This is a genomic window from Halobaculum litoreum (assembly GCF_030127125.1).
GTDB lineage: Archaea > Halobacteriota > Halobacteria > Halobacteriales > Haloferacaceae > Halobaculum > Halobaculum litoreum.
The window spans coordinates 1051031-1496021 of sequence record NZ_CP126156.1 but is presented as its reverse complement, the minus strand read 5'-3'; the positions used below and the strand labels follow the sequence as shown (position 1 = coordinate 1496021).

Here is a 444991-nt window from a genome sequence, read left to right as displayed (position 1 = left end):
CCTGTTCGCGGAGGCCGCGCTCGCGGCGCTGTCCGACGCTGGCGTCGACGGCGACGACGTCGAGCACCTCAACTACGGGAACTTCATGGGCGCGTTGGCGGAACGGCAGGGCCACCAGGCGCCGGTGATGGCCGAGGCGGCTGGCCTGCGCTGTGCCGGAACGCGCTACGAGGAGGCGTGCGCCTCCGCGGGCGTTGCCGTCCGCGAGGCCGTCCGCGCGATCCGGTCGGGCGAGAACGACGTGGTGCTCGCCGGCGGGATGGAGCGCATGACGAACCTCTCGACGGCCGAGGTGACGGAGTCGCTGGCGGTCGCCGCCGACGAGCTGTTCGAGGTGCGCGCGGGCGTCACCTTCCCGGGAGCGTACGCGCTGATGGCGCGCGCCTACTTCGACGAGTACGGCGGCGACCGGGAGGACCTCGCACACGTCGCGGTGAAGAACCACGCCAACGCCGTCCCCAACGACTACGCGCAGTACCAACGCGAGATCACCGTCGAGCAGGCGCTCGACTCCCCCGAGGTCGCCTCCCCGCTCCACCTGTTCGACGCGTGCCCCATCACCGACGGCGCGAGCGCGCTCGTCCTCGTCTCCGAGGCGTTCGCCGCCGAGCACGGTCTCGACGCGTCGGTGGCGATCACCGGCACCGGGCAGGGGGCGACCGCGCCGCCCTGCAGGACCGCGCGGACATGGCCCGCACGCCCGCCGCCACGGACGCCGCCGAGGAGGCGTACGCCGACGCCGGGATCACCAGCGACGACGTCGAGGTCGCGGAGGTGCACGACTGCTTCACCATCGCGGAGGTGCTGGCGCTGGAGTCGCTCGGCTTCTTCGAGCCGGGCGAGGGGATCGGCGCGGCCCGCCGCGGCGACACCACCCGCGACGGCGACCTCCCGATCAACCTCTCGGGCGGGCTGAAGGCGAAAGGCCACCCCGTCGGCGCGACCGGCGGCTCACAGATCGCCGAGCTGACCCGCCTGCTGCGCGGCGACCACCCCAACAGCGACGCGGTGGCGGACGCGACGGTCGGGCTCACCCACAACGCGGGCGGGACGGTCGCCAGCGCCGTCGTCCACGTCCTGGAGGTGGCCGAATGAGCGACTCCGACCCCGAGGTGCCCGCGAACACGGGGTACGACGAGTGGGCCGACGCGCTCGGCGAGGAGGGGTACTACGTCGAGTGTGCGAACGGCCACGGGAGCCTCCCGCCGCGGCGCGTCTGCCCGGAGTGCGGGAGCACGGACCTCTCGGAGGCGCCGCTCCCCACGACGGGCGAGATCGCGACGTTCTCCGAGGTCCACGTCGCGCCGTCCGGCTTCGGTGTCGAGCCGCCGTACGTCACCGCGGTCGTCGACTTCGGGCCCGTCCGGATCACGGGGATCGTCGCCGACGCGGCGGGCGACGCGGTCGCCATCGGCGACGAGGTGCGGCCGGACGTGGAGCCGAACGGCGCGACCGGAAATCGGCTGATCGTGTTCCGGTCGGACTGATCGGCCTCCCGGCGGGCAGTTCCGACAGGGGCACAGTCATATCGCTCCGGGCGGTGTGTCGGGCATGAGTTCCGGCAGAGCCGACCATCTCGTCCAGTTCCTCCGCCGGGAGGCCGGGGACTACCTGCGCGCGGCGCTCCACTACTCGGCGGACGACCACGAGGTGTTGTACGTGCGCGACGACGTGCGAGACGAGTACAGCGACGAGGAACTGGCGGCGTTCGTCGCGTACTACCGCGAGAGGAGCCGGGAGCTCGCACCCGAGCGCCCGTTCGACCTCGGCACCGACCACTGCACGGTGTCGGTGTACGACACGGCGATCCTGTTCCACTTCACGCAGGGGACGGACATCGGTACCGTGGTGACGCTCGCGCCGGAGGCCGGGCGGGACATCGTCCAGTTCATCACCGAGTGTCTCGAGCAACTGTACCACAACTCCCCGCAGGAGATCGACGACGTCCCGGCGTGGCTACGCCCCTGAGGGCCGCCACGAGGTACCGAGCCCCGCTCTACTCCCCGTTCTCCTGCTCCACCGTCACGGTCTCGCCCGGGCGCTCGCCCGCGACGACCGCGACGAACTGCTCGCCGAACTCCACGTGCGGCAGCAGCATCGCGTCGTCGAACACGACCAACTCACAGCCGGCGTCGTCGGCCAACTCCCGCCCGGTCGACAGCGGCGGGAGGTCGGCCTCGCGTCCCCACACGAGCGTCGTCGGGACGTCGAGGTCGGCGAGCGCGCTCGCGAGGTCGACGTCGCTGTTGAGAAAGCCCGAGACGAACGACGCGGGGGCGAAGCGCGCGCCCTGCTGGTGGGTCGTGCGCCACTCGTAGTCGGGCCAGTCCTCGCCGGCCTTCGCCGGGTCCCAGTAGCCGTGGTCGGCGTTGAAGTAGTCGATGGACGGCTTCGACGTGAGCAGCCCGAACACCGCGTCGCCGAGGACGGGCGCGCGGATCAGTTCCCGGATCGCCGGCTTCGGCGGCTCCGGGCCGGCGACGGCGGTCGGGCACACGAGCGTCACCTCGGCCACGTCGAGGTCGTCGGCGACGCCGAGGACGTACGCGCCCGTCAGCGAGGAGGCGACGACGCGCGCGCCGGGGAACTCCGCGAGGAAGTCGCGGACGAAGTCCTCGTACAGCGCCGCCGAGTAGCGCAGCGGCGGGCGCTCGGAGCGGCCGAAGCCGGGGAGGTCGGGCGCGACGACGTGGTACTCCTTCGAGAGGGGGGCGAACGTCTCGCGCCACTCGCCCGCCGAGCCGGCGGCGTTGATGCCGTGGAGGAGGACGACCGTCTCGTCGTCCTCGTCGCCGGCTTCGGTGTAGGCGACGTCCATCCCGCGCCAGCGGAAGGTGCCCTGGACGCCGTCGAGCGGCGGTTCGAGTTCGCCCGCCTTCGCGCGCAACGCCTTCGTCGCGGCGACGGTCACGCCCGCGCCGAGGAGGGCGTACTTCGCGGTCGCGGCGAGTTTGGATCGGAGAGTCATACCCACGTGTAGGGTCGCGGAGGACTTAGTTCGGGTGGCGACGGCTGCCACCACGGCACACGAGTGCGGTGCGACGCCGACCTACAGCGGCTCCTCGCCGTCGACGATCCGCAGGCAGCGCTCGGCCATCGCGGGCACCCGCGTCTCCATCGTCGGGTACAGCGGGTCGTCGCTGTTCCCCTCCAAGTAACGCCGGAAGAACATCTCCCCCAGCGCGGCCAGCTTGTACACCGCGAGCGTCCGGTAGAAGCGGTCGTGGTCGTACTCGATCCCGGTGGCGTCCTCGTAGCGGTCGACGAGGTCGCGTCGGCTCGGGTACCCCCTCGCGCTCCATGAACGTCGCCGTCAGTTCCGGGGTCGCGGGCGCGGGGTCGCCCGGATCGCGCCAGAAGGAGAGCATCCACCCCAGATCGGTGAGCGGGTCGCCCAGCGCCGACAGCTCCCAGTCGAACACGGCGACGAGTTCCGGCGGCGTGCCGGGCGCGTACATCACGTTGTCCAGTTTGTAGTCGCCGTGGACGAGCGTCTGCTCGTGGTCGTCGGGCACGTTCGCCTGCAGCCACTCGGTCACCTCGCGGATCTCGGGGACGGCGCGCTCCTCGGCGGTCACGTCGAACGCCCACTCGAACTGCTTGGCCCAGCGACCCACCTGCCGCTCGGTGAACCCCGCGGGCCGGCCGAACTCCGCGAGGCCGACCGCCTCGGGGTCGACCGCGTGGATCGCCGCGAGCCCGTCGACCAACTCCTCGCCGACGCGGCGGCGGTGCTCGGGGGCGGCGAAGCGCTCGGGTTCGGCCTCGCGGAGCACGTCGCCCGCGGTCCGTGCCATCACGTAGAAGTCCGAGCCGAGCACGTCGTGGTCGTCGCACGCGAGCACCGTCTCGGGGAGCGGCACCGGGGTGTCCTGGAGCGCGTCCATCACGCGGTACTCCCGGAGCACGTCGTGGGCGGTCTCGGCGGTCTCGCCGGGCGGCGGCCGGCGGATCACCAGTTCGCGGTCGCCGTAGGTGACGAACAGCGTCTCGTTGGAGTGGCCCTCCGGGTGGCGGCGCACGTCGAACTCGTCGGCCGGGCCGAGCGCGTCGGCGAGGTACGTGCGGAGTCGTTCCGGGTCGACGAGGCGTCGGAAGTACGCCGCCGAGTCGACGGCTGCGTCGGCGTCCGCGGTGTCGTCCGTGTCGGTCATGTGGGGCGATTCCACACCGCCGGGCAAAAGCGCCGGGGTCGACCGGGCGGGGGTACTGTTTTCCCGCGGCGACCGAAGGCGGTGGTATGGAGTACGACGACAGCGAGGCGGCGCGCGCCCTCGCCGAGCGGACCCGGGAGTTCGTCGACGAGGAAGTGATCCCCGTCGAGCGCGAGGTGCTCGGCGACGGTCCCGTGACTGCCGAGCAGCTGGCGGCCCTCCGCGAGACGGCCCGCGAGTACGACGTGTTCTGCCCGCAGATCGACGAGGAGTGGGGCGGCATGGGGATGGCGTTCCGCGACGTGTTGCCGATGTTCGAACAGGCCGGGCGCTCGCTGTTGGGCGCCGCGGCGTGTCGCGTCGACGCCCCCGACGAGGGGAACATGCACACGCTGGAGCTGCTCGGCACCGACGAGCAACAGGAGCGGTGGCTCCGCCCGCTCGTCGCGGGCGAGATCTCGTCGGGCTTCTCGATGACCGAGCCGATGCAGGGCGGCGGCTCCGACCCGAAGATGATCCGCACGACCGCCGAGAAGGACGGCGACGAGTGGGTGATCGACGGCCACAAGTGGTGGACGACGGGGGGCACCGAGGCGGACGTGCTCATCGTGATGGCCCGGACCGACCAAGAGGCCCACCCGTACGAGGGCACGTCGCTGTTCCTCGTCCCCGCGGACACGCCGGGCGTGAACGTCGTCCGCGACGTCCCCCACGTCGGCGGCGAGGTGACCGGCGTCGGCCACGCCGAGATCGAGTACGACGGCGTCCGCGTGCCCGAGGAGAACCTGCTGGGCACCGAGAACCGGGGCTTCGCCCACGCCCAACAGCGCCTCGGGCCCGCGCGGCTCACCCACTGTATGCGCTTCGCGGGGATGGCCGAGCGCGCGCTCGACGTCGCGAAGGCGTACGCCAGCGAGCGCGAGGCGTTCGACGGCCCGCTGGCCGACAAGCAGGCGCTGCGACACGACGTGGCCGACGCCGAGACCGAGTTGCACGCCGTGCGGACGATGGTGCGCGACGCCGCCGCGCGGATCGACCGCGACGAGGAGGCGCGCGTGCAGGTGGCGATGAGCAAGACGTTCGCCGCCAACACCGTGCAGGACATCGTCGACACGGCCCTGCAGATCTGCGGCGGCAACGGCATCGGGAAGGACCTCCCGATCGCCGACTTCTACGAGTCCGTCCGGCAGTTCCGCGTCATCGACGGCGCCGACGAGGTCCACCGTCGCGTCATCGCCCGCGACGCGTTCGGCGACGTGGACGAGTCCGAACTCGCCAACGTGACACGCTACGGCGAGCCGAGCGAGTAAGCCGGGAACGGCCGGTCCGATTTACGTCGCCGGGTCGAGAACCCCCTCGTATGGTGGGACTCGACGCGGACCACGAGGCGTGGACGGCGGCGCAGTCGGCGACGACGGCCGTCGTCGACGGGCGCGACCTCGACGTGGCGTACTACGGGGCGGGACGGGACAACGGCGGGCCGCCCGTCGTGTTCCTCCACGGGATCCCGACGTGGTCGTTCCTGTGGCGGGGCGTCGCGCCCGCCGTCGCCGAGGAGCGACACGTGATCGCCCCCGACTTCCCGGGCTACGGCAACTCCCAGCGCACGGACGACTTCGACCGGTCGGTACGCGCACAGACGAGCGTGCTCGCCGACATCGTCGCCGAGGCCGACTACGACCACGTCGACCTCGTCGCCCACGACATCGGCGGCGGCGTCGCGCTCCGCTACGCCGCCGCGCGCCCCGAGCACGTCCGGAAGCTGGTCCTCTCGAACGCGGCGTGCTTCGACTCGTGGCCGGTGGAGTACGTCAACTCGCTGGGCGTCCCGGGCGTCGTCGACGGGTGGGACGACGAGGAGTTCGACGAGCAGCTCGAGTTCCTGTTCGCCGAGGGCGCCCACGGCGAGGCGGACCCGGCGTTCGTCGCCGGCATGAAGGCGCCGTGGAAGCGCGAGGGCGGCCGGACCGCGCTGGCCCGCGCGGCCGTGGCGACGAACACGAACGACACCACGTGCATCGACTACGGCGCCGTCACCGCGGACACGCTGTGTCTGTGGGGCGGCGACGACGTCCTCCAGCCGGTGGCGAACGCCCACCGCCTCGCCGACGCGATCGCGGGCGACTGTGCGGTCGAGCCGCTGTCGGGGGCGTACCACTGGGTCACTCACGACCGGACCGAGGCGTATCGCGAGGCGCTGTCGGGGTTCCTCGCGAACTAGTTCGGGCGGGGTCCCGGTCGACGGGAGTCGCCGGTGACTATTTAGCGATGGAAAGGTCACTCGGCCCATGGCGTTCCAACTTTCGAGCGAGCAGGAGGCGATCCGCGACGTGGTGCGGGAGTTCGGCGAAAACGAGATCCGACCCGTCGCGCGCGAGCACGACGAGGAGAAGCGCTACCCGCACGACCTCGTCGAGCAGGCGGCGCGCTACGACCTGGTCGCGCCGACGATCCCCGAGGAGTACGGCGGGGCGGGGATGGACCTGCTCACCTCGGCGGTCGTCACCGAGGAGCTGTGGCGCGCCGACCCCGGGATCGGCTCCGCGATCGGCTCTCGCGGCTTCGGCACCTCGATGATCCGCAAGTTCGGCGACGAGTGGATGAAAGAGGAGTGGCTCCCGAAGGTCGCCGCCGGCGAGTCGGCCACCTGTTCGTGCATCTCCGAGCCGGCGCACGGCTCGGACGTGGCGGGCATCGAGACGCGCGCCGAGCAGGACGGCGACGAGTGGGTGCTGAACGGCGACAAGATGTGGATCACGAACGGCACGATCGCCGACGTGGCCGTCGTGATGGCGAAGACGACGCCGGGCGAGCGCCACCGCGGCATCACCGCCTTCCTCGTCGAGACCGACCGCGAGGGGTTCGAGCCGACGAAGATCGACAACAAACTCGGCATCCGCGCCTCGGACCTCGCGGAGATCCGCCTCGACGACGTCCGCGTGCCCGAGGAGAACGTCATCGGCGCGGTCGACCAGGGGTTCTACCAGCTGATGAACTTCTTCGCCGACGGGCGCACCTCCGTCGCGGCACAGGCGGTCGGCGCCGCGCAGGGGGCGCTCGACGCCGCCGCCGAGTACGCCGGCGAGCGCGAGCAGGGCGGCAAGCGGATCTCGGAGTATCAAGCCGTCTCCCACAAGATCGCCGAGATGGCGACGAACGTGGAGGCGGCCCGGTCGCTGACGTACCGCGCCGCGTCGGTCGTCGACGAGGGCAACGACGACCAGCTGGCCGCGAAGTTCGCGTCGATGGCGAAGCTGTTCGCCTCCGAGCACGCCGTCGAGGTCGCCGACGAGGGGATCCAGGTCCACGGCGGCGCCGGCTTCGTCACCGACCACCCGGCCGAGCGGTTCTACCGCGACGCCCGGATCACGAAGATCTACGAGGGCACCTCCGAGATCCAGAAGAACATCATCTCGGACCAGATACTGTGAGCCCGCGCGCAGCCGCGGTCGCCGCGGGCGGCCGATGAACGGGGACGCCGCCGACGAGGCGCCCGACTGGGACTTCAGCGAACGCGACGTGGCGATCCTCGAGGAGGTCGCCGCGAACCCGGGCGTCTCCTCGCGCGAGCTCGCGGACGTCCTCGCGGCCGAGTACGGCATCGACGTCTCCCACGTCACCGTCAGCGAGACGCTCCGGAAGATGCGCGAGCGCGGCGTGTTCCGCGACGCCATCGTCCCCAACGAGGACTACTACGTGTTCGGCCTGTTCGAGTTCAAGTTCGACCCCTCGAACTTCGCCGACGAGTGGCGGTCGGCGATGGCGTACATCCGCGACGACCCGCACACCCTGCTGTACTTCCTCTCCGACGGCGAGTACCAGTGGAAGTCGGTGATGATGTTCCCGTCGCGGGAGGCAGAGTCGAAGTGGATCCACGAGTTCTACAAGGCCCACGGCGCGGTCGTCTCGAACCTCCGCAACCACGTCGTCCACAACGTCCTGAAGTTCCGCACGGACCCGGAGATGTTCCGGAGCCTGCGCGAGGAGTAGCCGCCGGACCCCGGGCTGTCGCCGCGGCCGGCGCGGCTACGTCTCGACCCGGTCTCCGTCGTCGTCGTACGCGAAGAAGCCGCGGCCGGCGTCGACGCCGGTGTGCCCAGCCTCGACCAGCTCGACGAGGTAGTCGGCCGGCGCGAAGCGGTCCTCCCCGGTCGCCTCGTGGCGGTCGCGGAGGACCGCCAGCACCTCGTCGAGGCCGCGCCGGTCGGCCCGCAGACACGGCCCCTCGGGGAAGCCGGCGCCGAGGCGCATCCCCGTGTCGACGGCGTCGGCGGTCGCCACGTCGTCGCCGACCAGCTTCGCCGCCTCGTTCGCCATCCGCGCCTCCACGCGGAGCCAGTCGAAGTCGCCGGCGTCGGCCGCGGTGTAGTCGGCGCCCGCCGCGTCGTCGCCGTACTCGTAGTAGCCGCGGCCGGTCTTCCGGCCGAGGTCGCCGGCGTCCACCTTCTCCGCGACGAGGGGGGCGACCGGGAGCCCCGCCTCCCGCCGGACGTGGTAGCCGATGTCGATGCCGGTGAGGTCGCCCAACTCGAACGGCCCCATCGGGTAGCCCCGCTCGTGGACCATCGTCGCGTCGGCGCCGCGAACCGTCGCCTCGCCGGTCGACACCATCCACGCGGGCTCCTGCATGAACGGGCCGAGGACGCTGTTGACGACGAAGCCGTGGACGTCCTTGCGGACGTGGATCGGCGTCTTCCCGAACGACTCCATCAGCGCCGCCGCCGTCTCCGCGGTCGCCGCGCTCGTCTCGGCGCCGTGGACGACCTCGACCAGGTCCATCCGGACGGGCGGGTTGAAGAAGTGGGTGCCGACGACGCGCCCGGGGTCGGCGACCGCCTCGGCGATGGCGGTGATCGAGAGGCTGGAGGTGTTCGTCGCGAGGATCGCGTCGGCGGGCGCGTGCTCGTCGAGGTCGCCGAACACGTCGCGTTTGATCGCCAACTGCTCGGGCGCCGCCTCGATCACGACGTCGGTGTCGGCGACGGCGGCGGCCAGATCGACCGTCGTGTCGATCCGGGCGAGCACGTCGGCCGGGGGCTCGTCGATCCGGCCCGACTCCGCGAGTTTGCCGAGGCTCCACTCGATCCCCTCGTAGCCGTCGGCGACGGCGTCCTCGTCGATGTCGCGCATCGTCACGTCGTACCCCGCGAGGGCGGCCACCTCGGCGATGCCGTGGCCCATGTTGCCCGCGCCCAGCACCGTCACGTGCGAGATCCCGTCGGTCGACATGTCCGGGAGGTGTGTGAGCGGCGGGATAGGTGTACCGGCGCCGAGTTAACGATGGTAAGCCGAGCCGGGGATCGGCCCCGGGGATTCATGTGACGCCGTCGCCCACCATCGGTCGATGACACGACACACGGATCCGTCCGGTTCGCCCCGTCCGACGACCGCCGCCCCCCGAACGGGGTGGACGGCGTGAGCGACGTCCACGACCGCTTCTCGCTGGCGGGCGAGGTGGCGGTGATCACCGGCGCCTCCAGCGGGATCGGCCGCGCCGTCGCCGAGGAGTTCGCCGCCGACGGCGCCGACGTCGTCGTCTGTTCGCGCGAACAGGAGAACGTCGACCCCGTCGCCGAGGCGATCGACGCGGCCGCCGACGCCGCCGACGGCGACCACGGGCGCTGTCTCGCGGTGGAGTGCGACGTCACCGACCGCGACGCGGTGGACGCGCTCGTCGAGGCGACCGTCGAGGAGTTCGGTTCGCTGGACGTGCTCGTGAACAACGCGGGCGCGTCGTTCATGGCCGGCTTCGACGACATCTCCGAGAACGGCTGGAAGACCGTCGTCGACATCAACCTCCACGGGACGTTCCACTGCACGCAGGCGGCCGCCGACCACCTCGCGGACGGCGACGGCGGCGCGGTCGTCAACCTCGCGAGCGTCGCGGGCCAGCGCGCCGCCCAGTACATGAGCCACTACGGCGCGGCGAAGGCGGGCGTGATCAACCTCACCGAGACGCTGGCGATCGAGTGGGCCGGCCGCGACGTGCGGGTGAACTGCATCGCGCCCGGGTTCGTGGCGACGCCCGGCGTCGAGACGCAGATGGGCGTCTCCGCCGACGAGGTCGACCGCGCCGACGTCGACCGCCGGATCGGCACGAGCGAGGAGATCGCCGACGTCGCGCGGTTCCTCGCCAGCGACGCCGCCAGCTACATGACGGGCGAGACGGTCGCCGCACAGGGCGTCCCGCAGGGCGAACAGATGCCCCAGCAGTAGGGGACGACTCGATGCCCGACGAACGCGACCACGCCGACCCCGCCCACGCCGGGCGCCTCCACCACGTCGAACTGAACGCCGCCGACCTCGACGCCGCCGCGGCGTTCTGGGACTGGCTCCTCGGCGAGTTGGGCTACGAACGGAAGGACGAGTGGGACGGCGGCCGCTCGTGGGTGAACGGCCCGACGTACGTCGTGCTCGGCGCAGCGGACGGCACGGCCGACGAGTTCGACCGGCGCGCGCCGGGGTTGGACCACCTGGCGTTCCACGCCGGCTCGCGCGACCAGGTGGACCGGCTGACCGACGCGGTCCGCGAGCGCGCGGACGCGTCGCTCCTGTACGAGGATCGACACCCGTTCGCCGGCGGGTACTACGCGCTCTACTGCGAGGCTCCCGGCGGGGCGACGGTCGAGGTCGTCGCGCCCGACGCGTAGCTCACAGCGCGATGCTGGCGAGGCCGAGCGCGGCGAGCGCCGTCACCGCGAACACGGCCGCGGTGGCGAGACCCACCCGGACCCGGACGGCGGTCTCGGTGGACATTGTCGGCGATTCAGACAGGCACAACTTCAACGTTCGCCCCCGAGTATCGAATCCGAGAACCGCTTAGCGTGCCGCGGAGTCGACCACGTCGACGTCGACCCCGGTGCCGCGGAGGGCGTCGGTGTGGGCCGAGAGGTCGCCGCCGCCGACCACGAGCAGCACGTCGAGGCCGCGCATGGCCGCCTCGTGGACGGCGTCGACCGTCCCGAAGCGGAGGTCGGGCTCGCGGTCGGCGCGGCGCAGCGCCGCCAGCGCCTCCGTGCCGGCGGCGGCGACGAGGTCGGCGTCGGCCGCCGCGGCGGCGAGGCGCTCGGCGTCGACGACCCGGCTCCCCCGTCGCGGACCGCGGGGACGACGACCGCCGTGACCGCCCCGAGGTCGTAGTCGACGACGCCGTCGAACTCGGCGACGCCGACGTCGGTGCCGTCCTCGGCGGCCGTCACCGCGAGCGCGGTCGCGCCGCCCCGCGTCCCGCCGGCCGCCGCCGCGTCGTCCCCGTCGAGGCGCCGCGCGTGGAGGACGCCGTCGCGCATGGAGAGGGTGACGCGGTCGCCCTCGTCGACGGGGCCGTCCGCCAGCGCGGTCTCCACTTCCACGCCGCCGAGCACGTCGCCCGTCACGTGGTCGAGGTACTCGCGCAGCTCGTCGGTCCGGGAGATGAGCCAGTCGACGCCCTCCTTCGTGACGCGGTAGCGCCCGCGCCCCTCGCGGTCGACGAACCCGCCCTCGGCGAGGTCGCCGAGGTGTTCGGACACCGCCTGCGCGGTGACGCCGATGGCGTCGGCGATCTCGCGTTGGCTCACCGCCGGCTGGCGCTCGGCGATCTCGACGAGGATCCGGTAGCGCGTCGCCTCGCGCTTGTGCCGGAGCACGCCCAAGTCGCCGTCGCTCGCGTCGTCGCTCACACCCCGACGTGGGTCGGGTGAACACAAGTATGTTTGTCCTCGGCGGCGCGAACCGCCCGTTCGGCCGCCCCGATCACAACCGGAGTTGTGTTCGGGCGCTCAGGCGTCCTCGACGAGCCGGCGGAGGTGTGCGGGCGGCACCGCACCGCGGGCGGCGTGGCCGTCGGCGACGAACGTCGGCACGCCGGTGACGCCGCGGCGTCGCGCCTCCTCGAACTGCGTCTCCAACTCCGCGGCGAGCGCGTCGTCGGCGACGGCGTCGCGCACCTCGCCGCCGTCGACGCCGACGGTCTCCGCGATGTCGACGAGGGTGTCGAGGTCGTCGATCTCGCGGCCCTCCTCCCAGTGGGCTTCGAGGACCGCGTCGTAGAAGGCTCGGAACGTCTCGGCGTCGTAGGCGCCCTTCACGTACAGCGCGACCTGCTGGGCGTCCCACGAGTCGGCGTCGTGGACCGCGTCGAAGTCGAGCATCGCGTCGGCGTCGTACTCCGCCTTGAGGCGCGTGACGTTCTCGCGCACCTGGTCGTAGTAGTCCTCGTCTTTCCCGTCGTCGACGTCGTCGCGGATCTCGCCGTCGGGGCCGCGCTTGTGGCCCCGGAGGTCGAAGAAGCGCCACTCGACGTCGAGGTCGGCGCGGTCGCGGTCGGCGCGGTCGGCGCGGTACCGGTCGAGCGACGCCCGCCCGAGGTAGCAGAACGGACACACGAAGTCGGAGTAGATGGCGATCGGTTCCCCGTCGCTCGCGCCGCCGGCGTCGGTCGCGTCGTCCACGCTCATGGTTCGTCGTGGGTCGGCCGGCTTTAGGCTCCGTCGCTCCCGGCCGTCCGTGTCGCACGACCGCGCCCGCCCGCGGCCCACCCGGGCCCGGCGCGCGGCCCATCGGGGGTTTTTACGCTCGGTTGCCCCGCGTTGGGGGTATGAGGCTCCCCGGGATCGGCGGGCCGCCGGGTCGCAGGCGGCCGTGGCTCGCCGGGCTGTTGGCGCTGGCGGTGACCGGCCTCGGCCACGTCTACCTGCGGCGGTGGGCGCGGGCGCTCGGCTGGTTCGCGGCCACGTTCGCGGCGGTGTTGGTGCTCGTCCCGCCGGAGGTCGTGGAGGCGATCAACACCGGCGGGCCGGTGGGCGACCCGCTCAGCGCCCTCCCGCCGGTGTTCGTCGTCCTCGCCAGCGCCGTCGACGCGTACCTGCTCGCGCGGCGCCACAACGACGCGCTGGAGCGTGAACGCCACGCCGTCGGGGCGGCCGCGGGCGGCGACGACGCCGCGCGGAGCGGCGACGCCGCGGACGGCGAGGCGCCGTCGTGCCCGAACTGCGGGAAGGAACTCGACGCCGACCTCGACTTCTGTCCGTGGTGTACGACCGAACTGCCGCGGGCCGGCCCGAACGGTCCCGACCCCGACGGCGCCGACCGGTAGCCCCCGCCCGTCGCCGCCGCCACGTTTTCGTCCCCTCGCGACGGACGCGAGGTATGGTCGCTGCCGTCGACTCGCTGATCGTCTTCGTCGTGAGCGCGCTCGTCGGGGGGATCGGCATCTACGCCGGCGCGCGCCTGCTCTCGAACGCCAAGGGGTACGACCACGCGGTGTGGACGGCGCTCATCGGCGCGCTCGCGTGGGTGGTCGCCTCCGCGCTGTTCGGCTGGCTCCCGCTGCTGGGGACGCTGGTGACGTACCTCGCGTACCTCGGGGTGATCAAGTGGCGCTACAAGGGCGGGTGGTTCACCGCCGCCGGCATCGCGCTGACCGGGTGGCTCGCGGCGTCGCTCGTGCTCGAACTGCTGTCGGTGCTCGGCGTGACGGGCTTCTCCGCGCTCGGGATCCCCGGGGTCTGAGCCGGGCGCCGGGAGGCGAAACGTAAAAGCGGACACGGCGACCCACTACCACCGTCGCCGTCGGCTCCGCGGGCATCGGGTAGGGGCCTTTGTCCCGGGGCGACGGCGGCTACGTACTCTCGCGCCGCACGCGCCGCGGAGCCGTCCGGCCGTCACCCGCCGCCGAAACCCCGGCGGATCCACGCCGATCGCCGCCCCGGACCCGTAGCGTTTTACCCGGCGACGCCGCCACCTTCGACCGACCAATGACGGCGAACGCCGGCGGCATCGTGGGCGAGTTCCTCTCCCTGAAGGAGTCCACGGACGCGGACGTGCTCGCGATGCAGTGTGGCGACTTCTACGAGTTCTTCGCCGACGACGCCGAACTCGTCGCCGACGAGCTCGACCTGAAGGTGTCACAGAAGTCGAGCCACGGCTCGTCGTACCCGATGGCCGGCGTCCCGCTGTCGGAACTCACGCCGTACCTGAAGGCGCTCGTCGAGCGCGGCTACCGGGTGGCGGTCGCCGAGCAGTACGAGACCGCCGACGGCCACGCCCGCGAGATCGAGCGCGTCGTCTCCCCGGGCACCGTCGTCGACCCCGACGGCGCCGCCGCCCGGTGGCTCGCCGCCGTCGACTACGACGACGGGAGCGACGAGCCGTGGGGCCTCGCCGTCGCCGAGGTGACGACCGGCCGGTTCCACGCCGCCGCCTTCGCCGCCCTCGACGACGTCCGCGCGGAGCTCCACCGGTTCACCCCGGTCGAACTGCTGCCCGGCCCCGGCGTCCGGGACGACGACGCCCGCCTCGCCGACCTCCGCGAGGCGACCGACGCGCGCCTCACGCTCCACGAGGCCGAGGCGTTCGCCCCCGGCCGCGCCCGCCACCGCCTCGGCGACCAGTTCGGCGAGCAGGCGCTCGCGGCCGTGGGCCTCGACGCCGCCCCGGCGGTGGGCGCCGCCGGCGCGGTCCTCCACTACGTCGACGACACCGGCGCGGGCGTGCTCGCGTCGATGACCCGGCTCGGCGGGCTCGACCCCGGCGGCCGCGTCGCGCTCGACGCCACCACCCAGCGCAACCTCGAACTCGTCGAGACGATGCAGGGGGACCGCGACGGCACGCTGCTGGACACGCTCGACCACACCGAGACCGCGGCCGGGACGCGCCTGCTGCGCGAGTGGCTCACACGCCCGCGACGCGACCGGGCCGAGTTGGAGCGGCGGGGCGCCGCCGTCGAGGCGTTCGCGAGCGCCGCCCTCGCGCGCGACCGGCTGCTCGACACGCTCGACGGCACCGCCGACCTCGAACGCCTCGCCGCGCGCGCGACCAGCGGCTCGGCGGGCCCGCGCGACCTCGCGGCCGTCCGCTCGGCGCTGGAACGGCTCCCGGAGCTGGCGGCCGCCGTCGAGGGCACGGAACTGGCCGACTCGCCGGTGCCGGACGTGCTCGCCCGGCCCGACCAGGGGCGGCGCGGGCGCTCCACGACGAACTCGCCGCCGCCATCGCCGCCGAGCCGCCGGGCTCGATCGGCGGCGACGGCGGCGTCGTCGCCCGGGGCTACGACGACGAACTCGACGAGCTGGTGTCGGAGTACGAGGCGGCCGTCGAGTGGCTCGACACGCTCGCCGAGCGCGAGAAGCGCGAACACGGGCTCTCCCACGTCTCGGTCGACCGCAACAAGACGGACGGCTACTACATCCAGGTGGGCAAGTCCGTCGCCGGCGCGGTGCCCGACCACTACCGCGAGATCAAGACGCTGAAGAACTCCAAGCGGTTCGTCACGGAGGAACTGGAGGAGCGCGAGCGCACGGTGCTCCGGATGGAGGAGCGTCGCGAGGAACTGGAACGGCGCATCTTCGAGGAGGTCCGCGAGCGGGTCGCCGCGGACGCCGAACTCCTGCAGGACGTGGGGCGGGCGCTCGCGGAGTTGGACACCCTCGCGTCGCTGGGCCACCACGCGGCGACGAACGACTGGACGCGCCCCGAGTTCACCGACGGCGACGAACTCCGCATCGACGCGGGCCGCCACCCCGTGGTCGAGCAGACGACCGACTTCGTGCCGAACGACCTCCGCATGGACCGCGAGCGCGGCTTCCTCATCGTCACCGGCCCGAACATGAGCGGGAAGTCGACGTACATGCGCCAGTGCGCGCTCGTCTCGCTGCTCGCGCAGGCCGGGAGCTTCGTCCCGGCGGACGCGGCGACGCTCCCGCTCGTCGACGGCGTGTACACCCGCGTCGGCGCGCTCGACGAGCTCGCGCAGGGGCGCTCCACGTTCATGGTCGAGATGCAGGAGCTGTCGAACATCCTCCACTCGGCGACCGAGGACTCGCTCGTCGTCCTCGACGAGGTGGGTCGGGGGACGGCGACGTACGACGGCATCTCCATCGCGTGGGCCGCGACGGAGTACCTCCACAACGAGGTGCGCGCGAAGACGCTGTTCGCGACCCACTACCACGAGCTCACGGCGCTGGCCGAACACCTCCCGCGCGTCGCGAACGTCCACGTCGCGGCCGAGGAGCGCGACGGCGACGTCACCTTCCTCCGCCGGGTGCGCGAGGGGCCGACCGACCGCAGCTACGGCGTCCACGTCGCCGACCTCGCCGGCGTCCCCGGACCGGTCGTCGGCCGCGCGGGCGACGTGCTCGACCGACTGCGCGAGGAGAAAGCGATCGAGGCGAAGGGCGCCGCCGCGGGCGACGACGGCGACACGAGACAGGCCGTGTTCGACCTCTCCGCGGGGAGTTCGTCGCCGACGCCGACGCCGACGCGACCGACGGGGAGCGGCGGCCGACCGACGCCGGGGGCTCGGCGTCGACGCCGCCGGACCGCGCCGGTAACGGGGCCGCCGCGTCGGCGCGCGGGGCGTCCGCGGCGTCGCCGGCGCTCGACCCCGAGGCCGAGGCGGTGCTGGAGGCGCTCCGGGAGACCGATGTGAACGAGACGCCGCCCGTGGAGCTGATGGCGAAAGTGCAGGCGTGGCAAGAACAGCTGGCCGACGAGGAGTGATCGCCGCCGGCGTGGCGCCTCAGTCGACGATCCGGACGTCGCCGAAGACGGCGGTCGCTTCGATCAGGAGGTCGGGGTCGCCGGTCGGGCGCGTGCGGCGGAGATCGTTCACGCTGCCGAACACGGTCGTCGTGTCGACGACGACGACGCGCCCCTCGGGGACGACGACCTCGACGTCGTCGAACACGGCGGTCGCCTCGACGGCGGCCGGGGTGGGGACGCCGAGCCCGCGGAGGTCGAGGCGGGCGTCCTCGAACAGGGCGGTCGCGCGGGTCGCGCCGCCGCCGTCACCGGTCGCGATCACGATCGCCGGCGAGCCGAACAGGCTCCCGTCGCGGCGCCCGCGCAGCAGCGACGCGCCGAACAGGACGACGAGCACCGGCCAGAGGCCGCGGGCCTGCGCACCGGTCAGGAGGCCGACCTCGACGAGGAGCCAGCCCGCACCGACGAGCACGAACGTCCCGGGCCAGAACAGGTGGCGCGCCCGCTCGCTGACCAGTCGGTAGCCGCCGTAGACGACGAGCGCGCCCGCGAGGAACACGGCGAAGCCGTCGACGGCGACGAGGCCGGTGGTGTCGGCGAGCAGGATCAGCCCGAGGGCGACGACGAGGCCGCCGAGGAGCAGTCGCGTTCGGGGGGTGCGTGCGTCGGTGTCGGCGCGGACGTGTGAATCGGTCATGGTGGTCTCCGAGCGGTCCCCGCCGCTGGCGGGGTGTCTCGACACGGAAGACGCTCGCTCGGGGGATAAACCCGTACTGACGAGTGATCGCACGCGACCCTTCGGGCGGCGGTTCTCCGGGCCCGCCCGGGACGACGCCCCTCGACCGCGACCGGGCACCGGTCGGCGAATCCGAACGAAATTGGGAGAGAGTTCGTACCCAGCTCGGGCGGAGTTCCGTCGGAGTCCGGAAATGGTACTTATGCTGATAGGTGGTCGGTGGAGGTGTAGCAATGACGGACCCACGACGCAGTTCGAGCCCGACCGACTCGTCCACCGACCGCCTCTCCCGCCGACGGTTCGCCGGCGCGCTCGCCGCCGCGGGCGTCGCGGGGATCGCGGGGTGTTCCGGTAGCAGCGGCGGCGACGGCACCCCGACCGGCGGCATGGACACGCCGATGGACACGCCGATGGACACGCCGACGGAGACCGAGGAGGCGACGGAGACGGAGGCGGAGCCGCCGAACCCCGACGTCGACGTCCTCAACTACGCGCTCACGCTGGAGCACTTGGAGAACGTCTTCTACCGCGAGGGGCTCGACGAGTTCGGCGCCGACGAGCTGATGGCGGCGGACTCGCTGTCGTCGTTCGGCGAGACCCTCCGGATGCAGGTGCCGGAGTACCTCGCCACCGTCGGCGCACACGAGCAGGCACACGTCGACGCCATCTCCGCGACCATCGAGGACCTCGGCGGCACGCCCGTCGGGGAGGCCGAGTACGACTTCGGCTACTCGACGCCCTCGGAGTTCCTCGCGACCGCCGGCGCGCTGGAGAACACCGGCGTCGCCGCCTACACGGGCGCGGCCGCCGCGATCAAGCAGAACGCCGTCCTCGGTGCGGCCGCCGGTATCCAGAGCGTCGAGGCGCGCCACGCCTCCTTCCTCAACCTGATCAACGGGGAGTCGCCGTTCCCGAGCGGCGTCGAGGAGGCGTCGACCGTGGAGGAGGTGCTCGAGATCGCGGGGCAGTTCATCACCAGCGAGGTGGCCTCCCCCGCACCCCTCGACGGCGAGGCGGAGCCGACGGCCGACCGGAAGGCCGAGAACGACGTGAGCGACGTTGACGTGCTGAACTACGCGCTCACGCTGGAGCACCTGGAGAACGCCTTCTACCGCGAGGGGCTGGAGACGTACTCCGACGACGAACTGATGGACGCGAGCGTGCTCTCGGAGTACGGCGAGGGGATCCGGATGAACGTCCCGGACCACATCCGGACCGTGGGTGCCCACGAGGCCGCCCACGTCAGCGCCATCGCGGACACGGTCGAACAGCTCGGCGGCACGCCCGTCGAGGAGGCCGAGTACGACTTCGGCTACACGAACCCCTCGGAGTTCCTCGGCGTCGCGCGGGCGCTGGAGAACACCGGCGTCTCCGCGTACGCCGGGCAGGCCGGCACCGTCGCCGACGACGCGGTGTTCGGCGCCGCGGTCGGCATCCACGCCGTCGAGGCCCGCCACGCCGCGTTCCTCAACGAACTGAACGTCGAGTCGCCGTTCCCGATGGCGGTCGACGAGCCGCGCACGATGGACGAGGTCGTCGAGATCGCCTCGCAGTTCATCGTCGAGCAGTGAGCCGCGCGGACCGTGGCCTCCGGTCGCGGTCCGACCGGTCCACACCCCGCGTCGCACTCGCGGCGTCGGCCGACACGGCCGCGCCGTCCCCGCCGACGCGTCCACCCGAAGCCGTCCGACCGGGCGGGCGGTGACCGTGGCCTCGCCGTGGGCGACCGTCGCGACGGGCGCGGCCGGCGCGAACGTCGCGGTCCTGACCGGGCTGCTGGCGGTGTGGGGGCGCAACGCCGTGCGCCTCCGCTCGCCGCACGCGATCGGGCTGTCGACGGTCGCGGTGCTGCTGTTCGCCGAGAACGCGGTCGCGCTGTACTACTACCTCGCCGACCCGACGCTGTCGGTGTGGTTCTCGTCGGCCGTCCCGTCGGTCGCGTGGCGGGCGATGGTGACGCTGCACCTCCTCGAGACGGTCGCGCTGGTCGTGCTGCTCCGCGTCACGCTCGACTGAGCCCCCGGGGCCCGTCCCGTCGACGCCGCCCCGACGGGTCGCCTACGCGCGACTCAGACGTCCACCGGACAGCCCCGGATCTCGGCGCCGCGCATCCCGTCGGCGAGCCAGAACAGCGACAGCCCCAGCGGCACCAGCGCCAGCAGGGTGAACTCCAGCCCGTCGAACGGGAGGAACAGCACGACACCGGACGCCCCCACGAGCGAGAGGACGCCGACGAGCACCGCCGACCCGCACGCTGCACAGCCCGCGCCGAGCGCGCCGAGGGCCACCCCGACGGCGCTGCCGAGGCTCCCGCCGGAGGCGCCGGCGCCGCCCACGGCGTCCGAGCGGCCGTCGACCGCCTCGCGGCGGAGGATCCCGTGCTCCCGGAGGTGGTACGCGACCACCGCGACGTTCGCGCCCGTGAGGAGCGCGATCACGACCAGCATCGCCCCGGGCAGCGGCTCGTACACGGTGCCGACGAACGGGTACTGCTCGACGAGGATCGTCAGGCGGGCGTCCAGCGGGAGCGCGCCGCCGACGACGGTGTCGCGCACGAGCGCGACGTTCTGCGAGAGGACGAACGCCGAGAGCGCGAGCACGCTCACGACGATCGCGAGCGCGCCGTAGGCGGGGACGCCGAGCACGAGCCTGACCGTCCGGGCGACGAGCCGGAGGTCGCGACGCGAGGAGGGGAGCCGCGGGAGACCCAGCCGGCGCCGGGCGCGGGTGAGCCGGTTCGCGCCGCTCATAGCTGGAGCGCCGAGGCGACGGTCTCGTAGCTCACGTTCCCCGAGGCGACCGTCACGTACCGCCCGTCGCGGAACAGGTAGACGGTCGGCGTCCGGTCGGCGCCCGCCGCCTCGCCCGCGTCGAGGTCCGCCTGCACGGCGTCGTCGTACGCCGCCGCCTCCGCGTCGGCGACGACGCCCGCGGCGTCGAGGTCGGTCGTCTCCGCGAGGAACGCCTCCGTCCGGTCGAGCACGTTGTCCGTGGTGAACGCGTCCTGCTCGGCGAAGTAGTGGTCGAACAGCGCCCAGTACGCGTCGGCGCCGTCCTCGCGGGCGTACGTCGCCTCCAGCGCCTGCACCGCCGGCTTCCCCCACGGGTAGATGATCGGGTACACCCGCGAGACGAACCGGAGGTCGCCGTCGGCGACGGGGCCGGACCTGAGCCGGGCACCCGTCCCACGCTCGAAGTTCCGGCAGGTGGGACAGGAGGGGTCCTCGAAGGCGACGACCGTCGCGCCGGCGTCGGCGTCCCCGAGCGACGGCTGGGCGTCGAGGCCGGCGGCGGCGGGGTGGTCGCCGATCGGCGTCCCGTCGCCGCCGCCACCGCCGTCCCCGCCGCCGCCGGCCCCGCCGCCGAGACAGCCGGCGAGCGCGCCGAGGCCGGCGGCGCCGACGGCCGCGACCGCCGAGCGCCGAGTGAAGTCCATACGCTGTCACAGGTCACGCCGGACAAGGAACCCCACCCGGGTGGGCGCCGCCTGCGCACGACCGGACCGCCGGACGCGGGCGTGCTCGGACGGCCGGAACGCCCCCGCACGGTGAGTTTAACAGGGGTCGGGCGGTAGTTCCGGACGGAACACATGGACATCGACGCACACGCCGAGGAGCTCGCCTCCGCTCTCGGCGAAGACAAAGAGGAGGTCAAGCGCGATCTGGAGAACCTGCTGGAGTACAGCGTCCCCATCGACGAGGCGAAGCAGTCCGTCCGCCGCAAGTACGGCGGCGGCGGGGGCGGCGGCAGCGGCCCCACCTCGGTCGACATCGGCGACATCGGCCCCGACTCGGGCAACGTCACCGTCACCGCCCGCGTGCTCACGGTCGGGCGACGCTCGATCCGCTACCAGGGCGACGAGACGGTCATCCGCGAGGGCGAACTCGCCGACGCGACGGGCGTGGTCTCGTACACCGCGTGGCAGGACTTCGGCTTCGAGCCCGGCGACTCCGTCACCATCGGCAACGCCGGCGTCCGCGAGTGGGAGGGCGAGCCCGAGTTGAACATCGGGGAGTCCTCCTCGGTGGCGATGGAGAGCGAGCCGGTCGCGGTGCCGGACGGCGTGTCGGTCGGCGGCGAGCGCGACCTCGTCGACCTGCGCGCCGGCGACCGCGGTCGCACGGTCGAGGTGAAGGTGCTCGAGGTGGAGCAGCGCACCATCGACGGCCGCGACGGGGAGACGACCATCCACTCGGGCGTCGTCGGCGACGAGACCGGCCGCCTCCCGTTCACCGACTGGCAGGCCCGCGACGAGGTCGTCGAGGGCGCGGAGCTGCGCATGGAGGACGTGTACGTCCGCGAGTTCCGCGGCGTCCCCTCGGTGAACCTCACCGAGTTCACCGAGACGGCGCCCGCGACGGTCGCGGTGAGCGACGAGGCGCCGCGGGTGTCCATCGGCGAGGCCGTCGGCTCCGGCGGGATGTACGACGTCGAGGTGCGCGGCAACGTGCTCGAGGTCCGGGACGGTTCGGGCCTCATCGAGCGGTGTCCCGACTGCGGCCGCCTCGTCCAGAACGGGCAGTGCCGCAGCCACGGGCAGGTCGACCCGGAGGACGACCTCCGGATCAAGGCGATCCTCGACGACGGCACCGCGACGGTCACGGCGATCCTCGACCGCGACCTCACCGAGGAGATCTACGGCGGCACGCTCGAGGACGCGCTGGAGGCCGCCCGCGACGCGATGAGCCGCGAGGTCGTCGCCGACGACATCGCCGAGAAGCTGGTGGGGCGCGAGTACCGCGTCCGCGGCCACCTCTCGGTCGACGAGTACGGCGCGAACCTCGACGCCAGCGAGTTCGCGGCCAGCGGCGACGACCCGGCCGCGCGTGCGACCGCGCTGCTCGAGGAGGTGGGCGCGTGAGTTCGAGCGACGGCGGCGACGACTCCGGGCCGGGCACCCGCGAGGTCGCCCACCGGATCTTCGCCGCGGAGTTCGACGACGCCGACTTCGAGTACTCCGAGAGCGACGAGGAGCGCGCGCCCAACTACGTCGTCACGCCCACCGGCCTGCGCGCGAACCGGCTGTTCACCGTCGGCGTGCTCACCGAGGTGGAGTCGGTGAACGAACAGACGCTGCGCGGCCGCGTCGTCGACCCGACGGGCGCGTTCGTCACCTACGCCGGGCAGTACCAGCCCGACGAGATGGCGTTCCTCGACCGCACGACGCCGCCGGCGTTCGTCTCGCTGGCGGGCAAGGCGCGCACGTTCCAGCCCGAGGACTCCGATCTGGTGTACACCTCCGTGCGCCCGGAGAGCTTCGCGGTCGTCGACGCGGAGACACGCGACCGCTGGACGGTCTCGGCCGCGGAGGCGACCCTGCGCCGCGTCGCGCTGTTCGCCGCGGCGCTCGAGGTCGACGCGCGCGGCGACGACCTGCGGGCCGTGCTCGAGGACGCCGGCGTCCCCGCCGCGATGGCGTCGGGCATCCCGCTCGCCGTCGACCACTACGGTACCGGGACGCGCTACCTCGAGGCCGTCCGCCGGCTCGCGGTCGACGCCCTCGAAGTGGTCGCCGACGAGCGCGACGAGGTGCGCGACCTCGACGCCGCCCCCGGCGACCGCGGCGGGGCGGAGTTGGGGCCCCTCCCCGACGTGCCGTACGACCTCGACGCGGCGGCGCCCGAGGCGGGCGCGGCCGCCGACGCGGCCGACGACCCGACCGAGGGGAGCGAGGCCACGGAGGAGCCGGCGGCCGCCGCCGACGCCGCCCCGTCCGACGGATCGACGCCGGACGAGTCCGCGGGCGGGGACGCGGGAACGGCCGCCGAGCCCGCCTCGAGCGCCGACACCGAGGCCGCGGGCGACGGGACCGACGACGCGGACGACCTCCCGGAGTTCGACGACGCGGACGCGAGCGACGAGCCCGCCGCCGCGGCCGGCGACGCGGCCGCCTCGACGGCGTCGGTGACCGACGCGGCGGCCGACGACACCGCGACCGAGCCGGCGGAGACCGCCGGCGCCGAGCCGGACGGCGCGGACGTGGCCGAGGCCGACCCGGGCGCCGGCGTGGAGCCGGAGCCCGTCGAGTCCGCCGACGCGACCGCCGACGCGACCGACGCCGACGACCTCGGCGACTTCGACGACGGCGGGCTGGGCGACTTCGACGACGCCGACGAGGAGCCGGCCGTCGACCTCGACGCCGACCCGGAGGACCTCGACGACGCGCTCACCGAGGAGGAGCGCCGCGAGGTGGAGGAGGAGCACGGCGTCGAGTTCGCGACCGGCAGCGAGGTGCCCGACCCCGGCGAGGCGGGCATCGAGACGCCCGACCCCGACGACCTGGCGCCCGAGGAGGACCGCGACGCCGAACCGTCCGCGGCCGCCGCCGCCGACACCGAGTCGGCGACCGAGCCCGCGGGCGCGACCGACGCGACCGCCGCCGAGGGCACCGACCCGGCCGGCGAGGACGCCGAGGACGCGGCCGAGCCGCCCGAGGACTTGGAGTCGGCCGTCGTCGACCTGATGAGCGAACTCGACGACGGCGACGGCGCCGACGAGGACGCCGTGATCGAGGCCGCGGTCGACCGCTACGGCGTCGACGCCGCGACCGTCGAGGACGCCATCGAGGGGGCGCTCATGGGCGGACAGTGTTTCGAGCCGACCGACGGCACGCTCAAGGCGATCTGAATGGCGCCGGGCGCGGCCGGGGGCGACGACGCGCGACGGGGTGACCGCCCGCTCGTCGAGCCGGTGCCGGACGCGCCCGCCGCGGTCGCCGACCTCGGCGACGAGACCGGGCTCTTCCTGGCCGACTACCACGCGGGCATCGAGGCCGGCCTGCGCTACGAGCGCGGCGTCGAGCTGGACAGCGCCGCCGACGAGCGGCGCGCGCGGGTGCTCGACCTGCTCGCGCGCACCGGGGCCGACCGGCTCGTCGTCCTCGGCGACCTCGGCCACCGCGTCGGCGGCGCCGGCGACGCCGAACTCGAGGAGCTGGAGGCGTTGCTCGCGGCGGTCGGGGTGCCGGTGACGCTCGCGCTCGGCAACCACGACTCCGGTCTCGCCGACGCGCTCGGCGACCGGGTCGACGTGACGCCCGCGGGCGGCGCGCGCCTCGGCGACGCCGGCGTGCTCCACGGCCACACGTGGCCGTCGCCGGCGGTGTTGGGCGCCGAGGTGGTCTGTATGGGCCACGAACACGTCGCGGTCAAGCTGGAGGACGCCGTCGGCGGCGGGCGCGCCGAGAAGGCGTGGCTCCGCGGCCCGCTCGCCCGCGACGCGTTCGCGGACGGGGTGGACCTCGACGACGTGGAGTGGCGCGACCCCGAGGTGGTCGCGTTCCCCGCGTTCAACGACCGGTCGGGCGGCACGTGGGTGAACGTCAGCGGACAGGGCTTCCTCGCGCCGTTCCTCCCCGACGGGCTCGCGTCGGGCGAGGCGTACCTGCTCGACGGGACCAGACTGGGCGACTACAGACGGGTCTGACACGCCGCTCGGTGCCGCGGCCGCCCGCGACCGGGGACGCCGCCCGGCCCCGACACACCACCCCGTGCGACCGGATCACACGTTCCCGGCGGTGTGAGACTCCCTACCACGTGATTTCGCCCTCGTGAGGCGAAGAAGTTATATACGGAAACCGTATATGTGGAAGTACCAGAACGCCTTCGGGCGTGGTGGCATCGATCGCTGAATGACACGGTGTTCTCACCCACAGACGGACGCGCCGAACCGAGGAGCGTCCGCTCCCGAAGCAGTATGGTGTCGAGGTAACGAACAATGGTAACGAAAGAGGAAGTTCTCGAAGAATACGGTCTCGATCAGCTAGATGAATCCCGAAACGTCTCCCTCTCCGAGGAGGAGTTGGAGAACGATTCCAAGGGGCAGCTGATCAAGAAGGCAGGCCAACTCCGTGACCGACGTAACGAGCTCAATCAGATGGCGTCCGAGCGCGCGTCCAAGCGCGACGACCTGAACGCGAAGACACGCGAGAAGGTCGACGAGGCGCAGGAACACCGCGAGTCGCGGGACGAGCTCAACGAGCAGGTCCAGGAGCACAAAGAGTCGCGCAACGAGCTGAACGCCGAGGCGAACGAGCTGTTCGACGAGGTCGAGGAGATGAAGCAGGACCTCGAACTCGGCTCGGGCAAGTCCATCGAGGAGCTCAAAGAGGAGATCGAAGACCTCGAGTTCAAGCAGCAGACCGAGGTCCTCGGCACCGACGAGGAGCGCGAGCTCATCGAGAAGATCGAGAGCAAGCGCGAGAAGCTCGCCGAGAAGAAGGGCAAGGTCGACCAGAGCGGCGAGCTCGAGGAGCTCATCGAGGAGGCCGAGGAGGTCCGCTCGGAGGCGTCCACGCACCACCAGAAGGTGACGGAGCTGGCCGACGAGGCCCAGGAGCACCACAACCAGATGATCGAGGCCTATCGCGAGGCCGACGAGATCCGTGACGAGGCCGACGCGATGCACGAGCTGTTCGTCGAGGCCCAGGAGGCCGCCGACCAGCACCACGAGGACTTCGTCCGCGTCCAGAAGCGCCTGCGCGAACTGGACAAGGAGGAGGAGGCCGAGAAGAAGGAGGAGCGCGAGGCCAAGATGGAAGAGGAGCGCGAGGAGGCCGAGGAGATCTACCAGAAGTTCAAGGAAGGCGAGACCCTCGACACCGAGGACCTGATGAAGCTCCAGAAGACGGGGCTGCTCTAAGGTCGGTCTTCGACTCGTTTCCGACGCGTACCGCAGTCACACGTTTTCCGCACCGCCGCCGCCCGACAGCGACGGCGTCGCCGGCACCGAGGCTTATCCCCCGCCCGGCCCAAGCCGGGACATGACCGATTCCACGACCCGAACTGCGGTCGCCGCGGTCGCGCTCGTCGCGGCGGCCGCCGTCGCGGCGGCCGTCGGCTACCTCCTGTTCGTGTGGCTCCCCGACGACAGCCTCGCGCGCCTGCTCGGCGTCCTCCTGACGCTCGCCGCCGTCGCCGCGGCGCTGAAGTTCGCCGGCTCGACGCTGTCGTCGCGGTTCGCCGACTACACCGTCGCCGAGGTCGCCGTCGAGGGGCCGATCACCCGCGACGGGAGCGGCGGGGGCGTCCCCCCGTCGCCGGGGTCGCCCGGAGCCGACGACGTGATCGACCAGATCGAACGCGCGGACGACGACCCGAACGCCGAGGCGCTGCTCGTGAAACTGAACACCCCCGGCGGCCAGATCGTCCCGAGCGAGGACATCCGCCTCGCGGCCGAGCGGTTCGACGGCCCGACGATCGGCTACGCGACCGACACCTGCGCCAGCGGCGGCTACGCCATCGCCGTCGGCTGCGACGAACTGTGGGCCCGCGAGGGGAGCGTCGTCGGCTCCATCGGCGTCATCGGCTCGCGCCCGAACGTCCACGAGCTGGCCGAGCGCCTCGGCGTCAGCTACGAGCAGTTCACCGCCGGCGAGTACAAGGACGCCGGCCTCCCGCTCAAGGAGGTGTCGCCGGACGAGCGCGCGTACCTCCAGGGGATCGTCGACGACTACTACGACCAGTTCGTCGCGCAGGTCGCCGAGGGGCGCGACATGGACGAGGCGGCCGTCCGCGACACGGAGGCGCGGGTGTTCCTCGGGACGGAGGCGTACGACCGCGGGCTCGTCGACGGGCTCGGCGACCGCGAGGCGGTGCTCGACCGCGTCGAGGAGCGCATCGGGACCGACGCGGTCGTCGAGGAGTTCACCCCTCAGCGGGGGCTGATGACGCGACTCCGCGGCGGCGCGAGCGCGGTCGCGTACGCGCTCGGCGCGGGCGCGGCGAGCCGCCTCGCGGGCGGCGAGTCCGGGAGCGGCGTCGACGTCCGGTTCCGGCGGTAGTCGTCGCCAGCGCGTCGTCCGTCCGTCCGAGGCGCGAGCGGTCCGGGCGGGGGTCCACGCCATGGTGGCCTTTTTCACCGGGGGGGCCGTCCGGTCGCACGTGACGACGCTGGTCCTCTGTGTGGACCGCTCGAACGACGTCGGCCGGAAGGCCGGCGTCGACACCCCCGTCGTGGGGTGGGAGGCGGTCCGCTCGCTCGTGACGGATCTGGGGCTGTCCGACCCCGAGGACGTCGGCGTCAACTCCCTGCTGGAGTCGCTCCGCGTCGCCCGCGACCTCTCCGACGAGGGCGAGGAGGCCGTCGTGGCCGTCGTCTCGGGCAACGGCGACTCGGCGGTCCGGGCCGACCGGGCGCTCGCCCGCCAACTGGACGAGGTGCTCGCGACCCGCTCGTTCGACTCGGCGATCGTCGTCATCGACTCGTCGAGCGACGAGCGCGCGGTGCCGATGGTCGAGTCGCGGCTCCCGGTCGACGCGGTCGACCGCGTGGTGGTGCGGCAGGCGCGGGACCTCGAGTCGACGTACTACCTCCTCAAGCAGTTCATGGCCGACGAGGAGCTGCGCGAGACGGTGCTGGTCCCCATCGGCATCGGCCTGCTCATCCTCCCGGCGCTGTTGGTGTACTTCTCGCCGGTCATCGCCGTCGCGGCCGTGACGACGCTGCTCGGCGCCGCGCTGTTGTACTATGGCCTCGGCGTCGACGAGGTCGTCGAGACGGCCCCCGAGCGGGCCCGCGAGGCGCTGTACTCCGGGCAGGTGTCGGTGGTGACGTACGTCGCCGCGTTGGGCCTGTCCGTCGTCGGCGTGTTCCTCGGCGTGTTGGAGGCGTCGGGGGAGGGCGGCGCGGCCGCCGGCGAGTTCGTCGCCGCGATGAGCTTCCTGTACGCCGCGGTACCGTGGCTCGCGTTGGCGGCGTTGACGGCGTCGTTCGGGCGCCTCCTCGACGAACTCATCCGCGACGAGGGGGTCCGCTCGCCGTACCTGAACCTCCCGTTCGGCGTCCTCTCGGTGGGGCTCCTCTTCCGCGGCTTCGCCGGCTTCTTCCTCGAACGCGAGGCGGGCTGGGCGGCGCTCCGGCTGTTCGGCCACACGTTCACCGCCAGCGAGCGCCTCGCCGTGTTCGTCGTCGGCAGCATCGCGCTCGCGCTGGTCGGCGTGCGCGTCGCCGCCAGCGTCTCCGACGAGACGTTCGACGACGTGATCGACGAGGCGGCCTCGGGCCGCACGGGCGACACCGGCGGCGAGAGCGGCCGCTGAGGGGACGCACCTCCCGGAGAACGACGGTGTCGACGCCGACCGGTCAGCGACCGGTCCCGCGGTACTCGCCGTGTTTCATCCCGAACAGGAACGCGACGACGGCGAAGACGATCATGGAGGGCAGCACCATCATGAACACCACCGAGGGCGTCATCACGTTGGTGAGAACGATCGCCGCGACGGCGACGATGAGGACGAGCGGGGCCACCGAGCGCGTGAAGTCGAACTCCATACCTCCCGTTGTCGCCGAACGATGAAAACAGTTGAGAAACGGGGCGATCGACCCGGGACGCCGCGGGGCTCCCGACGGCCGCGCCGGGAGCCGGGCCCGCCGTTCGTCGCCTCGCTCCCGGGCGGCCGTCTCAGATCCGCGCGCCCGACCCGGCGTCGCGCTTGGGCCGCACCACGTCCGCGAGCGCGACCAACACGCCGAACAGCCAGCCCACGGGGACCGAGATGCCCATCCACACGAGAACGTACGCGGTCCCCCGGAGGTCGAAGCGCGCGCGGATGAGGTCGTTCAGCCCGCCGACCGCCAGCGGGCCGTCGAGGATCCACACCGCCAGCGAGGTGGTGTTCGGGAACACCACGTCCGCCAGCGCCGGCGAGTACAGCGCCGCGACGACCGGCGGCAACAGGAACGCGGTGACGGCCGCGGGGTACGCGAGCAGGACGCTCGTGCCCCGCCCCCGACGCGGGAGGCGCCGACCGCGACGGCCGCCGCGACCGTCGCCACCGCGCCGGCCGCGCCGACCGCGACGAGGCCGCCGGTGGAGAACTGTCTGACCCACGCGGCGACGGTGAGCAGTCCCCACACGACGACCGACAGGAGGACCACGCCGACCAGCCCCAACCGCGTCGCCGCCGAGTCGACGCGGGCCGCGTAGAAGCGCGCCGCGAACCCGCACAACAACAGCGGGTAGCCGACCGCGACGAGCGGCAGCCCGAGGACGGCCCAGGTGTAGTACGTCAGCTTCTGGAACCCCGTCTCGGGCGTCCACTTGCCGACGACGCGGCCGGGGTCGAGCTGTCGCGGGAACGCCAGTTCCATCCACGTGGCGTGGAGCCGTGCGATGTCGATCCGGACGGCGTCGACCAGCCCCGTGGACTGTCGTTGCATCGAGGAAGGGATACAGGGGGTACCGATTGAAGGTTTCGCTCCGGCGCGGGACCGGTCACGCTCCCGACGGGTCGCGACGGGGACGGTGGGGCGACTCGACGGCGGCGCCTCAGTTCCAGGGGGCGAACCCGGGGTCGACGCGACGGTCCTCGCGGTCGATGGCGTCGATGGCGGCGACGTCCTCGTCGTCGAGGGGGACCGCCAGCGACTCCCAGTTGTCGCGGATGTGCGCCTCGCTGGTCGCCTTGGGGATGGCGGTGACGCCCTTCTCGCGGAGCCACGCGAGGCTCACCTGCGCCTCGCTCGCGTCGTGCTTCTCGGCGATCTCCGTCAGCTCCGGCACCTCGAACACCCGCCCGCGCGCCAGCGGGGAGTACGCGACGACCTCGACGTCGTGCTCGGCGCACGCCTCGATCAGCGCCGTCTGCTGGAGCAGCGGGTGGACCTCCACCTGGTTGGCGAAGATCGGCGCGTCGCTGACCTCGACGGCCTCGGCGACCTGCTCGGGCTCGAAGTTGGAGACGCCGATCCGGTCGATCAGGCCGTCCTCGTACAGTTCGTTGAACGCCGCCAGCGTCTCCGCGGCGTCGTACTCGCGGGCCGGCCAGTGGACGTACATGAGGTCGACCGAGTCGACCCCGAGGCGGTCGAGGCTCTCCTCGGTCGTCGCGCGCACGTCCTCGGGGGCGAGGTTGTCGATCCACACCTTCGTCGCGAGGAACACCTCCCCGCGGTCGACGTCGGCGCGGGCGATGCCGTCGCCGACCTCGGCCTCGTTGCCGTAGATCTGGGCGGTGTCGACGTGGCGGTACCCCATCTCCAGCGCCGTCGCGACGGCGGCGCGACACTCCTCGGGGTCGGTGTTCTCCCAGGTGCCGAGGCCGAGCATCGGCATGCCGTTCGCGGACGGGACGTCGTCTCGTGTCAGCGGCTGCTGGTCGGTCATCGTCCACTCCGAGGGTCGTCGCGCGAAAAGGCGTTGTGGCAGGCGTGCGCCCTGCCGGTACGCGGGGTTTCCGCGCCGCGCCCCCGCGACGGGCCGGCGACGGCGTCGGCGCCGCCGCGAGCGGCCCGGATCAGCCGATGTAGCGGAGTTCGTCCTCGCTGGGCATCCCGCCGCCGCCGCCCTGCATCTCCTGGATCTTGCCGACGACCTCCTCCATCTCCTCGGCGCGTTCCTCCAGATCGGAGAAGTCGACCTCGACGTCGAGCAGCGTCTGGAGCACCTCCAGCACGGCCTGCGCGCTCTTGGGGTCGACGAGGTAGCCGGAGGTCTCGCCCATCAGACACGCGGCCGCGAGCCCGCGGCGGGCGCCCAGCCCGAGCACGAGCCCGGAGACGCCGACGATGCCGCCGGCGGGCTCGTTCTCGCGGAACTCGACGCCGGCCGCCTCCAACTCCTCGCGGTCGACGTCGCCGGTGCGCGCGCCGAGCACGTCGTACTCGTCGTCCTCGATGAGTTCGCCCGTCGGGACGCCGCCGAGCGCGAACGCGCGCTCGCAGCCGAACTCCTCGGCGACGTCGAGGAACGCGTTCGTGAGCGTGTAGTGGCCGTCGTTGCTGGCGGCCTGGTGGTCGCCCGTGAGCACGAGCAGGTCCTGCCCGTCGGCCTCGACGTGGTGGAACGCCGCGTGGGTGAGTTCGGCGACGCCGTCGTCGTCGACGGTCACCTGCGGCGGGAAGTCGCGCGCGTACACCCGGCGGACCAACTCGCCGTCGAACTCCTCGACGAGGTGCTCGGCGACCAGTTTGCCGACGTGGCCCACGCCGGGGAGCCCCTCGATGAACACGGGGTCGGTGAGGTCGGGGTCGCTCACGACCTCGATGTCGATGTCGTCCATGGTCGTGGGTGGCGGGCGGGGTACCTAAAGGCGCGTCGGCTCGGCTCGTCCGGTTCGGCGGCGGCGACCCCGGCGGCTACCCGTCGTCGCGAGCCCGGAGCCGAGCACGCCGTCGGTAGGCGCCGTGCGGGTCCTCGGGGTTGAACGGCGCGGGGGCGGAGTTGACCGCGTCGGCGCCGCACTCGGGGCAGGCGTCGCCGAGGGTGTACACCGGGCGCTCGTGGGCCGCCTCCCAGTCGCCACACACCCGGATGTCGGACTTCACGCGGGGTTACTCGTCGTCGCTCTCGCGCTCGCGGTGGAAGCTGCCGGTGCCGCCCGCCGCCTCGATGGACTCGCGGGCGCGCTCGGCGGACGCCTCCAGCTCCGACTCGGCGGTCTTGTAGTCGGGGGCGCGGACGCGGATGCGGTACTCGGGGGAGCCGACGTACGACACGTCGAGTTCGATCTCGTCGGGCACCTCCCCGTTGCCCTCGGCGGCCTCCAGCGCCGCGCGCACGTCGTCGACGCCGTCGTGGCCCGGCGACTGGAGGTCGACGTAGCCCGTGACGTTGACGTACGGCACCGAGACGTTCTCGCGGGCCGTCTCGACGATGGCCTCGACCTGGTCGGCCGAGAGGTCGGTGTCCTCCAGCGCCTCGGCGCCGTGGATCGCGGCGGCCTCGAAGCCGTCGTACATCGAGCCGAACTCGGCGTACAGCGCCTCCGCGACGGCGGTGTACGTGTCGTCGTCGACGTCCTCGCCGAAGGCGATGCCCATCCAGTTGTCCGCCTTGCGCTCGTTCTTCCACTCCTGGATCTTGTCCGAGCGCTGGTGGTCGTTGACGTCCTTGATCGACAGGTCGATCTGCTGGCTGCCGGTGTCGACCTCCAGCACCTTCGCGACGACGCGGTCGCCGACGTTCACGTGGTCGCGAATGTTCTTGATCCACCCGGAGGCGACCTCCGAGACGTGACACAGTCCGCGCTTGTCCTCGTACTCGTCGAGGTCCACGAACACGCCGAAGTCGGCGATCTCGTCGACCTCGCCCACGACGAGTTCGCCCTGCTCGGGCCAGCCGGTGAATTTCATGGACGTGGGTAACCGACCGAGCCTAATACCGTTTGTCAATCCACCGGCGTCGGTGCCGAGCCGACCCTCCGGTGGCGCGTGCCGCCGCGGCTCCGTCCGCGGCGGACGCGCGCGAGGGGCGAGGGACCGAACGGTGCGCGGTCGAGCACCGCGAGACCGCGAGCGGGAACGGGGAGCACAGCGACCCGTGAGTGAGGGAGTGAGTCGGTTGGGGAGGGCGAGGCTGTCGGGCGACGGGGCCTGCACCGGACGTGCCACCACGGTTTCCCACCTCGTCGAGTGTCCGACGAACGGAATCGAGCGACGCAGTCGCTCTGTGTGGTGTGAAAACGCGAAGCGCGGAGAACCGGAGTTACCGCGCTTCGACGGTCTCGACGACCTCGCCGGCGAACTCGGCGTCGCCTCCGGTGGGGCGCGCGAGCGTCGTGCCGCAGACGGCGCAGACGACCTCGGTGGAGGCGCGGCCGAAGACGACCTGTTCGTTCTCGCAGTCCGGGCACTCGACGCGGAAGAAGCTCCCTGCCATGCTTACTCCTGGAAGGTGAGCCGACCGGCGCGCCATCCCTCGCGCATGTGGGCCTTGCCGCAGTCGCCACAGCGGTACTTGAGGTGCGTCTTCTTCGTCGGCTTGTCGCCACCGGGCACCTTCGAGAACTTGCCGGTGTTCCCGATGGTGGACTTCCCGCGGGCGCGCTGGCGGTCGATCCACTTCATGCCGGTCTCGCGGCCGCGGCGGACCTTCTCGACCTCGTGCTCGTGGTGGGCGTTGCAGTGCGGACAGTACGTGTTCATCCGGCGTGGCATCTCCATAGCGGAATCTCCTCTTGCCACCTGCTTCTGTGTCGGCGCTTAAAACCCATACGGTACGGAGTTGTCGGGCGTGTGACGGCGTCGCAGGCGCCGGCGGAACCGGAGCGAACGGGGAGGGAGAGTCGAGGGGCGCGGGGCGGCGTCAGTAGTCAGTACTTCGGGTCCGCGCCGGAGACGGCGTACAGCTCGTCCATCAGCGCGTCGCGCTGCTCCTGCCAGCCGGGGAACCCGCCGCGGCGGTCGGGGTAGCGGTCGTAGTGGTCCTTCAGGCGGCCCGCGATGTCGCGCACCTTGTACAGCTCCCACAGCGTGTCCCAGTGGCCGTACGTCTCCACGAGCGTCCGGAGCTTCAGGCGCAGCCCCATCGACGTCTCCCCTTTCGTCATCGCGTTGAGGAGCTGTTGGCCAGGCAGCGCGGCGACGATGTCGGTGAGCTCGTCGACGGAGTGGGCGGTCCCCCAGATGTTGTACACGTCCATCGCGGCGAAGCGCTTGCCGAAGTCCGTCATCACGTCGTGGTTGTAGCGCCACAGGCGCTCCTCGGTGACGTCCTCCTCGTCGATGGCGTCGATGGCGCGCTTCACCGCCCAGTGGGCCGAGCGCGCGGCGCCGGGGATGCCGCCGCCGGTGGTGGGGTTGACGTGGCCCGCGGCGTCGCCGACGGCGACGAAGCCGTCCGCGACCGCCGAGTCGTACGGGCGGCGGGTGGGCAGCGCCGCGCCCAGCTTGTCCTTGACGGTCGCGCCCTGGAACTCCGGACGCCGCTGCATGTCGCGCTTGAGCACCTCGACGAGTTTCATCGGCGGCTCGGTCATCTGGAAGCCGAGGCCGGCGTTGATCTCCGTCGAGGTCCGCGGGAAGTACCAGAGGTAGCCCAGTTCCTCGGTCGGCTTGAACACGATGGCGTCGTCGTAGTCGACCGGCTCGGGCACCTCGACGACCTCGCGGTAGGCCGAACAGAACTGCGTGTAGGAGACGTTCGTGTCGAACGTCGCGTCGCCGAAGTCGCCCCTGTCCTGGAGGATGGACAGCGCCCCCGCCGCGTCGACGGTGAGGTCGGCCTCGTAGGTGACGACGTCGCCGCCCTGCACGGCGCGGACGCCGGTGACGGTGCCGTCGTCGGCCTGGAGCACGTCCTGCACGACGGTGTCGTAGTGGATCTCGGCGCCGACGCGCTCGGTCTCCTCGAGGATGATCTCGCCGTAGCGCTTGCGGTCGAGGACGGCGCCGGCGTTCGCGAACGGCACGTCGAGTTCCTCGCCGGTCTTGGGGTTCTCGAACACCGCGCGGCGGATGTTCTGGTTGGTGAACGACTCCTCGCGCAGGTAGTCGAGGTCGATGACGTCCGGGAAGGTGGACTTCCCCTTGATCGCGTCGCCGCAGGCGATGTGGCCCGCCTCCGCCTCGGGTTTCCGCTCGAGGATCACGGCGTCGAGCCCCTCCTGTGCGGCCGTCGCCGCCGCGAAGGCGCCCGCCGTCCCCGCCCCGACGACGACGATATCGTACGAGTTCGCTGCCGCAGTCATACCACCTGCTTCCGAATCGCCCCCCAAAAAAGGCGCGTATCCGGCGTCGCGCCGCGACGGGGTCACACCGCGCCGGTCTCGCCGTCGCCGTCGCCGCCCCGGGAGAGCCGCGACTCGGCGACGGCGAACGTCAGCGTCGACAACACGCCCAGCAGCGTGCCGGCGGTCAGCGCCACCGCGAGGTCGGTGAGCGTGAGCGGCACGACCGTCCCCCCCGTCGCCGGCGGGAGGAAGTAGCCGGAGAGCCCGTAGAGGACGACCGCGATGGCGACGACGTAGAACGGCGCGTTCAGGTAGCGCCACCGGAAGCGCTCGGCGAGGTACTCGTCGGTCACCTGCCCCAGCGAGGAAGTGACGCCCGCCGCGGCGGCCCACTGGACGGCGGCGTGGACGAACACCGCCACCTGCTGGGTGACCGTGAGCCCCTCGCGGCCCACGTCGAGGAGCGTCTCGTACCCCTGGACGCCGCCGATCACCAGCAGCGTGGCGGCCACGAGGTACGTGACGATGGTCGCGCGGCCGGCGTACAGCCCGGTGCGGGCGCGCTCGGCGAGGCCGTCGACCGTCTCCTCGAGGCCGAGCCCGCGCCACAGCGAGTACAGCCCAAGTAGCGTCGACAGCGCCCCGAACACGACGGCGCCGGGGAGGTTCAACGCCCCGGCGATGACGACGAACGGGTACACGAGCAGCAGCACCCCGAGCGGGATGAGGATGGTGCCGCGCGTCTCCGGGTCCGAGAGCACCTGCTTCATCGTGTAGTAGATGGACTCTAAGTCCTGCGCCTGCCGGACGACGACCCGGCGGACGCCGTCGAGTGGCACCCGCGAGCGGATCACCGGGAGGACGGACTCGTCTTGCGCGCCGTCGGTGATGACGATGGCGCGCACCTCCTCGCCGGTCGCCAGCGCCGCGAGCACGGTGTCGACCTCCTCGCCGACCGCCCGGTTCGCCCGTACGTCCCCCTCGTTGACGCCGGTGACCGCGGCGACCTCGACCTCCTCGTCGACGGTCGGGTCCGCGAGGAGGTCCTCGTAGGCGTTGATCGCTTGGAACAGGACGTTGACGTCCGAGTCCTCGGGGTCCGCCGTGGCGAGCCGGACGGCCGCGTCCTCGACGGCGTCCCGGCCGATGACCGGCGTGCGGACGCCGGTCTTGCGACCGAGGTCGTCGTCGAGGTCCACGGGGAGCACGAGGATCATTCCCGTGCGGGCGCTTGTCTCTCCGGGTATATCTGCCTTCGGGGGCGCCCTCGCGGCGGCGGCGGGTCACGCGAACCGACGCAGTCAACACGTCGCCGAGCGAACCCGACGACGACCAATGAGAGCGGCGCTCGTCATCCTCGACGGCTGGGGCCTCGGCGACCACGACCGACGCGACGCGGTGAAGGCCGCCGACACCCCGAACTTCGACCGGCTCCGCGGGGCCGGCGCCTTCGGCACCCTCACCGCGTGGGGCCGCGACGTCGGCCTGCCGGACGACCAGATGGGCAACTCCGAGGTCGGCCACATGAACATCGGCGCCGGCCGCACCGTCTACCAGGAGTACACCCGGATCAACGACGCCATCGAGGCCGGCGAGTTCGTCGAGGGCACGGCCATCGAGCGCGCGTTCGACCACGCGGAGGCGAACGACAGCCGCGTCCACTTCCTCGGCCTCGTCTCCGACGGCGGCGTCCACGCCGACCAGGCGCACCTCCACGCGCTGATCGACGCGGCGGCGGACCGCGGGCTCGAGGCGGTCACCCACGCGTTCACCGACGGCCGCGACACGGCACCGAAGTCCGGTCGGGAGTTCCTCGCGAAGCTGGAGGCCCACGCCGCCGACCGCGGCACCGGCGACGCCGCCACCGTCTGCGGACGCTACTACGCGATGGACCGCGACCGGAACTGGGAGCGGACGAAGCGGGCCTACGACGCGGTCGTGCACCGCGAGGCCGAGCACACCGCCGCCTCGGCGGTGGGGGCGGTCGAGGCAAGCTACGAGCGCGGCGACACCGACGAGTTCGTCGAGCCGACCACGGTCGACGGGGAGCCGGCGATCGAGGACGGCGACGGCGTCGTGTTCTTCAACTTCCGCTCGGACCGCGCGCGCCAACTCACCCGGATGCTCGCCGACATCGAGCCGGCGGCGTGGGAGGCCGAGGGCATCGAGACGAGCCCCCCGGACGTGGAGCTGGTGACGATGACCGAGTACGACGAGGAGTTCGACCTGCCCGTGGCGTTCCCGCCGACCCAGCCCACGGACACGCTTGGGGAGGTGCTCTCCGAGGCGGGACTCACACAGCTGCGGATGGCCGAGTCCGAGAAGTACGCCCACGTCACCTACTTCCTCAACGGCGGGCGCGAGGTGGAGTTCCCGGGCGAGCTGCGGCGGATCGTCGAGAGTCCCGACGTGCCCACCTACGACGAGACGCCGGCGATGAGCGCCGTCGAGGTGACCGACACCGCGATCGACCTCCTCGCGAGCGAGGACCCCGACGTGCTCGTCCTCAACTACGCGAACCCGGACATGGTCGGCCACACGGGCGACTTCGACGCCGCGGTCGCGGCCGTCGAGGCGGTCGACCGCGAACTCGGCCGGCTCGCGACGGCCGTCCGCGAGGCCGGGGGCCACCTGCTCGTCACGGCCGACCACGGCAACGCCGACGACATGGGGACGCCCGAGGACCCGCACACGGCCCACACGTTCGCGCCGGTGCCGTTCGTCTCGGTGACGCCCGCGGGCGACGACGGCGGGATGCGCGTCCGCGAGGGCGGCTCGCTCGTCGACATCGCGCCGACGCTGCTGTCGCTGGTCGGTGTGGAACGGCCCGCGGCGATGACGGGCGAGTCGCTGTTGGTCGAGGAGTAGGGCGGCGTTACGCCGACAGCATCCGGTCGGCGGTGACGACGCGCACGCTCGCGGGCCGTTTCACGTACTCCCCCTCCGACTCGGCGACGACCTGCCCGATACCGCGTTGGGCGGCGACGTCCAGCACGCGCTGGCTCACTTCCCCGTCGAGCACCAGCGCGACGGGCGACCCGTCGCTGTCCGACACCGCGTCGAAGACGTCGGCGGCGGGCACCTCCGCGACCACCCGGTAGTCGGCGTCGAGGAGGCGTGCGTGGTTCGACCCGCCGGCGATGACCGCCTCGACGTGGTCGCGCAAGGTCGGGACCCCCTCGTCGTCGGACGCCGCCCCGTCGGCGTCCGTGTCCTCGGCCGACGCCTCCCCGGCGGACTCCTCCTCGACGGACCGCTCCTCGGCGGATCCATCCTCGACGGCCCCCTCCTCGGCGGGTTCGTGCGCGGCGGACGCGTCCGCCGGCTCCGGGTCGGTCGAGGCGCTCGGGGAGTCTGTCGTCGCCGTCGTGGCGGCGGCCGCATCCGGCGCCGCGGCGCCGTCGTCGGGGGCCGGCTGTGCGCTCCCGTCGGTGGCGGCGACGCCCGACCCGTCGCCGTTCCGCGCCGTCGGGGTTCCGTCGGCCGTCCCGGTCGAGTCGGCGTCGGCGTCGGCGCCCTCCTCGACGTCGACCGACTCGTAGGGCACCTTCTCCCGGAGCGCGGCCATCAGTTCGTGGCGACTGAGGTCCTCGACCGACCGGCCCTCGGGCGCGAACGCGACGTAGTCGATGTCGCCGACCTGCGCGAGTTCCTTCAGGATCGGCTCCCCGCCGCGGTCGCCGTCGAGGAACGCCGTGACGGTGCGCTCGCGGGTCAGGTCGGCGACCGACTCGGGGACGTTCGTCCCCTCGACGGCGACGCCGTTCTTGATGCCGTACTTCAGGAGCGTGAGCACGTCCGCGCGCCCCTCGACGACGACGACGGCGTCGGAGTCGTGGACGCGGGGGCCGGCGGGGTAGCCCTCGTACTCGTCGATGCGCTCGACGCGGTTCGCCTCGCGGACCTCGGTGAGGATCTCCGTGGAGTCCATCACCGACTCGTCGAACGAGGAGGCGAGCAGTTCCTTGGCCCGCTCGACCACCTCGCGGCGCTGGGCCGAGCGCATGTCCTCGATGTCGGTCACCTCGACGCGCGACTCGCAGGGGCCGACGCGGTTGATCGCCTCGAGGCTGGCCGCGAGGATCGACGTCTCCACCTTGTCGAGCCCGGAGGCGATGGTGATCTCCCCGAAGCTCTGGCCGTTCTCGCTGTCGATCTGGACGTCGATGCGACCGATCTTCGACGACTGCTGCAGGTCGCGGAGGTCCAACTCGTCGCCGAGCAGGCCCTCCGTCTGGCCGAACACCGCGCCGACGACGTCGCTCCGCTCGACGACGCCGTCGGCCGTGATCCGGGCGTGTATCAGGTATTTGGCTGAATCGTTCATGTGATGTGCCCTCCGTGGGCGTGATGGTGATGTGTGACGGCGCGAACCGTCGACGAGTATATAAGGCGCGCCCGATGGAAATACCTGTCGTCAGACGGCCGAATCCGCCGGATCACGGGCGCTCGTTCCCCGACCCGGCCGTCGCCGAACGCGGGGTCGCCGGCGCCGCGACGGCGATCCGACCACGAAAGAGCCATATCGGCCCGTCCCCGACTACGGGACGAACACGTCGACCGTCCCGCCGCCGACCCGCGGTCGACCACTCACCCATGAACGAGGACCACCTGCAGGCGCTGTGTGACCAGGAGACGATGGCCGAGCGCGCCCGCGCCGCCGACGCCCCCGCGTGGCTGCGACGCCACTTCGAGACGTTCACCGGCGGACTGACCGGGGAGCGGAACGGGACGCCGTTCCCGTGCCACTTCGGGACGAACGCCGTCGAGCGCGGCGACCTGTTGTACACCGCGGTGCCGTCGTTCACCGACCCCGAGGCGCTGTTCCGGTTCCGCGACACGCTGCTGGAGTACCTCGACACCTACCGGGACCACGCCGAGTTGGCGCCGCTCGTCACGTTCTTCGCGCCCCCCGCGGGCGGCGCCGACGCGTTCGCCGAGGCCGACTGGCACGAGACGCTGTGGCACGTGCTCCAGTTCCTCCACGTCAACGACCCGGAGCCGTGGCCCGCCGACATCCCGACCGACCCCGACGACCCCTACTGGGAGTATTCCTTCGGCGGCACGCCGATGTTCCCCACCTGCCGGGCGCCGTTCTACGAGGACCGCAAGAGCCGCTACTGCCCGGTCAGTCTGGAGATCACGTTCCAGCCGCGGGACGTGTTCGACGGCCTCACCCACGACACCGAGGCCGGCGCCCACGCGCGAGAGGTCATCCAAGACCGCCTCGGCGACTACGACGGCGTCTGCCCGCACGCCGACCTCGGCGACTGGGGCGTCGACGACGACCGCGAGTGGCGCCAGTACCTGTTCTCCGCCGACGAGGCGCAGTTCCCCGACGAGTGCCCGCTGACGGTGACCCCGGAGGTGACGGCGCTCGAGGGCGGCGCCCCGGGACCGGGCGTCGGGGCCGACTGATGGCCGGGGACCGCGCCGCCGACGCCGACCCCGCGGTCGACCTCCCGGCGCTCGTCCTGATCGACCTGCAGGTCGGCTTCGACGACCCGAGGTACGGCGAGATCAGCGACCCCGACGCGGAGGCGAACGCGGCCCGCCTGCTCGCGGCGTGGCGCGACCGCGGCGGCGCCGTCTTCCACGTCCGCCACGACTCCACGGAGCCGGACTCGCCGCTACGGGGCGACGCCCCGGGCTTCGCGTTCAAGCCGGCGTTCGAGCCCCGGCCGGGGGAGCCCGAACTCGTCAAGCGCGTCAACTCGGGGTTCATCGGGACGGACTTGGAGGACAGGCTACACGCGGGCGGCCACGAGCGACTCGTCCTCGCCGGCCTCACGACCGACCACTGCGTGTCGACGACGACGCGGATGGCCGACAACCTCGGGTTCGAGCCGACGGTCGTCACGGACGCGACGGCGACCCACGCACGGACCGGCCCGGACGGCGAGCGGATCGACCCCGAGACGGTCCACCGAACGGCGCTGGCGCACCTGCACGGGGAGTTCGCGGCGCTGGCGACGACGGACGACCTGCTCGCGTCGCTGGAGGCGTGAGGCGGGCACCCGGCGGCGGCTCAGCCGTCGTAGGAGATGAAGCTCGCGGCGTCGTCGGCGAAGGCGGCGGCGTCGGGCCCGAACGAGTCGGCGTACCGGACCACCAGCGCGATGAGCACCTCCGGGCGGGTGACGCGGTAGCCGCCCTCGGTGTCGAGCAGGCCCGCGTCGGCCAGCTTCCCGGCGTACGTCGAGACGGTCGCGCGGGAGACGTCGAGCGAGCGCGCTAAGTCGGCGCCGGACGCCGCCGGCCGTCGGAGGAGCCCGAGGAGCATCCCCCGCGGCGTGTCGCGCCGGAGGTAGCCGAGCGCGCGCCGCTCGAACGCCGAGAAGCGCCCGGCCGGGAAGTAGCGCCGGTAGTCGCCGTCCTTCTGGGAGACGACCTCGCCCGCGGACTCCAGCCGCTCGAGGTGGTGTTGCGTCTCGCCGGTCGCCAGCGAGAGGTCGTCCCGGAGCTTCGAGAAGTGGGCGCCGGGCGTCGTCGCGAGGTAGCCGCGGATGGCGTCGCGGGCGGCGGAGTCGTCGCCGTCGGCGACCGCGCGCCCGCTCGCCGCCAGCGGCGTCGCCGCCCCCAGCGCGGCGAAGCGCCGGAGCGTGGCGCGCTTGTCCGCGTCGACCTCGCGTGTCACGGCTTCTCGTAGCGAGGACGCACGCAAAAGGGTTCCGTTGGATCGGTGACCCGTACGGTGAAACCAAGCGAGCGGCAGTCCGTAGCCACCCTGTCGCCGTCGCGCCGCGGCCGGGACGCCGCCGGCGACTGACGGGCGACCGGAGAAGGGTGGAGGGTCGCGGCGGCGGCTCGGCTACTCGGTTTCGGTCTCGGGCTCCGCCTCGGCGTCGGCGCCGTCGTCGGCGCCGGAGCCGTTGTCGGCCTCGGAGACGACCTCGTCGGCGGACTTGATGGTGTCCTCCTGATCCGCCTCGGCGACGACTTCGTCGGCGGACTTGATCGAGCCGCCGATGTCGCCCTCCTTCACCGCGGCGGCCTCCTGTTCGAGCGCCTCGGTGTCCATCTCGGCGGCCTCGTCGATCTGTCCGAGGATGTCCTCGATGTCGTCGAGGCCGAGCATCTCCCGCGTCTCGGCGTCGAACTCCAGCGAGTCCAGCCCCTCGTTCTGCTGCACGTCGGAGCCGGTCAGCTGTTTGCCGTAGCGGCCCACGAGGCTGGTGAGCTCCTGCGGGAGGATGAACGTCGAGGAGTCGCCCTGCCCGATGCGCTCCAACGTCTCCATCCCCTTGTCGATGATGGCGCGCTCGCCCATCGACTCGGCGGACTTCGCGCGGAGGACCGTCGAGATGGCGTCGCCCTGCGCCTCGAGGATCTGGCTCTGCTTTTCACCCTGCGCGCGGATGATGTTCGACTGCTTCTCACCCTCGGCCTCCTCGATGGCGGAGCGACGCTCACCCTGCGCCTCGAGGATCATGGCGCGGCGACGGCGCTCGGCGGACGTCTGCTGCTCCATCGCCTGCTGGACGTCCTTCGAGGGGTTCACCTCGCGCACCTCGACGGACTCGACGCGGATCCCCCACTCGTCGGTGGGCTCGTCGAGCTCCTTGCGGATGCGGGCGTTGATCTCCTGTCGCTTGTTCAGCGTGTCGTCGAGTTCCATGTCGCCCAGCACCGCCCGCAGCGTCGTCTGCGCGAGGTTGGAGACGGCGACCTTGTAGTCCTCGACCTCGAGGAACGCCTTCTTCGCGTCCATCACCTTGATGTAGACGACGGCGTCGGCGGTCACCGGCGAGTTGTCGCGGGTGATCGCCTCCTGTCGGGGGACGTCGAGCGTCTGGGTCCGCATGTCGAAGGTGTACGTCCGCGAGACGAACGGCGGGACGATGTTGATACCCGGTTCGAGCAGTTTCCGGTACTCGCCGAACACCGTGAGCGCCTTCTTCTCGTAGGCGTCCACGATGACGATCGCCTGGTAGACGGCGACGATCGCGACGAGCAGGAACAGGATCCCGATCACCGCGGCGCCGATGCCGGCGAACTGGAGTGGTACGAGGACCATGGCTAGGCGTTCGCCGGACGGGGCTTAAGGGTTCGCACGTTGTCACTCCGAACCGGGCGACGGCGACGCCGCCCGGCGGCACATGCGCCGTCGTCGACGGGGGGTCACTCCCGTTCGAACTCCCGTTCGCGCTCGGACGCCGGCTCGCCGTCCCCGTCGTCCTCGAGGTCGGCCGCCTCGCGCTCGCGGCGGCGCCGTTCGCGGGCCAGTTCGCGGTCGATGTCGTCGGCGCCGCCCGCCAGCGACTCGACGGTGACGACGTTCCCCCCGCCGGGGTCGACGACCATCACCTCGGTCCCCTCGGCGATCTCGCCGTCGACCGACCGCGCCGAGTAGAAGGGGTTGAACCCGCCGGAGTCGAGCTTCACCTCGCCCCCCGTCGGGGTGACGCGCTCCGTGACGCGCCCCGTCTCGCCGCGCAGCGACCGGGAGTCGGACGTCTGGTCCTGTCCCTTCCCGCCGTACAGGTCGAACTCGCGGTAGCCGTAGAACGCGAGCGCGCCGAACACGAGCACGAGGAGGCCGAGCACGAACGGCCCGGCCAGCGGGCCCAACAGGAGCCCGACGAGCCCCGCGGCCAGCAGGGCCACGCCGATCACGACGAAGTGGGCCCCCGGCGCCAGCGCCTCGGCGATCGACAGGCCGAGGCCCGCGGCCACGAGCAGCAGCGGGAGGGTCTGTGGGCCGAACAGGTCCAACTGGATCAGCATCGGTGTGGGGGTGTCGCGGGTATCACAGCGTCGCCGAGAACACGAACAGGATCGTGCCGAGCACGCCGGCCACCACGAACAGGGCGTTCTCGACGTCGATCGACTCCGGTTCGATGGGCGCCTCCTCGCGGGCGGCCGCCCGCGCCGCCTCGGCTTCGGGGCCGACCTCGTCGAGCCCGAAGCGCCACTCGTTGCCGTCGGAGTCGACGTCGGGGTCGCGTTCGCCACTCATTGTCGGCGGTAGCCGCGCGGACGGTAAAGAGGTGTCGGGGTGGCGGGCGAACTGGCGGGCGCGGACCGGCGGATCCGAACGCCGTGACCGGTCGCTCAGCGTCGCCGCGCGTGCCCGATCACGTCGCCCTCGTACACGACGCCCCGCTCGGCGTCGACGGTGACGACGGTGTCGTCGGTCACGTCGTCCGCGAGCGGCGCGCCCGACACCATCGGGATGCCCACCTCGCGGGCGACGAGCGCGGGGTAGCCCGTCATGCCGGCGCGGGCGTCGACGATCCCGCCGAGCTTGGTGGTGTCGCCGTCGAACTCGCCGTCGAAGTCGGCCGGCAGGTAGACGACGGCGCCCTCGGGGACGCCGGAGAGGTCGCCGTCGGGGACGCGCCGGAGCGGCCCCGAGACGCGCCCGCCGACGACGTGGCGGCCGGTGGCGATGGTCTCGGCGGCGACGTGGAGCTTCAGGGTGTTCGTCGTGTTCGTCCCCTCCAGCTCGGTCATCATGCCCGAGAGCACGACCAGCGTGTCGCCGGACTCGGCGACCCCCGCCTCCAGCGCGGCCGAGACGGCCGAGTCCATGACCTGCTCGACGCTCGTGTGGTAGTCGGCGGACATCGGCCGGACCCCCCACGACAGCGCGAGTTGGCGACGGACACGGTCGTTCGGGGTCGTCGCGACGACGGGGACGCCGGGGCGGAACTTCGCGGTCTTGCGCGCGGTGTACCCCGACTCCGAGGCGGCGACGACGGCGGCGGCGTCGGTGTCGCGCGCGAGGAACCGCGCCGAGCGCGCCAGCGGCTCCGTCCGCGACTCCGTCTCGGCCAGCGGCACGCGGTCCTCGCGCGTCTCGTCGTACTCGGCGCTGGTCTCGACCTGCCTGACGATCCGGTGCATCGTCTCGACGACGCGCACGGGGTGGTCGCCGATGGCCGTCTCGCCGGACAACATCACCGCGTCGGTGCCGTCGAGGACGGCGTTGGCGACGTCGGACGCCTCCGCGCGGGTAGGGCGCCGGGAGTGGACCATCGAGTCGAGCATCTCCGTCGCGGTGATGACGGGCGTGCCCGTCTCGACGCACTTCCGGATGATTCGCTTCTGGATCATCGGCACGTCCTCCAGCGGGCACTCCACGCCGAGGTCGCCGCGCGCGACCATCACGCCGTAGGAGGCGTCGATGATCCCGTCGAGGTTCTCGACGGCGTCGGCGCGTTCGATCTTGGCGACGATCGGCACGTCGCCGGCGCCCCGTTCCTCCAGCGCGTCGGCGACGGCGTACACGTCGTTCGCGTCGCCGATGAACGACGCCGCCACGAAGTCCACGTCGTGGTCCCTCACCAGGTCCAGTTCCCGCTCGTCGGCGGCGGTGATCGTCGGCAGCCCCAGGTCGACGCCGGGGATGTTGACGCCCTTGCGGGAGCCGAGTTCGCCCCCGGAGTCGACGCGCGCGTGGACGCCGTCGTCGTCGACGGCCGTGACGGTCGCCTCGATGCGGCCGTCGTCGAGCAGGACGCGGTCGCCCGGCGTCGTCTCGGCGATGGAGTGGCTCACGCCGATCGACTCGGCGTCGGCGGTGTCGCCCGCGAAGAACACCACCTCCGAGCCGGTCGCCAGCTCGATCGGCTCGTCGATCTCCGCGGTGCGGACCTCCGGGCCCTGGAGGTCGAGCATGGCCGCGAGCGGTTCCTCGGTGGCGTCGTCGACGGCGCGGATCCGGTCGATCACCTCGCCGCGGTGGGCGGTGTCCCCGTGGCTCGCGTTGAGGCGAGCGACGGACATGCCCGCGTCCGCGAGCGACCGGATCGTCGCCCGGTCGTCGGAGGCGGGACCGAGCGTACAGACGATCTTGGCTCGTCGCATGGTCTTACCGGCACCTCTCGCGCGCCGCTATAAAGGCCTACGGAGCGCAACTCGCGTCCGAGTGAACAGTCCGGCCGGTCGACAGGCCGGCCGCCTCACCGCGTGACCATCCAGGTCGTGCCCGAGGAGTAGCCCCACTTCTCGATGTCGATGTCGGCGGCGGCGTCGATGACCGCGGCCATGTTGGCGCCCACCTCCTTGGCCGAGAGGCCGAGTTCCTCGGCGATGAGCCGGGACTTGAAGTAGGTCTGCTCGGCGGCGTGGTCGCGGAGGTACGCGAGGATCCGATGTTGCTTCTCGTTCAGGTCGGCGGCGACCGCGGCGGCGTCCGCGGGCTGGGTCGCGTCGGCCGTACTCGTCGCGCTCATACAACCGACTACGGTAGGATCCCTCATAGGGGGTTTGGTACACGGGGTTAACACGCCGCTGTCGGGTGGTTACGGTGACGCAACCGTCGTCGTCCCGTCCGCCGATCCGGCCGATCGGTACGCGCGGCTAACAGCGAGTAAGCCGCGACTGACCCGGCGGGTCGCGCGCCGGATCGCGCGAGGGTCACGCCCCCCCGGCGCGGCGGCGCGTGTCCCCCGCGCTGGAAGTACAGAAGGTACTTACGCCGCGGCCGGCCATCGTGTCGACAATGAGCGGCCCGGACGACCCCCCGACGGCCGCGGACGCGCCGAGCGTCCGCGTCAGCGTCGTCCTCCCGGCGTACAACGAGGCGGCGACGATCGAGGGGACCGTCCGGACGACCGTCGAGACCCTCGAGGGGTTCCTCCGGGACGACGAGTTCGAGGTGATCGTCGCCGAGGACGGCTGCGACGACCGTACCCCGGAGATCGCCGCGCGCCTCGCCCGCGAGGACGACCGGGTGTTCCACGTCCACAGCGACCGCCGGCTCGGGCGGGGCGGCGCGCTGGAGTTCGCGTTCGACCGCGCGAGGGGGGAGACGCTCGTCTACTTCGACACCGACCTCGCGACGGACATGCGCCACCTCGAGGAGTTGGTCGCGCGGATCGAGCGCGACGGCTACGACGTGGCGACCGGCTCCCGCTGGATCCCGGGCGAGCGAGCCGACCGGCCGGCCAAGCGCGGCGTCCCCTCGCGGGGATTCAACCTCCTCGTGCGGACGGTGCTCCGGTCGGACCTGCGCGACCACCAGTGCGGGTTCAAGGCGCTGTCGCGGACGGCGTTCGAGGAACTGCACGACGAGGTGGAGGACGCCCACTGGTTCTGGGACACGGAACTGCTCGTGCGCGCACAGCGGCGCGGCCTCCGGGTCGCCGAGTTCCCCGTCGAGTGGGAGCCGAAGGGCGACTCGAAGGTCGACCTCGTGCGCGACGTGTTCGGGATGGGCAGTCAGGTCGTCCGGCTGTGGTGGCAACTGTCGGTGTCGCCGCGGATCACCCGGACGCGGACGGTCGCTGCGGGCGCCCTGCTGACGGTGGCGGCGCTCGCGCTCATGACCGTCTACCTCGACCCCTCGGCGGTGCTCGCGGCGTTCTCCGACGCCGACCCGGTGCCGGTGGTCGCGGCCACGGTCGTCTACGTGCTCTCGTGGCCCCTCCGGGGCCTGCGGTACCGGGACGTCCTCTCCGAACTGGGCTACGACGAGAAGGTCGGCTTCCTCACCGGCGCGGTGTTCATCAGTCAGACCGGGAACCTCGTGTTCCCCGCCCGCGCCGGCGACGCCGTCCGGGCGTACGTCGTGAAGGCGCGCCGCGGCATCCCGTACCCGACGGGCTTCGCCTCCCTCGCGGCCGAACGGGTGTTCGACCTGCTGACGATCACGGCGATGGCCGGCGCCGTGCTCGCGGGCCTGCTCGTCACCGACGGCACCGGCGCGGTCGCCGCGGCGGTGTCGGGGAACGTCCCCGGCGTCTCCGCGGGCGCCGTCTCGACGGCTGTGCGGGTGGCGGCGTTCGTCGGCGTCGTCGCGGTCGCGAGCCTGTTGTTCATCGTCGCCACCGCCCGCAGCGACACCAACTACGTCCGCTCGATCGTCTCCCGGTTCTCCGAGGACAGCTACGTCGAGTACGTCGCGGGCGTCATCGAGGAGTTCGCGGCCGGCGTCCAGACCGTCGCCGGCACGCGGGCGTCGTTCGCCCGCGTCGGCGGCGTCTCCGTCGTCGTCTGGACCCTCGACGTGGTGACCGCGCTGCTCGTGCTGTCGGCGTTCCCGGCCGCGACCGCGTCGATGACGCTCACGCAGCTGGTCGTCGTCGGCTTCTTCGCCGTCTCCGTCGGCAACCTCGCGAAGGTGCTCCCCCTCTCGCCGGGCGGGATCGGGCTGTACGAGGCCGCCTTCACCGCGCTCGTCGTCGGCCTCGGCGGCGTCCCCGCGGCGGTCGCGTTCGCCGCGGCGGTGCTCGACCACGCGGTGAAGAACGTCGTCACCGTCGTCGGCGGCGTCGCCGCCATGCTCGGCCTCAACGTCTCCTTGACCGCCGCGGTCGACGAGACGGAGGAGTTGGAGGAGGGGGAGGCAGAGGGCGCGGCGGAGTTCGCCACCGACGACTGAGGCTCAGTACAGGTCGGTGACGAACGGGCCGAGCGCCCCCGCCACGGCGGTCCGGAGCGCGTCCGTCCGGTCGACGCGGCCGCCGGTGAGCGCGCCCGCGGCCCCTGCTTCCTCGCCACCTCGTCCTCGCCGAGCACGTCGTCCATCACCGGGCCGAGTTCCTCGCCGTCGCGGACGCGCCCGGCGATGCGCTCGGGGAGGACGAGCGACGGCCCCGTGCCGACGCCGAGGCGGTCCCCGTCGGCGACGGCGGCCCACATCACGAGGAACAGCGCGTCGTCGCCGTCGAACCCCGCGACGCCGCCCTCGACGCCGACGCCCAGATCGTAGCCCGGCACGTCGTCGTCGCCCGCGTCGAGCACCGCCCGCGCCCGGTTCACGGCGCCGCGGCGCGTCTCCGCGGTCCCGCGGGGCTGTTCGGGCACGCCCGACGGGACGGGACACGCCGCGACGGTCGCCCCGTCGCCGAAGCCGTCGCTCCCCGCCACGGCCCGCTCGGTCGCCTCGCGCTTCACCGGGTTCCCGGAACCGACGCCGATCCGCATACCCCGACGTTCGCGCGGTCGGTGGTGTGTCTTCCCCTCCGCGCCGCGGCGGTGCGAGGGTTCATCCCGGATGCCGGGACCACCGCCCCCGTGACACCGACAGGGGACACCGACGGGGACGTCGCCGCGGTCCGCGCGACGCTTCGGGCGCTCGCGACCGGCGACCGGCGCGGGCGCGATGACGAGCGATCGCGACGGCTCGTCGCGGACGCCGAGCGCGCGCTGGAGTCGGTGGCGGCGGCGGCCGCGTTCGCCGAGGCCGGCGGCTTCGACCGCCTCCGCGGGATCGTCGCGGACGGCGGGGGCGCGGACCGATCGGTCGCCCGACGCGCCCGTGCGGTGCTCGACGCCGTCGCCGCGTTCCGGACGGCGTACCGGGACAGTGGGGACGCCGCCGGGGACGCGCGCGGCGTCGCGGGGCGGAACGGCGACGGTGACGCGGACGGCGCCGACGCCGCGGACCACTTCCGCCCCACGCACGACAGTCATATCCCGGGAGCGGCACTACCCGACGACCAATGACGCGGATCATCCACACCGGCGACACCCACATCGGGTATCGCCAGTACCACTCCCCCCAGCGACGGGCCGACTTCCTCGACGCGTTCGAGCGCGTCGTGGCCGACGCCGTCGCCGACGACGTGGACGCGGTGGTCCACGCCGGCGACCTCTTCCAGGACCGTCGCCCGGACCTGCCGGACCTCCTCGGCGTGCTCTCGGCCCTCCGCGAGTTGGACGACGCCGGCATCCCGTTTCTCGCCGTCGTCGGCAACCACGAGTCGACGCGCGGCGGCCAGTGGCTCGACCTGTTCGAGTCGCTCGGGCTCGCGACGCGCCTCGGCGCCGAGCCGGTCGTCGTCGGCGACACGGCGTTCTACGGCCTCGACCACGTCCCCGTCAGCCAGCGCGACAAGCTCGACTACGCGTTCGCCCCGCACGACGCCGGCACGGCGGCGCTGGTGAGCCACGGCCTGTTCGAGCCGTTCGCCCACGCCGACTGGGACACCGAGGAGGTGCTGGCGCGGTCGACCGTCGACTTCGACGCCGTGCTCCTCGGCGACAACCACGCACCCGGCGTCGAGACGGTGGCCGACACCTGGGTGACGTACTGCGGGTCGACCGAGCGCGCGTCGGCGACCGAGCGCGACGAGCGCGGCTACAACCTCGTCTCGTTCGGGCCCGACGCCGACGCCGGCGACGGCGTCGTCGACATCCGGCGGCGGACCATCGAGACCCGCCCGTTCGTGTTCGTCGAACCCGAACTCGGGCCGGCCGAGGGCATCGACCGCGTCCGCGACGCGGTCCGCGAGCACGACGCCGCGGACGCGGTCGTCATCGTCAGCGTGACCGGCGACGGCGACCCCATCGCGCCGGCGGCCGTCGAGGAGTTCGCCAGCGAGCGCGGCGCGCTGGTCGCCCGCGTCACCGACCGACGCGAGGTGGAGACCGACACGGAACTGTCGGTCAGCTTCGCCGACCCCGACGAGGCCGTCCGCGAGCGCGTCGCCGAGTTGGGACTGTCCGAACCGGCCCTCGACGTCGACGACGTCGTTCGGGGCGACCTCCCGGACTCGAACGTCCGCGAGGAGGTGAAGCGGCGGGTCGAGGAACGGCTGGCCGACGACGACGCGGGGGGGACTGACGAGACGACCGCGCCCGCCGGGGCGGACGAGGACGCGGCGGACACGGACGCCGAGCTCGACGGATCGACTGGCGGCGAGGCCGCTGAAGGGACCGAGCCGACCGGCGAGCCGACCGAGGCGCCGACCGACGGCGACGACGGCCAACTCACGCTGGGTGATTCGCGGTGAGGTTCGACCGCCTCCGCCTGCGGAACTTCAAGCCGTACGCCGACACCGACCTCCGGCTCTCCGACGGCGTGACGGTGATCCACGGTCTCAACGGGAGCGGGAAGTCCTCGCTGCTCGAGGCGTGTTTCTTCGCGCTGTACGGCTCGAAGGCGCTCGACGGGACGCTCGCGGACGTGGTGACGAACGGCGCCGAGGAGAGCGAGGTGGAGCTGTGGTTCTCCCACGACGGCCGGTCGTACCACGTCCGCCGGGAGCTGAAGCGCTACGGCGACCAGATCCAGACGACGACGTGTGTCCTCGAGTCGGACGACGAGGCGGTCGTCCGCGACGGCGCGCGCGAGGTGCGGTCGTTCGTCGCCGACCTCCTCCGGATGGACGCCGAGGCGTTCGTCAACTGCGCGTACGTCCGCCAGGGCGAGGTGAACAAGCTGATCAACGCGACGCCGAGCGAGCGCCAGGACATGATCGACGACCTCCTCCAACTCGGGAAGCTGGAGGAGTATCGCGAGCGGGCCGGCGACGCCCGGCTCGGCGTCGAGGACGTCCTCTCGGAGCGGCGCGGCGCGCTCGACGGCGTCGCCGAACAGGTCGAGCGAAAAGAGGAGAAGGACCTCCACGGCACTCGCCAGTCGCTCCGGTCGACGCTGGCGTCGGTCGACGAGAAGGTCGAGAACTACGAGGCCCAGCGGGAGAAGGCCGAGCGGAGCCGCGAGCAGGCCCAGTCGGTGCTCGACGAACAGGCCGAGCGGCGCGAGGAGCTCGCCTCGCTCGAGTCGGAGATCGAGGAGTTGGAGGCGACCATCCGCGAGGACGAGGCCGAACGCGAGCGCCTCGGCGACCGCGTGGCCGACCTCCGCGACCAGATCGACGACCTGACCGACACGCTCGACGACCGGCTCGCCGCGACAGAGGCGACCGACGCGGACCCGGAGACGCTCGCGACGCGCCGGGCGGCGCTCGACGACCGCGAGGACGCGATCCGCGAGGAACTGCGCGAGACGCGCTCGCGGGTGAACGCGTTCACGAACCAGTCGGAGAACCTCGTCGAGAAGGCCGACGACGCCGAGTCGCGCGCGGCCGAGAAGCGCGAGCGGGCCGAGGAGGTGGCCGCCGACGCCGAGGAGGCCGCCGAGACGCTGGCCGAGCGCGAGGAGCGCTTCGCCGACCTCGAGGCCGAGCGCGAGGAGCGCCGGGCGACGTTCGAGGACGCCCCGGTCGCCGTCGGCGAGGCGGAGGCACACCGGGAGTCGGTCCGCGAGGACCTGACGGAGGTGCAGGCGGCGATCAACGAGACAACCGCGGACCTGCGCACCGCCGAGTCCCGCGTCGAGGAGGCCGAGCGCCTCCTCGAGGAGGGGAAGTGTCCCGAGTGCGGCCAGCCGGTCGACGACTCCCCCCACGTCGACACGCTCGCCGAGGACCGCGAGCGCGTCGCGGAGCTGGAGGCGGAGCTCGCCGAGCGGCGCGAGCGCGAGGCGGACCTCCGGTCGGAACTGGACCGCGCGGAGACGCTCGTCGAGACGGAGCGCCGGATCGCCCAGATCGACGAGACGCGCGAGTTGGTCGAGGACGGGATCGCGACCGCGGAGACGGAGGCCGCCGAGAAGCGCGAGCGTGCGGCCGCGCTCCGGGAGGAAGCGGACGACCTCGAGGCGACCGCCGCGGAGCGACGCGAGGCCGCCGAGACGCAGGCCGAGCGTGCGGCTGCGGCGCGCGAGGACGCCGAGGCGTTGGAGACCGACATCGAGGCGGTGGACGACGCCCGCGAGCGGCTGGACGCCGTCGCCGAGGCGCGCGACGAGATCGCGGACGCGGAGGCGGACGTGGAGCGACTCGGCGAGAAGCGGAGCGACATCGCCGACCGCAACGACGAGCGCCGGGAGTTCCTCGCGTCGAAGCGGAGCCGGCGCGACGACCTCCGAGAGCGGGTCGACGAGGACCAGATCGCGTCCGCCCGCGACAGCCTCGAGAACGCCGAGCAGTACCTCGAGAAGGTCGAGGACGCGCTGGCCGACCTCCGCGAGCGTCGCGACGACCTGACGAGCCGGATCGGCGCCGTGGAGAACGAACTGGACGAGTTGGAGTCGCTCCGGGAGCGCCGGGACGAGTTGGCCGCGCGCGTCGAGGAGTTGGAGACCCTCCACGACGAGACGGCGGAGTTGGAGGCGATGTACGGCGACCTCCGCGCCGAGCTGCGCCGCGCCAACGTCGAGAACCTCGAACGCATGCTCAACGAGACGTTCGAGTTGGTGTACGCCAACGACGCGTACTCACACATCGAGTTGGACGCCGAGTACGACCTCACGGTCTACCAGAAGGACGGCGAGCCGCTCGACCCCGAACAGCTCTCCGGGGGCGAGCGCGCGCTGTTCAACCTCTCGCTCAGGTGTGCCGTCTACCGCCTGCTCGCGGAGGGCATCGACGGCGCCGCGCCGACCCCGCCGCTCATCCTCGACGAGCCGACGGTGTTCCTCGACTCCGGCCACGTCGGGCGGCTCGCCGACCTCGTCGACGAGATGCGCGGCTTCGGCGTCCGACAGATCCTGATCGTCAGCCACGACGACGACCTCGTCGCGGCCGCCGACGAACTGGTCCGCGTCGAGAAGGACCCGACGTCGAACCGCTCGACCGTGGAGCGCGCGAGCGACCCGTCGGTCGCGACGATCGGCTCCGAGTTGAACGCGGGCGACTGACCAGCCGCCGGCGCCCGGACGGCGGTGCCACGGGGCGCCCCCGCGCGGCTCCGTCACCTGCGTCCCCGTGGCGGTTCAGCGCCGGAAGCGCTCGACGACCGTCAGCGCCGCCTCGGTCGGTTCGTACCCCCGCTCGCCGGCGACGGTCGTCTCCGCGAGCAGCCCGGCCGCGCGGAACTCCGAGAGCAGGCCGAGGAGGTCCGACTCGCACAGGCCGTACGAGTCGAGCAGCGTCCGCACCGACAGCGGTCCCCGATCCGCGAACTCGACGAGCAGGCCCAGCGCCCGCTCGTCGCGACACGCCAGCACCGCGCGCCGGACCCCGTCGGGGAGCCCGCCCGCCGCGGCCGCGAGGACGGACTCGCCCTCCGGTTCGAGGTCGCCGTTCGGCAGGTGGCGCTCCTCGCCGGTGGCGGGGTCGCGAACGAGGCTCGACTCCGCGGAGCGCTTCACGAGGAGGTAGCGCGTGCCGTCGCCGTCGCGGACCGTCTGCATGGTCGTCGGGAGACGCTCCGCGCGAAAAGCCGTATCGGTGACGGCGACGGTCGACCGCGCCCGCCCGGCGGCCGCGGGCGTCAGTCCTCGGTCGTCGACGCGCCCGCCTCCGCCGTGTCGGTCGCGTCGGTCGTGTCGGCCGCGCCGTCGTCACCGTCGGGTGTCGCGTCGTCGGGTGTCGCGTCGTCGCGGTCGCGGTTCCGGAACGCCCGGTACGTCTGGTACACCCGGATCCCGGCGAGGACGCCGACGCCGACCGCGGCGCCTCCCCACCGGAGGTCGCCCCTGAAGCCGATCAGCATCAGCCCCAGCGAGACGCCGAGGAGGGCGACGTTGGCGTAGATGACGGCCGTGAGGAACGAGCGCCTGACGGCCGGGTCGACGGTCGAGGGGTCGGGCAGCGAGTCGGCGGGGTCGGCGACGCGCGGGACCTCGACGCGCGGCCCGCGGCGCTCCGCCTCGGACGCCTGTCGCTCGAGACCGAACAGGTCGCCGTCGTCGTCGTCCTCGCCGAGCACGGGGCGTCGTACGCGGACGGCAGGAAAAGGGTTGTCGGACGGGGTGTTCGGGTGTCAGGCGTGGTCGGCGAGCGTCACGGCCGTACTCGCCTCGACCCACGCGAGCGGGTTCTCCGCGTCGTAGAGCACCGTTCGCCCCTCGTCCTCGTACGCCTCGACCGTCTCGACGGCCTCGTCCGGGCTCGCGCCCGAGCGCTCCAACGGGGGATCGGATGCGGGGGTCATGTCCAGACTATGGTACTGGTTGACACGGTATATGCCTTTCCGTGGCGGCCGGGCTCGCCGCCCGGCTCCCGTCGTGCGATCTCGCCGTTCCCGTAATCCGGTGTTACCGCGTCGAACGCCGACCTTACCGGAGTGCAGATCCCGGGTTCGGGGCGCCGTGTCCGGATCGAAGGGGAGGTTTTTACCGACCAACGGCAAAGGCCCGCCAATGAGCGATTCGCAGGCGGGCCTCGGCGACTTCGGGGGGGACTCCGGCGCCGGGGGCGACGCCGACGGCGGCCGACCGGACGAGGAGGCGGCGTACGTCGCGGGCGCGGGCCAGGGTCGCGTCAGCGCGGTCGTCGACCGCGAGGACATCGTCGTGCCGGACGCCACCGGCACGGTGGAGTTGATGGTGACCGCAGTCGACTACACCGTCGAGGGGACCGGCGCCGAGGAGTACCCCGTCGTCCACGTGTTCGGCCGCACCGCGGACAACGAGCCCGAACACGTCCGCGTCCTCGGGATCGAGCCGTACTTCTACGTGCCGACGGCCGACGTCGAGGAGCGGAGCCTGGTCGACGAGTACGACGTGATCCTCGACACCCGCGAGGAGAACCCCGACGGCGAGCGCTTCGAGTCGATCCGCGGGACGCCCGTCACGAAAGTCGTCGCGCGGACCCCGCGCGACGTGGGGCAGATCCGCGACGACTTCGAGCGCACCTACGAGGCGGACATCCTGTTCCCGAACCGCTTCCTCATCGACTACGGCGTCACCGCCGGCATCCGCGTCGAGGAGCGCCGGCTCGACGCGCGCGCCGACGAGGACGGGGGGCGGCTCCAAGTGACGCCCGACCACCTCGAACCGTGCGACGTGGACGCCGACATCCGGGTGAACACGTTCGACATCGAGGTCGACGACCGCAACGGCTTCCCCGAGGACGGCGAGGAACAGGTCGTCTGTCTCACCTCCCACGACTCCTACCGCGACGAGTACATCGCGTGGCTGTACGACGCCCCCGTCGGCGGCGTCGACGCGCCCGAGGCGCTGGCAGGGTACGAGCAGATCGGCGACGGCGACGCCAGCATCGAGGTGCGGACGTTCGCCGAGGAGGACGCGATGCTCGACGCGTTCATCGCGTACGTCGAGGCGACGGACCCGGACGTGCTCACGGGGTGGAACTTCGAGGACTTCGACGCCCCGTACTTCATGGACCGCTGTGAGGAACTCCAGTCCCGGAGCGACTACGACCTCTCGCCGGACCGCCTCTCGCGCGTGAACGAGACGTGGCGCTCCGGGTGGGGCGGCCCCGACGTCAAAGGCCGGGTGGTGTTCGACCTGTTGTACGCCTACCAGCGCACGCAGTTCTCCGAGCTGGAGTCGTACCGGCTCGACGCCGTCGGCGAACTCGAGCTCGACGTGGGGAAGGAGCGCTACTCCGGCGACATCGGCGACCTGTGGGAGCAGGACCCCGAGCGCCTGCTGGAGTACAACGTCCGCGACGTAGAGCTGTGCGTCGAGATCGACCGGAAGCAGGACGTCGTCGACTTCTGGGACGAGTCGCGCAAGATCGTCGGCTGCCAACTGGAGGACGCCCCCACCCCCGGCGACGCGGTCGACATGTACGTCCTGCACAACGCCTACGGGCGGTTCGTCCTCCCGACGAAGGGCCAGCAGGACGGCGAGGACTTCGAGGGCGGCGCCGTCTTCGAGCCGATCACCGGCGTCGAGGAGATGGTGTCGGTGCTGGACCTGAAGTCGCTGTACCCGATGTGCATGGTGACGATCAACGCCAGCCCGGAGACGATCGTCGACGACCCCGAGTCGTTCGAGGGGGAGACGTACCGCGCCCCCAACGGCACGCGGTTCCGCAAGGAGCCGGACGGGATGATGCGCCGGATGATCGACGAGCTGCTCACCGAGCGCGAGCGGCTGAAGGGCGAGCGCGACGCCCACGAGGTCGGCTCCGACGCCTACGAGCAGTACGACCAGCAGCAGGCGGCCGTGAAGGTGATCATGAACTCGCTGTACGGCGTCTCCGGCTGGGAGCGCTTCCGCCTGTACGACAAGGACAACGCCGCGGCGATCACCGCGATGGGCCGGCGCGTCATCGAGTTCACCGAGGAGGCCGCCCGCGAGATCGACCACGAGGTCACGTACGGCGACACCGACTCGATCATGCTCGCGCTGGGCGACGACCTCAGCGTCGAGGAGGCGATCGAGCAGTCGTTCGCCATCGAGGAGCACATCAACGGCCGGTACGACGACTTCGCCCGCGAGGAGTTGGACGCCGAGGAACACCGCTTCGAGATCGAGTTCGAGAAGCTGTACCGTCGGTTCTTCCAGGCGGGCAAGAAGAAGCGCTACGCGGGCCACATCGTCTGGAAGGAGGGCCACGAGGTCGACGACATCGACATCACGGGGTTCGAGTACAAGCGCTCGGACATCGCGCCGGTGACGAAGCGCGTCCAGAAGCGCGTCATCGAGATGATCGTCCACGGGGAGGACACCGACGACATCACCGAGTACGTCCACGACGAGATCCAGCGGTTCCTCGGCGGCGACGCCGACCTCGAGGAGGTCGGCATCCCGGGCGGCATCGGCAAGCGACTGGAGGCGTACGAGACGGACACCGCGCAGGTCCGCGGCGCCAAGTACGCGAACCTGTTGCTCGGCACCAACTTCCAGCGCGGCTCCAAGCCCAAGCGGCTGTACCTCCGGAAGGTCCACCCCGACTTCTGGGCGCGCATGGAGGACGAGCGGGGGCTCGACCCGTCGCAGGACCCGCTGTACGGGGAGTTCAAGCGCGACCCCGACGTGATCTGCTACGAGTACGCCGACGAGGTGCCCGCGGAGTTCGAGGTCGACTGGGACAAGATGCTCGAGAAGACGCTCGAGGGGCCGATCGCCCGCATCATCGAGGCGCTGGGGATGTCGTGGGACGAGGTGAAGAGCGGGCAAGAGCAGACCGGGCTCGGCAGCTTCATGTGACCCCGTCCGGGCGACAGGACACCCGGATCTTTTCCGAATCGAAAAACGATTTTTCGTGCGAAGGAATCGCATGGTCGCTCATGCGAAACCTTCATGCGTCGAACGACCCCATCGACGCGTAGAGGCGTACACACGAATATGGCGACACTCAAACTCGAAAACCTCCAGGCGCAGGTCGCGGAGACGGGCGAAGAGATCCTTCGGGGCGTCGACCTCGAAGTGAAGCAAGGCGAGATCCACGCCCTCATGGGTCCGAACGGCTCGGGCAAGTCGACGACCGCGAAGGTCATCGCGGGCCACCCGGCGTACGAGGTCACCGGCGGCTCGGTGACGCTCACCCTCTCCGAGGAGGACGTGGCGGACATCGACGCCGACGTCGACGAGGAGGACCTCACGTGGGAACTGCTCGAGCTCGAGCCGAACGAGCGCGCGGCGCTCGGCATCTTCCTCGGCTTCCAGTACCCCGCCGAGATCGAGGGCGTGACGATGGTGAACTTCCTCCGGCAGGCGCTCAACGCCAAGCTCGACGAGCGCGAGGAGCTGTTCGAGGACGAGGAGGCCGAGGAGGCCGACGCCGACGAGGACGACTCGGGCTACGACACCTCCCCGATGGAGGGGCCCGCCGACGACGGCGACGCCGGCGTCGCCGAGTTCCAGCAGCTCCTCAAGGAGAAGATGGAGCTGCTCGACATGGACGAGAAGTTCGCCGAGCGCTACCTCAACGCCGGCTTCTCCGGCGGCGAGAAGAAGCAAAACGAGGTGCTGCAGGCCGCGATCCTCGAGCCGTCGATCGCCGTGCTCGACGAGATCGACTCCGGGCTGGACATCGACCGCCTGCAGGACGTCTCGAAGGGTATCAACGCCCTTCGCGACGAACAGAACACGGGCATCCTCCAGATCACCCACTACCAGCGCATCCTCGACTACGTCGAGCCCGACCACGTGCACATCATGCTCGACGGCAAGGTCGTCAAGTCGGGCGACGCGAGCCTGGCCGAGCAGCTCGAGGACAAGGGGTACGACTGGGTCCGCGAGGAAGTCTACAACGCGGCGTAACCGACCATGGTTACTGAACAGCCTAATGCGTACACACCCGTAAACACCATCAACACATGAGTTCGGATCAGGACCACCTGAAACAGACGGACACCGAGGAGCGCTTCGACTTCAAGAAGGACTCGAAGGAGGCGTTCCGGAGCGAGAAGGGCCTCACCGAGGAGACGATCCGCGCGATCTCCGAGGACAAAGACGAGCCCGAGTGGATGCTCGAGCGGCGCCTGCGCGCGCTCGAGCAGTACCACGCGATGCCGATGCCGACCGACTGGCCCGGGCAGCCGGACCTGAGCGAGGTCGACGTCGACGAGATCGTCCCGTACATCCGCCCCGACGTCGACGTCCGCGGCGGCGTCGACGACTGGACGGAGCTCCCCGAGGACATCAAGGACACGTTCGACAAGCTGGGCATCCCGGAGGCCGAGAAGAACGCCCTCTCGGGCGTCGGCGCCCAGTACGAGTCGGAGGTCGTCTACCAGAACATGCAGGAGCGCTGGGAGGAGAAGGGCGTCGTCTTCTGCAACATGGACGAGGCCGTGCAGGAGCACGAGGAGCTCGTCCGCGAGCACTTCATGACGACGTGTGTCCCCCCGAGCGACAACAAGTTCGCGGCGCTCCACGGCGCCGTCTGGTCGGGCGGGTCGTTCGTGTACGTCCCCGAGGACACGACCGTCGACATGCCGGTGCAGGCGTACTTCCGGATGAACTCCGAGGGGATGGGCCAGTTCGAGCACACGCTCATCATCGCCGAGGAGGGCTCGGAGGTCCACTACATCGAGGGCTGCTCGGCGCCGAAGTACTCGGCGTTCAACCTCCACTCCGGCGGCGTCGAGGTGTTCGTCAACGAGGACGCCCACGTCCAGTACTCGACCGTCCAGAACTGGTCGAAGAACACGTACAACCTCAACACGAAGCGCGCCATCGTCGAGAAGAACGGCCGGATGGAGTGGATCTCCGGCTCGATGGGGTCGAAGGCGACGATGCTGTACCCTAGCTCCATCCTCAAGGGCCGCGGCGCCTCCGACAACCACATCACCATCGCGTTCGCCGGCGAGGGACAGAACATCGACACCGGCGCGAAGGTGTACCACAACGCGCCGAACACGAAGTCGACCATCGAGTCGAAGTCCATCTCGAAGGACGGCGGCCGCACGAACTACCGCGGCCTCGTCCACATCGCCGACGGCGCGCACGGCTCCTCCACCGCGGTGGAGTGTGACGCGCTGATGTTCGACAACGAGTCCACCTCCGACACCATGCCGTACATGGAGATCAACGAGTCGACGGTGGACGTCGCCCACGAGGCGACCGTCGGGAAGATCGGCGACGAGGACGTGTTCTACCTGCAGTCGCGCGGCCTCGACGACGACGACGCCAAGCAGATGATCGTCTCGGGCTTCATCGAGCCGATCACGGAGGAACTGCCCATCGAGTACGCCGTCGAGCTCAACCGGCTCGTCGAACTGGAGATGGAGGGCTCGCTCGGGTAATCCCGAGTCCTCGTCTCACCCACTCACCAACACAATGAGCACACAGCTACCCGCAAGCATCTCCGAGGAGACCGTCAGAGAGATCTCCGCGGAGCGCGACGAACCGGACTGGCTCCTCCAGACGCGCCTCGACGCGCTGGCGGCGCTGGACGACCTCGACATGCCGAACGTCATCGAGACGCCCGGCCGCCGCTGGACGAACCTGGAGGACCTCGACTACGAGTCGATCGTCGACCCGCTCGACCAGCGCGACGTGACCGAGCGCGTCACCGCCGAGGGCGTCGAGGTCCTCGACTTCGAGACGGCGGTCGCCGAGCACCCCGAGCTGGTGAAGGAGCGCTTCGGCTCCGTCACCGACCCGGAGACCAACTACCTCACCGCGCTGTCGACGGCGCTGTTCACCACGGGGACGGTCATCTACGTCCCCGAGGGCGTCGACGCCGAGGACGTGAAGGTGCGCGCCGAGATGAACAGCACCTCGCTGTTCTCGCACACCCTCGTCGTCACCGAGGCCAACTCCTCGGTCACGATCCTCGAGCGGATCTCCAACGGCGACGACGTCGACGGCGACCGCTACTTCAGCAACCTCGTGGAGATCGCCACGGGCGAGAACTCGTACGTCCAGTACGGCTCGCTCCAGAACCTCGACGAGGACGTGTACAACTTCACGCTGAAGCGCGGCGACGCCGACACGTACTCCACGATCAGCTGGATCGAGGGGAACATCGGCTCCCGGCTCACCCGCTCGGACATCGAGACCGAGCTGACGGGCGACTCCTCGGAGACGAAGATCGTCGGCGCGTTCTTCGGTCACAACGACCAGCACCTCGACATCAACGCCCGCGTGTGGCACCACGGCGAGCACACGACCGCCGACCTGGTCACCCGCGGCGTCCTCGACGACGAGGCGCGCTCGGTGTACGAGGGCGTGCAGGACGTCGGCCGCGACGCGTGGGACACCAGCTCCTACCAGCGCGAGAACACGCTGATGTTGAGCGACGACTCCGAGGCCGACGCCTCGCCGAAGCTCATCATCCACAACCACGACACCGAGGCCAGCCACTCGGCGACCGTGGGCCAGGTGGACGCGGAGGACCTGTTCTACATGACCTCCCGGTCCATCCCGGAGCGCACCGCGCGCAACATGCTCGTGGAGGGGTTCTTCGTCCCCGTCCTCGAGGAGGTCGAGGTCGACGAACTGCGCGAGGACATCGACGACCTCGTCGTCGCGCGCCTCGACTGAGGCCCGCGACCCCGCGGTCCCGTTCCGAACTCGCCCGCGGTTTTCCACGCCCCGCCGTCGAGCACCGACGAGCGACGGCGCCCCCGCCTCAGTCGCCGCCCTCGACCGTCTCGACGTCGAAGGAGACGCCGGTCCCCTCCAGCCGGTCGATCAGCGGGAGTCCGATCCCCGACGCCGGCGTCAACACCCCGCCGTCGTGGGGGGAGTCCACCTCGCCGCGGGCGAGACACACCGCCGACTCGCCGAGCATCCGGCACGTCGAGCCGTACCCCGGGTCGCGGTCGCCGCGGACGGTCGCCTCGACGGTGTACCCGCCCGGGTGCTCCTCGGAGGCGCCCGTGCCACGCAGTCGCACCTCGAAGGAACTCCCCTCGATGGTCTCCTCGTCGGGGCCGTCGCCCGGGTCGGGGAGGACGTACCGGTCGAGCGCCTCGCGGAGCGGCCCGACCGACAGCGCCCCCGCGAGCAGTCCCTGCCCGGCGGCCAGCGCGCCGGCCGTCGCCGCTCCCTTCACGCCGTCGCCGGTGCGGAGCGCCTCGCCGTAGCGGAAGGTGTGCCCCCACGGGTAGCCCAGCAGGGCGTTGGAGCGCCGGACGACCGGCTCGTTGATCTGCGCCATGACGAACGGCGCGGTCCAGGTGTCGCGGTCGCGGTCGCGGCCGACCCCGCGCTGGGGCCGCTCGGCGGGCGCGCCGCGGCTCTCGGGCGGGTCGAGCGCCCGCGGGTCCGCGAGGATCCGCCGCACGTCGCGGTCGGCGGCGCCCTCGCGGTACATCTCGACCATGCTGGCGATCGTGCCGCCGCTGAACGCGCCGCCGCGGATCGAGACGAGCCCCCGCACCTCGTCGCAGTGCGCGCCCAGTTCCTCGGCGGCGTGCGTCTGGAGGAGCAGGGTGCCCACGTCGCTCGGGACGGAGTCGAAGCCGCAGCCGTGGACGATCCGTGCGCCCGTCTCCGTGGCGCGGTCGTGGTGTTCGTCGATCGTCCGCCGCATCCAGTGGACCTCGCCCGAGAGGTCGCAGTAGTTCGTCCCGTGCTCGACGCAGGCGGCGACCAGTTCCGAGCCGTACGTCGCGTACGGCCCGACGGTGGTGCAGACGACCGCCGTGCGCTCGGCGATGGCGTCGAGGCTGTCGCGGTCGAACGCGTCGCCGGTGAGCAGGTCGAGGTCGGCGAGGCTCTCCGCCTGCTCGCTCCCGTCGTCGGCGTCGCCGCCGTCGCCGTGGTCGGCGGCCACGCTCTCGCGGACGTCCGCGAGTCGGTCCTCGCTGCGGCCCGCGAGTGCCCAGTCGAGGTCGGTCGCGCCGTAGCGCCCGGCGAGGTAGTCGGCGACGAGACGGCCGGTGAACCCGGTCGCGCCCCACAGGACGACGTCGTACTCGCGGTCGTGCGTGGACATGTCGTGGATCGACGGTCGCCGCCCCCACCAATCAGCGTTGTCACCGCCGGCGGCGGTTCAGTCGCCGCCGAACACCGCCGTCCGCCCCGAGCGCCGTCCGAGCCGGAGCAGCGCGGGCAGCGCCGCGAGCGCGAGGAGGAACTCGCTGCCGCCGGCGACGACGAACGCCGCGAGGAACCCCGCCTCGGCGGCGACGGCGCCGCCGACGAGCGAGCCGGCGAGGAAGCCGAGGCTGCCGGCGGCGTTGAAGCCGGCGACGGCCGCCCCGCGGTCGGTGTCGGCCGCGAGGTCGACGACGAGCGCGAGCGTCGCGGGGGCCATCAGCGCGCCGAGGACGCCGACGGCGACCATCCCGACCGCGACGAGGGGCACCGTCGGCGCGAGCCCGACCCCGATCACCGCGAGCCCGTACACCGCCGACCCGGCGGCGACGGGGGCGACCCGCCCGACGCGGTCCGACAGGAGGCCGAAGGGGTACTGCAGGAGCGCGAAGGGGGCGAAGAACGCCGCGAGCAACAGCCCCGTCGCGCCCGGTCCGAGCCCGAACGCCTCGCGGAAGTACAGCGTGCCGACGAGCGCGAAGAAGCCGGCCGTGAGCCGGTCGACGAAGGCGAACGCGTACGGCACCGTCAGGTCGCGCCGGTCGCGCAGGCCCGCGAGCAGCGCGGCGAGGCCGCCGTGACTGCGCCCGTCGCCCGCACCGCCGGCCGTCGAAGGCGGGCTGTCGGGGACCGCGAGCGCGCCCACGGCCGCGACGGCGAGGAGGACCGCCGCCCCGTACAGCGGGACGACGGTGCCGACCTCGAACAGTTGGCCGCCCAGCGGCGCGCCGACGGCGGTGCCGACGCCGATGGCGATGCCGGCGACGCCCATGTTGCGGCCGTTGCCGCCCGAGCGGTCCGCCAGCGCCGAGATCGCCAGCGACAGCGCGCCGACGGTCGCGCCGCCTTGGAGCGCGCGCAGGAGGAGGACGCCTGCGAACGGGAGGCTCGTGTCCACGGCGACGGCCAGCGCGAGGTAGCCGACCGCGCCGCCCGCGGCCGCGAGCGCGACGAGGCGGCGGCGCTCGCCGATCCGGTCGGAGAGCGTCCCCCAGGGCCCGGCGAACACGACGAACGCGGCGAACTCGACCGCGAGGAACAGCGTGGGGGCGCCGACGCCCGTCCCGCCGAACGCCGCCGCGAGGATGTCGACGCCCGGGTACACGAGCGTCTGGGCGAGCAGCACCGCCGCGACGACGGCCGCGAGCGCGACGCGGTCGCGCCGGTCGGCCGCGGGGTCAGCCGGGTCGCTCCCGTCCGTCATGGGCGCCCGTTGTCCCCCGGCGGGCTTGAGCGTTCGGCGTCGGCGGCCGGCCGACGGCGGCACGACGGCCCCCGAGGGGAAGGCTTACGGTCGGCGTCGTCCGAGTTGCCAGCCATGAACGAGGAACCGGTCGACGACCGCCCCGTCCGACCCGCGCGGGGTGGACGGCCGTGAGCGTCGGGCAGCGGGTCACGTCGGACCACCAGCTCGCGCGGCTCCTCCAGATCGGCGTGGTGCTGGAGGAGGTGGTCGAGGCGCGCTCGACCCACCACCACCGCGAGATGGAGGACGAGTTCGACGCGGAACTCGACACGCTGTTGCGGGAGGCGGCCGCGGAGTCGGCCGAGCACCGCGAGCGGCTGGAGGAGTTGATCGCGGAACTCGACGCCGAGTCCGTCTCCTACGAGGAGATCGAGGCCCTCGTCGAGGCGCAGTACGGGAAGACGAAGCCGGAGGACTTCGACGGCGTCCTCTACGACCAGCTGTGCAACGAGGAGACGGCGTACAAGTTCTACGACGACCTGATCGGGGCCATCGAGGGGAGCGACTCGTCGTTCTCCGTCGACCGCGAGCGGGTGCTCGACACGCTCCGGAGCATCCGCGCCGAGGAGGCCGAGGGCGTCGAGGAAGTGACGGCGGTCATGGAGCGCCGATAACGATGAACACCGCAGACCAGTACCTCAAGGCCATCTACCTCGTGCAGGCGGTGGAGGACGGCCCGGCGTCGACCGGGTCGGTCGCGGACGCGCTCGACGTGAGCCCCGCCTCCGCCAACGAGATGATCGGGAAGCTCGAGGAGCGCGGCCTCGCCGAACACGAGAAGTACAAGGGCGTCTCGCTCACCGACGAGGGTATCGTCCGCGCCCGCGACGCCCTCTCGAACTACTGCATCATCGAGCGGTTCCTCGCGAACGTGCTGGAGGTCGAGGAGTTCCGCTCGGAGGCGCGCTCGCTGGAGGCGGTCATCGACGACACCGTCGCCGAACGCCTCGACACGATCATCGACCGGTCGACGGAGTGCCCGGACTGCTTCGACGCCGAGACCGACGCCTGCGAGTACCTCGCCGAGGTCGAAGCCGAACACACCGCCGACTGAATCGCGTCGGCGGCGAAGCATCGGAAATCGCGGGGTTGGAGCCCGCTTGCGGTAGTTCTCGGCCACTAGGCCACCGTCATTAAGTGGGTTCGTCTGCAACGTACGTTCACGATGGGTACCGGTGTCGCGGGTCGACTGCTGTCGATCGTGGGGCGGGGAGAGAACCGGAACGACTTCGAGTGCGTCGGCTGTGGCCGGGGGTTCGACGCGAACCGACAGCAGTGTCCCGACTGCGAGGGGTTCGACATCCGTCGGGCGTGAACGACAGAAGGTAATCCTATTGTAGGTCCGCCCGGTAGCACGGGGTGTGGAGTCCCGTGGTGTAGTGGCCAATCATGAGGGCCTTTGGAGCCTTCGACGGCGGTTCGAATCCGCCCGGGACTATCGACCCGTTCCCGTCCGTCCCCGCGGCGTGGCGGCGACGTTTTCACCGTGCACAGCCCACGAGCGACCGTGACGCTCACCGTTCACGACATCCGTAACGGCATCCGCGGCGGCGTCGGCCGGTTCAAACGGGAGACGACCGCGGCGTTCACCAAAGAGGAGTTGGCGGCGATCGCGGACGCGCTCGACGTCCACCCGCGACACCGGTCGTCGAACGAGGCGACGCGCGCGGCGATCCGTGCCGCGGTCGGCGTAGCCGACACTCCGGAGGCGGCGGCCACCGGAAGCCTCTCGAAACCGGAGTTGCGCGCGGTCGCCGACGCGCTCGGCGTCGACCCCGTGGAGGGTGACGAGCCCGAGCCGCTGTACTGAGTCGGCTGGAGGCGGCCGGGCCGGCGGAGTCAGATGAACGAGACGGCGTACGCGAGCGACGAGAACAGCATCAGCCCCACGAGGATCAGCGCGAGCACCTGCTGACGGTCCATGGATCGCGGTTCCCCGCGCGAGGCAAAACGCTGACGCTCACAGACTGAACAGCAGGAACGGGACGCCGAACAGCAGCAGCGTCATGACGGCGAGGATCGCGCCGTAGGCGGCGAGCGTGCCGGCGGCCGCGCGGAACGACTCGTGGTCGAGGGGGCCGAGGTCCATGACCGACCGTTCGCGGGCGGCGGCAAAACGGTTCCCCTCGGAGCCAGTCGGTCGACCGCCCCTCGCCGCCGCGGACGGCCTCCGAACCGTTCAAGCACCGTGCGGCGCAGGGACGGCTATGGGAACGCCGCTCGACTCGCGCGAGGCGCAGGCCGTCGAGGTGCTCGACAGGCTCTACGACCAGTACCCGGACACGGACATCTCGCTGAACTTCACCACCCGGCTCGAACTGCTCGTCGCGGTCGTCCTCTCGGCGCAGTGCACCGACGAGCGCGTCAACGAGGTGTGCGAGGACCTCTTCGAGAAGTACACCACGGCCGAGGACTACGCGAACGCCAGCGAGGAACAGCTCGCGGAGGACATCTACGGCATCACGTTCCACAACAACAAGGGCGGTTACCTGAAGGGGATCGGCGAGATCCTCGTCGCCGAGCACGACGGCGCGGTGCCCGACACGATGACCGAGTTGACCGACCTGCCCGGCGTCGGGCGGAAGACGGCGAACGTCGTCCTCCAGCACGCCCACGACGTGACCGAGGGCATCGTCGTCGACACCCACGTCCAGCGCATCTCGCGACGGCTCGGCCTCACCGAGGAGGAGCGGCCCGAAGCCATCGAGACCGACCTGATGGGCGTCGTTCCGGAGGACGACTGGCGGATGTTCACCCACCTGTTCATCAGCCACGGGCGCGCGACCTGCACCGCCCGGAGCCCCGAGTGCGACGACTGCGTGCTCGCCGACCTGTGTCCCTCCGAGCGGGGCGACGCCGCGGTCGACCTCGCCAGCGGCGAGGCGTGGTAGGGCGTCGGGGTCCCCGGAGCCGTCCCGCCCTCAGTTCGGCCGCCGCGTTTACCCGCCACTCTCGTCAACGCGAGCACATGTCCGATTCCAGCGGACACGGCACCGACGTCGAAGAGGACACGGAGCTGGAAACGGCCGAGGACGCGACGTCCTCGAAGGACGACGCCGAGGCGCCCGAGGAGGCCGTGCCGGACCGGGAGCCGGGGCGCGACGACACCGACGGCGAGGCGCGCGAGGAGGAGGCCGCCGAGCAGGAGAACCCCGACGCCCACCGCGACGAACCGCCGTATCGGTCCTGACGGACGGCGAGCCGTCTCGTCGCCCGATCTCAGGCGATGTAGAGCCCGTAGTACCGGTACAGGCCGACGCCGTACGCGAGGAACCAGAACAGCACGTAGCCGAACACGCCGATCCGGAGGCGCCCCCGCCACGCGGCCATGTTCTCGTGGAGGTCGTTGAGGTTCGTGTCGGGGTCGTCGAGGTCGTAGAGGTCGTTCTCGCGTTTCACCTGAAAGATCCGCACGATCCCGGTCAGGCCGAACGCCAGCAGCGCGTACGCCTGCAGCCCGAGAAAGGCGTGCAGCGCCGCGACGCCGCCGAACTGCTGGAGCAGCCGCGGGGCCATCCAGACGGCCACGGGGATCGTGTTGAGCACGAGCCCCGGGAGGATCACGCGCAGGTGCCGCACGAGGCGGTCCCACGTGACGTGGTCCTGATCGCGGCCCACCATGATCCACGCGCCGTACAGGTAGAACGGCAGGCTCGCCGTCACCATCGCACCCGCGACCGTCGCCGTCGTCCCCTCCGACACCATCCACCCGGCACTCGGGGTGGCTGACCCCTAAGCCCTCCGGCGTCGCCCCGGGGGTCGCCCCCTCGTCGACCCCGGGACGCTCCGCGGGCGGGTCGGCCGCGTCGCCGAGGGGGCGCGAGCGGGGCGCGGTGGTCGCGGCGCTTATGCGGCTACGGCCCCGACTTCGGGGCGAATGACCGACGTCTCGGACGAGCCGGCGGGCGCTGACGACACCGACACGCCGGCCCCCGACCACGACGGCCCGGACGCCGCCGACCCGGCGGCGGCCGACGACGCGTCCATCGAGGCGCTGCGCGCCGAGGTCGAGGAGAAGTACGACTTCGACAACTTCCGGCCCGCGGACATGGCCGAGATGACGGTGGACGAGTGGGAGGCGGCGTTCGACCCGGACACGTGGATCACCGGTCGCGACCTGCTCGATCGCGTCGAGAAGGACCTCCGCAACCGGATCGCCTCCCGCGAGGTGTTCGCCGTGCTCGACCGCCGCACGGACCCGCCCTCGGTGGTCGCGTACTCCGACGAGGGGTTCGCGATCGTGTACGAGGACGGGAGCGTCGAGGGGGAGGGGACCGTCCTGCGCGACGTGAAACCGACGGTGGCGCTGTGCTCGATGGACTCCTACGAGGTCCGCGAGCCGCCCGAGCAGTACGAACTGCCGACGCCCGAGGAGGTGCAGGGCGGCACCGGCGAGTTCGGGAACCTGATGATCCAGGCGGTCGCCGGGATGCAGATCCTCGGCGGGCTCGTCCTCGGCGCCGTCTGGCTGTTGAGCGTCCTCTCGCGTGGGCCGGTGACGTGGGTGCCGTTCCTCCCGGACTTCTCGGTGACGACCATCGCCGCCCCCGTCGCGTCGGCGTTCTTCCTGCTCGTCGGGGTGTTCCTGTTCGCCATCGTCGCGAACGCCCGGCTGTCCGACCGCTTCCGCGCGGAGGAGTACCGCGACCGACTCCGCGCCGCCGGCATCGCCGACCGCGGGGAGGGCGCGGAGTTCGTCCCGTTCGAGGAGGTCGCCGAGCGGGCGTTGGCGGAGGCCCGCGGCGAGGCGCCCGACTCGCCCGACACGTCGGTGCCGTCGGCCGACGGATCCGGGGGGCGGGACACCCCCGAACGGGTACGGGGCGGCGCCGACGAAACCGACGGATAGCGGGGCGTTGTGCGGCGTACGACGCGGGGGCGAGGTCGGTGGGTTTATGCGCGCCCAACCCCGACCGTACACTACCGATGAAGAGGCGGGACTTTATGCGACAGGCCGGCGGTGCGACGGCCGCCCTCGGGGCGGGCGCGACCGCGACGGCCGGCACCGCGACGGCCCAAGAAGAGGGCGGTGGCGGCGGGCAGAAACCCGACTTCGGCGGGTACACCGACGGCGCCGAGGGCGGCGACTACCTCGACGCCCGCGGCGAGTCGGAGGTGACCGTGGACGTCGGCGGCGGCGGGGGCCTCGCGTTCCTGCCGACGGAACTGTGGATCGACACCGGCACGACCGTCGTGTTCGACTGGTCCTCCGACGGTCACAACGTCATCTTCGACGACAACCCCGGCAGCGTCTCCGGCCACGAGCCGCTGGAGGGCGAGGGGTTCTCGTTCGAGGTGACGTTCGAGTCCGGCGGGATCTACACGTACTACTGTGACCCCCACCGCTCGCTCGGAATGGTCGGCGCCATCGCGGTCGGCGAAGACGTGCCCACCGTGTCCACCGGCGGCGGCGGCCCCAAGGAACTGCACGAGCTCGGCGTCGCGATCCAGGCCCACTGGGTCGGCGCCGCGACCATCCTCGGGATCGTCATGAGCGTGATCTTCACCTTCTACCTGGTGAAGTACGGGGAGTCCGCCCACACGGGCACGGGGAGGTAAACCATGTCCAGTACCGGATCCACCTACGGCGACATCCACCGCTACGAACCGGCGCGCGAGAGCACCGCCGCGGCCATCGCGATCGTCCTCCTGACGATCGTCGAGGTCGTGTTCGTGTTCATGTTCACCTACGGCCTCGTCAACGGCTGGGGCCTCTCGGACACGGGGAACATGTTCCTCGGCGGCGTCCTCGCGGTGATATTCATCGATCTCGCGTTCATCCTCGCGCTGTACCGCAAGGAGTTCCTCCCGGACGTCATGATCGTGAAGAAGCGGCGTCGCAAGTGGGAGGACCTGTACATCCGCGAGGAGGACGTCGACGGAACCACCCTCGGGACCGACGCGTGGGAGCAGGTCAAACGCGCCGTCTACCCCTACTACAAACGGTGAAAGGATGAGTCTGGAAAAGAAAGACGAGTACGACCACAAGAACTGGCTGGATAGCAAGGACCTCACGCCGGTGGAGGCGACGTTCCTCACCGCGCTCATCTGGGTCGACAAGCGTCTCCGCATCGTCGACTACCTCGAACTGCTGGAGTCGCTGTACTACCGGTCGAACCTCCAGATGCCGAAGTCCCACACCGAACAGTACGACCTGGACAACAAGTTCTGGTACTGGTACGCGCTGTACACGCTGGGGTTCTTCAGTACCCTCGCGTACGTGGTGGCGGCCATCTCCGGCGCCCTCCTCGGGTTCTACTACGTGCCCGCGGTCGGGTCGGCGGGGCCGGGCGAGGCGTCGATCGCCTACAGCCAGATCGCGTTCATCATGCGCGACCTCCAGTTCGGCTTCATGCTGCGCTCGATCCACCGGTGGTCGGCGCAGGTGATGACCGCCGCGGTGTTCCTGCACATGCTGCGCGTCTACTTCACGGGCGCGTACAAGGAGCCGCGCGAGCTGAACTGGCTGCTCGGCATCGTCCTCATCTCGCTCACGATGGTGTTCGGGTACACCGGGTACCTCCTGCCGTGGGACCAGCTGGCGTTCTGGGCCGGCCAGATCGGCGTCGAGATGAGCCTCTCGATCCCCCTCATCGGCGAGTGGGTCGCCCAACTCCTGTTCGGCGGCTTCTCGCTGAGCCAGGCGACGCTCCAGCGAATGTACATCCTCCACGTGTTCCTGCTCCCGTTCGTGGTGACCACCCTCATCGCGATCCACATCGGCATCGTGTGGGTGCAGGGCATCGCGGAGCCGCACTAATCGAACAATGACCGACAACGACACCCAAGACGTGGAAACCGACGGCGGCACCGGCATCGTCGCGCCGGACGACGAGACCCCGACGTGGCGCGAGCGCAAGGAGCGCACGGAGGGGCTCTCCCGGCTGACGTACGAGTACTTCGAGCGGGCGCGCAGCGAGGACGAGTCGCTGCGCCGCGAGTCCGACTACGTCGAGCGCGACGTGCTCGCGTTCCCGACGTGGCCCCACGAGACGGTTCGCAACCTCGCGTTGACGAGCTTCTTCGTCGGGATGATCATCTTCCTGTCGGCGACGCTGCCGCCGCACATCGGCGACCCGGCGAACCCGAACTCGACGCCGGCGATCATCCTGCCCGACTGGTACCTGTACTGGTCGTTCGGCCTGCTCAAGCTCGGTCCGCTCAACCCCGAGCTGGCCATCCTCGGCGGCCAGAAGCTGATGGCCGACCGCACGTACGGCGTGCTCGCCAACGGCATCGTCGTCGGCGCCATCGCGATCGTCCCCTTCATCAACAAGGGGTCGGCGCGCCGCCCCGTCGAGCAGCCGTTCTGGGCGGCCGTCGGCGTGTTCGGCATCGGCCTCGCGTTCACGCTGTCGATGCTGTCCGTCAAGAACCTCATGCCGATGAACGTCGACCTGCTGTTCGACCTGACGTTCCTCGTGCCGCCCATCATGGGCATCGTCACGTACGCGGTGCTGAAGACGATGCGCGAGGGGTACATGTACGACCTCAACCGCCGGTACTACCGGCTGCGGCCGCCGAAGTAGCGCGGCCCCGCCCGGTCGCCGGTCCCGACTCTTCGGTTCGCCGCTCCCGTCTCCCCGCCGTCAGACTCGCACCCCGGAGCGACGGCCCCGTCGCGCGGGCGATGCCGCAGGACATAGTACCGTCCGGCCCCTCCGGAGAGGTATGAGCGAGACGCCGAGCGACGGCGGGTCCGCGACCGCGACCGACGACGGGCCACCGGGGTCGACCGCCGCGGCCGACGGCGCCGCCGAGCCGGACGAGCGGCCGCCGGAGCCGGACGGCCCCGTCGCGAGCGGCGAGGGCGCGCCCGCGACGTGGTCGTCCCCATCGCGCTGTACAAACGGATCACCGCCTACTCGACGCTGACGGCCGTCGTCGCGGTCGTGCTCGGGTTCGTGATGCTCGACGCGGCGACGCTGCAGGTGTCGCTGACGCGGCGGTTCGTCGTCGGCGCGTTCGGCGCCGTCGGGGTCGTGCCGCCGGAGACGTTCCTGACGGCGCTGTTCTCCGTGGTCGGGCTCGGACTGATCGCGTTCGGGGCGGGCGTGTACGTGCTCGGATCGCGGTTCCGCGCCGCGGGCATGACCGCCGAGAACGGAAACTCTCAAGACGACGACGCCGAAGTGTAGGACAATGGCAGACGAGTTCATCAAAGGCATGGCCCTCTTCTGTGGCGCGGGCCTCGCGTGGATGGTGCTCGCGGGGTGGTACCGGACGCCGTCGTTCGAGAGCCCCCGGCAGCTCATCGCGGCGCCGCCGGAGCCGAACACGGTGTTCGACGCGATCGGCATCTTCCTCAACGACGTGTTCTTCTGGACGGCGATCATCGGCGCCCTCACGTTCTGGGTGCTGATCCCGGGGCTGCGACAGCTGCGCGACTCCACCTCGCCCGCGTAACCGACGTGCCACGGGCCCGGTCGCCCCGCGGGGCGGCGCTTTTGTCCCCCGGCCTCCCATCCTCGCCATGAGCCGCCGGACCGCCGTCCGCCGCGTCGGGATCGTCATCCTCGTCGCCAACGTCGTCCTCGCGGTCGCCAAGGCGCTCGTGTGGTACGCCACCGGGAGCCTCGCCGTCGGCTCCGAGGCGGTGAACTCCGTCGCCGACGTCGCCTACTCGGCGGTCGTCGTCGCGGGGCTGTACCTGACGACCCAGCCGCCGGACTTCGAGCACCCGCACGGCCACGAACGCATCGAGCCGTTCGTCTCGCTGTTCGTCGCCGCCGGGGTGCTCGTCGCCGGCATCGGGGTCGCCTACTCCGGGGCGACGGCGCTGTTGGCCCCCGGCCCCGAGCGGGCGTTCACGGGCGGGCCGCTCGCGGTCGGCGTGCTCGTCGGGACCGGCGTCGTGAAACTCCTCCTGTACCGCTACTGTCTGCGGATCGGCGAGGGACGCGACTCCCCGGCGCTGGTGGCGACGGCGCTGGACAACCGCAACGACACGCTCACCGCGACGGCCGCGCTCGTGGGCGTCGCGGGGGCGGCCGCGGGCTACCCCGCGCTGGACGCCGTCGCGGCGATCGCCGTCTCCGTGGGGATCCTGTACACCGGCTACGAGATCGTCCGCGACAACGTCGGCTACCTCGTCGGCGCCGCCCCGCCCGAGGACCTCCGGCGGGAGATCCTCGACGCCGCCCTCTCGCACCCGGAGGTGCGGGGCGCCCACGACGTGGTCGCCCACTACGTCGGCCCGGAGGTGGACGTGAGCCTCCACATCGAGGTGGAGGGGGAGCGCTCGCTGTTCGAGGCGCACGACATCGAGACCGCGGTCGTCGAGTCGATCCGGGCGATCCCCGCCGTCGACGACGTGTTCGTCCACGTCGACCCGAAGGAGCTCGGCGAGTGGAAGGAGGCCGACGACGCCCGGATCGCCGCCGAGGAGGCGGACGCCCCCGAGGGACCGCCGGTCGGGGACCGCGGCGACGCCGAGGGCCGCTGCCGGCCGCGGCGCGTGCGCACGGGGCCGCGGCGAACGCTTTTCACCCGACCGCGACAGGGACGAACGTGACAGACCTACTCGCGGGACGGACGGCGGTCGTGACGGGCGCGGCGAGCGGGAACGGGCGGTCCATCGCTCGACGGTACGCCGAGGAGGGCGCGGACGTGGTCGTGGCGGACCTCCGCGAGGAGCCGCGCGAGGGCGGCGAGCCCACCCACGACCTGATCGCCGCCGAGACCGACCGCGAGGCGGCGTTCGTCGAGTGTGACGTGAGCGACCCGGCGGAGTTGGAGGCGGCCGTCGAGGCCGCCGAGCGGTTCGGCGGCGTCGACGTGATGGTGAACAACGCGGGCATCTATCGCCCGGAGAACTTCCTCGAGTCCACCGAGGACGAGTTCGACCGCCTGATGGGCGTGAACGCGAAGGGCGTCTACTTCGGCGCGCAGGCGGCGGCGAAGCGGATGGTCGCCGCGGCCGACGAGCGCGACGAGGACGACCCGCAGCCGTCGATCATCAACATGTCCAGCGCCGCGGGCATCCGCGGCGAGGGGCGACTCGTCACCTACTCGATGTCGAAGGGGGCGGTGCGGCTGTTCACGTACGCGCTGGCGGACACGCTCGGCGACGCGGGGATCCGGGTGAACGCCATCCACCCGGGGTTCGTCGAGACGGCGATGACGACGCAGGACGTGGAGTTGGTGGGGACGGAGACGGAGGCCCGGATGTCGGCGACCATCCCGAGCGGGCGGTTCGGCCAACCCGAGGAGGTGGCCGACGCGGCGGTGTACCTCGCCAGCGACATGGCAAGCTACGTCACCGGCGAGTCGCTCGTCGTCGACGGCGGGATGACGAGCACCTGAGCGGCCGCGCGCGCCGCGTCGGCCCCGACCGGCCGAGTGGACCCGGTCAGTAGAAGTGGAGCCGGTTCTCGTCGTCGTCGACGCCCCCGACAGCGTCGTCGACGGGTCGTCCCGGACGGCGGCGTCACCCGTCGGGTCCGCGCCCGCGATCCGGGCGGCGGCCCGGGCGGCCGCACGGAGCCCGTCCCGGAGGGTCGCGGCGTCGCCGCCGGCGTCGGGTACGCCGGCGACCACCGTCCGGTCGCCCGCGGTCCGATCGCGCTCGTGGACGGCCAGCGCCTCGTCGCCGGTCGCGCCGGCGGCGGTGATCACGAGGTCGCGGGGGTGGTCGTCGTGGCGGAGCGTGACGCCGTCGGCCGGGAGGCCGTCGCCGAACTGGACGACCTCCGTGCCGACGCGCCAGCCGTCGGGGACGAGCGCGTCGACCGGGAGTTCGTGGAGGGTGTCCCGCAGCGTGCGCTCGGTCCGGGTCGACCCGAGGTCCGTCCGTCCGCCCTCGGCGGGGAACCGGGACATGGGTACGTGTTGGTCGTGAATCGACATGAATGCCGCGGCCGTCGCCCCGCTACGCCCCGGAGATCGTCAGTCGGATGTGCCCGAGCAGCGGGATCCGGAGCCGTGCCTCCGCGCGGATCCGGTCGGGTCGCACCAGGGGTGAGTTCCCGTTCACCTGGTCGTACCGCTCGTTGGCGTCCCCCTTCGTGACGAACCCCGCGTACGGTGCCGGGCAGTCCGCGAGGTCGCGACAGGAGTCGACGTCCGGCGGGAGAAACGCCGGATCGGCCTCGCCGTACCAGTTCTCGCCGGCCTCCACGTACAGGTGGGCGCGGTGGATGATCGGCGAGCCGGGTTTCGTCGGCGAGTCGAACACGATGACGTCGCCGCGCGCGCCGAGCGTCCGGCCGTCGGCGGGCGCGTCGGCGGTCGGGACCACGCCCGCCGCGGTGCCGGGGCCGTCGCGGGTCGGCTCCGCGACGACGATCAGGTCGCCCCGTTCCATGTGTGGCTCCATGCTCCCCGACTCGACGGCGACCATCGGCGGCCACACGCCCGTGAGGCCGAACAGCAGCGAGGAGACGACGAGGACGCCGACGCCGACCTGGACGGTGTCGACCAACGTCTGCCGGACGGCGTCGTGCACGCCCGGACCTGACGAGCAGGCGATGAAAGCTCTTGTGGAGCAGCCGGTACGTATCCGGCCGCACGACGCCGGTCCGCGGGCGGCTCGCTCAGACCGGCTCGCCGAACGCGTACATCGTGTTCTCGCCCGTGACCTCCACGTCGAGGAACTCGCCCGGCTCGACCCCGTAGTCGTCGGCGTGCTGGACGATGATCTGCCGGTAGGCGCCGTCGCGACACTTCACGGAGTCGCCGGTCCCCTCCTCGACGACGAGGACGCGACGCTCGGAGCCGACCATCGACGCGTACGCCTCGCCGACGATCTCCCGCTTGGCGGCGCTCATCTCCTTCGAGCGGTCCTTCTTCGTCTGGCCGCCCAGCCCCTTCATGTCGGCCGCCTCGGTGCCGGGGCGCTTCGAGAAGCGGGTGACGTTCACCTTCTCCGGGCGGACCTCTCGGAGGAGGGCCATCGACTGCTCGTGGTCGTGGTCCGTCTCCGTAGGGAAGCCGACGATGAAGTCCGTCGAGAGGGTCCACTCGTCGAGGCGCTCGTCGAACGTCTCCACGACCTCGAGGAAGCCGTCGACGCGGTGCTGGCGGCGCATGTCCTCGAGCACGTCGTCGCTGCCGGACTGCACCGGGAGGTGGATGAAGTCGTACAGCTTCTCGTTCGTCGCGAACACCTCCGCGAGCTCCTCGCGGATGCCGTGGATGCCGCCGGGGTTCGCCATCCCGACGCGCACGCGGAACTCGCCGTCGATGTCGCAGATGCGGTCGAGCAGCTCGGGGAGCTTCCGCTCCCCCTCGTCCCAGCCGTACACGCCGGTGTCCTGCCCGGTCACGCGGATCTCTTTCGCCCCGGCGTGGACGAGCGCGCGGGCCTTCTCGACGTTCTCGGCGACCGGCGGGGAGTCGATGCGGCCGGTCGCGAACTTCGTGATGCAGTACGAGCAGTTGCTCATGCAGCCGCGGGCGACGGGGAGGATGCCGACCTGCCCGTCGAGCACCGGCGCCGTCCCCTCGACGGGCGTGGGGCACTCGCCGTTCATCACCGCGGTCGGTACGTCCTCCCAGTGGAGCACCCGCGCGTCGACGTCGGCCTCGGCGAACTGCTCGCCCTGCGCGAGCGCCATGCAGCCCGTGACGATGAGGTCGGCCGTCTCCTCGCTCAGTTCCTCGGCGCGGCGCAGCATGTTGCGCTCGGTCTTCTCGACGACCGTGCAGGTGTTGAGGATGGCCACGTCCGCCTCGGCCGGTCCGTCGACGGGGCGGTGGCCGCCGTCCCGGAGCCGGCGCTCGATCTCGCGGCTCTCACCCCGGTTGGACGTACAGCCGTAGGTCTCGATGTGGTACGTCGCCATTCGCTTGGCCACGCTTGCCCGTGCGGGCGGTTAAGCGGCGCGGTCCGGGGGCAGACCGGGAGGGGAAGGACTTTCCTCCGCGCTCGGGACCCGGTACGTGATGCCCTCCAGACGTGACCTGCTCCGAGGCGCCGCCGGCGCCGGTGCCGCCGGACTCGCCGCGACCGCCGGCTGTCTCGGCGTCGTCGACGGCTCGCTCGCGGGCGCGACACCCGGCACGGACGCGGACGCCGACTGGCCGACGCCACGGTACGACGCCCGACGGACCGCTTACAGTCCCGACGCGGTCGCACCACGCGACGGGGCGACCGTCTCCTGGCGGGTGGACGTCGACCACCCCGGACCGCCGGTGATCGCCGACGGCACCGTCGTCGTGTCGAGCTACCCGACGGGCGTCGTCGCGTTCGACGCGGCCTCCGGCGAGCGACGCTGGCGCTACGGCCCGGGAGAGTACCCGGCGTTCGGGGCCCCCACCGTCGCCGACGGAGTCGTGTACGCGCCGTCGACCGACGGGATGGCGGCGCTGGAGCTCGCGTCGGGAACCGAACTGTGGCGCGGCCCGCCGGGGACCCCCGAGGCGACGCCCATCGTCACCGACGAGGGGCGGACCCTGTTCGGCGGCGGTGCCGACGGCCACCTGTACCAACTCGACCCGGCTACGGGAGACGTGACGTGGGAGACCGACCTGTTCGGCCGGATCACGACGCTCGCGGCGAAGATCGACGTGTTCGCGGGCACCCGCGGCGGCGAAGTGTACGCCTTCGACGGCCGATTCGACCCGACGGAGGGGTGGCGCCGCCGCTTCCCCGGCCCGATCGAGGGCGTGACCGCGCACGACAACGGACCGACGGTCACGGCGTTCGGCGCCCCCACGACGATCCTCACCGACTCGGGGGGGACGGGCGAGGTGTTCCGGACCGTCGACGGCGACCGAGCGGCGAGTCGTCCCGTCCTCGTCGGCTCGTGGGTCGTGGCGGCCGGCTACGATGCGATCTCGACGACCCGCAGCTTCGACGGTCACCGGGGGTGGACCGTGAACGGGCGGTTCGACCGGTGTGCACCCGTCGCCGCCGGTGACACCCTGTACGTCGGCGACCCCGACGGTGTCCACGCGTTCGCGCTCTCCGGCGGCGTCGGGGTCGGGGGGTACCGGGTCGGCGCCAAGCGGTGGGCGAAGCAGATCGGGGCGGTCCGCGGGCTCGCCGTCGGCGCCGGCTCGCTCGTGGCGACTGTCGCGCGGGACGACGGCTACGAGGTGGTCGCCCTCGACCCGGTCGACGGCGGGGCGCCGAACGGAGACTGACTGACACGAGAGGGAAAAGGGCTTAGGCCGACCCGGCCAAGCCTCACCCGAACGGATGCCCTCTCGCCGCCGCCTCCTCTCCGGACTCGCCGCCGTCGGAGCGGCCGGACTGGCCGGCTGCGTCGGCGAGGGAGCGACGAGTTTCTCGCCGGGGCGCCAGTCGAACACCGAGTGGCCGCTCCCCGGCCACGGACCCCGGGCGACCAACTACGTCGCCGAGGCGGTCGCGCCGCGGACGCCGCCGACCGAGCGGTGGCGCGTCGAGACCGGGCTGGCGGTCGGGCGACCGGTCGTCGCCGACGGGACGGTGTTCCTCCCGACCGAGGACGGGACGGTGGCGCTCGCGATGCGCGACGGCGGGGAGCGGTGGCGCGGCGGCGACGCGCCGTACGGCGTCGCCGTCGCCGACGGCGTCGCGTTCGTCACCGCGCGCGACGAGCCGCTGGTGACGGCGTACGAGGCCGACACCGGCGAGGTCCGGTGGCGCGCGGAGACGGCCGCCGACTTCGCGACCGCGCCGCTTCCGATCGCCGACGGGAGCGTGGTCGTCGGCGACACGGGCGGCCGCGTCGCCGCGCTGGACCCGCGGTCGGGCGAGCCGGTCTGGACGTTCGAGACGTTCACGGGCGTGTACTCGCTGGCGGCGCGCGACGACCGGGTGTACGTCGGGACGACCGGCGGGGAGGCGTACGAACTCCACGTGGTCGAGTCCGAAGAGGGGGAGGTCAGCGGGGTGCCGCTGTGGCGACGGAAGCTCCCGGGGACGGTGCGGGCCCTGACGGCGACTCGGGACGCGGTGTACGCCTCGACGTTCGGCGGCGGCTTCCTCCGGCTGGCCACCGGGCCGTCGGCCGGTCGCACGGAGTGGCACGCCGCGGGGGCGCCGACTGTCACCGACGCGCTGGTCCGGGCGGGCGGCGTCGTCGCGGGCGCGGGCCCGGACGGCGTCGCGGCGTACGCCGCCGCCGACGGCGCCGAGCGGTGGCGCGCGACGAGCGACCGGAGCGCCCCCGCCTCCCCGTCGGTGGCCGCGGGCGACACGCTGTACGCCGGCGTCGGCGACTCCCTGCGGGCGTACGCGCTCGGCGGCGGCGTCGGCGTCGGGCCGTACCGCGTCGACACCCAGCGCTGGCGGCTCGACCTCCCGGTCCGCGGCGCCGCCGTCGCCGACGGCGCGCTCGTCGTCACCTCCGACGACGTCGCCGACGCGCCCGGCGTCGTGGTGCTGGAGTAGGACGGGACCGCGAGCGGCCGACAGGCCGCCGTCGCGACCGGCCGGCCGCGACGACCGACGGTCGTCGGCTCAGGCGTCGGGGTGGCCCGAGACGATATCGACGCCCGAGGACGCCCCGATCCGGACGGCGCCGGCCTCGAGCATCGCGATCGCCTCCTCGTAGCTGCCGACGCCGCCGCTCGCCTTGACGGGCAGGTACTCGCTCATCAGTTCGACGTCCGCGACGGTCGCGCCGCCGTCGGCGAACCCGGTGGAGGTCTTCACCATCGTGGCGTCGGCGTCGCGGGCGGCCGCACACGCGCGATGGAGTTCGTCGGCGGACAGCAGCGCCGTCTCGACGATCACCTTCACAGGTACCGGGACGGCGGCGACGACCTCGGCGATCTCGGCGGTCACGAGGTCGTCCTCGCCGGCCCGCAGGCGGCCGACGTTGATGACGAGGTCGAGTTCGTCGGCGCCCGAGCGCCAGGCGTCCTCGCCCTCGTCGCGCTTCGCCTCCGGCGTGTTCTGCCCGTGGGGGAAGCCGACGACGGTCGCCAGCGGGACGTCCGGGGCGCGGTCGGCCGCCTCGGCGACGTAACAGGGCGGGATGCAGGCGTTCATCCCGTGGTCGGCGGCCGCGTCGAGCACCGTCTCCACGTCGGCCATGGTGGTCTCCGGGCCGAGGACGGTGTGGTCGACGGTCGCGGCGAACTCCGCGAGGGACAGGGAACGGGGGTCGTCGATGGCGTCGGGTGTGGCCGTGGTCATACCCGTGCGTGGGTCGGGGGCGCGGAAAAGCTACCGAGTGACGACGGTCACGCCTCGCCACGCCCGAGCGTGAGGTACGCCGCCGGGACCGCGACCGCCGAGCCGACCAGCCCGGCGAGGAGCGGCAGCCCACCGGTGGGGTCGGGGGCGAGAACGAACGCCAGCGCCAGCACGACCGGCGCCGCGGCGAGCGCGAGGAGCGCGCGTAGGAGGGGATGCACGGATCGGCTCGGCCGGGCGCGCCACATGAGGGTTGTGGTCGCCCGGGCGTCCGGCCGCCCGTCCGCGCCGATTCCCCCAACGCTTTCACCCGCCGGCCCGGCCGCACGAGCATGCACCCGTCCTCGCCCGCGGCCGCCGTTCCCACGCCGGGGCAGTTGCTCCCGGCGGGATTCGGGCTGCCGCCGCTGCCGTACCTGCTGGCGCTCGCGCTCGCGCTCGCGGGGGTCGCGCTCGCGCTCCGCCGCCGCGACCCCGCCTTCGGTCGCCGCCACGTGTTCGCGCTCGTGCCGTGGATGTGCGTCGGCGCCGCCGGCCACGTGCTGTACGCCCTCGACGCGCTCCCGACCGTCCTCGAGCCGCTGTTCGGGACGCCGTCCGCCTACCTCACGACCGCCGCCCTCGCGGGCGCGACGTGGCTCGCGGCGCTCGCGGCCGGCGGCGACGACGCCCGCGCGCTCGGGGCCGTCGGCCTCGTCGCGGTGGTCCCGGCGGTCGGCGCGGCGGTCGGGGTCGGCCTCGCCGGGGAGCCTGTCGCCGCTGCTCCCCGCGGCCGGCCTCGTCGGCGGGGCGCTCCTCGGCGTCGCCGCCGGCACGGCGCTGGTGCGCGTCGACGAGGGCGCCGCGGCCGCCGGCGCGGTCGCCCCCTCGCGGTGGCCGCCCACGGCGTCGACGCGGTGACGACCGCCGTCGGCGTCGACCTGCTCGGCTTCGGCGAGCGCACGCCCGCCTCCCGGCTGATCCTCGAGTTCGCCGCCGACCTGCCGACGGCGGAGCTGCTCGGGGCCGGCTGGCTGTTCGTGCTCGTGAAGCTCGCGGTCGCGTGCGTCGTCGTCGTCGCGGTCGGCCCGACCGTCCGCGAGGAGCCCCGCTACGGCTACGTCCTGCTCGCGCTCGTCACGGCCGTGGGACTCGGGCCGGGCGTCCACAACGCGATCCTGTTCGCGGTCGCGGCGGTCTGAGGCGCCGACCGGCGACCGACCCCGGACTACTCCGACGTGGCGACGCTCGTCTGCATCCCCTCGGAGTTGTACGCCGCCCCGGCGCCGGCCTCGTCGAGGACGATCACGCCCGCCGACGAGCCGGCGATCTCGCCGAACTCCGCGATGGCGCGGTCGGCGGCCGCCTGCGCGTCCAGCCCCTCCTCGAGGTACCGCACCGCCCGCCGGGTGAGCGTCGCCTTCGCGATGTCCTCGCCGGCGCCGGTCGCGCTGGCGCCGCCCGCGGGCGCACAGAAGAAGCCCGACCCGATCTGGGGACGTCGCCGACGCGCCCCGCCAGCGCGAACCGTCGCCCGCCCGTCGAGGTGCAGGCGGCGAACGCGTCCGTCGCGGGGTCGTGGGCGACGGCGCCGACGGTGTCGTGGCCGCCCCACTTCTCGGCGAGCCACGCGAGGTGGTCCGCCGGACCGCCCGACGGCGGGTCGGCGTCCTCGAACAGCTCGCGCTCGTCGTCGGTGAGCAGGTCGCGCTCCACCTCGACCCCGACGTCGGCGGCGAGGTCGACGGCGTGGACGCCCGAGACGAACACGTGCGGCGTCTCCTCCATGACGACGCGCGCGACGCCGGCGGCGTTGGCGACGCCCGGCATCGACGCGACGGCGCCCGCCTCGCGCTCGTCGGTCATGATCCCCGCGTCCGTGCGGACGATACCGTCCGACTGGACCGCGCCGCCGTAGCCGGCGTTGAATCGGGGCGACTCCTCCAGCACCTCGACCGCGGAGACGACGGCGTCGACCGCCGACGCCTCGCCGGCACCGGTCTCGGCCGCCTCGTCCAGCACCGCCCGTCTGGGCTCCGGTTCGTCGGGGACGCCGCCGGCACCGCCGTGGCAGATGACGCGCATGGACGAACGCGCGGCGTCGCCCCGCATCAATCCACGGAAAGCGGCCGGGGCGCCGGGCTCAGTCGTCGCCGTCGACGCCCGGCGGCGTCGCGTCGTCGCCGCCCCCGCCGAGGTGGCCCGCGACGACGAGGTAGTCGCGCGCGAACACCGCCAGCGACGGGGTGACGACGACGGCGGCGAGGTACTCGACGGTCGCGATCGGCAGCACGGGCGCGAGCGCGACGGCGATGAACGCCATCTGGAGGCCGGCGAGCGGCCGCCGCACCCGGCTGTCGGGCAGGTCGTACACCGCCAGCCCGCGTCGCTCGCGGCGCCACCGGCCGAGTTTGTACAGGTACCGCGCCGCCGACAGCGCGAGGTACCAGACGGGGACGCGCCCCCACGCGACGCCGACCAGCGGCGCGACGAGGAAGCCGAGCGTGTCGATCCCCATGTCCAGTTTCTCCCCGAGCACGGTTCGTCGCCCGGGGCCGCGGGCGAGCGCGCCGTCGACGGCGTCGAGCGCGGCGCCCGCCCCGTACAACAGCGCGGGCGCCCACGCCCACGCGCCGGCCAGCGACCCGGTGAGGAGGAACCCGGCGACGCCGGCGTACAACAGCCCGCGGAACAGCGTCACGCCGTTGGCGACGCCGAGGCTCGCGGCGACGGTTCCGCCGGCGCCGTCGCCCGGTCGGTCGGGTGCCCGGTTGAGGCCGGTTCGCCGCGCGAGGAAGGCGCACTCCCACGCGACGACGACCCCCGCCGACAGGAGCCACGGGCCGGCGACGCCGGGCCCGACTCCGGCCGTGAGCGCGCCCGCGCCCACCGCGACGGCGCCGACGGCGACGGCGGTCCACAGCGCCGCCGGCCGGCGCGAGGGCGGCTCCCCGCGGACGCGCGCGTCGCTCATCGCTCGAACCCCGGGTCCGCGAGGTCGGCCAGCCGCGCGCGTTGGGCGGGAGTCAGGGTCACGCGTGCGGCCGCGAGGTTGTCGACCACGTGGTCGGGGTCGACGCTCGACGGGATGGGGACGACCCCGTCGGCGACGTTCCACGCCAGCACGGTCGCCGCGGGCGAGGCGCCGACCTCGGCGGCGACCTCGCGAACGGCCGGCTCGTCGAGCAGCCCCGGCGCCGACAGCGGGGAGTGGGCCACGACCCGGATCCCCCGCTCGTGACACCACGCGACGAGGTCGCGGCGGGGGGTGTACGGGTGGCGCTCGACCTGCACGAGCGCCGGTTCGATCCCCGTCTCGGCGACCAGCGACCGGAGCCGCTCGAGGCCGACGTTACAGATCCCGATCGTCCGCGTCAGCCCCGCCTCGCGCAGGGCGGCGAGGTCGCGCCAGGTGGCCGCGAGGTCGCGGTCGGCGGTCGCGCGCTCGCCGTCGTCGGTCTCGGGGAACGTCAGCGCCTCCCGCTCGGCGACCGGGCGCTCGGCCAGCTCCCGCAGGGGCTCGGTGTACGCCCACGCGTCGGGCCAGTGGAGCGCGTAGCAGTCGAACGCGTCGAGGCCCAACTCCCCGAGCGAGCCCTCGCACGCCTCCCGCAGGCGGCCGTGGTTCGTGTTCCACGCCTTCCCGAGCACGAACAGCCCCTCGCGGTCGGGCGACCCCGGCGAGGCGAGGAGGTCGCCGATCCGGCGCTCGTTGCCGTACAGTTCCGCGGAGTCGAGGAGCCGGTAGCCAGCGTCCAGCGCCGTGGCGACCGAGTCGACCCGGTCGACGTACGTCCCGTCGCGGTAGCGCGAGCAGCCGAAGCCGACGGGCGGGAGGCGGAGCGCGGCGTCGTCGCGTCGGCCCTCGGGCGGCGGGCGCGTCGCGGGCGCGGCCCGATCGCCGACGGCCCCCGACGGGCCCGCGGCGTCGACGCCCGCGACCGTGCGGCCGGTCCCGTCGGGGTCGGTCGCCTCGGCCTCGACCGCCGCGCAGACGGCGACGACGTGGGCCGCGCGGATCGCGGTGTCGCGCGGGCGGTCGCCGCGCGCGATCTCCCGGGCCAGCGAGGCGGGGCCGTCGAGGTGCGTGCGTTCGCGTCGGGGCCGGGGGTGGGGCGCGGCGACCGACTCGCGCGCGCCGCCGCGGGCGAGCACCGACTCGCGGTCGGCGGCCATCGCGCCCGCGTCCTCGAGGTAGAGGGTGCCGTCGTCGCCGTGGCACTCCAGCGAGTAGAACTCGCGGCTCCGGTGGTCGGCGTACAGGCTCGCCCGCAGGGAGACGACCGGCCCCTCGGCGAACTCGAGCGTCGCCTCGACGTGCGGGGGCGCCTCCGGCCGGCGGGACTCGCGGGCGGGCCACGCGTCGACCGCGTCGGCCGAGCGGACGCGCGCGACCGGGCCGAACCAGTCGACCAACACCGACAGCGGGTAGACGGCGCCGTCGTACAGCGGCCCGACGGCGAGGAACGAGTCCGGGCGCTCGTGCCACTCCGTCACGCGGCCGACGTGGGCGGTCGCGTACACGAGCCCCACGCCGCCGAGGCGGCCGTCCGCGAGGAGGGTCCGCGCGTGCCGCTGGGCGTCACAGTCGGGCGCGAGCGGGGCACAGCCGAGCGCGAGGCCGCGCTCGGCGGCGCGGGCGACGAGGGCCGCGGCCTCGTCGGGGTCGAGCGCGAGCGGCTTCTCCGAGAACACGTGGCGGCCGGCGTCGAGACACGCGCGCGTCACGTCGGCGTGGGCGGCGTGGCTGGTGAGGTTGACGACGAGCGGGGCGTCCTCGGCCGCGAGCATCGCGTCGAGGTCGGCGTAGACGGCGGGGACGACCGCGTCGGCGCCCGCGGCGTCCGCGACGGCGTCGGCGAGGTCGGCCGCGCGCTCGCGCTCGCGGTCGCAGACGGCCGCCAGCGAGAGCGACGAGTCGGGGAGGCCGGCGGCGTACTCCCGTACCACCGCGCCCGCGCCGACGAACAGGCAGTTCACACGGGCGACACACGCCGGGGCGGGATATAACCGGAGGGAGCCGCGTCGGGGGCGGCCGCGGCTCCCGACGGCCGCCGCGGCGCCCCATTCCGTGTGAACCTGTGACGCCCTTGACGGACGATATCGGCGTCGTCGTCGGAGAACGGCAGGCTTTTTCGCTCCCCGTCGGTAGCCGCGGGTAGCCTATGAGCTACGACATCGCCGACCGCCCCGAGGAGGGCGAGGCCATCACCCTCGCCGACGAGGAGACGGGCGAACTCGACGTCCCCGAGAACCCGATCGTCCCGATCATCCACGGCGACGGTATCGGCACCGACGTCGGCCCCGCGGCCCAGAAGGTACTCGACGCCGCCGCCGAGGCGACCGGCCGCTCCATCGCGTGGATGCGCGTGTTCGCCGGCGAGTCCGCCCGCGAGAAGTACGACGAGAACCTCCCCGACGAGACGGTAGAGGCGTTCCGCGAGTTCCGCGTCGGCATCAAGGGCCCGCTGACGACGCCCGTCGGATCCGGGTTCCGCTCGCTCAACGTCGCGCTCCGGAAGACGCTCGACCTGTACGCGAACGTCCGCCCCACCTACCACCTCGACGGCGTCCCCTCCCCGGTGAAGAACCCCGAGGAGATGGACATGATCACGTTCCGCGAGAACACCGAGGACGTGTACGCCGGCATCGAGTGGGAGGCCGGCACCGACGAGGTCGAACAGGTCCGCGAGTTCGTCGAAGACGAGATGGGCTTCGACTCGACCATCCACGACGGCCCGGTCGGCATCGGCGTCAAGCCGATCTCGGAGTTCGGCTCCAAGCGCCTCATCCGGCAGGCGATCGACTACGCGATCAACAACGACCGCGACTCGGTCACCCTCGTCCACAAGGGGAACATCATGAAGTTCACCGAGGCCGCCTTCCGCGACTGGGGCTACGAGCTGGCCGAGGAGGAGTACGGTGACGAGGTCATCACCGAGGACGAGCTGTGGGACGAGTTCGACGGCGAGCAGCCCGACGGCACCGTCGTCGTCAAGGACCGCATCGCCGACAACATGCTCCAGCAGCTCCTCACCCGGACGAGCGACTACTCGGTCATCGCGACGATGAACCTCAACGGCGACTACATGTCCGACGCCGCCGGCGCCCAGATCGGCGGCCTCGGCATCGCGCCCGGCATCAACTTCGGCGAGGGCAAGGCGCTCGCGGAGCCCGTCCACGGCTCGGCGCCCAAGTACGCCGGCGAGGACAAGGTCAACCCGACCGCGATGATCCTCTCGGGCCGCGAGATGCTCGAGTACATGGGCTGGAACGACGCCGCGGACCTCGTCCGCGACGCCGTCGAGGCGCAGATCTCCGAGGGTCGCGTCACGTACGACCTCGAGCGCCAGCGCGAGGGCGCCACGAAGCTCGCGACCTCCGAGTTCGCCGACGAGATCGTCGAGCGCATCCACGACCTCGCGTAAGCGACGACCCGCTCCGGCTCCGATCCCCGTTCTTTCGCCGCGACCGCGCGCCGCCAGCGGCGCGACCCGGCGGCCCGGCGTCCGCGGCCCGCTCGCCCCGCCGACGGGGCGCTTCCGGCGCGCCGGCCGCGTGCCAGCTACCTTATCACGGTCGCGACACAACTACCGGTCGAAGTGACCGACAACGACGATCCCTTCGCGGGGATCCCGGACGACCTGACCGCCGACCTCGACCGCGCAGAACAGATCCTCGCCATCCGCGTCGAGCGGCGCACGTACAACAAGCCGGTCACCGTGATCGAGGGGTTCGACCCCGACGCGGTCGACGTGAAGGCGCTCGGTACCGACATCAAGCGGGCGATGGGCGCCGGCGGCACCGTGGACGACGGCACCATCGAGGTGCAGGGCGACCACGAGACGCGCGTCCGCGAGTTCCTCGTCGAGCGCGGCTTCGAGATCGCGTAACCCCGCACCGGGGCCGTTTCGCGGAACGACCTACCCCCGCAGCGACGCCGCCAGCGTCGCGAGCGCCTCGCGGCCGCCCGGCGAGACCGGGTCGCCGTGGCCCACGCAGGCGGTCGCGAACTCGGGGGCGCGGTCGTCGAGGTCGCGGACGCTGGCGCGGACCGTGTCGGGGTCGTAGCTGATGTACCACGGGGACGCCGCCAACGCGCCGTCGGCCTCGCGCACGAGGTCGCCGAGGAACCCGACCCCCCGGTCCTCGCTCACCCACGCGAGGTGGCCGGGGCCGTGGCCGGGCGTGTGGTAGGCGGTGAAGCTCCCGACGGTGTCGCCGTCGGCGACGCGCTCGACGGGCAGGCCGGGCGGGTCGGTGAACACGCCCGCGACACGCTGGATCAGCGCCTTGTGCGGCCACAGTCCCGGCTTCCGGCTCCCGTCGAGGAACGAGGCGTCCGGGTCGGCGGCGTACACCGGGCAGTCGAGCTCCGCCAGCTTCGCGAGGGCGCCGACGTGGTCGTAGTCGTAGTGGGTGAGCAGGACGCCGTCCACGGCGCGGAGGTCGTAGCCGGCGTTCGAGACGGCCGCACGGATCGCGCCGGCGTCGCCGGGGACGCCCGCGTCGACGAGGTACAGCGGGGCGTCGTGCCCGTCGCCGTCGCGCACGAGGAACGCGTTCGAGGCGCTCCCGTCGACGCGCCACAGCCCGTCGGGCAGGCCCGTCCGGTCGGCTCGGTCGGCGGTCGCGGAGTCGGTAGCCATGGGGAGGTCTACGCGCGCCGGCGGTAAATCCGTGCGGGCGGGGCCGGACGCGCGACGGGACCCGCGTCAGTTCCCGACGATCCGGTCGGCGCACTCGCGGCCGGCGACGACACCGCCGTTCAGGCTGCGCTCGGGGTACTGCGCCGCGCTGGCCATCCCGGCGTAGTAGACGCCGTCGGCGACCTCGTCGGCCAGGTCGTACGGCACGACGAGGTCGAGGTAGCCGCGCTCGTAGATGGGCGCCGCACGGGGCGCGCGCGCGACCCGGAACTGGGAGACGTCGTCGCGGTCGAAGTCGGGGAACATGTCGGCGACGTGGCCGAGCCAGCGGTCCTCGACTGCGTCGTCGTCGGCGGTCGCGAGCCACTCGTCGTCCGACTGGACGTAGCTGGCGACGTACAGCAGGTGGTCGCCGCCGTAGCGCTCGGGCGGCACGAAGTTCGTGTGTTCGATGAGCGCGCCGAACGGGGCGTCGTGGGCGACGTTGAGCCAGTAGGTGTCCGTCAGCGGCTCGTCCATCGTGACGACCGCGCAGACGGCGCCCTGGAAGTCGACGTCGCAGGCGTACCCCGTCAGCTCCTCGAGGACGTTCGGCATCGTCGCGACGACGACGCCGTCGACGGCCTCGGTCCGTTCGGCGCCGTCCTGTGCGACCGTGACCGACGAGACGGCGCCGTCGTCGACGTCGAGGCCGGTGACGCGGGCGTTCGTCTCGATGTGCTCGCGGCCGACGTCGTCGACGAGCGCGTCGATCAGGGGCGCGAAGCCGCCGTCGAAGTAGCCGAGCACCTCCCCGCGCAGGAGGTCGCGCTCGCCGCGGAACTTGATGCGCCCGAGCAGCCACGCGGCGCTGACGTCGTCCTTGCGGGAGCCGAACTTCGCGTCGAGGAGGGGTTCGAAGAAGTTCTCGTACACGCCGCGGGTGGTGTGGTCCAGCAGGAACTCGCGGATCGGGACGTCCTCGAAGTCCGCGAGGTCGTCGTACGTGTCGAACGAGGGGACGCCGCCGCGCACGTCGACCTCCAGCGTGAGCATCCCCAGCCGGAACTTGTCGTACACGCTCATGTGGGGGTACGCGAGGATCTGCCACGGCGTGTCCAGCGGGTGGACGACGCCGTCGACGTAGTAGGCGTTCTTGCCGACGAGCCACTCCAGGCGGTCGCCGACGCCCAACTCCTCGGCCAACGCGACGATCTCCTCCTCGGACTTCGAGAGGTGGTGGTAGAACTGCTCGACGTCGTCGCCCGCGGTCGGGTAGGTGCGCGCGAGGCCCCCCAGCGCCTCGTCGCCGCCGGCCTCGTACACCGTCACCTCGCGCCCGTTCGCGCGCAGGCGGCGGGCGGCGGCGAGCCCCGCGATGCCGCCGCCGACGATAGCGATCATACCCCGGAGTCGGCGACCGCGCGGCAAGTCGCTTGTGGATGGGCGCGGGAACGGCGGGAACGCTGAAACGATTGGAACGCCAACAGGTGTCCGTGTCCGACGACGACATCGCCGTCGAGGTGGAGGTCGAGGTCGAGGTGGACAGCGACGAACTGGAGGCCGAACTGGGCGACGCCGAGGCGTTCGAGGCCGAGTTGACGGCGCCCGGACTGGCGATCGAAGTGGAAGCCGAGGTCGAACGCGCCGGCGACGGGGACGGTGACCGCGGGGACGCCGCCGACGGTGCGCACGGGGACGACGGGACCGCGGAGGGAGACGACGAGCACGGCGGGGACGACGTCGCGACGGACGACGGGACGGACGACGAGACGGACGACGAGGCGTAGTCGTCGCCGCGCCGCGCCCCGCGAACGCGCCTTTTACACCCCGTCGGCACCGAGGCGACGGTATGAGCGAGCCGCGCGTCCCCGGCGGGGACGACGCCGTCGAGTTGCCCTGCGGCGAGACGCGATCGATGTCGGTGTTCGACCTCGGCATGCGCGAGTACGACTGCGCGTGCGGCGCGAGCCACGCGGTCGTCACGGACGTGAACCCCCCCGAGCGCTTCCTCCCCGAGTTCCTCGTCGGGACGCTCCGCGAGGCCGTCGAGACGACCAGCGAGGAGATGCCGGAGTTCGGCACGCCCCACCTCATGGGCATCGTGCTGGAGGAGTTCCCCGAGCAGGTCGTCGCCGAGGACGCCAGCGAGAACCCCGACATGGGGTACTCGATGCTGTGGATCACCGAGTTCGACTCCCGACGCCTCCACGAGATCATCGTCGAGTTGGTGATCGAGCTGATGGAGCACGCGATCAGCCACGCGGACGACTCGACGGCGATGACGCAGTTCGAAGACCAGATGCTCCAGTTCGACGTGAGCGAGTTCGTCGAGCAGTACCGCGCAGAGCGGGACCTCGACGCCGACGACGTGTACGTCTGACCCCTCCCGCGGGCGTCGCACTCGGCGGGGGCCGGACCGGGCGCGCCGCCGGGCGGAGCGTGTTCGGTGCCGTCGTCGACCGCCGACACGGACGACACCCACGATCGCGCCGTGTGTGACAGCGTAGCATTACGAATTTCGTAACTCGGCTACGAATATCGGTGCGTTTCGCCGACCTTATTACGATGACCGAACTCGATAGCGACAATGAGTCAGGACACCGGGGAGGAGGACCGCACCATCCTCCTCATCGGCAGCGGCCCGATCCAGATCGGACAGGCGGCCGAGTTCGACTACTCCGGCGCGCAGGCGTGTCGCGCGCTCCAGGAGGAGGGGGCCCGAGTCGTCCTCGTCAACTCCAACCCCGCGACGATCATGACCGACCCGGAGATGGCCGACAAGGTGTACATCGAGCCCATCACGGTCGACGCCATCAGCGAGGTCATCGAGACGGAGCGCCCCGACGGCGTCATCGCCGGGCTCGGCGGCCAGACGGGACTGAACGTCACCGCCGAGTTGGCCGAGGAGGGCGTCCTCGACGAGTTCGACGTCGACATCATGGGGACGCCGCTGGACACCATCTACGCCACCGAGGACCGCGACCTGTTCCGCAAGCGCATGGAGAACCTCGGCCAGCCGGTGCCCGCGTCGACGACCATCTCGCTGGACGAGGGCGAGACGGTCGCCGAGTTGACCGAGGCGGCGCTCGTCGACCGCGTCGAGGACGCCGTCGACGCCGTCGGCGGCCTCCCCGTCATCGCGCGCACCACCTACACCCTCGGCGGGAGCGGCTCCGGCGTCGTCGACGAGATGGACGAGCTGATCGACCGCGTGCGCACGGGGCTGCGCCTGTCGCGCAACTCGGAGGTGCTCATCACCGAGTCCATCTCCGGGTGGGTCGAGCTGGAGTACGAGGTGATGCGCGACGCCGACAACTCCTGTGTCATCATCTGCAACATGGAGAACCTCGACCCGATGGGCATCCACACGGGCGAGTCCACCGTCGTCACCCCCTCGCAGGTGATCCCCGACGACGGCCACCAGGAGATGCGCGACGCGGCGCTGGAGGTCATCCGCGACCTGGGGATCCAGGGCGGCTGTAACATCCAGTTCGCGTGGCGCGACGACGGCACCCCCGGCGGCGAGTACCGCGTCGTCGAGGTGAACCCCCGCGTCTCCCGTTCCTCGGCGCTGGCGTCGAAGGCGACGGGCTACCCCATCGCCCGCGTCACCGCGAAGGTCGCGCTCGGCAAGCGCCTCCACGAGATCACCAACGAGATCACCGGCGAGACGACCGCCGCGTTCGAGCCGGCCATCGACTACGTCGTGACGAAGGTGCCGCGCTGGCCCATCGACAAGTTCGAGGAGACCGACTTCACGCTCTCGACGGCGATGAAGTCGACCGGCGAGGCGATGGCCATCGGGCGTACCTTCGAGGAGAGCCTGCTGAAGGCGCTGCGCTCCTCCGAGTACGACCCCGCGGTCGACTTCGGCGACCTCGAGGACGACGAACTCACCGAGCGGTACCTCGAACGCCCGAGCCCCGACCGCCCGTACGCGATGTTCGAGGCGTTCGAGCGCGGCTTCGGCGTCGACGAGGTCGTCGAGGCGACCGGCATCTACGAGTGGTACGTCGAGCGCTTCGCGCGCATCGTCGCGGCCAGCAAGGACGTCGTCGACGGCGAGTTCGTCGAGGCCGCGACGGCGGGCTTCACCAACGCCGAGATCAGCGCGCTCGCGGGCAACGTGTTCGAGGACTCCAGCCTCACGTGGCTCCCCGAGACGCGCGGCGCGTGGCGGGAGGCCGCCGAGGTGCCCGCGCCCCACGCCGACGGCGAGGAACTGCCCGTCTCGGCGGCCCGCGCGGGCGTCGGCGAGGTCGAGGCGCAGGTGCCCGGCCGCACGTACAAGCAGGTCGACACCTGCGCCGGCGAGTTCGAGGCGTCGACGCCGTACTACTACTCCTCGCGGAAGCCGGAGTGGTTCTCCGGGCCGTTCGAGGGCGACGCCGCGGGCGGGGAACTCCGCGTCGACCGCGACGCCGAGTCGGTCGTCGTCGTCGGCGGCGGCCCCATCCGCATCGGGCAGGGCGTGGAGTTCGACTACTGCTCGGTCCACGCGGTGCGCGCCCTGCGCGAGCAGGGGATCGAGGCCCACGTCGTCAACAACAACCCCGAGACGGTCTCCACCGACTACGACACCTCGGACGGGCTGTTCTTCGAGCCCATCACCGCCGAGGAGGTCGCCGACGTGATCGAGGCGACCGCGGCCGACGGCGTGATGATCCAGTTCGGCGGGCAGACCTCCGTCGACATCGGCGAACCCCTGCGCGACGAGTTGGAACGCCGCGGCGTCGAGTGCGAGATCATGGGCACCTCCGTCGAGGCGATGGACCTGGCGGAGGACCGCGACCGCTTCAACCGCCTGATGGACGAGCGGGGCATCGCCCAGCCGGAGGGCGGGAGCGCGACCAGCGAGGAAGAGGCGCTCGACCTCGCCCGGGAACTGGGCTACCCGGTGCTGGTCCGTCCGAGCTACGTGCTCGGCGGGCGCGCGATGCGCGTCGTCGACGACGACGAGGAGCTGAAGCGCTACATCGAGGAAGCCGTCCGCGTCTCCCCCGACAAGCCGATCCTCGTCGACGAGTTCCTCGCCGACGCGGTCGAACTCGACGTCGACGCCGTGAGCGACGGCGAGGACGTCGTCGTGGGCGGCATCATGGAGCACATCGAGGCGGCGGGCGTCCACTCGGGCGACTCCGCCTGTGTCATCCCGCCGCGCTCGCTCGACGCCGACACGATGGCGCGGGTCCGCGAGGTGACCGAGGAGATCGCCGACGCGCTCGACACGGTCGGGCTGATGAACGTCCAACTCGCCGTCCGCGACGGCGAGGTGTACGTGCTGGAGGCGAACCCGCGCTCCTCGCGCACCGTCCCGTTCGTCTCGAAGGCGACGGGCGTCCCCATCGCCAAGCTCGCCGCGCGCGTCATGGCCGGCGAGTCGCTCGCCGACATCGACGTCGACGAGTCCGTCCCCGAGCACTTCTCGGTGAAGGAGGTCGTCCTGCCGTTCGACCGCCTGCCGAACTCCGACCCCCGCCTCGGCCCCGAGATGAAGTCGACGGGCGAGGTGATGGGCACCGCGAGCGACTTCGGCGTCGCCTACGGCAAGGCGCTCGACGCCGCCGGCCACGGCCTGCCCGACGGCGGCACCGTCGTGTTCGAGACGGTCGGCGACGCGCTCCCCGCCCCCGACACCGAGGCGTACGAGGAGCTCGTGGCCGGCTTCGGCGACCACTACGACGTCGTCGCCGTCGACGACGTCGAGGAGGCGCTCCGTCGCGGGGAGATCGACCTCCTGATCAGCGACGAGGTGGACGCGCTCCGCTCGGCCGTCGCCGAGGAGGTCGCGTACCTCTCGACGGCCGAGTCCGCCGCGGCGTCGCTGGAGGCGCTGGCCTCCCGCGCGGCCGGCGAGCCGCTCGACGTGTTGGCCGTCTCCGAGCGCCCGCGCCGCACCGAAGCGTGGGGGCGCAGCGAGTAACGCGAGGCCGAGCGAAGCGAGGCCTCGACGAACGCGGCGGCGAGGGCTTCGTGCCGGGCCGCCGAGAGCGCCGCGACACCGACCCGCGGGACCGACCCACGACCCGCCTTTTTCACCGCCGTCCGCGAACCGCGGGGCATGAGCGACGCTCGCGCGCCCGACGCGCTCCCGGACGACCTCGCCGACGTGTTCCCCGCGCTGGACGCGATCGCCGATCCCGACCTCCGTGACGGCGTCGTCGAGGCGTACGCCGTCGCGCTCGGCGACACCGACTGGGGCGACCTCCGCGAGGTGCCGTGGCTCCCCGACGAGCAGGCGCGGCTCGGCCTCCCCGACGAGTCGAACGTCGACCACGTGAACGAGGTGACCGCGCTCGCGGTCGGGATGGCCGACGAACTCCGCACCCGCCGTCCGGCCCTCGGTCTCGACCGCGACCTCGTCGTCGCGGGCGCGCTGCTCCACGACGTGAGCAAGCTGTACGAGTTCGCGCCCGGCGCGTCGGGCGACGACGCCGGGACCGTCTACTACGACCTGCTGGGCCACCCGTACGTCGGCGTGGCCGTCTGCGAGCGCGCGGGCCTCCCGGTCGAGGTGTCACACGTCGTGCTGTCGCACACGTCGCGGACGGCCGTCGAGCCGGCGACGCCGGAGGCCGCGATCGTGAGACGGGCCGACGAGGTCGCCGCCGCCGCGATCCGGTGGGGCGGGGTCGACGACCTCCGGACCGGCTGAGGCTCAGGACAGCTTCCCGAGCGCCTCGAAGAAGTCGGCGGAGGGGCCGGCGACGCGCATCGGCGGTTCGGTCGTGGTGACGGCCACCTCGGTCGGCACGTCGACGGCGTGTTGGCCGCGGCCGTCGGTGATGACGACCGCCTCCTCGGCGTCGGTGAGCGTGACCGTCACGGTCGACTCCGGGGAGACGACCAGGGGCGGCATTCCGCCCTCGGCACACATCTCGTTGACGACGAGGCCGTCGATACGGGGGTGAACGAGCGGGCCCCCCTCGGAGAGGTTGTACGCCGTCGACCCCGTCGGCGTCGCGACGAGGACGCCGTCGGCGTGCCCCCCGGAGTACAGCGAGCCGTCGACGCGCACCTCGTAGCCGACGCCGCCGCCGCGGCCGCGCCGGCCGCCCTGCACGACGACCTCGTTGGCGGCCGGCTCCGACGTCCAGTCGCCGCACGCGGCCGCCAGCCGCGGGGCCTCCCGGATCCGCATCCCCTCGCCGCGGTGGGCGTCGACCTCCGCGAGCACGGCGTCGACGGCCTCGGCGGGCGAGACGGCGTTGAGGAAGCCGACCTCCCCGAGGTTGACGCCGAGGACGGGGACGCCGCCGGCGCCGCGGGCGGCGAACAGGAACGTGCCGTCGCCACCGATGGAGACGACGAGGTCGGTCTCGTCCATGGCCGAGACGGGCGTCCCGGCGACGCCGAGTTCGCCGGCCGTCGCCTCGTCGACGGAGACGTCCACGCCGGCCTCGCGGAGGCGGTCGCGGAGGTCGCCGGCGAGGTAGGCCGCGCGCGCGTTGCCCTTCTGGGCGACGATGCCGACATCCATACCCGCCCGTCGCCGCCGTCCGGCAAAAAGCCACCCGACCCCGGCCGCACCCCCCGTCGGCGGCCTGGGGAACATTCATGCTGACGTGTCCTCTTTCGTCGGACGATGATCGACCGCCCGACGTCCGGCCCGGCGCTCGCGCCCCCGCCCGGCCGCGCTCCGGCGCGCCGCCGCCCCGGCCCCACGGACGGCCGGAGCGGGAGGTGGCGGCCGTGAGCGACGACGGCGACTGGTTCGAGCGCGCCCTCCGCGAGGAGCCGGGCGAACGCGCCGGCGGCGACGACGCAGACGACGCAGACGACGCCGGCGACGCGAGCGGCGCGGACGACGTGGAGAACGCAGCCGAGGGCGGCGACACGACCGACCGCGCGGGCGGGACGGAGCCGACCGATCCGGGCGAGTCGACCGACTCGGACGCGGACGCGGGTCGTCGGTCGAGCGAGCGCGCGGGCGCCCGCGGCGACGACCGCGACGACCTCGACGCGGACGCCGAGCCCGCGGACGACGAGCCGTTCGACGCCGGGGGAGGTCGACGCCGACGCCGACGCCGACGCGGGCGCGGACCCGTTCGGCGGCGTCCGCGACGACGCCTTCGACGGCGACGACGGGTTGGACGAACTGCTCGGCGGCGACGACACGGGCGACGGCGGCGGGGGCCGGGGTTCGGCGGCCTCGACGGGAACGGCGACGTCCCGGCGGCGGACGACGGGTCGACCGCCGACGCCGACGCGGGCGCGGACCCGTTCGGAGGGATGGGCGGGGACGCGCCGGGCGCGACGGACGACCCCTTCGGCGAGGACTTCGGCGCCGCCATGGAGGACGCCCCGGGCGGCCCCGGCGGCCCCGGCGGCTTCGGCGGCGACGGCGCCGACGCGTTCGGCGGCGGCCAGGGGTTCGGCGGCGGGGGCGGCGGCCCCGCGTTCGACGAGTCGGAGTTCGAGTCGGACATCGACCGGATCGACGTCGGGATCGAGGGGCTCGACGAGATGATCCTCGGCGGCGTCCCCGAGCGCTCGCTGATGGCCGTCATCGGGAGCGCCGGCACCGGGAAGACCACCTTCGGCCTCCAGTTCCTCAACGAGGCGCTCGTGAACGGCGGCGACGCCGTGTACATCACGCTCGAGGAGTCCGAGGAGGCGATCCTCTCGACGGCCGAGGAGAAGGGGTGGGAGTACCGCCGCTACGCCGACGAGGACCGCCTCGCGGTGATCGCGATGGACCCCATCGAGATGGCGAACTCGCTGGACTCCATCCGCGACGACATCTCCCGGCTGGTGACGGAGTTCGGCGCCGACCGCCTCGTGCTCGACTCCGTGTCCCTGCTGGAGATGATGTACGACCACCCGAGCAAGCGCCGCTCGGAGGTGTTCGACTTCGCCCGCTCGCTGAAGGCGGCGGGCGTCACGACGATGCTCACCAGCGAGGCCAGCGAGGACAACGCCTACGCCTCACGCCACGGCATCGTCGAGTACCTCACCGACGCGGTGTTCGTCCTCCAGTACGTCCGCCCGTCGGACTTCCGCGAGACGCGCCTCGCGGTCGAGATCCAGAAGATCCGCGACGCGAACCACTCCCGCGAGACGAAGCCGTACGAGATCACCGACGACGGGATCTCGGTGTACCGGCAGGCGAACATCTTCTGAGCGGCGCGGCGCCCCGCGGGGTCCGCCTCGGCCGCGACGCTCGGGCCGGTCTCCGTCGTCCCGCCGTGGCCGTTCCGTCGGGCCCCGCTACTCCCGCACGGCAGCCGCCAGCAGGCGCACGTTCGTCCCCAGCGTGCTCGCGAGCGCCCGGGGGAACCGCCGGCGTGCGCCCGCGAGCGCGTCGGTCAACGCCTCGCCCGCGTCCTCGAACACGCCCTCGCCGTGGCCGAACAGGATCCTGTCGGGGTCGAGGTCCGCGAGGCTCCGGGGCGGCGCCAGTCGGTGGGACAGCACGACGCCGACGCGCTCGTCGCCCACGCGGTACCCCGGTCCCGTGCCGAGCAGGTCGGGGACGACGAGCGTGCCGTCGGCCTCGCGGAACGCGACCGCCTCGCGCCACATCGACAGCGGTTCGAACCGACGGACGCGAACGGCGGGGTCGCCGAACGACTCCGCGAAGCGTTCCACCGGCGCGTCCACCCGCCGGGCGACGCGGTCCATCCACTCGGGGAGGTGGACGGGGACGTCGTGGCGCTCGGCGAGCACGCCGGCGTCCCGAGCGTGGTAGCTGCTGAGCACGACGACGCCCGCCACCTCCCCGAGGGCTGCGACCCGGTCGTCGAGCCCCGGCGCGTCGAGCGGGTCGACGAGCCAGACGCCGTCGTCGCCTCGGAGAGCGTGCCCCGTCCGGACACCCTCCTCGTCCGGATGCGCCACCCACCCGAACCCGTCGTCCCATCGATCGACGAACCGGGGGTCACCCTCGCCGGCGCGTCGGTACACGGTCATACGCCTGTGGTGTTCACGGGGCGATAGTGGTTCCGTCGATCCGGAACCGGAGCCCCGTGCCGGGAGTCCCCCGTCGCCGCGCCTACCGGCGCCGGTAGACGATGGCGCCGAGGACGCCGACGGACGCGACGAGCGCGGCGAGCGCGTAGTCGGGAGCGTCGATGGGGCCGCCCAGCCCCTTCGCCTCGACGGCGACCGTCATCGGCTCGGAGGCGTCGTACCGGTGGGCGTACCCGTCGCTGTACACGAGCACCTGCATCGCGTGGCTCCCGACCGTCGTCGCGTCGACGGCCTGGGTGACGGTGAGCGTCTCCCCCGGCGCGAGCGACCGCTTGCGAAGTTCGTACGAGTCCGTCTCGTTGTCGGGGCTCGCGACGTTGAGCACCACGACGGCCGTCGCGCGCTCGTCGCCGACGTTCTCGACGGTCGCCGTCAGCTCCGTCGACTGGCCGGTCACGATCGAGTCGGTGTCGACGCCGGCGTCGACGACGCACAGTTTCCGCGCGCCGTCGGCCTGACACGACTCCGACTGGGCGACGGCCGCCCCCACGGCCGGCCCGGTCACCAGCGCCGCGACGAACAGTACGACTACGCCCCAGAGGACCTGCTTCCGCGCTCCCATGCTCCGGACACTCCGGGGACCGAACCTAAACCCTCCCCCCCGGGTATCGCTGCTGAAAACTGCGGTCGCCCGCGGGCGCGTTCGTGCCGCGACGGGGCGGGGCGCTCCGGGGGCGCGCCTCAGTCGTCGGCGGGCGCGCTCGCGTCGCCGGACTCCCCGTCGGCGATCGTCGTCTGCTCGACGGGGTCGAACGTGTCGTAGTGGACGACCTCGTCGACGGGGCGACGGTACTTGCGCTCGGCCTGCAGTTCGTCGGCGTCCTCGGCGGGGTAGCCGACCGCGACGAGCATCACCGGCTCGTACGCGGCGTCGATGTCGAACTCGTCGACGAGCGCGTCGGCGTCGAACCCCTCCATCGGGAGCGTGGCGACGCCCTGGTTCCACGCCGCGGTCATGAACTGCTGGGCCGCCAGCGCCGTCGAGCGGTTCGTCCACACCCGCCGCTCGTCCTCCGGCAGGTCGGCCATCCCCTCGACGGTGTCGACGAGGTACCCCTTCGTCTCCTCGTCCGGGATGTACCCCTTGTCGAGCCAGTCCTGGAACACCGGCTCCGCGTGGCGCGCGGGGTTCGTGTCCCCGAGGACGACGACCGTCGCGGACGCCTCCTCGATGTGCTCTTGCCCGTTGGCGACCTCCGCGAGCGTCGCGAGGTCGTCGTCGTCGCGGACGACGAGGAACTCCCATGGCTGGAGGTTGAAGCTCGACGGGGCGTACGTCGCCTGTTCGAAGATCTCCTCCAGCGTCTCCTCGGACACGTCCTCGTCGCTGTACTCGTGGAGCGAACGTCGCGTGGTGACGACTTCCTCGTAATCCATCGAATCTCGTTACGGGCGTCCCGGATAAGTCCCCCTCCGCCCCGGTCGCTCCTTCCCCCACCCGACCCGTTTATCAGCCGCCCCCGCGCCCGTAGAAAGCCGTTGTGGGCGGTGACGCGTGTGTTACCGACACACGGCCGGCGTGTGTGTCACTGTCTCCCCGTCGGGGTTCCGGGCCGGACGCGGGGCGGCGCGGCCGGCCCGGGTCGACCTATCGGACGACCGTCACGGGCGCCGGCGAGGTGCGGACGACCGCCTCCGCGACGCTCCCGAGGACGACCCGGGAGATGCCCCGGCGCCCGTGGCTCCCCACCACGACGTGGTCGACGTCGTGTTCGGCGGCGTACTCGACGAGCGCGGTCGCGGGCTTCCCGACGACGGTGGCCGTCTCGACGGTCCCCTCGACCGCGAGGGAGTCGGCCGCCTCCTCGAGAGTCGCCTCGGCGTCCCTCCGGGCGCGCTCGTACCACTCCTCGCCGCCGCTGGGGACGCCCGCGCCCGGCGACGCCTTCGACTCCGCGGGGTCGATCACGTACACGAGCGTCACGTCCGCGTCGCCCCACTCCTCGGCCACGAACGACAGCGCGGCCGCCGCCTGCTCGGTGCCGTCCACCCCGACGAGGATCCGCTTCGTCATGTCGCGACGGTTGGCGACCGGGCGACAAAAAGCGACGTGGCGTCGCGGGGCCGCCGCCCGGGGCTCACTCCCCGTGGCGGGTCACGCACACCGGCAGGCCCGTCACCTCGACCGGCTCGGAGTTGTCCGGCGAGTAGACGACCATCTGCCCCTTCTCCATGTACGGCACCTTCTGGGCCAGCGACGGCGGGATGTTCACCGAGGAGATGGCGTCCTCGTCGCCGAGGTTGAGCACGAGCCGCGTGTTCACCTGCTTGAACACGGGGTCGGCGACGTCCTGCGGGTCCTGCGTCACGAGGAACAGGCCGAGCCGCTCCTTGCGGCCCTGTTTGGCGGCCTCGGTGAACTTCCCGACCACCTGCCGCGCCTGTACGTTGTCGGCGCCCGCGAGGAAGTTGTGCGCCTCGTCCATCCCGAGCACGAGCGGCGTGCGGTCGATCCGCTCGCTCGTCGGGGAGTTCGACAGCTTGTCGTCGACGAGCATCGCCGACACCGCGAGCACGAACATCTCCTTGGCCCGCGCCGACGACAGGTGGTACGTCGGCACCACCGTCAGCCCGCCGGGGCGCACGAGCGTCGTGTCCAGCTCGGTGATCGGCTTGGCCGACTGGTCGAACACGCCGGAGGGGACGCCGCGGACCCGCCGCTTCACGGCGTCGAACGTCGCCTCGTGGACGCGGCCGGACTCATCGAGCTCCTCTTTGAGCGCGGGGTCGTCGAGGAACGAGAGGAACTGCTGGTAGGTGCCGTCCCGACGGTTGCGGAAGAAGCGGTCGAGCAGGATCCGCAGCGCCGGGTACTGGTTCTCGTTGAGCGACGCGCCGGCGACGAGCCACGGCATGTCGTACTCGTTCACGATGGAGAACGGGACGGTGAACTCCACCTGTTCGGCGCGGTGGCCCCGGCCGGGGTAGGTGACGCCCGCCTCCTTCGGCACGAGCGCGACCGTGTCGTCGTGGCCGCCGTGTTCGATCCCCTCCCCCTCCAGCCGCCGCGCCCACTCGTCGTCGAGGGCGGGGTTGTCGTCGTGCATCTGGGCGTACTCGTCCTGCGGGTCGAACATCACCACGGCCGCCCGGGCGTCGCGGCCGTCGTCGGTCTCGTACGTCCGCCCGAGGTACTGCCGGAGGACGTTCTTGGCGCCGTGGGTCTTCCCGGAGCCGGTGCCGCCGGCGACGAGCGTGTGCCGGAACACGAGCGGGTCGCCGTCGGTGTAGTCGTCCTTCAGGCGGTAGTCGACGGTCGGCGGCTCCGCGGCGGTCCGCACCTTCTCGCCGCCGACCGAGAGGTGGCCGAGGAACACGCCCTCCTCGGGGATGGCGAGTCCGGTCTTGATCTGTTCGGCGTCGGTCGCCTGCTGGACGAGCGCCCCCGGCTTGGGGACGCGGTCGACCATCCGGCGCTTCAACTCGTCGCCGTCGGAGAACAACACCGCCACGGGCGCCAACTCCGCGATGTACTTGTAGTCGGCCTCGGCGAAGTCGCCCCGGTTCGTCCGCATCCGGCGGCGCGCCGTCAGTTCGGTGGCGTCGTCGGTGCGGAACTCCTGGGCGTACTCCAGCGCGGTGATGCGGCAGAACAGCTGTTCGCCGTCGGGGTACGGCACCATGAGGTACGTCCCGATCCGCACGTCCTCGCGGTTGCCGACGGTGACGAACGCCTTCAGGCTCGTCTCGTCGCTGTCCTCGGCGACGCGCAGCCCCTGCGCCACCGAGACGGTGCCGATGCCCTCGGCGACGCCGGCGTCGGCCGCCTCCATCGCGTAGCGTTCGAACCCCGAGTCCGGCTCGTCGCTGCCGGCGTCCTCGCCCCCGCCGCCCGCGTCGCCCGTGTCGTCCCCGGCGGTCGCGCCGGACGCGCCGTCGGTCACGGTCGCGTCCCCGGCGCGGCCGGCGTCGGCCCGCTCGACGGTCCCCTCGCCGCCGTCGCCCGTCCCGTCGAACTGGCCGGGGTCCTCGAAGTCGCCGAGTTCGGAGTCTCCGGCGTCGGTCATGTCACGCCCTGTGGGGCGCGGGGTGAAAACGGTATCCGTCGGCGCGGGGCGTCGCTCCGAGTCGCGGGATGCGACCGCTTATCCGCGCCCGTCGGCTACGCTCGTGCATGTTACTGGTCCGCGGGAGCGGCGGCGGCACGTCGCTCACCGGTACGATCTACGAACGCGGGGAGGAGCCCCCCTCGTTCAAGGGCGCGCCCGACGAGGACGCCCCTTACGTCTGGGTCTGTGACGCGTTCTACGAGGTCGAGTCGGGCGGGTCGGAACTGGTCGTCGACGGCGAGGCGATCCGCGTCGCGTTCGAGTCGCCCGCGCCGCGGGGGTTCGACACCCGCGACCAGGCGGTCGCCGCCGCCGAGGAGCACGTCCGCACCCAGTTCGCCCGCGTCGGCGTCCCCGAGGCCGACGTGGAAGTCGAGGTCGTGAAGGAGGAGCCGACGTAGCCGCACGCGTCGGCCGGCGTCGCCGCGAGCCGTCGGTCGTCGAGTCGGCCCGCGGACACGATCGGTGCGTTTTCCTGAACGCTTGGTCAATGGAGTCGCGTGTCCCCGACCCTCAGTATCGGAACGGCGCTCTCCGACGGTATCGACCGACTCAACACGCGCGGCGGGCTGACGCTCCTCGCCGTCCTCGCGCTCCTGCAGGTGGTCACGCAGGTCGCGCTCAACTCGCTGTTCGAGGACCTGACCGCCGGGAGCCTCCCCCTCGAGGCCACGGCGGGCGCGTACCCGCTCGCGCTCCCGCTACCCGCGAGCGTCTCCGGCGTCGTCGCGCTCCTCGCGCTCGCGGTGACGTTCGTCGTCACCGTCGTCGCCATGCGGGCGATCTACGCGGACATCGACGAGGTACCGAACGCCGAGCACACGCGCCGCCTCGGACGGACGGTGCTGGTGTTGCTCGTCGTCTCGGTGATCACCTCGTTCGCCATCGGCGTCGGCTTCGTGCTCCTGTTCTTCCCCGGCGTGTTCCTCATGGTCAGCCTGATCTTCGCCCAACTCGCGGTCGTCATCGAGGACCGCGGCGTCGTCGAGTCGTTGACGCGCAGTTGGTCGCTCACCTCGGGCAACCGGATCCGACTGTTCCTCCTCGGCGTCGTCGTCGTGGCGATCGGGTCGGTCGTCGGCGGCGTGTTCGGCCTGTTCGGCATCGTGTCGCCCGTCGCGGGCAACCTCCTCTCGGCGGCGTCGTTCGGCTTCGTGAGCCTGTTCTCGATCGCCGTGCTGGTGAGCGCGTACCGCCAACTCGCGGACGCGGAGCCGGCCGAGCCCATGACGGGCGCCGGCCTCGCGGACTGAGGCGTCGCCGCGCCCCCGCGTTCCGTCGCCCCCTACTCCTCGGCCCACCGGACGTCGTCGTACGTCCGGAGGAACTCCGCCCCGAACCGCTCCTCGAACTTCCGGCGCAGCGCCTGCTTCTCGCCGACGCCGATCCGGGCGAGTTCGTCGGCCTTCGCCACGGGCGTGGGCGGCCCCGCCTCGGCGGCGACCTCCGAGATCACCTGCCGGGTGAGCCGGGCGCGCGTGTCGGCGTCGGCCGTGAACGCCGCGGGGGCCTCCACCTTGAACAGCACGTCCTCGCGCGGCTCGTACACGTGCATGTACGTCACCTCGTAGTCGGTCGGGTCGCGGCTGCGGTCGACGCCGAGCGCGTCGCCGTCGCTCGCGAGCGGGCGGTCCGAGCCGCCCCGCGACCGGAGCCACGAGGTGAACGTGATCGCGTCGTCGTCGCGCTCGCCGTCCTCGCGGCGCTCCAACAGCCGGGTGAACAGCGCGGCGTCGTCGGGCCACGGCGCCTCGATCCCCTTGCGGTCGAGCGTTCGCGTGATGTACCCCGAGGTGGGGTTCTTCACGAAGCCGAGCACCGGCACGTCGCGCTCGATGCACGACTCGACGAGGCGGACGTACGTCGCGACGGCCTCCTGCACGGTGTCGCCGTGGGCGACCTCGCGGAGTTCGCGGTCGCGGGTCGCCCAGTTGAGTAGCCGCTTGGGGTACAGCGGCCCGTCGAGCACGAGCAGGTCGCCGACCTCCCCCCGTTCGAGGTGCTTGCGCGCGTGGTGGGACTCCGCCAGCGACAGGGCCAACTCGTGGACCATCTCGTCGGCGAACCGCCGGGAGCGGGGCACCTTCAGCACGCGCCGCTCGGAGTTGCCGTCGTCGTACGGCATCCAGCCGTCGGGCACGTCGGGGAAGAACACGGTCGCGTCGTTGGCGTGGACCGTGACCACGATGGAGCGGCCGCGGTGGAGGTCCAGGTCCGTCGGCTCGGCGCCCATCGCCGCCTGCGCCACGTCGAGCACGAGGCCGTTCTTGAACGACGTCGGGTTGAGCGTGCCCGAGTCGACGCCGTGGCTCGTCTCGAACGGGCGGTCGGCGAGCGCGGCGTCGGCGACCGGCGTCTCGCGGAGTTCGTGGTCGCCGAGCGCCGCCAGCACCTCCCGGCCCTCGTCGTGGAGCGGGTCGAGCCACTCGCGCCAGGCCGTCCCCGCGAGGTCGTCGTGGTCGGCGTCGTCGACCCCGTCGGCGATGGCCGAGGCGAGGTACGCGATGGTGTCGACGTGTACGGGGTCCAGCGTCACGCCCGAACGCGGGTGCCGCCGCCGCAAAAACGGTGCGGTCGCTGCGTTCATATCGGCCGGTCTCGTGGGGACGGTCGTGATACGGGCGGTCGGCTTCGACCTCGACATGACCCTCGCCGTGCCGGTGCGCTCGCGCGCGGCGCTGCTCGACGACGCGCTCCGCGCCGCCGGCGTCCCCGAACTCGTCGGCACGGTGGACCGGCAGTCGTACCTCGACGCGCACGCCCGGCACCGCACCGCCGAGAGCCGCGAGCCGGTGTTCGCGGAGCTGCTGGCCCCCACGACGTAGCGACCGACCCCGGGACGGTCGCGACCGCCTACCACGAGGCGGTCACGGGCGCGCTCGTCCCCGTCGACGGCGCGCGCGAGCTGGTCGCGGCGCTCCGCGAGCGCTACCGGGTGGGCGTGCTCACGAACGGGCCCGTGAGGGCACAGACCGCCAAGCTCGACCACCTCGGCTGGTGGGACGACTTCGACACGGTCCACGTCTCGGGGGACCTCCCGGCCGGCAAGCCCGACCGGCGCGCGTTCGAGGCGTTGCTGGCGGGACTCGACGCCGCGCCCGAGGAGACGGTGTTCGTCGGCGACCACCCCGTCGAGGACGTCGCCGGGGCGGCTGCGCTGGGCATCCACACGGTGCAGGTGCTCGGCGACGGCGACGAGCCCGCCCCCGAGGCCGACGCGTCGGTCGCCCGGGACCGGCTCGCCGCCGACCTCCCCGGGATCGTCGACTCGTTCTGAGTGCCGGCGCGTCGGCCCCTCGACGCCTCAGCCGTCGTCGTCGACGGCCGCGACGAACGCCGGCAACACCCGTTTGACCTGCGCGCCGTCCTCGACGAACACGACCGTCCGGGGCGGCGTCGTCGCCTTCGGCCGGACCCTGAGCCCCTCGGCCGCGGCTGCCTCGGCCGCCTCGTCGGGGGCGAGGGCGAACTCCACCCGGACCCGCTCGGGGTGGACGAACACCTCTGCGACCGCGGTGTCGGCGTCACCGTGGGCGTCGTCCCCGGCGTCCGCATCGCCCGCGCCGGCCCCGTCGAGCAGGCGCACCCGGTACGCGAGCGTCCCGTCGGGCGTCGGCGCGACGTCCGGGTCGGCGTCGGTCACGGCGACCGCGCGGAGGCGGTCGCGGTCGCCCGTCGCCCGAGGCGAGCAGTTGCGCGAGCCTGACGCCGGCGGTCGTCCGCTCGGCGACCATCTACTCGCCCTCCGGGGCGTCGTCCGCGTCGGCCGCCGGGGCCGCCGCGTCCTCGTCGCTCCCCGCCGCGTCGTCGACGAGCGCCGCCCGCGCCTCCGCGGCGATCTCCGCCACGTCGACGCCGTGCTCGCGGGCGACGAGCACCGCCGCCGTCTCCAGCGTCACGCCGGCGTCGCGCTGGCGGCGGTTGGCGGCGGCGACCGCCTCGCGCTTCTCCACGCCCGCGGCGACGACGGCGTCGACGGCCTTCTCGAAGGTGGACTGCTCGCGCAACACCGACTCGTCGGGCTCGAAGTCCGCGGGGACGTGCACCTCGGCGGGGTCGAACTGCGTGACCAACTCCCCGCCCTCCTCGGCCAACAGCCCCCGTCCCGTGGCGATGTCGACGAGCCGTTTCGCCTGGTCGGGCGAGAACCAGTCGCGGTCGAGCGACAGGGCGACGACGAACTCGCCCTCGCCCATCCGGTCGGTGCCCGCGCCGCGGAACGGCGCGGCGACGGCGGCCTCCAGCGTCATACGCGTACGTCCGCGGGCTGCCACAAAAGCCGCTCGGGGCGGGCGCGCCGCGCCACGCCGCCGAGGAGCCGTGGCTCGCGCTCGGTGCGTGCGAAACAGGGGAGGATCGAGGTCGGAGCCGCCCGACTACGCGAACGCCAGCGAGTCGTCCGCGTCGACGTCCTCGGCTTGGGAGGTCTTCTCCCAGGCGGCCTCGAAGTCGGCCATCGTGATCTCGGTGCGGTCCTCGCGGATAGCGAACATGCCGGCCTCGGTGCAGACGGCCTTCACGTCCGCCCCCGAGGCGCCCTCGGTGAGCTCCGCGAGTGCGGCGAAGTCGACGTCGGCGGCGACGTTCATGTCGCGGGTGTGGATCCCGAAGATGAGCTCGCGGCCGGCGGCCTCGGGCTTGGGCACCTCGATGAGGCGGTCGAAGCGGCCGGGGCGGAGGATCGCCGGGTCGAGCATGTCGAAGCGGTTCGTGGCCGCGATGATGCGGATCTCGCCGCGCTCGTCGAACCCGTCCATCTCGGCGAGCAGCTGCATCATCGTGCGCTGGACCTCGGCGTCGCCGGAGGTCTTCGAGTCGGTCCGCTTGGAGGCGATGGCGTCGATCTCGTCGATGAAGATGACGGCGGGCTCGTTCTCGCGGGCGACCTCGAACAGGTCGCGCACGAGCTTCGCGCCCTCGCCGATGAACTTGTGGACCAGCTCCGAGCCGGCCATCTTGATGAAGGTGGCGTCGGTCTGGTTCGCGACGGCCTTCGCGAGCATCGTCTTGCCCGTGCCCGGCGGGCCGTGGAGGAGGACGCCGCTGGGCGGCTGGATGCCCACCTCGGTGAACATCTCGGGGTTCTTGAGGGGCATCTCGACGGTCTCGCGCACCTCGTTCATCTGCTCGTCGAGGCCCCCGATGTCGGCGTACGTGACGTCGGGCGAGTGCTCGACCTGCATGACGCGGGCGCGGACGTCCGTCTCCTTCTCCAGCTTCTTCACGACCGACAGGGAGTTGTTGACGGCGACGCGGTCGTCCGGCTCCAGGCCGTCGCGCATCTCGTCGGTGACCTCGGTGAGCGCCTCCTGGTTGTTGCCGTGCTGTTTGATCACGACGCCGTCGTCCGTGATCTCTTGGACCGTGGCGACGAACAGCGGCGACTGCTTGAGCTTCTTGTTCTCGTGCGTGAGCCGCTCCAGCTTCTGCTGGTACTTGTTGTTCTCCGCGTTCGCGTCCAGGAGCTTGTCGCGCATCTCCTCGTTTTGCCCTTCGAGGACCTCGAGGCGCTCCTGCAGGGCCTCGATCTTCTCCTGCTGCGACGCGGCCTCGTCCTCGTAGGGGAGGTCCACGTCGTCAACGGTGTCAGTCATCGGCGAAGCTAGGACGGACACTAATAAGAGACTTCGGGTCGGGGTGAAGACCGTGATAATCCGATGCCCGGAGGTAATATTTTGTATAGTAAGTATTAACCATCGGCATCGTGTTCGTCGAAGTACGATGAGTGCATCCGACGCCGAAGCGGTCGCCGAGGAGACGCCGGGCGACGTGTGGGCCCCGGTCCGGGACCTGCCGCCGAGCGCGAAGCTGGTGGCGAAGGTGCTCGCGTACGAGGACACCCTGAGTCAGAGCGAACTGTCCGAGGAGACGCTGCTCCCGCCGCGGACGGTGCGCTACGCCCTCTCGCGCCTGGAGGAGGTCGACGCCGTCGAGTCGCGCTTCTCGTTCACCGACGCGCGCAAGCGGCTCTACTCGCTGGACCTGTAACGCCCGTCGCCGTCGTTCTCGTCGCCGACGCACACGCCGTGGAGCAGCCGCGCGAGCGTCTCGACCCCGTCGACGAGCCGCGGGCTCGGTTGGTTCAACAGCGCGTCGTCGACCACGTGGACCGCGGCGTCGACGTCCCACCCGCGACCCGCGAACGCGCCGCTCGCGGGGACGCGGTCCCGGCCACACCAGTGCAACACGACGTGGTCCGGCTCCGCGGCCGCGACGGCGTCGGGCGCGACCTCGCGCGACCGCTCGCCCGGGGCCACGAACGGACACCGCCCGCCCGCGGCCGCGACGGCCTCGGGCACCCAGTTGCCGGCGGCCATCGGCGGGTCGCCCCACTCCTCGGCGTACACCACCGGTCGCCGCTCGGGGTCGTCGGGCACCGCCGCCCGGACCCGGTCGACCCGTCGCCGGAGCGCCGCGGCGAGCGCCGCCCCGCCGGCCGCGTCGTCGACGGCGCGACCCACGTCGGCGACGGACGCGAACACGTCCGCCAGCCGCGTCGGCTCCGCGTGGCTCACGGGCAGGCCCCGATCCCGGAGCGCCTCGGCCGTCTCGCGCTGGAGCGCGTCGCAGGTCAACACCGCCGTGGGGTCGAGCGACTCGACGGCGTCGAGGTCCGGGTTCGGCCACCCGCCGACGGTCGTCACCGTGCCGGCGTCGGCGGGCACCTCGCACGCGTGCGTCGCGCCGACGAGCGCCCCGCCCGCCCCGAGCGCGTCGAGGGTCACGGTCGCGCTCGGCGCCAGCGAGACGACCCGATCTGTCACCATCGATCTGCCGTGCGAGCCGTTCACACATAAGGGCGGCGTCCGGCGATCCCACGATCGCGTGACAGCGGTACACACCCGTTCGGGACATCGTTTGATTTTTATACTGCTCCTCCGTCGATAAGGCACAGAGTCACCCCGGGGTTTTTTGTATCCCCTTCCGGGCTCACGCCCTCAGCAGCAATGAGCGAGAAAACCCACACCCGACGCCGACCCGCCGGGCGCGACCGACGAACAGCACACGAACGAACCCAGGAGGACGAGGAGGAGACCGAGCAGGGCGGCGACGAGCTCGTCTGCCCCGAGTGTAGCGGGAACGTCATTCAAGACGAGGAGCACGGCGAGACCGTCTGCGAGGAGTGCGGCCTCGTCGTCGAGGAGGACTCCGTCGACCGCGGCCCCGAGTGGCGCGCGTTCGACGCCGCCGAGAAGGACCAGAAGTCCCGCGTCGGCGCCCCCACGACGAACACGATGCACGACAAGGGGCTGTCGACGAACATCGACTGGCGCGATCAGGACGCCTACGGCCGCTCGCTGGGCGCCCGCCAGCGCCAGAAGATGCGCCGCCTGCGGAAGTGGAACGAGCGCTTCCGCACGCGCGACTCCAAGGAGCGTAACCTCAAGCAGGCGCTCGGCGAGATCGACCGCATGGCCTCGGCGCTGGGCCTGCCGGACAACGTCCGCGAGACGGCCTCCGTCATCTACCGCCGCGCGCTCGACGAGGACCTCCTGCCGGGCCGCTCCATCGAGGGCGTCTCGACGGCCTGCGTGTACGCGGCCGCCCGGATGGCGGGCGTCCCGCGGAGCCTCGACGAGATCAGCGACGTGTCCCGCGTCTCGAAGGACGAGGTCGCCCGCACGTACCGCTACGTCGTGCGCGAACTGAAGCTGGAGGTCAAGCCGGCCGACCCCGAGCAGTACGTCCCCCGGTTCGCCTCCTCGCTGGAGCTCTCGGAGGAGTCCGAGATGCGCGCCAAGCAGCTCCTGAAGAACGCCAAGGAGAAGGGCGTCCACTCGGGCAAGTCGCCCGTCGGCCTCGCCGCGGCCGCCGTGTACGCCGCCGCGCTGCTCACCAACGAGAAGACGACGCAGGCGGCCGTCTCCGAGGTCGCGGACATCTCCGAGGTCACCATCCGCAACCGCTACCACGAACTGCTCGAGGCCGAGGACGGCCTCATCGCCTGAGCGCCCCGCCGAACCCGACCGCTTTTCGTCCGACGCGTCGTGCCCGCGAGCCACGCGTCCTGCCGGGCGTCGCGACGGTCCGGCGCGACCGGCGAGGCGCCGCCCGGGAGGCCGACCGGACCGTTTTTGCCGCCGTCGTGCCACGCTCCGGTGATGCGTCCCCGATACGAACTGCTCCAAGGCGTGCTCCTGCTCGGCTTGAGCGCCGCCATCGTCGGCCTGTTCGGCGTCCCCGCCTCGCCGGTGCTCGCGACGGTGCTCGCCCTGTTCGCGGTCGGCGGCGCGTTCGCGTTCGTCGCCGGCCTCCGCGTCGAGGGCCGCGTCGCCGGTCGCGACGTCGACCACGTCACGCTCCGCGGCGTCGCCGGCTGTGCGCTCGGCGTGGGGATGTGCGTGCTCGGGACGGGGCAGATGCGCGCCGGCGACCTGTTCGGGCTGGCGGTCGTGCTCGCGGGCGTGTTCGTCCTCGGCGTCGGCGTGGCGACGATCCAGCGCCGTCCGTCGGTGATGACCGACGACGAACTGTAGCCCGCCGCGACACCCGCCGCCACGGGGAGGCTTTTCCGCGCACGCCGCACACGTCCCGCCATGCCCCTCGATCTCGACTCGTTCTCCCTGTGTGCGAGCACCGCCGACCTCGGCGAGGAGCCGGCGGCGCGCGAGCACGCCGACTGCGTCGAGTTCCGGATGGACCTGGCCGCCGACCCGCTGGCGGCGCTCGGCGCCTACGACGGCGACCTCCCGCTGCTCGTCACGAACCGACCGCGCTGGGAGGGCGACACCGCGCCGTACGGCCGCCTCGACGCGCTGGCGTCGGCGGTCGAACACGACGCGGTCGCCGCCGTCGACCTCGAACTGGCGACGCTCCGTGGGCGGCCGACCGGGACGAACGACGTGAGCGTGGAGGAGCCGGCGGCCCGCGCCCGCGACCACGGCGCGGCGGTCGTCGCCTCCGTCCACGACTTCGCGGGCACCCCCGCCGCGTCGACGCTGGACGCCCTGCTCCGGGCGGCGGCCGCGGCGGGCGACGCCGGGAAGCTCGCCGTCACCGCCGACACTCGGGACGACGCGCTCGCGCTCCTCGCGGCGACCCACCGGGCGACCCGACGCGGGGACCGCGTCGCGACGATGGCGATGGGCGAGGCGGGGCGCCACACCCGCGCGGTCGCCCCGGTGTACGGCTCGCGGCTCGGCTACGCGCCCGTCGACGCCGCCGACGCGACCGCGCCCGGCCAGTACGACCTCGCGACGCTCCGGCGGCTCGTCGACGACCTCTCCCGGGGGTGAGCGTCCGCCGACGGGGGACCGACGCGGGGCGGACGGGCGTCAGACGCCCCGTACGAAGGTTCATGGCGGTGGCTCGGCTACGGGGAGGGTAATGCAACGACGCCCCGCGGTGGCGGCGGCGCTGGCGGTCGTCCCGGCGCTCGGGCACGCGTACCTGCGGCGGTGGAGTCGCGGGGTCGCCTGGCTGGCGCTGCTGGCGGGCTCGCTGCTCGTGTTCGTCGGCGTGTTCGGCGTCGCCGGCGCGGGCGGCGTCGCCCTCTCGACCGTCCGCGTCGCCGACGTCGCGTCAACGACGGGGCTCCGGTTCCTCGTCCCGCTGGCGGTCGTCCTCTCGCTGTCGGCGATGGACGCGTACGTCCTCGCGCGCCGCGAGGCCCGCACGACGGCGATCACCTGCCCGCGGTGCCGACGCGAGGTCGACCTCTCGCTGGACTTCTGTTGGTACTGCTCGATCGAGTTCGACTACGTCAGGCAGGAACGGTAGCGACGGTCGCGGTCCGGCGGGGGAGCGACGGGGCGGCGGCCGCCTACTTCTCGATGATCGACTCCTCGACGGCCTCGCCGAAGTGGCGCGCGACGTCCTCGTAGTAGACGAGCACCTCGTCGCCCTCCCCGAGGTCCGTCACCGCTTTGCGGCCGGCCGCGGTGGCGACCTTCACCGTCTCGGCGTTCTGGATGAGCGTCTCGATGCGGTCGGTCTCCCCCGCCCCCGTCTCGACCTCCGCCTGCACCCGGAACATCGGGCGCTTCTCGATCTTCACGCGGCCGACGACGGCCTCGCGGGTCTTCCCGTCGGTGTCGACGACCTGCACCTCGTCGCCAGAGCCCAGTTCCGAGAGGTACTTCGTCCCCCCGTCGGGCGTGCGGACGTACGCGTGGACGGCGCCGGCGTTCACCCGGAACGGGCGGGAGGCGACGTACGGGGAGTCGGCGGTCTCGGCGTGGACGAAGAACAGCCCCCGGCTCATCGACCCGACGAGCATCCCCTCGTCGTGGTCCATGATCGACCCGGTGTCGACGCAGACGCGGTCCGCGGAGCCGGTGCGCTCGACGGCGGTGACGGTCGCGGTCGTCAGCTCCAGCGTCTCGCGGTCGGCCTCGTCGCGGACCTCCACGGTCTTGCGGATCTCGTCGGGGTCGTCGGTGTCGAGGAGGACGCCCTCGGCGCCGAGTTCGAGCGTCTCGAAGGCGGTGCGCGCCTCCTCGGCGGTCGTCGCGCCCGCGACGAGGGTGGTGTCGTCGCCGATGCGCGCGATGAGGTTCTCCAGCGGGATGATCTGCCAGTTCTCGCTTGCGACGACGACGAACTCCGCGTCGCGGGCGGCCGCCTCGGCGAACGCCTCGTACTCCTCGTCGAAGATGCGGACGAACGCCCCCTGCGCGCGGTTGTCGGTCCGGCGCAGCGTCGAGAGGTCGGCGGAGCCGGAGAAGTCCCCGGGGAGGTCGACGGTGCCGTCGCCCTCGCCGTCCTTGCCGACGATGTACGCGTCGGCGACGGCGTACTCGTCGCCGTCGCCGGCCTCCACGTCGTCGATCACGTCGACGTCGGCGTCCGACCGGAACGCGGCGACGTTCACGTCCCCCAACTCGCGCACCTTCGAGGCGTCGCGCTCGTCGACGAGCACCCAGTCGACGCCGGCTTCGAGGCCGGCGGTGATCCGCTCGCGCCGCGCGTCCCAGTCGCCGACCGCGTCGTCGGCTCGGATCCAGACGGACCGCGTTCGTGTCATTGTGGGTCGCTATCGGGGGCGCCGCTTTAACGTGGCGGATACGGCGACCCGACGGCGAAACGCTCTTTCGCCTCGTCTGACAGGACTCGCCATGGCCGTCCTCTTCGACCTGGACGACACGCTGTGTGTCGACGACCAGAACCCCGCGGCGCTGCTCGCCGCGACGTTCGATCGCGTCGGCGTCGACCCCTTCTGCGACGCGAGCACGCTCGCCTCGACGGGGACCGAGCAAGGGAACGCCGACAGCGACATCGAGTTCTACCGCGAGCAGTTCCGCATCGCCGCCGAGCGGGCCGCCGGGAGCGACGCGGACGCGCCCGCTCCCGACGACCCCGAGCCGGATCACACGCTCGACTCGATGGCGGCGTTCGCCGACCTGATCTGACCGGCCTCCGGGAATCGGTGGACCGGTGTTACAGCCCCGACGCCGACAGCGCGTCCTCCGCGTCGGCGTCGTCGTGGACGACCGCCGACACCGCGCGCGTCATCGCCTCGGGGTCGTCGTGCTGGAAGATGGTCCGGCCCATCGAGACGCCCGCCGCGCCCGCGTCCATCGCGCCGCGGACGTTCTCCAGCGTCGCGAGGTCGCTCACGGGCGAGCCACCGGCGATGATGACCGGCAGGCGAGTGGACTCACAGACGTGCTGGAAGCTCTCGGCGTCGCCGGAGTAGGCCGTCTTCACCAGATCCGCGCCGCACTCCTCGGCGAGGCGGACGGCGTGGCCGAGGTACTCGGCGTCGTGTTCCGGGTCGTCGCCCTCGAGGTTCGCGCCGCGTGCGTACGCCATCGCGAGCACGGGGACGCCGTACTCGTTGGCCTCCTCGCACAGCTCCGAGAGGAACGTCATCTGCTCTGGCTCGTAGTCGGAGCCGACGTTGATGTGCATCGAGACGGCGTCGGCGCCGGCGCGGATGGCGCTCTTCACCGACCCGGTCCGGCGTTTGTCGTTGCTCTCGGGGCCGACGACCGTCGAGGCGTTGAGGTGGACGACGTAGCCCGCGTCGTGCTTGTTGTCGTGGACGCGCGGCGCGATGCCCGGCTGGGTGAGCACCGCGTCGGCGCCGCCGCGCGTGACGGCGTCGATCGTCCCCTCGATGTCCTTCAGCCCCTTCACGGCGCCGAGGGTGATGCCGTGGTCCATCGGCACCATGAGGATGCGGTCGTCCGTGGAGATGCGGTCCATCCGTGCGGCGAGTCCGGCGAGTTCCATTGGTATGTTGTGGCGTGATCGGGCGTAAATGGCTTGCGAACGACTCAGTCGGATGTACCTTCGGGTGCCGGCGTCCGTCGCCCGTACCCGTCGAGCGCGCCCCGCTTCAGTTCGCGCGCCTTCGTCTCGAGGCGCTCCGCGACCGCCTCGGTCGGGTCGCCGCGCTCGTGGCCCTCGGCGACGATGTCGACCAGCGCCGAGCCGACGATGACGCCGTCGGCGCCCGCCTCGACGACCGTCGCCGCCTGCTCGCCCGAGGAGATGCCGAAGCCGACCGCCTTCGGCAGGTCGACGTCCGCCAGTCGCGCGAGCGACGCGCCCGTCTGGTCGGACACCGACGAGGAGGCCCCGGTGACGCCGAGGCGCGCCTGCACGTACAGGTAGCCCGACGACACGTCGACGAGCTTCCGCAGGCGGTCCTCGCCGGTCGTCGGCGCGACGATGGAGACGAGGTCGAGCCCGAACTCGTCGCAGGCCGCCCGGAGCGGGCCCGCCTCCTCGGCGGGGAGGTCCGGGACGACGAACCCGGAGATGCCCGCCTCGGCGGCCGCCTCGACGAACGGGCGCGGCCCCTGCTCGTCGCCGTACTGGTACAGGAGGTTGTAGTAGGTCATACAGACGAGCGGCACGTCCACGTCCACCTCCGCGACGAACTCGAGGAACCGCGTCGGCGTCATGCCCGCCTCCAGCGCGCGCACCACGGCGTTCTGGATCGTCGGCCCCTCGGCGATCGGCTCCGAGAACGGCAGTCCGAGTTCGATGACGTCGGCGCCGCCGCGTTCGAGCGCCTCGACGTACGCGAGCGACGACTCGTAGTCGGGGTCGCCCACCGCGAGGTACGGGACGAACGCGGGCCCGTCCGCGAACGCGGCGTCGACGGCGTCGGCCATCACAGCCCCCCCTCGAACATCGACATGTCCGGCGCGTTCGGCACGTCGCGTTTGGCGGTCTCCTCGATGGCGGTGTCGAGGTCCTTGTCGCCGCGGCCGGAGACGTTGATCACCGTCACGTCGCCCAGTTCGTCGTGGTGTTCGTGGAGGTAGCCGAACGCGTGGGCCGTCTCCAGCGCGGGGATGATCCCCTCCTCCTGCGAGAGCCGGTGGAACCCCTCGATGGCCGCGTCGTCGTCGACGTTCACAGGCGTCACCCGGCCCTCGTCGACGAGGTGCGCCAGCTCCGGCCCGACGCCGGCGTAGTCGAGCCCCGACGAGACGGAGTGGCTCTCGACGATCTGGCCGTCGTGGTCCTGCAGGAGCTTCGTGCGCGCGCCGTGGAGGACGCCCTCGCTCCCCGTCGACAGCGACGCGGAGTTGGGGGCGACGCCCTCCTCGGCGTCGACCGCGAGCGACGACCCGCCGGCCTCGACGGCCATGAGGTCGACCGACTCGTCGCCGACGAAGCGGTGGAACGCGCCCATCGTGTTCGAGCCGCCGCCCGCGCAGGCGACGACCGAGTCCGGGAGGGCGCCGGTCCGCTCGCGGATCTGCTCGCGCGCCTCCTCGCCGATGATCGCCTGGAAGTCGCGCACCATCCGCGGGAACGGGTGCGGACCGACGACGCTCCCGATGACGTAGTGGGTGTCCTCGACGTTCGTCGCCCAGTCGCGCATCGTCTCCGAGATGGCCTCCTTCAGCGTCCCGCGGCCCGTCGTCACCGGCGTCACCTCGGAGCCGTTGATCTTCATCCGGAACACGTTGGGGCGCTGGCGGTTGATGTCGCGCTCGCCCATGTACACCTCGCACGGCATCCCGAGGTGGGCCGCGGCCATCGCGGTCGCGGTGCCGTGCTGGCCGGCGCCGGTCTCCGCGATGATGCGTTCCTTCCCCATGTACTTCGCGAGCAACACCTGCCCGAGCGCGTTGTTCAGCTTGTGTGCGCCGCCGTGGAGCAGGTCCTCGCGCTTCAGGTACACCTCGGTGTCGTAGCGCTCGGAGAGCCGGTCCGCGCGCTGGAGCGGCGTCGGGCGCCCCCCGAAGTCGCGGATGCGCCGGCGGAACTCGTCGACGAAGCCGTCCTCGTTGTTCAGGACGTACCGTTCGTACGCGTCGGTCAACTCCTCGATGGCGGGCATCAGCGCCTCCGGGACGTACTGGCCGCCGTAGCGACCGAACTTCCCGTCGCCGGCCGAGACCCGTTCGGGGTCGGTCGGGTCGCCGGCCCCTGCGTCGCTGCTCATACGTCGTCCTCCGACTCCGCGGACGTAAATCGCCGGGTGTTGGCCGCCACGTCGCCGCCGGTGCCGGCGGCGTCGGTCCCCTCGGCGTCGACGATCGCCGAGCCGATCAGGAGGCCGTCGGCGCCGGCCGCCCGCATCCGCCGGGCGTCCGCGGGCGTCGCGATCCCCGACTCCGCGATCAGCGTCACGTCGTCCGGGACCGCGGGCGCGACCGCCTCGAACGTCCCGAGGTCGACCTCGAGCTTCCCGAGGTCGCGGTTGTTCACGCCGACGAGGTCCGCGCCCGCCTCGAGCGCGGCCGTCAGCTCCTCGCGGGTGTGGACCTCGACGAGCGGCTGGAACCCCCGCTCGCGCGCGGCCGACACGAGGGTCGCGAGGTCGTCCCCGACGAAGCGCGCGATGAGGAGCACGACGTCCGACTCGACGGCGTCGAGCTGGTCCTCGCGGACGAGGAAGTCCTTGCGGAGGACCGGCACGTCGACCGCCTCCCGGATCCGCCGGAGGTTCTCGACGGAGCCGCCGAAGTGCTCGGGTTCGGTGAGCACGGACAGCGCCGCCGCGCCCCCCGCGACCATCGCCTCGGCCAACTCGACGGGGTCGTCGTCGCGCTCGCCGTCCGTCGTCGGACTGGTCGGCTTCACCTCCGCGATCACCGGGACGCGGCCGTCCGCCTCCGCGGCGGCGAACGCCTCCGGCAGCGACCGCGCGTCGACGGCGACCCGCTCGTCGCCGCCGGGGCGCGCCGCCGCGGCCTCGAGGATGGACCGCACCGCGGGCGCGAGGTCGTCCGATGTAGTGTTCATCTATGTACATCGATGGGCGGTTCCGCTCAAAAGAGTTGCGTCGGCGGCCGGGAGATCGGTCGCCCGCTCGAACGGGGCCGAGGTACGGCTTCCCGCCCGGCCGCCGAGGATTGAAACGCCCGCCCGCCGTTCGACGGGACATGCACACGAACGGCGACGCGACGCCCGGCGACACCGGCGTGTTCGGTCGCGAGTACCCGGCGATCGACGCGGCCGTGGAGCTGGGCACCGCCAGCGGGCGGCTCATCTCCGTGTCGTTCCCCGACTCGGTCGCCGCCGACGCGGCGGGCGACCACGACCTCCTCGATCGGATCGCGGCGTACCTCGCGGGCGCGGAGGACGACTTCGCCGACGTCCCGGTGGCGATCACCGTGCCGACCGTCCAGCGGGACGTGTTGGAGTCGGTGCGGACCGTCCCGTACGGGGACCCCGCGGACCTCGAGTTGGTCGTGCGGATGACCGCGGGCCTCGACCACGAGGACGAGGCCGACCTCGCGACGGCGCGCGAGGCGCTGCGGGCGAACCCGATCCCGATCGTCGTCCCCGACCACCGCGTCCGCGACGCGGAGGGCGCGACGCCGCCGGCCGTCGCCGCCCGCCTCCGGGAGATCGAGGGGTTCTGAGGCGAGCGCGCGCCGCGGCTCCGTCGCTACCGGTCCGAGTAGTCCGGCTGCTCCACGGCGGCCTGTTCGTAGCCGGCCGCCTGCCACGCGGTGAACCCGCCCTCGACGTGCGCGACGTCGACGAACCCCATGTCCCGGAGCGCCTTCGCCGCCAGCGCCGAGCGGCCGCCCTCGTTGCAGTACAGGACGTACCGGCGGTCCGGGTCGAAGTAGTCGCGGTAGTAGTCGGTCTCGGGGTCGGCCCAGAACTCCACCATCCCGCGCGGCGCGTGGGTGTCGCCGGGGATCGCCCCCTCGATCCACCGCTCGCGCACGTCGCGCACGTCGAGGAACGTCGCCCCGTCGTCGGTCGCGTCCCCGCCGTCGTCGCGGGCCGCCCACTCCCCGTGGGCCGCCTCCACGCTCAGCACCTCGACGTGCTCCTCGGCCGCGGCGGCCATGTCCCACGCGTGTGCGTCGAGTTCTCGCATACCGGACGGGAGCGACCCGGGGAGAAAGAACTACCGCCGGCGCCGGCCCGGACGCACGGGCCGCCCGGGACGGCCGCGCGGCGGGCCGACCCCCGTCACCACTCGACGCCGACGCCCTCGTGGACGACGAACGTGAGCGCGTTCACGAGGTAGTGGGCGACGGCCACGACCACGAAACTCCCCGTGAGGAGGAACGCGGCCGCGAGGACGAACCCGAGCGTCCCCGTGGCGACGACGCCCGCGCGCCCCTGTGCGCCGTGGCCGAGCGCGAACGCGACCGACGACAGGACCGCCAACAGCCACGGCGAGGCCGGAACGCCGAGGGCGGCCGCGCCCGCCGAGAACGCGCCCACGAGGACGGCCCGGAAGAGGAACTCCTCGAACAGCGCCACCGTCGGCAACACGGCGACGAGCAGGACCGCCCACCCGAGCCGCGAGCGCGGGGCGAGCGCCCCCGCAGCTCCTCGTTCGCCTCGACGCCCCACCGTTCGGCGAGCCGGCCGCCCGCCTCGCTGGCGAGCCACAGCGCCGCGCCGAGACCGACGCCCAGCGCGAGGTCCGTCGGCGCGAGCAGCGGGACGAGCCCCAACGCGGCGGCCGGAATCTCCGCCCACACCGCGGCGGCGACGAGCACCGTGCCGAACACGCCCTGCGAGAGCGCGACGTTCGCCAGCAGCGCGCCCACCGACAGCGACGCCTCCGCCTCGGCGGCCGCGACCGGGCTCCGCTCGGGCCGCGCCAGCGACGGGTCGTGGTCGACCGCCGGGTGGTACGGCGTCGTCGTCGCCGGCCCCGGGTCCTCGGGGGCGTCGTCGCGGCGGCGAGCCGTCGGCTCGGGGGCGGACGCGAACTGCGCCTCGGACAGCCGCGCGAGGCCGAGCAGTAGGGACAGGACGACGCCCGCGATGCCGGCGAACGCGGTCCAGCGTGTCACGGGTGTCTCGTCGAAAAACGGGTCGCGGTCGGCGCCGTTACTGCGGGCTGGGGCTGGTCGGGCCGGCGGTGCCCGTGCCGGACTCGCCGGTCTTCTCCAGCGCCGAGCCGGTGATGCTCTTGAGGCGGTCGACGAGCGAGTCCTTCTCGGGCTCGCCCTCGAGCGCGATGTCGAGCACCTCCGAGATGTGCTCGACCGGGATGATCTCGACCATCTCCTTGTACTCGTCCTCGATCATCACGTCCTGCTCGTTCGCCTTCGGGATGATGACGCGCGTGCAGCCCGACTTGGCGGCGGCCTCGATCTTGTGGGTGACGCCCCCGACCGGGAGCACGTCGCCCCGGACCGACAGCGAGCCCGTCATCGCGAGGCTCTGGTCGACGCCCACGCCCTCGAGCGCGGAGATGACGGCGGTCGCGACCGTGATGGACGCGGAGTCGCCGTCGACGCCGGAGCCGCCCGTCTGGACGAACTGGATGTGGATGTCCTTCTCGGTGATGTCCTCGTCGGAGAACTTCTTGATGATCGCCGAGACGTTCTGGACGGCCTCCTCGGCCATCTCCTGTAGTTGGCCGGTCGCGATGACCTGCCCGGGCCCCTGCGAGGGGGTGACCTCGGCCATGACGGGGAGCATGATGCCCGAGTCCTCGCCCATGACCGCGAGGCCGTTGACGCGGCCGGTCTCGTAGCCGTCGGCGACCTGCAGCTCGTAGTCCTTGCGGCGCTCGATGTAGTCGTCGGCGAGCTGCTGCTCGATGGAGCGCGAGCGCCCCTTCGCCTCGAGCACGTGCTCGCGGGTGACGCGCTCGGCGTCCTGCGAGCGGGCGATGTCGCCCGACACGCGGACGAGCCCGCCGAGGTTCCGCAGCTCCAGCGTGAGGTGGCCCTTGCGGCCCGCGCGGCGGCGCGCCTCGAGGATGACCTCCTCGATGGCCTCGTCGTCGAACGAGGGGAGCCGGCCGTCCTTCGCGACCTCCTGGGCCACGAAGCGGGCGTACTTGCGCCGCATCTCGGGGGTGTCGTCGATGGTGTCGTCCATGTACACCTCGTACCCGTACCCCTTGATGCGCGAGCGCAGCGCCGGGTGCATGTTCTCCATCGCGTCGAGGTTCCCCGCCGCGATCATGATGAAGTCCGTCGGGACGGGCTCCGTCTGGACCATCGCGCCCGAGGAGCGCTCGGACTGGCCCGTGATGGAGAACTCGCCCTCCTGGATCGCGGTCATCAGCTTCTGCTGGGAGCGGATGTCGAGGGTGTTGATCTCGTCGATGAACAGCACCCCCTTGTTCGCCTTGTGGATGGCGCCGGCCTCGACGCGGTCGTGGCTCGGCGTCTCCATCCCGCCGGACTGGAACGGGTCGTGGCGGACGTCGCCCAGCAGCGCGCCGGCGTGGGCGCCGGTGGCGTCCTCGAACGGCGCGGACTTCTCGTCGGCGTTGTTGACGAGGAGGTTCGGGATCATCGAGTCGCTCCCGCGGGAGCCGTAGCGGAACGCGAGGTAGATGATACCCGCCGCGAGGATGCCGAGCAACACGTTGCTGGCGACGAGCAGCGCGTAGCCGAGCACCACCGCGATGATGATCCACATGAGGAAGCTGCGCATCTGGTTGCGCTTGCGGGCCTCCTCCTTGTGGGCCTCCACGATCTGCTCGCCCTTCCCGGCGGGCACCGTCCGCACCTTGGGGTTGTTGCCGTCGTCGGGGTTGTGGTAGACGAGCACGTCCTGCAGCTCCTCCTTCGGGAGCAGCTCGGACATCGCCTTCGCGAGCATCGACTTGCCCGTCCCGGGCGAGCCGATCATCATCACGTGGCGGCGCTGTTTGGCCGCCTTCATCACCACGTCGCGGGCGTGTTCCTGGCCGATGACCTGATCCACGAGCCGGTCGGGGACCTCGATGTCGTCCGTCGAGTCGATCAGGAGGCCGCCGAGGAGGTGGTCCTCGGCGATCTCCTCGTCGATCTCGGCGTCGATCTCGACGTCGCTACCCAGGTCGTCGATGTCGGCGTCCTCCTCGGAGGGGTCGTTCGACGCGCCGACCGACCGGCCGCCGGTCGTCCCGCCGCCGCCGCCGTTCGACCCGGGATCGATCTCGGGGTCCTCGACGGCGGGGGCGTCCTCTCGGTCCGAGACGTCGCCACCGTCCCGGCTGTCGGTTCTGTCGTTGCTCATAGAATCGTCGCTACCGGGAAACAGGGTCCGTCGATTCATATACTTTCTCCCCCTGTGAGCCCCGTGCGCCGGAGCGAGAACGACGGATAGCGGCCGCATACCTGCGGGATTCCCCCACCCTACGGACTCGCCGGGCTTTTAAACCCGCCGCCTGTTACGTGCTCGTATGCGGGGGTTCTACATCGGGCGGTTCCAGCCGTACCACGACGGCCACCACCACATGGTCGAGGAGATCGCGACGGAGGTCGACGAACTGGTCCTCGGCATCGGCTCGGCGGGCGACTCACACACCCGGCGCAACCCGTTCACCGCCGGCGAGCGCGTGATGATGGTGACGAAGGCGCTCGACGAGCTCGACGTCACCACGTACGTCGTCCCCATCGAGGACCTCGAGCGCAACTCCGTGTGGGTGAGTCACGTCCAGTCGATGTCCCCGAAGTTCGACGTGGCCTACTCGAACAACCCCCTCGTCGTCCGCCTGTTCGAGGAGGCCGGCGTCGAGGTACGCTCCTCCCCGATGTTCAAACGCGAGGTGTTGGAGGGGAGCGAACTCCGCGGCCGGATGATCCGCGGCGACGGCTGGCGCGACCTCGTCCCCGACGAGGTGGTCGACACCATCGAGGAGATCGACGGCGTCGCGCGCATCCGGCAGGTCGCCTCGTCGGACGCCAACGGGGGCGACGACCACGCCCGCCCCTCGGAGACCGACACCGACGGCGAGACGCCGGACCCGGCGTGATCCGCCGATGCTGACCCTCGCCTCCGACTTCGGCTCCCCGTACCCCGCCGCGATGAAGGGCGTGCTCCGCTCGCACGGCGTGACGGACCTCGTCGACGTCGCTCACGACCTCCCGCAGGGCGACCCCCGCGCGGCCGCCTTCTGGCTACGGTTCGTCCTCCCCGAGTTCCCGCCGGCCGTCCACCTCGTCGTCGTCGACCCCGGAGTCGGCACCGACCGCGCCGCGGTCTGCGTGCGCGCCGGCGACCACGCGCTCGTCGGCCCCGACAACGGCTGTCTGCTCCCGCCGGCCCGCGCGCTCGCGGCGGCCACCGGCGACGGCCCCGAGGACGTCGCGGTGTTCGCCGTCGACGGCGGCGACCCGCGCTCCAGCACGTTCCACGGCCGGGACGTGTTCGCGCCCGCCGCCGCCCGCGTCCACGAGGCCGGCGTCGACGCCGTCGAGGGGCTCGACGGCTTCGAGCGGGTCGCCGACTACGACGACTACCGCCTCCCGGACGCGTGGCTGGAGACCGCGACCGCGGCCGGCGAGGTGCTCGTCGTCGACGACTTCGGCAACGCGGTGACGAACGTCCCCGGCTCGTTCCTCGACGACCACGTCGGCGAGTCCGTCGTCGTGGAGACCGCCGCGGGCCGGCAGGCCGTGCCGGTCGTCGAGACGTTCGCCGAGGTGCCGAAACACGACCCGCTCGTCACCGTCGGGAGCCACGGCTACGTGGAGTGCGACGTGAACCAGGGGCGCGGCGACGAAGCGTTCGATCTGGCGCCCGGCCGGTCGGTGACGTTCTCCTTCGAGGAGTCCGTCGCGGCGACGGTCCCCTCCTTCTGAACGTGGTCGTCGCCCCGCTCGCGCCCGTGACCGCCGGCGCCGCCGTGTCCGCGATGAACCTCGTCGGCCTGCTCGCGTTCGCCGTCGCGGGCGCCCTCAAGGGCGCCGACGCCGACCTCGACCCGTTCGGCGTCGCCACCCTCGGGGTGCTCACGGCGCTGGGCGGCGGCACGATCCGGGACGTCCTCGTCGGCCGCGTCCCGGCCGCCCTGCGCTCGACGGGCGACGTGCTCGTGGTGCTGGCCGGCGTCGCCGTGGGCCTGCTCGTCGCCGGAGCGTTGTCGGGCGGCGCCGGCCGCGTCCGCGACCACCCGGCGTTCCTCGGCGCCGACGCGGTCGGCCTCGCCGCCTTCGCCGCCTCGGGCGCCGCCGTCGGCGCCGAGGCCGGGCTGTCGGCGTTCGGCGTCGTCGTCACCGCGACCCTGACCGGCGTCGGCGGCGGCTCGCTGTCGGATCTCCTGCTCACGAGGACGCCGGTCGTGCTCCGGGAGGACTTCTACGCGACGCCCGCGCTGGCGGGCGGCGTCGCCTACGTCGCCGCGGGCGCGCTCGGCGTGCGCGGCGCGACCGCGACGCTCGGCGTCGCGCTCGGGGTGTTCGTGCTCCGGCTCGTCGCCGTCCGCCGGGCGTGGTCGTTGCCGCGGCTGTAGCCGCTGCTCGGGGCGTGTCGTCGAAAGAAGGGTCCGGGGTCGGGGCCGGGTGTGTCGCTCAGTTCGCCGCGATGACGTCGTCGATGCGGAGGATCATCGTCGCAGCCTCGGTGGCGGACTCGAGCGCCTCGCGCTTGACGGCCGCGGGGTCGACCACGCGCTCGTCGGTCGGGTTCGTGATCTCGACGGTGGGGCCGTCGATCACGATGCCGGCGACGCCGTCGCGGTCGTGGCGGGCGCGGAGGTCGACCAGCGCGTCGATGGGGTCGAGCCCGGCGTTCTCCGCGAGGGTGCGCGGGATCGCGTCGACGGCGTCGGCGAACGCCTCGACCGCGAGCGCCTTGCGGCCGGTGACGGCGTTGGCGCCCGCGCGGAGGCGGTCGGCGATCGCGATCTCGACGGCGCCGGCGCCGGGGACGACCTCGCCGTCGGCCCACGCGGCGACGGTGACGCCGAGGGCGTCGTCGATCGCGCGCTCGGTCTCGTCGACCACGTGGTCGGTCGAGCCGCGGACGTACAGCGTGACGGTGCGGGAGTCGTCGCTGCCCTCGACGAACACGACGTCGTCGCCGGACTGCCTCTCGACGCGGACCGACGCGGCGGTGCCGAGGTCGCCCGACGCCATGCCGTCGAGCGTCCCGAGGCGGCGCGCGCCGGTGGCGCGGGCGAACGCGCGGGCGTCGGACTTCTTCACGTTCGAGAACGCGAGGATGCCCGCGTCCGCGAGGTAAGCGGCGACGGGGTCGCTGATCTTCTTCGAGCAGAACACCACGTCGACGCCGGCCTCACGGAGGGTCTCCGCGATCGAGCGGCGCTCGGCGTCCTCCGCGGAGAGGGCGGCGTCGAGCTGCTCGACGGAGGTGATCGTGTACTCGGTGTCGACCTCGCCCGAGCGCACGTCCAGCTTCAGGTCGAGGACGGCGACCGTCGCGTCCTCGACGGCGCGGGGCATGTTGTCGTTGGCGGGCTCCTTCTCGAACACGACGCCACGGACCAGCTCCGTGGCGGCCGCGGAGGCGCCCGTGCGGGTGAACACGCGGATGTCGTCGCGGTCGACGCGGCGGTCGTCGTCGGTCACCTGCAGCACCGCGTCGACGACGATCTCGGCGAGCACGTGGGTCGCGATGTCGCCGGTGCCCTTGCCGGTCATCGCGGACTCGGCGACCGTCAGGAGGGTGTCGCGGTCGACGTCGCCCGCGACGAGCATGCCGTCGACGGCGTCGAGCGCGAGGCGCAGCGCCTCGTGGTACCCCTCGACCACGGCCGTCGCGTGGACGTCGTCGTCGAGGAGGTCCTCGGCGCGCGCGAGCAGTTCGCCCGCGAGGACGGCCGCGGTGGTCGTGCCGTCGCCGACCTCGGCCTCCTGCGACTCGGCGACCTCGACCAGCATCCGGGCGGCGGGGTGCTCGATGTCCATCTCCTTGAGGATCGTCGCGCCGTCGTTGGTGACGACGACCGTCCCCGACGAGTCGACGAGCATCTTGTCCATGCCCCGCGGTCCGAGCGTCGTGCGGACCGCGTTCGCTACGGCGCGGCCCGCGGCGACGTTGGATCGGCGCGCGTCGAGGCCGCTGGTACGCTGGGTCGACTCCGCGAGGATGTAGAGGGGCTGCTGCATGTAGCTCATGGAATGATCAACGAGTAGAATAGTCGCGGTTCTATATCAAGTTTTCGCCGTGAAAATCACGAAAACTGGCAGACGTAGGCGTGATACCGGCTGTCAGTGCTCACGCCCCGTCCACGCATCCGTGATAGCGCTGTCGGCCCCGCGCCCCGGCGGCGTGAACAGACTACAACACTCAAGTCCGGCGAGTCGCTCCGGGCGAGTAGATGTTGGAACTGGAGCACGGGTTCCGCGTGGTCGACGTCCACGCTCGCCTCGACCCCGACGACGGGGCGGTGGTCGCCTCGCGCGGGCGGGAGGTGTCGCCCGAACGGCTCCAGCGCGAGATGCACCAGGCCGGCGTGGTCCGGTCGGCCGTCGCCCCGGGGCGTCGTCCCGCCGGCGAGGGGTACCTGCGCGCGAACAACGCCGTCGCCCGGCTGTCGGTCGACCGCCCGTTCCGTGCGCTCGCCCGGCTCAACGGCCCCCGCGACCCCGGGGAGTCGACGGTGTCGCGCCTGCGCAACCTCGCTGCCGCGCCCGCCGACCACCACACCGACCCGGGCGACGTCGAGCAGTACGCCTACGACCGCCGGCTCCACGGGTTCGTGCTCGACCCCGTCCACGACGGCCTCCCGACTGAGGAGACGCTCGAGGAGGTGGCGCGGGCCGGCGAGCCCGTGCTGGTCCACGGGGGCCGGGGGTTCCCGCCGCACGTCGTCGCGGCGTCGCTCCTCGCGTACGACTTCCCCGTGATCCTCTCGTCGTTCGGCGGCTACCCGCTGGACCGCGGGCTGATGCGGGAGGCGATGGAGTTGCTCGACTCGTACGACGACCTCTACCTCGACACGGCGTTCGTCCGCTTCCGCGACGTGCTGGAGACGGGGCTGTTGGAACACCCCGACCGGATCATGTTCGGCTCGGGCGCGCCCGACACCCACCCCGACGTCGGCGTGATGGAGGTGTTGACGCTCGACGTGCCCGAGGACCTGCTCGACCGCGCGCTGTCGAAGAACGCCGCCCGGGTCATCGAGGGTCTGGCGCCCGGCGCCGACGCCTGAGCGGCGTCTCCCGTCGTCGACCCTCCCAGCGATCGGGGCCGCTGCCGCCGGCTACTCGCGCCGGTCGTACCGCGCGACCGCCCGGTCCGCCCGCGCGGAGATGCCGTTGGGGTTGCGCTTCGGCGAGCGGTCCCGCGTCCGCGCGACGAGCCCGTCGGAGGTGCCGCCGGAGATGCCCCGAACCACGTCGCGGCCGTTGCCCGCCCACGAACTGGGGGTCGCCTCGCCGCCGAGCACGTCGCGGAACGCGCCGACGGCGTCGCCGACGGCGTGGCGCAGGGTGCGTCGGACGACCGTGGGGCGGAGGCCGTAGTTCTTCACCAGCCGGTAGGCGAGCGCGCGGTACTTCCAGCCCAGATCGCGGGTCTCGACGCCGCCGTCGGTCGCCTCCGCGCGGCGCCGAACCGACAGCTCCCCGCGCCACTCGACGTCGACGCCCATCCCGGCGAGGCGGTGGGCGGCGTCGCGGGCCCCGCCGGTCTCGAGGTACTCGTCGAAGCCGTCGAGCGCGTCGAGCGTGCGGCGGTCGATCACCACGTTGCGGCCGCTGAAGTACGTCACCTCCCGGTCGGCGATCCGGCGGGACTCGCGGTCGTCGCTCGTGGCGCCGCCCCGAACCGACTCGCGCAGCGGGCCCGCGACGACCGCGGCGCCGCCGTCGAGCGCGTCGGCGGCGGCCTCGAACCAGCCGTCCTCGACGCGGTAGTCGTAGCCGAGGAACGCCACGGCGTCGCCGGCGGCGACCTCGACGCCCGCGTTGCGGGCGACGTTCACGTTGCGCGCCGCGATCTCGACGAGGACGTCCACGTCGTCGCGGTCGCGCACCATCCCGGTGGTGCCGTCGGCGGAGGGGCCGTTGACGACGACCACCTCCGCGTCGGGCGCACGGGCCGCCAGCGAGTCGAGGCTGGCCGCCAATCGCTCCCGCCCGTTGAGGGTCGGGACGACCACCGAGAGGTCCATATCCGTCCGTAGCGAGTCGAGAAGTTAAAAGGGAGGTTTCGGCCGGACCGCCGCGCCTACCGGTTCAGGTAGTAGACCTGCTTGCGCGCGTCCTTGAACGAGTAGCGCGAGCCGACGAGGCCCTGCTCCTCCAGGCGATTCAGCGCGTACCGCACCGTGCGGTCGGGCAACAGCGACTCCTCGGCGAGCTGCCCCTGCGACAGCGGCGCGTCGCCCTCGAGGACCTTCGCGACGAGCTTCGCGCTCGGCGGCAGGTCGCTGAGGAGGTCGCGGTATTCGGCGTCGGTGAGCGCGTCGGCGGCGTCCGGGTCCGCGGTACTGGTGCTCATACCACAGCGAAGCCCGAGGGTGTTGGTAAAGGTTGCCTCAATACAAGTCCAAGTGGTGCATATCCCTTATACGCATTATATCGGCTCCGGCGTCGCCCGATCGCGAACTGATCGTTCGAGTGGTTCCGCCGCCGGGAGTGACCGTCGGCTCCACGTTCGATCGCGGTCACGGTCACGCGAACGACCAAGTGTGCGGGCCGCGAGCGACCGATCGTGATCCCCGAGTCACACCGCGACATCTTCGAGTCGGAGTCGTTCGCCCACCTCGCGACGCTCATGCCGAACGGGCTGCCGCAGGTGACGCCCGTCTGGGTCGACCACGAGGACGGCGAGTACGTGCTCGTCAACACCGCCCGCGGCCGGCGCAAGGAGAAGAACATCCGGAACAACCCGATGGTAGGCCTGTCGGTGACGGACCCGGACGACCCGTACCGCTACGTGTCGGTGATGGGCGAGGCGGAGCTGACCGAGGAGGGCGCCGTCGAGCACATCGACGCACTGGCGCGGCGGTACTTCGACGTCGACGAGTACCCGCACCACGGCGAGGAGTCGGGGCCGCGCGTCATCGTCCGGATCCCGACCGAGCGGATCGTCACGAGCGGGTGAGCCCCACCCCGGTCCCCGCGTGCTATCAGTATCGTTTTACGGGTCGCCCGAGCACCCCGAGGTAGTGTGAAGGGCCAGGAGTGGTACCAGGCCGACTCGGTCGCCGAGGAGTACGACGCCAAGCGGTTCTCGAAGGGCGGGCGGCTCATCGACCGGCGCGAGAAGCGGGCCGTACTGGAGGCGCTCGGACCCGTCGAGGGCGAGCGCGTGCTGGAGATCGCCTGCGGGACCGGCCGGTTCACCGTGATGCTCGCCGAGCGCGGCGCCGACATCGTGGGGCTCGACATCTCCGACGCCATGCTCGCGCAGGGCCGCGAGAAGGCCCGTCGCGCCGGGCTCGCGTCGACCGTCGAGTTCATGCGCGGCGACGCCGCCCGGCTGCCGTTCCCCGACGACCACTTCGACGCCGTGTTCGCGATGCGCTTCTTCCACCTCGCGGACACGCCGGCGAAGTTCCTCGCCGAGATGGCCCGCGTCTCCAAGGACGTCGTCTTCTTCGACACCTTCCGCGGGTCGTCGTTCCGGACGCTGTACAACTGGGCGCTTCCGATGGGGTCGCGGCTGTACTCCCGCGCGGAGGTCGAACGCCTCGTCGACGGCGCCGGCCTGCGCCTGCGCCGCGACGACCACGACTTCGTGTTCCCGTACGGCTTCTACCGGGAGGTGCCCAACAGCGTCGCCGACCCGTTCTGGTCGCTCGACCGGGCGATCGGCGGCAACGCCGTCGGGGAGAAGCTCTCCTCGGTCTCCTACTGGACGACCGAGGTGTGAGTCACGCCGCCCCGGCGGGCGCCTCGGCGACGCCGTCGCTCGGCGGCGGACTCCGTCGGAGAACGGGACGCCTCAGACCGCGTCGTCGATGACCTCGCCGACGGCGAAGTTGGACTTCACCTCGGTGATCTCGATCTTGACGCGCTCGCCGACCTCGGTGTCGGGGACGATGATCACGTACCCCCGCTCGACGCGGGCGATCCCGTCGCCCTGCTTCCCGAGGTCCTCGATCTCGACGTAGCGGATCTCGCCGCGCTCGACGGGCGGCTGTGGCCCGTCCGTCGGCGCGGGGCTGTCGGCCGTCCCGCCCTCGTCGGCGACGGCGCCCTCGCGCTCGATGAGCGCGACCCGGTACACCCCGCCCGGTTCGACGCTGCCGGTGTCGATCTCCCGTTTGGGCACCTCGATGGTGTACCGGTCGCCGTCGTCGCGGACTTCGGCACTGAACAGACAGAGGAGTTCGTCGGAGATTTCCACGGATATAGACCTCCAACGACACGTTCGGCGGCTGTGACATATACCTACCGCCGCACGCGAGCCCCGCGGCGCCCTCCCGCCGCCGGACCGCTCAGTCGCGCTCCGCGGGCGGCCCCAGCGGCCGGCCGTCGGCGTCCTTGGCGCCCTCGGAGTCGTGGACGACGGCGTCGCCGGCGCCCACCTCCCGCGGCTCGTAGGCGTCGCGGACGCCGATGGCCTCCTCCAACTCCCGGACGGCCCGCTCCTTGAGCGCCGCCGCCAGCGACTCGGCGTCCGCGCGGTCGATGTCGCGCCCGGGCCCCTCACACTCGTGGGCGCGGACCATCCCCTCGGCGTCGACGGCCTCCCCCATCGGCTGGCTCGTGCCGCCGAGCGCGACGGAGAACGGGTACGTCTCGCAGATGAGCGGCCGGTCGGCGTGGACGCCGCAGGCGCCGACGCCGTCGGCGTCCTCCTCGTAGAACACGCAGTCGCCGCAGGCGTCCGTCCCGAGCGCCCACTCGAACGTCTCGCCCTCCGGACCGTCCGGGCCGTCGGTCAGCCCGTACGGCATCGGCCGCGCGACGTCGCGCCAGTCACGGTCCGTGGCGGTGGCCGCCCCGTGGTCGCCGGCACCGTCGGCGTCTTCGTCCACCGCCTCGCCGGCGGCCGCTTGGAGCCGCCGCACCTCGTCCGGGAACACGGTCGCGGTGTGCGGGTCGTCGGCCTCGCTCTTGCAACAGGCGCCACAGCGCGTACACTCGAAGCCGATGGTCTCGACGGCGTCGGCCAGCGCGGCGACGTCGAGGGCGCGCGCCTCGGCGAGTTCGGCTTCGAGCGACTGCACACGCCGACGTGGGGTCCTCACGGACTAAACGCCGTCGGGTTTCCGGGCCGCGGCCCCGCGGCCGGTCCGGGCGCCTCGGTGGCGCTCCGGAGCGCTCGGTACCTGCGCGGAGGCAACTTAGCGACGTTTAAGTGTCGTCCGCCTGTTGACACGACCATGTCGGCCGCACCCGATCGGTCAGCCGAGGACGTGCACACGCCCGACCCCCGCTTCGCCGCCCCCTCCGGCCTCACGGCCGCGGTCGTTCGCTACGACGGGGAGCCCGACCGGTGTACGGTGTACCCGGACGGCGCCGACGACGAGACGCTGACGACCACGTGGCTGTCGGTGAACGCCGACTGTCTCGTCGCGCTCTCGGACGCCCGCTGACGAGGCCCTCACCGTGGCGCGACCCGGCCGCTCTCCCGGTCCCACCGGAGGCGGCCGGCCCGCGCCGACTTCTCGACGTGCGCCTCGACGGTCGCCCGCGCGAGGTCGCGGACGCCGTCGAGGTCCTTGTCGTACGCCGCCGCCAGCACCGCGTCCACGTCGCGCGCGCCGTCGGCGACGGCCGCGATGACGCGCCGCTCCCGGCGGAGTCGGTGGGCGATCAGCCGCGCGCACGTCCCGCGTGGGTCGTCGATCCGGGGGCCGTGGCCGGGGAACAGCGCCGGCGGGTCGCGGGCGTGGAGGCGACGGAGCGTCGTCAGGTACGCCCGCATGTCGCCCTCCGGCGCCGCGACGACGACGCTACCCTCGGCGACGGCGCGTCGCCGCAGACCACGCCGTTGCCGGTCTCGAAGCCGACGCCGTCGGGCGCGTGGCCCGGGAGGTCGACGACGGTCGCCGGGCCGACGCGGTCGCCGGGGACGAACGTCCGGTCGGGGGCGACGCCCGTCGCGTCGGCGAAGCGGTCCGCGTAACCGCGCAGCGCCCAGACGGTCGCGCCCGTCTCGGCGGCGTAGTCGGCGACTGCGCCGACGTGGTCCGGGTGGGTGTGCGTGACGGCGACGTGGTCGGCCACCTTCTCGCGGACGACGGTGTCGAGCGTGTCCGTCCGTGCCGCCGGGTCGACGAGGAGCGTCTCGCGGGTGCCGACGACGTAGGCGTTCGTCGCGCCCGTCGGCGCCCGCGTCTCGACGGGGACCGAGAAGCGGTCGACGTGGGTGTCGGCCCCACTCGTTGCGGCCGCGCCCGCCGCGCCCGCACCGCCGCCGCCCGCCATCAGTCGGCGCTCCGCGGCGCGGGCGCGCCGGGGTAGTCGGCGTCGCCGTCCACGCCGGGGACGCCCGCGTCCGCGAACCGTTCGAGGTGCGCGTCGCCGCCGACGACCGCGGCGGCCTCGGCGGCGTCGGCGTACGGCCGGTTCACGACGAGGTCGCCCGCGCCCGACGAGCCGATGCCCGGGATCGCCCGCAGTTCCCGCATCGACGCGCCGTTGAGGTCGAGCGGGTACGGGACGCCCGTCACCGAGCGGTAGCCCCAGTCGACGACGGCCACGTCCATCGTGCGCCCGAGGTCGTGCTCGCCGGGGATCCCGACGAGGATGGGGTAGGTGCCGAGCTGTCGGCCGAAGGTGGTGCCGTCCTCGTGGTACTCGAGGTAGACGTCCGGGAGGACCGTCCCGGTCGGCATCACGCGCTCGAGCATCGGGCGGTCGACCGTCTCGCGCACCTCGCGTTTGTACTGCTGGAACTCCTTCTTGTGCTCCCGGGCGAGGCGGGCGCCCGTCTCGGCCATCTCGGTCCCCTCGAACGCCATCACCTGCCGGACGTTCACCCGGCGGAGCATCAGCCCCTCGTCCATCACCGAGTCGAGGAAGTCCTTGTTGTGCTCGAAGGTGGCCGCGGTCTCCCCCTCCAGCCCGTGGACGAGGTTGATCCCTGGGAGCAGCTTCGGGAGCCTGCGGGGCGCGTCGTCGCCGAAGCTCGGCGCGTCCGCGGGCGACTCGCCGGGGCGCCAGCCGCCGGCCTCGTTGACGACGCGGACGGCCTCCAGACACTCCTCGGCGCTGACGAGGAGGTTGTTCCGCTCGCGAACCTCGGGGTCCGCGGACTCGAGGCCGAACGCGGCGGTGTCGCCCGGCGTGTTGTGGCGGGCGATCACCTCGATGGCCTCCCGCGACGCCTCGGGGTAGTCCGTGATCGTCACGGGGTTCATGTTGTCGAGGTGGAGCGTGCGCAGGTCCGGCGCCACCTCGCGGATGCCGCCGTACAGTTGGCGGAGCGCGTCGGGGTTGGGGGCCTCGCCGTCGCCGCCGAACGCGAGGATGTCGGCCTGTCGGCCCAGCCGGAAGTGGCGGACGCCGTGGTCGGAGAGCGCGTCGACCTCCGACACCACGTCGGGCGCGGTGCGGAAGTCGGGGTCGCCGTACATCGGCTCCGTGCAGAACGAACAGCGGTACGCACAGCCGCGGGACGTCTCCATCTCGGCGATGAGGTAGTCGGGGTGGTTCGGGTGCTGTTCGACGACGAACGCGCCCAGACTCGACCAGCGCGCCACCTCGTCGTAGTCGCGGATGCGGTTGCCGAACCCCTCCAGCCCGCTCTCGACGATGTCGTAGGCGGCGGCCTCCACGTCGCCCATCGCGAGGAAGTCGAAGTCGAGGTCGTCGCGCTGCATCTCCTGGGCGCCGGCGTTCTCCTCGCCGACGCCGAAGCGGACGGGCCCGCCCAGCAGGGTGACGCCGTCGGCGGTCCACGCGATCTCGCGCACCTCGTCCGGCTCGGCGGGGGTGCCGCCGACGTACTTCCCGGGGACGGTCATCCCGCCGACGTACACCACCAGGTCCGCGTCGGCGACGTCGGCCCACTTGCGGCGGTCGTCGCGCAGTTCGTCGATGGTGTGGTAGGTGATCCCCGACTCGGGGACGCCCGCGTCGACGAGCGCGCCCGCGGTGAAGCGCGGGTACGTCGACACGTACGGAGGGACGCCGAAGTGCGCCGGCTCGTCCACGTAGCCGTCGACGATGGTCACGGCGAGGTCGCTCGGGTCCGGCGCGGTCATACCGAACGGTGGTGCGGCGAGCGGCTAAAGGCGTACGGTCCGGGGACGACCGCGAGCGCCGCTACCAGCCGTGCTCGCGCCGTCCGCCGCCGGTCGAGCGCTCGGCGCCCGCGACGGCCGCCTCGACCCCGCCGACGAGCGCGGCCGCCTCGTACGTCAGCCCGTCCCCGTCGGCCAGCCTGTCGAGCAGGTCGTCGACCGTGCGCGGCGGGTCGGCGACCGTCTGCTCGGTCGCGCGCCGTTCCGCCCGGTCTGCCTCCTCCCGGGCGTGTCTGTCCCGCTCGTGTTCCCGGCGTCTCGTGCGCATTGGTGACACCTCACACGGCACCTCACGGCCGCCCGTATTCAGTGTTGTGCAGCCTCGGACGGAATCCGGCGGACGCGGGCGTGCCCGGCCCGGTCCGGAGCGGTCCGCGGGCGACCACGAAGGCGCGCGGGCCGAGTTCGTGCCCGTCGGTCGGGCGACTCAGGCGAAGATCCGCGCCTCCCGGCGCTCGTCCTCGTCGTACTCCGCCGTCAGCGCCTCCGGGTAGTTGCGCGCGGCGGCGTGGGCGGCGGCGACGGCGTCGAGCGCGTCGTCGGTGGCGACGGCGCAGTCGACGGCCGCGTCGTCGGCGAAGCGGACGCCGGCGGCGCGGAGCGCCTCGACGTTCCGGCGCCGCGCCGCGACGTGTCGGCGCTGCCCCTTCTTGTAGCCCGTCCGCACGGCCCCGTCGAGGCGGTCGAACGCGGCCGCCGGGTACGTCTCCAGCACCGCGAGGCGCGGGTCCTCGACCGGGTGTACCGGCGGGACGGCGACGCCGTCGCGGGCGACCAGTCGCCGGAGCACCGCCGAGATGCCGTAGTACGTCTGCGTCTTGATCCGGAACCCCGCGGGGTCCTGTCCGCCGTGGTCGTCGTCGGTCGCCCGCCGGAGCGGCTTCCCGGCCTCCCCGCCCGCCGTCACCGCGTCGTAGAGGTCGCGCGGGTCGTCGACGCCGTCGAGCACGCCCCACCGCTCGGGCGTCGCCGCGACGAACGACGTCCAGTCGTCCTCGCCCAGCGTCCACGCGGGCAGCGAGAACGGGAAGTCCAGCCCGGCGACGGCGGGTCCGTCGACGCCGCCGAGGCGGTCGGCCAGCGCCGGCAGCACGTCCTCGCGGGCGGTCGAGTCGAGGTCGAGGAACTCCGCGGCGGACGCCAACTCCCGCACGAGGAGGCCGTCATCGTCCGGGACACAGCGGGCGACCCACGTCGACGCGCCGGCGGCCGTCGCCGCGGCGCTGAAGTCGACGCCGTACACCGTCTCGGGGGTTCGTTCCGCGTTCACGGTCGGCGACTGGCGCGCGCGGGACAAAGACCCGCCGGCCCGGCGTCGGTGTCGGCAAGCCCCGCGGCGCCCCACGGCGTTTATGCCGCGCGCGACCCAACCCGACGGTATGCCCGCGACGAAGGAGGTCATGTGCGTCAGCGACGACTGCGAACTCGACATGTTCGAGAACCACTACACCTACGACATCGCCGACGACCACACGGTCGCGGACCTGTCGTGTCCGCTGTGTGGCGGGAGCGACCTCGAGGAGATCGAGCTGTAACATGAGCGACCGAGACCAGCCCGCCGAGGGCGCGAAGCGACTGAAGGACGTCGGCGAGTCGGCGGTCAACTCCGTGCTCGACCGCGTCGGCCGCGGCGTCGCGAAGGTGCAGGAGCGGTCGCCGCTGGCGTACGACCTGCTGGAGTCGGAGGACGCCTACCTCGTCGTCTTCGACGCGCCCGGCGCCGAGCGCAGCGACGTCCAGGTGCGCTTCAACGACGGCGCCGTCGAGGTGCGGATCGACCGCTTCCGCGACTTCCACGAGGGGTACGAGATGCGTTTCCCGGGCCGCGGCCTCGCGCTCGACGGGCGCGCCGAGCTGCCCGCCGAGGCGGCCGTCGACCCGGAGGCGGCCACCTCGACGCTCACCGACCACGGCGCGCTCCGCGTCACGGTCCCCAAGGCCGAAGGGGAGCGTGGCGGTCGCCGACGCGGCGTCTGCCGACGCGGCCGACCACGACCCCGGCGAGGCGGACGAGCCGGTCCACCTCGATCTGGGCGACGAGGAGGACGCCGCGGAGTCGACCGACGCGGACGGCGACGACGAGGCCGCCGGCGCGACCGACGACGAGGAGTAGCGCCGCGGTCCCGTTCTTCGCGGGTCAGTCCGGCCCGTCCGTCTCGACGGTCATCCCCTCGCTGATCTCGAACTCCTCGTCGCCGTCGAACCGCTCCGGGTCGAACGCCTCGACCCCCGGCACCGGCGGCTCGTCCCCGAGCACCAGCGCCGCGACCGCCTCCCCGGTCGCCGGCGCGCGCATGAACCCGTGGCCCTGCCAGCCGGCGGCGACGTACACGCCGGGCGCGACCGCCCCGAGCAGCGGGTCGCCGTCCGGGGTCGCCGTGCACAGGCCGGCCCACGCCCGCTCGACCGCGGGGTCGTGCCCGGCACGGTCGCGCAGCACCGCCCCGGCGTCGTCGCGGAACCAGTCGTCGGCGTCGCGCGCCCACTCGTCCGGGTCGGCCTCGACCGGGACGGTGCCGTCGCCCGCGAGCAGGCCCGCGGGGTGGGGGCGGGCGTACACGCCCGCCGAGGCGTCGTACCACATCGGGCCGTCGTACGCCCGCCCGGAGACGAGCGCCTGCACGCGGTACGGCTTCAAGGGGACCCGCACGCCGGCGTCGGCCAGCAGCCGCTTCGTGTGGGCGCCGGCGGCGACGACGACGGCGTCGAACCGCCGCGTCACCGGGGCCTCGTCCGCGACGGCGACGCCGGGGGCGTCGTCGCGACCGCCACCTCGCTGTCGGTGCGGAGCTCGACGCCGGCCTCGGCGGCCAACTCGGCGACCGCCGACACGTAGCTCCCCGGGTCGGTCCACCCGGCGTTGCCCGCGACGGCCGCGACGGCGACGTCGTCGTGTCGGAGCGTCGGGAACCGCTCGCCCAGTTCGTCGCCCGTGAGCGTCTCGACGGGCCGGTCGTGGACGCGCATCCGCTCGGCGGCGCCCGCGACCGCCTCCGCGAGCGCGTCGTCGCCCTCGCGGGCGACCATCGCGTACGGACACTCCGTGAACGCGAAGCCGTGCGTCCCCGAGAGGCGGCGGAACCGTTCGAGAGCCCGGGCGCCGAGCGCGGCGTCGGCGTCCGCCGCGTAGGCGTCGTACAGGACGCCCGCCGCGCGCCCGGACGCCCCCGACCCGACCGCGCCCCGCTCGAACAGCGTCACGTCCGCCCCGCCGACCGCGAGGTCGTGGGCCGCGGTGACGCCGACGGCGCCGCCGCCGACGACGGCGACTCGCATGTCGGTCATGGGCGATCAGCGGTGCGGCTCGGGCATGAGCGCGTCGAACGGCTGGTCGGCCAGCCACCCGACGAGCGCGTCGAGTTCGCCCGTCGCCTGCTCGAACAGTTTCCGCCCCTTCTCGGCGGTCCCCGCGGTCGGCGTGCCGACGGCGCCCGACTCGGAGAAGTCGGCGGTGTCGAACCCCACGCTCGCGCCGTGGACCGACCGCCCCCACGAGTCGGCCGCGCCGGCCTCGGCGTCCGCGAGCCGCGCCTCGCGCACCAGGTCGGCGGCGACGTGGGCGACCACGCTCGTCTCCATCGCGTCGGCGTGCCCGATGCCCGACCGGTCGAACAGCTCCTCGTCCAGCCCGTCGAGACTCGACCACCAGTTCCACGGCGCGGCGAACGCGACCCGGTCGCCGCGCAGTCGCCGGGCGGCCCGCCGGAGCGCATCGTCGTTGCCGCCGTGGCCGTTGCAGACCACGAGCTTCCGGACGCCGTGGCTCGCGATCGACGCGCAGATCTCGCCGACGTAGTCCTCGAACGTCTCCGGCTCGGCCCACAGCGTGCCGTCGAACTGGCGGTGGTGCGCCGACACGCCGACGGGCACCGTCGGGAGCACCACGGCGTCGTCCCGGTCGACACCGCTCGCCACCGCCTCGGCGGCGAGGAAGTCGGTGCCGAGCGGGAGCGCCGGGCCGTGCTGTTCGACGGAGCCGGTCGGGAGGATCGCCACCTCCACCGCGTCGGCGAACGCCTCGCCCGCGCTCGTCGTCGTCTCCTCGTGGAGCAGTCGCATACCGGCGCGTCCGCGCCGGGGAGGTAGGCGTTCGGGTGGCGGCGGGGGAGCGGCGACCGGGGTGCCGCCGCGGCCCCGCGGTCAGCGGAGGCTGTCGACGCCGGCCGCGGGGTAGCCGACGACGTGGTCGACGCCGACGGCGTGGAGGTCGTCGACGCGTCCGCCCACCGTCTCGGGATCGCCCACGAGGGCGAAGTCGCGCACCGCCTTCGACAGCACCTCGCGGGCGCGCCCCGTCGCCGTGGCGTCGGTGTCGGCGTCGTCGGGGAGCGCCTCGCGGACGGGGCGGCGGCGGGCGGCGTACGCGCCGACGGCGTCGAGGATCGCGTCCTCGTCGGCGCTGGGGACGACGGGGGCGTAGACGGCGACCTGGCCGTCGAAGCCGGCCGCCCGCAGGGCGCGCACGTCGCGCTCGTTCGTCCGCGAGAGGAGGTCGTACTGGACGCCGCCGGCGGCCAGCGCGACGCGTTCGATCCCCTCGGTGCCGACCCACGGCTCGCCGCCGGCTTCGCGCACCGCGCGGGCGGCGTCGCCGAGGCGGGGCGCGACCGCGCGGCGGCGCTCCTCGTCGGCGAGGTAGGCGCCGTGGCCCGCGACGAGCACGCGCTTCGCCGCGTCGGGCAGGGTGGCGACCAGCGAGTCGTCGCCCCGGGGTCGAACCCGTCGGCGCGCACCGGCGTCGTCACCCGGAGGTCGACCGACTCCGCGAGGGCGGCCAGCGTGTCGGCGTCGGGCAGCGCCTCGCGGCCCTCGTAGTCGACGCACACGAGGTCGAACGGGAGCTCCGCGGCGACGGCGACGTCGCACTCGGTCGGCTTGAGGGCGACCCCGTCGAGGTTCGTTCGGGCGGCGACGCTGTCGTCGGCGGTTGCGGTGAGAGTCATGGTCGGTGGAGTCGGAGCCGGGCGGTCGTGTGGCTGGGCGTCGATCGGGCGTCGGTCGGACGCGTCGCGTCCGGGGTCGGGGGAGAACTAGGACCGTCGCGGAACGCGATCCATCGCCTGTGCGGCCATACACCAGCAAGCCCGTAGGACCGAATAAACGTGGTGTTCGCGTCAGAATCGACGCGCCCGGTGACAAGAGGTATACACGTCCGTGGGGAAGCCGATGACATGGCGGACGGGGGCGGCGCCGACAGGGGAAGCGTCATCTCGACCGGCCGGAACGCGGCGGACGGCCGCCACGGGAGCGGCGTCGAGGGCTGGGTGACGGTCACCGCGGTGCTCGCGGCGGTGCTCCTGTCGTTCTTCGCGACGCTCGTCGTCGTCAGTTACGTCTGAGCGCCCCCCGCGGCGACGGCTACTTGTCGGTCACCCGCCTACCCGTGGCATGGACATCAGCAACCTCGTGGTCGACACGGACGACGGCGGCCGCAGCGTCGTCCAGTCGAGCCGGGTCGCCTCCATCGTCGTCCTCCTCGCGGTCCTCGTGGCGTTCTTTCTGACGCTCGTCGTGTTGAGCTACGTCTGAGTCGGCCCGTCGCGGTCCTCGCCTCCGACGGGCGCCGCCGCCTACACCGGGAGGTCGGCGTCCGGGTCGACGACGCGGTCGACCTCCGCGGGCATCTCCCAGTCGGTGAGCAGTTCGAGCAGCTGGACGAGCATCCGGCCGGTCGCGCCCCACACGGTGTAGCCGTCGACCCGGAAGAAGTGGAGCCGGATCTCCCCGTAGTGCGGGTGGTCGCGGCGCTCGGACTCGTAGTTCTCGCGGGCGGTGAGTGCGGCGACCGGGAGCACCGCGATCTCCGCGACCTCGTCGTCGCTGGGGACGTACTCGCGGTCCGGCGCGGTGCCGACGAACGGGGTGACGGCGTACTCCGAGACCGTCCGGATGTCGTCGAGGCGGCCGACCACGTCGACCTCCTCGGACCGCAGGCCGATCTCCTCGTGTGCCTCGCGCAGCGCCGTCGCCGTGAGGTCCGCGTCGCGGCTCTCGACGCCGCCGCCCGGGAAGCTCATCTGGCCCGGGTGGCTCCCGAGGTGGTCGGCGCGCTTGGTGAACAGGACGTGCGGCGCCCCGCCGCGGTCGATGACCGCGGCGAGCACGGCCGCGCGCCGCTCGGCGTCCGTCACCCGGACGGGCGTGTGGCGACGGACGCGCTCGAAGTCCATACCCCCTATGCTGGCCCGTCGGGCTTCAACGGTGCGGTCTCGTCGGACGATGCGGAGCGAGCGACGCGGGCCCTCGCCCTCCAGTCGCGCCCGCCGGGGCGCTACTCGCCCGCGCTCCCGGTCAGATCACCGTCGGCGGCGTCGCGGGCGTCCGCGTGTGCCGCCTCCGCGACCGCCGCGGGCGACACCCCCGCCTCGTCCCACGACGGCAGCCGGGTGTCCGGGCCGGGCGGCGCGATGGAGTCGGCGTACGTCCGCACCTGTCGGCGCTCCCCGCCGCGGTCGTACGACAGCCCGTTGAACGCGGCGTCGGCCGCGTACCGTTCGACGTACGACTCGGCGGTCCGGCGGTAGGCGTCCGGGAGCGTGTCGTAGTCGACGGCGACCCCGTGTTCCTCGACCGCCCGCAGCAACGCCGCGCCCACCGACCGGCTCATGTCCGAGAGCCCGGTCGGCCCGGAGACGGCGCGGTGGTCGTGCTCGTAGCTCCCGAGGTCGACCTGCGCCGCGCCGTCGACGCCGACCGCGTCGTAGGCGGCCGCCAGCGTCCCCACCTCCAGCCCCCACGTGCGCTGGAGGGGCAGCGACGCGACCACGTCGCTCGTGGCGGCGAACTCGCCGGCGAGGGCGTAGCGGAACGCCGCCATGTACGCGAGGAACTCCGAGTCGGGGGTCGCCTCGTGGAGCGCCCGGACGAGCGGCGTGTAGAACAGCCGGAACAGCCGTCCGTACAGCTGGCCGTTCTCGACGCGGGCGTAGTACCCCTTCGAGAAGTCGAACCCGTTCGCCAGCGGGAACAGCAGCCGGCGGACGTAGTCGCGGGTGTACGACTTCGTGTCCGCGTCGTGGACGACGACGTACTCCTCGCGCAGCGCCCGTCCGAGCGCGAGCCACACGTCGCGGCCCTTGCCGCGCTCGCCCGACAGCCCCGCGTCGGCCAGCAGGTCGGCGACGCGCGGCCCGTCGCACCACAGCGTCTCCAGCGGCAGGTCGAAGCCGTCGAGCCACTCGCGGAAGGCGCCCACGCGCTCGCCCGGCGCCCGGAGGGGGACGATCACCCGGGCCGGCTCCAGCGCCTCCAGCTCCGAGAGGACGCGCTCGGCGGCCAGTCCCGCGTACTCCCGCTCGGTCATCGGGACGACGACGGCCGCCCGGTCGGTCGGGGCCTCCGGCGAGCCCTCCCCGAAGGCGTGGAGCGTGGCGACCCGCTCCTGCACGTATTCCATCCCCGGATCGCACGGCGGCGCCGCGAATAAAGCCGGGTGGTCGCCGCGGCCGGCGCCTCCCGACCGGCCGGCGACGACGCGTTGAAGAATATTGTTCTTCGATACTCCCCACCGACGAGTAATTGAACAACATTCATGGGCCATGAACTACTACCACGGGGTGATGACCCGCAATCGATCGGACCTCCTCTGGATACTCGCGTTCGCCGCGCTGGTGGCGTTCGCGATCCCGTGGTTCCTGTGGGGCGACGCGACCGTGGTCGCCGGCCTGCCGCTGTGGCTGTGGTGGCACGTCGGGTGGATGGCGCTGGCGAGCGTCGCCTTCTACGCGTTCGCGCGCACCGGCGGCTGGGACCGCGGCGTCGACGCGGGGGTGATCCGGCGTGGCTGAGCTGGGCACCTCGCTCGGCATCGTCGTCGGCTACCTCGCGATCACGCTCGCCGTCGGGCTGGTGGCGTACCGACTGACGGACCGCTCGGCCGAGGACTACTACCTCGCCTCGCGGTCGGTCGGCACCGTCGTGCTCCTGTTCACGACGTTCGCGACGCTGCTGTCGGCGTTCACGTTCTTCGGCGGCCCCAACCTCGCGTTCTCGGCGGGCCCCGAGTGGATCCTCGTGATGGGGCTGATGGACGGCATCCTGTTCGCGCTGCTGTGGTACGCCATCGGCTACAAGCAGTGGCTCGTCGGGAAGGCCCACGGCTACGTGACGCTGGGCGAGATGCTCGGCGACCGCTTCGGCTCGACGGGCCTGCGCGGCCTCGTCGCGGGCGTGAGCCTCCTGTGGCTGTTCCCGTACGTGATGCTCCAACAGATCGGCGCCGGGCAGGCGCTCGTCGGGCTGACCGACGGCGCGGTGCCGTACTGGGCCGGCGCGGCGATGATCACGGTGTTCATGGTCGCGTACGTCGCCCTCTCCGGGCTGCGCGGGGTCGCGTGGACGGACACCCTGCAGGGCGTGTTCATGCTCGGCGTCGTCTGGCTCGCCGTCGCGTGGGTGGCCTCGGCCGCGGGCGGCGTCTCCGCGCTGACGGCGGGGATGGCGCAGGCGAACCCCGAGTTCGCGTCGCTCGGCGGCGGCCTCTACTCGCCGCAGTGGATGATCGGCACCGCCGTCGTCATCGCGTTCGGCGTCGCCGCGTTCCCGCAGGTGAACCAGCGCTTCTTCATGGCCGACCGCGCGGAGACGCTCAAGCGCTCGTTCGCGCTGTGGCCCGTGCTCGTGCTCCTGCTGTTCGTCCCCGCGTTCCTGCTGGGCTCGTGGGCGGTGGGCCTCGGGATCACGGTGCCCGACGGGAGCAACGTGCTCCCGATCCTGCTGAACGAGTACACGCCCGCGTGGTTCGCGGCGCTCGTCGTCGCGGGCGCGCTGGCGGCGATGATGTCCTCCTCGGACTCGATGCTGCTCTCGGGGTCGTCGTACTTCACGCGCGACCTCTACCGCCCGTTCGTCGCCCCCGACGCCAGCGACGCCCGGGAGGGGTGGATCGCCCGGGTCGGCGTCGCCGTGTTCGCGGCGTCGACGTTCGTGGCGTCGCTGCTGGTCGGCGGGGGCGGCGGACTGGACGTGCTCGTCACGCTCGGCGACACCGCCTTCGGCGGCTACGCGCAGTTGACGATCCCGCTCCTGTTGGCGCTGTACTGGGCCCGCACGACGAAGTGGGGGATGGTCGCCGGCATCGCGGCCGCCGAGGCCGTCTACATCCCGCACGCGCTGTTCGCGGGCGACGTGGCGTTCCTCTCGACGACGTACCTCACGTGGGACTACGCGCTGTGGTGCATGCTCGTGTCGCTGGTCGTGACGGTCGGCGTGTCGCTGGTGACGACCGCGGCGCCGGCGGAGAACGCCGAGAAGTTCGGCGTCGGCGCGGACTGAACCACGGCACGCTTTTGGGACACCCACCCGCACCACAGAACCGAATGCAGACACACGTCGTTCCGGTCGGCTTCGACTACGACCGGCTCATCGCGCCGCTGGTCCGCGACCAGATCGACGTGGACCGCGTCGTCCTGCTGGAGGGCGCCGTCGGCAGCGAGGCGAACGTCGAGTACTCCCGGAACCTCTCGAAGAAGCTGGAGACCGACTTCCGGAACCTGCTCGGCGCCGAGACCGAGCGGGTGCCCGTCGCCGACGTGTACGACTACGACGCCGCCTTCGAGCAGGCGTACGACCTCATCAACGCGGAACTCGACGCCGGCCGCGAGGTGTGGGTGAACGTCTCCTCGATGCCCCGCCCCGTCTCGTTCGCGTTCGCCACCGCCGCCCACTCGGTGACGCTGGAGCGGCAGGCCGACCGCGACCGCATCCACACGTACTACACGGCGCCCGAGAAGTACCTCGAGACCGAGTTGGCGGAGGAGCTGCGGGCGGACCGCGACCTCCTGCGGGACCTCCTCGACGGCGCCGCCGGGGCGGAGGGCGGCCGCCGCCGAGGGCGGGGGCGGGGGTGACACGGTCGCGGGCGTCGACGCCGACCGCGTGCGCGAGCGCCTCGACACCGCGACCGACCTGCTCGCGGAGTTCGACGAGCGCGGCACGACCATCGGCGCCAAGGAGGTCGACGGCCGCCACATCATCGAACTGCCGGTCGCCTCCTTCTCGAACGTGAAGCCGTTCGAGGAGGTGATCCTGTTCAAACTCGGCGAGGCCGGCGAGTTCGAGTCGGTGAGCGAACTCGCGAAGGCGCTGGCCGCCGAGTTGAACGAGGAGTACACCGACTCGTTCCGCTCGAAGGTGATCTACAACGTCGACCGGCTCGGCCCCGGCGGCAAGGGGTACGTCGAACAGGAGTCCCACGGGAAGTCCTACCGGACGCGCCTCTCGCGGATCGGCGAACTGTGGGTGCGCGCCCACGCCGCCGAGGACGCCTCCGACTACGAGTGGTAGGCGCCGCGGCGGCCGCGGGCGTCGCCGGTCACCGGTACCCCTCGGTCAGCCCCGCCACGACGTGGTCGTCGGCGAGCGCGAGCAGGACGACGACGGGGACGAGCGCGACCAGCGCCGCGGCGGCCGCGAACGAGGCGTTCGCGACGCGCAGCCCCCGCAGGACCGGGACGATCGGCGCCCAGTCCTGCGGGTCGCCGTTCGTCATGAGCAGCGAGAAGAAGAACTCCGTGTACACCTGCAGGAACGTGAGCACGGCCGCCGTCGCGATCCCCGGCCGCGACAGCGGGACGATCACCCGGACGAGCGCGCCCAGCCGCGTCGTCCCCTCGACACGGGCGGCGTCCTCCAGCGTGTCGGGGATCCGCGCGAAGAACGTGGTGAGGACGAAGATCGCCAGCGGCATCGTCAGCCCCGACAGGGGGATCCCGGGGCCGGCGGGCGTGTTGAACAGGTCGGGGCTCGTCGCCGTCACGCCGAACACCGACACCTCGAGCGCGCCCGACAGCAGCCGGAACAGCGGGATCACGAACGCCACCGGCGGGAAGTAGGCGACACACAGCGTGGCGATCAACAGCCACCGCTTCCCCCGGAACTCGAGGCGGCCGAAGGCGTAGCCCGCGAGGCTGGCGACGCACACCACGACGACGGTGGTGCTCGCCGCGATCACGATGCTGTTGAACACGTAGCGGGGGAACGACGACCCGACGAGGACCCCGACGAGGTTCGCGGCCGTCACCGCCTCGGGCACCAGCCCCGGCGCCACCCCGGTCGGCGTGACGGCCACGACGACCAGCCAGTAGAGGGGGAACGCGGCGAACACGAGGAAGAAGCCGACGGCGACGGCCAACAGGAGGCGGTAGGCGGCCCGCGGGTGCCGGATCGCGTTGTCGACGGCGCGGGCGATCCGTCCGGTCTCGCTCGTCACACCTCCGACGTACGGCAGGGGGCGCGTAAGCGTTCCCGTTCCGGCGGGGCGTCGACACGACCGGCCGCCTCCGAGCGGCGGCCCGCTCAGAACTCGAACCCGCGGGGGCGGCCGACGGCGCCAGCGGCGTCGCCGGCAGTCGCGCCGGCACGTCGGGGTCGTTGAACGCGCCGGGCGCCACGTCGTTGGCGGCCTCGGGGTAGAACACCGACGCGAGCGCGTGGAGCTGGTCGCGCCCGACGCCCAACTCGAACTGGCCGCCGCCGTACAGCCCGACGTCGCGGTCGCGGGCCCACTCCAGCGTGTCGGACAGCGACTCCAGCGTCCCGAAGCGCGAGGGCTTCACGTTCAGCCACTCCGGCTCCCACGGGAGCGCCTCGACGCTCTCGACGCCGGTGATCGGGTAGTCCCACGACACGCGGTGTTCGTGGCCCTCGAAGACGTGGCGCGTCTCCTCGGTGACGGCGGGGTCCTCGATCAGCGCGTCCGGGAACGACTCGAGCACCCACGCGTAGAACCCGGGGTCGGGCTCGACGTCGACGTCGGTCCCCTCGTACAGCCCCTTGAGGTCGAGGACGCGCACCTGGTCGGTCGGGAGGGCCGCGACCACCTCGTCGGTCCACTCGGGCGTCGGGTCGAGCTTGAACTGGATCCCGGGGACGCGCTCGGCGACGGCGGTCACGCGGTCCGCGGTCGGCGGCTCGCCCAACCGGGTCGACGCCGCGAACGTCACGGGGTCGCGCGACCGCCCGAGGAGGCTCGCGAGGTCGGTGTCGGACTGCCGCAACGCGAGGTCGACGGCGGCGGACTCGACGGCCCACCGGCGGTAGGCGTGGCCCGTCTTCCGGGCGGGGTCGCCCAGCGGGAACAGGTCCACGTCGTCGAGGCGGGCGGAGAACTCCCGGAACGTGTACTCCCCGGCGAGCGCGTCGAGGAAGGTCACGCCGTCGGCGGGCGTCCGCGGGTCGCGCCCGGGGTCGGCGAACAGCGCGTCGTGGTCCTCCGCGTCGTACGTGACGTCCTCGCCGCGGCCGAGTTCGCCCGCGCCGCGGAGGCGGACCGTGGTGCTCACGCGCTCGAACCCCGAGGAGGTGTCGCGGGACCGGCGCCGCAGGCCCACGGACTCGACGGTCACGGGCAGGTCCGCGACCGCGCGAAAGAGGGTCGGTGTGCTCACGCGGGGTACGTCGCCCCGGGGGACGATAACTACTCGCCCGCCCCGTCCGGGTCGACCGCTCCCGCCTCCAGCTTCGTCACCCGCGTCGCGAGCGCGAGGAACGTCGCCGTCAGGGTGAGGACGACCGCCCCCGCGGCGGCGATCTCGTGGGTCGGCGACGGGTGCGTGAAGCCGTACATCCCCTCCAGCGCCGTCTGCCCGGGCATCAGCGTGTGGTGGGGCGTGCCCACGATCGGGAGGAAGTAGTCGACGACGTCGTTGAGGCCGTACCACGCCAACGCGACGGCGACGGCCTTCACCGGGAAGTCGGAGATCCGGTACAGCAGGAACCCCTCGACGGTCATCGCGAGGTGCGAGCCGAGGAGGAACAGGTACATCGGCAGCGGCGTCGTGGCGCGAAAGCCCTCCTCGAACGCCAGGAGGACGAACGGCGTCCACAGGCCGAGCTTCCAGCAGCCGAAGAACGCCAGCGCGTTCACGTACTCGTTCGTCCGCCCGAGCAGCCACAGCCCCAGCGCGAGCGCGATGAACAGCGTCGCCACGGGCGAGTCGGGGACGAAGATCCACATCGACGGCGGCGTCCCGCCGAGTTGCCACGTGATCAGCGGGTCCGAGAGCGGCAGCGGGTGGAAGCCGTAGTACCAGAAGCCGAAGGCGGTGCCGACGAGGTTGACCGCGACGACGAGCGCGGCGACCCGGAGCCCGAAGTTCTCCATCGCCCGGGGGAGCGGCGCGACGTACCACGGCAGGTCCGGACGCTCAGGCAGGCCGTCGTCCGCGGTGAGGTCGGCGAGGAGGCTCATCCGTTGGACCGAGACAGGGGGCTTCGGGGTTTAGCGGTGGCGATGATCGACACGGCGCCGTCGCGCCGGTCGCCGACCCGGCCCACCCGAACCAGCCGTCGTTATGCCGGTGGCCCACGAGACGGCGTACAGACGTGGTCGACCGTCCGGCAACGCGCAACCCCCTGCCCGAGTCGCTCGCGGAGTTCTACCTCACGACGCCGGTCACGCTCGCGCTGTTGCTGCTCGCGAACGCGCTCGCGTTCCTCGTCGGCGTCCGCTACTACGTCGAGACGATGCCCGCGGTGGCGACGTCCCTGTGGCCGCTGTACGGCGACTCGCCGACGGCTATCGCGCTCGGCACGCTCGTGCTCGCGGCGCTGGTGCCGTTCGCCGGCTACCGCCTCTCGGCGGTGCCGCGCTCGACGCTGCTGTCCGTGCTGACGACGCTCGCGGTCGTGTGGCTCGTGAAGATGGGGCTGTGGACGTTCGTCGCGCTCAACGTCCCGTTCGTCCGGCCGGACCTCCCGAACGACCTGTACGTCGGCTTCGACGCCGACTCGCTGTGGGCGTACTGGGGGATCCTCCTCACGCACGCCGCCTTCCTCGGGGAGGCGCTGTTGGTGGCGCACGTCGGCCGGACGTCGCGGCGGACGCTCGCGGCCGTCGCCGTCCTCGCGCTCGCGAACGACGTGTTCGACTACGGCTTCCTCGTCGGCCTGCCGTTCGCGAACCACCCGCCGGTGCGGTACGACCCGGGGTGGCTGCTCGCGCTCGGGAGCCTCGCGGCGACGGTCGTCGCGGTCGCGGTCGCGGCCGTCGTCCTGCCGTCGGGCGATGACGCGTCGCGCTGACGTGGTGGTTAAATACGCGGAGGAGTTACCGGAGGTGTATGGACTCCGCGGTACTGCTCGATCTCCTCGGGAACGAGAACCGCCGGCGCATTCTCCGGCTGCTCTCGCACAAACCGTGTTACGTGACCGAGATCAGCGAGTACCTCGGCGTGTCGCCGAAGGCGGTGATCGACCACCTGCGGAAACTGGAGGACGCCGGCCTCATCGAGAGCCACACCGACGACCGCCGGCGCAAGTACTTCCACATCGCGCGGGACGTGCGGCTCGAGGTGAACGTCTCCCGGCACGGCTTCGGGACGAAGTCCGCGTACCCCGCGAACCCGAGCCTCGACATCCAGGGCCGGTGTCCCCACATGCACATCGACCTCGAACTGCGCGCGACCGACGACGGCGACGACACGGGGGAGGTGGCGGCGTTGGCCGCGGAGTTCGACCGCCTCGAGGACCTCGAGAACGAACTGTCGCTCGCCCAGCGGTGGGTCCACGGCCGGGTCACGGACCTCCTCGACCGGCTGAACGACCGCCTCGGCGTCGACGCCGACTCCCGGTTCTACGCGCAGCTGCTCGCGGCGGTGTCGGCGACCGACGGGTCGCTCCGGGCGGTCGTCGAGGAGGTCAACGCCGACCCGGAGGCCGTCGAGGAGGGGCTCCACCGCCTCGCGGACGCCGACATGCTCGTCCGCGAGGGCGACCGCTGGACGGTCGTCGGGTAGCGCGGCCGGGAGGGCCGCCGGCCGCGCCCGCGGCGCTCAGTCGACGTCCCGCGTCAGCCCGTCGCGGAGGTCGCGCCCGAAGTACAGCCCCGCGACCGACAGGAGCACGCCGACCGTGACGCCCACGCCCGCGACGGCGACGCCGTTCTCCGCGAGGAAGTCCGTCCCGAGGAGCACCCCGCCCGCCGAGAGCGTCCCGAGCAGGAACGCCCCGCCGGCCGCGAGCGCCCCCGCGACGGCCGTCTCGAGGTACGCCCGCCGCGACCGCGCCAGCCCGAGCGCGAACGCCGCCGCGAACAGCCCCACGTAGCGCGCCAGCCCGCCCACCAACGGCACCGCCGACCCCGCGACGAGCCCGGCGACGAGGACGAGCAGGGTGAGGGCGAACCCCTTCGCCGAGAACGGGGACCGGCCGAGGCGGGCGCGCGAACCGTCGGTCGCCTCGGCGTCCCCGTCCGTCTCCGCCGGCGCGTCCGCGGTCCCCCGCCGGCGGCCGCGTCGTCGCCCCCCACGTCCCGGTCGGCGGCTCCTGCAGTTCCTCGAGGCTCTTCGACATGGAGGCTACTGCGCCGCGGGCGAATATGGTTCTTGTGTCGACGCGCCGCCGCGGCGCGGCCGGCTTCGGGCGTGACGACGCGGCCGGGACCGCCGGACTACGGGGGATTCCGCCGGCCTGTTCGCCGTCGCCGCGGCGGTCGCGGACGGGCAGGTTCAAGTTCGCCCCGGCCGCTACCGGCACGTATGACCCCGAGCCCCGGAGACCGCGTCCGCGTGGAGCACGCGGCCGTCACCGACGAGGGCGTGTTGATGCCGTCGAGCGACGAGGATCACCTCGTGCTCAAACTCGAGGGCGGGTACAACGTCGGCGTCGACCGCGCCGACGCGAGCGTCGAGGTCCTCGAGGGCGGCGCCCGCGACGTGGGCGACGAGACCGACGACGGCGACGCCTCCGCCGTCGAGTTCGACGACGACCTGCCGACGATCGCGCTCATCTCGACGGGCGGCACCATCGCCTCGACCGTCGACTACCGCACCGGCGCCGTCACCGCCCGCTTCGACGCCGAGGACGTCCTCCGCGCCGTCCCCGACCTGGCGGGCCGCGCGAACTACCGCGGGCGCGTCGTCGCCAACATCCTCTCGGAGAACATGGACCCGGCGATCTGGACGGAGCTCGCCGAGGCGGTCCGCGAGGAGGTCGCGAACGGCGCCGACGGCGTCGTCGTCATGCACGGCACGGACACGATGCAGTACTCCGCGTCGGCGCTGTCGTTCGTGCTCGACACGCCGGTGCCCGTCGTGTTCACCGGGAGCCAGCGCTCGGCCGACCGCCCCTCCTCGGACAACGTGATGAACGCGGTCTGTGCCGTCGAGGCCGCGAAGGCCGACTGCGCCGAGGTGATGGTGTGTATGCACGGCACGCCCTCCGACGACTACTGTGCGCTCCACCGCGGCACCCGCGTCCGGAAGAACCACACCTCCCGCCGGGACGCCTTCGAGACGGTCGGCGCCGAGCCGCTCGGCCGCGTCGACTACGGCACCGACGAGGCCGACATCGCGGTGTCGTTCCGCGAGGGCCGCGAGTACGCCCGCCGCGGCGAGCGCGACCTCGACGTCGCGCCCGATCTCGTGGAGGACGTCGAACTGGTGAAGTTCACGCCCGGGATGGACCCCGCCGCGCTGGAGTACCTCGACGGCAAGTCGGGCGTCGTGATCGAGGGGACCGGGCTCGGCCACGTCCACACGGACCTCATCCCTCGGTTCGAGGAGCTGGTCGCGGACGGCACGACCGTCGTGATGACGAGCCAGTGTCTCGAGGGGCGCGTCTGTGACCGCGTGTACGACACGGGGCGCGACCTGCTCGACGCGGGCGTCGTCGAGGCGGGCGACACCCTCCCCGGCACGGCGAAGGTGAAGCTGATGTGGGCGCTCGCGAACGCCGCCGACCCCGCCGACGCGATGGGCCGGGATCTGGCGGGCGAACTCACCGAGGAGTCGAAGCCCTGGGTATGACCGAGCGGGAGGTCACCCGCGAGGACGCCGACCACCGCTTCGTCGTCCGGCAGGCGCGCGAGTCGGACGTCGCGGACGTCGTCCGCTTCACGCGGGACACGTGGGGGGACAGACACGGCGACTACCTGCCCGACGTGTTCGGCGAGATGGTCGCCGGCGACGGGCCGGCCCAGCACACGCTGGTGATCGACGTCGACGACGGCGACGACGTCGCGGGCGTGCTCCAGTGCGTCATGCTGTCCGACTCGGAGGCGTGGGCGCAGGCGATGCGTGTCAACCCCGACTACCGCGGGCACGGCCTCTCGCCCGAGCTGTCCCGGGCGGCGTTCCGGTGGGCGCGCGACAACGGCGCCGTGGTCTGTCGCAACATGGTGTTCTCGTGGAACGTCGCGGGGCTCGGGCAGTCGCGTTCGGTCGGCTTCGGGCCGGCCACGGAGTTCCGCTGGCTCCAGCCCGACCCCGACGCCGACGCCGACCCGGACCTCGACGTCGTCGCGGACCCGGACGCCGCGTGGGCGTTCTGGAGCGCCAGCGACGCCCGCGACCACCTCCGGGGGCTCGCGCTCGACGCCGCGGAGTCGTGGGCCTGCTCGGAGCTGACCCGCGACGACCTCCGCGCGGCGGCCGACCGCGACGGGCTGTTCGTCGTGCGCGACGGCGGCACCCGGGCGATGTCGGCGCTGGCGTACACGTACGACCGCGAGGACGACGACGGCGAGCCGGTGACGTGGGGGATCTACCACGTCGCCGCGTGGGCCGACGCCGCGGCGCTCGACGCGCTGACCGACGCGGTCGCCCGCGACGCCGCCGCCCGGGGGGTCGACGCCACCCGGATCCTGATCCCCGAGAGCGCGCGGTGGGTGTCCGACGCCGCGGCGACGCGGACGGCGGTGTCGGACGAACCCGACTTCGTGATGGCGGCCGACCTCACCGACGGGTCGCTGTACTGACGCACGGGCGGTCCGACGGCGACGGACGGCCCGGGTGCTGGACGGGCCGGGCGACCGCCGCCGGAGTTATCCTCCCCGGGGTGGTGTCGGGCGACATGGACCTCACAGTCGCGACCGCTGCGCCGCCGCTCCAGTTCGGCTTCATCGACCCCGGCATCTTCGGCCTCCTCAACGTGATCGTCGCGGTCGTCGTGGGCTACTTCACCTACCAGGACGCGAAGGGGCGCCGCACCGACTCGCCGAAGCTGTGGGCCGGGGGGATGGCGCTGGCGTCGCTGTTGTTGAACCTCGTCGGCTTCCTCCTCGCGTTCGCGGTGTACTACCTCGTCGTCATCCGCGACTGACTGTCGACGGAACTAACTGGGGAGGTGTCGATCGGCGGATATGGTTGCCCTCCCGCTGTTCGCCGGACTCCCCGGCGGCGTCGAGCTGCTGATCGTGTTCTTCATCTTCCTCCTGGTGTTCGGGCTGTTGATCCCGATCGGGATGGCCTACTGGGTGTACCGCGACGCGACGGCGCGCGGCAACGACGACGCCACCCTGTGGGCGCTCGCGACGGTGCTGGCGGGGCTGTTCGTCTCCGTGTTCGGCGCCGGCGCGGTCCTGTTGTTGTACGTCCTCGTCGGCCGCGAGTAGCCCGGGCCGTCCGGGACCGCGACCGCGGGGCCAACGGCTATATCGCCGCGTGCGCTCGCGGGGGTATGGCCGCGGCCACGCTGTTCGGCGCGATCCCCGGAAGCTCGGTGCTGTTGCTCGTGGTGTTCGTCGTCGTCCTCCCGCTGGCGGTCGTCTACTGGCTGTACCGCGACGCGATGGCCCGCGACGTCGCGAGCCTCGAGCTGTGGGTCGTCGCGTGCGCCGTCGCGGGCGCGGTGGGGACGGTCGTCGGCTCGCTCGTCGTCGCCGGGCTGTACCTCCTCGTCACGCGCCGGTGAGGGTGGACGGGGTGTCGTCGGCTCAGATCTGGACGACCCACGCGCGGTAGTCCTCGGGGCGGTCGTACACCGCGACGAACGCGCGGTCGAGGAAGCCGGCGAGCCGGTTGGCGTCAGAGCGCGCCGAGATACGGACGTTCGTCCCCTCGGCCTCCTCGGGCGTCTCCTGTGCGTCGATGCGGAACTCCGGGTAGTCGTCGAGCAGGTCGTGCAGTCGCGACAGCTCCTCGTCGGTGCAGTCGAGGTTGAACGTCTTCTCGGCGAACTGGATCCACGGCGGCGGCGCCTCAGCCGACGCGTCGTCGTCGTCGTCGTCCCCCTCGTCGTCCGCCGCGGCGTCGCCCGACGCGCCGAACTCGACGGGCTCGCGCGGCGGCTCGACCTCGACGGTGAGGAACGCGCTCCCCCCGCTCGCGGTGGGCGGTGACGGCGTCGGCGAACAGTTTCCGGCGGTCGGCGGCCGTGTCGGCGTCGAAGCGGGTCATACCCCCTCCCTACTCGCGAGCGACGCAAAAACCGGGCGGTCGGCCGTGGACGGGGCGTCACCGTCTCTGCCCGCGAACCGCGCCGGAATCCGCACGCCTTTCACCGTGGCCCCGGACCGAGCAGGTATGAGCGACCACCGAATCCTGCTGCTCGGACCGCCGGGCGCGGGGAAGGGGACGCAGGCGAAGCGCCTCACCGCCGAGTACGGCCTCGACCACATCACGACCGGCGACGCGCTCCGCCAGAACAAGGACATGGAGACGGAGTACGGCACGCCCGGCGAGTTCATGGACGCCGGGGAACTCGTGCCGGACCCGGTCGTCAACGAGATCGTCGTCGCCGCGCTGGCCGACGCCGACGGCTTCGTGCTCGACGGCTACCCGCGCAACCTCGACCAGGCGGAGTTCCTCGGCGAGGAGACGGACCTCGACTACGTCGTGTTCCTGAGCGTGCCCGAGGACGTGCTCGTCGAGCGGCTCACCGGTCGGCGCGTCTGCGACGAGTGCGGCGCGAACTACCACGTCGAGTTCGACCGGCCCGAGGAGGCCGGCGTCTGCGACGAGTGCGGCGGGGAGTTGGTCCAGCGCGAGGACGACACCGAGGACACCGTCCGCGAGCGCCTGCGCGTCTACCGCGAGAACACCGCGCCGGTCGTCGAACACTACCGGGAGGAGGGATCGCTCGTCGAGGTGTCCGGCGAGGGGACGCCCGACGAGGTGTTCGAGAACCTCCGCGACGTCGTCGAGGGCTGAGCGGCGGCGGGAGCCGCCCGCGCGGCGGCGCCGAGAGTACAACCTTCTTACGTGGCTGTCGCCTACCGCGGGTAATGGCACGAATCGAGAAGCGCGTTCGGGAGCTCGCGGGCGAGCCCGAGATGCGCGAGGCGATCGAGATCGTCCTCGAGCGCGCGGACGACGGCGAGATCCAGTGGGTCGACGTGCGCGAGGACCTCACGAGCGGCCAGTGGGGCCGGCTCATCGAGCGCGGCGTCCTCGAGGACGGCGAGTCCGGCTTCGCCCTCGCCGACCGCGAGGCGATCGAGGCGGGGCTGGAGTCCCCCGAGGAGTCCGACCTGGCGACCGGGAGCGACGTCGACATCCCCGACTCCGAGGGCGCCTCCTGGAGCATCTACGACAAGGCGGCCGGCGTCGTGACGCTGCTGTTCTTCGTCGGCTACTCCTACGGGCCGGTGCGCAACGTCGTCGGTCGGAGCATCGACACGGTGCTCGGGCCGCTGCAGGACGTCCTCCCGCTGTACGCGGTGATCATCGTCATCGCGACGCTGACCGGGCTGTACTCCACGCTCCTGCGGGCGAACCTGATGGACATGGACCGCATGGCCGCGTACCAACAGCGGATGAAGGACATCCAGGAGCGCCGCAAGGAGGCGAAGGAGCGCGGCGACGACGACGCGATGGAGGCGATCCAGGAGGAGCAGATGGAGGCGATGGGCGACCAGCTCGGCATGTTCAAAGAGCAGTTCCGCCCGATGGTGTGGATCATGGTGTTCACCATCCCCGCGTTCCTGTGGATGTACTGGGGGATCGGGTTCCGCGGCGCCGAGGGCGTGTGGACGAACCTCCAGCCCATCGTCGTCCCCATCTGGGGCGAGGTCGCGTGGACGGAGACGCTGTTCATCATGCCCACGTGGATCATCTGGTACTTCCTGTGCTCGATGGCGTTCACCCAGATCATCCAGAAGGGGCTGAACATCTCGATGTCGCCGTCGACGTAAGCCGACGCGACCGACCGCTTCTCCCGACCGCCCGCGGCGACGCCGCCCGCGACGCGGCTACCGCGTCGCCGTCTTCCACTCCCTGAGTCCGACGACCCCGCCGCCGTGTTCCTCGGGGTCGGCCGCCGTCGCCGCCCACACGAACATCGGCGCCACGTCCGCCGGGTCGCGCCCGCCCTGATGGCCGGTGAGCGCGGTGTCCACCAGACCCAGGTCCAGCGTCATCGCCGTCGCGTCGAGGTCGGCGTCCGCCTGCCGCACGACCGCCTCGGCGGCGGCCTTCGACACCGCGTACGCGCCCATCCCCGGCTTGGCCTCGCGGGCGATCGACCCCGAGGGGACGAGCACGCGGGCGCCCTCGGTCAGGTGGGGAGCGGCCTCGTGGACGGTGGCGAACACGCCCCGCACGTTGGTCCGGAGGGTGTCGTCGAAGCGGCTGTACGGCTCCTCGCCGAGCGGCATCTCCCCGGGCGTGCCGTGGTTGACGCCGGCGTTGGCGACCACGACGTCGATGCCCTCGCGGGCGCCCGCGCGGGCGGCGTGTTCGACGAGGCGTTCGAGGTCGTACTCGTCGCGCACGTCGGCGCGGAGCCCGGAGACGTCGCCGGACTCGGCGAGCGCGTCGACGGTCCCGTCCACGTCGTCGCCGTTCCGCGAGCAGACGACGACGTGGGCGCCCTCGGCGGCGAACGCCGCGGCGACGGCACGGCCGACGCCCCGCGTGCCGCCCGTCACGACGACTGTTGCTTCGTCCATACCCGTCGATGGGACGGCACGGACGTATCGGTTGTGGGCGCGGCGGCCGTCCGAGTCGAACGACGGCGTCCCGATCGCGACCCCGCGGTCGGCCGGCGCGTCCGCCCACTCTTTATCAACCACCGGGGTGTAAATCGTCCAATGCGAACACCTCGGGACCGCTCCTCGCTGGCCGGCGAGGACGTGGTCGTGATCGGCGGCGGCTTCGGCGGCCTCTCGACCGCCTGCTACCTCGCGGACGCCGGCGCGGACGTCACCGTGTTGGAGAAGAACGAACAGCTCGGCGGGCGTGCCTCCGTGCTCGAGGAGGACGGCTTCCGCTTCGACATGGGCCCGTCGTGGTACCTGATGCCCGACGTGTTCGAGACGTTCTTCGGCCACTTCGACCGCGAGCCGTCGGACTACTACACGCTGTCGCGGCTCGACCCGCACTACCGGATCTTCTTCAAGGACGGCGACCGGGTCGACATGGTCCCCGACCTCGACCAGAACCGCGAGACGTTCGAGTCGTACGAGGCGGGCGCGGGCGACGCCTTCGACGACTACCTCCGGAAGTCCGAGCGCAACTACGAGATCGGGATGGAGCACTTCGTGTACGAGCACCGCGACGACCTCCGCGACTTCGTCGACCCGGACGTGCTCCGCTACTCGTGGGGGCTGTCGCTGATCGGCTCGATGCAGGACCACGTCGAGGAGTACTTCGACCACCCGAAGCTCCAGCAGATCATGCAGTACACGCTGGTGTTCCTCGGGGGGTCGCCGCACAACACGCCGGCGCTGTACAACCTGATGAGTCACGTCGACTTCAACCTCGGCGTCTACTACCCCGACGGCGGCATCGGCGCCGTCGTCGACGGCATCGTCGAGGTGGGGTCGGAACTGGGCGTCGAGTACGTCACGAACGCGCCCGTCACGGCGATCAAAGGGCAGCGCGGCGGCTTCAAGGTCGAGACGGCCGCCGGCGACCCCGCCGAGGGTGCGGTCGGGGCCGTCGCCGACGGCGGCGCGGCGGCCGCGACGCCGACCGCGGGCGCCGGCGAGGCGTACTACCCGGACCTGGTCGTGAGCGACGCCGACTACGCCCACACCGAGCAGGAACTGCTCGCACCGCGCAAGCGCCAGTACGACGCCGACTACTGGGAGTCGCGCACGTACGCCCCGTCGGCGTACCTCCTGTACATGGGCGTCGAGGGCGACGTGGAGGAACTCGCCCACCACACCCTCGTGCTCCCGACCGACTGGGACGACCACTTCGAGGCCATCTTCGACGACCCCGCGTGGCCCGACGACCCCGCCTACTACCTGTGTGTCCCCTCGAAGACCGACGACACCGTCGCTCCCGAGGGCCACTCGAACCTGTTCGTGCTCGTCCCCATCGCCGCGGGGTTGGAGGACACGCCCGAACTCAGGAGCCGGTACCGCTCGCTCGTCCTCGACGACATCGCCGCCAACACGGGCGTCGACCTGCGCGACCGGCTCGTCTACGAGAAGGAGTTCTGCGTCGACGACTTCGCCGGCCGCTACAACTCGATGAAGGGCTCCGCGCTCGGCCTCGCGCACACGCTCCGCCAGACCGCACCGTTCCGCCCAGGCCACGAGTCCGCGAAGGTCGACGGGCTCTACTTCACTGGGTCGACGACGACGCCCGGCATCGGCGTCCCGATGTGTCTCATCTCCGGCCTGCTCACGGCGGAAGTGATGGCCGGGTCCGCGTAGACGGATGGAGGCGTACGCCGGCGTCGCCGCGCGGGGCCGCTACCTCCTGAAGCTGTCGCGCCCGCGCTTCTGGTTCTACCTCGCGGGCCCGGTCGTCGTCGGCGTCGCCTTCGGCGCCGCGAGCGTCCCGGAGCTGTTCCGCCCCGCCAACGTCCTGCTGTTCGGCTACTTCGTCCTCCCGGCGAACCTGTTCCTCTACGGCGTCAACGACGTGTTCGACCGCGACGTCGACGAGGCGAACCCGAAGAAGGAGGCCAAGGAGGTCCGCTACGCGGGCGGGCCGCTCGTCCCGGCGGTCGTCGTCGGCTCGCTCGTGCTCGGGGCCGGCACCTTCGCGATCACGCCGACGGCGGCGTGGCCGTTCCTCGCGGGCTTCTTCCTGCTCGGGGCGGAGTACTCCGCGCCGCCGTTCCGGTTCAAGACGACGCCCCTGCTCGACTCCGTGTCCAACGGGCTGTACGTGTTGCCGGGCGCGGCCGCGTTCGCGCTGGTCGCCGGGCAGGCGCCGCCGCTCGCGGCGCTGGTCGGCGCGTGGCTGTGGGCGATGGGGATGCACACGTTCTCGGCCATCCCGGACATCGTACCGGACCGCGAGGCCGGCATCCGTACCACGGCGACGGTGCTGGGCGAGGAGCGGACGTACGCCTACTGCGCCGTCTGTTGGCTCGCGTCGGCCGTCGCGTTCGCCGTCGTCGACAACCGCATCGGCGTCCTCCTGCTCGCGTACCCGGTCGTCGTGTTCGGCATCTACTGGTCGGGGATCGCGGTCGACCGCGCGTACTGGTGGTACCCCGCCATCAACACGGTCGTCGGCGCCGTCCTCACGATGGGCGCGCTCACCCGCATCGTCCCGCCGGAGGCGGTGTTGCCGTGAGCTCCGACACCCGCGCGGGCCGCCTCGCGGACCTCCGGGAGGCGCTCCCCACGGACCGCCGCGAGGCGGAGACGCGCCTCGACGCGCTCGTCCGCGACAACCGCTTCACCATCTCCGTCGTGTTCCCGGTGGTGGGCGCGGTCCTGCTCGTCGCCAGCGCGGAGGGCGTGTTCGACGGGACGCTCCTCGAGCCGCTGGCGTTCAACGGCGGCATGATCCTGCTCGGGACGCTCGTGATGCGCTCGCCGCTGGTCGTCGGGCTGGCGCCGCTCGTGGGGCGGCGCGAACTCGCCGGGATCGGGCTGTTGTCGGCGTACGCCTACGGCGTCGAGTACGTCGGCGTGACGACCGGCTGGCCGTACGGCGAGTTCGAGTACCTCGTCGCGCTCGGGCCGGAGCTGGGCGGCGTCCCGCTCGGCCTCCCGGTGTTCTTCCTCCCGCTCGTGGCGAACGCCTACCTGCTGTGTCTGCTCCTGTTGGGCGACCGCGCCGAGCGCACCCTCGTCCGCCTGCTGGCGGTGATCGCGCTCGTGCTCACGATGGACGTGGTGCTCGACCCGGGCGCCGTCGCGCTCGGCTTCTGGGCGTACACGGGGTACGCCGACGCCGGCGCGCTCGGCGTCCTCACCGGCGAGGGGTTCTACGGCGTCCCGCTGTCGAACTACGCGGGGTGGGTCGTCTCGGCGACGGTCGCGGTGGTCGTCCTCGACGCGGCGTTCGACCGGGCCGCCCTGCGCCGCCGGCTGGCCGACTGCGAGTTCGTCCTCGACGACATGGTGAGCTTCGTGCTCCTGTGGGGCGGGGTGAACCTCTGGTTCTGGAACCCGGTCGCCGCCGTCGTGGCGGCGGGCATCGGCGTCGGTCTCGTGCGGGCCGACCGCTTCGACGCGTCGCTGTTGCGGGACGCGTTCTGACGGAGCCGGGGAGACGCTCCGACGGAGCCGGGGAGGGAGCTACCGCGCGGGGACGCGGTCGGCGTGACCGGCGCCCGAGCGGTTCGGCTCGCTGTCGCCGTACGGGACACAGGAGACGCGCCGGAACACCGTCTCCGGGTCCTTGCAGCGGAACCACGCCCACCGGGTCTTCGCGAGCAGTTTCAGCTTGCGGTACGTCGACAGCTCCGGTGTCGCGGTGAGGGTGTCGTAGCCGCGCTCGCGGATGACGGCGTGGTGCTCGGCGTACAGCACCGCCGCGAGCAACACCGCGAACTGGCAGTCCTCGGGGAGGTACTTGATGCCCGCGACGCCCTCCTTGTACAGCGACTCCGCGCGGCGCAGTTCGTGGCGCATCACGGCCTCGACGCGCTCGTCGAACTCGAACCGCTTCAGCTGCGCCTCGGTGACGCCGTACTCGCGGAGCGTCTCCTGGGGCAGGTACACGCGGTCGAGGTCGACGATGTCCTCGCGCACGTCCCGCAGGAAGTTCGACAGCTGGAACGCGTCGCCCAGCGCCGTCGCGTGCGGGAGCGCCGCCTCCGGCTCCTCGGGGTCCATGACCGCGGTCATCATCCGCCCGACCGCGGAGGCGGAGCCGTCCATGTACGCCTCCAAGTCGGCGTACGTCTCGTACCGCTCCGTGTCGATGTCCGAGCGCATCGCGTCGACGAACGTCTCCACGTCGGCGTGGGCGATGTCGTGCTCCTCCACCAACTCGGCGAACGCCGACAGCACCGGGTCGTCGGTCGGCGTGCGGCCGAGGGCGGCGTCGCGGAGGCGGTCGAGCTCCCGGCGCTGCTCGTCGGGCGGGGCGGTGTCCTCGGCGTCGACGACCTCGTCGGCGACGCGGAAGAACGCGTACAACACGTAGGTGGGTTCGCGCACGCGCTCCGGGAGGACGCGGGTCGCGAAGTGGAAGGTCTTCCCCGTGCGTTGCTGGATGCGCTTGCTCCGTGCGATCTGGTCGTCCGCTACCATCGCTGGGTCGGCGCACCCCACGCTCCGGCGGATTCCTGACGTCGACGCATTTGAATACTGTCCGGTACGACGGCCGACACCATAACAGTTGGTGCGACTCGCGGCTTGCGGTTTCCCGGCCGATCCGACCCGACGGAATTCCGTCAGATCCGGATCCGTGTCGTCGGCACACGTCGCGTCCCGGCGCGCGCGCCTCACCCGTAGAAGGGGTCCGAACAGTCGAACACCACGCCGTGTCGCGGACACACGTACTCGCAGTGGCGGTGGACCATCGCCGTGCCGCAGTACGGGCACGGTCGGGTCCGCTTGACCGACTCCCCGGTCGTCTCGTCGGCGTCGCCCATGGGTCGACTCGGGCCGCCCCGCGCATAGCCGTTCGGATAGCGGGCCGGGCGGGTCGGAGGCCGCGGAACCGATTTACGGCGGCGACCCGTGGTACGCACGAATGGAGCCCCCCGACCCCCGCCGCCTCGCCGTCTTCGCCGCCTCCGGCGTCGCCGTCGTCGCCGGGACGTTCCTCCTCACGGGGTTCACCCCCCGGTGGGTCGTCGTCGCGATCGCACAGACGGTGCTGTTGGCGCTGCCCGACGCCGTCCTCGCCTCCGGCATCCAGGGGCTCGGGAGCACCGCGCAACCGCTCCTCGTCGTCGGGTCGGCCGGCCTCGCGGTCGCGCTGTTCGGCGGCCTCGCGCTCCTCGCGACCCGGTTCGGCCGCGGCGCCGGCCGCGAGCGCGCGGAGACGGTGTTCCTCGTGGGCGCCGTCCAGGCGTTCGCGGCGTTCCTGCTGACGATCACGCCGGCGGCCGCGGTCGTCGGCGGGCTCTTCGGCGGGGCGGCGGTCGCCCTCGGCGGCCGCGCGGCGACGGGGCCGGTGGATCGGGCGGACCGGCGGGGGTTGTTGCGCTCGACGGGTGTCGCCGCGGTCGCGCTGGGGGCCGCGGGCGCGGGACCGCTCGTCCGCGCCGTCCGGGCGGCGACCGGATCCGAGGACGAGGCCGCGACGCCCGAGCCGGACCCGCTGGCGCGGCGCCTCCTCGAGACGGCGGCGGCGCGGTCGTTCTCGCTGTCCGGCGCCGAGCCGCTCGTGTCGGAGTCGTTCTACGTGGTCGACAAGAACGCCGCCGACCCGGACGTCGACGCCGACGAGTGGACCCTCTCGGTGACGGGCGCCGTCCGCGAGGAGGCGACGTTCGACCTCGCGGAGTTGCGCGAACGGGCGGCCGAACACCGGTTCGAGACGCTGCGGTGCGTCGGCGACCCGAGGAACGGCCGCAAGACGGACACCGCCCTCTGGACGGGCGTTCCGGTCGCCCCCCTGCTGGAGGAGGCCGGCGTCGACCCCGACGGCTGCTGTGTGATGCTGCGCGCGGCCGACGACTACTACGAGGAGTTCCCGCTGTCGGCGCTGGAGGACGGCTTCCTCGCGTGGGGGATGAACGGCCGCCCGCTCCCGAAGGGCCACGGCGCGCCCGTCCGGGCGCTCGTCCCCGGCCACTGGGGCGAGATCAACGTGAAGTGGCTCACCGAGATCGAGGTGCTCGAGGAGGAGGCGACCGGCTACTGGGAGGAGCGCGGCTGGCACGGCACCGGCCCGGTGTCGACGGTGGCGAAACTCCACCACGTCGAGCCCCGCGACGACGGCACGGTGTCGGTCGGCGGCCACGCCTACGCGGGCACCCGCGGCGTCTCGGCTGTGCAGGTGTCGACCGACGGCGGCGACACGTGGACCGACGCGGAGCTGACCGAGCGCCTCCCCGGCCCGACGCCCGCCGACGCGGCGCCAGACGACTCCGCCGTCGGCGCCGGCGAGGCGGCCGACGCGTGGCGCGGCTGGCGCCACGAGTACGAGGCGACCGACACCCACGAGGTGGTCGTCCGCGCCGTCGAGGCGGACGGCACCGTCCAGCCGAGCGCGGAGACCGACCCGTACCCCTCGGGGGCGTCGGGGTGGGTCGCCGAGACCGTCCGCCCGTAACGATCGGAGGCGTTATTAATCGCAGTCTCGGCGTTAGCAACATGACCGACCACAGCACCGACACCGCCGGTGTCCGTGCGACGGGCCGCGGCCGGACCCTCGGCGTCGTCTCCGCCGCCGCGTTGGTGGCGGCGACGGCGCTGGCGCTCCTCACGGGTCGGACACACCTGTTCGCGATCGCGTGGATCGCGTTCGCCGGGATGGCGATCGCGGGCTGGTTCGGCGGACGGACGCCGAGCACCCACACCGGGACGCTCGTGTGGGGGTACGGCCTCGCCGCGGGCGCGATGATCACCAGCGCCGCGGTGTTCGTCCTCCCGCAGGCGATGGGCCAACACCCGCGGTACGGCGGCTTCGGCGTGGCGTTGGGCCTGCTCGTGGGGTACGGCGCCCACACGCTCGGCCACCGGCTGGCACACATGGACCTCCCCATCGACCGGTCGCTCGCCGAGTTGACCGCCCACGCGGTCAGCGCCGGCGCGATCATCGGCATCGTCTACGGCAACATGCCGGACCCCGGCCTCCTGCTCGGCGTCGCCATCGTCTCGCACAAGGGCCCCGCGGGGTACGCCGCGGTCCACCGGTTCGTCGGCCGCGGCGGCGACTGGTCGGCCGTCCTCCTGCCGGCGGCCGGCGTCGGCGTCGCCGCCGTCGCCTCCTCGTTCCTCGCGCTCCCCACGTCGGCGCCGCTGCGCGGCGTCGTCTTCGGCTTCGCGACCGGCGTGTTCCTCCACGTCGCGATGGACTTCCTCCCGCAGTGTGAGATCGGCAGCGAGGTCCACGAGTCGCTCGAACACGAGGGCGACGCCCACGCCCTCCTCGACCGGCTCCGCGTGCACGCCGTCGCGAGCACGGCGCTGGGCGGGCTGGCGGTGTTCCTCGCGTGGCTCGTCGTCGCGTAGGGGTACGGCGCGGCGCGGGCCGGCGGTCCCGCGGGGGAGTCAATTCGTGAGGCGACGGATCTGCCGGGAGACGCCCGCGGCCGCCACCAACAGCACCGCGAGGTTGAACGCGGCGGTGACGAGCGACCGGTAGTCGTCGGTGACCCACCGCGTGATGGTCCGCGAGACGGCGGTGTAGAACTGGACGCCGGCCACGAGCGCGAGCAACAGCAGCGCCGCCAACAGCACGTAGTTCACGTACCGGCTCACGTCGCCGGAGACCAGCCCGCCGGCCTCCTCCTCGCCCGTCGTCGATACGCCCTCCGTGCCGCCGTCGTGTGCGTGTTCCTCGCTCATGATCGCGTCCTCCGGACCGCCAGCAGCGCCGTCCCGGCCAGCGCGACGAGCGCGACGGCCGGCCCGAAGCCCGGGGCCGACGCGCCCGTCTCGGTCGCCGCCGGCGTGTCGCGTCGCTCGTCGCTCACGTCGTCGTCGGCGAAGTCGCCGACCTCGAACTCGACCTCGCGGCGCGTCTCGTTGGCCGCGATGGTCTCGGTCGGGTCGAGGTTCGCCACCGACCGCGCGGTGTCGACGAGGACGCCGTCGCGGTACACCGCCGCGTCGACGTAGTAGTTGTACTCGCTGGGAACGGTCAACTCGGTCGTCGCGTCGGCGGTGCGGCCGGGGCCGATGTCGCCAACGGTCGTCGCGCCGCGCGCGGCGACGAGGTTCGACTCCGCCTGCCGGAGGATCACCTCGACGCGCACGTCGCCGCTGGGCTCGACGCCGCCGTTGGTCAGCGACGCCGCCACCGAGAGCGTCGTCCGGTTCGCGTCGCCGTCGACCGACGCGACCGACACCGCCAGCGGCGGGACGGCGTCGCTCCTGGTGAAACGGACCTCCGTCCCCAGCGCCTCCAGCCCCGACACCTCGGTCCGGTCGCCGTCGACGGACTGCCCGTCGCGGAAGACGACCGTCTCGATCACGTAGCCGCCCTCGCGGGGCACGCGGAGGCTCGTGTTCACCGGGACGCTCCGGTCGCCGGTCAGTTCGTCGAGTTCGGTCGTCGTCTCCGCCACCAACAGGCCGGACTCGGCGTCGTACGCGCGGTAGCGGACGGTCACGTTGTCCGTCGGGGGCCCGCCGTGGCCGATGCGCGCGTCGAGCCGGAGGGTCGCCGTCGCGCCGTCGACCTCCGTGGGGGTGATCGCCGGCGACTCGGCGATCGACACCCGACCGGGCCGTGTGAACTCCTCGGCGTCCGGGTTCGCGAGGACGCCGGGAGCGACGGCGACGCCGAGGAGGGCGACGAGCAGGACGACGGCCGCGCCCGCGACCAGCCGTCGTTCTCGTGTCATGCGGGCGACGGTGCACGGGCCCGCGATAAACGCTTTGTGCTCCGACACGTCGCGGCGTCGCCGCGGGCCCGCGATCGTGTCGAACAGTTACCACGGCCGCGCGCGACCCACAGGGTATGCTGTACGTCGTCGCGACGAACTCGACCGAACGCAGCGAGGCGCTGTGCGACTACCTCGAGGGGCGCCTCGGGGACGACGACACGGTCCACGCGATCAACTCCCAGCGCGGCGGCGACCACACCTCGCGGGCGCAGTTGGAGCGCGGCACGGAGGCGCTCGCGGTCGTCAACGAGCGGCTGTCCGGCGTCGCCGACGTCGAGACGCACCAACTCGTCCGGGGGAACGCCCCGGCGGCGGACGTCCTCGCGTTCGTCGACCGGTACGGGGCCGACGAGATCGTCATCGGCGTGCGCAAGCGGACGCCCGACTCGAAGACCCTGCTCGGGAGCGTCGCACGGGACATCCTGCTGGACTCGACCGTGCCGATCCGCGTCGTCCCGGTGTCGGGCGGTCGGTGAGCGTCCGCGGCCGCCGGGACGGGGGCGCCGCACGTGGTCGGCGGTAGGGTTATGCGCCGGGGGGCCGGGGGATCCGACGATGCTGTTCGTTCTCGCCACCAACTCCGTGCACACCAGCGAGCGACTGTGCGACTACCTCGGCGACCGCCTCGCTCCCGGCGACGCGGTCCACGCGGTCAACGCCCACCCCGGCGGCGACGCGACGAGCTCCGAGGACGCGCGCGAGGGCGAGAACGCCCTCGAGACCGTCGCGGCCGAACTCGGCTCGGTCGACGGCGTGTCGGTGGAGACCCACCAGTTCATCCGCGGGAACCAGCCGGCCGACGAGGTGCTCGCGTACGCCGACGAGGTCGGCGCCGACGAGTTCGTGATCGGGATCCGCAAGCGGTCGCCGACCGGGAAGGCGCTGTTCGGCAGCGTCGCGCAGGACATCCTCCTCGGGTCGAACCTCCCGCTCCGCGTCGTCCCGCGCGAGCAGGTCTGACACCGTCGCCCGCGCGACCCGCCGCGGTCCGTTCGCCTTGCCTCGTCGTCCCGTGCCCCCTCCGCCGATGGCTGGCGTGATCCGGTACCACGCCGGTAGAGGGTTCAAGTCGGTCCCGGCCGTCGGCCAGTCCATGGCTGGGGCAGTGTTCCGGGACGGCGAAGTCGTGGAACTACGAACGGTCGAGGCGGACGACACCGAGTTCCTCCGTGACCTGATCAACGACCCGCAGGTCCGCGCCGGCATCGCGAACCGAGTCCCGAAGACCCTCGACGACGAGCGCGAGTGGGTCGACTCGCTGGGCGGCGACGGGGAGGCGAACTTCCTCGTGTGCGTCGACGGCGAGCCGGTCGGCACCATCGGCCTCCGGCGGCGACACGACCCCTCGTTCGGCACGTGGAGCCTCGGGTATCTGATCGCCCCCGCCGACTGGGACAACGGCTACGCGACCGACGCGGTCCGCGAGGCGACGGCGTACGCCTTCGAGGAACGCCGCGCCGGCAAACTGTTCGCGACGGTGTACGAGACGAACCCGGCGTCGGCGCGCGTGCTGGAGAAGGTCGGGTTCGCCGAGGAGGCTGTCCTCCGGGGCGAGGCGTTCGTCGACGGCGAGCGTGTCGACATGCGACGCTTCGGCCTGTTGGCCGAGGAGTGGGACGGGGGCCGGGACTGACCGGCCGCCGCTCACGCTACTCCAGCAGCTCCTCGGCGAGCATCGGCACGAACGTCCCCACGTCCGTCACCATCCCGACCGCCTGCGCGGAGCCGCGGTCCAGCAGCTGCGTGACGGTCGCGGGGTTGATGTCGACGCAGACGGTCCGCGTCGTCGACGACAGGCAGTTCCCCACCGCGACGGAGTGCAGCAGCGACGACAGCATGAGCACGAGGTCGGCCTCGTGGGCCTGCCGGCGGATGGCGTTCTGCGCCTCGACGGCGTCGGTGATCGTGTCCGGCAGGGGGCCGTCGTCGCGGATGGAGCCCGCGAGCACGAAGTCGCGGTCGTTCGTGACGCACTCGTACATGACGCCCTCCTCGACGAGGCCCTCCTCGACGGCGGCCTCGATGCCGCCCGCACGGATCACCTCGCTGATCGTGTAGATGTGGTGTTTGTGCCCTTTGCGCGGGTGTTCCATCGTCTCGACGTCCATCCCGAGGCTGGTGCCGTACATCGACCGCTCCATGTCGTGGACGGCGAACCCGTTGCCCGCGGAGACGGCGTCGACGTACCCCTCGCGCACCAGCCGGGCGAGACCGGGGCCGCCGCCGGCGTGGATCACCGCGGGGCCGGCGACACACAGCACGCGCCCGCCCTGCGCCTTCGTCTCGGCGATGGCCTCGGCGATGTCGCGGATCAGCGAGCGCGAGGGGCGCTCGGCGGAGACGCCGCCGCGCATGAAGCCGAACGGCCCCGAGGAGTCCCGCGGGCGCTCGGGCGGGCGCACCCTGATGCCCGCGTCGCCGGTGACGACGCTGTCGCCGGCTTCGATGGCGTTGAGCACCTTCGTCCGGGCCGTCACCTCGTCGGGGCCGCCGTTCTCCACCACCACGGCGCAGTCCATCTCGATGTCCGCGACCGGCACCCACTCGCCGTCGATGCGGACGTCCGTCGGGTGGTTCGTCGTCGAGTAGAAGCCGTCGGGGACGACGTTGTCCGCGGGCGCCGGCTCCAGCGTGGCGTCGGTCGGCGACGCCAGCGTCGCCCCGGACTGGTGGAGTTCGTGGAGGATCGGCTGGAGCGACGCCTCGTCCTCGGCGATGACGCGCATCCGGCAGTACGACTCCGCCGTCTTGGTGGTGCCGACCGAGAACTCCTCGATGTCGAACTCGCCGCCCAGGTCCATGACGACGGTGAACGCCCGCTCCATCAGGCCGGAGTCGATGATGTGGCCCTCCAACTCGACCACGTCGCTGACAGTCATACCTCACCTCCGCCCCCGGTCCGTGAAAAGCTCCCCGTGCCCGCGATATCGGCCGCGACCGACGGGTGCCGTCGCCGCCGGGCCGCGCGGGCGACCCGACCGAGCGGTCGCCCCCGGCTACGGCCGGCCGAGCGCCTCGTCGAGGAACGCGACCTCGTGGGCGAGCACCTCGACGAAGCGGTCCTCCCACGGGTCGAAGTGCCCCATCGGCAGGGCGACGAGCGACGACGCCGGCAGCGCGTCGGCGAGCCGTTCGGCGGTGGCGTACGGGACCACCGCGTCCTCGGTGCCGGCGACGACCAGCGACGGACACCCTACGTCCGCGGCGTCGGCGACCGGCCGGTACCGCGGGAGCGCGAGCAGCGTCCGCGCGCGGGTGCGGTTCTGCCACGTCGAGTTGCGGGGGATCAGCGCCGCGTAGCCGTCGAGCGCGCCCGGCTCGTTCAGCGCCGCGAACTCGTCGGGACGGCCGTACACCTTCACCCGGTGGGGACGGCCGACGAGGCCGCCGACGCGGTCACGCAGCCCCGCGCCGACCGCGCGCGCGAGGTACGTCGGCGACTTGCTCCGCAGCAACGCCCGCCCGTCGGAGAACGGCGTGCGCGCGACGACGGCGTCCACGTCGCGGCGCTCGGCGGCGACGCGGACCACGTGCCCGCCGGCCAGCGACACGCCCCACAGCGCGAGGCCGTCCCCCAGCGTGGCGACCGCGCGGACGCGGTCGACCGCGGCGCTCCAGTCGGCCACCTGTCGGCTCGGCAGCACCAGCGGCTCCCCCTCCGAGTCCCCGAACCCCCGGTAGTCGAACGTGACGGCGGCGTAGCCGGCGGCGACGAGCCGTTCGGCGATCCGGTCGAGCCCGAACGACGCCTCCGCGGCGAACCCGTGGCCGAGGATCACCGCGTCCGGGTCCGCGACGTCGCGCGGGCGGTACAGCGTCGCGTCACAGGTGTCGCCGTCGACGTCGAAGGAGAGGCGCCGCGTGGAGAACCGCTCGCGCGACGGGCGACCCTCGGAGACGCGTCGGGCCGGGTCGCGTGCCGGCGTGGCGACGGCGTCGCTCACCGGTCGCCCCCCGAGCCGACGATCGCCGGCTCGTCCGGGTCCGTGTCGACGGAGTCGAGGACGCGCGCGGAGAACTCCTCCTCGGAGATGCGGTACGTGTTCAACGCCTCGATCCAGTCGGCGTCGACGTACCACGTCGCCTGGACGTCGGTCTCGAAGCGGATGGCGGTCGCCTCGATCCGGCGGGGGTCGAACTCGCCGGCCTCCGCGAGGTCGATGAACGTGTTGCAGACGCGACCCATCTCGGCGTGGTCGGGCGCCGCGCCGGGCAGCGTCGTCGTGTACGCGACCGCGACGCGCTCCGGCGAGACGCGTACCTCCTCGACGTCGATGCCGTTGGTCCGGAGTTCCCGGGCGAGCGTCGACTCGTCGATACTCATACCGGTCGTACTGTGGCAGCCGACTTACTGGTTCCGGGGCGCAGAACGGGACGGCGGGGGCGGTGGGTGGGAGTCCATGTCAGAGGCACTGTGTCCCTCCGCCCCGGCGCCACCGGATAGAGGCGGCACACCCTCTTAACCGCTCGGTGAAGCGCAGTTCACCTCCTGTCGAGGTGCGTACCTAAACACGGGCACCCGGACCGCCTCAGGATGGCACCCGTTCGGGATGGGGTCGCCGACCCGGGAGCGATCGGGAACCCGGGAGACGCTCCCGCCGTCACTCGGGCGTCGTCATCCCGAGACGGTCGAACACGAACCCCCACCGCTCGCTCTGTTCGCGCACCACCATCGACGTGGGCTTCCCCACCCCGTGGCCGGCGTCGTCCTCGACGCGCAGGATCACCGGCTCCGTGCCCGTGTGCAGGTCCTGCACCAGCGCGATCATCTTGCGCGCGTGGCTCGGGTGGACCCGGGTGTCGCCGAGCGCCGTCGTGAACATCGTCGCCGGGTAGGCCGCCTCGGGGGCGTTGTGGTACGGCGAGTAGTCGCGCAGCGAGGCGAACGCCTCCGGGTCCTCCGGGTGTCCGTACTCGGTGGTCCACGACGCCCCCAGCAGGAAGCGGTGGAACCGGAGCATGTCCAGCAGCGGGACGTGACACAGCGCCGCCGCGAACCGCTCGGGGCGCTGGGTGATCAGCGCGCCGACGAGCAGGCCGCCGTTGGAGCCGCCGGTGACGCCGATCCGGTCGGGGTCGGCCCAGCCCCTCTCGGCGAGGCCGTCCGCGACGGCGAGCGCGTCGTCGAACACGCGCTGTTTGTTCCCCCGGCGACCGGCCTCGTGCCACGGCTCGCCGTACTCGGTGCCGCCGCGCAGCGTCGCCAGCACGAACACGCCGCCCGCCGCGAGGAACGGGAGCCGGAAGCGGTCGAACGTCGGCGTGCGGTTCACCCTGAAGCCGCCGTACCCCGTGAGGAGCGCGGGGTTGTCGCCGTCGGGCGCGACGTCGGCGCGCCGGACGACGAAGGCGGGAACCCGGGTGCCGTCGGGCGACTCGAACCACTCCTGGCTGGTCGTCAGGTCGACGTCGACGGTCGTCGACTGGGCACACAGCGTCTCCGTCGAGCCGGCCGCGAGGTCGACGCGGCGGACAGACGGCGGGTCGGCGAACGACTGCACCCGACAGAACGCCACGTCGGCGGGCGCGCCGTCGTCGCGGTCGTCGCCGGCGGCGGCGGCGTCGCGGTCGTCGCCGACCCCCACCAGCCCGTCGACGGTCGGGAACGCCGGGAGGTCGACCGTCCGCTCGCGGGTGCCGTCGGCGTCGAGGACGACCACCTCGCTGCTGGCGTCGCGGTGGTAGTGCGCGAGCAGCCGGTCGCCGGCGAGTTCGATGCCGCGGAGGACGGCGTCCGTCTCGGCGACGAGTTCGTCGAAGTCGCACGGCGCGGGCGTCTCCCCGCGAGCGCGTCGGCGAGCGGCGCCGCGAGCACGCGGGCGAAGGCGGCGTCGTGGTCGGTCGCCACGAGGAGGCGGTCGCGCTCGCCGTCGATCGTCGGCTTGAACACGGCGTCGACGCCCGTCACCACCGGGTCCAGCGTCGCCGTCGCCGGGTCGCCGCGGTAGCCGTACAGGTCCGTGCGCTCCCACCCCTCCATGTACTGGGCGACGAGCGCGTCGCCGTCGGCGACCAGCGTCGGCCACGTGGTCTCGCCGACGCCGTCGTCGACGACGTGGTCGGCCGCGGGCGCCGTCCCCGACCCGAACTCGTGGAACCGGACCGTCTTGTCCAACTGCCCGTCGGCGTCCGCGTCGCCGTCGGCGACGCCCGTGGCGACGTAGTAGAACCCGCGCGGGTCGGGCGCCGTCGCGTCGGCGCCGTCCGGCGCGTCGCCGGCGACCCACGCGAACCCGTCCGCCTGCGTGCGGCCGGCGTCGGCGACGGTCTCCACGGGCTCGCCCGTGACGACGCCGACCACGCGGACGTCGTACTGTTCGTCCCCGCCCTCGGCGACGCCGTACGCGAGGTAGCGCCCCTCGGGGCCGGGGACGAACCAGTCCACGGAGACGGTGCCGTCGCCGGCCCAGTCGTTCGGGTCGACGAGCGCGGTGCCGGCGTCCGTGCCGACCGCCGCGGCCTCGTCGTACGCGTACACCACCGGCTGTTCGTCGTCGGGGCGCCGCACCTCCTGGAACAGGCGGTCGCCGGCGACGTCGACGGGGCCGTACTCGTCGACGCGGCCGCGCGACGCGAAGCGGTCGGCCAACGCGGCGCGGGCGGGCGTGTCGAGGACGGCCTCGGCGTAGTCGTTCTGGGCCGCGGTCCACTCGTCGACCTCCTCGTCGTCGCCCTCCAGCCAGCGGTACGGGTCGGTGATCGACTCCCCGTGGAGCTCGTCGGTCACGGGCCGCCGCGGCGTCTCCGGCGGCCGGCTCCTCGCGTCGGCGTCGGCGTCGCTGTCGGTCACGTTCCGAACTCCGGGGCGCCCCGAAAGTAGGTGCCGCTTGCCGGTCGGCTTGCCGGATCGGCCGCGGCGCCGACGCCGGCGCCGCCGCCGCCCTCAGCGGCCGAACAGCCGGTCGCGGATGCTGCGGTTCGTCGGCCGCTCCGCCAGCAGGACCGAACAGTCCACGTCCTCGACGACGTCGAGCGCGAGCGCGCCGCTCACCAGCCGCGAGAGCATCCCGCGCTCGGTCGCGCCGATGATCACCAGCGTGGCGTCGGCCGCGTGGCGGGCGATGGCGGCTTCCACGTCGCCGGACTCGACGATCTGTTCGGCGTCGCCGAGGTCGTGGTCGTTGGCCCACGTCGCGAGGAACTCGCGCCCGTCGCCCACGTCGTCGGCGACGTGGAGGAGGCTGATCTCGGAGTCGAACGCCCGCCGGAGGTAGCCCGCGACCTCCGCCGAGAGGTCGGAGTCGGGGCCGCCGGCCGTCGGGACGAGCACGCGCTGTGGGTCGAGGCCGCGGTCCTTGAGGACGAGGAAGTCACACGGCAGGTCCTGCGTGAGTTCGTCGATGCGCCCCTCGACGCGGCCGGGCGCCCCGTGTCCCTCCGGCCCCCACCCCATCACGACCATGTCGGCGTCGTGGGTGCGGGCGGCGTCGAACACCTCCGCGAACGACTGGTGTGAGACGATGGTGCTCGTCTCGACGGGGACGCCCAGCTCCTCGGCGTCGAGGCGGGCGCGGTCGAGCAGTTCGTCGCTCGTGTCGTCGAACTTCGGGACGTTGGCGGCGGCGTACTCGAGGGAGGTCTGGTCTGGCACCGAGACGATGTGGACCGCGTGGACGGAGCCGCCGCGCTCGCGGGCGATGTTCGCGCCCAGCTCGATGAGGTCGGCCTCGCTGGCGGGGTTCGCCAGCGGCACCATCACCTTGTACTGCCCCCCGTCGGGGGCGACCGCGTCGGCCGCGTCGACGGCGGCGTCGGGCAGTTCGTCGGAGCGCCGGCGGACGTACTCCGAGAGCGCGCCCTCGGTCTCGGTCCGCGAGCGGGCGTACGTGAGGTACCACACGACGGCGGCGCCGACGAGGACCCCGCCGAGCAGGATCACCCGGGGGTCGATGTACGCGATCAGGGCGAACGAGACCAGCGCCCCGACGATGGGCGTGATCGGGTACAGCGGCACGTGGAAGGAGGGGTCGTAGTCCTCCACGTCGGCCTCGCGGAACACGATCAGCGCGATGTTGAGCAGGCCGTAGATGACCAGGTGCAACACCGACCCCATCGACGCCAGCGTGTTGATCGGGGCGGCGACGATGAACACGAGGATCAACGCCCCGGTGATCGCGATGGCGCGGTACGGCGTCCCGAAGCGCGGGTGGACCTCGTTGATCGCCGGGGTGAGGATGCGGTCGCGACCCATCGCGAAGTTGATCCGCGAGGAGGCCAGGATCGAGGCGTTGGCGCTCGATGCGGTCGCGAGCAGTCCCCCGAACAGCAGCGCCCCGGCCATCAGGCCGCTGGCGGTGATCCCGAGGAACGAGCCGAGCCCGGAGAAGATCTCCCGGCCGACCTCGACGACGGCGACCTGGTTCCCGGGAACGGCCGCGATGAACCCCTGCGGAACCGCGGCGGCCATCACGATCAACACCAGCGCGTAGATGGCGGTGACGAGGACGACGCTGCCGATGACCGCCCGCGGGAGGTTCTTGCTGGGCTCTTTGATCTCCTCGGCGACGCTGGTGATCTGGACGAACCCGAGGTACGAGACGAAGATGAGGCCCGTGGTTCTGAGCGTCGGGCTCAATCCCTTCCCCGGCGGCAGGTTCCCGGGGTCGGCGCGGCTGGCTCCGTAGACGGTGAACACGGTGAGGATCGCCACCAGCACGACGACGATGACGTTCTGCAGGCGGCCGGTCTCCTTGGCTCCGATGTAGTTGATCGTGACGAAGAAGGCGCCGCCGAGCAGGCCGATCCCTTTCACGCTGACGGGGACGGCCACGCTCTGGCCCGCAAGCGAGAGGACGAACTCCGGGCCGACGATGGCGCGGATGTACTCGCCGAACCCGACCATGTAGAACGCCGACGCGAACGCGAGGCCGAGCCAGTTCGACCAGCCGGCGATCGAGCCGAACAGCGGTCCGAGCCCTTGGTTGACGTAGTAGTAGGCACCGCCCGAGCGGGGCATCGCCGTGCCGAGCTCGCTGGCCGACAGCGCGGTCAACAGCGCGATGACCCCGCCGAGCACGAACGACAGCACGGCGAACCAACCGGCGTCCGTGATGGCGGTGCCGGGCAGCACGAAGATGCCGGCGCCGATCATCGTGCCGACCCCGATGGTGAGCGCCGCGAGCGGCCCGAGGTCCTTCGCGAGCTCCTCGTCGCCGCTCATTCGTCTACGTGCCGCGGGAGGGTCACGACCGGCCGGTCGGCCTCGGTCACGAGCCGCAGTGCCACGTCGCCGGTGAGCAGCCGGACGAAGCGGCCGCCCTCACGGGGCGTGAACACCACGGCCGTCGCGTCGCCCTCCCGGGCGACGTCGAGGACGCCGTCGACGACGTCGGTGTCGTACACGATCCGCTCGTCGACGGTCGTGTCGGAGAGCACCGACTCGAACGCGGCGAACGCCTCGCGGGCCGCCTCCTCGCGCTGTTCGACGCCGGCTTTGTCCGCAGCGCCGCCGGCCTTCTCGACGACGTACACGAGCGTCACCGCCCCGACCTCGTCGTCGTGGGCCGCGAGCGCCGCGGCCGTCTCCGCGGCGTCGGCTTCGGAGGCGACGGGGACGACGACGCGCGAGAGCAGCGTCACCGCGGGTCACCTCCGCCGGGGGCCGTCGTCACGTCCGCCGTCGGTGGAACCGCGCGACGCGGGCGGGTGCCGGCCGCGCCGCTGGAGTCGTGTTCGACTTCGTTCATGGGCCATCGCACACGCCGAAGGGGATTAAGCGCTCCCCTCCCCGACGGCCGTGCCGCGGGCCCGCCGCGTCGCGGTTGCGCGACTCAGCGGAGGTCGTCGAGCGACTCGGCCACGTCGGCGTCGGCGGTGATCCACGTCGTCTCCAGCGACTCCGGGGCGTAGATCGTCACCGAGCTCGGCCGCTCCCCGTCGTCGAACAGGTACCGGAGCTCGAACTCCGGGAGGTCCTCCAGCCGCTCCCCCTCCAGGCTGGTGCGCCGGTCGTTCGTGTGCATACTCCCGTCTTTCGCCTTCGCTTATTTACGAGTGACTCCCCGAATATCTCCCCCGATAATTCGTCTCGCCGGGGCGGCCGCTCGCGGGTGTGGGACGAGAAGACCGGTCGACGGCGGACCGAAGGCGGGGCGTCCGTCAGTCGTCGGAGCCGAACATCTGCCGCATCATCGGGTGCATCTCCATGAGCTGCTCTTCGGCGATCTCCTCGTACAGCTTGTACGTGATCGACACCGTCAGCAGCAGGCCCGTTCCGGAGACGCCGCCGAGCGTGCCGAGCATGTTCGCCAGCACCGCCAGCGCGCCGACCAAGGCGCCGCCGATGACGGTCACCTGCGGGATGTACCGCTCCATCACCTTCTCGATCACCTGCGGGTTCTTCCGGAAGCCGGGGATCTGCATCCCGGAGTTCTGGATCTGCTTGGCGGTCGACTCCGGCCCCATGCCGGTCGTCTCCACCCAGAACACCGCGAAGATGGCGCCGCCGATGATCATGAACGTGAGGTCGACGAGCACGCGGATGACGATCTGCCACGGCTCCGCGGTGACGGTGAACGCGCCCGTGAACCACATCCAGTCGCCGCGCGACTGGATCGGCGCGAGGTAGTAGAACAGCCCGCTGACCGGCTGGCCCTGCGAGTAGACCCCGATGAACGCCGGCAGCGTGACGTAGTTGTTGAGGATCTGCCCGAGGAACTGAATGTTCGCCTGCAGCGCGCGAACGAGGATCATCGGCAGGACGGACGCGTAGATGAGCTTCACGGGGAAGCGACCGCGGGCGCCCTTGACGCGGGCGTGGCTCAGCGGGATCTCGACGCGCACCGACTCGGTGTACACGACGATGGCGAAGATGAGCACCGTCGTGAACAGCGCGAGGATGTTCCCGGGGTCGAACAGCAGCGACTGGAAGAACGGGTCCAGCGTGATGCTCCCGGTGATGATGCCGACCCACGCGGGGAAGAAGCCGGTGACGCCCGTCCCGAGGGCGGGGATGGCGAACAGCCCGGCGACGAGCTGTTGGCTCACGCCGGCGATGATGAACAGCCCGATCCCGGAGCCGACCCCCCACTTCGAGATGACCTCGTCCATGAACAGGATGAGGACGCCGCCGACGAACATCTGCGCGAACAGGAGGCTCCGCATCCCCGTGACGCCGACGCCGAGTTGCGTCGCCAGTTGGCCGTCGACGGGGAGGAAGTTCCCGGCGAACACCATCGGCAGCCCGGTCAGACAGATCATCACGATCACCAGCAGCTTCTGGAGGCCCTGGTACAGCACCTGGTCGCGGGGGTCGTCGGTGTCGAGCCCCAGCAGGTTCGCGCCGCCCAGCAGTTGGAGGACGATCGACGCCGTGACGATCGGGCCGATCCCGAGCTGCAGGATCGAGCCCTGCGACCCGGCGAGGATCGACCGGAAGCGGCCGTAGAAGTCGCCTTCGGCCCCGGTCGTCGCGAGGCCGAACATCGTGATGTTCGTGAGGAAGAAGTACATCACGAGGATGCCGGCCGTCCACGCGAGCTTCCGCTTGAAGGGGACGTGCCCCTCCGGTCGCGTGACCGTCGGCATCCGCGTGAGTACGGGTTCCGCGGTCTCTTTCCAACCCATATTGCGTGTGTCTGGTTGGTCGGTACACCTTAACGCTTCGATTGGGCTCTCCCGGCCGCGACCGACCGACGCGGCCGCGGTGACCGACCCGGTCGCGGGGCCGCGAGGCGTCGCCCGGGTCGCCGACGCTCACTCGATCGACGCGGCCGCCTCCGCGGCGGTGAACGTCGCCGCCTCCACGTCCTCGACCGTCGCCTGCACGGTCTCGATGTCGCCGTCCACGAGGTCGGGGAGCGCCTCCACGAACCGGCGGTAGTGGGCGGTCTCGGTGTGAGTCCGTGCGGCCGCGGCGTCCTCGTACTGCTCGAAGAACCGGACGAGCCCCGGCGTCTCGCTGTCCTCGGCCGCGCTGTACCTGACGACGCCGGACTCCTCGCGCGTGGCCTCGACGACCGCCGACACGAGGGCCATCGCCTCCTCACGGCGCGCCGGGTCGAACGGGATCGACGTGTGTGTGACGATCACGGCTTCGTCGTCGGCGGAGTTCAGAATAAAGGTTCTACCGACGGACGCGTCGCCGGCGCGACGTCGTTCCGAAGAAACGGAAGCCGCGACCCGCCGCGACGCGGCGGAGTGTTACTCGTCGTCCTCGGCGTCGGACTCGTCGTCGTCGGCCGCGGCCTGCTCGGCGCGCTCGGTCAGTTCGGCGGAGCCGCCCGCCTCCTCGATGAGGCGGCGCGCCTCCGCGGTGAACGCGTCGGCGGTGACGTGCAGCTCCCCGTGGACCTGCCCGTCGCCGAGCACCTTCACCACGTCGACCTCGTGGCCGTCCTCCGCGACGTCGCGGGCGTCGAGGGCGTAGCCGTCGCCCTCCTCGCTCGCGACGCCCTCGGCGGCCAGCAGCCCGGCGTCCTCGTCGAGCTTCTGGACGGAGACCTCCGCGACCTCGTCTTGCACGCCCTGCGGGCGCTTGAAGCCGTGCTTGCCGAGCGGACCGTACAGCTGCCGTTCGTGCTTCTTGCGGCCGGCCGCGCCGCGACCGCCCCGGTGACCGGCGCCGCGCCGGTTCTTGTGGGAGCCGCCGCCGTGCGTGCGCGAGCCGCGCTGGCGTCGCTTCTTCTTCGTCATTATCGCATCGCCTCCAGCAGGCCGTCGATGTCGTCGTGGTGACCCAGCTCGCCGCCGTTCTTCACGGCGTGTTTGATGCCCTTGTGGCCGCCGCGCGGGGCGTGCAGCCGCAGGACCGGAGAGAGGCCCTGCTCGCGCAGGGTCGTCTCCTCGTCCACGAGCGCCGCCGCCAGCGCCTCGACGTCCGAGTACTCGGTGTTATCGTCGACCCACTCGTCGTCGATGTCCGCGTCGCCCTCGAGGGGCTCGGCGCGGCGCGCGAGCAGCAGCTCGACCGTCTCGACGTCGGGCTCGCCGAACGCGACGAAGTCGTTCACCTTCGCGATCATCCCGCGGTAGGTGTCCTCGTCGGGCACCAGCGCGCAGTGGTTGATCGCGTGGATGTTGAGCATCTTCAGGGTGTCGCGCTGGGCGGCGGACATGTCGATCTCGCCGCGCAGTTGGACGACCGCCTGCATCAGTTCCCACCCTCCGCTTCGCGCTGGATGCGCCGCGCCCGGTCGGGCGTGCGCGCCTGCGAGGCGTTCTTCAGGGCGTTGAACGTCGCCTTGGCGAGGTTGACCGTCGTCCGCGTGTTCCCGGTCGAGGACGTCCAGGCGTCCTGGACGCCCGCGAGCTCGAGGATGTTGCGGACGGTCGGCGCCGCCGCCAGCCCGAGCCCCTGCGGGGCGGGCTTGATCTCGACCTCGACGGAGCCGGCCTTGCCGGTCGCCGTCCGGGTGAGGGAGTTGACCCCGCCGGCGGAGTCCTCCCACGAGCCCGAGCCGCGGTCGACCTTGATCATGTTCAGCTTGGCGACCTCGATCGCCTTCTGGATCGCGCCGCCGACCTGGTCGTCGCGGCCCTCGGCGTAGCCGAGGAAGCCGTCGTTGTTGCCGATGGCGACGACACAGCGGAACTTGACGCGGCGCCCGGAGTCGGTCATGCGCTGGACCATGTTGATGTCCAGCACCTCGTCCTCCAGGTCGGGGAGCAGCTGGTCGACCAGCTGGTGCTCCTTCAGCGGGAGCCCCGAGTCGAGCGCCTGCTCCATCGTGGTGATGTCGCCCTCCTGTACCTTCCGGCCGAGCCGCGTGCGCGGCGTCCAGCCGCCGTTTCTACTCATTGTCGAATTCCTCCGTCAGGGTCTCCCGAAGCTCGTCGAAGTGCTCGGGCAGGTCCGCCGCGTCGAACTCCCCGCTGTACAGCGGCTCGTCGAGCTGCTCGGCGTACTCGGCGATGTGCTCGCCGCGGTTGCGCGACCAGTCCGCGAGGACGCTCTCGTTGTGGGGGATCTCGAGCCCGGCGTCGATCGCTCCTTCCTGCACCGCGAACGCCTTGTTCCCGGGCGTGGCGGTGTTCAGGCCGATGTCGAGGACGGCCTCTTCGAGGCCCGCCTCGACCGCCCGCAGTCCCGCGAGGTAGCCCGTGAGGTACGCGCTGGGGAGGTTCGCAGTGGGTGCCTCCCAGCCGAAGTCCTCGAGGTCCTCGCTGGACGCGGCCGCGTGTGTGATGTCGCCGTCGGGGCCGGGGGAAACCAGCTGCGCCCTGACGTGCTTGTTCGACAGGCGCGCGACGAGTCGCGGCTTGCCGGATTTCAGCAGGCGCAACCGCTGATGGTAGTCCGTCCGGACTTCCCGCCGGCGACGCATGGGTACCTTGTATCGTGGTCCGGTCGCCATTAGTCGTCCTCCAGAGTGACGTCGTAGTTGTTCTCGATGTAGCTGTTCAGCCGTCGCACGTCCTCGAACTCCCCGCCGGAGGCCTTGTTGTACAGCTCGCGGTACTGCGTGCTGTTCAGGGGGCCGTCGTCGCGGAGCTCCTTGAGGCGTGCGCGCTGGGCGCGGATCCGCGCGATCCAGTCGTCTTTGGTGTTCTGGCGGCCGCCGGCTTTCCCCTTGCGGGTGCCGGCGCCGCTGCGGTGGCCGTAGGCGCGCTTCTCGTCGCGCTCGCGTGCGCGACCGCGGGAGTTGCCCTTGGCGTCCTGCTCGCGGATGTTGCCCTGCTCGATCTGCTCGCGGATGTCCTCTCGGGTGATGGCGTCCGCGAGCTCGTCCTGTGCCTCCGGGTTGAGCCAGACGCGGCTCTTGCCGACGTCGAGTTCGTCGGCGGCGAGCCGGCGCTGCGCTGCCAGGTCGCTCATTGGTCAACCTCCACTTCGACGTAGGTCGGGTTGAGGACGCGGATCTCGCGGTCCTCGCACTCGTCTTCGATCGCCTCGCGCTTGCGACCGCCGACGGTCGACGCGATGCGCACGGCCTCGGTGGCCGGGTCGACGCCCTCGAGGTCGTCCGTGTTGAACACGCGGACCTCCTCGAAGCCGCTCGGGTGCAGGCCGCGGGCGGCCGTCGGCGAGCGGAAGCCCGCCTCGACCTTCGGGCCCTTGCCCTTGATCGACTTGCGCTGCTTCGACAGCTGGCCGCGCGGACGCCGCCACGACGTCGGGACGCGCTTCTTCTTGTGGTAGTCCTGGCGGTTGAACTGCGGCTTGCCCTCGCGGAGCTTCTTGGCGAGCGCGCGGGCGCGCTCGTCGTCAAGCTCCGGGGTCTTGTCCGCGTGACCGCGCGGACGCAGTTCCGTCTCGACGTCCTCCTCCTCGGCCTCGTCGGCCTCGGCCTCGGACTCGTCCTCCTCGATCTCGGCCTCGGTGTCGTCCTCGACCTCGAGCCCGCCGACGTCCGCCTTGATGCGGGCGGCGAGGGCGTTCCCGATGCCGTCGACCTCGGCCAGTTCGCCCTGCGAGGCGGCCTTGACGTCCTCGACGGACTCGTAGCCGGCCTCGCGGAGCGCGTCGGCCTTCGACGGGCCGACGCCGGAGATGTCCTCGAGCGACTCGACGTCGTCGCTCATTCAGGCACCCCCCGTGGGCTTGCGCGTGATGTACACGCCGTCCTGGAAGACGCGCGTGTCCTTGTCGGTCACGCGGGTGAGCTGTTCGATGCTGGCGGCCGTCTGCCCGACGTCCTCCTTGGAGGGGCCGGACAGGGTGAGCGCCTCGCCGTCGATCTGTACGTCGGTGTCGCCCCGGATCTGCGTGCGGCGGGGAGCCGACTCGCCGAGGAAGTTCGTGATGACGACCTCGTCGCCCTCGATGGACACGTCCATCGGGAAGTGGGCGTAGAAGACCTCCATCTCGTACTCCCACCCCTCGGTGACCCCGTGGACCATGTTGGTCACGTGGCTCGCGAAGGTGCCGACGGTCGCGTTCGTCTTCCGGTCGGCGTCGTCCGGGTACGCGATGACGACGGCGTCGTCCTCGACGGAGACGCTGACGTCCGGGTACCACAGTCGGCGCGTCACCGAGCCGTTCGGCCCCTCGACGGTGAGGTCGAGGTGGTCGAGGTCGGCGGAGACGTCCTCTGGTAGTTCGATGTCTCGTTCCATATCAGTAGACGTATGCGATTACCTGGCCACCGATGCCCTGTTCGCGGGCCTCGTAGTGGCTCATGACGCCGTGACTCGTCGTCACGATGAGTGCGCCGTAGTCGCGCGCGGGGAGGAACCGCTTCTCCCACTTCTCGTAGCCGTCCGCGGCCACGGAGTAGCGCGGCTTGACGGCGCCACACTCGTTGATGGCGCCCTTCAGTTCGACCTCGAACGTTCCCGCTCGGCCGTCGTCCACGAACTCGAAGCCGTCGACGTAGCCGCTGTCGTACAGCACTTCGAGCGTGGAGCCGATGATGTTCGAGGCGGGCTGGACCGTGTGTTCCAGATGGCCGACGTCCTCGGCGTTGTCGAGACCGGCGAGGGCGTCGGCGAGTGGGTCGTTACCTGCCATTGTTATCGGTACTTCCGGAACCCCATGTCGCGGGCGACCTCGCGGAAGCACTGGCGGCAGAGGTTGATGTCGTACTTGCCGACCAGGCCCTGCTTGCGCTCACACCGACGGCACTCGACCTCCTGGCCGGTGCGCTTGGCGGCGTGCTCGCCCGTCTCCTCGGATCCGGTCGTCTCTGTGTTCGCGTCGCTCATTCGTTGACCTCCACGTCGAACTCGCGCTCGAGGTACGCGACGGCGTCCTCGACGGTCATCCGGTGGGCGTTCGGGATCGATCGGGTCACCTTGTCCCGCTTGGAGACGCGGTAGCCCGGACGCGTGAGCGTCACCGTGACGTCGAGCCCGTAGATGCCGATCTGCGGGTCGTACTCCTGACTCGGGAACTCGGTGTGTTCGGCGACGCCGAAGCTGAAGTTCCCGGTGTCGTCGAACTGCGAGGGGGACAGGTCCACCAGCTCCAGGGCCGTGTGCAGGAACTCGTGGGCGTCCTCGTCACGCAGCGTGACCTTCGCCCCGATGGGGTCGCCGGGTCGGATGCCGAACTCGCCGATGGCGCGCTTGGCCGTCGTGCGAACGGTCTCCTGCCCGGTGATCTCCTCGAGGATGTCCTCGCCGTTGGCGAGTTCGCGGCCACCCTGACCGACGCCCATGTGGACGACGACCTTCTCGATGCGCGGCTCGCGCATCTCGTGGAACGACTCGGCCTCGCTCATTCGTCATCACCCGTGAAGTTCTCGTCGATGACGACGACGTAGCGTTCGATCGTCTCGAAGCCGCCGTCCTCCTGGCTCACGTCGACGGCGTTGTCGCCGGAGCCGGCGGTGACGGTGATCTCCTCGACGGTGCCGATTTCGCCGGCGTGCGAGCCGGCGACGGCGGTGACGAGCGCGCCCTCCTCGTAGGGGAAGTGCGCGACGACCTCCTTCGTGTCGTTGTCGACGACCAGCGAGTCGCCGCCCGCGTACGAGCCCTCGTCGGTGACGAGCGTCGTCCCGTCGTGCAGCGTGTACTGGAAGTCGCCGCCGGCGACCTGCGTCTTGCCGGCGACCTTCCCCAGCCGCGAGGAGGCGGCCTCCTCGTCGATGGGGGTCAGCGAGAGCCGGCCGCCCTCGCCGGGGAACACCCGGTAGTACTCCTCGCGCTCGGCGAACGCCAGGATGTCGAACATCCCGACCGGGCGGGCCTCGTCCGAGACCGCCTTGCCGTTGACGAGTACGGAACCGTGGTCGAGCGCGTAGCGCGCCTCCTTGCGGGTGTCGACGTAGCCCAGCACGTCCCGAAGGACGATCAGCAGGGGTACGCCGGCCTCGCCGTGCGGGCCCGCGCCCGCCTTCACGGTGAACGTCTCCTCCTTCCGCTCGATCGGCCACGAGTTCGGGGCCGACAGTCGCTTCTGGTGGTTACTCATGTTATGCAGCCTCCTCGTCGGACTCCAGGCGCGCCTCGCGGACGTCGTCCTCGAGGTCGAGGTCGACGACGCGAACGTTCGAGGCGTCGAGCGGGCGGGGGGTCTCCTCCCCGTCGGCCTTCTCGACGACGACGCCCTCGACGTGGATGGTCGAGCGGCGCAGGTCGACGTCGATGACCTCGCCCTCCTCGCCGGCGAAGTCGCCGCGCATGACCTCGACGGTGTCGCCCGCGTTGACGCGGACGTTCCGCTGGCCGTACTCCTCGCGGAGGTCGGCCGACAGGGTCGCGCGGACGAACTTCTGCCGCTCGTGGAGCGGCGCCTCTCGCGTCCGAGTGCGCTGTTTGCGTGGTTGCTCTGTCATACGATCTGCGTCGCGGTGGATGCGATGCTCCCGAAGCGCTCGGCGACTTCGCGCGCGATGGGACCTTTGATCTCGGTCCCGCGCGGCTCCTCCATGTCGTCGATCACGACGGCGGCGTTGTCCGCGAACTTCACGCGGGTGCCGTCGGGACGACGGATGGGCTTGCGCTGGCGGACCACGACGGCCTCCAGCACCTGCCGGCGCATCTCGGGCGTGCCCTTGGTCACCGAGACGGTGACCTTGTCGGCGACGCCCGCCTTGGGGTGTCGGTTCTTCGTCCCCGAGTAGCCGGACACGGAGATGACCTTCAGCTCACGCGCGCCGGTGTTGTCGGCGCACGCGATCAGGGAGCCCTTCTCGAGGCCCTGCGTGACGTCGGCCTTCAGGGCCTCCATCAGGCATCACCCTCCGTGTCGAGCGTCTCGACGACGACGTGGCTCTTCGTCTTCGACAGCGGCCGCGTCTCGGCGATGCGCACGCGGTCGCCCTCCTCGACGTCGAGGCAGGGCGACAGGTGAGCCGGGACCCGGCTGCGTCGCTTCATGTACCGGTCGTACTTCGGCACGAATACGTCGTATTCGCGCTCGACGACGACCGTCTTGTCCATCGATGTGGAGGCGACCGTGCCTTCGAGGGTCTGACCGCGCACGGACAGCGATCCGTGGAACGGGCAGTTCTCGTCGGAGCAGGCCTCCTCCGGTTCTGTTACGTTCAGTCCGATTGCCATTGGTGATCACCCGCACGTTCCGTGCGGAAGGCGGGTCGTGAGAGCAGTCTGGCCCCATCCACCGTAACGGAGACCGCGTCCTCGCAACCGTCCGACTGACCGGGTCTGACGCCGGTAGTATCGTACTGTCCGTGCTCCCCGGCCAGTGTGGGGAGTCCGGACGACGGAAGTTCGAACGCGGACCCGGGGGCCTTGCGGTCCCCCGCGGCTTCATCTATGGGCTGGGTGTGACGGCGGCCCACGCCGTCTCCCGATTCCTGCGCGGAGAGGACGAACGCGAACGTCGTCCCCTCCTTCGGCACCCGTTTGTCACCCCCGAGGCGCGCACCGTGAGGGTGCGCATGCTCTCGGACACGACGACGCCCGCGAGCCCGACGTGGGCGTCGCTGGCGGCGGCGACCACCCGTACCGGGAGGCCGCGGAGTTCGTGTCGCGTGAGCGTCTCGGGAGTGGGTGCCATGTGTCGTGTCGTTACTCGTCGTCGAGGTCGCCTTCCTCGCGCTGGACCGTCTTGATCCGCGCGATGGTGCGCTTCAGCTCGCCGACGCGCCCCGGGTTGTCCGGGGCGCCGCCGGCCGCCTGCACGGCCTTCATGTTGAGCAGCTCGGTCTCGAGCTCCTCGAGTTCGGCCTCGCGCTCGGCGGGCGTCATGTCGCGGACTTCCTGGACGTGGAGGATCGCCATCGGTTACTCCTCCTCCTCGTCGTCCGCGTCGGCTTCGTCGTCCGCCTCCATCTCGGCGACGAGGTCCTCGGCCTCGGCCTCGACGTCCTCGTCGAGGTCGTCGAGTTCGGGCTCCTCGTCGTCGGGGGTGGCGGTCGGTGCGTCCTCGCCGTCGGGGGTGTCGTCGGCCTCGATGACCTCCTCGACGACCTCCTCGTCGATGACGTCCTCGGGGTCGGCGTCCGGCACCTCCGGCTCGTCGAACTCCGCGTCGACGTCGCCGGCCTCCGGCACCTCCTCGTCGTCCACGTCGGCGAGCAGGTCCTCCACGCCCTCGCTGGCGGGGGCGGCCTGCTCGACCTCGGGCGCGTCGGCGTCCTCGGCGATCTCGAAGTCGTCGGGCAGCACCGCGCCCGGCGGGATGATCTTGACGGTCACGCCGATGGTGCCGAGCTTCATGACGGCCACGCCCTGGCCCTCGTCGACGACGTCCTCGGCGGGCTCGCCGTTGTGCTTGATGTAGCCGCGGTTGAACTTCTCCACGCGCGAGCGGGCGCCCGTGACCTTCCCGGAGAGGACGATCTCGGCGCCGAGGGCGCCGGAGTCCATGATCCGGTCGATCGTGGTGTGGCCCGCACGGCGGAAGTACCAGCCGCGCTCGAGCGCGTTCGCGAGACGGTCCGCGACGATCTTCGCGTTGAGGTCGGGTTCGTCGACCTCCTGCACGTCGATCTGCGGGTCGTCCATGTCGAAGCGCTCCTCCAGCTCGGAGGTGACCTTGCGGATGTTCTTCCCGCCCTTGCCGATCACCATACCGGGCTTCTCGGCTTTGAGCACGATCTGGGTGCCCATGGGCGTCTTCGCGACCTCCATCCCGCCGTAGCCGGCGCGACCGAGCTCGTCCTCGAAGAACTCGTTGATCTGGCTCCGCTGGAGCCCGTCCTCGATGAACTGGTGCTCGTCCGCCATCAGTTATCCTCCTCCTCGATGATCATTTCGACGTCCACTTGCGGGGTGTTCCAGGCGCTCGCGCGACCCATCGCGCGGGGCTTGCGGCCCTGCTGTTCGCCGACCTTGTGGGCGGCGACGTGTTTGATCGTCATGGACTGTCCGTCGAAGCCCTGCTCGTCGGCGTTGTTCGCGACGTTCTCGAGGAGCTTCAGGAAGTCCTTGGAGGCCTTCTCGGGGTAGCGGCCGGCGTCCCAGCCGTCGATGTCCGAGCGGTGGCCGACGCCGGAGTTGTGCTTGCGGAACGGGACGGAGCGCTCCCCGTCGATGACCGCGTGCAGGTACTCGCGGGCGTCGGCGACCGTCTCGCCGTTGATCTCGCGGGCGATGGCCTTGCTGTGCTTGAAACTGATCTGCCGCTCGCGGAGCATCCCCTTGGCGGTGGTCTCCGGGTCGGCGTCGACGCTGTAGTTGATTCCCATGGGTTACTTGAGGGGCACGAACTTCGAGGACCGGGTCGCGCCGATGCCGGCCTGCCCGTGTTCCACGGAGTTCCGTGTGAGGTTGAACTCGCCGAGGTAGTGCCCGATCATCTCGGGCTCGACGACGACGCGCTCGAAGTGGCTGCCGTCGTACACCTCGAACGTGAGGCCGACGAACTCCGGCAGCACCGGCATGTCGCGCAGGTGCGTGCGGAGCGGGTCGTTGGCCGTCTCCTCCTCGGTTGCCTCCCGGGCGTCCTCCAGCAGCTTCTGCTGCTGGACCCCGAGTCCTCGAGTGATGCTTCGCCGCGCGCGGGCGGGCAGCAGTTCAGCGACCTCGTCGAGCTCCATCTCCTGGAGCTCGTCGAGCGTGTGACCGCGGTAGGTGAACTCACCCTCGCGGCCGGTGCGGTATTCAGAGCTCATGGGTTACTTGTTGCCTCCGCGGCCCGTCCGCTTGGAGGCGATGTCGCCGACCTTCCGGCCCGGCGGCGCGTTGCGCGAGACGGACTTCGGCTGTCCGGGGTGCTGGCGGCCGCCGCCACCGAACGGGTGGTCGACGGCGTTCATCGCGACACCGCGAACGCGCGGGTACTTCGTCCCGCGACTGCGCATCTTGTGGTACTTCTTGCCGGCCTTGACGAACGGCTTCTCCGTCCGACCGCCGCCGGCGACGACGCCGACGGTGGCGCGGCAGTCGGGGTTGAGGCGCTTGACCTCGCCCGACGGGAGCTGGACGACCGTCACGTCGCGGTCGTGGGTGAGCAGCGTCGCGTTGACGCCCGAGGCGCGGGCGAACTTGCCGCCGTCGCCGGGCTTGGACTCGACGTTACACACCGGCACGCCCTCGGGGATCTCCCCGATGGGCAGCGTGTTGCCGGGCTTGATCTCCGCGGAGACGCCGACCGACAGCGTCTCGCCGACCGTGACGCCCTCGGGGGCGAGCACGAGGCGGCGGTCGCCGTCCTCGAACTCGACGTCCGCGAGCGGGGCCGAGCGGGCGGGGTCGTGCTCGATGCCGACGACCTCGCCGTGGACGGTGTCCGCGTCGTCCTCCGCGATCTTCTTGTGCTGCTTGTCCGACTTGTAGCGGTGCGACGGCGCTCGGAACGTCGAGCTGCCGCGGCCGCGTCGTTGTCCCTGGATCCTGCGTCCCATTCTCAGAACACCCCGATGCGGGAGGCGACTTCCTGCGCGTCGTCGTCCTCGCCGAGTTCGACGGTTGCCTTCTTCTTGCCCTGCGGGGTCACCTGCGTGCGGACCGACTCGACGGCGACGTCGAACTGCGCGGCGACCGCCTCGGCGATCTCCGGCTTGTTCGCGTCGATGTCGACGACGAACTGGAGCTTGTTCTGGAAGTCCATCTCGTCCATCGCCTTCTCGGTGACGAGCGGGTGGTGGATGACCGAACTCATCGTTCGGCCACCTCCGCCAGCGCGCTCTCGGTGAAGACGGTGAGGCGGCCGGCGTGCGTGCCGGGCGCCAGGTCCTCGACGCTCACCTCGCGGCCGGTGGCGACGTCGGCACCGGCGAGGTTGCGCGCCGCCTTCGACGGCGTCTCGCTGGTGACGAACAGCACCGACTTCGGCTCCTGCGTCTTGCGGCCGCGGGTCGTCCCGCGCCCGGCGCGGATCGTGCGCCCCTCGTCGGCGCGCTCGATGTCGGCGTGGACGCCGACGGCCTCGAGGAAGGAGACGACCTCCTTCGTCTTCACGAGGTCCTCGAACTCGTCGGAGACGACGAGCGGGAGCTCGGTGTCCTCGTCGAAGGCGTGGCCGCGCTCGGCGACGCGCTCGGCGTCGGCGGTGGCCGCGATGGCCGACCGCGTCGCGAGCTTGCGCTCCTTGTCGTTCACCTTCTTGGTCTGGTCCTTCTCGGCCTTCGGCGGGTGGGCCTTGCGACCCTTGACGGTCTGCGGCACGCGGCGACCCTGCCCGTTCTGTCGGGGCACGTGGGCCATGCCGCGGCCGGAGCCGAACGACTCCGCGGGAGTGCGGAGGCCGGCGAACTCGTCGGCGCCGTACGCCTGTTTCCGGTTGGCCTGCGCGGCGACGACGGCTCGCTGGATCAGGTCCGAGCGGAACTCCGTCTCGAAGACGTCGGGGAGGTCGATCTCGCCCGCGTCGTCGCCGTTCAGGTCTCGTACTGTTGCCTTCATTATCCTTGGTTCGACTCGGTGGAGACGTAGCGCACCTCGGGGTCGAGGCGCGGCTGGTCGTTCGGCCGGATGGCCGGGCGGAAGCGCAGGAGGCGCTTGGAGGGACCCGGGAGCGAGCCCTTCACGAGCGCGTAGTGGCCGTCCACCTCGCCGTAGCCCTTGAAGCCGCCCGCGACGGAGGCGTCGTCGCCCTCGCCGAAGTCGATGAGCCGCTTGTTGAGCTCCGTGCGCTGGTGGTAGCCGGTCTGCCCCTGCTGGGGGACGGTCGAGCGGACGCGCGAGGGGTTCCACGGGCCGAGATTCCCGATCCGGCGCCGCCAGCCCTGTCGCGCGTGCTTGCCCTTCCGCTTCTGGACGCCCCAGCGCTTGACGGGGCCCTGGGTGCCCTTCCCCTTCGTGACGCCGGAGACGTCGGCGTACTCGCCGGCGCGGAAGACGTCGCCGAACTCGTGTTCGCCGCCGTCCTCGACGAGGTCGAGCGCGTAGTCGAGGCGCTCGTCCATCGAGGCGCCGCCGACCCGCGTCTCCATCACGTCGGGCTTCTTCTTGGGGACGTTCGAGAGCTCGGCCGGCTCGGTGTGGGTGATGAACCGGAGGTCGTCGACGACGCCGTCGGCGACCAGTTCGCGCAGTTCCTCGCTGTCCTCCTCGAAGGTGTTCTCCGCCGGCAGGTCGAGGGTGCGGTCGAGTTCGTCGTGGAACTCGGTGGCCCAGACCTCGGTGACCGGCTTCTGTCCGTACGGCGTGTCCTCGTAGGCTCGCAGGGCGACCGCTCGCATCGGCGGCACCTCCACGACGGTGACGGGAACGGACTCCTCCATCCCCTCGCGCGGGGAGTCGGACTCGTCGTTCACCATCACGACGTGGGTCATGCCCGCCTTGTAGCCCGCGAAGCCCTGGACGCCGGCCGCGCCGTCGTCCTCGGGCCACGAGCGGATGCGGGGGACTTCGTCGTTCGCGCGCGTGCGCGGACCGAAGCCCAGCGAACCCTTGCGTGGTCTGCTTGGTTGTGGCATGTGTTTGCTTACTCCGTGAGCGTGAGGGGCGAGAGCGCGGCGAAGATCGCTTCTTCGGTCCGCACGACCTCGCTCCCCTGTCGCGGAATCGCGTTCAGCCAGAGGTCGAACCCCGAGCCGTCCGTGGCGTCGGGGTCGACCGGGACATCCTCGGTGTCCATGCCGAGGATGGCCGGGAGCCCCCCTGCCGGGCGAGCCGAAGGCGACGGCGACGTGTGTGTCGCGCGTGCGTGTCCGAACGTCCGCCAGTCGTGACACGGACAGTTCGCGTCCGTGTCGCGACGTGGCGATCGCGGTTTCGGCGTCGGCGAGGGCGTCCTCCAAGGTCGCGCCGGCCACCCGGAACCCCGGCGGGGGGTCGTCGGTGAGGCGGGCACGAACCGGTTCTCTCGAAGAGACCCTGACGGTGACGCGCTCCCCCCTCCACGTACTCCCGTCCGGGAGACGCGTGCAGGGAGATCGGGTGTTGCGTTCCGCAATTGACCCGAACGCGGCCTTCAGGTCCGACCTCGGTCACGATTCCCTCTCGTAGTTCCGACCCGTCTGGGCCGGATCGAGCGGGCCGCATCGGCGGGAGCACGCCCACGTGCCGGAGTTCCTCGCGTTTCCCCCACACCTCACGACGGAGGTAGGAGGGGGTCGCGCAGTACTCCAGCACGGTGCGGACGTACTCGCCGCCTCTGCGACGTTCGCCTTCCCGGTCGGGGAAGACGACCAACCGGTCCGCCCGGAAGATCGTCGCCGCGCGGGCGACGTAACCGAGTTTCCGTGTGGCCTCGCGGCCGTCCTCGGCCTCCCGGACGAGCGACGACGGAACGAGCACGTCGAGTGTCGTTCCGCTCATTGTCGCTACACCGGACTGTATCTCATCGATCCTCGGTCGCCCCGTAAAAGGGTATTGAATCGTCCGTGGCGGCGTGACGGCTTCACACACCTGTCCACGGGCGTTTCGGATGTGAACTGTTCGCGTGCCACCCGGCGACATCGGCGTGCCGGTCGGTGTCACGATACGTTCCCGCACGGCGGTCCCGGAGGAACGGATTTATATATCACCCTGCCGTTAGTGGTGAATGCGCACCGGGAGAAAGCCGGAGACGGCGCCCGGATGCAGGTACGCACTGGTAGTGTAGTGGTATCACGTGACCTTGCCATGGTCACAACCTGGGTTCAAATCCCAGCCAGTGCATCCTTCTCGGACGACGTCGACGACACAGCGGCTGCCTCGTCCAGCTCCGTGACCGCCGGCCCGGCAGGGTCGACTACACGCCCGGGACGCCGACGGCTTCGGGGACGAGCGCGCCGAGGCGCGCGAGGCCGACCAGGATCGCCACCGCGACGACCCACGCGGTCCCGCCGATACCCGCGGCCGTCCCCCAGCCGCCCGGGTACTGCCAGTTGATCACGCCGACCCACGCCACGAGCATCACCAACGGCCCGAGCAGCGGCACCCACCCGAGCAGGTAGCTCACGAGTGTGTACGCGAGCGCGCCCGCGAGCGCCGCGGCGAGCGCCCGTCGGTTCCCCGTGTCGCGGTCGATGACCACCTGCGCCCCCAGTCGGATCGCCACGGTGCCGACGACCAGGCTCACGAGGAACACGACCGCGGCGCTGGCGACGAACCCGGGCGTGAGCGTCGTCTGCAGGGGGGTCGCGGCCGCGGCCGCCGCGGTCACCCGTCCTCACCCCGGTTGCGGGCGCGCTTCGACGGGGTCCACTCGAACGCGAGTTCGAGCAGTTCGACGTCCCGACGGAGCCGCCGCGAGCGCTCGATCACGGTCACCTCGCCGGCCAGTCGGTCGGGCGGCGAGAGCCGCACCGACTTGTTGCCGACCGGGACGCGTACCGTCTCCGCGTCGGAGTCCAACTCGTCGGCGATCCGCCGCAGGTACGCGGCGGTCTCGGTGCGACTCAGTTCCCGGGTGTGGGTCGTCGTCTCGGCCATATCGGTGTGCGACACGTCTCGAAGTTGACGGATGTATCTGACGCTGAATGCAGCCGAATACGACCGTTACACGGCCGGATGACACGATATTTGTGCGTCGTGTGTCCCGGGTGGCGATCGAACCCCGCCGCTCGGCGGTCGACTCGCCCCAGTGTGGCGATCCGATCGGCCCGCCCGCCGGCGCCGGCGCGACCACGACACCAACGCTTATTCACACGCCTGCGCATCCCCGGAGTACCCATGCACGATATCGACGACGTGTTCGTCGCGCAGGTGATGTCCGAGGACCTCTACACCGTCTCCCCCGACACCCTGGTCGAGGAGGCCGCCAAGGGGATGATGGAACGCGGGATCGGGTCGGTGATCGTCGTCGAGGACGGGGGGCTCCGGGGGATCCTCACCAACACGGACTTCGTCCAGATCGTCGCCGAGCGACAGCCGAAAGACCAGACGCCCGTCTCCGAGTACATGAGCACGGACCTCGTCACCGCCGACCCCGGCGACTCGCTGTCGGCGGTGTCGCGCACGATGCTGGACCACGGCTTCCACCACATGCCCGTCACCGACGGCGAGGACGGCGTCGTCGGCGTCGTCTCGACGACCGACCTCACCGCGTACCTCTCCTCGCTGCAGCACTGAGCGGCCGGCCGCGCCGACGGGCCGCTCACCCCGGCCCGTCGACGTCCTCCCCGGCGTCCCCGCCGTAGCCCACCGCGTTGTCCGTCTCGACGACCGCGAGTCCGGACAGCGCACAGAGGTCGGCGACCGCCTCCTCCGCGAGGGTCAGCCGGACGGCGTCGAACCGGAGTTCCGCCTCGACGGTCCCGCCGAGTCGCTCGACCGCCTCGAGGAACGCGTCGGCGTCGGCGTCCGGGGCGAGTTCCACGACCAGCGTCGCGCGCTCGCCCGACGCGGGGTCGTCGCGCATCTCCCGAACCGGGTGACTCACGTACACGCGTCGTCGTCGCGCCGCGAGGGATTAGTCGGTTGCCGTTTCCGCGGCGCCGTCGTCGTCCGGCGCGGGTTCCCCGACGTCGTCCCCGCCGCGGGCCCTCGGGAACCAGCGGAACTCAACCCCGACGCCGCGGTCGCCCGGCTGTGAGTGGTCGGTGTCGACGGCGATCCGGTCGGGCGCCGGGAGGGTGACCGACTCGCCGTCGACGGAGACGGTCACCGGTCCGGGCGCGCCCGCGCCGCCGTCGGTGCCGCCCGCGAGGTCGCGTAGCCGCGTGAGGTCGCCGACGACGTCGTCCGTCGCGGGGCGGGCGGGCGGCGCGGCCCCGCCCCCGAACACGGGGTCGATCGACACGTCTGCCGAGCGGTTCGCGAGCACCGCGTTGACGGCCGCGCCGACGAGGATCACCAGCCCCGAGAGGTACAGCCACGTGAGGAACACGAGGATGGCGGCGACGACGCTCTGGTCGGGCTGGGCGCTGCTCCAGTCCACGTACACCCGGAACAGCGCCTCCGCGGCGGCGAGACCGCCCCCCGCCAGCGCCGCGCCGGGGAGCACCTCGACGACCGTGACGTCGGTGTCGGGGAACACGTAGTACATCGGGTACAGCGCCGCCGTCAGCGCGACCGCCAGCGCCAGCCGGTGGAGCACCCACCCGACCGCGCCGCCGGGGCCGCCGAGCCCGCCGCCGACGGCGGCGTTCAGCGCGGCCGCGGCGACGACGGCGCCGCCGAAGACGACGAGCACGAGCAGCCCGTCGGTCACCTGGTCGAGGAACGTGTTCTCGGCCTCCGTCTCGTAGATGTCCGAGAAGGCGGTATCGAGCCCCCGGAACACGCGCAGCGCCCCCCACACGAGCACACCGATCCCGAGCACCGACAGCGTCGTTGAGGCGCTGGCCCGCTCCAGTTCCGCGAGGAGTTCCCGCCCCGCGTCGGGCGTCAGCGCCGCCGCGACGAGCGACTCGAAGGCGGCCTCCAGCCCCCGACCGCCGACGGTCGTCAACACGAGGACGACGAGCACCATCAGCGGGAGCAGCGAGACGAACGCGTGGTAGGCGACGCTGCCCGCGAGGAAGGTGAGCTTCTCCGTCCGGATCTCGTGGACGACCGCGCGGGCGAGCGTGACGACGCGGCGTCCGTTCATACCCGTTCGACGTCGGTGGGTCGCAAAAGCACACCGGCGGTCGAGCCGGCGAGCGAGCCGACCCCGCGGGCGTCGCCCCGGCGGAATCGCTTTCGACCCGGGCGCCGTGGCTCCCGTCGTGACGGTTGTCGCACTCCTCAGCGTCGCGCCGGTGGTCGAGGGAAGCATGGCGAGCGAGGTCGCGAAGGCGGTCGCCGCCCTCGACGGGTTCGACGTGACCTACGAGACGAACCCGATGGGCACGGTGATCGAAGCCGACTCGATCGACGAGGTGATGGCCGCGGCGACGGCCGCCCACAAGGCGGTCGACGGCGACCGCGTCTCGACGGTCCTCAAGATCGACGACAAGCGCACGCGCGACCAGCGCGCCGACGAGAAGGTCGCGGCCGTCGAACGGGAACTCGGCCGACCCGCACGCAGCGACAGGAGATAATAACTCAGGCGCGATCGGTTATTAGCTTTTACCACAAAACCCGGTGCTCTTGGCAGGTGGGTTAATACCCGCGCGTCCGCTACCTTCGGACGAGGATGCCACACGACGACGACCCGCCCGACCCCGGCGGGCACGACCGCGCGACCGGCGACGGCCGCGGCGACCCGGACGGGGCGGCGGCCGCGGGCGCGGCCGACCTCACGCTGTCGGTGCCGGGGATGGACTGCGCCTCCTGTGCGGCGAAGGTGGAGCGGAGCGTGCGCGACGTGCCGGGCGTGACGGGCGTCGACCCGCGGCCCACCACGGGCACGCTCTCGGTCGCGACCGACGGGTCGACCGACCGCGCGGCCGTCGTCGCCGCGGTCGAGGCGGCCGGCTACGACGTCGCCGACGACCTCGAGTCGGTGACGCTGTCGGTGCCGGAGATGGACTGCGCGTCCTGTGCGAACAAGGTGACGGGCGCGCTGGAGCGCGCGGACGGCGTCCGCGAGGTCGACACCCGACCCACCGTGGGCGATGTGGTGCTCCGGTACGACCCGGCGGCGACGAGCCTCGAGGCGCTCGTGGCGGCCGTCGAGTCGGCGGGCTACGAGGTGGTGTCGACCTCCCTCGACGACGCCCCCGCCGACGAGGGCGGCCCCTCGACGTGGCGCACGCGCCGTGCGTACGCCACGTACGCGGCCGCGGCGCTCACGGCGGTCGGCCTCGTGCTCGCGAACCCGCTGGCGCCCGCCGGCGCCGGCCCGACCGTCGACCTCGTGGGGCGCGCGGTCCGGATCGGCGACCTCGCGTACCTCGCGGCGGTCGCCGTCGGCGGGGTCGCCGTCTTCCGCAACGGCGTCTACTCGCTGCGCCAGCGCAGCCTCGACATCGACCTGCTGATGAGCGTCGCAATCCTCGGCGCCGTCGCCGCCGGCGTCGGGTTCGACGAGCCGCTGTACTTCGAGGCGGCGACGCTGACGACGCTGTTCTCCGTCTCGGAACTGCTGGAGCGGGCGGCGATGGACCGCGCGCGCGACTCCCTGCGCGAGCTGATGGAGCTGTCGCCGACCGAGGCGACCGTCCGCCGCGACGGCGACGAGCAGGTGGTGCCCGCCGAGGCGGTCGCGGTCGGCGAGACGGTCGTCGTCCGCCCGGGCGAGCGGATCCCCCGCGACGGCACCGTCACGGACGGGGCCAGCGCGGTGAACCAGGCGCCCGTCACCGGGGAGTCCGTCCCCGTCGACAAGGCGCCCGGCGACGAGGTGTTCGCCGGCACCATCGTCGAGGGCGGCTACCTCGCGGTCGAGGTGACGACCGAGGCCGGGGAGGACACGCTCTCGCGGGTGGTCGACATGGTCGAGGCCGCCCAGGGCGAACGCTCCGAGCGCGAGCAGTTCGTCGAGCGCTTCGCGGGCTACTACACCCCGGTCGTCGTCGCGTTCGCGCTGCTGGTCGCGGTCGGCCCGCCGCTCGCGCTCGGCGCGGCGTGGGAGGAGTTCGTCCTCTACGGGCTGACCCTCCTCGTGCTCGCGTGCCCATGCGCGTTCGTGATCTCGACGCCGGTCACGGTCGTCTCGGGCATCACCTCGGCCGCACGCAACGGCGTCCTGATCAAGGGCGGCACGTACCTCGAGGCGATGGGCGACGTGGACGCCGTCGCCTTCGACAAGACCGGGACGCTCACCAAAGGCGAACTGACCGTCACGGACGTGATCCCGCTGGGCGACAACACGGAGGAGGACGTGTTGCGCTGTGCCCGCGGGCTGGAGCTCCGCTCCGAGCACCCCATCGGCGACGCCATCGTCGCACGCGCCGACGAGACGGGCGTCGCCGACCGGGCGGTCGACGACTTCGAGGCCGTCACCGGGAAGGGCGTCAGCGCGACGCTCGACGGCACCCCCCACTACGCGGGCAAACCCGGCCTGTTCGCGGATCTGGGCTTCGATTTGTCGCACGTCCACGCCGCCACCGACGGCGGCGTCGTCACCCGGACCTCCCGCGCCATCTGCGAGCGGAACAACTGCCTCGACCTGCTGTCGGACACCGTGCCCGAGCTCCAAGCCGAGGGGAAGACGGTCGTCCTCGTCGGCACCGAGGACGACCTCGAGGGGGTCATCGCGGTCGCCGACGAGGTGCGCCCCGAAGCCGCACGCACGGTCGAACGGCTCCGCGAGGCCGGCGTGCGCACCGTGATGCTCACCGGCGACAACGAGCGCACCGCCCGCGCCGTCGGCGAGACGGTCGGCGTCGACGAGGTGCGCGCCGAGTTGCTCCCCGACGAGAAGGTCGCCGCCGTCGAGGGCCTGCTCGCCGACCACGACGGCGTCGCGATGGTCGGCGACGGCGTCAACGACGCGCCCGCGCTCGCCACCGCCACCGTCGGCATCGCGATGGGCGCGGCCGGCACGGACACCGCGCTGGAGACGGCCGACGTGGCGCTGCTGGCCGACGACCTCTCGACGCTCCCGTACCTCCGGACGCTCGCCGAGCGGGCAAACGGCGTCATCCGGCAGAACGTCTGGACGAGCCTCGCGGCGAAGGCCGTCCTCGCGGCGGCGGTCCCGTTCGGCCTCGTCCCCATCTGGTTCGCCGTGCTCGCGGGCGACGCGGGGATGACCGTCGGCGTGACGGCGAACGCGAGCCGACTGGCCCGCGTCCGTGCGGACGACCCCGGCTCCCCGCCGGCGACGGCGGCCGGCGACGACGCGCCCCCGGCGGACGGCTGAGCGAACCGGGAAGGATTATCCCTCCGCCGCCGAAGCGCGGTCGATGGCCGAGTTCAACGCCTTCTTCGAGCGCCTCCGCGGGCGCATCGCCTCGAAAGACACCGTCGTCTCCGTGGGGCTCGACGCGGACCTCGACCGCATCCCCGAACACCTGCGCGCGGCGGACCTCCCGCGGTGGGCGTTCAACCGCCGGATCATCGACGCCACCCACGAGTACGCCGCCTGCTACAAGCCCAACGCCGCCTTCTACGAGGACGCCGACGGCTGGCGCGCGCTGCGGGAGACGGTCGCGTACGCCCACGGGAAGGACGTGCCCGTCCTGCTGGACGCCAAACGCGGCGACATCGGCAACACCGCGCGCAAGTACGCCGAACTGCTGGACCACGTCGACGCGATCACCGCCAACCCCTACATGGGGCGCGACTCGCTGGAGCCGTTCCTCTCGACCGACGACAAGGGCGTGTTCGTCCTCTGCCGGACCTCCAACCCCGGCGGCGCCGACCTGCAGGATCTGGAACTCGCCTCGGGGGAGCCGCTGTACCGCCGCGTCGCCGCGCTCGCGGACGCGTGGAACGGCCGCGGCAACGTCGGGCTGGTCGTCGGGGCGACCGTGCCCGAGGAGCTGGAGACGCTGCGCGAGGCGGTACCGGACCTCCCGTTCCTCGTGCCCGGCGTGGGCGCACAGGGCGGCGACGCCGAGGCGGCCGTCGAGTACGGCCTCGCCGACGGGGTCGGCCTCGTCAACTCCTCGCGCGGGATCATCTTCGCCGGCGAGGACGCCGGCGAGAACTTCGCGAAGGCGTCCGGCCAGGCGGCCAAGCGGCTCCGCGACCGGCTGAACCGGCACCGCTGAGCCCGCGGTTCCCGCGCCCGCGTCCGGACCCGCACCCGTGACCGGGGTCGGGACCGGAGGGTAGCCGTATTTACGTCTCGAACGACGATGGTGGCACGATGCAGATCGGGGGTGCCGCCGTCGTGTTCCTCGCCCTCCTCGCGGGCGGCACCGCGATAGCCGTCGGCACCTACGCGTGGCGCAACCGTGGCGAGCCCGGCGCGGCCTCGTTCGCCGTCCTGATGAGCGGGGTCGCGGTGTGGTCGCTGTCGTACGCCGTCGCCCTCACCGTCTTCGACCCCGCGGTGCGCGAACTCGTGGAGATCCCGCTGGAGGTCGGCAAAGCGATCGTCGCGCCGGCGTGGCTGCTGTTCGCGCTCGGGTACACCGGTCGCGGCGAGTACGTCAGCCGGCGGCTGATCGCCGTGCTGGCGGTGATCCCCGTCGTCACGACGGCGCTCGTCGCCACGGCGCCGGCCCACGCGGTCATGTGGACCGGCTACCGGATCGCCCCGACGTACGGCGCGGCGACGGTGCTGTTCGACCCCGGAGTGTGGTTCTACGTGCACGCGGGGTTCGGCTGGGCGGTGATCGGCGCGGGGATGGTGTTCCTCCTGGAGCCGGTGTTGTCGTACGGCGCGCTGTACCGCGATCAGGGGATCGCGCTCATCGTCGGCGCGGCCGTCAGCTTCGCCGCCCACGTGAAGGCGACGTTCTTCCTGCCGCCGGCGCCGGCGCTGGACCTCACGCCGCTCACGCTCGCGATCACCGGCCTGTTGTTCGGCTTCGCGCTGTTCCGCTTCGAGCTGCAGGGGCTGCTCCCCGCGACGCAGGTGCTCGGTCGCCGCGCCGCCATCGAGGACGTCGGCGTCGGCCTCGTCGTCGTCAACGCCGAGGGCACCGTGATCGAGTTCAACACCGCCGCCCGCTCCGTCATGGGCGTCGGGGCGGCCGACGCGGCGGCGGTCGCGGGCGCGCCGCTCGCGGAGTACGTCCCCGACGTCGCCATCGACGACCCCGAGCCGCAGCGGATCGAACAGACCGACGAGACGGGGTACCGGGTGTACGAGGCGAGAGTCTCGGAGATCGGCGACCACCACGACCGCGCGGTCGGCTACACCGTCACCTTCGCGGACGTCACCGACCGCGAGGCGCGCCGGCAGCGCCTCGAGGTGCTCAACCGCGTCCTCCGGCACAACCTCCGCAACGACATGACCGTCGTCGTCGGCAACGCCGACCTGCTGGCCGACCGCGTCGGCGAGGACGACCGCCCGCTCGCGGACGCGATCCGGCGGCGCGGCCGGGCGCTCCAGCGACTGGGGGAGAAGGCGCGCGACGCCGAGGAGGTGCTCGACGACGACACCGCCCCCCACGAGGTCGCGGCCGGCGACCTCTGCGGGGACGTCCTCCGCCGCGCCGCCGAGGCGTACCCCGACGGCACCGTCGCCGTCGACGCGCCTGACGACCTCGCGCTCGTCGTCCGGGAGGGCGTCCTCCGGGTCGTCCTGTGGAACCTCGTCGAGAACGGCCTCGAACACGGCGACGGCTCGACCGTCCGCCTCGCCGTCCGCACGGGCGACGACGGCGTCCGGTTCGTCGTCGCCGACGACGGCCCCGGGATCCCCGAGCCCGAGTTGGAGAGCATCCGGACGGGCACCGAGACCGCGCTGTCCCACGGGAGCGGGCTGGGGCTGTGGGTCGTTCGCTGGGGGACCCGGCTGCTCGGCGCCGACCTGACGTTCGCGGACCGCGAGCCGACCGGCACCGCGGTGACGGTCCGACTCCCGGGGAGCGCGCTCGTCGACGGGGGTCCGCCGCCGCCGCGGCCCACAGCCCGGCCGACGACGCCGGCGCGGACGACCCGGCCGGGGCACCGCGCCGGAGGGCGGCGGGAGAGCGCCGGTCGGCGTCGCCCGGCGACGCCGACGCCGACACGTCCGACTGAGCGGGCGTGACGCCGCGCCGGGGGACCGGGACCGCCGCGACGAACGGCGACTCAGCCGCCGGCGGCCCCGCAGTCGGCGCACAGCCCCCGGTCGCGGTCGTAGTGGTCGGCGCAGACGACGGCCCCGCACCGGTCGCACGACGCGGTCGCCGCCGCGCGCTCACACACCTGACACAGGCCGGTGACGCTCACGTTCGGTTCACCCCGTCGGGCTACGCGGGCGGGGCAGTTGTAGCCTGCGCCGGCGCCGGCCGGACGCCTCCTCGGGGGCGCGGCGAGGGGTTTACGGTCGCCCGCCGCCGATCCGAGGTGTGGACCGCGACGTGCTCCTGCTCGGGATCGCCGCCGTGCTCGCCGGGTTGACGGCGACGCTCGTGATGCTCGGCATCACGCAGTCGCTGTTCGTCCTCGTCGCGGCGCTCCCGACCGGGGCGGCCGCCTACTTCATCTGGTACCAGGCGTCCGGCCGCATGAAGGAGGACCTCCGCGCACGCGCCGCCGCCGCCCGCGCGAGCCCCGGCGACGACGACGGCCGCACGCCGGGCGGCGACTCCCGGTTCGCCCGCGAGGCTCGCCGCCGCGCCCGGATGGGCGACGGCGGGCGCGCCGGCCCGGCCGGCGGCCGCCGGAGCGCGGGGGCGGGGTCGCGAGCCCGCGGCCGCGGCCCGACCGGCGGCGCCGCGATGAACGCGAACTCGGGGATGCCACCCGGCGACGCCCGGCGGACGCTCGGCGTCGAGGCGGGCGCCTCCCAGTCGGAGGTGAAGTCCGCCTACCGCGACCGCGTGAAGGAGACCCACCCCGACTCCGGCGGCGACGAGGAGGAGTTCAAGCGCGTCAACCGCGCCTACGAGACGCTCAAGGAGTCCTGACGGGGCGCGACGGCGGGTGTCGACCGGCGTCCTCGGCGGCCGCGTCGTCGCCATCGCTACTGTGGTATTGGTAGACACACCCGTGAAAACCGTTATACTCGCCGGTCCCCACGCCACCACCATGGGCGCTGACCGGGCCGTGCTCACACGGACCATCGAGCGCGGCGAGGAGGAGGGCGGGAACGTGGAGTTCAAGACCCGCCTGACCCGGGCGGTCCACCTCGCGGAGGGCCGCATGGAGTCGCTTGCCGCACAGTTGCGCCACCGCGTCCTCTCGGGCGACGGGGAGGCGCTGTACGTCGTGGGCGTCACCGACGACGGCGGCATCGCCGGCATCGCGCCGGCGGCGTTCTCCGAGTCGATGGACGTCCTCTCGCTGTTGGCCGAGGAGGCCGACGCACACATCCACGACGTGGAGACGTGGGGCGCCGGCACCGGCGAGGCCGAGGGCGGCCTCGTCGGCCTCGCGACGATCCGCGAGGGGCGGCGTTCGCCGGCGAGGACGACCACATCGTCGTCGGCACCGCCGGCCACGTCGACCACGGGAAGTCCACGCTCGTCGGCACGCTCGTCACCGGGCAGGCCGACGACGGCGAGGGCGGCACCCGTTCGTACCTCGACGTCCAGCCGCACGAGATGGAGCGGGGGCTCTCCGCCGACCTCAGCTACGGCGTGTACGGCTTCGACGACGGCGGCGCCGTCCGGATGGACAACCCCGACCGCAAGTCCGACCGCGCGCGCGTCGTCGAGGAGGCCGACCGCCTCGTGTCGTTCGTCGACACCGTCGGCCACGAGCCGTGGCTCCGCACGACGATCCGCGGGCTGGTCGGGCAGAAGCTCGACTACGGCCTGCTCGTCGTCGCCGCCGACGACGGCCCGACGAAGACGACCCGCGAACACCTCGGCATCCTGCTCGCGATGGAGCTGCCGACCGTCGTCGCGATCACGAAGGTGGACGCCGCCCCCGAGGGCCGCGTCGAGGCGGTGGAGCGCGAGGTGGAGTCGATGCTGCGCGACGTCGGCAAGACCCCGCTGCGGGTGGAGCGCCACGGCGTCGCGACCGCCGTCGACGAGATCGGCGACGGCGTCGTGCCCGTGCTCCTCACCTCGGCAGTGACGGGACAGGGGCTCGACGACCTCGACCGGATGCTGGAGACGCTGCCGAAGCGCGCCGACGACGCCGACGCCGACTTCCGGATGTACGTCGACCGCACGTACGACGTGAAGGGGGTCGGCGCGGTCGCCTCCGGCACCATCCGCTCGGGGGTGGTGGAGGCGGGCGACGAACTCCTGCTCGGCCCCATGCCGGACGGGAGCTTCCGCGAGGTGGAGGTGCGCTCCATCGAGATGCACTACCACCGCGTCGACAAGGCGAGCGCGGGCCGGATCGTCGGCATCGCGCTCAAGGGCGTCAAGGAGGCCGAGATCGACCGCGGGATGGCGCTCGTGCCGCGCGACGCCGACCCCCGGCCGGTCCGGTCGTTCGACGCGGAGGTGATGGTGCTCAACCACCCCACCCGCATCCAGGAGGGGTACGAGCCGGTCGTCCACCTCGAGACGGTCAGCGAGGCGGCCGTGTTCCACCCCAAAGGCGGCCGCCTCCTCCCGGGCGACACCGGGGAGACGGCGGTGCGCTTCAAGTTCCAGCCGTACCTCGTCGAGGAGGGCCAGCGCTTCGTGTTCCGCGAGGGACGCAGCAAGGGGGTCGGCACCGTCACCGGCGTGCGCTACGCCGACGAGTAGGCGCCGCCGGCGGCTCGGGTCCGGTTCCTATCGGTTCAGCAACGTCGCCGGCGACGGCGCCCGCGTCCGTCAGCGGCGCGGCGAGGCGCCGGAGGGCGCCCGATCCGCCCTCAGCCGTCGCCCTCGTCGCGGAGCGTCCGGAGCGTCTCCGTCGCGACGTAACCGCCGTTGCGCTCCTCCGCGAGGTCGAGCAGGACGAGCCACCCGAGCAGGCGCCCGACGCGCTCGCGCCACACCGACTCCCAGTCGGTCGTCCGGTAGCGCTCCCAGTCGGGCACGCGGTCGGCGAACCCCTCGAACGCCGCCGCGACCGTGACCGGCGCGGTTCCGGCGTCACTGGCCGCGAGCAGGGCGTCGGCAACGTCGGTCGCCCCGTACACGCCCGCGAGGAGGTGCTCGCGGAGGTGGGCGGGCGTCGGCTCCGTGCGGAGTCGCTTGAACCCCTCCGGTGTCTCCGTCGCGAGGTCGAGCGCGCGGAGGAACGTGAGCCACGTGCGGGCGACGTCGCGCGAGCGGAACCCCACCCGGCGCATCAGGCGGGCACAGCAGTCGTCCTCGCTGCCGGGGACGAGCGGGACGGCCGCCTGCGCGTCGGCCACGAAGTCGACGCGGGCGGGCGGCTCCGGGACGAGTTTGAACTTCATGCCGCGGCCTACTGGTAGTCGAACGACTCCGCCAGCAGGTCCTCGCGGGTGTCGCCCAGCGCGTAGGTGGGCCCGTCGAGCACGTCGACGGTGACGGCGGCGGGGGCGAACACGGCCTCGTCGACCTCGTAGAAGTCGTAGTCCGCGTCGGCGAACACCTCCGCGAACGGCCGGCCGTACTCGTCGGTGGCGCTGGAGGGCACCTCGTCGAAGCGGTCGAAGTCCTCGCTCACGGTGAGGTGCACCTCGCCGCCGTACGCCAGCGCGTCGTTGGTCCGCCCCATCGCCTCGGTCTCGTCGTAGCTGACGGGGGCGACCGGCGCCGACCCGGCGACCGATTTGAGGTGTTCCGGGTCGTACCCCAGCTCGAACAGGCGGAACACCGCCAGCTCCGCGGCGCGCGCGGCCGCGGTGACGCTCCCCGCCGTGGAGCCGAGCGCGGTCGTCGGGAGGAAGACGGCGGGTTCGTTCACGTTGGCCGTCTCGGCGACGTGCTCGACCACGTCGTCGCCGGGGAGGGTCGTGCTCTCGACACACAGCACCGTGAGGTCGAACTCGTCGTAGTAACCCAGCGCCTGGAACTCCCGTTCCTCGCCGACGAGCGCGCGGGCGGGACCCGACCCGAGCCCGGCGAACCCGGGCAGGTCCAACTCCCACCCCGCCTTCTGGCAGCCGAGGAGGGCGACGCCCGGGTGGTCGGTCGTGAGTTCGACGTACGGCGTCGGCGACCCGTCGACGCGACCCATCCCGCTCTGGAGGGTGGCGAGGCCCGCCGTCTGGATCTCCGCGAGCAGGAGCCCCGCCTCGAGGCCGCCGTCCGCCTCGACGCCGAAGTCGACGACGGTCGCGCCCGAGTCGAGTTCGTAGCCCGCGATGTTGAGTTCGTCCGCGAAGTCGAGCGCCTCGTCGACCAACTCCACCGCCATGCGATTGAGGCTGTCCATGGGCGGGGTTGGACGGCCTGTGGGTTAAACTCGGTCTTGTCGAGCCGCTCGCTCCGCTCCCCACGGTCGAGTCGGTGACCTGCCGGCGACGGTGTCGTCGAGGGCTCCCGACGTCGCCCTCGCGTCAGTCGTCGCTCGCGACGCCCGCGCCGAACTCCGCGGGGCGGCGCCGCCGTCCGCCGCCTCGGGCGCTCCTCGCGGACGTCGTCGCCGCGCCCCTCCGCGATGACCTCCGCGTAGGCGTCCGGGAGGACGCGCGTGAACTCGGAGACGACCGTCTCCCAGTCGGCGAGCAGTTCGCGGGCGCGCTCGCTGTCGGTGCGCGCGAGGTGGTTCTCGACGAGGCGCCGCAGCATCGCCTCGTCCTGGTCGGTGAGCTCGTCGGCGAGGCTCACCATCCCGCGGTTCGTCTTCGCCGCGAGTTCGTCGTCAGGGTCGTGGACGTACGCGACGCCCCCGGACATCCCCGCGGCGAAGTTCCGGCCGACCTCGCCCAACACCGCGACGACGCCGCCGGTCATGTACTCGCAGCCGTGGTCGCCGACCCCCTCGACGACGGCCTTCACGCCGGAGTTGCGCACGGCGAAGCGCTCGCCCGCCATCCCGTTGACGTACGCCTCGCCGGCGGTGGCGCCGTACAGCGCGACGTTGCCGATCAGGATGTTCTCGTCGGCGTCGAACGCGGCGTCGGCGGGCGTCTGGACGACGACCGTGCCGCCCGACAGCCCCTTGCCGACGTAGTCGTTGGCGGCGCCCACGAGGTGGGCGTCGACGCCGTCGGCAAGGAACGCGCCGAACGACTGGCCCGCCTCGCCGCGGAAGTCCAGGTCCAGCGACCCGGCGGGGAGACCGTCCTCGCCGTGGGCTCGCGAGATGCGGTTGGAGAGGGTCGCGCCCACCGCCCGGTCCGTGTTGTCGACGTCCGCCGAGAGGGCGGCCGGCTCGCCGCGCTCGATGGCGTCGCCGAGTTCGTCGAGCAGGTCCCAGTCGAGCGCCTCGTCGAGGTCGGCGTGGTCCTGCTCGCGCACCTTGTGGCGCGGGCCGTCGTCGCCCGGCTCGGCGACGAGCGCCGACAGGTCGAGCCGTTTCGCCTTCGGGTGGTCGACATCGCGCTGGGAGAGGCAGTCGACACGGCCGACCATCTCGTCGACCGTCTCGAAGCCCAACTCGGCCATGATCTCGCGCAGCTCCTGCGCGATGAACTGCATGTAGTTGATGACGTGCTCGGGCTCGCCCGGGAAGCGGTCGCGGAGGTCCTCGCGCTGGGTGGCGACGCCCACCGGACAGGTGTTCTGGTGGCACTGCCGGGCCATCACACAGCCCGAGGAGACGAGCGCGGCCGTCCCGAACGCGTACTCCTCGGCGCCCAGCAGGGCCGCCACCGCGACGTCGCGCCCGGTCTTCAGCCCGCCGTCGGTCGTGACGGTGATCCGGTCGCGCAGGCCCGTCGCCCGGAGCATCTGGTTCGCCTCTGCGACGCCCAGCTCCCACGGCAGGCCGGCGTTCTTGATCGAGGTCTTCGGCGACGCACCGGTCCCGCCGGAGTGGCCCGAGATGTGGACCACGTCGGCTTCGGCCTTCGCGACGCCGGCGGCGATGGTGCCGATGCCGGCCTCCGAGACGAGCTTCACGTTGATGTCGGCCTCCGGGTTGGCGGCCTTCAGGTCGTAGATGAGCTGTTTGAGGTCCTCGATGGAGTAGATGTCGTGCAGCGGCGGCGGCGAGATGAGGCCGACGCCGGGCGTCGAGTAGCGCACGTGGGCGATGTACTCGTTCACCTTCGCGCCGGGGAGGTGGCCGCCCTCCCCCGGCTTCGACCCTTGCGCCATCTTGATCTGGATCTCGTCGGCGCTCGTGAGGTAGTTCGACGTGACGCCGAAGCGCCCCGAGGCGACCTGCTTCACGCTGCAGTTCCGCTCGGTGTCGAAGCGCTCGGGCGGCTCGCCGCCCTCGCCGGTGTTGGCCTTCGCGCCCAGCCGGTTCATCGCGATCGCGTTGTTCTCGTGTTGCTCCGGCGAGAGGCTCCCGAGGCTCATCGCGGCCGTCGAGAAGCGCTTGGCGATGTCGGCGACGGGCTCGACCTCCTCGACCGGGATCGGGTCGCGGTCGTTGCCGATGTCGAGGAGGTTCCGCAGTTCCGCGGGCGTGTCGGGGTCGTTCACCTGCGCGGCGAACTCGTCCCACGCCTCCCGGTCGCCCTCGCGCACCGCGCGGTGGAGCGCGTTCACCGAGTGGGGGTTCCAGCCGTGTTTGATCCCCGTCGAGCGGTGCTCGTACTCGCCTTGCGTCTCCAGCTTCGGGTCCTCGCCGAAGCCGACGTCGTAGCGGTCGCGCAGGTCCGACTCGATCTCCGGGAGGCCGATCCCCTCGGTCCGGATCTCGGTGCCCTCGAAGTACTCGCGCACGAGGCCGGAGTCGAGGCCGACCGCCTCGAAGATCTGTGCGCCCTGGTACGACTCGACCGTCGAGATCCCCATCTTCGCCATCGTCTTCAGCAGCCCCTGCTCCAGCGCCGCGCGGTAGGCGGCCAGCGCCTCGTCCTCGTCGGCGCCGTCGGGCCCGGCGACGATGTCGCGGACGGTGTCGTACGCGAGGTACGGACACACCGCGCCGGCGCCGTAGCCGACGAGACACGCGACGTGGTGGACCTCCCGCGGGTCGCCCGACTCCACGACGAGGCCGGCGCGGGCGCGCAGCCCCTCGCGCACGAGGTGGTGGTGGACCGCGCCCGTCGCCAGCAGGCTCGGCACGTGGAGCCGGTCGGGGCCCATCCCGCGGTCCGAGAGGACGAGCACGTCGGCGCCCGCGCGGACGGCCTCCGCGGCGTCCGCGCGGAGCGTCTCGACGGCGTCCTGCAAGGAGTCGGCCGGGTCGAACGTCATGTCCAGCGTGACCGACGTGAGTGCGCCGGTGGTCGCATCGCCCACGTTGCGGAGCGTCGCCGTCTCCGCCTCCGTCAGCACCGGCGAGTCGTTGACGACCTGCCGGGCGTGTTCGGGCGTCTCGCCGAGGAGGTTGCGCTGGGGGCCCAGCCGCGTCTCCATCGACGTGACCAGCTCCTCGCGGATGTAGTCGATCGGCGGGTTCGACACCTGCGCGAACAGCTGCTTGAAGTAGGTGAACAGCGGGCGGTCGAACTCCGAGAGGACGGACAGCGGCGTGTCGTCGCCCATCGAGCCGACCGGGTCCTTCCCCTGTTCGGCCATCGGGCCGATGAGGTGGTTCAGCTGGTCGGTCGTGTAGCCGAAGGCCGCCTGCTTGCTCCGCAGGTCGTCGTCTGGCCCCGTCTCCGGCGACGGGTCGGCCGCGGCCGTGACGGCCGCGAGGTCGCGCTGTTCGGCGTCGACCCACTCGCCGTACCGCTCGTCGGTGAGGTCGGCGAACACCTCCTCGTCGTCGAGGACCCGCCCCTCCGTGCGGTCGGCGACGAACGTCTCGCCCGGGCGGAGGCGGCCGCGCTCGCGTACGTCCCCGGGGTCGTGTTCGAGCGCGCCGACCTCGCTCCCCATCACGAGACGGTTGTCCGTCGTCACGTCGTAGCGACACGGGCGCAGGCCGTTGCGGTCGAGGACGCCCGCGACGCGGTCGCCGTCGAAGCCGATGACGAGCGCGGGGCCGTCCCACGGCTCGACGAGCGAGGCGTGGTAGTCGTAGAAGTCGCGGCGCTCCTCGTCCATCGCCTCGTCCTCGCGGTACGCCTCGGGGATCATCATCCGCAGGGCGTGCGGGAGCTCGCGGCCGCCGTTGAGGAGCAGGTCGAGCGTCTCGTCCACGGAGGCCGTGTCCGACTGGTTCGGGTCCGAGATGATCGGGCGCACCGCGTCGAGCTCGTCGTCGCCGAAGCCGCCGTCGGCCAGATCCGACTGGCGGGCGCGCATCCAGTTGACGTTCCCCTGGATGGTGTTGAACTCCCCGTTGTGGACGACGTTGCGGTACGGGTGCGCGAGGTGCCACGCGCCGAGGGTGTTCGTCGAGAAGCGGGCGTGGACGAGCGCGACGCCGGAGGTGAGCCGGTCGTCGCGCAGGTCGGGGTAGTAGGCGTCGATCTGGTCGGCCTTCAACAGCCCCTTGTACACGACGCGCTGGCGGTCGAGCGAGCAGACGTAGAAGCGCTCGCCGCCGGCGACGTCCCCGGCGGCCGACTCCACCGCCCGTCGAGCGACGTACAGCCGTCGGTCGAACGCCTCCTCGTCGAGGTCCGTGCCGTCGGCGGGCGCGACGAACGCCTGCCACACGTCCGGCTCGGAGTCCAGCGCCGTCTGCCCGAGGTTCGCGCCGTCGGCGTCCGTCGGCACGTCGCGCCACGCGACCACGTCGAGGTCGTGCTCCGCGAGCGTCTCCTCGAACAGGTGCTCTACGTCGCCGCGGGCGGCGTCGTCGGTCGGCATGAACAGCGACGCGACGGCGTACGTCTCGGGGAGGTCGCCGACGACCGCCTCGAAGAACCCGTCCGGTCGCTCGACCATGATCCCGGCGCCGTCGCCGGTGTTCTGCTCGGCCCCCGTCGTTCCCCGATGCTCGAGGTTCTCCAACAGCTCGAGCGCGTCCGATACCACCTCGTGGGACCGCCCGCCGTCGAGGTCGACGACGGCGCCCACACCGCAGTTCGAGCGCTCGTCGTCGGGGTCCGCCAGGCCCTCGACGCGCGCCGACACGTCCGACTCAGTCATGTGTGACAGTTCTGGCCACCCGGGTAAAGGGTTGACCCTAAACGGCTAAGGGTGTGTTATTGCCATATAAGGGTGTTACAGGATGTCCCTATCCTTTCGGACGACCGTGAAGGATCGGAACCGGCGGACGGCTCGTACGGACTCGGATCCGAGTAGCGATCCCGGAGAAGGAACGGCGCCGCGGCGGTCGACAGCTCAGTACGACTTCGCGAAGTACGCGGTCCGGGCGGCGTCGTCGTCGCACACCGCGCACGTCTCGTCGTGGTCGCCGCCGTGGAGGTCGTCCTCGTCCTCGAAGGGGACCATCACGATCTCGGCGGCGATCTGGTCTTTGACCTCGGCCTCGCACGCCTCGTCCCCGCACCACGGCGCCTTCACGTAGCCGCCGTGTTGGCCGATGGTGCCGAGGATCTCGTTGCGCGAGTCGGCCTCGCGCACCTCGCCCTCGAGGTTCTCCTCGGCGGCGGCATACAGCTTGGCGTACACCTCGTCGAGGTGCTCCCGGGTCGTGTCTGCGATGTCGTCGCGGTCGACGGTCGCCTCCTCGCCGTCGGGGCGGTGGACCACGGTGACCTCGTCGTCCTCGACCTCGTAGGGGCCGATCTCGAAGCGGACGGGGACGCCGTTGAGCTCGTGTTCGTTGAACTTGAAGCCGGGATTGCGCGTGTCGCGGTCGTCGAGTTCGACGCGGACGCCCGCCGCCTCCAGCTCCTCGGCGACGCCCTCGGCGTACTCCAGCACCTCGTCTTTCGTGTCCTCCTGCCAGATGGGGACGATGGCGACCTGCGTGGGCGCGACGGTGGGGGGGAGCACGAGCCCCTGGTCGTCGGAGTGGGTCATGATCAGCGCGCCGAGCGCGCGCCACGACAGCCCCCACGAGGTGGTGTGGGCGACGCGCTCGGCCTCGTCCTCGTCGGAGAACGTGATGTCGAACGCCTCCGCGAAGCTCGTCCCGAGGTAGTGGGAGGTGCCGCCCTGCACGGACTTGCCGTCGGGCATCAGCGCCTCGACGGTCGTCGTGGTGTCGGCGCCGGGGAACTTGTCGTGGTCGGGCTTCTGTCCGCGGAGCACGGGGATCGCGAGGAAGTCGCGGTAGGCGGACTCGTACTGGTCGAGGCGGGTCATCGTCTCGTCCCACGCGTCGTCGCGGGTGGCGTGGGCGGTGTGGCCCTCCTGCCAGAGGAACTCCTTCGTGCGGAAGAACGGCTTCGTGTCCGTCGCCTCCCAGCGCACGACCGAACACCACTGGTTGAGCTTGAGGGGGAGGTCGCGGTGGCTGCGCACCCACTGGGACATGTAGGGGGCGATGATCGACTCGGAGGTGGGCCGGACCGCGAGGCGCTCCTCCAGCTCCTCGTGGCCGCCCTGCGTCACCCACGCGACCTCGGGGTCGAACCCCTCGACGATGTCCTTCTCGGCCTCGAGGTACGACTCGGGGATGAACAGGGGGAAGTAGGCGTTCTGCGCGCCGGTCGCCTTGAACTTCGCGTCGAGGAAGTTCTGGAGGCGCTCCCACAGCGCGTAGCCGCGCGGCCGGGTGACGATGAACCCGGACATCCCCTCGGGGGCGTAGCTCGCCAGCTTCGCCTTCTGGACCACCTCGGCGTACCACTCGCCGGTCTCGTACTCCTTCGACTTCGTGACCCCCAACTCCTGTGCGTCGGAGTCGGCGGATTCGTGTTCGCTCATATGCGTCGATGTGTGACTGCCGTCTTAAACTCGGTGCGTTCGGTCGGCCGCGGGGTGAGAAGGGGTTGCGTGGCTACGCGCCACGCGGCGGGAACGGCGAGCGAACACGGGGTCGGGCGGACGCGTTCACGACCGATACGAGCGACCGCGCGGGCATGAACCTTCCCCGGCCGTGCCACGCCGTGACGTCCGAGGGCGGCTCCGCGGCCGGCCGGCTCACTCGTCGCGTCCCCTCCCGGTGGGCTCGGTCGGTTCGACGGCGAACGGGCTCGGCGTCTCGCGCCACGACCAGCCGGGGAGCCGCGTCTGGAACCCGGCCGCGAGCGCGGCGTCGAGGTCGTCCACGCCCGCCGGCTCGTCGGGGCCGCCGTGGGTCCGGGTGTCCGCGACGTGGAACGTCGCCTCGGCGAGCAGCGCCAGCGGCTGGCCGCCGGCGACCGTCGCCGCGAGCCGGCGACCGAGCAGCTCGTCGACGACGAACCCCGGGTAGTCCCCCTCGACGTCCAACTCGCGGAGCAGTCCGGCCAGCGCGGCGACGTTGACCGCGCGGTCGCCGTCGGCGAACACGGTGTCCACCTCCCGGCGGTACGCCTCGTCGCTCACGGCGCCGACGTCGGTGTCGAACAACTCGCCCAGGGCGGCGCGTGTGTCGTTGAGCAGGGGGACGACGACGGGGGCGCGGTCGCGCAGGCGGTCGCGTTCGGCCGCGACGGCGGCGGGTGTGAGTCGCATGGGCGCCGTTCGGGCCGGCGTGCGGTAGTGGTTTGCGAAGGGTTTTATAACACGGACGGAATACGGGGGAGTAAGCGGGTTTTCCGTCGCCCACCTCGGGCAGCTACAACGGAGCCTCCCGTACTCATGCAGTCTTCCACTCACAGTCGACCCGAGGGCGTAGCGTCCGACAGCCGCGCCCCGCGGGACCCGCGACGATCCCTTCAGTTATGAGTCAAGTCGAGAAACAGCTGGAACAGACGAAAGCACAGATCGAATCAGAGATCCCGAACGACGTCTCCGTCACCGACGTGAAGTACGAGGGGCCGGAGCTGGTCGTCTACACGCGCCACCCGAAGGAGTTCGCCCAGAACGGCGACCTCGTGCGACGGCTCGCCTCGAAACTCCGCAAGCGTATCACGGTCCGGCCACACCCGGACGTCCTCTCGGACCCCCGGGAGGCGCAGGCGAAGATCGAGGAGATCATCCCCGAGGACGCCGGCGTCACCGACCTCGACTTCCACGAGGACACCGGCGAGGTCGTCATCGAGGCCGAGAAGCCCGGCATGGTGATCGGTCGCCGCGGCTCCACCCTCCGGGAGATCACCCGCGAGGTCGGGTGGACCCCCGAGGTCGTCCGCACCCCGCCCATCGAGTCCTCCACGGTCTCGAACGTCCGGAACTTCCTGAAACAGGAGCGCGAGGAGCGCCGCGACATCCTCGAGCGGGTCGGCCGCACCATCCACCGCGAGGAGATGGCCGACGAGCAGTGGGTGCGCATCACGACCCTCGGCTGCTGCCGCGAGGTCGGTCGCGCCTCCTTCATCCTCAACACCGCCGAGACGCGCGTCCTCATCGACTGCGGCGACAAACCCGGCGCCGAGGGCGAGGTGCCGTACCTCCAGGTGCCGGAGGCGCTCGGCGCGGGCGCGCAGAACATCGACGCGGTCGTGCTCACGCACGCCCACCTCGACCACTCCGCGCTCATCCCGCTGCTGTTCAAGTACGGCTACGACGGCCCGATCTACTGTACGGAGCCGACGCGGGACCTGATGGGCCTGCTCACGCTCGACTACCTCGACGTGGCGAGCAAGGAGGGGCGCACGCCGCCGTACGAGTCGGCGCAGGTGCGCGAGGCGATCAAACACACGATCCCGCTGGAGTACGGCGACGTGACCGACATCGCGCCCGACGTGAAGCTCACGTTCCACAACGCGGGCCACATCCTCGGGTCGGCCGTCTCGCACTTCCACATCGGCGACGGCCTGTACAACGTCTGCTTCTCCGGCGACATCCACTACGACGACACCCGCCTGTTCAACGGCGCGGTCAACGACTTCCCGCGCGTCGAGACGCTCGTGATGGAGTCCACCTACGGCGGGCGCAACGACTACCAGACCGACCAGGAGGACTCCGAGCGCAAACTGATCCAGACGATCAACGAGACGTACGAGCGCGACGGGAAGGTGCTCATCCCGGCGTTCGCCGTCGGGCGCTCCCAGGAGATCATGATGGTGTTGGAGGAGGCGATGCGCACCGACAAGATCCCGGAGATGCCCGTCCACCTCGACGGGATGATCTGGGAGGCGACCGCGATCCACACCACCTACCCCGAGTACCTCCGCGACGACCTCCGCGACCGGATCTTCCACGAGGACGAGAACCCGTTCCTCGCCGACCAGTTCAACCACATCGACGGGGGCGAGGAGGAGCGCCAGGAGGTCGCCGACGGCGGTCCCTGTATCATCCTCTCGACCTCGGGGATGGTGACCGGCGGCCCGATCATGTCGTGGCTGCGCCACCTCGGGACCGAGGAGAACTCACAGCTCACCTTCGTGGGCTACCAAGCGCAGGGAACGCTCGGCCGCCGCATCCAGAACGGCTGGGAGGAGATCCCGGTGCAGGACCCCAACGACCGCGGCCGCACCTCGACGCTGACGCTGAAGATGGACGTCGAGACGGTCGACGGCTTCTCGGGCCACGCGGACCGCCAGGGGCTGGAGAACTTCGTGAAGACGATGAACCCGCGGCCGGAGAAGGTGCTGTGTGTCCACGGCGACGAGCGCTCCGTCCAGGACCTCTCGTCGGCGCTGTACCACGACTACAACATGCGGACGTTCGCGCCGAAGAACCTCGAGACGTTCCGGTTCAAGTGACCCGGCCGCGCGAGTCGACCGGCCGCCGGGTGCGGCCGGTCGACCGTCCGGACTGAAGTCCCGCGGCGACGAGGGGGGAGTATGCGCCTCGCGCTCATCGCCCACGACGAACAGAAGGACACCCTCGTCGAGTTCGCCCGCGAGCACACCGGGACGCTCTCGACGCACGACCTGATGGCGACGGGAACGACCGGCAAACGACTCAACGAGGAGACGGACCTCACCGTCGAGCGGAAGTCCTCGGGGCCGCTCGGCGGCGACATGCAGATCGGCGCCGAGGTCGCCGACGGCGACTGCCACGGGATCGTCTTCCTGCGGGACCCGCTGACCGCCCAGCCCCACGAGCCCGACATCTCGGCGCTGTTGCGGATCTGCGACGTCCACGACGTGCCGCTGGCGACGAACCCCGCGAGCGCCACTCACCTCGTCGAGGGGATCGGTCCGTCGCGGTGACGGTCGCCATCAGTTCCGATAGCCGGGGCCGCTGTCTTTAGGTCCGGGCCGCCCGGACCTGACGACGAACAGATGTGTCCCCGCCCGCTCGTCCGCGCGGTCGCCGCGCTCCTCGTCGTCTGTACGGCCGTAGCCGGCCCCCTCGCGGCGCCGGCCGCCGCCGCGCCCGAGGACTGCTTCGGCCAGGGGCGGGACCTGCACGTCGGTACCGAGGGTCCGACGATCGACCTCACGGTCCACACGTCGCTGTTCTCGAACCTCGGGCGACCCGGGGCGCTCGGCCTCTCGGCGGTCGGGTCCACGGGCGACGCCGAGATCGTCGACCTCCGGGTCGGCGTCGCGTTCGTCGGGGTCGGCGACGCGAGCGAGTTCCTCGCGGACCCGTTCTCCCGGTTCGCCCTCGTGTTCGACTACACGCTCTCGCTCCCGATGTTCGACACCGTTCCGGGCGAGACCACCTACGAGCAGTCCGAGGCACCCGTCGAGGGCGTCCCGGAGGCCGACTGTTCGACGGACGCCTGAGACGCGCGCGCCCCTACCCCTGGCGAACCGGTCCTTCCGGTCGGGCCGTGACCGCCGATACCGGGTCGGTCGCCACGAGCGTGGTCGGCCTCGATCAGTCGTCTCCGACCGTCTCCGCGGGGTCGACCGCCGTGCCCGCCAGTTCGTCGATCCCGACGCGGTCACACAGGTCGTACAGCGGGCACGCCTCCGGCCCCTCCAGACACGCCGGGCGGCGCGCGGTGCAGTACTCCCTGCCGAACTGGATCGTCGCCGTGTGCCCGAAGCCGCACTGCTCGGGCGGCACCGCCGCCTCCAACGCCTCCCGGACCGCCTCGTGGTCGGCGGTCGGCGGCGCAAGTCCCATCCGCCGCGCGATGCGGTGGACGTGGGTGTCGACGGGGAACACGCCGTCGCGACCCCCCGCGAACAGGAGCACGCAGTCGGCCGTCTTCGGCCCGATGCCGTCCATATCGAGGAGCGTCTCCCGGACCTCGTCGGGGTCGCCGTCGCGGACGAACCGGTCGAAGCCGTCCGCCCCGCCGTACGCCTCGTCGACGCGGCCGGCGAGCGCGACGATCCGTTCGGACTTCAGGTTGTACAGCCCCGCCCCGGCGATGGTCTCGGCCAGTTCGTCCGTCGCGGCCGCCGAGAGCGACGCCGCGAGGTCGCCCGCCCACTCGGGGCCGCCCTCGCCGTACCGCGCCAGCAGTTGGTCGTGGGCCGGCTGGCTCGCCTTGTCGCTCGTGTTCTGCGAGAGCACCGTCCGGACGAGACACTCGAAGGCGTCCTGCCCGCCGTACGCCTTGCGCCAGTACAGGTCGCCGAGCGCGTCGACCACGGCGGCCGCGCGGGTCGCCGGTTCGTCGCTCGCGGTGAACGTCGCCGGCCGACCGCCGCCGGACGCGCCGCCGCTGATGTTCTCCGCGGGCTCGTCGTCGGTCACGCGACACGGTGGGGCGCCCTCGTACAAGAACCGTCGCCCGCGCTACGGCTCGACGCGTAGCGTCACCGTCAGGGGGGCGCCGCGCTCGAGCGCCGTCACCAGCCGACGGTCGAAGTCGGCGGCCGCCTTGTCGGCGCCGACCATGATCGTGCGCTCGTCGACGTAGTCGCTCGTCCGGCCGACCATGCTCCGGTCGCCCTCGTACGTGAGGTCCGGGTGGCCCCGGCCGGTGACGGTCTCGGTCGCGTCGGCGGCCGCGAACTCCGCCACCACGGTGGCGTCGTGCGAGCGACACGCCGCGACGAACGACCGCGGGACGTCCGCGGGCGTGGTGTCGGCCTCGACCGCGAGGATACAGTCGCCCGCGGGCGTGAGCCAGTCGTCGCTGGTCACCTCGAACGTGCTCGTGTGCTCGGCGCTGACGTGTTCGTGCCCCGTCGCGGCGAACGTCACCTCGCGGACGGCGCCGTCCGCGTCGGGTCCCTCGCTCATACCGGGAGTGACGCGGGCGGCGACAAAACCCACGCGACTCGCGGCGGGGGTCGCCACGCCCCCGCCGCCGGCCCGCGCTCAGTCGATGTCGATGCCGCCCGCGGCCCGCTCGACGCCGAGCACGACGAGCGCCCCGACGACGGCGGCGACGGCGAACTCGCCGAGCACGGCGGTCGTCCACGCGGGCACCTCCTCGCCGACGCGGACGACCGGGGCCCGGAGCGCGCCCACGACGAGCCCGACGAGGAACGCCAGCGTCGCCTCCCGGCGCGCCGCCAGCGCCGCACGGACCGTGTGGGCGACGGTCAACAGTCCGACGACGCCGCCCGCGATGAACGCGACGACGGGCACGCCGGTGTCGAGCACCGTCGAGACCGGGCCCCCGGTCGCGAGCGCGAGCAGGGCGTCGACGAACGCCGACAGGGCGCTCGTCATCCGCTCGTACTGCCCGAGGATCACGAGCAGGAGCGACCCCGAGATCCCGGGGAGGATCATCGCGCTGACGGCGATCGCGCCGGCGGCGGCGGTCGCGACGACGGACTCGCCGAGCGCCGCGCTGGCGCTGCCGGAGGCGACGAACGCGACGACTACGCCCGCGACGCCGGCGACCGCGCGGGCGGCGGTGTCGAGCCGGAGCTCGTCGCGGAGCACGACCGCCGAGGCCGCGATGAGCCCGAAAAAGAAGCCGTAGGTGAGCACCGGGAACGACTCCAAGCCCACGTGGAGTACGCGTGTCACCGTGAGGATCGCGGTGGCGATCCCCGCGCCCAGCGCGAGCAGGAAGGCCCCGTCGAGCTCGCGGAACACGACCCGGAGGTCGCCCCGGTCGCCGACGAGGGCCGCGAGGACGCGGCGAACGAGCGCCGGGTCGGCCGACGTGAACGCACCGATCAGGCGGTCGTAGATGCCGGTGATCAACGCGATCGTCCCGCCGGAGACGCCGGGCACCGCGTCGGCCGCGCCCATGGCGACCCCGCGCAGGTACGCGCCGCCGAGGCCGACCTCGGCCGCGTCCCCGGCGGCCTCGCCGTCGTCGTAGCCGGTGCCGGCGGAGCGACCCGTCGCGGTGTCCGCGCCTCCGTCCGTCATCTACGGGGCGATCGACCGGCCGACCGGCGCGCGCAGCGTCGGCGCGACCGGCTCGCTCGTGTCGCCCGTGAGCGTCGGCGAGCCGCCGACCGGCTCCTCCGTCCCCGACTGCCCCGCGTCGAGGGCGCCGAATCCGTCCGGAGCGACGAGCGAGCTCTGGTTGTCCGTGCCGTTCGTCGTGTTCGTGGCGTTCGTGTCCGACCCGTTCTGCGCGCCCTGCGGCTCCTGGAGGACCTCCTCGGACAGCGAGACCTCCGCCGCCCCCTCCGTGTCGCCGTTGACGAGCCCCTCGCTGACGTTCACCGTCCCCTGATTGCGGAGGACGTAGGCGGACTCGTTCGAGCGGACCTCGCCGGAGACGGTGTAGGCCCCGGTCGCCCGGACGCTCACGTTGGTGTACCCGTTCTCGGGGCCGTACTCGTCGTAGTCGGTCGTCGAGTACGGGACGGTGAGCTCGAACGTGCCGTCGGCGTCGGCGGTCGTCTCCTGCGTGTAGGTGAACGTCGAGGCGTTGCCGCCCGTGCCGCCGTTCGGCACACGCATCTGGACGGTCGCGGTGACCGTCTCGTTGGGCTCCGCGCCCGACCCCTCGATGGTCGCGCCCGGCACCTTCTCGAACGTCTTCACCCACTGCGGCTGCGTCTGCTGCAGCAGCGAGGGGCGCAGCCCCAGCGACTGGGACTCGCGCAGCACGCTCCGCTGGTACGAACTGGACGCGTACGCGGAGGTCTCGGAGGTGCTCACCATCCGGTAGTGCTGGAGCGCCGGCACGGGCTCCTTCGGGAACGCCCCGATGCCGCCGATCTGAGCGGTTCCGTCCTCCTCGACGAACTCGCGTGCGGCGCTCTCGTTGGCGAACGTCCGGATCGCGGTCGCGTTCTCGCCCGTGGGGAGCACCTTGTAGGTGGTCGAGCCGTCCTGCGAGGAGACCGTATCGTAGTCGAACACGACCACGCGCTCGCCGAACAGCGTGTTCACCGTCGGCTCCGCGCGGCTGCCGTGGTACTTGTACAGTCGCACCAGCATGCTCTCGTAGTAGCGCTGTTCCTTGTCGTAGAACGCGAGGTTGTACCTGGACTGCCCCTGCGCGGTCTGCGTCTCGCGCAGCGTGGCGCCGTAGTAGTCCGAGGCGGTGGTGTCGTCGTCGAAGACGACCTGCGCGCCGAACTCCGAACCGATGGTCGCCATCTCCCAGTTGACCATGACGTAGCGCATGTTCTCGGCCTCGCCGTCGTCGTCGATGTTTGCGAGGACCTGGTCGGCGTCGGCCTCACTCGGCGCGAGGAGGTAGTTGGCCGCCGAAGAAGCACCCTGCTGGAACGGATTGGCGTGCGGGATGCGCTCGCCCTGCGTCGTGATGAAGTGGCCGTAGTCCCACCACGACATCACGCCGTACGTGCCTTCAGCGTAGTCGAAGTCGTCATCAGCCGGACGTTCGAACGTCCCGTAGTACTCGAGCGAGTCGGCGTTGCCCGCACCGCCGAGGTCCCCCTCCGCGGGCGTGTTCTCCGACATCCACCGGAGGTTCTCGTTCCAGTAGACGACCTCGCCGGGACCGGTGCTGTTGCCGACGCCGATCGCGTTGTTGGTGCGGTCGATCGACACCTGGCCGGTGTTCCCGAGCGACAGCGGGACGACGAGGACCGGTCCGAGCACGACCATCACCGTCAGAGCGACGGCGATGACTTGGTACGTCTCGACGTCCGGGAGCGACCGGTCCATCGAGGGGGCCGTGAGGTCGAAACCGATCGCCGCCAACACCTCCTTCAGGAAGTACGCGTTCAGTCCGGCGACGGCGACGGCGAGGTAGTAGTTGAACCGGACTTGGGTGAACGCCGCGGCCGTCAGGAACGCGGCCCACACGAACACGAACAGGTGCTCGGCGTCGTATCGGATCCGCGCGGCAGCCGCGAACACCAGCGCCGCGACGATGAAGAGGCCGAACAGCTGCGGATTGGTGCCGAGGAACGACGCGAGGTCGTTGAACAGCGGGCGGCCGACGAACACGAACAGGACGACGGCCGCCGCACCGGCGAGGAAGTAGTAGTCGCCGGTCTCGCCGCGGCGCCACAGCGGCTTGACCAGGAGCCAGACTGCGGCTGCGACTGCCGTGATGAACGCGAAGCCGTACTCGGCGATGACGACGCCGATCTGGCCGTAGTACTGCGAGATGCTCGACTGGAGGAACGGCTGTGCCTCGCCGATGGTCCGCGTGGCGGCGCCCGCGGAGAACCCGACGAATCGAAGCAGGTTCCGTTCGATCGACGGGAGCGGGCCCGCGTTGACGAACGTGACGATCAGCAGGCTCACGACACCGAGCACCCCGACGGTGACGGGGTAGGCGACGCTCAGCGGGCCGTCGCTCGACTCGCGGGCGTTCAGAACGCGAGCCAAGCCCGCGAGGAACACGGCGCCGCCGGCGGTGGCGAGCGGGAACAGCGCTTGGAACAGACTCAGGTCGGAGACCCCGAAGCGTGCCTCGGGGAGCTTCAGCATCACCATCCCGGTCGTGACGAGCATCGACACGACCGCGACGAAGGCGACGTTGTCTGGGGACCGGCCGCCCACGTAGTCGCTGACCGCTTGGAAGGCGACGTACACCGCGAAGATGCCGAGGAGCAGGACGCCGGGCGGCCACACCCAGAGGTACAGGCCGATGGCGGTCCCCGCGACCGCGCTCCACGCGGCCGTCGGCTTCAGGTCGTCCCAGTCGCGGGCCTGCACGAGTTCCCAGATGGGGCGGTCGCGCTGTGCCACCGCGAGCGCGATCATGAGCGCGACGACGGCGAAGCCTTGGAAGAACGGTTCGGCGATGTTGTGGTCCGCGAAGCCGACGAGGCCACGGCGGAGGAAGGTTCCGGGCAGCAGCATCAAGATCGCCGTCGCGAACAGGCCCCCGAGCCGGCCGCCGAGGCGCTTGCCGAGGAGGTACGTCGGGATCGCGACGAGCGCCCCGAACACCGCTGGGGTGACGAGCAGCGTCTTGGCGACGAGCGTCTCCGAGGGCGACCCGAGGCCGACCACGAGCGCTGCGGTCGCGATCAGTTGGTCGTAGAGGGTGCCGAACTGCCCGGCGCTGGTCCCGAACGGGTAGTACGTCCAGGGGTCGTACGGCATCGTCCACGGCCAGTTCTGAACCGTGTACCGTACCTGTCGAAGGTGGTACCACGCGTCGTTCCCTCTGAAGAACACCTGTCCGTCTCGGAGGAAGTTGCTGTAGGACTGGAGGCGGACCCACAGCATGAACACGATGACCACGAGGAGGGCCGGGATCTGGTAGAAGTCCCGGAGGAGGTCGGTGACCGACTTCTCGGCGAAGTCGTAGTCGACCCCCGGGACGGTTCCCGCGGGCTCCCCACCGTCCGGGGTCGTGTCGCTGTCGCTTCGACTCATTGCATCGAAGCACTTGGAAAACGAGGATAAGCCTTGTTATCTCCGAACGGACGATCTTGAGTACGCACCACGGGGTGCCACCGTAGGATGGGTCGCCAGACTCACTCCGTAACCCAGCCGCGGATGTCGAACGGGAGGTTCTGGACCACGACGTTCCGAAACTGGGTTGACACGCCGAAAAGGGTGATGAAGTATACGACTGCGCCGAGCCCCACCAGCAGGACCACCGTGGCGGCGCTACTGTTGAGTAGGTCGTAAATCCGCTCCACGCGCGACAGTATCTTGATGACCACAGCCATGGCCAGCCCAGCGCCAACCTGCCTCCCGATCTCGCCAACCGGGACGTCGAAGGCGACGACCCCCGCGAGATAGCGGTACGCGAGGACGAGGCTAATTGTGACCGACACGGCTGTCGCCACCGCGCCCCCGACCCACCCGTACATGTAGATCAACGAAAAGTTCAACACGATATTACTCGCGATGAACACGGTGTTCACCCTGAAGCTTAGGTCCGGCCGGTCGACTGCGTCGAGAGCGGTCCGGAGTTGTGACTGGTAGCCCATGCAGAGGTTCGCCAGTATCAGTATCGTCAGGACGGTCACTCCCTTGGTGAACTCCGGACCGTAGATGCGAAGTATTCGCTCCCCGAGGAGCGCTCCACCGAACAGTCCTGGGATCAGGAACAGCCCCCCGAACGAGAGCGACTGTTCGACGATTCGAGCGAACGCGTCGCTCTCGTTTCGCGCGGACAGTTTGCTCATCTCCGGGAACAACGTCGTGGTGAGGGTTCCGCTGAATCGGAACAGGAACTGACCGAGGTTCCACGCGACGCTGTAGATCCCGATCAAGCCCGACGGAACGAACAACCCCAACACGATGACGTCGACGAAATTGAAAGTTCGCGCTTGGAAGCCCCCGAGCCAAGAGAACTTCGCGAATTCGAACAGGTCTCGAAAGTGCCGACTGCGCGGGGCCTTGGGCGTGCCGAGGGATCTGTACGCGTAGTAAACACCGATCACGATCGCGAGGAGTAACCCCACCGCGTGCCCCAACAGCAGCCCGACCGTCCCCGCGCCCGCCAAGACAAGCAGGACCTGAAACAGCGCTCGTCCGCCGCTTTGGACGGGTTTGAGAACCCCGCTAACATGCGTGAGGTGGAGTCCGATCAACGTTTTGTCAATGAGAGCGTGACATAGGAGCAGTCCTAAGGTGGCGATCACGAGTCCGACCGCGGAGAACCCGATGTACTCGGTGACCCGGCCATCGAACACGGCGATTGAGGCAGCGAGCAGGACGAACAATGCGGAGACAACGACCGCGCCGGCGGTCACGTACTCCCGCGGCTCGCCCCCTCCGGAGATCCGCTTTGAGACGGCGTTCGGAAATCCCGCCGTCCCCACGATAGACAACCACGACACAAGTGCGATCGCCAAGTTGTACTCACCGAGCGGACCGGCACCGAGCTCCCGTGCGATGTACACAGTCGCGAGGAACCCCAGCGCCGAGGCTAGTATCGACGAGCCGAAGTGAATCACCGACTTCTGTCCGAGTCGCATTGTGGGTGGGGCGGTCGCAATTCATCCGACTACCCGAGTCGGACTTTACTCCGTCGGTTCCCGGCGTGGACCATCCTCTGAGCGGACACGATAACACGACTGTGGTCGCAATGGTCGGGTCGAAGCTTTCACCATGGCGGTGACCGGTGTGAAGGAAACGTAACCGTTAGTATTCGAACCATCGGACACGCCCTACGGAGCACGCATCAGGCGCCGGGGGGTGAGTGCCAAGGGTGCTCGGGAACTACCATGGTATCCGGACAATCCGCGACGACGATCGTCCCGGTGTACAACGATCCAGAAGGGATCGAATCGACGGCTGAGTCGCTCGTCACACAGAGTGGCTCGGACCATACAATCCTGATCGTGGACAACGGGTCGACCGATCGAACTCGCTCGGTGATCCGGCGGATCATCAACGGGCGTGACGACATCCAGCTCCTCGTTGAGGATGAGACACAGGGGTCGTACGCGGCCAGAAACAAGGGGATCGAACGCGCCGAAGGTGACATCGTCGCCTTTCTCGACGCCGACGAGACGGTCGACGAGGACTGGCTTGAGACGGCGCTACGGGTGATGGAGACACGAGGACTGGACTATGTGGGTTGTCGCGTCGAGTTGACGTTGCCCAAGACCACCCTCGTCGGTTGGTACAACGCCCACACTGGGTTCCCAATCGAACAATACCTTGAGGAACAACGATACGCACCAACGTGCGCACTCTTGGTCCGCCGGGAGGTGTTCGATGACGTCGGTCCGTTCGACAGTCGCCTGATATCGGGAGGTGACAAGGAATTCGGCGAGCGCGTCCACGATGCCGGGTACGAGCAGGGTTACGTCGAGGAGGCGGTCGTCTACCACCCTGCGAGAACATCGTTCCGAGCATTGGCAAAAAAGAATGTCCGAGTTGGGAGAGGCTTCTGTCAAAAGCAACGCTACTACCCAGAGCGCTACGGGAGTCCCGGTGTGCCGCCGACGCCGACCGGCTCTGGCGGCGGTGAGGACGCCGAAGGGCCAGAATCACCGTTCACACGGCTCGCCTTCGCGTTCCTGTCGTTCGCGATGCTGGCGTGTCGCGGATTCGGCTACTACTACGAGTTCCTGTTCGGCGAGAAGCGCGAGAGAGGTCCTCCTACGAGTTAGCCCGCCCGACGACGTCCGGCGTGGTCATCGCGTACACGTAGCCCAGCCCGACGGCCGCAGTGAATACACCGATGCACACCAACTGCTTCACAGCGGGCAGCGACGGCGACCGGACCAATCCCCTCAGCCGTTGGGGAACGAAGTGCGTCAGTAGTTGCCTCAGATACGCACTCTTGTTGTCGGGCGCGTCCGGGTACAGCAGGTCCATCACCCGCTTGGAGTACCCCTGCCAGAACGACCGGAACACGAGCCAGCGGAAGTCGCCGCGGTAGTCGAACAGTTTGTGGTGGACGACGGCGTCCTCGGTGAACACCATCCCCCGGCCGTACTCGTTCATCAGCCGGATCCCGACCGGCGCCTCGTGCGCTTGAAGGTGTTTGTCCCCCTTTCGGCCCGTGTTCGGGTCGTAGCCGCCGACCTCCAGAAACGCCTCGCGACGGTAGGAGATGTTGGATCCGTACGTGTTGCGCACCTCCTCGCCGTCCTCGGCGAACCCGGGTTCCACGCAGCCGACGAGCCAGTAGAACTCCTCGGGGAAGAAGTCGGGTTTCGCCGTCTGCCAGTCCGGGAGGACGTCGCCGCCGACGGCGATGGCGTCGGTGGACTCGTACACGTCGACCAACCGAGCCACCCAGTCCGGTTCGGCCGTCGCGTCGTCGTCGATGAACGCGACGACGTCCCCGCTCGCCAGCTCACCCCCCTTCGTCCGGCTGTAGGAGATGCCACGGTTCTCGTCGTTGCAGTGGAGGACCACACCGTCCCGGTCGCCGAAGTCCTCGACGACGCGGTCGAACACGGCCTCGTTGCCGTCGACGACGAGGACGACCTCGAGCGGTTCGTACTCCTGTTCGAGGACGCTCTCGACACACTCCGAGAACGGACCGTAGCGGTCCATGGAATAGGTGCAGACGACCACCGAGACCTTCATCGACTGGAGATGTTCGAAGCGACCGATAACGGTTGTGCTTCGGCGCCTCGATCGGCCGTCCGACCCGCTCCCGAAACCCCTATCCCGCCCCCCCGAACGACGCGTCACCATGACCGACGACGTCTGTGTGCTCCTCCCGACGTACGACGAGGCCGCCACGGTCGCGGACGTCGTCGCGGACTTCCGGTCCCACGGCTACGAGAACGTCCTCGTGATCGACGGGGGGGTCGACGGACGGCACGCGCGACCGCGCCCGCGAGGCGGGCGCCCGCGTTGAGATCCAGTCCGGCACCGGCAAGGGCCAGGCGATCCGCGAGGCGGTCGCGACGTACGTCGACGCGCCGTACGTGCTGATGGCGGACGCGGACGGCACCTACGAGGCGGCCGACGCGGCGGCGATGCTCGAGCCGCTCCGCGAAGGGACGGCCGAGCACGTCATCGGCGATCGCTTCGCGGACATGCACGAGGGCGCGATGACCGGGCTCAACCGCGTGGGCAACCGCGTGTTCAACGGGCTGTTCGGGCTGATCCACCGCGAGGAGTACGGCGACATCCTCTCGGGGTACCGAGCGTTCACCGTCGCGTCGTTCCGGCGGCTCCGCCTGTCCGCCGACGGCTTCGGGATCGAGACGGAGATGGCCGTGGAGTGTGCGCGCCACGGCGTCCGCACGACGGTCGTCCCGATCACGTACCTCCCCCGCCCCGACGGGTCGAACACGAACCTCCACCCGGTGAAGGACGGCGGGATCATCCTGATGGCGATCTACCGTCAGGCGAAGACGTCGAACCCGCTGTTCTACTTCGGCAGCGTCGGGGTCACGGCGGGGCTGTCTGGGGCCCTGTTCGCGGCGTACGTCGCCTACGATTGGTTCGCGAACGGCATCTCCCACGAGGTGCTCGCGGTCGTGTCGGGCGTGGGGATCATCCTCGGGATCCAACTGCTCATCTTCGGGGTGCTCTCGGACCTGCTCGTCACGCTCCACGAGGAGACGCTCGACCGCGTCGAGCGGCTGGAGGCGAGGGCGCGCGGGGACGCCGACGCGGACTCAGAAGGGCAGCAGCGTGCGGACGCGCCCGAGCAGTGAGCCGGCGCCGCTGCGACGTTTCTCCTCGAACACCGGGTGGAGCCTGTTGAGCAGCGCCCGCTCGGACTCGAAGCGCTCGGCCGGCAGCTCCCGGAGCGTCGCCGCCACGTCGAGGGTGTTGCCGGCGGCGTCGTACGGCACGTCGGTGTCGTCCATCGCCGCGATCAGTTCCTCCGTCGTCGCCGGGAACACGACGGCCGCCCGGTCGAGGCGCGCGTCGAGCGCCGCGATGCCGAACTCGATCGACTCGGGCTCCCCGCTGTCCCCCTGTGGCGGTCTGGCTGCCATCGGTCCCGTGTTGTCCCTCCGGGGACTAAAGTGGCCGGGCACCGACGCCGCCGGGGACGGCGGACACGCCGGCGAAGCCCGGCCTCCGCCGCGCTTATCGGGCACGCACCCGTCTCACGGACCGTGACCGACTACACCACCGTCTCCATCCCGAAGGACCTCGCGGAGCGCGTCGAGGAGACGCTCGAGGGGACGAGCTTCTCGTCGACCTCGGACCTCGTGCGGTTCCTCCTCCGGAGCATCGTGATCCAACACCAGAAGCGCGGGTCGCTGTCGGAGGCCGAGTTCGAGGAGATCACCGAACAGCTCCGCGACCTCGGCTACCTGAAGTAGCGACGCGACCGCACGCCGCGCCGACGGTGCCGCCGGCGAGGGCCGGGCGGCGACCGTCGGGTCAGTCCACGTCGTCGACCCGTTCCTCGGGGGGACCGCGTCGACGACCACGAGGTCGCGACGACGCCCGCGGCGGTCGTACGCGACGACGTCGGCGACGTCGTACGGCGGGATCGCGACCAGCACCGTCGCCGCGAGGTCGTCCTCCTCGGTGAGCCGCCGGTCGCCGTCCGGGTGCGAGAGGAACCGCGCGCGGCCCGCGGGACGGCCGAGGTCCATGCCGAACACTTTCGACACGGAGCCGCCGGCGCCGGGGAAGTAGAAGTGCGTCAACACCGGCGTCTCGGGGGGTAGATCCGCGGGCGGGTCGACGAGGTCGCCGGCGGCGCTGGCGTCGAGGACGACGTTCTCGTCGTCGGGGTCCGCGGCGGCGGCGCGCTCGAGCAGCAGCGAGAGGAGGTCCGCCGTGATGTGGACCGCCGCGGGGCCGTCGGCACGGTCGGCGCGCACGCTCTCGGGGTCGTCCCACTCGCGACCGTCGGGCGCGTCGCCGCCGTCGCCGGCGCGTTCCTCGTCGGGAGTCACGGGTCCGGGGTCACCCGAGGAGCGACTTGATGCTCCGGACGTACAGGCCGGGCGCGTTGCCGCGGGAGCTGTCGAGGGCGGCCGCGAGCTCCCGGCCGCCGTGGTCGAGCACGCCCGCGCCGTGACCGCACAGCACCCGGTCGGGGTCGAGGTCGCCGAGCGCCCGTCGCGGCGGTGTCAGGCGGAGCATCGGGTGAACACCGATCGTCTCCGCGCCCGTGCGCATGTACGCGGACGCCCCGACGGCCTCGGGGACGTACAGCGTGCCGCCGGCCTCGTCGTACAGCGCGACCTCCTGCCACGGCGGGAGCGACGAGTCGCGCACCGTGATCGCGCGCAGTCCGCCGAGTTCGCGGCCGAACCGTTCGACCGGCGCGTCGAGCTTCGCGGCCACGCCGGTCATCCACTCGGGCACGTACACCGGAACGTCGTGGCGGGTCGCGACCGCCGCGGCGTCGCGTTTGTGTCGGTCGAGGCAGACGACCGTCCCGGCCACCTCCCCATCGAGGTCCGCGAGGAGGTCGTCGACCCCGTCGGCGTCGACCGGGTCGAGCACCCAGATGTCGCCGTCCACGGAGAGCGCGTGGCTCGCGCGTTCCATCGTCTCGTCGGGGTAGGCGATCCAGCCGACGCCGCCGTCGAACTCGTCCACCACGGCGAGGTCGGCCTCGCCGGATCCTTTCATCGGCATCGCTCGACACGACGGGCGGGGCGGGCTTAAGTGGGGTGCCGGCGGATCGACACACGAGATGCCCGCGGACACCGATCCGGGACCGGAGCCGGAGCGCGAGGAGTCGGCCACAGACGAGTCGGAGCGCGCGCCCCCGGCGGACCCCGACCCCGCGCTCGCCTCGCTGGCGCTGGAGGTGACGGATCTGGGTCGCGCCGCGTCGTGGTACGCCGACACCTTCGGGCTCGTGCCCACGCGTCGGACCGCGACGGAGGCCGCCTTCGACGTCGGCGGGACCGAACTCGTCCTCAGACGCCCCGCGTCGGTCCCGCGCGGGGGCCTCCACACCCACTTCGCGTTCGAGGTGCCGGGCCGCGACTACCCGGCGTGGCGCGCGCGGTTCCCCGACGCCCCCGAGGTCGACTTCGGCTCGTTCCGCTCGCTGTACCTGGAGGACGCCGACGGCCACGCGCCGGAGGTGGGCGGCACCGCCCCCGACGGCACCGGCCCGGGGCTGGTCGGGGTGTTCGAGGTGGTGCTGGAGGTCGCGAACGTCGACCTCGCGAGCGAGTGTTGGGCGGCGCTCGGGTTCTCGACGGTCGACCGCGGCGACGACCGCCGCCGGATCCGGATGCGCGGCCCGACCGGCGCCGACCGCCAGTTCGACGTGGAGCTGTGGGAACCCTGCCGGGCTCGCGGACGCCCGGGGCGGCGTCCACGTCGACCTCGCGGTCCGCGTGCGCGAACCGGCCGCCCGCGCCGACCACGCCTTCGGCGACCTCCCCTCGGTGACGGTGCGGGAGTCGCCCGACGGCTCGGTCGAGCTGTACGACCCGGACGGCCACCACCTCGTGTTGCTCCCCGCGGCGGAGTGACCGTACGGGCCGCCCGAGCGGGGCATCGGCCGTCGCGGTCGCGGCGGGGGTGGGGAAACGAAAAGACGTATCCGAGCCGCCGGACCACTACTCGGCGATGGAGATCAGCGTCATCGGGGCCGGCTACGTCGGCGCCAGCGTCGCCGCCTGCTTCGCCGACCTCGGCCACGACGTCGCGGTCGTGGACATCGACGAGGAGCGCGTGGCGGCGATCAACGACGGCCGGTCGCCGATCCACGAGCCCGGGCTCGACGAGCGCGTCGCCCGGACGGCGGGCGACCGCCTCGTCGCCTCCACCGCGTACGACCCGGTGCCGGAGAGCGACCTGACGTTCCTCGCGGTACAGACCCCGTCGAACGAGGACGGCAGCATCGACACGAGCGTCGCCGAGGCGGCCGCGGAGATGACCGGGGAGGCGCTCGCCGACGCGGACGCCGACGACCATGCGGTCGTCGTCAAGAGCACCGTCATCCCCGGGACGACCGCGGACCTGCTCGGGCCGGCCGTCGCCGACGCGGCGGGCCTGACCGTCGGGGAGACGCTCCACGTCGGCGTCAACCCGGAGTTCCAGCGCGAAGGCACCGCCGTCGCGGACTTCCTCGACCCGGACAAACTCGTCTTCGGACACGACGACGACCCGGCCGTCGCCGACCTGCTCCACGAGGCGTACGAACCCCTCCGGGCGGCGCTCGACCACGAGGTGCCCGTCGTCGACACCGGCACCCGCGAGGCCGAGATGATCAAGTACGCCAACAACGCCTTCCTTGCCTCGAAGGTGTCGCTGGCCAACGAGCTGGGGAACATCTGCAAGCGCTACGGGGTCGACTCCTACGAGGTGACGCGGGCCATCGGCCTCGACGACCGCATCGGCGCGTCGTTCCTCCGCAGCGGCGTCGGCTGGGGCGGCTCCTGTTTCCCGAAGGACGTCGACGCGCTCATCGCGGCGGCGCGCGCGGCCGACTACGAACCGGAACTGCTCCAGGCGGCCGTGAACGTCAACGACCGCCAGCCGGGCCTCCTCCTCGACCTCCTCGACGAGCACGTCGACGTCGCCGGCGAGCGCGTGGCCGTCCTCGGGCTCTCGTTCAAGCCCGGCACGGACGACGTGCGCAACTCCCGCGCGATCCCGGTGATCGAGGGGCTGCGCGAGCGCGGGGCGACGGTCGTCGGCTACGACCCCGTCGCGACCGAGAACATGCGCGCCGTGTTCCCCGACGTCGAGTACGCCGACTCCGCGGCGGCCGCGCTCGACGGCGCGCGCGCGGCGGTCGTCGTCACCGACTGGGACGAGTTCGCCGCCCTCGACGCCGAGTTCGACGCGATGGCCGAGCCGGTCGTCGTCGACGGCCGGCGGATCGTCGAGCGGCGCGAGGGGCTCACCTACGAGGGGCTGACGTGGTGAGCGAGGACGCCGGCAACGATGGCGACGCCGACGGCGCGGCCCACGACTACCGGCTGGTCGCCGTCGACGACGTGGCGAACACGCCGAACCCGACGCGCGTGAAGCGCGAACTCGACGAGGCGCTCGGCGTCTCCCTGTTCGGCTGTAACTACTACGAGGCCGACCCCGGCGAGCCGGTGCCGTGGGGGTACCACCGCCACCCCGACCACGAGGAGCTGTTCTACGTGATCGCCGGCGAGTTGGCCGTCGAGACTCCCGACGGCGAGTTCCGCGTCGGCCCGGACGAGGCGTTCTTCGTCCCGCGCGACGCCCCGAACCGGGCGGTCGCCGTCGGCGACGAGCCGTGCCGGTTCCTCGCGGTCGGCGCGCCGAAGGACGCCGACGGCGCGGTCATCGAGGAGCGCTGTCCCGACTGCGGGACGGTGGGCGACAGGGAGTACCGCGTCGAGGAGACCGGCGAGGGCGCGGCCCCGGACGCCGTCGAGTACGTCCTCGCGTGTGCGGCGTGCGGCGCCGAGACCGACCGCTTCGCCGGCTAGGGAGCGGTCGCTGTCGGCGGGTCCTGTGGTCCCGTTACCGTCGGCCGCGTTCCGACGAGTGACAGCGTGCTTGCAGAGTCGCTTAAGCCTGCGTGTCCGGTACGGCCGCCATGGCTCCCCGCGACGACGCCTCCGACCGGACGTACAGACGCCTCTCGGTCGCCGACGACGGCGCGGGACCGGCCCCCGAGCGTGTCGAGCGGCTGCTCGCGGAGGCGGCCGGCGACGCGCCCGTCGACGCCGCCGTGCGCGAAGTCGCCCCGGGCGACAGCCTCGCCCCGGCGACCCACCGCGGGACCCCGGTCGAACGGCTCCTGTTCGTGCTCGCCGGCGAACTGCGGCTCCCGGACGACGGGGCGTCGCTCCGTGTCGGGGCCAACGAGGCGGTCGTCGTGCCCCCGGAGCCGCCGGCGCCGCCGGTGGCCGTCGGCGACGAGCCGTGTCGGTACTTGGCCTTCGGCGCGCCCTGACCGACGGTCGGCGGTCGCGGCGCCGTCGGCCGTCTCAGTCGAGGCGCTCGGTGTCGATGCCGACGTTCGGCGGCGACACGATGAGGAACCCGCGGAAGTGGGTCAACTCCCCGCCCATGTCCTTCACCTCCCGCGCGAAGCCGCTGGCGCGTTCGTTGAGGTCGCCCTCGACCGCCAGCACGAGCACGTTGCCGTACTCCACGTTGCGGACCCAGTGTTCGGGCTCGGTCGTCCCGTCGAGCACCCCCAAGACCACGTCCCCCACCGTCCCCTCCGACTCGATGAACTCCTCCGCCTCGCGGAGGTCGAGCCCGAAATCGCTCATACGAGCGGGCACGGAGTGTCGTACTAAAAGGGTTCGGACGCCCGTCCGACGGTCGTCCGACCGGCGAGGGGCCCGGCCGCGACCGGCCGTTCGTCAATACCATGTGTATAAGGATCTACGAACACCACAGACGAGATGATACCCGTTGCCGTCGTGCGATCTCGCTGTCTCCCGATCGTTCGTGACGAATCCCGGCCGCGGCACGCGGCTGTCTGACCACAACGCTTTACAAGGAGTTCCGGCCTCGCATGGATCGATGTCCCATCAACAGGACTCGTCGGTAACCAGTCCGGCGGAACGAGTTCTTCCAGGGCACGCTTCGTGCAACTGACGAGTTCGATTCGGTCCGTATCTTCGACACGACGCTGCGTGACGGCGAACAGTCGCCGCGAACGTCGTTCACCTACGAGGAGAAACGAGAGATAGCCACGGCGCTCGACGAACTGGGCGTGTCCGTCATCGAGGCGGGCTTCCCGGTGAACTCCGACGCGGAGTTCGAGGCCGTCAGCGACATCGCCGCCGCCACCGACACCACCGTCTGCGGGCTCGCCCGCGTGGTGGACGGCGACATCGACGCCGCCATCGACAGCGGCGTCGGGATGATCCACACGTTCGTCTCGACGAGCGACGTGCAGATCGAAGACTCGATGCACGCCACCCGCCAGGAGGTGAAAGAGCGCGCGGTGGCGGCCGTCGAACGCGCCGCGGAGTCCGGCGCGGAGGTGATGTTCTCCCCGATGGACGCGACCCGGACGGGCGAGCCGTTCCTCACCGAGGTGATCGAGGCCGTCGACGAGGTCGGCGTCGACTGGATCAACATCCCCGACACCTGCGGGGTGGCGACCCCCGGCCGCTTCGGCGACCTCATCGAGGTCGTCCGCGAGCACACCGACGCCCGCATCGACGTCCACACCCACGACGACTTCGGGCTGGCCGGCGCGAACGCGCTGGCCGGCGTCGAGGCCGGCGCCCACCAGATGCAGGTGTCGGTCAACGGCATCGGCGAGCGCGCCGGCAACGCCGCCCTCGAGGAGGTCGTCATGGCCGCCGAGTCGCTGTACGACGCCGACACCGGCATCGACACGACCCGGATCACCGAGGTGTCTCGCATGGTCGAGCAGGCCAGCGACATCGCGGTGCCGCCGAACAAGCCCGTGGTCGGGCGCAACGCCTTCAGCCACGAGTCCGGCATCCACGCCGCCGGCGTCATCGAGAACAGCGACACGTTCGAGCCGGGCGTGATGACCCCCGAGATGGTCGGCGCGACCCGGGAGCTGGTGATGGGGAAACACACCGGCACCCACTCGGTCCGCCAGCGGCTGACCGACGCCGGGTTCGACCCCACCGAGTCGCAGGTCCGGACCGTCACCCGACGCGTGAAGGACGCCGGCGCGGAGGGCCGCGTCACGATGTCCGACGTCGAGCGGTTCGCCCGCGAGGAGGGCGTCGCCGAGATGGACGACGAGGAGGAGCGCGAGCGGGAGGCCCGCGTCTGAGCCGGCGATGGGAGCGACCGCGACCCCCACGGCCCCGGCGACGGCCGCTCGCACGGCCGCCCGCGTCCGGCGGGCGCGTGCAATCGTTGCCAGCCGCGACACGGTTATGCCGGCCGAGCCGGTAGCCGCACGCGAGATGACGACACCGACCCACACGACCGCCGGTCGCCCGGCGTCCGGGGAGCGTGTCGTCGCCCTTCTCGCGGGGATCGCGGGTATCGTAGGGGCCTGACGCCCCCACACCACCCACCCCCCACGGCAGTATCGACCGACCACCAGCGAACGGCGACCACCGACTGCGACACGATGACACACACAGGAGGCCGACGATCATGAGCGAGCCAGCGACCCCCGAATCGTCCGCTGACGCGGACGAGGCGGCGAGCGACGCCGAGGCGACGGGGCGAACAGCGACCGACGAGGAGGCGGCGGCGCGGCGACACGAGGCGGCGACCCGGGTGCCCGGCACGGGCGCGAACGCCGTCGTCGCCGCCCTCGAAGCCGCGGGCGTGGAGACCGCCTTCGGCGTGCAGGGCGGGGCGATCATGCCCGTGTACGACGCGCTGTCGGCGTCGACGGTCGAGCACATCACGATGGCCCACGAGCAGGGGGCGGTCCACGCCGCGGACGCGTACGGCGTCGTCCGTGGCGAGCCGGGCGTCTGCATGGCCACGTCCGGCCCGGGCGCGACGAACCTCGTCACGGGTATCGCGGACGCGTCGATGGACTCGGACGCGATGCTCGCGCTGACGGGGCAGGTGCCCTCGGACATGGTCGGCTCCGACGCGTTCCAGGAGACCGACACCGTCGGCGTCACCGCGCCCATCACGAAGCACAACTACTTCGCCAGCGACTCCGACGAGGTCGGCCGCACGGTCGGCGAGGCGTTCGCGCTCGCGAACACCGGCCGTCCCGGGCCGACGCTGGTCGACCTCCCGAAGGACGTGAGCTTCGGCGAGACCGACCGCCCGGTCGGGGAGCCGACGCCGCCGAAGCGCTCGGTGCCGACGCCCGAGGCCGACGAGGAGCAGGTCGAGGCGGCCGCCCGCGCCATCGAGCGCGCCGAGCGGCCCCTCTGTCTGTTCGGCGGCGGCGTGATCAAGGGCGACGCGACCGGGGAGGCGCGGGCGTTCGCCCGCGAGTTCGGTATCCCGGTCGTGACGACGATGCCCGGCATCGGGAGCTTCCCCGAGGACGACGACCTCTGTCTGTCGTGGGCGGGGATGCACGGCACCGGCTACGCCAACATGGCGATCACCCACACCGACTGCCTGATCGCCATCGGCACCCGCTTCGACGACCGCCTCACCGGCGGCGTCGACACCTTCGCGCCCGAGGCGGAGGTCGTCCACGTCGAGATCGACCCCGCCGAGGTGTCGAAGAACGTCCACGCCGACTACCCGGTGATCGGCGACGCGGCGACGGTCATCGACCAGCTCGACGCCGCCATCGGCTACGGCGACGCGCCCGACCCCGCCGAGTGGCGCGAGCAGTGTGCCGCGTGGCGCGAGGAGTACCCGATGGACTACGCCATCGACACGGACGCCCCCGTGCGCCCGGAGTTCGTGGTCGAGGCGTTCGACGCCGCCACCGACGACGACGCGTACGTCACGACCGGCGTCGGCCAACACCAGATGTGGGCCGCACAGTACTGGACGTACCGCGAGCCGCGCACGTTCGTCTCGAGCCACGGGCTGGGGACGATGGGGTACGGCCTGCCCGCGGCCATCGGCGCGCGCGTCGCCGCGGACGACGACCGGCAGGTGATCAGCTTCGAGGGCGACGGCTCGTTCCTCATGACGATCCAGGAGCTGTCCGTCGCGGTCCGCGAGAACCTCGACGTCACCGTCGTCGTCCTCAACAACGAGTACATCGGGATGGTGCGCCAGTGGCAGGACGCCTTCTTCGAGGGGAACCACATGGCGTCCGACTACGACTGGATGCCGGAGTTCGACACGCTCGCGGAGGCGTTCGGCGCGAAGGGGTTCCGTATCGACGACTACGACGACGTCGAGGAGGCCGTCGAGGGGGCGCTCGCGTACGACGGCCCCAGCGTCGTCGACGCGCACGTCGACCCCGAGGCGAACGTCTACCCGATGGTCGCCAGCGGCGCGGCGAACGGCCAGTTCGCGCTCGCGGAGGACCAGCTGTGAGCCGCGAGGCCGAACGAGGCGAGGCCTCGGAGCCAACGGGGAGCGATGGGGACACGCGCGACGCGACCCGCGAGCAGGCGTCCGACGACCCCACGCCCGACGGCGGGTCGACCCACCCGGCGGAGTCGCCGCTGGCCGAGCGGGCACGGCCCGCCGACGGCGAGACGCCGACGACCGGCCTGTCCGGGCCGCGGCCGGAGGACCGCCCCCACCCGACGGGACGCCGCGACGAGCACGGCGTCCGCAAGGAGCCCGACGAGGGGCCCGAGCCGGCGCGCCGCGCGACGGTCTCGGCGCTCGTCGAGGACGAACCGGGCGTGCTCGCCCGCGCGGCGGGGCTGTTCCGCCGCCGCCAGTTCAACATCGAGAGCCTGACCGTCGGCCCGACGACCGTCGAGGGCCACTCCCGCATCACGCTCGTCGTCGAGGAGACCGAGGCGGGCATCGACCAGGCGAAGAAACAGCTCGCGAAGCTCACGCCCGTCATCGCGGTGGGCGAGTTGAGCGACGACGCCGTCGCCGCCGAACTCGTGCTCCTGAAGGTGCGCGGACAGGAGCCGGACAAGGTCCACGCGATCACCTCGATGTACGACGGCCGGACGCTCGACGCCGGGCCGCGCACCATCACGGTGCAGATCACCGGCGACGAGAACCAGATCGACGACGCCGTCGACGCGTTCGACCAGTTCGGCATCATCGAGATGGCCCGGACCGGCCAGACCGCGCTCGAACGCGGGGACTCCCCGACGACGCCCGGCGAGGAGCCGGGCCACTCGGCGGCGTCGACCGAGGACGACGAGTTCACAAACTACGACGATTGAGACCTATCCATGACTGATACGACCTTCGACACCGACGTGTACTACGACGACGACGCCGACCGCTCACAGATCGACGAGAAGACCGTCGCCGTCCTCGGCTACGGCAGCCAGGGGCACGCGCACGCCCAGAACCTCGACGACTCCGGCGTGGACGTGATCGTCGGCCTGCGCGAGGACTCCTCCTCGCGCGCGGCCGCCGAGGCCGACGGCCTGCGCGTGGCGACGCCCGACGTCGCCGCCGCCGAGGCGGACATCGTCTCCGTGCTCGTCCCCGACACCGTCCAGCCGGCGGTGTACGAGGCGATCGAGGACGGCCTCGAGGCGGGCGACACGCTCCAGTTCGCGCACGGCTTCAACATCCACTACAACCAGATCGTCCCGAAGGACGGCATCGACGTGACGATGGTCGCGCCGAAGTCCCCGGGCCACCTCGTGCGGCGCAACTACGAGGCCGGCGAGGGGACGCCCGGCCTGCTGGCGGTGTACCAGGACGCCACCGGCGAGGCGCGCGAGGAGGGGCTCGCGTACGCCCACGCCATCGGCTGCACCCGCGCGGGGGTCATCGAGACCACGTTCCAAGAGGAGACCGAGACGGACCTGTTCGGCGAGCAGGCGGTGCTGTGCGGCGGCGTCACCTCGCTCGTGAAGCAGGGGTACGAGACGCTCGTCGACGCGGGCTACTCCCGCGAGATGGCGTACTTCGAGTGTCTGAACGAGCTGAAGCTCATCGTCGACCTGATGTACGAGGGCGGGCTCGGCGAGATGTGGGACTCCGTCTCCGACACGGCGGAGTACGGCGGGCTCGTCCGCGGCGACGCGGTCGTCGACGAGCACGCCCGCGAGAACATGGAGGAGGTGCTGGAGGCCGTGCAGGACGGCACCTTCGCCCGCGAGTGGATCGCCGAGAACCAGGCCGGCCGGCCCTCCTACACGCAGCTTCGGCAAGCCGAGAAGAACCACGACATCGAGGACGTGGGCGAGGACCTCCGCTCGCTGTTCGCGTGGGGCGGCGAGGCCGAGACCGAGTCGGACGACGAGGAGGAACGAGCCGAGGTACGCGCGGATGACTGACGGCGCACCCGACGCGACCGACGACGCCACCGTCGCCGACGTCGACCACGAGGCGCCCGACGGCGCCGCGGACCCGAACGCGGTGTGGGAACGCGGCGAGGAGCACCGCGGCGAGGAGCACCGCGGCGAGGAGCACCGCGGCGACGAGGACACCGAGACGGCGGGACGATGAGCGAGGGGACGCTGTACGACAAGGTGTGGGAGCGGCACAAGGTGGCCGACCTGCCGAACGGGCAGGACCAGCTGTTCATCGGCCTCCACCTCGTCCACGAGGTGACGAGCCCGCAGGCGTTCGGGATGCTCCGCGAGCGCGACATGGAGGTCGCGTTCCCCGACCGCACCGTCGCGACGACAGACCACATCGTCCCGACGACGAGCGAGGGCAGGAGCCGGCCGCTCGCCGACGAGCGCGCCGAGGAGATGCTCACCCACCTCGAACAGAACACCGCGGACGCGGGCATCCGCTTCTTCGGCCTCGACGACGAGCGGCAGGGCATCGCCCACGTCGTCGGTCCGGAGCTGGGCTTCGTCCAGCCGGGGATGACCGTCGTCTGCGGCGACAGCCACACCTCCACCCACGGCGCCTTCGGCGCCATCGGGATGGGGATCGGCACCAGCCAGATCCGCGACGTGTTCGCCACCGGCTCCATCGCGGCCGACAAGAAGGCCGTCCGGCGCGTCGAGGTCGGCGGCGAACTCGGCGACGGCGTCGGCGCGAAGGACGTGATCCTCCACGTCATCCGGCAACTCGGCGTCGACGGCGGCGTCGGCCACGTGTACGAGTACGGCGGCGAGGCGATCCGGAGCCTCGACATGGAGGGCCGCCTCGCGGTGTGCAACATGTCCATCGAGGGCGGCGCCCGCGCGGGGTACATCAACCCCGACGAGACCACCTACGAGTACCTGCGCGGCAGGGAGTTCGCGCCCTCGGGGGACGCGTTCGAGGAGCGCAAGGAGTACTGGGAGTCGATCCGCTCGGACGCCGACGCCGAGTACGACGACGTGGTCGAGGTCGACGCGGACGACCTCGCGCCGCAGGTCACGTGGGGCACCAACCCCGAACAGGTCGTCGGCGTCGACGAGGCCGTCCCGGAACCCGCCGACACACGCGACCCCGAGGCGGCCGCGTCCGCGCAGGCCCACACCGAAGTCACGCCCGGCGAGACGATGGAGGGCCACGCGGTCGACGTCGCGTTCCTCGGCACCTGCACGAACGGTCGCGTCGCGGACTTCCGCGAGGCCGCGCGGGTGCTCGCGGGCCGCGAGGTCGACGACGACGTGCGCGCGCTGGCGGTCCCCGGCTCGGGGACGGTCAAGCGAAAACTGGAGGCCGAGGGCATCGACGAGGTGTTCGAGGACGCCGGGTTCCAGTGGCGCGAGGCCGGCTGTTCGATGTGTCTCGCGATGAACGACGACGCCTTGGAGGGCGACGAGGTGTGCGCGTCCTCCTCGAACCGCAACTACGTCGGGCGGCAGGGGTCGACGGAGGGTCGCACCCACCTGATGTCGCCCGCGATGGTCGCCGCGGCCGCGGTCGAGGGCGCCGTGACGGACGTCCGGGAGTTCGACACCCCCGACGCCGTCGGGACGGAGGTGGACGAATGAGCGGCCCCGCGGGCGACGACGCGCCCGACGCAGAGGGCGCCGCAGTCCCCGCAATCCGGCGGGTCGCGGGCACCGGCGTCCCGGTGCGCGGCGACGACATCGACACCGACCAGATCCTCCCCGCGCGGTTCCTGAAGGCGGTCACCTTCGACGACATGGGGGAGTACGCCTTCTACGACCAGCGCCGCGACGCCGACGGCGAACTCAACGACCACCCGCTCAACGAGTACCGGGGCGCGAACGTGCTCGCGGTCAACGAGAACTTCGGCTGCGGCTCCTCCCGGGAGCACGCCCCGCAGGGGCTGATGCGGTGGGGCGTCGAGGCCATCGTCGGGGAGTCGTTCGCGGAGATCTTCCAGGACAACTGCAAGTCGCTGGGGATCGCGACGCTGGCGGTCGACCACGAGGACGCCGTCGCGCTGCAGGACTTCATCGAGGCGAACCCCGACGCCGGCATCGAGGTCGACGTGCGCGAGGAGACCGTCCGCTACGACGGCACCGTCGTCGAGGGCGAGGTGCCCGACGCGATGCGGGAGGCGCTGCTGGAGGGCATCTGGGACACGACCGCCGTGATGCGCACGAACCTCGACCGCGCGAAGGCCGTCCACGACGACCTCCCGTACACCGATGACTGAGCGCCCCGAGATCGCGGTGATCCCCGGCGACGGGATCGGACAGGAGGTCGTCCCCGCCGCCGTCGAGGTGCTGGAGGCCGTCGGCGACTACCGGTTCACGGAGGCCGAGGCGGGCGACGCGACGCTCGACGAGACGGGCGAGGCGCTGCCGGCGGAGACGTACGACCTCGCCGCCACCGCCGACGCGACGCTGTTCGGCGCCGCGGGCGAGTCGGCCGCGGACGTGATCCTCCCGCTCCGGGAGGCCGTCGGCTCGTTCGTCAACATCCGGCCGGCGACGGCGTACCCCGGCGTCGACGCGCTCCGCCCGGAGACGGATCTCGTGTTCCTCCGGGAGAACACCGAGGGCGTGTACGCGGGCCACGAGGACCGCCTCACCGACGACGTGTCGACGCTGACGCGCGTGGTGACGGAGACCGCGTCGCGACGCCTCGGCGAGTTCGCCTGCGAGTACGTGCGCGAGCGCCCCGAACACGACGGCTTCACCGTCGCGCACAAGGCGAACGTGATGCGCGAGACGGACGGGCTGTTCCGCGACACGGTGCTCGGGGAGGCCGAGCGCGCGAGCGTCGACGCCGACACCGTGCTGATGGACGCGTTCGCGACACGCGTCTGTCTCGACCCCGAGCAGTTCGACGTGATCGTCTGCCCCAACCTCGCGGGCGACGTGCTCTCGGATCTGGCCGCGGGGCTCGTCGGCGGGCTCGGCCTGCTCCCGTCGGCCAACGTCGGCGCCGAGCGGGGCCTGTTCGAACCGGTCCACGGCACCGCTCCCGACATCGCCGGCGAGGGGGTCGCCAACCCCGCGGCGACGATGCTGTCGGCGGCGATGCTCGTCGAGTCGCTCGGCGACGACGACGCGGGCGCCCGGATCCGGACGGCCGTCGAGGGCGTCCTCTCGGACGGCCCCCGCACGCCCGACCTCGGCGGGGAGGCGACGACGCGCGAGGTGACCGACGCGGTGCTCGCGCGGCTGTAACGGTCGCGAGAACCCCGATCGCTTCCTCCGAACGACCGATCACCGGTCGACCGCGGCTTACTCCTGGTAGGAGAGACGGACCTGCTCGAAGCGGCCCTTGTTCTCCAGGTGCCGCTGCAGTTCGTCGGCGTACTCCTGGGTGAGCTGCTCGGCCGCCGCCAGCTTCTCGCGGTCGACGCCCCCGCCCCCGCCGCCCCCGCCGAGGAGGTTCTTGATGTCGTCGACGATGCCGCCGAACACGCCGCCCGAGGAGCCGCCGCCGGGGTCGCCGCCGCCGGCCATCGCGCCCATCTGCTGGGAGATGTTGTCCAACTCCGGCATGATCTGGGGCAGCTTCGACGTGTCGGCGACGATGCGGGCCCGCTCCGGGTCGTCGGCGTGTTCGATCTCGAACTCGGTGGCGGTCATGATCAGTCCCCACTCCTGGTTCGAGAACTGCGACCCCTGGATCCGCTGGTTGAACTCGCGGTCGACGGTCATGCGCTCGCCGACGATCGCGTCGGTCCAGTTGCTCATACGTCACGACACGGCATCGGCGGGTATGTCGGTTTCCCTCGCGCGGCGGGAACCGTCGCGGGCGACGCCGTCGCTCGTGGGGCGGCCGGCGACACGGAGAAACGGGTCCGGCCCGTCGGTCGGCGTCGTTACTGGTACTCGGTGATGGTCAGCGTGTAGCTGCCCGATCCGGCGTACGAGTCGACGTCGATCTGCATGTCGGTGGACGTGTCCGGCTTGTCGATGGTGATCGACTCCCGGCTGTCCATCGTGTACGACGCGTAGTCGTAGTCGCTCGGGTACGCGTTCCGCGTCGTCCCGGTGTTGACGTACAGGTCGAAGTCGGCGTCCGCGGGGCCGTCGAGTTCGACGACGACCCTGCTCGGCGCGGAGAAGTTCCACGACCACGAGTAGTCGTCGTAGTCGTACGAGCCAGACAGCGAGCCGTCGACGGAGCCGCTCGTCGTGTCGCCGCCGCCGCCGCCGCCGTCGCCCGTGCCGGGTTCGGTCGTGACGGCCGCGAGCGCGTCGACCTGCCCGCTCCCCTGCTGACTCGATGAGAGACCGATGTCGGCCGCGGTCGCCTTCAGGTGGTCACGCAGTTCCGTGTTCGTCAGGTTCGGCCACGCGGCCAGCGCGAGGCCGGCGACGCCGGAGGCGACGGGCGTCGCCATCGACGTGCCCGACAGCTCCTCGTAGGCGCCGCGGGCCTCCGTCGTCGTCGAGAGCACGTTGACGCCGGGCGCACACAGCTCGACGCTGTCGCCGTACTGCGAGAACGACGCGAGGTTCTCCTCGGAGTCGACCGCCGAGACCGCGACCGCCTCCGAGTAGGCCGCGGGGTAGCTGACCGAGGCGGCGCCGCTGTTGCCGGCCGCGGCGACGACGAGCGCGCCGTTGTCGTCGGCGTAGCTGACGGCGTTCTTCATCGTCGAGGTGTAGCCGCCGCCCCCGAGGCTGAGGTTGATCACGTCGGCGCCCCGGTCGGCGGCCCACTGGATCGCGTCGGCGATGTCGGCGGTGGAGCCGGAGCCGGACTCGTCGAGCGAGCGGCCGTTGATCAGCGAGGAGTTCGACTGCCCGGCGACGCCGGTGCCGTTGTCGACGACCGCCGAGGCACAGCCCGAGACGTGGGTGCCGTGGTACTCGTCGCCCGGCACGTCCGGGTACGGGTCCGAGTCGCCGTCGGCGAAGTCGCGACCCGGGTCGGACGCGTAGTTCCCCTGCAGGTCGGGGTGGTCGTACTGCGCGCCCGTGTCGACGACGGCGACGGTGACCGAGGAGTCGCCGAGCGTCGTGTCCCACGCCCGGTCGGAGTTGACCTGCTGGGGCGCGTACTGGCTGGCGAACTGCGGGTCGTTCGGCGCCAGCTGCGTCTCGTACGTCGCGTTCGCCTCGGCGTACTTGATCTTCTCCTTCTTCGTCACCGCCTCGACGAAGTTCTCGCGGGCAACGTCGGCGGCTTCGGACGGGAACTTCACCGCGACGTAGCTGAGCGTCTCGTTGCTGTGGACGACCTCGGCGTTGCCGGGGACGTACTGTGCGACCTCCTGTTCGATGTCGTCGGCGCTGACGGAGACGCCGACGAGCACTTCGCCCTCCTTCGGGCCGGGCGCGCGACCCTTCCGGGCGGCCGCGACGCCGCCGAAGGCGGCCGCGCCGGCGACCGCGCCGGTCAGTTTGAGGAAGCCACGACGCATCGTGTCGACACGTTCGGTGTTGTCTGTCATGCGACGACTTCACAGGGTCGAGGAGCCTACTTAATTCTACTGTATCTGTAACAAATATAATACGAGACACTACAATCAATAAACCGAGAGGAACGGTCATGACGTGGTCTCGACGCGTGCCCCGCGACGGGCGAGAGGCGGACCGAGCTACCGGTTTCGCGGCCCGCTCCCTCGTGTTGGTATCGCGTCAATAGTCACTGAACAAAACGCTCAAGTAGGGGGATCGGTTCCGGAACTCGTATCCGGCGCCCGACGAACCGACGGCCATGGGTCTGTTCGACCGTCTGTTCGGAGGTCGGGGCGCCGGCGACGCGAGCGGCGCGGCCGGCGACGGGGCGGCCGCCGGGCCGCGGGGGCCGTGGCGCGACGGCGACGGGTCGCCCGCACGGCCGCGCGGCGTCGCGCTGTTCGTCGACGGCCCGAACGTGTTCCGCGAGGAGTTCGACGTCGACTTCGGGGACCTGCGGGCGGCCGCGAGCGCCGAGGGCGACCTCGTCACCGCGCGCCTGTACCTCGACGAACACGCGACGCCCGGCCTCGTCCAGGCCGCCGAGGCCAACGGCTTCCAGGTGGTGACGACGAGCGGCGACGTGGACGTGAAGCTCGCCGTCGACGTGGCGACGTTCGCGGCCGAGCGCCGCGCCGCGACGGTCGCGGTCGCCTCACGCGACACGGACTTCAAGCCGGCGCTGGAGGTCGCCAACGAGTACGGCCTGCGGACGCTCGCCATCGCGCCGGGGAGCTACGGGCGGTCGGACGCGCTCCGTCGGAGCGCCGACGAGGCGGTGACGCTGGAGGAGTAGGTCGCGTCAGGAGCGCCGCGCGACGCGACGCGCCCGTTCGACGCCGAACGCCAGCACGCAGCCGCTCGCGCAGCCGGCGGCCACCAGCGCGGCGACGACGACGGTGGCGACGACACCGAAGACGCCGAAGAACGCGACGCCGAACACGGCCACCGTGAGGAACGCCAACACCCCCTCGACGGTCGTCCCGGCGGCGAGCGCGACCGTGACCGCGACGAACAGGACCCCGGACAGGAACGTGGCGAGCGCCGCGAGCGCGGCGACGGCGACGGTCCCGCCGCCGACGGCCAACGCCGCGCGGCGGCGGGAGGCGCCCCGGCGGCGCGCGGCCCCGACCCCCAGGCAGGTGGTGACGGCCGCCGGGACGAACAGGACGCCCGCCGCGTACGCCGGATCGCCGGCCAGCAACGTCTCGAACCCCAGCCACCAGCCGTCGCGCAACGCGCCGCCGGCGTCGAGCGTCGGCACGAGGACGTAGCCGACGAGCGCCGACGCCGCGGTGACGAGGCCGCCCGCCGCTCCGGCGCGCACGCCGGGGGCCGACAGCGTCGCCCGGAGGTACCGGCTCACTCGCGGGGCTCCGCGGCCGCGACACTCGACCCGCTTCGGTGCGCGTTCACGGGAGCGGCTACGCGGCGGCGGGGTGTAAGCGATCCGACGGGATCGGGGTCACGCCAGCGGCGTCCGCTCCATCACGGTGCCGTCGTAGGTGGGGTACTGTTCGAGGATCTCGCCGTCGTCGAGGTCGCCCTCCTCGACCATCTCCTCCAGCAGCCACCACGCGATCTCGACGTGGTTCGACTTCACGGTGTAGAACTCCTCGGGGACGCCCAGATCGCGGATGCGCTCGGGGGTGGCGTACGTCTTCCCGTACACGAGCGTGCCGTCGTCGGTCACCTCGTCGAACGGGCGGCGGACGTTGCGCGCCATCCGCTTCAGGCGGTTGCGGTGCTGGGCGGCGTCCTTGAACACGGAGGTGCAGAAGTAGACGCGCTCGTGGTCGCCCATCACGTCGAGGATCGCCTCCTTCGAGCCGTCGACGGCGGACATGTGCCCCTCCTGCAGTTCGAACCCCTGCTCTTGCATCCGGCGGTAGTTCCCGTCGGACATCTCGAACTCGTTGACGTTGCAGAACTCGGCGGCGCCCTCGTCGAGGAACTCGAGGAACTCCTCTTCGGCGCGGATGCCGGGGATCTCGAACGCGGGCGTCAGCCCCTCCTCGCGGGCGACGTACAGGATCTCCTCCCACTCGGTGCCGTGGAGGTCGCCCCACTGCTCGACCGGCGGGTGGAACCGGATCTCGTCGAGGCCGGCCTCCGAGAGGCGGCGCATGTTCTCGCGCCCGCCCGTGATCCCCGTGTAGAGGTGGGTGTGGTGGTCCTCGCCGAACTCCTCTTTCAGCAGCCGGAGGTACCGACAGGTCTTGTCCATCGCCTCCTGTGGCTCGCCGCCGGTGATCGAGGTGCCCAGCGCCGACATCCGCTTGGCCTCCTCGATGACGTCCTCGTCGGACTCGACGAGGCGCTCGTTGGCGTACACGTCGGTGACGTTCTTGCGGTTCTCCCCGAGCGGACAGTAGAAGCAGTCGCGCTGGTCGCAGTAGCCGTACACGAACAGCACCATCTTCCCGCCCTTGGAGCACTGTTCACAGCCCTTCGAGATCATCAGTTACCCGGTGTTTCGGGCCGAGCGCAAAAAGCGGTGCGATACCCCTCGTACGGTCGTGTGAGGCGTTGACGCGGGGGATCGCTCCGTGGTGGGCTCCAGCCACGGACCACGAAGCTCATACCGCTCCACCGCTCACCCCTGCGCATGCCACGAAAGGCACGCAGACGGGAGTTCCTGCGGGCCGCGGGGGGGACGCTCGCGCTCGGCGGCGCGCTCGCGACGAGCGGCTGTCTCGGCGTCATCGCCGGGGAGGAGCCGCTGGAGCTGTCGGCGTCGGCGGCGACGGTCCCCGCGGCGACGCTCGCGGAGACCGGGTTCGCGGAGTACCGCGTCGAGCCGGTCGAGGTCCGCCGTGAGTTCGACGTCGCCGGCGAGACCCGCGAGGTCGTCGTCACGAACCAGCTCGCACAGTACGACAAGTCGGTGACCGTCCTCGGCGAGCGGATCCGGGGCGCGGTCTTCGCAGCGCTGTCGACGCCGGCGGTCGAGATCGCCGACCGGACGTTCAACCCCGTCGGGGACCTCGGCACCCGCGAGTTGGCCGAGCGCCTGCTGGCCCGTTACGACGGGATCGGCGACCTCCGGTCGGCGGGCGAGGAGACGGTCACGGTCCTGGGCACCGACACCCCGGTCGGGCTGTTCACGGCCGACGCGACCGTCGCCGACGGCGTCTCGGTGCAGGTGACCCTCCACGTCGCCGAGGCGGTCCGGGCCGGCCCCGACTTCGTCGTCGCCGTCGGCGGCTACCCGAGCGTGCTCACCGGACAGGAGACCGACGTGCGCGCGATGATGCGGGCGCTGGTCCACGAGGGGTCCGCGTGACCGCGGCGCCGACCACGGCCGCCCCCACGGGGGCCGTCGACCGCGGCGACGGCGCCGACCCCGCGGGCCGACGGAGTTTTCAGCCGTCCCCGGCAACCCCGCCGACAGCCAGGGGTTCCAGCACCAGTGAGCGACACACACCTGACGAGACGGCGGCTCCTCGCCGCCGGCGCCGCCGCGGGCGCGGCGTCGACGGCGGGCTGCGCCGGCCTGTTCGGCGGCGACGGGAGTGGCGACGGCGGGGGCGACGAGGTCGAAACCGCGACCGTCGGGGGCGACCGCGCGCGGACGCTCGCGGCGGCCCACGCGCCGGACCTCTACTTCGGCGTGGGCGAGCGGTGGTTCCCGACGGACCCCCGCGTGTACGCGGCCGAGTCCGGCGACGAGTCCGTGCTCGACGGCTTCGCCGCCTTCGACGGCTACTCCCGGGACGTCGACGAGGCGGGCGAGCCGCCCCACCGCGTCGCGTTCTACAACGTCGTCGAGTACGCCGACACGGATCTGGCGGTGGTCCAGTACTGGTTCTACTCGGCGTTCGACCAGTTCACGACCAACTTCCACTGGCACGACTGGGAACTGCTCCAGGTGTTCCTCGACGTCGGGGAGGAGTCGGGCGACCCGGAGCGGGGGGTCCCGCAGCTCTTCGTCGCGTCGGCCCACTCGCGGTCGGTGCCGAACAACGAGTTCCTCGACCCCGAGACGGACCGGGCGAGCGTCATCAGCGAGGTGGGGAGCCACTCGTCGGCGCTGGGCGTCAACGAGACGAAGGACACCTTCGAGCGCCTCCCGATCACGACGGAGATCCCGGACATCTCCAACGGCGCGCTCGCGCTCACCGACCTGCCCGCCGCGTACGGGCTCCCCCGCGGCGAGGGGTACCGGCTCCCGTTCGCGATGCCCGAACTCGACGGCGCGCCGATCCACGAGCACCCGGAGCTGCCGAACGTCGCGCGCGACCACCTCGTCCCCGCGGGGATGACCGTCGAGTCGTTCGCGGGGCTCCCGTCGCCGCCGGGCGACCTCCCGCTGCGCGAGACGGGCCACCGGTTCGCGTTCGACGGCTCGGAGACGGCGCCCGAGGCGGACTACACCTACGAGTTGGTGCCGATGGCCGAGATGACCGTCGCGGAGTTCACCGGGCCGCAGCTCTCCTTCGAGTTCGCGGTCCCCTCCTTCGCGGAGGACGCCATCGCCTCCCACATCACGACGACGGGGACGCCGAAGACCCAGCCGCGCTACCGGAACCCGATCGAGGACGTGTCCGACCCGCGCCACCGTTCGGCGCTGTCCGAGCGGTTCGACCTTGACGTGACCGGGCTCGCCGGCGACGTGGTCGGCCTGCTCCGGGAGGCGACGACCACCGACGACGCGCCCGGCAGCAACGGCGTCGAGACGGCCGAGCCGCGCGTGGAGGGCGTCGCGCTGCTGGAGTCGGACCCCGTCGCGGTGCCGACGTTCAACGGGGTCGTCGCGCTTCGTGACGTGCCGGAGGGCGACCACCGGCTCACCGTCAACGGGGCCGGCGTCGCGCCGTACAGTCAGGGCCTCGCCCACACCGACGACGGGGAGGCGACGACCGCCGGCGTCGACGGCGAGGTCGTCGTCGCCGCCAACGAGGACGCGGTGAAGGTGCGGGCGTCGCCGGCGGCCGACGGGCCGGGGCTCGCCCGCGTCCGGGTCGACGACGACGCCGCCGGCGCGGTGTACGACGCGCCGCTGGCGCCCGACGCGGCCGACGCCGGCGAGGTGTCGCTGTACGCCCACCGCGACGGCGCCTACACCGCGGAGGTCGAGGACGACGAGGGCGGGGTCGGGGCGTTCCGGGTGAACCCCCGCGCCGACCAGGCGACGGCGACGCTGGCGGACGTCCGCACGGGGAAGGCGTCGCTCACGTCGTTCCTGCTCACCCTCCTGACCGAGACGACGGCGCAGGCGGCCGTGTTCGAGGACGGCGACGCCGACGGCATCGACGAGGTCGACGTCCCCGACAGCACGAGCGAGCAGGGGGGCGACGCCGCGGAGGCCGCCGAGGCCGTCCTGCGGGAGACGGCCGAGACGACCGTGGACGAGACCGACTCCACGACCGACGACGTCGACGACTCGGTGGAGGACACGACGAACACCACCGACACGATCAACGCCACCGACACGACGAACACCACCGACTCCACGACCGGGCGGGTCGGGTCGACGAACTCGACGGACTCGACGACGAACACGACCGCGTCCGACGACGAGGGTGACGACCGCGACGACCTCGCCTTCCAGCCGGACCGGTTCACCGGCCTGTTGCGCGCGCTGGAGGCGGGGACACAGGCGGCGCGGCGCGCGAACGAGGCGGCGCAGGCGGGCGACGCGGCCGCGGCGGACAACCGGCTCCGGGGGCTGCGCGAGCGGACGGCCGCCATTGCGGACGCCATCGAGCGGAACCGCGAGAACCTGCCCGACCACCCCGAGCTGGTCGAGCGGCGGCTCCCGCAGGTGGAGCGCCGGATCGACCAGGCGCTGGCGGCCGACCGCTGAGCCGCGAGCCGCCGTCGCGCCGCCCGAGGGCGTCGTGCGGGCCCGCCGGCGGTCGGCCCTACCCGGCGGAAGGACACCCGTTAAGTACGCAGAAGCGTAAGCGGAGGTATGAGCGAGGAGACCGATCTGGAGGAGCTTCGACGGGGGACCGACCTCGTCAAGCGCGGGTTCGCGCGGATGCAGAAGGGCGGCGTCATCATGGACGTCGTCAGCCGCGAGCAGGCCCGCATCGCCGAGGACGCGGGCGCGGTCGCGGTCATGCACCTCGAATCGGTGCCGGCGGACATCCGCAAGCGCGGCGGCGTCGCCCGGATGGCCGACCCCGGCAAACTGCGGGAGGTCATCGACGAGGTCTCCATCCCGGTGATGGGGAAGGCCCGCATCGGCCACACCGCCGAGGCGCAGATCCTCGAGGCCGCCGGCGCCGACATGGTCGACGAGTCCGAGGTGCTCACGACCGCCGACGAGCGGTACCACATCGACAAGCGCGAGTTCACCGCGCCGTTCGTCTGCGGCGCCCGCAACCTCGGCGAGGCGCTGCGGCGCATCGACGAGGGCGCGGCGATGATCCGCACCAAAGGCGAGGCCGGCACCGGCGACGTGAACCAGGCCGTCACCCACCAGCGCAACATCCAGCGCGCCATCCGCAAGCTCTCCGGCATGGCGTACGAGGAGCGCGAGGAGTGGGCCCGGAACAACGAGGCGCCCCGCGATCTGGTCCACGAGACGGCCGACATGGGTCGCCTCCCGGTCGTCAACTTCGCCGCCGGCGGCATCGCGACGCCCGCCGACGCCGCGCTGATGATGCAGCACGGCTGTGACGGCATCTTCGTCGGCTCCGGCATCTTCGGCGCCGAGGACCCGACGGCGATGGGCGAGGCGGTCGTGCAGGCGGTCAACAACTACGACGACCCCGACACGCTCGTCGAGATCGCCACCGACATCGGCTCCGGCATGAAGGGCCAAGCCAACGAGACGATGCCCGAGGAGGAGAAGCTCCAGGGCCGCGGCGTCTGAGCCGGCCCCGCCCCCGCCCGAGCGCCCACCCCGCACCGCGAACGCTTTTCGCCGAACACGCGCCCACAGCCCCCGGCCGTGACGTGACGCCGGCCGCGGGGCGCACGCGGGTGTGCGACACGCCGTCCCGCGGATCCCGGAGCGTGTCGCCCGCCCGCCGCCGCACAGAACCGGTTGCGACGCCACGCTACGGCACGACGTCGCGACCCCGCGGCCAGCCGCGACGTTGAAACCCGGCAGGCACCTACGCCACGGTATGGCCGAGGACGCGGACCCGCTCGCCGACGTCGACCCCCACCGACACCCGGTGATCCTGTTCGACGGTGTCTGTAACCTCTGTCACCGGACGATCCGGTTCCTCGTTCGCCACGACGACGCCGGCGTCTTCCGGTTCGCGCCGCTGGACTCCCCCGTGGGGCAGGCGCTCCTCCGCGAGCGCGGGCTGCCGACCGCGGACCACGACTCGTTCGTGCTCGTGGAGGGCGACGAGACGTACCGGAAGTCGACCGCGGCGCTGCGGGTCGCCCGTCGCCTCGGCCTCCCGTGGCGCCTCGCGTGGGCGGGCCGGTGGCTCCCGCTCGGCGTGCGCGACGCGGTGTACGATCTGGTCGCCGAGTACCGGTACGACGTGTTCGGGAAGAAGGACGCCTGCGAGGTGCCGGAGCCGGAGGTCAGGGAGCGCTTCGCCGAGCGCGCGCTGGAGTGAGCGTCGGCGCGGGCGCCGGCGCCTACAGCACCGTCGCGCCCGAACCGACCTCCGTCTGGTAGGCGCGCGCGCCGACCCCGGCGTCGGCGAACGCCTCGACCGTCGCCGCGGCGACGCTCCGCCGGCGCCCCGGTTCACACACCGCGAGGACGCTCGGCCCGGCGCCGCTGACCGTGACGCCGGTCGCGCCCGCGTCGAGCGCCGCCTCCCGGACGTCGGCGTACCCCGTGATCAGCTCCGCGCGCGCCGGCGTGACGACGGGGTCGTCCATGCCGCGTCCGACCAGCTCCGGGTCCGACCGGCACATCCCCGCGGTGAGCGTGGCGGCGTTGCCGACCGTCTCGACGTGGTCCGCCATCGACAGCGACTCCGGCACCACCCGGCGGGCGTCGCGCGTCGAGACGACGACCTCCGGGAGACACGCGACCAGCGGGAGCTCCGCGTCGACGCTCGTGGCGCCGTCGTCGCTGCGGACGACGGTGAACCCGCCGAGCAGGGCGGGGGCGACGTTGTCGGCGTGCGCCTCGCCGGAGACGACGGCCTCGCCCTCGGCGGCGACCGGGACGAGGTCGTGTGCGCTGTACCCCCTGTCGTACAGGTCGTTCAGCGCGACCGCCGCCGCGGCCGCGGAGGCGGCCGACGAGCCGAGCCCCGAGGAGGGGCGCACGCCCTTGTCGATGTGGATGTGGGCCGGCGCGTCGAGCGCGTCGGCGACGGCGCCGACGACGTTCTTCTTCGGCTCGGTCGGGATGTACCGGGCGCCCGCCCCGCTGACCTCGATCGTCGTCTCCTCCGCGCGCTCGACGGTGACGGTGTCGGCCGGGTGCGAGAGGGCGACGCCGAAGGTGTCGAAGCCGCTGCCGAGGTTCGCGCTGGTCGCGGGTGCGCGGGCGGTAACCATGCCGCGTGGGTCCGGCCCGGCGGTCAAAAGGGTGCCGTTCGACGCGAACGTGGTCGCTCCCGGCGGCGGTCGGCGACGGCCGGCTCAGCGGCGCGCGACGACGAACACCAGCGGGCCGACGACGCACAGCACGATGCCGAGGAAGAGGTAGTGGACGGGGACCAGCGACTGCGGCGTCAGCAGGAAGATGATACCGAACAGCATCGTGTTGAGCGCCATGGCCTTCCGCGAGACCGGCAGCGTCGCGAGCGTGGTCAGCACGAACCCGAGGAGCAGCGCCTGTCCGACGTTGTACGGGAGCAGGAAACTGTCGACGACCTGGAGCGGAATCATCTGTTGGTAGGAGTTCGCCCCGGGCGCCGCATTAACGTTCCGTTCTCGCTCGTTTCTCCCGGCGCGGTCGCGGTCACTCGCGGCCGGCCCGGCCCCGTTGCCACCGGTCGAGCGGCGCCGCGAGGAACGGCACCGTCATCTCGGCGGGGTGTTGCCCGCCGTGGGTGCCGACGAACCGGAGTTCGCGCTCCTCGGCGCCGAACCAGACGGACCGATCGCGGGGGATCACGACGAGGTCGCCGACGCGCTCGCGCAGCAGGGCGGACGGCTCGCCCGGACCGAACAGTTCCGCCTCCAACGCCTCCGTGCCGGTCAACACGCGCGCGTCGACGTCGGCTTGCCGGAGGTGTGCGCGCGCTCGTTCGACGCTCGCGCCGTCGCGCAGGTGGAGGTGGACGTTCCGCGGCCCGCCGGTCGGCCGGATCGGCGTGTCGTCCGGGTGGGTGTCGCGCGCGCCCCACACCGCCGGGAGCTCAGCGAGGTCGACGGCGGCCTCGGGGTCGACGTTCACGTGGCCGTGGTCGGCCGTGAGGACGACGAGCGTCTCCGCGGCCACCGCGGGGTCGACCCGCGCGAGCTCGCGCTCGACGGTCGCACACACCGCCTCCAGCTCGGCGTCGTACAGGTCGGAGGTCGTCCCCTCGCGGTGGGAGGCGCCGTCCACGTCGGACCAGTAGGCGTACACGTACGTCGGCTCCGTGGCCGCCTCGAGCAGCCGTCTGACCGTCACCGCCAGTTCCGGGAGCGACCCGCAGCCGTGGATCGTCGCGCCCGCCATCGCGGCCTCGGAGTACGGCCCCCCCGGCGATCCGCTCGTGCTGGACGGCGTGGCTGTCGACCCCGGCGGCCGCGAGCCGTTCGTACACCGGCTCGGCGTCGAACAGGTCGTCGCCGGTCACCGCGCCGTCCGTGGCCTCGCCGAGGTCGTCGCCGTCGCGCGCGAGGAACGGGAGGGGGGTTCCCCGTGACCCCCGCGTCCCGGAACAGCACGTTCCACCCGAGCAGCCCGTGCTCCGCGGGCGTCGCTCCCGTGTGCATCGTCGTGATCGCGGCGGCCGTCTCGCTCGGGTACACGGACGTCAGCCGGGACGCCCGACCCGCGGCCCCGAGGGTGTCGAGCAGCGGGACCGACTCGCGACGGGCGCGGTAGCGGTCCCACCCGAGACCGTCGACGAGGACGACGACCACGTTCGAGTACTCGCCGTCCGGGACGGTGTCGCTCGGGAGCCGACGGCCCGCGTCCGCGCCGAGCACGCTCGCGACCGTCCCGGGCACGTTCGCGAAACAGTAGTCCGCGTACGCCGGGAACAGGTAGTCGTCGTCGGGGAGCCGCTCCTCGGCCGCCTCGTCCGTCCCGGGTCCGCGGTCGGGGGCGTCGTCGCTCACGGGCGTCGTGTCACGGAGCGGTCGCGAAACCCTTTCGGCTCGCCGCTGGGTCAGCGGTCCGTCGCGTCCTCGCGTGCGGCGTCCGCGGTCGCGCCGTCGTCGGCTGCGTCGGCGCCGTCGCCTCCTTCGCCGCCGTTCGGTCGGTCACCCTCGCCGGGGCCGCGCTCGTCGCTGTCCCGGTCGACGCCGCGGCTCGCGCCCGGTCCGGTGATGTCGAGCGGCCGGATCCAGCCGTACCACACGAGGAACACGGTGAGCCCGTAGCCGGCGATGAACACGAGCCGGCCGAGCCCGTTGTAGCCGAGGACGCCGAGCTGTCGACGGACGATGCCGGTGCCGGCGATCCCGACGACCAACACCGCCGCCAGCAACAGTCGGTCGCGGGTGAGTCGGTCGCGGAGCCGCGTGTTGTCGGCCATGCCGTACACTCGGGCCTCCGGAACCGAGAACCCCGCGGTTCGCCGCGGCGACGACCCGCACGGCTCCACAAGCCATTTGGCCCGTCGCCGACCTGCCTCCGCATGCAGTACCGAGCGGTCCCCGACGACCACGAGGCGGCGTTCGACGCCGCGCTGGTGTACGCCTTCTCGCCCGAACGCGGCCCAGACTACTCCCCCGACGGCCCGGACCGGCCCGCGTCGTTCCACGCCCGCGGCCTCTACGACCCGCCGGACGGGCGAGCGGCCGAGGGGGGCGACCCGGTCGCCGACGACCTCGCGGTCGTCTGCGGCTACTACGACTTCTCGGCGCGGATCCGCGGTGCGTTCCGGGACGTGGCCGGCGTCTCGGCGGTCGCCTCGCCGCCGGAGTACCGCCGCCGGGGACTCGTGCGCGACCTGCTCACGGATGTCCACCGGGAGCTCCGCGACGACGGGGTCGCGTTCGCCGCGCTCTGGCCCTTCGAGTTCCCGTTCTATCGCCGGCTGGGGTACGCCCGCGTCAACGACACGTCGCGGATCACCGTCCCGCCAGACGCCCTCGCGTCGGCGTGTCCGGAGCCGGCGGGGGCGTTCGAACGGCTCGACGCGGACGACTGGCCGCGACTCGACGCGGTGTACGACGCGTGGGCGAGCGACGACCTGCGTCTGGACCGCGGCGAGGACTGGTGGCGCTGCCGCGTGTTCCAGTCGTGGGACACCGACCCGTACGTGTACGGCTGGACCGCGGGCGACGCCGGCGACGCGTTGGGCGGGTACGTCGTCTACACCGTTACCGACGACGACGACGGCAAGACGATGGCCGTGAGCGAGTTCGCCCACCGCGACCGCGCGGCCCGGGACCACCTCCTCCGGTTCTGCCGGACGCACGACTCGCAGGTCGAGCGCGTCCGCATCCCCGGCCCGGCCGACACGCGGCTGTTCGACGAGTTGGACGACCCCCGGGCCGCCGAGACGACGGTCCGCCCGGGGCCGATGGTTCGGCTCGTCGACGTCGCGAGCGCGCTCGAAGCGCTCGCGTACCCCGATGGGGTCGCGACGGACGCCGTCCTCGACGTGACCGACGGGACGTGTCCCTGGAACGACGGCGCCGTCCGCCTCCGGGTCGCCGACGGGCGCGGGTCGGTCGCTCCGGCGGAGCCGGGGCGGCCGACGCGTCGCTGGACGCCGGCGCGCTGGCTCGGCTCGCGGTCGGCTCCCACGACGTCGACCGGCTCGTCGCCCTCGGCGCCGTCACCGTCGCCGACGATCGCGCTCGCGAGGCGGTTGGAGCCGCGTTCCCGCCGACCGATCCGTTCCTCCGGGAGCACTTCTGAGCGACGCGGCCGATCGATTCGTCAACGTCGAGCGACGGGATACGATACAGTAGATTGATACTAATTCGTTGATACGTTGCCAGTATGAGAGCGCCCGAGGTGGACGTGAGCTGTCCCGAGTGCGGGTCCACGCACACCGTCAATCGACGGGACGCGCGGGTTCGCTGTGACTGTGGCGTGGAAGTCGCGGTCACCGTGACTCGGATCCGGTGACGTCGGACGGATTGCGCCGCCTCGGTGGCGGCGACGTGGAAATCGAAAACTGTGGTCGGCGGTCGGACGACGCTACGGCGCGGTGTCCTCGGCGAGGACCTGGGAGGTCTCGCCGGTCGCGGAGGTCCAGACGACGCGGACGGCGTCGCCCGTGCTAATTCCAGGGTTCGCTCGGAGCGTGTAGCCGGCAGAGACCGAATCTGCACCGGCGTTAGCGTAAGACGTGCCGTTAACGGTCAGGTTCAGATCGGCATCACCGGGGATCGTCTCTCCGCCAGTGTGAGTCGCGTTTACTCCCGTACTGTTGTAGTCGAACTGGAAGTTCGCGTTCGGTGCGGTCTGCTGGACGCTGTTGCCGAGGCCGAGGACGAACGATCCGATGACCGCCGCGAGGATCACCGTGATCGCCACCATCAGGATGACGCCGATGACGGGGGACACGGCTCGGTCGTCGTCGAGTAGTCGTGTGATATCCATGGTTGCAGTACACGGCGAGCGGGGGACCCGCTGACGCCCTGTGTCGGCCGAACCTCTCCTCGGGACCGACTTCAATGCGGCGCCCCAGCTATCCACGCTGATACCGCCGCGTGATCGACGGACTACGGTCGACGGCGACGCCGCGAGCAACGACCCGGCGGTCGGATCGACGGAATCCAGATGAAGACGACTCTGTGCGGTGTAGGATACGGAAATTGGGTGGCTGGGGAGCCATACGGCCCAATTTCATCCGGCCAGTCAGCAGCCGGATAGTGGATGGGCCAACGCGGATTTGAACCGCGGACCTCCCGGTTATCAGCCGAGCGCTCAACCTGACTGAGCTATTGGCCCAGGTGAGCGCATTCAGTCGTAGTGGGAGGGATTGGTTAAGCGTTTCCGTTCGCCATCGCCGCCACGTCATGCGGTTGCACGACCCGGGGAGCGGTCGCCACGGCGGTCACCGTTCCCGCTCCGAGTCGTCGTCGACCTCCTCGAAGTCCACGTCGACCACGTCGTCGCCGGCGGACGACGACCCGCCGCCGAAGTCGACGCGCCGCGCGCCGTCGGCGCCCGTCCCGCTCCCGTCTCCCGCGTCGGCGTTCGGGAAGCCAGCGGTCCAGACGTTCCCGGTCACGAAGCCCTCGGCCTGGTTGTCGAGGTACGGGACGACCACGTAGCGCCGGAGCGCCTCCCGGATCGGGTACCGCGTCGGCGGCAACGCGAGGAGGAAGCCCAGCGCGTCGGTGACGAGGCCGGGCGTGAGGAGGAACGCCCCCGCGGCGATGAGCAACGCGCCGTCGAGCACCTCGCCGGTCGGCACCTCCCCGGCCGCCAGTTTCCGCTGGACGGCACGCAGCGTGTGGCGCCCCTCGGCGCGCACGAGCAGCATGCCGAGCAGCCCCGTGAGGACGACGAGCGCGACCGTCTGCACCGGGGTGATGATCTCCGCGGCGACGTACAGCAGGAACGCGGCGTCCGCGAGCGGGATCGCGAGCAACGCGACGAGCAGGTAGCGGACCCGGATGCGCATACCACGCGTTCCCCGCGCGGCGTGTATAGCCCTTTTCGTTGTCACACCGCGATCGCCACGACCGTGCCGCGGACCCGTGTGCCGGTGATCGTGCCGGTGGCTGTCGGCCGCCGGGGCCCGCTCGCGGGGCGACCCCGCCCGCGAACGCCGACTTTACCCCCGGGGGACCCCGAACGTCGGTATGACCGCCGAGACCCGCGTCGAGTGGCGCGAGTGGGGCCCGGACGCGTTCGCGGAGGCCGACCGAACCGACACGCCCGTCCTCATGTTCCTCACCGCGACGTGGTGTGACGACTGCCACCGGATGCTGGTCGAGACGTTCGGCGAGCCCCGTATCGCCGCCAACGTCAACGACGGCTTCGTCCCCGTGCGGGTCGACGTCGACCGCCACCCCCGGGTCCGCGAGCGCTACAACATGGGCGGGTTCCCCTCGACCGTGTTCACCACGCCCGCCGGGGAGCTGCTCACCGGCGCCACGTACCTCGGCCCCGAGGGGTTCCGCTCGGTGCTCGACCGTGTGCGCGAGACGTGGGACGACAACGGCGAGTCCGCCGGTCGCGTGCCGCGTGCGCTCGCGGGCGACGAGACGCCCCACGGCCCGGTCACGTCCGCCATCGAGGAACACCTCGCCGGCCAACTCGACGCCCAGTGGGACCCCGAGTTCGCCGGCTGGGGCGACGACGCGAAGTTCCCCATGCCCCGGACCGTCGAGTTCGCCCTCAAGCGTGACCGCTCGAAGGCGACCCGGACGCTCGACGCCGTCGAGCGCAACCTCGTCGACGACGACGGCGGCGTGTTCCGGTACGCCGGCGCGCGCGACTGGTCGGACCCGGCCCGCGAGAAGCTCCTCGCCGACGACGCGGGCGTCCTCCGCGCGTTCGCCAACGCCTACCTCTACACCGGCGACGAGTCGTACCGCGACGTCGCCGACGGGGTCCGCGCGTTCCTCGACGCCGACCTGTGGTCGGGGTTCGCCTACGGCGCCAGCGTCGGCCCGGCGGGCGACCGCACCGACCTCACCGCCTACGCCGGCGGCAACGCCCTCGCCGCCGACGCCCTGCTCACGCTCGCGGCGTACACCGACGACGGGGCCGCGCTGGACGCGGCCGAGAACACGCTGGCGTACCTGCGCGAGACGCTCGTCGCCGACGACGGGACGGTCCGCCACGCCGACGCGGCCGACACCGAGACGGACCTGCTGTCGGACGTGGCGCGCGTGACGGCGGCGTTCTGCCGCGCGGCGTCCGTCCGCGGCGCGGGCGTCGACGTCGCCCGCGCGGTCGCCGACCGCGGCCTCGACGTGCTCGGCGACGCGGACGCCTTCCGCGACGGGCCCGCCGCGGGGGCGGGGATGCTCGACCGCCCGCTGCGCCCCATCGACGGCGTCGTCGAGTTCGCCGACGCGCTCCTCGACCTCGCCGCCCTCACCGGCGAGGACCGCTACCGGGAGCGGGCCGAGGCCGCCGTCGGCGCCTTCGCCGGGGCGACCGAGCGCATGGGCGTGCAGGTCGCCGGCTACGGCTCCGTGGCCGCACGCCTCGTGGGCGACCCGCTCGTCGTCGACGTGGGCGCCCCCGCCGGCTCGGACCTCCACCGGGCGGCGCTTCGCGTCGCCGACCACGAGAAGGTCGTCGTCCCGGACAGCGACCGGATGCCCGACGGGACAGCCGGGCTCCGCGGCCGTGACGCCGCCCCCGCGGAGTCGCCCGACGACCTGATGCGGCTGGTGGCGGACACCGCCCGGTAGCCCCGCACCGCGGCGACGCGCCGCGCTCGATAAACCGGGGAGCGTTTTTGACCCCCCGGCCCCTGCCGCGTGTATGGCAGACCTTCGCGACCTCGGCCTCTCCGAGTACGAGTCACGGGCGTACCGGGCGCTGCTCGACGCCGGCCCGGCAACGGCCAAGGAGTTGTCCGAGGCCAGCGGCGTCCCGATGGGGCGCGTGTACGACGTACTGAACAGCCTCGAGCGACACCGTCTCGCGCGGAGTCAGGCCGCGAGTCGGCCGAAGAAGTACCTCGCCGTCGAGCCGGACGCCGCCCTCGACCGCCTGCTCGACGAACGCAAGCGCGAACTCGACGAGCAGGCCGAGCAGTACGAGGCCGTCGTCGAGGAGCTGTCGACGGAGCTGGAGGCGGGCGACCCGCCGGACGAGCAGTTCTGGACGGCCGCGCTGGGCCCCGAGGAGACCGCCGACCTGCTGCTCGAACGGCTGTCGGCGGCCGACGACCGCGTGGTGATGATCGCGGCCGCGCCCGCCTCCGGGCTCGACATCGGCGACGCCGGCGAGTCCGTCGCCGAGGAACTGGAGGCGGCGCTGGCGCGCGGCGTCGACGTGTCGCTGCTGTTGTCGGAGGAACTGCCCGCCCAGCTCCCCGAGAGCGTCGGCGAGCGCTACTTCGAACGGATGGCCGACCACCCGAACTTCGACGTGCGGACGGCCGCCGGGCTGCGGGGGACGTTCACGCTCGTCGACGACGCGGAGGTGTGCATGGAGGTGCCGAGCCCGGTCGACCCGGGCGAGTCGTTCGCGATGATCGACCTCAAGGACCCCGAGTTCGCCGGCGACGTCCGACGGACGTTCCGCGAGCGGTGGGCGGACGCCTCGCCGCTGTCGCTGTAGTCGGCGGCTCCCGCGTGTCCGCGGGCTCCCGGACGACGAGAACGGGCGGGAGAGCCGGCGTCAGTGGCGCAGTTCGTCCCGCAGCGTGCCCATCGTGACCTCGCGCTCGGCGTGGGCGTTGTGCTGGTGGATCGACTCGTCGTTCGACTGCTTCATGTGGACCACCACCTCGTCGTCGAGGTGGTCGTACGTCTCGACGACGTCCTCGGCCATCGTGCGGACGCAGTCCTCGACGAACTTCGCGTCGGCGTGCGCCTCGTACGTCATGTGGTCCTCGTCGGGGCGCTTGGCGTAGTTGTAGATGCGCGCGCTCATCGAGTCGCGGGCGGTCTCGATGACGTCGAGCAGGTCGACCTCGGGGGTGCCGTCGGCGGTGAACGTCAGCGTCGCGTGGCCGCGCTGGGAGTGTCCCGGCTGGGGGACGGCCTCGAGGAACGCCTCGGCCGTCTCGTCGTCGACGCCGAGGTCGTCCAGCTTCTCGCGGGCCCGCGACTCGGACATCCCCTGCGAGCACGGACACACCGTCATTCCGGTGACCTCCGCGCCGATCTCCTCGTGGGTCCCCTCCTCGTCGGCGACCGCGCTGGCGACGACGGTGAACGTGGACTGCGTCTCGCGGCCGGACGCCGGCGTGTCCTCCCGGGTCGCCAACTCCGCCGTCATCTCGATCTCGGCGGTCGTCGTGTAGTCGTGCTTCTCGAGCAGCCGGTCGGCGGCGTCGCCGCAGACGTCCTCGATGCGGTACGCCTCCTCGCGCGTCGCCGCCTCCAGCACCTCGTCGATCACCTCCATGTTCCGGCTCATGTCGATCCCCTTGCGCTCGCCCGGGAGGTCGACGAACACCGAGAACTCCGCCATGAACACCCAGGGACGGTCCTCGCCGCGGTCGATCTTCACGAGTTTGTCGACGCCGGTCACGCCGACCTGGCTCAGCCCGACGGAGACGTCCGGCCGACTGGCCTGCACGTCCGGCAACTGGTGGCTCATTGAGTGAATACGTACACGGGACGACGGCGATTAGTGGTTTCGAAAGGTGAAGCTTCATGGCGTTGCACCCCGGTCCCCGACCGCCTTCGGCGGGCGCCTACGGCCAGTCGTCGCGCGAGTCGTCCTCGAAGGGGTCGGTCCCGTCGTCGGGGTCGGTCGTCGTCCACCCGGCCGCCTCCGCGGCCTGCTCCAGCGGGAGAAACTCCCACCCGCACTCCTCGGCGACCGCGCGGTCGTCGTCGCCGACGCCGACGAACACGTGCCGGTCGGTGTCGAACTGCCGTTTCACGTTCTCGAGCGACTCGCGGACGCCCCGCGGGCCGGAGAAGAAGTCCTGCCGGACACGGTGCTTGCGGGTGAAGTTGGTGACGACGTACGTGGGCTTCTCGGACACCACGCCGACGTACTCCGTCCACCCTCTGGCGTCGTTGAACACCGCGTTCGGGTCCGCCAACGACTTGAGCGCGTCCAACTCGAACGCGAGCGTCATGTCGCTCGAACCGGCGTTGTCCATGCCCGTCCTCCGAGAGTAGCGCCGAAAACGGTGTCGGTCCGCGGGCCGGTGACCCGCCGCCCCGTCCGCGGGTTCGGGCGGCGGCCGGGCGTCGGCGTCCGACCGCTCCGTCCCGTCTCTCCCTTCGGGACGGCTCGACGCACCGCCGGCGCCGACGCTGTGGACTCGTCCGGCGTCGATCGGAGAAGCGACGGGAGCGGGTCGTCGCGAACGTCGCGGGGTTACTCGGCGGTCGCGCCCTCGGTCTCGAGGTCGTCCACCGAGAACCCGTCGGTCATGAGCAGGTCCGTCTGGCCGCTCACGTCGACCTGCTCGCGCATGAGCTGTTTGTACGCCGACTGCGGGGCGAGGTTCCCGATGAGCACGCCGCCGACGATCTTGCCGTCCTTCAGCGCGAGGCGGCGCCACTCGTCGTCGCCGAACTTCTTCATGACCTCGTCGTCGCCGAGCGTCGGGTGGCCGAAGGAGAGGAACGGGAAGTCGAAGTGCGTGATGGAGTACGAGGAGACCCAGCGGAACTCCTCGGAGCCGTGGTCGATCATGTTCTTCGCGGCGATGGTGCCCTGCTCCTTGGCGCTCCCCCACGCGCCGTTCTGCGCCTGCTCGCCGAGGATCACGTCGTGGAAGCGGGTGATGTCGCCGGCGGCGAACACGTCCGGGTCGCTCGTCTGCATGAACTCGTCGACGACGATGCCGTCGTCCGTCTCGATGGGCGTGTCCTCGACGAGTTCGGTGTTGAGGTTCAGCCCGATGGCGACGCCCGCGAAGTCCGCCTCGAAGCGGTCGCCGTTGGGGTCGACCGCGGCCGTGACGTGGCCGTCGTCGTCCGTCTCGAAGTGGTCGACGCCGGAGTCGAACACGGGTTCGACGCCGCGCTCGCGCATCGCCTCGTGCATGATCTCGGCGCCCTCCTCGTCGAGCGCGTAGCGCCACCAGGAGTTGCCCCGCATCAGGTACTTGCCCTCGACGCCCTGCGCGCCACAGATCGCCGCGAGGTCGATGCCCAGCAGCCCCGCGCCGACGATGACGGCGTCCTCGGCGGACTCGGCGGACTCGCGGATCCGGCGGGCGTCCTGGAACGTCCAGAAGTGGTGGACCCCCTCGGCGTCGCTCCCCTCGACGGGGAGCTGCTGGGGCGTGCCCCCGACGGCGAGCAGGAGTTTGTCGTACTCCAGCACGTCGCCGGTGTGGGTCTCCACCTCGTGGGCGTCCGTGCGGATGTCGACGACGAGCGTGTTCAGCTCGAGGTCGATGTCACGCTCCTCGTACCACCCGTCGTCGTGGATGGAGATGGGCGCCTCCGGGAGCTTCCCCTTGGCGAACTCCTTGATGAGGATGCGATTGTAGAGGGCCTCTCCCTCGTCCGTGATCACGGTGATGTCGGCGTCGGGCTCCTCCTCGCGGAGGGTCTCGGCGGCGGAACTGCCGGCGATCCCGTCGCCGATGATGACGAACGACTCGCTCATACCCGGGCTTCGGATTCGGGGTTAATGTGGGTTGCTATCGACGTGAGGCTTCACGCCAGTCCGTACCACGGGTCTCTCGGGGGCCGAGCGCGCGGTTCCGCGGCCGGTCGGGTCCGCCGGTTCGCCGCACATTCAAGAGCGTCCGGACCCAACGCTGGCGTATGAAGCTCCGGCAGAACGTCCGCCACTGGGCCGCCAAGCGCGCCCTCACGACGCCGGTCGTCGGCGGCTACGTCAACGACAAGCTCGTCGGGATGCACACCGACATCTTCCTCGGGAAGACCGAGGAGGAGAACCGCGAGGCGCGCCGCGCCCACCTCGACGACTTCTTCGACGCGACGATGGACACGTACGTCGCGGCGCTGGAGGCCGGCTTCCCGGAGGCGGAGGCCCGCGAGATCACGCACGTGCAGGCCAACTTCGACTTCTTCAACCACGGCTGGGCGGAGATGATGGAGATCCCGGCCGACGAACTCGAGGAGCACTACCGGCGCTACCAGCGCTTCTTCGAGCGCCACGGGATCACCATCGACGACCCGCTCGGCGACTTCCGCCCCGCCGACGGCGTCGCCGAGGCGCCGAGCACGCCCGAGCGGATGGAGGAGGGAGCGTTCGAGAACGCGGTCGCCGGGTTCGCCGACGACGCGTACGTCGAGGCCCCCGACGGCGAGATGCACGTCGGCGGCCGCGAGGAGCCGGCGGACGTGGACGTGACGATGGCGCCCGGCGCCGAGGAGGCCGACCTCGACGACGAGGCGAAGGCCGACTGACGCCGGCCGCGACCCCGCTCGCGACGACTACGCCTGCCAGTCCGGGTTCGGCCGCGGCGGGCTGAACACGTCGACCCCCTCCACGACTTCCTCGCCCCTGTTCTCGGCGCCGTGGACCTCCTCGCCCGCGAGCACGTAGGAGTCGCCCGCCTCGCAGACGACCTCCTCGCCGTCGGCGAGCAGGAACGTGAGCGTCCCCGCGGTGACGAACCCGGCCTGTTCGTGGCGGTGGCTGTGCGAGGGGAACGTCCGCGCCGGGCTCGATGGTGAAGTGCTGGACGCTCATCGCCTCGCCGGTCGCGAGCTGTGCGAGGTGGACGCCCGGGACGGCCTCGGTGTCCCCCGCGGGGTCGTGTGGTTCGTGCTCCATACGACACCCGCCGGCGCGGCGCGACTTAGTTCCGCGCCCGCGCCGCCCCGTCGGCCCCCCGGCGCGGCGGCGGGCTGGCAAAGGTTCAATCGCCACGAGGCGCAAGGCCGGGTATGTACGCCGTCGTCGGCTGTCGCTCCTGCGGCACCTACTGGCTGCTCTCGGACCCGGACGCCCAGGAGTCGGCGACGTGTCCGAAGTGCGCGACGCGCCACCCCACGAAGCGACTGAAGCGGTTCTACGAGACCGACGACCGCGCGGCCGCCGCGCAGGCGCGGGCGAAGCTCCTCGCGGACGAGCGCGGCGACGCCGACGCGTTCGAGCGCGCCGGCACGGTCACCGAACTGGAGCGGGCCGTCGAGGAGTTCGACGGCGCCGTCGACGACCGCGAGTACCTCGAACGCGCCGGCCTCGACGCCGACGCGGTCGCCGCCGCCGGCGAGGCCGACTCGGACGCGTCGCGCTCGCGTGACGAGGTCGTCCGCGACGCCCTCCGGGAGGGGCACCGGACGGAGGCGGCCGTCGTCGAGTACGCGACCGACCACGGCGTCCCCGCGGACGCCGCCCGCGACCTCCTCGACCGCCTGACGCGGCGGGGCGAGGCGACCGAGTCGCGCGGCGAGTATCGCCTGCTGTAACCGCCCCGGAGCGTTTATCCCGGCCCGGTCGGGAGCACGGGTATGTCGCACAGCGTCGTCGACGCGCTCGCCCTCGCGACGGTTCGAGCCGGTCGCCTCGTCCAAGTCGAGGCGGCCCCCGGGGAGCCGCCGTACGCGGCGCTGTTGTTCGTCGCCACCTTCGTCTCGCTGCTGGGGGTGTTGCTCACGATGCACGGCGCGGCCGCCTACGCCCTCCTCGTGTGGGAGGGCGCAGCGGGCGTCGCCGCGTGGGTGTACCTCCACCCGGCGGTCGGGGCGTTCTTCTTCGCCGCCGCGGCGTTCCAGGCGCCGCTGGCGGCCCACCTCTGGGGCGACCCGCTCAGGGTCCGGCCGCGGCTGGTGTGGCTGATCCGGACGCTGGCGGCCGCCGCCGACGAGCGTTGACGGGGTAGCTCGCGGTCGATCCCGGCACCGACTCGGCGGGGGGACGCTACCGACCGAGGTCGGCGTGGGCCGACGAGAGGTTCCGCGAGGCGAGCGCCGACAGCAGCGACAGCTCGCCCGCCAGCGCCGCGACCGCGACGCACTCCGCGAGCGCGTCGGCGTTGCTCCCCGCGGGGTCGCCCCCGCCGCGGACCCCGAGCACGTCCAGCGCCTCCGACTGGGTGGGGAGCTTCGTCCCGCCGCCGACCGTCCCGACTTCGAGCGACGCGACGGTGACGGAGACGTACAGGTCGCCGTCGGCGTCGACCTCGGCGGTGGTGATGGCGTTCGCGCCCTCGACGACCTGCGCGGCGTCCTGCCCGGTGGCGAGGAACATCGCCGCGACCATGTTGGCGACGTGGGCGTTGAAGCCGAGGCTCCCGGCCTTCGCCGAGCCGACGAGGTTCTTGCGCGTGTTCACCTCGGCGACGGCCTCCGGCGTCGTCTTCAGCGTCCGCTCGACCGTCTCGCGCGGCACCGTCACGTCGGCGGCGACGGTGCGCCCGCGCCCCTCGACGGCGTTGACCGCGGCGGGCTTCTTGTCCGTACAGAGGTTCCCCGAGAGCGCGACCAGCGAGGCGGTCGTCTCGGCCTCGATGACGTCGCAGGCGGCCTCGGTGGCGATCGTGGCCATGTTCATCCCCATCGCGTCCTTCGTGTCGTACGCGAACCGGACGAACACCGTGTTGCCGACGACGTACGGCGTCGCCTCCTTCAGTTCGCCGTGGCTCGTCGTCGCCTCGGCGGCCTCCCGGAGCGTGTCGACGTTGTCGCGCACCCACGACGACAGCGCCTCGGCCTCGGCGACGTCGGCGACGCGGAAGGCCGGCGCGCGTGTCATCCGGTTCTTGAGGACGCGGGCGCCCGCGCCGCCGGCGGTGTTGAGCGCCGCACACCCGCGGTTGACGGAGGCCAGCAGCGCGCCCTCGGTCGTCGCCATCGGGAGGTAGTGTTCGCCGGAGACGGCGCCGCCGTCGATGTCGACGGGGCCGACGACGCCCAGCGGGATCTGGATCGCGCCGACCATGTTCTCGATGGCGCTGTCGGCGACGGCCGCGTCGAACGCGTAGTCGCCGCTGGTCGAGAGGTCGGCGCCGGAGTGCTCCTCGACGAGCAGGCGGCGCGCGGCGGCCGCGGTGTCGGCGTCCGCGTGCTCCTCCAGCTCGTACAGACGGAGGTCGCCGTCGCGCACGCGCTCGGCGAGCGCCCCGGCGTCCGTGTCGGTCATACGGAGGTGTGGTGGGTGGTGTCGCTAAGGCGTGTCGATCCGCGGGGTCGTCGCGGGCGACCGGGACGCCGAGGCCCCTCCCGAACGGTTAATCCCACACCACCCACGACAACGGACCATGACCGAACCAGCGGACCTCGTCGTCGTGAACGCCGAGGTACACACGCTCGCCGAGCCCGACGAGACGTACGACGCCTTCGCGGTGCGCGACGGCCGCGTCGTCCGCCTCGGCACCGACTACGACGTGGGGTTCCTCGCGGGCGCGGGGACGGAGACGCTCGACGCCGAGGGACGGGTCGCGATCCCCGGGCTGATCGACGCCCACACCCACCTCCTCAACGCCGGCCGGACGCTCGTCCACGCGGACCTCTCGACGGCCGACTCCCCCGGTGAGGCGGTCGACCGGCTCCGCGAGCGCGCGGCAGAGGTGGACACCGACGCCGGCGAGTGGGTGCTCGGTTTCGGCTACGACGAGTCGACGTGGAACGAGTCGCGCTACCTCACCCGCGAGGACCTCCACGCGGTCAGCGAGACGGCGCCCGTCGTCGCGTTCCGCGAGGACATGCACGTCGCGAGCGTCAACGACCCCGTGTTCGACTTGCTCGGGGGCGAGATGCCCGACGGCGACGTCCGCGTCGAGCGCGGCGAGCCGACCGGGGTGATCGTCGAGGAGGCCGTCGACCCGGTGTACGAGGCGATCGAACCCGACGCCGACGAGGCCGCGGAACTGGTCCGCGCGGCGCAGGCGACGGCCAACGCCCGCGGCGTCACGATGGTCCACGACATGGTGCGCCGGTCGAAGGCGCCGGAGGTGTACCGCGCGCTCGACCTCGCGGACGACCTCACCCTCCGGGTGCGGATCAACTACTGGGCCGACCACCTGGACTCGCTGATCGACGCCGGTCTGCGGACGAACCACGGGAGCGACATGGTGGCGACGGGCGCGGTGAAGTCGTACACCGACGGCACGTTCGGCGGCCGGACCGCGAAGCTCCACGAGCCGTACGCCGACGACGCCGAGGAGACGGGGACGTGGGTGCTCGACCCCACGGAGATCGACGACCTCGTCTCGCGCGCGGACGCCCACGGCTTCCAGGTGACGCTCCACGCCATCGGCGACGCCGCCGTCGACGCCGTGCTCGACGCGTACGCCGACACCGACGCGCCGGGGGAGTCGCGCCACCGCGTCGAGCACAGCGAACTCGCGAGCGACGACGCCATCGAGCGCATGGCCGACCTCGGCGTCGTCGCGTCCGTGCAGCCGAACTTCCACAAGTGGGGGTTCGAGGGCGGCCTGTACGACGCGCGCCTCGGCGACCGCCGCACCGACGCCAACCGCCTCCCCGCCTACCGCGCGGCGGGCGCGCCGCTGGCGTTCGGCAGCGACTGTATGCCGCTCGACCCGCTGCTGGGCGTCCACTACGCGGTGAACGCGCCCAGCGAGGAGCAGTCGCTGAGCGTCACCGAGGCGCTGCGGGCGTACACCGCGGGCGCGGCGTACGCCGGCTTCGACGAGGACCGCCTCGGCACGCTCGAACGGGGAAGCGCGCCGACTTCGTGTCCTCGACGGGTCGCCGTGGGACGACCCGGACGCCGTCCGCGACGTCGAGGTCGCGCTGACGGCCGTCGACGGCGACGTCGTGTACGACGACCGCTGAGGCGGGGGCGGCGGGGCGCTACGCCGACAGGTCGCTCGCGTCTGCGGGGTCGACCGGCTCCGCGGCGAGCACCTGCAGCGTCCCGTCGACGGTGACGCGGATCGCGTCCCCGTCGCACGGCAGGTCGAGGCGGACGCGCAGGGGGTCCTCGGCGACGACGGTCGTGTGCACGTCGCTGACGGTCCACGGGTGCGTCCAGAACGGGTCGGTCGTGAGGTCGACGCCGCGCTCGGCGAAGAAGGTCAGCACCGGCGCGGTGTCGAGGAGGTTCACGCCGACCGCGCTCGTGAGGCGGTTGTCACAGCGGCCGCAGACGTGTTCGACGGCCACCTCCTGTCCGGGCATCGCCGTCTCCGTCGTGACGCTCGTCTCCATCCGGCCCATACACTCGGGGCAGACGCCGTCGGCCGCGAGACAGTAGTGGTGGCGGACGTGGTGGTGGAACGCGTCGAGGAACTCCGCGGGCGTCCGGTCTGCGAGGCCCCCGGGCGGGAACGGGTAGTTCACCGGGGTGCGCCCGCAGTCGGTGCAGGCGACGGTGAGCAGTTCGTTCGCGTAGCGCGCCTCGAGGGCGCCGCCGCACTCGTAGCAGTCGCCGGGCGCGTCGAACGGCCCGAGTTCGCTGCGTCCGGTGAACGTCCCGGCGAACACCGAGCGGACGACCTTCCACCCCGGCGTCCGGAACTCGTACCCCTCGACGCAGTCCTCGGCGGCGTCGACGGCCGGCTCGCACTCGACCTTGCGGACGAAGTGGTCGAGCAGTTGCTTCAGGTGGTAGTTGAAGTGGGCGCTGTCGTCGAGGTCGACGCGGTCGTACAGCTCCGAGAACTGGATCGGGGTGTCGTCGACGCACTCGACGGTCGCCTCGTGGAGCGCCTGGAGGATCTCGATGCGCGTCTCGTTGCCGAGGAGGGCGAACGCCTCGGCGGGCGCGAGGTCCGCCCCGTCGGCGCGGTCGACGCGGTCGTCGACGGATCGGCTCATGGCGGCACGTGCGTCGGCATCGGCCAAAGCCGTTGGGTCGCCGGCGGACCGGCGGGCCGCCCCCGACGGCCGTCGCCGCGACCCCGCTCACCCCAGCGACAGCCGAACCGCGGCGTCGTCGCCGTCGACGGCGGCGTCCTCCTGTTCGGCGAAGGCGTCGCGGAGCCGCTCCCACGTGTCGTCGAGCGCCTCGACGATCACCTTGGTGTCAGCGATCACCGGCATGAAGTTGGTGTCCCCCTCCCACCGGGGTACCACGTGCGTGTGGAGGTGGTCGTCGATCGACCCGCCGGCGGCCGCGCCGCCGAGGTTCAGGCCGGCGTTGACGCCGGCGGGGTCGAGCGCGTCCTTCAGCGCGCGGACCGTCCGCTGGGTCAACTGTGCGTGGTCGAGGAGCACGTCCCCGTCGAGCGCCTCGTAGGCGCCCTCGTGCACGCGCGGGATCACCATCGCGTGACCGGGGTTGTACGGGTAGTTGTTGAGGAGGACGAACGCGTGCGCCGAGCGCGCGACGATCCGGGAGTCGCGGTCGGCGTCCCGCTCGGGGAGGACGCAGAACGGACAGCCGTCGATCCCCCCCTCGTCGCCGTCGCGTTCGACCCACTCGATCCGCCACGGCGCGAACACCTGATCCATGGTCGGCGCTCGCCGGGCCGACCCTTCAACCCCACGCGTCCCCCGCCGCCGAACGACGGCGCTCCCCGGATCCGCCCGCCTCTGGCGGGATAGCTCCCGTTCGGCCGGTCTCGGGCGCGGTAGGCAAAGGTTTATGGGCCACGTACTACCTTTATCGGCTTCAGCGTTGTAGACGGGAGCGCATGGCGACCCAACCCTCCGATCCCGACCACGTCACCGAGCGCTGTGTCGACTGTGGCGGGGAGACGACGCACGACGTGCGGGTCGAGATCCGCACCGAGAGCGAGAAGGAGGAAAACGCCGAGTTCTCCCGCGAGCCCTACCGGATCACGACGTGTAACGAGTGTGGTGCCGAGACGGCGACACGGATGAACAACGCGTAGTACCCACCTGCCTGCACCGTACGACCATCCCGCGGGGCCGATCAGGAGCGGCCCGGGGGGACCTTCGACCGCGTTCACCGCCCCCCAGCGACCGCGCCCGCCGCCGCCTCAGGAGAACAGCCCGGCGGTCGTGACCTCGACGCCGTCCTCGGTGACGACGAGGGTGTGCTCCGCCTGGCTCACCAGCTCGCCGTCCTGTTCCTTGAGGACGGGGTACCCCTTCACCGCCCCCTGCCGGACGAGCCGCCGCAGCGCCATCTCGTCGCGCGAGGAGTCGAGCCAGCGCGCGGCGAACGGGAGGCCGTCGAACTCGCGGACCTGCTCCAGCGCCTGTCGGGCCGCGCGGTTGCGCACGGAGACGTCCTGCGTCAGCTCGAAGATCTCCTCGTCGGTCCCCTCGCCGACCTTCCCGCGGCCGGTCGTCGCGAACGGCTCGATGGCGACGACCTGCCCCGGCTCCAGTTCGACCGAGCGGTCGACGCCGCGGTTCGGGACGTTCGGCCCGGTGTGGGCGTCGAACCGCTCGACGCCGTGGCCCGAGAGGTTGTAGACGGGCGTGTAGCCGTACGCGTCGATCACGTCCTCGATCTCCGCGCCGATCTCGCCGACGGGGACGCCGGGGCCCGCGGCGTCGACGGCGGCGTCCAGCGCCTGCTCGGCGGCCTCCACCAGCTCCGTCTCGCCGGCGAGGTCGACCGTCACCGCGGCGTCGGCGATGTAGCCGTCGACGTGGACGCCGATGTCGAGACAGACGACGTCCTCGCCGAACTCCGTGGGGTCGTCGCGCTCCGGCGTCGCGTGGCTCGCCTCCTCGTCGATCGAGACGTTCACCGGGAACGCGAGTCCGGCCCCCGCCTCGCGGATGCGCTCCTCGGCGTACTCGGCGACCTCCAGGTGCGTGGCGCCCGGCTCGACCATCTCGCGCGCCTCGCCCATCACGGTCGTCAGGATCTCGCCGGCCTCGCGGTACTTCTCGAGGACGTCCTCGTCGAGGGCAGTCATGCGCGGGCGTTCGACTGAGGCGGGGAAAGGGGTTGCGCTACCGCCGTGTGCGAGCGGCGCGCGTCCCCGCGACCGACTCGACCGATCGACGCCGACGGACGGGTCGGTCTCACGGGAGCCGCCGGGCGACGGGATGCCGGCGATCCGAGCGACGGCGACGGGATCCGGCGGCGGCGGGCCGCGCCGGCCCGGGTCTTCGGTCGGCCCCCCGCGTCAATTGTTTACTCAATAGTCCTATTAGGCGGCGTTTTTACCCTCCGGGGACGTGGATCCGCCGATGAGCGCGCCGCGATTCGGGCCGGAGGTCGAACAACTCCATAGACGGGTCGACGTGTCAGCGTGGTCGGACGTCTACGTCGTCGGCGACGTACACGGGTGTCCGGACGAACTCGACCGCCTGCTGGCGGCCCTCGACGTCACCGACGACGACCTCGTCGTGTTCGTCGGCGACCTCGTTCGCAAGGGCCCCGACAGCAAGGGCGTGGTCGAGCGCGTCCGCGACGCCGACAACATGCTCACCGTCCGCGGGAACAACGAGGAGAAGCTCCTCCGCGGGGACAAGGAGCTGCCGGAGCTGACCGACGACGACCTCGACTGGATCGCGTCGCTCCCGGTCGCCATCTCGTGGGCCGGCGACGACGACACCCACGGCGCGCTGGTGGTCCACGGCGGCGTCGACCCGCGGGTCCCGCTGACGGAGCACTCCGTCGACGACCTCCAGAACAACCGCTCGCTCCAGCCCGGCGGCTCCTACGGCGACCGCCCGTACTGGTGGGAGCAGTACGCCGGCCCCGAGCGCGTCTTCTTCGGGCACACCGTGCTCGCGCGCCCGGTCGTCCGCGAGTTCGCGGTCGGCCTCGACACCGGCTGCGTGTACGGCGGCGACCTCACCGCCTACGACTGGCGCCGCGACACGTTCCACTCGGTGTCGCCCGAGGGGACCGCCGAGGAGCGAGCCGAGCGAAAGATCCTCGAACCGCCGTTCGGCACCGCCTCGACGACCGGCGGCCACACCCTCGCCGTCGAGAGCGAGTCCGACTGACCGACACTCGCCGCGCCCCCGCGCCCCCGCGCCGACCCGCCGTCCTCCGTGGCGCCGTCTTCGCGTCCCGGTCGGCCGGTTCCCCGCGCCCCCGTCCCGCGGCCTCCTCCGGAGTACACGATCTCCCCGCGAGCGCCGCGGCCGCGACGCCCGGTCGCTACATAGCTCCCACCACGAGTACGGACCGGTCCGTACCGAACTGACGGGAACGCTTACGCCCCGTCGTAGTGACGTTCGACCAACGACGCTTCGATGACCGATCCCACCCCCGAGCCCGACGTCGAGCGCGACGGCGGGGACGCGGACGACGCGACCCGCACAGCCAGCGAGCCGCCGCGGACGGACGCCGAGCACGACCGCGACGCCGCCCGGCCGATCGACCGGCTCCCGTACGACGACCTCGTCGAGGCCGCCGCGGAGCCGGCCGACGACGGAGGGTCGGCGCCCGCGACCGACGCCCCCGCCGACCCGTCGGCCCCGCCCGTACCGTGGGCGCGCTTCGGCGCCGAGACCCAGCCGCTGGCCGAGGAGGCCATCGACGACGGCGCCGCCGTCGACGTCGACGACCCAACCGTCCAGTTGAGCCGCGAGCTGAGCGAACTCGCCTTCCAGCGGCGCGTCCTCCACGAGGCCGCCGACGACCGGAACCCGCTGCTCCACCGGCTGCGGTTCCTCGGCATCACGACGAAGAACATGGACGAGTTCTTCATGAAGCGCGTCGGCGGGCTGAAACAGCAGTTGGCCGCGGGCGTCACCGAGACGACGCCCGACGGGCGCACGCCGCAAGCGCAGTGGGAGGCGGTGCTCGACCACGCGCGCGACATCTTCGAGCGGCAGTCGCGGTGTTACGCCGAGTCCATCGAGCCCGCGCTCAGGGAGGCGGGCATCAACGTCGTCTCGTGGGACGAGTTGAGCGAGCGCGAGCACGACCGCCTCGCCGAACACTTCGAGCGACAGGTGATGCCGACGCTCACGCCCCTGACGTTCGACCCCGCCCACCCGTTCCCGTTCATCTCCAACCTCTCGCTGTCGATCGCTGTGTTGACCCGCGACGAGGACGGCGAACAGCGGTTCTCGCGGATCAAGGTGCCGCAGAACCGCCCGCGACTGGTCCCCGTCGACGCGGTGTGTGCGAACCCCGGCGGCACCGAGACCGCCGAGACCGCGACCGACGGGGAGACGAACCGGTTCCTCCCCTTGGAGCGGCTGATCGAGGCGAACCTCGAGACGCTGTTCCCCGACGCCGAGGTGGTGTCGGCGTCGACGTTCCGCGTGACGCGCAACGCGGAGGTGCGACGCAACGAGGAGGTCGCCGAGGGGCTCATCGAGATGATCGAGGACGTCCTCCGGCAGCGTCGCTTCGCGACGGTCGTCCGGCTGGAGGTGGCCGACGACACGCCCGAGGAGGTGCGCGACCTCCTCGTCGAACACCTCGACGTGAGCGACCGCGAGGTGTTCGTGCGGCCGGAGCCGCTCGCCCTCGACGGGTTCGAGGCGATCGTCGATCTGGACCGCCCCGACCTGAAGCCGGAGCCGTGGACGCCCCAGCGCCACCCGCGGTTCGCCGGGGTCGACGCCGACCGGCCGCAGGACCTGTTCGCGGAACTGCGGCGCGACGACGTGCTCGTCCACCACCCGTACCACTCGTTCGGCGGCACCGTCCAGACGTTCCTCGACGCGGCGGCTCACGACCCGGACGTGCTCGCGATCAAGGCGGCCATCTACCGCACCGCCCCCGACTCGAAGGTGATCGGGAGCCTCATCGACGCCGCCAAGAACGGCAAACAGGTCGCGGTGATGGTCGAGCTGAAGGCGCGCTTCGACGAGGAGAACAACCTCCGGTGGGTCAAACGGCTCGAGGAGGAGGGGATCCACGTCGCCTACGGTACCATCGGCCTCAAGACCCACTCGAAGGTGGCGCTGGTCGTCCGCGAGGAGGACGGCGACGTGGCGACGTACTCCCACGTCGGCACCGGCAACTACCACTCCGGCACCGCCAAGGGGTACGTCGATCTGGGGCTGTTCACCGCCGACGAGGCCATCGGCGGCGACCTCGTGAACCTGTTCAACTCCTTCACCACCCACGCGCGCCACCGCGAGTACGACCGCCTGCTCGTCGCGCCGGAGAACCTCCGGTCGCGGGTCACCGAGTTGATCCGCAACGAGGCGGCGGTCGCCCGCGAAGGCGGCGACGGCCGCATCGTCGCCAAGATGAACGCGCTCGAGGACCCCGAGATCGTCCGCGAACTGTACCGCGCGGCCCGCGCCGGCGTCGACATCGACCTGATCGTCCGCGGGATCTGCCGGCTCCGACCGGGGATCGAGGGCCTGTCGGGGACGGTCAGGGTCCACAGCGTCGTCGGCCGCTTCCTCGAGCACTCCCGGATCTACTACTTCGCCAACGGCGAGGGCGAGGGCGAACCGGCGTACTTCGTCGGCTCGGCCGACTGGATGACGCGCAACCTCGACCGCCGGGTCGAGGCGGTCGCGCCCGTCGACGACCCCGACGTGCGGGCGGAGCTGGAGACGGTGCTGGCGCACATGCTCGCGGACAACCGCCGGCGGTGGATGATGCGCCCCGACGGGAGCTACGCCCAACTGGAACCCGGCGAGGGCGACCCGGTCCTCGACACCCACGAGCGACTCGCCGAGCGCGCGCGCCGGAGCGCGCCGGAGGCCGACACGCGGCCGGCGTCGAACGACCCCGGCCGGGAGCCGGAGGTCGACCTCGACGAGGTGTACACGGACGTCGGGGACCCGTAACCACGGAAGCGAGGGCCGGACGCGGGCCGCGGTCGCCCGAGCGTCTCCCCTCCCTCACCGCGCCGCGCTCACTCCGGCTTCAGCGTCCGCCCGAACAGCACCGCCGCGACGACGACGGCGACGAACCCGCCGGTACCGACCGCGAACAGCGTCGGGTAGTTCGCGACGTACACGAGCAGGGCGACGACCGCGCCGACGCCGACACCGATCGTGACGGCGTCGGTCGGCTCGGAGAGATCCATATACGGCCAGCGACCGGCGTCGACTTCAAGCCACCCCCGCGACGCCGGTCCCGGCGCGGGCCCGCGGGTGGCTTCCGCGAGGCTTTGCCGGGCGCGCGGGGAGCGACCGTATGGCCAAGCAGCCGCACCTGCTCGTCGACGAGGGCGACGTCCACGACGTCGCGCTCATCCCGGGCAACCCCGACCGCGTCGACCGCATCGCGAGCCACTGCGACGAGTCGGAACTCGTCGCCGAGAACCGCGAGTACCGTATCGTCAACGCCGTGTACGAGGGCGTCGACCTCACCGTCTGTTCGACCGGGATCGGCTGTCCGTCGGCCGCCATCGCCATCGAGGAGCTGCACAACGTCGGCGTCGACACCGTGATCCGCGTCGGCACCTGCGGCGGGCTCCAGACGGACGTCGAGATCGGCGACATGGTCGTCGCCACCGGCGCCGCCAAGGAGGAGGGGACGAGCAAGCGCTACGAGTCCGCGACGTACCCCGCGGTCCCGGACTACGGCACGCTCACCGCGCTCGTCGATGCCGCCGAGGCGAACGACGAACAGGTGCACGTCGGCCCCATCGTCTCCGACGACGCGTTCTACAACGAGTCCGACGAGTACGTCGCCGACTGGGAGGAGGCCGGTCTCCTCGCCATCGAGATGGAGGCCGCCGCCGTCTTCTCGTTGGCGCGCCGCCGCGGGATGGACGCCGGCGCCATCTGCACCGCCGACGGCAACCTCGTCGCCGGCACCCAGAAGGGCGCCGACTCCGACGAGGAGCCGAGAAGGCGAAGAACAACGTCGGCCGCGCCATCGACATCGCGCTCGACGCCGTCGCGTCGCTGTAGCGCGCCCACCGATCCGGGATGCGCGGCGACGACTCGACCGACGACGGCGACGACTCGACCGACGACGGCGACGACGCGGACGCCACGACCCCCGGGCTCGCCGATCGGGTCGCGGCGGCGACCGCGCGCGGCGCCCGCCGGCTCCGTCGGCTCGAGCGACGGGAGGTGGTCTCGTTCCGCCGGTGGGTGGAGAACACGGAGAACCTGCTCCACCTCACCGTCGTGGTGGTCGTGCCGGCGGTCGTCGGCCTCGTCACGCAGTTGTCGAACTCGCTGACGCTGTTCTCGTTTCTGCTGTTCCCGCCGCTGGCGTCGGGGTCGTACACGCTGTTCGCGAACCCGGGCGGGGAGTACGCCGACCCCACGCGGTTCATCGCGGGGCTCACCGCCGGCGCCGGCTGCGGCTGGGCGGCGCTGCGCGCCATCGACGCCGCGACGGCGGGCACCGGCCCGGCGGTGAGTCCGGCGGCCGCGGCGTTCTCCATCCTCCTCGCGGGGCTCGCGACGTGGGCGCTCGACGTCGAGGAGCCGTCCGCCTACTCGGCGGCGCTGCTCGTGCTCGCCGCGCCGGACCGGGCGGCGCTGTACGTGCTGTTCACGCTCGTCGGGTCGACGCTGGTCGCGGGCGTGTTCCTCGCGTGGCGCCGCTGGTTCTACGACCGTCGCGCGTCGCTGCTGTACGGCTCGATCCGCGGCGACGACAACGTGATCGTCCCGATGCGGGGCGCGGGGGCCGAGCGGACGGCGCTGTTCGCCGCCCGGCTGGCCGCCCCCCACGAGGCCGGGAAGGTGGTGCTCCTCGGCGTCGTCGACGACGAGGCAGACGCCGACGCCGTCGCCGAGCACCTCGAGGACCGGGCCGCCCGGATCCGCCGGGGCGTCGGCGTCCCCTGCGAGGTGGTCGTCGCCGCCGGCGACCCGGTCGCCACCCTCCGACGGGCGGCGCGCGAGACGGGGTGTGACCTCGTCGCCACGCCGTACGCCGACGACGACGCCGGCGCCTCGGCGTTCGTCCGGGCGGTGTTCGACGGCCCGCAGGACGCCGTCGCCTTCCGGTCGGTCGGCGAGGGCGACCGCTGGCGCCGCGTCCTCGTGTTGGTGGCCCGCCCGGGCGACTCGGCGCACGCGATGGTCGACTTCGCCACGCGCCTCGCGCGCGACGCGGGCCACGTCTCGGTGTGCACCTGCGTCGGGAGCGAACGCGAGCGTCGCTCGGCGGAGGCCCGCCTCGCGAACGTCGTCGAGACCGTGGACGACCCCGTCGAGACGCGGATCGCCCGCTCCGACGTCGAGTCGTTCGTCGACGCGAACGCCGGCGCGTACGACCTGGTGATGGTCGGCTCCTCGGGCGACCGTTCGGGCGTCTCCCGGGCCGTGTCGCCGCCGACGTTCGAGCGGCTCCGCGGCGTCGACTGCGACGTGGCCGTCGTCGACCGCGGCGACCCGCGGTGAGGGCGCGCGACGGCTCTCGAGGAGCCGGCGGCCGGTCGCGGCGTCGGCCCCGCGCTTCCGGCCGACACCGGCGTTTATGCCGCCCCGGTCCGCGGTCGAACCCGTGGCCCGCGACGAGTACCCAACGGTCGAGGCGCCGCGCAGCGGCAAGCGCGTCCGCTACCTCGACACCGCCGACCGGACCGACGGCGAGGCGGCACGCTTCGAGATGTGGCTCGCCCCGCCGCCGGAGTCGGCGGGGCCGATGCGGCACGTCCACCCCGAGCAGGACGAGGACCTGGAGGTCGTCGCGGGAACGCTCGGCGTGTGGCACGAGGGGACCACGCGGACGCTCGGGCCCGGCGAGTCGGTCACGATCCCCGCCGGCGACGCACACCGGTTCTGGAACGCCGGCGACGACGAACTCCACCTGATCGGCGAGGTGCGTCCCGCGCTCGACACGGAGGCGTTCATGTACGTCACCTACGGCCTCGCGGGCGACCACCTCGCGACGGCGTCGGGGATGCCGCTGAACCCCCTGCTGCTCGCGCCGGTGCTCGCCGAGTACGACGACCTGCTGTACCTCGCGGTCGTCCCGGTGTGGCTCCAGAAGCTCGCGATCCGACTGGTCGCACCGGCCGGTCGGGCGCTGGGGTACGGGGCCAGCTACCCGGAGTACGTCCCGGCGGCGCGACGCGAGGCGCTCGCCGGCGTTCGCGACCGGGACGACGACGCCGACCCGGGCGCCCGCTGACACCGGCGTCGCGCTACCCGTCGGTCACGTCGCCGTCGTCCAGCAGCCGTTCGGCGACCGCCTCGGTGTCGTCGGCGCCGAGCGCCGACTCGACGATGAGGTGGCCGCCGATGGTCGCCGGCGAGATGACCGTGTTCGCGCCCGCCCGCTTCAGCTTGTTCACGTTCTCGCGCTCGGTCGCGGCGGCGACGATGGTCACCTCCGGGTTGAGCTGGCGCGCCGTGAGGATCGACAGGGCGTCCTCGGCGTCGTTGTTCGTCGCGGCGACGACCGCTCGCGCCTCCCCGACCTTCGCCCGCTGGAGCGTCTCCTCGTCGGAGGGGTCCGCAGTGAGGACGCGGACGCCCTCGCGATCGCGGAGCGCGCGCGCGACGGCCTCGTCCGGCGTGACGACGAGGAAGTCGGCGCCGGCGTCGATCAGTTCGTCGATGAGCGGTTCGGTGAGTTCGCCGTGGCCGAGCACGATGACGTGGTCGGCGAGTAGGTCGATGTCTGAGTCGGTCATGCGTCCGAGTGCGTTGGTGAGGCGGGCTTCGATGAGCGGGGTGAACAGGACACCGAGCGCGACCGCGAAGGCGGCGACGTTGAGCACGAGCGCCGACATCGCGAACCACTTCGCGACCGGGGAGGTGGGCGTCACGTCGCCGTAGCCGACGGTCGAGGCGGTGACCACCGAGAAGTACACGGCGTCGGTGACCGTGGTGATGTTGGTGAACTCGTCGGCGAGCGCGAACGCGCCGGCGGTGGAGTAGCCGAGCGAGCCGACCAGGCCCGCGAGCGACGCCCACTGAGTCGTCGTCAGGTCCACCTCGCCGGCGAACACCCGACGGTTGAGCACGACCGCGACCAACGCCGCCAGCGACAGCCCGACCAGCGGCGGCCCGGCGACGGTCGACCCGACGAGCCCCTGCACCGCGGTCAGCGGGAGCAACACCACCGCCGCGTACCAGCCGGCCCGGAGCCCGCGGCGCAGCCCGTAGGCGGCGATCAACAGGACGAAGCCGGTGAGCGCCCCGGTGAACCCCGCCAGTTCGGTGGCTCCCTCCGGGAGCAGCGCGACGAACGGGAGGCGCGTCGCCGGCTGCGTGACGATCCCGCCGATACCGGCGACGATCGAGAGCAACGCGGCCGCGCCGACCAGCAACACCGCGATCCGGCCGCCGAGGCGGTCCCGCCAGCTTGCCATTGTCGCCACGAGTCCGCGAGCCGGCATAAGCGACCCGACATTCGACCCGGCACACCCCGGTCCCTCCGAGCCACGGCGGTAGGGATTTGTACGTCCGGCGTTTGCGGGGACGCATGCCTGCCTCTTCGCTCCCGGTCCAGGTGATGTTGGGCCTGTACCTGGGGCTCCTCACCGGGATCGTCCCCGCGCTCGTCGCGTGGACGCTCGGCTTCGCGTTCAAGTACTTCACCGGTGTGTCGATCCCCGGGTTCGGTGTCGTCGTGCTCTCGCTCGCCATCGCGGGGGTCAACGGCGGCCTGCTCGCGCTCAACGACCAGTCGATCCGGGACGCCGCGAACGGGACCGCGCTGCTCATCGCGATCATCGTCGTGTTGATGATCTCGCTGTACGCCCACGCGAAGGGCGACGCCATGGGGGCGGCGCTCCCGAAGCGGATCACCCTCAAGAGCCTCACCGAGCGGACGCTCTCGACGGACGTGGTCGATCTCGCCAACGGCCGCGGACAGGTCCATGTCACCGTCGTCGGCGGCGTCGCCGGCGTCGAGGGGTACCCCGCGCTCCCCGCCGAGCTGCGGGAGTCGGTGCGGACGTTCGCCGAAGACTTCCCGGCGGACCTCCCGCTGCGCGAACTGGAGGGGGCCGTCGCCGAGCGACTCCGATCCGAGTTCGACCTCGCGGACGTGACGGTCCGCCTCGACGAGCGCGGCCGGGCGACGGTGTCGGCGGCGCCGCCGTTGGCCGGCGTCTCCAAGCGCGTCCCCGAGGGGAAGCGCGCCGTGTCGGTGTCGGCACTCCTCCCGACCGGCCTCGCGCACGGCGACGAGGTGACGGTCGTCCCGACCGCCGGGGACCCGGTGACCGGCACCGTCGTGGCGGCGACCACCGACGGGTCGAAGCCCGACAAGAAGCCCGCCGCGACCGACGGCGGGACCGACGCGGCCGCGCCCGCGGCCCCCGGCGTCGCCGACGACCGCGGGGGTGACGGCCGCCTCACCGTGGCGGTCGACCGCGCGGCCGCGACCGCGCTGCTGGGCGCCGGCGTCCGGCGCGTGGTCGTCCGCTCGCGCGGCACCCGCCGCGAATTCGAACTGCTGTCGCTGCTGCGGCGCGCGGGCAAGCGGTTCCGCCGCCTCTCGGTCGCGCCGGGCGGCCCGCTCGACGGCCACAGTCTCCGGTCGGTCGCCGTCCGCGACGAGTACGGCGTCGCGGTGTTGGCCGTCCGCGACGACGGTCGCTGGCGCCTCGCCCCGGACGGCGACGTGACGCCCGAGGCGGGCGCGGACATGATCCTCGTCGGGACCCGCGACGCGCTCGACCGGTTCGCGAGGGAGGTGGCCGCGTGAGCCCCGTCGCCGCGGGCGTCCCGCTACAGTCGCCGGCCGACGCGCTCGGGGTCGTGAACGTCGCCCGGCTCGTCGGCTTCGCGACGGTGTCGTTCCTCGTCGCCGCCGCGGGGGCGGCCGCCTACCGCTGGTACGTGAACGACTCGGTGCCGCCCGGGCTCACGACGCTGCTCGGCACGGCCGTCGTGGCGGTGTACCTCAACACGGTCGGGCTGTTCTCCACGGTGATCCCGGTTGAGGGCGTCGTCGCGTCCGACCCGTTCGCGACCCCGGTGGTGGTGCGGAACGTGATCAGCCTCCTCGTCGCCGCCGGCGCCGCGCCCGTCGGCCGACGGGCCGGCGACCGATTCGCCACCAACGTGACGGCCGTCGCCGGCGCCGACCGCGTCGAGGGAGAACTGAGCCGCTTCGCGCGGACGGTCGGCCGGATCCGGCCCGTCGAGCTTCCCGACGAGATCGGCGACATCGACGGGTACGACCCGGCCGACGCCGCCACGAAGGAGCGCCTCGTCGGCCAGACGCTGCTGTTCCCGCGCCGGCTCTCCGACGCGGAACTGCGCGACCGGTTCGTGAGCCGCCTGAAGGAGGAGTACGGCGTCGGCCACGTCGACGCCGAGTTCGACGGCGACGAACTGACCCACCTCGCCGTCGGCCGCCGGATGGCGGGGATCGGACCCACCCTCGGCCCGGGCGCGTGTGCGGTCGCCGTTCGCGCGGACCCGCCACACGGCGCCGGCCCCGGCGACGCGGTGCAGGTGTGGCGCCGCGTCGAACGGTCGGCCGGGGCGGAGGTCGACCCCGGAGAGCCGCTCCCGGAGGCCGACGGCGGCGCCCCCGACCGGGACGGGTTCGAGCGCGTGGCCACCGCGGGCCCGCGCGGCCGCGGGCGACGTGGTGACGCTCGCGGTCGACGAGTCGGACGTCGCCCCCTCGAGGCCGCCGGCGAGTACCGGCTGGTGACGATGCCGGTCGCCCCCGCGCCGACCGGGAGTTCGCCGGCTTGCTCCGCGTCGCCGACGAGACGATGGCCGCGATCACCGTCGCGGCCGACAGCGAACTGAGCCGGGGGACCGTCGGCGACCTCCCCGGGGCTGTGATCGCCGTCGAGGCCGCCGACGGCGCGATCGAGCCGATCCCGGCGCGCGCCCGGACGCTCGCGGCCGACGAGACGGTGTACGTCGTCGCCCGCCCGGAGTCGCTCCGGGAACTGGAACGGCGCGCCGGGCGCGCCGACACCGCCGCCGCCCGCGACGCATGATGTCGACCGCGGGATCCGCCTCCCGGGTCGGCCGGCGCAACGCTCTTGCCCGCCCGAGCGGGACGGTGGGGTATGCACTGGAAGCTGTTCGCCGACCTCGCCGAAGCGGCCGGCGAGTCCGAGCCGTCCGTCGACGCCCCGGAGGCGACGACGGTCGGCGACGCGCTTGACGCGCTCCTCGACGCCCACCCCGCGCTCGCCACCCGCGTGCTCGACGAGGACGGCGAACTCAGGGGGCACGTCAACCTCCTCCGCAACGGCCGGGACGTCCGCGAGGGCGAGGGGCTCGACACGCCGGTCGACCCCGACGACGAACTCGCGCTGTTCCCGCCGGTCAGCGGTGGGTGAGCCCCAAACCGTGGGACGGCGCCACGGGGCGCGACCCTTTCGGAAGCCTTAATTGTGTTCCAGCGGAACTCGTGATTGCAGCAAGCCCCGGTCGGGTTGGTAGTCTAGTCCGGTTATGACACCTCCTTGACATGGAGGAGGCCGGCGGTTCAAATCCGCCCCAACCCACTCTCTTCGTTCGACCGTTCCCTCGTCGAGCTGTTGCTCAGTTCCCTCACCCTCGGAGCGGTGTCGGTCCGCGGGAGACCGACAGCGTTCGGCCCGTTACCTCGACCGCGCCGCCGTCACAGCCGGCGCTCGGCGTCGAGCGTGGGGTGCGGCGGTCGGAGCGACCCGTCGCGGGGACCAGCCGTCGGGTCGCGGGGTCTGCTCAGTCGAGTCGGTTCGCGCCGTAGTCGTGTCCGAGCACCAGCGCGGCCGCGTTCGCCAACAGGAGGCCGAGGAGGACGGCGAACCGGTCGGGCGTGACACCGCCGGCGAGCAGCGGGAGGTACACGAGCGGGAGGCCGATGGCGACGTAGAAGGCGGCCGCACGGATCGGGACGACCGCGGCGGTCTTGCCCGTGCCCGTAGCCTTCGCCAGGAGGTTCTTCACGTCGGTCGGCGTGGACATCGACTCGCGCAGCGACGCGACCGATGGGAGGGTGTTGGAGGGACTCATCGTCACCCGAACGATCACCCCCTACCCACAAATAGTATGCCGAGCATTCGTGACGGTTCGGACCGTTCACCGCCGACCCCTCGCATCCCCACACGTTTCACGAGCGCCCGAGGATCGCTTAGAACGTTCAAACCGGGCGCTAACTCTTTTTCGCGCGGCGACCTGGGCGGAGTTCTGTCGGCGCTCGATTCGTCGGAACCCATGCCCGACGGTCGGGATCGATAGCCGGCTCGCTCGTGTGTCGCCACGATAGGTGAAAACCCACCTCAGTTCCCGTCGGTCCACGTGTCCGTTCGGCCCGTTCGGTGCTCGGCTGTCGCCCGGATCCGTTCCGGGTTCGGCCCACCGAGCGACAGCTCGAGCAACTCGCGCGGCGAACGGCGAGCGGAAACCGGGACGGGGTTCGCCGCGTCGCCGGTCCCGTCGCGGGACGGCGGCGCCGCTCCGTGTGAGAGTGTGGAGACGTGGTCGACGGCGGGGGACGGGACCGCGTTCAGCGGTCGCCGTCGCCCGCCGACCCGTTCGCGGCGCCGTCCGCGTCCGGCTGTCGGACGTCGGCCATGCCGGCCATGGGGTTGCCGACCCGGTCCGGGTCGACGTCGGCGTCGTAGTCCTCGTCGGCGTAGAGGTGGCAAGCCACCGCGTGCCGGTCGTCGCTCAACAGGGGGTCCTCCTCCTCGCACGGCGAGGCGAAGCCGTCCCGGAGGCGCTGTGCGGCCTCGTCCTCCCGGCCGTTGGCGAGGATCTCGAGCGCGTCCTCGACGGTGTCCATCGTCGCGCCCGAGAGACCGTGCAGGTCGAACTCGTCGCGCAACGCCTCCTTGAACACGACCGTGTCGCGCTCGAACGGCTCGTCGCCGTCGTGTTCGCTCTCCAGCGTCTCCCAGACGGACGCGGCGGAGAACCCCTGGCGTTCGAGCCGGTTGCGGAGGTCCATCACGCCGCGGTACTGTTCCTGCGGGATGTCGACGGTCACCGGCTGGATCACCTTCGGACACCGCGTCCGGAAGTGGCACCCAGACGGCGGGTTCCGCGGCGACGGCACGTCGCCGGAGAGCGCGTCGACGCGCCGGCCCTGCTCCTCGACGGAAGCGCGCGGCACCGACTCCAGGAGCGCCTCCGTGTACGGGTGCTTCGGCGACTCGAAGATGGCGTCCGTCGGTCCCGTCTCGATCACCTCGCCGAGGTACATCACGGCGACGCGGTCGCAGATGTGCCGGACGACCGAGAGGTCGTGTGCGATGAACAGGTACGTCAGCCCGAACTCCGTCTGGAGGTCCTCCAACAGGTTCAGGATCTGGGCCTGCACGCTCACGTCGAGCGCCGACACCGGCTCGTCGAGGACGACGAACTCGGGGTCGAGCGCGAGCGCGCGGGCGATGCCGACGCGCTGGCGCTGGCCGCCCGAGAACTCGTGCGGGTAGCGGTCGATCTGGTCGGCCGAGAGCCCGACGCGCTCGAGCAGTTCCTTGGCGCGGTCGCGGCGCCACTCGCGCTTCGAGCGACCGTCGTCGGGCGACTCCTCGGGGAGGTCGTGGATCTTCAGCCCCTCGCTCACGATGTCGCCGACCGTCATCCGCGGGTCGAGACTGGAGAACGGGTCCTGGAAGACGATGCCGGCGCGCTTGCGGAACCGCGTCAGCTCCTCGCGCGACATCGCCATCACGTCCTCGCCGTCGAACTCGACGGTGCCGGCGGTCGCCTCCCGCAGGCGCAGGAGGGTCTCGCCGGTCGTCGACTTGCCGCAGCCGGACTCGCCGACGACGCCGAGCGTCTCGCCGCGGTGGACGTCGAGGTCGACCCCGTCGACCGCCTTCACGCTCGTGGGGTCGCGCCCGAGCAGTTTGTCGAACAGCGTGTCGTCCTCGAAGTAGTACTTCCGCAGTCCGCGGACCTTCAACAGCGGCTCCTCGTCGCGAGCGACGGCCGCGCCGTCGGTCGCCGACTCCTCGGCGGCCCGGGTCGACTCACTCATCGCCGCGCACCTCCTCGTTCCGGTCGAAGTGGTCCGGCGGGAGCGCGTCGGCCTCGCTGAACTCCCGCTCGGCGAGGACACAGCGGGCCGTGTGCTCGTCGCTCCCCGGGTCGGCGTCGTACTCGGAGATCGGCTGGAGGCAGTCGGTCATCGCCTTCGGACAGCGGTCGGCGAAGAAACACCGCCCGCCCATCTCCTCGTCGAGCAGCGAGGGGACGTTCCCCTCGATCGGCTGGAGCCGCGGCGCGGGGTCGTCGAGGTCGGGGATCGACCCGAGCAGCCCCTGCGTGTACGGGTGGACGGGCGTCTCGAACACGTCTGACAGCGTCCCGCGCTCGACGATCTGGCCGGCGTACATGACGCCGACGCGGTTGCACATCCGCGCGATGACTCCCAGGTCGTGGGTGATCATCACGACGGACGTGCCGGCCTGTTCCTGCAGGTCGCGCAGGAGGTTCAGGATCTGCGCTTGGATCGTCACGTCGAGCGCGGTCGTCGGCTCGTCGGCGATCAACACGTCCGGTTCGCCGGCGAGCGCCTGCGCGATCATCGCGCGCTGGAGCATCCCGCCGGAGAACTGGTGGGGGTACTCGTGGGCGCGCTCGGCCGGGTCGGGGATACCGACCTGTTCGAGTAACTCGATCGCCCGGTTCATGCTCGACTCCGAGGTGAACCCCCGGTTCGGGAGCAGGGTGTCGGCGATGAGCTTCCCCATCCCGTACCCCTGCGTCCGCGAGCGCGTCCGGCGCGGGTTCGCCGTCGCGCGCCGTTGCACCTCGACGGCCTCGGCGATCTGCTCGCCGACGGTGACCGAGGGGTTCAGCGACGACATCGGGTCCTGGAACACCATCGAGAACGCCGGCCCGCGGAGCGCGCGCCGCACCCCCTTCGGGAGCCGGCGCGTGTCGACGAACTCGCCGTCGACGGCGTCGGGGAGACGGTCGCGGAACTCCTCGGCCAGATCGGCGTCGCGGTACCACACCTCGCCGCCGGTGACGCGGCCGGGCGAGTCGACGAGGTCGATCAGCGACAGCGCCGTCACCGACTTGCCGGAGCCGGACTCGCCGACGATGCCGAAGATCTCGCCGTCGCGGACGGTGAAGCTCACCGACTCGACGGCGTTCACCTGCCCCTCCTCGGTGAAGAAGCGGGTGGAGAGGTCGCGCACGCGGAGCACGTCGTCCGGGTGGCCGGCGGGGGCGCCACGGGACTCGCCCGCGGCTGCCGTGTCGCTCATCTACAGCCCCCCCTCCCCCTCGATGCCGGGGTCGAGCGCGTCGCGGAGCCAGTCCCCAACGAGGTTGATGCCGATGACCGACAGCACGATGGCGAGGCCGGGCACGGTTGCGATCCACCACGACGACGAGAGGTAGTCACGTCCTTGGGCAATGTCGAATCCCCACGAGAGCGTCGTCCCGGAGAACCCCAGGAACGACAGCGCTGACTCCAACAGGATGATCGCGGCGACTTGGATGGTCGCGAGCACGAGGATGGGCGTGATGGCGTTGGGCAGGACGTGCCGGAACACGATCCGGGCGTCGCTGCCGCCCAGCGCGCGGGCGGCCTTCACGTACTCCTCCTCGCGGATGGAGAGCGCCTCGCCGCGCGCGATGCGGGCGAACCACACCCAGTTGACGAAGCCGACGACGAGGATGACGACCGTGGGCAACACGACCGTCTCGGGCATCGGCGTCGGCAGGCCGACCAACTCGCGGAACCAGCCGGCGAAGCCGGTCGACACGAGCGGGTCGGTGATCCGGTAGGCGACGTCGGCTTGGAACCGGCTGAACAGCCCGATGAGGGCGATCGCCAGCACCAGCGACGGGAACGCCAACGAGACGTCGGCGGTCCGCATCAGGAGGTCGTCGACCCGGCCGCGGTAGTAGCCCGCGGTGAGGCCGACCGTGACCCCCAACAGCGCCGCCAACACGGTCCCGAAGAACCCGACCAACAGCGACGTCCGCGCGCCGTAGATGGCCCGCGAGAGCATGTCCTGCCCCAGCGAGTTCGTCCCGAGCGGGTACGTCGTCGTCGCGTTCACGGTCACGTTCTCGGTGACGGTCTCGATGCTCCCGTTGACCATCTCCGACCGCGTCTGCTGTTCGGTGTCGGTGAACCCCAGCGGCGGCAGCTGCGCCTGATCGAGGGTCTGCGTGCGGGGGTTGTGCGGCGCGATCAACGGCGCGAACACCGCCGCCAACAACACGAGCACGACCAACACCACGCCGATCCGCGCCAGCCCCGACGAGCGGAACTCCTTGCGGAGGTTCCGGATCGTCCGCGGCGAGATCGAGATCGGGCCGATCTTCATTCCGCCACCACCCGCGGGTCGAGGTACGCGTACAGCGCGTCGACCGCGATGTTGAGCAGGACGAAGCCGCAGCCGATGACGATGAGGCTGCCCTGGAGGATCGGCCAGTCACGGGCGTTGATCGCCCGGATGATCTCCGTGCCGAGTCCCGGCCACGCGAACACCGCCTCCGTGATGACCGCGCCGCCGATGAGCGTCCCGAGTTGGAGCCCCAGCACGGTCACCACCGGCACCAGCGTGTTCCGCAGCACGTGTTTGTAGCGCACGAGCGTCTCGGGGAGGCCCTTCGCGCGGGTCGCGCGGACGTACCCCTGCGACAGCTCGTCGAGCATCCCCGAGCGGACGAGCCGGGTGATGAGCGCCGTGAAGTACGTCCCCAGCGTGATCGCCGGGAGGAACAGCGACGCGAGCCACGCGGTCGCGACCGTGAAGAACGGCTCTGGCCCGGTGATCGCCGCGAGCGTCTGGCCGAAGCCGTACGCGCGGCCGCTCGTGGGGAACACGTTCAACTCGACGGCGAACACCAACACGAGCATGATGCCGAGCCAGAAGTTCGGCGTCGAGATGCCCAGCAGCGAGAACGACGTCGCCGCGTAGTCCGCGGGCTCGTGGCGGCGCGTCGCCGAGATCACGCCCAGCGGGATCGACAACGCGACGGCGACGAGGCTCGCGGCGACCGCGAGTTCGAGCGTCGCCGGCAGCTTCTGGAACACCTGCACGGACGCCGGGATGCTGGAGATGTACGAGTACCCCATGTTGCCCTGCAACAGCTCGGCGAGGTAGTCGAGGTACTGGACGTACAGCGGCTGGTCCAGCCCCAGCTCCTCGGCGATCCGTTGCCGCGTCTCCTGGCTCGCGTCCAGCGGCGCGACGGTGTCGATGGGCGACCCCGGCGTGATGAACCGGAGGACGAACACGACGGTCACGACTCCCCAGACGACGCCGACTCCCTGTACACCCCGTTTCAGCAGAAAACGGCCGTAACCCATTGGCGGCCTAGTTCGTCTCGCTCGGCAGCTGCTGCGCCTCGTCGAGGAGGCGGTCCAGCTCGTCGTTGCTGTACGACGTCAGCGAGCCGTCGCTCGCGAGGAGCGGCTGGATCGTCTGGATCGCGTCGAACGTGGCGTTCCCCCACCCGAGGAGGTACCACGGCGGCTTGTCCTCGATGTTGCCCGTCGTCACCTGACTGACGAGCGTCGAGAACTCTACCTGCCGGGCCGACGCGGAGACGTTCGACAGCTCGTCGACCTGCGCGGCGACCGCCTGCGCGATCTCGACGTCGCGGAGGTAGCGACCGATCGGCGTCACGAGTTCGACCTCGGCGCCGGCGTAGCCGGACTCCTCGACCAGCTGTTCGGCCATGTCCGGGTCGTACGGGTACGGGTCGAGGTCGGGGTTGTAGCCGAAGAAGCCCTCGAGCGTCGGCTGGCCCGTCGCGCTGCCGAACGTCTGGAGGACGTTCTCGATGATCGACTCGAGGTCGACCGCGTAGTTGATCGCCTGCCGGAACAGCGGGGAGTCGAACGGCTCCACGTCGTAGCGCATCGCGTTGAAGATGACGCGCGTCGACGGCACCGCCGTGATGGACGTCCCGTCGTTGTTCTCGACGCGGGACACCTCCTGGGGCGGCACGTTCACCGCGATGTCGGACTCGCCGGCGACGAGGCGGTTCACGCGCGTCGACGCCTCGCCGGCCGCGTTGATCGTGAACGTGGAGATTGCCGCCTCGTCGTCCCAGTAGTCGTTGAACCGCTGGAACTCGACCGAGACGCCCTGCTCGTAGTTCGACAGCTGGAACGGGCCGGTCCCCTCCATGTTCTGGTTGATGTACGCGCCGTCGTTGCTCTCGACCCACGACTTGTTCATCACGTCGCAGTACGTCGCGAACGACGCGAACACGATCGGGTTGAGCCCCGAGAGGTTCACGTTCACCGTGCGGTCGTCGGTGGAGGCGACCTCCGCCCCCTCGACGCCGAGCAGCTGGTCGACCTGCGGGGAGGCGATGCCGACGTCCTCCTGCACGATGCGGTTGATCGAGAAGGCGACGTCCTCGGGGGTGAGCGAGTCGCCGGAGTGGAACGAGACGTTGTCGCGGACCGTGAACTGGACGGTCGTCTCGTCGAGGCGCTGGTAGTCGGTCGCCAGCGTCTCGACGATGGCGCCCTCCGCGTCGCGCTCGAGCAGCCCCTCGTACGCCTGGAGGACGATGTTGTCCGTCGGCGTCTCGCGGTGGTCCTGCGGGTCGAGCCCGGAGTCCATCTGCGACTGCGTCATGACGACGTCGTCGCCGGAGTCCGTCGCCGGTTCGATGGCGTACGCCGCCACGCGCTCGTCCGTGCGCGGCTGCCACTCGATGTCGTCCGACTGGCCGTACACCGAGAACTGCCGGTGGAGGAACACCCACGGCGCCTCGTCGTGGATCAGGCGGTTGGCCCGCTGGAGGTACCCCTCGCGGGTCGTCGGCTCGGGCCGCTCGGTGGGCTCGGCCGTCTCCGTGGTCTCCATCCCGCCCTCGGTCGTGTCCATCGGCTCGTCGGTCTCGGTCCCGTCGCCGCCGTCGCCGCCGGCACAGCCTGCGAGTGCGACCGCGGCCGCCGCCGATCCCGTCGCCGTCAGGAACCGACGCCTGCTCGTGTTCTGATCAGCCATGCCCGGAACCATGGCGGTGGCCCTCTTATATGCTGGGGTACGTCACCCCGTACCGTCATGTCGGCGAACGGGGCACACGCGGCTGTGACGGGGGTTCACCCGAGAAAAGCGGATCGCGACTCCCGCGTCGTTACGACGGCGTGGAGTCCTCCGCGAGCACGGCGGAGTCCTCGCCGTTCCCCGACACCCAGATCACGCGGACGGTCGTGTCGGCGCCGACGTCGAACACGGTCGCGGTCTTCCCTGCGGACACGTCCCCGGCGAACTCCTCGTTCCCCGCGGGCGTGGCGAGCCGGACCGTCTCGCTCGTCGGGATGGTGTCGCCGCCGCTGTGGCGGGCGGTCACGTCGTAGGTGGTGCTGGTGTTCGCCGAGTAGTCGAACTGGAAGTTCGCGTTCGGCGAGGACGGCTGGACCTGCCCCCCGATCCCGAACACGAACGACCCGACGACCGCAGCCAGGATGACCGTGATCGCGACCATCAGGATGACCCCGATGACCGGTGATACAGCGCGCTCCTCCGTGAACAGTTCGTGTACGTTCATGGTCGTGCGCCCGTGCAGGCACGAGGTACCCCCCCTCACGCAGCGATCGGGCTCTGAAGCGACTCTATCCGGAACCTATAAAAATCCCGCGCCATCGTCAGTTGAACCAACAGATCCGACTGCGGACCTGTCAACGGGCGGTCCGGAACGGCCGCCTACTCCTCGTCCTGTGCGTCGACGACGGCGACGCCGGCGAGGTTGACGATGTCCTTCACCTCGTCGCCGCGCTGCATCACGTGGACCGGCTGGTCCATGCCGACGAGCATCGGACCGATGGCCTCGGCGCCGCCGAGGCGCTGGAGCAGCTTGTAGCCGATGTTGCCGGCCTCGAGGTTCGGGAACACGAGCACGTTCGCCGGGCCGTCCAGCTCCGAGAACGCGTACGTGTCGTTCAGGATCTCCTCGACGACGGCGGTGTCGGCCTGCATCTCCCCGTCGACCGGGAAGTCGACCTCGGGGTCCGCGTGGAGCAGTTCGACGGCGTCGCGGGGCTTGCGGGTGCCCTCGTTGTCGACGGAGCCGAAGTTGGAGTACGACAGCATCGCCGCGCGCGGCTCGACGTTGAACCGCCGGGCGAGCTTCGCGGTGTGTTTCGTCACCTCCGCGAGCACCTCGGCGTCGGGCGCCTGGTTGACGGTGGTGTCGGCGCAGAACACGACGCGGTTCTTGAACGTCAGCATGTACACGCCGGCGACGTACTCGGCGTCGTCGGCGGTGCCGACCACCTGCAGGGGCGGTCGCAGCGCGCTCGGGTAGTGGTGGGTCAGCCCGGTGAGGAGCGCGTCGGCGTCGCCCCGCTCGACCATGACGCTCCCGAGGTAGTTCGTGTCCCGCCGGATCAGTTCGCCCGCCTCCGAGCGCGTGACCCCCTTGCGCTTGCGGATCTCGTGGAGCCGGTCGGCGTACTCGTCGGTCGCGCCGGTCTCTGCGGGGTCGACGACCTCCGGGAGGAAGTCGAGGCCGAGCCGCTTCGTCGTCGACTCGATGGTGTCGCGGTCGCCCAGCAGGACCGGGTGGGCGATCCCCTGTTCTTCCATCTGGTAGGCCGCGCGGATCATCTTCTCGTCGGTGCCCTCCGCGAGCGCGACGCGCTTGGGCTCCGAGCGGGCCTTGTTCAGGACGACGCGCATCATCTCGCGGCTCTTGCCGAGGCGGGCCTCCAGCCGCTCGGCGTACACCTCGGTGTCGATGTCGAACCGGGCGACCCCGGAGTCCATCGCCGCCTCCGCGACCGCGGGCGCGACCTCGAACAGGACGCGCGGGTCCAGCGGCTTCGGGATGACGTACTCCGGCCCGAACTGGAGCGGCTGGTCGCCGTACGCCTTGACGACGGCGTCCGGGACGTCCTGCCGGGCCAACTCCGCGAGCGCCTCGGCGGCTGCGCGTTTCATCTCCTCGTTGATGTCGGTCGCGCGCACGTCGAGCGCGCCGCGGAACAGGAACGGGAAGCCGAGGACGTTGTTCACTTGGTTCGGGTAGTCCGAGCGACCCGTCCCCATGATGACGGTGTCGTCGCGGGCGTCCTTGGCGTCCTCGTAGGTGATCTCGGGGTCGGGGTTCGCCATCGCGAAGATGATCGGGTCCGCCGCCATCGACCGGACCATCTCCCGGTCGACGATGCCGCCGACGGAGAGCCCGACGAACACGTCGGCGCCGTCCATCGCGTCCGCGAGGTCGCCGCCCGGGCCCTCGCTGGCGAACTGCGCCTTGTACTCGTTCACCTCGCCCGCGGCCGCACGCTCCTCGGTGATGATCCCCGTGGAGTCGCACATGGTGATGTTGCTCGCGTCGGCACCGAGTTCGACGTAGAACTTCGCCGTCGCGATCGCGGAGGCGCCGGCGCCGGAGAAGACGATGTCGAGGTCGCCGAGGTCCTTGTCGACGATCTCGGCGGCGTTGATCAGGCCCGCGCCCGAGATGATCGCGGTCCCGTGCTGGTCGTCGTGGAACACGGGGATGTCCATCTCGTCGCGGAGCGTCTCCTCGATCTCGAAGCACTCGGGCGCCTTGATGTCCTCGAGGTTGATCCCGCCGAACGTCGGCTCCATCGCCGCCACCGTCCGGATGATGTCCTCGGGGTCGTCCTGGTCCAGTTCGATGTCGAACACGTCGATGTCGGCGAACCGCTTGAACAGGACGCCCTTCCCCTCCATCACGGGCTTCGAGGCCTGCGCGCCGATGTCGCCGAGGCCGAGCACCGCCGAGCCGTTGGAGACGACGCCCACGAGGTTCCCCTTCGCCGTGTACTCGAACGCGCGCTCCCCGTCGGCGGCGATGTCGCGACACGGCGCCGCGACGCCCGGCGAGTACGCCAGCGAGAGGTCCCGCTGCGTGTTGGTCGGCTTCGTCGTCGATATCTCGATCTTGCCGGGCGGATCCGATCGGTGGTACTCCCGCGCGTCGTCGTCCAGTCCCATACTTCTGGGACCGCAGGATCGGGGAAAAAGCTACCGAGCGGACCGATGCCGGGCGGACGACGACCGCGGTCCTCGCCGACCGCGCGTCAGCGCCCGTCGCCGCGGCGGTCCGGGTCGCGGTCGTCGGAGTCGTCCCCGTCGGGGTCGTCGTCGGGGTCGCGGACCGAGGACCTGACGAAGCCGCCGAACTCCGCCGGATCCTCGTCACCGGTCCCGTCCTCGGGGGCCGCGTCGCCGTCCGCCTCGCGCAGCGCCGCCGCCACGTCGTCGTCGTCGGAGCCGTCGCCGGCGCGGTAGCGCCCGAGCAGGTCGAGCCCGTCGGCGAAGCGCCCGAGCGCCGCCAGCTCGTACGCGCGCCGGTACGTGAGCGCGAGCACCCCCACGGGGAAGGCGACGCCCACGACGAACAGCGGGATCCCGATGGCGAACGCCACGACGGCCGCCAGCGGGACCGCGCCGACGACCTCGCTCGTCCCGCCGGGCACGACGGAAACGAGGAGCCCGACCACCCCGGCGAGCAGCGCCACCACGAGCAGGCCCGTGAGCGTCAGCACCGTCGAGACGATCGACACACCGATCCCGACGAGGACGTGCATCACGAGGTAGACGACCGTCTGTTTCGGCTGGCGCTTGAGGACGGGCCAGACCCGGCGCCAGCCGTCGATCACGCCGCCGCCGTCGGCGACCATCGCGGGCACGACGAACTCGATCGTGAACCGCGCGAGGAACGCGAACAGGAGCACGTACGCCGCCGCGACGAGCACGATCGCGACGATCGCCCCGGGGCGGTTCGCGAGCGCCGCCCCGTCGACTCCCGACAGCACGGCGAGCGCCGCGGCGGCCGCCGGCGGGACCGCGAACGCGGCGAACAGCCCGATCTGGAAGCCGAGCAGACGGAGGCCGTTCACGAAGTGGCTCCGCACGTCGCGGCGGATCCGGAGGTCGTCGCGCGCGATGCCGTCCACGAGGACGAACTGGAACGCCGGCGTGACCAACAGCAGCGCGAGCCCGACGAGGGCGGCGAGCCCGACGGCCAGCAGGCCGACGGCGCCCACCGCCCCGGGGAGGAGGTCGGACTGCAGCGGCGGCACGCTCGCCGCCGCGTCGCCGGGAGTGGGGACCAGGCCGAGCGTAGGGAGCGCCAGCAGCGTCGCGAGGGCGGCGGCCGCGCCCGCGCCGCTCGGGACCCCGCCCGAGCCGACGAGGCGGGCGGCGGTGCTGGCGGCGTTCCCCGCGATCCGTCCGCCGCCGCCGCCGCCGCCCGCGAACACGCTGACCAGCGCCATCCGCGCCCAGCGTCCGAGTCGAACGGGGAAGAGGAACCCCCGCGTCACGTCGATCGCGTCGTCGACCGCGTCGACGCCGTGCCAACTCATAGTGGCACGTCAAAGTCACACGACATGAAGGTTGGTTCTCGGCCGTCGACCGGATCCGTGCCGGTCAGTTCTCGCGGATCGCCGGGCGCTGGAGCGTCAGGCCGTCCACCTCGACGGTGTCGGTCGGCCAGCGGCCGGAGTCGGTGAGCAGCTCGACGTCGTCCGCGGTGACGTAGGCGGTGTCCTCGCTCTTGGCCCCGCGGACGGTCGGGTTCCACGCGTAGGCGGCCGCCGACGCCACCGGGGCGTCGCTGTCGGGCGTCGCGAACCACTCGCGGCCGGCGTAGCCGGTCGCCCCGCCCTGGTGGTGTTCGCGCCACTCCCCTCGTGGCCCTCGGCGGCGTACGCCGACCGGATCGCGTCGAACACGTCGCCGGCGGTGCCGTCCTCGCGCCCGGCGGCGTCGCGCGTCGCCGCCAGCGCCGCCGTCTCGACGCGCTGGGCCGCGCGGTGGCGCTCGGCGAGCCACTCGGGGGTCGAACGCGACCGTCCGCGTGCAGGAGGCGTGCAGTCCGCCGCGGCGGGCCGTCACGATCACCAGCGCGTAGTCGCCCAGCGCCGCGTCCGTCGGCGTCGGGTGGCGGTACTGCGGGGCGCGCTCGCTCCCGCCGACCAGCACGACCGGCGCCTCGATGTTCCGACCGGCCAGCGAGATGCGGATCCCCGCGGCCACCTCGTGTTCGGTGTCGCCCGGCTGGAGCTCCCGACACACCGTCTCCGTCGCCAGCGCGACCTCCCGCCCGAGGTCGCGGTAGGCGGCGAGGTCGTCCTCGCCGAGCCGGAGGCGGAGCCGCGTCGGGTCGAGGTCGTCGAGCCCCGGCACGTCGAAGTCGGCCGCGGCGGGCGTCGGCGAGCGCGCCGCGACCGAGCCCGCCAGGTCCGTCTCGTACCAGTCGTCGGCGGCGACGGACATCGACAGCGCCGCCGGGAGCTCCTCGGCGGCGAGCCGTTCGGCCTCGACGTTGTCCGTGACGACCGTCCACTCGCCGTCGCCGAGGTAGCCCACCGCGGCGTCGCCCACGTCCGCGCCGACGTCCACGCGGTTCGACCCGCCGGTGGCCCACGCGAACGAGTTCGGCCGCGCGAACCACACCGCCTCGTACCCCCCCTCCGCGAGGAACCGCTCCAGGCGGCTCTCGCGGTCGTCGATGTCGACCATACTCGCGGGTCCGTGTCCCCGGGCTTGAATCCCGTGGCATCGGAGCCGACGCGCGCCCGACCCGCGTCCGACGGCCGGGCGCTCGGGGCGCGGCCGACGGGCGAGCCACGCCCGCGCTCGGCCGTTCCGCGTGCCCGGGACCGAACCCCTAAAGAGGGGATACCCGAAAGTGCGTGACAATGATGACGACACTCGGGAGCGCGAGCGCGCCCCCCGGGGAGCTCGACACGGGTCGTCTGGAGGTCGGGGAGACCCGCGACGGATCGACGGTCGGCCTGCCGGTCGCGGTGGTGAACGGCGCGGACGACGGCAAGACGCTGTACGTGCAGGCGGTCAGCGACGGCGACGAGCTGAACGGCCTCGGCGTGGTCACCCGGCTGGTCCCCCAGTTGGACCCCGCGGAGATCGCCGGCCAGATCCTGATCGTCGGGATCGTCAACTACCACGCGTTCCAGGTGGCCGAACACCGCAACCCGGTGGACGACACGAAGATGAACCGGGCGTACCCCGGCGACGCCAACGGCACCTCCTCCGAGCGCATCGCCGCGGCGACGTTCGAGGCGGCCAAGCGCGCCGACCTCGTCGTCGACCTCCACCAGGGGCGCACCTCCCGCATGATCAACGAGACGCGCGTCCGCTGTGGCCCCCGCCACCGGCTCCACCGCGAGTGTCTCGAACTCGCGAAGGTGTTCGGCACCGGCTACGTCCTCGACCAGAAGGGCCCGGACGGCCAGCTCGCGCGCGCCGCGCCGGACAACGGCATCCCGACGATCGACCCCGAACTCGGCGGCGCCGTCGGCTGGGACGAGGAGTCGATCGAGATCGGGCTCGCCGGGATGTTCCGGGTCCTCCGCTACTACGGCTTCATCGACGGCGAGGTCGACCGGGAGATGCAGACGCGCGCCTCCGGCTTCGACCAGTACGGCTCGCCCAGCGGGGGTCTCGTCTCGTTCGAGGTCGAACTCGGCGAGCGCGTCGCCCGCGGCGACACCCTCTTCCGCGTCACGGACGCCTTCGGCGAGCTGAAGGCCCGCGTCACCGCCGACAACGACGGCATCTTCTGGCGCTCGCGGCGGCTCCCGCAGGTGGCGACCGGCGAGTACGTCTGTTCGGTCGGCACCGACGTCGACCAGTTCTGAGCGCGCCGCGTCGGCACGTCGATACCGTCCGGCCGCCGTCGCGCACACGAGACGGACGTATCCGGACGGCGTGCAGCGGGCAGTCGTCCCCGAATGATATCCATACCGCGCGAGGCTGAAGACACGCTCTTGGCGCGTCTCCGGTAAGCGTGGCCTACACCGGACGTGGGGGGACGATGTCACCGAAACAGGACACCGAGACGGAGGGACGGGTGTTGGAACGGGCCGCCGGAGTCACCGGCGTGGGATGGACGGCGTCGGCGCTGGGGTACCTGGGGACGGCGATCGGGGTCGGGAACTCGCTGGTGACGAACCCGCAGTCGCTGTTGTACCTCGGCGGCGTCTGTTTCGTGGCGACGCTCGGACTCGACCGACTCAACGGGCGGGACGACGGGGACGAGGCGACGGCGGACGACGAGGTCGACGACGGGGTCGACGCGGCGGCGGAGTAGGGAGGCTGCCGGGGCGGTCGGGGCGGCAGAGGCACCGAACCGTCACCTACTGGTCCCCGGCTCCCGGCCGTACACGCATGTCCGCTCCGTCGCTCCGCTGTCCCGACTGCGGCGCCACGTACGCCGACCGCTGGCGCTGCGAGTGCGGTCGCCCGCTCGACTACGCCGAGCGCCCGCTCCCCGACGGCCCCGCGCCCGACCCCGGGGCGTTCGACACCCGCGACGGGCTCTGGTCGTTCGACGAGTTCCTCCCGGAAGCGCCCGCCGTCTCGCTCGGCGAGGGGGCGACGCCGCTCGTCGACGCGCCCGACTGGGACGCGCAGTTCAAACTGGAGTACGTGTTCCCGACCGGGTCGTTCAAGGACCGCGGCGCGACCACGACCCTCTCCCGGGCGGCCGCGCTCGGCGTCGACACCGTCGTCGAGGACTCCTCGGGCAACGCCGGCGCCGCGATCGCGACGTACGCCGCCCGCGCGGGCATCGACGCCGAGATCTACGTGCCGGCCTCGGTGAAGGACAGCAAACTCCGCGCCATCCGCCGCGCCGGCGCGACGCCCGTGAAGACCGCCGGGCCGCGGCAGGCGACGACCGACGCCTGCGTCGAGGCGGTCGAGTCCGGCGCCGGCTGGTACGCCAGCCACGCGTGGAACCCCGCGTTCTACGCGGGCACCGCCACGTTCGCGTACGAGACCGCCCTCCAGCGCGACTGGGACGCCCCGGACGCGGTCGTCCTGCCCCTCGGGCACGGGACGCTGTTCCTCGGCGCCTACCGCGGCTTTCGCGCCCTGCTGGACGCGGGCTGGATCGACTCGATGCCGCGACTGCTCGGGGCGCAGGCGGCCGGATACGCGCCCGTCGTCGAGGCGCTCCACGGTGCCGAGGCGGCCGCCGGCGCCAACGGCGTCGCCGACGGGATCCAGATCCCCGAGCCGACCCGCGGCGACCGGATCCGCGAGGCGATCGCGGCCACCGACGGCGACGCGGTCGCGCTCGACGAGTCCGCCGTCGAGTCGGAGTTGGCCGCTCTGCACGCCCGCGGCTTCTACACCGAGCCGACCTGCGCCATCGCCCCCGCCGCCCTCCGCGCGTACCGCGAGCGGGGCGTGCTCGACGGCGACGAGGACGTGGTCGTGCCGCTGACCGGGAGCGGGCTGAAAACCTGACGATGATCACCGTCGTCGGCGACTACTGTCCGCTGTGTGGCAAGGAACTCGGCCGGCGGACGGCCGAGGGGCGCGAGCGGCGCTACTGCCCGTCGTGTGACCGGATCGTCTGGCGCAACAGCAAGCCCGTCGCGAGCGTCGTCGTCCGCGACGGCGACCGCGTGTTGCTCGGCCGCCGGGCCGTCGACCCCCACCGGGGCCGGTGGGGCACCCCCGGCGGCAACCTCGAACACGACGAGTCCCCCGCCGTGGGCGCCGCACGGGAACTCTGCGAGGAGACCGGCGTCCGCGTCGCCCCGGCCGACCTGACGCTGTTCTCCGTCGACCACACGGTCAAGCCCGACCGCTCGGTCGTCGGGATCCGGTTCGTCGTCGACCGGTCGTCGACGGCGGGCGACCCGGCCGCGGGCGACGAGACGAGTGCGGTCCGGTTCGACACCGTCGCCGGCTTCGAGGCGGACGGCGGGGTCAGCCCGTGGGACCGCGACCTGCTGGCCGCGGTGTTCGACCGAGAGGCGGACGCGGACGGCGCCGGCGCCTGACTACCGTTCGGGGTGGGTGGGCGCGTCGAACCCACCGCGGACGAGCGGTTTGGCGACGTGTCGCCGGGCGCACGGCGGCACCTCGTACCAGCCGCGGTCGAGCTCCCTGTCGAGCGGCCGCTCGACTTTCCCGGGCTCGCTCGTCCCGCAGTCGCGACACCGGTACCCCTGTCCCGCGCCGGCGGACTCCATCGACCGGTCGCAGTCCGGGCAGGTCGGCACCGCCGGCGCCGACGTGACCAGATCGCGGACGGCGAACTTCTCCAGCTTCAGCGTGCCGTCGTCGACCTCGCCGCAGACGGTGAGGGCGTCGCCGACGCGGAGCGCGCGCACCCGGTCGCGGAACCGCTTCGTCGGCTCGAAGGCGACGCAGGGGAGCGCCGCGTCGGGGGCGGCCGCGTCGTCGCCGACGGCGAGGAACACGTGGCCGCCGCGGCGCGTCTCGGGCGCCGCGGTCACCGTCGCGTCGACGCGGTACGCCCGCCCGTCGCGCAGGGAGCCGAGCCGCCCGTCGCGCAGGTGGGCATCGGTCCCCTGGTTGGTGACGAACGTCGCCGTCCGCTCGACCGACTCGCTCTCGATCCCGGCCGCGACCGCGCGGACGGCCTCGGGGTCCTCGCCGCGGATCCCGTGGAGGATCGGGCCCGGCGCGTTCGGGACGCACACCGCCTCGCCCTCGACGCGGTCGACGGTGTCCCACACGTCCGGGTAGCCCGCGTCGGCGGCCGCGAACACGCTCGCCGCGTCGACCTCGCGGGGCGTCCCGCAGCGGTCGAACTCGCGGTAGGAGACGTGCTCGTACGTCCAGTCGTCGAACGCGCGCCACGCGCCGACGGCCGCGAGCGCGCCGATCCGGCCGCGTCCGACCACCCCTCCGGGCTCTCGCCGGCGCCGTCGGCCGGCCCGTCGGCCGCCCAGCCGCGCGTCTCGAGCCCCGCGGCGTCGGCGACCGCGAGGGCGTCCTCGAGGTCGTGGAACTCGCGGAGGGCGTCGCGGGCGAAGTCGGCGACCGCCGGCGGCACCGCCCCTGGCGCGCAGTCGGCGACGACGACGCCCGGGGAGGTGCGCGGGTCGTCGGCGACCGCGTACCGCTCCACCAGATCGGTCCCGACCGCCAGCGCCGTCTCCGGGGCGGCGTCGGTGTGGAGCGCGAGCGCGGCGTTGCCGCGGGTCTTGTGCTCGACGGCGGGGTTGAGCCTGACGAGGAGCCGCCGCTCGACGCTCGCGCCGGCGTCGACGAGCCGCTCGGCCGCCAGCGTCGCGAGGTAGGTGGTGCACATCCCCCGGGATCGGGAGTCGGTGTCGTCGAGGCCGAGGACCGTCACGTCCGGTGGAAGCGTCCGACACGGATTGGGCCTTTCGCGTCGCCAACACGGGTATAGCTCTGTCGGCCGTGTCGTCGCCGTGACCGCAAGCGGGCGTCCGGATGGCGGCTCGTACGAGCGGCACAACGCATATACGTCGTGAGCGGTCTATACTTCGGTATGTCCCGGAAGGCGCTGGTCGGGAACGTGACCGCCATGCTCGCGGACGCCGACTTCCTGGTCAGCGAACGCTGTGCGGTGCGCCCCAAGAGCTTCGACGTCGCCGCCCGGCGCGGGGAGGACCTCCTCCTCGTGAAGGTGCTCGGCAACGTCGACGCCTTCGACCGGGAGACCGGCGCGGAGATGCGCCGTCTGGGGGAGTACCTCTCGGCGACGCCCATCCTCGTGGGCCTGCGGACGCGCGACGAGGAGCTGAAGCCGGGCGTCGTCTACTTCCGCCACGGCGTGCCGGCCATCCACCCCGACACGCTGTACGACCTCGTCGTCGAGGAGGTGCCGCCGCTCATCTACGCGGCCCCCGGCGGCCTGTACGTCAACATCGACGGCGACACCGTCGCCGACGAACGCCGCGAGCGCGGCTGGAGCCTCGGCCGACTCGCCGACGAACTCGGCGTCTCGCGTCGCACGGTGGCCAAGTACGAGGACGGCATGAACGCCTCCGTCGAGGTCGCCGTCCAGTTGGAGGACCTGTTCGACCGCCCCTTCTCCGACCCCGTGCGGGTGCTGGAGGGTGCGGGCGAGGTCCGCGAGGCGGACCCGACGCCGGAGCCGCCCGAGGTCGACCCGGACGACGAACACGTGTACGGCGTGCTCTCGCGGGCGGGGTTCGCCGTCCACCCGACGCAACGGGCGCCCTTCACCGCCGTGAGCGAGGACGAGGCCGAGCCGCGCGTCGAATTCACGCTGTTGACCGGCCACTCGCCGTTCACGCGGACGGCCCAGAAGCGCGCGAAGCTGATGGGGTCGCTCGGGCGCGTCACCGGCACCCGCGCCGTCTACTTCACCGAGGGCGACGACGAGCCGAAGGAGGAGACCGTCGAGGGCACCGCCATCGTCACCATGCTGGAGCTGTCGCGCGCCGACGACCCCGAGCGTATCCGCGAACTGATCCGCGAGCGCTCCGACGAACCCGCAGAAGCCTGATCGAAGCCCGGCCCCCCGCCGGAGTCGTCCCGGAGCGTTCGTTCCCGCCGTCGACGAGGGAGCCGCGGCTCCGGGCGGACGAGAGCGCGACCGAACCGAAAAGCGGGGACCGCGGCCGCCGGCTTACGCGGCGGCGCCGTCGCCGTACGTCTCCTCGAGGTACGCGACGATGTTGTCGGACTCGGCCATCCCGTCGACGCCGTGCGCCTCGTCGACGAGGACGGGGACGCCCGTCTGGCCGGACACCTCCCGCACCTCGGTCCGCTCGTCGTGCGAGCGCGGCACCTTGATCGACTCGTACTCGAGGCCGAGTTCGGCCAGCTTGTTCGTCACCTTCGCGCAGTACGGGCAGCCTTCCAGTTCGTAGAGGACGAGGTCGGACATCGCACTCGACGGTTGCGGCGCGCGGGACTTAAACTCCGTCGGGGTGTGCGCCGGGGGTGCGGAGCCGGCGGTCGATCGTGTGGCACGCCACCACACCTCCATCGGGAACTATACGCGGAGGCCCGTCGGTCCGGTCGTGTTCCCCGACCGCATCCTGACCGACCGGCTCAGGCTGGACCGCCACGACGAGGCCGTCGACGCGTTGGCGTTCTACGAACACGCCGGCGAGCGTCGGTCGGAGACGATCGGCGAGGAGTGCACGCACCTCAACTGGTCGCCCCACGCGACGCCGAAGGAGAGCGCGACGGTCCAGTCCACGTTCCGCGAGGGCTGGGCCGACCACGAGAACGCGGTGTACGCTGTGATCCCACGTGAGGGCGAGGACGGCGCCGGCGAGTACGCCGGCAACACCGGCCTCCAGGTAGACTGGGACCGCCGGAGCGCGACGCTGGGGATCTGGCTGCGGAAACCCTACTGGGGTCGCGGCTACTCGGGCGAGCGCGCCCGTGCGCTGGCGACGCTGGCGTTCGACCGCCTGGACCTCGACGTCGTCGCCGTGAGCGTCCTCCCGGAGAACGAGCAGTCGGCACGCGCGATCGAGAAGTACGTCGCGTCGATGGGCGGCCGCGAGGAGGGGCTGCTCCGCAACCGGATCGCGGACGACGACGGCACGGTCCACGACGTGCGCCGGTTCTCCGTCCACCGCGACGAGTACGCCGCGGCCGTCGGCGGGGACCGTCCGGCCACGTTCGTCGACGACGTCGACTTCGAGGCGTAGGGGCGGACGGCACGGCGGCCGGCCGGCCCCCAGCCGGGGTCAGTCGGCGGCCCGGGCGTCGGCGACCGTCCGCTTCGTCGCGGGGTCGCCGCCGGCGACCGCCTCCCCGCCCTTGAGCACGACTGCCGGGTCGTTCAACAGCGTGAGGTTCTCCGTCGGGTCGCCGTCGACGACGAGCAGGTCGGCGTCCGTCCCGGGCTCCAGCGTCCCCTGGTCCGCGAGCCCGACGGTGTCGGCGGCCGTCTCGGTCATCGCCGTGATCGCCGCCAGCGGCGTCATGCCGTTGTCGGCCATGAACCGGACCTCGGCGGCGTTGCCCCCGTGCATGTTGAACGGCGTCCCGGCGTCGGTGCCGCCGGCGATCCGGACGCCCGCCTCGACGGCGCGCCGGAACGACTCGAGGTGGCGCTCGTACACCGCCTCGGTCTTCGTGCGGTCCTCCGCGGTGGCGGCCTCGAGGTTGCGGACGATGTGGTGGGGGGCCGACAGCGTCGGCACGAGTGTCACGTCCTCGCGGACGAGCAGGTCGAGCGCCTCGTCGTCGAGGAGCGTGCCGTGCTCGACCGTGTCGACGCCGGCGGCGACGGCCGTCTTCACGCCGGCCGCGCCGTGGGCGTGCGTGGCGGTGTGGAGGCCCCTGCGGGCCGCCTCGTCGACGAGCGCCTCCACCTCGCCCTCCGTGAGCGCGAGCGCGTTCGGGTCGCTGCCGGGCGTCGTCACCCCGCCGGTCACCATGAACTTCACGAACTCGGCGCCGCGTTTCGCCTGCTCGCGTACCGCCCGCCGCGCGTCCCGGGGCCCGGTGATCTCCCGCCCGAGGTGGTGGCCGTGGCCGCCGGTCGCGGTGATCGACCGGCAGTTCGCCACCGTCCGCGGGCCCTGAATGTCCCCGGCGGCGATCCGGTCGCGCACGTGGACGCCGACGCCGGCCGCCCCCATCGTGCGGACGCCGGTGACGCCGGCCGCGAGCGTCCGCCGCGCGTTGCGCGCCTCCACCAGCGCCAGTTCCGCGTCGCTCATCCCGACGACCTCCTCGACGCTCCGCTCGCCCGACAGCGAGAAGTGCACGTGCGCGTCGACGAGCCCCGGCAGCACCGCCTTGCCCGCGAGGTCGACGACGTTCTCGTCGCCCCGGGCCGAGAGGCTGCCCGTCCCGGCGATCCGGTCGCCGTCGATCCGCACGTCCCCGACTCGCACGCCCGCCGCGTCGACGAGCGTCGCGTCCCGCAGAAGCATACCCGGCGGTGGGACCGTCGCGCGAAAGAGCGTTCCGAATCCGTTCCGTCGGCCACAACGGGTATACATCGGCCGCCACAGGCCGATTGCATGGGGGAGACATCGGAGCGACCGGGGAGCGTAGCGACGGGACCGGGCGACGAAACGAGCGTCCTCGAGCGGGTCGCGTTCGTCCCGGGCACCGCCGCGGCGGTCGGGGCGTACCTGCTCTCGTATCTCGTCACGTACGTGACGCAGTCGGCGGCGGTGCGGGACCGGCTCGCGGGGCTCAACTTCGTCGCCGGCCTGTTCGGCGGCGACCCGGTGGCGGCGTGGCAGGCGGTCGGCTGGTACCTGTACAACGCCCACTTCGTCGCGACGGTCGTGCCGTCGCTCGGCGGCGGCACGCGCGCGGCGAACCTGCTGGCGAGCGCGGACGCCAACCTCGGCTACCTGTATCTGGTGCCGCCGCTGGCGTTGCTGGCGGCCGGGGCGGCAGTCGCTCGCGTCGCCGACGCCCGCGACGCCCGCGACGGGGCCGTCGCCGCGCTCGGCACGGTCCCGGCGTACTTCCTGCTCGCGATCGCGGGCGCGTTCGTGTTCGCCTACGGCGCGGGCGACGCGGGGAGCATCCACCCGGAGTACGTCACCGCGGCGCTGCTGGCGGGGCTCGTCTACCCGGCCGTCTTCGGGAGCGTCGGCGGCGCCGTCGGCGGCCTGCTCGGCGACGGGTGACGCCGGGGCGCCGGCTCACAGGTCGCGGGCGACCATCTCGCCCCAGTGGGCGAACCCGTGTCGCTCGTAGAACGCCTTCGCGCGGTCGTTCTCGCCGTCGACGTCCAACACCAGCCGGTCGAGCGGGAGGTCCTGTGCCCGGGCCGTCGCCACCGCCGCGCTCATCAGGTCGTCCGCGACGCCGGTCCCGCGGGAGGCCGGGGCGACGTAGATCTCGTTGAGCACCGCCGCGTCCCACACGAACGACAGCGACTCGGGGAGGACGAACACGTAGCCCGCGAGGTCGCCGTCGTCGCCCGACGCCGCGGCGACGGTCACCGTCTCGGGCTGTTCGTCGACGCACCGGTCGACCCAGTCGAGCCACCGCGCGCGGTACTCGCCGGTCAGTTTCGCCTCGTAGGCCGCCGCCTTCGCCTCGCCGCCGGTGCCCGCGCCGAGGCCCGTCTCGAACCCCCGCTTCAGCGACCACAGGGCGTCGGCGTCGCCGTCCGCGTACGGCCTGACGGTCACGTCCGCGTCCGTCGACTCGTCCATACGCGTCACACCGTCGCCGGCGGGATGAACGCGCCGGTGTCGGCGGCGCGACGGCCCGACCGCGCTCCCGCCGGCTCACTCCTCGCGCGACCGGGCGAAGCGCGCGCCGAGGACGCCGACGCTCGTCGCTACGAGCAGTAGCTGCCAGCCCGCCCACACCAGCGGGAACACCCGTTCGACGTTCTCCGGTTCCGCGCCGGGCGACGGGTCGACCCCGGTCGAGTAGTGGAGGTTCTCGGTCGTGCGCACCTCGTCGGGCGTGAGGGTGACGAACGTCTGGAAGAAGCCGCGCCGGGTCGAGAGGCCGGCCCGACCGTTGAGCGTGTAAAACTGGTCGTGGAGCGGCCAGAACAGGTTCACGCCGTTGGCGACGTAGTCGAGGCCGACGCCGGCGACGGCGAAGCCGGCGAGCGCGACCCACGCGACCCCCGGCGCCGCCGTCCCCCACCGGTCGCGCAGCCACGACGACTCGCGCACCCGCGTGTCGTACACGAGGAAAGCGAGGGCGAGGAGGGGCACGAGCGCGTTGTGGCCGAGCGACCGGTGAGCCCCCGCGAGGAACGGCGAGACGAACGAGTCCAGATCCGGGAGCACCGCCGCCGCGAGGACGACCGCGACCGCGCGCCGGGAGAAGTCGCTCTCGCGCAACAGCGCCGCCGCGAGGAGCCCGGCGAGCGCGACGTGGACGAGCGTCGAGGGCACGGGCGGACGGAGGGACGGGGACGACATGGCCGTTTCGCCGGCCGGGGCGACCCCCGGTCGACGGCGGCGTCGCCCGCCGACACCCTTACACACGCCGTCGCCGACGACGAGGTATGAGTTCGGGCGAGGAACCCACCGAGGCGCGGGCGCGACTCGCCCGCCGGATCGCCGGCGAGATCACCCTCTCGGGCGACCCGGGGGCGACGCTGCGCAAGTGGCGCACCGACTTCGACGTCTCCCAGACCGAGTTGGCCGACCGAATGGACGTCTCCTCGTCGGTCGTCTCCGACTACGAGAGCGGGCGGCGGGAGTCGCCGGGCATCGGCCTCGTCTCGCGCGTCGTCGACGGCCTGCTCGACATCGACGAGTCGCGCGGGGGCGCCCGGATCCGGCAGTTCGCCCGCGTCGTGTCGGCCGGCTTCGAGTCCGACATCGTGCGCGACATCCGCGAGTACCCGACCGCGATCCCGACCGAGCGCGTGTACGAGGCGCTGGACGCCACCGAGATCACCCCCGGCGACCGCGACACCGTGAACGGCCACACCGTGATCAACTCCATCGAGGCGATCACGTCGCTGTCCTCCGAGGAGTTCTACCGCCTGTACGGCCAGTCGACCGACCGTGCGCTCGTGTTCACGGGCGTCACCCGCGGGGAGTCGCCGCTGGTGGCGCTCCGGGTGGTCACGCCGACGCCGAACGCCGTGGTCCTCCACGGGCTCGACGCCGACGCGCTGTGGGACCACGCCGCGGCGCTCGCGCAGGTGGACGGCTTCTCGCTCGCGGTGTCGACGACGGACCTGGACCCGGCGCTGGACAGACTGCGCTCCTTCTGACGCGGGCGCTACCGGGCGTCCTCGACGAACGCGACGATCCGCTCGGCGCCGACGAAGCCGTCGGCGATGCGGTCGACCTCGACGGGGTCGCCGTTCGCGCCCGCCTCGAACAGCGCGAGCGTCGGCACCGACCGGATGGCGTGCTCGCTCACGAGCGAGGGGTCGGTCCGCGGGTTCACCAGCAGGATCGGCACCCCGGCGGCGCGGGCGACGCTCCCGAGCACGGGCTCGATGCTCTGACACAGCGTACAGCCCGTCGTGTAGAAGTCGACGAGGACGAGGTCGTGGTCGGCGACCGCGGCGCGCAGTTCCTCGCGGAACGCGCGGGCGTCGACGTCGCGGGGCTTCGGTGTCGCCGCGGGGTCGCCGTCGGCGTCGGTCACGGCCGACTCGGAGGTGTCGCTCATGGGGGTCGATCGGCGCCGGCGGAGCAAAGGCGTTGCAGTCGTGTGTGCGACGGGCGCACCGCCGCGCCCGTGTGGGACCGACGGGGCGTTACTCGACGTAGTCGTACTTGCGCTCGCTCATCCGGCCCCAGCCGGTGAACACGAACTCGCCCTCGGGCTGGGTGAACTCCTCCAGTTCCACGTCCATGTCGTGGTTGTGGCGGTCGTGGACCTGCTCGTACTCGTCGTACGAGAGGTCGTAGCGGCGCTCGAGCTGTTCGTCGATCGTCAACGCCTCGACCTCCTCGCGCCAGCCGTCGGCGACGGTCTCGGCGTGGATCTCCGCCTGCGCGCCGGAGCCGTACGACGCCACGAGGAGCTTCTCGCCGGCGAGGTCGCGGTCGTTCGCGGCCGCGTGGCGCAGCGCGGAGGTGCGGGCGACGTGGACGGAGCCGGTGTACCAGTTGCCGACGCGCCGGGAGACGTTGAGGGTCGGCTCGATGGCGTCGGCGTACCACGACCGGTACTCCTCGGTCTCCTTCAGGTCGTCCATGTAGCCGCGGATGGCCTCCTCGTACGCCTCCCAGGAGTCGAAGTCGGCCTCGCGCGGCTGGCGGCCGATCCGCCCCTCGAGTGCGTCCTCGATCTCGGTGTCGCGGATCATGTGCCGGTAGCCGAGCAGGCCCGCCTTGCGGACCATCCCCGGGAACGGCGTGTGGAACGGGATGTACGCGAAGTCCTCGGGGTGGGTGTCCCACGCGACGGACTCGAAGTCCTCGAGCGCCTCGCGCATCCGTGCGAGGTACACCTGCATCGAGCGCTTCCCGTCGACGCTGGGGAACTGCTGGTTCGGCTTGAGGAAGTCCGTCTCGTCGGCGGAGCCGTACCCCTGCTCGGTCGACAGTTCGACGATCGAGGGGTCTTCCGAGATGAGCATCGCGACGGCGCCGGCGCCCTGCGTGGCCTCGCCGGGGTCGCCGCGGGCGTACAGCGCGGTGTCGGTCGCGATCACCAGCGCCGCGCGGCCGCGGTTGCGCCCCGCCTTGATCCAGTTGTACGCGTCGTCGATCGACTGCGTGCCGGCGACGCAGGCGAACTTGCGCTCGCCTTTGTTCGCGTGGTGGAAGTCGCCGTCGTACACCTGTTCGAGGCAGCCGGCGATGTACGTCGAGACGGGCTTGGAGTTGTCGAACGCCGACTCGGTCGCCACGTCGATGCGGCCGATGTCCTGCGGGTCGAGCCCCTTGCGGTCCATCAGGCGCTTGGCCGCGTTCGCGCCCATCGTGACGATGTCCTCGTAGGCGTCGGGGAACGAGGACGTCTCCAGTCCCAGCCCCTTCGTGTACTTCTCGGGGTCCTCGCCCTTCGCCGGCGCGAACGTCCCCGGGAGGTCCAGCTGGAGCTTCCCGGTCCAGATCTCGATCGCGTCGATGCCGACTGCTGTCATGGCCGGTTGTAGGCGAAACTGGGTTGTAGGTCTGTCGATGAGCGGTTACGTCGATCGTCGAATTCAGCTATCCGGGTGGCCCCCGACCGTTTCCGGGGTTGCCGCCACCTCCTCCACCTCCTCCACCTCCTCCACCGCCACCGCTTCCTTGACCCTGTACGTTGACGAAGTACGTGTCGGTCTCTTGATTGTCGTATTCGATGGTGATAATGAAGAATTCGCCGTTATTGGTGCTACCGTCGCCACTGAATACGACATCAACGTCGGTTTGCGTGTTATTTTGTAAGATGATTTCGGGCGAGAGTTGCTCAAACGGGCCCCCGATGACCAACGGCGGGTCCGAACTCTCAAGCCTCGCGCTATCGTACTCTCGGTTGTTTGAACTTGTTTCGAAGTAGAAATTTATTCTAGCGCCAGTGATGTTTGCGGTGGCACCCGTGTTGTTTAGGGTGAGGGTCACGGTGTTTCCGCTCGTCGATTCACCGATTAACCGAATGTCCCCAGATTCCGCGGGGTTGATCCCTTCTGCCCCACCGTCCCCCGCACTGGCTGCGCCCGCGTTCACTGTCACGGTCACGTTCGCTCCAAGTGGCTCGGCGGGGTCGACCAAGTTGTCCACGCCGAACTGCAACACCTCGTCGCCGACCACGCCCGGCGTGTACTCGAACGTCGCGCGACCGTCTTCGCCGGTGGCGAGCGTGTTGGCCGCGAACCCACCGGAACCGTCTGTGTCTGCCACGACCGTTGCCGCGTCGACGGGGTTCCCGTACTCGTCTCGCACCTCGACGACGACCTCGCGGGTGGTGCCGTTGCTCGCGGTCGTCGGCGCGCGCTCGACCGAGAGGTACGCCGGCTCCGGGTCCGCGACCGTGTCGCTTCGCTCCCCGACGCTCACCACGGCGACGCCGAGCGACGTACTCCGCGTGTCGTTCAGTTCGATCCGCACGGCGTCGGCGCCCGCGACGTCGGTCACGGCGTCGATGGCGGGGTTCTCCTCAACGTTCAACAGCTCCGCACCGGCCCACACGCTCGCCGGGCGCGTGGAGGGGACCGTGAGCTCCGCGCCGCCCGCGATCCGCTCGCGACGCGTGACGACGCTCACCGCCGACGGGTCGACCGACGCCGCGTCGACGCCGCTCGCCGAGAGGTTCCCCTCGACCACCACGAGCGTGACGCGGTCGCCGTCGACCAGCCGCTGGTCGGTGACGTTCAGCGTCGCGTTCGACGGGAAGCGGTTGAACACGACCCCCGACTCGTAGCGCGTCGTCGGCGCGTCGCGGTACTGGTTGTACCGGGGCTCGTACACGACGAACGCCGTGTCGAACTGGACGGTGCCGTCCCAGTAGTCGGCCGCCTCGTCGTCGGTCGTCCCGTCCGGCCGCAAGACGGTGACGTTCGAGAGGGAGACGTTGCGAGCGGATCGATCCGTGTACAGGCTCCCCCTCGCGGGGGGCGGGTTCACGAAGAGGGCCCGGCTGGGGTAGCGGGTGCCCAGTGCCACCGTCTGTGGGGCGGCCGAGCCGGTCCGCCCGGTGGCGCTGAGACTGTTGGCGACCTGAACCACGTCGGTCTGGACCTCCTGGTTGTGGAGGAACTCGACCTCGCGGTTCTGGTCGGGAACCACCGCGGCCTGGTAGGTGGAGAGCGCGACGATCAGGAACCCGAAGAGGATCACCGCTCCGATCTGCACCGTCACGGCGCGGTCGCGACCCCCGCCCGCGTCCCCCCGGTCGGTCATGCGGCGCAGTACCGGAGGACCGGTGATAAGCGTGCGGGGCCGCGCATCAGTTCGGAGGCCGCCACGCCGACGCCGTCACTCGTTCTCCTCGACGACCTCGGGGTCGGCCATCGCCGACTGGAGGGAGTCGAGGCCGTTGACCCACTCGGAGACGAGGCCGTAGTCGAGAGCCTCGACGGCCTCCATGGGCAGCTCCGCGCCGTCGATGATCAGCGTGCCCGCCTGCACGAGGTAGCCGAGCGCGGCGTCGACGTCGTCGTCGGCCTCCGCGGCGGCGGCCGCCTCGACGTACTCGCCGACGGTGCCCTCCTCGACCGCGCCGCCGAGCATGTACTCCTCGGCGGAGTAGAAGACGCACACGAGGCTCGTCTGCACGCCGTCGATCAGCATCGCCTTCTCCTCGCTGTCCATCTCGACGTCGTCCAACACGATCTCGCGGATCTCGGCGATCTCGTCGATCGCCTCCTCCTCGCCGAGCCGGTCGTCGTCGTACGCCGAGACGATCTTCGCCACGGCGATCGCGGTGTCGTCCTGAAGATTGAGCAGCAACCGCGCGGAGTCCTCGTTCTCCGGGTCGAGGTCTTCCTCCGCCACGCGGTCGAGCCAGTTCTGCCACCTGTCGGCGGTGTAGAACGTCTCCTCGGATTCGCTCATACCCACACCGTTTCGGCCTGTGTTGATATGCCTTTCTTCTCCCCGAACGGCCGGGTATCGCGCCGCTGTCGCTCGGTTTTCGGGCCGAGCGTGCGACCGCGACACACACGGATCGCGGCGGTCCCTGCCGGCACTCCCGGTCGCCGTCAGTCGGTCTCCGCCGACGGGTCGGTCGCCAGCGTCGCCTCGGTGTCGATGCCGTACACGGCCCGCGGCGTCTCTACGTGCGCGGTGCGCACCGCGGCCTCGTACCCCTCCGCCAACAGCCAGCGCACGCGCCGCGGCACCGTCTTCGGCCCCATCACCATCCCGGGCTTGTCGGGGTCGTCGACGAAGTCCGTCTCCATGAGGAACGGCTCGCCCGCCTCCGCGGCGCGCACGAGGCGGTCCTTCTCGCTCATCACGCTCGGGGTCGGGCCGGCGAGTCGGCCCGCCGCGTAGTGTTTCACCACCCGGGAGGGGTCCATCCCGGCGTCGCGCGCCCACCCAGCGAGGTCGGTGAGGTCCTCGCTGGCCTCGGTGTGCAGCTGGACCGCACACTCGAGGGCGGCGCCGTGTTCGAACGCGTGGCGCGTCACCGCGTTCGACGCCTCCCGGACGGCGTCCGTCACGTCGTAGTGCGGACGGCCGGACTTGAGCCCGAGCGCGCGTCCCTCCGCGACGAACTCGGCGGCGACGTCGAGCCCGGCGCGCATCAGCGCCCCGGCCTCGTCGGCGGTGTACCCCTCGTCGTCGACGAGTCGGGACACCAGCCCCGGGTGGACGCCGAGCACCGGCCACGCGCGGCCGCGGAGTCGGTCGGAGGCCGCACGTGCGGCCTCGACGGTCGTCTCGAACACCGGGCGGAACTCCTCGGGGTCCGAGGGGACCGGGCCGAGGTGCCACGAGGGCTTGTTGACGACGATCAGGTGGGTGCCGCCGAGGCGGGCGAAGTCGTCCACCGCGGCCATCCCGCGGCCGCGGTCGGGGTCGAGGTGGAGGTGGTCGTCCAGCACGGGCGTCCCGAGGTCCTCGCTCATGGCTCCGGGTTGGCGGGCGAAGCGAGAAAAGCCACCGACTCCCGGTACGCGGTCGCACCCCGGCCCGACGGACGGTCAGTACGGCGTCCGCCCGCTCCGGATCACGGCCGACTGGCCGTCCGGGCCCTCCCACACGAGGCGGACGGTGGTCCCCGGGTCGATGGGGTTGTCCTCGCCGAGAATCACGTCGTCGCCGCCCGTGAGGGGAAACCGGCTCCGCGAGACGTTGACCGACTGTCCGGTCTCGGCGACCAACGAGAGGTTGCCCGTGTTCTCCGTGGTGATCGTCTCGCCGCCGACGACCGTCGCCACCACCTCGTACTCCGCCCCCGAGGAGAGGTAGGTGAACTCCACCGACGTGGTCGGCGGACCGGGGCCGACCGTCCCCGAGACGCCCAACATCGCCGTCGCCAACACCGCCGCCAGCAACACCGTGATCGCGACCATCGTCACCGTGGCGATCACCGGCGTCACCGCTCTGTCCCGTCGTTCCGTGTCGTCCGTGGGTGTCGCTGCCATTGCTGTGACTGGATCGGGGTCCCCAGCGACCTCCCGACGTGTCGGACTCCCCCGGAGGACCGCTTAATCGCGTCGGCCGAGTTCTCGGCCGTGATAGCCCGACGGACGCGCCGCCCCGGGCGGCCGTCCGCAACACCTACACCACCCACCGCACTACCTCCGACAATGACCGACTGGACGGAGACGTACCGCCCGTCCTCGCTCTCGGAGCTCCGGGGCAACGACAAGGCGGTGAAGGGGGTCCGCGAGTGGGCCGACACGTGGGACGACCACCGCGAGGCGCTCGTCCTGCACGGCTCGCCGGGCGTCGGCAAGACCTCCGCGGCGCACGCGCTGGCGGCCGACATGGGCTGGGAGACGGTGGAGTTGAACGCCTCCGACCAGCGCACCGCCGACGTCATCGAGCGGTACGCCGGCCGCGCGGCGAACAACGCGACGCTGGGCGGCTCGGCCGGCGGCGACGACACCGGCGGGCGGCAACTCGTCATCCTCGACGAGGCGGACAACATCCACGGCAACTACGACCGCGGCGGCAAGAGCGCCGTCACGTCGCTCGTCAAGAGCGCCGGCCAGCCGGTGGTCCTCATCGCCAACCAGTACTACGACATGAGTCGCGGGCTGCGCAACGCGACGCGGGACATCGAGTTCCGCGACGTCGGCAAGCGCTCCATCGTCCCCGTCCTGCGCGACATCTGTCGCAAGGAGGGGATCGAGTTCGACGCCGACGCGCTCGACCGCATCGCCGAGCGCAACGACGGCGACCTCCGCGGCGCGGTCAACGACCTCCAGGCCGTCGCCGACGGGAAGGACCGCCTCACGCTGGAGGACGTGATCACCGGCGACCGCGACCGCTCGATGGACATCTTCCCGTTCCTCGACCTCGTCCTCAAGGAGGGCACCAGCGCGCGGGAGGCGTTGCAGTCGAGCTACGACGTCGACGAGACGCCCGACGACCTGACGAAGTGGATCGAGGACAACATGCTGAAGGTGTACGACACCGACGAGGCCGTCCGCGCGTACGACCACCTCGCCGATGCCGACGTGTGGCTCGGCCGGGTGTGGGCCTCCCAGAACTACTCGTACTGGCGCTACGCCGGCGACAACCTCTCGGCGGGCGTCGCCGCCGCCCGCGACGGGACGAAGGGCGGGTGGACGCGCTGGGGCCGCCCGCAGTTCTACCACTCGACCTCGAACACCTCCGACGACGTCGTCCGCGCCATCGCGGAACGCGGCGGCTTCTCGATGGACACCGCCCGCCGCGCGGTCCTCCCGTACCTCGCGGCGATGACGCACCACTGCAAGCCGCGCGAACTCACCGTCGAGATGGCCGCCGCCTACGAGTTCGAGGCGGAACACGTCTCCTTCGTCACGGGGTCGGGCGAGACGACGAACAAGGTGCAGTCCATCGTCGAGGACGCCGAGGAACGCCGCGCCGAACGGATGGAGGAACACTCCGGCGGCGCGTTCGCGGGCGTCGCACCCAGTACGGCGGCCGAGGCGAACGGCGGCGACGACGGAGGCGAGGACGACGGCGGCGACGATGGACAGGCGAGTCTCGCCGACGCCGGCGGGAGCGGCGACGCGGGGTCCGACGACGACGACGAAGCCGCCGACGACCGCGCCGCGGACCCCGACGAAGCCGAGGAGGACGACGGCCAGTCGGGGCTGTCGGACTTCATGTGATGGGCGGCGAGATCCCACCCGGATCACGGCGCACACACACCGACGCGACCGCCGACGCTCGGAGCAGGCGGACGCTGCTCCGACTCGCCGCCGCGACGGCGGTCGCGGCCACGGGTTCGACCCTCGCCGGCTGCATCGGTCGCGGCGGCGGGCCGCCCACGGTCGACGTGACCGTCGTCAACGACGCCGGCGACGCGGTGTCGTACGCGCTCGCCGTCTCCGACGCCGACACCGGCGCCGAGGTCGACTCGACCGAGGGGACGCTCGGGCGGGGCGCCGAAGCGACCCACGAGGTGACCCTCCCGGAGGCGGCCCGCTCGTACGAGTTCGCCGTGACGGTCGACGGCGAGACGTTTCGACGGAGTGTGTCCGGAAGCGGACTGTACTCGGTCGAGGCGGTCGTCGAGGCCGGCCCCGACGTCCGGTTCGTCGCGACCGCCGCCTGAACCCCGCGCTGCGGTAGCAATATGCCGCCGGCGGCCCTCGCCGGTCGCATGCGCGCTGCCGTCCTCCGCGAGTACGGGGAGCCCCTCGACGTGACCGACGTCGCCGAACCGGACCCGGAACCCCACGGGGTCGTCGTCGACGTGGAGGCGTGCGGCATCTGTCGCTCCGACTGGCACGCGTGGCAGGGCCACGGCGAGTGGGCCGACGACCGGGTGCCGACCGACTTCGTCCTCGGGCACGAGCCCGCGGGCACGGTCGTCGCCGTCGGCGACCGCGTGCGCTCCGTCACCGAGGGCGACCGCGTCGCCGTCCCGTTCAACCTCGGCTGCGGCGCCTGCTCGGAGTGTCTGAGCGGACACGGCAACACCTGTCTCGACGGCCGCGCGCTCGGGTTCGAGCGCGCCGCGCCCGGCGCGTTCGCCGAGCGCGTCCACCTCCCGTACGCCGACTACAACGCGATGCGGCTCCCCGAGGGCGTCGCCGCCCGCGACGTGGCCGCGCTCGGCTGTCGGTTCATGACCGCGTACCACGCGCTCGAGCACCGCGCGGTCGTCGGCGCCGGCGAGTGGGTCGCCGTCCACGGCTGCGGCGGCGTCGGCCTCTCGGCGGTCCACGTGGCCGACGCGCTCGGCGCCCGTGTGATCGCGGTCGACGTCGACGACGGGGCGCTGGAGCGGGCGAGCGCGGCGGGCGCGGACGAGACGGTGAACGGCCGCGAAATGGTCGTTCCTGACGCCATCGAAGCGATCACGGGTCGCGGCGCACACGTCTCGCTCGACGCGCTCGGGCGTGCCGAGACGTGTCGCAACTCGGTCGATTGCCTCCGCGAGCGCGGCACGCACGTGCAGGTCGGACTGACGACGGACGCCGAGAAGGGTGAGGTGTCGTTGCCGACGGACGCGATGACGCGGTGGGAGGTGGACTTCCTCGGGTCGCGCGGAATGCCGCCGACGCGCTACGACGAGTTGTTGGGGCTGTTGGAGGCTGGGGATCTGGATCCGGGAGTGCTGGTCGGGCGGGAGGTCGGCCTCGACGAGGTGCCCGAGCGGCTCGCGGCGATGACGACCTACGACACCGAGGGCGTCGAAGTGCTGACGTTCTGATCGACGGTTGGAGAGCGTCTTACTGGCAGTTCCCGGTAGAGATGGCAACCTGATCGACGTCCGGATCGCCGTAGCGTCCGACCTTCACGGAAACGTCGATGCAACCCTCACGGCCCGCGAATTCGAATCGACCGTCGCCAGACGACCATTTGTCGCCAACCCACGCGCGAAGCGTTCCAGAGGACGGCGATTCGGGAACTGAATCGACAGTCACACCAGAGGGGTCACGTGGGTCGCCCGCAGCGAGGGAAACGGCCTCCTCGTACGCAGTCGTCCCGTCACTGCGTTGTATTGCGAGGTGCAGCGTCCGCGGCTCCGCTTGGAAGTTGAGCGCGGTGACGGCACCCACTTGTGGAGTTGTCGGCGCGTTCGACCCGGACAGACAGCCCGACGCGCCAACGGCCGCGACGAGGCAACTGCCAAGGAGACTCCGACGAGTGAACCGCATTGGTTCACGGTTCACACGTTCGAACAAATGCTTTCTGTCCCGGTCCCCCGAGCCACCACCCGAGAATAGGGTGGTGTAGACGATCCTGCTACAGCAGCTTCGAGAGGAACCGCTGACCGCGCTCGGTCGTCGGCTGGTCGAAGAACTGCGCGGGCGGCGTCCGCTCGACGACCTCGCCGTCGGCCATCAGGGTGATCGTGTCGGCGACCTCGCGGGCGAACCCCATCTCGTGGGTGACGACCATCATCGTCATCCCCTCGTCGGCGAGGTCGCGCATGACCTCCAGCACCTCCCCGACCAACTCGGGGTCGAGCGCGCTCGTCACCTCGTCGAACAGCATCACCTCGGGGTCCATCGCCAGCGCGCGGGCGATGGCGACCCGCTGTTGCTGGCCGCCCGAGAGCTGACTCGGGTACGATCCGGTCTGTGCGCCGAGCCCGACCCGTTCGAGCAGGTCGCGAGCCTCGGCCTCGGCCTCGTCGCGCTTCACGCCCTTCACCTTGATCGGGGCGAGCGCGACGTTCTCCAGCGCCGTCTTGTGCGGGAAGAGGTTGAACGACTGGAACACCATCCCGATCCGCTGGCGGAGGCGGTTGATGTCCGCGTCCGGGTCGGTGAGCGGGACGCCGTCCAGCCGGATCTCGCCGGACTGGATCTCCTCCAACCGGTTCGTACAGCGCAGCAGCGTCGACTTCCCGGAGCCGGAGGGGCCGATGACGACGGCCACCTCCTGTTCGTCGACCTCCAGGTCGATGTCCTTCAGCACGTGCGTCTCGCCGAAGTACTTGTTCACCTGCTCGAACTCGAGGAGCGACATCAGTCGTCACCTCCGTGGGTCGCCGGGTCGGCGCGAGCCTCGAGCGTCCGGATCGTCTTGCCGAGCGGGATCGTGATCATCAGGTACGCGATCGCGACGAGGACGATGGGCGTCCACGCGTCGAACGTCGCGGAGTTGATCTGCCGGAACGCGGAGAGGAGCTCCGGGATCGCCAGCACCGTCAGCAGCGAGGTGTCCTTCACGAGGATCACCTGGTCGTTCCCGATCGCCGCCAGCGAGTTGCGCCACGCCTGCGGGAGGATGACCTCCCGCATCGACTGGATGTAGCTCATTCCCAGCGAGCGGGCGGCCTCCATCTGGCCGTCCGGGATCGACTCGATGCCGCCCCGGAGCGCCTCGCCGACGTACGCGGCGTGGTTGAGCGTCAGCCCGATGACCGCCGCGTAGTAGTTGAACCCCTGGATGGGGAACTGGCCCGGCGGCCACAGCTGGGGGATCCCCAGGTAGATGACGAACAGCTGGAACAGCAACGGCGTCCCGCGGAAGAACTCGATGTAGCTCTTCGCGATCGAACTCGTCACCCGCGTCTGGGAGACGCGCGCTAACCCGACGAGCACGCCCGCGATCACCGACAGCACGCTCGAGACCAGGACGATCCCGATGACGCGCAGGAACGCGAACGTGAACTGCGGGTAGACGATGTTCACCAGCAGCGCGTAGTCGACCTGGATGAACAGGATGTACGCGATGAAGGCGGCGACGCCGAGCGCGAACACCGTCGTCCCGACGACGCCGAGCCGTCGGAACGTCCGGTCGTTCAGCTGTTCGAGGAAGCCGCGGTCCCGCTCGGCCGCGCGCCCGGTGTCTGTCGCCATCGACGGTTACCCGGCGAAGTAGTCGCTGTAGATGTCGTCGTACGTGCCGTTCTCCTTGATCGTCGCGAGCGCGCCGTTGACCTCCTCGCGGAGGTCGTCGTCGTCCTGGCGGAACGCGATGCCGTAGTTCTCGACGGTGAGCGTGAGGTACGGCGGCGCCTCCTGCCCCGCCTCGCTGGCGGCGCCCTCGCCCTCGACGAAGCGGACCTGGCCGTCGCCCTCGCCGTTGACGAACTCGGCGCTGACGGTGTTGTCGTTGATCACGGCGTCGACCTGGTTGTTCAGCAGGGCGCTGAACGCGTCCGGGATCTGGTCGTACTCGTTGATCTCGAGGTCGCCGCCGAGCTCCTCTTTGAGCTCCTGGGCGGCGCCGGCACCGGTGGTGCCCTTCTGGACGCCGACGCGGACGCCGGCCATGTCCTCCTTCGAGGAGATGTCGGAGCCCTCGCGGACGACGATGGTCTGGTACGCCGTGAAGTACGGGTCCGAGAAGTCGACCTCCTCGGCACGTTCGTCGTTGATCGTCATCGCGGACATGATGACGCGGAAGTTCCCGTTGTTCAGCGACGGGATGATCGTGTCGAACGAGGTCTGGACGAACTCGTGCTCGTAGCCGAGTTGGTCGGTGAACACCGCCTGCGCGATGTCGACGTCGAAGCCGGTGAGCTCGCCGTCGGTCGTCTCGTACTCGAACGGCCGGTACGGGATGTCCGAACCGATGGTGATCGTCTCGCTGCCGCCACCGCCGCCGCCGAGGCAGCCGGTGAGCGCGAGGCCTGCGCCGGCCGCACCGGCGGACTTGATGTATGTACGTCTATCCATAGCAGTGTACCGTACTCCCGCCCGGCTATTTGTCCCCTTCGGTGGGTTGTAATGGGGTAAGAATTGCCGACCCGGGGACGGCGTCGGGACCGCGGTCGCGGCGGGTCAGTCGTCGGTCGAACCGTACACCGGCTGTTCGACCTCCGGTTCGACCCCCCGGAGCAGCCACGCCGCGCCCAGCGTCGACGCGACGGCGAGCGCGACCACGAGCCAGTTGACGAACTCGACGGCGGCGGAGTAGAACACGATGTCGCGGCCGAACACCATCCCCACGAACAGCAGGACCGCGGCCGCGCCCGTCGCCGCCCGCGGGACCACCTCGTCGAGCTCGCCGAGCCACAGCGTCGCCGCCAGCAGGCTCCCGAACGCCAGCAGCGCGACGGCGTAGAACAGCGCCTGCTCGGGCGGGCTGTACGAGGGGACGGGGTCGATGCGCGAGACCACCCACGCGACGAGCAGCGACGCGAGGGCGACGCCGACGGCGAGCCGACTGCGCGAGAGCGCGTCCCGCGAGAAGCGACCCTCGTACGCCGACAGCGTCGCGTACGACAGCAGCGCGAAGATGGAGAAGCCCGTCAGGAAGTGGGCGGCGTGGACCGGCGCGGAGTAGCCGCCCGGGAGCGCGCCGTTGAGCGTGACGGTGATCGCACCGAACACCGCCTGCATCGGGGTGAGGACGGTCGCGAGCGTCACCGCGTAGCGGGTCCGTCGCGCGAGCAGGTCGCGGTCGAGCCACGCCCACACCGCCCCGCCGAGGATGAAGAACCCGGTGATCATCGCCCACAGACGGTGGAACCACTCGATGAACGACGGGATCGACTGCGGGAGCACGCCGCCGTCGCACAGCGGCCACTGCTGTGCACACGCCAGTCCGGCGCCGGTCGCGGCGGTGTAGATGCCCAGCGAGATGAGCGTCAGCGCCATCCCGGTGGTGAACGCCGCGTACCGACGGAACGAGAGCCAGTCGGGTCCGCGTGACATTGCTCGCACGTCGGGGTCGGGGACACTTAGATAGCGCGGTTGACCAGTCTGATTACCGCGTCTACCGGCGTCCCATCAGGACGGTATTCTCGACTGTCGTTCTCGCCGATACGAGTCCTCCACCGAACGCGGACGCGCCCGGACTGCCCGCGACTCCGGGACCCGTCTCGACTCCTCGGTCGACGCGACGGACGATCCTGTCACCACGTTGCAGAGGCGGTACGCCGCCGGCGAGCTATCCGACGAGGAGTTCGACCGGCGACTGGAGACCGTGCTCGAAACCGACGCGGTCGCCCAATCACCGGACGGGGCGCAGCCCATCACCGGACCGGCGAACCGCGAGGTCGAACACGAGACGGCCGGTCGCTGATCGGTCGGATCCGGTGCCCGCCGCCGCTTACGGTTCCTCGGTGCCGCCGTCGCTCGCTCCGTCGCCCGCGGGCGTCCCGGTCCCACCCTCCTCGGTGCCGCCGTCGCTCTCACTCTCGTCGCCGTCGTCGGACTCCTCCTCGCCGTCGTCTTCCACGATGAACCCACTGATGGCCTCGAGGACCTCCTCCTGTGAGCTGGCGGGGTCGAACGCGTCGGGGAACGGCGAGTCGCCGTTCAGTTCGTTCAGGTACGCGGCGTGGCGCGCCTCCACACTGTGGATGGACAGCGCCGCCGCGAGCAGGTCGGGGTTCTCGATCGACGGCGCGGCGCCCGCGTACGCCGCGACACCGGTGTTCTCCAGCACCTGACCGAGCGCGAGGGCGTCGCCGACGCTCTCGACGCCGAAGTCGTACGACGCCGGCTGTGCCGGGTCGCCGCCCAGTTCCTCCACCGCGCCCGTGAGCACCTCGACGTGGGCCGACTCGTGTTCGCCCACGGTCTCCACGAACCCGTACGCGTCCTGCCTGGTCTCCTCGTCGAACGACTGGAGCGCCTCCGCGTCGACGAAGTCCGCCTCGTCGAACGTGTCGAGCACCTCGACGTAGAACGCGTCCTCGAGGTGTTCGAGCGCCAGTGCGTAGTTGAGCACGTCCACGTCGGCTCCCGCCTCGTCGGCGCCCGTTCCCTCCCCCTCGTCGTCGTCCTCCTGTGCGAGCGTGAGGCCGGTCCCGCCGCCGAACAACGCGAGCCCCCCGCCGGCCACCGCCGTCCGGGCCAGGAACCCCCGTCGCGAGGAACCGCCGCTGGCTGCCTTGATTCGGCTGCTGATCTGTTCTCTCCCCGTCATAGTCTCGTCGTTGTCGGTGTCGCTCATAGAACGCCGGGTGACTCCGGCACTACGACCGGCGTCCCGGGGTCGGATAGTTATGGATGTGACATGATTGAGTAGGATCACTCGTTCCGGAGTAAGTTAATCGTTCCTAGCCCTTCACCTGTCGGCTGATCACAGGTCGGCCCCAATATCGTCACATCGTATCACCACACAGACCGTTCCCGTCCGCTCGTCGTCACGTTCCGTTCGCAGGCACACCGTCCGACAGTCACCGCCGGATCAACGACCCTCGACCTCGAAGCTCCGTCGAACGCTCCCGCTCGCCGCGATCAGATCAGGCTGTCGAGGTCGTCGTTCTGGAACAGTTTGTCGGTGTCCTCGCGCGCCTCCGCCTGTCGCTTGGCCTCCTCGCGCGCCTCCTTCGCGCGCTGCATGAACTCCTCCATGCGGGTGGAGCGCTCGACGCCGCCGAGCAGCACCAACGCGGCGAGGCGCTCGGAGTCGAGCGGGAAGTCGCCGCCCCGCACCTGCATCGACCCGGTCTCCTCCTCGACCCACTTGCGCGCCCGCTCGACGCCCTTCCTGGAGATGCGCTCCGGCTTCCCGGCGACGACCAGCAGCGCCGAGTCCGCCTTCGTCGCGTTCGGGAGGCTGGTCCCCGTGAGGAGCGCGTTGCGCGTGACGCTGGTGACGACGTTGATGTTCGTGTCCGGGTCGTCGTCCGCCTCCGCGCTCGCGTAGCCGAGCGCGGCGACGCCGCCCGACCGGAGCGTGTTGATCACCTCGGAGGTGTCGACGACCGACTCGCCGACCCCCTCGACGTTCTCCCCGGAGGCGAACAGCAGGCCGACCCGCCGGGCGATGGAGTCGTTGATGCTGTCGAACCCCTCCTCGAGGCTCTCGCCCGACGAGTGCCACGCGTCGTTGTCGATGAGGATCGTCGCGTCGGCCTCGCGGACGAGCGTCTTGAGCGACCGCCCGGCGTTCACCTGGTACATCGCTCCTTCGCCGCGGCCGGGCAGGATCCCGATGGCGTACACCGGCACGTCGTACACCTTGTTGAGTTCGCGTGCTAGGACCGGCGCCCCGCCGGACCCGGTGCCGCCCCCCAGCCCCGCGACGACGACGATCGCCTCGGCCTCGGCCGTGATCCGGCCGTCGAGCGCGGACATCACTTCGCCGGCGTCCGACTGCATCACGGCCGCGCCCAACTCGTTGTCGCCGCCGACGCCGTGCCCCTTCACGCGGTCCTGTCCCACGAGGACCGTGTCGATGTCGAGCGGCTGGAGGTCCGCCTTCGCGCTGTTGACGGCGAGCGCTCCCTTGACCGCGTCGAAGCCCATGTCGTGGTCGAACTCGACCAGCGAGGAGGTGACCTTGCCGCCGGCTTGGCCGACGCCGATGAGGACCGTCTTCATGCGTCTGCCCCTCGCGCACCACACCGCTTCAATGTTCGCACGGGCCCCGTCGGCGCTCCCGTCCGGGCGGCGCCGCCTCCGTCCGACGCGGAGGTTGAAGTACGGAGCCGGGGCCACCGACGGCGTGCCCCGCCCGAACCGCCGACGACCCGACGCGGCGACCGACGACAGCCGGCACGCGGAGCCGACCGCCTCGACCGCCCCGTCCGACCGCTCGCTCGACGCCCGGCTCGCGGCCGTCGAGCGCGCGATCGGCGACGACACCGGGGAGGCGACTCCGCCCCCGGAGACGACCGGAGCGCTCGCCCCGACGACATCGAGGCCCGCGTCGCCGACTTGGAGGACACCGTCGCCGACCTCGAGGCGGCGACGCAGGCGCTCCGCGGCTACGTCGGGTCGATCCGGTCGGTCAACGACCGAGTCGAGGCCACGGCCGACCGGGCACTCGCGGTCGCCAGCGAACAGTCGCCGGCGTCCGGCTCACCGGACTCGGCCGCGTCCGCCGCGGACGCCGAGCAGCCCGCCGGCCGCGCGGCGGCCGAGTCGGACCCGCCGCGGGCCGACCGCGACGACGACGACACGGGGCGGGGCCACGACCCGCGGGGGCCGCCGACCCGGGGACGGGCGGCCTCGCCCGACCGCGGCGACCGGGCGGACGCCGAGGCCGACGGGTCGGACGAGCGATCGGTCGCCGACGCGCTCCGCGACGTGCTGTGATCCGCGTCGTCCTCGCGGTCGCGGTGACGGCCGCGCTCCTCGCGGCGGCGCTTCCCGCGGCCGAGGACGCGCGGGTCGAGCGGACGCTGGCGGCTCTCGACCGGGAGCGGGCGAGCGTGGACCGCGCGGCCGCCGCGCTCGCGCGGGGCGAACCCGCCCGCGGAGCCGGCGTCGGCGCGCTCCCGACGGCCCGACGGGTGGTGGCGGTCACGCTCCCGGACCGGTCGCTCGCGTCCGCCGCGGTTCGGTCGCTCGCGCTGTGCCCGTCCCGCGGTGACGCGGGCTCGGCGACGCTCGTAGCCTCGGTCGAGGGCACGGCGACGGTTCGTGCCGACCTGTCCGCTCGGGTCGTCCTCCCGGCCGGCGGGGTCGTGTTGTCGACGCCGGGGACCCACCGACTCGTCCTCGAACCGGTCGTCCGAGCGGGCGACCGCCGCGTCGCCGTCAGCGCGGGCGCGGGCCGACCGGACGGGGAGGGCGGCGGAGGTTCAAGTAGCCGAACGCGGCCACCGGCCCCATGCGACTCCTCGACCGCCTCCGGGGACGGGGCGACGACGGCGAGCCCGACACGGACGACTGCTGCTGCCGGGTCGCGATCGACGACACGGCGGGCCCCGCCGCCCTGACCGACGAGACCGTCCTCCGCGTCGACGCGACCGACTGTCCCGGCGGCGACCTCGCCGGCGACCCCGCCTGCCGGGCCGCCGTCGTCGACGCGCTGGCGGCCCGCGCCGTCGACCTCGTCCGCGTCGAGGCAGGCGGGCGGCACCGCTTCTACGCCGACGACGCCGCGGCGTTGCTCTCGGCCGCCGGCCGGTTCGCCGACGCGGTCGCGGTCCGGGACGACGACCTCGCGGAACGCGCGCGCACCGACCCGCTCGGCGTCGCCCGCGAGGCGACGGGCAGAGCGGGACCGGTGTCGCGCACGGTGGCCGAGTGCGGCCTGGCGGCCGCGGCGGACGCGGCGGCCGCGGCGGCCGCGACGAGCGGGTACGACGGGGCGCTCGACCCGGGCGTCTCGCCGGCCGTCGCGCTCGGGCGCACCCGCCCCACTCCGCCCGCCGACGCGACGCTCGTGGACGCCGTCGACCTCGACACCGGTGCCCGGGCCACCCGCTACGACCGCGCGGACGGCTCGGGGCTGTACCACCTCCGCCCGCCGAGCCGCGACTTCTCGACGCGCGAGCGACGGGTCCTCCGCGGGGCGGAGCGGGCGCTCGCGGACGGGACCGTGCCGCCCGGGAGCCGAGCGCCGGCGCGGGCGGTTCGACGGGTCCTCGACGGCGAGGAGGTTCGATCCTCGACCGACCAGCGGGACGTCCGGATGCGGCCGCTCGCCGACACGCTCCGACGACACACCCGCGGGCTGGGGACGTTGGACCACCTGTTCGCGGACCCGCGTGTCACCGACGTCACCCTCGCCGCGCCGCCGACCGAGGGGCCGGTCAGGACGGTCGTCGACGGCGACCGGCTGGCGACGAACGTCCGGCTCTCGGCCGCGGACGTGGCCGCGCTGTCGGCACGCGTCCGCGCTCGCAGCGGGCGGTCGCTGTCGCGCGTCTCGCCGACCGCCGACGCCGCCCTCGACGACGTCCGCGTCGCGGCCGTGGCGCCGCCGGCGAGCGACGGCACGGCCTTCGCGTTCAGGCTCCGCGACGACGACCCGTGGACGCTCCCGCGACTGGTCGCGTGCGGCTCCGTCCCGGCACCCGTCGCCGGGCTGTTGTCGGTGGCCGTCGAGCGCGGGGCGGCGGTGCTGGTCGCCGGGCCGCGGGGCGCCGGCAAGACCTCGCTCCTCGGCGCGCTGTGTTTCGCAGTGCCGCCGGCGACCCGGACGGTCCTCGTCGAGGACACCCCCGAACTCCCGGCCGAGGCGCTCGCTGCCGCGGGTCGCGACGTCCAGCGGCTCCACGCGGGGAACGACGTCGGGGACGCGCTGACGCCGACGGCGGCCGTGCGGACGGCGCTCCGACTGGGCGAGGGTGCGCTGGTCGTGGGCGAGGTCCGCGGCGAGGAGGCGCAGGCGCTGTACGAGGCGATGGGGGTCGGCGCCGCCGCCGACACGGTGCTGGGGACGATCCACGGGACCGGCGGGGAGTCCGTGCGCGAACGGGTGGTGTCCGACCTCGGGGTCGCGCCCACGGCGTTCGCGACGACCGACCTCCTCGTGACGCTCGGCGAGGACCGCCGCGTCGCGTCGGTCGAGGAGGTTCGCGGTCCCGAACGCGACGACTTCGCCCCGCTGGCCGCCCGCGACGGCGCCGACGCCGCGGTGACACCGACGGTCGACCGCGGCGAGAGCCGTGTCCTCGCCGCGCTGGCGGGCCCCGAGGAGACGTACGCGGACGTCCGGACGGCCGCGACAGCCCGCGGCGAACGCCTCCGGGAACTCGCCGCGGCCGACCGGACGGGCGTCGACGCGGCCGCCGGCCGGGACGACGGATGACGCGCGGCCGTCGCCGAGCGGCCGCCCTCGCGGTCCTGCACGCGCTCGCGGACGCCTGTCCGGCCCCGCTCGCACCGACCGATGCCGACGCCGACGTCGATCCGGGGCTCGCCCGCGCGTGTCGGTTTCTCGACCCGGATCTCTCCGCCGACGCGGTCGCCGCGGCCGCCGTGTCGGCGGGCCTCCTCGGGGGTGCGGTCGGGGGTGTCGGCGGGCTCGGTATCTGTGCGCTCGCCACACCCGGGTCGGCGCCCCCTCGGTCCGGCCGTCGTCGCCGCGTCCGCGGCCGGGGCCCTCCTCGTCGGCTCCGCGGCGTCCGCGACGGTCCGTCGGACGCCGGTGGCGCTGGCGGCCCTCCTCCGGACGCGGGCCGTCGCCGACGCGCCGACGGTCGTGAGTTCGCTCGCGCTGTCGCTGCGCCTCGCGCCGGTCCCGGAGCGGGCGGTCCGGTTCGCCGCCGGCGTCGACGACCGGCCGCTGTTCCGGAGTCTCCGACGCCACGGCCAGCGGGCGAGCGTCGAGGGGGCGGCCGACGGCGGGCTCCGGTCGTTCGCCGACGAGTGGGCGGACCGAGCGACCGCGCTCGACCGGGCCGCCGCGCTCCTCGTCGAGGCCCTCGAGGCCGACACCGACGGCGACCGCGCGCGGCTCCTCGACCGGTCGGTCGCGACCGTCGAGACGGCCATCAGCGACCGCGCGGCCGCCTTCGCCGGGGAGCTCCGGGGGCCCGTCACCGGACTGTACGCGTTCGGGGTGTTGCTGCCGCTCGCGCTCGTCGGAACGCTCCCGGCCGCCGTCGCCGCGGGCGTCCCCGTGCCGCCGGCCGCGTTCGTCGCCGTGTACGACCTGCTGCTCCCGCTTGGACTGGTCGCGGCGAGCGTGTCGGTGCTCGGCCGGCGCCCGGTGTCGCTCCCGACGCCACGGGTGCCGGGGGCGCATCCCGGCGTCCCCGACCGGCGGGGACACGCCCTCGCCGGTGCGGCCGCCGCGGCGGCGGCCGGGTGGGCGCTCGCCCCCGTGCTGGTGGGCGCGTGGGGCCGCCCGATCCTCGCGGTCGGCGCCGGCGCCGGCACCGCGCTCGTCGTCCTCCTCCACCCGTACCGCGCGGTCCGCCGGCGCGTGCGACGACGCGACCGCGGACTCGGCGACGCCCTCGCCGTGCTCGGCAGGCGGGTCGCCGGCGGACAGCCGGTCGAGGCGGCGCTCCCCGCGGTCGCGGACCGGCTCTCGGGGCCGACCGGGGAGGCGTTCGCGGCGGCGGCCCGGCGGCGGCGCGCGCTCGGCACGTCGGTTCGGCGCGCGTTCGTCGGTCCCGACGGGCCGTTCGGGCCGCGTCGCTCCGTCGGGCCCGTCGCCGCGGCGGCCGTCGCGGCCGTCGGGGCGGCGGTGTCCGCGGGCGCTCCGGCGGGGAGGCGCTCGTCGGCCACGCCGAGCGGCTGGACGCGCTGGCGGCCAGCGAGCGGGAGGCGCGGCGCGAACTCGGGAGCGTCACGCGAACGCTCCGGGACACGGCGGCGTTGTTCGGCCCGCTGGTCGGCGGCGCGACGGTCGCGCTCGCCGGCCGGCTCGACGGCCTCACGGGACTGGGCGCGGCGGGAGCTCCGACGAGCGGAGCGGCGGCGGGCGGCGGGGCCGCCGCGGGCTCCACGACGGCGCTGTCCGTGTCGCTCGTGGGGCCCGCGGTCGGCCTGTACGTGCTGTCGCTGGCCGTCGTGTTGACCGCCCTCGCGACCGCGCTCGAGTACGGCCCGGATCTCGTCCGCACGGGCTACCGGGTCGGCATCGCGCTCCTGACGGCCACCGGCGCGTTCGTCGCCGGCCACCTCGTCGTCGCGGCGCTGGTCGGGTGACCCGACCCGAGCGTTCAAGTACGGAAACGGGACCACCCCGTCGCGTGTTCGACGCACCCCTCGAAGGCTGGTACGCGTGGCTCGGACTCGCCGTGGCGGCCGCGGCGTTCCTGGGCGTCGTCGCGTCGCTCCCGACCGCCCCGCCGCCGGACGCGGCCGACGTGGCCGCCACGGTCGAGACGGTCGCCGCGGCCGACCCGCCGGCCGCCGCGCGGTACCGACTCGGCGCCGACGCCGTCCGGATCACGACGGGGACGGTGGCGCTCCGATCGGACGGCGGGACGGCGACGGCCCGGCTCGCCGCCGCCGGCATTGTCCCGGTTCCGGCGGCGACCCCGCTGGCCGGCGTCGTGCTCGGCGACCCGCCCGGGCGGGCGTTCGACTCGCCCGACGCGTTCGCCGACGCGGTCGCGGACGCGAGGGCGACCGCCGGACGGGACGCGAACTGGACCGCCGGCCGGACCGTCCACGTCCGGCACGTCTCGTGGGGGGAGACGGATGTCACGCTCGTCCACGTCCCGTGAACGGCGCCGGGGGCAGGCCCAGCCCACCGTCGCGCTCGCGGCCGTCCTCGCGCTGTCGCTCGGGCTGTCGGCGTACGCCGTCGTGCTCGGCGGCGTTCCGGACGGGAGCGACCGCCCCCGGGCCGCCGCGACGCTCGACCGCGTCCACGACCGCGTGACCGTCGCCGGCGTCGTGTCCCCGGACCGACTGCTCGCGCTCGACGCGGCCGCCCTCCGCGACGCGGCGCGGGCGAACGTCACCGTATCGGCCGGGGGTGACCGCTGGACGGTCGGCCCGCCGCGACCGTCGGCCCCCGGCACCTCGGACCGCTCGCTATCGGGCGTCGCGCGCTCGGAGCGCCGCGTCGGCGTCGCGCTCGGCCCCGGACGGGTCCGCCCCGGACGACTCGCCGTGACGGTGTGGGGATGACCGGGTCGCTGCTGGACGTCTGTCTGGCGCTCCTGCTGGTGAGCGCCGCGGCGGTCACCGTCGTCGACGTCGACACCGGCGGCGGCCACACGGGGGTCGAGACGGACGACAGAGCCGGCGGGGCTGCGGACACCCTGCTCGCTACGACGGCGACGATCGGCTACAGCGTCGGCCCGAGCGACGACCCCTCGTCGCCCGAGGCGGAGCGGGTGGCACACGCGACGTTGGCGGAACACCTCGCGCGGGCCGCCGTCCGGTCGGCGACCGTCGAGGGCACCCGCCTCTCCTCGACGCCCGACGACTACCTGCGGGCCGTCCGCGGGCGCGTCGCCCGCACGCTCGGGCCGCGCACGTCGGTCCGCGTCCGGTGGCGGCCGCTCCGCGGCGTCGGCGTCGCGGGCGGGGTCCGCGTGGGCCCGCGTCCGCCGGCGGCGACGCCGATCAGTGCCACCCACGTGACGGTCCCGGTCGGCCGGGCACTCGACGGAGGCGGGACGCGAACCGCGGCGGCGACGACCGTCGAGGTGCTGTTCCCGCCCGAACGGATCGCGGCCGCGGCGCGGGGCGACACGCCCTCGACGGCCGCGGTCGTCGACCGGTACCGGCGTGCCGGCGAGAGCCTCGGCGTCGACGCGGTCACGCCGCTCGAACGCGGGGGTCCCGAGCGAGCGAACCGGGTGCTCGCCGACGCGCTCGCCGCGCGCACGACCGAAGCGCGCGGGTCGACCGCGGCCGCCGGGCGCGAGCACACGCCCCGTCGAGTGGTGATCGTCGTCCGGACGTGGGAGCCGTGAGCGGGCGCGACGCCGACCGCGGGCGCGTCCCCTTCGCGCTCGTCGGGGTCGTCCTCCTGTTGGGGAGCGTCGCGTACGCGAACACCCTCGCGCTCTCGGGGCCGGTCGTGGTGGACACGGCGGCCGAGGACGCGCTCGACCGCGCGGAGGCCGCCGGTCGCCCGGCCGTCCGGGCCGCCGCGACCGCCGCGGCGCGGACGGCGGCACGGAACCCGGTCACGGAGCCGGCGAACACGACGTACGGGCGCGCGCTGGACCCCGCAAGTCCGTTCCGCGACGCGCTCCGACTCCGGGTCGCGCTCGCCGTGGCGACGGCGGTCGAGCGGTCGACCGCGCGCGTCGGCGGGGTCACCGCCCGCGGCTCCACACCGGGCGTCGACTCGACGGCCGACGCCGCCGCCGCCATCGACAGCGTGCGGGTCGAACCGCTCGCCGACGGCACGGCGATGCGAGTGGTCGTCCGCGACGTCACCCTGACGGCCCGGCGCGACGGGGCGACCGTGGCCACGCGTCGCGTGAACTACAGCGTCGCCGTCGCGGTGCCAGTGCTGGCGATGCACGAGCGGACCGAGGCGTACGAGCGGCGGCTGAACAACTCGCCGTTCGAGGGACCGGGGCTCGGGCGGGCGCTGACGTGGCGGCTCTGGGCGATGGCGCAGGCGCGGGGCGCCGCCCAGTACGGCGGCGCGCCCGTGACCAACGTGCTCGCGAACCGGCACGTCGAACTGTCGACGAACGCCGCCGCGCTCCGGGCGCAGGCGGCCGCGTTCGGCCGAAGCGATCCGGCGGGCCGGGCGGCGCTCGTCCGGGCGACCGGCCGCGTCGCCGCACGCGACGTGCTCGTCCCCGCGATGGATCGCGGCCCCGCGTGGGCCGACCGCGTGCTGGGCGCGGCCGACCGCGCGACACGCGGGTCGTCGGCCCCGGAAGTCGGCGCCGGCGACCCGGCCGTCGGCGGGGCGAGGCCCCGCCGCTCCGCGTCGGGGTGAACCGCACCGCCGACGAGGCGTTCCTCGCGGTCCTCGACGGCGAGGCCGCGGTCGGCCTCGACGACGTCGTCGCCGGCGCCTACCGCGCGGAGGCGACGAGACGTGCGACCGTCCTCGGGCGGACCGCAACCGCGCTCCCGGAGCCTGACCCGCCCGGCCCGAACTGGACGTTCCGCTCGGCGTCGACGGAACGCGAGTACGCCGTCGTGGAGCGGTCGTCCGACCCGACGCCGGCGGCTCGCGCCGTCGCGGACGAGCGACGGACGGTCGCGGTCCGCCACCGCGTGACCAGACGGTGGGGCCGCGACGGCACCGTCCGCGAGACGACCGCCGTGCGGACGACTCGGTACCGCGTCCGCGTCGTCGTGGACGTGCGGTACGATCCGGCCGGCCTCCCGGGCCCGGGACGACCGACGGATCCGGTGTTCGTCCGCGGCGGCGCGGTCGACGGGCCGAACCTCGCCGACGTGCCTCGCGAGGCGCGGGGGACGCTCCTCTCCGACGGCGGCGCGGACCGCGCGGCGTTGGCGGCGGTCCGCGGGGGCGGCGGCGTCGAGCAGCGAACCGTGGCGGGGACGCCGCCCGAGGAGCTCCGCGACTGGATCCAGGCGGACCTCGCGGGGCTGCGCGACCGGGTCCGCGACGTCTCCGTGGCCGTGCCGCGCGACGCGGTCGCGGCGGGGACGGCGAACGCCCCGGCCCGGCTCGCGGCGACGCTCCGCGACCGGCGTGCCGCCCTCGTCGACGCGCCCGCCGCGTACGACGGCGCGGCCGACCGTGCGCGGGTCGCCGCCAGGGCCGCGTACCTCGACGCCGTGATCGCCACGCTGACGGCACGAGCCGACGCCGCGGGACGCCGCAACGACGCGTACCGCGACCGTGTCGGCGGCCTCCGGTCGGCGGCCGACGGCGGCCTCGACGACCTCGCGCGCATCGCCGCCCGCGGCACCGCCCCCGAGCCGTCGCCGGTCGGCGAGTGGCACGCCGGCGAGGTGACGTTCACGCCGCGGACGACGCCGGGGTACCTCCCCGTGGCCGCCGTCGACGCCACACACGTCGACAGCGTCGAGCCGGGGACGAGCGGCCACCCGCTGGTCGCGCGCAACACGAACCTGTTCGCGCTGCCGACCGGCGACGCCGCCGACACCGTCACCGACGCCGTGCTCCCGACCCGCCGGACGGCGTCGCTCGCGCGAGCGGGTCGGGTCCTCGTCGCGGGCGACGACGCGACCGGATCGCGGGCCGCGACGGAGGGGACCGCGCCACCCTGCGACGCCGCGTCGCCGCGGCGTTCCCGACGGTCGAGGCCCGCGCGGCGACGGTGCTCGTCGAGGAGACGACCCTCTCACGGCGGGAGCGCGTCGCGGCCGTCGATCGGGCCTCGGCACGGTGGGCCACTCCCGGCCGTCGGGTCCGTGCGGCGGTGAACGGCTCGTACGCGACCGCTCTCGGCCGCGAAGCCGCCGCCGCGGGCGACCTCTCGCCCGCCGACCGCGACCGCCTCGCGACCCGGCTCCGCGTCGAGGTGGCGGCGGCGGCCACCGACGCGAGCGTGGCCGTCCCCGAGGGGTCCGGGCCGGCGCCGTCGACGAGACGCGCGAACGGCGGCGCGCCGCACTCCGCCGCACGGCGACGACGGCCGCCGAGAACGCTACCCAGCGGCTGTACCGCAAGTACGCGGGCGGGAAGCTCCCGCCCGTGCTCGCTGGGCTGCCGGTCGCGCCGGTCCCGGGCTACTGGTACGCCACCGCGAACGTGTGGGACGTGGAAGTGGCGGGCGCGTACCCCCGGTTCACGCTCTCGGCGCCCGCGCCGGGACCGGACGGCGCCGACGGCCGGATCCGGTACGTCCGCGACGGGTCGCCCGTCACGCTCGACGTCGACGGCGACGGGACCGCCGACCGCCTCGGACGGAACGAACGCGTCGCCTTCCGGACGTGGACCGTCGTGGTCGCCGTCGTGCCGGCCGGCCCGGCCGGCGTCGGCGACGTGAACGGCGATGCCGACGAGCGCTCGCCCGGCTGGCCGTGTCCGTGGGCCGTCGCCGCCGACCGGCCGCCCGACTCCCGGGCGAACTGCCCCGCGACGGCGCCGGAGTGACAACGGTTTTGCCGGCGCGGGGACCAGAGGTCGGTATGCTCTACGACGCCCTCGACGACACGGCCGGGGCGACCGCAGGCGACCTGTTGTCCGCGTACGCGCGGGAACTGTCGGCGGCCCTCGAGGGCGCCGACGCGGCCGCCGTCGCCGACGACACCGGCGTCGACGAGGCGACCGTCGCGGCGATGGCGAGCGGCGACCCCGACGCGGTCGCGGCCGTCCGGTTGGAGGACGCGGCGGCGGTCCTCGAACGCTCGGCGGGGGTCCCCGCCCACGACATCGACTACGAGGTCCGCGACCACCTGATGATGGGGATGATGACGGCGATCCTCGACGTCGACACGATCGCCGCCGAGATCGACGCCGACCTCACCGGGCAGGAGGTCCAGCAGGCGCTGGAGGGCCGCACCCGGCTCACGCTCGGCGAGCTCGCGGAGATGCAGGCGCTGATCGTCGACCGGAGCCCCTGACCCATGCACGTCACCGTCGTCGGCTGTGGCTACGTCGGCCTCGAACTCGCCCGCCAACTCGTGGAGCGCGACCACGAGGTCGTCGGGGTGCGACGCTCCGAGTCGGGGCTCGACGCCGTCGCCGGGACGGGCGCGACGGCGGTCGCCGCCGACGCGACCGACCCCGACTCGCTGGCGGCGCTCCCGGACACCGACGCGGTGGTGTTCGCCGCCAGCTCCGGCGGCCGCGGCGCCGCGGCGGCGCGCGCCGTCTACGTCGACGGGTTAGCGAACGTCGTTCGCGAGTACGCCGAGCGTACCGCGACGCCCGACCGGCTGGTGTACACCTCCAGCACCGGCGTCTACGGCGACCACGGCGGGGACTGGGTCGACGAATCGACGCCGCTCGAGCCGACGACCGACAAGACGCGCGTGCTCGCCGAGGCCGAGCGCGTAGCCCTCGCGGACGCGGACGCCGCCGGCATCGACGGCACCGTGGCGCGCTTCGCCGGCCTGTACGGTCCCGACCGGTACCGGCTCGAACGGTACATCGAGGGGCCGGTCACCGAGGGCTACCTGAACATGGTCCACCGGGACGACGCGGCGGGAGCGGTCCGCCACCTGTTGGTCGAGGACCTCGCGCGCGGCGAGCCCGTGCTCGTCGTCGACGACGAGCCGGCGGACAAGTGGGCGTTCGCCGACTGGCTCGCCGACGAGTGCGGGGTCGACCGCCCCGAGAAACGCACGACGGAGGAGCGCATCGCGGCCGGCGACCTCTCCGAGCCCGCCGAGCGCCGGGTCCGCACGAGCAAGCGCTGTTCGAACGCGTACCTCCGGGAACTGGGCTACGGCTTCCGGTTCCCGACGTACCGCGAGGGGTACCGTGACGCTATCGAGGGCTTTCTCGCCGGGTAAGGGAGTAGTACCTTCATATGTGGGGGCCGTATAGCGCCGTTATGGCACAGGTGAGCACGCGGGCCTTCCAGCAGAGCTGGGAGCTGGTGGCGGCGAACCCCCGGCTCGTCGTGGCGGTCGCCGGGGGCGCGCTCGCGCTGGTCGCCGCGCTCGCGCTGTACCGCCGGCTCCGCCGCACGCCCGGCGAGCGCTTCCGTGCGCTCCTCGCCGGGCGCGAGACGGTCAGCGTGCTCCTCCACCCGAACCCCGACGCCGACGCGATGGCCGCCGGCATCGCCATCGCCGAACTCGCCGACAGCGTCGACACGGAGGCGACCATCCAGTACCCCGGCCAGGTGCGCAGACAGGAGAACCGCGCGTTCCGAACCGTCCTCGACGTGGAACTCGACCGGATCGAACACGTCTCCGACCTCACGAGCGAGGCCGTCGTCCTCGTCGACCACAACGTCGCGCGCGGGTTCGCGGGCGCCGACGGCGTCCTCCCGTTCGCGGTCGTCGACCACCACCCCGGCGAGGGGAGCGGGGAGGCGTACACCGACGTCCGAACCGACTACGGCGCCGCCGCCAGCATCCTCGCGGAGTACTTCCGCGACACCGGCGCGACGCCCATCCCGCCGGACGCCCACGAGACGGAGGTCACCGGCGCGAGCCTGTCGACCCGGACGGCGACCGGGCTCCTCTACGGGATCATCTCCGACACCAACCGCCTGACCCGCGGCGCCTCCGCCGCGGACTTCTCGGCGGCCGCGTACCTCCAGCCCGGCGTCGACGAGGACAAACTGGAGCGCATCGCCGACCCCGCGGTCAGCACGGAGGCGCTCGACGTGAAGGCGCGCGCCATCGCCGGCCGGGAGGTGCGGGGCTCGTTCGCCGTCAGCGACGTCGGCCGCGTGTCGAACGTCGACGCCATCCCGCAGGCGGCCGACGAACTCGTCGGGCTGGAGGGCGTCACGGCGGTGGTCGTCCTCGGCGAGAAGGAGGGGACCGTCCACCTGTCGGGGCGCTCGCGCGACGACCGCGTCCACATGGGGCGCGCGCTCGAGGGCGCCGTCGGCGACGTGCAGAGCGCCTCCGCGGGCGGCCACGCCCGCATGGGCGGCGGCCAGATCGGCCCGCAGGTGACCGCCGACGGCAGCGAGGAGGTGCCGGTGCTCGGCCGCGAGGCGCTCATCGACCGCCTGTTCGACGCGATGGACGGCGAGCGCTGACCGCCGGATCCGCCCGCGCCGCCGCCGAGCGACAGCCCTTTTCCCGCCCGCCGTGCTCGCTTCGTCATGGCAACTTCGAGCGGGACGTGGGGGTACCGCGACCGCTTCGGCGACCGCTTCGGTCGCACCTACTTCCGCCGGTTCGGCCCCGGCGTCGTCTCCAGCGTCGGCGCCGGCACCTACCTCGGCGACCCGACGGACGCCGTCGACGACCGCTACCGGGCGGCCCTCGCCGCCGCCCTCGCGAACGGGATCAACCTCGTCGACGCGGCGAGCAACTACCGCTGCGGCCGCTCGGAGCGCGTCGTCGGCGCGGCGCTCGACGAGTCGGGCGTCGACCGCGAATCGGTCGTCCTCGCCAGCAAGGCCGGCTTCCTCCCGTTCGACGGCGAGCGCCCCGCCGACCCCTCGCGGTACGTCCGCGAGACGTTCCTCGACACCGGCCTCGTCGACGCCGCCGACCTCGCGCACGGCAGCCACTGCATCGCCCCCGACTTCCTCGACGCGATGCTCGACCGATCGCTGGCGGCGGTCGGCGTCGACCGCCTCGACTGCTACTACGTCCACAACCCCGAGACCCAGTTGGCCGTCCGCGACCGCGAGGCCGTGTACGACCGGCTGGAGGCCGCCTTCGAGACGCTGGAGCGGCGCCGCGCCGCGGGGGCGTCGGCGCCTACGGCGTCGCGACGTGGGAGGCGTTCCGCGTGCCGCGCGACCACGACGCCCACCTCGATCTGGCGGCGGTGCTCGCCCGCGCCGAGGCGGCCGCCGAGACGGTCCGGGACGACCCCGCCGACCACGGCCTCCGGGCGGTCCAACTCCCGTTCAACGTCCGGATGGCCGACGCGTTCACCGTGGCCGCACACGACGCCGACGCCCCCGACGGCCCGGTGAGCGCGCTGGAGTTCTGCCACCGGGAGGGACTGTCGGTGTTCGCCTCGGCCAGCATCGGACAGGGCGACCTCGCCGTCGAGGGCGCGATCCCGGCCGAAGTCGCCGCGGAACTCGCCGGCGACACCCCCGCCCAGCGGGCGCTCAACTTCGCGCGGTCGGCGCCGGCGGTCACCGCGGCGCTGGTCGGCTGCGGCCGGGTCGAGCACGTCCGCGAGAACGTCGCCGCGGGGACGTTCGACCCGCTGGGCGCGTCGGCGTTCGACGCGGTGTTCGAGTAGGGCGAGTCACCTGAACGCGAGCGTCGCGAACATCGCCGCCTCGCCGAGCAGGATGGCGCCGGTGACGACGCCGACGGCGAGCGCGCCGTCGACCGACCCGGCGGTACGGAGCAGCGCCCCCACCGGCACCGGCAGCGTCGCGAGCAGGAGAATGCCCGCCGACAGCGTCGCCATCGACCGGGAGCGGTAGCGATAGGCGGCCCGCGCGGCCTGTCCGGCGACCGTCGCCGACAGCGCGACCACGACGCCGGCGGCCGAGAGCACCGCCACGCTCGACTCGTAGCGGGCGGCGAGGGCGACCGTGGCGACCGCCGCCGCCAGCGCGAGCGCGACGACGACGGCGTCCCGGGCGGCGACCGCCTCCCGCCAGCGGTGGCCCTCCGTCCTCGGGTCGCCGTACATGGCGACGAGGAGCGCGAGCAACCCCGCCGTCTGCAACACCGGCGGGGCGGCGTCGCGCGCGACCGCGGGGACCGTCCCGACGACGAACACCCGGAACGGGAGGGGCGCGACGGCGACGAGGACGAGTCCGACGACGAACGCCCGCAGCGACGGGTCGCCCCGACGCCGGTAGCGGACGACGGCGAGCGTCGCGGTCGCGACGCCCAGCAGCACCGAGAGGGCGACCGCCGCGACGAACACGCCGACGAACGGCTCCGGCACCGTGGCGGCGGCGTCGGCCTGTGCGGGCGGGGCGAGCGGAACGGCGGCCGCGGCGGCGGCCTGTGGGGGTGCGACGGTGATCATGGTCCGTTGAGTCGTTCGAACAGCCGGTTCAGTCGGTCGACCGCGTCGTCCTCCACGGGATGGCGGTCGACGCTGACGGTGAAGCCGTCGGCGTCGAGGTCGACGGTGACGCGGTCGAGGCGGGCGCGGTACGTGCTGAAGTGGTGGCCGTCGGGGTCGATCTCGCGACTCTCGGCCACGAGGTCCAACGCCACCAGCCGCTGGGCGCGTCGGTACACCGTCGAGCGCGAGCCGTCGATCCGGTCGACGAGCTCGTCGGCCGACAGCGGCTCGCGGGCGGTGTGGGCGAGGATCGCCCTGGCGTGGGGGTCGTCGAGGACGGCCGCGACCGACGCCAACTCGTCGGTCGCGTCGTCCGCGACCTCGCCGGTGTCACCCTCCTCGCGCATCTGTCGGGGTCTCTCGGTCGTGGGCCATCAGTCCGCCGGCTTCGTGCGACACCGGTTCCCCCCGGTCAGAGGTCCCGCCCCCGGAAGCGGAGGTAGCCGACGACGACGGGGAGCGCGGCCCAAGCGCACAGGACGAGCGCGGCCGCCGCGTCCGACAGGTACCACGGGACGGGGTCGCCGCCGAGTTGAGTCGACAGCGGCGCCGCGCTCGCCGCGGGCGGGCGGACCGCGAACACCGAGGCGGTCGCGCCGGTGTCGAGCGCCGCCCGCATCAACGTCTGGTACGCGCCGACCGGGGAGAGCCGTTCGAGCAGCAGGTACCACGCGGGCACCACCGCTCCCGGGAGGGTTCCGGTCGCGGCGTAGTGGACGCCCGCGACGACGGGCTGCCAGAACAGCACCAACAGCAGGTACGAGCCCACCGCGAACGCGAGCGCGCGGCCCCGGGTGGCGACGCCCGCGGAGACGCCGACCGCGAGGCCCGCGAACGCGACCCCGAGGCCGACGGTCGCGAGCGCGAACGCCGCGTAGCGTCCCGCCGGGACGCCGCCGTACAGGAGGCCGGCGACGACGCCCGACGCCGCGAACGCGACGAGGACGGCCAGCGCGACGGTCGCCGTCCGCGCCGCCAGCTTCCCCGCGACCACGGCCGCTCGCGACACCGGGAAGCCGAGGAGCAGCTTGAGGCTGCCCGAGCGACGTTCGCCCACCACGGCCACGTAGCCGACCACGATCGACGCCAGCGGGACGAGCAACACCGCCGGGAGCGACAGCGTTCCGACGGCGTCGACCGCCGTCGCGCCTTCGACGCCCAGCAGCGCGACCAGCGAGGTCCCGAGTACGGACAGGACGGTGAGGACGCCCGTGAGCCACCACACCATCCGCGACCGGACGGCGGTCCGGAGGTCGACGCGGGCGACGCCGCGGACGCTCATTCGCCCTCCCCCGTCGCGGTCGTCGCGTAGGGTCCGGCCCCGGCGGGCGCCGCTGCGGGCGCGGGATCGTCGGCTTCGTCGGTGCGCCCGGACTCGCCGACCGACGCGGCGAACAGGTCCTCCAGCGACGCCGGCTCGACGTCGACGTCGCGGACACGGCAGTCCCCGTCGAAGACGGCGCGGAGCGCGCGGACCTTCGCGTCGGCGCTCGTGCAGCGACACACGACCCGGTCGCCGTCGACGGCGACGCTCGCGACGCCCTCCAGCGCCCGGAGCGGAGCGAGGTCGGGGAGCGGGTCGGCCGCGACCGACAACGTGGCGAGCGCGCCGTACCGCTCGCGGAGCCCCGCGACGGTGTCGAGGGCGACGAGTCGGCCGTCGTCCACGATGGCGACCCGGTCGCAGGTGGCCTCCACCTGCGCGAGGTCGTGGCTGGAGAAGAACACGGTCGTCCCCCGGTCGGCCTCCGCGGCGACGATCCGCCGGAGGGCCGCGATCCCGGTCGGGTCGAGCCCCGAGGAGGGCTCGTCGAACACCAGCACGTCGGGGTCGCCCACGAGCGCCATCCCGAGCGCGAGCCGTTGGGCCATCCCCTTCGAGAAGCCGCCCGCACGCCGGTCGGCGGCGTCGGCGAGGCCGACCCGCGAGAGGACCGCCTCGGGGTCGTCGTCCCCTCCTCGGAACGACGCCGCCATCGCCACGTGTTCGCGGGCCGTCAGCCGGTCGTACAGCGCGTACCCGTCGGGGAGGACGCCGACGGCCTCCCGAACCGCGCGCGACTCGGTCGCCGCGTCCCGCCCGAGAACCGTGATCGTCCCGGCGGTGGGCCGGACGTAGCCGAGCAGCGCGTCGATCGTCGTCGACTTCCCGGCGCCGTTCGGGCCGAGGAAGCCGAACACCTCGCCCGGCGCGACCGACAGCGACAGTCCGTCGACGGCGAATGTGTCGCCGTACTCCTTGCGGAGCGAGTCGATGGTGATGGCTGACATCGACCGTCCCTTCCGCCCGGGGGGGTCGTAGCGGCGGCCGACGGTCGCTGACGGAGACAGCGACACCAACAGTTAAATACGAGAAACGAGCGCCGACGCGCCCGCCCGGCGGAACCGGGGAGGGCGACCGTGCGGGCGGGGGGGAAGGGCTGGGAGGGGTGCGGGGGTCGGGTCGGGTACTCAGCGCAGTTCTTTCCACTCGCGGCCGCAGTCGGGACACCGTCTGAGCGAGTACACCTCGTCCGGCGGGTTCTCCTTCGCCAGCGACTTGCCGCAGTCCGCACACAGCAGCCGTTCGTAGTTGTCCTTCTCCAACTCGCCCTCCCGGAGTCCCTTCCGTGTCGACTTCACGCCTCGGCGTTGTCGCGTGGGGCACAAAAACACGGCGTTGCCTGCGACCGACGCACACGGCGCCGGCGAGTCGGAAGGCTTGACCCCGGTCGCTCGAACCGGACACCGTGTCCAGGCGCCGGCTGTTCGGAACACTGTGTGCGAGCGTCTTCCTCGTCAACATGGCGCGGGTCGTGTTCGCGCCGCTGCTGTCGGAGTTCATCGACACCTTCGGCATCGGCGAGGCGACCGCGGGCCTGCTCGTCACGCTCGTGTGGGTCGGGAGCGCGGCGCCCCGGCTCCCGGTCGGCTGGCTCCTCACGCGGGTGCCCCGCCACTACGTCGTCCTCGCCGCGGGGGCCGTCCTCACGCTGGCGTCGACGTTCGCGAGCCTCGCGCCCGGCATCGACGTGCTGATGGTCGCCGCCGTGGGGATGGGGCTCGCCTCCGGCGTCTACTTCATCGCCGGCAACCCCCTCGTCTCGGAGCTGTTCCCCGAGACGGTCGGCCGCGTCATGGGGATCCACGGCACCGCGAGCCAGCTGGCCGCCGTCGCGGCCGCCCCGTTCGTCACCGTCGCGCTGGGGCTCGGCATCGCGGCCGTCGAGGGGTGGCGGGCGGTGTTCGCGATCATCGCGGTGGCCGCCGCCATCGTCACGGCGGTGCTGTTCGTCACCGCCCGGGGCGCGGACCTCCCGGAGGCCGGCGCCGACGACCGCGACCTGCTCGGCGCCGCCCGGACCGAGTGGCGCACCGTGCTCACGGGCGTTCTGATCCTCGGTGTCGCCGGCTTCGTCTGGCAGGGCGTGTTCAACTTCTACGAGCTGTACATGCTCGACAAGGGGCTGGCGCCGGCCGTCGCCCGCAACGCCCTCACCGTGGTGTTCGCGGCCGGCGTCCCCGCGTTCCTCGTCTCCGGGCGCCTCGCCGACCGCCTCCCGCACGTGCCGTACCTGCTGGGGGTGCTCGGGGCGTTCATCGCGTGCCTGTTCGCGCTCGTCACGACCACCGGGCTGGTCCCCCTGCTCGCCGTGTCGGCGCTGACGGGCTACGTGATCCACTCGCTGTTCCCCGCGATGGACACGTACCTGCTCGACACGCTCCCGGACGCGACCCGCGGCTCGGCGTACGCCGTCTACTCGGCGTCGATGATGATCGTGCAGGCCGCCGGGTCCTCGGTCGTCGGCGCGCTCCGGGGCGCCGGGTTCGCCTACGACGTCGTGTTCGGGACCGCCGCGGCCGGGTTGGTCGTCCTCCTCGTCGGCCTCCTCGCGGCACAGCGTGCGTCGTGGCTCCCGGAGTGAGGGAGGGCCGCGACACCACCGCCGGGATCACGCCGCCGGCGACGCCACGGCTATTGGGGTCGTCGACGGAGGTACGGTATGTCGAACACCATCGACCCGGCGGCTCGGATCGGCCGCGTCACGCTCGCCGTCTCCGACCTCGACGCCGTCGTCGCGTTCTATCGCGACGTCGTCGGCCTCACCGTCCGCGAGCGCGACGACGACCGCGCCAGCCTCGGGACCGCCGACGCGACGCTGCTGGAACTCGACCGTGACCCCGAGGCCGGACCCCGACCGGCGGACGCCGCGGGGCTGTTCCACACCGCGTTCCTGTACCCGTCCCGCGGGGCACTCGGCGACGCGCTCGCCCGTGCCCGTGAGGCGGGGGCCCGGATCGGCGGCGCCTCCGACCACCGCGTCAGCGAGGCGCTGTACCTCCGCGACCCCGAGGGGAACGGCGTCGAGTTGTACCGCGACCGCCCGCGCGAGGCGTGGCCCGAGACCGACGGGCGCGTCGAGATGGACACGCTCCCGCTCGACGTGGCGTCGCTACTCACCGACCGCGCGGGCGAGTTCGACACCGCAGGCGACCCGGCCCCCGACGACACGACCGTCGGCCACGTCCACCTCGAAGTGACCGACCTCGACGCGGCGGAGGCGTTCTACGTCGACGCGCTCGGGTTCGACGTGCGCCAACGCTGGGAGGCCGAGGCGCTGTTCGTCGCCGCGGGTGGCTACCACCACCACGTCGGCTTGAACACGTGGAACGACCGGACCGCACCCGCGACCGGACGCGGGCTCCGCGAGTTCGAGGTCGTCGTCTCCGACGGGACGGCGCTCGGTGCAGTCCGATCCGGACTCGCCGACGCCGGGGTCGCGTTCCGCGCCGACGGCGACGCGCTCGTCGCGTCCGGCCCGGACGGCGTCTCGGTCCGCGTGCTCGTCGACTGATCCGAGGGGCCCCTTCCGTGCCGCCTCGTCGCTGGAGGTTCGTCTCGGCTCACCCATTTTGTATCGCAGTATGAGGTGTACGACTACGATCGGGCCTTCCCTGCGCGAGGTGCCCGGGGACCGAGAAACGGCCAGCAACGCCGCTCGCGGACGGGGTGGCGGCTGAAGAACGGTCGTCGAGTCGGCGTTACCGGATCTTCGTGCCGACCGGGGAGTCGCCGTACGTCGTCAGCAGGTCGGCGTCCTCGCCCGCGGCCAGCAGCATGCCGTTCGACTCGTGGCCGAACAGTTCGGCCTTCTCCAGGTTCGCGACGACGACGACCTTCGTGCCGGGGAGGTCGTCGACGTCGTGGAGCTGTTTGATGCCGGCGACGATCTGGCGCTCCTCGAGGCCGATGTCGACGGTGAGTTTCACGAGGTTGTCGGAGTCCTCGATCGGCTCTGCGGCGACGATCTCGGCGACGCGCAGGTCGAGGCCCTGGAACTCGTCGAAGCTGATGCGGTCGTCGGCGACGGGCTCGATGTCGCTCACGTCACCTTCGCCGTCCGCGTCCGACTCGTCGGTTTCGGTTCCGGCGTCGTCGGCGGTCGCCTCGGCGACCCGCGCCGCGAGCTTCTCGTTGAGTTCTTCGACGCGCTCGGCCTCGATCTTCTCGTACAGTTCCGCGGGTGCGCCGAAGTCGCGCGGCGGCGCCTCCAGCGCGGCGTCGACCGTCACGTCGTGGACGGAGCCGTCCTCGCCGAGTTGGTCCCACAACTCCTCGCTCGTGTCGGGGGCGATGGGTTCGAAGAGGACGGCGACCGCCTTCGCGATCTGGACGCAGTCGCGGATCACCTGCGCGGCGGCCTCGTCGTCCTCGCCGACGAGGTTCCACGGCTCCTCGCGCTGGATGTACTCGTTGCCGAAGCGGGCCAACTCGACCGTCGCGTTGCCGACCGCGCGGACGGAGTAGTCGTTCACGCCGGCTTCGAAGTCGTCGATCGCCTCCCGAACGCGGGCCTCGACCTCCTCGCTCACGTCCGCCTCGGGCGTCCCCTCGAAGTTGCGGTGGGCGAACAGCAGCGAGCGGTAGATGAAGTTACCGACCGTGCCCACGAGTTCGTTGTTGACACGGTCGCGGAACTTCTCCCACGAGAAGTCGACGTCCTGCTGGAACCCGCCGTTGGTGGCGAGGTAGTAGCGCAGCAGGTCCGGGTGGAACCCCTCGTCGAGGTACTCGCGGGCCCACACCGCCCGGTTGCGCGAGGTCGAGAACCCCTTGCCGCCGAGCGTCATGAACCCGCTCGCCAGCACCGCGCGCGGCTCGACGTAGTCGGCGACCTCCAGCATCGCCGGCCAGAAGATGGTGTGGTGCTGGATGATGTCGCGCCCGATGACGTGGACGATCTCGCCGTCCTCGCGCCACGCCTCCGCCCAGTCGTACTCGTCGGCGCCGACGCGCTCGGTGTACTGTTTCGTCGAGGCGATGTACTCGATGGGCGCGTCGACCCACACGTACAGGACGAGGTCGTCCTCCCCCGGGTAGTCGAACCCCCAGTCGAGGTCGCGCGTGATACACCAGTCCTGCAGCCCGTCTTCGAGCCACTGGCGGGGCTGGTTGCGGGCGTTCGAGGTGCCCTCGAGCCGGTCGAGGAAGCCGTCGAGGTACTCGGACAACTCGGAGACCTCGAAGAACTTGTGTGCGCGGTCGCGGTACTCGGCGGGGTTGCCCGAGATGGTCGAGACGGGGTCTTCGATCTCGCCGGGCTCGAGGTGGCGCCCGCACCCCTCGTCGCACTCGTCGCCGCGGGCGTGCTCGCCGCAGTACGGACACGTCCCCTCGACGTAGCGGTCGGGGAGCGGCTGTTCGTCGACCGGGTCCCACGCGACCTTGATCTCCTTCTCGTACACGTACCCCTCGGCCTCCAGTCGCTCGACGATGTCGTACGTGAGTTCGCGGTTCGTGTCGTCGTGGGTGTGGCCGTAGTTGTCGAACTCGACGCCGAACTTCGGGAACGTCTCGGCGTACTGCTCGTGCCACTCCAGCGCGAACGCCTCGGGGTCGACGCCTTCCTCGATCGCCTGCACGGCGATGGGGGTGCCGTGCATGTCCGACCCGCAGACGAACGCGGTCTGCTGCCCGAGCGATTCGAGCGCGCGCGAGTACACGTCGCCGCCGACGTACGTGCGGAGGTGGCCGATGTGCAGGTCGCCGTTCGCGTACGGCAGGCCGCACGTCACCACCGCGGGCGCGCCCGTCGGGAACGCCTCGTGTGTGGCTTGGTGGTCGCTCATGGATGTCGTGTGGTGGATGCGGGCCTAAAGCCCGCCGAATCGGGCGAGGGTCCCCGCCGTGGGCGTCGTCGAGACCGTCCCGCCCCCCGGGCTTCACGGCCGGTGGAGGCCGACGCCGTCGACACCGCGAGCCCGGACCCGGTCGAGGCGGCGACCGGCTGGAGCATCGGCGGCGTCCCGCCGTTCGGCCGCGACGAGTCGCTTCCGACGTACCCCGACGACTCGCTGCTGGACCACGACCGGATCTGGGGGCCGCAGGGACGCCGGACGCCGATTTCGCGCTGTCTCCGGCGGTATCCGCCGGATCGCGTCGCCCACGGTCGTGTCGACGTTCGAGTGGCATAAACCGCCCGCCGCGATATCGAATCGGCGACCCGCGGCCGAGTCGAACCGTTCAACACCGCGCCGGTCGTCACTGCGGCCGTGACCATCATCGACTCGCTCCCGTCGCGAGGGCTCCGTTCGGCCGAACTGGAGGCGCTGCGCGAGGCCGACAGCGTCACCGAGGCCGCGCCGCTCGGCGTCGACGACGACGACATCCGGGCGTTGGCCGTGCAGGCCGGCGACACCATCTTCGGCCTCGGCTACGACCCGGACGACGGGTGGTCGGTCGTCGACAGCCGCGAGGCGGGCGACCCGGCGGACCTCGCGGCGGTCCGCGACGCGCTGAAGAACTGGGAGGCGCGGCGGGCGGCGACGGCGCCGACCGACGACGCGGACCCGGGCGACCGGTGACGTCGTGACACGCGATTGTCCGATGTAACCCGGTTCGGATCCGAACCGCTATTAGCGGGGCGGGTGTATGGAGGAGCGATGGCAGTAGAAGAACCGCGGTCGACGGAGTCCGCCGGGTCGCTCGACGCCGGGCCGTGTCCGGTGGTCGACGCGCTCGAACAGGTCGGGTCGAAGTGGCGGCTGGTGGTGCTGCACGACCTCCTCGACGGCGAGAAGCGGTTCAACGAACTGAAGCGGTCGACGGACGCGAGCGCGCGGACGCTGTCGCGCGTGCTCGACGACCTGCGCGAGATGGAGTTCGTCGAGAAGCGGATGGAACCGGACGCCCCGGTGGCGACGTACTACTCGCTGACGCCGAAGGGCGAGTCGCTGTCGGTGGTGTTCCGCGAGGTCGAGTCGTGGGCCGGCGAGTGGCTCGACACCTGCGACGCGTAGGCCGCCGGCCGAACCGCGGGGGTTTATTCGTCCCCGTCTCGCCAGCCGAACCGATGCACCGATGAGCGGCGACGACGCTGGCGGGACGCCGGGGACCGACGACGCCTTCGAGACGACCCACGTGGTGAGCGTCGGCGACGCGCGCGCGCTCCCGCTGCCGGACGACAGCGTCGACCTCGTCGTCACGTCGCCGCCGTACCCGATGGTCGAGCAGTGGGACGACCTGTTCGCGGCGTTGGAGCCCCGCGTCGGCGAGGCGCTCGCGACCGCGGGCGAGGACGACGACCCGGCGGCCGCCGAGCGCGCGTTCGCGGCGATGCACGAGGCGCTGGCGCCGGCGTGGGCGGAGGTCGCGCGCGTCCTCGCGCCCGGGGGTCGCCTGCGTCGACGTCGGCGACGCCACCCGGTCGATCGGCGGCCGCTTTCGCCTGTGGGACAACGCGACCCGCGTCGCCGACGCGCTCGGCGCGAACGGGCTCGACCGGCTCCCGGGCGTGTTGTGGCGCAAGCCGACGAACGCGCCGACGAAGTTCATGGGCAGCGGGACGCTCCCGCCGAACGCCTACGTCACCCTCGAACACGAGCACGTCCTCGTGTTCCGCAACGGCGACGGCCGGTCGTTCGCCGCCGGCGACGACGCGCGGTACGCCTCGGCGTACTTCTGGGAGGAGCGCAACCGGTGGTTCTCCGACACCTGGGACGACCTCCGCGGCGCCGACCAGTCGCTCGACGCCGGCGCGCCCCGCGAGCGCTCGGCGGCCTTCCCGTTCGAGCTGCCGTACCGCCTGATCGCGATGTACTCGACGTACGGGGACCGCGTGCTCGACCCGTTCTGGGGCACGGGAACGACGACGCTGGCGGCGATGGCGGCCGGCCGCGACTCCGTCGGCGTCGAGCGCGACCCGCGGTTCGCGGCGGCCTTCGACGACCGCGCGGCGCGGCTGCCGGCGGTCGCGACCGAGCGCGGACGGCGTCGGCTGCGCGACCACCGGGCGTTCGTCGCCGGGCGCGCGGAGCCGCCGGGGTACGAGGCGACCCACTACGACTTCCCGGTCGTCACGAAGGCAGAACGGGAGATCCGCGTGTACACCGCCGACGCCGTCTCGCCGACGCCGGGCGGCTACCGTGTCCGCCACCGCGCGCTCGACGGCGAGGAGTGAGCGGCCGCGACGACTCGCCCGGCGGGCGCCTCAGAACAGACCGAGCGTGAGCGAGCCGACGCCGAACAGCGCGAGCGTGACGAGCAGGCGGCCGACGCTGCCGACGAACGTCGCGGCGGCGAAGCGGACGTAGTCGCGCTCCAGCACCGCGAACGCGTAGATGGAGAGCGTGTCGGGGAAGAACGGGACACACAGGGCGATGGCGAGGCCGGCGTAGCCGTAGCGGCGCGCCAGCTCGACGGTCGCGCTCTCGGACCACTCGATCACGTCGAACCGGGAGTTGCGGAGCCACCGGATGACCGGCCCGGACTCCTTGGCCTCCTGCCCGATGTGGAACGCGAACACGGAGCCGGCGGCCTTCCCGAGCCCGGAGACGATCATGATGACGGTGAGCTTCGCCCACTGCGGCAAGCCGAGGTCGAGCGGCGCCAGCAACACGATCTCGCTGACGCCGGGGAGCGCGAACGCGATCAGGAACGAGTAGACGAAGATGATCCCCAGCCCCGTCCACCCGGTCGCGGTCTCGACGAGGCGCTGGAGCCAGTCGAACGTCGGCCACCACTCGGGCATCGCGACGAGGGCCGTCGATCCGAGGAGGTCGAGCGCCGGCGCGAGCACGCCGACCGGCGGCGCGGCGGGGACGGGTGTCACGTGCTGAACCCGGTCGTACCCGAGAATAAGTCCGGTGGTTCCCGGCGAGGGTTCGTGTCGGGTCGCCGTCCGGTCGGCTACAGCAGGTCGTCGACGTCGTCGAGGAACGCCCGCAGCGACCCCCGGGAGACGTGCGGCATCACGACGACGCGGGCCTCGCCGGCGCCCGTGCGCGAGAGCCGCCACCCCCGCTCGCGGACGGCGGCGAACACCGACTCGGGGAGGTCGAACGCGACCAACGGGAGCTCCGGCTCGAAGACCGGCACGTCGCGTCCCGCGAGTTCGTCGGCGAACCACGCCGCGAGGTCGCTCGCCCGCTCGTACTCCGCGCGGTAGCCGTCGGGCCACAGTTCCCCGAGCGCGGCGGCCGCGCTCGCGACGCCCGCGCCCGACCGCGTCCCCGTGAGGCTCGCCTGCGAGGCCGTCTCCAGATACGGCGTGTCGACCGCGAGCGCGTCGAGGGCGGCGCGGTCGCGCGCCAACAGGCCGCCGGCGGGCACCGCCGCGCGCCCCACCTTGTGCGGGTCGATCGTCACGGTGTCGACGCCCGCCACCTCGAACCCCCAGTCGTGCCCCGAGAAGGGGAGGTAGAACCCGCCCCACGCGGCGTCGACGTGGAGGGGGACGCCCGCGTCGGCCGCCAGGTCGGCGAGCGCGGGGATCGGGTCGACGCGGCCGTACTCGGTGGTGCCCGCGACGCCGACGAGGAGGGCGGCGTCGTCGTCGAGGGCGGCCGCCGCGGCGTCGGCGTCGGCGCGGCCGTCGTCGTCGACGGGGACGGTCCGCAACTCGACGCCCAGGACCGACGCGGCCTTGTGGAAGCTGAAGTGCGCGGACTCGGGGGCGACGACGACGGCGTCGCCCGTGCCGCCCCCGCCGGCGCGGTCGCGGGCCGACCGGACCGCCTGGAGGTTCGACTCCGTCCCGCCGCTGGTGACATAGCCGTGGGCGGCGAGCTCGCCCGGGGCGGCGGCGTCGACGGCGTCCGGGAGTCCCGTCACGCCGGCGAGGCCGGCGACGACCTCGCGCTCCAGCTCCGCGACCGACGCGTACGTCGCGGGGTCGCCGGGGTTCGTGGCGAGGAACCGCTCGGCGGCGCGCCGGGCCGCCGGGTGCGGCTCCGTGCACATCGAGGAGAGCACCCGGTCGAACGACTGCGGGCGGCGCTCGGGGACGGACGACTGCATTCGTAGGCACAACGGGCCGAGCGGTCGAAAGGGGTTCCGGTTCGTTACCGGATGTCGTCGAGGATCAGCTTCTGTTCGGTCCGCTTGACCTCGTGTTGCACGTCGCGGACGGCGTCGATGTTGGCGGAGATGCTGGTGACGCCCTTCTCGACGAGGAAGTCGACCATCGCGGGCTTGGAGCCGGCCTGCCCGCAGATGCTCGTGTCGACACCCAACTCCCGGCACGACTCGATCACGTCGCCGATGAGCGACAGCACCGCCGGGTGGAGTTCGTCGAACCGGTCGGCGACGTTGCCGTTGTTGCGGTCGACGGCGAGCGTGTACTGTGTGAGGTCGTTCGTCCCGAAGGAGGCGAAGTCGATGCCGCACGCGGCGAGTTCCTCGATGGAGAGGGCGCTCGCGGGCGTCTCGATCATCACGCCCCAGCGGCGCTTCTCGGGGTCGATGCCGACCGCTTCCATGTGCTCGACGGCCGTCTCGACGTCGCTCGCGTCGTTGACGAGCGGGAGCATCAGCTCGACGTTGTCGTACCCCATCTCGTACAGGCGCTTGAACGCCCGCAGCTCCTGTTCGAACACGTCGGGCTTGTCGAGCGAGCGGCGGATGCCGCGCCACCCGAGCATCGGGTTGTGCTCGTTCGGCTCGTGTTCGCCCCCCTCCAACTCGCGGAACTCGTCGGTGGGGGCGTCGAGCGTCCGCGCGCGGACGGGGCGCGGGTAGAACTCCTCGGCGACCTCGCGGATGCCGGCGACGAGCTCCTCGACGTACGCGTCGGCGCCGTGGTCGGCGATGTACTTCTCGGGCGTGACGCCCAGCGACAGCACCATGTGCTCGATGCGGAGGAGGCCGACGCCGTCGGCCCCGGTCGCGGCGGCGCGCTCGGCGGCCTCCGGGATGGAGACGTTCACCTTCACCTCCGTCGCGGTCATCGGCTTGACGGGGGTCTCCGGCCGGACGGCCTCGACCGGCTCGTGTTGCTCCTCGGTCTTCGTCGCCGTCCCGCGGCGGATCGTCCCCTTGTCGCCGTCGATGGTGACCGACTGGCCGTCCGACAGCGCGCTCGTCGCCGACCCGGTGCCGACGACCGCGGGGACGCCCAACTCGCGGGAGACGATGGCGGCGTGGCTGGTCATCCCGCCCTCGTCGGTGACGATGCCGACGGCGCGCTTCATCGCGGGCACCATGTCCGGCATGGTCATCTCGGTCACGATGATGTCGCCCTCGGCGACCTGGTCGAGGTGGTCGAGCTTCGTGACGATCCGGACGGTGCCGGAGACGATGCCGGGCGAGGCGCCCAGTCCGCGCAGGATCACCTCGTCGTCGGCGCCGTCGGCCGCCGCGGTCGCGGCGCCGCTCCCGTCGCCGGCGTCGACGCCGCCGTTCGTCGCGGCCTCGCGCTCCTGTCCCGACGGCGACGACGACGCGCCGGCCGCCTCGGAGATGGTGGTGATCGGCCGCGACTGGAGCATGTACACCTCGCCGTCGTACACCGCCCACTCGACGTCCTGCGGCGTGCCGTAGTGGTCCTCGACCCGCCGGCCAAGCTCGACGAGCCGTTCGATCTCGGCGTCCTCGAGCACCCGTGCGGTCCGTCGCTCCTCCTCGACCGCGCGCTCGACGGTCTCGCCGGTCTCGGGGTCCTTCTCCATCAGGAGCTTCTTGTCGGCGACGGTCACGTCCTCGACGGCGGCCGTCTCGCGGTCGACGACGTAGTTGTCCGGGGAGACGGAGCCGGAGACGACCGCCTCGCCGAGGCCCCACGCGGCCTCGATGATGATCTCCGGTTCGCCCGTCGACGGGTGGGAGGTGAACATCACGCCCGACTTCTCGGCGTCGACCATCCGCTGGACGACGACGGCGATGTCGACCTCGCTGTGGGGGAACCCCTTCTGCTGGCGGTAGTAGATGGCGCGCTGGGAGAACAGCGAGGCCCAACACTCCTTCACGCGCTCGATCAGGGCCTCCTCGCGGACGTTGAGGAACGTCTCCTGTTGGCCGGCGAAGGAGGCGTCCGGGAGGTCCTCGGCGGTCGCCGACGAGCGGACGGCGACGAACGCGTCGCCGTCGCCCATCGAGCGGTAGGCGTCGAGCACCTCCGTGCGGACCGACTCGGGCAGGTCGGTGCCGAGGATGAGGTCGCGGGCGGTCGCCTCGGCCGCGCGCAGCGCCGCCGAGTCCTCCGGGTCGATCTCCATGGCGGCGAACAGCTCCTCGTCGATGCCCGCCTCCTCGATGAACGTCCGGTAGGTGCCCGCGGTGACTACGAACCCCGGCGGCACGGGCAGGCCCGCGCCGGTCAGCTCCCCCAACGAGGCCCCCTTCCCGCCGACGGTGTCCAGGTCGTCGGCGGTGACGTCGTCCAGCCAAAGTACAGCCATTTCGTATCGGGGAAGACCGAAGACTGAACCAAGAAGGTTCCGACCGCCGCAACCGCGAAACAATCCGTACTCGGTTCCGAGTACCTATCGAGCGTTCTCCGGCCGTCTCGGGGGTGCCGGGACGCGGGCGACGGCGGGTCGCGACCGGGGGGTTTTCGACGCGCCGTCACGCAGTCGTGGCCATGAGCGACACCGCATCGAACGGTCGGGACGGCGACCCGCCCGAGGAGCCGTACCTCGCGGCCGCCGCGGCCGACCGCTGGGACGTCCTCCGGTACGAGGAGGACCACGGCCCCGTCCACCGAGTCGTCCCCGCGGGCGCGGGGTCGTCGATCGTCACCGCCTACGAGCGGCGCGGGCGCTCGCGCCGCCGGCTCGTGCTCGCGTTGGTGCCGGTCGCGGCGGTCGGCCTCCCGGCCGCCGGCTGGCTGTTCGCCGGGACGTACGGCCTCGCCGTGGGCGCCGTCGTCGCCGCCATCACGGCGGCGATCATCGTCCGGCGCCACGTCTCGGAGGACCCCGAGGACCGCACCGACGTGCCCGACGTGGTCGACGCGAGCGCCGACGCCGAGACGGCGCGCTCGTACGGGCTGGAGAACGAGGCGACCATCGGCGACGCCGAGGCGTACCTCGCGGCGAACCCGGCGGCGACGCCCGACCGGTCGCCCGAAGACGCGCTCGAGGCGGCACAACGACGGAGCCGGTGAGCGTAGCGCGGTTCGTCGCTCACGAAGGCGTTATCGGAAAACCGTACCACAGCGACGCGGATCGGAGCCGCGGCCTCAGATCTCGATGATCTCGTCGTCGGCCGAGTCGGGGACGCGGATCGACCCCTCGAACGCGGTCACGGCGTCGCCGCCGACCGACGGCGCGGCGCCGTCGACGCGCACCCGGACCGTGCCGGGCCGGTCGACGTAGTGCCCCTGTTCGAACACCAGTTCCGCGGGGGTGTCGGAGCCCGCGGCGTCGCCCGCGCCGCCGGGGACGTCGCTCGTGTCGCCGCCGCTGAACGCGGCGAAGTGGTCGAGATACGCGCCGCAGGCGCCGCTGGCGGTGCCCGTGACGGGGTCCTCGTCGATGCCGAGGCCGGGGACGAAACAGCGCCCGTGCACCGTCGACTCCGGGCCGAGCGCGTCGAACGTGAACGCGTACACGCCCGCCGCGTCGTGCTCGGCCGCGAGCGCCTCGACGGCGTCGAAGTCGGGCGCCACGTCGCCGAGGTGTTCGAGGAAGTTCACCGGCACCACGAGGAACGGCAGGCCGGCGGTGGCGTACGCGACGGGGAGCGCCGCGCCGACGTCGCGGAACGCCTCGGGCGTGACGCCCAACACGTCGCCGAGGCGGTCGTAGTCGACGTCGACCTCGTACACCGTCGGGGGGTGCTGCGTCATCCAGACGCGCCCCGCGTCGGTCACTTCGACCTCGATCTCGCCCGCGTTCGTCTCCAGTGTGTGCGTGCCGGCGTCGATCGCGCCCGTCTCGAACAGCCGCGCGTGGAGCGCGACCGTCGCGTGCCCGCACAGGTCCACCTCGGTCGTCGGCGAGAAGTAGCGCACGCGCCGGTCGGCGTCGTCCGACGGGAGGCAGAAGGCCGTCTCGCTGGCGTTCAGTTCCCGCGCGATCGCCCGCAGCTGGTCGTCGGCCAGCCCCGCGGCGTCGGGCACCACCCCGGCGACGTTCCCCGCCGTCGGCTCCGTCGTGAACGCGTCGACGAGCGCCGCCTCCCGGCGGTCGACGTCGGTCGGATCCGGCTCATCGGTCATGGCCTCCCCTCCGCCCCGGCCCGATAAAACACCCGGTGGTTCCGCGGGCGACGGCGCGCCGCCGGGTCGACGACGGCGGTGCTCCGATCCGGGCCGCCGTCGGGCGATTCCGTCCGGTCAGTCGTCGGCGACCCCGCCGAACGTGCGGTGGACCTCGTCGCCCGCCTCGGGCAACACCGGCCCCGCGGCGACGACGTCGCTGCCGAGGCGTTCGTACACCTCGCTCGACGGGAGCCAGGAGTCGCGCCCGTACAGTTCGGCGCCGCGTTCGGCGGACGTGGCGTGGACGACCGCGCCGAGGCCGACGTGGGCGATCCCGCCCGCGCACATCGGACACGGCTCGGTGCTGGTGTACATGACGAGGTCGCGGCGCTGTGCGGGCGAGAACTCGCGGGCGGCGCGGTGCGCGAGCGTCAGCTCCGGGTGGCGACGGACGTCGTTCTCGGTCTCGACGGCGTTGCGCTCGGTCATCACGACGGCGTCCTCGGCGGCGCGGACGAGTACGGAGCCGTACGGGTCGTCCCCGCGTTCGGCGGCGCTACGTGCCAACTCGATCGCCTCGCGCACGTGGTCCTCGTGGGAACAGTCTGCGAACCGCGTCGGCAGTCGCTCGGGCGGCGTTGCCATACCACCGCTTGATCGCCGGACGCCGTGTAGCTATCGGCGTCGTGTCGGCTGCCGGAACGGTTATTGCGGCCCCGACACGCGATCGATCCGTGCCCGTCGGTCCCCCGCCGATCCCTCCGATCTCCGTCGCCGTCTGGTGGTTTCCGGTCGCCGTGGCGCTGGGCGTCACGATCGCCACCTGCACCGCGCTCGCGACCGTGTACGCCGTGACCACGGACGCGTCGGCCCGCGGATCGCGACACCCGTCCCTGTGGGGGGTCGGTGCCGTCGCGGCGTGGCCGGTGCTGTTGTGGTACGTCGGCGTGTACGCCCGGCGTCGCGACCGGGACCGCCCGACGGCGCGCCGCGAGCGCGTCGCCGCGAGCGTCGCCGTCGGCGGCTGGACGGCGCTCGTCGCGGCGGTGCTGTTCGCCCCGCCGGACCCGGTCACGCAGGTGCTGTGGGCCGCCGCGGCGGCCCCGCCCGTCGCGCTCGGCTGCTACCGACTCGCCTTCGACGCGGGCGGGTCGGGCGAGTCGCCCGCCGCGTGACGGGGCGGGGCGTCGCGCCCCGACAGGACTATCCGGGACCTCACACACGCACAGGTAATGACCGACATCCACGAGGGGCAACGGGTCGCCGTGTTGGCCGACTCGCAGAACCTCTATCACTCCGCACAGAGCGTCTACTCCCGGAACGTCGACTACGCGAAGATGCTGGAGAAGGCCGTGATGGGCCGCCAGCTCACCCGCGCGATCGCGTACGTCATCCGCGCGGACTCGCCCGACGAGGAGTCGTTCTTCGAGGCGCTGCGCGACATCGGCTTCGAGACGAAGATCAAGGACATCAAGACGTTCGGCGACGGCTCGAAGAAGGCCGACTGGGACGTCGGGATCAGCCTCGACGCCGTGACGCTCGCCGACCACGTCGACACGCTCGTCCTCTGTAGCGGCGACGCGGACTTCTCGCGGCTGTGCTCGCACCTCCGCCACGAGGGCGTCCGCGTCGAGGTCGTCGCGTTCGAGGAGTCCGCGGCGGCGGACCTGAAGGCCGCGGCCGACTCGTTCATCGACATGAGCGAGCGCGAGGACACGTTCCTGCTATGAGCGGCCACACCGGCCTCGCCGACCTCCGGGTCACCGCGGACTACCAGTTCGGCGCCGGCGCGGGCGACGCGCTGTTCCCGAGCGACGACGCGGTGACCGTCCGCCGGTCGACGAGCGGCCGCCCGCGACAGGTCACCTGCGACGACGGCCGGATCGTCTCGTACGGCACCGACGGTCGCTTCACGCTGGGCGTCGAGGGCGGCCGCCGGCTCCGATCGGCGCTGCCGCACCCGAGTTACGCCGTGGTCGTCGGCGACGAGTCAGCCCCGTTCGTGCGCGACGGCAAGAACGTGTTCGCGAAGTTCGTCGGCGAGGTGGGCGCGGACGTGCGCCCGCGCGACGAGGTGGTCGTCGTCCACGAGGACGGCACCGTGCTCGGCGTCGGCCGGGCCGAGTTGGCCGCCGCGGAGATGCGGGACTTCGCGTCGGGGATGGCGGTGAAAGTGAGGTCGGGCGCCGGTCAGGAGTGACGACGCCCGGGACGCGGGCACCCGCGCACCCCGCTCGGGGAGTGTGTGGCGACCCGAACACGCGGGCCTCCCGCGTGCGGCGCTGAGGACAGCCCGGAGAAAAACTTGTCGGCAGATCGCCGTGTGGCGGCGACCCGCCGGGGGACCGCTCACAGTGCCGCCGCCGCCGCGAGGAGCCACCCGGCGAGCGCGCCGCCGTTGACGAACGGGAGCCCGGCGTGGACGCCCCGGCGGCGGTGGACGAACGCCTGGAGCGCCGCGAGCCCGACGAGCGACCCGACCAGCGGTCCCAGCACCGCGAGGTGGAACTCGCCGACGACCGGCAGCCCGGTCGCGACGAACGGGGCCGGCGCGTACAGTTCCCAGCGGGACGCGACCCCGACGCTCGCCGTCAGCATCGCGGGGAACAGCGCGTCGCCGGCGCCCAACAGCGTCGCCGCGGGGCGTCCCCCGCCGGTGACGGTGGCGGTCTCGTCGTCGTAGCCGTCGTCGGTGGGGACGACGAACATCGACGGCACGCGGAGGTCGGCGCTCGCGTCGGCCATGTCGAGCATGTGTCCGGAGCCGTACACGGCGTAGGCGTCGTACGCCGCCGCGAGCACGAGGGCGACGGCGACGTACGCCGGCGCGAGGCTCGCCCCGAACAGCGCGGCGCCGCCGGCGACGCCGACCACCGCCACGGCGTTGCGGACGGCCGGGCGGGGGACGCGCCACGCGAGCGCCGTCCCCGCCGCCGCGGCGACCGCACCGCCGACGGCGCCGAGGAACGCCGAGAGGGCGAACCACTGGGCCGCGCCGAGCGACAGGAGCATCACGCCGCGCACGAGGCGCCGGCTCGCGCCGTAGCGGACGACCGCCAGCGAGAGCGCCGTCCCGAGCGCTAGTCCGAGGACGAGGGGGACGAGCGCGTCGCCGCCCGCCCCGTAGCTGACGCCGGCGTCGGCGAGCCGCGGAGCCGCCGCCAGCGCGAGCAGTTGCACCGCGAGGAACAGGGCGCCGACGCCGAGCGCGCCGCGCACCCGCGGGTCACGGAGGCGTGCGCCGACGGTTCGCGCCGTGGAGGGCGACGGCCCGCTCACAGGTACCGTGCGACGCCCAGCGCCTGCGCCAACGGGACGCCGGCGACGACGGCGCCGAGCAGGTAGCCGCCGATGGCGCCGCCGTTGAGGAGGGGGAGCCCGGCGTGCGGGCGGCCCTTCAGCACCATCCGGAGGAGCACGGCCAGCCCGACGAACGTGCCGACGATGGACGTCAGCGCCGGCAGCCCCATCGCGGGGACGTACGGGAGGCCGAACGCCTGCTGGGGGAGCCAGAACGCCGCGGAGGCGGCCATCACGGCGGGCATCACCGCGTCACCGAGGCCGATGAAGAAGACGTCCCGCTCTGCCTCGTCGGTCCCCTCCGTGGCGCCCTCGGTCGCGTCCTCCGCGAGGAGGGAGTACGACCACTCCAGCGGGATGACGAGCACGACCGGGATGTTGAGGTCGAGCACGCCCTCCGCGAGGTCGAGCATGTGCTCGGTGCCGTACACCGAGATCGCGTCGTACACGGCCAGCACCGTGAGCAGCACGATGGCCGGGAGCAGCCCGAAGGAGATGCCGAACAGCCCCGCCGCCCCCGCGCCCATCAGGGCGCCCGCCGAGTCGATGACGTACCACTCGGGGTAGACGAGCAGCGCGACGGCGACGAGGCCCGCCGCGAGCAGCGCCGCGGTCCCCGGCAGGAACACCGAGAACACGTACCACGACAGCAGGCCCGACGAGCCGACGATGACGAGGCGAACCGCCCAGTCGAAGTCGTACTTGAACGCCGCGAGCATCAGCGCGGTGACGACGAGGATGGCGCCGAGGTACAGCGCCGAGTTGGTCGGGTTCTGCGGGTCCTCGACCGTCTGGTACCCCGCCGCCTCGAACGTGGGCGCCAGCGACACCGCGCCGACGTGGACGACGAGGAACAACAGCCCCGCGAGGAGGACGCCGCGGAGCGAGCGCGTGTTCATCGCCCGAGGGTTGACGTGCCCCCCGTTTGGGGGTTGTGGTTCCGGGGCTGTCCCGCTCCCGACCGCCACGAGCGGCGCGCTTCGCCCGACGGCGCGGCAGCCGCGGGATCGCCGCCGCCGCCACATTTCGTATAGCGCGGAGGAGTTTACCGCCCGGGATCGAGTATCCGACCGTTCGCCGCTCGAATCGTCCGATATCAAGCGATACGGCCACTACGGGCGGCGTTCGGATGTCTGACGCAGGTTTATCCCGATGGAGGCTTGTCACGGTGTATGGGAAACCGGGTCGACGACCTCGAGAAACAGGTCGCTGAGCTGCAGGCCGCGGTCGACGGACTGACCGAGGAACTGGTCGAGTCGAAAGAGCGGATCGCACAGTTGGAGCGGTCGACGGAGGTCGAGGAGCCCGCGTCGCCGAACCGCAACCCGAACGCCGAGTTCGTGCCGAACGAGTCGGCCGCCAACGGGGAGGCGGCCGACGGCGAGAACGGCGCGGTCATGGCCGACGAGGAGAACGAGGCACAGCAGGCGGCACGAGGCGCCGACGGGGAGACCGTCGACGAGTCGGACTCGTCCGAGGACGACTCCGACGACATCATCGTCGCGTAAGCGGACCGCGGGCGCCCCCGGAGCGAGGCGCCGCGGCGTTCACACACCACGCTCCAGACACACATGCACATCACAGAACTCGTCCTGGACAACTTCAAGAGCTTCGGGCGGCCGACGCGGATCCCCTTCTACGAGGACTTCACGGTCATCACGGGGCCGAACGGCTCCGGCAAGTCGAACATCATCGACGGGGTGTTGTTCGCGCTCGGCCTCGCCCGCACGCGCGGCATCCGCGCCGAGAAGCTCACCGACCTGATCTACAACCCCGGCTACGAGGACGGCGAGGGGCCCTCCGGCGCCCGCGAGGCCAGCGTCGAGGTCGTCCTCGACAACTCGGACGGCGAACTGGACCGGTCGCAGGTCGTCAGCGCCGCCGGCAGCGAGGACATCGACGACCACGAGCGGATCACGATCAAGCGGCGGGTGAAAGAGACCGACGACAACTACTACTCGTACTACTACCTCAACGGGCGCTCGGTGAACCTCTCGGACATCCAGGACCTGCTCGCGCAGGCGGGCGTCACGCCGGAGGGGTACAACGTCGTCATGCAGGGCGACGTCACGGACATCATCAACATGACCCCGTACGAACGGCGGGGGATCGTCGACGAGATCGCCGGCGTCGCGGAGTTCGACGCCAAGAAGGAGGACGCGTTCGGCGAGTTGGAGACGGTCGAGGAGCGCATCGACGAGGCGGACCTCCGCATCGAGGAGAAGGAGGACCGGCTGGACCAGTTGGCCGACGAGCGCGAGACGGCCCTCCAGTACCAGGACCTGCGCGACGAGAAGGAGGAGTACGAGGGGTACCTCAAGGCCGCGGAGTTGGAGGAGAAGCGCGCCGACCTCGCGAGCACGCGCGAGTCGATGGCGTCGAAGGAGGCCGACCTCGAGGAGCTGCGGGCGGAACTGGACGAGCGGCAGGCCCGCGTCGACGAGTTGGAGACCGACCTCGACGAGATCAACCGCGAGATCGAACGCAAGGGTGAGGACGAACAGATCGCGATCAAAGCCGAGATCGAGGAGATCAAAGGCGAGGTGTCGCGGCTGGAGGGGAAGATCGAGAACCAGGAGGAGCGCCTCCGGGAGGCCGAGAACGAGCGCCGCGACGCCTTCGTCGCCATCGACAAGAAGGGCGAGGAGATCGACGACCTCGAGTCGCGGATCCGCGAGACGAAAGTCGAGAAGGCGAACCTGAAGTCGTCGCTGACGACGAAGCGGTCGGACCTGGCGGAGGTGCAAGCCGAGATCGACTCCGTCGACACCGAGTTCGACGAGCTGAAAGCCGACCTCGCCGACCGGAAAGAGACGCTGGAGGACCTGCGCGCGGAGAAGAACGACCTCCAGCGCGAGAAGGACCGCCTGCTCGACGACGCGCGACGCCGCTCCAACGAGATCGGCGACGTTGAGGACGAACTGCAGGAGACGCGCGAAGCGATCCCGACCCTGAAACAGCGCGTCTCGAACCTCCACTCGGAACTCGACAAAGCCGAGAAGAACAAAGCCAGCATCGACGGCGTCATCGAGGACCTGCGCTCGGAGAAGGCCGAGCACCAAGCCGAGTTGGACGACGTCGAAGAGGAGATCCGCGCCAAGCAACAGGAGTACTCCCAGTTGGAGGCGCGTGCCGGGTCCTCCGGCGACACGTCGTGGCCCCGCGCGGTGACGACGATCAAGAACGCCGGCTTCGACGGCGTCCACGGCCCCGTCGGCGAGTTGGCGTCGGTGCCCGGCGAGTACGCGAAGGCGTGTGAGACGGCCGCGGGCGGGCGGCTCGCGAACGTCGTCGTCGACGACGACGGCGTCGGCTCCGACTGCATCGACTACCTCAAACAGCGGAACGCGGGCCGGGCGACGTTCCTCCCGATCACGAAGATGGACGACCGGGGGCTGCCGTCGCTGCCGAACGACCCCGGCGTGGTCGACTTCGCGCGCGACATCGTGGACTACGACGCCCGGTACGAGCCCATCTTCTCGTACGTCCTCGGATCGACGCTGGTCGTCGAGGACATGGAGACGGCGCGCCACCTGATGGGCAACTACCGGATGGTGACGCTCGACGGCGACCTCGTCGAGAAGTCCGGCGCCATGACCGGCGGCTCGGGCGGCGGCTCGCGGTACTCCTTCTCGAAGTCCGGGAAGGGGAAGCTGGAGCGCGTCGCCGAGGCGATCCACGACCTCGAGGACGAGCGCCAGCGGCTCAAATCCGAGATCGCGGACGTCGACTCGGACCTGGAGGACGCCCGCTCGCGCGCGTCGGACGCCGCCGAGAAGGTGCGCGACATCGAGTCCGACATCGAGCGCGCCGAGGAGAAGGTCGAGTCGAAGGAGGCGCGCATCGACGAACTGGAGGACCGCCTCGAGGAGATCGAGGCCGAGCGCGAGGCCGTCGACGAGGAGATGACCGAGCTCGACGGGCGGATCGCCGAGGCGGACGACGAGATCGAGACGGTCGAGGCCGCCATCGAGGAGTTGGAGACCGAGCTCGCCGACTCGAAGATCCCCGAGCTGTCGGCGGAGGCCGACGAGATCCGCGCGGAGATCGACGACCTCGAGGACCGGATGGACGACCTCGACGGCGACCTCAACCAACTCCAGTTGGAGAAGCAGTACGCCGACGACGCCATCGACGACCTCCACGACACCGTCGAGGAGGCGCAAGCGAAGAAGGCGGACGCCGAGGAGCGCATCGCCGAGTTCGAGGACGCCATCGCCGAGAAGGAGGCGACCCTCGAGGAGAAGCGCGACGCCATCGCCGACCTGGAGGACGAACTCGCGGACCTCAAGGAGGAGCGCGAGGGCGTCAAGGAGGCGTTCCGCGAGGCGAAGTCGGCCCGCGACGAGCAGGAGAGCGCCGTCGAGCGCGTCGTCTCGAAGCTGGAGTCGCTGCGCGAGACCGCCGAGCGGCTGGAGTGGGAGGTCGACTCCCTGGAGGAACAGGTCGGCAACTACGACCCGGCCGACATTCCCGACCACGACACCGTCGAGTCGGAGATCGCACGCCTCGAGTCGGAGATGGAGGCGCTCGAACCCGTAAACATGCTCGCGATCGACGAGTACGACGACGTGGCCGACGACCTCGCGGACCTGCAGGAGCGGCGCGACGTGCTCGTCGAGGAGCGCGAGGCCATCGAGGAGCGCATCGAGCAGTTCGAGTCCCAGAAGAAGGCGACGTTCATGGACGCCTTCGACGCGATCAACGAGCAGTTCACGGACATCTTCCAGCGGCTCTCCGCCGGGACGGGCGAACTCGTGTTGGAGGACGAGGACGACCCGTTCGAGGGCGGGCTGACGATGAAGGCCCAGCCCGCGGACAAGCCCGTCCAGCGGCTCGACGCGATGTCGGGCGGGGAGAAGTCGCTGACCGCGCTGGCGTTCATCTTCGCCATCCAGCGCCACAACCCCGCGCCCTTCTACGCGCTCGACGAGGTCGACGCGTTCCTCGACGCGGTCAACGCCGAGCGCGTCGGCGAGATGGTCCACGACCTCGCGGGCGACGCCCAGTTCGTCGTCGTCAGCCACCGCTCGGCGCTGCTGGAGCGGTCCGAGCGCGCCATCGGCGTGACGATGCAGTCGGACAACGTCTCGGCGGTGACGGGGATCCAGTTGGGCGACGACGGCGAGCCGGTGCCGGAGGCGAAGGCCGATGATTGAGACGACCGACGACCTCGACCTCGCGCGGCCCGACGAGACGGACGACGACGAGGTCGAGCCGGTCGAGTTGCTCGTCAATCTCGCGGAGGAGGGCGAGATCGACCCGTGGGACATCGACGTCGTCGAGGTGACCGACGCGTTCCTCGACCGCCTCGACGAGGCCGACCTCCGGACGGGCGGCCGGGCGCTGTTCTACGCCAGCGTCCTCCTGCGGATGAAGTCCGACGACATGCTCGCGGCGGACGACGACGACCCGGAGGACGACCTCGAGCCGTGGGAGCGGGCGTTCGAGCGCGGCCCGATGACCGACGACGCCCCCATCGACGACGGCTTCGACCCGATCGACGCGCTGGAAGACGAGATGGACCGGCGGCTGGAGCGCAAGAGCACCCGCGGGTCGCCCGAGACGCTGGACGAGTTGGTCCGGGAACTCCGGGAGGCCGAGCGCGGGTCGTGGTGGAAGGAGTCGCGCAAGTACGACACCAGCGGGTCGCCCAAGGGGTTCTCCCGCGGGACGCAGACGCTGGAGTACCACACCGCCGACGACCTCCGCCGGGAGGGCGAACCCGGCGAGGACGACGTGACGGGCACCACCCACGAGGAGGACATCGAGGCCGTCATCGACGACGTGCGCGGCGAGCTGCGCCCGCAGTACGAACGCGGCCGCACGGAGGTGCTGTTCCGCGAGATCGCGAGCGTCGGGACGACGGCGGTGATGACGTACCTCGCGCTCCTCTTCCTCGCGCACCGCGGCGAGATCACGCTGGAGCAGGACGACCTGTTCGGCGACCTGTGGGTTCGGGACGCGGGCGTCGCGGGCGTCGGCGACGAGGCGATCGCCGACTGAGAGACAGACTGGCACTTCGCTTCTGAAGGGTACCAGGGTCGGCGTCAGATCTGGGTTACGTATCGATGTGGTGGACCGCGTCCGGCGAGAGCAACCGCCCGGTCGGCAGTTCGATCCAGCCGTTGGCGAGGAGCCGAACTGCTCCTTCGTGGAGGATGGTCTCTTGCTCGAAGTCGCCGTACACGACGGCGTGGTCGTACTCCTCGGACATGATGTTCGAGAGTTCTTCTCGGAGGACGTCAGCGGGAATCGCCATAGAAGAGCCACGAGCCCGACGACGTGTAAATCTACCTGGACGAACGACGACTCGATCCGGAGTGTAGACGGTGTTGGGGAGATTTCGCTCCCGTCACCGCGTTCAGTCGTCGAGGTACTCGTCGACGAAGATGCCGACGCGCTCGCGCGTCTCCTCGGGGACGGCCTCGCTGGGCGTGTTGATCGTCCCTTCCAGCGAGCCGTGCGCCTCGCAGTCCATGTCGTCGGGGAACGTGCGGACGGCCTCCTCGACGGTCGCTTTGATCGCCGCCTCGTTGGCGGCGGCGTTCTCCAGCACCTCCTCGAGGGTGACCTCGGCGTCCTGCTTCCACACGTCGTAGTCGGTGACGCCCGCGACCGTCGCGTACGCCATCTCGGCCTCGCGCGCCAGCTTCGCCTCCGGGATGGCCGTCATCCCGACCAGATCCCAGCCCTGCGCCTTGTAGAACTCCGACTCCGCCTTCGTGGAGTACTGCGGCCCCTCGATGCAGACGTACGTCCCCTCGTCGACGACGTCCGAGTCGGAGTCGATGTCGTCGAGCGCGCGCTCGGCGGACTCGGCGAGGTGGTCCGCGAGCTTCGGGGAGTACGGCCGCGTGAACGGCTGGTGGACGACGATGCCGTCGCCGAAGAAGGAGAGGTCGCGGTGCTTCGTCCGGTCGTAGATCTGGTCCGGGACGACGATGGTTTGGGGCGGTAGCTCCTCCTTGAGCGAGCCGACCGCGTTGCTGGCGATGACGTACTCGACGCCGGCCTGCTTCAGCGCGTGGACGTTCGCCTTGTACGGGAGGTCGGTGGGCGAGCGCTGGTGGTCGGGGCCGTGGCGCGGGAGGAACACGACCTCGCGGCCGGTGTCGCCGAACTCGCCGATCTCGAGGTCGGCGGACGGCTCGCCGAACGGGGTGGTGACGGACTCTGTGCGCGTGTCGGTGAGCGGGAGCGCCTCGTAGATGCCGCTGCCGCCGATGAAGCCGATGGTCATGCGTACTTACGGGATCGGACGGTCCGCGCTAAAGGGCACGGATCGACGGTCGGGGGCGCGACGCCCGAGTCGGCTACGCCGCCGCGTCGTGCTCGGCCGGGGAGTCGGCCGCGGCGAGCGTCTCCGCGCGCGTCCGCAGCGCCTCGTTGACCGCCGCGAAGTTCGCGCGCCAGTCGTCGCCGTAGCGCCGGAACAACAGCCCCGCGAGGAGACCCCTGAAGCGCTCGTCCTGAACGAGTCGGGAGCGGTCGTCGGCGACGGCCTCGACCCGGAAGCGGTGGTCACCGTCGAACAGGCCGCGGACCCACAGGTGGCCGAGCCACCGCAGTTCGGCGCCGTCGGCTCGCAGCACGCGCGGCCGGAACGTCGGCGCCGACCCCGCCGCGGGACCGGGCGAGACGGCGAGTCGCTCGCCCTCGGCGGCGACGCCCTCGATCCGGCTGTAGTCGTTCCACGCCGGGTAGGCGTCGAAGTCGGTGAGGACCTCGTACACCACCTCGGCGGGCGCGTCGATGTCGGTCGTGACCGTGATCGTGTTCACGAACACAGTACGCTCGGCGAGGAGAAATACTGCTCCGTGAGCAGGGTTCGCACGTGACCGGTGTCCTCGCCCCCGATCCACACGTCTTTGTACGACCACGCGGGAGCACAGTCGGAACAATGCTACTCGCCGGAACCGTCGTCGCCGACCCCGACACCGTCGTGGAGGACGGTGCGGTGGTCGTCGAGGGCGACACCATCGCCGCGGTCGGGGAGGAGGCGACGCTCCGGGAGCGCTACCCCGACCACGAGCGACGCTCGTTCGGCATCGTCGCGCCCGGCACGGTCGGCGCGCACGTCCACTCCGTCCAGTCGCTCGGCCGGGGGATCGCGGACGACGCCGCCCTCCTCGACTGGCTCAACGACCACGTCCTGCCGATGGAGGCCGGCCTCGGTCCCGACGGGATGCGCCTCGCCGCCGAGTTGGGCTACCTGGAGTGCATCGAGTCGGGCGTGACGACGGTGATCGACCACCTGTCGGTCCACCACGCCGGCGAGGCGCTGGAGGCCGCGATCGACGCGGGGATCCGCGCCCGCGCCGGGAAGGTGCTGATGGACACGAACGCGCCCGATGGCCTCCGGCAGGACACCGAGCGCGCGCTCGCGGAGTCGGAGGGCCTCATCTGGAACTACCACGGCGCCGCCGACGGGCGGATCCGTTACGCGGTGACGCCGCGGTTCGCCGTCACCTGCACCGACGAGTGCCTCCGCGGCGCTCGCGAGTTGGCAGACGCCTACGACGGCGTCCGCGTCCACACCCACGCCTCCGAGAACACCGACGAGATAGCGCTCGTCGAGGAGCGCACCGGGCGGCGCAACATCGAGTACCTCCACGAGGTCGGCCTCACCGGCGAGGACGTGATCTTAGCCCACTGCGTCCACACCGACGAGGCCGAACGCGAGATCATCGCCGAGACGGGCACCCACGTCACCCACTGCCCGACCTCGAACATGAAGCTCGCGTCGGGGATCGCGCCCGTCGAGGACTACCTCGCGCGCGGCGTCACCGTCGCCCTCGGCAACGACGGTCCGCCGTGCAACAACACGCTCGATCCCTTCACCGAGGTGAAGCAGGCCAGCCTGCTCGCGAAGGTCGACGGTCGCGACCCGACCGCCGTCGACGCCGCGACCGCCCTCCGGATGGCGACGCGCAACGGCGCGAAGGCGGCGGGGTTCGAGCGCGTCGGCGCGCTCCGCGAAGGGTGGAAGGCCGACGTCCTCGGCATCGACACGGACCTGACCCGGGCGACGCCGCTGCACGACCCCGTGAGCCACCTCGTGTTCGCCGCCCACGGCGACGACGTGGCGTTCACGATGGTCGACGGCGATGTGCTGTACGACGAGGCGGCGGGGGGCCACCGGACACTCGACGCCGACCGGATCCGTCGGGAAGCGAACGCCTTCGACGTGCCCGGCGTCGACGCCTGAACGCGCCCGCAAGCCAACGCGGTCGCCGGTCGTCACGCTCGGAACCGCCGTCGCGTCCCCGTGTTTCGTGGTACCACGGGTGAGAAGCGTTCAAGTCCCACCTTCGCTTCGTAGGTGGTATGTCCGACTCCCCCTCGCCAGCGCACGCGTCGGATCTCGTCGAGGGGGACCTCCTCCGGCCGATGCTGCGCGTCGCGTGGCCGCTCGTGTTGATCCAGCTCCTCCAGGTCGCGTACAACTTGGCGGACACGTTCTGGCTCGGCCGCCTGTCGGCCGACGCCGTCGGCGCGCTGTCGCTGGCGTTCCCCATCGTGTTCCTGTTCATCAGCGTCGGCGGCGGCTTCACCGCCGCGGGCGCCATCCTCGTCGCCCAACACACCGGCGCCAGCGCCGCCGCGGGCGGCACGGATCGCGAGGCCGGCCGGGTCGCGGGTACGGTGCTCGGGTTCGTGATGCTCGTCGCGCTCGTGTTGGGCGCGCTCGGCTACCTCGCGGTCGGGCCGGCGCTGTCGCTCATCCCGGCCGACGCGCAGACGGCGACGGAGATCGTCCCGCTGGCGGCGCTGTACATGCGGGTGTTCTTCCTCGCGACGCCGTTCCTGTTCGGCTTCTTCGTGTTCGTCTCGCTGATGCGCGGCTACGGCGACACCCGGGCGCCGCTGCGGGTGATGGTCGTCTCCGTCGCGGTGAACGTCGTGCTCGACCCGTTCCTCATCTTCGGGTGGGGGCCGTTCCCCGCGCTCGGGATCGAGGGGGCCGCGTGGGCGACGCTGATCTCGCGGGCGGTCGCCACCGTCGTCGGCTGGTACGTGCTGTTCGGGACGCCCGCGGGCCCGACGGTCCGCCCCGGCGACCTCGTGCCGGACCTCGACATCGTCCGCGACGTGGTGAAACTGGGCGTCCCCTCGGCGCTTGAGCAGTCGGGCGTGTCGCTGGCGTTCGTCGTGCTCACGGCGTTGGTGGCGACGTTCCCGCCCGCGGTCGTCGCGGCGTACGGCCTCGGCAACCGCCTCATCTCGCTTGTGTTCCTGCCCGCGATGGGGCTGGCACAGGCGGTCAACACCGTCGTCGGGCAGAACCTCGGCGCCGAGAAGCCCGACCGCGCGTGGCGGGCGGTGCGGGCGGCGCTGGGGGTGGTGACCGCGGTGATGATCCCGCTGACGCTGCTGACGGCGGCGTTCCCCGCCCCCGTCGTCGAGGTGTTCCTCCCGCCGGGGTCGCCCGACGCCGGCGAGACCATCGCGTACGCGTCGACGTACCTGCGGGTCGCGTCGGTGATGTTCGTGTTCCTCGGGGTCTTCGAGATCTCGCGGGGCGCGTTCCGCGGCGCCGGGCGGACGACGACCGCGCTCGCGCTGTCGCTCGTGGCCGTCTGGCTCGTCCGCGTGCCCGTCACCTACGCGGCGGTGTTCGTGTACGACTTCGGCACGGCGGGGATCTGGTGGGCCGTCGTCGCCGGCGACGTGGTCGGCGCGATCGTCGGGCTCGCGTGGCTGTTGCGCGGCACGTGGATGAGCGCGGTGGTCGACCCCCCCGGCGGGCGCGCCGGCCGACGACTGACGCGGGGGCGAGGGAGCGAACCGGGGTCCGAAGGAGCGACCCCCTCGGTAGACGGACGGACAGGACCTGCGGGGGACCGGCGGAACGGCGGCCGACTACTCCCCCCGGGAGCACCGTCTCGACGCTCCACTCCTCCCCGGGGACGAACGCCTCGGCCTCAACTTCCACGTGGGCGTCGTCGTGAACGAGCGACGAGACTCCGATCATCGTGGCCGCCGGGTACTCGGGGGACTCGAAGAACTCGCGGCGGACTGCGTGGAGATCTTCGCGTAGGTCGCCGTCGAGCACCGCGTCGCGCACGTAGAACCGGAGCACGGTCACGTCGTTCATCGAGCCGTCGAGATCGTTCACGAGCACGTCTTCGACGACCTCGAACGCGGTCCGACACTGCTCGGTCGGCGACCCGTCGGGGTGAACGAGCCCCGAGAAGTCGACCTGAACGCCGCTCGAACGCTCGGTCGCCACCGCGACCGACATCGCGGGATCCGACCCGTCGTCCAGTTCGCCCATCGAGGGGCCGAGGTGGATCTTCCGCATCGTACCTCGGTGCAGCCGCCGGTCACATCAGTCCCTGTGATCCGACTGTCGTGTTCGTCCGGTGGATCCGAGGAACCGGGCGTCCACCGATCCGAAACGGCTGCGGCACGCGCTCGGTCGGGGGTGCGTCCGCGATCCACCCCCCGCCCCCCACCCGTCGGAAGCGCGGGCGGTTCGTGGTCGGTCTCGCCCGGGATTCAGATCACCATCCCGCTCTCCAACAGCGCGATCAGCGCCGTCAGCATCGGGATCGACGCGAGCGTCGTCACGAGGATCACGGTGCTGACGTACTCCGGGACGGAGACGCCGCCGACGTCGAGGTCGTCCGCGAACTCGCCGACGAGGATGACCGGGGTGACCGCCGCCGGCATCGCCGACTCGAGGACGAACACCCGTGCGACGGTGGCGTCCCCGAAGCCGACGGCGAGCGCGACGGCGACGGCGACCGCCGGAGCGACGACCATCTTCAACACCGACGGGACCGCCGCCTGCGACAGCGCCGCGCCGTAGTCGGTTCTGGCCAGCTGGAGCCCGAGGATCAGCAGCATCACCGGGATCGAGGAGTCGCCGACGAGTTGGAGCGTCTGCATCGCCGTCGCGTCGGCCGCGGGGACGAGCCCGAGCGCCCGCGCGCCGAGCGCCGCCGGGACCGCCCACACGAGCGGGATCCGGAGGACGCGGCGGACGCCCTGGAGCCCGCCGCCGCCGCCCGCGCGGGAGGCGACGTACACGCCGACCGTGTAGATGAGCACCGCCTGGATGGCGAGGTAGAGGACGGCCGCGGCGCGGCCGCCGCCGGGGAACGCGAAGTCGGAGAGGGGGATGCCGTAGTTGCCGCAGTTGGGGAACGTCGCCGCGAGCACGAGCGCCGAGAGCCGGGGCTCCGACTCGCCGAGCAGCCTGCCCACGCCCTCGGCGACGACGACCATCCCGACGATGTAGGCGGTGACGGCGACGGTCATCTTGGCGATGGTCTCCCCGGAGAAGTCGGCGGTCGCGAGGCTGTGGAGGACGAGCGCGGGCGCGAGCACGTACACGACGACCGTGTTCAGCGGGTCCGTGTCGACGTCGCTCGTGCGCCCGAGGACGAAGCCGACCGCGGCGACCGCGACGATGGGGAGGACCGCGCCGGCGAAGATGTCGAGGAGCGCCACTCGCCCGCGCGGCTACTCGTCGTCGCCGCCGTCGAGGAGGCGGTAGCCGTCGGCCGTCGAGCGGACCACGTCGCGTCGCTCCATCTCCGCGAGCACCTCGCCGACGCGACCCGGCTGGGCGATCTCCATCTCGATGCGGTCGATGCCGTGGAACTCCGCGAGGTAGTGGCGGACGTCCTCCTCGGTGAACGCCTGCTCGTCGGCCTGCTCCATGGCGCCGCTGGTGAGGTCGATCATGTCCTCGATGAAGTTCCACGGGTACACCATCCACGTCCACTCCTCGAGCTGCTCGCCGACGAAGTCCGGCTCGAACTCGGACGTCTGGAGCAGCTGGAGGGTGGCGGTGCGCACCTCGCCGCAGTCGCGCTCGGCGACGTACTCGTGGGCGCGCTTGATCGACCCGCCGGTGTCGGCGATGTCGTCGATGATGAGCACGTCCTTCCCGGAGACGCTCCCCTCCGGCATCGGGTAGCGCACGGTCGGCTCGCCCGACTTCTCGGCGGTGCCGACGTAGTGCTCCATCTTCAGGCTCGTGAGGTCGTTGAGCCCGAGGAAGTCGCAGATGCACCGCCCCGCGAACCAGCCGCCGCGGGCGAGCGCGACCACGACGTCCGGCTCGAAGTTGTCGGTCTTCACCTGGTCCGACACGTCCCGACAGAGGCCGTAGATGTACTCCCAATTGGTGACCGTACAGTCGAAGTCGTCCGGGAGGTCGCTCATTACCGGCACCTCGTGGCGGTGTTCGGATAAGCGTTTACAGCCGCGACGCGTGTGTCGGCTGATGCGTTCGGCGACGCCGGCCCCCGCGGCCGACTCGTCACTCGGCCGACGGGACAGGGCGGCGAACCGGCTGCCGTGGGCGGGATCCACAAAATCGGCCCACAGGGAAACGCCTTTACTCGTGACGCCGGAGTGTTCGACAATGAGCGGTACGCCGCACTCGACGCCCGCCGCGACCGTCGAGCCGGGTGTCCGCCGTGTCTTCTCCGCGACCCCGAAAGCGAAACGTGTGTGAGTTCGTCCCCGGCCAGGCGTAGCGGCCGGTCGGGGGTGAGTTCCGGTCCGCGGTCCGCTCGCCCACCGAGTACCCGAATCCGACACCACAGCGAACCCCCCCACACACGACAGCCATGATCCACCACGACACCTTCGCCGGCGTCTACCCGGCGATGACGACACCGTTCACCGACGGCACCGACGCGGTCGACCACGAACAGCTCGCCGTCGACGCCCGACGGCTCGAGGCCGCCGGCGTCGACGGCCTCGTCCCCGCCGGCTCGACCGGCGAGGCGGCCACACTCACGCACGACGAACACGCCGAGGTCGTCGAGACCGTCGTCGACGCCGTCGACGTGCCCGTCATCGCGGGCACCGGCTCGAACTCGACGCGCGAGGCGCTCGACCTCACCGAGCGCGCGGCCGCCGCCGGCGCCGACGCCGCCCTGCTCATCTCGCCGTACTACAACAAGCCCGAACCCGCGGGCCAGTACGAGCACTACGCGACGATAGCCGACGCGGTCGACATCCCGCAGATCGTGTACAACGTCCCGAGCCGCACCGGGTCGAACCTCGACGTCGACACCGTCGTCGACCTCGCTGGTCACGAGAACGTCCACGGCTACAAGGCGGCCTCCGGCGACGCGAACCGGATCTCGGAGATCGTCGAGCGCACCCGCGGGGAGACGTTCGACGTGCTCTCGGGCGACGACGGCATGACGCTGCCCCTCGTGGCGATGGGCGCGACCGGCACCATCTCGGTGGTCGCGAACGTCGAGCCCGAGCGGACGTGCCGGCTCGTCCACGCGGCGCTGGAGGAGGACTTCGAGACCGCCCGCGCGATCCACCACGAACTCGGGCCGCTGATGCGGGCGCTGTTCCGCGAGACGAACCCCATCCCGGCGAAGGAGGCGATGGCGATCCGCGGCTACGGCCCCGCGGAGATGCGCTCGCCGCTGACGCGCGGGAGCGACGAGACGCTGCGCGTGCTGACGGAACTGCTCGCGGCGTTGGAGGACGACGCGGCGACGACGGGGGCCTGACGTGCCGGTCCGCATCGCCGTCACGGGCGCCGGCGGCCGGATGGGTCGCGAGGTGATCGCCGCCGCCGCCGACCGCGACGACTGCACGGTCGCGCTCGCGGTGAACCGCTCGCCCGTCGACCCCGTGGCGGGCGTCCCGGTCGAGGACGCAGCCGCCCTCCCGGAACTGCTCGCGGCCGCCGACCCCGGGGTCGACGTGCTCGTCGACTTCACCGGCCCCGCCTCCAGCGTCGAGTACGTCGCCGCCGCCGCCGAGGCCGGGGTCGCGTGCGTCGTCGGCACGACCGGCTTCGACGACGAGCAGGAAGCCGCCCTCGCGGACGCCGCCGAGTCGGTGCCGCTGTTGCGTGCGTCGAACTTCTCGCGCGGGATCGCCGCCCTGCGGCGCGCCGTCCGCGAGGCCGCGGCCGCGCTCCCCGGCTACGACGTGGAGGTCACCGAGACCCACCACAACGCGAAGGTCGACGCCCCGAGCGGCACCGCCCTGACCCTGCTCGACGACGCCGAGGCGGCGCGCCCCGACCTGGACGAGCGAGTGCACGGGCGGGAGGGCGACGCGCCCCGGAGCGACGGCGAGATCGGCGTCCACGCCCGCCGCGCGGGCGACGCCGCCGGCGAACACGAGGTGTTGCTCGCGGGCGACGAGAACGTGCTGGAACTGACCCACCGCGCCGGCTCCCGGCGCGTGTTCGCCGCCGGCGCGCTCGACGCCGCCGCGTGGCTCGCCGGCCGCGACGCCGGCGCCTACGACTTCACGGAGGTACTCGAATGACGACGACACTCGAATCCGACATCGACGACCTGTGGCACCGCTACGACGACGGACTCACCGCGGCCGACGCCGACGCCGGCGTCCGGCGCACCCTCGACGAGTTCCTCGACGCGTTGGAGGCCGGCGAGGTCCGCGCCGCCCGCAAGACGGGCGCCGGCGTCGACTCGTGGGTCGCCAACGAGTGGGTGAAGCGGGGCGTCCTCCTCAACTTCGGCCTGCGCGAGACCGAGCGCCGCGAGTACGGCGGCGTCGGCTACTACGACGTGCTCCCGCTGCGCGAGACCGACGACCTCGAAGCCCGCGGCGCGCGCAACACGCCCGACGGCACCGTCCTCCGGCGGGGCGCTCACCTCGGCGACGACACGATCATGATGAGCCCGTCGTTCGTCAACGTCGGCGCGTTCGTCGGCGACGGCACGCTCGTCGACTCCTGCGACACCGTCGGCTCGTGCGCCCAACTCGGAGAGGGCGTGAAGCTCGGCGCGAACACGCTCATCGGCGGCGTGCTCGAACCGGTCGAGGACGCCCCCGTCGTCGTCGAGGACGGCGTCTCGCTCGGTGCGGGCTGTCGCGTCACCTCCGGCTTCCGCGTCGGCGAGAACTCGGTCGTCGGCGAGAACACCCTGCTCACCCCGCGCATCCCGGTGTACGACCTCGTCGAGGAGGAGGTCGTGTACGGGCACCTCCCCGAGAACCGCCGGGCGTTCACCCGGTTCGTGGAGTCGAGCGTCAGCGACCACGACCTGTTCGACGGCGGCGCGTACAAGCCCGCGGTCGTCGCGACGGACGTGGAGACGGAGACGCTGGAGGCGACGCGGCGGGAGGACGCGCTCCGCGAATGAGCGCGGACGCGACGGGGGAGCCCCCCGACGGGTCGGCCGGCGGCCCCGCCGTCCGTCGCCTCGCCGACTGGGACGCCGACCGCCTGCGCGAGCTCGCCGCCGAGCACGGCACGCCGCTGTACGTGACCGACCTCGACCGGGTCGCGGAGAACTGCGCCCGCCTGCGGGCGGCGTTCCCCGACGCCGAGGTCCGCTACGCTGCGAAGGCCCACACCGGCCGGGCGGTGCTGGAGACGGTCCGCGCGGCCGGCGTCGACGCCGAGTGCGCCTCGGCCGGCGAGGTCCGGCGGGCGCTCGACGCCGGCTTCCCCGGCGGGCGCCTCCACTACACCGCGGTGAACCCGCCGGCGCGCGACCTCGACCTCGTGGTCGAGTGGTGGACCGAGCACCCCGATCTGACGATCACCGTCGGCGCACGCGACACGCTGGACAGACTCGCCGACCGCGGCTTCGACGGGCGCGTCTGCGTCCGCGTCAACCCCGGCGTCGGCGCCGGCCACCACGAGAAGGTGCGCACGGGCGCGGCGGCGAAGTTCGGCGTCCCCGCCGACCGCGCGGCCGCCGTCGTCGCGGAGGCGCGCGAGCGGTTCGACGCCGTCGGGGTCCACGCCCACGCCGGGTCGGGGATCCACGGCGAGGAGGATCTGGCGGCCCACCGCGAACTCGTCGCCCGGATGGGCGACCTCGCACGCGAGGTCGGCGACCTCGAGTACGTCGACGTCGGCGGCGGCTTCGGCGTCCCGTACCGCGAGAGCGACCCCGCGCTGGACCTCCAGGCGGTCGCCGACGCGACCCGCGAGGCGCTGGGCGACGTGGACGCGGCGCTGGCGGTCGAACCGGGCCGCTACGTCGTCGCCGACGCCGGCGTCCTGCTGACCGCGGTGAACACGGTGAAGCCGACGGCGGACACGACCGTCGCCGGCGTCGACGCCGGGATGACCGACCTCCTCCGGCCCGCGATGTACGGCGCGTACCACGCGATCCGGAACCTCGACGCCGATGCCGGCCGGGAACGGGCCCCGGTCACCGTCGCGGGCCCGATCTGCGAGACGGGGGACACCTTCTGCGACGGGCGCGACCTGCCGACACCCCGGCGGGGCGACCTGCTCGCGGTCGGCAACGCCGGCGCCTACGGCTACGAGATGGCGTCGACGTACAACTCCCGGCCGCGCCCCGCGGAGGCGAGCCTCGCGGGCGACCTGCTGCGCGAACGCGAGACGCTCGACGGCGTCACCCGCCTCGAACGCGGAGGGAGCGTCGAATGAGCGGACCGAGCCCCCACGCCGACGCCGACGGGCGCACCGTCCCGGCGGTGAAGTACCACGGGACCGGCAACGACTTCCTCGTCGTCGACGCCGACGACGCCGGCGACGTCCCCGACCGCGGCGCGTTCGCCGTCCACCACTGCGACCGCGAGACGGGCGTCGAGGGCGCCGACCGCACGGGCGCGGACGGCGTGTTGTTCATGGACGTCACCGACGACGGCACCGGGGACGACGGCGCCGAGGGCGTCGCCCGGGCGACGATGACGCTCGTCCAGCCGGACGCGTCCATCGCCGAGATGTGCGGCAACGGCGCGCGGTGTGCCGCCGCGTGGGTCCGCGAGCGCACCGGCGCCGACGTGGTCGACCTCGACACGCCCGCCGGCGTGCGCCGCGCGACGGTGCGAGCGGACGAGGACGACGACGGCGAGACCGTGACCGTCGAGGTGGAGATGGGGCGGCCCTCGTTCGCCCCGGCCGACGTGCCGCTCGCGGGCGACCGGGAGGAGCCGCTGGTCGAGACGGACGTGGAGGGGCTGCCGGTAACGGCCGTCGACACCGGCGTCCCGCACGCCGTCGCGTTCGTGGACGACGTGGACGCCGTCGACCTCGACGCCGTCGCGCCGGCGGTCCGCCGCGCGGCGGCGTTCCCCGAGGGCGCGAACGTGACGCTGGCGGCCGACACCGGCGACGGGACGTTCGCCCAGCGCACCTACGAGCGCGGGGTGGAGGGCGAGACGCTCGCGTGCGGCACCGGCGCCGTCGCCGTGGGCGCGGTCGCCCGTCGCCTCGGGCTGACGGACCGGGCGGCGCTGGCCGTCTCGCTCCCCGGCGGCGACCTCCGGATAACGGTCCCCGACGACGGTCCGGCGACGCTGACGGGGCCAGCGACGCGGGAGTTCGCGGTCGCCTTGTCCGTCCCGGAGGCCGACGAATGAGCGGCGGCGACGCGGGCGACGGCGGGGACGGCGGGGAGGGGACGACCGAGTCGTTCGACCCGGTCGCGTTCCTCGCCGACGCGGTGCGGATCGAGTCCCACGAGTCGCCCGACGCGATGCGGGCGTTCCTCGTGGAGACGCTCGCGGACCACGGGGCGGACCCGCGGGTCGACGCCGCGGGCAACGTCCGCGCGACGCGGGCCGCACCCGACCCCGCGGCGGCCGCCGACGGCCCCCACCTCGTGTTGAACACGCACGTCGACACCGTGCCGCCGCACGTCGGCTTCGAGCGCGGGGTCGACGACGACGGGCGCGACGTGTTCCGCGGCCGCGGCTCGTGTGACGCGAAGGGGCCGCTCGCGGCCCTCATCGCGGGGTTCCTCGGCGTCGAGCCGGCGGTCGGCCGGGTGACGCTCGCGGTGACGCCGGACGAGGAGACGCTGTCGACCGGCGCGGACGCGCTCGTCCGCGGCCGCGGCGACGACTACCCCGACGGCGCGGTCGACCCCGTCGGCGGCGACCTGTTCCTCGTCGGCGAGCCCACCGACTGCGACGCCTGTGTCGCCGCCCGCGGCCGCTTCGAGGGGACGCTCACGCTGACGGGGGCGGCCGCGCACGCCGCCGAACCGGCGTCCGGCGTCAACGCCGTGGGGGCGCTGGAGCACGCGCTCGCGGCGATCCGTGCGTTCGACGACGGCGCCGCGGCCCACCCGATGCTCGGCGCGCCGACGCTCGTCCCCACCGGGGTGGCGGGCGGCGAGGCGACGAACCAGGTGCCCGCCGAGGCGACCGTCACCCTCGACCGCCGGTCGGTGCCGCCGGAGACCGCCGAGGGGTTCCGCGCGGCGCTGGCGGCGGCCGTCCGCGACGCCGTCGCCGACGAGGTGGGCGTCGCGTTCGCGCTCACCGAGCGCCCGACCCCGTTCCTCGAGGCGTTCGACACCGACCCCGACCACGAACTGGTGGCGGCGGTCGCGGACGCGGCCCGGTCCGTCGGCGGCGCGGCCGACGGCGAGGTGCGGCCGTTCGGGGCCGCGACGGAGGCGTCGTACTTCGCGCCCGCGCCGACGGTCGTCTTCGGCCCGGGGCACCTCGCCGACGACGCCGGCGCGGTCGCCCACAGCGAGCGCGAGTACGTCCGCGTCGACCGCGTGCGCGACGCCGCCGACACCGTCCGCCGGGCGGTGGCGACGCTGCTCGGGTGAGGCGCCGTCGCCGCCGTGTCGCGCGGCTGTGACGACCGTCGTCGCTTTCCCCTCGCGTGTGCTATCGGTGTCCATGTGTACCCTGACGCTGGCCTGGCAGGTGTTCGACGACGCGCCGGTCGTCGTGGCCGCGAACCGCGACGAGGCGCTCGACCGGCCCGCCGAGCCGCCCGCGGACCGCGGCGACGGCGTGATCGCGCCCCGCGACGCCGAGGCGGGCGGCACGTGGATGGGGGTGACGCGGGACGGCCTGTTCGTCGGGATCACGAACCGCTGGGTCGAGGGGCTGGCCGCGGAGCGCTCGCGCGGCCTGCTCGTCGACGACTGCCTGCGGGCGGGCTCCGCCAGCGAGGCCGCCGGGGTCGTCGAGGAGTCGTGTCGGGCGTACGGGTACGACGGCTTCAACCTCGTCGTCGCGGACGCCGAGGACGCCATCCTCCTCGAGTGGGACGGCTACCTCACCGTCACCCAGTTCCTCCCGGGCGTCCACGTCGTCGGCAACGTCGGCTACGACGGGCGGTTCTTCCGCCCCGAACGCAACCCCGACCTCGGCCCCGCGGAGGCGCGCAACGCGACGCGGCTCCGCCGGGCGCTCCACCCGGAGGACGGCGAGACGGCCGACGGCTGGCTCGACCGCGCGGGCGCGGCGCTCGGCGACCACGAGTTCGGCGTCTGCGTCCACGGCGACGGCTACGGCACGGTCTCGTCGACGCTGATCCGCGCCGGCGACGGCGGCCTCCGGTACGACCACGCCGAGGGACCGCCGTGCGAGTCGGCCTACGAGCCCGTCGCGCTCGAGGCCTGATCCGTCGCCGAGGCGCGGATCGGTCGGCGGCGGCCGCCTCGGAAGGGAAAGGGTAAACGGGGGCCACGTCGTTGGGGTGGGTATGAGCGCCTCCGACGCCGAAGCCGAACTCGGGGACGACGAGTACGCCGGGCTCGAACTCGTCCGCGAGACCGGCGGCATCCACCAGTCCGACTTCTGGAAGGAACTCGACGTCTCCTCCCGTAAGGGGAGCCGGATCGCCGAGAAACTGGAGGAACTCGGCCTCATCGAGCGCGAGGACACGGTGTACAACGGGCACAACACCTACTTCCTCGCGCCGACGGCGAAGGACCTCGACTTCGCGCTGTTGATGGCCGGCGACATGCTGTCGCCGTTCATCGGCGAGGAGGAGATCGACCCCAACTCCGACGCGTTCACGCAGTGGCTGATGAACCTCGCGTACGAGGAGTACTGAGCCGCGCGCCGCCGACGGGTCGTCCCGATTCCTCCCGCCGATCCGACACGCACCGGAGCCACGCCGCCACCGTCCCGCTCCGTCGGACGCCCCCCGCACGCGGGTGACGCACGGGGTGGCGTCGCGTCCGTGCCCGGTCAGTCGTCGAGGCCGTCCAGCTCGTCGACGAGGGCGCCGCCGTAGCCGACGTAGCCGGCGGGCGTCAGCGCGTGGAGTTCCTCGCGGACGGCCTCGTCGACGTCGAGGTCGTCGAACAGGGCCCGGAAGTCGGCGAGCGTGACGCGCTTGCCCCGCGTCAGTTCCTTCACGCGCTCGTAGGCGGCGGTGTCGCCCTCGCGGCGGAGGATGGTCTGGACCGCCTCGCCGACGATCTCCGGGGTCTCCTCCAGTTCCGCCCGCATCACCTGCTCGTTCGGGACGACCTTCGACAGCCCGGCGGCCGTCTTCGAGTAGCCGATGAGGCAGTGGGCCAGCGCCGCCCCGACGTTGCGCTTGACCGTCGAGTCCGAGAGGTCGCGCTGGAGCCGCGAGGTGGTGACGTAGTCCGCGAGGAACGTGAGGTCCGCGTTCGCCTTCGAGAGGTTCCCCTCGCTGTTCTCGAAGTCGATCGGGTTCACCTTGTGCGGCATCGTCGAGGAGCCGGTCTCCCCGTCGGCCGCCTCCTGCCCGAGGTAGCGGTCGGAGACGTACAGCCACACGTCCCGGTCGAAGTCGAGGAGGACGTTGTTGACGCCGCGGAGGGCGTCGAACAGCGCCGCCAGGTCGTCGCAGGGGTTCACCTGCGTCGCGAGCGCGGTGTGTTCCAGCCCGAGCGACCCGACGAACTCCCGGGAGAACGCCCGCCAGTCGACGCCGGGGTAGGCCGCGCGGTGGGCGGCGTACGTGCCCGAGGCGCCCGCGAGCTTCCCGGAGAGGCCGGCGGCCGCCGACTCCACGCGGCCGAGCGTCGTCGCGAGGCGGCTCGCGTAGACGGCCAGTTCCTTCCCCCACGTCGTCGGCGTCGCCGGCTGCCCGTGGGTCCGCGCCAGCATCGGCACGTCGCGGTGGGCACGCGCCTCCTCGACGAGCGTGTCGCGGAGGTCGCGCAGTTCGGGGACGAGCACGGCCTCGACGGCGGGCTTCACGAGCAGGCGCTGGGCGAGGTTGTTCACGTCCTCGCTCGTCAGCCCGAAGTGGATCCACGGGTGGAGGCGGTCGCCCGTCTCGGTGCGCAGGAAGTACTCGACGGCCTTCACGTCGTGGTTGGTCGCCGAGTACCCTTCGGCACCCTCCGTCTCCAGGCGCTTGACGAGACGGGCGTCGTCCGCCGAGAAGTCGTCGACGACGGCGTGGAGGTCGGCACGCTCGGTGTCCGACAGCGTCAGGTCGACGCCGGGTTCGTCGGCGAGCGCGAGCAGGTACGCGACCTCGACCTCGACGCGGGCGCGGATCAGGCCGGCCTCGCTCGCGTACGGGACGAGCGGCGCGGTGCGGCCGGCGTAGCGACCGTCGAGCGGCGAGACGGCGGCGAGGGGGTTCTCCCGAGGGATGTCCATGGTCCGCGCTCCAGTCGCGCGGTGCAAAGCGGTTTCGGTCGCCGGAGCGCCCGACCACCACGAGCGTGCATACGATACCCCGAACACCGAGCAGTTGCCCCCGATCCGATACGAGTTCGTGTATATCTCGGCGTCCCGGACCGCAACGCCCTTACCGGCGGCGCGGGAGTCGTCGCGTATGAAGATCGCGGGCATGGCGAGCAACCGCGGGCGCAACCTCCGGAACATCGCCGACCGAGCCCCCCGGCGGGGCCGAGCTGTCGGTCGTCCTCACCAACGACGGCGAGGCGCCGGTGCTCGACGCGATGGCGAAACGCGACGTGGCCACCGAAGTCGTCGAGCGCGACGACGGCGAGGCGCGCGAGGCCCACGAGGAGCGCGTCCTCGACGCGCTCGCCGACTACGAGTTCGACATCGTCTGTCTCGACGGCTACATGCGCGTGCTGACGGACACGTTCCTCGACGCAGCGCCGACGACGCTGAACGTCCACCCCCTCCCTCCTGCCGTCGTTCGCCGGGCGGAACGTCCACGAGCGCGTCCTCGACGCCGGCGTCCGCCAGACCGGCTGCACGGTCCACGTCGCCACCGAGGAGGTCGACGGCGGGCCGATCGTCACCCAGGAGACGGTGCCCGTGTACGAGGGCGACGACGCCGCCGACCTGAAGGAGCGCGTGCTGTACGAGGCGGAGTTCGCCGCGTACCCGCGGGCGGTGAAGTGGTTCGCCGAGGGGCGCGTCACGGTCGACCGCGACGCCCACGAGGTCCGCGTCGACGGCGACGACGGCGGCGAGTTCCCCGCACGCCGGACGACCAGCGAGGACCGGGTGCGCGAACTGCGCTACGGGGAGAACCCCCACCAGGACGCGGCGCTGTACGCCGACACCACCTGCGAGGAGGCGAACGTCGTCGCCGCCGACCAGCTGAACGAGGGCGCCAAGAAGCTCTCGTACAACAACTACAACGACGCCGACGGCGCGCTCAACCTCGTGAAGGAGTTCGACGAGCCCGCCGCGGCGGTGATCAAACACACGAACCCGGCGGGCTGTGCGACCGCGGACACGCTCGCCGAGGCGTACGCCGACGCGCTGTCGACGGACGCGAAGTCCGCCTTCGGCGGCATCGTCGCCTTGAACCGCGCGTGCGACGCCGAGACCGCCGAACTGATCGTCGACTCGTTCAAGGAGGTCGTCGTCGCGCCCGGCTACACCGACGACGCGCTCGACGTGCTGTTCGGGAAGGACAACCTCCGCGTGCTCGACGTGGGCGACGAGGCGACGTTCGGCGAGCGGTCGGAGACGCTCACCGAGAAGCCCGTCGTCGGCGGGCGGCTCGTCCAGGAGCGCGACCTGCAGGCGCCCGAGCGCGACGACCTCGAGGTCGTCACCGAGCGCGCCCCCACGGACGAGGAACTGGAGACGATGCTGTTCGCGTGGCGCGTGCTGAAACACGTGAAGTCGAACGGCATCCTGTTCGCGACCGGCACCGAGACGGTCGGCGTCGGCATGGGGCAGGTGAGCCGCGTCGACGCCGTGACGCTGGCGGCGATGAAAGCCGAGAAGGACGCCGAGGGGAAGTCCGCCGAGGGCGCCGTGATGGCCTCGGACGCGTTCTTCCCGTTCCCGGACGGGATCGAGGAGGCCGCCGAGGCGGGGATCGAGGCGGTGATCCAGCCCGGCGGCTCCGTGAACGACGAGAAGGTGATCGCGGCCGCCGACGAGCACGACATGGCGATGGTGTTCACCGGCGGCCGCGCGTTTCGCCACGACTGAACGGCGCGGTCGCGGCGTCCGTCGCGGCCCGGGGGTGTCAGCCGGCGGGCTTGATCAGCTCCCGGACGTCGGCCTCGTCCATGTCGACGTTGTGTCGGTGTTCGCCGTGCATCCGCGCCATCCGCACGAGCTCGTCGTCCGAGTCCGACCGCACGACGAAGTCACAGTCCATCCCGGCGTCCGCACAGACGATCTGGTTCACCATCGGTGTCTCACCGGCGGCTCTGACGCGCCCGAACGGCGTTGTTATGCGCCCGTTCGGCTCCGGGTAAGCCGGCCGTACGCGCCGGCCGGGGGCGAACGACACCGACCGCCTGCCGCGGGCGGGTGAGCGTGCGACGGCGGGCGTCGCCGGGGGCGTCCGGATCGGGGCCGACTGCTCCCGTTAGCCATAAGCGCGCGCCCGAAGTCCGTCGGAGTATGCGCTACTCCGAGGCGGCGAACTTCCTCTTCGACCTCCGGCGCTTCCAGGTCAAGCCGGGCACCGAGTCGGTGCGCGACCTGCTGGCCCACCTCGGCGACCCACACGACGGCGTCGACTTCGTCCAGATCGCGGGGACGAACGGGAAGGGGAGCGTCGCCCGCATGGTCGAGTCGGTCCTCCGCGAGGACGGCCGCCGGGTCGGCCTGTACACGTCGCCGCACTTCGAGGACGTCCGCGAGCGGGTCCGCGTCGACGGGCGGCCGGTGCCGAAGGCCGAGGTGACGGCGTTCGTCGAGGCGGCCAAGCCGTGGCTCGTCGAGCGCGCCGCCGACGGCGAGCCGCTCACGTTCTTCGAGGTCGTCACGGCGCTGGCGCTGTGGCGGTTCGACCGCGCCGGCGTCGACGTCGCCGTGTTGGAGGTCGGGATGGGCGGGGAGTTCGACGCCACGTCCGTCGTCGACCCCGTCGCCGCCTGCGTCACGAACGTCTCGCTGGAGCACACCGCCGTGCTGGGCGACACCGTCGAGGAGATCGCCCGCACGAAGGCGAAGGTCGCCCCGGCCGGCGGCCCGCTCGTCACGGCGACCGACGGCGCCGCGCTGGCGACCGTCCGGGAGGTGGCCGCCGACCGCGGGAGCGAGGTGGTGACGGTCGCGGGGCCGACCGGCGGGCCCGCCCCGGCCGACGCCGACCTGTCGGCGACGTACGAGGGGGCGGTCAGCCCGCAGGAGTCGCTCGTCGCGCTCGTGGGCGACGGCTGGGCCGTCGAGACGCGGATCCCGCTGCTCGGGGCGTACCAGTCGACGAACGCCGGCGTGGCGGCCGCGCTCGTGCGGCGGCTGGGTGTCACCGAGGGGGCGACGATCGCGCGCGGCCTCCGCAACGCCCACTGGCCGGGCCGCTTCGAGGTGATGGGCACGGGGCCGCTGGTCGTCCTCGACGGGGCGCACAACCCCGCCGCCTGCGGGACGGTGGCGGACACCCTCGCCGAACTCGACTACGACGACCTCCACCTCGTGTTCGGGGCGATGCACGACAAGGACCACGCCGAGATGGCCGCCGCGCTCCCGGCGGCGACGACGGTCCGCACCTGTGCGCCGGCGATCGACCGCGCGGAGGACCCCGAGGTGCTCGCCCGCGTGTTCGAGCGGGCGAGCGACGCGCGGGTCGCCGCCGTCGGCGCCGTCGCCGACGCCGTCGCCGAGGCCCGGGCCGCCGCCGGCGACGACGACTGCGTCCTGCTCACCGGCTCGCTGTTCTGCGTCGCGGAGGCGCGGACGGCGTGGACGCGACAGGTCGTCCCGAAGGAGCCCCGACGGCCGGCGCCGCCCGGGAGACGCTGGCGGCCGCGGACGTCCCCGCCGACGCGGTCGCGGCGACCGCCGAGGAGGCGGTCCACGAGACGGTGAAGACGCGCGTCTCCGAGACGCAGGCGCGTCGCCTCCGCCGCGAGGCCGCCCGCGCCGGCGTCGCCTGCGGCGTCAGCGGCGTGGGCGGGGGCGAACTCGCGGAGGCCGTGCTGTCGGGCAGTCGCGCCGAGTTCGCGGCGCTGACCGACGCGCTCGCCGACGCGGAGCACGGCCTCGCGGGCGTGGCGAGCGACGCCCGGCGCGGCGTCGGGCTCGACGACCCGGCCGACTCTCCCGCTGGGGGCGCCGCCCCCGCCGGCCCGTCGGCCGACGACGCCTACCCGTGGACGGACGGCACCGCGGTGATGGGGATCCTCAACGTCACGCCGGACTCGTTCCACGACGGCGGGGAGTTCTTCGACGAGGCGGACGCGCTCGCGCAGGCGGAGGCGCTCGTCGACGCCGGCGTCGACGTCATCGACGTGGGCGGGGAGTCGACCCGGCCGGGCGCCGACGAGGTGCCGGTCGACGAGGAGATCGACCGGATCGTACCCGTCATCGAGGCGGTCGCCGACGCCGACGCGCTGATCTCCGTCGACACGCGGAAGGCGCCGGTCGCGCGGGCGGCGCTCGACGCCGGCGCGGACGTCCTCAACGACGTGACCGGGCTGGCGGACCCGGAGATGCGGTTCCTCGCCGCCGAGCGCGGCGTGCCGGTGATCGTGATGCACAGCATCGACGCCCCCGTGGTCCCCGACAAGGAGGTGGCGTACGACGACGTCGTCGAGGACGTGATCGCCGAACTCGGGGAGCGCCTCCTGCTCGCCGAGAAGGCGGGGATCCCCCGGGACCACGTCATCGTCGACCCCGGCCTCGGCTTCGGGAAGACGCCGCGCGAGAACTTCGAGATCCTCGGCCGCCTCGGGGAGTTCGACGCGCTCGGCTGCCCGGTGCTGGTCGGCCACTCGCACAAGTCGATGTTCGAGTTGACGGGCGAGTCCGCGGGCGACGCGCCGAACGGCACCGTGGCGGCGACGGCGCTGGCGGCGGCCAACGGCGCGGACCTCGTCCGCGTCCACGACGCCGCCGAGAACGTCGCGGCCGTGCGGGTCGCCGCGGCGGCGGCCGACCCCGAGGGGTTCGACGCGACGGGGACGGACGCGGCGGGTGACGACGCGTGACCGACGGCGGCGACGCGGCGGGCGGCGACGGCCCGGACGACGGCTCGGAGCGCCCCGACCCGCCGTACGAGGCGGCGTTCGCGTCCCCGGACGGCGACGCGACCGTCGCGCGGCTGGCCCAGACGGCCCGGCGCTACGGCTACGGCGGCCTCGTGGTCCGGAGCCGGACCGCCGCGTTCGACGCCGCCGCCCTCCGCGACCGGTACGGGGTGGACGTCGTGCCGGCGGTCGAGGTCGTCGCCGACGAGCCGCCCTCGGCCAGCGGCGCGGTGGGGAACTTCCGGCCGGACTACCCGCTCGTGCTCGTGCGCGGGGGGACGGACGCGCTGAACCGCTTCGCGGTCGAACAGGACCGCGTCGACGTGCTGGCGGCGCCGCTGTCCGGCGACGGCGGGTTCAACCACGTGCTCGCCAAGGCGGCCGCCGCGCACGGCACGCGCGTGGAGTTCGACCTCGGGCCGGTGCTCCGCGAGTCGGGCGGGAGCCGCGTGCGGGCGCTGAAGGGGCTGCGGAAACTGCGCGAGATCGTCGGGCACTACGACGCGCCGTACGTCGTGAGCGCGCGGCCGGCGTCGCACCTCGACGTCCGGGCGCCGAGCGAACTGGTCGCGCTCGGGACGGAGATCGGGTTCGACGCCGACTGGGTGCGGGCGGGGCTGGCCGAGTGGGGCCGGCTCGCGGCGCGCAACCGCGAGCGACTGTCCGCCGAGTTCATTTCCCCGGGGGTCCGACTCGGGGAGTGTGAAGAAGACGATCGCTGACCACGCGGCGCGCTTCTCCGAGATCGCCGCGGAGTACGACACCGAGCAGAACAGCGAGGAGTACGAGGCGTGTGCCGCCCTCGTGATCCGCCGCGCCGCCCCCCACCGCACGGACACGGTGCTCGATCTGGGCACCGGGACGGGCGCCATCGCGCTCGCGCTCGCCGCGGACGCCGGCCGCGTCGTCGGGCGCGACGTGAGCGAGGGGATGCTGGAGCAGGCCGAGCGCAAGGCCGCCGACGCGGGGGTCGAGAACGTCGAGTTCGGCTACGGCGAGTTCCGCGCCCCCGAGTACGACGGCGAGGCGCAGATCGTCACCTCGAACTTCGCGCTGCACCACCTCGCGGACGACGAGAAGCGCGAGGCGATCGAGACGTGGGCCGCCCTCGACGGCGGCACGACCCCCAACCGGAGCGACTCGGTCGGTCCCCGGCGGATCGTCCTCGGCGACGTGATGTTCTTCGAGGAGCCCGACCCGTCGGACCCGTTCTACAGCCCCGAGGTCGACGACCCCGCGACGGTCGGCAGCCTCGTCGAGATGTTCACGAGCGCCGGCTACGCCGTGACGAACGTCGACCGGGTCCACGACCAGGTCGGCGTGATCACCGCCGAGCGCGTCGTCGCGGCCGGGCGAGAGACGTGAGCGCTGCGGTCGGGGCGGGCGCGTGAGACACCTCCCGAAGCACCTGCGGCCGCGGTGGCGCTACCTCGTCGTCGGGCTGGAGTCGTGGGCGGGGGCGACGTTCGCGCGCGGCCCGTTCCAGCGGGAGGTGTGGTACGCGGCCCAGAACCTGCTTGGCGACCCGGGGAGCGCCGACGCGGACCTCACCGTCGTCCGGTTCCGGTTCGCCGACGGCGCGGGCGCGGCGGTGGTGCGCGTCCGGCGCGGCGAGGTCGACCGCGCGCGGGCCGCGCTGGCGTGCGTCGACGAGGTCGACGGCCGCCGGGTCGGGGTCCGCGTCCGCGCCGTCTCGGGGACGATCAGGGCCGGTGAGGAAAGCTATTTAGGCGGCGCGGGCGGATTCGGAGACGAGAGCACCGTCGTGCTCGGCCCCGACGACGAGCGCGGGACCGGCCGCCGCCGAGCGGACGGCGCGGTCGACGCCGCGACGTCGACGGGCCGCGTGGGCGCGACGGACGCGGAGACCTCCGTTCCGGGGCGGTCCGACCCGGCGAACGACGCGGCTTCGGACGACAACTGACACACCATGCAGGGCCAACAACAGCAGGCGTACGACCGTGGGATCACGATCTTCTCCCCGGACGGCCGCCTCTATCAGGTCGAGTACGCGCGCGAGGCGGTCAAACGAGGGACGGCGAGCGTCGGCGTCCGCACGGCCGAGGGCGTCGTGCTCGCGGCCGACAAGCGCTCGCGTTCGACGCTGATGGAGCCGGAGTCCGTCGAGAAGCTCCACAAGATCGACGACCACGTCGGCATCGCCAGCGCCGGCCACGTCGCGGACGCGCGCCAGCTCATCGACTTCGCGCGCCGGCAGGCGCAGGTGAACCGCCTCCGCTACGGCGAGGAGATGGGTATCGAGACGCTGACGAAGACCGTCACGGACCACATCCAGCAGTACACGCAGGTCGGCGGCGCGCGGCCGTTCGGCGTCGCGCTCATCGTCGGCGGCATCGAGGACGGCGAGCCGCGCCTGTTCGAGACGGACCCCTCGGGGACGCCGTACGAGTGGAAGGCGCTGTCCATCGGCGCGAACCGCGGCGACGTGCGCGAACACCTCGAGGAGGGGTACCACGAGGAGCTGACGATCGAGGCCGGGATCGAGCTGGCGCTGTCGGCCCTCTCGGAGTCGGGCGACGACGAGGGGCTCGAACCCCACGGCGTCGGCCTCGCCACCGTCGAGGTCGACGACGAGCGGTACGTCGACCACGACGCCGCCTCCATCGAGGGGTACCTCGACGAGTTCGACCTGCTCGCCGAGGCCGACGGCGAGGACGGCGACGAGCCCGCCGACGAGTAGTCCGGCACCCGCCGATCCGCCACCGTTTTCGCGACACCCGGCGACCCGCCGACGTGAGCGACAGCGACCGGTACGAGGTCCGGGACGGACCGCCGACCGTCGACGAGTTCCGACGACTCCGCGCCGCCGCCGACATGGCCGAGCGACCCCGCGCGGGGGTGGAACGCGGCCTCCCGAACAGCCTGTACGCCTGCCGCGTCGTCGACACCGGCGCGCCGGCCGACGACCGCGCGCCGGTCGAGTCGCGCGACCCGGACGGCGCGGTCGTCGGGATGGCGCGGGTCGTCGGCGACGGCGGGGCGGTGTACCACGTCTGCGACATGGCAGTCGAGCCGGCCCACCAGCGGCGCGGACTGGGGACGCGGCTGTTGGACGCCGTCGACGCGTGGATCGACGCCGACGCTCCCGCCGGCGCGTACGTGAACCTCCTCGCCGACGTCGACGGGTTCTACGAACGGGCGGGCTACGAAGAGACCGCGCCCGTCTCGAAGGGGATGTACAGACGGGTGGAGTGAGCGACCGCTCGCGGCGGTGAACGGCGCGTCCGCGGCCGCGGTCGGTCGGGGTCGCGACGACGGGCCGACGACACGGGAGCACGGAACGCGGCGGACCCGGTGACGTGGTAGCTGTGATGACGTGCGGGGCACGTGCATGGGACTGGCGTGTGCCCCGGCGGGTCCGCCGCTGGTGAAATAATTTACTCACGATAGAATAAGCCTTTTGCCGCCTCGCGTGGTAGCCCGGGGCATGCAAGCTATCGCTGTCCGTCGCGGGGAGGAGACACCCTCCCTGATCGAGAAGCCGCGGCCCGAACCGGCCGCCGGCGAGGCGCTCGTGCGGACGCTCAGGGTCGGTGTCGACGGCACCGACTACGAGGTCATCTCGGGGAACCACGGCGGCTACCCCGACGGCGAGGACCACATCGTCCTCGGGCACGAGGCAGTCGGCGTCGTCGTCGACCCCAACGGGACCGGCCTCGCGGAGGGCGACGTGGTGGTGCCGACGGTGCGCCGCCGGCCGAACGGCTCCAACGAGTACTTCGGGCGGGGCGAACCGGACATGGCTCCGGAGGGGTACTACCACGAGCGGGGCATCGACGGCGCCCACGGCTTCATGGCCGAGTACTTCACGAGCCCGGGCGAGCACCTCGTCCGCTGTCCCCCCGAGCTCGCCGATCTGGGGTTCCTCGTCGAGCCGGCGTCGATCACCGAGAAGGCGGTCGAGCACGCGCGGGCGAGCCGGTCGGCGTTCGAGTGGAACCCGGAGACGGCGTTCGTCCTCGGCAACGGCAGCCTCGGGCTGCTCACCCTCGCGATGCTCGACGACTCCTTCGACCGGCTCTACTGCCTCGGCCGGCGCGACAGGCCGGACCCGACGCTGGACATCCTCGACGACCTCGGGGTCACCTACGTCGACTCGCGGGAGACGCCCGTCGACGAGGTGCCCGGGGCGTTCGAGGCGATGGACTTCGTGTACGAGGCGACCGGCTACGCGAAACACGCCTTCGAGACGGTCGAGGCGCTGGCGCCCAACGGCGTCGCCGCCCTGCTCGGCGTCCCGGGCGACTGGGAGTTCGAGGTGAACGGCGGCGCGCTCCACCGGGAACTCGTGCTCCACAACAAGGCGCTGGTCGGGTCGGTGAACTCCAACGTCCACCACTTCGAGCGGGCGGTCGAGTCGGTCGCGGCGTTGCCGGAGTGGTTCACCGACGCGTTGGTGACGGGCGTGTACGGGCTCGACGAGTTCGAGCTGGCGTTCGACGACGACGATACCACTATCAAGACGGCGGTGGAATTCGGGTCACGATGAAGAACGTCGACGACCTCATCGACGACGCGGCGGAGTTGGCCGAGCGCGGGCTCTCGAAGGGCGAGATCGCCGACGAACTGAACGTCTCCCGCGAGACGGCCTCGTGGCTCGTCGAACGCTCGGGCGCACAGCCCGCGGACGCCGGCGCGGCTCCCGACGCGGGGCCGTCGGGGCCGCAGGACATCCACGTCGACTGGTCGACCGTCGGCCGCGACTCCACGCGGATGACCCACATCGGCGCCGCCATGGCCGACCTGCTCGCGAAGGAGGGCGAGGAGGTCGACCTCACGGTCGGCATCGAGAAGGCCGGCACGCCGCTGGCGACGACCATCGCGCGCGAACTCGACACGGATCTCGCGGCGTACGCGCCGGCGAAACACCAGTGGAACGAGGGCGACATCGACGACGTCGGCGGCGGCTTCTCGCGCAACTTCGCGACGATCCGCGGGCGCGAGTGCTACGTCGTCGACGACACGGTCACCTCGGGCACGACGCTCACGGAGACCGTCGAGGCGGTCAAAGCCGAAGGCGGGAAGCCCGCCGCCTGCGTCGTCATCGTCGACAAGCAGGGGCTCGACGAGGTCGCCGGCGTCCCGGTGTACTCGTTGATCAACGTCGTCGGCGTCGGCCGGGACTGACCGCTCGGTGTGCTCGCGGCCGGCGTCGAGGCCTGCGTCGTCGACCGGGCGGTCCGGGCGTGCCACCGACGCAACGCCTTTCCCGGGGTGTCGCATACGGAGGGACATGGCGTTCCAACCCGAGAGCGAACTCACGGCCGAGGAGGCCGCCGAGCGCGTCGAGGAGGTCCTCGCGGAGCACGACGTGGTGCTGTTCATGAAGGGGAACCGCCTGATGCCCCAGTGCGGCTACTCGAAGCGCGCGCTCGGACTCATCTCCCAGCACGTCGACGACTTCGAGACCGTCGACGTGCTGCCGGCGCTGCCCGAGTACCGCGCGGCGCTGGAGGCGGAGAGCGGCTGGGAGACCATCCCCCAGACGTTCGTCGACGGCGAGTTCGTCGGCGGCAGCGACGTCCTCGCCGAACTCGACGAGCGCGGCGAACTCGCGGAGACGCTCGGCGCGGAGGCGTAACGACCGATCCGACGGACGGCGCCGGGTCGCGTCGCCTCGGTTTATGAATCGCGGTCGGGGACAGGTGTTTTACCGGTCCGGCCCGTAGGTACCGGCGAGTAGGGACGGAACTGACGGGTAGCCGCGGGACGCCGCGGCCCCTCGACGCGCCCACCGCTCCCACCCCACCCACCACACATGTCAGGCCGCGTATACCGACTTCACTCGACGCTGGAACTGCCACTCGAAGACCTTCAGGACTACTTCGCGGACGATCCGCCGCTCCCCGAGGGTGTCGAGGACGTGGACATCACCCGCCGGAACAACACGCTGATCCTGAAGGCCGTCTCCAACGACGAGTCGATCGGGAAGTACACACCGACCGCACAGCTCAAGGCGAGCGTCTCCGAGACGCGAGTCTACGAGGAGGAGCCGCCCCGCACCGGCGGCGGCTGGATGCAGGAGGAGGAAGAGGAGATCCCCTCGGAACTCGTGGAGTTCGCCTGCTTCAAGGGCGACCGCGAGACGGTGCTACAGAACACGGCGCTGCAGTACCCGATGTTCCTCGTGCTCCGGGAGATCGCCCTGCAGTCGGAGAAGGGGACGCTCACCGCGATCACGGAGATCGACGGGGAACTGGTCGCCCACCGCATCGTCGAGGGCGAGGAGCGACCCGCGAGCGTCGAGGTCGTCGAGACCCCCAACCGGAACGGCGAGAAGGGCGGCGTCGAGTGGCGCGACAACAAGTTCATCAGCTGATCGGGCCCGTCACCCGCGGCGAGCGACGTCCGGCCGGATGACGACAGCCGTCCGTCGACGGCGGGTTCCGTCCCCGTCGGCACGGTCACAAGACCTTTTACGGACTAATTATATCTAATTACTAGGCATGGCAGAGTCACAGGCGGAGTTCCCGGACTATCTGGACGTCGACTACACCGACGGGGAAGGCGAGACCCCCGAGAACTACCCGAGCATCGAGCACAAGCTCGAGAAGGCGCTGGAGGTCGTCGAGACCGGCCTGCGCGAGTACGAGAACCCCGCGGTGATGTGGACCGGCGGGAAGGACTCGACGCTCACGCTGTACTTCGTGAAGGAGGTCGTCGAGGCCAACGACGACCTGGAGCTGCCGACGACCGTCTTCATCGACCACTACCAGCACTTCGACGAGCTGATGGACTTCGTCCGGCACTGGGCCGACGAGTGGGACCTCGAGGTCAAGTGGGCGCGCAACACGGACGTCGGCGACTACGTCGAGGCGAACGACCTCGAACCCGGCGACGACATCCCGGTCGACGCCCTGTCCGAGCACAACCAGCACCACATCCGGAACATCCTCGAGTACGAGGAGGAGACGTTCCCGTTCCTGCTGGACACGTACGTCGGCAACCACCTGCTGAAGACGGTCGCGCTCAACGACACCCTCGAGAGCGAGGACATCGACGGTATCATCTCCGGCATCCGCTGGGACGAGCAGGAGGCACGCGCCGACGAGACGTTCTTCTCGCCGCGCCACGACCCCGACATCTACCCGCCCCACGACCGCATCCAGCCGATCCTCCAGTTCAAGGAGGCCGACGTGTGGGACGCCTTCTGGTACTTCGTCGTCCCGGAGACCGTCGCGGGCTACCCCGAGGACGGCTACGTCCCGCAGGGGTTCGACGACCTGCCGGAGGGGATCGAGATCGAGGACATCCCCGTCTCGCCGAAGTACTTCGCCGGGTTCCGCTCGCTCGGCTCGGAGATCTCGACGGACAAGTCCGCCGAGGAGCCGGCGTGGCTGCAGGACATGGAGAACACGACCGAGCGCGCGGGCCGCGCCCAGGACAAGGAGGACCTGATGGAGCGCCTGCGCGACCTCGGCTACATGTGACGACGGCCGGCTGAACGACACCCCGCCGCGCGGTCCCGCTCGGACGAACGCCCCCGCCGAGCCGCCCTCCCGGGCGGTATCCGGCGGCTACTCTTGTCCGGCGACGGCGTCGCTCCCGCCGTGACCGACGCCTCAGACACCGACACCGACACCGCCGGCGACGCCGACCGCGCCGACGTCCCCGGCGCCGGCCGACCGGAGCTCCCGGCCGACCTCGCCGACAAGATCGCGACGGCCGAATCGATCGTCGCGGACGCGCTGGCCGACTTCGAGCGCCCCGTCGTCCCGTGGACCGGGGGGAAAGACTCCACGCTCGTCCTCCACCTCGTGCGCGCCGCGGCCGCCGATCGCGGCCTCGAGACGCCGCCCGTCACGTTCGTCGACCACGGCGCCCACTTCCCGGAGACGACCGCCTTCGTCCGGCGGTGGGCCGACGAGTGGGACCTCGAGCTACACGTCGCCCGCTTCGAGGACCTCGCGGGCCACGACCCCGGGACGGAACTCCCGGTCGAGGAGCTCTCCGACCGCGTCCGGACCGAACTCGAGCGCGTCGGCCACGAGGGCGACACGCTCGTCGTCGACGCCGACTCGCTGGCGGGCAACCACCTGCTGAAGACGGTCGCGTTCAACGACCTGCTCCGTGCCGAGGGGTTCGACGCGGCGCTCACCGGCGTCCGCAGCGACGAGAGCGACGCGCGCGCGGACGAGTCCGTGCGCTCGCCCCGCGGCGACGACCACACCCCCGAGCACGTCCGCGTCCACCCGATCCTCGACTTCTCCGAGGCGGACGTGTGGGCCGCGCTGTGGGGCGTCGTCGTCCCCGAGACGGTTCCCGCGTTCCCCGCGGGGACGGTGCCGTCGGCCGCGGCGGACCTGCCGGCCGACCTGACCCCCGCCGACCTCCCCGTCTCCCCGAAGTACTGGGAGGGGTACCGCTCGCTCGGCACGGCGGCGGGGTCGGCCCGCAGCGCCGACGAGCCGGCGTGGCTCCAGTCGCTGGGAGACGGCGGCGAGCGCGCCGGCCGCTCGCAGGAGAAGGAGGACCTGATGTCGCACCTGCGCGACCTCGGCTACATGTGAGCCGACCGCGGGCTCGCGGGCGGCGACGACCGCCCGGCCTCAGCGGTCCTCGATGGGGATCCGCGTCCAGCCGTCGTCGCCGCGGTCGGGTCGCCCCGGGCCGGTGAGTGTCTCGGGTACGTCGTCGTGTGCGGCCGCGCGGGCGTCCCCCCGGCTCTCCTCGGCGGTGCGGCGGAGTCGTTCGATCCGCTCGTCCATCGGCGGGTGCGTAGACAGGAGTCGGACGAGCGTGCTCGGCTCCGGCTTCGCCGACCGGTACACGGGCGCGAACGGGAACGCGGAGTCGATCGCGTCGTCGATCTTCCGGAGGGCGCTCGCCAGCGCGAGCGGCCGTCCGGTCACCGCGACCGCGCGGTCGTCGGCGGCGTGTTCCCGACGGCGCGAGTACGCCCGCAGCGAGAGGGTCAGGCCGAACAGGAGGAGCGTGAGCACGCGTTCGAGGCCGACGCGGATCCGGCCGGGCACCGTGCGGTGCCAGCGGTCGGGCGCGCCGCGGACGAGCGCGAGTCCGCGGGCGAACCCGCCCGCGAGGAACGCGACGGGCGTCACCGCGAGCGCGACCGTGCCGACGAGCGTCTGGACGAAGCTGTGGGCAAGCGTCTGGACGAGGCCGTCGCGCCCCTCGATGTGTGCGAACTCGTGGGCCAGCACCGCCTCGAGTTCGGCGGGCGTGAGCACCCGAAACAGGCTGTAGTCGAGGACCAGCGCGGGGGTGTGACCCCCGAGGGCGAGCGCGTTCGGCTCGCCGAGGCGCGCCACGAACACTCGGGGGCGGTCCAACTCCATCGCGGTCGCGAGGTCGTCGACGATCCGGTGGACCGCCGGGGCGGCCGCACGCGGGAGTTCGCGCGCGTCGAGGCCGGCGAGCGCGCGCCCGGTGCCGATCCGGTACGTGAGGTACCCCGACAGGAGGGTCGCGCCGACGAAGACGGCGGCGACGGTGGTCGGCGCCGGGCGGTTGGCCCACAGGAAGCGCACGCCCTCCCAGACGACGACGGCGGCGACGGCGTAGAACGCGATGGTGAGCGCCCCCGCGACGACCATCGCCCACCGGAGGCCGGTCCCGGCGCGTGGCGACTGGCGCATGCGGTCGGTCGTACACCCGCGGTCGTCAAACGGCTGTCGGTGGACCGAGGGGAACCGTCACCCGTAAGGTCGCTTCCGCGCGTACCCACGGTATGAGCGACGACACCGACGCGCCGGCCGACGGCGTGTACGTCGGCCTGTTCTCCGGCGGCAAAGACTCCTCGTGGGCGGTGTACCGGGCGCTGGAGGCCGGCCTCCCGGTGGAACGACTGCTGACCGTCCACCCGGCCGGCGACTCGTACATGTACCACGTCCCGGAGACGCGCCTCGCACGGCTCGCCGCCGAGAGCATCGGGCTCCCGCTGACGGAAGTCGAGCCCGACGACTTCGCCGCCGCGGAGACCGTCGACTCGGGCGCCCAGGGCGACAGCGAGTTGGAGCCGATGGAGCGGGCGCTGACGGCGCTGGCCGCGGAGACGCCGCTGGCGGGCGTCACCGCGGGCGCCGTCGAGTCCGAGTTCCAGACGAGTCGGATCGAGACGATGTGCGACCGTCTCGGGATCGAACTGTACGCGCCGCTGTGGCAGGAGGACCCGCGGGAACTGGCCGACGCCATGCTGGACGCCGGCTTCGAGATCACGATCCTCCAGGTGGCGGCGGCCGGGCTCGACGAGTCGTGGCTGGGGCGGACGCTCGACCGGGACGCGCTCGCGGAGCTGGAGGCGCTCAACGAGGAGTACGGCGTCCACCTGCTCGGCGAAGGGGGCGAGTTCGAGACGTTCGTCACGGACGGGCCGCACATGGCCCGGCCGATCGAGCTGGAGTACGACACCGAGTGGGCCGGCACCCGCGGGCGGATCCGCGTGACGGACGCACGACTCGGCGAGTAGGCGACCGGGAGGAAGGAGAAGGGGCGCGCGCCGCCGCGCCCGCCGGGGGTTACTCGTCGCTGGTCAGCCGCGAGTGGGCGCCCACGAGGGCGCCCGACAGGTCGAGGCCGTCGACGACGGTCTCCTCGTCGATGATGCTGCGCCGGACGTCGGCGCCGTGGACGCGCGCGTTCCTGAACACGACCGACTCGGAGATCGTCGAGTCGGTGATCTCCGCGCCCGCGAGGACGTACACGTCGTCGCCGATCTCGGAGTTCTCGACGGTCGCGTCGGGGTGGACCACCGACTCCCCGCCGAGGTACCACGCGACGGCGTCGAGGTAGCTCTCGGGCGTCCCGATGTCGAACCACGCCTCGTCGAAGGTGAACGCGTGCACCGGCTGGCGCGACTGGAGCCACTGGATGAACCAGCCGGGCTCGTCGGGGTTGTTGCCGTCGGAGAGGTACTCCGCGAAGTCCGGCAGCGTCTCACGCGGGAACGCGTAGCAGGCGATCGACACGAGCGTGCTCTGCGGGTCGTCGGGCTTCTCCTGGAAGTTGACGACCTGGTCGCCGTCGAGCTGGACGAGGCCGTAACTCTTCGCGCGCTCGCGCGACCCGACGTCGTAGGCCGCCAGCGTCGGCGTCCCCTTCTCCTCGAAGAAGTCGACGAAGTCGGCGACGTCGAAGGAGATGAGGTTGTCGCCGGCGACGACGATCAGGTCGTCGTCGACGTTCTCCCGCTCGATGAGTTGGGCCAGCGCACCGACGACGCCGAACTTCTCGGACTCCTCGCTGGTGTCCTCGACGGAGACGGTCGGTTTCCGGAACTCGGAGTCGGCGAGATAGGCGTCGAACTCCTCGGCGAACCGCTCGTTCGTGGAGACGAACACCTCGTCGACGCGGTCGTCCGCCTCGAGGTCCGCGAAGATCTCGTCGATGACGGTGCCGTCGCCGACGGGAAGGAGCATCTTCGGTCGGTTCCGCGTGATCGGCCACAGTCTGGTCGCGTATCCCCCCCGCGAGCACTACTGCCTTCATACCGTCACGCTCACTGGCATCTCACAAGGGTCTTTCCTCTCGCTCGACCGCCGGCCCCGCGAGCGGTGCCCGGGCGAAACCGATTCGGCCCCCCCGACCCCTCTCGTCCGGGTATGCCCGAGCGAACGACGCGCGAGCGGATCGCCGACGAACTCCGCGACCGCGCGCTCACGGCGAGCGCGCTCGCGACCGAGTTCGACGTGCCCCGCGCGACCGTCTACGACCACCTGGACCACGTCGCGCGGTCGCTCCCCGACGGCGAGGAGTTCCTGGTGGCGCCGCCGGAGTGTCGCGACTGCGGTTTCGACCGCTTCGACGACCCGATCAACGCCCCCTCCCGCTGTCCGGAGTGCAAGGGAGAGAGCGTGGAGGAACCGGCGTTCGTCATCCGGTGAGCCCGCCGGGGACGGCGCCCCGTCGCCCGCTCAGGCAGGGAGTTCGACGCCCAACTCGGCGAGCAACGTCTCCGCGGCGGCCGACGACGAGCCCGGTCCGCGCGCGGTGATCAGGTCGCCGTCGACGGTGACGCTCGTGTCGGCGTCGAGTTCGGCGTCGAAGTTGCCGCCCGCGGCGACGACCTCGTCTTCCACCCAGTACGGGAGTTTGCGCCCCTCGATCCGGTCGTACTCGTCGACGATCCCCTCCTCCCACTCGTTCGGGAACCCCGTCACGTCGCGGCCGTCGACGAGGGAGCCGCCGTCGCCGTCGCGGGCGAACCCGAGGATCCCGACCGCGTGACACACGACGAGCGCGGTGCCGTGCTCGCCTTCGACCGCCTCGCGCAGGGCCGTCCGTGCGTGCACGTCCTGGTTGACGTCCCACACCGTGCCGTGACCGCCGGGGAACACCACGGCGTCGTAGTCGGCCGCGTCGACGGCCGCCACCGGCTCGGGGTCGGCGAGTCGGTCGTCGGTCTCGTGGATCTCCCGGAACCGGGCGGCCGTCTCCTCGCCGATGTCCTCGGGGTCGAGCGACCGCTCGTCGACCACCGGCTGCGACCCGGACGGGGTCGCGACCGTCACCTCGACCCCGGCGTCGTCGAGCGTCGTGAGCGGCTCGATGCACTCCTCTGCCCAGTACCCCTCCTCGCTGACCACGAACAGCGCCGTCTGTGTGTCGGTCATCCAGCCCATGCTGGGACCGCGCCACCGGAAAACGTGACGGCACCAGCGGGACCCGTCCGGCCCGCGCCGCTTATACCGACGGACTCGCAACGGGGTGGCATGGCAGCAGTCGGGACGCGGACGGTCCTCGCGGTGATCGGCGGCGTCGTGTTGACCGTAGGGATCTACCTCCACGCGTCCGACCGCGAGGCCGCGGGCTACGGCACGATGGCGGTCGGGTTCGCCACCGCGGCCGTGTGGGCCTTCCTGGGGATGGAACTCGCACAACAGGGCGTCGATTCGGCTCCGGCGACGACGTACCTGTCGGGCGGAATGGCGGCGGTCACCCTGGCGATGTACTTCGGGATGCGCGCACGCGGTCTGGCCCGCGGCGAGTGAGGGGGATACCGGGGGCGGTTCTCCGCCGCCGACGTCGCCGGCCGAGTTTGGGTTCGCGGCGGTATTCGCCGTGCGGATAGTCATCACAGTATTCGACAATATCTCACGAAAACATTCGATGTGAGTGCTCAAACGTAAGAAAACGGAATGCGAGTGGATCACTCACCCGGAAACTATGTGGATCCCTCATGAGAGGATCCCCCACAGTTAAGTACAGCATACCATTAGTGGCGTCCGTATGTCCGATAATCAGTCCGGATCGAGCCGTCGTCGGTTCCTCCAGGGGACCGGTGTCGCGGCGGTCTCGGCCGGTCTCGCCGGTTGTTCAGGCAACGGCGGGAGTGACACGGAGACCGACAGCGGCGGATCCACGCCCACCGATGACCAGACGCCGACGGAGAACCAGCAGGACGAGAGCGACATCCCCCGTGGCGGCATCTTCAACCTCGGGATGGGGACGGCCCCCGACACGCTCAACGCCCTCGCGAGTTCCTCCGCGTACGCGAGCATCATCTACGGACAGACGTACGAGTCGGGCGCGGCCATCGACCCGGTCAACTTCGAGATGCACCCCAACGTCTTCACCGACTGGGACTACGAGGTGCTCGACGAGACCGGCGAGACGGACCAGCCCAACACGGAGCTGTACATCAACGTCCGCGACGACGAGCTGACCTGGAACGACGGGACGGAGTTCACGATGGACGACGTCCTGTTCACGTACAACTACTACATGGACCAGGTCCCCGGCGGCTACGCGGCGTCCATCAACCCCATCGTCTCCATCGAGGAGCACGACGGCGACTGGGACCTCGTGATGACGCTGAACCAGCCGAACAGTACGTTCGCGTACGACCAGTTCGGCCTGCCGATCCTCCCGCGTCACCGCTGGGAGGACGTGGACGACTACAACACGTACGCGCCGCAGGACACCGACTTCGGCGGTCCCGTCGGCCTCGGCCCGGGCGTCGTCACCCGCTACGAGCCGGACACGGCCGTCGAGGTCTCGTACACCGACCGCGAGGGCGAGTACACGCTCTCTAACCTCAGCTGGCGCGAGGACGTCCCCGGGATCATCCCCGGCGGTCCGTTCGTCGACGCGATCCGCTATCGCGTCTACTCCTCGGAGTCCGCGCTCCACCAGGCGCTGTTCAACGGCGACATCGACTCGCTGTACAGCTCGATCCGCACCTCGCGCATCGAGGACGCCCAGGAGGACGAGAACCTCGAACTCATCGACGGGTTCGACACGGGCTACGGCCACTACTCGTTCAACCTCCGCCGCACGCCGCTCGACGATCAGGCGTTCCGGCAGGTGCTCGGCTTCGCGTTCGACGACGTCTACTGGAACCAGCAGCTCTCGCGCGGCTACGAGCAGGAGGGCGACTTCGTCATGCCGCCGGGGTACACGGCGGTCCGTCCCGAGACCGGCACCGATCAGGAACTGCTCACGGGTCCGTCGACGCAGGCGTTCGCCTTCCGCCAGTCGAGCCCGAGCGTCCCGAACGTCGAGGCGATCCGCTCGTTCCTCGCCGACGGCGACATCATCACGGGCGAGGGCGGCACCTACGCCGGGCAGGAGTACCCCGGCAGCCTCACCGGCGTCACCTCGACGCAGTCCGAGCAGGTCCACGACTACTCGTTCGGCCCGGTCGAGTCCGAGGTCCTCGTCAACGCCGACGAGGAGCCGGACCAGGAGATCCGCGTCAACGGCCAGACGATCACCGAGATCAACGGCAGCCCGCTGACGATGCTGCTGAGCCCGGCCAGCGAGTCGCCCCAGACCGCGCAGATGGTCGAGGACTGGCTCGGCTCGCTGCGCCAGATCGGGATCCCGGTCGACCGCGAGGTCGTCTCGTTCAACACCCGTGTCACCCGTGCCTACGGGAGCGAGGACTTCGATATGTTCTCGATGGGCTGGGTGAACCTCTCGCCGTTCGCGACGAACACGCTGTACAGCCTGTTCCACTCCGACAACGCGGACGACCACTCCGTCGTCGAGACGGAGGGCGACGACTCGAACACCGACACGCTGTACAACAACGCGATGGGGTACGGCGTGGGCGAGAACTCGGGCGCCGACGACCTGATCAACTCGGCCCGCACGACGCTCGACCCGGAGGAGCGTAACGACCTGTCGCGGGAGGCCGTCGAGCGCATCTACCTCGACTTCCCGACGATGGTCGTGAGCTACGGCGTGCAGAAGTGGCCCGTCAACACCAGCGAGTGGGGCGGCGTCATCGGGAACATCCCCGGCCCGGGCTCGACGTACCTCGGGACGCAGTTCCTCCAGGTCTACCAGCAGGAGTAACGCCGTCGCCGCGCGCGCGACGCCGGGCACTCCGTCTCCCCGCCGGAGTCCCTGTCGGCGTCGCCCGCCCGGAACACGGATGCAACAACTTCATACCGACACCTTCGTGATACAGTAGTACGCGAAAGGGTCCCAAAACGCATGACCAGAATCAGTGGAAAATACCTCGCAAAACGGATCGTCGTTTCGTACCTGACGCTCCTGGTAATCATGTCGCTGCTGTTCGTTCTCCTCCGGAGCATGCCCGGCTCGTTCATCACGAGCATGATCTCGTCGGGGATGACGGCCGAACAGATCGCGCGTATCCGGGAGACGTGGGGACTGAACGAACCATTATGGAGACAGTACCTGAACTTCATGATCAACTACCAGACCGGGAACTTCGGCCGGTCGCCGACCTACAACACGCAGGTGTGGGACCTGATGATCCGGCGGATGCCGCGGACCCTGGTCCTGTTCGGGTCGACGTTCATCATCGGGTTCATCGTCGGTCCGCTGGTGGGCATGTACCTCGGCTGGTGGCGCGGCTCCAGGAAGGACAAGTCCATCTTCAGCACGTCGCTGCTACTGTACTCGATGCCCAGCTTCTGGATCTCGTGGCTGTTCATCTGGGTGTTCAACTACGAGCTGGACCTGCTGCCGAGCGCCTACATGTTCACCCAGTTCCCCGAGTTCCAGTGGACGGCGTTCACCGTGATGCGGGACGTACTGTACCACATCGCGCTGCCGATCATGAGCCTCACGTTCATCGGCTGGGTGGGCTCGATGCTCATCATGCGCCCGACGATGAACCAGGTGACCGACGAGGGCTACGTGTTCCTCGCGCGCGCCAAGGGCCTCTCGGAGCGTACGGTCATGGTGAAGCACGCGGCACGAAACGCACTGATCCCGGTCGCGACCGGCGCGGTCGTCAGTCTGGCGTTCCTCATCGACGGCTCCGTCATCGTCGAGAACGTCTTCAACTGGCCCGGGATGGGACAGATCATCGTCTCGTCGGTCCTCAACCGCGACTTCCCGGTGGCACAGGCGACGTTCTTCATGCTCGCCGTGCTCGTGGTCGTGATGCGGCTGCTGACCGACGTCATCTACACGTACCTCGACCCCCGGATCAAGTTCGGGGAGGGTGAATAATGGCTACGCAACAAGGAGACTCAGGCACGGACGGCGGATCGGTCAGACGACGGTGGGAGCCCCGCATCGAGCGGCTCAAGCGGGGATGGGACCGCTACACCGAACACCGGATCGGCGTGGTCGGGCTGGTCATCCTGGTCGTGTTCACCCTGTGGTCGATCATCCCCGGTGTGTTCGCCCCGCACTCCACCGAGTGGATCGCGTACATCGGCGAGCCGCCGATCGAGTCGCGGCTCACCGCCGAGCAGGTGCGGTCGCTGCCGCACCCGCCCGCGTTCGGGGACCCGTTCTTCGCGCCGCTCGGGACCAACGCCAACGGGAACGGCATCCTCTCGCTGCTCATCTACTCGGCGAAGAACGCGATGTACATCGGGCTGGCTGCGGGGCTGCTCTCCAGTCTCGTCGGCGTCCCGCTGGGGCTCATCTCCGGGTTCTACGGCGACACGTGGATCGACGAGGCGATCCAGCGGTTCGTCGACATCATGTACGGCCTGCCGTTCCTGCCGTTCCTGATCGTGCTCGTCGCCATCCGCGGCATCACGACGACGAACATCATCATCGGCATCGCCGTCACCTCCTGGCTGAACAACTGCATCACGGTGCGCGGGGAGACGCTCTCGCTGAAGGAGCGGTCGTACGTCGAGTCCGCGAAGGTCGCCGGCGCGTCCGACACCCGCATCATCTTCCGGCACATCATGCCGAACGTCCTCCCCATCTCGTTCGTGTTCCTCGCGCAGGACGCCGCGGGCGCGGTCATCGCGCAGGCGTCGCTGGCGTACCTCGGGCTGGCGGACTTCACCGCCAACTCCTGGGGGATCATGCTGGAGAACATCAAGTCGCAGGGGTACATCTTCGACGCCTGGTGGTGGCTGCTGCCGCCGGGCCTCGCGCTGATGCTGATGGCCGCATCGTTCTACTTCATCGGCTTCTCGATGGAGGACGTGACCAACCCACAGCGGTGACACGACGACACATCCAATGACACTACTCGAAGTAAACGACCTCTCGATCCGCTACGCGATCGACGACGGGTCGGCGGTCCACGCGTCCGACCGGGTGAGCTTCTCGGTCGACCGCGGGGAGACGTACGGGCTCGTCGGCGAGTCGGGCTGCGGGAAGACCACGCTCGCGAAGAGCCTGGTGCACCTGCTCGACGACAACGGCTACATCGAGAGCGGGAACGTCTGGTTCGACGGCACGCTCCCGCAGTGGGCCGACGAGAACGGCGACGCGAAGCAGTCGGTCATCGACGACCCCGACAAGCCGGTCCGCGAGGACGGCAAGACCGACCTCGCGGCGTTGACGAACAAACAGATCCGGGACATGCGCTGGCGCGACATCGCGATCATCCCGCAGTCGGCGATGAACGCGCTGAACCCGGTGTACAAGGTCGGCGACCAGATCGTCGAGGCGATCCTCCGGCACGAGCCGCAGACGACCAAGGCGGAGGCCCACGACCGCGCCCGCGACCTGTTGGAGCGTGTCGGCATCGAGCCGGACCGGGCCGACGACTACGCCCACCAGTTCTCCGGCGGGATGAAACAGCGCGCCGTCATCGCGATGGCGATGGCGTGTAGCCCGGACCTCCTCATCGCCGACGAGCCGACGACGGCGCTGGACGTGATCATCCAGGACCGCATCCTCGAGGAGCTCGAGAAACTGCAGGACGAGTTCGGCGTCTCGATCCTCGTCATCAGCCACGACATCTCGGTGATGGCGGAGATCTGCGACCGGATGGCCGTCATGTACGGCGGGAAGGTGATGGAGTCCGGCCGCACCGAGGACATCTTCGGGGAGACCGCGAACCCGTACACCCTCGGGCTGAAGAACTCCTTCCCGACGATCACCTCCGCGGACCAGGACCTCGTGTCCATCCCGGGGACGCCGCCGACGCTGCGCGACCCCGACCCCGGCTGTCGCTTCCGCGAGCGGTGCCCGTTCGCGATCGAGGAGTGTCACGCCGAGCACCCGCCGATGTACGACGTCGCCGACGCCGAGTCGACCGGTCGGCTCCGCGAGGCGACCGACCAGCGCGCACACGGGTCGGCGTGCTACCGTATCGACGAGCTCGAACAGCTGCGGACCGACGCACTCAACGAAGACACATGGACCGAGCAGAGGATCGAGAGCCGCTAGTAGAGATCGACGGGCTGCGGAAGCTCTTCGACCAGTCACAGGGGATCATCGACACCGTGCTCGGTCGCGAGCCCCAGCCGGTCCGCGCCGTCGACGGCGTCTCCCTCGACATCCACAAGGGGGACATCGTCGGCATCGCCGGCGAGTCCGGCTGCGGGAAGACGACCCTCGGGAAGATGCTGGTGAAGCTCCACGAGCCGACGGAGGGGGCGATCCGCTTCGACGGCAACGACATCACCGAGATGACGCGCGAGGAGGAGCGCGAGTTCCGCAAGCGCGTCCAGATGATCTTCCAGGACCCGTTCGAGTCGCTGAACCCCCGGATGACGGTGTACGACACCATCGCCGAGCCGCTCAAGATCAACGACATGGTCGGCGACTACGACGCGCGGCGCGACCGGGTCAAGCAGGTGCTCGAGGACGTCGGCCTCGGCCCCGCGGAGGTGTACCTCGACGCGTTCCCGGACGAGCTCTCCGGCGGGGAGCGCCAGCGGATCGCGATCGCGCGGGCGCTCGTCGTCGACCCGGACTTCATCGTCTGCGACGAGCCGGTGTCGATGCTCGACGTGTCGATCCGGGCGGGCGTGCTCAACCTGATGAAGGAGCTCCAAGACGAGTACGACCTCACCTACCTGTTCATCAGTCACGACCTCTCGCTCATCCGCTACATGTGCGACCGCGCCGGGATCATGTACCTCGGCAACATGGTCGAGCAGGGGCCGACCGACGACATCATCGACGACCCCAAACACCCGTACACCGAGGCGCTGTTCGACGCGGTGCCGGACGTGGAGTTGGGCGAGGAGCGGCGCCGCGCGAACGCGACCGGCGAGGTGCCGTCGCCGCGCAACCCCCCGAGCGGCTGCCGGTACCACCCGCGGTGTGCCCACATCATCCCGCCGGACGGCTGGGACGGCACGCAGGAGGCGTTCCGGCGCGCCTACCAGTTCAAGCTGAAGGTCCGTCGCGGCGACCTCAGCGCCGAGAGCGCCGAGTCGGCCGACATCGCCGACGCCGAGGCGCTCGTCGAGCACGGCCTGACGCTCGACATCCCCGAGGAGTACCGCTCGGAGACGGAGATCGAGAGCGGCGGGAGCAAGGTCGACATCGCCCGCATCGACCTCCCGCCGGCCGCCCGGGAGACGCTGGTCGACGCCGCCGGGGCCGTCCTCGACGGGGACACCGAGGGCGCGCTGGCGACGCTGGACGAGGCGATCACGACGCCGTGTGAGTCGCGACGGCCCGAGCCCCAGCCCGCGGGCACCCGGGAGGTCGCGTGTCACCTCTACGACGAGCCCGGCTTCGAGGAACTGGACTCGTCGACCGCGGGGATCGCCCCCGCGGCGGCGGAGGACTGATCGGTGGTCCGGTCCCCGCGCACCCAACGGGTCCTCCTCCTCCTCCTCGCCGGCTGCTTGGTCGTGAGCGTCGCGTCGTTCGCGGCGACCGCGACCGGCCAGTTGGCGTGGCAACAGCGCGACGGCCTCGCGTTCACGCCGACCGACCTGTCGGTGAGCGACGGCGACGAGCCGACGGTCGCGATCGAGTTCACCGTGACCAACCCCACCGGCGTCCCGGTGACGATCCGGCCGGCGGTGATCGGCGTGTTCGACGGGAGCGCCGAGGCGGAGAACCGCCTCGTCTCCGCCAGGACGGCCCGGCTCGCGGACGGCAGCGGGACGTTCCGGGTCCCGGCGCGGGGGTCGACGGAGACGACCGTGCTGGTCGACCTGCCGCGGGAGAACGTCGAGCGGACCCGCGCCGCGATCGCCGACGGGCGCGCAGTCGTCTCGGGCACGGTGACCGCGGAACTGCGCGACCGGAGGTTCTCGGCCGATGTCTAAGGAGGACACGTCGGTGTGGCACGCCGCGCTCAACCCGGCGTCCGCCTCCTACGGGACCCGCGGCGAGCGGGTCGTGGCGGCGCTGGTCGTAGGGGTCCTCGCGGGCGTCGTCGCCGGCACCGCGATGTACAACGTCCGCCAGTCGGCGGTCGCCCCCGCGTGGACGAGCGACCTCCTGTCGGGGACGCTCGTCCTCGTGTCGGGCGCGCTGGTGAAGCTGCTGTGCGAGCAGCTCCGGACGAGCCTGCTCTCGCTGGCGACGGCGGTCGTGCTCGGGCTCGCGGTCGCCGGGGCCACGGCGGTGGCGCCGTACGTCCTGCTGGACATCGCGACGCTCGGCGGGCTCGCCCTCCTGCCGGAACTACGCGACGTGATCACCCTCGCGGTGCTGGGGCAAGTGCCGCTGCAGTTCACCGGCTACCTGCTGGCCATCGTGTACGACGGCGCGACCGCGTGACCGGCCGCCCGGTCGCGCTCGCCGACCGCACGGGGGGTGCGACGACAGGCCTTTGTCGACCCGAGCGATACCCACAGTCGATGCCGAGGGACATCCCGACCGAGGAGAAGTCGGTGCGCGAGCGCGGCACCTACGCCAACGACGGCAACGACCCGACGCTCGCGTCGTACCTCTCGTCGCTGTTCTTCCTCCTGTCGGTGCCGGCGCTGGTGACCGTCGCGTACGCGGGGTACTGGGCGGGACTGTACCCGGAGTCGACCGTCGTCCCGGCGTTCGGCGGGCTGTTGGTCGCGTCGCTGGCGGCGGTGTTCGGCGTCATGCACTACACCACGGGTCGGTGAGAACGGGCGGCCGCGCGGACCGCGCCGCCGGCTCGGCTCAGCCGGTCAGAACCACTTGTCCTTGTAGACGCACTGGAGCGGCTCGGAGACGACGTTCGTCACCAGCGCCATCGTCACGATCTGGACGGCGTCGCCGTACTCCGCGGGGTCGGTCTCGCCCGACCAGCCGGCGAGGCCGATCCCGAGTTCGACGTGGTAGTCGTAGACGGTGACGAGCCACTCGTCGGGTAGGGTCCGCTCGTCCTCGTCGGACTCGTTGACGAGCCGCAGGAGGTACTTGAACGTCTCGTCGTCGCGGTCCGAGAGGTCGCTGCCGGCGTCGTACCCCGGGACGTTCGGCGTCCCGAACAGCTGGACCAGCCGGTACAGCGCGGTGCCGACGTCGTCGTGCTCGCCGCGGCCGGTCGGGTCCGGGTCCAGTTCGACGTTCACGTCGTTGCGGGCCTCGCGGAGGTTCAGCTCGGACAGCTCCTCGCCGTCGGCGAGGCGCGTCTCGATCTCCTCGCGTGAGACGGGGACGAGGGTGAACTCCCGAAGCTCGTCGACCGGCGGCGCCTGCGGGTGCTCTCTGATATCGTAGCGCATCAGTACGCGAACCCGATGAAGCCCTTCCAGCCGAAGTAGCCGGCGACGAGACACACGAGGCCGGTCGCGACGACGAGGACCGACTCGCCGGTCGAGATCCCCTCGATCCCGTTGAGGCCGAAGTACAGGGTCACGCCGATCATCGTGAAGATGTAGCCGACCACCAGTCCGAGGATCATCACGGCGAGCGAGACCACGCCGAGCGGTCCCTTCACCGACTCCGGAATGCGGGTGCGGACGGACATTCGTACGTCAACGGTGTTAGTCCCCGCTCTTAACTCCCTCGCTACGCGGTGACACACGGCTCGGACGCGCGCCGACTCAGCGCGACTCGGTCGCGTCGTCGCCCCCCTCGCGGCGCGCGCGTTCCGCGTCCCCGGGCTCGGCGTCGCCCAGCGGGCTCATCGCGGGGTCGAACGCGTCGTCGGCGCCGGTCGGCGAGTCGGGACTCGCGTCGTCGGCCCCCGCGGCGTCGGCGCGTCGGCGCTCGTGTTCGCCCCGTTCGCGGGCGTCGCTCGTGAGGGCGTACTCCTCGGCGACGGGGCGGCGGGCGCGGTAGCCGATCGCGATCGCGACCACGCCGGCGACGCCGTAGACGACGACCGGGGTGGCGGTGAAGCCGACCTGCCCGGTGACGACCGTGAGGTGCAGCACCTGCCCGATCGACAGCGCGCCGACGACGAGCATCGACGTGCTGATCACGCCGAGGAAGCGAGTCGAAACCATACTCACGGTCGGGACGGGCGGGACATAAGGACACGGGAGCGTGGCGGCCGCACGACGGCGGGCGCGTCGTCACCCCCGCCGTCAGGCCGTCGGCCCGCCGACGCTATCCGTCGCCGTTCGCGTCGACGACGACGACCTCGCCGTCCTCGACGGTGACGTTGATCAGCGTCTTCACGGAGTGGTCGGTGTCGTCGAGCTTGTTCGGGCCCGCCTTCTTGATGACGGCGACGACGTCGACGACGTCCGCGCCGATGTGCGTGAGCGCGTCGAGGATGGCGTTCATCGTGCCGCCCGTCGACAGCACGTCGTCGAGCACGAGCACGCGGTCGCCCTCGAACACGTCGTTGATGTACATCTCCGACTCCGAGTAGCCCGTCTGCTGGGACAGCGACACCTCGCCGTCGAGGCCGTACTCGCGCTTGCGGATGACGACCAGCGGGATGTCGGTCATCAGCGACAGCGCCGTCGAGATGTGGATCCCCATCGCGGCGGGGGTGACGATCTTGTCGACGTCCTCGATCTGGGCCTTGCGGATGATCCGGATGACGATCTCGCGGAGCAGCTCCGGCTCCAGCATCGGGACCCCGTCGCTGATGGGGTGAACGAAGTACTGGTACTCCCCCTTCTCGATGATCGGCGCGTCCAGCAGGGACTGACGCAAGCGGTCCATGTCGCCGGTACCGCTAGCTGGGTGAAAAGCGCGGCGGATCACCGGCCGCGGTGTCGGTCGAAGGTCACGATGCCGAGGGGGCGCCGTCGCCCCGCGGCTCCGGCGCTCGGTCGCGCGGCCGGGGGCGACTACGCCGGCGTTCGGTCGGTCGCGAGCACCCTCGTCCGTCCGCCGGGCGCCGTCCAGACGACCCGGACGACCGTGTCCGGCGGCACCGGCGTCGCCTCGCCGACGGTCGCCGAGTCCCCGGCGACGACGCGGTCGTCGAAGCCGACGCGCTGGCCGGACGCCGCGACCACCGCGAGCGACCCCCGTCGGCGGCCGCGACCGTGTCGCCGCCGGCGTGCGTGACCGTCACACGGTAGCCGTCGTCGACGGCCGTGTACGTGAACTCGAACGCCGCCGCCGGGGGACCCCGGGCGAGGCGACGCCCGCGGCGACGACGAGCGACCCGATGAGCGCCGCCAGCGCCACCGTGAGCACGACCATCACCGCGACGCCGGCGAGCGGGGACAGCGCCCGCTCGGGCGGGTCGGCGTCGGTTCGGGTGTCGGGTGAGGGCGTTGCGGTGCGCATCGGGGGGACCGCGCGGACGCGTCGGGCGGGCCGAAGGCCACGCGGGGTGTCCGGTCCGACGGCGGCCGGCCTGATTGGTATACACTCGCTGTCGAGGCGTTACCGGACGGATAGCACCGTTCGGCGCGGACGCCGTCGGCCGTTCCGTCGGCGGCGGGCGCCGGGAACGCGACGGAGAAAGCGAGAGGGCGCGTCGGTCAGACGAGCACCAGCAGCGCGACCACCAACAGCAGCGTGACGAGCAGCACGCTCGCCCCGAAGCCCGCACGCAGGTCGACGTCCCCGGCGGGCCGGTCGCCGTCGGCCGCCCCGTCGCCCGCGAGCGACCGCACGACGCCGACGCGCGCGAGGGCGGCGGCCGGGTCGCGGACCGTCGCGGCGACCCCCGAGGCGGTCGCGACGGTCGCGCGGTCGACGGCGGCGTACAGCCCGTGACCCCGACGACGAGCGCGCGGGTGCCGTAGAAGCCCGCCCGGTTGTACAGGGCGTCCACGTCGGGGACGCGGCCGACCTTCCCGAGCGGCTTCTTCAGGAGGACGAACCCGACCACACCGAGCGCCGCGAGGATCAGCCCCTCCGCGACGTGGCCGACGGTGAAGGTGGTGTACTCGAAGCTCCCGACGTCCGGGAGGATCGCGAACAGCGCGGGCGGGTAGATCCCGAACGCCACACACGGGATCGCGACGGCGACCATCGCGACCTTCTGCCCCGCGTTCGCGGGCCGCACGTCGCCGTCGTACTCGCCGTGGAGGAACACGTAGTACCCCAGCTTGATGAACGAGAGGAAGGTGCCGACACCCCCCGCGAGCAGGAGGTACCACATCACGTCGTAGTGCTCCTTGTGGGCGGCGCCCAGCACCATCCCCTTCGAGACGAAGCCGTTGAACCCGGGGAACCCCGCGATCGACAGCGCCGCGATCAGGAACGCGACGGCGGTGAGCGGCAGCCGACGCCACAGCCCGCCGAGTTCCTCGAGGTGTTCCTCGCCGGTGCGGTAGATGACCACGCCGACGGTCATGAACAGCAGGCTCTTGTAGAGGATGTGGTTGAACACGTGACCGAACGCGCCGGCGGTCGCCAGCGCCGTGCCGAGGCCGACGCCGGCGATCATGTACCCCACCTGCGACTGGATGTGGTACGAGAGGAGCCGGCGCATGTCGTTCTGCAGCAGCGCCATCGACGCGCCGAACAGCGCCATCAGCGCGCCCATGTACGCGATCGCCAGTTCCCCCTCGGGGAACGCGCGGTACATCCCGTACACACCGGTCTTCGTGGTGTACACACACAGGAAGACGCTGGCGGCGATGTGCGGGCGCGGGTAGGTGTCGGGCAGCCACGCGTGGAGCCCGATGAAGCCGACGTTGACGCCGATGCCGACCCCGGCGAGGATCGGCGCGACCGCGCCGACGAGCCCCTCGCCGGTGAACAGGAACGTCCCCGTCTCGACGTACTGCCAGACCACGGCGCCGAGCAGCAGCGTGCCGCCGACGCCGTGGAGCAGCGCGTAACGGAAGCCCGCGCGGACGGCACGGCCGCCGTAGTGCCACACCAGCAGCGTGCTGGTGACGGCCATCAGCTCCCAGAAGAAGATCAGGGTGAGCCAGTCGCCGCCGAAGACGGCGCCGAGGCTGGTGCCGACGTAGCCGAGCGCGAACGCCGTCTGCCGCTCGTCGGCCCCGCTGGCCCACGAGTACAGCACGGCGACGGCGCCGATGAAGCCGAAGACGAGCCCCATCAGCCGCGAGAAGCCGTCCACGTTGAACAGGACGGCGTCGAAGCCGAACAACAGGGTCTGGATGTGCGCCCCGTCGGGGACGAGCCACACGTACGGGACGACCGCGGCCGTGACGAGCAGGCCCACCGCGTGGCCCCCGCGGCGACCGAGCACCGGGACGACCAGCGCGGCCGCGAGCACGGCGAGGAACGGCGGGACCACGGGGTCCACCATCAGACCGTCACCCCCGTGACACCCGCGACGACGAGGCGGACGACCCTGAGGAACACCGCCCCGTCGGGGACGATCCCGAGCACGATCGAGCCCAACGCGACCGCCAGGATGGGGCCGAGCATGAACCACGTGGACTCGCCGCCGGTCCAGCTGCGGCGCTCCCAGCCGCCGGCGTGCCCGTCGCCGTGGCCGTGGGCGTCGGTGTGGCCGTCGGCGGCGTGGCCGCCGTCCGCGACGGCGTCGCTCGGGGCGTCACCGCCCGCGGCGTCGGCCTCCGCGACCGCCGCGCGGCCCCACGCGAAGCGACCGCCGAGGGGGCCCTCGATCAGCGGCTTCTCGTCGCTGTCCTCGGGCGTCTCGAAGAACGCGGTGTACACCACCGGCCAGAAGTAGCCGATGTTCATCACCCCGGAGACGAGCAAGGCGACGGCGAACAGCGTCTGGCCCGCCGACACCGAGCCGATGAGCAGGAAGTACTTGCTCACGAAGCCGGCGACGAGCGGGATGCCCGCCATCCCCGCGGCGGCGACGGCGAACGCCGTCATCGTCAGCGGCATCCGTCTGCCGATGCCCGCCATGTCGGAGATGTCGTCGGTGTGGGTCTCGACGTGGATCGCGCCCGCCGCGAAGAACAGGGTGATCTTCATGAACGCGTGCGCCGGGATGTGGAGCAGGCCGCCCACCAGCGACGTGGGCGCCAACACCGCCAACCCGAGCACGATGTACGACAGCTGGCTCACCGTCGAGAACGCGAGCCGGCGCTTGAGGTTGTCCTGTCGCAGCGCGATCACCGACGCGACGATCAGCGTGAACGCGGCGACCGCCGCGAGCGGGAGCCCCATCCCGAGGTCGGCGACCGCGTCGGGCCCGAACACGTCGAGGACGACGCGCGCGATGCCGAACACGCCGGACTTGACGACCGCGACCGCGTGCAACAGCGCCGACACCGGCGTCGGCGCGACCATCGCGTCCGGGAGCCACGAGTGCAGCGGCATCAGCGCGGCCTTCACGCCGAAGCCGGCCGCCAGCAGCGCGAACGCGAGGCGGGCGAACAGCGGGTCGGCGCCGGTGAGGGCTTCGATGCCGCCGGGCGTGAACGCGACGGTGCCGGTGAGCCAGTACACGAGCGCGGTGCCGGCGAGGACGGCGACGCCGCCGCCGAACGTGTACGCGAGGTACTTGCGGCCGGCGGCGCGTGCCTCGTCGGTCTCGTCGTGGGCGACGAGCGGGTACGTCGCGACCGTGAGCAGCTCGTAGAACACGAACAACACGAGCAGGTTCGACGCGAACGCCACGCCCATCGCCGCCGATAGGCTGCCCGCGAACGCGGCGAAGTAGCGGGTCTGGTTGTGTTCGTCGAGACCGCGCATGTAGCCGATACTGTAGCTGCTGGTGATGATCCACAGGAGGCTCGCGAGCAGGCCGAACAGCACGCCGAGGGCGTCCGCCTCCAGCGCGAAGCGGACCCCCGGGAGGAACTCCCCGAGGTCGGTGACGTACGTGTCGCCGGCGAGCACGGCGGGAACCATGCTCGCGACGACGGCGAACTTCGCCAGCGCCGCGAGCCCGGTCCACGACTCGCGGAGGTTCGGTCGGTTCCCCGACAGGAGGATCGGGACGATGACGGCTGCGGAGACGAGGACCGCGGCGAGCGGTCTGAGTGACGTGATCTCTGTCATGGCAGGAGCACCTCGACGGTGGGACCGAGCGCCGCCTGGTAGGCGGGCACGGCGGCCGCCAGCGCGACGGCCAACAGCGCCGCCGCGACGGCTGCGGCGTACATACCGGTGGAGACGCCGTCGGCGTCGCCCTCGCCGCCGTCGGCGACGGCGGTCGCGTCGGGCGCCGCCTCCGCGGCGTCGCGGAAGTACATCCGTTCGAGCAGGCGGGCGAAGTACGCGAGCGTCAGCAGCGTCGACAGCAGGATGACGGTCGCCAGCGCCCACGCGCCCGCCTCCAGCGTCCCGAGCACGATGTACCACTTCCCGAGGAAGCCGACGGCCGGCGGGACCCCGACCATCGCGAGCACGAGCACGCCGAACGTCCCCGCGGCGACGGGCATCCGCCCGGCGAGTCCGTCGTACTCCGTCACCGACCGGGCGCCGGTGCCGGTCGACACGAGCCCCGCCGCGAGGAACAGCCCGCCCTTCATCACCGCGTGGCCCACGAGGTGGACCGCGAGGCCGACGAGCGCGGTGCCGTTCGTCACCGACAGCGCGGCGACGATCAGGCCGAACTGCGACACCGACGAGTACGCCAACATCCGCTTGATGTCGGTCTGAGACACCGCCAGCAGGCTCCCGACGACGATACTGACGGCGGCGGTGGCCGCGAGCAGCGTCCGCGCGAGCGGCACGGCCGCGAGGTACTCCGGCGTGAACACCGTGAGGACGACCCGGACGAGCGCGTACGCGCTCACCGTCGAGACGAGCGACGCGATGAGCGCGCTCACGGCGTCGGGCGCGCCCTCGTACGCCCCCGGCTGCCACGTGTGCAGCGGGAACATCGCGACCTTGACGAACAGGCCGACGACGACGAAGGCGAACGCGGCCCCGACCAGCGGCGACGCGTAGCCCACGGCGGCCAACTCGCTCGCGAGGTCGGTCATGTTGAGCGTGCCGGTGGCGACGTACGCGTAGCCGATCCCCAGCAGGTACAGCGAGGCGCCGAACGTCCCCACGAGGAGGTACTTCAGCGCCGCGACCGCGGACCGACCGCGGTCGCCGCTCGCGACGAGCGCGTACGCGGTCAGCCCGGTGATCTCGAGGAACACGTAGAGGTTGAACGCGTCGCCGGTGACGGACATGCCCGTCAGACCGGTGACGAGCAGGAGGTACGTCGCGTAGAAGCGGTTCGAGCGCGGCCCCGCGCGCCGGGCGTACGCGAGCACGCCGAGCGCGACGGCGGGCACGAGCACGACCATCGCGGCCGAGAGGCCGTCGACGTACAGTTCGATGCCGAACGGGGGCTCGAAGCCGCCGACGGCGTAGCTGATCGCCTCGCCCGACAGCACGCTCCACGCGACGGTCGCGGCCATCGCCGCCTGCACCGCGAGCGTTACGAGGGCGACCGCCCAGCCCGACTCGTCGCGGACGATGCCGGCAGTCAGCGCCACGAGCGACCCCAACAGCGGGACGACGACGAGCAGCGCGACGAGGTCACTCACCGTCGCCCACCTCCTCGACGAGGTCGGCACGGAGCGTGCCGTACTCCTCGTAGATCCGGACGATCAGCCCGAGCGCCACCGCGGTGAGACTCACGCCGACGACGATGGCCGTCAGGATGAGCACGTGCGGCAGCGGGCTGACGTACGGCGCCGGCTCGGTGAGCAGCGGCGCCGAGGCCCCGGTGACGAACGCGGAGGCGACGAGGAACAGGAAGATCCCCGACTGGAACACGTTCATGCCGATCACCTTCTTCACGAGGTTCCGGTCGCCGATCAGCATGTACGCGCCGACGCCCAGCAGCAGGAACGCCGCCACGAAGTACGCGCGGTCGGCGAGCGCGGCGATCATCGCTCCCCCTCCGTCCCGTCGGGGTCGCGGTAGCCGGCCGCGAGCGCGAAGAACAGGCCGACGACGGTGCCCGAGACGATGATCCCGATCCCGACCTCGACCAGTTCGATCCCGTACTTGGTCGCCTCGTACACGGGGATCACCTCGTACTGGAGGAACGCGCCCCCGAACACGAGGGCGGTCAGCCCGATCCCCGCGAACAGCAGGACGCCGAACACGACCAGCAGCGTCAACAGCGACGAGGAGATCCACTCGCGGGTCGGCCCGATGCCGAACGCGATGGCGATCAGCAACACGACGGTGCCGACGATGACGCCGCCCTGGAAGCCGCCGCCGGCGGAGTCGGCGCCGTGGAACATGACGAACGCCCCCAGCGAGAACACGAACGGGGCGACGATGCGGACGGTCGCCATGATGATCGGGCTCTCGACGTACGGTCGCGGCGGGCGTTCGGCCCCCACTTCGAGGCGGTCGTCGGCCGCGGTCCCGGTGGAGTCGCTCACGCGAGCACCTCCCGGTCGAGCACGACCAGCAGCCCGATGAGCGCGGCGAACACGACGACCGCCTCGCCGAGGGTGTCGAACCCCCGGTAACCGGCCAGCACCGCTGTCACGGCGTTCTCGACGCCCGTCTCCGCGTAGGCGTTGTCGAGGTAGTAGTTCGTGACCCGCGAGGTCGCCACCGGCGTCGACGACGACCCGATCTCGGGCAGCGCCGTCAGCGTCGTCGCCAGCGCGGCGACGAGCAGCCCCGAGACGCCCAGCGCCGGGAGGTTCACGTCGACGAACAGCTCGTCGCTCGGCGGCCGGACGGTCTTCGCGATGGTCAACAGGAACAACAGCGTGGTGACGCCGGCGCCGACCGCCGCCTCGGTCAACCCCACGTCGGGGGCCCGAAGCAGGAGCCAGACGACGGCGATCCCGAGGCTGTAGGCGGCGAACGCGATGATCACCGCGAGCACGTCCCGCAGGACCGCCGTCGCGACCGCCGTCGCGAGGACGAACACCAACAGGACGGCCTCCACGGGGGTCACTGGCCGTCACCCCCGTCGGTCGCGGGCTCGCCCCCGGCGTCGCTCGCCGGGTCGGCGGCGCCCGCGGACTCGTCGGCGGCGTCGTCGACGGTCCACGGGTCGATTCCTGTTCTGCGGCCGCCCGGACGATGGCGTGGGCGGCCGTCGGATTGGTGATGAACATGAAGAGGATGAGCAGCCCGAGTTTCAGCGTGTCGGCGTCGACGCCGAGCGCGACGGCCGCCGCGGCGAACGCGAGCACCGCGCCGAGCGTGTCGCTCTTCGAGGCGCTGTGGGCGCGGGTGTACAGGTCCGGCAGCCGGATCAGGCCGACCGCGGCGACGACGCCGAAGAACAGCGCACCCGCCGCCAGCAGGATCACGGCCGCCTCGCGGACGGTGACCATCTACAGCACCCCCCCGCGTTCGACGGTGAACTTCGAGATGGCGATGCTCATGACGAAGTTCAACAGCGCGTACACGAGCGCGATGTCGAGCGCGCCGGGCGTGTCCGTCGTGACGGCCAACAGCGCCGCGATCACGACCGTGTTGGAGCCGATGACGTTGACCGCGATGACGCGGTCCTGCATGGTCGGCCCCTTGACCGCCCGGTACAGCATCACGACGGAGATGAGGACGAAGCCGGCGGCGGCCGCCAGCAGGGCGTCGTCGACGAGCGTCACTCCTCCACCTCCTCGCGCTCGCCGGGCGTCGGGCTCCGCGCGGCCCGGCGCCCGTAGAAGACGAACCGGACCGCCCGCTCGAGCCCCCCGTCGAGCAGGTCCGCGCGGGACCCTTCGGTGAGGGTGTGGATGGTGAAGTGCCGGTTCTCCACGTCGACGGTGAGCGTCCCGGGCGTGAGCGTGATGCTGTTGGCGAGGGTCGCCACCGGCAGCGTCGACCACACGTCGGCGTCGAACTCGATCACCTCCGGGTCGATCGGCAGCGACGGGTGCAACACGACGTACGCGATCTGGACGTTCGCGACCGCGATCTCGTACAGCAGGTACGGCGCGTACAGGCACATGCGCCCGAACTGCGCGGCGAACTGCCGCGGCCGCACGGGACCGGTCAGCGAGACGTGCCACAGCGTCGCCGCCACGACGGCGGCGGAGGCCGTGCCCGTGACGAGGTTGTACGGCGTGGGGTCGCCGGCGAGGAACAGGTAGAACCCCAGCGAGAGGCCGAACAGCAGCAGGAACTGCCCGGTGCCGGAGCGACGGACGAGCCGGGTGCGTCGCGCCTCGCGCTCGACGGGCGCCTCCTCGACGTCGAGGCCCGTGCCGCGGAGTTCCCACTCCAGCGCCGGCAACAGCGGCGTCGTGCCGCTGGGGTGGTACTCGGGGTCGAGCACGAGCGTGTCGATCCCCTTCGCGTCGGCGTAGTCGGCGATGGTGTCGGCGTAGTCGCCGGGACTGAACAGGTACTCGTCGGCGCCGATCGTCGCGGTGGCGACGTCGATCCCGTGGTCGATCCCCTCGAGGTCCTCCGAGACCCACAGCTCGATCCGTTCGAGGAGGTCGTTCGCCTCCGCCTGCTCGTCGCCGACCGTGCCGCGGCTCGAGAGCGGGTAGACGAAGTGGATCGTCACCGGCGTCCCGTCCTCGACGGCGCGGCGGACGACGTACGAGACCGTCTGTCGAAGCGTGCTCGACTCCCCGACGGGGACGAGCACGTGCGCGGCGCTCACCGCGGCCCCCCCGTCGGCGGTCCGCCGTCCGGGACGGATCGGCACGTCCAACGGTAGCTGATTGGTGTCACGATCTGATATGCTCCCCTTCGAATGAGCGGATCAAAACCGTTGTGATTCGACGGGAGCGTTCGCGGCGTCGCGTCCCGGTTCCGGCGGGTAGCTCACGCGATCTCGGCGGCCAGTTCGTCGGCCACGCGGAGGCCGAGGCCGAGCTTCGACCCGGCGTACGTCGCGTGGTCGTCGGCCCGGACGACGAGCGCACGGGTGTCGGCGGCCCCCATCACCGACGCGTCGTTGGCGACGACGAACGCCAGGTCGACGCGGTCGCGGAGCGCCCGGGCGCGGTCGACGAGCGTCCCGTCGTCCCCCTCGCTCTCGGCTTTGAACCCGACCAGCGCGAGGTCGGGGTACTCCTCGCGGACGGTGTCGAGGAGCTTCGGCGTCGGCGACAGGTCGAGCGTCAGCGACGCCTCGCCCGACCGGATCTTCTCGGCGGCCGGCTCGACGGTGTAGTCGGAGACGGCGGCCGCCGACACCAGCGCGTCCGCGTCGGCACACGCCTCCACGGCGGCCGCGGTCATCTCGGCGGCCGACTCGACGTCCACGACGTCCGCCCACGGCGGGTCGCCGGCGTCGCCGGCCGCGCTCGCGTCGTGCAACAGCGTCACGTCGGCGCCGCGGGCGGCCAGCGCCCGGGCGACCGCGCGCCCCGTCCGGCCGGAGGCCCGGTTCGTGAGCACGCGGACGGTGTCGACCCGCTCGCTCGTCGCTCCGGACGTGACGACGACGCGGCGCCCCGCGAGCGGGCGGTCGCCCGCGGCCCGCGCGACCGCCGTGACGATCGCGTCCTCGGTGGCGATCTTCGCTTTCCCCTCCTCGACCCGCGGGTCGACGAACGCGACGCCCCACGACTCGACGCGCTCGATCGCCGCCAGCACGCCGGGGTGGTCGTACATCGGCTCATGCATCGCGGGGGCACAGACGACGGGCACGTCGGCGCCCAGCGCCGTCGTCGCGCAGGTCGTGACCGGCGTGTCGTCGACGGCGGCCGCGATCTTCCCGACCGTGTTCGCGGTGGTCGGCGCGAGGAGGAGGACGTCCGCCCAGCCGTCCCGGCCGCACAGCTCGACGTGCTCGACGCGGCCGGTGATCTCGGTGACGACGTCGTTGCCGGTCGCGAACTCGACGGCCCACGGGTGGAGGATGCCGGTCGCGGCGTCGGTCACCACCGCGCGGACGCTCGCGCCGTGGCGCCGGAGTTCGTGCGCGAGTTCGACCACCTTCACCGCCGCGATGGAGCCGGAGACGCCGAGCGCGACGTTGGTGTCGGCGAGGAGATCGCTCATCGCCTCCGCGTTGGCGGGTGCGGGTGGTAAAGCCTCGCGGTGGAGGGCGTCGGTCGCGGAGTGTGTCTCAGTCGTCGCCCTCGGCGGTGCCGCTCCCCCCGGCGCCGTCGCCGGAGTCGTACCACTCGGGGTCGACGCGCCCGAGGTCGTCGTCGACGAGGCTCGGGTGGGTGCGCTGGCGGTCGTCGTGGGGCTCGGCGAAGTGCTCGCGCATCGTCTCGCGCGACTCGGCCGCCCGGCGCGCCTGCTCGCTCGCCGTGATCTCCTCACAGCCCGGCGGCACCTCGCGGCCGCGGTCGGTGAAGTACCCCTCGGGGACGACCCAGTCGTGGTAGAAGGGGACCTCGGCGTCGTGCAGGAGGGTGATCGCCGCCTCGGCGCCGTGGCCGGCGGCGACGACGGCCTGGTGGTAGCGCTCGGCGATCCGGCCGGCGGCGTACACGCCGTCGACGGACGTGCGGCCGAGGTCGTGGTCCGCGACGTAGCGCTTGCTCCCCGCGTCGCGGATCGCGACGCCGAGGCCGTCGAGGTAGTCGGCGTCGGCCCACGAGGCGGCGACGACGCGCGCGGCGGTGACGGCGCTCCCGTCGTCGACGGCGGCGGTGAAGCCGCCGGACTCGCCGGTGATCCCCTCGACGAGGCCCGGCCGGATCTCCGCGTCGGCGCGCCCGGCCTGCTCGCGGAGCATGTCGGCGTACAGCCGCGGGTCGACGCCCGCGGGGAACCCGGGGACGTTCTCCAGGTGGGCGTTTCGGCGGAGGATCGACTCGTCGCCGGCGACGACGAGCGTCGCGAGGTCGGCGCGCGCGAGGAACGTCGCGGCGGTGAGGCCCGCGACGCCCCCGCCGACGACGAGCGCGTCGTACTCGGCGTCCGTGTCGAGGACGGTGTCGGCCATACCTGTGGCAGGTCGCCGGCGGCCAAGAACTGTGCGAAAGGCGCCGCCCCGGCGGCGGCCGTTCCCGTCCCGCGTCAGTCGTCGGTCGACGGGCCCGCGCCCGTCAGCGTCTCGGCCTGCCGCTCGCGCGCCCGCCGGACGAACTCCTCCGGGAGCGACTCGATCTCGCCGGCCTGCACGCCCCACAGCTTCGCGTACAGCCCGTCGGCGCCCAGTAGTTCCTCGTGGCCGCCGCGCTCGACGACCTCGCCGCCCTCCAGCACCAGCACCTCGTCGGCGTCCTTCACCGTCGAGAGGCGGTGGGCGATGACGAACGTGGTGCGGTCCTCGGCGAGGCGGTCGAGGCTGCGCTGGATGAGCATCTCCGTCTCGGTGTCGACCGCGCTCGTCGCCTCGTCGAGCACGAGCACGTCGGGATCCTGCAACACGACCCGCGCGATGGAGAGCCGCTGGCGCTGACCGCCCGACAGCTTCACGCCGCGCTCGCCGATGCGGGTGTCGTAGCCGTTCGGGAGGTTCTCGACGAACTCGTGGGCCTCCGCCGCCTTCGCCGCCGCGACGACCCGGTCCTCGTCGGCCCCGAACCGTCCGTAGCGGATGTTCTCGGCGACGGTCCCGTCGAACAGGTACGTGTCCTGACCGACGTAGCCGACCGCCGAGCGCAGCGAGCGGAGGCTCACCTCGCGCACGTCGTGGCCGTCGACACGGACCGCGCCGTCGGTCACGTCGTACAGCCGGAGGAGGAGCTTCAGGAGGGTGGACTTCCCCGCCCCCGTCGGCCCCACCAAGGCGACGGTCCCGCCCGGCGCGACGTCGAAGTCCACGTCCCGGAGCACCGTCTCGCCGTCGTCCTCGTAGGCGAAGTCGACGTGGTCGTACGCGACCGCGCCGTCGACGTCGCCGAGATCGACCGGGTCCGCGACCTCCGTCACCTCCCGGGGGATGTCCTGGAGGCCGAACACGCGCTCGCAGGACGCCTTCGCGTTCTCGTACTGCGAGACGATGTTCGACACCTCCGCCAGCGGCGTGACGAACCGCTGGGTGAGGAACAGGAACGTGACGAACGTCCCGGCGCTCAACTCGCCGGTCAGCGGGGGCGGCGCGGCCCCGCTCACGATCCACAGGCCGCCGACGAGGAACGTCGTCGCGAACGCGATCCCCGCGAACAGCTCCATCCCCGGCCGGTACACGTAGTTGAGCCGGAGCATCGCGAGCGTCTTGCGGAAGTAGTCGTAGGAGGTGTCCTCGACGCGTTCGGTCTCGTACGCCTCGGTGCCGGTCGTCTTCACCAACTGGATGCCGCCGAGGGCGTTCTCCAGCCGGGTGTTGAGGTCGGCCACGGCCTCGCGTTGGGCGGCGTACCGCGGTTCGACGGCCTTCATGAACCAGTAGGTGAACAGGACCATCCCCGGGACGACGACGAGCGTGACGGCGGCGAGCTGTGCGTTCTCGGAGAACAGGACGATCCCGATCCCGACGAGCATGACGCCGAGGCGGACGGAGTTCTGGAGCGCGTCGTCGAGGAAGCGTTCGAGGTTGGTGGCGTCGTTGTTGAGGACGGACATCACCTCGCCGGTCTGTTTGTCGTCGAAGAACGCCATCGAGAGGTCCTGCATCTTGGCGTACGAGTCCGTCCGCACGTCGTGCATCACCCGGTGGGCGAAGTTGTTGGCGGCGACGCCGTACACCCACGTCAGGGCGGCGGTGACGACGAACGCGCCGACGATGAGCCACACGGAGAACCAGAACTGCGCCACGTCGGGCGCGTCGACGGGGAGCCACGCCGCCGGCACCAGCGGGAGCGTGTACGGCTCGTCGCCGGTGAAGGCGGCGTCGATGGCGACGCCCAGCACCAGCGGGGGCAGGAGGCTCGCGCCGCGGGCGACGACGTTGGCCGTCATGCCGACCACGAGCCACGGCCACTTCTCGAGTCCGTACTCCGTGAACAGGCGGTAGAGGGGGCGGTCGACGCGATCGCGGTACACGTCGAACGCGCTCTCCTCCTCGGCGCTCATTACGAATCGAAACCGACGCGGGCACCTTATTCCGACCGGTCCCGGACCGGCGGACGGACTCAGGACTGATATCCCGACGGCTACTCCTAAACGTGTCCGTCACTCAGCCGGAGCTATGAACGGTGCCGCCGGATCGAACGCGCGGGACCCCGAACGCGTCGCCGACGTCGGGCACGACCCGAGTCGGCACGCGGACCTCCAGGCGCTCGTCCTCGACGCGTCCACGACGCTCATCTCCGCGAACCCGGACGAACTCGACACGAAGCTCCGGTGGACGCTCAGCTCCGTCGCGACCGGGCTCGACGCCGAGTTCGCCGCCGTCTACGGCGACGTGGCCGCCGGCGACGACGGCGCGGGCGACGGCCCGGACGGCGCGGAGTTCGAGCTGGTCAACTCGTGGAGCCGCGACGGCGGCGACGTCGCGGCCGCCGACCGCGAGGCGGGGGTCGGACCGCTCGTCGCCCGCGTCCGCGACGAGGGCGTCGTCCGCCTCCCGCGGCTCTCCGACGACGAGGCGCCGCCGGAGTGTGCGAGGCTCCGGGAGGCGGGCGTCGAGTCCGTGCTCGCGGTCCCCGTCGTCATGGACTGGGAGCTGTGGGGCGTGCTGGCGTTCGCCGGCCCCCGGCCCCGTCACCGGTGGGACGACCACGAGGTGGTGCTCGTCCGCTCGCTCGCGGACATGATCGCCGACTCGCTGGCCCGCGTCGAGCGCGAACGCCGGCTCGCCGCGCAGAACCGACGCCTCGAGGAGTTCGCGTCCGTCGTCACCCACGACCTCCGGAACCCCCTGAACGTCGCGCTCGGGTCGATCGACCTCGCGGAGGAGACGGGCGACCCCGAACACTTCCGCCGGGCGCGCCGGGCCGCCGACCGCATGGACGGCATCATCGACAACGTGCTCGGCCTCGCCAGGGCGGGCCGCGACATCGGCGACACCGCGCCCGTCGCGCTCGACCGCGTCGCGCTCGTCGCGTGGGACGCCATCGACGCGGGGGCGGCCAGCCTCGACGTCGACGACCCCGGCCGCTACGACGCCGACGAGGACCGGCTGGTCGACGTGTTCTCGAACCTCTTCCGGAACGCGGTCGAACACGGCGGCGACGACGTACGCGTCACCGTCGGGCGCCGTCGCGACGGCGACGGGTTCTACGTCGCCGACGACGGGGCGGGGTTCTCCGCCGACCCGGACGCGATCTTCGATCGGGGGGAGTCCGGCGACGCCGGCGGCACCGGGATCGGGCTCACCATCGTCCGGCAGGTGGTCGAGGCGCACGGCTGGGCGGTCGAAGCCGGCGAGAGCGCCGCCGGGGGCGCCCGGTTCGACGCCGTCGTCGACGCCTGAGCCGGCTCGCCGGGACGCTCGCCCGAACAGCCACGGTACGGACGTCAGCGGCGGCGTCGAGACGACCGCACGGGCCGTCGACCGGTCCGGTCGGCTCCGGCTCGGGGGTCGTGGGCCGCCGCCGGCTCAGTCCTCGTCGACCGCCCGTCGCGGGGTGACCGTCGGGCCCTCGGGCCCGAAGCCGACGTCCGCGACGACGCCGAACACCTCACGGAGGAGGTCGTCGGTCACCACCTCGTCGGGCGGGCCCCACTCGTACGGCTTCCCGCCCTTGAGCGCGACGAGGTTGTCCGCGAAGCGGGCGGCCTGCCCGATGTCGTGGAGGACGACGCAGACGGTGACGCCGTGGTCGGCGTTCAGCTCCCGGACCGCGCCGAGCACGCGGAGTTGGTGGTGGAGGTCGAGGTACGTCGTCGGTTCGTCGAGCAACAGCGCGTCGGTCTCCTGTGCCAGCACCATCGCGAGCCACGCCAGTTGGGCCTGCCCGCCCGAGAGGCCGCCGACGGGTCGGTCGGCGAGGTGCTCGACGCCGACGCGCTCGAGGGCCCGGTCGACGGCGCGGTAGTCCGCCTCGGTCAGCCCCTCGAAGAAGCCGCGGTGGGGGTAGCGGCCGTGGGTCGCCAACTCGCGCACCGTCGTCGACTCGGGGGCGGTGTGTTCCTGCGACAACAGGCCGAGGCGTCTGGCGAGGTCGCCGGTGTCGTACGACTCGACGGCCGCGCCGTCGAAGGCGACGACGCCGCGATCCGGCGACAGCTCGGCGTTCATCGCCTTCAGCAGCGTCGACTTCCCGCTCCCGTTCGGCCCCACGAGCGCCGTGATCTCGCCCGCGGGCACCTCCAGCCGCTCGGCCTCGACGACCGGCTCCCCCCCGCCGTACGAGAGGGCGACCTCCTCGATGGAGATCCGCGGGGAGTCCGTCCGGGCGGCCCTCGCGGGGTCGGTCGTCGCGTTCTCGCCGGCGTCGTCGTCCGCGCTCATAGTCCACCCAGCCCGTCCTGTCTACGCATCAGGTACAGGAAGTACGGGCCGCCGATCAGGCCGGTGACGATACCGACCGGGAGCTGTGCGGGCGACAGCGCGAGGCGGGCGCCGACGTCAGCGAGCGTGACGAGCGCGGGGCCCGCGAACACGCACGCGACGACGAGCCGCTTGTAGTCGGAGCCGACGAGTTGGCGCACCATGTGCGGGACGATGAGGCCGACGAAGCCGACGATGCCGGCGACCGCGATTGCGGTGCCGGCGGCGAGGACGGCGACCGCCGAGAGGGCGAACCGAACGCGCTCGACGGACATCCCCAGCGACCGCGCGGTCCGCTCGCCGAGCAAAAGCACGTTCAGCTGGCGGGCGCCGACCAGCGCCAGCGGCACCGCGACGAGCGTCCACGGGAGCGCCATCCGCACCTGCTCCCAGTCGACACCGGTGAGCGACCCCGTCGTCCACGCGATCGCCGACTGGACGACGCCCAGGTCGTCGGCGAAGAAGAACAGCGCCGTCTGGACGGAGCCGAACACCGTCGAGACGATGACGCCCGCGAGGACGAGCCGCACCGGGTTCGTCCCGCCCTTCCACGCGATGGCGTACACGAGCAGGAACGCGACCGCGCCGCCGCCGGCCGCGACCAGCGGGAGGAACGCCGCCAGCCCGGTGAACACGATCAGCGACAGGAGGATCGCGAGGCCCGCACCGGCGGAGACGCCGAGGATGAACGGCGACGCGAGTTCGTTGCGCGTCACCGCCTGGAACACCGCGCCCGACACCGCGAGGTTCGCGCCGACGAGCACGCCGACGACCACCCGCGGCATCCGGATCTGCCAGACGATCAGCGTCTCCTTCGGGAGGTCGACCGCCGCCGTCGACAGGCCGAGCGCGCCGGCGACCGCGTTGCCGACGCCCTCGCCGAGGAACAGTCGCAACAGCACTTGCGGGTTCGTCCACACCAACGGGTCGACCACCGCGGCCCACGCGGCGCCGATGGACATCGTGAACGCGCCGAAGCTCACCTGCACGAGCCCCGAGACGACGACGATCGCGGTGCTCACGAGGGCGACGGTCACGAGCGACGAGTCGACCCACGACAGGGGAGCGTCGAACTCCCCCACCGGCTCGCCGGTCTCGCTAGCCACGGCGATCACCAGTTCCGTTCATATGGTTTAGGCTCGCCTAAGACAGTGAAAAGCGTGTCGAAGCGGCGGCTCGTCGGGTTACGCCGCCTCGCCGTCGAGGATCGCCTGCACCCGGTCGCGGTCGAACAGGCGGTCGTCCTCGGGCACCTCGAACGGCGCCTCCGGGTCGACGGCGCCGAACTCCTCGGGGTAGAACAGCCGCGCGGTCAGTTCGGTCTGGAACGCGTTGACGAGGGGTCCCTGCTCGGCGGTCGGCCCGGGCAGGACGCGCCCCGCTTGCACGGCCGCGAGTTGGCTCCCGACGTCGTCGTCCTCCATCGGCGCGACGTACTGCTCGTGGAACGCCTCGGCGTCGAACGCGCCGTCGCCGTCGAACGTCACCGACCCGGTCGTGATCCCCCAGTGGACGAGGATCAGGTCCGGGTCGACCTCCAGCATCGTCTCGTAGTCGGTCGCGCCGTACTGGCCGGTCTCGACGCCCGCGAACGCGTCGGCCTCGACCAGCCCGAGATCGCGGTACGGCTTCATCTCGTAGCCGTTGTCCTCGAGGTTCAGGACGTAGAACTCGCCCTCGCCGGGGGCCGACCCGCCGTTGATCAGCGCGATGGACGGGGTGTCGGCGTCCGCCGGCAGCCGCGACTGGATCTCCGACTGGAGCCCGTCGTGGAGGTCGAGCCACGCCCGCGCCCGGGCCCGTTCGTCGAGCACCTCCCCGACCGCCTCGAACGACTCCAGCATCGAGGGCGCCCGTTCGGGGTAGCCGAGTTCCCGCTGCCACTCCCCCCGGATCCGGCGGTTGTAGCACCCGAAGAACGGGGCGACGTTGGACTCGATCTCGTCGACGTCGGCGTCGTCCCAGTCGTCGTCCCACGCCTTGAACAGGTTCGGGTCGATCATGAACACGTCCGGGTCCAGTTCGTACAGCACCTCCTTCGGGATCCCGCCGTCCTGCCACAGCGGCGGGTAGTCGATGTCCCAGTCGACGTCGAAGCGGTCGTAGAACATCGTCGGCGCGACCAGCCGGTTCGTGCGGAGTTTGTCCGCCTGGCCCAGGGAGACGACCATGTCAGCCCACCCCATGTTGTAGGTGACGACCGACTCCGGGACCGACTCGAACTCGACCTCGCCGACCGGGAACAGCTCGACCGAGTAGCTCCCGTCGGTGGCCGTGTCGGTGTCGGCGGCGGTCGGACTCTCGGTCCCGGTCGGCTCGGTGCTCGAAGCGGGTGACTCGGTGCCGGTGGCGGCACAGCCGGCGAACAAGCCGCCGGTCGCCACGGCTGCTCCGTACTTCACGTAGTCCCGTCGCGTCGGGGCTCCGGTCGTCGTCTCGTCGTCGGACATACCCGATTAGGCCCACCTAAAACACAAAGCCGTTCCGATTTTTTGGCAAGCCAAAATCCGCTCACAGCCCTCCCCGCGGGACGACCCGCCTAGCAGCCCGCCGGTTCGTCGTCGCCGTCGAGGTACTCGCGGATCACGTCGTCGTCTACGTGGGCGAGCAGGCGGCGCTGACCCGCTCGGTCGCGTTCAGCGGCCTCCTCGGCGTCGATCATTCGTGCGACGTACTCCGACCGGACGACGTCGTAGGCCGCCTCCACGGTGGCGTCGTCGACGGTCGCGTCGCCGACCACCTCGCGGTCGAACCACTCGCGGGTGTCCGCCTCCCACTCGTCGTCGACGGCGTAGCGGTCCTCGTAGACGACCCAATCCACGAGGTTGTCGCCGACGCCGGGCCAGAACCGTGCGTCGAGGTCGTCCCGGGCGAGGGAGGTGGCCGCGCGAGCGCCGTGGCCGGCGTTGACGACGGCTTGGTGGACCGTCTCGTCGGTCAGCCACCCGGCGGCGTACAGCCCCGTGACCGTGGTGCGTCCGTGGTCGGTGGCGGCCGCCCCGTACTCCGCGTCGGTGTCGAGGCGGTCCTCCAGCGGCTCGAACATGTCGCCGTCGTAGGCCGTCGCCGCGAGGACGTACCGGACGACGTACTCCCCCTCGTCGCTGTCGACGGCGAACCCGCCCCGGGAGGCGGGGAGGTCGCTCGGGCCGCCGGCGTCGACCCCGTGTTCGGCGAGGTCGACGGTCGCCACGCACTCGACGAGTTCCTCGCGGACCGTCGCTCCCTCGTACGTGGCCTGCTCGCGACCGAGCGCGAGGAACCGCTCGGGCGAGATGCCCGCGGGGAACCCGAGGTAGTTCTCGAGGTGGGCACACTGCCCGATGGCGGACTTCCCGCGGGCGAGCACGAGCGTGTCGAGCCCGTACCGCGAGAGGAACGTCGCCGCCGACAGCCCCGCGACGCCGCCACCGACGACCAGCACGTCGTGGTCGACCGCCGAGTCCGGGTCGGCCCCGACGGTCCCCTCGACGGTGTCAGCGCGCGCCATCAGAACTCCCCGGTGATGATGTCGCGGACGCGCTGGCGGTCGAACAGCTGCCGGTCCTCGGGCACTTCGGGGAACGACTCGGGGTCGAACTCGCCGAACTCCTCGGGGTACAGCTGTTGGGCCTTCATCTCCGTCTGCAGGAGGTTCACGATGGGGCCCTGCTCGCCGTACGCGCCGGGGTACACGCGCCCGTTCCGGACGGCCGTGAGCTGGCTCCCGACGCCGTCCTCCTCCATCGGGCGGACGTACTGCTCGTGGAACGCCTCGGCGTCGAAGCCGTCAGCCTCGGGCGTGGTGGTGCCGATCCCCCAGTGGACGACGATGATCTCGGGGTCGACCTCCAGCAGGCGCTCGTAGTCCGCCTCGCCGGCGGCCTCCAGGTCCGTCGAGAAGGCGCTCTTCACGTCGAGGTCGCGGTACGGCTTCATCTCGTACCCCTCGTCCTGCGTGTGGAGGGGGTAGAAGACGCCCTCCTCGGGGTTCGACCCGCCGTTTATCAGGCCGATCTCCGGGCGCTCCTCCTCGGGCGGCAGGCGGGACTGCACCTCCGAGAGCACCTCGTCGTGGAGGCTCGCGAACGCACGGTAGCGTTCCCCTTCCCGGAACGCGTCGGCGAGGCGCTCGAACGCGCCGTACATGCTGTACAGCTTGTAGTCGTGGAACTCGCGGCGGCGCCGGCAGTTGTTCCCGAAGAACGGCGCGACGTTCTCGCGGATCTCGGCGGTGTCGTCGGCGTCCCAGTCGTCGTCCCACCCGGTGCCGTGCAGGTAGGTGGGGTCCATCAGGATCACGTCCGGGTCGAGCTCGTAGAACACCTCCTTGTTCCACCCGCCCGCGTTCCAGTCGGCCAGCGTCGGCAGGTCGTCTTGCGGGGGGACGTCGAGCCCGAACGGCTCGAAGAAGAACCCCGGGATCATGTTGCCGGCGGTCAGGAAGCCGTCGCGTTGGCCCAGCGCGAACGCCATGTCCGCCCACCCGCCGTTGTAGCAGAGCCACGTCTCGGGCACGTCCGGGAACGTCACCTCGCCCGCCGGGACGATGGAGGCGGTGTACGAGGTGTCGGCCGTGGTGGTCGCCGTGCTCGTCGTCGCGGTGTCGGTCCCGTCGGCCGTCTGTCGCCCGCCACTCGTGCCGCCGAGACACCCCGCGGCGCCCGCAGTCAGTCCACTCGCGATCCCGCCGAGGACGCGTCGTCTGGTTCGGTCCATGGTTTTAGGCTCGCCTAAATCAATAAGTGTGCTCCGATTTCGGCTGGCCTAAAACTGGTGGGCGGGTGCTCAGGCCTCGCCGCGGATCGCCGCCGCGAGGTCGTCTCGCGAGAACAGGTCGGCGGAGAACTCGTCGGGGAAGTACAGCGTCGCGAAGCGTTCGAGGTTGAACAGGTGCTGGAGCGGGCCCTGGTAGATCGGGCCGCCGCGGAACACGCGGCCCTCCTGGACGGCGGTCAGCTCCGAGGCCACGTCGTGACCCTGCATGAACGAGACGACGGTGTCGCGGAACTCCGCCTCCGTCTTGTCCTCGTGGCCGCGGACGAGGATCGAGTCGGGGTCGACCTCCAGCATCGTCTCGTAGTCGATCTGCCCGCGATCGTTCGTCGACAGCCCCTCGACGCCGGTGCCCGCGAGCGCGTCCGAGATGCCCAGGTCGCGGAACTGCTTCTTGTTCGTCCCCTTGTCCGTCAGGCGGTACGGTGAGAACTGCTCGGGTTCGTCGCTCGCGCCGAAGCACAACAGGGCGTTCGGCCGGGCGTCCGCGCTCGGGAGGCTCGCGCTCACGTCGGCGACCGTCTCGTCGTGGACGGCCTTCACCGCCTCGTAGCGGTCGACGCGGTCGAACACCTCGGCCACTTTGCCGAACGCCTCGTACAGGGTGTAGTAGCGGTAGTCGTGCCAGCCGTCGGTGCGCCGGAAGATCGTGTTGCCGACGAACGGACCGACGTCCTCGGAGACGGACGCGAGGTCCGACTCCTCAAGCTTGAAGTAGCCGTTCTCGAGGAGCCACTGCGGGTCGATGAGGTGGACGTCGCTGTCGAGTTCGTAGAACAGTTCGCGGTCGATGGCGTAGGAGTCGCCGAGCAACTGGGTCGGCTCCGCGTTCGCGGACACGCCGTCCAGTTCCTCGACGTGGTCGGTGTAGTAGCGGGCGGTGTTGCCGACCGCGAGCAGGTCCGCGCCCTTGCCGAGCGCGATGCCCATGTCGGCGTACCCCGACTCGTACACGGTGTACGTCTCCGGCACCGCGTCGAACGTCACGTCGCCGGCGGGCGCCATCGACACCGTGTAGCTCGTCGCCGGCGGTGCGGTCGTCGTGGCGCTCGCCTCGGTGGTCGGCGTCCTCGTCCCCGTCTCGGTCGGCGCGCCGTCGTCGCCCGCGGAGCCGGAACAGCCCGCCAGTCCCGTCGCGATCGCCGCGCTCGTCAACCCGAGGAACCGTCGTCGGTTCGGATCCATACGGTGTCGACCAGCCGTAACCGACGTAAGGGCTTCGATTTTTAGGCCGGCCGAAAAACTCGCCGAATCAGTCGCGGACGACGCTCGCGACCCGCTCGCGGTCGAACAGCCGCTCCTCGGCGGGGATCTCCGGGTACGGATCGCCCTGTTCGTACTCCGGCCACTCGCCGAACTGCTCCGGGTACAGTTGCTTGGCGGTCATCTCCAGTTGGAAGAGGTTCATCAGCGGTCCCTGCACGGGGGTGCCGGACGGGTAGAACCGGTCGTTCCGGATCGCCGCCAGTTCGCCGCCGACCGGGTCCGCGGCGATCGTCTCCCGGATCGACGCCACGTCGTAGTAGGAGGCGATCCCGTACCGGTGGAGGATCACGTCCGGGTCGAGTTCGAGGAGGGTCTCGTAGTCGTACGTCGTGCCGAAGCCGGCCTCGGTGTCGGCGAAGGCGTCGGCCGCGCCGAGCGGGCGGACGTGCGCGTTCGCGAACCCCGGCGCGTCGATCGACGACGGGTAGAAGGTCCCGTCGAAGAAGATGACCGACGCCACCGTCGGCCGCTCCGACTCGGGCGGGAGTCCCTCCTCGATCCGCGCGAGCAGGTCCTCGCGGACCGACGCGAGCGCCGCCGCCCGCTCGGTGGCGCCGAACAGCGGGGCGACCCGGTCGGCGATCTCCCCGAGCGTGTAGTACTCGTAGCCGTCGCGCCATCCCTCGGGCGGTTGTGCGTGGGTTCGGCTGTACGCGTTGCCGAACCACGGCGCGACGTTCTCGGCGACCTCCTCGACGTCGGCGCGGTCCCAGCCGTCGAAGGAGTCGACGAGCGCCGGGTCCATCAGGTGGAGGTCGGAGTCGAGTTCGTAGAACAGTTCCTTCTCGACGCGGATCTCGCCGGAGCCGCTGTTGAGCTGTGTGAGTCCCTCGTACTCGAAGGAGACGCCGTCGAGGCGCGCGTAGTAGGCGTCGAGCGTGCGCCCGCCGGCGGCGGCGTCGAAGCCGAGGGAGTTCACGGCGTCGCCGTGGCCGAAGGCGACGAGCAGATCCGCGTACCCGGGGTTGTACACCGCGACGCTCGACGGCACCTCGTCGAGCGACACCTCGCCCGCCGGTGCCATGCTGGCGGCGTACGCGTCCGACGGTTCGGGCGTCGCCGTCGCCGTCGCGGTCTCCGTTGCCGACCCGGTCGTCGTCGTCTCGGCCCCCTCGTCGGTTCCGGCCGTTCCGGAGCAGCCGGCCACCCCGACGAGCGCCGCGGCCGCCGCCGACTCCACGAACCGTCTGCGGTCGATGTCCATGGATTTCGGCTCGCCTAAATCGTGGTAAGTCCGTCGATTTTTAGGCGAGCCGAATCGGGGGCGTCGTCCGGTGCGCGACCCCGAACCCTTACCTCCCGTCCGTCGGATTCGGGGGTATGGACGAGCTCGTCGTCTCGACGGACGTGTACGTCGCCCCCGAGGAGGCGTACGAGTTCCTTCTGGACTTCCCGCGCTACGAGCGGTACACCGAGTACCTCGACCGCGTGTCGCGGACGCACGGCGACGGCGGCCCCGGGTCGCGGTACGCGCTACGGTTCGCGTGGTGGAAGCTCACCTACACCGCCCGCTCGGAGGTGACGGAGGTGACGCCGCCCACGCGGATCGACTGGCGCGTGCTGAAGGACATCCGCGCCCACGGCGCGTGGGTGATCGAGCCGTTCGACGAGCTGCCCGCCGACGCGCCCGCCGACGCGACCGAGGGCTGTCGCGTGACGCTCGAGATCCGCTTCGACGCGGAGTCGGCGGACTCGTCGTCGGTGTCGTTGCCCCCGCTCGTCTCGTTCGGCTGGGTGCTCGACAAGGTGAAGGCCCTCGTGACGGAGGAGGCCGAGCGCGTCGTCCGTCGCGCCGTCGCGGATCTGGAGGGGCGCGAGCGCGAGGTCAGCCTCGACGTCCGCGAGGACAGCGAGGCGCTGTAGGCGCCGACACGGACGACACGGTCGGCGTGTCGCGGCCGCCCGTCGACGCGGCGCCGCCGGATGGGGCGACTCCGGAACGCTCATTCCCCTCGGTCGAACAGGTGCGGGTATGACAGGGGTGGCTGTGCCGTGCGGGTGCTGATCATCGGCGCCGGACAGGTGGGCGAGAGCATCGCGGCGGACCTGGACGGGAGCCACGAGGTGGTGATCGTCGAGCGCGACCCGGAGCGGTGCGAGGAACTGACGTACTCGCTCGACGTGCTCACCGTCAACGGCGACGGGACCGCCGTCTCCACGCTGGAGGAGGCCGGCATCGAGGAGGCGGACATGGTGGTCGCCTCCACGGACAACGACGAGACCAACATCGTCGCCTGCTCGACGGCGAAGGCCGTCAGCGACTCGTTCACGGTCGCCCGGATCAAGAACACCGAGTACCTGCGGACGTGGGAGCGCTCCCACTCGGCGTTCGGCATCGACTTCATGGTGTGCACGAACCTGCTCACCGCCGAGTCCATCGTCCGGGTCATCGGCCTGCCGGCCGCCCGCGACGTGGACCCGTTCGCCGACGGGAAGGTGCAGATGGCCGAGTTCGAGGTGAGCGAGTCGAGCCCCATCGCGGGCCAGACCGTCAGCGAGGCCGACCGGTTCGACTCGCTCACGTTCGCGGCCCTCCTGCGCGACGACGAGGTCGTGATCCCCCGCGGTGAGACCGTGATCGAGACGGGCGACAAGGCGGTCGTCATCGGCTCGCCGGGGAGCGTCCGCGGGTTCGCCGCCGACGTCGCCCCGGAGGAACACGTCGGCACCGGCGAGGAGGTCGTCATCGTCGGCGGCTCGGAGATCGGCTACCACACCGCCCGCCTGCTGGGGGAGCGCGGCTTCTCGCCCCGACTGATCGAACGCGACGAGGAGCGGGCGCGCGACCTCGCCGAGGAACTGCCCGAGACGTTCGTGATGCAGTCGGACGCGACCGACGTCGCCTTCCTCGAGCGCGAGCGCATCGGCGACGCCGACGTGCTCATCGCCGCGCTCGACTCCGACGAGAAGAACCTGCTGTCGTGTCTGCTCGCCACCCGGCTGGGCGTCGAGCGCACGGTCGCGGTCGTCGACCAGACCGCCTACGTCGACCTGTTCGAGACGGTCGGCATCGACGTCGGCGTCAGCCCGCGCGCGGTCGTCGCCGAGGAGATCTCCCGGTTCACCCGTGAGGGCGGCGCCGAGAACGTCGCGCTCATCGAGGACGACCGCGCGGAGGTGCTGGAGGTGGAGGTGACCGAGGACTCCCTGCTCGCGAACCGCCCGATCATGGAGTCGATCCGGGACTTCCCCGACTGCCTCGTCATCGGCGCGATCACCCGCGACGGCGAACTCGTCACCCCGCGCGGCGACACGGTGATCCGTCCGGGCGACCACGTCGTCGTCTTCTTCGAGACGTCGGTCGTCGACGAAGTCACGCAGAAACTGTAACCGCTGCCGCCGGGCGGAACACTTTTCGAGCGACCGCGGGAACCCCCGTTCGTGTCAGGTGACGGGACGAACGACCGCAACGGAGCCGACGGAGCTGACGGAGACGACGAGCACCGGCAGTCGTGGGGCGACAAGATCCGGCGAGAGCAGCCCTGGCTGGACCCGGTGCTCGACGTCCTGAGCTTCGTCCTCAACTGACGCGGTCGTCCGAGGGGGAGGCGGCCCTTACTCCACCGTGAGCGTCCGCTCGGGCATCCCGCCCATGAGGGCGCCGAAGGCCGTCTCGTACCCCTCGTGGCGGGCGATCTGGGGCCACACCGTCGGGGTGAGCGTCAGTTCGTCGCCGGCCTCGACGCTCGCGCCGTCGAGCGCGGCGCCGTAGTGGTACGACAGGTCCGGGTCGAGCGTCCGGACGAGTTCGCCCGAGAACACCTCGCTCCCGTCGCGCGTGTGGGTCGCCTCCAGCCCCATCGCCGGGATCAACATCCGGTTGTACGGCGTCCGCGCCGACACCGCGAGGTACGGCCCGGCTGCGTCGACCCCCGCGGGCGACTCGTCGAGCACCGTCGCGACCAGCACCGCGTCGTTGCTGTTCGCCTCGCCGAGCACGGTCCCGGGGAGGTCGTCGACGGCCGGCGCTGTCGCGTCCGGCAGCATCGACATCTCCATCGGGCTGACCGCGCCGGGCTCGCCGGCGTTGTCGAGGGTGCGGAAGGCGATCTCGTCGCGGGCCGCCTCGCTGTACTCCGTCTCCACCGGGATCTCGGCGGGGTCGCCGAACCGGTCGCGGAACGACCCGGTCCGGCGGGTGCGGACGCCGCCGACCGAGACGGTCACCGTGTACGTGCCGTCGCCGTCCAGCGCGAAGTTGCCGCCGTAGTGGACGCCCATCGGCTGGGAGAGCATCGGGTAGATGACCTCCTGGGAGACGAGCGCGCCGTCCTTCGCGACCTCGACTGACAGGCCCGTCTCCGGCAGCACGTGACCCGTCTCGGGGTCCCAGACGCTGGCCATGAGGTGGACGTCGTCCTCGGCGGTCGTGTCCGTCCGCTCGACGGACTCGCCGTTCACGTTCCAGAAGCGGTGTGCGAACGAGTAGAACACGCCGACGCGGTAGTCGCCGGCCGCGCCCATCCCGCCCATGTTCATCCCCTCGACGTGGGTGGGGTAGTAGACGCCGTCCGGGCGGTTCTCCGCGACCGGCGGCTCCCCGGCGAAGCCGTCGCCGGAGCCGAGTTGGAAGCCCAGACACCCCGCGAGGCCGCCGGTGCCCGCGACGGCGCCCGCCGCGCCGACGCGCCGGAGGTAGCTCCGTCTGTTCATGGCCACGCTCGGGGACCGACACGGTAGGGACTTCTGGTACGGCCGTCGAACGGGTGGTTCACGCGTCGAACGCCGGGTGCGAGGGGGAGCGCTCATTGCCGTTCGGCCCGCCCGACACACCGATGGACGTTCGAACCGCCGCCGTCGCCGCCGTGGCGACGCTCGCGCTCGTCGCCGGCGTGTTCGGCGCCGCGAGCGCGTTCGCCGGCCCCGACGACCTCGCGGTCCGCTGGACGAGCGACACGGCGACGACCGTCGGCGCCAACCACCACGCGCCCGCGGCGGGCCGCGTCGACGGGCAGGGGCTCGTGTTCGCCCCCGTCAGCGGCGCGGCCGGGAGCGACGACTGTCGGCTGGCGGCGCTCGACGGCGCGACCGGCGAGACGCGGTGGCGCGACCCCGTCCCGCCGGCGAACTGCACGCTCCACTCCGTCGCGGACCCAGCGCTCGCCGACGTCGACGGCGACGGCGCCGCGGAACTGCTCGCCGGCTCGACGACCGAGGAGGTGGTCGTGTACGACCCGACGACCGGCGCCGTCGAGGACCGCTTCGCCCTCGACTCGTACGCCTACTCCCGGCCCGCGGCGGTCGACCTCGCCGGGGACGGCCAGCGCGAGGTGGTCGTCGTCGACGCGGGCGGGACCGTGCTCGCCGCGCGCACGGGGCCGGACGGCGGGCCGGTGTGGCGCCACGACCTGAACGGCAGCGCGTACGCCCCGCCGGGCGCGGCCGACTTCACCGGCGACGGCACCGACGAGTTCGCCGTCGGCCTCGGCACCGGTCGCGTCGTGCTGTTCGACGCCGGCGGGGAGGTGGTGTGGTCGCGGGACGCCGGCGGCTCGGTGTCGTGGACCGCGAGCGCCGGCGTCGCCGGCGACGGCGCGGCGGAGTTCGTCGTCGCCACCACGGGCGGCACCGTCGCCGCCCTCGACGGGCGGACGGGCGACGCGGTGTGGACCCGTCGCGTGGCGGAGTACGCCGCGGTCGCCGGGGTCGCGGACGGCGACGGCGACGGCGACGGCCACCCCGAGGTGTACGTGACGGCCCGCGACCAGCGACTGCGCGCGCTCGACGGCGCCACCGGCGACACCGAGTGGAGCGTCGCGGTCGCCGACGGCGGCGCACAGATGATGCCCCCGCCGGCGGTCGGCGACCTCGACGGCGACGGGGCCGCGGAAGCTGGTGACGGCGACCAACGGCGGCGTCGTCCGCGTCCACGATCCCGGCGACGGGAGCGTACTGGCCCGCTTCGACCGCGACGCGGCGGTGTGGACGCACCCGACGCTCGCGGACGTCGACGGCGACGGCGACGCCGAGGCGTTCGTCGTGTACGGCGACGGCGTCGTCGTCTCCCTCGACCTCGCGGGGGACGCGTGACCCGCCGTCGAAACGCTGTTGTGTCCCGGTTCCCTCGCTGGAACCGATGAGCGCAGTTCGTCGCGCGCTGCTCGCGCTGGTGGGGACGCCCGCCGGGCTGGCCGCGCTGGCGGCCGTCGGCGGCGCCCACCCGGACCACGCGACGCCGACCCCGGCGGGGCCCCTGGCGGGGCTGTCCGCCGCCGGCGTCGGCGTCGGGATCGCCGGGCTGGTGGTACTGACCGGAGCCGTGCTGCTCGCACACGAGGGCGTCCTCGACGAGCGGAGCCGGAGCGCGGGCGTCGGCGTCGGCGCGGGGCTCGTCGTCGCCGGCGCCGCGGTCGCCGTCGTGCTCCCGTAGATCGCGGGCTCCGGCGGGGCACCCGGCTCCCGTCCGCGGCTACCCGTCGTCGCCCGACGGCGTCGGGAGCGCGCGCAGCGACCGCGGCGGGACGAGGAAGTAGCCGCGGTGGCGCACGAAGATGTACTCGAGGATGCCGTTGTTGACGCGCTGGCGCACCGCCGGCGTCGCCTCGGTGGCGTCGACGCCGTTCATCGCGCGCCGGACCGCCTCGAACTGGTCGATGGAGCGCTGGAGCGACGGGAAGTGGAGGCTGGCGATGTCGTCGTCGGCCGACTCGAAGTGGCGCCGGAGCAGGATCGGGTTCCCGTCGGCGTCCCGGTTCGCCCGGGCGGCCTTCTGGGCGTGGCCGACGCGGCCGTACTCCCTCGCGTCGTCGACCACGGCGTCGAGGAACCGGTCGATCCCCGAGTCGTCGCCGAGGTTGGTGCCGACGCCCTCAACGAGCCCCTCGGCGGCGTGGCCCGGCGAGAACATCTCCATCACCTGCTCGTCGAAGTCCTGCTCGCCGTACCAGTCGTCGAGGCGCTGGCGCCAGTTGCCGACCGACTTCGTCGTCCCGTCGGCGAACGGTCCCTCGCCGATGGCCACGGCGTCCTCCGTCGACTGGTTCCGCCGGAACCCCGCGGCGAACCCCATGAACAGCGGGGACGCCTCCGGCACCGGGTTCGGGTCGGGCACCCCGGCGAGCTCGTCGGCCCGCTCGCGGGGGAGGCCGGCGCCGATGAACCCCGTCCGGCGGGCGTCCACCTCGAGCGCGTCGGTCAGCGACGCCGGGATCGGGACGCCGTTCGCCTCGTCGGCCTCGCCCAACAGCGCCTGCTCGGCCTGCAACAGCGCGTCGGGCCGGTCGGACGCGAGGTGGACGAGCACGTCCTGCGTGTCGAAGTCGGGCGTCTCGTAGTCCGCCAGCGGCGTCGGCTGCGGGAGCGACACGTCGTCGGGGACGGCCAGCGGCTCGTCGAACCGCTCGAAGTATGACGGCGAGTACGCCGCCGAGTGGAGCAGCCCCTCGTTGCTCCACTCGAACGCCTCGTCGAGTCCGGCGAGCGCGCCCGAGACGGCGTCGCGGTCGGCCGCCGAGGGCGGGCCGTCGCCCGGCGAGTCGAGGTACAGGAGGGTCTGGTGGCGCGGGAGCACCCAGTTGCCGGCGTCGTCCGTGGGGACGTGCTCGTTCCAGCCGAACTGACGTTCGGGGTGGGCGTTCGGCCCGTCCCCCGCCGGGATCGGCTCGGCGCCGTCGAGGCGGTCGACGCAGGCGGCGAGGCCGGCGGCGCCGCCGACCGCGACCGCGGCCTTCAGCGCCTCGCGCCGCGTGAGCCCGTCCGTGTCGAGGGCGTCCGCGTCGGTCATGTCCCCACTTGACGACTGCCGGTCAAGGGGGTTGTGGTGCGGCCGTCGAACGCCGCCGCTCGCGGTCAGTACAGTCCGGTCGTCGCCGTCCGCGAGCGGCCGTATCGGGTCACGAACGCGCCGCCCACGGCGAGCACCAGCCCGCAGAGGATCACGACGACGGCGACCGGCGCCGGGAGGGACCGAACGGGTCCGCCGGCCTCCGGCGGGGCGGACCCGACCGCCGCCGCGACCGCCGGTGCCGATCCGATCGCGATCATCGCGGCGCCGAGCGCGACGTCGGCGAGGCGATCGCGGTCCATCGGTTCACTCCAACAGCCCGTCCACGAGTCGCGCGAACCGGTCGACGAGCCGGTCGGGGACGGACGGCTCGATCCGCCCGAGCGACCGGGCCGTGGCCGCCGGGTCCACGAGCGCGAGCGTCACGCGGCCGCGGGCGTCGCGGCGCTTCTCAACGACGCCGGCGTCGACGAGGCCGTCGAGGTGCCACTCCAGCGTGCTCCGTGCGACCCCCACGCGCTCGGCGACGGCGGCCGGGGCGGCCGGGCCGTCGAGCAGTTCCACGACGGCGTCCCGGGCGGTCTCGCGGCGGAAGAGGGCGATCCGGCGGCGTTCGTCCGGGTCGATCTCCGGGGCGAAGTAGTGCGTGCGCCCCGACACGGACTCGTCGACGACCCGGTCCGCGCTCGCGAGCCGGCGGAGGTGGTACTGGGCCTGTCCGGGCGCGAGGTCGAGCCGCCGGACGAGTTCGTTGAAGTGGAGCCCGGGGTTGGCGACGACGCACTCGCGGAGCCGCTCGCGGGTCCCTGACCCGCCCCCGTGGGCGGTCACGACGACGCCCCCGCCCGGACCGAGCGGGCGTAGTACACCGCCGCGACGACCAGCCCGGCCATCACCACGTCGAGGAGGTGCTCCCCGAAGTGGTGGGCCTCGGCGCCGACGAGGCCGAACGCGGTCGCGCCGGCGAGCCCCGCCCGCGCCGCGAGCGTGCCGAGCGCGAGCGCGACGAGCAGGTACGACCGGGAGCGCCGCCGGAGGAACGTCGTCAGCCCGAGGCCGAGCAGTCCCGCGCCGGCGAGTCCGCCGAGGGCGACCACCACGGCGTAGACGACGCCGTGAGCCGCGGGGGCGAGGTGGAGTACCGTGTCCATGCGCCCAGTCGCCGCCACAGCGACTTCACGGTTCCGCGGTCGCTCGGCTCGGAACGATACGTTCAACAGGGACGCGGCCGCGCGATTCGAGAGTGAACTTCCGTGTCGAGTACCGGGCGAGCCTGAGCCTCGTCGGCACCGTCGTGCGCTACCTCTCGGTGCCGCTGGCGGCGCCGCTGCTCGTCGCGCTGTACTACGGCGAGTCCGCGGCGCCGTTCCTCGTCACCATCGCCCTCGCGCTGGCGGTCGGCACCGCGCTCGAGCGCCTCGACCCCGATCCCGACCTCGGCGCCCGCGAGGGGTTCCTGATGGTCGCGCTCACGTGGCTGGCGGTCGGCTTCGTCGGCGCGGTGCCGTACCTCGTCGAGGCCCACGGCGTGCCCGGACTGTTGGCCGCGCCCCACCCCGAGTCGACGCTCGCGAACCCGGTGAACGCGCTGTTCGAGGCCATGTCCGGCTTCACCACGACCGGCGCGACCGTCCTCGGCGACATCTCCCTCGACACGCACGGCCGGGGGATCATGCTGTGGCGGCAGCTCACCCAGTGGCTCGGCGGCATGGGGATCGTCGTCCTCGCGGTCGCCATCCTGCCGGAGCTGTCGGTCGGCGGGGCACAGCTCATGGACGCCGAGGCGCCCGGGCCGGGGATCGAGAAGCTCACCCCCCGGATCGCCGAGACCGCCCGCGTGCTGTGGGGCGTGTACGCCGGGATCACCGCCCTTGAGATCGTCCTGTTGTACGGGATGCACGTCGTCGGGCCGGCGGTCGGGATGCCGGAACTCGCCCCGAACATGACGCTGTACAACGCCGTCGCCCACGGGCTGACGACGATGCCGACGGGCGGGTTCTCCCCCGAGGCCCGCTCCATCGAGGCGTTCTCGGCGGCCGTCCAGTGGGTGATCGTCCCGTTCATGATCGCCGCCGGGATCAACTTCGCGCTGTTCTGGGGCGTGTTGACCGGCGACCCCGGACGGATGCTCCGCGACGTGGAGTTCCGCGCGTACGTGGGCGTCCTCGGCGTGTTGACCGCCGTCCTGACCGGGCTCCTGTTCGGCGGGAGCTTCGTCGCGGCGGTCCCCGAGGGCGGCTCGACGTTCGACGCCGCCTACCTCGCGTCGGTGTCGGGCCAGCTCACCGGGAACCTCGAACCGGCGCTGCGCCACGCCGTGTTCCAGGCGGTCGCCATCGTGACGACCACGGGGTACGCGAGCATCGACTTCAACGCGTGGGCGCCGGCCGCCCAGTACGTCCTCCTGTTCGCGATGTTCATCGGCGGGTCGGCCGGGTCGACCGGCGGGGGGATCAAGATCATCCGCTGGGTGGTGATCGTGAAGTCGCTCCGGCGCGAACTGTTCACCACCGCGCACCCGGACGCCGTCCGGCCCGTGCGCCTCAACGGCCGCGCACTCGACGAGCGCGGGGTCCGCGGCATCTTCGCGTTCACGCTGCTCTACATCGTGTTGTTCTTCCTGTCGGCGCTGCTGCTGTTCCTCGACAGCCTCCGGTCGGACACCGTGTTCAGCGTCCTCGAGATACTGAGCGCCGCCGCGACGACGATCGGGAACGTCGGACCGGCGTTCGGCATCGCCGGGCCGATGGGGAGCTACCTCCCGTTCTCGAACGCCAGCCGGCTGTACATGATCTTCCTCATGTGGATCGGCCGCTTGGAGATCATCCCCGTGTTGGTCTGCTTCACGCCCGAGTACTGGCGGCGCTGAAGCCGGAGCGCGCATCGCGACGGCCGCCCGGTCCCGTCGCTCGCGACCGTGTCGACGACGCGGGAGAAGCGACCCGACGGCGGGTCGACGTCCCTACTCCTCGACGGCGCTGCCGGCGCGGACGACCGCCTCCTCGCCGAAGGCGGGCCCCACGAACTGCATCCCGACCGGGAGCCCCTCGGCCTCGCCGGCCGGGACGGAGATGGCCGGGAGGTTCGCGAGGTTCACCGGGACGGTATTGGCGTCCATCAGGTACAGCGACAGCGGATCGTCGAGACTCTCGCCGCGCTTCGGCGGGAGGACGGGCATCGTCGGCGTCGCGAGCACGTCCGCCTCGGCGAGCGCCTCGTCGAAGTCCTGCTTCACCCACGCGCGAGCGTCCTGTGCCTTCTTGTAGTACTTGTCGTGGTAACCCGCCGAGAGGGCGTACGTGCCCAAGAGGACGCGGCGCTTCACCTCGTCGCCGAACCCCTGCTCGCGCGACCGGGCGAACGACTCGTTCCAGTTGCCCTCGCCGCCGTCGACGCCGTAGCGGACGCCGTCGAAGCGCGCGAGGTTCGACGACGCCTCCGACATCGCGATGACGTAGTACGCCTGCACGGCGTGTTCGACCGAGGGGAGCGACACCTCGACCGTCTCGACTCCCTGGGCCTCCAAGTCGGCGAGCGCGTCCTCGAACACCGCGACGACGGCGTCGTCGGCGCCCGCGACGAGTTCGGTGGGGACGCCGACGGTCATCCCGTCGGCGTCGCCGTCGGCGGCCGCCGCGTACGTCGTCTCGTCGGCCGGGTGGACGGCGGGGCCGTCCTCGGCGGCGTCGTAGCGCGTGGTGGCGTCGTGTTCGTCCGGCCCGGCGATGGCGTCGAGCAGCGCCGCGGCGTCCTCGACGGTGTTCGCGAGCGGGCCGATCTGTTCGAGCGAGTTGGCGTACGCGACGAGGCCGTACCGGGAGACGAGCCCGTACGTCGGCTTGATGCCGACCACGCCGCAGAACGCGGCGGGGTTGCGGACGGAGCCGCCCGTGTCGGAGCCGAGCGCGAGGTCCGCCTCGCCCGCGGCGACGGCGGCCGCCGAGCCGCCGGAGGAGCCGCCGGGGACGCGCTCGGGGTCGACGGGGTTCTTCGTCGGGCCGTACGCCGACGTCTCGGTGGTGCCGCCCATCCCGAACTCGTCCATGTTCGTCTTGCCGACGACCGTCGCGCCCGCCTCGCGGACGCGCTCGACGACCGTCGCGTCGTACGGCGGGACGTACCCCTCCAACATGGCGGAGCCGCAGGTCGTCGGGATCCCCTTCGTCGAGATGTTGTCCTTCACGGCGACCGTCTTCCCGGCGAGGGGGCCGTCGTCGTCGCCGGCGACGGTGTCGCGGCTCAGGAAGATGTTCAGGTCGTCGGCGGGCGCGTCGTCGGCGCTCATGAGACCCGTGGCCCCTTGAAGAAGCCCGCCTCCGAGTCGGGCGCGTTCGCGAGCGCCTCCTCCTGCGTGAGGCCGTCGCGGACCTCGTCGGCGCGCATCACGTTCACCAGGTCCGGGTCGTCCGTCACCTCGGGCACCTCGTCGAGCGCCGCGAAGTAGTCGAGGACGTCCGCGAACTGCTCGGCGAAGACGGCCGCCTCCTCGTCGTCGAGGTCCACCCGCGCGAGCTCGGCGACGTGGCGGACCTCGTCGGGGTCGACGACGCCGGCGTCGTCGCCACCCTCGTCCGTCGTGGTCATGTCCGAGGGGTGCCGCGGGCCGGGAGTAAGGGTTTCGATACCCCCGACGAGGCCGCCCCCGCGACGGGGGGTCCAGACCGAGGGTCTAAGTGTCTCAAGTCGGCGATCCTCGCGCCCGGATCGTCGCGAAGCGCCCCGACGCCGTCCCGTAGCTTTTGGGCCGTCTCCCGGCGTAATTCGCCAGCAAGTATAAGTGACTTGCGGACCTTAACGGGAGTACAGAGAACCACACCGGAGAGACGGATCTCCGGCTCCCGTTCCCCCCACCCCTACCAATGAGTGAGAACGTCCGAAGTTACACGGACGAACGGTCGCGAACCGACACCGTCGGGCAGGACGAGCGCACGTCCGAGTCCGAGGGAGAACAGATCCAGTGCCCCGAGTGCAGCGGCAAGCTCGTCAACGACTCCGAGCGCGGCGAGACGGTGTGCCGCGACTGCGGCCTCGTCGTCGAGGAGGACGAGATCGACCACGGCCCCGAGTGGCGCGCGTTCGACTCCAAGGAGAAGGACCAGAAGTCCCGCGTCGGCGCCCCCACGACGAACATGATGCACGACAAGGGGCTCTCGACGAACATCGGCTGGCAGGACAAGGACGCGTACGGCAACCAGCTGTCCGGCCGCCAGCGCGAGAAGATGCAGCGCCTGCGCACCTGGAACGAGCGCTTCCGCACGCGCGACTCCAAGGAGCGCAACCTCAAGCAGGCGCTCGGCGAGATCGACCGCATGGCCTCCGCGCTGGGCCTGCCGGACAACGTCCGCGAGACCGCCTCCGTCATCTACCGCCGCGCGCTCGACGAGGACCTCCTGCCGGGCCGCTCCATCGAGGGGGTGGCGACGGCGAGCCTGTACGCGGCCGCCCGACAGGCGGGAACGCCGCGGAGCCTCGACGAGATCGCGAACGTCTCCCGGGTCGAGAAAGACGAGATCGCCCGGACGTACCGCTACGTCGTCCGCGAACTGAAGTTGGAGATCCAGCCCGCCGACCCCGAGAGCTACGTGCCGCGGTTCGCGTCCGACCTCGAACTGTCGGACGAGTCCGAGCGGCGCGCGCGCCAGCTCCTCCAGACGGCCAAGCGGGAGGGCGTCCACTCGGGCAAGTCGCCCGTCGGCCTCGCCGCGGCCGCCGTGTACGCGGCGTCGCTGCTCACCAACGAGAAGGTGACCCAAAGCGAGGTGAGCGAGGTGGCCAACATCTCGGAGGTCACCATCCGCAATCGCTACCACGAACTGCTCGAGGCCGAAGAGCAGGTCCAGCTCGGCTGATCCGGCCTGCACCACCCGGCCGAACCGCACGACTCCTTTCGCCGACCGTAACGCCGAAGCCGCCCGTCGGCCAGCGACGGGTATGGAGACGACACGCCACTTCACCGCGACCGTCTACCTCGTCAACGACGGCGCCACGGCCCTGCACCGCCACCCGCGGCTCGGCATCCGGATCCCGCCGGGCGGGCACGTCGACCGGGACGAACTCCCGCACGAGGCGGCGCTGCGCGAGGCCCGCGAGGAGACGGGGCTGGAGCCGACGCTCGTCGACGACACCGAGCCCGTCGAGGCGCCGGCGGGAGAGACGCTGCCCACCCCGCGGCACACGATGCTGTACGACATCAACGTCCACGAGGACGGCACCGTCGGCCACCAGCACGTCGACTCGATCTACTTCGCGAGCGCCGACGCCCGCGCCATCGACCCGGCCGGCGACGACGAGGTCGGCGCCGACGGGTGGGAGTGGTACACGCCCGCGGCCCTCCGCGAGAGCGACGTCGACAGCGACACGACGGCGATCGGGATCGAGGCGATCGAGACGGTGGGAGCCGAGCACCGGTAACCGGACCGGCCGGCGGGACGGCTACCGCTCTTCGCGGGGAACGTACTCGAACCCGCACAGGTCGGCGATGTACCGGCCGACGTGGTCGTCCATCCGGCGTTTGAACCCCGCACGCCGAGCAAGTCGGTCGAGCTCCCGCGAGACGTAGGTGCCGTACTGGACGGCCTTCTTGTCGGCCGTCCGTACCGGGTCCGGGACGACGTCCGCGGCGGCGGCCCGCAACGCGACCTTCCGCTCGTCGCCGTCGACGAGCAGTTCCGACGGGAGCGCCAGCGCCGCCGCGACCACGCGGTCGTGGAGCAGCGGCGCGACCGGGTCGACGCCGGCCGCCCGCAACGCGAGCACGTCGCGTTCGAGTTGGGCCGGGAGCGTCGCCATCGTCTCCCGGCGGGCGCCGCGGACGGTGTCGGCGTCGACGCGGCCGTCTGCGGCCGGGTCGACGACCTTCGCGTAGCCGCCGAACAGTTCGTCGGCTCCCTGTCCCACGGCGAGGCGGTCGTAGCCGTCGGCGGCCGCCCGCTCGCCGACGAGGGTCAGCGGGAGCGCGATGGCGACGTCCATCGGGTTGCGGCGGCCGGTCGCGGCGACGACCTCGGGCACCGCCCGTTCGAGGTCGGCGTGGGAGAGTTCGACGACGGCGAGGTCGCGCCCCATCGCATCGGCGGCCTCCCGGGCGGCGGCGGCGTCGTGTGCGCCCTCGAAGCCCGCGACGTACAGCGGCGCCTCGGGGACGCCGGCGGCGACGACGGCCGAGTCCACGCCCCGGAGAACGCCACCGCGAGGCCGTCCGGGTCGACGGCTCGCGTGCTCGTCAGTACGGCGTCGGCCACGGCGTCGCGGGCGGCGGTCGGCGCGGCGGGCTCGGGGTCCGGGAGGGACCAGACCGTCCGCTCGCCGTCGCCGTCGCGGACGACGCCCGCGGGGACCGACCGCGGGTCGGCGAGGTCGGTCCGGTCGAAGCTCCAAGCGTCGCCGTCGACGAACAGCGGCCGGCGACCGAGCACGTCGCGGACGAGGCGGCCGTCGACGGCGCCGGCGAAGCCGTCGGTCCCCGGGAGCGGGTCGCCCGTGGCGACGGCGCGGCGGACCGTGTCGGGGTCGGCGCCGTCGAGCCGGGTGTCCGGGCCGCCGGCCGGCATCACAACAGCTCGTCGACGCGGCGACCGATCCGGCGCTTGGCCCCGCCGGCCGCCTGGCGGAAGGAGATGTACCACGGCGTCCGCTTGCCGACGACGCTCGTCCGGCCCTCGCGGACGGCGTCGAGGATCGCGTCCGCCGAACGCTCGGCGGCGCCGACCTCGGTGACGGCCTGCCCGACCATCTCCGCGATGTGGGCGTCGCTGCCGGCCGTCATCGGGACGCCGTGGTTCACGGCGAACGACTCCGCCTGTCGGTTCGACCGCCCGGTCAACAGCCGGGAGTTGTACACCTCGATCGCGTCGGCGCTCGCCAACTGCTCGTCGGTGACGTGGGGCGCGACGCCGTGGCGCGACTTCTGGAAGGGGTGGGGGACCACCGCCAGCCCGCCCTGGTCGTGGATGCGGTCGAGCGTCTCGTCGTAGTCGAGGCCGGCGGGCACCGGCTCCTCGATGCCGAACCCGAGCACGTGGCCGGCGGCGCTCGTGATCTCCATGCCCGGGATCCCGACGAGGCCGTAGTCGTCGGCCATGTCGGCCGCCTCGAGACTGGCGTCGAGTTCGTCGTGGTCCGTCACCGCCAGCGCGTCGAGGCCGACGGCGGCCGCCTGTTCGAGCAGCATGTCGACCGGGTCGCGGCCGTCGTGCGAGAGCGCGGAGTGACTGTGCAGCTCGACCGATAGCACGGTCGCGGGTAGCAACGGACCGTAGAAAAGGGGTCCGGTCCGCGGAAGTCGCCCGGAGCGCCGCGGGAATACCCACAAACGTGCACATGGAAAGCCATTTGAGACGGAGCGATCACCGTACACGTGAATGCCCCTCGCCGACGCGGACCGCGACCTGATCGAGGCGGAACTCGGCCGCACGCCGACCCGGGCGGAGGCCGCGCTGTTCGAGAACCTCTGGAGCGAGCACTGCGCGTACCGGTCGTCGCGGCCGCTGCTGTCGGCGTTCGACAGCGAGAGCGACGACGTGGTGATCGGCCCCGGCGACGACGCCGCCGTGGTCGCGCTCGACGACGACACGTACGCCACGCTCGGCATCGAGAGCCACAACCACCCGTCGTACGTCGACCCGTTCGACGGCGCCGCCACCGGCGTCGGCGGCATCGTCCGCGACACGATGTCGATGGGGGCGTACCCCGTCGCCCTCGCGGACTCGCTGTACTTCGGCGATTTCGACCGCGAGCACTCGCGGTACCTGTTCGAGGGCGTCGTCGAGGGGATCAGCCACTACGGCAACTGCATCGGCGTGCCGACGGTCGCCGGCTCCGTCGCGTTCGACGACGGCTACGAGGGGAACCCGCTCGTCAACGTCGCCTGCGTCGGCCTCACCACGCCCGACCGCCTCGTGACCGCCACGGCCGAGACGCCCGGGAACGAGCTCGTGCTCGTCGGCAACGCCACCGGGCGCGACGGCCTCGGCGGCGCCTCGTTCGCCTCCGAGGACCTCGCCGAGGACGCCGAGACCGAGGACCGCCCCGCGGTCCAGGTGGGCGACCCGTACGCCGAGAAACGCCTCATCGAGTGCAACGAGTCGCTGATCGACGAGGGGCTCGTCGTCGCCGCGCGCGACCTCGGCGCGGCGGGACTCGGGGGCGCCTCCTCCGAACTCGTCGCGAAGGGCGGGCTCGGCGCGCGCATCGAGTTGGACCGCGTCCACCAGCGCGAGCCGAACATGAACGCGATGGAGATCCTCCTCGCCGAGAGTCAAGAGCGCATGGTGTACGAGGTGCGGCCCGAGGACACCGACCGCGTCGCCGCCCTCGCCGAGCGCTTCGACCTCGGCTGTTCGGTGATCGGCGAGGTGACCGACGGGAACTACGTCTGCACGTTCGAGGGGGAGACGGTCGTCGACGCGCCCGCCGAGTACCTCGCCGACGGCGCGCCGATGAACGACCTCGACCGCGAGGAGCCGACGCGGGCCGAGCGCGACCTCCCCGACCCCGACCTCGCCGCGGCGTTCGAGGCCGTCGTCGGCCACCCGAACACCGCGAGCAAGCGCTGGGTGTACCGCCAGTACGACCACGAGGTCGGCACCCGGACGTCGGTGCTCCCCGGCGACGACGCCGCGGTGGTGGCGATCCGCGAGGCCGAGACCGAGTCGGGCGAGCCGCTGGGGCTCGCGCTGTCGTCGGGGTCGGAGCCGAACTGGACGGCGGCCGCGCCGTACGAGGGCGCCCGCGCGGTCGCGCTGGAGAACGCGACGAACCTCGCGGCGAAGGGGCGACCCCGCTCGCGGCGGTCGACTGCCTCAACGGCGGCAACCCCGAGAAGCCCGACGTGTACGGCGGCTTCGCCGCGGCCGTCGACGGCCTCGCGGAGATGTGCGCCGACCTCTCGATCCCGGTCGTCGGCGGCAACGTCTCGCTGTACAACGACTCCGTCGCCGGCCCCATCCCGCCGACGCCGACGCTCGCGGTGATCGGCACGAAGGCCGGGTTCTCGGCGCCGCCCGCGGCGTTCGCCGGCGAGGGGACCCTCCTCCACGTCGGCGCGCCCGGCGGGGCGCTGGGCGGGTCGGAGTACCTCGCGCAGGTCGGCGGCAGCGACCGCTTCCCCGACCTCCCCGACGACGCCCCCGCGGTACTGGAGACGCTGGCGACGGTGGCCGACGCGGACGCGACGCTGGCCGTCCACGACGTGAGCCACGGCGGTCTCGCGGTGTCGCTGGCGGAGATGGTCACCGGCGACGCCGGCGCCGAGGTCGCCGTCGACGACGCGCTCGCGCTGTTCGACGAGACGCCCGGCCGGGCGGTGGTCGAGACGACCGACCCGGACGCCGTCCGGGCGGCGTTCGACGGCGTCGCTCCCGTCGCGGAACTCGGTCGCGCGACCGAAGACGGCACCCTCTCGCTGTCGGTCGGCGACGAGGAACTGACGTACGACGCCGGAGCGATCGCCGACCTGCGCGCGGTCATCGAGCGGGAACTGGACTGACGCGACGGCTCGGTTCGCACCCGCCCGGCACGCGGGAATCGCGGACGGCGCTTTTGCCGACTCGCGACGACCGACCGACGTGTCAGTCCGTCCGGTCGCCGTCGCGGTCGCCCTCTGTCTCCTCCTCGCGGGCTGTGCCGCCCCGACCGTGTCGCCGGCGGCGGACGCGGTCGACGGGGACGAGCCGCGTTCCGCCGGATCGGGGTCCGCCGAGTCGCCCACCGCGGATCGGTCGCCGCGCACGGCCGTCGCCGAGCGGTCCGGCCGGTCGGCCCCGCACGGCGGCGGGACGCCCGAGGCGTCGTCGACGCCGTCCGCCGAACCGGGGTCGCCGGCGGCGCTCGCCGACGGCTACGCCATCGCCGTCGAAGGGGGCGAGCTTCCGACGGCGTACGCGCCGGTGTTCGCCCGCGTCGCGGTTCTCACCGGCCGCCCGACCGTCACGCCGCCCGACCGGGTGGCGATCCGCTCGCCCGACCGGATGCGGGTCGGGCGCGACCGCTACCCCGAGTTCTACCGGCTCGTCGGCGTCGCCGCCGGCGACGGGAACGGGACGGCGGCCGCGTTCGTCGGGTCGGCGGGCACGGTGACGGTGAACGCGGCGGTGCTCGCCGACGCCGGCGACACGGAGTCGGTGCTCGCCCACGAGTCGGTCCACGTGATCCAGTTCCGCGACGGGGCGTTCGCCCGGCTGCGCGACCGCGGCGCCGTCGCGCCGGGGACGACCGAGGCCCGGCTCCTCCGGACGGCCGTCGTCGAGGGGAGCGCGACCGCCGTCCAGCGCGCGTACGTCGAGCGCTACGGGGTCGACGCCCCCGACCCGGTGGCGGCGCTCGGCGCCCGGGCCGCGAACGGGTCGACGGCCGAGCGGCTCGGCCTCGCGCCGTACGTCGTCGGCGCGCGGTACGTCGAGCGTCGCGTCGACGACTGGGCGACGCTCGCGTCCGTGTACGAGTCGCCGCCGCGCACGACCGAGGAACTGCTCCACGACCGGCCGCCGGGGAGCGAGCCCGTCGCGCCGTTGGTCGTCGAGGACGACCCGACGGACGAGTGGGACGCCGCGTTCGGGGAGCGCGACACCCACGGAGAGCTGTTCCTCCGCGTCGTCCTGGCCGGCGAACTGCCCGACTCGCGTGCGGCGGCCGGGGCCGACGGCTGGGGCAACGACGTCCGACTCGCGTTCGAACACGAGACCGAGCGGGGCGCCGTCGCCACCGGCTACGCGTGGGTGATCCGGTTCGACGACGCGGCGAACGCGACGGAGTTCGAGCGCGCGTTCGGCGCGTGGCGCGACGCCCGTCCGGACGGCGCGGGCGCGGTCCGGGCGGTGCGGCCGGCGGACCGGACGGTTGCGGTGTTCGTCGGGAACGAGTCGTTCGTCGCGTCGGCGTCGGCGGCCGGGACAGACGGCAGGGTGACGGTAGGCGCCGCCGGGTGACCCGACCCGGCCGTCGACGGCCGGCGACGGCCGGCGACGGTTACAGGAGGAGCGGGAGCCCGAACGCGACGACGATGCCGACGAGCGCGACGAGGGCGCCGACGGCGGCCTTGCGGGCGGTCACGGGCTGCATCGGGGAGGTGACGCGCTCGTAGTCGAACTCCGTGTAGTGGTCGAAGTCGTGGTGGTCGGCCATGTCATCGGGTGGGTGTCGATGCGGCAAAAAAACACCTATCCGGACGGACCGAGTGGGCCGCAACATGGACGAGGCCGACCGCGCCTGGTGGAAGGAAGCGACCGTCTATCAGGTGTACCCCCGGAGCTTCGCCGACAGCGACGGCGACGGCGTCGGCGACCTCGCCGGCCTGGCCGCCCGCGCGGACTACCTCGCCGACCTCGGCGTCGACGCGGTGTGGCTCAACCCCGTGTACGAGTCGCCGATGGCCGACAACGGCTACGACGTCGCGGACTACCGGGCCATCGACGACACGTTCGGGACGATGGCCGACTGGCGCGCCGTCCGCGACGCGCTCCACGAGCGCGACATCCGGCTGGTGATGGACTTCGTGCCGAACCACACCTCCGACGAACACGAGTGGTTCCGCACGTCGCGCCGCCGCGGCGCGACCGCCGACTGGTACCACTGGGCCGACGGCGTCGACGCCGACGCCGTCGCGTACGACGCCACCGACGAGGGGCCCGCGGGCGAGGCGCCGCCGAACAACTGGCGGTCGTTCTTCGGCGGCCCGGCGTGGGCGTACGACGACGAACGCGAGCAGTGGTACCTCCACCTGTTCGACCCCAAACAGCCGGACCTCGACTGGTCCGTGCCGGCCGTCCGGGAGGCGATGTACGACGAACTGCGCTACTGGCTCGACGAGGGCATCGACGGCTTCCGCCTCGACGTGGTGAACCTCCTCTCGAAGCCCGACGGCTACCCGAGCGGCGACCCCGACGAGCCGTTCAACGGGACGCTCCGGGCGGTGCCGAACGGCCCGCGGATCCACGAGTACGTCGCCGAGATGCACGACGCGGTGTTCGCCGACCGGGACCTGCTCACGGTCGGCGAGTGCATCGGCGACACCGACGTCGACGACGCCGCGCGGTACGTCGGCGCCGACGGCGACGGGCTGTCGATGGTGTTCCACTTCGACCACGTCGGCATCGGTCGCGGCGAGGCGCTGTGGGAGCGCGAGGAGTGGGCGTTGACCGACCTCAAGGCGGTGTTCGACCGGTGGCAGACCGGCCTCGAGGGGCGCGGGTGGAACAGCCTCTACTTCAACAACCACGACCAGCCGCGGGTGGTGTCCCGCTTCGGCGACGACGGCGAGTACCGCCGCGAGTCCGCCGCCTGCATCGCGACGCTGTTACACACGCTGCGCGGGACGCCGTACGTGTACCAGGGCGAGGAGCTGGGGATGACGAACCCGACGTTCGAGTCGCTCGCGGAGTTCCGCGACGTGGAGACGGTCCGGACCGTCCGGGAGGCGATCGAGGACGGCGACATCGACTCGTTCGAGGCGGTGCGGGAGGGGGCTGAACGCCCACTCGCGCGACACCAGCCGGACGCCGATGCAGTGGACGGGCGGCCCGAACGCCGGCTTCACCGACCCCGACGCCGAGCCGTGGATCCGCCTCCACGAGGACCACCGCGAGGTGAACGTCGAAGCCCAGCGCACGGCCCCCGACTCGGTGTGGCACTACTACCGGCGGCTGATCGACCTCCGCGAGGCCCACGACGTGCTCGTGTACGGCGCCTACGAGAACCACACGCCCGACGACGAACGGGTGTGGGCGTACAGCCGGACGCTGTCGGGAGGCGACGCCCGCGACGTCGACCGCGACCGGGCGTTCGTCGCGCTCAACTGGAGCGGGGAGCCGGCGCGCGTCGACCCGCCCGCGGCGGTCGCCGGCGCCGACGCGACGCTCGCGCTGTGCAACTACCCCGAGGCGCCGTCGCCGGGGGCGGTGGCGCCGTACGAGGCACGGCCGTGGGAGGCGCGCGTGTACCTGGTCGAGTGACCGGGGCGCCGACCGACACGGACGACACGAATAAGTGACCGACCGCTGACCTGTTCGGCGTGCGCCTCCCCGAACGCGAGTCCCTCCTGACGACCGTCCAGCGCGCCGCCCGCCGCAACGAGTACGTCGCCGAGGGCATCTGGTGGACCGTGTTCGTCTGTTACGCCGCCGCCGTCGCCGCCATCGGCTTGGGCGGCGTCGTCGGCGGCGTGTACGTGTACCTGCGGTACGTCTACCCCGCGCTCGCCGGCCGCGTCGACCCCGTGGCGGAGGCGGTAGCCGGACTGGCGTACGTGTTCGTGCTGTTCGTCGTGTTGCACTCCGTCGTCGGCCGGATCCGGGCGGCGATCTACGGCGGCGGCAGCGTCGCCGGCTGGAAGCAGTGAGGTAGGCGGCGACGGCCTCTCCGGGCACGACGACCGGGTCGCCGACAGGCGAAACGGTGAAACCCCGGTCGCGGCTATCGCCGGTATGACTCTCACGAAGCGGATCATCCCGTGTATCGACGTCGACCTCGACGACGACGAGAACGCCGCCGTCTACACCGGGGTGAACTTCGAGAACCTCGAGTACTCGGGCGACCCGGTGGAGATGGCCAAGAAGTACAACGAGGCCGGCGCCGACGAGTTCGTCTTCCTCGACATCACCGCCAGTGCCGAGGGGCGCGAGACGATGCTCGAGACCGTGTCGGCGGTGGCCGACGAGTGCTTCATCCCGCTCACCGTCGGCGGCGGGATCCGGACGAAGGCCGACATCAAGGAGACGCTCCGTGCCGGCGCGGACAAGGTGTCCGTCAACTCCGGCGCCATCGCGAACCCCGACCTCATCACCGAGGGCGCCGACGCCTTCGGCAGCCAGTGCATCGTCATCTCCGTCGATGCGCGCCGCCGCTTCGACGACGAGGGCGACCACTACGTCACGCTGGAGGACGGCCGCGAGTGCTGGTTCGAGTGCACCGTGAAGGGCGGACGCGAGGGCACCGGCATCGACGTCGTCACGTGGGCGAGGGAGGCCGAGGAACGCGGCGCCGGCGAACTGTTCGTCAACTCCATCGACGCCGACGGGACGAAGGACGGCTACGACATCCCGCTGACGAAGGCCGTGTGTGACGCCGTCTCGACGCCCGTCATCGCCTCCTCCGGCTGTGGCGGCCCCGAGCACATGGAGGAGGTGTTCGTCGAGGCGAACGCCGACGCCGGCCTCGCCGCCTCCATCTTCCACTTCGACGAGTACGGCATCGACGAGGTGAAGCGGTACCTCGCTGACCACGGCGTCCCGGTCCGGATCTGAGCGCCGGCGCGCCGCGGCGCGGGGCGGACACAGCCGCTGAAGGTTCTTGGCTCGCGACCGCGGATCCCGACGTGTGAGCACCGACATCGACCCCGCGGCCTACGCCGAGCGCGTCCGCGAGGCGCGCCGGAAGAAAGACGAGTTCTTCCGCGAGCACCCGCGCTCGCCCGTCCCCCGGGCCGCCCGCGACGACTTCGACGGCCTCCGCTACTTCGACCCGGACCCGGAGTACCGGGTCGAGGCGACGCTCCACGAGCACGACGACCCCGAGCGGATCACCGTCGAGACGACGCAGGACGGCGCCCGCGAGTACGACACCGTCGGCGAGTTCCGGTTCCGGGTCGCCGGCGCGGACGTGACCGTACAGGCGTTCCGGTCGCCGGGCGACGACCACCGCCTGTGGGTGCCGTTCCGCGACGCGACGAGCGGCGAGGCGACGTACCCGGCCGGCCGCTACCTCGACTTGGAAGAGCCCGACGACCGGACGGCCGACGGCG

At 72.1% G+C, this 444991-nt stretch carries 436 protein-coding genes, 4 tRNA genes and 46 pseudogenes (2 of these 486 cut by a window edge); 239 read left to right on the top strand and 247 right to left on the bottom strand.

Annotated features, from left to right (window positions below; genetic code table 11):
- The 3 genes and pseudogenes from P0R35_RS08100 to P0R35_RS08090 form a co-directional block, all read left to right on the top strand.
- Window positions 1-1095 (top strand): annotated as a pseudogene (locus tag P0R35_RS08100) (thiolase domain-containing protein); it begins 71 nt to the left of the window's first position.
- Window positions 1092-1487: a Zn-ribbon domain-containing OB-fold protein gene (locus P0R35_RS08095; RefSeq protein ID WP_284012007.1), complete on the top strand. Its 396-nt coding sequence runs from the start codon at window positions 1092-1094 to the stop codon at window positions 1485-1487. Before P0R35_RS08100 ends, P0R35_RS08095 begins: the two are co-directional and overlap by 4 nt.
- A gap of 64 nt (window positions 1488-1551) precedes the next feature.
- Window positions 1552-1968 (top strand): DUF7522 family protein, encoded by a 417-nt coding sequence (locus tag P0R35_RS08090; RefSeq protein WP_284012006.1) that lies wholly within the window; start codon window positions 1552-1554, stop codon window positions 1966-1968.
- A 28-nt stretch (window positions 1969-1996) separates the two neighbouring features.
- Here P0R35_RS08090 and P0R35_RS08085 read toward each other — a convergent pair whose 3' ends face one another.
- Together P0R35_RS08085 and P0R35_RS08080 are read right to left on the bottom strand one after the other, a co-directional pair.
- Entirely contained in the window at window positions 1997-2968 is a 972-nt protein-coding gene (locus P0R35_RS08085; protein ID WP_284012005.1) for an alpha/beta fold hydrolase, read from the bottom strand.
- An 81-nt stretch (window positions 2969-3049) separates the two neighbouring features.
- Window positions 3050-4154 (bottom strand): annotated as a pseudogene (locus P0R35_RS08080) (phosphotransferase family protein).
- An 86-nt stretch (window positions 4155-4240) separates the two neighbouring features.
- Here P0R35_RS08080 and P0R35_RS08075 point away from each other — a divergent pair.
- From P0R35_RS08075 to P0R35_RS08060, 4 genes are all read left to right on the top strand, one after another.
- Window positions 4241-5464, top strand: coding sequence for an acyl-CoA dehydrogenase family protein (locus tag P0R35_RS08075; RefSeq protein ID WP_284012004.1), 1224 nt, complete (start codon window positions 4241-4243; stop codon window positions 5462-5464).
- Window positions 5465-5514: 50 nt separating this feature from the next.
- Window positions 5515-6375 (top strand): alpha/beta fold hydrolase, encoded by an 861-nt coding sequence (locus tag P0R35_RS08070; protein WP_284012003.1) that lies wholly within the window; start codon window positions 5515-5517, stop codon window positions 6373-6375.
- Between the two features lie 67 nt (window positions 6376-6442).
- Window positions 6443-7585, top strand: a complete 1143-nt coding sequence (locus tag P0R35_RS08065) for an acyl-CoA dehydrogenase family protein (RefSeq protein ID WP_284012001.1) — start codon at window positions 6443-6445, stop codon at window positions 7583-7585.
- 34 nt (window positions 7586-7619) lie between these two features.
- Window positions 7620-8144, top strand: coding sequence for a winged helix-turn-helix domain-containing protein (locus P0R35_RS08060; RefSeq protein WP_284012000.1), 525 nt, complete (start codon window positions 7620-7622; stop codon window positions 8142-8144).
- Between the two features lie 63 nt (window positions 8145-8207).
- Here the strand turns inward: P0R35_RS08060 and P0R35_RS08055 are convergent.
- A pseudogene (locus tag P0R35_RS08055) lies at window positions 8208-9383 on the bottom strand (3-hydroxyacyl-CoA dehydrogenase); the annotation flags it as partial.
- A gap of 186 nt (window positions 9384-9569) precedes the next feature.
- Here P0R35_RS08055 and P0R35_RS08050 point away from each other — a divergent pair.
- Together P0R35_RS08050 and P0R35_RS08045 are read left to right on the top strand one after the other, a co-directional pair.
- Window positions 9570-10370 carry an SDR family NAD(P)-dependent oxidoreductase gene (locus P0R35_RS08050; protein ID WP_284011998.1) on the top strand — a complete coding sequence of 267 codons (801 nt, stop codon included), beginning with the start codon at window positions 9570-9572 and terminating at the stop codon, window positions 10368-10370.
- Between the two features lie 11 nt (window positions 10371-10381).
- Window positions 10382-10804 (top strand): VOC family protein, encoded by a 423-nt coding sequence (locus P0R35_RS08045; RefSeq protein ID WP_284011997.1) that lies wholly within the window; start codon window positions 10382-10384, stop codon window positions 10802-10804.
- A 169-nt stretch (window positions 10805-10973) separates the two neighbouring features.
- On the opposite strand, the gene P0R35_RS08040 is transcribed toward P0R35_RS08045, so the two are convergent.
- Together P0R35_RS08040 and P0R35_RS08035 are read right to left on the bottom strand one after the other, a co-directional pair.
- Window positions 10974-11576, bottom strand: coding sequence for a DUF7839 domain-containing protein (locus tag P0R35_RS08040; RefSeq protein WP_490396512.1), 603 nt, complete (start codon window positions 11574-11576; stop codon window positions 10974-10976).
- Window positions 11577-11914: 338 nt separating this feature from the next.
- Window positions 11915-12592 (bottom strand): DsbA family oxidoreductase, encoded by a 678-nt coding sequence (locus P0R35_RS08035; RefSeq protein ID WP_284011996.1) that lies wholly within the window; start codon window positions 12590-12592, stop codon window positions 11915-11917.
- A gap of 140 nt (window positions 12593-12732) precedes the next feature.
- Here P0R35_RS08035 and P0R35_RS08030 point away from each other — a divergent pair, with 140 nt between their 5' ends.
- From P0R35_RS08030 to mutS, 3 genes and pseudogenes are all read left to right on the top strand, one after another.
- The gene (locus P0R35_RS08030; protein ID WP_284011995.1) at window positions 12733-13230 is read left to right on the top strand and encodes a zinc ribbon domain-containing protein; all 498 of its coding nucleotides are present in this window, start codon (window positions 12733-12735) and stop codon (window positions 13228-13230) included.
- 53 nt (window positions 13231-13283) lie between these two features.
- Entirely contained in the window at window positions 13284-13646 is a 363-nt protein-coding gene (locus P0R35_RS08025) for a hypothetical protein (protein WP_284011994.1), read from the top strand.
- 245 nt (window positions 13647-13891) lie between these two features.
- A pseudogene (gene mutS, locus P0R35_RS08020) lies at window positions 13892-16634 on the top strand (DNA mismatch repair protein MutS).
- A 19-nt stretch (window positions 16635-16653) separates the two neighbouring features.
- Here mutS and P0R35_RS08015 read toward each other — a convergent pair.
- Window positions 16654-17313, bottom strand: coding sequence for a LiaF transmembrane domain-containing protein (locus tag P0R35_RS08015; RefSeq protein ID WP_284011993.1), 660 nt, complete (start codon window positions 17311-17313; stop codon window positions 16654-16656).
- 272 nt (window positions 17314-17585) lie between these two features.
- On the opposite strand from P0R35_RS08015, the gene P0R35_RS08010 reads away from it, so the two are divergent.
- Together P0R35_RS08010 and P0R35_RS08005 are read left to right on the top strand one after the other, a co-directional pair.
- Window positions 17586-18923: a ferritin-like domain-containing protein gene (locus P0R35_RS08010; RefSeq protein ID WP_284011992.1), complete on the top strand. Its 1338-nt coding sequence runs from the start codon at window positions 17586-17588 to the stop codon at window positions 18921-18923.
- A gap of 130 nt (window positions 18924-19053) precedes the next feature.
- Window positions 19054-19368, top strand: a complete 315-nt coding sequence (locus P0R35_RS08005) for a DUF8036 family membrane protein (RefSeq protein ID WP_284011990.1) — start codon at window positions 19054-19056, stop codon at window positions 19366-19368.
- 53 nt (window positions 19369-19421) lie between these two features.
- Here P0R35_RS08005 and P0R35_RS08000 read toward each other — a convergent pair whose 3' ends face one another.
- Both P0R35_RS08000 and P0R35_RS07995 read right to left on the bottom strand, forming a co-directional pair.
- Window positions 19422-20102, bottom strand: a complete 681-nt coding sequence (locus P0R35_RS08000; protein ID WP_284011989.1) for a hypothetical protein — start codon at window positions 20100-20102, stop codon at window positions 19422-19424.
- Window positions 20099-20788 carry a DsbA family protein gene (locus P0R35_RS07995; protein ID WP_284011988.1) on the bottom strand — a complete coding sequence of 230 codons (690 nt, stop codon included), beginning with the start codon at window positions 20786-20788 and terminating at the stop codon, window positions 20099-20101. Before P0R35_RS07995 ends, P0R35_RS08000 begins: the two co-directional genes overlap by 4 nt.
- A gap of 153 nt (window positions 20789-20941) precedes the next feature.
- Here P0R35_RS07995 and P0R35_RS07990 point away from each other — a divergent pair, with 153 nt between their 5' ends.
- The 6 genes from P0R35_RS07990 (at window position 20942) to P0R35_RS07965 (ending at window position 28391) form a co-directional block, all read left to right on the top strand.
- Window positions 20942-22213: a Single-stranded DNA binding protein gene (locus P0R35_RS07990; protein WP_284011987.1), complete on the top strand. Its 1272-nt coding sequence runs from the start codon at window positions 20942-20944 to the stop codon at window positions 22211-22213.
- A complete protein-coding gene (locus P0R35_RS07985) occupies window positions 22210-23979 on the top strand; it encodes an RPA family protein (protein WP_284011986.1) in 1770 nt (589 codons plus the stop codon). The genes P0R35_RS07990 and P0R35_RS07985 overlap by 4 nt, the downstream gene beginning before the upstream one ends.
- Window positions 23980-24777, top strand: a complete 798-nt coding sequence (locus P0R35_RS07980; protein WP_284011985.1) for a metallophosphoesterase — start codon at window positions 23980-23982, stop codon at window positions 24775-24777.
- Between the two features lie 291 nt (window positions 24778-25068).
- The gene (locus P0R35_RS07975; RefSeq protein WP_284011984.1) at window positions 25069-25992 is read left to right on the top strand and encodes a coiled-coil protein; all 924 of its coding nucleotides are present in this window, start codon (window positions 25069-25071) and stop codon (window positions 25990-25992) included.
- A gap of 121 nt (window positions 25993-26113) precedes the next feature.
- Window positions 26114-27133, top strand: coding sequence for a signal peptide peptidase SppA (sppA, locus tag P0R35_RS07970; protein ID WP_284011983.1), 1020 nt, complete (start codon window positions 26114-26116; stop codon window positions 27131-27133).
- Window positions 27134-27233: 100 nt separating this feature from the next.
- Window positions 27234-28391, top strand: coding sequence for a DUF373 family protein (locus P0R35_RS07965; protein WP_284011982.1), 1158 nt, complete (start codon window positions 27234-27236; stop codon window positions 28389-28391).
- Window positions 28392-28434: 43 nt separating this feature from the next.
- Here P0R35_RS07965 and P0R35_RS07960 read toward each other — a convergent pair whose 3' ends face one another.
- From P0R35_RS07960 to P0R35_RS07915, 10 genes and pseudogenes are all read right to left on the bottom strand, one after another.
- Window positions 28435-28623: a DUF7333 family protein gene (locus P0R35_RS07960; protein WP_284011981.1), complete on the bottom strand. Its 189-nt coding sequence runs from the start codon at window positions 28621-28623 to the stop codon at window positions 28435-28437.
- Window positions 28624-28753: 130 nt separating this feature from the next.
- Window positions 28754-29511 (bottom strand): annotated as a pseudogene (locus P0R35_RS07955) (hypothetical protein).
- Window positions 29512-29620: 109 nt separating this feature from the next.
- On the bottom strand, window positions 29621-30406 hold the full coding sequence (locus P0R35_RS07950; protein WP_284014587.1) for an aldo/keto reductase: 786 nt from the start codon (window positions 30404-30406) through the stop codon (window positions 29621-29623).
- Between the two features lie 181 nt (window positions 30407-30587).
- Complete coding sequence (locus P0R35_RS07945; RefSeq protein WP_284011980.1) at window positions 30588-31352, bottom strand: proteasome assembly chaperone family protein; 765 nt, start codon at window positions 31350-31352, stop codon at window positions 30588-30590.
- Between the two features lie 76 nt (window positions 31353-31428).
- Window positions 31429-31617 (bottom strand): RNA-protein complex protein Nop10, encoded by a 189-nt coding sequence (locus P0R35_RS07940; RefSeq protein WP_284011979.1) that lies wholly within the window; start codon window positions 31615-31617, stop codon window positions 31429-31431.
- A 6-nt stretch (window positions 31618-31623) separates the two neighbouring features.
- Window positions 31624-32424, bottom strand: a complete 801-nt coding sequence (locus tag P0R35_RS07935) for a translation initiation factor IF-2 subunit alpha (protein WP_284011978.1) — start codon at window positions 32422-32424, stop codon at window positions 31624-31626.
- A gap of 352 nt (window positions 32425-32776) precedes the next feature.
- Complete coding sequence (locus P0R35_RS07930; protein WP_284011977.1) at window positions 32777-32950, bottom strand: 30S ribosomal protein S27e; 174 nt, start codon at window positions 32948-32950, stop codon at window positions 32777-32779.
- Between the two features lie 2 nt (window positions 32951-32952).
- Window positions 32953-33234: a 50S ribosomal protein L44e gene (locus tag P0R35_RS07925; protein WP_276237411.1), complete on the bottom strand. Its 282-nt coding sequence runs from the start codon at window positions 33232-33234 to the stop codon at window positions 32953-32955.
- Window positions 33235-33383: 149 nt separating this feature from the next.
- The gene (locus P0R35_RS07920; RefSeq protein WP_284011976.1) at window positions 33384-34760 is read right to left on the bottom strand and encodes a geranylgeranyl reductase family protein; all 1377 of its coding nucleotides are present in this window, start codon (window positions 34758-34760) and stop codon (window positions 33384-33386) included.
- 62 nt (window positions 34761-34822) lie between these two features.
- Window positions 34823-35959 carry a DUF373 family protein gene (locus tag P0R35_RS07915; protein ID WP_284011975.1) on the bottom strand — a complete coding sequence of 379 codons (1137 nt, stop codon included), beginning with the start codon at window positions 35957-35959 and terminating at the stop codon, window positions 34823-34825.
- A gap of 118 nt (window positions 35960-36077) precedes the next feature.
- Here P0R35_RS07915 and gpmI point away from each other — a divergent pair, with 118 nt between their 5' ends.
- Window positions 36078-37610, top strand: coding sequence for a 2,3-bisphosphoglycerate-independent phosphoglycerate mutase (gene gpmI / locus P0R35_RS07910; protein ID WP_284011974.1), 1533 nt, complete (start codon window positions 36078-36080; stop codon window positions 37608-37610).
- A gap of 7 nt (window positions 37611-37617) precedes the next feature.
- On the opposite strand, the gene dnaG is transcribed toward gpmI, so the two are convergent.
- The gene (gene dnaG / locus P0R35_RS07905) at window positions 37618-39069 is read right to left on the bottom strand and encodes a DNA primase DnaG (RefSeq protein ID WP_284011973.1); all 1452 of its coding nucleotides are present in this window, start codon (window positions 39067-39069) and stop codon (window positions 37618-37620) included.
- 269 nt (window positions 39070-39338) lie between these two features.
- On the opposite strand from dnaG, the gene P0R35_RS07900 reads away from it, so the two are divergent.
- Together P0R35_RS07900 and P0R35_RS07895 are read left to right on the top strand one after the other, a co-directional pair.
- Entirely contained in the window at window positions 39339-40160 is an 822-nt protein-coding gene (locus P0R35_RS07900) for a YqcI/YcgG family protein (protein ID WP_284011971.1), read from the top strand.
- The gene (locus P0R35_RS07895; RefSeq protein WP_284011970.1) at window positions 40160-40750 is read left to right on the top strand and encodes a cysteine hydrolase family protein; all 591 of its coding nucleotides are present in this window, start codon (window positions 40160-40162) and stop codon (window positions 40748-40750) included. The genes P0R35_RS07900 and P0R35_RS07895 overlap by 1 nt, the downstream gene beginning before the upstream one ends.
- Before the next feature lie 20 nt (window positions 40751-40770).
- Here the strand turns inward: P0R35_RS07895 and P0R35_RS07890 are convergent, their stop codons facing one another.
- The 6 genes from P0R35_RS07890 to P0R35_RS07865 form a co-directional block, all read right to left on the bottom strand.
- Window positions 40771-41379, bottom strand: coding sequence for a winged helix-turn-helix transcriptional regulator (locus P0R35_RS07890; protein WP_284011969.1), 609 nt, complete (start codon window positions 41377-41379; stop codon window positions 40771-40773).
- 174 nt (window positions 41380-41553) lie between these two features.
- Window positions 41554-42759, bottom strand: a complete 1206-nt coding sequence (locus P0R35_RS07885; protein ID WP_284011968.1) for an SPFH domain-containing protein — start codon at window positions 42757-42759, stop codon at window positions 41554-41556.
- 104 nt (window positions 42760-42863) lie between these two features.
- The gene (locus P0R35_RS07880) at window positions 42864-43469 is read right to left on the bottom strand and encodes an NfeD family protein (protein WP_284011967.1); all 606 of its coding nucleotides are present in this window, start codon (window positions 43467-43469) and stop codon (window positions 42864-42866) included.
- A gap of 22 nt (window positions 43470-43491) precedes the next feature.
- Window positions 43492-43701 carry a DUF7312 domain-containing protein gene (locus tag P0R35_RS07875; protein WP_284011966.1) on the bottom strand — a complete coding sequence of 70 codons (210 nt, stop codon included), beginning with the start codon at window positions 43699-43701 and terminating at the stop codon, window positions 43492-43494.
- Between the two features lie 95 nt (window positions 43702-43796).
- Window positions 43797-45554 carry a pyruvate kinase gene (pyk, locus tag P0R35_RS07870; protein WP_284011965.1) on the bottom strand — a complete coding sequence of 586 codons (1758 nt, stop codon included), beginning with the start codon at window positions 45552-45554 and terminating at the stop codon, window positions 43797-43799.
- Between the two features lie 95 nt (window positions 45555-45649).
- Entirely contained in the window at window positions 45650-45922 is a 273-nt protein-coding gene (locus P0R35_RS07865) for a DUF7123 family protein (RefSeq protein WP_284011964.1), read from the bottom strand.
- 269 nt (window positions 45923-46191) lie between these two features.
- Here P0R35_RS07865 and P0R35_RS07860 point away from each other — a divergent pair, with 269 nt between their 5' ends.
- The gene (locus P0R35_RS07860; RefSeq protein ID WP_284011962.1) at window positions 46192-48072 is read left to right on the top strand and encodes a flippase-like domain-containing protein; all 1881 of its coding nucleotides are present in this window, start codon (window positions 46192-46194) and stop codon (window positions 48070-48072) included.
- A 3-nt stretch (window positions 48073-48075) separates the two neighbouring features.
- Here P0R35_RS07860 and yjjX read toward each other — a convergent pair.
- Window positions 48076-48617, bottom strand: a pseudogene (gene yjjX, locus P0R35_RS07855) (inosine/xanthosine triphosphatase).
- A 90-nt stretch (window positions 48618-48707) separates the two neighbouring features.
- Here yjjX and P0R35_RS07850 point away from each other — a divergent pair.
- The 3 genes from P0R35_RS07850 to rad50 are packed head-to-tail and all read left to right on the top strand — an operon-like array spanning window position 48708 to window position 53121.
- Window positions 48708-49139: a DUF7966 family protein gene (locus tag P0R35_RS07850; RefSeq protein WP_284011961.1), complete on the top strand. Its 432-nt coding sequence runs from the start codon at window positions 48708-48710 to the stop codon at window positions 49137-49139.
- A complete protein-coding gene (gene mre11 / locus P0R35_RS07845; protein ID WP_284011960.1) occupies window positions 49136-50428 on the top strand; it encodes a DNA double-strand break repair protein Mre11 in 1293 nt (430 codons plus the stop codon). Before P0R35_RS07850 ends, mre11 begins: the two co-directional genes overlap by 4 nt.
- Complete coding sequence (rad50, locus tag P0R35_RS07840) at window positions 50425-53121, top strand: DNA double-strand break repair ATPase Rad50 (RefSeq protein ID WP_284011958.1); 2697 nt, start codon at window positions 50425-50427, stop codon at window positions 53119-53121. The genes mre11 and rad50 overlap by 4 nt, the downstream gene beginning before the upstream one ends.
- Window positions 53122-53196: 75 nt before the next feature.
- Here rad50 and P0R35_RS07835 read toward each other — a convergent pair whose 3' ends face one another.
- The 3 genes from P0R35_RS07835 to P0R35_RS07825 all read right to left on the bottom strand — a co-directional run bounded on the left by P0R35_RS07835 (window position 53197) and on the right by P0R35_RS07825 (window position 54359).
- Entirely contained in the window at window positions 53197-53616 is a 420-nt protein-coding gene (locus P0R35_RS07835) for a DUF7346 family protein (RefSeq protein ID WP_284011957.1), read from the bottom strand.
- 80 nt (window positions 53617-53696) lie between these two features.
- The gene (locus tag P0R35_RS07830) at window positions 53697-54134 is read right to left on the bottom strand and encodes a DUF7322 domain-containing protein (protein ID WP_284011956.1); all 438 of its coding nucleotides are present in this window, start codon (window positions 54132-54134) and stop codon (window positions 53697-53699) included.
- Between the two features lie 54 nt (window positions 54135-54188).
- On the bottom strand, window positions 54189-54359 hold the full coding sequence (locus tag P0R35_RS07825) for a DUF7331 family protein (protein ID WP_284011955.1): 171 nt from the start codon (window positions 54357-54359) through the stop codon (window positions 54189-54191).
- 208 nt (window positions 54360-54567) lie between these two features.
- On the opposite strand from P0R35_RS07825, the gene P0R35_RS07820 reads away from it, so the two are divergent.
- The 4 genes from P0R35_RS07820 to sufD all read left to right on the top strand — a co-directional run bounded on the left by P0R35_RS07820 (window position 54568) and on the right by sufD (window position 61116).
- Entirely contained in the window at window positions 54568-57330 is a 2763-nt protein-coding gene (locus P0R35_RS07820; RefSeq protein WP_284011954.1) for a DNA-directed DNA polymerase, read from the top strand.
- 138 nt (window positions 57331-57468) lie between these two features.
- A complete protein-coding gene (locus P0R35_RS07815; protein ID WP_284011953.1) occupies window positions 57469-58386 on the top strand; it encodes an ABC transporter ATP-binding protein in 918 nt (305 codons plus the stop codon).
- A gap of 56 nt (window positions 58387-58442) precedes the next feature.
- Window positions 58443-59873 (top strand): Fe-S cluster assembly protein SufB, encoded by a 1431-nt coding sequence (gene sufB / locus P0R35_RS07810; protein WP_284011951.1) that lies wholly within the window; start codon window positions 58443-58445, stop codon window positions 59871-59873.
- Between the two features lie 34 nt (window positions 59874-59907).
- On the top strand, window positions 59908-61116 hold the full coding sequence (gene sufD, locus P0R35_RS07805) for a Fe-S cluster assembly protein SufD (RefSeq protein ID WP_284011950.1): 1209 nt from the start codon (window positions 59908-59910) through the stop codon (window positions 61114-61116).
- Between the two features lie 88 nt (window positions 61117-61204).
- On the opposite strand, the gene P0R35_RS07800 is transcribed toward sufD, so the two are convergent.
- Window positions 61205-62515: a saccharopine dehydrogenase family protein gene (locus P0R35_RS07800; protein WP_284011948.1), complete on the bottom strand. Its 1311-nt coding sequence runs from the start codon at window positions 62513-62515 to the stop codon at window positions 61205-61207.
- 57 nt (window positions 62516-62572) lie between these two features.
- Window positions 62573-63820, bottom strand: a complete 1248-nt coding sequence (locus P0R35_RS07795) for an MFS transporter (RefSeq protein ID WP_284011947.1) — start codon at window positions 63818-63820, stop codon at window positions 62573-62575.
- 170 nt (window positions 63821-63990) lie between these two features.
- On the opposite strand from P0R35_RS07795, the gene P0R35_RS07790 reads away from it, so the two are divergent.
- The 5 genes from P0R35_RS07790 to P0R35_RS07770 all read left to right on the top strand — a co-directional run bounded on the left by P0R35_RS07790 (window position 63991) and on the right by P0R35_RS07770 (window position 65672).
- On the top strand, window positions 63991-64476 hold the full coding sequence (locus P0R35_RS07790) for a ferritin-like domain-containing protein (RefSeq protein ID WP_284011945.1): 486 nt from the start codon (window positions 63991-63993) through the stop codon (window positions 64474-64476).
- A 2-nt stretch (window positions 64477-64478) separates the two neighbouring features.
- Window positions 64479-64916: a metal-dependent transcriptional regulator gene (locus P0R35_RS07785; RefSeq protein ID WP_284011944.1), complete on the top strand. Its 438-nt coding sequence runs from the start codon at window positions 64479-64481 to the stop codon at window positions 64914-64916.
- Between the two features lie 111 nt (window positions 64917-65027).
- Window positions 65028-65177, top strand: coding sequence for a hypothetical protein (locus tag P0R35_RS07780; RefSeq protein WP_284011943.1), 150 nt, complete (start codon window positions 65028-65030; stop codon window positions 65175-65177).
- Window positions 65178-65227: 50 nt separating this feature from the next.
- A tRNA-Gln gene (locus tag P0R35_RS07775) sits at window positions 65228-65300 on the top strand.
- A gap of 69 nt (window positions 65301-65369) precedes the next feature.
- On the top strand, window positions 65370-65672 hold the full coding sequence (locus P0R35_RS07770; protein WP_284011942.1) for a hypothetical protein: 303 nt from the start codon (window positions 65370-65372) through the stop codon (window positions 65670-65672).
- A gap of 150 nt (window positions 65673-65822) precedes the next feature.
- Here P0R35_RS07770 and P0R35_RS07765 read toward each other — a convergent pair whose 3' ends face one another.
- The gene (locus tag P0R35_RS07765; RefSeq protein ID WP_284011941.1) at window positions 65823-65951 is read right to left on the bottom strand and encodes a hypothetical protein; all 129 of its coding nucleotides are present in this window, start codon (window positions 65949-65951) and stop codon (window positions 65823-65825) included.
- A 118-nt stretch (window positions 65952-66069) separates the two neighbouring features.
- On the opposite strand from P0R35_RS07765, the gene nth reads away from it, so the two are divergent.
- Window positions 66070-66753, top strand: coding sequence for an endonuclease III (gene nth / locus P0R35_RS07760; protein ID WP_284011940.1), 684 nt, complete (start codon window positions 66070-66072; stop codon window positions 66751-66753).
- A gap of 77 nt (window positions 66754-66830) precedes the next feature.
- Entirely contained in the window at window positions 66831-67052 is a 222-nt protein-coding gene (locus P0R35_RS07755) for a hypothetical protein (RefSeq protein WP_284011939.1), read from the top strand.
- Window positions 67053-67081: 29 nt separating this feature from the next.
- Here P0R35_RS07755 and P0R35_RS07750 read toward each other — a convergent pair whose 3' ends face one another.
- Entirely contained in the window at window positions 67082-67567 is a 486-nt protein-coding gene (locus tag P0R35_RS07750) for a DUF7321 family protein (RefSeq protein WP_284011937.1), read from the bottom strand.
- Window positions 67568-67739: 172 nt separating this feature from the next.
- Here P0R35_RS07750 and P0R35_RS07745 point away from each other — a divergent pair, with 172 nt between their 5' ends.
- The 9 genes from P0R35_RS07745 (at window position 67740) to P0R35_RS07705 (ending at window position 74167) form a co-directional block, all read left to right on the top strand.
- Complete coding sequence (locus tag P0R35_RS07745) at window positions 67740-68711, top strand: DUF7319 domain-containing protein (protein WP_284011936.1); 972 nt, start codon at window positions 67740-67742, stop codon at window positions 68709-68711.
- 77 nt (window positions 68712-68788) lie between these two features.
- A complete protein-coding gene (locus P0R35_RS07740) occupies window positions 68789-69421 on the top strand; it encodes a plastocyanin/azurin family copper-binding protein (RefSeq protein ID WP_284011935.1) in 633 nt (210 codons plus the stop codon).
- Window positions 69422-69424: 3 nt separating this feature from the next.
- On the top strand, window positions 69425-69811 hold the full coding sequence (locus P0R35_RS07735) for a DUF7318 family protein (RefSeq protein ID WP_284011934.1): 387 nt from the start codon (window positions 69425-69427) through the stop codon (window positions 69809-69811).
- Window positions 69812-69815: 4 nt separating this feature from the next.
- The gene (locus tag P0R35_RS07730) at window positions 69816-70622 is read left to right on the top strand and encodes a cytochrome b (RefSeq protein ID WP_284011933.1); all 807 of its coding nucleotides are present in this window, start codon (window positions 69816-69818) and stop codon (window positions 70620-70622) included.
- Between the two features lie 7 nt (window positions 70623-70629).
- The gene (locus P0R35_RS07725) at window positions 70630-71391 is read left to right on the top strand and encodes a cytochrome b family protein (protein WP_284011932.1); all 762 of its coding nucleotides are present in this window, start codon (window positions 70630-70632) and stop codon (window positions 71389-71391) included.
- Window positions 71392-71685: 294 nt separating this feature from the next.
- Window positions 71686-72000 carry a DUF7315 family membrane protein gene (locus P0R35_RS07720; protein WP_284011931.1) on the top strand — a complete coding sequence of 105 codons (315 nt, stop codon included), beginning with the start codon at window positions 71686-71688 and terminating at the stop codon, window positions 71998-72000.
- Between the two features lie 4 nt (window positions 72001-72004).
- Window positions 72005-72268, top strand: coding sequence for a DUF7314 family protein (locus P0R35_RS07715; protein ID WP_284011930.1), 264 nt, complete (start codon window positions 72005-72007; stop codon window positions 72266-72268).
- Between the two features lie 67 nt (window positions 72269-72335).
- On the top strand, window positions 72336-73376 hold the full coding sequence (locus P0R35_RS07710) for a cation diffusion facilitator family transporter (RefSeq protein WP_284011929.1): 1041 nt from the start codon (window positions 72336-72338) through the stop codon (window positions 73374-73376).
- Window positions 73373-74167, top strand: a complete 795-nt coding sequence (locus P0R35_RS07705; RefSeq protein ID WP_284011928.1) for an SDR family oxidoreductase — start codon at window positions 73373-73375, stop codon at window positions 74165-74167. The genes P0R35_RS07710 and P0R35_RS07705 overlap by 4 nt, the downstream gene beginning before the upstream one ends.
- Before the next feature lie 565 nt (window positions 74168-74732).
- Here the strand turns inward: P0R35_RS07705 and P0R35_RS07700 are convergent.
- Together P0R35_RS07700 and P0R35_RS07695 are read right to left on the bottom strand one after the other, a co-directional pair.
- The gene (locus P0R35_RS07700; protein WP_284011927.1) at window positions 74733-75308 is read right to left on the bottom strand and encodes a S26 family signal peptidase; all 576 of its coding nucleotides are present in this window, start codon (window positions 75306-75308) and stop codon (window positions 74733-74735) included.
- A gap of 88 nt (window positions 75309-75396) precedes the next feature.
- Complete coding sequence (locus P0R35_RS07695; protein ID WP_284011925.1) at window positions 75397-76647, bottom strand: tRNA (N(6)-L-threonylcarbamoyladenosine(37)-C(2))-methylthiotransferase; 1251 nt, start codon at window positions 76645-76647, stop codon at window positions 75397-75399.
- A 100-nt stretch (window positions 76648-76747) separates the two neighbouring features.
- Between P0R35_RS07695 and P0R35_RS07690 the strand changes: the two genes are divergently transcribed.
- Window positions 76748-77950, top strand: coding sequence for an outer membrane protein assembly factor BamB family protein (locus P0R35_RS07690; RefSeq protein WP_284011924.1), 1203 nt, complete (start codon window positions 76748-76750; stop codon window positions 77948-77950).
- 55 nt (window positions 77951-78005) lie between these two features.
- Entirely contained in the window at window positions 78006-79184 is a 1179-nt protein-coding gene (locus tag P0R35_RS07685) for an outer membrane protein assembly factor BamB family protein (protein WP_284011923.1), read from the top strand.
- Between the two features lie 69 nt (window positions 79185-79253).
- Here the strand turns inward: P0R35_RS07685 and deoC are convergent, their stop codons facing one another.
- Window positions 79254-79934: a deoxyribose-phosphate aldolase gene (gene deoC, locus P0R35_RS07680; RefSeq protein WP_432765000.1), complete on the bottom strand. Its 681-nt coding sequence runs from the start codon at window positions 79932-79934 to the stop codon at window positions 79254-79256.
- Window positions 79935-79981: 47 nt separating this feature from the next.
- The gene (locus P0R35_RS07675; protein WP_284011922.1) at window positions 79982-80155 is read right to left on the bottom strand and encodes a hypothetical protein; all 174 of its coding nucleotides are present in this window, start codon (window positions 80153-80155) and stop codon (window positions 79982-79984) included.
- A gap of 111 nt (window positions 80156-80266) precedes the next feature.
- On the opposite strand from P0R35_RS07675, the pseudogene P0R35_RS07670 reads away from it, so the two are divergent.
- Window positions 80267-81115, top strand: a pseudogene (locus tag P0R35_RS07670) (DUF63 family protein).
- Between the two features lie 26 nt (window positions 81116-81141).
- Here the strand turns inward: P0R35_RS07670 and P0R35_RS07665 are convergent.
- From P0R35_RS07665 to P0R35_RS07655, 3 genes and pseudogenes are all read right to left on the bottom strand, one after another.
- Window positions 81142-81998 (bottom strand): annotated as a pseudogene (locus P0R35_RS07665) (isoaspartyl peptidase/L-asparaginase).
- A 58-nt stretch (window positions 81999-82056) separates the two neighbouring features.
- Window positions 82057-82887 (bottom strand): CDP-alcohol phosphatidyltransferase family protein, encoded by an 831-nt coding sequence (locus tag P0R35_RS07660; RefSeq protein ID WP_284011919.1) that lies wholly within the window; start codon window positions 82885-82887, stop codon window positions 82057-82059.
- The gene (locus P0R35_RS07655) at window positions 82884-84893 is read right to left on the bottom strand and encodes an aldo/keto reductase (RefSeq protein WP_284011918.1); all 2010 of its coding nucleotides are present in this window, start codon (window positions 84891-84893) and stop codon (window positions 82884-82886) included. The genes P0R35_RS07660 and P0R35_RS07655 overlap by 4 nt, the downstream gene beginning before the upstream one ends.
- Window positions 84894-85078: 185 nt before the next feature.
- Between P0R35_RS07655 and icd the strand changes: the two genes are divergently transcribed.
- Together icd and P0R35_RS07645 are read left to right on the top strand one after the other, a co-directional pair.
- Complete coding sequence (icd, locus tag P0R35_RS07650; protein WP_284011916.1) at window positions 85079-86341, top strand: isocitrate dehydrogenase (NADP(+)); 1263 nt, start codon at window positions 85079-85081, stop codon at window positions 86339-86341.
- Window positions 86342-86515: 174 nt separating this feature from the next.
- On the top strand, window positions 86516-86806 hold the full coding sequence (locus tag P0R35_RS07645) for an SUI1 family translation initiation factor (protein WP_284011915.1): 291 nt from the start codon (window positions 86516-86518) through the stop codon (window positions 86804-86806).
- Between the two features lie 30 nt (window positions 86807-86836).
- On the opposite strand, the gene P0R35_RS07640 is transcribed toward P0R35_RS07645, so the two are convergent.
- Together P0R35_RS07640 and P0R35_RS07635 are read right to left on the bottom strand one after the other, a co-directional pair.
- Window positions 86837-87562, bottom strand: coding sequence for an MBL fold metallo-hydrolase (locus P0R35_RS07640; RefSeq protein ID WP_284011914.1), 726 nt, complete (start codon window positions 87560-87562; stop codon window positions 86837-86839).
- A gap of 66 nt (window positions 87563-87628) precedes the next feature.
- Window positions 87629-88945: an NAD(P)/FAD-dependent oxidoreductase gene (locus P0R35_RS07635; RefSeq protein ID WP_284011912.1), complete on the bottom strand. Its 1317-nt coding sequence runs from the start codon at window positions 88943-88945 to the stop codon at window positions 87629-87631.
- A 92-nt stretch (window positions 88946-89037) separates the two neighbouring features.
- Between P0R35_RS07635 and P0R35_RS07630 the strand changes: the two genes are divergently transcribed.
- From P0R35_RS07630 to P0R35_RS07615, 4 genes are all read left to right on the top strand, one after another.
- Entirely contained in the window at window positions 89038-89331 is a 294-nt protein-coding gene (locus tag P0R35_RS07630; protein ID WP_284011910.1) for a hypothetical protein, read from the top strand.
- A 62-nt stretch (window positions 89332-89393) separates the two neighbouring features.
- A complete protein-coding gene (locus tag P0R35_RS07625) occupies window positions 89394-89924 on the top strand; it encodes a DUF5815 family protein (RefSeq protein WP_284011909.1) in 531 nt (176 codons plus the stop codon).
- A gap of 207 nt (window positions 89925-90131) precedes the next feature.
- Window positions 90132-93467 (top strand): carbamoyl-phosphate synthase large subunit, encoded by a 3336-nt coding sequence (gene carB, locus P0R35_RS07620; protein ID WP_284011908.1) that lies wholly within the window; start codon window positions 90132-90134, stop codon window positions 93465-93467.
- A gap of 138 nt (window positions 93468-93605) precedes the next feature.
- Complete coding sequence (locus tag P0R35_RS07615; RefSeq protein WP_284011907.1) at window positions 93606-94199, top strand: HD domain-containing protein; 594 nt, start codon at window positions 93606-93608, stop codon at window positions 94197-94199.
- A 3-nt stretch (window positions 94200-94202) separates the two neighbouring features.
- Here P0R35_RS07615 and P0R35_RS07610 read toward each other — a convergent pair whose 3' ends face one another.
- Complete coding sequence (locus tag P0R35_RS07610; RefSeq protein ID WP_284011906.1) at window positions 94203-95024, bottom strand: NAD(+)/NADH kinase; 822 nt, start codon at window positions 95022-95024, stop codon at window positions 94203-94205.
- Window positions 95025-95236: 212 nt separating this feature from the next.
- Here P0R35_RS07610 and P0R35_RS07605 point away from each other — a divergent pair, with 212 nt between their 5' ends.
- The gene (locus P0R35_RS07605; RefSeq protein WP_321170416.1) at window positions 95237-96667 is read left to right on the top strand and encodes a KaiC domain-containing protein; all 1431 of its coding nucleotides are present in this window, start codon (window positions 95237-95239) and stop codon (window positions 96665-96667) included.
- An 87-nt stretch (window positions 96668-96754) separates the two neighbouring features.
- On the opposite strand, the gene P0R35_RS07600 is transcribed toward P0R35_RS07605, so the two are convergent.
- From P0R35_RS07600 to P0R35_RS07580, 5 genes are all read right to left on the bottom strand, one after another.
- Entirely contained in the window at window positions 96755-97456 is a 702-nt protein-coding gene (locus P0R35_RS07600) for a hypothetical protein (RefSeq protein WP_284011905.1), read from the bottom strand.
- A gap of 82 nt (window positions 97457-97538) precedes the next feature.
- The gene (locus tag P0R35_RS07595) at window positions 97539-98078 is read right to left on the bottom strand and encodes an Ig-like domain-containing protein (RefSeq protein WP_284011904.1); all 540 of its coding nucleotides are present in this window, start codon (window positions 98076-98078) and stop codon (window positions 97539-97541) included.
- 119 nt (window positions 98079-98197) lie between these two features.
- Window positions 98198-98893, bottom strand: coding sequence for a nitroreductase family protein (locus P0R35_RS07590; RefSeq protein WP_284011902.1), 696 nt, complete (start codon window positions 98891-98893; stop codon window positions 98198-98200).
- A gap of 211 nt (window positions 98894-99104) precedes the next feature.
- Window positions 99105-99530 carry a universal stress protein gene (locus P0R35_RS07585; protein ID WP_284011901.1) on the bottom strand — a complete coding sequence of 142 codons (426 nt, stop codon included), beginning with the start codon at window positions 99528-99530 and terminating at the stop codon, window positions 99105-99107.
- A gap of 64 nt (window positions 99531-99594) precedes the next feature.
- Complete coding sequence (locus tag P0R35_RS07580; RefSeq protein ID WP_284011899.1) at window positions 99595-101523, bottom strand: ATP-binding protein; 1929 nt, start codon at window positions 101521-101523, stop codon at window positions 99595-99597.
- Between the two features lie 107 nt (window positions 101524-101630).
- Here P0R35_RS07580 and P0R35_RS07575 point away from each other — a divergent pair, with 107 nt between their 5' ends.
- Together P0R35_RS07575 and P0R35_RS07570 are read left to right on the top strand one after the other, a co-directional pair.
- Window positions 101631-101966 carry a DUF7113 family protein gene (locus tag P0R35_RS07575; RefSeq protein ID WP_284011898.1) on the top strand — a complete coding sequence of 112 codons (336 nt, stop codon included), beginning with the start codon at window positions 101631-101633 and terminating at the stop codon, window positions 101964-101966.
- Window positions 101967-102065: 99 nt separating this feature from the next.
- Window positions 102066-102818 (top strand): DUF7847 domain-containing protein, encoded by a 753-nt coding sequence (locus P0R35_RS07570; RefSeq protein WP_284011897.1) that lies wholly within the window; start codon window positions 102066-102068, stop codon window positions 102816-102818.
- A 32-nt stretch (window positions 102819-102850) separates the two neighbouring features.
- Here the strand turns inward: P0R35_RS07570 and P0R35_RS07565 are convergent, their stop codons facing one another.
- Window positions 102851-104101, bottom strand: coding sequence for a DNA double-strand break repair nuclease NurA (locus tag P0R35_RS07565; RefSeq protein ID WP_284011896.1), 1251 nt, complete (start codon window positions 104099-104101; stop codon window positions 102851-102853).
- A 106-nt stretch (window positions 104102-104207) separates the two neighbouring features.
- Between P0R35_RS07565 and P0R35_RS16420 the strand changes: the two are divergent.
- A pseudogene (locus tag P0R35_RS16420) lies at window positions 104208-104842 on the top strand (HAD family hydrolase).
- Between the two features lie 27 nt (window positions 104843-104869).
- Here P0R35_RS16420 and P0R35_RS07550 read toward each other — a convergent pair.
- The 3 genes and pseudogenes from P0R35_RS07550 to pan1 all read right to left on the bottom strand — a co-directional run bounded on the left by P0R35_RS07550 (window position 104870) and on the right by pan1 (window position 107159).
- A pseudogene (locus P0R35_RS07550) lies at window positions 104870-105299 on the bottom strand (DUF7993 family protein).
- Window positions 105300-105815, bottom strand: coding sequence for a DUF2240 family protein (locus P0R35_RS07545; protein WP_284011895.1), 516 nt, complete (start codon window positions 105813-105815; stop codon window positions 105300-105302). It lies immediately after the preceding pseudogene.
- Between the two features lie 126 nt (window positions 105816-105941).
- Entirely contained in the window at window positions 105942-107159 is a 1218-nt protein-coding gene (gene pan1 / locus P0R35_RS07540) for a proteasome-activating nucleotidase Pan1 (RefSeq protein WP_284011894.1), read from the bottom strand.
- Between the two features lie 127 nt (window positions 107160-107286).
- Between pan1 and P0R35_RS07535 the strand changes: the two genes are divergently transcribed.
- The gene (locus P0R35_RS07535) at window positions 107287-107553 is read left to right on the top strand and encodes a MarR family transcriptional regulator (protein ID WP_284014561.1); all 267 of its coding nucleotides are present in this window, start codon (window positions 107287-107289) and stop codon (window positions 107551-107553) included.
- On the opposite strand, the gene P0R35_RS07530 is transcribed toward P0R35_RS07535, so the two are convergent.
- Window positions 107535-108332 (bottom strand): helical backbone metal receptor, encoded by a 798-nt coding sequence (locus P0R35_RS07530; RefSeq protein ID WP_284014560.1) that lies wholly within the window; start codon window positions 108330-108332, stop codon window positions 107535-107537. The two genes, P0R35_RS07535 and P0R35_RS07530, sit on opposite strands and share 19 nt — an antisense overlap.
- Before the next feature lie 180 nt (window positions 108333-108512).
- Between P0R35_RS07530 and P0R35_RS07525 the strand changes: the two genes are divergently transcribed.
- From P0R35_RS07525 to P0R35_RS07510, 4 genes are all read left to right on the top strand, one after another.
- Window positions 108513-109514 (top strand): transcription initiation factor IIB, encoded by a 1002-nt coding sequence (locus P0R35_RS07525; RefSeq protein WP_284014559.1) that lies wholly within the window; start codon window positions 108513-108515, stop codon window positions 109512-109514.
- 153 nt (window positions 109515-109667) lie between these two features.
- On the top strand, window positions 109668-110042 hold the full coding sequence (locus tag P0R35_RS07520) for a DUF7994 family protein (RefSeq protein WP_284014558.1): 375 nt from the start codon (window positions 109668-109670) through the stop codon (window positions 110040-110042).
- A gap of 60 nt (window positions 110043-110102) precedes the next feature.
- A complete protein-coding gene (locus tag P0R35_RS07515; RefSeq protein WP_284014557.1) occupies window positions 110103-110801 on the top strand; it encodes a type I 3-dehydroquinate dehydratase in 699 nt (232 codons plus the stop codon).
- Between the two features lie 91 nt (window positions 110802-110892).
- Complete coding sequence (locus tag P0R35_RS07510; protein ID WP_284014556.1) at window positions 110893-111285, top strand: DUF7575 domain-containing protein; 393 nt, start codon at window positions 110893-110895, stop codon at window positions 111283-111285.
- Window positions 111286-111328: 43 nt separating this feature from the next.
- Here P0R35_RS07510 and P0R35_RS07505 read toward each other — a convergent pair whose 3' ends face one another.
- Complete coding sequence (locus P0R35_RS07505) at window positions 111329-112531, bottom strand: 3-dehydroquinate synthase II (RefSeq protein ID WP_284014555.1); 1203 nt, start codon at window positions 112529-112531, stop codon at window positions 111329-111331.
- A gap of 91 nt (window positions 112532-112622) precedes the next feature.
- Between P0R35_RS07505 and P0R35_RS07500 the strand changes: the two genes are divergently transcribed.
- Entirely contained in the window at window positions 112623-112916 is a 294-nt protein-coding gene (locus P0R35_RS07500) for a hypothetical protein (RefSeq protein ID WP_284014554.1), read from the top strand.
- 28 nt (window positions 112917-112944) lie between these two features.
- Here the strand turns inward: P0R35_RS07500 and P0R35_RS07495 are convergent, their stop codons facing one another.
- The 4 genes from P0R35_RS07495 to trpC are packed head-to-tail and all read right to left on the bottom strand — an operon-like array spanning window position 112945 to window position 116721.
- Window positions 112945-113742, bottom strand: coding sequence for a 2-amino-3,7-dideoxy-D-threo-hept-6-ulosonate synthase (locus P0R35_RS07495; protein WP_284014553.1), 798 nt, complete (start codon window positions 113740-113742; stop codon window positions 112945-112947).
- Between the two features lie 44 nt (window positions 113743-113786).
- A complete protein-coding gene (gene trpA / locus P0R35_RS07490) occupies window positions 113787-114632 on the bottom strand; it encodes a tryptophan synthase subunit alpha (protein ID WP_284014552.1) in 846 nt (281 codons plus the stop codon).
- A complete protein-coding gene (gene trpB / locus P0R35_RS07485; protein ID WP_284014551.1) occupies window positions 114632-115918 on the bottom strand; it encodes a tryptophan synthase subunit beta in 1287 nt (428 codons plus the stop codon). Before trpB ends, trpA begins: the two co-directional genes overlap by 1 nt.
- Window positions 115915-116721 carry an indole-3-glycerol phosphate synthase gene (gene trpC, locus P0R35_RS07480; RefSeq protein ID WP_284014550.1) on the bottom strand — a complete coding sequence of 269 codons (807 nt, stop codon included), beginning with the start codon at window positions 116719-116721 and terminating at the stop codon, window positions 115915-115917. Before trpC ends, trpB begins: the two co-directional genes overlap by 4 nt.
- 140 nt (window positions 116722-116861) lie before the next feature.
- On the opposite strand from trpC, the gene P0R35_RS07475 reads away from it, so the two are divergent.
- Window positions 116862-117344, top strand: coding sequence for an MGMT family protein (locus tag P0R35_RS07475; RefSeq protein ID WP_284014549.1), 483 nt, complete (start codon window positions 116862-116864; stop codon window positions 117342-117344).
- A gap of 26 nt (window positions 117345-117370) precedes the next feature.
- Here P0R35_RS07475 and P0R35_RS07470 read toward each other — a convergent pair whose 3' ends face one another.
- The 3 genes and pseudogenes from P0R35_RS07470 to lonB form a co-directional block, all read right to left on the bottom strand.
- Window positions 117371-117814 (bottom strand): rhodanese-like domain-containing protein, encoded by a 444-nt coding sequence (locus P0R35_RS07470; protein ID WP_284014548.1) that lies wholly within the window; start codon window positions 117812-117814, stop codon window positions 117371-117373.
- 95 nt (window positions 117815-117909) lie between these two features.
- A pseudogene (locus P0R35_RS16415) lies at window positions 117910-118748 on the bottom strand (CPBP family intramembrane glutamic endopeptidase).
- Window positions 118749-118785: 37 nt separating this feature from the next.
- The gene (gene lonB / locus P0R35_RS07460) at window positions 118786-120918 is read right to left on the bottom strand and encodes an ATP-dependent protease LonB (protein WP_284014547.1); all 2133 of its coding nucleotides are present in this window, start codon (window positions 120916-120918) and stop codon (window positions 118786-118788) included.
- Between the two features lie 166 nt (window positions 120919-121084).
- On the opposite strand from lonB, the gene P0R35_RS07455 reads away from it, so the two are divergent.
- The 3 genes from P0R35_RS07455 to P0R35_RS07445 are packed head-to-tail and all read left to right on the top strand — an operon-like array spanning window position 121085 to window position 123136.
- The gene (locus P0R35_RS07455) at window positions 121085-121657 is read left to right on the top strand and encodes a nicotinamide-nucleotide adenylyltransferase (RefSeq protein WP_284014546.1); all 573 of its coding nucleotides are present in this window, start codon (window positions 121085-121087) and stop codon (window positions 121655-121657) included.
- 7 nt (window positions 121658-121664) lie between these two features.
- Entirely contained in the window at window positions 121665-122486 is an 822-nt protein-coding gene (locus P0R35_RS07450; protein ID WP_284014545.1) for an SAM hydrolase/SAM-dependent halogenase family protein, read from the top strand.
- A 53-nt stretch (window positions 122487-122539) separates the two neighbouring features.
- Entirely contained in the window at window positions 122540-123136 is a 597-nt protein-coding gene (locus tag P0R35_RS07445) for a trimeric intracellular cation channel family protein (RefSeq protein WP_284014584.1), read from the top strand.
- Window positions 123137-123194: 58 nt separating this feature from the next.
- Here P0R35_RS07445 and thsA read toward each other — a convergent pair whose 3' ends face one another.
- Window positions 123195-124754 (bottom strand): thermosome subunit alpha, encoded by a 1560-nt coding sequence (thsA, locus tag P0R35_RS07440; protein WP_284014544.1) that lies wholly within the window; start codon window positions 124752-124754, stop codon window positions 123195-123197.
- A gap of 212 nt (window positions 124755-124966) precedes the next feature.
- On the opposite strand from thsA, the gene P0R35_RS07435 reads away from it, so the two are divergent.
- Entirely contained in the window at window positions 124967-125800 is an 834-nt protein-coding gene (locus P0R35_RS07435; RefSeq protein WP_284014543.1) for an amidohydrolase family protein, read from the top strand.
- 51 nt (window positions 125801-125851) lie between these two features.
- On the opposite strand, the gene P0R35_RS07430 is transcribed toward P0R35_RS07435, so the two are convergent.
- Both P0R35_RS07430 and P0R35_RS07425 read right to left on the bottom strand, forming a co-directional pair.
- Window positions 125852-126763, bottom strand: a complete 912-nt coding sequence (locus P0R35_RS07430; protein ID WP_284014542.1) for a glycosyltransferase family 2 protein — start codon at window positions 126761-126763, stop codon at window positions 125852-125854.
- 56 nt (window positions 126764-126819) lie between these two features.
- A complete protein-coding gene (locus tag P0R35_RS07425) occupies window positions 126820-127092 on the bottom strand; it encodes a MarR family transcriptional regulator (RefSeq protein ID WP_284014541.1) in 273 nt (90 codons plus the stop codon).
- Window positions 127093-127305: 213 nt separating this feature from the next.
- Here P0R35_RS07425 and P0R35_RS07420 point away from each other — a divergent pair, with 213 nt between their 5' ends.
- A complete protein-coding gene (locus P0R35_RS07420) occupies window positions 127306-127698 on the top strand; it encodes a PPOX class F420-dependent oxidoreductase (RefSeq protein ID WP_284014540.1) in 393 nt (130 codons plus the stop codon).
- A 66-nt stretch (window positions 127699-127764) separates the two neighbouring features.
- Entirely contained in the window at window positions 127765-128469 is a 705-nt protein-coding gene (locus tag P0R35_RS07415) for a class I SAM-dependent methyltransferase (protein ID WP_284014539.1), read from the top strand.
- Window positions 128470-128541: 72 nt separating this feature from the next.
- Here the strand turns inward: P0R35_RS07415 and P0R35_RS07410 are convergent, their stop codons facing one another.
- Complete coding sequence (locus P0R35_RS07410) at window positions 128542-128946, bottom strand: TRAM domain-containing protein (protein WP_284014538.1); 405 nt, start codon at window positions 128944-128946, stop codon at window positions 128542-128544.
- A gap of 91 nt (window positions 128947-129037) precedes the next feature.
- Window positions 129038-129772 carry a YkgJ family cysteine cluster protein gene (locus tag P0R35_RS07405; RefSeq protein WP_284014537.1) on the bottom strand — a complete coding sequence of 245 codons (735 nt, stop codon included), beginning with the start codon at window positions 129770-129772 and terminating at the stop codon, window positions 129038-129040.
- Window positions 129773-129928: 156 nt separating this feature from the next.
- Between P0R35_RS07405 and P0R35_RS07400 the strand changes: the two genes are divergently transcribed.
- Window positions 129929-130141, top strand: a complete 213-nt coding sequence (locus P0R35_RS07400) for a DUF7511 domain-containing protein (RefSeq protein WP_284014536.1) — start codon at window positions 129929-129931, stop codon at window positions 130139-130141.
- An 8-nt stretch (window positions 130142-130149) separates the two neighbouring features.
- On the opposite strand, the pseudogene P0R35_RS07395 reads toward P0R35_RS07400, so the two are convergent.
- The 4 genes and pseudogenes from P0R35_RS07395 to P0R35_RS07380 form a co-directional block, all read right to left on the bottom strand.
- Window positions 130150-130976: pseudogene (locus tag P0R35_RS07395) on the bottom strand (MBL fold metallo-hydrolase).
- A complete protein-coding gene (locus P0R35_RS07390) occupies window positions 130976-132757 on the bottom strand; it encodes a radical SAM protein (protein ID WP_284014535.1) in 1782 nt (593 codons plus the stop codon). The pseudogene P0R35_RS07395 and the gene P0R35_RS07390 overlap by 1 nt, the downstream one beginning before the upstream one ends.
- 61 nt (window positions 132758-132818) lie before the next feature.
- Window positions 132819-133064: a hypothetical protein gene (locus P0R35_RS07385; protein ID WP_284014534.1), complete on the bottom strand. Its 246-nt coding sequence runs from the start codon at window positions 133062-133064 to the stop codon at window positions 132819-132821.
- A 159-nt stretch (window positions 133065-133223) separates the two neighbouring features.
- Window positions 133224-134066, bottom strand: coding sequence for a DUF429 domain-containing protein (locus tag P0R35_RS07380; protein ID WP_284014533.1), 843 nt, complete (start codon window positions 134064-134066; stop codon window positions 133224-133226).
- Window positions 134067-134175: 109 nt separating this feature from the next.
- Here P0R35_RS07380 and P0R35_RS07375 point away from each other — a divergent pair, with 109 nt between their 5' ends.
- The 3 genes and pseudogenes from P0R35_RS07375 to P0R35_RS07365 all read left to right on the top strand — a co-directional run bounded on the left by P0R35_RS07375 (window position 134176) and on the right by P0R35_RS07365 (window position 134909).
- The gene (locus P0R35_RS07375; RefSeq protein ID WP_284014532.1) at window positions 134176-134331 is read left to right on the top strand and encodes a DUF7559 family protein; all 156 of its coding nucleotides are present in this window, start codon (window positions 134176-134178) and stop codon (window positions 134329-134331) included.
- Between the two features lies 1 nt (window position 134332).
- Window positions 134333-134689: pseudogene (locus P0R35_RS07370) on the top strand (Hsp20/alpha crystallin family protein); the annotation flags it as partial.
- Between the two features lie 58 nt (window positions 134690-134747).
- A complete protein-coding gene (locus tag P0R35_RS07365; protein WP_284014702.1) occupies window positions 134748-134909 on the top strand; it encodes a hypothetical protein in 162 nt (53 codons plus the stop codon).
- Window positions 134910-134933: 24 nt separating this feature from the next.
- On the opposite strand, the pseudogene P0R35_RS07360 reads toward P0R35_RS07365, so the two are convergent.
- The 3 genes and pseudogenes from P0R35_RS07360 to P0R35_RS07350 all read right to left on the bottom strand — a co-directional run bounded on the left by P0R35_RS07360 (window position 134934) and on the right by P0R35_RS07350 (window position 137739).
- A pseudogene (locus P0R35_RS07360) lies at window positions 134934-136072 on the bottom strand (NAD(P)/FAD-dependent oxidoreductase).
- 15 nt (window positions 136073-136087) lie between these two features.
- Window positions 136088-136855 carry a creatininase family protein gene (locus P0R35_RS07355; RefSeq protein WP_284014531.1) on the bottom strand — a complete coding sequence of 256 codons (768 nt, stop codon included), beginning with the start codon at window positions 136853-136855 and terminating at the stop codon, window positions 136088-136090.
- Window positions 136856-136936: 81 nt separating this feature from the next.
- Window positions 136937-137739, bottom strand: a pseudogene (locus P0R35_RS07350) (DUF7388 family protein).
- Window positions 137740-137967: 228 nt separating this feature from the next.
- Here P0R35_RS07350 and P0R35_RS07345 point away from each other — a divergent pair.
- Together P0R35_RS07345 and P0R35_RS07340 are read left to right on the top strand one after the other, a co-directional pair.
- Window positions 137968-138135, top strand: coding sequence for a hypothetical protein (locus P0R35_RS07345; protein WP_284014530.1), 168 nt, complete (start codon window positions 137968-137970; stop codon window positions 138133-138135).
- A 49-nt stretch (window positions 138136-138184) separates the two neighbouring features.
- On the top strand, window positions 138185-138325 hold the full coding sequence (locus P0R35_RS07340; protein WP_284014529.1) for a hypothetical protein: 141 nt from the start codon (window positions 138185-138187) through the stop codon (window positions 138323-138325).
- A gap of 41 nt (window positions 138326-138366) precedes the next feature.
- Here the strand turns inward: P0R35_RS07340 and P0R35_RS07335 are convergent, their stop codons facing one another.
- On the bottom strand, window positions 138367-138966 hold the full coding sequence (locus P0R35_RS07335; RefSeq protein WP_284014528.1) for an NUDIX hydrolase: 600 nt from the start codon (window positions 138964-138966) through the stop codon (window positions 138367-138369).
- A 101-nt stretch (window positions 138967-139067) separates the two neighbouring features.
- Entirely contained in the window at window positions 139068-140192 is a 1125-nt protein-coding gene (locus P0R35_RS07330; RefSeq protein ID WP_284014527.1) for a glycosyltransferase family protein, read from the bottom strand.
- A 163-nt stretch (window positions 140193-140355) separates the two neighbouring features.
- Here P0R35_RS07330 and P0R35_RS07325 point away from each other — a divergent pair, with 163 nt between their 5' ends.
- The 3 genes and pseudogenes from P0R35_RS07325 to P0R35_RS07315 all read left to right on the top strand — a co-directional run bounded on the left by P0R35_RS07325 (window position 140356) and on the right by P0R35_RS07315 (window position 143080).
- A complete protein-coding gene (locus P0R35_RS07325) occupies window positions 140356-140583 on the top strand; it encodes a DUF3311 domain-containing protein (RefSeq protein WP_284014526.1) in 228 nt (75 codons plus the stop codon).
- A complete protein-coding gene (locus P0R35_RS07320) occupies window positions 140576-142069 on the top strand; it encodes a sodium:solute symporter family protein (protein WP_284014525.1) in 1494 nt (497 codons plus the stop codon). The genes P0R35_RS07325 and P0R35_RS07320 overlap by 8 nt, the downstream gene beginning before the upstream one ends.
- A 44-nt stretch (window positions 142070-142113) precedes the next feature.
- Window positions 142114-143080, top strand: a pseudogene (locus P0R35_RS07315) (HFX_2341 family transcriptional regulator).
- A gap of 28 nt (window positions 143081-143108) precedes the next feature.
- Here the strand turns inward: P0R35_RS07315 and P0R35_RS07310 are convergent.
- The 3 genes and pseudogenes from P0R35_RS07310 to P0R35_RS07300 all read right to left on the bottom strand — a co-directional run bounded on the left by P0R35_RS07310 (window position 143109) and on the right by P0R35_RS07300 (window position 145985).
- The gene (locus P0R35_RS07310; RefSeq protein WP_284014524.1) at window positions 143109-144005 is read right to left on the bottom strand and encodes a carbohydrate ABC transporter permease; all 897 of its coding nucleotides are present in this window, start codon (window positions 144003-144005) and stop codon (window positions 143109-143111) included.
- A gap of 97 nt (window positions 144006-144102) precedes the next feature.
- Window positions 144103-145182 (bottom strand): annotated as a pseudogene (locus P0R35_RS07305) (hypothetical protein); the annotation flags it as partial.
- Between the two features lie 29 nt (window positions 145183-145211).
- Window positions 145212-145985 carry a DUF1405 domain-containing protein gene (locus P0R35_RS07300; protein WP_284014523.1) on the bottom strand — a complete coding sequence of 258 codons (774 nt, stop codon included), beginning with the start codon at window positions 145983-145985 and terminating at the stop codon, window positions 145212-145214.
- A 134-nt stretch (window positions 145986-146119) separates the two neighbouring features.
- On the opposite strand from P0R35_RS07300, the gene P0R35_RS07295 reads away from it, so the two are divergent.
- Complete coding sequence (locus tag P0R35_RS07295; protein ID WP_284014522.1) at window positions 146120-146818, top strand: DUF1405 domain-containing protein; 699 nt, start codon at window positions 146120-146122, stop codon at window positions 146816-146818.
- Between the two features lie 38 nt (window positions 146819-146856).
- Complete coding sequence (locus P0R35_RS07290) at window positions 146857-147531, top strand: ArsR/SmtB family transcription factor (protein WP_284014521.1); 675 nt, start codon at window positions 146857-146859, stop codon at window positions 147529-147531.
- 36 nt (window positions 147532-147567) lie between these two features.
- Here P0R35_RS07290 and P0R35_RS07285 read toward each other — a convergent pair whose 3' ends face one another.
- The gene (locus P0R35_RS07285; protein ID WP_284014520.1) at window positions 147568-147867 is read right to left on the bottom strand and encodes a DUF8526 domain-containing protein; all 300 of its coding nucleotides are present in this window, start codon (window positions 147865-147867) and stop codon (window positions 147568-147570) included.
- A gap of 405 nt (window positions 147868-148272) precedes the next feature.
- Between P0R35_RS07285 and gatD the strand changes: the two genes are divergently transcribed.
- The 5 genes from gatD to P0R35_RS07260 all read left to right on the top strand — a co-directional run bounded on the left by gatD (window position 148273) and on the right by P0R35_RS07260 (window position 151426).
- The gene (gene gatD, locus P0R35_RS07280) at window positions 148273-149541 is read left to right on the top strand and encodes a Glu-tRNA(Gln) amidotransferase subunit GatD (RefSeq protein WP_284014519.1); all 1269 of its coding nucleotides are present in this window, start codon (window positions 148273-148275) and stop codon (window positions 149539-149541) included.
- Entirely contained in the window at window positions 149538-150491 is a 954-nt protein-coding gene (locus P0R35_RS07275) for a GNAT family N-acetyltransferase (protein ID WP_284014518.1), read from the top strand. The genes gatD and P0R35_RS07275 overlap by 4 nt, the downstream gene beginning before the upstream one ends.
- A gap of 95 nt (window positions 150492-150586) precedes the next feature.
- Window positions 150587-150835, top strand: a complete 249-nt coding sequence (locus P0R35_RS07270; RefSeq protein WP_284014517.1) for a hypothetical protein — start codon at window positions 150587-150589, stop codon at window positions 150833-150835.
- A gap of 40 nt (window positions 150836-150875) precedes the next feature.
- Window positions 150876-151127, top strand: coding sequence for a hypothetical protein (locus P0R35_RS07265; RefSeq protein WP_284014516.1), 252 nt, complete (start codon window positions 150876-150878; stop codon window positions 151125-151127).
- A gap of 65 nt (window positions 151128-151192) precedes the next feature.
- On the top strand, window positions 151193-151426 hold the full coding sequence (locus P0R35_RS07260; protein WP_284014515.1) for a hypothetical protein: 234 nt from the start codon (window positions 151193-151195) through the stop codon (window positions 151424-151426).
- A 22-nt stretch (window positions 151427-151448) separates the two neighbouring features.
- Here the strand turns inward: P0R35_RS07260 and P0R35_RS07255 are convergent.
- A pseudogene (locus P0R35_RS07255) lies at window positions 151449-151911 on the bottom strand (DUF7975 family protein).
- Window positions 151912-152037: 126 nt separating this feature from the next.
- Between P0R35_RS07255 and P0R35_RS07250 the strand changes: the two are divergent.
- Window positions 152038-152664 (top strand): adenylate kinase, encoded by a 627-nt coding sequence (locus P0R35_RS07250; protein ID WP_284014514.1) that lies wholly within the window; start codon window positions 152038-152040, stop codon window positions 152662-152664.
- A 74-nt stretch (window positions 152665-152738) separates the two neighbouring features.
- Window positions 152739-153647 carry a DUF106 domain-containing protein gene (locus P0R35_RS07245; RefSeq protein ID WP_284014513.1) on the top strand — a complete coding sequence of 303 codons (909 nt, stop codon included), beginning with the start codon at window positions 152739-152741 and terminating at the stop codon, window positions 153645-153647.
- 57 nt (window positions 153648-153704) lie between these two features.
- On the opposite strand, the gene P0R35_RS07240 is transcribed toward P0R35_RS07245, so the two are convergent.
- Window positions 153705-154403, bottom strand: a complete 699-nt coding sequence (locus tag P0R35_RS07240) for an SDR family NAD(P)-dependent oxidoreductase (protein WP_284014512.1) — start codon at window positions 154401-154403, stop codon at window positions 153705-153707.
- Between the two features lie 174 nt (window positions 154404-154577).
- Between P0R35_RS07240 and P0R35_RS07235 the strand changes: the two are divergent.
- The 3 genes and pseudogenes from P0R35_RS07235 to cruF form a co-directional block, all read left to right on the top strand.
- Window positions 154578-156119: pseudogene (locus P0R35_RS07235) on the top strand (phytoene desaturase family protein); the annotation flags it as partial.
- A gap of 4 nt (window positions 156120-156123) precedes the next feature.
- Entirely contained in the window at window positions 156124-156993 is an 870-nt protein-coding gene (locus P0R35_RS07230) for a prenyltransferase (protein ID WP_284014510.1), read from the top strand.
- Window positions 156990-157907: a bisanhydrobacterioruberin hydratase gene (gene cruF, locus P0R35_RS07225; RefSeq protein ID WP_284014509.1), complete on the top strand. Its 918-nt coding sequence runs from the start codon at window positions 156990-156992 to the stop codon at window positions 157905-157907. Before P0R35_RS07230 ends, cruF begins: the two co-directional genes overlap by 4 nt.
- 39 nt (window positions 157908-157946) lie before the next feature.
- On the opposite strand, the gene P0R35_RS07220 is transcribed toward cruF, so the two are convergent.
- Window positions 157947-158906: a phytoene/squalene synthase family protein gene (locus tag P0R35_RS07220; RefSeq protein ID WP_284014508.1), complete on the bottom strand. Its 960-nt coding sequence runs from the start codon at window positions 158904-158906 to the stop codon at window positions 157947-157949.
- Window positions 158907-159100: 194 nt separating this feature from the next.
- The gene (locus P0R35_RS07215) at window positions 159101-159250 is read right to left on the bottom strand and encodes an HVO_2523 family zinc finger protein (protein ID WP_284014507.1); all 150 of its coding nucleotides are present in this window, start codon (window positions 159248-159250) and stop codon (window positions 159101-159103) included.
- Window positions 159251-159351: 101 nt separating this feature from the next.
- Here P0R35_RS07215 and P0R35_RS07210 point away from each other — a divergent pair, with 101 nt between their 5' ends.
- Both P0R35_RS07210 and P0R35_RS07205 read left to right on the top strand, forming a co-directional pair.
- Window positions 159352-160881 carry a molybdopterin-dependent oxidoreductase gene (locus tag P0R35_RS07210; RefSeq protein ID WP_284014506.1) on the top strand — a complete coding sequence of 510 codons (1530 nt, stop codon included), beginning with the start codon at window positions 159352-159354 and terminating at the stop codon, window positions 160879-160881.
- 41 nt (window positions 160882-160922) lie between these two features.
- Window positions 160923-161783, top strand: coding sequence for a ZIP family metal transporter (locus P0R35_RS07205; protein ID WP_284014505.1), 861 nt, complete (start codon window positions 160923-160925; stop codon window positions 161781-161783).
- 39 nt (window positions 161784-161822) lie between these two features.
- Here P0R35_RS07205 and P0R35_RS07200 read toward each other — a convergent pair whose 3' ends face one another.
- Window positions 161823-162119, bottom strand: a complete 297-nt coding sequence (locus tag P0R35_RS07200; protein ID WP_284014504.1) for a DUF8060 family membrane protein — start codon at window positions 162117-162119, stop codon at window positions 161823-161825.
- A complete protein-coding gene (locus P0R35_RS07195; RefSeq protein ID WP_284014503.1) occupies window positions 162116-163120 on the bottom strand; it encodes a DUF7490 domain-containing protein in 1005 nt (334 codons plus the stop codon). Before P0R35_RS07195 ends, P0R35_RS07200 begins: the two co-directional genes overlap by 4 nt.
- Window positions 163121-163236: 116 nt before the next feature.
- Between P0R35_RS07195 and P0R35_RS07190 the strand changes: the two genes are divergently transcribed.
- From P0R35_RS07190 to P0R35_RS07180, 3 genes are all read left to right on the top strand, one after another.
- The gene (locus tag P0R35_RS07190) at window positions 163237-163638 is read left to right on the top strand and encodes a universal stress protein (protein ID WP_284014502.1); all 402 of its coding nucleotides are present in this window, start codon (window positions 163237-163239) and stop codon (window positions 163636-163638) included.
- A gap of 79 nt (window positions 163639-163717) precedes the next feature.
- Entirely contained in the window at window positions 163718-164122 is a 405-nt protein-coding gene (locus P0R35_RS07185) for a universal stress protein (protein ID WP_284014501.1), read from the top strand.
- 133 nt (window positions 164123-164255) lie between these two features.
- The gene (locus P0R35_RS07180; protein ID WP_284014500.1) at window positions 164256-164795 is read left to right on the top strand and encodes a GNAT family N-acetyltransferase; all 540 of its coding nucleotides are present in this window, start codon (window positions 164256-164258) and stop codon (window positions 164793-164795) included.
- Window positions 164796-164811: 16 nt separating this feature from the next.
- Here the strand turns inward: P0R35_RS07180 and P0R35_RS07175 are convergent, their stop codons facing one another.
- From P0R35_RS07175 to P0R35_RS07000, 34 genes and pseudogenes are all read right to left on the bottom strand, one after another.
- On the bottom strand, window positions 164812-166041 hold the full coding sequence (locus tag P0R35_RS07175; protein WP_284014499.1) for an ornithine cyclodeaminase, nickel-pincer nucleotide-dependent: 1230 nt from the start codon (window positions 166039-166041) through the stop codon (window positions 164812-164814).
- A gap of 117 nt (window positions 166042-166158) precedes the next feature.
- Window positions 166159-167106, bottom strand: a complete 948-nt coding sequence (locus P0R35_RS07170) for an alpha/beta hydrolase (RefSeq protein WP_284014498.1) — start codon at window positions 167104-167106, stop codon at window positions 166159-166161.
- Complete coding sequence (locus P0R35_RS07165; RefSeq protein WP_284014497.1) at window positions 167103-167486, bottom strand: DUF8159 domain-containing protein; 384 nt, start codon at window positions 167484-167486, stop codon at window positions 167103-167105. The genes P0R35_RS07170 and P0R35_RS07165 overlap by 4 nt, the downstream gene beginning before the upstream one ends.
- Before the next feature lie 277 nt (window positions 167487-167763).
- Window positions 167764-168663, bottom strand: coding sequence for a prolyl oligopeptidase family serine peptidase (locus P0R35_RS07160; RefSeq protein WP_284014496.1), 900 nt, complete (start codon window positions 168661-168663; stop codon window positions 167764-167766).
- Window positions 168561-169952 carry a prolyl oligopeptidase family protein gene (locus tag P0R35_RS07155; protein WP_284014495.1) on the bottom strand — a complete coding sequence of 464 codons (1392 nt, stop codon included), beginning with the start codon at window positions 169950-169952 and terminating at the stop codon, window positions 168561-168563. Before P0R35_RS07155 ends, P0R35_RS07160 begins: the two co-directional genes overlap by 103 nt.
- A gap of 93 nt (window positions 169953-170045) precedes the next feature.
- Window positions 170046-172322, bottom strand: a complete 2277-nt coding sequence (locus P0R35_RS07150) for an amino acid permease (protein WP_284014494.1) — start codon at window positions 172320-172322, stop codon at window positions 170046-170048.
- Window positions 172319-172741, bottom strand: a complete 423-nt coding sequence (locus P0R35_RS07145; protein WP_284014493.1) for a universal stress protein — start codon at window positions 172739-172741, stop codon at window positions 172319-172321. The genes P0R35_RS07150 and P0R35_RS07145 overlap by 4 nt, the downstream gene beginning before the upstream one ends.
- A gap of 191 nt (window positions 172742-172932) precedes the next feature.
- Window positions 172933-173124 carry a hypothetical protein gene (locus P0R35_RS07140; protein ID WP_284014492.1) on the bottom strand — a complete coding sequence of 64 codons (192 nt, stop codon included), beginning with the start codon at window positions 173122-173124 and terminating at the stop codon, window positions 172933-172935.
- A gap of 136 nt (window positions 173125-173260) precedes the next feature.
- The gene (gene secY, locus P0R35_RS07135) at window positions 173261-174727 is read right to left on the bottom strand and encodes a preprotein translocase subunit SecY (RefSeq protein ID WP_284014491.1); all 1467 of its coding nucleotides are present in this window, start codon (window positions 174725-174727) and stop codon (window positions 173261-173263) included.
- 129 nt (window positions 174728-174856) lie between these two features.
- Window positions 174857-175192, bottom strand: a complete 336-nt coding sequence (locus P0R35_RS07130) for a putative quinol monooxygenase (protein ID WP_284014490.1) — start codon at window positions 175190-175192, stop codon at window positions 174857-174859.
- Between the two features lie 111 nt (window positions 175193-175303).
- Window positions 175304-175795, bottom strand: a complete 492-nt coding sequence (locus P0R35_RS07125; RefSeq protein ID WP_284014489.1) for an uL15m family ribosomal protein — start codon at window positions 175793-175795, stop codon at window positions 175304-175306.
- On the bottom strand, window positions 175795-176253 hold the full coding sequence (gene rpmD, locus P0R35_RS07120; protein WP_284014488.1) for a 50S ribosomal protein L30: 459 nt from the start codon (window positions 176251-176253) through the stop codon (window positions 175795-175797). Before rpmD ends, P0R35_RS07125 begins: the two co-directional genes overlap by 1 nt.
- On the bottom strand, window positions 176253-176900 hold the full coding sequence (locus P0R35_RS07115) for a 30S ribosomal protein S5 (RefSeq protein WP_284014487.1): 648 nt from the start codon (window positions 176898-176900) through the stop codon (window positions 176253-176255). Before P0R35_RS07115 ends, rpmD begins: the two co-directional genes overlap by 1 nt.
- Window positions 176893-177456 carry a 50S ribosomal protein L18 gene (locus P0R35_RS07110; protein WP_284014486.1) on the bottom strand — a complete coding sequence of 188 codons (564 nt, stop codon included), beginning with the start codon at window positions 177454-177456 and terminating at the stop codon, window positions 176893-176895. Before P0R35_RS07110 ends, P0R35_RS07115 begins: the two co-directional genes overlap by 8 nt.
- Window positions 177456-177917 carry a 50S ribosomal protein L19e gene (locus tag P0R35_RS07105; RefSeq protein ID WP_284014485.1) on the bottom strand — a complete coding sequence of 154 codons (462 nt, stop codon included), beginning with the start codon at window positions 177915-177917 and terminating at the stop codon, window positions 177456-177458. The genes P0R35_RS07110 and P0R35_RS07105 overlap by 1 nt, the downstream gene beginning before the upstream one ends.
- A complete protein-coding gene (locus P0R35_RS07100) occupies window positions 177914-178624 on the bottom strand; it encodes a 50S ribosomal protein L32e (protein ID WP_284014484.1) in 711 nt (236 codons plus the stop codon). The genes P0R35_RS07105 and P0R35_RS07100 overlap by 4 nt, the downstream gene beginning before the upstream one ends.
- Window positions 178625-179158: a 50S ribosomal protein L6 gene (locus P0R35_RS07095; protein WP_284014483.1), complete on the bottom strand. Its 534-nt coding sequence runs from the start codon at window positions 179156-179158 to the stop codon at window positions 178625-178627.
- A 1-nt stretch (window position 179159) separates the two neighbouring features.
- Window positions 179160-179552 carry a 30S ribosomal protein S8 gene (locus P0R35_RS07090; protein WP_276237210.1) on the bottom strand — a complete coding sequence of 131 codons (393 nt, stop codon included), beginning with the start codon at window positions 179550-179552 and terminating at the stop codon, window positions 179160-179162.
- A 2-nt stretch (window positions 179553-179554) separates the two neighbouring features.
- On the bottom strand, window positions 179555-179746 hold the full coding sequence (locus P0R35_RS07085; protein WP_284014482.1) for a 30S ribosomal protein S14: 192 nt from the start codon (window positions 179744-179746) through the stop codon (window positions 179555-179557).
- A complete protein-coding gene (locus P0R35_RS07080; RefSeq protein WP_284014481.1) occupies window positions 179743-180264 on the bottom strand; it encodes a 50S ribosomal protein L5 in 522 nt (173 codons plus the stop codon). Before P0R35_RS07080 ends, P0R35_RS07085 begins: the two co-directional genes overlap by 4 nt.
- The gene (locus P0R35_RS07075) at window positions 180261-180959 is read right to left on the bottom strand and encodes a 30S ribosomal protein S4e (protein ID WP_284014480.1); all 699 of its coding nucleotides are present in this window, start codon (window positions 180957-180959) and stop codon (window positions 180261-180263) included. Before P0R35_RS07075 ends, P0R35_RS07080 begins: the two co-directional genes overlap by 4 nt.
- Window position 180960: 1 nt before the next feature.
- Window positions 180961-181323, bottom strand: coding sequence for a 50S ribosomal protein L24 (gene rplX / locus P0R35_RS07070; protein ID WP_284014479.1), 363 nt, complete (start codon window positions 181321-181323; stop codon window positions 180961-180963).
- Window positions 181320-181718 (bottom strand): 50S ribosomal protein L14, encoded by a 399-nt coding sequence (locus P0R35_RS07065; RefSeq protein ID WP_284014478.1) that lies wholly within the window; start codon window positions 181716-181718, stop codon window positions 181320-181322. The genes rplX and P0R35_RS07065 overlap by 4 nt, the downstream gene beginning before the upstream one ends.
- Entirely contained in the window at window positions 181718-182050 is a 333-nt protein-coding gene (locus tag P0R35_RS07060) for a 30S ribosomal protein S17 (RefSeq protein WP_277553411.1), read from the bottom strand. The genes P0R35_RS07065 and P0R35_RS07060 overlap by 1 nt, the downstream gene beginning before the upstream one ends.
- Window positions 182035-182510: pseudogene (locus P0R35_RS16410) on the bottom strand (ribonuclease P protein subunit). Before P0R35_RS16410 ends, P0R35_RS07060 begins: the two are co-directional and overlap by 16 nt.
- Before the next feature lie 11 nt (window positions 182511-182521).
- Window positions 182522-182734, bottom strand: coding sequence for a 50S ribosomal protein L29 (gene rpmC / locus P0R35_RS07045; protein WP_284014475.1), 213 nt, complete (start codon window positions 182732-182734; stop codon window positions 182522-182524).
- A gap of 3 nt (window positions 182735-182737) precedes the next feature.
- Window positions 182738-183682 carry a 30S ribosomal protein S3 gene (locus P0R35_RS07040; protein ID WP_284014474.1) on the bottom strand — a complete coding sequence of 315 codons (945 nt, stop codon included), beginning with the start codon at window positions 183680-183682 and terminating at the stop codon, window positions 182738-182740.
- Window positions 183682-184143, bottom strand: a complete 462-nt coding sequence (locus tag P0R35_RS07035) for a 50S ribosomal protein L22 (protein ID WP_284014473.1) — start codon at window positions 184141-184143, stop codon at window positions 183682-183684. Before P0R35_RS07035 ends, P0R35_RS07040 begins: the two co-directional genes overlap by 1 nt.
- A gap of 3 nt (window positions 184144-184146) precedes the next feature.
- A complete protein-coding gene (locus P0R35_RS07030) occupies window positions 184147-184569 on the bottom strand; it encodes a 30S ribosomal protein S19 (protein ID WP_284014472.1) in 423 nt (140 codons plus the stop codon).
- A 3-nt stretch (window positions 184570-184572) separates the two neighbouring features.
- Window positions 184573-185301 (bottom strand): 50S ribosomal protein L2, encoded by a 729-nt coding sequence (locus tag P0R35_RS07025; RefSeq protein ID WP_284014471.1) that lies wholly within the window; start codon window positions 185299-185301, stop codon window positions 184573-184575.
- A 2-nt stretch (window positions 185302-185303) separates the two neighbouring features.
- A complete protein-coding gene (locus P0R35_RS07020; protein WP_284014470.1) occupies window positions 185304-185558 on the bottom strand; it encodes a 50S ribosomal protein L23 in 255 nt (84 codons plus the stop codon).
- Window positions 185555-186301, bottom strand: coding sequence for a 50S ribosomal protein L4 (gene rpl4p / locus P0R35_RS07015; RefSeq protein WP_284014469.1), 747 nt, complete (start codon window positions 186299-186301; stop codon window positions 185555-185557). Before rpl4p ends, P0R35_RS07020 begins: the two co-directional genes overlap by 4 nt.
- The gene (locus P0R35_RS07010) at window positions 186301-187317 is read right to left on the bottom strand and encodes a 50S ribosomal protein L3 (protein WP_284014468.1); all 1017 of its coding nucleotides are present in this window, start codon (window positions 187315-187317) and stop codon (window positions 186301-186303) included. The genes rpl4p and P0R35_RS07010 overlap by 1 nt, the downstream gene beginning before the upstream one ends.
- 8 nt (window positions 187318-187325) lie before the next feature.
- A pseudogene (locus P0R35_RS07000) lies at window positions 187326-188161 on the bottom strand (putative RNA uridine N3 methyltransferase).
- Window positions 188162-188432: 271 nt separating this feature from the next.
- Here P0R35_RS07000 and P0R35_RS06995 point away from each other — a divergent pair.
- Window positions 188433-188503: transfer RNA gene (locus tag P0R35_RS06995), tRNA-Gly, on the top strand.
- A gap of 73 nt (window positions 188504-188576) precedes the next feature.
- On the opposite strand, the gene P0R35_RS06990 is transcribed toward P0R35_RS06995, so the two are convergent.
- Window positions 188577-188990, bottom strand: a complete 414-nt coding sequence (locus P0R35_RS06990) for a hypothetical protein (RefSeq protein WP_284014465.1) — start codon at window positions 188988-188990, stop codon at window positions 188577-188579.
- Window positions 188987-189259 carry an amphi-Trp domain-containing protein gene (locus tag P0R35_RS06985; protein WP_284014464.1) on the bottom strand — a complete coding sequence of 91 codons (273 nt, stop codon included), beginning with the start codon at window positions 189257-189259 and terminating at the stop codon, window positions 188987-188989. Before P0R35_RS06985 ends, P0R35_RS06990 begins: the two co-directional genes overlap by 4 nt.
- A 249-nt stretch (window positions 189260-189508) precedes the next feature.
- Here P0R35_RS06985 and P0R35_RS06980 point away from each other — a divergent pair, with 249 nt between their 5' ends.
- Window positions 189509-189898: a CBS domain-containing protein gene (locus tag P0R35_RS06980; protein ID WP_284014583.1), complete on the top strand. Its 390-nt coding sequence runs from the start codon at window positions 189509-189511 to the stop codon at window positions 189896-189898.
- A gap of 25 nt (window positions 189899-189923) precedes the next feature.
- Here the strand turns inward: P0R35_RS06980 and P0R35_RS06975 are convergent, their stop codons facing one another.
- Together P0R35_RS06975 and P0R35_RS06970 are read right to left on the bottom strand one after the other, a co-directional pair.
- Window positions 189924-190208, bottom strand: coding sequence for a hypothetical protein (locus tag P0R35_RS06975; RefSeq protein WP_284014463.1), 285 nt, complete (start codon window positions 190206-190208; stop codon window positions 189924-189926).
- A gap of 30 nt (window positions 190209-190238) precedes the next feature.
- Entirely contained in the window at window positions 190239-191360 is a 1122-nt protein-coding gene (locus tag P0R35_RS06970) for a YihY/virulence factor BrkB family protein (protein WP_284014462.1), read from the bottom strand.
- Between the two features lie 118 nt (window positions 191361-191478).
- Here P0R35_RS06970 and P0R35_RS06965 point away from each other — a divergent pair, with 118 nt between their 5' ends.
- From P0R35_RS06965 to P0R35_RS06950, 4 genes are all read left to right on the top strand, one after another.
- Window positions 191479-191793: an MTH1187 family thiamine-binding protein gene (locus P0R35_RS06965; protein WP_284014461.1), complete on the top strand. Its 315-nt coding sequence runs from the start codon at window positions 191479-191481 to the stop codon at window positions 191791-191793.
- A 95-nt stretch (window positions 191794-191888) separates the two neighbouring features.
- Entirely contained in the window at window positions 191889-194501 is a 2613-nt protein-coding gene (locus P0R35_RS06960; RefSeq protein ID WP_284014460.1) for a heavy metal translocating P-type ATPase, read from the top strand.
- A gap of 43 nt (window positions 194502-194544) precedes the next feature.
- On the top strand, window positions 194545-195354 hold the full coding sequence (pyrF, locus tag P0R35_RS06955) for an orotidine-5'-phosphate decarboxylase (RefSeq protein ID WP_284014459.1): 810 nt from the start codon (window positions 194545-194547) through the stop codon (window positions 195352-195354).
- A gap of 98 nt (window positions 195355-195452) precedes the next feature.
- Window positions 195453-197288: a histidine kinase N-terminal 7TM domain-containing protein gene (locus tag P0R35_RS06950; protein WP_284014458.1), complete on the top strand. Its 1836-nt coding sequence runs from the start codon at window positions 195453-195455 to the stop codon at window positions 197286-197288.
- Between the two features lie 41 nt (window positions 197289-197329).
- Here P0R35_RS06950 and P0R35_RS06945 read toward each other — a convergent pair whose 3' ends face one another.
- Window positions 197330-197470, bottom strand: a complete 141-nt coding sequence (locus P0R35_RS06945; protein ID WP_284014457.1) for a hypothetical protein — start codon at window positions 197468-197470, stop codon at window positions 197330-197332.
- A gap of 119 nt (window positions 197471-197589) precedes the next feature.
- Here P0R35_RS06945 and P0R35_RS06940 point away from each other — a divergent pair, with 119 nt between their 5' ends.
- On the top strand, window positions 197590-198150 hold the full coding sequence (locus tag P0R35_RS06940; protein WP_284014456.1) for a J domain-containing protein: 561 nt from the start codon (window positions 197590-197592) through the stop codon (window positions 198148-198150).
- 121 nt (window positions 198151-198271) lie between these two features.
- Window positions 198272-199893, top strand: a pseudogene (locus P0R35_RS06935) (GTPBP1 family GTP-binding protein).
- A gap of 110 nt (window positions 199894-200003) precedes the next feature.
- On the opposite strand, the gene P0R35_RS06930 reads toward P0R35_RS06935, so the two are convergent.
- The 5 genes and pseudogenes from P0R35_RS06930 to P0R35_RS06910 all read right to left on the bottom strand — a co-directional run bounded on the left by P0R35_RS06930 (window position 200004) and on the right by P0R35_RS06910 (window position 208572).
- Window positions 200004-200537: a double winged helix-containing putative transcriptional regulator gene (locus P0R35_RS06930; protein WP_284014455.1), complete on the bottom strand. Its 534-nt coding sequence runs from the start codon at window positions 200535-200537 to the stop codon at window positions 200004-200006.
- A gap of 8 nt (window positions 200538-200545) precedes the next feature.
- On the bottom strand, window positions 200546-201481 hold the full coding sequence (gene mch / locus P0R35_RS06925; RefSeq protein ID WP_284014454.1) for a methenyltetrahydromethanopterin cyclohydrolase: 936 nt from the start codon (window positions 201479-201481) through the stop codon (window positions 200546-200548).
- 164 nt (window positions 201482-201645) lie between these two features.
- Window positions 201646-206151 (bottom strand): annotated as a pseudogene (gene gltB / locus P0R35_RS06920) (glutamate synthase large subunit); the annotation flags it as partial.
- Window positions 206152-206346: 195 nt separating this feature from the next.
- Window positions 206347-207840, bottom strand: coding sequence for a proline--tRNA ligase (proS, locus tag P0R35_RS06915; RefSeq protein WP_284014453.1), 1494 nt, complete (start codon window positions 207838-207840; stop codon window positions 206347-206349).
- A 216-nt stretch (window positions 207841-208056) separates the two neighbouring features.
- Window positions 208057-208572: a DUF7984 family protein gene (locus P0R35_RS06910; protein ID WP_284014452.1), complete on the bottom strand. Its 516-nt coding sequence runs from the start codon at window positions 208570-208572 to the stop codon at window positions 208057-208059.
- A gap of 209 nt (window positions 208573-208781) precedes the next feature.
- On the opposite strand from P0R35_RS06910, the gene P0R35_RS06905 reads away from it, so the two are divergent.
- From P0R35_RS06905 to P0R35_RS06895, 3 genes are all read left to right on the top strand, one after another.
- A complete protein-coding gene (locus P0R35_RS06905; RefSeq protein ID WP_284014451.1) occupies window positions 208782-210707 on the top strand; it encodes a beta-CASP ribonuclease aCPSF1 in 1926 nt (641 codons plus the stop codon).
- A gap of 81 nt (window positions 210708-210788) precedes the next feature.
- Window positions 210789-211160 (top strand): methylglyoxal synthase, encoded by a 372-nt coding sequence (locus tag P0R35_RS06900; protein WP_284014450.1) that lies wholly within the window; start codon window positions 210789-210791, stop codon window positions 211158-211160.
- Window positions 211161-211232: 72 nt separating this feature from the next.
- On the top strand, window positions 211233-211682 hold the full coding sequence (locus P0R35_RS06895) for a DUF7332 family protein (protein WP_284014449.1): 450 nt from the start codon (window positions 211233-211235) through the stop codon (window positions 211680-211682).
- Window positions 211683-211776: 94 nt separating this feature from the next.
- On the opposite strand, the gene P0R35_RS06890 is transcribed toward P0R35_RS06895, so the two are convergent.
- The 5 genes from P0R35_RS06890 to P0R35_RS06870 all read right to left on the bottom strand — a co-directional run bounded on the left by P0R35_RS06890 (window position 211777) and on the right by P0R35_RS06870 (window position 219137).
- Entirely contained in the window at window positions 211777-212607 is an 831-nt protein-coding gene (locus tag P0R35_RS06890) for an endonuclease III domain-containing protein (protein ID WP_284014448.1), read from the bottom strand.
- A 42-nt stretch (window positions 212608-212649) separates the two neighbouring features.
- Window positions 212650-213099, bottom strand: coding sequence for a DUF371 domain-containing protein (locus P0R35_RS06885; protein WP_284014447.1), 450 nt, complete (start codon window positions 213097-213099; stop codon window positions 212650-212652).
- Between the two features lie 78 nt (window positions 213100-213177).
- Window positions 213178-214065, bottom strand: coding sequence for a DUF368 domain-containing protein (locus P0R35_RS06880; protein ID WP_284014582.1), 888 nt, complete (start codon window positions 214063-214065; stop codon window positions 213178-213180).
- Window positions 214066-214188: 123 nt separating this feature from the next.
- A complete protein-coding gene (locus P0R35_RS06875; RefSeq protein WP_284014446.1) occupies window positions 214189-217581 on the bottom strand; it encodes an oligosaccharyl transferase, archaeosortase A system-associated in 3393 nt (1130 codons plus the stop codon).
- A gap of 101 nt (window positions 217582-217682) precedes the next feature.
- Window positions 217683-219137 (bottom strand): flippase, encoded by a 1455-nt coding sequence (locus P0R35_RS06870; RefSeq protein WP_284014445.1) that lies wholly within the window; start codon window positions 219135-219137, stop codon window positions 217683-217685.
- Between the two features lie 249 nt (window positions 219138-219386).
- Between P0R35_RS06870 and P0R35_RS06865 the strand changes: the two genes are divergently transcribed.
- On the top strand, window positions 219387-220280 hold the full coding sequence (locus P0R35_RS06865) for a glycosyltransferase family 2 protein (RefSeq protein WP_432765041.1): 894 nt from the start codon (window positions 219387-219389) through the stop codon (window positions 220278-220280).
- Here the strand turns inward: P0R35_RS06865 and aglG are convergent.
- Complete coding sequence (gene aglG / locus P0R35_RS06860; RefSeq protein WP_284014443.1) at window positions 220270-221208, bottom strand: glucosyl-dolichyl phosphate glucuronosyltransferase; 939 nt, start codon at window positions 221206-221208, stop codon at window positions 220270-220272. The genes P0R35_RS06865 and aglG overlap by 11 nt on opposite strands.
- 109 nt (window positions 221209-221317) lie before the next feature.
- Here aglG and aglJ point away from each other — a divergent pair.
- Window positions 221318-222293 (top strand): annotated as a pseudogene (gene aglJ, locus P0R35_RS06855) (S-layer glycoprotein N-glycosyltransferase AglJ).
- Here the strand turns inward: aglJ and P0R35_RS06850 are convergent.
- A complete protein-coding gene (locus tag P0R35_RS06850) occupies window positions 222255-222581 on the bottom strand; it encodes a hypothetical protein (protein ID WP_284014442.1) in 327 nt (108 codons plus the stop codon). The pseudogene aglJ and the gene P0R35_RS06850 sit on opposite strands and share 39 nt — an antisense overlap.
- A 123-nt stretch (window positions 222582-222704) precedes the next feature.
- Between P0R35_RS06850 and P0R35_RS06845 the strand changes: the two genes are divergently transcribed.
- A complete protein-coding gene (locus tag P0R35_RS06845; RefSeq protein ID WP_284014441.1) occupies window positions 222705-222914 on the top strand; it encodes a ribbon-helix-helix domain-containing protein in 210 nt (69 codons plus the stop codon).
- A gap of 141 nt (window positions 222915-223055) precedes the next feature.
- Here P0R35_RS06845 and P0R35_RS16830 read toward each other — a convergent pair.
- A pseudogene (locus P0R35_RS16830) lies at window positions 223056-223424 on the bottom strand (JAB/MPN domain protein-containing protein); the annotation flags it as partial.
- 85 nt (window positions 223425-223509) lie between these two features.
- Window positions 223510-224190: a hypothetical protein gene (locus P0R35_RS06840; protein WP_284014440.1), complete on the bottom strand. Its 681-nt coding sequence runs from the start codon at window positions 224188-224190 to the stop codon at window positions 223510-223512.
- 58 nt (window positions 224191-224248) lie between these two features.
- Between P0R35_RS06840 and P0R35_RS16405 the strand changes: the two are divergent.
- From P0R35_RS16405 to P0R35_RS06820, 5 genes and pseudogenes are all read left to right on the top strand, one after another.
- A pseudogene (locus P0R35_RS16405) lies at window positions 224249-224482 on the top strand (hypothetical protein); the annotation flags it as partial.
- A 424-nt stretch (window positions 224483-224906) separates the two neighbouring features.
- Window positions 224907-225044 carry a hypothetical protein gene (locus P0R35_RS06835; protein ID WP_284014439.1) on the top strand — a complete coding sequence of 46 codons (138 nt, stop codon included), beginning with the start codon at window positions 224907-224909 and terminating at the stop codon, window positions 225042-225044.
- 97 nt (window positions 225045-225141) lie between these two features.
- On the top strand, window positions 225142-226446 hold the full coding sequence (aglM, locus tag P0R35_RS06830) for a UDP-glucose 6-dehydrogenase AglM (protein WP_284014438.1): 1305 nt from the start codon (window positions 225142-225144) through the stop codon (window positions 226444-226446).
- Complete coding sequence (locus tag P0R35_RS06825) at window positions 226443-226985, top strand: cupin domain-containing protein (protein ID WP_284014437.1); 543 nt, start codon at window positions 226443-226445, stop codon at window positions 226983-226985. Before aglM ends, P0R35_RS06825 begins: the two co-directional genes overlap by 4 nt.
- Before the next feature lie 110 nt (window positions 226986-227095).
- On the top strand, window positions 227096-227455 hold the full coding sequence (locus tag P0R35_RS06820) for a cupin domain-containing protein (RefSeq protein ID WP_284014436.1): 360 nt from the start codon (window positions 227096-227098) through the stop codon (window positions 227453-227455).
- Window positions 227456-227489: 34 nt separating this feature from the next.
- Here the strand turns inward: P0R35_RS06820 and P0R35_RS06815 are convergent, their stop codons facing one another.
- The gene (locus P0R35_RS06815) at window positions 227490-227780 is read right to left on the bottom strand and encodes a DUF5779 family protein (protein ID WP_284014435.1); all 291 of its coding nucleotides are present in this window, start codon (window positions 227778-227780) and stop codon (window positions 227490-227492) included.
- 287 nt (window positions 227781-228067) lie between these two features.
- On the opposite strand from P0R35_RS06815, the pseudogene P0R35_RS06810 reads away from it, so the two are divergent.
- From P0R35_RS06810 to P0R35_RS06775, 8 genes and pseudogenes are all read left to right on the top strand, one after another.
- Window positions 228068-229276: pseudogene (locus P0R35_RS06810) on the top strand (LeuA family protein); the annotation flags it as partial.
- A gap of 332 nt (window positions 229277-229608) precedes the next feature.
- A complete protein-coding gene (ilvB, locus tag P0R35_RS06805) occupies window positions 229609-231429 on the top strand; it encodes a biosynthetic-type acetolactate synthase large subunit (protein WP_284014434.1) in 1821 nt (606 codons plus the stop codon).
- Window positions 231430-231560: 131 nt separating this feature from the next.
- A complete protein-coding gene (gene ilvN / locus P0R35_RS06800) occupies window positions 231561-232250 on the top strand; it encodes an acetolactate synthase small subunit (protein WP_284014580.1) in 690 nt (229 codons plus the stop codon).
- Window positions 232251-232259: 9 nt separating this feature from the next.
- A complete protein-coding gene (gene ilvC / locus P0R35_RS06795; protein WP_284014433.1) occupies window positions 232260-233321 on the top strand; it encodes a ketol-acid reductoisomerase in 1062 nt (353 codons plus the stop codon).
- A complete protein-coding gene (locus P0R35_RS06790; protein ID WP_284014432.1) occupies window positions 233314-233493 on the top strand; it encodes a DUF7989 family protein in 180 nt (59 codons plus the stop codon). The genes ilvC and P0R35_RS06790 overlap by 8 nt, the downstream gene beginning before the upstream one ends.
- Complete coding sequence (gene leuC, locus P0R35_RS06785) at window positions 233490-234926, top strand: 3-isopropylmalate dehydratase large subunit (protein WP_284014431.1); 1437 nt, start codon at window positions 233490-233492, stop codon at window positions 234924-234926. The genes P0R35_RS06790 and leuC overlap by 4 nt, the downstream gene beginning before the upstream one ends.
- Window positions 234923-235561, top strand: coding sequence for a 3-isopropylmalate dehydratase small subunit (locus P0R35_RS06780; RefSeq protein ID WP_284014430.1), 639 nt, complete (start codon window positions 234923-234925; stop codon window positions 235559-235561). Before leuC ends, P0R35_RS06780 begins: the two co-directional genes overlap by 4 nt.
- Window positions 235554-236540 carry an isocitrate/isopropylmalate dehydrogenase family protein gene (locus P0R35_RS06775; RefSeq protein ID WP_284014429.1) on the top strand — a complete coding sequence of 329 codons (987 nt, stop codon included), beginning with the start codon at window positions 235554-235556 and terminating at the stop codon, window positions 236538-236540. Before P0R35_RS06780 ends, P0R35_RS06775 begins: the two co-directional genes overlap by 8 nt.
- Before the next feature lie 57 nt (window positions 236541-236597).
- On the opposite strand, the gene P0R35_RS06770 is transcribed toward P0R35_RS06775, so the two are convergent.
- Both P0R35_RS06770 and P0R35_RS06765 read right to left on the bottom strand, forming a co-directional pair.
- Window positions 236598-237056 carry a DUF5799 family protein gene (locus tag P0R35_RS06770; RefSeq protein WP_284014428.1) on the bottom strand — a complete coding sequence of 153 codons (459 nt, stop codon included), beginning with the start codon at window positions 237054-237056 and terminating at the stop codon, window positions 236598-236600.
- A gap of 128 nt (window positions 237057-237184) precedes the next feature.
- The gene (locus P0R35_RS06765) at window positions 237185-238765 is read right to left on the bottom strand and encodes a S8 family serine peptidase (RefSeq protein ID WP_284014427.1); all 1581 of its coding nucleotides are present in this window, start codon (window positions 238763-238765) and stop codon (window positions 237185-237187) included.
- Between the two features lie 266 nt (window positions 238766-239031).
- On the opposite strand from P0R35_RS06765, the gene P0R35_RS06760 reads away from it, so the two are divergent.
- Complete coding sequence (locus P0R35_RS06760) at window positions 239032-239568, top strand: NYN domain-containing protein (RefSeq protein WP_284014426.1); 537 nt, start codon at window positions 239032-239034, stop codon at window positions 239566-239568.
- A gap of 6 nt (window positions 239569-239574) precedes the next feature.
- On the opposite strand, the gene P0R35_RS06755 is transcribed toward P0R35_RS06760, so the two are convergent.
- Together P0R35_RS06755 and P0R35_RS06750 are read right to left on the bottom strand one after the other, a co-directional pair.
- Window positions 239575-240138: a hypothetical protein gene (locus P0R35_RS06755; RefSeq protein ID WP_284014425.1), complete on the bottom strand. Its 564-nt coding sequence runs from the start codon at window positions 240136-240138 to the stop codon at window positions 239575-239577.
- Window positions 240139-240237: 99 nt separating this feature from the next.
- Window positions 240238-241233, bottom strand: coding sequence for a radical SAM protein (locus tag P0R35_RS06750; protein ID WP_284014424.1), 996 nt, complete (start codon window positions 241231-241233; stop codon window positions 240238-240240).
- A gap of 147 nt (window positions 241234-241380) precedes the next feature.
- On the opposite strand from P0R35_RS06750, the gene P0R35_RS06745 reads away from it, so the two are divergent.
- The 4 genes from P0R35_RS06745 (at window position 241381) to P0R35_RS06730 (ending at window position 246304) form a co-directional block, all read left to right on the top strand.
- Window positions 241381-242058 carry a DUF6517 family protein gene (locus tag P0R35_RS06745; RefSeq protein WP_284014423.1) on the top strand — a complete coding sequence of 226 codons (678 nt, stop codon included), beginning with the start codon at window positions 241381-241383 and terminating at the stop codon, window positions 242056-242058.
- Window positions 242059-242184: 126 nt separating this feature from the next.
- On the top strand, window positions 242185-244581 hold the full coding sequence (locus tag P0R35_RS06740; protein ID WP_284014422.1) for a hypothetical protein: 2397 nt from the start codon (window positions 242185-242187) through the stop codon (window positions 244579-244581).
- Window positions 244582-244689: 108 nt separating this feature from the next.
- Window positions 244690-245598 (top strand): pyridoxal 5'-phosphate synthase lyase subunit PdxS, encoded by a 909-nt coding sequence (pdxS, locus tag P0R35_RS06735; protein ID WP_284014421.1) that lies wholly within the window; start codon window positions 244690-244692, stop codon window positions 245596-245598.
- A 256-nt stretch (window positions 245599-245854) separates the two neighbouring features.
- Window positions 245855-246304, top strand: a complete 450-nt coding sequence (locus P0R35_RS06730; RefSeq protein WP_284014420.1) for a thiol-disulfide oxidoreductase DCC family protein — start codon at window positions 245855-245857, stop codon at window positions 246302-246304.
- A 22-nt stretch (window positions 246305-246326) separates the two neighbouring features.
- Here the strand turns inward: P0R35_RS06730 and P0R35_RS06725 are convergent, their stop codons facing one another.
- From P0R35_RS06725 to P0R35_RS06715, 3 genes are all read right to left on the bottom strand, one after another.
- Window positions 246327-247205 carry a homoserine kinase gene (locus P0R35_RS06725; RefSeq protein ID WP_284014419.1) on the bottom strand — a complete coding sequence of 293 codons (879 nt, stop codon included), beginning with the start codon at window positions 247203-247205 and terminating at the stop codon, window positions 246327-246329.
- An 84-nt stretch (window positions 247206-247289) separates the two neighbouring features.
- On the bottom strand, window positions 247290-247538 hold the full coding sequence (locus P0R35_RS06720; RefSeq protein ID WP_284014418.1) for a DUF8006 family protein: 249 nt from the start codon (window positions 247536-247538) through the stop codon (window positions 247290-247292).
- A 73-nt stretch (window positions 247539-247611) separates the two neighbouring features.
- Window positions 247612-248316: an alkaline phosphatase family protein gene (locus P0R35_RS06715; RefSeq protein WP_284014417.1), complete on the bottom strand. Its 705-nt coding sequence runs from the start codon at window positions 248314-248316 to the stop codon at window positions 247612-247614.
- Window positions 248317-248365: 49 nt separating this feature from the next.
- Between P0R35_RS06715 and P0R35_RS06710 the strand changes: the two genes are divergently transcribed.
- Entirely contained in the window at window positions 248366-248506 is a 141-nt protein-coding gene (locus P0R35_RS06710; protein ID WP_284014416.1) for a hypothetical protein, read from the top strand.
- A gap of 58 nt (window positions 248507-248564) precedes the next feature.
- Here P0R35_RS06710 and P0R35_RS16620 read toward each other — a convergent pair.
- Window positions 248565-248726 (bottom strand): annotated as a pseudogene (locus tag P0R35_RS16620) (alkaline phosphatase family protein); the annotation flags it as partial.
- Between the two features lie 248 nt (window positions 248727-248974).
- A complete protein-coding gene (locus P0R35_RS16280) occupies window positions 248975-249343 on the bottom strand; it encodes a DUF7996 family protein (protein ID WP_321170452.1) in 369 nt (122 codons plus the stop codon).
- Between the two features lie 102 nt (window positions 249344-249445).
- Between P0R35_RS16280 and P0R35_RS06700 the strand changes: the two are divergent.
- A pseudogene (locus P0R35_RS06700) lies at window positions 249446-250677 on the top strand (GNAT family N-acetyltransferase).
- A 285-nt stretch (window positions 250678-250962) separates the two neighbouring features.
- On the opposite strand, the gene P0R35_RS06690 reads toward P0R35_RS06700, so the two are convergent.
- The 3 genes from P0R35_RS06690 to P0R35_RS06680 all read right to left on the bottom strand — a co-directional run bounded on the left by P0R35_RS06690 (window position 250963) and on the right by P0R35_RS06680 (window position 252391).
- Window positions 250963-251367, bottom strand: coding sequence for a type IV pilin domain-containing protein (locus tag P0R35_RS06690; RefSeq protein ID WP_284014415.1), 405 nt, complete (start codon window positions 251365-251367; stop codon window positions 250963-250965).
- A gap of 277 nt (window positions 251368-251644) precedes the next feature.
- Window positions 251645-251718: transfer RNA gene (locus P0R35_RS06685), tRNA-Ile, on the bottom strand.
- Between the two features lie 106 nt (window positions 251719-251824).
- Complete coding sequence (locus P0R35_RS06680; RefSeq protein ID WP_284014578.1) at window positions 251825-252391, bottom strand: FxsA family protein; 567 nt, start codon at window positions 252389-252391, stop codon at window positions 251825-251827.
- A gap of 187 nt (window positions 252392-252578) precedes the next feature.
- On the opposite strand from P0R35_RS06680, the gene P0R35_RS06675 reads away from it, so the two are divergent.
- Window positions 252579-254144 (top strand): DUF255 domain-containing protein, encoded by a 1566-nt coding sequence (locus P0R35_RS06675; protein ID WP_284014414.1) that lies wholly within the window; start codon window positions 252579-252581, stop codon window positions 254142-254144.
- 73 nt (window positions 254145-254217) lie between these two features.
- Window positions 254218-255021, top strand: a complete 804-nt coding sequence (locus tag P0R35_RS06670; RefSeq protein ID WP_284014413.1) for a TrmB family transcriptional regulator — start codon at window positions 254218-254220, stop codon at window positions 255019-255021.
- Between the two features lie 60 nt (window positions 255022-255081).
- On the opposite strand, the gene mptA is transcribed toward P0R35_RS06670, so the two are convergent.
- The 3 genes from mptA to P0R35_RS06655 all read right to left on the bottom strand — a co-directional run bounded on the left by mptA (window position 255082) and on the right by P0R35_RS06655 (window position 257988).
- Window positions 255082-256008: a GTP cyclohydrolase MptA gene (mptA, locus tag P0R35_RS06665; RefSeq protein WP_284014412.1), complete on the bottom strand. Its 927-nt coding sequence runs from the start codon at window positions 256006-256008 to the stop codon at window positions 255082-255084.
- A 97-nt stretch (window positions 256009-256105) separates the two neighbouring features.
- Complete coding sequence (locus P0R35_RS06660) at window positions 256106-256522, bottom strand: DUF7124 domain-containing protein (protein ID WP_284014411.1); 417 nt, start codon at window positions 256520-256522, stop codon at window positions 256106-256108.
- Window positions 256523-256743: 221 nt separating this feature from the next.
- Window positions 256744-257988, bottom strand: coding sequence for an NAD(P)/FAD-dependent oxidoreductase (locus P0R35_RS06655; protein ID WP_284014410.1), 1245 nt, complete (start codon window positions 257986-257988; stop codon window positions 256744-256746).
- Between the two features lie 161 nt (window positions 257989-258149).
- Here P0R35_RS06655 and P0R35_RS06650 point away from each other — a divergent pair, with 161 nt between their 5' ends.
- Window positions 258150-258758 carry a DUF6149 family protein gene (locus tag P0R35_RS06650; protein WP_284014409.1) on the top strand — a complete coding sequence of 203 codons (609 nt, stop codon included), beginning with the start codon at window positions 258150-258152 and terminating at the stop codon, window positions 258756-258758.
- A gap of 27 nt (window positions 258759-258785) precedes the next feature.
- On the opposite strand, the pseudogene P0R35_RS06645 reads toward P0R35_RS06650, so the two are convergent.
- Window positions 258786-259128: pseudogene (locus tag P0R35_RS06645) on the bottom strand (cupin domain-containing protein).
- Between the two features lie 113 nt (window positions 259129-259241).
- Here P0R35_RS06645 and P0R35_RS06640 point away from each other — a divergent pair.
- Window positions 259242-259766 (top strand): DUF5817 domain-containing protein, encoded by a 525-nt coding sequence (locus P0R35_RS06640; protein ID WP_284014408.1) that lies wholly within the window; start codon window positions 259242-259244, stop codon window positions 259764-259766.
- 42 nt (window positions 259767-259808) lie between these two features.
- Window positions 259809-260171: a hypothetical protein gene (locus P0R35_RS06635; protein WP_284014407.1), complete on the top strand. Its 363-nt coding sequence runs from the start codon at window positions 259809-259811 to the stop codon at window positions 260169-260171.
- Window positions 260172-260217: 46 nt separating this feature from the next.
- On the opposite strand, the gene hmgA is transcribed toward P0R35_RS06635, so the two are convergent.
- The gene (hmgA, locus tag P0R35_RS06630; protein ID WP_284014406.1) at window positions 260218-261438 is read right to left on the bottom strand and encodes a hydroxymethylglutaryl-CoA reductase (NADPH); all 1221 of its coding nucleotides are present in this window, start codon (window positions 261436-261438) and stop codon (window positions 260218-260220) included.
- A gap of 118 nt (window positions 261439-261556) precedes the next feature.
- On the opposite strand from hmgA, the pseudogene P0R35_RS06625 reads away from it, so the two are divergent.
- Window positions 261557-263096 (top strand): annotated as a pseudogene (locus tag P0R35_RS06625) (amidohydrolase).
- An 18-nt stretch (window positions 263097-263114) separates the two neighbouring features.
- On the opposite strand, the gene P0R35_RS06620 reads toward P0R35_RS06625, so the two are convergent.
- Window positions 263115-264080, bottom strand: coding sequence for a winged helix-turn-helix domain-containing protein (locus P0R35_RS06620; protein WP_284014405.1), 966 nt, complete (start codon window positions 264078-264080; stop codon window positions 263115-263117).
- Window positions 264081-264167: 87 nt separating this feature from the next.
- Window positions 264168-264716 carry an HIT family protein gene (locus P0R35_RS06615; protein ID WP_284014404.1) on the bottom strand — a complete coding sequence of 183 codons (549 nt, stop codon included), beginning with the start codon at window positions 264714-264716 and terminating at the stop codon, window positions 264168-264170.
- Window positions 264717-264898: 182 nt separating this feature from the next.
- Here P0R35_RS06615 and P0R35_RS06610 point away from each other — a divergent pair, with 182 nt between their 5' ends.
- The gene (locus tag P0R35_RS06610; protein WP_284014403.1) at window positions 264899-265099 is read left to right on the top strand and encodes a DUF7835 family putative zinc beta-ribbon protein; all 201 of its coding nucleotides are present in this window, start codon (window positions 264899-264901) and stop codon (window positions 265097-265099) included.
- 108 nt (window positions 265100-265207) lie between these two features.
- On the opposite strand, the gene map is transcribed toward P0R35_RS06610, so the two are convergent.
- On the bottom strand, window positions 265208-266101 hold the full coding sequence (gene map, locus P0R35_RS06605; RefSeq protein WP_284014402.1) for a type II methionyl aminopeptidase: 894 nt from the start codon (window positions 266099-266101) through the stop codon (window positions 265208-265210).
- A 277-nt stretch (window positions 266102-266378) separates the two neighbouring features.
- Here map and P0R35_RS06600 point away from each other — a divergent pair, with 277 nt between their 5' ends.
- Together P0R35_RS06600 and ppk1 are read left to right on the top strand one after the other, a co-directional pair.
- On the top strand, window positions 266379-267143 hold the full coding sequence (locus tag P0R35_RS06600; RefSeq protein ID WP_284014401.1) for a metallophosphoesterase family protein: 765 nt from the start codon (window positions 266379-266381) through the stop codon (window positions 267141-267143).
- A 252-nt stretch (window positions 267144-267395) separates the two neighbouring features.
- The gene (gene ppk1 / locus P0R35_RS06595; protein WP_284014400.1) at window positions 267396-269906 is read left to right on the top strand and encodes a polyphosphate kinase 1; all 2511 of its coding nucleotides are present in this window, start codon (window positions 267396-267398) and stop codon (window positions 269904-269906) included.
- Window positions 269907-269974: 68 nt separating this feature from the next.
- On the opposite strand, the gene P0R35_RS06590 is transcribed toward ppk1, so the two are convergent.
- Entirely contained in the window at window positions 269975-270148 is a 174-nt protein-coding gene (locus P0R35_RS06590) for a hypothetical protein (protein WP_284014399.1), read from the bottom strand.
- Window positions 270149-270258: 110 nt separating this feature from the next.
- Between P0R35_RS06590 and P0R35_RS06585 the strand changes: the two are divergent.
- The 3 genes and pseudogenes from P0R35_RS06585 (at window position 270259) to P0R35_RS06575 (ending at window position 273165) form a co-directional block, all read left to right on the top strand.
- Window positions 270259-270980 (top strand): annotated as a pseudogene (locus P0R35_RS06585) (guanosine phosphorylase).
- A gap of 165 nt (window positions 270981-271145) precedes the next feature.
- The gene (locus P0R35_RS06580) at window positions 271146-272432 is read left to right on the top strand and encodes an HPP family protein (RefSeq protein ID WP_284014577.1); all 1287 of its coding nucleotides are present in this window, start codon (window positions 271146-271148) and stop codon (window positions 272430-272432) included.
- 103 nt (window positions 272433-272535) lie between these two features.
- Window positions 272536-273165 (top strand): cupin domain-containing protein, encoded by a 630-nt coding sequence (locus P0R35_RS06575; RefSeq protein WP_284014398.1) that lies wholly within the window; start codon window positions 272536-272538, stop codon window positions 273163-273165.
- Window positions 273166-273178: 13 nt separating this feature from the next.
- Here P0R35_RS06575 and P0R35_RS06570 read toward each other — a convergent pair whose 3' ends face one another.
- A complete protein-coding gene (locus P0R35_RS06570) occupies window positions 273179-274351 on the bottom strand; it encodes an NAD-binding protein (RefSeq protein ID WP_284014397.1) in 1173 nt (390 codons plus the stop codon).
- A 113-nt stretch (window positions 274352-274464) separates the two neighbouring features.
- On the opposite strand from P0R35_RS06570, the gene P0R35_RS06565 reads away from it, so the two are divergent.
- The 5 genes from P0R35_RS06565 to P0R35_RS06545 all read left to right on the top strand — a co-directional run bounded on the left by P0R35_RS06565 (window position 274465) and on the right by P0R35_RS06545 (window position 277468).
- Window positions 274465-275694, top strand: coding sequence for a potassium channel family protein (locus tag P0R35_RS06565; RefSeq protein WP_284014396.1), 1230 nt, complete (start codon window positions 274465-274467; stop codon window positions 275692-275694).
- A complete protein-coding gene (locus P0R35_RS06560; protein ID WP_284014395.1) occupies window positions 275691-276755 on the top strand; it encodes a DUF8167 domain-containing protein in 1065 nt (354 codons plus the stop codon). Before P0R35_RS06565 ends, P0R35_RS06560 begins: the two co-directional genes overlap by 4 nt.
- The gene (locus tag P0R35_RS06555) at window positions 276719-276952 is read left to right on the top strand and encodes a hypothetical protein (protein ID WP_284014394.1); all 234 of its coding nucleotides are present in this window, start codon (window positions 276719-276721) and stop codon (window positions 276950-276952) included. Before P0R35_RS06560 ends, P0R35_RS06555 begins: the two co-directional genes overlap by 37 nt.
- A gap of 72 nt (window positions 276953-277024) precedes the next feature.
- Window positions 277025-277300: a ubiquitin-like small modifier protein 1 gene (locus P0R35_RS06550; protein WP_284014393.1), complete on the top strand. Its 276-nt coding sequence runs from the start codon at window positions 277025-277027 to the stop codon at window positions 277298-277300.
- 93 nt (window positions 277301-277393) lie between these two features.
- A tRNA-Val gene (locus P0R35_RS06545) sits at window positions 277394-277468 on the top strand.
- Window positions 277469-277670: 202 nt separating this feature from the next.
- Here the strand turns inward: P0R35_RS06545 and P0R35_RS06540 are convergent.
- The 10 genes and pseudogenes from P0R35_RS06540 to P0R35_RS06495 all read right to left on the bottom strand — a co-directional run bounded on the left by P0R35_RS06540 (window position 277671) and on the right by P0R35_RS06495 (window position 290392).
- A complete protein-coding gene (locus P0R35_RS06540) occupies window positions 277671-277961 on the bottom strand; it encodes a DUF8028 family protein (protein WP_284014392.1) in 291 nt (96 codons plus the stop codon).
- Window positions 277962-278454: 493 nt separating this feature from the next.
- A complete protein-coding gene (locus tag P0R35_RS06535; RefSeq protein ID WP_284014391.1) occupies window positions 278455-279936 on the bottom strand; it encodes an ABC transporter ATP-binding protein in 1482 nt (493 codons plus the stop codon).
- Entirely contained in the window at window positions 279929-281173 is a 1245-nt protein-coding gene (locus P0R35_RS06530; protein ID WP_284014390.1) for an ABC transporter ATP-binding protein, read from the bottom strand. Before P0R35_RS06530 ends, P0R35_RS06535 begins: the two co-directional genes overlap by 8 nt.
- Window positions 281174-282247, bottom strand: a complete 1074-nt coding sequence (locus tag P0R35_RS06525) for an ABC transporter permease (RefSeq protein WP_284014389.1) — start codon at window positions 282245-282247, stop codon at window positions 281174-281176. It lies immediately after the preceding gene.
- Window positions 282244-283236, bottom strand: a complete 993-nt coding sequence (locus P0R35_RS06520) for an ABC transporter permease (protein ID WP_284014388.1) — start codon at window positions 283234-283236, stop codon at window positions 282244-282246. Before P0R35_RS06520 ends, P0R35_RS06525 begins: the two co-directional genes overlap by 4 nt.
- Before the next feature lie 7 nt (window positions 283237-283243).
- Window positions 283244-284896 carry an ABC transporter substrate-binding protein gene (locus P0R35_RS06515; RefSeq protein ID WP_284014387.1) on the bottom strand — a complete coding sequence of 551 codons (1653 nt, stop codon included), beginning with the start codon at window positions 284894-284896 and terminating at the stop codon, window positions 283244-283246.
- A gap of 130 nt (window positions 284897-285026) precedes the next feature.
- The gene (locus P0R35_RS06510; RefSeq protein WP_284014386.1) at window positions 285027-285440 is read right to left on the bottom strand and encodes a type IV pilin domain-containing protein; all 414 of its coding nucleotides are present in this window, start codon (window positions 285438-285440) and stop codon (window positions 285027-285029) included.
- Between the two features lie 155 nt (window positions 285441-285595).
- The gene (locus P0R35_RS06505) at window positions 285596-287857 is read right to left on the bottom strand and encodes an NADP-dependent malic enzyme (protein ID WP_284014385.1); all 2262 of its coding nucleotides are present in this window, start codon (window positions 287855-287857) and stop codon (window positions 285596-285598) included.
- 86 nt (window positions 287858-287943) lie between these two features.
- Complete coding sequence (locus tag P0R35_RS06500; protein WP_284014384.1) at window positions 287944-289233, bottom strand: DUF7544 domain-containing protein; 1290 nt, start codon at window positions 289231-289233, stop codon at window positions 287944-287946.
- 64 nt (window positions 289234-289297) lie between these two features.
- A pseudogene (locus P0R35_RS06495) lies at window positions 289298-290392 on the bottom strand (M24 family metallopeptidase).
- Window positions 290393-290571: 179 nt separating this feature from the next.
- On the opposite strand from P0R35_RS06495, the gene P0R35_RS06490 reads away from it, so the two are divergent.
- The 4 genes from P0R35_RS06490 (at window position 290572) to P0R35_RS06475 (ending at window position 293688) form a co-directional block, all read left to right on the top strand.
- Window positions 290572-291531 carry a succinylglutamate desuccinylase/aspartoacylase family protein gene (locus tag P0R35_RS06490; RefSeq protein ID WP_345782763.1) on the top strand — a complete coding sequence of 320 codons (960 nt, stop codon included), beginning with the start codon at window positions 290572-290574 and terminating at the stop codon, window positions 291529-291531.
- 176 nt (window positions 291532-291707) lie between these two features.
- On the top strand, window positions 291708-291983 hold the full coding sequence (locus P0R35_RS06485) for a hypothetical protein (protein ID WP_284014383.1): 276 nt from the start codon (window positions 291708-291710) through the stop codon (window positions 291981-291983).
- A gap of 77 nt (window positions 291984-292060) precedes the next feature.
- Window positions 292061-293146, top strand: coding sequence for a pyridoxal-phosphate dependent enzyme (locus P0R35_RS06480; protein ID WP_284014382.1), 1086 nt, complete (start codon window positions 292061-292063; stop codon window positions 293144-293146).
- 2 nt (window positions 293147-293148) lie between these two features.
- A complete protein-coding gene (locus P0R35_RS06475; RefSeq protein ID WP_284014381.1) occupies window positions 293149-293688 on the top strand; it encodes an NUDIX hydrolase in 540 nt (179 codons plus the stop codon).
- On the opposite strand, the pseudogene P0R35_RS06470 reads toward P0R35_RS06475, so the two are convergent.
- A pseudogene (locus P0R35_RS06470) lies at window positions 293689-295013 on the bottom strand (TiaS agmantine-binding domain-containing protein).
- 159 nt (window positions 295014-295172) lie between these two features.
- On the opposite strand from P0R35_RS06470, the gene P0R35_RS06465 reads away from it, so the two are divergent.
- Entirely contained in the window at window positions 295173-296156 is a 984-nt protein-coding gene (locus tag P0R35_RS06465) for a transcriptional regulator (RefSeq protein WP_284014380.1), read from the top strand.
- Window positions 296157-296279: 123 nt separating this feature from the next.
- On the opposite strand, the gene P0R35_RS06460 is transcribed toward P0R35_RS06465, so the two are convergent.
- On the bottom strand, window positions 296280-296540 hold the full coding sequence (locus P0R35_RS06460; RefSeq protein WP_284014379.1) for a glutathione S-transferase N-terminal domain-containing protein: 261 nt from the start codon (window positions 296538-296540) through the stop codon (window positions 296280-296282).
- Between the two features lie 136 nt (window positions 296541-296676).
- Here P0R35_RS06460 and P0R35_RS06455 point away from each other — a divergent pair, with 136 nt between their 5' ends.
- Window positions 296677-297318, top strand: coding sequence for a GNAT family N-acetyltransferase (locus P0R35_RS06455; protein ID WP_284014575.1), 642 nt, complete (start codon window positions 296677-296679; stop codon window positions 297316-297318).
- Between the two features lie 39 nt (window positions 297319-297357).
- On the opposite strand, the gene P0R35_RS06450 is transcribed toward P0R35_RS06455, so the two are convergent.
- The gene (locus P0R35_RS06450; RefSeq protein ID WP_284014378.1) at window positions 297358-298554 is read right to left on the bottom strand and encodes a metal-dependent hydrolase family protein; all 1197 of its coding nucleotides are present in this window, start codon (window positions 298552-298554) and stop codon (window positions 297358-297360) included.
- A 90-nt stretch (window positions 298555-298644) separates the two neighbouring features.
- Here P0R35_RS06450 and P0R35_RS06445 point away from each other — a divergent pair, with 90 nt between their 5' ends.
- Window positions 298645-299268, top strand: a complete 624-nt coding sequence (locus P0R35_RS06445; RefSeq protein ID WP_284014377.1) for a DUF7978 family protein — start codon at window positions 298645-298647, stop codon at window positions 299266-299268.
- Between the two features lie 15 nt (window positions 299269-299283).
- On the opposite strand, the gene P0R35_RS06440 is transcribed toward P0R35_RS06445, so the two are convergent.
- Window positions 299284-299802 carry a GNAT family N-acetyltransferase gene (locus tag P0R35_RS06440; RefSeq protein ID WP_284014376.1) on the bottom strand — a complete coding sequence of 173 codons (519 nt, stop codon included), beginning with the start codon at window positions 299800-299802 and terminating at the stop codon, window positions 299284-299286.
- Window positions 299803-299877: 75 nt separating this feature from the next.
- Window positions 299878-300504, bottom strand: coding sequence for a metal-dependent hydrolase (locus tag P0R35_RS06435; protein WP_284014375.1), 627 nt, complete (start codon window positions 300502-300504; stop codon window positions 299878-299880).
- 113 nt (window positions 300505-300617) lie between these two features.
- Here P0R35_RS06435 and P0R35_RS06430 point away from each other — a divergent pair, with 113 nt between their 5' ends.
- A complete protein-coding gene (locus P0R35_RS06430; RefSeq protein ID WP_284014374.1) occupies window positions 300618-301337 on the top strand; it encodes a helix-turn-helix domain-containing protein in 720 nt (239 codons plus the stop codon).
- Window positions 301338-301345: 8 nt separating this feature from the next.
- Here P0R35_RS06430 and P0R35_RS06425 read toward each other — a convergent pair whose 3' ends face one another.
- The 6 genes from P0R35_RS06425 to P0R35_RS06400 all read right to left on the bottom strand — a co-directional run bounded on the left by P0R35_RS06425 (window position 301346) and on the right by P0R35_RS06400 (window position 307100).
- On the bottom strand, window positions 301346-301744 hold the full coding sequence (locus P0R35_RS06425; RefSeq protein ID WP_284014373.1) for a thioredoxin family protein: 399 nt from the start codon (window positions 301742-301744) through the stop codon (window positions 301346-301348).
- A gap of 88 nt (window positions 301745-301832) precedes the next feature.
- Window positions 301833-303170, bottom strand: coding sequence for a hydroxymethylglutaryl-CoA synthase (gene hmgB, locus P0R35_RS06420; RefSeq protein ID WP_284014372.1), 1338 nt, complete (start codon window positions 303168-303170; stop codon window positions 301833-301835).
- A 67-nt stretch (window positions 303171-303237) separates the two neighbouring features.
- Complete coding sequence (locus P0R35_RS06415) at window positions 303238-304734, bottom strand: Ig-like domain-containing protein (protein ID WP_284014371.1); 1497 nt, start codon at window positions 304732-304734, stop codon at window positions 303238-303240.
- A 249-nt stretch (window positions 304735-304983) separates the two neighbouring features.
- Window positions 304984-305562, bottom strand: a complete 579-nt coding sequence (locus P0R35_RS06410; protein WP_284014370.1) for a DUF2150 family protein — start codon at window positions 305560-305562, stop codon at window positions 304984-304986.
- A 146-nt stretch (window positions 305563-305708) separates the two neighbouring features.
- Window positions 305709-306581 (bottom strand): TatD family hydrolase, encoded by an 873-nt coding sequence (locus P0R35_RS06405; RefSeq protein WP_284014369.1) that lies wholly within the window; start codon window positions 306579-306581, stop codon window positions 305709-305711.
- A gap of 75 nt (window positions 306582-306656) precedes the next feature.
- Window positions 306657-307100, bottom strand: coding sequence for a type IV pilin domain-containing protein (locus tag P0R35_RS06400; protein WP_284014368.1), 444 nt, complete (start codon window positions 307098-307100; stop codon window positions 306657-306659).
- Window positions 307101-307265: 165 nt separating this feature from the next.
- Between P0R35_RS06400 and P0R35_RS06395 the strand changes: the two genes are divergently transcribed.
- The 3 genes from P0R35_RS06395 to P0R35_RS06385 are packed head-to-tail and all read left to right on the top strand — an operon-like array spanning window position 307266 to window position 310333.
- Complete coding sequence (locus P0R35_RS06395) at window positions 307266-308783, top strand: replication factor C large subunit (protein WP_284014367.1); 1518 nt, start codon at window positions 307266-307268, stop codon at window positions 308781-308783.
- Window positions 308783-309229 (top strand): hypothetical protein, encoded by a 447-nt coding sequence (locus tag P0R35_RS06390; RefSeq protein WP_284014366.1) that lies wholly within the window; start codon window positions 308783-308785, stop codon window positions 309227-309229. The genes P0R35_RS06395 and P0R35_RS06390 overlap by 1 nt, the downstream gene beginning before the upstream one ends.
- A 48-nt stretch (window positions 309230-309277) precedes the next feature.
- The gene (locus P0R35_RS06385; RefSeq protein WP_284014365.1) at window positions 309278-310333 is read left to right on the top strand and encodes a zinc-dependent alcohol dehydrogenase family protein; all 1056 of its coding nucleotides are present in this window, start codon (window positions 309278-309280) and stop codon (window positions 310331-310333) included.
- Between the two features lie 536 nt (window positions 310334-310869).
- Here P0R35_RS06385 and P0R35_RS06380 read toward each other — a convergent pair.
- The 4 genes from P0R35_RS06380 to P0R35_RS06365 form a co-directional block, all read right to left on the bottom strand.
- Window positions 310870-311598 carry an amino acid ABC transporter ATP-binding protein gene (locus tag P0R35_RS06380; protein WP_284014364.1) on the bottom strand — a complete coding sequence of 243 codons (729 nt, stop codon included), beginning with the start codon at window positions 311596-311598 and terminating at the stop codon, window positions 310870-310872.
- Window positions 311598-312434 carry an amino acid ABC transporter permease gene (locus P0R35_RS06375; protein WP_284014363.1) on the bottom strand — a complete coding sequence of 279 codons (837 nt, stop codon included), beginning with the start codon at window positions 312432-312434 and terminating at the stop codon, window positions 311598-311600. The genes P0R35_RS06380 and P0R35_RS06375 overlap by 1 nt, the downstream gene beginning before the upstream one ends.
- A gap of 6 nt (window positions 312435-312440) precedes the next feature.
- The gene (locus P0R35_RS06370; protein WP_284014362.1) at window positions 312441-313256 is read right to left on the bottom strand and encodes a basic amino acid ABC transporter substrate-binding protein; all 816 of its coding nucleotides are present in this window, start codon (window positions 313254-313256) and stop codon (window positions 312441-312443) included.
- A gap of 105 nt (window positions 313257-313361) precedes the next feature.
- The gene (locus P0R35_RS06365) at window positions 313362-314237 is read right to left on the bottom strand and encodes a COX15/CtaA family protein (protein ID WP_284014361.1); all 876 of its coding nucleotides are present in this window, start codon (window positions 314235-314237) and stop codon (window positions 313362-313364) included.
- A 208-nt stretch (window positions 314238-314445) separates the two neighbouring features.
- Between P0R35_RS06365 and P0R35_RS06360 the strand changes: the two genes are divergently transcribed.
- Window positions 314446-314607, top strand: coding sequence for an SHOCT domain-containing protein (locus P0R35_RS06360; protein ID WP_284014360.1), 162 nt, complete (start codon window positions 314446-314448; stop codon window positions 314605-314607).
- Window positions 314608-314634: 27 nt separating this feature from the next.
- Here P0R35_RS06360 and P0R35_RS06355 read toward each other — a convergent pair whose 3' ends face one another.
- Window positions 314635-315456: a ferritin-like domain-containing protein gene (locus P0R35_RS06355; RefSeq protein ID WP_284014359.1), complete on the bottom strand. Its 822-nt coding sequence runs from the start codon at window positions 315454-315456 to the stop codon at window positions 314635-314637.
- A 314-nt stretch (window positions 315457-315770) separates the two neighbouring features.
- Complete coding sequence (locus tag P0R35_RS06350) at window positions 315771-316859, bottom strand: tubulin/FtsZ family protein (RefSeq protein WP_284014358.1); 1089 nt, start codon at window positions 316857-316859, stop codon at window positions 315771-315773.
- Between the two features lie 336 nt (window positions 316860-317195).
- On the opposite strand from P0R35_RS06350, the gene P0R35_RS06345 reads away from it, so the two are divergent.
- From P0R35_RS06345 to P0R35_RS06280, 14 genes and pseudogenes are all read left to right on the top strand, one after another.
- Window positions 317196-317576 carry a DUF7310 family coiled-coil domain-containing protein gene (locus P0R35_RS06345; protein ID WP_284014357.1) on the top strand — a complete coding sequence of 127 codons (381 nt, stop codon included), beginning with the start codon at window positions 317196-317198 and terminating at the stop codon, window positions 317574-317576.
- Complete coding sequence (locus P0R35_RS16615; RefSeq protein ID WP_432765040.1) at window positions 317573-318202, top strand: DUF7311 family protein; 630 nt, start codon at window positions 317573-317575, stop codon at window positions 318200-318202. The genes P0R35_RS06345 and P0R35_RS16615 overlap by 4 nt, the downstream gene beginning before the upstream one ends.
- A complete protein-coding gene (locus P0R35_RS06340; RefSeq protein ID WP_284014356.1) occupies window positions 318094-320022 on the top strand; it encodes an ATPase, T2SS/T4P/T4SS family in 1929 nt (642 codons plus the stop codon). The genes P0R35_RS16615 and P0R35_RS06340 overlap by 109 nt, the downstream gene beginning before the upstream one ends.
- 339 nt (window positions 320023-320361) lie before the next feature.
- Entirely contained in the window at window positions 320362-321741 is a 1380-nt protein-coding gene (locus P0R35_RS06335) for a hypothetical protein (protein WP_284014355.1), read from the top strand.
- Window positions 321684-321872, top strand: a complete 189-nt coding sequence (locus P0R35_RS06330) for a hypothetical protein (protein ID WP_284014354.1) — start codon at window positions 321684-321686, stop codon at window positions 321870-321872. Before P0R35_RS06335 ends, P0R35_RS06330 begins: the two co-directional genes overlap by 58 nt.
- A gap of 44 nt (window positions 321873-321916) precedes the next feature.
- The gene (locus P0R35_RS06325) at window positions 321917-322396 is read left to right on the top strand and encodes a DUF7283 family protein (RefSeq protein ID WP_284014353.1); all 480 of its coding nucleotides are present in this window, start codon (window positions 321917-321919) and stop codon (window positions 322394-322396) included.
- Window positions 322371-322805, top strand: coding sequence for a DUF7285 family protein (locus P0R35_RS06320; RefSeq protein WP_284014352.1), 435 nt, complete (start codon window positions 322371-322373; stop codon window positions 322803-322805). Before P0R35_RS06325 ends, P0R35_RS06320 begins: the two co-directional genes overlap by 26 nt.
- Window positions 322802-323599, top strand: a complete 798-nt coding sequence (locus P0R35_RS06315; protein ID WP_432765044.1) for a DUF7284 family protein — start codon at window positions 322802-322804, stop codon at window positions 323597-323599. The genes P0R35_RS06320 and P0R35_RS06315 overlap by 4 nt, the downstream gene beginning before the upstream one ends.
- Window positions 323596-324588 (top strand): DUF7286 family protein, encoded by a 993-nt coding sequence (locus P0R35_RS06310; RefSeq protein ID WP_284014350.1) that lies wholly within the window; start codon window positions 323596-323598, stop codon window positions 324586-324588. The genes P0R35_RS06315 and P0R35_RS06310 overlap by 4 nt, the downstream gene beginning before the upstream one ends.
- Window positions 324585-326688 (top strand): annotated as a pseudogene (locus P0R35_RS06305) (DUF7286 family protein). Before P0R35_RS06310 ends, P0R35_RS06305 begins: the two are co-directional and overlap by 4 nt.
- A 35-nt stretch (window positions 326689-326723) precedes the next feature.
- On the top strand, window positions 326724-327158 hold the full coding sequence (locus tag P0R35_RS06295; RefSeq protein ID WP_284014347.1) for a DUF5791 family protein: 435 nt from the start codon (window positions 326724-326726) through the stop codon (window positions 327156-327158).
- 3 nt (window positions 327159-327161) lie between these two features.
- Window positions 327162-328052 (top strand): NAD(P)H-binding protein, encoded by an 891-nt coding sequence (locus P0R35_RS06290; RefSeq protein ID WP_284014346.1) that lies wholly within the window; start codon window positions 327162-327164, stop codon window positions 328050-328052.
- A gap of 41 nt (window positions 328053-328093) precedes the next feature.
- The gene (locus P0R35_RS06285; RefSeq protein WP_284014345.1) at window positions 328094-329260 is read left to right on the top strand and encodes a DHH family phosphoesterase; all 1167 of its coding nucleotides are present in this window, start codon (window positions 328094-328096) and stop codon (window positions 329258-329260) included.
- A 66-nt stretch (window positions 329261-329326) separates the two neighbouring features.
- Window positions 329327-330432 (top strand): annotated as a pseudogene (locus P0R35_RS06280) (aldo/keto reductase).
- 6 nt (window positions 330433-330438) lie between these two features.
- Here P0R35_RS06280 and P0R35_RS06275 read toward each other — a convergent pair.
- The 5 genes from P0R35_RS06275 to P0R35_RS06255 form a co-directional block, all read right to left on the bottom strand.
- Window positions 330439-331179 (bottom strand): hypothetical protein, encoded by a 741-nt coding sequence (locus tag P0R35_RS06275; protein ID WP_284014344.1) that lies wholly within the window; start codon window positions 331177-331179, stop codon window positions 330439-330441.
- Window positions 331176-331568 (bottom strand): ArsR/SmtB family transcription factor, encoded by a 393-nt coding sequence (locus tag P0R35_RS06270; protein ID WP_284014343.1) that lies wholly within the window; start codon window positions 331566-331568, stop codon window positions 331176-331178. Before P0R35_RS06270 ends, P0R35_RS06275 begins: the two co-directional genes overlap by 4 nt.
- A gap of 65 nt (window positions 331569-331633) precedes the next feature.
- Entirely contained in the window at window positions 331634-332503 is an 870-nt protein-coding gene (locus tag P0R35_RS06265; RefSeq protein ID WP_284014342.1) for an ABC transporter permease, read from the bottom strand.
- Window positions 332500-333492, bottom strand: coding sequence for an ABC transporter ATP-binding protein (locus P0R35_RS06260; RefSeq protein WP_284014341.1), 993 nt, complete (start codon window positions 333490-333492; stop codon window positions 332500-332502). Before P0R35_RS06260 ends, P0R35_RS06265 begins: the two co-directional genes overlap by 4 nt.
- Before the next feature lie 180 nt (window positions 333493-333672).
- On the bottom strand, window positions 333673-333843 hold the full coding sequence (locus tag P0R35_RS06255) for an HVO_0758 family zinc finger protein (RefSeq protein WP_284014340.1): 171 nt from the start codon (window positions 333841-333843) through the stop codon (window positions 333673-333675).
- Window positions 333844-334004: 161 nt separating this feature from the next.
- On the opposite strand from P0R35_RS06255, the gene P0R35_RS06250 reads away from it, so the two are divergent.
- Both P0R35_RS06250 and P0R35_RS06245 read left to right on the top strand, forming a co-directional pair.
- Window positions 334005-335126, top strand: coding sequence for an MFS transporter (locus P0R35_RS06250; RefSeq protein WP_284014574.1), 1122 nt, complete (start codon window positions 334005-334007; stop codon window positions 335124-335126).
- A gap of 78 nt (window positions 335127-335204) precedes the next feature.
- Window positions 335205-336056 carry a VOC family protein gene (locus P0R35_RS06245; protein WP_284014339.1) on the top strand — a complete coding sequence of 284 codons (852 nt, stop codon included), beginning with the start codon at window positions 335205-335207 and terminating at the stop codon, window positions 336054-336056.
- A gap of 187 nt (window positions 336057-336243) precedes the next feature.
- Here the strand turns inward: P0R35_RS06245 and metG are convergent, their stop codons facing one another.
- Window positions 336244-338331: a methionine--tRNA ligase gene (gene metG, locus P0R35_RS06240; RefSeq protein ID WP_284014338.1), complete on the bottom strand. Its 2088-nt coding sequence runs from the start codon at window positions 338329-338331 to the stop codon at window positions 336244-336246.
- A 102-nt stretch (window positions 338332-338433) separates the two neighbouring features.
- Here metG and P0R35_RS06235 point away from each other — a divergent pair, with 102 nt between their 5' ends.
- From P0R35_RS06235 to P0R35_RS06220, 4 genes and pseudogenes are all read left to right on the top strand, one after another.
- Window positions 338434-338676, top strand: a complete 243-nt coding sequence (locus tag P0R35_RS06235; RefSeq protein WP_284014337.1) for a YbaK/EbsC family protein — start codon at window positions 338434-338436, stop codon at window positions 338674-338676.
- Between the two features lie 78 nt (window positions 338677-338754).
- On the top strand, window positions 338755-339066 hold the full coding sequence (locus P0R35_RS06230) for a DUF7964 domain-containing protein (protein ID WP_284014336.1): 312 nt from the start codon (window positions 338755-338757) through the stop codon (window positions 339064-339066).
- A gap of 78 nt (window positions 339067-339144) precedes the next feature.
- Complete coding sequence (locus tag P0R35_RS06225) at window positions 339145-339501, top strand: winged helix-turn-helix transcriptional regulator (protein WP_284014335.1); 357 nt, start codon at window positions 339145-339147, stop codon at window positions 339499-339501.
- Between the two features lie 61 nt (window positions 339502-339562).
- Window positions 339563-340661 (top strand): annotated as a pseudogene (locus P0R35_RS06220) (DNA-methyltransferase).
- Between the two features lie 30 nt (window positions 340662-340691).
- Here P0R35_RS06220 and P0R35_RS06215 read toward each other — a convergent pair.
- The 3 genes from P0R35_RS06215 to ppsA form a co-directional block, all read right to left on the bottom strand.
- A complete protein-coding gene (locus P0R35_RS06215; protein ID WP_284014573.1) occupies window positions 340692-341231 on the bottom strand; it encodes a YqaA family protein in 540 nt (179 codons plus the stop codon).
- A gap of 158 nt (window positions 341232-341389) precedes the next feature.
- Window positions 341390-342499 (bottom strand): tyrosine decarboxylase MfnA, encoded by a 1110-nt coding sequence (gene mfnA, locus P0R35_RS06210; protein ID WP_284014334.1) that lies wholly within the window; start codon window positions 342497-342499, stop codon window positions 341390-341392.
- A gap of 44 nt (window positions 342500-342543) precedes the next feature.
- On the bottom strand, window positions 342544-344877 hold the full coding sequence (gene ppsA, locus P0R35_RS06205) for a phosphoenolpyruvate synthase (RefSeq protein WP_284014333.1): 2334 nt from the start codon (window positions 344875-344877) through the stop codon (window positions 342544-342546).
- A 182-nt stretch (window positions 344878-345059) separates the two neighbouring features.
- Here ppsA and P0R35_RS06200 point away from each other — a divergent pair, with 182 nt between their 5' ends.
- A complete protein-coding gene (locus P0R35_RS06200; protein WP_284014332.1) occupies window positions 345060-345584 on the top strand; it encodes a hypothetical protein in 525 nt (174 codons plus the stop codon).
- Between the two features lie 75 nt (window positions 345585-345659).
- On the opposite strand, the gene P0R35_RS06195 is transcribed toward P0R35_RS06200, so the two are convergent.
- Both P0R35_RS06195 and P0R35_RS06190 read right to left on the bottom strand, forming a co-directional pair.
- Window positions 345660-346640, bottom strand: coding sequence for a PhzF family phenazine biosynthesis protein (locus tag P0R35_RS06195; protein WP_284014331.1), 981 nt, complete (start codon window positions 346638-346640; stop codon window positions 345660-345662).
- 117 nt (window positions 346641-346757) lie between these two features.
- On the bottom strand, window positions 346758-347267 hold the full coding sequence (locus P0R35_RS06190; protein ID WP_284014330.1) for a nucleoside deaminase: 510 nt from the start codon (window positions 347265-347267) through the stop codon (window positions 346758-346760).
- 89 nt (window positions 347268-347356) lie between these two features.
- Between P0R35_RS06190 and P0R35_RS06185 the strand changes: the two genes are divergently transcribed.
- Genes P0R35_RS06185 through P0R35_RS06175 form a run of 3 tightly spaced genes read left to right on the top strand, consistent with a single transcriptional unit; the run spans window position 347357 to window position 348822 of the window.
- Entirely contained in the window at window positions 347357-347797 is a 441-nt protein-coding gene (locus P0R35_RS06185; RefSeq protein ID WP_284014329.1) for a hypothetical protein, read from the top strand.
- Window positions 347798-347854: 57 nt separating this feature from the next.
- Complete coding sequence (locus P0R35_RS06180) at window positions 347855-348352, top strand: LabA-like NYN domain-containing protein (protein WP_284014328.1); 498 nt, start codon at window positions 347855-347857, stop codon at window positions 348350-348352.
- A complete protein-coding gene (locus tag P0R35_RS06175) occupies window positions 348349-348822 on the top strand; it encodes a PUA domain-containing protein (RefSeq protein WP_284014327.1) in 474 nt (157 codons plus the stop codon). The genes P0R35_RS06180 and P0R35_RS06175 overlap by 4 nt, the downstream gene beginning before the upstream one ends.
- Window positions 348823-348971: 149 nt before the next feature.
- On the opposite strand, the gene P0R35_RS06170 is transcribed toward P0R35_RS06175, so the two are convergent.
- Complete coding sequence (locus P0R35_RS06170) at window positions 348972-349901, bottom strand: presenilin family intramembrane aspartyl protease PSH (RefSeq protein WP_284014326.1); 930 nt, start codon at window positions 349899-349901, stop codon at window positions 348972-348974.
- Window positions 349898-350821 (bottom strand): presenilin family intramembrane aspartyl protease PSH, encoded by a 924-nt coding sequence (locus tag P0R35_RS06165; protein WP_284014325.1) that lies wholly within the window; start codon window positions 350819-350821, stop codon window positions 349898-349900. The genes P0R35_RS06170 and P0R35_RS06165 overlap by 4 nt, the downstream gene beginning before the upstream one ends.
- Before the next feature lie 273 nt (window positions 350822-351094).
- Here P0R35_RS06165 and P0R35_RS06160 point away from each other — a divergent pair, with 273 nt between their 5' ends.
- The 3 genes from P0R35_RS06160 to P0R35_RS06150 all read left to right on the top strand — a co-directional run bounded on the left by P0R35_RS06160 (window position 351095) and on the right by P0R35_RS06150 (window position 355928).
- Window positions 351095-351430, top strand: a complete 336-nt coding sequence (locus P0R35_RS06160) for a DUF7518 family protein (RefSeq protein WP_284014324.1) — start codon at window positions 351095-351097, stop codon at window positions 351428-351430.
- Between the two features lie 63 nt (window positions 351431-351493).
- Window positions 351494-355081, top strand: coding sequence for a chromosome segregation protein SMC (gene smc / locus P0R35_RS06155; protein ID WP_284014323.1), 3588 nt, complete (start codon window positions 351494-351496; stop codon window positions 355079-355081).
- Window positions 355074-355928, top strand: coding sequence for a segregation/condensation protein A (locus P0R35_RS06150; RefSeq protein WP_284014322.1), 855 nt, complete (start codon window positions 355074-355076; stop codon window positions 355926-355928). Before smc ends, P0R35_RS06150 begins: the two co-directional genes overlap by 8 nt.
- Before the next feature lie 55 nt (window positions 355929-355983).
- Here the strand turns inward: P0R35_RS06150 and P0R35_RS06145 are convergent, their stop codons facing one another.
- The 3 genes from P0R35_RS06145 to P0R35_RS06135 form a co-directional block, all read right to left on the bottom strand.
- A complete protein-coding gene (locus P0R35_RS06145) occupies window positions 355984-356184 on the bottom strand; it encodes a hypothetical protein (RefSeq protein ID WP_284014321.1) in 201 nt (66 codons plus the stop codon).
- Between the two features lie 102 nt (window positions 356185-356286).
- Window positions 356287-357165, bottom strand: coding sequence for an S-methyl-5'-thioadenosine phosphorylase (gene mtnP / locus P0R35_RS06140; protein WP_284014320.1), 879 nt, complete (start codon window positions 357163-357165; stop codon window positions 356287-356289).
- 73 nt (window positions 357166-357238) lie between these two features.
- Entirely contained in the window at window positions 357239-357706 is a 468-nt protein-coding gene (locus tag P0R35_RS06135) for an SRPBCC family protein (protein WP_284014319.1), read from the bottom strand.
- Window positions 357707-357825: 119 nt separating this feature from the next.
- Between P0R35_RS06135 and P0R35_RS06130 the strand changes: the two genes are divergently transcribed.
- Window positions 357826-359133 carry a 5'-deoxyadenosine deaminase gene (locus tag P0R35_RS06130; RefSeq protein ID WP_284014318.1) on the top strand — a complete coding sequence of 436 codons (1308 nt, stop codon included), beginning with the start codon at window positions 357826-357828 and terminating at the stop codon, window positions 359131-359133.
- A gap of 119 nt (window positions 359134-359252) precedes the next feature.
- Window positions 359253-360515 (top strand): annotated as a pseudogene (locus tag P0R35_RS06125) (MATE family efflux transporter); the annotation flags it as partial.
- Between the two features lie 10 nt (window positions 360516-360525).
- Here the strand turns inward: P0R35_RS06125 and P0R35_RS16225 are convergent.
- From P0R35_RS16225 to P0R35_RS06110, 3 genes are all read right to left on the bottom strand, one after another.
- Window positions 360526-361203, bottom strand: a complete 678-nt coding sequence (locus P0R35_RS16225; protein ID WP_303657726.1) for a Rid family hydrolase — start codon at window positions 361201-361203, stop codon at window positions 360526-360528.
- 224 nt (window positions 361204-361427) lie between these two features.
- The gene (locus P0R35_RS06115) at window positions 361428-362384 is read right to left on the bottom strand and encodes an AEC family transporter (RefSeq protein ID WP_284014317.1); all 957 of its coding nucleotides are present in this window, start codon (window positions 362382-362384) and stop codon (window positions 361428-361430) included.
- A gap of 12 nt (window positions 362385-362396) precedes the next feature.
- Window positions 362397-363104: a phosphoribosyltransferase gene (locus tag P0R35_RS06110; protein ID WP_284014316.1), complete on the bottom strand. Its 708-nt coding sequence runs from the start codon at window positions 363102-363104 to the stop codon at window positions 362397-362399.
- Window positions 363105-363514: 410 nt separating this feature from the next.
- Between P0R35_RS06110 and dapA the strand changes: the two genes are divergently transcribed.
- The 8 genes from dapA to P0R35_RS06070 all read left to right on the top strand — a co-directional run bounded on the left by dapA (window position 363515) and on the right by P0R35_RS06070 (window position 370683).
- The gene (gene dapA / locus P0R35_RS06105) at window positions 363515-364423 is read left to right on the top strand and encodes a 4-hydroxy-tetrahydrodipicolinate synthase (RefSeq protein WP_284014315.1); all 909 of its coding nucleotides are present in this window, start codon (window positions 363515-363517) and stop codon (window positions 364421-364423) included.
- Window positions 364424-364463: 40 nt separating this feature from the next.
- Window positions 364464-365195 (top strand): 4-hydroxy-tetrahydrodipicolinate reductase, encoded by a 732-nt coding sequence (dapB, locus tag P0R35_RS06100; RefSeq protein ID WP_284014572.1) that lies wholly within the window; start codon window positions 364464-364466, stop codon window positions 365193-365195.
- Window positions 365192-366037, top strand: coding sequence for a 2,3,4,5-tetrahydropyridine-2,6-dicarboxylate N-succinyltransferase (locus P0R35_RS06095; RefSeq protein WP_284014314.1), 846 nt, complete (start codon window positions 365192-365194; stop codon window positions 366035-366037). Before dapB ends, P0R35_RS06095 begins: the two co-directional genes overlap by 4 nt.
- Window positions 366034-367302, top strand: a complete 1269-nt coding sequence (lysA, locus tag P0R35_RS06090) for a diaminopimelate decarboxylase (protein WP_284014313.1) — start codon at window positions 366034-366036, stop codon at window positions 367300-367302. Before P0R35_RS06095 ends, lysA begins: the two co-directional genes overlap by 4 nt.
- On the top strand, window positions 367299-368237 hold the full coding sequence (gene dapF, locus P0R35_RS06085) for a diaminopimelate epimerase (RefSeq protein WP_284014312.1): 939 nt from the start codon (window positions 367299-367301) through the stop codon (window positions 368235-368237). Before lysA ends, dapF begins: the two co-directional genes overlap by 4 nt.
- Complete coding sequence (locus P0R35_RS06080) at window positions 368234-369442, top strand: M20/M25/M40 family metallo-hydrolase (protein ID WP_284014311.1); 1209 nt, start codon at window positions 368234-368236, stop codon at window positions 369440-369442. Before dapF ends, P0R35_RS06080 begins: the two co-directional genes overlap by 4 nt.
- A gap of 73 nt (window positions 369443-369515) precedes the next feature.
- Entirely contained in the window at window positions 369516-370247 is a 732-nt protein-coding gene (locus P0R35_RS06075) for an NRDE family protein (protein WP_284014310.1), read from the top strand.
- Window positions 370248-370329: 82 nt separating this feature from the next.
- Window positions 370330-370683, top strand: coding sequence for a helix-turn-helix transcriptional regulator (locus P0R35_RS06070; protein ID WP_284014309.1), 354 nt, complete (start codon window positions 370330-370332; stop codon window positions 370681-370683).
- 137 nt (window positions 370684-370820) lie between these two features.
- Here P0R35_RS06070 and purB read toward each other — a convergent pair whose 3' ends face one another.
- Window positions 370821-372218: an adenylosuccinate lyase gene (gene purB, locus P0R35_RS06065; RefSeq protein ID WP_284014308.1), complete on the bottom strand. Its 1398-nt coding sequence runs from the start codon at window positions 372216-372218 to the stop codon at window positions 370821-370823.
- A 178-nt stretch (window positions 372219-372396) separates the two neighbouring features.
- Here purB and purH point away from each other — a divergent pair.
- A pseudogene (gene purH / locus P0R35_RS06060) lies at window positions 372397-373988 on the top strand (bifunctional phosphoribosylaminoimidazolecarboxamide formyltransferase/IMP cyclohydrolase).
- Window positions 373989-374025: 37 nt separating this feature from the next.
- Here purH and P0R35_RS06055 read toward each other — a convergent pair.
- Window positions 374026-374193 carry a DUF1059 domain-containing protein gene (locus P0R35_RS06055; RefSeq protein WP_284014307.1) on the bottom strand — a complete coding sequence of 56 codons (168 nt, stop codon included), beginning with the start codon at window positions 374191-374193 and terminating at the stop codon, window positions 374026-374028.
- A 215-nt stretch (window positions 374194-374408) separates the two neighbouring features.
- Between P0R35_RS06055 and folP the strand changes: the two are divergent.
- The 12 genes and pseudogenes from folP to P0R35_RS05995 all read left to right on the top strand — a co-directional run bounded on the left by folP (window position 374409) and on the right by P0R35_RS05995 (window position 385512).
- Window positions 374409-376942, top strand: a pseudogene (folP, locus tag P0R35_RS06050) (dihydropteroate synthase).
- 113 nt (window positions 376943-377055) lie between these two features.
- Window positions 377056-377703, top strand: a complete 648-nt coding sequence (locus tag P0R35_RS06045; RefSeq protein ID WP_284014571.1) for an RNase P subunit p30 family protein — start codon at window positions 377056-377058, stop codon at window positions 377701-377703.
- On the top strand, window positions 377684-378346 hold the full coding sequence (locus P0R35_RS06040; RefSeq protein ID WP_284014306.1) for a class I SAM-dependent methyltransferase: 663 nt from the start codon (window positions 377684-377686) through the stop codon (window positions 378344-378346). The genes P0R35_RS06045 and P0R35_RS06040 overlap by 20 nt, the downstream gene beginning before the upstream one ends.
- A 22-nt stretch (window positions 378347-378368) precedes the next feature.
- Window positions 378369-378905: an Rpp14/Pop5 family protein gene (locus tag P0R35_RS06035; protein ID WP_284014305.1), complete on the top strand. Its 537-nt coding sequence runs from the start codon at window positions 378369-378371 to the stop codon at window positions 378903-378905.
- Window positions 378906-378911: 6 nt separating this feature from the next.
- Window positions 378912-379682, top strand: a complete 771-nt coding sequence (gene psmA / locus P0R35_RS06030; protein WP_284014304.1) for an archaeal proteasome endopeptidase complex subunit alpha — start codon at window positions 378912-378914, stop codon at window positions 379680-379682.
- A 53-nt stretch (window positions 379683-379735) separates the two neighbouring features.
- Window positions 379736-380197, top strand: coding sequence for a GNAT family N-acetyltransferase (locus P0R35_RS06025; protein WP_284014303.1), 462 nt, complete (start codon window positions 379736-379738; stop codon window positions 380195-380197).
- Window positions 380198-380429: 232 nt separating this feature from the next.
- Entirely contained in the window at window positions 380430-381491 is a 1062-nt protein-coding gene (locus P0R35_RS06020; RefSeq protein WP_284014302.1) for a glucose 1-dehydrogenase, read from the top strand.
- Complete coding sequence (gene gfcR / locus P0R35_RS06015; RefSeq protein WP_284014301.1) at window positions 381488-382129, top strand: transcriptional regulator GfcR; 642 nt, start codon at window positions 381488-381490, stop codon at window positions 382127-382129. Before P0R35_RS06020 ends, gfcR begins: the two co-directional genes overlap by 4 nt.
- A gap of 106 nt (window positions 382130-382235) precedes the next feature.
- Window positions 382236-382583: a glutaredoxin family protein gene (locus tag P0R35_RS06010; protein ID WP_284014300.1), complete on the top strand. Its 348-nt coding sequence runs from the start codon at window positions 382236-382238 to the stop codon at window positions 382581-382583.
- Between the two features lie 177 nt (window positions 382584-382760).
- Complete coding sequence (locus tag P0R35_RS06005; RefSeq protein ID WP_284014299.1) at window positions 382761-383321, top strand: DUF7110 family protein; 561 nt, start codon at window positions 382761-382763, stop codon at window positions 383319-383321.
- Window positions 383322-383448: 127 nt separating this feature from the next.
- Window positions 383449-384432, top strand: a complete 984-nt coding sequence (locus P0R35_RS06000) for a phosphoadenosine phosphosulfate reductase family protein (protein WP_284014298.1) — start codon at window positions 383449-383451, stop codon at window positions 384430-384432.
- A gap of 120 nt (window positions 384433-384552) precedes the next feature.
- On the top strand, window positions 384553-385512 hold the full coding sequence (locus P0R35_RS05995; RefSeq protein ID WP_284014297.1) for a phosphoadenosine phosphosulfate reductase family protein: 960 nt from the start codon (window positions 384553-384555) through the stop codon (window positions 385510-385512).
- A 39-nt stretch (window positions 385513-385551) separates the two neighbouring features.
- Here P0R35_RS05995 and P0R35_RS05990 read toward each other — a convergent pair whose 3' ends face one another.
- Complete coding sequence (locus P0R35_RS05990) at window positions 385552-386598, bottom strand: M48 family metallopeptidase (protein WP_284014296.1); 1047 nt, start codon at window positions 386596-386598, stop codon at window positions 385552-385554.
- A 92-nt stretch (window positions 386599-386690) separates the two neighbouring features.
- Here P0R35_RS05990 and P0R35_RS05985 point away from each other — a divergent pair, with 92 nt between their 5' ends.
- A complete protein-coding gene (locus P0R35_RS05985; RefSeq protein ID WP_284014295.1) occupies window positions 386691-387428 on the top strand; it encodes a diphthine--ammonia ligase in 738 nt (245 codons plus the stop codon).
- Between the two features lie 49 nt (window positions 387429-387477).
- Here P0R35_RS05985 and P0R35_RS05980 read toward each other — a convergent pair.
- Window positions 387478-388447, bottom strand: a pseudogene (locus tag P0R35_RS05980) (nucleotidyltransferase family protein).
- Between the two features lie 113 nt (window positions 388448-388560).
- On the opposite strand from P0R35_RS05980, the gene P0R35_RS05975 reads away from it, so the two are divergent.
- Window positions 388561-388842, top strand: coding sequence for a transcriptional regulator (locus tag P0R35_RS05975; RefSeq protein WP_284014294.1), 282 nt, complete (start codon window positions 388561-388563; stop codon window positions 388840-388842).
- A gap of 30 nt (window positions 388843-388872) precedes the next feature.
- Here P0R35_RS05975 and P0R35_RS05970 read toward each other — a convergent pair whose 3' ends face one another.
- Window positions 388873-389571, bottom strand: coding sequence for a DJ-1/PfpI family protein (locus P0R35_RS05970; protein ID WP_284014293.1), 699 nt, complete (start codon window positions 389569-389571; stop codon window positions 388873-388875).
- Between the two features lie 99 nt (window positions 389572-389670).
- Here P0R35_RS05970 and P0R35_RS05965 point away from each other — a divergent pair, with 99 nt between their 5' ends.
- From P0R35_RS05965 to P0R35_RS05925, 9 genes are all read left to right on the top strand, one after another.
- Complete coding sequence (locus P0R35_RS05965; RefSeq protein ID WP_284014292.1) at window positions 389671-389949, top strand: hypothetical protein; 279 nt, start codon at window positions 389671-389673, stop codon at window positions 389947-389949.
- Window positions 389950-390187: 238 nt separating this feature from the next.
- A complete protein-coding gene (locus P0R35_RS05960; protein WP_284014291.1) occupies window positions 390188-392260 on the top strand; it encodes an ABC transporter substrate-binding protein in 2073 nt (690 codons plus the stop codon).
- Window positions 392261-392470: 210 nt separating this feature from the next.
- The gene (locus tag P0R35_RS05955) at window positions 392471-393391 is read left to right on the top strand and encodes an ABC transporter permease (protein WP_284014290.1); all 921 of its coding nucleotides are present in this window, start codon (window positions 392471-392473) and stop codon (window positions 393389-393391) included.
- Entirely contained in the window at window positions 393391-394353 is a 963-nt protein-coding gene (locus P0R35_RS05950) for an ABC transporter permease (RefSeq protein ID WP_284014289.1), read from the top strand. Before P0R35_RS05955 ends, P0R35_RS05950 begins: the two co-directional genes overlap by 1 nt.
- 16 nt (window positions 394354-394369) lie before the next feature.
- Entirely contained in the window at window positions 394370-395527 is a 1158-nt protein-coding gene (locus P0R35_RS05945; protein ID WP_284014288.1) for an ABC transporter ATP-binding protein, read from the top strand.
- On the top strand, window positions 395497-396885 hold the full coding sequence (locus tag P0R35_RS05940; RefSeq protein ID WP_284014287.1) for an ABC transporter ATP-binding protein: 1389 nt from the start codon (window positions 395497-395499) through the stop codon (window positions 396883-396885). Before P0R35_RS05945 ends, P0R35_RS05940 begins: the two co-directional genes overlap by 31 nt.
- Before the next feature lie 3 nt (window positions 396886-396888).
- Window positions 396889-397371, top strand: coding sequence for a hypothetical protein (locus P0R35_RS05935; RefSeq protein WP_284014286.1), 483 nt, complete (start codon window positions 396889-396891; stop codon window positions 397369-397371).
- A complete protein-coding gene (locus tag P0R35_RS05930; protein WP_284014285.1) occupies window positions 397364-397828 on the top strand; it encodes a hypothetical protein in 465 nt (154 codons plus the stop codon). Before P0R35_RS05935 ends, P0R35_RS05930 begins: the two co-directional genes overlap by 8 nt.
- Window positions 397829-397908: 80 nt before the next feature.
- A complete protein-coding gene (locus P0R35_RS05925; protein ID WP_284014284.1) occupies window positions 397909-398169 on the top strand; it encodes a hypothetical protein in 261 nt (86 codons plus the stop codon).
- 45 nt (window positions 398170-398214) lie between these two features.
- On the opposite strand, the gene P0R35_RS05920 is transcribed toward P0R35_RS05925, so the two are convergent.
- From P0R35_RS05920 to P0R35_RS05845, 18 genes and pseudogenes are all read right to left on the bottom strand, one after another.
- Complete coding sequence (locus tag P0R35_RS05920; protein ID WP_284014283.1) at window positions 398215-398754, bottom strand: hypothetical protein; 540 nt, start codon at window positions 398752-398754, stop codon at window positions 398215-398217.
- Entirely contained in the window at window positions 398754-398999 is a 246-nt protein-coding gene (locus tag P0R35_RS05915) for a hypothetical protein (RefSeq protein ID WP_284014282.1), read from the bottom strand. The genes P0R35_RS05920 and P0R35_RS05915 overlap by 1 nt, the downstream gene beginning before the upstream one ends.
- A gap of 76 nt (window positions 399000-399075) precedes the next feature.
- Window positions 399076-399480: a hypothetical protein gene (locus tag P0R35_RS05910; protein ID WP_284014281.1), complete on the bottom strand. Its 405-nt coding sequence runs from the start codon at window positions 399478-399480 to the stop codon at window positions 399076-399078.
- Between the two features lie 103 nt (window positions 399481-399583).
- Window positions 399584-400150 carry a hypoxanthine/guanine phosphoribosyltransferase gene (hpt, locus tag P0R35_RS05905; RefSeq protein WP_284014280.1) on the bottom strand — a complete coding sequence of 189 codons (567 nt, stop codon included), beginning with the start codon at window positions 400148-400150 and terminating at the stop codon, window positions 399584-399586.
- Between the two features lie 128 nt (window positions 400151-400278).
- Window positions 400279-400449, bottom strand: coding sequence for a hypothetical protein (locus P0R35_RS16400; RefSeq protein ID WP_345782762.1), 171 nt, complete (start codon window positions 400447-400449; stop codon window positions 400279-400281).
- Window positions 400450-400504: 55 nt separating this feature from the next.
- A complete protein-coding gene (locus P0R35_RS16395) occupies window positions 400505-400726 on the bottom strand; it encodes an archaellin/type IV pilin N-terminal domain-containing protein (protein WP_345782761.1) in 222 nt (73 codons plus the stop codon).
- 197 nt (window positions 400727-400923) lie between these two features.
- Window positions 400924-402674, bottom strand: a pseudogene (locus P0R35_RS05900) (Na(+)/H(+) antiporter subunit D).
- Window positions 402674-404353 (bottom strand): cation:proton antiporter, encoded by a 1680-nt coding sequence (locus tag P0R35_RS05895; protein ID WP_284014278.1) that lies wholly within the window; start codon window positions 404351-404353, stop codon window positions 402674-402676. Before P0R35_RS05895 ends, P0R35_RS05900 begins: the two are co-directional and overlap by 1 nt.
- The gene (locus P0R35_RS05890; RefSeq protein ID WP_284014277.1) at window positions 404350-405840 is read right to left on the bottom strand and encodes a monovalent cation/H+ antiporter subunit D family protein; all 1491 of its coding nucleotides are present in this window, start codon (window positions 405838-405840) and stop codon (window positions 404350-404352) included. The genes P0R35_RS05895 and P0R35_RS05890 overlap by 4 nt, the downstream gene beginning before the upstream one ends.
- Window positions 405833-406189, bottom strand: a complete 357-nt coding sequence (locus tag P0R35_RS05885; protein ID WP_284014276.1) for a cation:proton antiporter subunit C — start codon at window positions 406187-406189, stop codon at window positions 405833-405835. Before P0R35_RS05885 ends, P0R35_RS05890 begins: the two co-directional genes overlap by 8 nt.
- Window positions 406186-406692 carry an MnhB domain-containing protein gene (locus tag P0R35_RS05880; protein ID WP_284014275.1) on the bottom strand — a complete coding sequence of 169 codons (507 nt, stop codon included), beginning with the start codon at window positions 406690-406692 and terminating at the stop codon, window positions 406186-406188. Before P0R35_RS05880 ends, P0R35_RS05885 begins: the two co-directional genes overlap by 4 nt.
- On the bottom strand, window positions 406689-407222 hold the full coding sequence (locus tag P0R35_RS05875) for a DUF4040 domain-containing protein (protein WP_284014274.1): 534 nt from the start codon (window positions 407220-407222) through the stop codon (window positions 406689-406691). Before P0R35_RS05875 ends, P0R35_RS05880 begins: the two co-directional genes overlap by 4 nt.
- A 175-nt stretch (window positions 407223-407397) precedes the next feature.
- Window positions 407398-407607: pseudogene (locus tag P0R35_RS05870) on the bottom strand (monovalent cation/H(+) antiporter subunit G); the annotation flags it as partial.
- Complete coding sequence (locus P0R35_RS05865) at window positions 407608-407883, bottom strand: cation:proton antiporter (RefSeq protein ID WP_284014273.1); 276 nt, start codon at window positions 407881-407883, stop codon at window positions 407608-407610.
- Window positions 407880-408890: a monovalent cation/H+ antiporter subunit E gene (locus P0R35_RS05860; RefSeq protein ID WP_284014272.1), complete on the bottom strand. Its 1011-nt coding sequence runs from the start codon at window positions 408888-408890 to the stop codon at window positions 407880-407882. The genes P0R35_RS05865 and P0R35_RS05860 overlap by 4 nt, the downstream gene beginning before the upstream one ends.
- Window positions 408891-409054: 164 nt before the next feature.
- Window positions 409055-410239: a bifunctional phosphopantothenoylcysteine decarboxylase/phosphopantothenate--cysteine ligase CoaBC gene (gene coaBC, locus P0R35_RS05855; protein ID WP_284014271.1), complete on the bottom strand. Its 1185-nt coding sequence runs from the start codon at window positions 410237-410239 to the stop codon at window positions 409055-409057.
- A 67-nt stretch (window positions 410240-410306) separates the two neighbouring features.
- Window positions 410307-411137: an FAD-binding protein gene (locus P0R35_RS05850; protein ID WP_284014270.1), complete on the bottom strand. Its 831-nt coding sequence runs from the start codon at window positions 411135-411137 to the stop codon at window positions 410307-410309.
- Window positions 411138-411211: 74 nt separating this feature from the next.
- Window positions 411212-413152 carry an ABC transporter ATP-binding protein gene (locus tag P0R35_RS05845; protein WP_284014269.1) on the bottom strand — a complete coding sequence of 647 codons (1941 nt, stop codon included), beginning with the start codon at window positions 413150-413152 and terminating at the stop codon, window positions 411212-411214.
- Window positions 413153-413267: 115 nt separating this feature from the next.
- Between P0R35_RS05845 and P0R35_RS05840 the strand changes: the two genes are divergently transcribed.
- Complete coding sequence (locus P0R35_RS05840; RefSeq protein WP_284014268.1) at window positions 413268-414494, top strand: sensor histidine kinase; 1227 nt, start codon at window positions 413268-413270, stop codon at window positions 414492-414494.
- Window positions 414495-414620: 126 nt separating this feature from the next.
- Here P0R35_RS05840 and P0R35_RS05835 read toward each other — a convergent pair whose 3' ends face one another.
- The 7 genes from P0R35_RS05835 to P0R35_RS05805 all read right to left on the bottom strand — a co-directional run bounded on the left by P0R35_RS05835 (window position 414621) and on the right by P0R35_RS05805 (window position 422739).
- Complete coding sequence (locus P0R35_RS05835; RefSeq protein WP_284014267.1) at window positions 414621-415475, bottom strand: ABC transporter ATP-binding protein; 855 nt, start codon at window positions 415473-415475, stop codon at window positions 414621-414623.
- On the bottom strand, window positions 415472-416629 hold the full coding sequence (locus P0R35_RS05830; RefSeq protein ID WP_432765039.1) for a FecCD family ABC transporter permease: 1158 nt from the start codon (window positions 416627-416629) through the stop codon (window positions 415472-415474). The genes P0R35_RS05835 and P0R35_RS05830 overlap by 4 nt, the downstream gene beginning before the upstream one ends.
- Window positions 416630-416698: 69 nt before the next feature.
- Window positions 416699-417964 carry an ABC transporter substrate-binding protein gene (locus tag P0R35_RS05825; protein WP_284014266.1) on the bottom strand — a complete coding sequence of 422 codons (1266 nt, stop codon included), beginning with the start codon at window positions 417962-417964 and terminating at the stop codon, window positions 416699-416701.
- An 89-nt stretch (window positions 417965-418053) separates the two neighbouring features.
- Window positions 418054-419004 carry an FAD-dependent oxidoreductase gene (locus P0R35_RS05820; protein ID WP_284014265.1) on the bottom strand — a complete coding sequence of 317 codons (951 nt, stop codon included), beginning with the start codon at window positions 419002-419004 and terminating at the stop codon, window positions 418054-418056.
- A complete protein-coding gene (locus P0R35_RS05815) occupies window positions 419004-420212 on the bottom strand; it encodes an ABC transporter substrate-binding protein (RefSeq protein ID WP_284014264.1) in 1209 nt (402 codons plus the stop codon). The genes P0R35_RS05820 and P0R35_RS05815 overlap by 1 nt, the downstream gene beginning before the upstream one ends.
- A gap of 69 nt (window positions 420213-420281) precedes the next feature.
- A complete protein-coding gene (locus tag P0R35_RS05810; RefSeq protein ID WP_284014263.1) occupies window positions 420282-421454 on the bottom strand; it encodes an ABC transporter substrate-binding protein in 1173 nt (390 codons plus the stop codon).
- Window positions 421455-421521: 67 nt separating this feature from the next.
- Entirely contained in the window at window positions 421522-422739 is a 1218-nt protein-coding gene (locus P0R35_RS05805) for an ABC transporter substrate-binding protein (RefSeq protein ID WP_284014262.1), read from the bottom strand.
- Window positions 422740-422855: 116 nt separating this feature from the next.
- Here P0R35_RS05805 and P0R35_RS05800 point away from each other — a divergent pair, with 116 nt between their 5' ends.
- The 3 genes from P0R35_RS05800 (at window position 422856) to P0R35_RS05790 (ending at window position 425063) form a co-directional block, all read left to right on the top strand.
- The gene (locus P0R35_RS05800) at window positions 422856-423398 is read left to right on the top strand and encodes an SRPBCC family protein (RefSeq protein WP_284014261.1); all 543 of its coding nucleotides are present in this window, start codon (window positions 422856-422858) and stop codon (window positions 423396-423398) included.
- 129 nt (window positions 423399-423527) lie between these two features.
- Window positions 423528-424865, top strand: coding sequence for a Trk system potassium transporter TrkA (gene trkA, locus P0R35_RS05795; protein WP_284014260.1), 1338 nt, complete (start codon window positions 423528-423530; stop codon window positions 424863-424865).
- Window positions 424866-424916: 51 nt separating this feature from the next.
- Window positions 424917-425063, top strand: coding sequence for a hypothetical protein (locus tag P0R35_RS05790; protein ID WP_284014259.1), 147 nt, complete (start codon window positions 424917-424919; stop codon window positions 425061-425063).
- Window positions 425064-425090: 27 nt separating this feature from the next.
- Here P0R35_RS05790 and P0R35_RS05785 read toward each other — a convergent pair whose 3' ends face one another.
- Window positions 425091-426188 (bottom strand): DUF7350 domain-containing protein, encoded by a 1098-nt coding sequence (locus P0R35_RS05785; RefSeq protein ID WP_284014258.1) that lies wholly within the window; start codon window positions 426186-426188, stop codon window positions 425091-425093.
- Window positions 426189-426310: 122 nt separating this feature from the next.
- On the opposite strand from P0R35_RS05785, the gene P0R35_RS05780 reads away from it, so the two are divergent.
- On the top strand, window positions 426311-427615 hold the full coding sequence (locus tag P0R35_RS05780; protein ID WP_284014257.1) for an outer membrane protein assembly factor BamB family protein: 1305 nt from the start codon (window positions 426311-426313) through the stop codon (window positions 427613-427615).
- Window positions 427612-427905 carry a hypothetical protein gene (locus tag P0R35_RS05775; RefSeq protein WP_284014256.1) on the top strand — a complete coding sequence of 98 codons (294 nt, stop codon included), beginning with the start codon at window positions 427612-427614 and terminating at the stop codon, window positions 427903-427905. Before P0R35_RS05780 ends, P0R35_RS05775 begins: the two co-directional genes overlap by 4 nt.
- A gap of 39 nt (window positions 427906-427944) precedes the next feature.
- Here the strand turns inward: P0R35_RS05775 and P0R35_RS05770 are convergent, their stop codons facing one another.
- The 4 genes from P0R35_RS05770 to P0R35_RS05755 form a co-directional block, all read right to left on the bottom strand.
- Window positions 427945-429258, bottom strand: a complete 1314-nt coding sequence (locus tag P0R35_RS05770) for a DUF7405 family protein (protein ID WP_284014255.1) — start codon at window positions 429256-429258, stop codon at window positions 427945-427947.
- A 65-nt stretch (window positions 429259-429323) separates the two neighbouring features.
- Window positions 429324-429560, bottom strand: a complete 237-nt coding sequence (locus P0R35_RS05765; protein WP_284014254.1) for a hypothetical protein — start codon at window positions 429558-429560, stop codon at window positions 429324-429326.
- Window positions 429561-429564: 4 nt separating this feature from the next.
- Window positions 429565-430089, bottom strand: coding sequence for a winged helix-turn-helix transcriptional regulator (locus tag P0R35_RS05760; protein ID WP_284014253.1), 525 nt, complete (start codon window positions 430087-430089; stop codon window positions 429565-429567).
- Window positions 430086-430409, bottom strand: coding sequence for a DUF7471 family protein (locus P0R35_RS05755; RefSeq protein WP_284014252.1), 324 nt, complete (start codon window positions 430407-430409; stop codon window positions 430086-430088). Before P0R35_RS05755 ends, P0R35_RS05760 begins: the two co-directional genes overlap by 4 nt.
- A gap of 92 nt (window positions 430410-430501) precedes the next feature.
- Between P0R35_RS05755 and P0R35_RS05750 the strand changes: the two genes are divergently transcribed.
- Complete coding sequence (locus tag P0R35_RS05750) at window positions 430502-432127, top strand: TrkH family potassium uptake protein (protein WP_284014251.1); 1626 nt, start codon at window positions 430502-430504, stop codon at window positions 432125-432127.
- 93 nt (window positions 432128-432220) lie between these two features.
- Here P0R35_RS05750 and gatA read toward each other — a convergent pair whose 3' ends face one another.
- Window positions 432221-433543: an Asp-tRNA(Asn)/Glu-tRNA(Gln) amidotransferase subunit GatA gene (gene gatA, locus P0R35_RS05745; protein ID WP_284014250.1), complete on the bottom strand. Its 1323-nt coding sequence runs from the start codon at window positions 433541-433543 to the stop codon at window positions 432221-432223.
- A complete protein-coding gene (gene gatC / locus P0R35_RS05740) occupies window positions 433540-433842 on the bottom strand; it encodes an Asp-tRNA(Asn)/Glu-tRNA(Gln) amidotransferase subunit GatC (protein WP_284014249.1) in 303 nt (100 codons plus the stop codon). Before gatC ends, gatA begins: the two co-directional genes overlap by 4 nt.
- A gap of 275 nt (window positions 433843-434117) precedes the next feature.
- Between gatC and P0R35_RS05735 the strand changes: the two genes are divergently transcribed.
- A complete protein-coding gene (locus P0R35_RS05735; RefSeq protein WP_284014248.1) occupies window positions 434118-435107 on the top strand; it encodes a transcription initiation factor IIB in 990 nt (329 codons plus the stop codon).
- A gap of 82 nt (window positions 435108-435189) precedes the next feature.
- Window positions 435190-435669 (top strand): NUDIX hydrolase, encoded by a 480-nt coding sequence (locus P0R35_RS05730; RefSeq protein ID WP_284014247.1) that lies wholly within the window; start codon window positions 435190-435192, stop codon window positions 435667-435669.
- Between the two features lie 21 nt (window positions 435670-435690).
- Here the strand turns inward: P0R35_RS05730 and P0R35_RS05725 are convergent.
- Both P0R35_RS05725 and P0R35_RS05720 read right to left on the bottom strand, forming a co-directional pair.
- Window positions 435691-436808: pseudogene (locus P0R35_RS05725) on the bottom strand (asparagine synthase C-terminal domain-containing protein).
- The gene (locus tag P0R35_RS05720; protein ID WP_284014246.1) at window positions 436808-437491 is read right to left on the bottom strand and encodes a PHP domain-containing protein; all 684 of its coding nucleotides are present in this window, start codon (window positions 437489-437491) and stop codon (window positions 436808-436810) included. The pseudogene P0R35_RS05725 and the gene P0R35_RS05720 overlap by 1 nt, the downstream one beginning before the upstream one ends.
- A gap of 127 nt (window positions 437492-437618) precedes the next feature.
- Here P0R35_RS05720 and purL point away from each other — a divergent pair.
- Window positions 437619-439744 (top strand): annotated as a pseudogene (gene purL, locus P0R35_RS05715) (phosphoribosylformylglycinamidine synthase subunit PurL).
- 79 nt (window positions 439745-439823) lie between these two features.
- Window positions 439824-441182, top strand: a complete 1359-nt coding sequence (locus P0R35_RS05710; RefSeq protein WP_284014245.1) for a hypothetical protein — start codon at window positions 439824-439826, stop codon at window positions 441180-441182.
- Window positions 441183-441222: 40 nt separating this feature from the next.
- Here P0R35_RS05710 and P0R35_RS05705 read toward each other — a convergent pair whose 3' ends face one another.
- Window positions 441223-441378: a DUF7550 family protein gene (locus P0R35_RS05705; protein WP_284014244.1), complete on the bottom strand. Its 156-nt coding sequence runs from the start codon at window positions 441376-441378 to the stop codon at window positions 441223-441225.
- Here P0R35_RS05705 and P0R35_RS16825 point away from each other — a divergent pair.
- From P0R35_RS16825 to P0R35_RS05685, 5 genes and pseudogenes are all read left to right on the top strand, one after another.
- Window positions 441377-442603, top strand: a pseudogene (locus tag P0R35_RS16825) (alpha-glucosidase); the annotation flags it as partial. The gene P0R35_RS05705 and the pseudogene P0R35_RS16825 overlap by 2 nt on opposite strands.
- Window positions 442604-442754: 151 nt before the next feature.
- Window positions 442755-443204, top strand: a complete 450-nt coding sequence (locus tag P0R35_RS16820; protein WP_490396511.1) for an alpha-amylase family glycosyl hydrolase — start codon at window positions 442755-442757, stop codon at window positions 443202-443204.
- Between the two features lie 59 nt (window positions 443205-443263).
- Entirely contained in the window at window positions 443264-443590 is a 327-nt protein-coding gene (locus P0R35_RS05695; RefSeq protein WP_284014242.1) for a hypothetical protein, read from the top strand.
- Window positions 443591-443675: 85 nt separating this feature from the next.
- Window positions 443676-444494, top strand: a complete 819-nt coding sequence (gene hisF, locus P0R35_RS05690) for an imidazole glycerol phosphate synthase subunit HisF (RefSeq protein ID WP_284014241.1) — start codon at window positions 443676-443678, stop codon at window positions 444492-444494.
- 73 nt (window positions 444495-444567) lie between these two features.
- Window positions 444568-444991 carry the 5' portion of a DUF1684 domain-containing protein gene (locus P0R35_RS05685; RefSeq protein WP_284014240.1) on the top strand. The gene runs 134 nt beyond the window's last position, so only the first 424 of its 558 coding nucleotides appear in the window; the start codon lies at window positions 444568-444570; its stop codon lies beyond the right edge, outside the window.

Bases quoted from the DNA above. Each gene is read 5' to 3' on its own strand.
- P0R35_RS08095 (WP_284012007.1), top strand. From the start codon at position 1,092: ATGAGCGACTCCGACCCCGAGGTGCCCGCGAACACGGGGTACGACGAG.
- P0R35_RS08090 (WP_284012006.1), top strand. From the start codon at position 1,552: ATGAGTTCCGGCAGAGCCGACCATCTCGTCCAGTTCCTCCGCCGGGAG.
- P0R35_RS08085 (WP_284012005.1), bottom strand. From the start codon at position 2,968: ATGACTCTCCGATCCAAACTCGCCGCGACCGCGAAGTACGCCCTCCTC.
- P0R35_RS08075 (WP_284012004.1), top strand. From the start codon at position 4,241: ATGGAGTACGACGACAGCGAGGCGGCGCGCGCCCTCGCCGAGCGGACC.
- P0R35_RS08070 (WP_284012003.1), top strand. From the start codon at position 5,515: ATGGTGGGACTCGACGCGGACCACGAGGCGTGGACGGCGGCGCAGTCG.
- P0R35_RS08065 (WP_284012001.1), top strand. From the start codon at position 6,443: ATGGCGTTCCAACTTTCGAGCGAGCAGGAGGCGATCCGCGACGTGGTG.
- P0R35_RS08060 (WP_284012000.1), top strand. From the start codon at position 7,620: ATGAACGGGGACGCCGCCGACGAGGCGCCCGACTGGGACTTCAGCGAA.
- P0R35_RS08045 (WP_284011997.1), top strand. From the start codon at position 10,382: ATGCCCGACGAACGCGACCACGCCGACCCCGCCCACGCCGGGCGCCTC.
- P0R35_RS08035 (WP_284011996.1), bottom strand. From the start codon at position 12,592: ATGAGCGTGGACGACGCGACCGACGCCGGCGGCGCGAGCGACGGGGAA.
- P0R35_RS08030 (WP_284011995.1), top strand. From the start codon at position 12,733: ATGAGGCTCCCCGGGATCGGCGGGCCGCCGGGTCGCAGGCGGCCGTGG.
- P0R35_RS08025 (WP_284011994.1), top strand. From the start codon at position 13,284: ATGGTCGCTGCCGTCGACTCGCTGATCGTCTTCGTCGTGAGCGCGCTC.
- P0R35_RS08015 (WP_284011993.1), bottom strand. From the start codon at position 17,313: ATGACCGATTCACACGTCCGCGCCGACACCGACGCACGCACCCCCCGA.
- P0R35_RS08010 (WP_284011992.1), top strand. From the start codon at position 17,586: ATGACGGACCCACGACGCAGTTCGAGCCCGACCGACTCGTCCACCGAC.
- P0R35_RS08000 (WP_284011989.1), bottom strand. From the start codon at position 20,102: ATGAGCGGCGCGAACCGGCTCACCCGCGCCCGGCGCCGGCTGGGTCTC.
- P0R35_RS07995 (WP_284011988.1), bottom strand. From the start codon at position 20,788: ATGGACTTCACTCGGCGCTCGGCGGTCGCGGCCGTCGGCGCCGCCGGC.
- P0R35_RS07990 (WP_284011987.1), top strand. From the start codon at position 20,942: ATGGACATCGACGCACACGCCGAGGAGCTCGCCTCCGCTCTCGGCGAA.
- P0R35_RS07980 (WP_284011985.1), top strand. From the start codon at position 23,980: ATGGCGCCGGGCGCGGCCGGGGGCGACGACGCGCGACGGGGTGACCGC.
- P0R35_RS07975 (WP_284011984.1), top strand. From the start codon at position 25,069: ATGGTAACGAAAGAGGAAGTTCTCGAAGAATACGGTCTCGATCAGCTA.
- sppA (WP_284011983.1), top strand. From the start codon at position 26,114: ATGACCGATTCCACGACCCGAACTGCGGTCGCCGCGGTCGCGCTCGTC.
- P0R35_RS07960 (WP_284011981.1), bottom strand. From the start codon at position 28,623: ATGGAGTTCGACTTCACGCGCTCGGTGGCCCCGCTCGTCCTCATCGTC.
- P0R35_RS07950 (WP_284014587.1), bottom strand. From the start codon at position 30,406: ATGCCGATGCTCGGCCTCGGCACCTGGGAGAACACCGACCCCGAGGAG.
- P0R35_RS07945 (WP_284011980.1), bottom strand. From the start codon at position 31,352: ATGGACGACATCGACATCGAGGTCGTGAGCGACCCCGACCTCACCGAC.
- P0R35_RS07935 (WP_284011978.1), bottom strand. From the start codon at position 32,424: ATGAAATTCACCGGCTGGCCCGAGCAGGGCGAACTCGTCGTGGGCGAG.
- P0R35_RS07930 (WP_284011977.1), bottom strand. From the start codon at position 32,950: ATGGCAGGGAGCTTCTTCCGCGTCGAGTGCCCGGACTGCGAGAACGAA.
- P0R35_RS07925 (WP_276237411.1), bottom strand. From the start codon at position 33,234: ATGGAGATGCCACGCCGGATGAACACGTACTGTCCGCACTGCAACGCC.
- P0R35_RS07920 (WP_284011976.1), bottom strand. From the start codon at position 34,760: ATGACTGCGGCAGCGAACTCGTACGATATCGTCGTCGTCGGGGCGGGG.
- P0R35_RS07915 (WP_284011975.1), bottom strand. From the start codon at position 35,959: ATGATCCTCGTGCTCCCCGTGGACCTCGACGACGACCTCGGTCGCAAG.
- gpmI (WP_284011974.1), top strand. From the start codon at position 36,078: ATGAGAGCGGCGCTCGTCATCCTCGACGGCTGGGGCCTCGGCGACCAC.
- dnaG (WP_284011973.1), bottom strand. From the start codon at position 39,069: ATGAACGATTCAGCCAAATACCTGATACACGCCCGGATCACGGCCGAC.
- P0R35_RS07900 (WP_284011971.1), top strand. From the start codon at position 39,339: ATGAACGAGGACCACCTGCAGGCGCTGTGTGACCAGGAGACGATGGCC.
- P0R35_RS07895 (WP_284011970.1), top strand. From the start codon at position 40,160: ATGGCCGGGGACCGCGCCGCCGACGCCGACCCCGCGGTCGACCTCCCG.
- P0R35_RS07885 (WP_284011968.1), bottom strand. From the start codon at position 42,759: ATGGTCCTCGTACCACTCCAGTTCGCCGGCATCGGCGCCGCGGTGATC.
- P0R35_RS07880 (WP_284011967.1), bottom strand. From the start codon at position 43,469: ATGCTGATCCAGTTGGACCTGTTCGGCCCACAGACCCTCCCGCTGCTG.
- P0R35_RS07875 (WP_284011966.1), bottom strand. From the start codon at position 43,701: ATGAGTGGCGAACGCGACCCCGACGTCGACTCCGACGGCAACGAGTGG.
- pyk (WP_284011965.1), bottom strand. From the start codon at position 45,554: ATGCGACGAGCCAAGATCGTCTGTACGCTCGGTCCCGCCTCCGACGAC.
- P0R35_RS07865 (WP_284011964.1), bottom strand. From the start codon at position 45,922: ATGAGCGCGACGAGTACGGCCGACGCGACCCAGCCCGCGGACGCCGCC.
- P0R35_RS07860 (WP_284011962.1), top strand. From the start codon at position 46,192: ATGAGCGGCCCGGACGACCCCCCGACGGCCGCGGACGCGCCGAGCGTC.
- mre11 (WP_284011960.1), top strand. From the start codon at position 49,136: ATGACGCGGATCATCCACACCGGCGACACCCACATCGGGTATCGCCAG.
- P0R35_RS07835 (WP_284011957.1), bottom strand. From the start codon at position 53,616: ATGCAGACGGTCCGCGACGGCGACGGCACGCGCTACCTCCTCGTGAAG.
- P0R35_RS07825 (WP_284011955.1), bottom strand. From the start codon at position 54,359: ATGACCCCCGCATCCGATCCCCCGTTGGAGCGCTCGGGCGCGAGCCCG.
- P0R35_RS07820 (WP_284011954.1), top strand. From the start codon at position 54,568: ATGAGCGATTCGCAGGCGGGCCTCGGCGACTTCGGGGGGGACTCCGGC.
- P0R35_RS07815 (WP_284011953.1), top strand. From the start codon at position 57,469: ATGGCGACACTCAAACTCGAAAACCTCCAGGCGCAGGTCGCGGAGACG.
- sufB (WP_284011951.1), top strand. From the start codon at position 58,443: ATGAGTTCGGATCAGGACCACCTGAAACAGACGGACACCGAGGAGCGC.
- sufD (WP_284011950.1), top strand. From the start codon at position 59,908: ATGAGCACACAGCTACCCGCAAGCATCTCCGAGGAGACCGTCAGAGAG.
- P0R35_RS07800 (WP_284011948.1), bottom strand. From the start codon at position 62,515: ATGTCCACGCACGACCGCGAGTACGACGTCGTCCTGTGGGGCGCGACC.
- P0R35_RS07795 (WP_284011947.1), bottom strand. From the start codon at position 63,820: ATGACGGACGGGAGCGACCCGGCTGACCCCGCGGCCGACCGGCGCGAC.
- P0R35_RS07785 (WP_284011944.1), top strand. From the start codon at position 64,479: ATGAACACCGCAGACCAGTACCTCAAGGCCATCTACCTCGTGCAGGCG.
- P0R35_RS07780 (WP_284011943.1), top strand. From the start codon at position 65,028: ATGGGTACCGGTGTCGCGGGTCGACTGCTGTCGATCGTGGGGCGGGGA.
- P0R35_RS07765 (WP_284011941.1), bottom strand. From the start codon at position 65,951: ATGGACCTCGGCCCCCTCGACCACGAGTCGTTCCGCGCGGCCGCCGGC.
- nth (WP_284011940.1), top strand. From the start codon at position 66,070: ATGGGAACGCCGCTCGACTCGCGCGAGGCGCAGGCCGTCGAGGTGCTC.
- P0R35_RS07755 (WP_284011939.1), top strand. From the start codon at position 66,831: ATGTCCGATTCCAGCGGACACGGCACCGACGTCGAAGAGGACACGGAG.
- P0R35_RS07750 (WP_284011937.1), bottom strand. From the start codon at position 67,567: ATGGTGTCGGAGGGGACGACGGCGACGGTCGCGGGTGCGATGGTGACG.
- P0R35_RS07745 (WP_284011936.1), top strand. From the start codon at position 67,740: ATGACCGACGTCTCGGACGAGCCGGCGGGCGCTGACGACACCGACACG.
- P0R35_RS07740 (WP_284011935.1), top strand. From the start codon at position 68,789: ATGAAGAGGCGGGACTTTATGCGACAGGCCGGCGGTGCGACGGCCGCC.
- P0R35_RS07735 (WP_284011934.1), top strand. From the start codon at position 69,425: ATGTCCAGTACCGGATCCACCTACGGCGACATCCACCGCTACGAACCG.
- P0R35_RS07730 (WP_284011933.1), top strand. From the start codon at position 69,816: ATGAGTCTGGAAAAGAAAGACGAGTACGACCACAAGAACTGGCTGGAT.
- P0R35_RS07725 (WP_284011932.1), top strand. From the start codon at position 70,630: ATGACCGACAACGACACCCAAGACGTGGAAACCGACGGCGGCACCGGC.
- P0R35_RS07715 (WP_284011930.1), top strand. From the start codon at position 72,005: ATGGCAGACGAGTTCATCAAAGGCATGGCCCTCTTCTGTGGCGCGGGC.
- P0R35_RS07710 (WP_284011929.1), top strand. From the start codon at position 72,336: ATGAGCCGCCGGACCGCCGTCCGCCGCGTCGGGATCGTCATCCTCGTC.
- P0R35_RS07695 (WP_284011925.1), bottom strand. From the start codon at position 76,647: ATGGCGACGTACCACATCGAGACCTACGGCTGTACGTCCAACCGGGGT.
- P0R35_RS07690 (WP_284011924.1), top strand. From the start codon at position 76,748: ATGCCCTCCAGACGTGACCTGCTCCGAGGCGCCGCCGGCGCCGGTGCC.
- P0R35_RS07685 (WP_284011923.1), top strand. From the start codon at position 78,006: ATGCCCTCTCGCCGCCGCCTCCTCTCCGGACTCGCCGCCGTCGGAGCG.
- deoC (WP_432765000.1), bottom strand. From the start codon at position 79,934: ATGACCACGGCCACACCCGACGCCATCGACGACCCCCGTTCCCTGTCC.
- P0R35_RS07660 (WP_284011919.1), bottom strand. From the start codon at position 82,887: ATGAGCGACGCGCGCGTCCGCGGGGAGCCGCCCTCGCGCCGGCCGGCG.
- icd (WP_284011916.1), top strand. From the start codon at position 85,079: ATGAGCTACGACATCGCCGACCGCCCCGAGGAGGGCGAGGCCATCACC.
- P0R35_RS07640 (WP_284011914.1), bottom strand. From the start codon at position 87,562: ATGGCTACCGACTCCGCGACCGCCGACCGAGCCGACCGGACGGGCCTG.
- P0R35_RS07635 (WP_284011912.1), bottom strand. From the start codon at position 88,945: ATGATCGCTATCGTCGGCGGCGGCATCGCGGGGCTCGCCGCCGCCCGC.
- P0R35_RS07625 (WP_284011909.1), top strand. From the start codon at position 89,394: ATGAGCGAGCCGCGCGTCCCCGGCGGGGACGACGCCGTCGAGTTGCCC.
- carB (WP_284011908.1), top strand. From the start codon at position 90,132: ATGAGTCAGGACACCGGGGAGGAGGACCGCACCATCCTCCTCATCGGC.
- P0R35_RS07615 (WP_284011907.1), top strand. From the start codon at position 93,606: ATGAGCGACGCTCGCGCGCCCGACGCGCTCCCGGACGACCTCGCCGAC.
- P0R35_RS07610 (WP_284011906.1), bottom strand. From the start codon at position 95,024: ATGGATGTCGGCATCGTCGCCCAGAAGGGCAACGCGCGCGCGGCCTAC.
- P0R35_RS07600 (WP_284011905.1), bottom strand. From the start codon at position 97,456: ATGACCGTGTACCGACGCGCCGGCGAGGGTGACCCCCGGTTCGTCGAT.
- P0R35_RS07595 (WP_284011904.1), bottom strand. From the start codon at position 98,078: ATGGGAGCGCGGAAGCAGGTCCTCTGGGGCGTAGTCGTACTGTTCGTC.
- P0R35_RS07590 (WP_284011902.1), bottom strand. From the start codon at position 98,893: ATGGATTACGAGGAAGTCGTCACCACGCGACGTTCGCTCCACGAGTAC.
- P0R35_RS07585 (WP_284011901.1), bottom strand. From the start codon at position 99,530: ATGACGAAGCGGATCCTCGTCGGGGTGGACGGCACCGAGCAGGCGGCG.
- P0R35_RS07580 (WP_284011899.1), bottom strand. From the start codon at position 101,523: ATGACCGACGCCGGAGACTCCGAACTCGGCGACTTCGAGGACCCCGGC.
- P0R35_RS07575 (WP_284011898.1), top strand. From the start codon at position 101,631: ATGTTACTGGTCCGCGGGAGCGGCGGCGGCACGTCGCTCACCGGTACG.
- P0R35_RS07545 (WP_284011895.1), bottom strand. From the start codon at position 105,815: ATGACGCTGGAGGCCGCCGTCGCCGCGCCGTTCCGCGGCGCGGGCACC.
- pan1 (WP_284011894.1), bottom strand. From the start codon at position 107,159: ATGACTGACACCGTTGACGACGTGGACCTCCCCTACGAGGACGAGGCC.
- P0R35_RS07535 (WP_284014561.1), top strand. From the start codon at position 107,287: ATGAGTGCATCCGACGCCGAAGCGGTCGCCGAGGAGACGCCGGGCGAC.
- P0R35_RS07530 (WP_284014560.1), bottom strand. From the start codon at position 108,332: ATGGTGACAGATCGGGTCGTCTCGCTGGCGCCGAGCGCGACCGTGACC.
- P0R35_RS07525 (WP_284014559.1), top strand. From the start codon at position 108,513: ATGAGCGAGAAAACCCACACCCGACGCCGACCCGCCGGGCGCGACCGA.
- P0R35_RS07520 (WP_284014558.1), top strand. From the start codon at position 109,668: ATGCGTCCCCGATACGAACTGCTCCAAGGCGTGCTCCTGCTCGGCTTG.
- P0R35_RS07515 (WP_284014557.1), top strand. From the start codon at position 110,103: ATGCCCCTCGATCTCGACTCGTTCTCCCTGTGTGCGAGCACCGCCGAC.
- P0R35_RS07510 (WP_284014556.1), top strand. From the start codon at position 110,893: ATGCAACGACGCCCCGCGGTGGCGGCGGCGCTGGCGGTCGTCCCGGCG.
- P0R35_RS07505 (WP_284014555.1), bottom strand. From the start codon at position 112,531: ATGACACGAACGCGGTCCGTCTGGATCCGAGCCGACGACGCGGTCGGC.
- P0R35_RS07500 (WP_284014554.1), top strand. From the start codon at position 112,623: ATGGCCGTCCTCTTCGACCTGGACGACACGCTGTGTGTCGACGACCAG.
- P0R35_RS07495 (WP_284014553.1), bottom strand. From the start codon at position 113,742: ATGGAACTCGCCGGACTCGCCGCACGGATGGACCGCATCTCCACGGAC.
- trpA (WP_284014552.1), bottom strand. From the start codon at position 114,632: ATGGCCGACGCCGTCGACGCCGCGTTCGCGGACGGGCCCGCGTTCGTC.
- trpB (WP_284014551.1), bottom strand. From the start codon at position 115,918: ATGAGCAGCGACGCAGGGGCCGGCGACCCGACCGACCCCGAACGGGTC.
- trpC (WP_284014550.1), bottom strand. From the start codon at position 116,721: ATGAACACTACATCGGACGACCTCGCGCCCGCGGTGCGGTCCATCCTC.
- P0R35_RS07475 (WP_284014549.1), top strand. From the start codon at position 116,862: ATGCACACGAACGGCGACGCGACGCCCGGCGACACCGGCGTGTTCGGT.
- P0R35_RS07470 (WP_284014548.1), bottom strand. From the start codon at position 117,814: ATGCGAGAACTCGACGCACACGCGTGGGACATGGCCGCCGCGGCCGAG.
- lonB (WP_284014547.1), bottom strand. From the start codon at position 120,918: ATGAGCAACGACAGAACCGACAGCCGGGACGGTGGCGACGTCTCGGAC.
- P0R35_RS07455 (WP_284014546.1), top strand. From the start codon at position 121,085: ATGCGGGGGTTCTACATCGGGCGGTTCCAGCCGTACCACGACGGCCAC.
- P0R35_RS07450 (WP_284014545.1), top strand. From the start codon at position 121,665: ATGCTGACCCTCGCCTCCGACTTCGGCTCCCCGTACCCCGCCGCGATG.
- P0R35_RS07445 (WP_284014584.1), top strand. From the start codon at position 122,540: ATGAACCTCGTCGGCCTGCTCGCGTTCGCCGTCGCGGGCGCCCTCAAG.
- thsA (WP_284014544.1), bottom strand. From the start codon at position 124,754: ATGCAGCAGCCCCTCTACATCCTCGCGGAGTCGACCCAGCGTACCAGC.
- P0R35_RS07435 (WP_284014543.1), top strand. From the start codon at position 124,967: ATGTTGGAACTGGAGCACGGGTTCCGCGTGGTCGACGTCCACGCTCGC.
- P0R35_RS07430 (WP_284014542.1), bottom strand. From the start codon at position 126,763: ATGGACCTCTCGGTGGTCGTCCCGACCCTCAACGGGCGGGAGCGATTG.
- P0R35_RS07425 (WP_284014541.1), bottom strand. From the start codon at position 127,092: ATGAGCACCAGTACCGCGGACCCGGACGCCGCCGACGCGCTCACCGAC.
- P0R35_RS07400 (WP_284014536.1), top strand. From the start codon at position 129,929: ATGTCGGCCGCACCCGATCGGTCAGCCGAGGACGTGCACACGCCCGAC.
- P0R35_RS07390 (WP_284014535.1), bottom strand. From the start codon at position 132,757: ATGACCGCGCCGGACCCGAGCGACCTCGCCGTGACCATCGTCGACGGC.
- P0R35_RS07385 (WP_284014534.1), bottom strand. From the start codon at position 133,064: ATGCGCACGAGACGCCGGGAACACGAGCGGGACAGACACGCCCGGGAG.
- P0R35_RS07375 (WP_284014532.1), top strand. From the start codon at position 134,176: ATGCCCGCGACGAAGGAGGTCATGTGCGTCAGCGACGACTGCGAACTC.
- P0R35_RS07355 (WP_284014531.1), bottom strand. From the start codon at position 136,855: ATGCGACTGCTCCACGAGGAGACGACGACGAGCGCGGGCGAGGCGTTC.
- P0R35_RS07345 (WP_284014530.1), top strand. From the start codon at position 137,968: ATGGCGGACGGGGGCGGCGCCGACAGGGGAAGCGTCATCTCGACCGGC.
- P0R35_RS07340 (WP_284014529.1), top strand. From the start codon at position 138,185: ATGGACATCAGCAACCTCGTGGTCGACACGGACGACGGCGGCCGCAGC.
- P0R35_RS07335 (WP_284014528.1), bottom strand. From the start codon at position 138,966: ATGGACTTCGAGCGCGTCCGTCGCCACACGCCCGTCCGGGTGACGGAC.
- P0R35_RS07330 (WP_284014527.1), bottom strand. From the start codon at position 140,192: ATGGAATACGTGCAGGAGCGGGTCGCCACGCTCCACGCCTTCGGGGAG.
- P0R35_RS07325 (WP_284014526.1), top strand. From the start codon at position 140,356: ATGACCCGCAATCGATCGGACCTCCTCTGGATACTCGCGTTCGCCGCG.
- P0R35_RS07300 (WP_284014523.1), bottom strand. From the start codon at position 145,985: ATGAGCCTCCTCGCCGACCTCACCGCGGACGACGGCCTGCCTGAGCGT.
- P0R35_RS07290 (WP_284014521.1), top strand. From the start codon at position 146,857: ATGGACTCCGCGGTACTGCTCGATCTCCTCGGGAACGAGAACCGCCGG.
- gatD (WP_284014519.1), top strand. From the start codon at position 148,273: ATGACCCCGAGCCCCGGAGACCGCGTCCGCGTGGAGCACGCGGCCGTC.
- P0R35_RS07275 (WP_284014518.1), top strand. From the start codon at position 149,538: ATGACCGAGCGGGAGGTCACCCGCGAGGACGCCGACCACCGCTTCGTC.
- P0R35_RS07270 (WP_284014517.1), top strand. From the start codon at position 150,587: ATGGACCTCACAGTCGCGACCGCTGCGCCGCCGCTCCAGTTCGGCTTC.
- P0R35_RS07265 (WP_284014516.1), top strand. From the start codon at position 150,876: ATGGTTGCCCTCCCGCTGTTCGCCGGACTCCCCGGCGGCGTCGAGCTG.
- P0R35_RS07260 (WP_284014515.1), top strand. From the start codon at position 151,193: ATGGCCGCGGCCACGCTGTTCGGCGCGATCCCCGGAAGCTCGGTGCTG.
- P0R35_RS07250 (WP_284014514.1), top strand. From the start codon at position 152,038: ATGAGCGACCACCGAATCCTGCTGCTCGGACCGCCGGGCGCGGGGAAG.
- P0R35_RS07245 (WP_284014513.1), top strand. From the start codon at position 152,739: ATGGCACGAATCGAGAAGCGCGTTCGGGAGCTCGCGGGCGAGCCCGAG.
- P0R35_RS07240 (WP_284014512.1), bottom strand. From the start codon at position 154,403: ATGGACGAAGCAACAGTCGTCGTGACGGGCGGCACGCGGGGCGTCGGC.
- P0R35_RS07230 (WP_284014510.1), top strand. From the start codon at position 156,124: ATGGAGGCGTACGCCGGCGTCGCCGCGCGGGGCCGCTACCTCCTGAAG.
- P0R35_RS07220 (WP_284014508.1), bottom strand. From the start codon at position 158,906: ATGGTAGCGGACGACCAGATCGCACGGAGCAAGCGCATCCAGCAACGC.
- P0R35_RS07215 (WP_284014507.1), bottom strand. From the start codon at position 159,250: ATGGGCGACGCCGACGAGACGACCGGGGAGTCGGTCAAGCGGACCCGA.
- P0R35_RS07210 (WP_284014506.1), top strand. From the start codon at position 159,352: ATGGAGCCCCCCGACCCCCGCCGCCTCGCCGTCTTCGCCGCCTCCGGC.
- P0R35_RS07205 (WP_284014505.1), top strand. From the start codon at position 160,923: ATGACCGACCACAGCACCGACACCGCCGGTGTCCGTGCGACGGGCCGC.
- P0R35_RS07200 (WP_284014504.1), bottom strand. From the start codon at position 162,119: ATGAGCGAGGAACACGCACACGACGGCGGCACGGAGGGCGTATCGACG.
- P0R35_RS07195 (WP_284014503.1), bottom strand. From the start codon at position 163,120: ATGACACGAGAACGACGGCTGGTCGCGGGCGCGGCCGTCGTCCTGCTC.
- P0R35_RS07190 (WP_284014502.1), top strand. From the start codon at position 163,237: ATGCTGTACGTCGTCGCGACGAACTCGACCGAACGCAGCGAGGCGCTG.
- P0R35_RS07185 (WP_284014501.1), top strand. From the start codon at position 163,718: ATGCTGTTCGTTCTCGCCACCAACTCCGTGCACACCAGCGAGCGACTG.
- P0R35_RS07180 (WP_284014500.1), top strand. From the start codon at position 164,256: ATGGCTGGGGCAGTGTTCCGGGACGGCGAAGTCGTGGAACTACGAACG.
- P0R35_RS07175 (WP_284014499.1), bottom strand. From the start codon at position 166,041: ATGACTGTCAGCGACGTGGTCGAGTTGGAGGGCCACATCATCGACTCC.
- P0R35_RS07165 (WP_284014497.1), bottom strand. From the start codon at position 167,486: ATGAGTATCGACGAGTCGACGCTCGCCCGGGAACTCCGGACCAACGGC.
- P0R35_RS07150 (WP_284014494.1), bottom strand. From the start codon at position 172,322: ATGAGCGGCGACGAGGAGCTCGCGAAGGACCTCGGGCCGCTCGCGGCG.
- P0R35_RS07140 (WP_284014492.1), bottom strand. From the start codon at position 173,124: ATGCACACGAACGACCGGCGCACCAGCCTGGAGGGGGAGCGGCTGGAG.
- secY (WP_284014491.1), bottom strand. From the start codon at position 174,727: ATGGGTTGGAAAGAGACCGCGGAACCCGTACTCACGCGGATGCCGACG.
- P0R35_RS07125 (WP_284014489.1), bottom strand. From the start codon at position 175,795: ATGACGAAGAAGAAGCGACGCCAGCGCGGCTCGCGCACGCACGGCGGC.
- rpmD (WP_284014488.1), bottom strand. From the start codon at position 176,253: ATGCAGGCGGTCGTCCAACTGCGCGGCGAGATCGACATGTCCGCCGCC.
- P0R35_RS07115 (WP_284014487.1), bottom strand. From the start codon at position 176,900: ATGAGTAGAAACGGCGGCTGGACGCCGCGCACGCGGCTCGGCCGGAAG.
- P0R35_RS07110 (WP_284014486.1), bottom strand. From the start codon at position 177,456: ATGGCGACCGGACCACGATACAAGGTACCCATGCGTCGCCGGCGGGAA.
- P0R35_RS07105 (WP_284014485.1), bottom strand. From the start codon at position 177,917: ATGAGCGACCTGGCAGCGCAGCGCCGGCTCGCCGCCGACGAACTCGAC.
- P0R35_RS07100 (WP_284014484.1), bottom strand. From the start codon at position 178,624: ATGAGCGACGACGTCGAGTCGCTCGAGGACATCTCCGGCGTCGGCCCG.
- P0R35_RS07095 (WP_284014483.1), bottom strand. From the start codon at position 179,158: ATGGAACGAGACATCGAACTACCAGAGGACGTCTCCGCCGACCTCGAC.
- P0R35_RS07090 (WP_276237210.1), bottom strand. From the start codon at position 179,552: ATGGCAGGTAACGACCCACTCGCCGACGCCCTCGCCGGTCTCGACAAC.
- P0R35_RS07085 (WP_284014482.1), bottom strand. From the start codon at position 179,746: ATGAGCGACGCGAACACAGAGACGACCGGATCCGAGGAGACGGGCGAG.
- P0R35_RS07080 (WP_284014481.1), bottom strand. From the start codon at position 180,264: ATGAGCGAGGCCGAGTCGTTCCACGAGATGCGCGAGCCGCGCATCGAG.
- P0R35_RS07075 (WP_284014480.1), bottom strand. From the start codon at position 180,959: ATGAGTAACCACCAGAAGCGACTGTCGGCCCCGAACTCGTGGCCGATC.
- rplX (WP_284014479.1), bottom strand. From the start codon at position 181,323: ATGACAGAGCAACCACGCAAACAGCGCACTCGGACGCGAGAGGCGCCG.
- P0R35_RS07065 (WP_284014478.1), bottom strand. From the start codon at position 181,718: ATGGAGGCCCTGAAGGCCGACGTCACGCAGGGCCTCGAGAAGGGCTCC.
- P0R35_RS07060 (WP_277553411.1), bottom strand. From the start codon at position 182,050: ATGGCAATCGGACTGAACGTAACAGAACCGGAGGAGGCCTGCTCCGAC.
- rpmC (WP_284014475.1), bottom strand. From the start codon at position 182,734: ATGGCGATCCTCCACGTCCAGGAAGTCCGCGACATGACGCCCGCCGAG.
- P0R35_RS07040 (WP_284014474.1), bottom strand. From the start codon at position 183,682: ATGGCGGACGAGCACCAGTTCATCGAGGACGGGCTCCAGCGGAGCCAG.
- P0R35_RS07035 (WP_284014473.1), bottom strand. From the start codon at position 184,143: ATGGGAATCAACTACAGCGTCGACGCCGACCCGGAGACCACCGCCAAG.
- P0R35_RS07030 (WP_284014472.1), bottom strand. From the start codon at position 184,569: ATGAGCTCTGAATACCGCACCGGCCGCGAGGGTGAGTTCACCTACCGC.
- P0R35_RS07025 (WP_284014471.1), bottom strand. From the start codon at position 185,301: ATGGGACGCAGGATCCAGGGACAACGACGCGGCCGCGGCAGCTCGACG.
- P0R35_RS07020 (WP_284014470.1), bottom strand. From the start codon at position 185,558: ATGAGTTCGGTCATCCACCACCCGCTCGTCACCGAGAAGGCGATGGAC.
- rpl4p (WP_284014469.1), bottom strand. From the start codon at position 186,301: ATGAAGGCAACAGTACGAGACCTGAACGGCGACGACGCGGGCGAGATC.
- P0R35_RS07010 (WP_284014468.1), bottom strand. From the start codon at position 187,317: ATGCCACAACCAAGCAGACCACGCAAGGGTTCGCTGGGCTTCGGTCCG.
- P0R35_RS06985 (WP_284014464.1), bottom strand. From the start codon at position 189,259: ATGGCCGAGACGACGACCCACACCCGGGAACTGAGTCGCACCGAGACC.
- P0R35_RS06970 (WP_284014462.1), bottom strand. From the start codon at position 191,360: ATGAACGGACGCCGCGTCGTCACGCTCGCCCGCGCGGTCGTCCACGAG.
- P0R35_RS06960 (WP_284014460.1), top strand. From the start codon at position 191,889: ATGCCACACGACGACGACCCGCCCGACCCCGGCGGGCACGACCGCGCG.
- pyrF (WP_284014459.1), top strand. From the start codon at position 194,545: ATGGCCGAGTTCAACGCCTTCTTCGAGCGCCTCCGCGGGCGCATCGCC.
- P0R35_RS06950 (WP_284014458.1), top strand. From the start codon at position 195,453: ATGCAGATCGGGGGTGCCGCCGTCGTGTTCCTCGCCCTCCTCGCGGGC.
- P0R35_RS06930 (WP_284014455.1), bottom strand. From the start codon at position 200,537: ATGAAGTTCAAACTCGTCCCGGAGCCGCCCGCCCGCGTCGACTTCGTG.
- mch (WP_284014454.1), bottom strand. From the start codon at position 201,481: ATGGACAGCCTCAATCGCATGGCGGTGGAGTTGGTCGACGAGGCGCTC.
- proS (WP_284014453.1), bottom strand. From the start codon at position 207,840: ATGAGCGAACACGAATCCGCCGACTCCGACGCACAGGAGTTGGGGGTC.
- P0R35_RS06910 (WP_284014452.1), bottom strand. From the start codon at position 208,572: ATGCGACTCACACCCGCCGCCGTCGCGGCCGAACGCGACCGCCTGCGC.
- P0R35_RS06905 (WP_284014451.1), top strand. From the start codon at position 208,782: ATGAGTCAAGTCGAGAAACAGCTGGAACAGACGAAAGCACAGATCGAA.
- P0R35_RS06900 (WP_284014450.1), top strand. From the start codon at position 210,789: ATGCGCCTCGCGCTCATCGCCCACGACGAACAGAAGGACACCCTCGTC.
- P0R35_RS06895 (WP_284014449.1), top strand. From the start codon at position 211,233: ATGTGTCCCCGCCCGCTCGTCCGCGCGGTCGCCGCGCTCCTCGTCGTC.
- P0R35_RS06885 (WP_284014447.1), bottom strand. From the start codon at position 213,099: ATGAGCGAGGGACCCGACGCGGACGGCGCCGTCCGCGAGGTGACGTTC.
- P0R35_RS06880 (WP_284014582.1), bottom strand. From the start codon at position 214,065: ATGGGCGCGGCCGACGCGGTGCCCGGCGTCTCCGGCGGGACGATCGCG.
- P0R35_RS06875 (WP_284014446.1), bottom strand. From the start codon at position 217,581: ATGAGTCGAAGCGACAGCGACACGACCCCGGACGGTGGGGAGCCCGCG.
- P0R35_RS06870 (WP_284014445.1), bottom strand. From the start codon at position 219,137: ATGCGACTCGGACAGAAGTCGGTGATTCACTTCGGCTCGTCGATACTA.
- P0R35_RS06865 (WP_432765041.1), top strand. From the start codon at position 219,387: ATGGTATCCGGACAATCCGCGACGACGATCGTCCCGGTGTACAACGAT.
- aglG (WP_284014443.1), bottom strand. From the start codon at position 221,208: ATGAAGGTCTCGGTGGTCGTCTGCACCTATTCCATGGACCGCTACGGT.
- P0R35_RS06850 (WP_284014442.1), bottom strand. From the start codon at position 222,581: ATGGCAGCCAGACCGCCACAGGGGGACAGCGGGGAGCCCGAGTCGATC.
- P0R35_RS06840 (WP_284014440.1), bottom strand. From the start codon at position 224,190: ATGCCGATGAAAGGATCCGGCGAGGCCGACCTCGCCGTGGTGGACGAG.
- aglM (WP_284014438.1), top strand. From the start codon at position 225,142: ATGGAGATCAGCGTCATCGGGGCCGGCTACGTCGGCGCCAGCGTCGCC.
- P0R35_RS06820 (WP_284014436.1), top strand. From the start codon at position 227,096: ATGGCTCCCCGCGACGACGCCTCCGACCGGACGTACAGACGCCTCTCG.
- P0R35_RS06815 (WP_284014435.1), bottom strand. From the start codon at position 227,780: ATGAGCGATTTCGGGCTCGACCTCCGCGAGGCGGAGGAGTTCATCGAG.
- ilvB (WP_284014434.1), top strand. From the start codon at position 229,609: ATGAGCGAGCCAGCGACCCCCGAATCGTCCGCTGACGCGGACGAGGCG.
- ilvC (WP_284014433.1), top strand. From the start codon at position 232,260: ATGACTGATACGACCTTCGACACCGACGTGTACTACGACGACGACGCC.
- P0R35_RS06790 (WP_284014432.1), top strand. From the start codon at position 233,314: ATGACTGACGGCGCACCCGACGCGACCGACGACGCCACCGTCGCCGAC.
- leuC (WP_284014431.1), top strand. From the start codon at position 233,490: ATGAGCGAGGGGACGCTGTACGACAAGGTGTGGGAGCGGCACAAGGTG.
- P0R35_RS06780 (WP_284014430.1), top strand. From the start codon at position 234,923: ATGAGCGGCCCCGCGGGCGACGACGCGCCCGACGCAGAGGGCGCCGCA.
- P0R35_RS06775 (WP_284014429.1), top strand. From the start codon at position 235,554: ATGACTGAGCGCCCCGAGATCGCGGTGATCCCCGGCGACGGGATCGGA.
- P0R35_RS06770 (WP_284014428.1), bottom strand. From the start codon at position 237,056: ATGAGCAACTGGACCGACGCGATCGTCGGCGAGCGCATGACCGTCGAC.
- P0R35_RS06765 (WP_284014427.1), bottom strand. From the start codon at position 238,765: ATGACAGACAACACCGAACGTGTCGACACGATGCGTCGTGGCTTCCTC.
- P0R35_RS06760 (WP_284014426.1), top strand. From the start codon at position 239,032: ATGGGTCTGTTCGACCGTCTGTTCGGAGGTCGGGGCGCCGGCGACGCG.
- P0R35_RS06750 (WP_284014424.1), bottom strand. From the start codon at position 241,233: ATGATCTCGAAGGGCTGTGAACAGTGCTCCAAGGGCGGGAAGATGGTG.
- P0R35_RS06745 (WP_284014423.1), top strand. From the start codon at position 241,381: ATGCCACGAAAGGCACGCAGACGGGAGTTCCTGCGGGCCGCGGGGGGG.
- pdxS (WP_284014421.1), top strand. From the start codon at position 244,690: ATGAGCGAGGAGACCGATCTGGAGGAGCTTCGACGGGGGACCGACCTC.
- P0R35_RS06730 (WP_284014420.1), top strand. From the start codon at position 245,855: ATGGCCGAGGACGCGGACCCGCTCGCCGACGTCGACCCCCACCGACAC.
- P0R35_RS06725 (WP_284014419.1), bottom strand. From the start codon at position 247,205: ATGGTTACCGCCCGCGCACCCGCGACCAGCGCGAACCTCGGCAGCGGC.
- P0R35_RS06720 (WP_284014418.1), bottom strand. From the start codon at position 247,538: ATGATTCCGCTCCAGGTCGTCGACAGTTTCCTGCTCCCGTACAACGTC.
- P0R35_RS06715 (WP_284014417.1), bottom strand. From the start codon at position 248,316: ATGGCGGGCGCGACGATCCACGGCTGCGGGTCGCTCCCGGAACTGGCG.
- P0R35_RS16280 (WP_321170452.1), bottom strand. From the start codon at position 249,343: ATGGCCGACAACACGCGGCTCCGCGACCGACTCACCCGCGACCGACTG.
- P0R35_RS06690 (WP_284014415.1), bottom strand. From the start codon at position 251,367: ATGGATATCACACGACTACTCGACGACGACCGAGCCGTGTCCCCCGTC.
- P0R35_RS06675 (WP_284014414.1), top strand. From the start codon at position 252,579: ATGACCGCCGAGACCCGCGTCGAGTGGCGCGAGTGGGGCCCGGACGCG.
- P0R35_RS06670 (WP_284014413.1), top strand. From the start codon at position 254,218: ATGGCAGACCTTCGCGACCTCGGCCTCTCCGAGTACGAGTCACGGGCG.
- mptA (WP_284014412.1), bottom strand. From the start codon at position 256,008: ATGAGCCACCAGTTGCCGGACGTGCAGGCCAGTCGGCCGGACGTCTCC.
- P0R35_RS06660 (WP_284014411.1), bottom strand. From the start codon at position 256,522: ATGGACAACGCCGGTTCGAGCGACATGACGCTCGCGTTCGAGTTGGAC.
- P0R35_RS06655 (WP_284014410.1), bottom strand. From the start codon at position 257,988: ATGAGCGAGTCGTTCGTCATCATCGGCGACGGGATCGCCGGCAGTTCC.
- P0R35_RS06650 (WP_284014409.1), top strand. From the start codon at position 258,150: ATGAAGCTCCGGCAGAACGTCCGCCACTGGGCCGCCAAGCGCGCCCTC.
- P0R35_RS06640 (WP_284014408.1), top strand. From the start codon at position 259,242: ATGTACGCCGTCGTCGGCTGTCGCTCCTGCGGCACCTACTGGCTGCTC.
- P0R35_RS06635 (WP_284014407.1), top strand. From the start codon at position 259,809: ATGTCGCACAGCGTCGTCGACGCGCTCGCCCTCGCGACGGTTCGAGCC.
- hmgA (WP_284014406.1), bottom strand. From the start codon at position 261,438: ATGACCGACACGGACGCCGGGGCGCTCGCCGAGCGCGTGCGCGACGGC.
- P0R35_RS06620 (WP_284014405.1), bottom strand. From the start codon at position 264,080: ATGAGCCGATCCGTCGACGACCGCGTCGACCGCGCCGACGGGGCGGAC.
- P0R35_RS06615 (WP_284014404.1), bottom strand. From the start codon at position 264,716: ATGGATCAGGTGTTCGCGCCGTGGCGGATCGAGTGGGTCGAACGCGAC.
- P0R35_RS06610 (WP_284014403.1), top strand. From the start codon at position 264,899: ATGGCGACCCAACCCTCCGATCCCGACCACGTCACCGAGCGCTGTGTC.
- map (WP_284014402.1), bottom strand. From the start codon at position 266,101: ATGACTGCCCTCGACGAGGACGTCCTCGAGAAGTACCGCGAGGCCGGC.
- P0R35_RS06600 (WP_284014401.1), top strand. From the start codon at position 266,379: ATGAGCGCGCCGCGATTCGGGCCGGAGGTCGAACAACTCCATAGACGG.
- ppk1 (WP_284014400.1), top strand. From the start codon at position 267,396: ATGACCGATCCCACCCCCGAGCCCGACGTCGAGCGCGACGGCGGGGAC.
- P0R35_RS06590 (WP_284014399.1), bottom strand. From the start codon at position 270,148: ATGGATCTCTCCGAGCCGACCGACGCCGTCACGATCGGTGTCGGCGTC.
- P0R35_RS06570 (WP_284014397.1), bottom strand. From the start codon at position 274,351: ATGGCAAGCTGGCGGGACCGCCTCGGCGGCCGGATCGCGGTGTTGCTG.
- P0R35_RS06565 (WP_284014396.1), top strand. From the start codon at position 274,465: ATGCCTGCCTCTTCGCTCCCGGTCCAGGTGATGTTGGGCCTGTACCTG.
- P0R35_RS06555 (WP_284014394.1), top strand. From the start codon at position 276,719: ATGGCCGCGATCACCGTCGCGGCCGACAGCGAACTGAGCCGGGGGACC.
- P0R35_RS06550 (WP_284014393.1), top strand. From the start codon at position 277,025: ATGCACTGGAAGCTGTTCGCCGACCTCGCCGAAGCGGCCGGCGAGTCC.
- P0R35_RS06540 (WP_284014392.1), bottom strand. From the start codon at position 277,961: ATGAGTCCCTCCAACACCCTCCCATCGGTCGCGTCGCTGCGCGAGTCG.
- P0R35_RS06535 (WP_284014391.1), bottom strand. From the start codon at position 279,936: ATGAGTGAGTCGACCCGGGCCGCCGAGGAGTCGGCGACCGACGGCGCG.
- P0R35_RS06530 (WP_284014390.1), bottom strand. From the start codon at position 281,173: ATGAGCGACACGGCAGCCGCGGGCGAGTCCCGTGGCGCCCCCGCCGGC.
- P0R35_RS06525 (WP_284014389.1), bottom strand. From the start codon at position 282,247: ATGAAGATCGGCCCGATCTCGATCTCGCCGCGGACGATCCGGAACCTC.
- P0R35_RS06520 (WP_284014388.1), bottom strand. From the start codon at position 283,236: ATGGGTTACGGCCGTTTTCTGCTGAAACGGGGTGTACAGGGAGTCGGC.
- P0R35_RS06515 (WP_284014387.1), bottom strand. From the start codon at position 284,896: ATGGCTGATCAGAACACGAGCAGGCGTCGGTTCCTGACGGCGACGGGA.
- P0R35_RS06510 (WP_284014386.1), bottom strand. From the start codon at position 285,440: ATGAACGTACACGAACTGTTCACGGAGGAGCGCGCTGTATCACCGGTC.
- P0R35_RS06505 (WP_284014385.1), bottom strand. From the start codon at position 287,857: ATGGGACTGGACGACGACGCGCGGGAGTACCACCGATCGGATCCGCCC.
- P0R35_RS06500 (WP_284014384.1), bottom strand. From the start codon at position 289,233: ATGAGTTGGCACGGCGTCGACGCGGTCGACGACGCGATCGACGTGACG.
- P0R35_RS06490 (WP_345782763.1), top strand. From the start codon at position 290,572: ATGATGACGACACTCGGGAGCGCGAGCGCGCCCCCCGGGGAGCTCGAC.
- P0R35_RS06485 (WP_284014383.1), top strand. From the start codon at position 291,708: ATGTCACCGAAACAGGACACCGAGACGGAGGGACGGGTGTTGGAACGG.
- P0R35_RS06480 (WP_284014382.1), top strand. From the start codon at position 292,061: ATGTCCGCTCCGTCGCTCCGCTGTCCCGACTGCGGCGCCACGTACGCC.
- P0R35_RS06475 (WP_284014381.1), top strand. From the start codon at position 293,149: ATGATCACCGTCGTCGGCGACTACTGTCCGCTGTGTGGCAAGGAACTC.
- P0R35_RS06465 (WP_284014380.1), top strand. From the start codon at position 295,173: ATGTCCCGGAAGGCGCTGGTCGGGAACGTGACCGCCATGCTCGCGGAC.
- P0R35_RS06460 (WP_284014379.1), bottom strand. From the start codon at position 296,540: ATGTCCGACCTCGTCCTCTACGAACTGGAAGGCTGCCCGTACTGCGCG.
- P0R35_RS06450 (WP_284014378.1), bottom strand. From the start codon at position 298,554: ATGCTTCTGCGGGACGCGACGCTCGTCGACGCGGCGGGCGTGCGAGTC.
- P0R35_RS06445 (WP_284014377.1), top strand. From the start codon at position 298,645: ATGGGGGAGACATCGGAGCGACCGGGGAGCGTAGCGACGGGACCGGGC.
- P0R35_RS06440 (WP_284014376.1), bottom strand. From the start codon at position 299,802: ATGGACGAGTCGACGGACGCGGACGTGACCGTCAGGCCGTACGCGGAC.
- P0R35_RS06430 (WP_284014374.1), top strand. From the start codon at position 300,618: ATGAGTTCGGGCGAGGAACCCACCGAGGCGCGGGCGCGACTCGCCCGC.
- P0R35_RS06425 (WP_284014373.1), bottom strand. From the start codon at position 301,744: ATGAGCGACACCTCCGAGTCGGCCGTGACCGACGCCGACGGCGACCCC.
- hmgB (WP_284014372.1), bottom strand. From the start codon at position 303,170: ATGACAGCAGTCGGCATCGACGCGATCGAGATCTGGACCGGGAAGCTC.
- P0R35_RS06410 (WP_284014370.1), bottom strand. From the start codon at position 305,562: ATGAGCGAATCCGAGGAGACGTTCTACACCGCCGACAGGTGGCAGAAC.
- P0R35_RS06405 (WP_284014369.1), bottom strand. From the start codon at position 306,581: ATGAGCGAGGACCTCGGGACGCCCGTGCTGGACGACCACCTCCACCTC.
- P0R35_RS06400 (WP_284014368.1), bottom strand. From the start codon at position 307,100: ATGGCAGCGACACCCACGGACGACACGGAACGACGGGACAGAGCGGTG.
- P0R35_RS06395 (WP_284014367.1), top strand. From the start codon at position 307,266: ATGACCGACTGGACGGAGACGTACCGCCCGTCCTCGCTCTCGGAGCTC.
- P0R35_RS06390 (WP_284014366.1), top strand. From the start codon at position 308,783: ATGGGCGGCGAGATCCCACCCGGATCACGGCGCACACACACCGACGCG.
- P0R35_RS06385 (WP_284014365.1), top strand. From the start codon at position 309,278: ATGCGCGCTGCCGTCCTCCGCGAGTACGGGGAGCCCCTCGACGTGACC.
- P0R35_RS06380 (WP_284014364.1), bottom strand. From the start codon at position 311,598: ATGTCGCTCCTCGAGTTCGAGCAGGTGAACAAGTACTTCGGCGAGACG.
- P0R35_RS06375 (WP_284014363.1), bottom strand. From the start codon at position 312,434: ATGGCGACAGACACCGGGCGCGCGGCCGAGCGGGACCGCGGCTTCCTC.
- P0R35_RS06370 (WP_284014362.1), bottom strand. From the start codon at position 313,256: ATGGATAGACGTACATACATCAAGTCCGCCGGTGCGGCCGGCGCAGGC.
- P0R35_RS06365 (WP_284014361.1), bottom strand. From the start codon at position 314,237: ATGTCACGCGGACCCGACTGGCTCTCGTTCCGTCGGTACGCGGCGTTC.
- P0R35_RS06355 (WP_284014359.1), bottom strand. From the start codon at position 315,456: ATGACGGGGAGAGAACAGATCAGCAGCCGAATCAAGGCAGCCAGCGGC.
- P0R35_RS06350 (WP_284014358.1), bottom strand. From the start codon at position 316,859: ATGAAGACGGTCCTCATCGGCGTCGGCCAAGCCGGCGGCAAGGTCACC.
- P0R35_RS06340 (WP_284014356.1), top strand. From the start codon at position 318,094: ATGCGACTCCTCGACCGCCTCCGGGGACGGGGCGACGACGGCGAGCCC.
- P0R35_RS06320 (WP_284014352.1), top strand. From the start codon at position 322,371: ATGTCACGCTCGTCCACGTCCCGTGAACGGCGCCGGGGGCAGGCCCAG.
- P0R35_RS06315 (WP_432765044.1), top strand. From the start codon at position 322,802: ATGACCGGGTCGCTGCTGGACGTCTGTCTGGCGCTCCTGCTGGTGAGC.
- P0R35_RS06295 (WP_284014347.1), top strand. From the start codon at position 326,724: ATGCTCTACGACGCCCTCGACGACACGGCCGGGGCGACCGCAGGCGAC.
- P0R35_RS06290 (WP_284014346.1), top strand. From the start codon at position 327,162: ATGCACGTCACCGTCGTCGGCTGTGGCTACGTCGGCCTCGAACTCGCC.
- P0R35_RS06285 (WP_284014345.1), top strand. From the start codon at position 328,094: ATGGCACAGGTGAGCACGCGGGCCTTCCAGCAGAGCTGGGAGCTGGTG.
- P0R35_RS06275 (WP_284014344.1), bottom strand. From the start codon at position 331,179: ATGATCACCGTCGCACCCCCACAGGCCGCCGCCGCGGCCGCCGTTCCG.
- P0R35_RS06270 (WP_284014343.1), bottom strand. From the start codon at position 331,568: ATGCGCGAGGAGGGTGACACCGGCGAGGTCGCGGACGACGCGACCGAC.
- P0R35_RS06265 (WP_284014342.1), bottom strand. From the start codon at position 332,503: ATGAGCGTCCGCGGCGTCGCCCGCGTCGACCTCCGGACCGCCGTCCGG.
- P0R35_RS06260 (WP_284014341.1), bottom strand. From the start codon at position 333,492: ATGTCAGCCATCACCATCGACTCGCTCCGCAAGGAGTACGGCGACACA.
- P0R35_RS06250 (WP_284014574.1), top strand. From the start codon at position 334,005: ATGGCGCGGGTCGTGTTCGCGCCGCTGCTGTCGGAGTTCATCGACACC.
- P0R35_RS06245 (WP_284014339.1), top strand. From the start codon at position 335,205: ATGTCGAACACCATCGACCCGGCGGCTCGGATCGGCCGCGTCACGCTC.
- metG (WP_284014338.1), bottom strand. From the start codon at position 338,331: ATGAGCGACCACCAAGCCACACACGAGGCGTTCCCGACGGGCGCGCCC.
- P0R35_RS06225 (WP_284014335.1), top strand. From the start codon at position 339,145: ATGGCAGTAGAAGAACCGCGGTCGACGGAGTCCGCCGGGTCGCTCGAC.
- P0R35_RS06215 (WP_284014573.1), bottom strand. From the start codon at position 341,231: ATGCCCGAGTGGTGGCCGACGTTCGACTGGCTCCAGCGCCTCGTCGAG.
- mfnA (WP_284014334.1), bottom strand. From the start codon at position 342,499: ATGCAGTCGTCCGTCCCCGAGCGCCGCCCGCAGTCGTTCGACCGGGTG.
- ppsA (WP_284014333.1), bottom strand. From the start codon at position 344,877: ATGGCTGTACTTTGGCTGGACGACGTCACCGCCGACGACCTGGACACC.
- P0R35_RS06200 (WP_284014332.1), top strand. From the start codon at position 345,060: ATGAGCGACACCGCATCGAACGGTCGGGACGGCGACCCGCCCGAGGAG.
- P0R35_RS06195 (WP_284014331.1), bottom strand. From the start codon at position 346,640: ATGACCGATGAGCCGGATCCGACCGACGTCGACCGCCGGGAGGCGGCG.
- P0R35_RS06190 (WP_284014330.1), bottom strand. From the start codon at position 347,267: ATGGCAACGCCGCCCGAGCGACTGCCGACGCGGTTCGCAGACTGTTCC.
- P0R35_RS06180 (WP_284014328.1), top strand. From the start codon at position 347,855: ATGACCGACATCCACGAGGGGCAACGGGTCGCCGTGTTGGCCGACTCG.
- P0R35_RS06175 (WP_284014327.1), top strand. From the start codon at position 348,349: ATGAGCGGCCACACCGGCCTCGCCGACCTCCGGGTCACCGCGGACTAC.
- P0R35_RS06165 (WP_284014325.1), bottom strand. From the start codon at position 350,821: ATGAACACGCGCTCGCTCCGCGGCGTCCTCCTCGCGGGGCTGTTGTTC.
- P0R35_RS06160 (WP_284014324.1), top strand. From the start codon at position 351,095: ATGGGAAACCGGGTCGACGACCTCGAGAAACAGGTCGCTGAGCTGCAG.
- smc (WP_284014323.1), top strand. From the start codon at position 351,494: ATGCACATCACAGAACTCGTCCTGGACAACTTCAAGAGCTTCGGGCGG.
- P0R35_RS06150 (WP_284014322.1), top strand. From the start codon at position 355,074: ATGATTGAGACGACCGACGACCTCGACCTCGCGCGGCCCGACGAGACG.
- P0R35_RS06145 (WP_284014321.1), bottom strand. From the start codon at position 356,184: ATGGCGATTCCCGCTGACGTCCTCCGAGAAGAACTCTCGAACATCATG.
- mtnP (WP_284014320.1), bottom strand. From the start codon at position 357,165: ATGACCATCGGCTTCATCGGCGGCAGCGGCATCTACGAGGCGCTCCCG.
- P0R35_RS06130 (WP_284014318.1), top strand. From the start codon at position 357,826: ATGCTACTCGCCGGAACCGTCGTCGCCGACCCCGACACCGTCGTGGAG.
- P0R35_RS16225 (WP_303657726.1), bottom strand. From the start codon at position 361,203: ATGGGCGAACTGGACGACGGGTCGGATCCCGCGATGTCGGTCGCGGTG.
- P0R35_RS06110 (WP_284014316.1), bottom strand. From the start codon at position 363,104: ATGAGCGACCTCCCGGACGACTTCGACTGTACGGTCACCAATTGGGAG.
- dapA (WP_284014315.1), top strand. From the start codon at position 363,515: ATGATCCACCACGACACCTTCGCCGGCGTCTACCCGGCGATGACGACA.
- dapB (WP_284014572.1), top strand. From the start codon at position 364,464: ATGGGTCGCGAGGTGATCGCCGCCGCCGCCGACCGCGACGACTGCACG.
- P0R35_RS06095 (WP_284014314.1), top strand. From the start codon at position 365,192: ATGACGACGACACTCGAATCCGACATCGACGACCTGTGGCACCGCTAC.
- lysA (WP_284014313.1), top strand. From the start codon at position 366,034: ATGAGCGCGGACGCGACGGGGGAGCCCCCCGACGGGTCGGCCGGCGGC.
- dapF (WP_284014312.1), top strand. From the start codon at position 367,299: ATGAGCGGACCGAGCCCCCACGCCGACGCCGACGGGCGCACCGTCCCG.
- P0R35_RS06080 (WP_284014311.1), top strand. From the start codon at position 368,234: ATGAGCGGCGGCGACGCGGGCGACGGCGGGGACGGCGGGGAGGGGACG.
- P0R35_RS06075 (WP_284014310.1), top strand. From the start codon at position 369,516: ATGTGTACCCTGACGCTGGCCTGGCAGGTGTTCGACGACGCGCCGGTC.
- P0R35_RS06070 (WP_284014309.1), top strand. From the start codon at position 370,330: ATGAGCGCCTCCGACGCCGAAGCCGAACTCGGGGACGACGAGTACGCC.
- purB (WP_284014308.1), bottom strand. From the start codon at position 372,218: ATGGACATCCCTCGGGAGAACCCCCTCGCCGCCGTCTCGCCGCTCGAC.
- P0R35_RS06055 (WP_284014307.1), bottom strand. From the start codon at position 374,193: ATGGTGAACCAGATCGTCTGTGCGGACGCCGGGATGGACTGTGACTTC.
- psmA (WP_284014304.1), top strand. From the start codon at position 378,912: ATGCAGGGCCAACAACAGCAGGCGTACGACCGTGGGATCACGATCTTC.
- P0R35_RS06020 (WP_284014302.1), top strand. From the start codon at position 380,430: ATGCAAGCTATCGCTGTCCGTCGCGGGGAGGAGACACCCTCCCTGATC.
- gfcR (WP_284014301.1), top strand. From the start codon at position 381,488: ATGAAGAACGTCGACGACCTCATCGACGACGCGGCGGAGTTGGCCGAG.
- P0R35_RS06010 (WP_284014300.1), top strand. From the start codon at position 382,236: ATGGCGTTCCAACCCGAGAGCGAACTCACGGCCGAGGAGGCCGCCGAG.
- P0R35_RS06005 (WP_284014299.1), top strand. From the start codon at position 382,761: ATGTCAGGCCGCGTATACCGACTTCACTCGACGCTGGAACTGCCACTC.
- P0R35_RS06000 (WP_284014298.1), top strand. From the start codon at position 383,449: ATGGCAGAGTCACAGGCGGAGTTCCCGGACTATCTGGACGTCGACTAC.
- P0R35_RS05990 (WP_284014296.1), bottom strand. From the start codon at position 386,598: ATGCGCCAGTCGCCACGCGCCGGGACCGGCCTCCGGTGGGCGATGGTC.
- P0R35_RS05985 (WP_284014295.1), top strand. From the start codon at position 386,691: ATGAGCGACGACACCGACGCGCCGGCCGACGGCGTGTACGTCGGCCTG.
- P0R35_RS05975 (WP_284014294.1), top strand. From the start codon at position 388,561: ATGCCCGAGCGAACGACGCGCGAGCGGATCGCCGACGAACTCCGCGAC.
- P0R35_RS05970 (WP_284014293.1), bottom strand. From the start codon at position 389,571: ATGACCGACACACAGACGGCGCTGTTCGTGGTCAGCGAGGAGGGGTAC.
- P0R35_RS05965 (WP_284014292.1), top strand. From the start codon at position 389,671: ATGGCAGCAGTCGGGACGCGGACGGTCCTCGCGGTGATCGGCGGCGTC.
- P0R35_RS05960 (WP_284014291.1), top strand. From the start codon at position 390,188: ATGTCCGATAATCAGTCCGGATCGAGCCGTCGTCGGTTCCTCCAGGGG.
- P0R35_RS05955 (WP_284014290.1), top strand. From the start codon at position 392,471: ATGTCGCTGCTGTTCGTTCTCCTCCGGAGCATGCCCGGCTCGTTCATC.
- P0R35_RS05950 (WP_284014289.1), top strand. From the start codon at position 393,391: ATGGCTACGCAACAAGGAGACTCAGGCACGGACGGCGGATCGGTCAGA.
- P0R35_RS05945 (WP_284014288.1), top strand. From the start codon at position 394,370: ATGACACTACTCGAAGTAAACGACCTCTCGATCCGCTACGCGATCGAC.
- P0R35_RS05940 (WP_284014287.1), top strand. From the start codon at position 395,497: ATGGACCGAGCAGAGGATCGAGAGCCGCTAGTAGAGATCGACGGGCTG.
- P0R35_RS05930 (WP_284014285.1), top strand. From the start codon at position 397,364: ATGTCTAAGGAGGACACGTCGGTGTGGCACGCCGCGCTCAACCCGGCG.
- P0R35_RS05925 (WP_284014284.1), top strand. From the start codon at position 397,909: ATGCCGAGGGACATCCCGACCGAGGAGAAGTCGGTGCGCGAGCGCGGC.
- P0R35_RS05920 (WP_284014283.1), bottom strand. From the start codon at position 398,754: ATGCGCTACGATATCAGAGAGCACCCGCAGGCGCCGCCGGTCGACGAG.
- P0R35_RS05915 (WP_284014282.1), bottom strand. From the start codon at position 398,999: ATGTCCGTCCGCACCCGCATTCCGGAGTCGGTGAAGGGACCGCTCGGC.
- P0R35_RS05910 (WP_284014281.1), bottom strand. From the start codon at position 399,480: ATGGTTTCGACTCGCTTCCTCGGCGTGATCAGCACGTCGATGCTCGTC.
- hpt (WP_284014280.1), bottom strand. From the start codon at position 400,150: ATGGACCGCTTGCGTCAGTCCCTGCTGGACGCGCCGATCATCGAGAAG.
- P0R35_RS16395 (WP_345782761.1), bottom strand. From the start codon at position 400,726: ATGCGCACCGCAACGCCCTCACCCGACACCCGAACCGACGCCGACCCG.
- P0R35_RS05895 (WP_284014278.1), bottom strand. From the start codon at position 404,353: ATGACAGAGATCACGTCACTCAGACCGCTCGCCGCGGTCCTCGTCTCC.
- P0R35_RS05885 (WP_284014276.1), bottom strand. From the start codon at position 406,189: ATGATCGCCGCGCTCGCCGACCGCGCGTACTTCGTGGCGGCGTTCCTG.
- coaBC (WP_284014271.1), bottom strand. From the start codon at position 410,239: ATGAGCGATCTCCTCGCCGACACCAACGTCGCGCTCGGCGTCTCCGGC.
- P0R35_RS05850 (WP_284014270.1), bottom strand. From the start codon at position 411,137: ATGGCCGACACCGTCCTCGACACGGACGCCGAGTACGACGCGCTCGTC.
- P0R35_RS05845 (WP_284014269.1), bottom strand. From the start codon at position 413,152: ATGAGCGCCGAGGAGGAGAGCGCGTTCGACGTGTACCGCGATCGCGTC.
- P0R35_RS05840 (WP_284014268.1), top strand. From the start codon at position 413,268: ATGAACGGTGCCGCCGGATCGAACGCGCGGGACCCCGAACGCGTCGCC.
- P0R35_RS05835 (WP_284014267.1), bottom strand. From the start codon at position 415,475: ATGAGCGCGGACGACGACGCCGGCGAGAACGCGACGACCGACCCCGCG.
- P0R35_RS05825 (WP_284014266.1), bottom strand. From the start codon at position 417,964: ATGTCCGACGACGAGACGACGACCGGAGCCCCGACGCGACGGGACTAC.
- P0R35_RS05820 (WP_284014265.1), bottom strand. From the start codon at position 419,004: ATGGCGCGCGCTGACACCGTCGAGGGGACCGTCGGGGCCGACCCGGAC.
- P0R35_RS05815 (WP_284014264.1), bottom strand. From the start codon at position 420,212: ATGGACCGAACCAGACGACGCGTCCTCGGCGGGATCGCGAGTGGACTG.
- P0R35_RS05810 (WP_284014263.1), bottom strand. From the start codon at position 421,454: ATGGATCCGAACCGACGACGGTTCCTCGGGTTGACGAGCGCGGCGATC.
- P0R35_RS05805 (WP_284014262.1), bottom strand. From the start codon at position 422,739: ATGGACATCGACCGCAGACGGTTCGTGGAGTCGGCGGCGGCCGCGGCG.
- P0R35_RS05800 (WP_284014261.1), top strand. From the start codon at position 422,856: ATGGACGAGCTCGTCGTCTCGACGGACGTGTACGTCGCCCCCGAGGAG.
- P0R35_RS05785 (WP_284014258.1), bottom strand. From the start codon at position 426,188: ATGAACAGACGGAGCTACCTCCGGCGCGTCGGCGCGGCGGGCGCCGTC.
- P0R35_RS05780 (WP_284014257.1), top strand. From the start codon at position 426,311: ATGGACGTTCGAACCGCCGCCGTCGCCGCCGTGGCGACGCTCGCGCTC.
- P0R35_RS05775 (WP_284014256.1), top strand. From the start codon at position 427,612: ATGAGCGCAGTTCGTCGCGCGCTGCTCGCGCTGGTGGGGACGCCCGCC.
- P0R35_RS05770 (WP_284014255.1), bottom strand. From the start codon at position 429,258: ATGACCGACGCGGACGCCCTCGACACGGACGGGCTCACGCGGCGCGAG.
- P0R35_RS05765 (WP_284014254.1), bottom strand. From the start codon at position 429,560: ATGGACCGCGATCGCCTCGCCGACGTCGCGCTCGGCGCCGCGATGATC.
- P0R35_RS05755 (WP_284014252.1), bottom strand. From the start codon at position 430,409: ATGGACACGGTACTCCACCTCGCCCCCGCGGCTCACGGCGTCGTCTAC.
- gatA (WP_284014250.1), bottom strand. From the start codon at position 433,543: ATGAGCGCCGACGACGCGCCCGCCGACGACCTGAACATCTTCCTGAGC.
- gatC (WP_284014249.1), bottom strand. From the start codon at position 433,842: ATGACCACGACGGACGAGGGTGGCGACGACGCCGGCGTCGTCGACCCC.
- P0R35_RS05735 (WP_284014248.1), top strand. From the start codon at position 434,118: ATGAGTGAGAACGTCCGAAGTTACACGGACGAACGGTCGCGAACCGAC.
- P0R35_RS05730 (WP_284014247.1), top strand. From the start codon at position 435,190: ATGGAGACGACACGCCACTTCACCGCGACCGTCTACCTCGTCAACGAC.
- P0R35_RS05705 (WP_284014244.1), bottom strand. From the start codon at position 441,378: ATGGCCGACCACCACGACTTCGACCACTACACGGAGTTCGACTACGAG.
- P0R35_RS16820 (WP_490396511.1), top strand. From the start codon at position 442,755: ATGCAGTGGACGGGCGGCCCGAACGCCGGCTTCACCGACCCCGACGCC.
- hisF (WP_284014241.1), top strand. From the start codon at position 443,676: ATGACTCTCACGAAGCGGATCATCCCGTGTATCGACGTCGACCTCGAC.